Here is a 461,373-nt window from a genome sequence, read left to right on the forward strand (position 1 = left end):
ACCTAAAGTGGCAAGTGGTAAGTTAGCACCAGGAATCGCGTTTGCTTTTCCGTCGGCAGTGTATTTACCTTTACGAGCACCTAGTACCAATACACCCGCTAACGCAGCAGCTGCACCAGCCATGTGTACAATACCTGAACCTGCGAAGTCAGAGAAACCAAGGTCACCTAGTACATACATACCAAATACAGCTTCGCCGTTCCAAGTCCAAGCACCTTCCATTGGATAGATGAAACCTGTTAAAACCACAGCGAACAATAAGAAAGACCAAAGCTTCATACGCTCAGCAACCGCACCAGATACGATTGACATTGCTGTAGCAACAAATACTACTTGGAAGAAGAAGTCAGCTGATGGTGCGTAAGTCGCAGCATCTTCTGCAACGCCGGTTGCGCCGTCACCAGTAATACCTGACAAGAAGAAATCACCACCGTACATAATTGCGTAACCACAAATCATATACATGATGCACGAAATCGCATAAAGCGATACGTTTTTAGTTAAAATTTCAGTGGTGTTTTTAGCGCGTACTAAGCCCGCTTCTAACATAGTGAAACCTGCCGCCATCCACATTACGAATGCGCCGCAAATCAAAAAATAGAAGGTATCTAATGCATACCCTAGTTCAAATGTAATTTCCATTGTGTTTTCTCCGAGAAATGCTTAATGCTTATAGGGCTTCAGTATCAACTTCGCCAGTACGAATACGTACCGCTTGCTGAAGGTCATAAACGAATACTTTACCGTCACCAATTTTGCCGGTTTTAGCAGCGCCAACAATGGCCTCTACCAAACGCTCAACCTGATCAGTTTGAACCGCAATTTCAAGTTTCACTTTTGGTAAAAAGTCTACTTGATATTCAGCTCCGCGATATAATTCAGTATGTCCTTTCTGACGTCCAAATCCCTTAACTTCAGTAACGGTCAAACCGTCGATGCCGATCTCAGAGATGGCCTCACGAACATCATCTAGCTTGAAAGGCTTTATGATTGCAGTGACTAGTTTCATGTGTTGCTCCTGCTATTTTTTTAAAATAAATGAGTGATAAAGCGTTGGTTTGAATTTGATAATACAAAACCAGTGCCAAAAATTAATTATTATAAAAAACAGAAACTTAACTAATTGAATTGGATCTTACGAGGCATAATGCGCACGATAAAGGTGCGCATTGATGTTTTTGAGCCATTGTGGTGCATTATTGGGTGTTAAACGTTATAGCTTTGTAAACCGTTTATTAACTAAATAACTTTTCCCACCACGATTTATTCTTTATTTCATCTTGTTTAAGAGGTTTAGGCTGAGCTGCACAAGGCTGCGCGGCGTCAAGTGCAGCTTTGATTGCAGGTAAACTCACCACCCCAGGACAACCGGCCAACATGCGCACACCCGTTTTTTTGTTGAAGTGCGCAATGGTCAAACTATCAGGGAAGCGTCTAACAAGGGTTTTTGGTGACTGTTGCTTTTGCAGTTCAATAAATACTGCCAATGCCCCTGTTGCTCCCGACATATTTATAGGTTCGTTGTTGTCGTTACCCAGCCACACACTGGTTACTAGGTTTCTATCAAACCCACTAAACCAGCTGTCGCGGTAGTCATCAGTAGTACCTGTTTTGCCCGCCATATTAATGTTAGGAAAGGCTTCTTTAACACGCTTTGCAGTGCCATCAAGCGTGACTTTGTGCAAGGCATAATTAAGTAAATAAGTAGCGTCTTCATCAGCTCTTTGCAGAGCTTGTGATGGGCGTTTCCAAACTAATTGATTAGTATGCGTTGACACTGCAAATAGCGTATACAAAGGTTTCATTACACCGTTATTTGATAGCGTTTGATACATTTGATTAACTTGTAAAGGTGACAGTTCAACCGCCCCTAGCGCCACAGAAGGTAGTACCCTTGCATTGGTTTCAACGCCTAACCTTTGTAGGGTGCTAAGTACTTCGCCAAAACCTATTTGCGCAGCCAAATTAACGCTAGGCACATTATACGACTTCACCAAAGCGTCAACTAAAGACACTTGCCCACGAAACTTCTTATCAGCGTTCATGGGTTGCCACAATTTACCCTCAGCATCATCAAAGCTCACTGGCTCATCTTGTAAAACGGTGGCCAAATTAAATCGCTCTGGCTGCTCAAGCGCGGCTAAATATGTTACCGGCTTTATGAGCGACCCTATAGGACGGTAGGCATTTAAAGCACGATTAAAACCAGCATAAGTGATTTCTTTACCTCCTATCATAGCGCGAATTCCGCCGCTTTTAATATCTGACATCACCAATGCCGCTTCTAAATTAGCTTGCTTATATATTTTTGATTTAGAAGCGACCACTTTAACCAGTGCAGCTTCTGCACGGCGCTGGGCGTTTATATCCAAAGTAGTAAATACCTTCACACCAGCTTGACGCTCGGTTTTATCAGCAATTACGTTTTTTAGTTCATCTCGTACTTTATCCATAAAGGCGGGATGCATACCTGAGGCTAAACTAGGGCTATTGTTTACAAGTAGCGGCGCATTGATGGCGGTTTTATACTCTACTCGGTTAATTTCGTTGGCTTCAAACAACAAACGCAGAACTAAATTACGTCGCTCTACAGTGCGTTCAGCGCGGCGTTTAGGGTCATAATATGAAGGGCCTTTGACTAAGCCAACCAAGGTGGCAATTTCTTGAATTTCGAGTTCATGCAAAGGCTTGTTAAAATAGTAATGGCTAGCTAAGCCAAAGCCATGTATCGCTACAGCGCCGTTTTGACCTAAAAACACCTCGTTAATATAGGCGTTTAATATTGCTTCTTTGCTGTAACGCGCATCAATCACTAAGGCCATCGCGGCCTCTTTAAGCTTTCGCACATACGAGCGTTCGCGAGTTAAAAATAGATTTTTCACGAGTTGTTGCGTAAGAGTGCTTCCTCCTTGCACCGTGCGTCCGGCGCTTATATTAGCAATGAGTGCACGTAAAATGGATAAAGGAGCAACACCATGATGATTATAAAAGTTTTGGTCTTCAACCACGATTAAACCGGTTTTAAGTAGGTCAGGAATGTCAACGCTATCTACTAGCATGCGGTCTTCATCAAGGCCGCCAACCAAGCGAGATACTAACCAAGGCTCTAAACTGGTGCGCGTAAGGGTATTGCCGTTATCGAGCACGCGAATACGTTTTATGCGCCCGTTTTCCCACTCAATGCGCATACGTTGTTGCGGGTAGGTATTATTGGGGTAATAAAATTCGCGCCTATAAATGGTGAGCGCCTTGCTAGAAACCGCAAACTCACCAACCTCATCAGCTTGCGCTTCTTTGCGATACCCTAGCAAATTAAGCTCATCAATCACTTCTTGCGGAGTAATCTCTTGCTTTACATCAAGTATTAAGGGGCGCGCATAAATTTGCGCAGGCACTTGCCACTTTTGCCCTTCAAAGCGCGGCTTTATTTGCGCGTCTAAATACACTAAATAAGCAACAATAAGGGCTGTGAAAATAATAAGTAGCTTAAAGAAATGCCGAGTAAGCCATCTAAATGGCGCAAACAAAAATGTGTTAATTTTCAAACAAACCCCTGCGTTAAATATTGATTACATTTATTAAAAACGTGCATTTACTTTCCTTTGCACTTTGCGTTAGCCACTGCTGTCACAAAAGCATTGTTTAAATTTGATACATTAGTCTATGCGACTAGACAAACATTAGGCCTAAGACTAGGCTGATAGTTCAACCCCATTAACGGTAAGGCAAACTTATGAAAGTTAATATAGAGCTAGACATTTCACCGGCAGAAGCGCGGGAAATATTTGGACTGCCTGATTTTAGCGAGTTACATACCTCAATTACAAACGACTTATTAAAAAAATGCGAAGAAGATCCGCAAAAAGCTTTTGAAATGTTTATTAAACCCACTATGGAGTCAGGCATGACGGGCTTTAAGACATACCAAGACATGATGAACACTTTTTTGAACACCAGCAGTAAAGGTTGAGTAAACATACGCCAAGGTACTAATTAAATAGGGACAACGGCCATGGAAAACAATAACACACAAGTATTAGCATACATTGAGCAGTACGCAAAAATCTTTAATTCTGTAGCACAAGATATTATTCAGCGCGCCAGCACAGGTAATGAGCAATCAAGCCCGCTATTAGGTGATTTAGAAAAACTACAGAAACTATTAGCCGGTAATACTCGCCTTGATCCAAGCAAGCTTTTTGAACAACAAATGCAATACATGCAAAAACAAACTGATTTATGGCAACGTGCAACGAAAGCGATGATGGGGGAAGAGCTTAATACGCCGGCGTCAAATAGAAAACCCGACAAACGTTTCGCCCATCAAGATTGGGAAAGCAACCCGGTGTTTAACTATATAAAAGAGTCTTATTTAATTAACGTTGATATGATTACTAATATGGTAGATGCCGTGGAATTTGAAGATCCTAAAGACGCTGAGCAAGCCAAGTTTTTTACTCGCCAATACCTAAATTCGTTATCTCCCACTAATTTTGTACTGACTAACCCCGAGGTATGTGAAGAAATATTAAAAACCGAAGGGCAAAGTATTTTGAAAGGCATGCAAGCTTATTTAGAAGATTTAGAACAAAGCCCCCTTGAAGCCTTCAAAATGCGTCAAAGCGATACAAAATCGTTTACTTTAGGAAAGAATTTAGCCTGTACGCCGGGCAAGGTCGTATATAGAAACGAGCTGATTGAGCTTTTACATTACACGCCTAAAACGAAAACCTGCCATGAAGTGCCCGTACTTGTTACACCTCCTTTTATTAATAAGTATTACGTATTGGATTTAGCCGAAGACAAATCACTCGCAGGCGGCTTACTTGATAGCGGCCATTCTGTATTTATGATTTCATGGATTAACCCTGATGCCGAACTGGCCGAAAAAGACTTTTTTGATTACATGCGCCAAGGCCCACTCGAGGCAATGGATGTAATAAAAGAAATAACGGGCAAAGATAAAGTGAACCTCACAGGCTTTTGTGTTGGCGGAACACTTTCTGCATTAAGCGCTGCATACCTTAAGGCTAAAGGCGATGAAAGCGTAAACTCGCTGACCTTATTAACCACCTTGTTAGATTTTTCACGGCCCGGTGAAGTGGCTAACTATTTGTCACCCGATATGCTAAGCATGATTGAGCAAAACGCTGATATTAAAGGCGTATTTGATGGCCGTATAATGGCTATGAGTTTTAGCTTACTGCGCGAGAACAGCTTGTTTTGGTCATTTTTTATTGATAATTACCTAAAAGGAAAAGACCCAGCTCCTTTCGATATTTTGTATTGGAACAGTGATTCTACCAACATTCCCGCGAGTTGTTTTAAGCAATATTTGCATTTAACGTATTGGGAAAACAAACTGTGTAAGCCTGGCAGTATTAACATTGACGGGGTAGCAATTGATTTAGCCAATATTGATGTACCGGTTTATTTTTTAAATACCGTGGCTGATCATATTGTCCTATGGCAAAGCGCATATGAGGGCACCAAGTTAGTGGGTGGCAATACACGTTTTGTATTAGGTGGTTCGGGGCATATTGCTGGGGTAATTAACCCCGCTAAGGGAGGGAAGTATCCTCATTGGACGAACAACGCTTTGCCTAGCACTGCGCAAGAGTGGTTTGACGGCGCTACCCAGCACCAAGGTTCATGGTGGATTGACTGGCACAAATGGCTGAAGCCTATGTCGGGTAAACGCATTAAACCACCGCAACCTGGCGCCTGTGAAAATTTACCGCCACTAGGTGACGCACCTGGAGAGTATGTTTTAAAGGTATTGCAATAAAAAAGGGCGCTTTACTAAAAGCGCCCTTTTTCACTCGATATAAACTTTGTGAGTTTAAAAATCTAAATTGAATCGTAAGCCGTAAATTTGTGGCATACCGCGAACAAAGGTAGGAATACCCAAGCCACCGCCTGTATTACCGGCATCAATTAAAAACTCTTCATCAAACAAGTTATCTGCGTAAAGCTCTACAGAATAAGAAGATGTAGCGCTTGGCTTAATTTTTACCGAGGCATCCACTAACCAGTAAGCATCTTGTGATAAGCCAGGGTAGTTACTGCTTTCAAAGAACACTTCCGATTGATAACTCATCAACCAATCAGCCTCTAATTCCCACTCATTAATATTAAATATCTTATTAATATTAAATGCACCGCTTACTTCAGGCGCTAAACGGAAACGGTTACCCGCATATTCAAACGCTTCGCCCGACGACGTTTCATCTGCAAATTTAGCGTCAAGCAAACCTAAACTAGCGGTCATCATAAGGGTGCTAGAAGGCATATAATTAAGCGTCGCCTCTAGCCCTGACATTCTTGAGTCACCTACCGTAACAGTAATGCTTTGCAAAGTGTTTGGGTCAGTGAATGACTGCTGATAGTCTTGGTAAGAATAAGTAAAAAGCGCACCGGTAAAAGTAATTTTACCTGCTTGATACTTGGCACCTACATCAAAGCTATCTACAATTTCGGCTTTTGTAATATCAACGCCACCAGCACCTGAGTTTACCACCGGCGAACGACGGCCTTGCGCGTAGTTGAAGTACGTAGTCCAGTCATTATTCAATGCGTAATTAAGCGCGAAGCGCGGTAAAGTAGCGGTAAAGTTACCCTCGCCTTCAAACGCCCCAAAGTTCCTTGTAAAGCGCTTTTCGTCTAAGTAACGCACACCAGCCGTAAGGCTTAAGTCGTTTGTAATATCGTATGTACCCTCGGCCACAATAGAGTTAATGTCTATTTCGGCCTCAAATACAAACGGTCCTTGCGTTAAGTTTTCAGGCAGTCCATCAATAGATACTGGGTTGCCGTTTTCGTCAAACAAAAAACTTACCAAGTTATTTCGTAAAGACTCGATGTCAGCCAAGCTAGCATCTGTTGCCACATTTTGATTAAGCGGTATGTTTGGAAACGCCGCTTCTAGATTAGCCAGTACCGCATCAAAAGTACCGCGAACAGAAGGATCTACCATTACATAGTACGGTAAAACCGATTCATCGTTGCTGGTAGATACACCAATAAAGCCAGCAAAATCTTTTTGATTGTCATACAAAATACGCGCAGAAGCGCCTTTTAACTTAGCGTCGTTTTCAAAATATGCATCTTGAATACGCAAGCCTGAGCCATCGGCATCAAAACCTTCTTGAAGGTCAACGTCTTTGTAATAGGCGTCAGCACTAATACTAACTTCCTTATTAAGTTCATAAGTTGCGGCAATATCGAATGAAGCCAATGTGCGCTCAATACCTAGCAAAGGCCCTAGGCCTAATTCAGCATTTGAATAAGGGCTGGTGTCACCGTCTTTAGGTGCTACCGATCCTGATTTAAACGAAATACCAGGTTGATCGTTGTATTCGTAAGCTACCCGTGTAATTACTTCGAGCTTGTCAAATTCTGAACGTAAGGTGGCACGTATTGCTTGTACAGACACACCGTTTAAATCATTGTTGCCAGTACAGGGGACTTCTTCACCTAAATGGTTAATGACATATCCACTTGTGTTATATGCGTTGTCGCCACAGGCATTGTTTTTTACTACGCCGTCCATTTCACGGTATAGGGCTGCCACACGAAAGCTATGTTGGTCGTTAAGCGGCTGGTTAAACATCACTTGTAATTCTGTGCCTTGCTCAGAGTTATAGCCTAGCTTTAACTTCCCTTCTTGCTGATCACTTGGCAAGTTAGAAATAATGCTAACCGCACCATTTGCCGCGGCAGCACCAAATAAGGTTGGCTGCGGGCCTTTTAGCACTTCTACTCGGGCAACATCAAACAAGGCGGCACTTGCTACGGTTTTCTTACTTATATCAATGCCATCTTGATACACCGAAATACGCGGCGTGGTTGAAATTGAAGAGGTGTCGTCGGTAATACCGCGTACGTTAAATGATGGCAAGCTAACAGCTTGTTCTTGAATCACAACATTGGGTAATACGCGTGATAAGTCATCTAACTCTAAGGTGTTCGTGCGCTCTAAAAATGCACCACTAATAACATCCATAGTAGCGGGCACTTCCATAATTGACTGCTCACGCTTTTGCGCGGTAACCACCACTTCTTCAATTTCTTGTGCATGTGCAGTAGATAATACTGAAGAAACCACTGCGCTAACCAGCGCTACTTTACAACTGACCTTAGCCATTTCACCTTGCTCCATTATGGGAATAATTAAAGTGGCGTAGTCTGCGCGTTTTACATTTCAGTTATGTTATTGATTTATTTAATTTAGATGGCTTTTTGATGTCAGTTTGATGACAGAGACTAGGAAGGTAGGCTTGCTCTTCAAACAATATTGATGAGCAAGCCTAGTTTTATTGAAGTATATTAGTTACCGCTAAATAAGTGACAACTCTACTGCAATATTACCGCGCGTGGCATTTGAATAAGGGCAAACCTGATGCGCTTTATCTACCAATTCTTGCGCTTGTGCTTTGTCCATATCACCTAATGATACAGCCAACTTAACGGCAATTCCAAAACCGCCATCAATTGCACCAATCGACACTTCTGAATCAATATGGGTGCTACTTGGTAGGCTTACTTTTGCTTCACCGGCTACGAACTTAAGCGCACCAATAAAACATGCGGCATAACCAGCTGCGAATAATTGTTCTGGGTTGGTGCCCTGTCCATCATCACCACCTAAGCCTTTAGGGGTTGATAGTTTAACATCTAAACGGCCATCATCTGATTTTGCTGAGCCTTCTCGCCCACCTGTTGCCGTTGCTTTTGCTGTGTAAGCTACATTTTGTAATACGTTCATAAATACTCCATAGGTTAACTAAGTTTGCACCGTGAATTTACTTTGCATGCAAAACAATATCGCAAACAATTTAGATTTGCAAATATTTTGCATGCAAATTATCATTATTGCTCAGGAGAAAATTATGTCGCATCCACACTTACACTTAAGCAAGCAAATGTGTCATCGCCTATACATGGCGTCAAATAGTATTACTCGTGCTTATCGTGAACCTTTACAGGCCCTCAATATTACCTACCCGCAGTATATTGTGATGATGGCTTTATGGGAAAAAGATGAAATTAGCATTGCTTGCCTATTAGAGCGAACCGCTATTGATGGCAGCGCTATGACGCAAATATTAAAAAAAATGACAGGTAAAGGGCTACTGCAAATAGTGCCCTATAAGCATGACAAACGTAAACGCTTCGTGAAGCTTACGCAGCAAGGCCAAGCGCTTAAAGACTTGGCAAACGATATTCCTGAGAAAATAAAATGCCGCTTCACTCACATTGATGCGCAACAAGCACAACAATTAATGGACTTGCTCGATATAGTAGTAACTGACTTAAATGAATCTGAACAATAGCAATGTATGGCTTATAGCTATTGCTTGCCTCGAATAGCAGAAAATACACAAGCAACAAGTACAAAGCATAATGACATGACCAGCGCTAAAGATATAGTTTGCATTAAGGCATCATTTTGCGCGCTAGAGAGTTTTTCATCTCCCAAATAATGGTGCATCATTAAATTTACCAAGCTCATACCGACTAAGTTACCTATAGTACGTGACAAATTCATTGAAGCTGATGCAACGCCCACTTCTTGCTCGCTTACCGAGCCCATAATGGCGTTATTGTTAGGCGTGGAAAACAAGCCAAAGCCTGTTCCAATTAAGGCAAGCGCAATACCAATATCACTTGCCGAACTTGCAGGGCTAATTTGATTTAGCACTATAAACCCTATGCCCACAATAAGGCAGCCCGTTGTGGCAATTATCCTAGGCTGAAACTTATCAGATAATTTTCCAGCTATGGGCGCAATAATTGCCATACATAAGGCTTGGATCAACAAGATTTGCCCTGAATAAGAAGGGCTATACCCCTTAATAAACTGCAAATACAAACTAAGTAAAAACAGGATAGCGAAGTTACTGCCGTACATTAAAAATGACGTTGATAACGAGAGGCTAAACACTCGGCTTTCTAGAAACATTTGTACGCGAATAAGCGGTTGTTTGTCTTTACTTTGGTGCACAATAAAGGCACCTAAGCAGAGTAATGACAAGCCCAATAAGCCCCACCCAAGCATACTAGGTAGTGCGCTCATGCCATATACCAAGGTGCATGCAAAAGTAATGAATATGATTGAGCCAATCCAGTCAAAACGTGAGTGATGTTCGTTTTTCCACTCTCCTAGAAGCTTGAATTTAATGAAAATCAATAAGGCAATTACCAGAGGAATTTGAAAGTAAAAAACCGAACGCCAGCCTAACAGTTCGGTCAGCCAACCGCCAATAGCCGGGGCAAGCGTTAAACCTACATACACGCATGACGCCACAATGCCTAAAGCAGTACCGCGCTTATTGTTAGGTGTAACAGCCGTAATAATGGCAATGCCGGTCCCAAATATCATGGCACCAGCGGCTCCTTGCACTAGGCGCCAAAACAATATGGCGTCAATACTTGTGGCAATAGAACACATAAAAGCAGCCAATGCGTTTAAAGCCAAACCCCAAACAAACATACGTTTGCGCCCGTAGTTGTCAGCAAGCTTGCCAAAAGGCAGCATTAAGGCAACATTACTTAAAATGTATAAGGTGGGTAGCCAGCTCACCTTGTTTGCACTGGCATGTAGGTCGGCAGCCAGGGCGGGAATAGCTACGTTAACAGCCGCCATACCCATTGGTGCAATTAAATAACCGGCACAAACGGCAATCAGTGCGAATGTAGTGATCGAAAAGCGTGGAAAATGTTTAATGATACTTCCTAATAAAACTGATGAAAGACAAAGAGAATGGCGAACTCATGCAAAATACCGACGCCTTTGCAGGTGCATGCAAGTTGATTATGGCAATTATAAACCCCAGAGCTAAAACAATACTATTATTACATTGAAATTTAATGATACAGTTTAAAAATCCTATCATGTTCTTATACCACTACCATGCCTTATTAATTCTATAAGGTAAGCCTTTGGAGACTGCAGTGAGCGACGACAAACCCCATAATTCAATTGAAGAAACAGAGCACCATATTGAATTGCGCCATTTAACATTAAAAGATTTTGATGCCATCAAAACCTTAATGGATGTTGTATATAGAAATGACGGAGGCGCTTTTACTAAAAAACGCTACCAAGCTCAAATCACCACCTTCGCTGACGGCCAAATATGCATTGAAGATAAAGGCAGAATTGTTGCCGCCGCATTTTCGGTGATTGTTGATTACGAAAAATTTGGTGACAAACACACCTACGAAGAAATTACCGGCGATGCATACATAACCACGCACGACCCTAAAGGTGACGTGCTATATGGCGTAGACTTTTTTGTTGACCCAGAATACCGTGGGCTGCGCTTAGGCAGGCGCCTTTACGAAGCGCGCAAAGAGTTATGCCGCAACTTAAATTTAAAAAGCATCATGGCGGGCGGGCGAATCCCCAACTACTCTAAATACGCCAGCAAGATGACGCCGTTTGAATATATTGAACAGGTAAAAGAAAAAGAAATTTACGACCCTACCTTGTCATTTCAAATGAAAAATGGCTTTGAGGTAAAACAGCTACTAAAAGCATATTTGCCCGAAGATAAAGCATCAAAAGGGTTCGCAACCTTACTGCAATGGCACAATATGTACTACGATGCCGAAAAACCCTCATTACTTGATAGTAAATATTCCAGTGCCCGCCTAGGCCTTGTGCAATGGCAAATGCGTTATTTTGAGAACGTAGGGGAAATTTTACAGCAAGTAGAATACTTTATTGATGCGCTGTCAGACTACAAGTGTGATTTAGCGGTACTGCCAGAGTTTTATAATGCGCCTTTAATGGGTCTTAGCCCTTCAGAAGAGCCTATTGATGCCATATGGCATTTAGCCGAGTACACAGAAGAATTACTCACCGCAATTTCTGAACTCGCTATTAGTTATAACATTAATATTATTGCCGGCTCTATGCCTTTAATTGAAGATGGCGAACTTTTTAATGTTGCCTACATGTGCCATCGTGATGGACGTATCGAAAGTCAGTACAAACTGCATCCTACGCCTTACGAGAAAAACGGCTGGCTTATGAAAGGGGGTGATAAGCTAACCGCGTTTGAAACTGACTTTGGTAAAATAGGGATTTTAATATGCTATGACGTAGAATTTCCCGAGTTGTCACGCTTGTTATCAGAAGAAGAAATACAAATTTTGTGCGTACCTTTTTGGACAGATACAAAAAACGGTTATTTGCGAGTACGCCGATGCGCCCAAGCCCGTGCCATTGAGAACGAATGTTACGTAGCCATTGCAGGCAGTGTAGGGAACTTACCAAAAGTTGACAACGTTGATATTCAATATGGACAAACCGCTGTGTTCTCGCCCTCTGATTTTGCCTTTCCTCATGATGCAATTGTGTCAGAAACAACCCCAAATACCGAGATGATGCTAATAGTTGACCTAGACTTAGACAAATTAACTAAGCTAAGAAACGAAGGCTCAGTGCGTAATTACCTTGATAAACGCCGTGATTTATATCGCGTGCAATGGATAGGTGAAAAGTAGTTAGCTTATAAAATAAGCTGAGTATAATTCATTGGACTCAAGACAAAGCTTTGGCTCAGGCCTTGGGCTTTGTCTTTTACCGTTATATCTAAACGCTGCTGATCTTCTTGAGTGCCAAATAAGCGAGCGCTAAAACGGAGTTCTTTACGTTCATCTTTGAGTTGAAAAATACCCATTATGACTAACTGAATTTCGTCATGGTGCTCTAATGAAGGTAATAAGCGTAAGCCATTTAGCTTAAATTCACCCGAGGCGTCACGTAAACTCACACGCTCACGTATTGTTTCGATTATTTTGCCCCGTTGTTTGTTAAATTCAATCATGCTTACCTTGCCATCGGTATTCGTATCTAGCCCATTTAGGGCAGTAATAGGAACCGATAGCACCATATATGCTTTGTTTTCAGCAATATTCAGCGTGCCTTTTTGTGCCACCATCAAGTGCGCCAAAGCTGCAGTGCTGTAAAAGAACGTGCTCAACACAATCGCAATAAGCAGTACTAGGCTGTTTCTAATAAGTCGAAATGTCATCAACGCTCTCTTATTGTTATTAAAAATTGTTATGGAAAATATCCATTTTTATATTGAGCCTGAAACACAGCGCTGAAAATACGGGTATGTGTCGGTGGCGAAATAGTGAAATATGCCGTCGGGGAATTCTGGGGTAACGCCATATCTTCCGTTGCATGCGTCTAAGTCACCTGAGCCTTCAACATATTCCCAGTCTTGAGCAAATGTGCCCATAGCGTAATCATCAACCGATGGGCGTGACTCACTCACATTACTTATATGTTGATAGCTTCCCTGCATTGCAACTATTGGCGAGCTTGCGTCATCAGCAATGCTATAACCATAGCGCGCATATATGGGAAATCCATCGCTGGCCCAGCCAATTAAGGTCATGGAAGAGCTGTTACCTCCTCGCAATTCAATAAATCCCTCAGGCATACCATGGTAATGATACTCACCGGTAGGCTGTACATGGGCGTTGTTACTATCAGTACCAAAATCAAAATGGCTTTGTCCCAAAGCTTCAATGCTCCACGCGCCGCTATTGTCGCCTAAGCTACATGCGGTGCCGTAATCATCACAACTTCCGCCAGTACCGGCATCTATTTTAACACCGTTAAGCACGTAGCCTGTTACTCCGCGCGGACCACCTAATTCGGTGCTTCGTCCTGCTTCAACCGGGCTTAAGGTCATACTGGCGTTAATCGATTGGCCACTAATGGTATTTGGATTTTGCGGGTTAGGAAATTCACCCACTTCATGATCAGGAATAGCATTAGACGTAAGCTCACGCTCAGTGCTGGTGCATGTCCAGTAAGCTGTGCTATATGCTTGAACTGAAGCAGAATCATTGTATGTATCGTTGCTATAATCACATAATACATCAGCGGTAAGCGCGTCACTTTGTGTACCTGTTTGCGTGGTGCTTTCACTGTCTAGAATGCTTGCGTCGTTACTTTCAGTATCACTTGAGCAGGCCGCCAACAACCAAATACTGCAAGCCATAGCAGTAAACAAGCAAGGGACTTTAGGACGTTTAATTTGATAATGCATAAGCCAATATTTCCATAGGTTTTAAACACAAAGCTGAGTGTGCAGCAATTTACCGTATGAATGTTGAGAACTTGCGCAGATACAACGAATTTACGCCTTAATTACGCAATGTAAATTAAGGTGATTGCGCCACTTTATGCGTTAAAACCAATGCTAGTAAACTATAAAAAGGTAGCAATACTGCTCAGCGCTTTTTTACGCTTAGCATGATGGGGAATTGTGGCATCATCAGCCGGATACCCCACTACTATTAACATAAATGGCCGCTCGGTGTCAGGCCGTTGGCATATTTTCGTTAAAAATTGCATGGGCTTGGGGGTGTGCGTTAAGGTGGCTAGGCCACTGTGATGAAGTGCATTTAATAAAAAGCCGGTAGCGAGGCCCACTGACTCATGCACATAGTAGTTAGTATGTTGATCACCTTCATCAATACCGCCTTTTTTTTGTGAAAAAACAGCAATTAACCAAGGCGCATGCTCTAAAAACGGTTTGTTCGCATCGGTTCCCAAAGGCTTTAACGCGCTTAACCATTCCTCGCCCGCTTTGCCCTCGTAAAAGCCTTGCTCATGAATTTCAGCTTGTTCTCTAACTTGCCGCTTTATATCAGTGCTGTTAATCGCCGCAAAATGCCAAGGTTGATGGTTGGCACCACTTGGCGCAGTACCTGCCGCTTTAATACAGTTTTCTATTATGGCTCGGGGCACAGCTTTGTTGCTAAACTTTCGAATGCTATGGCGGCGCTTTACCTCATTTAGGTAGTTCTCTGATCTTTCTAACATTTCAGCTTCTGGGTAAGTAATAAAGTCAGATAGTGGGGAATGCATTTCTTCGCTCATGTTGCCTCCAAGCAATTCGGATTTTTGGGTTAGTTAGCCAATGTTTTACATTACTTTGACTCCGCCAAAGCACAAAGGATGGGGCTTTGGCGGACATCTTATTTGCTAGGCTATAAGTTTATGCGCGCTTGGGTTCCAAAACCTGGCCCATAAACAATGGCGTTTAATAGTAAGCGATTTGTACCTAAGGTTGCCCCTCTAAATATGGGCTCTCCGGCAAACATAATAATTTGCCCCATGCCATGACTTTCGCGGCTTAAGTAAGTTGAATTTGCGATACGCTGTGCCGCTTCCGGCCAAAGCAATCCACTCATACGAACATGCAACTCTTTACCTTTAGGTACACTATACCAAGCTAGGGCCTTAGCTTCTTTGTCGTCCTTGCCTTTAGGTGCGTCATAATATCCGCCTATGCTTACCACCGATTCTGCGTTTTCAGGTACCACCAATACGGGGAACCTTCCATACAGTATTGGCAAGGTGGCACTGTTGCCAAAGCTTAACCAGTGTTTGGTATCAACGCTGCCCAATACCATAGCACCGCGCGGCATAAATATTTTTTGCCAATTGTTTCGCTGCTCTAAAGCTTCTTTACTCAGGCGTTGTGGTGCATCATCCCAAGGGTAGGCTAGCTCATCAGAAACAGCACTAGCAAACACTTGCTTCATATTAGTATAGGGCTGCTCTGCTAATAGGCGTCTTTGTAAAGCCGTATCAAACTCTTGTGCTTTATCTAGCATTTTATCTAACAAGCTAACGTGGGTGACGTCACTGGCCGCTAGCGCCGCTGAACTGCTATTATGGGAAATAAGCGTGCCGCCTTGTTTTACCCATTCGCTTAATAAATTAACGGTTTTGTCAGGCACACTGTAAGCATTGGGCAGTATAATGACATTGTAACGGCGCAAATCAACGTAGCTTAGGCTATTCATATCTAGCTGTGAATGGCGAATCCCTAAATGGGTATCTATACTCCACCAAGTAGAACCTACATCATATGAACTGGTATCCGCTTGCGACAGTATAGCCACCTTGGGTTGGGCAAGTAGTACAAAATGATCGCCTCCCCACTCTGGCGTATCGCCTTTGCCATAGCCTGTAGAGATACTTTTAATAGATAATTGGGTGTCTTGTGCAGTGCTGTTCAATAAGTCTATTAAATCAGTATTATTGGGATTATCGGTAGTCGTTACCACCACTGTGCCACGCACTAATTTATGCTGTCCTAACTCAGTTGCCTTATCAATCACTCTTACCTGTACGCCTTGCTCCATTAATCTTGCCGCGAAAGCTAGTGAAGCGTCATCATCACCGTTTACTGCCCAAGCAATGGCCTTAGGATCGGCAAAGGAAGGCGCTAAGGTTTGCGCTTCAAACAAAGATACATTTTTACTAATTTCCCCCTTCACAGTATAAGCTTCAAGGCCATACATCATGCTTAAATTCCATGCCGAGGTGTCATACATAATTGAGCGCCCTTCGCGTAGCAATTTTTGGCGCTCTAGAGTAATAGTTTCCGGCAGGAGTTCAGCATCAAATTCCATTATAGCGGCAAGTAATCGAGCTTCTGGTTGGCGACCTGGAATAAGCAAAGCACCTTGTTTTACGTTTACTTTACTTTCCACGCCCATTTGATTTTGTGCTTTTTTAAGGCTTAAGTCTTTATCCGCTACGTAAATTTCAATGTCTTGTGCCTGAAGCTTCTGTGCCAAGGTACGCAAGCGGCTATGATTATTCGTAGCTTGAATTACGTATGTTGTATCAGCATAAGGGCTGTCTTTTGACATGGCCTTTTTACGGTCAAGCCAGTAATCTTTGTACATCGCTTTGCTATGTTTATTTAGCGTTTCTATATTCGCTAAGGTACTTATAAATTGGTGATGCACCGATTCTTTATACGTTTGTACGGTTCCTTCTGGGCGTCTAACGCCATCTTCTGCCATGCGTGATTGCTCATATAAAATGTGCACCGAGCCTCTATATTCAGCGTAGTTGGAATAACCAGGATACCAATTTTCAAACCATTCACCGGTGTAGTAACGCCAGCCTTCTTTGTCAAAGGCCGCGCCTTGATCAAGCGAAAAGGTTTGTGCCCATTTTTGCACGCTCGGGGCAATATTGGTATTTAAGGGTTGGCGCGGCGGCCCCATTAAATAAGTATCTTGTGGGCCCATTTCATGACCATCTATCATGAGTTGCGGGCGCCATTTATTAATAAGTTTTACGCGGCCTTGCGTTTCAGGCTGTGTTAAATAAAAGAAGTCACGGTTTAGGTCAAAAAAGTAATGGTTGGTTCTACCGTAAGGCCAGTCGCCGCGATGCAATAAAGACTGATCATCTACATTTGGGGCACTGCCGCGATATTGCTCTAAAGATTTTGCAAAACGGTCACGTCCATCTGGGTTCATCATTGGGTCAATGACTATTATCGTATTTTCCAATAATTCAGTAGTACTTTTATCAGTTGACGCGCCATAATGATAAATAGCAGCTAATGCGGCATCAGCGCCCGAAGTTTCATTACCGTGTATTGAGTAAGCCATCCAAGCCACGGCGGGTAGGCCATCAATAATGTTATTAGCATCACCATCTTTCGTTTTACGTGGGTCAGCCAGCGCGGCAATATTGCTTAGAATATTATCCATATTGGCCAAATTTTCTGGACTTGAAATAAACACAGCGTGAAGTGGTCGGCCTTCATGAGAACGCGCATACTCAACCACCTTAAGACGATCAGTTTGTGTTTTCCACACGCCAATGGCCTCAGTTATTTGCGCAGGACTTGCTACGCGTTGCCCCACTTCAAAACCAAGAATTTCATCAGGATGCGTAAGTGCTGTATTGTAATTATGCGTGAGTATTGGCTTTTGATAGTCTATATCAGCGTTATAAGTAGGTTTCATTAACAAGCCAGAGCTGGCAAGTGAACTAGTACATAGCAAAGCGCTGAACACCGCCACTTTTATGGATGAGCTAAACATGAATATTCCCTCAGTCGTTTATTGTTTTTATAGTGAAATTTACGATACAACAAAAACAAAAAGCATTCACTAGTTGGTTTCTCTTTCTTCAAGCATTGCTGTAATCTATGAAATAATAAACTTTACTCAAATAGCGATGCAGCCTTGATTATTATTAAAAAGTACCCGAATCGACGTTTATACGACACTGTAAACAGTCAATATGTCAACTTAGCTTATATCAAAACCTTAATTAATGATCATAGTGAATTTACCATTGTTGACTCTAAAACTGGCGATAACTTAACTAAAAGCGTTTTGCTGCAAATTATTACTGAATCTGAAACAAACGATAGCCAATCGGTGCTAACCGATGTGTTACTTAAGCAACTAATACGCTATTACGATTCAGACATGGAGCCTTATGTTGGACAATATTTAGAACAGAGCCTTGTGCAATTTATGAATCAACAAGAAAAAGTACAAAGCGTGATGAAAAACATGGTTGATAACTCCCCCATTGCCATGTTCAGTAAAATGATGGAACAAAACATGTCGGCTTGGTCACCCGATAAAAATAAGCAGAAAGATTAAACCCTTCAGTTTCAATACATTAATTCAAAAAACCATGCCTTCGTTTGTATTTTGTTGCGGTGCAGCAAAATAATCCTTGATCTTATCTAAAGATCGTCTATTATTTGAACATACGCAATGTTGCAGCGCAGCAATTACGAGTTCGCCTACCTATATAGCTTGTTATATATGAGATAAGCGGAAAAAAATAACGTCATTTTGTGTGGCAAATTGAACAAGCGCTATTGCTTCCATATTTGAATATATTGAGGAATTGAACATGTTTGGTAAATTTTCAGAACAAATGAAAAAATCAGCGCAGCCTGCAACAAGTTTATTAGGCATGAATGCTAAAACCTTAGAGTTGCTATCAACTCAGCAAACCATATTCTTTTCTGGTGTTATGAATGATAGCGTTAAGTTGCTTAGCACCTTGTCTGATCAAACCGAATTAAAAGGGATAGTTGCGGCGCAGTCAGTATACGCAGAATCACTGAGAGAACGTATGACCAGCGTTTCAAAAACGGCCTACTCTGAACTCAATGGTATTCGCGCTGAAATGACCGATATTGTTAAAGGCAGCCTTGAAAGCGTAAGTGAGCAAACCAAAGCTGCTTTTAAAGACGCACAAAATACGCCGCCTGCATCAGCGGTAACAGCGGCAGCGCCCGTTAAAGCCACTGCGGTAAAAAAAGCACCCGTTAAAAAGCCTGCTGTAAAGAAAGAAACTAGCGCAAAAGCGAACACTGCGCCTGCAAAATCAGCTGCGCCAACAAAAGCCAAAGCGTCGGCAGAAAAGAAACCTGCCACTAAAACCGCAGCAAAAGCAGCAGTAAAGAGCACCGCTAAAACACCTGCTAAGCCCGCGGCAAAAGCAACGGCAAGTAACACAAAAGCGAGCGCGGTGAAAACCGAGAGCCAAGTGAAAGCCGAAACAACACCAGCCAGTAAGAGTGTTGCCAATTTATCACCTGCTGATGTAAAAGCAGCAGGTAAATCATAATCTATTTTTAATTACACTACTTCCTATTGGAGAATACTATGTTAGACAAAATGAACGAGCAGTTGAAAGAATCAATGAAGCCTGTTACTGAGCTAGCGACTCTTAACATGTCTACTTTGCAAGAACTTGCTGAAAAGCAAAATGCATTATTTAGCACACTGTTAAGCAATGGAGTAGCGTTTGCAGAAACAGCGGGCCAGCAAAAAGATGTAATGAGCCTAGCTGAAGCACAAAAAGCCTATTTAGAAACGCTACAAGAAACAATTACTGAATCAGCTAAAGAGACATATTCATTAGTGTCTGGTGCTCAGCAAAAAGCAGGCGCTATGTTCAAAGACTTAAGCGAAGAAGTTACTGCAAAAATGGCTACTGTAGCAAAGTAATTTCTGTGCCTTTAGGCCAGCGGTTAATTTGTTAGCACACAACTTCAATCACTAAAATGTAGCGGCTATCAGGCTAGTACATTAACAGTGATTGAAGTTTTTTACCTTTACCCTTTGGAGAATCATCCATGAATTATCAAGCTTATGATTATTTAGCACGCACAGGGCAAATGATGAATGAAGGGCTCAGTATTTTTAATGATATTGTTACCCATCCTTCAAACCCTTGGTCATATACATGGACGGGCCGCTTAGCAAACGCATCTTTAGAAACCGCGATGCGCCTTACGCGCAGATACGACAAACTTGGTTTTGATATTGAAGAAGTTGAAGCTTCTGACGGCTCGGGTAGATTCAAAGTGCGCGAAGAGGTGGTGTTGTCAAAACCCTTTTGTGATTTGATGCATTTTGACCGTATTGGCCATACAGATAAAGATAAAGTATTACTTGTTGCACCGCTCTCAGGACACCATGCTACCTTGTTAAAAGGAACCGTTGAAGCGCTTTTACCCGGCCATGAAATTTACATTACTGATTGGAAAGATGCGCGCGAGGTTCCGCTTGATGCTGGGCCATTTTCTTTTGATTGCTATGTTACCTATTTAATAGAATTCTTAGAATTTTTAGGCAAAGACACGCACCTAATTGCCATTTGCCAACCTACGGTTCAAGCCCTGATTGCGACGGCAGTTATGGCGCAAGAAAAAAACGAAAATTCACCCAAAACCTTAACCCTTATGGCAGGGCCCTTGGATACCACAAAGAATCCAACACGCGTTAATGAATTTGCGCATACTCGCCCTATGAGTTGGTTTAAAAATGTGGCAATTATGGAAGTCCCCAGCGGCTATCCAGGCGCTGGCAGAAAAGTTTATCCGGGCTTTATGCAGTTAGGCGGGTTCATATCTATGAATCAGAAGAACCATATTCAAAAGTACGCTGATTTTTTCCAAAACTTATTAATAGGCGAGCAAGAAGATGCGGATAGATTTCGCGCTTTTTACGATGAATACCTAGCGGTACTAGACATGCCAGCGGAATTTTACCTAGAAACAATAGAGCGTGTTTTTAAAAACAACGAAATAGCCAATGGCACTATTACTTACAAAGGTGAGCCTATCGACTTTACCGCAATTGTTGATACCCCCTTACTGACCGTAGAGGGTGCAAACGATGATATATGTGGCTTAGGCCAAACCGAGGCGGCGCAAAACTTATGTAAAAGTATTCCGCATAATATGCGCAAGCATCATGTACAAGCTGGCGCAGGCCATTATGGAATATTCAGCGGTTCAATGTACCGAAAAAACATTAGGCCTATTGTGACAGAGTTTATCAATAAATATGAATAGCCCGGCGAAGGCTTCAACTAGCCTTTTGCAATAAGGTTTTGCTCAATAAGAGCAATGGTGTCAACAGAAATTATGTCACCTAACTCGCTGGCAGTTACAGTGATTTCTTGCTCTTGTTGCAAGCCTAAACGAGAAAGATGCTCATGATCAATAAGCAGCTTGTACTTGCCCGGTGGTATATGGGTAAAGAAATAATATCCATCACTTTGCGTGCTAGTTTCCCATGAAAGCTCTCCATCTATTTGGTGAAGCCTAACGGTAAGGCCTAACAAGCCTTTTTCCTTACCATTTTTTAAAGCGACTACGCTGCCCTCAATATCATTTACCGGTAGCAAGGGAAAATACACCCTGTTGATCCCCCCTGCATGGCTCGCAACAATTTTCTTTGCATCCGATGGCAGTAAAAAAGGGTCTTCTAAACTTGTTTCATCTACACTTACCGCTTGATAATCTGACATAGTAAATAACTTCGTTGTACCGTTACTTTGCGTACTTTGTTTGCGCCAATCAGCGGCACCTAAAAACTTTATTCCTGATAAGGGCTCATCTGAATCTGAGAGTTTTCCATCACGGTCATTGTCAATAAATGCGACCGCTTCAATTTGTCGTGCTGAGTTCCCTTTTACCTTGTCAAACCGATAGTTATATTTTGAACCCGTTTGATACAAGCTACCGCTTATACCAATTTGCGCATTCCAATGGCCTTTGTTATCAATACTGCCGCCTACTTGTAGGTTAAAGTAGTCAGTTCGCCAACTAAGTTGATGCGCAAGTTTAAGACGGGCATTGTCTGAACTGCTGTAACTTAGGCGTGTTTCGTTGAATGTAGTTGCTTGCTGCGGCCAGCGTAGGTTCATGGAATAGCGCTCAATACGTTGACCATCTATGGGTAACCACGACAAATTATGGCTCACTTGCCATGCACCAATGTTATGTGAAAGAAACATACTGTGAGAAAGTTTAGATGACTCACCTTGTTCGTTATATTGCAGGGTATTAGATAATGTCCCGCCAATAATTTGCTGGCTTGAGTTAACTGACATTAAACGCCGAACCGCCATGTCTTTAAATCGCTGCTCGCTAAAGTTAAAACCTAAACCCATTTTAAATGGAAAATCGACTTTGCCTCGCAAACGCAGTTTAAGCTCTTGGCGTAAGCCTCTTGTTGAACTGTGTTTATCGCTCTCAAAATCGTTTAAATACTTAAGACTCAAATTGCCTGTAACAGAGTTACCAATGTTACTGTTTACCCCTAAAAACAATGCTTGGCCCGCATCTTGTGCCCCGTTTTCACTTACATAGGAATTGCTATGCACGTAACTTGCTCTAAATAAACTACTCCATTTAGTATAATCAAACGATGTCGATAGAAATCTAGTGGGCTTAGTGTTTACCTCACTTAGCTCAGGTGCTTGCGCGCTATTTGCTGGGTCTAAGCCAACAAATTCATTCCATTGAACTTCAGCAGTTAAATTTTCATTTAGGCCGTAAGCCATCGTAGCCCTTAGGTTTTTATCGTAGTGGGCACTTTCAGAATTTGAATTGTTAAACAGCGTCTTATTGGCATCACCAAAGCTCAGAGAAAAATCCATTTGTTGATTCTGCAACTGGCTTTGCCCTACATGCACAACCTTTTGGCGATATTCCTCTTGGCCTTGAGGGCCGTAAAGATGAATAGAGAAACGATTAATGCCTATAAACGTAGCAACTTGGCTAAACACAATTAAGTTATTTTCATCAGCCGTTTGCTCCGCTACAAACTGCCCGTTTCTAAACAACACAGCACGCCACCCAGGAAGTACCGTTTCCTCTATTTGGATGCTGCTAAAATTGCGCCTTTGATTTTGTGAATGACTATAAACATGCAAGCCAAGCATTTGTTTAGTTGAAGACACTAACTCATCACCTAAAGAGGTGATATCGCCGAATTCATATTTGATGGCACGTTCATCTATGGTTTGTAAATTGCCTAACAAGGTATCTTGTGAATTTGAACTGATGATATTTTTACTAAATTTAGCAAAATTAGCCGTGTAGTTTGAACCATGAATAAAGCGATACTCGCTTGCCAAGCCCATTAAATCTAAGTTTGCATTTAAGTTTGTTTGATAGCGTGTGTTGGTTCTTCCATTTAATCTTTGCGTGCTGGCAGTAACTCGGTAATTCACTATAGGGTGGCTAAACAATCTATATGCATCTTGGACTATAGGGTAAACGTCAACATTAGGCTCATTAAAAAATGTATTAATCTGAAGATGCTTATTCTTTTTTAAACCAAGATCAGCTTCTACGCTTGTAAAGTTAAGTTGTTGGAGCTTTTCATTAAAGTTTACCTCACCTACAAAAAGATGCGACAAGGTAAGTACATCTATGTAGGTATCAAAATCATCGGTATACCAATACCCACGGCTTGTTCCTGTAGATTCAAGGCTAATATCAAAGTCGCAAAGCTTATCGGTAGAGTCTGAGTTGTCGTATGCGGAGTAAAATTGATGATTGTCTATATCAAAATGCCAGGGGAGGTCGAGTAAAAACCCTAATTGAGAGATGGCGACAAAGAAAGTACCATCATGTGCATATAAATCAATACTATCAGCAACCGGGCGGTTGTTAACGCGCATTACGGCTATAACCAAATTATCTTCATTAATACTGACTTGCTGTAACTTTTTAGGCGCAGTGCAGCTGCTTGCCATTACGTTTTGTGCATACAACACAATTAGCAACACAATTAGCAACACAATTAGAAGCCGCATAATTAAGACAGCCATCCATGGGCCCATCCTTGGGCAAGATGTAAACTCAAGAATCTAGAGTTCTATTGACGTTTGCGTAATGATGTTGCCACCAAATGCAATTACTTCCTGATATTCAACATGGAGCTTATCGCCAGGTGTTACATTGTTTAAAGGGATAAGTACCTTGCGTTTATTCAAAGGTGTATAAACTGCTACACCATTTAATAGTCCTACTTGATCACCCTCGTCATTGGTCACTGAAAAGTTCCCAAATAAAGAGCGGTTCCCTTCAAGTGTTTGCCACACTTCCAGTTGTGGTGTGTCATTAAAATACACGATTCTTGAATTTACTAACTCTGTTTTCGCGTTCGTATCACCATGGCGAACAATAATCGGCATGTTATACGAAAGTTGCGAATTCAACGTGACTGCTTCAGGTTTATCTGTTGCAATTGATGTAGTGATGGAAAGTACCGCCCTGTACTCTCCGTCATCTAAATTACGCGGTCTTCTCACTGAAAACCGTATTACTTGTTTGCCACCGGGTTCTACCACTCCTCGCTTGGGAGAGAACTTAAGCATAGAAACTGCAGAGTTATCAAGCTCTTTAACCCTTACAATCCCACCTTGCTCATCCATTTCTACCAAATGCAATTTAGTACTAAATTGCATTGGACTCCCGCCCGAGTTCCTTAATTGCACAGCATCTGAACGCTCGTTTTCAGCAAAAAACAGCCTGTTTTTAGACAGCGTAATGTTGGCACTTGCGTTCATACTAGTGCAAAGTAAAACAACTAGTAACATGGTAATGCACTTCAACATAGTTAGGTTCCTTAATGGCAGCAATAGAGTGATTTAAACCCAGTGTTTAACAATTATATTTATTGGAAATTTACGTCTACTAAGTAGTCAGCCGTATATGCCTGTCCTGGCGTAAGTGCTGTATCAACCGTCATTGCGCCATAAACGTTAATGGTAAGATCATCACCCGTTCCATTAGTTGTTACTGAGGTTAAAGTGCCATCATTAATTGCATTGTGTGCCGCAGCGGCATTTTGGATATCAACAATAGGTTCAAATGTTACGTTTGAACCTGAACTACCCGATACCGTTACGTTAAGAGGCGTATTGGCAATAAGTCCCGAAACCGTAACAACACCTAAGGCAATATTGCCGTTTGACGCGTCACAAGCGCCGGTGATAATACCGGTTGAATCCATGTTACAAATTGAGCCAGTGGTTGGCTGCATAGCACCAAAGTGCAAGGCAGTTGTTTGAGCAATACTTGAATCACTAATAGCGTTAACTGTAGCGGTAAAAGTCTCGCTTGACGCGAAAGAAAGGCTAGCTAAAGACATAAGTGCAGCAGCACCAACTAATTTAAATTTTCTCATGTGTTTCTCCGATTAAGTATGTTTACGAACCGATTAAAAACTAAAACCATTTAAAGCTCTCTTCGGAACGAGAGGCATTTAAGCATGAGAAAACTAGGTATAGGTATATTATGAAATACCTTTGTATGGGATTAATTAAGTTTTACAGGGAAAAAGTATTGAATAACGTAAGTGATTGATTTGAAAGAGTGTACTTAAGTAGCAATGTTTGATCACTTTTTGAACAGCGGCTGCTTTAATGATCAGTGTTAAGTCATTTAAATTCAATAACTTAAAATTGAGGCTGACAAACTCCTCGTTTCTTTATCATTTTTTCTGAAAAATTTGATTGTTGAATACTTATTCATTTTTGTTTTTTTTGAAATTTTCAGTGGATTTCTATTTAAAAACCAAAAATCCATATATAACTTGAACTTAAAAAACAAAATTCTTCTCATAAAATAATAAAACAAACTATACTTTAGTTCGGAAGAAACGGGAAATGCAACAATTTTGAATAAATTGATTGGAAACTGCATAAAAACTCATTTTTTATACGTAGCGCCCAGCTGGCCTATGTTTCGCTGCCCTTTAGGCTCAATTGAGCATAATTTCCTTAATAAAACTATGAAAATTGACATAATCAGTAAAATACTGACCCAAGGTAAGCAAACGCTATACGGCGCAATATTTTGCTTAAGCAAGGAAGAAAGGCGCGTTATTGTCAGATTAATTATACTAATGGAAAATCGATTTTCCCTAACACAGGATTAGCGCTATACCGAGCAGTGTATAAACTATTTAGGGTAAACTTTTAATCATGAGTGAGCAAAGTCGTGAACTTTTCACCTTGAATGTTGTAGTATTAATATTCTATTTATGCTTTTGACAAGGACGCCTTGTGAAACAAACCTTTTTTAATTCCCCTTTTAATAGTTCGCGTAAATCACTTGCTTATTATGCAAGCGGCATTGTTTTAATGTGTGTGCATTTATCTGCTTTTGCTTATAAGGGAGATATTGAACAAACAGTACAAGCTAACAAAAACAATTTTGCCCAATGTTTAGTTAACAAAAAAGCTCAGGCGCTAAATGCGGGGGTTTCGCAAACCCGTATAGATCAAGAGTTTCCAAAACTTCAATTTATTCCAAGAGTGATTGAGCTTGACCGCAGTCAACCAGAGTTTATTTCTACCTTTCCCAATTATTACACCAAGCGCGTAAACACTTGGCGAATTGATAAAGGCCGTGAAAAGTATGCTGAACATAAAGACTTCTTGCAAAGCTTAACAAATAAATATGGTGTACCGGGCCACTACCTTATTGCATTTTGGGGCTTAGAGACTAATTACGGCGGCTATAAAGGGAAAATGTCGACCTTAGATTCATTAGCAACGCTGGCTTGTGATGAAAGGCGCAGTAAATTTTTTACAAACGAATTTTTCTTAGCCCTACAGCTAATGGATAGCCAAAATTTAAGCCGTGAAAGTATGCAAGGTTCATGGGCCGGTGCAATGGGCCACACTCAGTTTATGCCAACTACCTATACCAATTATGCGATAGACGGTGATGGTAACGGCCAAATTGATTTATGGAATAGCGAAAAAGATGCCTTGGCATCAGCAGCAAATTTTTTGTGGCAGTTGGGTTGGAATCCTGGCCTTCGCTGGGGTCGTGAGGTTGTATTGCCCGATAACTTTGATTACACACTGGCGAATCAAAAAGTATTAACCATCAGCGAATGGAAAGCGCTCAATATTATACAAGGTAATAAACAAGCATTGCCTGAAAGTGATATTGAAGCACGGTTGCGTGTGCCTGCTGGACATAAAGGCCCTGCATTTTTAACTTACGCAAATTTTAGAACAATTATGCGCTGGAATAACTCAGAATTTTACGCCATTGCGGTTGGCCAATTAGCCAATCAGATTGCAGGCGGTGTTGGGTTATATGGAACCCTGCCTGATTTACCTAGCTTTAGTATTGCTGAAATGGCAAAGGTACAAGGTAAATTAAATCAGCTTGGTTTTGATGTGGGGGGTGCCGATGGCATCATGGGGCCAGCAACGCGTGAGGGAATAAGGCAGTATCAAGCAGCCAATCAATTGGTCGCTGATGGCTTCCCATCACCTGAAACGATTCAATCTATATTAGTTCAGTAATTAAAAAAAGGGGGCAAATTAGCCCCCTACTTTCAACATTTACTTTATATTAATACATGTGTTGCCCGCCATTAATTGACAGAGTTGAACCGGTAATAAAACTCGATTCATCATCAACTAAAAATGCAACACTGTTTGCTATGTCCTCAGGACGGCCCAAACGGCCTACGGGTATGGTTTTGATGATTTTAACCAACACATCTTCAGGTACGGCTCGCACCATATCGGTATCCACATAACCCGGCGCAATAGCATTTACGGTAATACCTTTAGCAGCATTCTCTAAAGCGAGCGCTTTTGTAAAACCGTGTATACCTGATTTAGCCGCGGCGTAATTTACCTGCCCATACTGCCCTGCTTGCCCATTTACCGAGCCCACGTTAATAATACGTCCAAAGTTTCGCTCACGCATGCTTTCAATTACCGCTTTACTGGTATTAAAGCATGACGCTAGATTTGTTTGAATTACTGCATCCCAATTCTCAAATGACATTCTATGCATGGTTCCATCACGTGTTATACCGGCATTGTTAATTAAAATGTCTACTGGCCCATAATTTTCGTTGATCTTGGCAATGGCGCTTTGCACAAGGCCAAAGTCTGATACATCAAATTTTTCAGTGGGAATACCGGTTCTTTCGCTGAATGCAGCGGCGGCGTCATCATTTCCCGCATAGTTTGCAATTACCGTATACCCTTTATTTTTTAAGGTTGTGCAGATGGCCTCTCCTATTCCCCTTGTGCCGCCTGTTACTAAAGCTACTCTTCCCATGATATTTCCCTCGTTTGCCTCTATAGTAATTAATTCAATGAATACTGCTACATTGACTCCAGTTATATCGCTTAAGCCTTTTGTAAGTAATCCTACTTTAGTATATTTAATGTACAGTTGGACTAAGGTCTTACCTTTAAATCGTGAACTAAAAGTGTGTCAATTTGATTATCTACACCCAAGAATGATTGTGTTGCTTTGAAAAAAAAGTAAACTACCGTGTTCAAAGGTAGCGAAGCTTGTTTGCTTTCGTTATTTACACACAATATTGATGGAGATCCCCTTGCGCGAAACCTACAGACTTGTTATTGACTGCCCAGACCAAGTTGGTTTAGTGGCTGCTGTATCTCAATTTTTAGCCGCCAGAAATGCGAGCATTCTAGAAGCAAGCCATCACACTGATATGCAACTCAAACGTTTTTTTATGCGCCATGAAATAGATGCGTCATCGCTTGCTGAAGGTTTAGATTCGTTGAAGGCTTCATTTAGTGAATTAGCGAGTAAGTTTGCTATGACATGGTCATTAACAAGCTCGGTTAACAAACCGAAGATGGCCTTATTGGCGAGTAAAGAATCCCACTGCCTAAATGATGTACTTCACAGATGGCATACAGGTGAACTAAACTGTGAAATATCCTGCATTATTGCTAATCACCAAAACATGCAGAAGTACGCCGACTGGTATAAAATTCCCTTTCATTTTATTGATTTCAGTAATAAAGCAGCGGCATTTAAGCAAATAGAAAAGCTACTAGAAGAATATAATATTGACTTAACGGTGCTTGCACGCTTCATGCAAATTGTACCCGATGAACTATGCCAGAAACTTGCGGGTAAAATAATAAATATTCACCATAGCTTTTTACCTTCATTTGTTGGCGCTAAGCCATACCAACAAGCCTACGACCGCGGTGTTAAACTTATAGGTGCAACTTGCCATTATGTGACAAGCACTTTAGATGAGGGCCCTATTATTGAACAGGAAGTTATGCGAATTTCGCACAGTGATAGCAGTGAAGATATGGTGCGCAAAGGAAAGCGTTGTGAAATAAATGCTTTAGCAAACGGCATTCGTTACCACATTGAAGACCGCGTAATCATTTGCCAAAACAAAACGATTGTATTTAATTAGCGGTAGCCTGCGCTACCATTAAGCTGTTTAATTTAGGCGCAGTTATTGGGCGGCTAAAGAAAAAGCCTTGGGCGAACTTGACGCCTTCGCGCAACAAGATCTTACGTTGTGCGTCGGTTTCAACTCCCTCGGCCACAACGGGCACATCAAGTGAGTCGGCTATTTTAACAATTTGAGGGATTAAACCGGCTCTAAATGCATTTTTTTCCAAGCCTATGCAAAAACTCTTATCCAGTTTTAAATAATCAAGCGGAATGCTCTGTAACTGAGATAAATTAGAGTAGCCTGTGCCAAAGTCGTCTATCGCAACCTCTACGTTTATTTCTTTAATTTTTTTAAGTGCTGCGCGAGCACTTGCACTTTTAAATGGCTCATCTTCTGTAATTTCAAAACACAATTGAAAACGGCTAGAAAAGAACTCTTTGTTTTCGTTTAACCGAGCATAGTTAGTTACGGTCAAATCATTTGGAAATATATTAAAGTTGACTTTAAATGATTCAGGCAAGCCATTTTGATGAACTAGGGCTGACATCGCCGCCTTGAAAATTCCTCGCGTAAAGGGGATCGTTAAGTTACTTTTAAACACAATGGGAATAAATTCGTCAGGCGATAAATGCCCTAATTTGTCTTTAAACCTTGCGAGCACCTCACAACCCACTATATCACCGCTTTGTAAATCTATAATTGGCTGAAATACTGGATAAAATAGTTTGTTCTTTATTCCGCGTTTTATTCGTAATTCATGACAATAATAGTGCGTAATTAATATGTGCGCTAAATAATAAAACACAACAACCGCCACTAAGATCCCCGCTATAATCATTGCAATAGTGGTACGATCAAATTGCTTAATAAGCTTATCGGCGGTGGCCACACAAAAGCCGCTGCTATTTTCGCATACCACTACGGACATTGTATCAAGGGTTTGTGGGCTATTGTGCAATTGCTGGAACAGCCCTTTTACGCCCGACATTTCAATTAAGTTTTCGGTATCTTTATAAACCCATTGCCAAAGAAACAAGGGGCGTTCTAGATGCACAGCTTCATCAGGGCTAAGCATAACATGGAAATTATCAGATTTGACTAACACCACAGGGTAGTCATTTTCAAATACAGCTACCGAATGTGCTAAAACCAATTCGTTGTCAGCAGTGAGCACAGTTCCCGTTATATCTAACTCAGTAGGCTCTCTGAGTAAGCCAATACTAGTGTTGCACACTTCTTTATTTGACTGATAAAAAGCAATCTCTTTTACATGACGGCTAGTAAAAAGTTGCTGGCGCATTGATTGTATTTTTGCTTCACTGCACGCCCCTTCACCTAAAGTAGTATTTAAATCTTGTAACTTATTGCTTGTTTCATCTGCCACAGTGCGTGCAGTTTGTAATAACTCTTGCGCAAACATGGTTTGTCTTTGTTCTGCAACATACTTTATTACAAAAATAGTTAAGCCAACTAAAAAGCTTGTGGATACAATGGAGAAGATCAAAGTATAAAAACGCTTTAAAGTAGTGCGATACATATTTACTCGCCGTAGTAGTTTTATTAAGGTAATTTACTACCATGACAGCTTTTTATATATTAATTAACATATTTTTCAGACATATAGCGACAAGCGAGCAATTATTAACCGATTAGTTTACATTTTAGCCACTTTAATCTCGATTCCGTGGTAAAACGTAAATAAAGACGCTTAAATAAGTACATAATAATAATTACATAGATAAACAAGACAGAAATCAAAAGGAATAATAATGAAGAAACCTCTTTTAGCTACGCTTTCAGTAGCGATTTTACTTGGACTCAATGCTTGCACATCAACGCAAGCGCCTTCACCTATTACACAGGCTAAAATTAATACGCAAAAAATCAACAACAATGTGCTGCTTGCCGAATTTAAAGGGCCCTACGGAGGCGTTCCCGCTTTTGATAAAATGGACTTAGCACAATTAAAACCGGCGCTTGAGTATGGTATGCAAGCATCACTCGCTGAATATCAGGTAATTGCCAACAATCCCGCTCCTGCTACTTTCGAAAATACGATTGTTGCGATGGAAAAAGCCGGTAAGGCGCTTGGTCGAGTATTTAGATACTGGGGCATATGGAGTTCAAACAAATCATCAGCAGAATTTAGGGAAATTCAGCGAGAAATGGCCCCTAAGCTTAGCGCTTACCGTTCAAAAATATCGCAAAACAAAGCACTTTTCGAACGAATTAAAGACGTATATGAAAGTGAAGAAATGGCAACACTTACCGCTGAAGAGCAGCGTATCGTGTCGAATCGCTACCATGGCTTTGTTCGCGATGGTGCCTTACTAAATGCAGAAGATAAAAAACGTTATGCCGAAATCAATCAAGAATTAGCCGGATTACAGACTAAATTCGCTAATAACGTGCTAGCAGATGAAGAAGGTTATGTGCTGTATTTAACTGAGGAACAACTCGACGGTTTATCTGAGTCATTCGTTAAATCATCTGCCAGCATGGCCTCTGAGCGTGGCTTTGAAGGTAAGTATGCAGTCACTAACTCCCGCTCATCTATGGACCAATTTCTGACCTATTCAACAGATAGAGACTTACGACAGCGCGTGTGGGAAACATATTACTCAAGGGGTAACAATGGTGATGAGAATGACAACAACGCACTCATTAAGCAAATACTAACACTACGCCATGAGCGCATAGGCCTTCTTGGCTATGAAAACTACGCCCAATGGCGTTTAGAAGATCGCATGGCTAAAACACCTGAAAACGCGATGGACTTAATGGAAAAAGTGTGGCCAGCTGCTATTGCACGAGTGGAAGAAGAAGTGGCAGATATGCAGGCTATTGCTGATGCAGAAAACGCTAACATAACTATCGCACCATGGGATTATAGATTCTATGCTGAGAAAGTCAGAAAGGCGAAATTTGACCTAGATTCAGATGAAGTAAAACAATACTTACAACTTGATAAACTGCGTGAAGCAATGTTTTACGTGGCTGGCGAGTTATTCAACTTTGCTTTCACAGAAGTACCAAGTGGCAAAGTGCCGGTTTTTCATGAAGATGTAAAAGTGTGGGAAGTAAATGATAAAACCACCGGCAAGTTCATTGGCTTATGGTACTTAGACCCGTTCGCTCGCCAAGGGAAACGCTCTGGCGCGTGGGCCACCACTTATCGTTCTTACACAACCTTTGAGGGTGAAAAATCAGTGCTCTCATCAAACAATTCTAACTTTGTGAAGGGACCTGACTCAGAACCCACATTAATTTCTTGGGATGACGCAGAAACCTATTTTCATGAATTTGGCCATGCGCTTCACTTTTTGTCAGCTACGGTTAAATATCCAAGCTCACATTCAGGTGTGCGCGACTACACAGAATTTCAATCTCAGCTATTAGAGAGATGGTTGCTTACCGATGAAGTAATTAATAATTATTTGGTGCATTATCAAACTGGCGAGCCTATTCCACAAAGCTTGGTAGCCAAAATTAAACAAGCCGCTACCTTTAATGAAGGTTTTAAAACCACTGAGTATATGTCTTCAGCAATTATGGACTTGTTGTATCACACTACCGACCCTAGTGACATTGACCCACAAGAGTTTGAGCGCGAACAACTGCGCCGCTTAAATATGCCAGAAGAAGTTGTTATGCGTCATAGAAGTACGCAGTTTATGCACATATTCTCAAGCGAGGGCTATGCAGCAGCCTATTATGGTTATATGTGGGCTGAAGTCTTAACATCTGACGCAGCCGAAGCATTCGCCAACGCACCAGGTGGCTTTTACGATAAAGAGTTAAGTGAACGCCTTGTGAAATACTTATTCTCAGTCAGAAATGCTATGGAGCCAGGTGAAGCGTATCGTAAGTTTAGAGGGCGTGATGCAAATGTTGAAGCCTTAATGCGTGACCGCGGCTTTCCTTTACCAAAAGAATAAGCAGCAGTATGAAGTAAACGCGAACGCTTGAAGTAAGAGCGTTCGTGTTATTTATGCTTTTCTATTAGGCGATGAATAAGGTTCATTGTAATCTCAATAGCGCCGCCATTTCGCAGCAAGGCTTTAGAGCCACGCTCTCCATCGAATTTAGCTAACTCTTTGTTCGTAAGCCAATGCTCTGTAGCTTCATACAGCTCGCGAGAGTTATTTACGACTGCCAATGCATTTAAGTTATGCAAATAATCACACACCATATCACTATCAAAACCAGCTGCGTTTATCATCATAGGCTTACAATTGAGTGCGCCTTGCATGCAGCTTTGACCTACAAGTGATGCATCACTCGAGCCAATAAAAGAAAGAAAAGCTGAGCTACTTAAGGCATTTAACATGCTTATACTATTGACCACTATGCAATCAGGTACATGGCTAGGGCGAAGCGATACATCAAGGGTCTTTTCGTTATTTAAGTAATCACTATATTGATAAGTTTCAAGGCCTGACGCGCGAAATTTTAGGCATACATCATCATAACTAGCTCGTGATAAAGGCACAACGACCAAACGTAAGGTGGTATGGTGCTTTTTCATCGCTAAGAAAACATTCAATAATTGCTTTTCTTCGGCTTCACTCGTGCCGGCACCTAATATGAACGTATCATTTTCAAATCCAAAGTACGATACAAATGCTTCGCCCAATACCTCATCTTTTGGATCAGGTAATATGTCAAATTTTATATTTCGAGAAATATGTAATTGAGGCTTATACATTCCAAACGCTAAGAAATTTTCAAATGACTCCCTATCAATGGTACAAATTGCATCAAAGCGGCGCAGTGTATTGCGATAAAGCCACGCATACCGTTTCGCATAACTCAACTCGCTCTGATGCATACTGGCATTTATTAGCGCGCAAGCAATATTGTTTTGGTAGCATATTTGTAATAAGTTTGGCCATATGTTTGCCCCTACTAGTAAGCTAACTTGTGGCTTTAAAGCATTAATAAATGGCTGTAAATACGTGCGTAGATCATACTCAACAATGGCGTGCTGAACTTTATTGTTAAACACATTTAATGCAAACTGTGCACACTCAACTGAAGGTGTACTCAATGTAACTTGGTTTTTTGGATACGCATTTAGCCACTCGTTCACTAAACCTTGCACTATATTTATTTCGTTAATAGAAGTGCAGTGAAGATGAATCCCCCCAACTTTTAGATTTGTATATAGTTGTGCTTTAGTATTCACGCCTAATGGCGATTTTGTTTTCTTCAGCCCTAATAGGCCTCTTAAATAAGAGAAAATTATGAATACGGTGTACAGCCAGCGAACAAAGTTTTGTCTGAATTTTTGCGGTTTAGGCTCATAAAAATTTGTTAGCATTGTAAATTGCGTAATACGCTATTTAGCAATTGTTCTTTTGAAAAAGGCTTCACCAGTACATCATTCATGCCAACCGCTAAACACTTTTCCACATCCTCTTTGAATCCATGAGCAGTTGCAGCACATATCCTTATATCCGCTATTTCTTCATCTTGATGCAATCTTATTGCCTCAGTGGCTGCAAAACCGTCCATAATCGGCATTTGGCAATCCATAATGATTAAATCAAACTTTTTGCTTTTTTCGTATAAAATGTCTAACGCTTCTTTACCATTACTTGCAAAAGTAATATTAATTTTTGTTTGGCTTAACATTTCTCGAAAAAGCACTTGGTTAATCTCGTTATCTTCAACAATCAAGGTGCTATAAGCACTTAAGTCATGTACATAAATTAATTTGTTGCTTGCTGTCCATTCCACATAGTGGTGAAAACGCTCAAGCGTTATACTTTCTAATGACACATGGGATGTTGAAACAGGCGCATTTATAAGCGTTAGCTTAGCCTCGTCATTTATTATACTGTCACAAGCGCTGTTGCTACTATTAAGAATTGGGTTTATGAGCACGCATTTTTGGCTTGCACACATTTGCCTCTGAATAGAAGCTATGCAAGTAGCAACGGGAATTTCACCACTCAAGCCTGCAATAAGTATCACCTGCCAACTAGCGTTAGCTTTCAGTTCACTGATTAGCTCAGAAACCAGCGTACATATTTTCATTCTGCACTTTTTTGTGTTGGCTTGCGCTTGCCATATATCAGCCTGTACTTCATTTGCAACTAATAGCAAAGTATCAGGTAGCGCGCCTTCAACGCTTACTTCTGCTTGTTCGTCCTTCACCTTTAGCGGCAAGGTAAACCAGAAAGTTGACCCTTTCCCAAATGTGCTCTGTAGCCCTATTTCCCCGCCCATCAACTCTACTAGTTGCTTTGAAATTGTTAAGCCTAAGCCAGTGCCTTGATGAATACGGCTAAAAGATGAATCCACTTGTTGAAACTCACTAAACAGCTTAGATGCGTCTTGTGTTTTGATCCCCACTCCTGAGTCACTGACCTCGCATCGCAATATATTATTGTCTTGGTAACGTAAAGCTAACTTTATTTGCCCTGAATCAGTAAACTTAACCGCATTTGAGCACAAATTATCTATTACTTGAGCGATTCGGCTTTTATCACCAAAAATGAAACGAGGCAAATTATGGTCAATAGAAACACTGAAGATACACGCTTTTTTCTGAGCAGCTAATTTGTGGACTTGCGTTTTATTAAATGAAAAATCAACCAGATCAAAATATGATTCCTGTAATTTTTGTGAACCTGATTCTAACTTTGCATAGTCAAGCACCTGATTTACCAAAAACAGTAAGCTTTCTGCACTTTGATTTATAAGGTTTAAATAGTGAATTTGCTCAGGCGCTAAGTCGGTAGACGACAATAACTCACCAACACCTATAACGCCTGCAATAGGCGTGCGAAGCTCATGACTCATATTAGCCAAAAAGCTACTTTTTGCTAATGCAGCCTGTTCGGCATCAATTGCCGCTTGGCGAAGATTCGTAATATCTTGTAGTGCGCCCTTTAGTTTGATTGGCTTACCATTTTTAAATTCAGCATACCCTACTGAACGTACCCATATGGCTTTGCCTTCTGCCGTAGTAAAAGGGAGTTCAAGATCAAATGACTCACCGGTTTCTATGCAGCGCTCAACGGCTGCTTTTATTGTCTCTTGGGCACTTGGTGCATAGTAACTAATAGCATCATCAATGACGACAAGTTGATTTACTGGCAATTCATGAATTTTATATATTTCTTCAGACCATATTAATTCATCAGTTAATAAATCAAGCGAATAAAAGCCTAGCTTGGCAATTCGAGCGGTTGTTTCAAGTAGCTCTGTATTATTGCGCTTTTGCATTTCTAAGCGGCGGCGATTGGTCTCGTCTTTTGCGGTAAAATAGAACCCCTGCAAAATATCTGATTCAAATACTGGTTGTAAACTAGCATTAATTTGTACCCTATCACCGCCATTATGACGCAATTCAATTTCACCACTATACGAACGCCCTTCTGATAAAGCTTCACGCAGGGAGTTTATTTGATGATTGTTATTTTCGACCAATATAAAAGAGAGAATTTTCTGACCGCTTAACTCTGTACTCGTCATGCCAGTTAAGTTAACTGCAGCTTTGTTTACCCAATTAATACAATACTTTAAATCTAATAAAAACACAGCGTCATCGCTACTTTCAGCCACATGCTTTAGGCGCTTGTTTTCATTAATTCTGCGGCTCAAATTGGCTTCACTAGCGGCCAATGATTTAGTGGTTTCATTTAGTCGAGAGGCAGGTGTGATGGTCGCTAAAACAAACTCTTCATTTTTTAGCGTTAAAGGGCGCAATCCAATACTTACATAAATTGTCTTGCCGCTTGCATGCTGGGCTGGAAAAGATGCCCCATCACCCATTGATCGCGAAAATGGCTTTTTAAAGAAAGTATCAAAATGCGCTTGATGAGCTTCTCGCATAGTGGGAATAAGTAAATTATAAAGCGGCTTCCCTAATATGTCCTCAATGGAAAAACCGAAGATTTCAGCAATAGTGATATTGCAAAACTCAACGATGCCTCGTTGATTAACTAACACCATGCCACTGGCTAAGTTATTCAATAAAACAGAAAGGTCAATATCTGCATTTGCTGCGCTAAGTGTTACACGATTTGACAAGTTAATTCCCAGTATTACGTCTAACTCTGTACTCTGCCAGTGTAATTAGCTAATCCGCTGCAAGCTAGAGAGTTATGAACAGTTGTATACTAATTTTATATTGCCCGAGTGCAAACTAGACATAAGTGTAGTTTACGACCGCTATGCATGCAATATAGCTAAAAAATGGCTCCATTACCATGGTTAAAAAACAAGCAGAAAAATACATATACCTAACAAAACTTTGAGAAATGTCGATAACAAGTATATGAAAAATTTATCTTATTAGTGATTTAAAGATGCAAATAACCGATCGTTCTCGTAACAAGTTGTTGTCGCTTTTATTGAGAACATCACAAAGCAGTTTTTTACAAATTGTTGAGTACCAGCATAAAAACAGTCAAAAGTATCAAAGTGGCCTAGATGGAGACTTATTTCATGCGCGAATTTCGCAGTTACAAAGCGAAGAGTCATTTGTTATTGAATGTGAGTTTGAGCGTGAGGGCTATAGCTTCAGTGCGAGCTCATTAAATGAAAAGCTGGTGAAACTTGAATGCTCACCACTTAACGAATACCTTAGTGAAAACAAGGATTCAGGTAGAAAAATCAAGTCAAAACAAAAACCTTTTCGTTTTGAAATATGGTTCTTTAACGCACAGCAACTTCCTCACTTCGTTCACGATTTAGCTTCTCAATCAGAAAACATTACTGACCTGTGCCATGCTGACACGCAAGAATACGATGGTGAAAAAGCACAGTCTCTTTTATCGCTCATAGCGGTAGTGCTTGATGGACTATTGCTTGTAGAGCAACATCACAAAATTACCAACGATAGCTTAACGCAATTACGCAGCCGAACCTCACTGCAACAAGAGATTGACCAACTCAGCTTAGACAACAGCGTTGCCCTTTGTATGATTCATTGCATTGACTTTCAGCAAGTAAATCGAAAATTTGGCCAAGCCCAAGGTGATCAAGTCCTTCAAGAAATAGCCCATATTATTAGTGAATACACCCGTGAAGATGATGTTTCGGGCCGCTTTGGCGGTGCGTTATTTGGTATTGCTATAGAGGCTAGTCACTTAGATGACGGTCATAAACTTGCTCTAAAATTGCAGCATGCACTGCAAAACAAACCTTATTTAAATAATGCGATTAGGCTTCACTTCAATATAGGCCTAGCATTTATTAGCCTTGAGGAATCACAGCTTGAACAAGGCGGCTCATCAAGTATTCTTATTAATAGAACAGAGCAAGCACTGAAGGCTGCACAAGGCAGTGAACTCCCAAGCATTGTGCAGTGGGAAGCTGATAAATTCAAATTAGATGAACAAGCTTTCAATTATTTAGGCGGAATATTCACCCCCGATAACGTCACAAACTATAGAAATATGCTATTGCTATGGGATATATCTTCAATAATTGCTGACGAACCGCACTTTGCAAAACTCTTAAAACAGGTGATTGAACGCCTTGCTTATACCTTTGAGTTTAACATTGCAGGTGTTGTTTCTAGCGTAAATAAATTTGATGAAAATTATGCCTATCAAGCATCCGAAACCGCCGATATTAGTGATATAGATATACGTGACAGCGAACATTTTGAAGCATTGCAAGACGGCGTAAAAACCGCGAGTGAAAATGCTCAGCACGTAGAGCTTGAAGAAAGCGGTAATAACATATTAATTATCCCCCTGGGCAACAAAACCGAAAAATGCTTCTTTGTTGCAGGGAACAAAAGCGCTTTAGAATTGAGCCACGATTCGGTCATGCTTTTTATTGGTTTTGCCCGCCAAATAGGTAAATCATTAAGGCGAAGTCAATTAGAAGATGAATTGAACAAAAAGCTTGAGCAGCAAAATGCCAAACTGGCTCAAGAACTACTTGAACTTAAAGCAGGTATGCAATCAAGTGCGCTAGTTTATCGCTCTTCGCGCATGCAAAAACTCATTGAGCAAACCCAGCGCGCCGCGCAGTCAGATACCACCGTGTTAATAACAGGTGAAAGCGGAACGGGTAAGGAAAAACTAATCAATGCACTGCATTCACTTGGCCCCAGAAATAGCCAAGCAATGGTTATAGTTGACTGCGGCTCCATTCCAGAAACACTAATAGAATCTGAGTTATTTGGCCACGTTAAAGGCGCATTTACAGGTGCGCAATCTGAGAACAAAGGAAAAATTCAAGCCGCCGCGAATGGACTACTAGTATTAGATGAAATAGGCGAATTACCGCTTTCAATGCAGCCCAAATTACTGCGCTTTGTACAAGAAAAACAATATACGCCAGTGGGCAGCAATCAAACACTCAAAGTTGACGTTAAAATAGTGGCTGTCACTAACCGTGACTTAGCCTTTGAAGTATCACAGGGAAAGTTTAGGAAAGACCTATTCTACCGTTTAAATGTGGTTAATTTACAGAACCCGCCATTGCGTGAGCGCCCCGAGGATATAGACTTACTCATCCAGCATTTTCTTAGTAAGTTTGCCAGCCAATTTGAAATAGAGAAAAAATTTGTTAGTAAAAGCACTGTTGAAAAGATGAAAGCCTATTATTGGCCTGGCAACATTAGGGAACTTGAAAATAAGTTAATGCAAGCGACCCTATTAACGACTCAGCAAGAAATTACCTTTCGTGACTTGCAACTTGAGCAACCCACTTTATCAAGCACTAGTCAGCCACAAGCAATTGACAGACCGCATTTTACGCCGTCGAACAATGCAGCAGAAATTCCGCTACACAATGAAGTATCAACATTTCGCGCACCTGCAAACTTTGAACAGGTCGAAATTACCGGTTCTGTCGACGATGTACAACTAATGGAGTGGGAAGATAGTTTTTGCCAACGAATTAGCCAAGTGCTGGAATGGATAGAAAAGCAAAATGATACGCTAGCTATAGGTAATATAATTGAGTCGACACTGCTATTTATGGCCTACGAGCGCAATGATTCACATAGTAAAGTTGCGACATTGTTGAATATTCCAGTAAGTACAGCACGCCGCAGACTTTTGAAACCCAAACTGTCTATTGGAAAGTTAGCTAATATCGGTGTTTGGCAAGGTATTATAGATTTACTGATACAAATAATTGAAAATGATTTACCTTTTGAAGCCCCCGTTGAGCTAGTAAAGCACTTAGTGGCTAAACAAATTTTGCTACGCTATTCAACAAACATGGGGCTTGCATCGGAATTAATGGGGGTGAGTGAGCCAACTATGTACAAGCTACGCAAAATAGTGCTTTAACACGCTGCAGTTTATCACTTCAATAAAATCACGCTAAATTGCTAGCGGATAATTACCTTAACATCACCGTTTTCAATTGTTGATTCTAAATTAGGTACTAAGGTATTTAGCTTACTAAACGGTAGCTCATGATCAGCTTCAACTATACCTGACCACGTATTTCTGCCCGCTTCTTTTGATTTGTATAATGCATGGTCTGCTAATAAGTGCACTTGGTCCCAACTTACTGAATGCGGCGCACGATGAGTAAACGGATACAAAGCAAAACCGAGTGAAGCAGATAAACTAAAGCGCCGAGCTAATCCAATATCAAACTGATAATCTGCAATAGATAATCGAATGTTTTCGGCTACTTGTTGGGCATGATTTAAGTCATTTACCCTGGCCACAATTAGATATTCATCGCCACCCCAGCGCACTACAATATCTTCATTTGTACACTGTTCTTTCAAAATACTGGCTACCTGCTTAATTACCTTGTCACCGGCTTCATGACCGTAATTATCGTTAATTGGTTTGAAGCCATCAAGGTCAAACATAAGCGCCATAAGTCTAGGACCTGACACACACGACATAGTGTCATCCAAAATAGATTCTGAGAAATCATATAGGATGTTTTCCAGTTTTTCGCCAATATGCTCATCTAAATACCGGCGGTTATGTAAGCCTGTCATTTGATCGGTTATACTAGCCTGAAATAGCTGCTCGTTGAGCTCTTGAAGCTCAGTGGTACGCTCATTGACTTCCTGCTCTAGCCGTTTCTGGTATCTCGTTTGAGCATTCTCTTTCCGTTTATAATGTAAAAGAACCCAGCGGACAAACACCATTACAAGAAAGAAATAAATAATATACGCCCACCACGAAAACCAAGGCGCAGGATGCACAATTAGCTGAATACTTTTACCCTTCTTATTCCATACGTCATCACTGTTGGAGGCCATCACTTTAAAAGTGTACTTGCCTGAAGGTAAATTTGTATATGAAGCGCGTTTTACGTCGCGTACTTCTATCCAGTCTTGGTCAAAGTTTTCTAGCTTGTACTTGTAGCGATTTTTCGCCGGTGCGGTGTAATCAAGTGCGGCAAATTCAATTCCTATTAAATAGTCAGTATATGCTACTTCAAGTTGCTCTTTATCATTTAGCTGAGAGGCTATACTACTTACATTGTTTAAACGTTGAAAATTAGTGAATTCGATATTTGGCTCAACGGGGTTAGCTTGTATATTGGATGGATGAAAACGCGTGATTCCATTTATGCCCCCAAAATACATAAAACCGTTGTGGTCTTTAAAATACGAACCTGAGTTAAATTCATTTTCTTGAAGCCCGTGCTCTTTCGTATATATCAAGGCTTGCTTAGTTCTGCGATTAAGCTTTACCATCCCTTTATTCGTTGTAAGCCACAAAAAGCCGGCTTCGTCCTCTAAAATACTATATACCACATCGCTTGGGAGTATGTTGCCAGTGTGAAACTTCTCAAACTCTATTCGTCCGCTTTCAATATTAATGTGAGAAAGTAAATTTAAACCACCGCCTTGGGTGCCTACCCAAACATTGTCGTCACTATCAGGTAAAATAGACCATATAAAATTACTGGCTAAGCTGCTCACCGAACTTTCATCTTGTTGGATTCTAAATACGGTACCTGTTTTAGGCACCAACACATTTAGGCCCGCTACCGTACCAATCCAAATGCGCCCTTCTTTGTCTTCATGTAAGACTATAACCCTGTTGTCACTTAAGGTTGATATATCAGCTGGGTCATGAGTGTATCGCACAAACGAATCTGTTTTAGATACATATTGACTCAAACCTCCACCATAGGTACCAAACCAAATTGTCCCGTCTTGCGCTTTTATAATTGCAGTAATACCCATTTCGCCGATGGTGCTTGGGTCGTCAGGGTCGTGCCTATAGTATTTGTATTGCTTAGTTTTTGGATTGTATTTTGTAACACCATCAGTTTGGTGACCGAACCAAACCTCTTCATCGCTCACCCACAAAATTGACATCACATCACTTGCCTGTAAACCATCATCAAATTGGCTACCGGGGCGTTTTATTGGCAATTGCTTAGTTGTATTGGTATCTAACGAAACAATATCAACAGATTCAAAGTTTCCTACATACATTTCATTTTGTAGAGATACTGCAATAGCCGTAATGTTATTGTCAGATAATTCCCCTCCTTGGAGAGCATCTTTAAAATAGTGCTCAAATTGAGTCGTGCGCGTATTCCATTTCATCAAACCCACAAAAGAACCAAGCCATAAAACACCGCCGTCGTCAGGATACAGGCTCCAAATTTTGTTGTTATCAAACTTTGCATTTTCAATTGCTTGCAGGTGCTTTACAAATTTACCGCTTAACTGATTTTGGTAATACAATCCCTTCTCAGTGCCCACCCAAGGTCTTCCCTGCACATCTTTTGTTATAGTATTTAAACTTTCATTATTGACTAATGACTCAAGTTTTATAGTGGGCGATTCGTCCTGCTTAACTGGCTGTTTTAAGTCTAGCGTATACAAACCAAAGTGGTGTGTACCTATCCATAATACTTGCTCATCGTCTATAAATAATGACTTTATAAGTGAATGCTTATCACCTCGTACATCATTTATGTGTGAATCAACAAAAATTAGCTGCTCTGTTTGCGTGTCAAATTTTGCTAAACCATATTTAGAAGTTCCTAACCATAAGTTTCCAGCAATATCTTCTGCCATAGCTAGCACGTTTACACTATCGCCATCACCAGTTAGAAAATTAAACGGCATAAAACGCTGCTCTTCATGCAGATATTTATTCAAGCCTTTTTGCGTTGCCACCCAAATAGTATTGTTTCGAGCGCTTATTACTGCATTTATAGCTTTGTGATTTAGACCCACATTATGATGATTCGGGATAAACCTTGTAAATTTTTCGCTGCTTGGGTCAAATCTATTCATCCCGTTTTCTGTTGCTATCCATAAATAGCCTAACTCATCTTCAGCAATAGACTTAATCCAAGCATCGGAAATTGAATCGGGATTGTTTATTTCGGGTTTATATATAGTGTACGAGATTCCGTCGTAGCGATTTAGTCCTTCTTGAGTGCCAAACCACATATAGCCTTTAGAATCTTGAAAAATAGATAGCACACTTTGTTGTGATAAACCTTCGTCTATATCGATGCTTTCGAAACGGATATTGGAAGTCTCAGCCAATGCCCTAGGCATAAAAATAGTGAGCACCACTAATATGGCTAGGCAAAAGTCTAATGAGGATTTACGATGATGTCGAAAGGGCATTCTTTGTCATAGTTAGCAAGGGCATAAGTCTATATCGTCAGCAAGATTAAAATCTTAATAAAAAGACCATCACGAGGATGGTCTTTTTATTGTTCAAGTTGTTAAAGGACTACCTAATTCCAGCCATCCTCTTCCATATCAATGGCAATCGTTGGGTCAATAGGCTCTGGGTTCAGGTCGGCTGATTGTAGATTCAGTACACCCGTTTCGCCCCAATGAGAACCTTGCAATAGCATGGTTTCTTTACTCCAGTGTGCACCTAATAAATCTACAATATTTTTACTCCAGTGAGCGCCTAACAAATTTAAACCTTTTCCTGCTGACCAATGTGCCCCTTGCAAACCAATCATAGCGTTCGACCAGTGACTGCCTTGTAGATTAAGAATTCCACCATTTAAGCTTTTAATATTCTGACTCAATACGCTCGAGCCCCAGTGTGAACCTTGCAAATCAAAAACACTGCCCTTCCAATGAGCTCCTTCTAAGCTAACTTCACTGTTTTGCCAAAAATCGCCCTCGCTTAGAAAAGTACCGTCATCAAGCTCAATGTAAGGTACACCATCGTTATCTACTCTGGCCGGGCCGCTAAAGTGGTTAGCGCCGGCAAGGTCTTCGTCAATATTTAGATTTGTGTTTGCGCAACCCGTTGCAATACTGGTTACCGCATCATATGCGTTAACTAGTCCGGCTCCTTGTTGAAATGGGCTGTAACTCAATGTTTCGCCATTATTAGCCGCTTTTGCAGAGGCTATAATACGGCACTTCACGTCATCAGGTGAAATATATGGATCGCTTGATACAATAAGTGCCGCAATTCCAGCTACAACGGCAGATGCTTGAGAGGTACCCGAAATTTCAGTGTAGTTCTCACCCTTTTTGCTTAGTTTCATTGCCTTTCTAAAATATCTCTCGTCCATTTTAGACGCTATATTCGTGCCATAGGCAACGACTTCAGGTTTAATGAAACCTTCTACCGTAGGCCCCTTAGAAGAGAATGTTGCTATGCGATCATCACTTAGGTCATATGGTGTTGAGGCATCAGTAACTGCGCCTACAGTTAGGATATAAGGATTATTACCAGGCACTGTAATACCAGCATCTTTGCCATTGTTACCGGCAGAGCTCACAACTACCACACCAGCATCCCATAGTCGCATTACAGCTTGGTTGATTGGGTCATTCCAATAATGGCTATCAACGTCTGCACCCAATGACATATTCAATACTTTTATTTTATATCTGTAGCGGTTGTTATAAACCCAGTTAAGTCCATCAAGAACCGTTGAATAGCTTGACTCACCATCACTATTAAAAGCTCTTACCGAAAGCACGTTCACATCGGGTGCGATACCGTTATAGTTACCTTCATCATCTTGTAGACTTGATGCAATAATCCCCGCAACATGTGTACCATGACCATTTGTATCGTCATTGTAATAATAAGTTTTGCGACCACGAATCGCGTCATATTTTACCGCTACTCGCTGATATCCGCGCGTATCTTTAAAAAGAAACTGCCCAATTTTTCCGCCCATGTTGCTACCACTATCAATAATAGCAACGGTAACACCCTTACCCGTTACGCCTTTATCATGCAGAATATTTGCACCCGTTTGTTCCGCAATTAAATTATTAATTTGAAACTTTTTAAGCTGCTGTACAGCAACTTCATTCATACCCATGGTCATAACAGTTCTGTCATCTTGTACTCGTATACCGCCAATGGCTCTAATGGTGGCAACCTGAGAAGGCGTTAATATTGCGCTGACAGCGTTAATAATAGGAAACTCACGGCTAACATCCCCCCCAACATTACTTACTACCGCATTTAAGTGGTTTGAGTTAGCACCTTGTAGAATATAAGATTTTGCAGGATCAGAAACATTAAGGTTGGTAGTGGCTTTTTCTTCAGTCGCGCTTTGCTGGCTATAATAAGCAAAGACAATAACTACGAAAACTACTAGGCTGCTTACGAACTTCATTTAACTACCTCAATACATCATTGGACTCTATTCTGAATCTCCTATTAGCATTAAACATGCCAGAATTTTTTAAATCATAAACCGTTGATTAAGAATGACTTTATTTGGGTCACAGTGTTTCAGAAGTCATCACTTAACAATTGAACAATTCAGTTTTTAACTTAAGTATTCTATTAAATAAATGAACAGTGCTAATTTTAATTTTTAAAAAATGAACTGCGCATTACCTTAACGAACATTGACTTGAGAAAATTATCATTAAGCCGATAACCCCTAACAAATGAATCACTTATTTAAGGTCTAAATGTTTTTATATGCGCTTTAATTACACGAGTATATTATTAGTCTTGCTAGCAATCAGCGTAATTTATTCGGTAAGCGTGATGGTATTAGAAAACGATACATATAAGGAATCTGCTATTCCTAATATTGGAGAGCAATATGGTAAGACGGATGATTCACCCTCAACATCGCACTCTGATCAAATGCGCTCTGCAGTGGTATCAGCAAATAGCAGTGCACACAAACCCGTATCATCAAACATCAACAAGAAGTCTTTACCTCAATTTATGTTAGTAGGTTTGTATATTGATGCTGTTGAAACCCGATCATTGGCACTTATTTCATTTAAAGGCGAGCTATATGAGTATTCATTAGGCGATTACATCTTAAATACGCATATGCAGTTAAACGCCATACAAAGTAATGCAATTGAAGTTAAATTTAACGATCAAATTTATATAATTGAACTTACCGAACCTAATTTACTAAAAGATAAAATGCCCAGTGAAATTAAGACTCGAGAAGAATTGCTAAATATGACACCTCAAGAAATAGGCTCTCGCCCACGTATTATTGAGCACTTGGCTATTTTGATTCCTACGCCATTTATAGCTGATGGTGTACTGGTGAAGCCTGGCCTCAACCCTGCTTTGTTTGCGCAGGCAGGCTTTCAGGAAGATGATGTGCTTAAAACTATAAACGGCAAAAGTGTAACGGTTGAAAATGAATTTGAACTGATAAAAGAAGAGTTAAAAATGGCGCATACACTAGAGTTTACGGTAATGCGAAAAGGTCGAATGATAACGCTTTATCTTGATATTCCCTCAGAGGCGCTAAAAATAAAATAAATCACAATTTAAGATAATAAAAAAGGCGCTTATTACTAAGCGCCTTTTTTCATTTGCATATTATGCAGCTAGAAAAGCTTAAGTTTACACTCGTGCTTTTTCTAGTACGTCAACTAACATCCAAGTCTTAGACTTAGACAAAGGACGACATTCAGTGATAGACACTAAATCGCCTTCGTTGCAAACGTTAGCTTCGTCATGTGCGTGTAACTTAGTAGAACGTTTAATAAACTTCCCATAAATAGGGTGTTTAACAAATCTTTCTACAACAACAGTAATGGTTTTATCCATTTTGTTGCTTGACACACGGCCTTGAACTGTACGAATTTTCTGTTCAGTCATTATTTATCAGCCTTTTGAGTCATGATTGTTTTTACACGTGCGATGCTACGACGTACTGTTTTAAGTTGGTCAGTTTTTTCGAGTTGACCGGTAGCGTGTTGCATACGTAAATTAAACTGCTCGCGAAGCAAGTTAGTTAATTCAGTATTCAACTCTTCTACACTTTTTTCTCTCAGTTCAGTCGTGTTCATTACATCACCGTCCGAGTTACAAAGGTTGTCTTAAATGGTAACTTTGCAGCTGCTAAAGCAAAAGCTTCACGTGCAAGTTCCTCTGGCACACCTTCCATCTCGTATAAAACGCGTCCTGGTTGAATTTGGCAAACCCAGTATTCTACGTTACCTTTACCTTTACCTTGACGCACTTCTAGAGGCTTCTCAGTAATTGGTTTATCAGGAAACACACGGATCCAAATTTTACCTTGACGTTTTACATGACGAGTCATGGCACGACGTGCTGCTTCAATTTGGCGAGCGGTCATACGACCACGACCAATAGCTTTTAGGCCATAGGTGCCGAAGCTTACTTTACCACCGGCAATAGCAAGTCCACGGTTACGACCTTTATGCATTTTACGAAATTTCGTACGCTTTGGTTGTAACATGATTAGCCCTCTCGCTTAGTGTTGCGGCCTTTCTTTTTAGGTGCTGGTGCTGGTTGTTCTTGCACTAATGGCAATCCACCAAGAACCTCACCTTTAAAGATCCAAACCTTAACACCAATGATTCCGTAAGTAGTTAACGCTTCTGATGTTGCATAATCAATATCAGCACGGAATGTATGCAAAGGTACACGACCTTCACGATACCATTCAGAGCGAGCGATTTCTGCGCCACCTAAACGACCACTTACTTCAACCTTGATACCTAAAGCACCTAAACGCATTGCATTTTGTACTGCACGCTTCATAGCGCGACGGAACATAACACGACGTTCTAACTGGCTAGAGATAGAATCTCCAACTAGCTGTGCATCTAGCTCAGGTTTACGAACTTCGGCAATATTCACCTGTGCTGGCACGCCAGCAAGCTTGGTGATGTGATTACGTAGCTTTTCTACATCTTCACCTTTTTTACCGATTACTACACCAGGGCGAGCAGTGTGTACAGTGACACGTATGCTTTTAGCTGGGCGTTCGATTACGATTTTAGAAAGTGACGCATTTTTAAGTTCTTTTGTCAGATACTGACGAACTTGATGGTCACTGTATAAGTTATCGGCATATTCTGCTGTATTAGCGTACCAAGTAGAGTTCCATGGTTTGCTGATACCCAGGCGTATACCGGTAGGATGAACCTTCTGTCCCATTATCTACTCCTAGTTATCCGCCACAACCACAGTTATGTGACTGCTACGCTTAAAAATACGATCAGCACGGCCTTTAGCACGTGTCTTAATACGCTTCATAGTTGGGCCTTCATCAACAAAGATTTTAGCTACTGACAATTCGTCAATATCTGCGCCTTCGTTGTTTTCAGCATTAGCGATCGCTGACTCAAGAACTTTCTTGACTAGCGCTGCGCTTTTCTTTGGGCTGTAAGCCAGCACTTCAAGTGCTTTCTCAACGTGTAACCCGCGAATCTGATCTGCTACCAAGCGTGCTTTTTGCGGCGACGTACGAGCAAAACGGTGTTTAGCTAAAGCTTCCATTTTTATCTCCCTTATCGTTTCGCTTTCTTATCTGCGACATGGCCGCGATAAGTACGCGTTGGAGCAAATTCGCCCAACTTATGGCCAACCATCTCGTCACTGACAAATACAGGAACGTGTTGGCGACCGTTATGGACTGCAATGGTTAAGCCGATCATATCAGGGCTTATCATGGAGCGACGTGACCAAGTTTTAATTGGTTTCTTGTCGCCCTTTTCCAATGCAGCTTCTACCTTCTTCAGCAAGTGCAGGTCAATAAAAGGACCTTTCTTGAGAGAACGTGGCATGGTGAATCCTCGCTTTTACTTGTTACGACGACGTACGATAAGTTTATCGGTACGCTTATTACTTCGGGTTTTCTTACCTTTCGTAGGAACACCCCAAGGGCTTACTGGATGACGACCACCAGATGTACGACCTTCACCACCACCGTGTGGGTGATCAACCGGGTTCATGGCAACACCACGAACAGTTGGGCGAATTCCGCGCCAGCGGTTTGCACCGGCTTTACCTAGTGAACGAAGCATATGCTCAGAGTTACCCACTTCACCGATAGTTGCACGGCAGTCAGATAAAACTCTACGCACTTCACCCGAACGCAAACGTAAAGTCACATAAGTTCCTTCACGCGCTAAGATTTGTGCATAAGCACCAGCAGAACGTGCAATTTGAGCACCTTTGCCTGGCTTCATTTCGATCGCATGCACTGTTGTACCAACCGGCATGTTACGCATTGGCATAGCGTTACCTGCTTTGATTGGAGCATCAGCACCAGATTGGATTGCATCGCCTGCTTTAGCACCTTTAGGCGCAAGCATATAACGACGCTCACCGTCTGCATAAAGCACAAGTGCAATGTTCGCAGAGCGGTTTGGATCGTATTCTAAACGCTCAATTTTAGCTGGAATGCCATCTTTGTTGCGTTTAAAGTCAATTACACGGTAATGATTCTTATGACCACCACCAATGTGACGAACGGTAATACGACCGTTGTTGTTACGTCCACCAGACTTGCTGTTTTTTTCTAGTAAAGGTGCGTAAGGCGCTCCTTTATGTAGATCAGGGTTGATTACCTGAACAACATGACGACGACCAGCAGAGGTTGGTTTAGCTTTTAATAATGGCATTTCAAATCCCCTTATTCAGCCGCATCGACGAAGTCGATGTCTTGACCTTCTTTAAGCACAACATATGCTTTTTTCCAGTCGCTGCGTTTGCCGAAAGAAGCACCATGGCGCTTAACTTTACCCTTTACGTTTACAGTACGCACGCCCTGTACTTCAACTTCGAAAAGTTTCTCTACAGCAGCTGAAATTTCAGCTTTAGTGGCGTTTTTAAGTACTTTAAAAACGAAAGTGTTGTTAGTTTCAGCTGCTAATGTAGCTTTCTCAGAAACATGAGGTGCTAGAAGCACTTTTAATAAACGTTGTTCGTTCATGCTAAAGCCTCCTCAAGTTGTTTCACGGCGTCAGCTGTCATTAATACTTTATCGAAAGCGATAAGGCTAACAGGGTCGATGCCTTGAACGTCACGAGCGTCAACTTTGTAAAGGTTACGTGAAGCTAAGAACAAGTTCTCGTCTAGCTCTGCGGTAACAATCAATACATCTTTAAGCTCTAGTTCGTTTAGCTTAGCAATAAGTTCCTTAGTTTTAGGAGCTTCAACGCTAAACTTCTCAACCACGATTAAGCGGTCTTGACGTACCAATTCTGAAAGGATGCTTTTTAGAGCACCACGGTACATCTTTTTATTTACTTTTTGATCAAAGTCACGAGGCTTCGCAGCAAATGCACGACCACCACCAACCCAAATTGGGCTTCGGATAGTACCAGCACGAGCACGGCCAGTGCCTTTTTGACGCCATGGCTTCTTACCGCCACCACGTACTTCTGATCTAGTTTTTTGTGCTTTAGTACCTTGACGAGCACCTGCACCAAAGGCTACTACAACCTGGTGTACAAGAGCTTCGTTAAACTCACGACCAAAAGTGGCGTCTGATACTTCAAGAGCGCTATTTGCGTCTTTCAATGTTAATTCCATCAGTTCACTCCCAGTTACGCTTTAACAGCTGGTAGTACGATTACATCGCCACCAGTTGCGCCAGGTACGGCACCTTTGATTAATAAAAGGTTGTTTTCAGCATCTACACGTACAAGTTCTAAAGATTGAGTGGTGATACGCTTGTTACCAAGCTGACCAGCCATTTTCTTACCTTTAAATACTTTACCTGGTGATTGGTTTTGACCAATTGAACCAGGTGCACGGTGAGATAGTGAGTTACCGTGTGTATTACGTTGGTGACTAAAGTTCCAACGTTTAATTCCACCGGCAAAACCTTTACCTTTTGATGTGCCTGCGACATCTACTTTCTTAGTGTCGTTGAAGATTTCAACAGTTAATTCACTGCCCACTTCAATATCAGCACCCTCGTCTCCTGCAAGACGGAATTCCCACAAACCACGACCAGCTTCTACGCCAGCTTTAGCAAAATGACCTGCTGCAGCTTTATTTACGCGGTTAGCTTTTTTGGTGCCTGCGGTAACCTGTAGTGCACGATAACCGTCTGTGTCATCAGTACGTAACTGAGTCACTCGGTTAGGGGTCGCTTCGATAACAGTCACTGGAATAGAAACGCCATCTTCTGTGAAGATGCGAGTCATACCCACTTTACGACCGATAAGACCAATCGACATTGTTATTACCCTCTTTTATTAGCCTAGGCTGATTTGAACATCAACGCCCGCTGCTAAGTCCAATCTCATCAAAGCATCAACTGTTTTATCAGTTGGTTCAATGATATCTACTAAACGCTTGTGTGTGCGGATTTCGTACTGGTCTCGCGCGTCTTTATTTACGTGCGGTGACGTTAATACAGTGTAACGCTCTTTGCGTGTAGGTAATGGAATAGGACCACTAACTTGCGCGCCGGTACGCTTAGCTGTTTCAACGATTTCCGCTGTAGACTGATCAATCAATTTATGATCAAACGCTTTCAAACGAATACGAATTCTTTGATTTGGCATCGATTAAGCTCCAATCGAAAGAACAAAAAAATTCACCTTTTCTGCCCCTTATTGCCTTTCTAAATAAAGACGGGAGAAAAGATGTGCGTAAACCAATGATTCCTTATTGGAATCTTGTTCATTGTTAGTGCTTTACATTGAAACCAATTTACATTGGCTCAGGTGGTAATAACTAAAGAAGCATAAAGCTCGTTGACCTAGAATATTACCCACTAAATCATGTCTAGTTGCGAACAAAGTAACTGTTTGCATCTGACAGTGGGCGCGAATTATACATGTACAAATAATAAACGCAAGGGCTAATGTACTAAAACCCTCGAAAAACCCGTTATAAATACAAAATCCAACTTTTCATAAATACGCTCTTATGTACAGCAGTAATGTTAGGCAACTTGCGGTTTACTATAAAAGGTGTAGCGATGTGCGTAATCTAGTTCAATACGCATAGCGACTAATGGTTATGTTTTTTTGACTAAAGCCGATATTAACCGATAAGCGTTTTTTCAGTTGAGTAGTAAATTTATATGCTAGATGATATGCAACAAGCCGAGATGTTAAATCTCTTACAAACCCAAGTGAATGAATTTCCAAATTTATTGGCTGCATATCAGCATATTGAACCTAATATATTAAAGGCGTTTAATGCGTCACGTATGTCCTTGTTTCAGCGTCGTCTCCAACAACAAGATTTAGTCGCTCGGTACAAAACCGGTAAAGAAATGCGTGAAATAAAGGTGGCCATAAGCCCGCAGTCTATTGCTGGATACGTGGCAATGTCGCAACAAGCCACTATCATAAATAACCCTTATGAAGACCAAGTACTTCAAGCCGTGCATTCACGTTTGAGGTTTGATAAAAAGTTTGATCAAACCAATAAGTTTAAGACGCAAAATATATTGTGCGTCCCCGTTATGAACGCAGGTGTTCTTATGGGCGTTATGCAAGTAATAAACAAGTTAGACGATAACTTTAACAATACTGATTTAGCATTGGCGCAAAAAATAGCAGACATTTTAGGTGATAAGTTCAGATACGAACTTGGCGGCACCAAACATCCGTTTGATTTTTTGGTGCATAAAGGGTTGATTAAGCAAAAATATGTCGATGAAATCAGCGAAGAAGATAACATCAGGCATAGCATTCAGCGCTTAAGTTCTGAACATCGTATTAGTGAAGACGAAATTGGCAACGCCATTTCAATGCATTATCAGGTACCGTTTATTCCCTACCTTCCTGATACCTTTCATTTATATCAAACTGACGCCAAACTAAACCTTTCATACTTAAAGCGCAATTTTGTGGCCGTTGTAGCAGATGCCAGAGAAAATCCAACGGTACTTATGGCCGAGCCGAATAACGCATCGCTACTTATGGAAATAGAAAGCGCTTTGGGTATAGATAGTTACGATATAGCGGTGAGTTTGCCTAATTGTATATTGCAATATTTAGGCGAGAACACGTCAGGCTCGGGCCCTGGTGAACTTGATGAAATACTAGATGAAATTGGGACTAGCAGCGATGAAATAGACGATCAAAGTGACGATTTAGCTGAAGACGCGCCCGCGGTAGTTCGCCTAGTTTCAAGAGTTTTACACGATGCTAAACGCTTAAATGCTTCTGATATACACATTGATCCAGAGAAAGGTGCACCTACTCGAGTACGTATGAGGGTTGATGGCGTAGTTCGCGATATTAACCAAGTTCCTGCATCCCATCATAATGCTGTAATTGCGCGCATCAAAATTATGGCCAGCTTGAATATTGCTGAAAAACGCGTGCCTCAAGATGGGAAATTAGCGTTTAAGATGTCAGGGCAATCAGTTGAAGTACGTGTTGCCACTATACCTACAGTAGCGGGTGAAGGCGTGGTGATGCGAATATTAGCTACCGGTGGTGCAATGCCCATTGAAAAGATGAACTTATCACCGCGCAATATTGAAAGCCTTGAGAAGATGATAAAGAAACCGCATGGCATCTTACTTGTAGTGGGACCAACCGGCTCTGGAAAAACCACAACACTGCACGCCGTATTAGGTTACTTAAATACCCCTGATAAAAAAATATGGACTGCAGAAGACCCTGTTGAAATCACACAACCGGGGCTACAGCAAGTGCAAGTGAGCCCTAAAATTGGATTTACCTTTGCCAATGCACTAAGAGCTTTTTTGCGCGCTGACCCAGATATTATTCTTATTGGTGAAATGCGTGATAAAGAAACTGCGCATGCAGGGATAGAAGCATCTTTAACCGGCCACATGGTGTTATCAACACTTCACACAAACTCAGCGCCCGAAACCATTACGCGTTTACTCGATTTAGGACTTGACCCTGTCAACTTCTCAGATGCATGTGTAGGTATATTGGCGCAACGCTTGATTAGAACCTTGTGTAAAAATTGCAAGGAAGCGGCACCAGCAAGTAACGACGAAATTGCATTTTTAAAACGACAGTATGGGGAAGAACATTTTAGTGAATTAGCCCTGCAAGATGATTTTAAGATTTGTAAAGCGAAAGGTTGCGAGGAATGCGGAGATACCGGCTACAAAGGCCGAACCGGTGTGCATGAGCTATTAACTATGACACCAGCCTTACGTTCAATGATTTATAAAGAGGTTTCCGTTAATCAAATGAAAGCACAAGCCATTGACGATGGTATGCGTACTCTAATACAAGATGCGGTGTTAAAAGTCATAAAGGGTGATACCGACATTGCACAAATTCAAATACTAGGTGGAATTAGTTAGGACAAGTCAGCTTACCCAATCACTTGTGATTAATCTTACGTAACTTCTATTTGTTATTTAATTAAGCGCAATTTTGTAGCTTGTTAAGCTTTGAAGGTGCAAAGCCATATTCACTTCTGAAACACTGCGTGAAATATGAGGGCGAACTAAAGCCGCAATCGTAAGCCACTTGCGTAACCTGCTCTCCTTGTCTTATTTTATTTTTAGCTTTTACTAAGCGAAAGCGTTTCACAAGCTCGGAAAAACCTGATTTGTAATACGATGACAGTCTTCGGCTTAGCGTTTTTTCGCTCATGAAGAGCAAATCTGCAGCGGTTTTACGCGTAAAGCTTTCATCGCAAAAATGCTCTTCAAGAAGTGCATTAAATTTGTCGGTAAACAGTTTTTCTTCAGCGCTGCTAACCGTTTCGATGCCCGATAAATTTGCATGGTAAATAGCTAACTCGTTTTCTATTCGTTGCTGTATCTTACGCTTTTCATCAAGCACTTGTTTAACGAGTACTTTTAATACACTCGGCATAAAAGGTTTTTCGATAGTGGCAGAGAACCCTGCACTAAGCGTGCTAAGCTGGCTTATGTTGGGATCATTTTGACCAAGTAAAACGACCGGGATATCTTGAAAGCTTTGGCTGTTTTGTAAATATGCCATCAAGGAAAAGCCATTGCTAAAATCGCATTCTGCGTCTATTAAAATACAACTAACGTTATTACTTTCAAGTATTTGAACGCCCGCTTCTATACTTTTACTGTGTGTTACGTGGTATTGTTTGGCGAGTTGTTCAATAAGTGATGAAGCATAGCCTTGATTACTTTCAATTAGTAAAACTCGTTCAGTTTGCGTGGTAAAGCTTTGCGCAGTTGTTTCGTTTATTTCGTTAGCTAAACCATTGATGTTTTGCGTTTTTGCCTCACTCACGCTATATGCATTTGAAGCCATCGGCATTTGCATAACCACCCTTGTAGCATAATGTTTAGCGCTTTGAACATGCAAGTGCCCACCTATTGACCGCAAATGCCCTTGAATGCTGAATAAGTTTAACGAATGTAATTGAGCATCACTTCGCCTTATCCACTGTACTTTACTAGGCAAACCAGAAAGTAACTTATTACTTATATCGCCAGGAAGGCCTTTACCGTTGTCTGAAACACAAATAAAGAGCTGCTCATTTTCTAACTCAGCCTTCAGCTCAATCGCAATATCGCTGCGATTGTTTTTTATTCCGTTTGATATAAGCTCCTGGATTGCACAGCGTAACCATCTAACATCCGTGTGAAAGCCTGTTGGTAATCTGTTATCAAAATTAAACGAAATATTGTGCTGTGAACATAAACATCTAAACGCTTCAAGTTGCTCTTGTATAAGCCCACCCAAATCTTCCCATTGAACCTCATTGGGCGTTTCAAACTGGTCCTGCCTCGTTTTGGACGGCTCAAGTACTTGTTGCTGCATAAGTGCGCTGGCCACTAGCCTTAACTCTTGTATATTGTCACGCAGTGGGGTTTGTAAAAGTGATGCATAAAGGCCTTTGTCACTTAATACGTAATTGGAGTTAATAATACTTTTGATGATTGAACGAATTCTGCTAGCTAACACAAAATTTTGTTTGAGAATGTGCTCCGCAAGCGTTTCATTAGGCTCGTTTTGCCTTAGCTCGCTTAATAAAGGCTGAGTGCTTTTAAGGTATAAATGATAAGAGAAGGCGCCTATTATAAATGAACAAGCGATTAAAATACTGACGGCTAAAAATAAATGGAAGCTGCCCACTTCCTGCAATTGGATATACTGCATACAACTAACTATCCCTGTCTAACTGGTTTAACATGATTTTACAAACGGCTTGACTAAACAAGCACTAAATCGTGGTTCAACAATAGGCGATTAATAAAGCGGTTTCTATCTCTTTTTTGACCAAGTATTGTAATTTAAGGACTTTTAATTTTACAAAAAGTTAAGCGTCTAATTTATCGTCAATTATGCCAACTTGCTGGCTATAATTTGGCTTAGTGGCGCTTTTATTCTGCCCATTTTGATGCGCTCATTTAAAACTGTTTATTTATACAGTTAAAATGGGTATATTAGGTGAATCATTATGCAAACATTTGGAGTGCAATATGGCTGTTATAACTCAATATGTAGTACAACATAAGGGAGTCGATAAATTGGTTACCACAAATAAGAAAGAAGCCGACCAATACGACAAAATGCTTGAAGTCGCTGACAACCTAAGTGTTTATATTCAGGCAAAGGGCATTGAATTAGACGAAGCTATAGCTGAAGAACTGTCAATATTATTGGCAAAAAACAAGGATACCTTAAGTAAAATTCTAAAAGGTTCTGATGCGCAAGAAATACTTGAGAAAGAAAACGCAGACGTTATTGAGTTAAAAAAAGCTTAATAAAATGTTAAATATAGTGGTACGATGAGTTTGTGTTTTACTTGCTCATGAAGTTTATCCTCTATGAAATTACATACTTTCGCAGGCTACATTCAAAATATTCACCTTGTAGAATATCCTCACGGATGTATGTTGCTAGACGGCTGCTCGAAAGTAGATTATGACGAAATTGCTTGGTTCTTCAAACACACACTTAAACGCCCTTTGAGCGATTTGAAAGTTGTGATGGTTACCCATATGCATCCTGATCACGCCGGCTGCGCAGAATATTTGCGTAAAAAAACCGGCGCAAAAATACTAACCGGAGAACACAACTCCCACTGGTATAAAGGGTTTAAAGGTAGGTTTGCTCATTTAGCTGATATGTCATTAGCACTTTGGGTCGCCGGGCGATTAGGCAAAAAACGAAAAAACATATGGTACCCCGCTAAACTAAATGCCTGTCAAACCCTTGCTGATAATAGCTCAATACCGGGCTTTGAAGATTGGAAGGTAATAAATACGCCAGGGCATACTGATAGAGATATTAGCTTAGTTAACCATAAAGAAAAGATGCTTTATGTGGCTGATCTTATCGTTAAGGTTAAGAAAACCTTAGTCGCCCCCTTCCCAGTATATCTACCTAAGGAATATAAATGTTCCTTAACTAAAATACTGCGCTTTGAAGGTTATTCAATGCTAATGGCGCATGTTCCTATGATGACTGTAAAGTCTAGCGAAATAGAATCACTCATAGCAACTGCACCTAACATGCCGGCAACAAACATGGTAGCCGTGTGCAATCGAATTAAGCGTTTTATAAAACGGATGAAATTCGCTTAAGCGGTTCCGCCTACCGTCATTTCATCTATCTTAAGCGTAGGTTGCCCTACGCCTACAGGCACTGACTGCCCATCTTTACCACACACACCTACGCCAGCATCTAAACACGAGTCATTGCCAATCATCGAGATTTTTTGCATAGACTCGGGTCCATTGCCAATTAAGGTAGCACCTTTAATTGGGTGGCTTATTTTACCATTTTCAATCATATATGCTTCTGACGTTGAGAAAACGAATTTACCTGAGGTAATGTCTACTTGGCCACCGCCAAAATTCGGGGCATAAATCCCTTTTTCAACAGAAGCGATAATATCATCAGGTGCATGCTCCCCTGACAACATATAAGTGTTGGTCATACGCGGCATGGGCAAGTGTGCATACGATTCTCTGCGGCCGTTACCTGTTGGTTTAACGCCCATTAACTTAGCATTTTGCTTATCTTGCATGTAGCCAGTCAAAATACCATCTTCAATCAATACATTGCGCTGTGTGGGAGTACCTTCATCATCAATACTCAATGAGCCTCGTCTATCTTCTATACTGCCATCATCCACCACCGTGACACCACGAGATGCCACTTGTTGGCCTATTCTGCCGCTAAAGGTTGACGCACCTTTACGGTTAAAGTCGCCTTCTAGTCCATGACCTACCGCTTCATGAAGCAATACGCCCGGCCATCCGCTACCTAATACCACAGGCATTGCGCCAGCGGGTGCCGGCACAGCATCTAAGTTCACTCTGGCCATGTGTAGGGCTTCATCGGCAATTTGCTGGTATCGAGGCTTGCCTTCACTAATATTTTGAAAAAAGAAATCATAAGTGCGGCGGCCGCCTGCACCTGAACTACCGCGTTCACGTTTGCCATCTTTTTCTAACAAGACTGAGCAATTTAATCTGATCAAGGGCCTTATATCAGTGGCTAAGGTGCCATCACTTGCCGCTACTAATATTTCTTCATAAACGCCAGTTAAGCTCACGCTCACTTGGCTAATTTCACTCGCTTGTTGCCTTACATATGCGTCAACTCTGCGCAATAAGTCTACTTTTTCGGTATCAGGCATATTTAATAGTGGATTTTTTGCGGTATATAGCGGCACACTTTTATTTAACTGCAAACCTTTTACTGCATGGCTAGCACCGTGCTTAGATATACTGCGCGCCGCTTTACATGCATCAGTTAAGGTAGATTCACTTATTTCATCAGAATATGCAAAGCCCGTTTTTTCCCCCGAAATTGCACGAACGCCTACGCCTCGCTCAATGTTGTAGCTACCATCTTTTATAATGCCATCTTCAAGTACCCAGCTTTCATGCTGCGACAACTGGAAGTACAGGTCAGCAAAGTCATTATTATAGTCTAGGATTAATTCTAATAGCCCAGTCACTTTATTAGTGTCTAAATCAGACTGTCCTAATAGATTATCTACAACGTTAGCGTTCAATCGAGTATCTCTCTTTTTTATGAAGGTGAATGGGCATTTTTTGTCGAATCTCTTGTATTTGTTTTACATCGAAGGGCGCAATTGCAAAGCCCTCGCCGTTTTCTACAAGGCTCAAACATTCTCCCCAAGGAGAATAAATACAACTGTTGCCAAAAGTTTCTCGGCCATCTGCATGAATACCCGTTTGGTTAGATGCTACTACAAAACACTGATTTTCGATACTTCGTGCCTGTAATAAAGGATGCCAATGCGCCTCTCCGGTCTTTTTAGTAAACGCGCTGGGCACAACAAGTATACTAGGCGCTTGCCCGCTGTCATCTCGCATAGCATCAAACATGCCAGCGAAACGGACGTCATAACAAATACTCATACCTACAGTGGCAAAGCCCGCGTCAAATACACAAAGTTTATCGCCAGCTTCGGTATATGTAGATTCTCGGTAAGAGGCTGTCTTGTCAGCTACGTCCACATCAAACAGATGTATTTTATTGTAGCGCGCAATAGCCTTTCCTAATGGATCGTAGGCTAAACTTGTGGCCGTATATTTATCTGCAATGTTAGTGCTAATTATAGGGGTGCTGCCTGCAATTAAATAACATTGAAAGCGTTTGGCCATGTCTGCAAAAGCCGCTTGAATAGGGCCATTTTCGATTATTTCACCGGCTGCTAACATCTCTTTGCCGGTGCAACCAAATATGGATGCACATTCTGGGATAACAACTAAACGGTTTACGTCTGCCTTTAAGCATGCTTTTTCTATGAGCTGTTCAATGCTCGCTAAGTTTCGTTTTACACTTGCCTTTCCATTAATTTGAATGCTAATCAGACTGGCCATTATTATCTACCTGTATATCGATTAAATCTTCAGTGCTAGGCGGTACAAAGTTTTCTTCACTTTCTTGAGGTTGTACGTCTCGGCGCGCGGGAAGTTCAACTTCAGTGCTTTCTCGGCCTGTTTCTATCAATATAGGTTCTGCAAAAGTACCTGTAACTGAATAGTTTACATTTGAAATAACCTTAGTAGAAGTAAGCACTTGATCTAAAGCAAGGGCGGCTAATGCCGATGGCGGACTTACCGTAAAGAAATACACTAGTACTGGCAAGTTACCTGTTACATTAGGTGCAAAGCTCACGTTATAGTTTAAGGTTTGTTCAGCTAAGTCGGTATAGCCATATATTTCAATCTCACCTGCGGCGCCATCAATCTTTGTATCGCGAGTGTCGGCTATCCCCTCAATAATTTGCAGCGAGCCGCGCATATCGTCATAGAAAAACCCTTTTGCGAACACATCTCTAAAATCTAAAGATAGCTTTCTTACTAAAGAATTGAGGCTCAATAGGGTGAATATGCGTGAGCCCTTATCACTTACCTCGGTTAAATATCCGTCTGTTAAGCGCCAATCTATTTGCCCATCAAGATGTTCAAACGACGCATCAAAAGGTGAATCTTTCCATGTAAGCGCAAAGCTTAAATTTGCTTCAGAATCTTGCACCCCTGAATCAAAGCCCATTAACTTTACAAACTCACCGAAATCACTGCTATACATATCGCCGGCTAAAAAGGTAAAGTGATCTTGATTACGCTTATACCATTGTCCAGATGCGTTTATAGAACCAAATTTGTTATTTACGAGCACTTGGTTTACTTTGAGGCCGTCACTGTTTGGCTCAGCTTCAATTTCAAGGCGCCCCAAGTCAACACCATATAAATTACAAGAACGGCAGGTGATATCAATACTTGGAAGTGTTTTAGGATCTATGGTGAGTTTAGACTTATTGGTATCATCTTGTGTATCATCCTTACTCAATTTTAAGGTTTTATCTATCCCTAAGCGTATATATTCAGCATCAATTTCAAGCCCTTTACCATATAGATCATCATGAATAATCATAGTGGTACGCACTTCATTTGCGTCAATGTCTAAATCCCAAAGGCTGTCTAAACGCTTCGCTCGCATGTCTACATCGTTCAGTGTTTCGCCGAATATACTTAGGCTTTGTGCATCAACAAATATTCGTTGTGGTGCTTGCAATATTGGCGTTTTGTTACTTGAAGCCTTACTCGTTAGTGCTTCAACTACATGTTGCCACTCAGTAAAATCAAGCGTATCAAAGGTACTGCTAATACTAAAACCGACCCCACGGCTTTCAAATTCAGTTGGCCCAATAGATAAATGCGCTCTGTTAAATTGCTTTTCTTTATGTGGCAATGCGCCATCAAATTTTGCAACATCTTCTATTTCCAATTCAATACTAGAGGCGGTGTTATTACCACTTGAGCGTAAGCTCAAGCTACGTGATTGCGTATCGCTTTTGTTAAAAGGCGCAGGTAAAGTTGATATTGCGCCAGTCAAATCACTTTTTAATCGCGCGTCGTAAACGAAATCGCCTTTTTGCAAAAATAAATCAAGGTTTAAGTCCCAAGCAGAAGAGCCCGAAAAATAATTCGAAAAATCTTCGCTGATATAAGTCGCTAATTGTTTCGCTTTCCAATCACCTAATAAATTCACCTTAAGTTCGTACACATCTTCATTTTGCACACCTGAGACATTTGCGGTTATATCTTGGTTTAACAACTCCGCAGACATATCACTTAGTTCTATTGCTTCATTATCAAAGTGAATAACACCTTTAGCTTTCTCAAAGACTATATCTAAGCTAGGCAAGGTCACCTTAGTATCTTGCAAGAACACTTTGCCCGTGGCTCGGGTTTCATTTGCATTGCTTAATGGAATATATAAGTTTAATTGCGAACGTAAGTCGCCATCAAGAATAAGATCTTTATCTAACAAGCGGCCTAAGCTATCAGCTAGCATACTATCAAGCATAACGGTGGTTAAATCAGAAGAGCGGGTTTCCCCTTCGGCAGAAATAGTCAGCACAGTGCTGTTTGAAAAACTGGCTATATCAGCGCGTAATTCACTTAAGTTTACGCCGCCTAATTTTCCTTTATCCCCGGTAATATGCAGAGATTTATTCTCAAATAATAATTGAGCATCAAGCTCTTTTAGCTGCGGCCAGCGTTTTGAAAATCTAAAATCAGCGTCTTTAATATTAACTTTACTCTGAAAAATACCATTACTGATGCTTTGTGGGTCAGCTGATTTAAAGGGAAACTCCGACACCTTGCCATGCCAAAGCACTGAAGCGCTTTCTACATTGCCCTCACCGCTAAAAGCATCACTTAAAAACCGTTTAGCTTCGCTTCCCATTAATTTATTCGGTAACCAACTTGGAATAACATTCGCATTTAAAGACGCCACATCAATTGCAAGAGACAAAAATTGACTGCCATGGAAGTACTCAAAATCGGCCTGAATGTTCAGCTCATTTGCAACGAGTTCTGAGCCTTTAGACGTAATGAGTAAGTCACCTTGTGTGTTGATATAAATAGGTACTGAAAAAGGTTCAAGTGATAAATCACGATCAAAAAGCTCATTGGTATGCACTTTGACCTTATCGCCAAATAAGGTGAGTTTGCCTTTCGAATTTTGCCAAAGCACTTGCGCCTGTAAGTCACTTACGCCGCTTATAAGCTTGTGCTCCTGCCAGGCAACATCACTTATGCTCACCAGCGCCGATACATCCTCGTTTATATGAACGGCTACATCATCTATGCTCATATCAAGCGATAAAAGGGCTAGTTGGTCAGCTAAACCTGTAGAGAACAAACCGCTAATAGGCAAAAATGATTTAACCGGGAATGCGTTGGACGTTCTGAACATCAAGCCATTTGCGCTTGAATAGTTGCCATTAAGCGATACAAGCAATGAAGCTTCATCTGTAAGAAGTTCAACATCTTCTATCGTAAACTGCCACAGCTTATCTTGATTTACAGCTGCAAATTTTGCGCTAATTTCATTATGTACGGTAAAATCATTGGTTTGCCAATCAAAAGTCGTGGGTTTCAGCACGCCATCAATTCGCGAGACCTCACCGGTGTTAATTCGCGCCCGAAGCTCAGCATTCCCTTTACTTGAAATTAATTTTCCATCAAGAGCGGTGTATTCATTGAGCCAAGCAGAAAAATCAATGTCGGTAGCTTGCGCATAAAAATTACCGCTATAACTTTCAATATCACCATATAAATCAAGAATAAATGACGCGCTATTGTTAGCAAAATCATCTATAGAAAAAACACCTGAACCTTGGTGATGATTCCCTCTATTGAGCCACGATAGCTGCTCAATATCAAAAGATTTACTTGTTTGCTCACTGTTTAAGGTTACGCGGCTGTTAAGCACTGAAAAGTCACTTAACTGTTCTAAAAATACAGTTTCTAGCGCTTGAACAATTGGGAATTCAGATTCACCGCCGTCTATTTTGTGTAGGTCAATATCGGTATGTAAATTGTTTAGTACTACTTGCTTACTTTGTAAGGTCAAGCTCGTGACTGAGGGCCAAAAATCAATTTCTAAAAATAGCTCATCTACACTAAGCGCTATGGGCGACTGATCACCTTTTGCTATATTTACACCCCTAAGCACTAATGCTGGGCCTGAACTATTCCAACTAACCGACAGCGCATCAAGGCTTATATCAACGGCATATTCATCAGAAACGTAGGCAGCTACCCGGTCTTTATGGTCATTTAAATAAGGTAGAGAATAACGCAGCAAACTCATCAATAGCGCAAACAGCACTAGTACTATGGCAATTAAGGTCCATAGTTTTTTTAAAAGATAAGTGGTTACTGATGCTGTTGTGCTCACATCATTACCACATCAAATTTATCTTGATGATATAAAGGCTCTTGCTGTACTTTAATCTGCTTACCTACAAATGCTTCAAGTTCAGCCAATATATGTGACTCTTCACCTAATAGTGCATCAACCACAATAGCCGATGCATAAATTACGAATTTATCAGCATTATAGGCTTTGTTCACTCTTACCACTTCTCGGGTAATTTCAAAGCATATAGTTTCAACAGTTTTAACGCTTCCTCTGCCTTGGCATGCAGGGCATTCTCCGCATAGCAAATGCTCAAGAGACTCACGTATCCTTTTGCGCGTCATCTCAATCAGACCCAAGGCGGTGTATCCGTGAATATTTGATTTTGCGCGATCTTTTGCCATACCCAATTCTAAAGAATGTTGAACACGGCGCTTATGATCTGCATCGAGCATATCTATGAAATCAATTAAAATCATTCCACCTAAATTGCGCAGGCGCAATTGCCTAGCTATTGCAGAGGTTGCCTCAATATTGGTATTAAAGATCGTTTCTTCTAAATTACGATGGCCAACAAACGCACCTGTATTAATATCAATTGTGGTCATTGCTTCGGTCTGATCTATAATTAAATAGCCACCGGATTTTAAATCGACTCGTCTTCCTAAGGCGCGTTGTAATTCATTTTCTACATCGTATAAATCGAAAATAGGCAATTCGCCTTTATAGTATTCGAGTTTTTCAGTGAGTTCGGGCACATATTCTTTAGTAAAAGCTTGTAGCTCTTGAAAGGTAAGATTCGAGTCAATGCGAATGCGATCTATTTGTGTGCCAACAAAATCGCGCAACACCCTGCGCGCCACCGGTAAATCTTCATAAAGCACATTAATTTTATTGCCTTTTTTACGGGTTTGTATTTTGTTCCATAAGCGACGCAAAAACTCGGCGTCTTGTCGTAACTCATTTTCAGCCACACCTTCTGCAGCGGTTCGCAAAATAAAACCACCATTTTCATCGCAAAATTGCGACACAATTGTTTTTAAACGTTCGCGTTCACACTCTTCTTCAATTTTTTGTGATACACCTACATGGGTAACCGATGGCATAAATACTAAATATCTAGAGGGCAAGGTAATATCGGTTGTTAAGCGTGCGCCTTTTGTGCCTATAGGATCTTTAACAACTTGAACCACAATAGGCTGCCCCTCACGGACCAACTCGCGGATGTCTTTTATCTCAATTTGCGATGAACTTACCTCATCAGCAAGTTCATCATAAATGGCAATATCTGAGGCGTGTAAAAATGCAGCTTTGTCTAAGCCTATATCAACAAAAGCGGCCTGCATACCTGGCAATACGCGACTCACTTTACCTTTATAAATATTACCCACTAAGCCTTTTTTGGTATGGCGCTCAATATGTATTTCTTGCAAAATCCCATTTTCAATAAGAGCCACTCGAGACTCACTAGGAGTAACATTAATCAGTAATTCTGCGCTCATGATAATATCCTACGCTCGTAATATATGAAGGTTCTACTATTACTTATTGAGTTGCTGTAATAGTTGCTTAGTTTCAAGAAGAGGCAAGCCCACTACTGCGCTAAAACTGCCTTTGATTTGCTCTACAAATTGCCCACCAATACCTTGAATGGCATAGCCGCCTGCTTTGTCTTGAGGTTCTTTTGTAGCCCAGTAAATCTCTGCCTCTTGAGAAGAAATACTGGTCATTTTTACGCTAGTAAAAACGGTTTTACTTAACACACGATCTTCATGAAGAATACACACGCCAGTAAATACCTGATGCCATTTATTACTTAATAATTGCATCATATTACTAAAATCATCAAAGTTTCGAGGTTTTCCTAATATTTGCTCATTACACGCTACAACTGTATCTGAGCCTATAACAGCGCTATTTAGATTATTCATTATAATAGCTTTGGCCTTTTTTTTGGCCAATCGTTCAACTAATTCTTGTGGTTTTTCGCCCTTTAGAATGCTTTCATCCACATCGGCTGCTTGAATAAGAAAATCATCAAGTAAGTGAGCTAGTAGATGTTTTCTTCTAGGTGAGGCTGAGGCAAGGATGATGGGAGTCTGCATAAGCTAAGTAACACGTAAGTTCCGGCGAAATTTGCGCAACAACCAAAATAGCCACGGCCAGAAAATAATAGATGAAACGGCAGGTCGTAAAAATATCCAATTAAATTCAATGCCGGTAATTAAGTACTGTAACCAATATACCACCACATGAAATAGCGTCGACAGTAATAAAATCATGACCGCTTGCTGCAACATTGAATAATTCCGCAAGCGTTGGTAGTTAGCTGATACCAGATAAATAGGAATAGCCAGTGCAAAACTGTGAACACCTAGCGCGGTGCCATATAAAATATCTAAGGTTAGCCCTGCCACAGCTGCTATACCTACACTAACCCTATTGGGCAACGCCATAGACCAGTATATTAAAATTAGCAAGAGCCAGTCAGGTCGATATAGATCAATGGGTGATGGCATTGGAATAATTTGTAGAATAATGCCAATAACAATACTCACTAAAATGAAAGAATTATTGCCTTTCATATTACTTTTCACCATTATCGAATACCTCATTGGGCGCTAAAGCGTCTTCTGGTGCAATTTCAGCAGGCCACAATAACAATAGGTACTTTAAACGATCTAACTGCGCCGAGGGAGTAATCTTTACTGTAGCAAAAGGCTTACTTTCGTCACGAACAATCGTTTTGATGAAGCCAACCGGATAACCCTCTGGAAACACTTTACCTAGCCCAGAGGAAACCAGCATATCACCTTCAATAAGATCAGCGCTATGCGCAACGTGTTCGAGCCTTAACTCTGATAAGCTGCCATCCCCACTTGCCACTAGTCGCACGTTGTTGCGGTTAACTCTAACCGGAATGGCATGCGTAATATCGGAAATAAGTAAAACGCGGCTGTTGGTTGTTCCTACTTCAACAATTTGACCAACAATTCCCGTATCATCAAGTACTGATTGCCCTTCAAACACATCGTGAATAGCACCTTTGTTAATCACAATTTGATGGCTATAAGGATTATTATCTACCGCCATAAGTTCGGCTATCATTCTGTGCATGTCAGAGCGAACAGGGGTATCAAGCAAACTACGTAAATTTTCATTTTCTTGCTGCAACACTACAAAGCGTTGTAGCTTTTCATTCATCAAGGTCATTTGGCTGGTGAGCTTGGCATTTTCTTCTAACAGGGCTTGCCTAGACGTAAAACGTGAAGCACTCCAGTCTAGAGCTTCACCGGGCAAATCAGCAATATACTGTAAGGGGCTCACTAATGAGGTTAAATAGGTGCGTAAACTTGAGATGTTTTCGACTTTGGTATCAACAACCATTGCCACAGATGACAAAGCTATGACGATTAATAGCCTTGTGAATAATGAGGGACCTCTTGCAAAAACTTCATTCATAATAAAAACAAGGCAAGCTTAGCTTGCCTTTTAACACTTCCTATTAATCGTAGCTAAATAAATCGCCGCCGTGCATATCTATCATATCAAAAGCTTTACCGCCGCCTCGCGCTACGCAAGTAAGAGGGTCATCGGCTATTACTACCGGAATACCGGTTTCTTCCATTAATAGCCTATCTAAGTCTTTCAACAATGCACCACCACCGGTTAATACCATGCCGCGTTCAGATATATCTGAAGCCAGCTCTGGTGGAGACTGCTCTAAGGCTACCATTACCGCACTTACAATACCTGAAAGAGGTTCTTGTAGCGCTTCAAGTATCTCATTGCTATTTAAGATGAATCCACGAGGTACACCTTCAGCCAAGTTTCTGCCGCGCACCTCAATTTCTTTAACTTCTTCGCCAGGGTAAGCCGCACCAATTTCATGCTTAATGCGCTCAGCTGTTGCTTCACCAATCAGTGAACCAAAATTACGACGAACATAGTTAATAATAGCTTCGTCAAACTTATCGCCACCAATTCTTACTGATGAAGAATACACTACACCGTTTAGTGAAATAATAGCGACTTCGGTAGTACCGCCACCTATATCTACCACCATAGAACCGGTGGCTTCAGATACAGGCAAGCCTGAACCGATTGCGGCCGCCATAGGTTCGTCTATTAAATAAACTTCACGTGCGCCAGCACCCAGTGCTGATTCTCGAATAGCGCGTCGCTCAACTTGGGTAGAACCACAAGGAACACATACTAATACGCGAGGAGAAGGACGTAGAAAGTTATTGTCATGAACTTGCTTAATAAAATGCTGAAGCATTTTTTCGGTCACGTAAAAATCGGCAATTACACCGTCTTTCATTGGGCGAATAGCTTTAATGTTACCAGGTGTTCTGCCTAGCATTTGCTTGGCTTCATGCCCCACAGCAGCAACACTTTTAGGGCCACCCGCGCGTTCTTGGCGAATTGCTACCACTGATGGCTCGTTAAGCACGATACCGTTATCTTTCACATAAATTAGCGTGTTTGCCGTACCGAGGTCGATTGACAGGTCATTAGAAAACATGCCTCGAAGCTTTTTGAACATGGATAGCCTTTTATTATTCTATTATTGTTAAACAAATGCGAGTAGTGTAACTCAAGATTGATTAATCCGATAGCACTGGATACAAGTAATTAGGTGTTTTCACTCGCTATTTAAAGTGCTTAGAATAATACAGAGCTGTGTTTGTCGCAATCACAAGTCATCGCTTTATGTAGCAACATCCACATAAGGTAAGCCTAAAAATAGCTACGGGCTAAGTTCTTGTACCGAATCTACTGATATTGTTCGGCTTACAACATCTGTATCTACGGTGCATGCACCGGTACTAGAAAATCGATAAACCAAATGGTCAATATTTCCAAATTGGACGGTTTTACTCGTGCATCTTGCTTGAAATGAACAATTTGCTAGACCATTTACAGCGCTAAAAGCTGCAGGGCTAGTTACGGTTTGATTGCAAGCCACCGGCGTTGCGCCTACTGGGAAACTACTTTGCAGTAAGCTTTGTACCCCCGCTTGAGCCGCTTGCTGCGCTCTAATGCCATAAACCTGATGTAACATAGTATTTGACGCTGCAGAAATAGTTTTTATGAGCGCCCCCGCCAGCATGCCCGCTACTACTATTACAAATAGAGCAATGACTGTCATGTTACCTTGTTGCCTTTGCCTGTTATGGTACATTGGGAATTTGCACCTCTTGCATAAATGTTACATGTTCATCTTCACGGCCAAATATTAGTAGCAAGCTTGTTAACGCTCCTCGTTGCAATGAGGCATCAACAATCTGAAAAGGGTTTTGCTCACCCGAGCTGGTATTCGCTCCAAGCACATTAACTAAATTTTGCGCCATTAATTGACCGCCACCGGTATATAGCGTTTGAGTCGTATTAATAGTACTAGTATGACGATATATTTCATTGTTGCGCATGCAATAGCTGATCGCTTGGTCAGCAAAGTAAATTCGTTTAGAGGGTGAACTTGCGTTAAATCCATCAGCAAAAGTAACTTGTACTACCCCGTCGCTATCATCATTAGTGGCGCAGTTTCCATCTCCATCATCTGAACAACTATCAACACCTTGGCGATGGTTTAAACTCGCGTCATAAACCTCCGAAGCTTGAGTAGGGTAAACAATGCCCCAGTCACTCGTACTAGGGACAAAAGTGTTATCATCAATATCGAGCAATTCAACCACGTCAGCTGTAGTGTTGGTTTCTGCGGCTAAGGGTAAGCTTAAATAAGTTGTGCTCCATTTCAAGGGTACAAATTCTATACAATGACTGCTAGCGTTTGCCGTAATTCTCACCGAATTAGGTACGGCACTATTGAGTTCGCGACTTAATCGCTCTACCACGAAGCTACCCTCTCGTACCAAATTTTCACGCTCACTTACATCGGCAACCACATTAATTGTACTTCTAATAATGCCGCTTACACTTATTGAGACTATGCCCAATATCACAATGACTAAAATTAATTCTATTAAGGTAAAGCCCTGCATTTTCCTGCTGCTCAGGCCTTTGCTAATAACAAAGCTTGAAAAACGGGATGGGGGATTGCTGTGAGGTATCATTAGAAGTTAGCTCTATAACTAGAAAACGTAATGGCTTCTCCTTCGGGGGTATAAATCACAACTTCTATGCGTTTTTGATTCCCTACCAAAGTACCACTATCTAAGGCTCCATCAGAATTGAGATCATCATCATTTACGCCGTCAAAATTATCATCATAACTCACGCTTACGGTGGCAGAGAATCCTAAAAACAATTCGCTTATATCGCTTGAATAGCTTTGCCCTATAGAATTTGAAATATCTACACCACTTAAAACTAAACCGTTGTAATCGTCAATATCATCAAAGGTATTACGCGATTCAGAACCATCAGCGCCAAGCGCACTTGATTCAGTACAACTCACGGTATCGTTACAAGCCACTCTGCCCGTTGGGGTAATACTTGCTTCATCAAAGGCTTTTGCGGTAATTTCACTCAGTAAAGATTGGCCTAACGACACCGCACGTACTTGCCATATAGGATGAATGCCTTGTCGCGCTTGAGGCATAATAACCGACACTACCATCACCATTGCTACGGCAAAGATAACAATACCAACAACGAGTTCTATTAAGGTAAACCCTGATTGAGTGTAGCGATTTTTAGTAACGTTAGCACGAAAGCTTGATTTAACACGCATACACATAACCTTCGCTTGCCACGCAAATTTTAGCGGCATCTTCACCAATAACAGAAATTTCGCAACCAGAAGAACAAGTTCCAACATCGGTAAGAGGTGTGCCACTGTTCGTAAACTGTATAAAAGTAGCTGAACTTGCACCATCATTAACCTGCAGCAGTAGCTTGTCATTCGCTAATTCGCCTAAATCTGAGCGTAGATAGCTGCTACTAGTATAGTCAATGGTGGTGCCACAAGACGCACTTTGTTGGCCAGATAAAAACGAGGCTGTGGGGGGGCCAAATTCTGGATTTGTACTAGTATCAAAAATGAGTTTGTAACAATAATCGCTGCGAGTATCGTGCATGGATTTAAGTTGAATATTGCGCAAAGCGCTTAGTAAGCGCTTTTGCACAGCGTATTCAGAATAACCAGATGAACCCATAAATCGCGGCACCACGGCAATGCTCATGATGCCTAGAAGTATAATTACCGTAATCAATTCAACAAGCGTGAAACCTAATTGAGGCTTCAACACGTTTACATGTTGAACATGATTACCTGTCATTGAAATAATTTACGCTTATTAACAAGCGTTATCTACAACAATAATCTCAGGTACAGTACCTTCTGCACTGGCACCCGTGTACTGTACATAACAACCTGTAACGGGGTTTGGCGTGTCATCTGATGTCACGCTTGAAAAACGGATTCTGATCATGTCATCAGTAGCATTTGAATCTTCAAGCACTAGTTTGGTTGAATCAATTTCAACGAACTTTTGAAGCTCCTCAAAAGTGGTTAAGGTGTCACCCTCTGGATAACCATATTTAGTCTCCACAGTAGATGTACCAATTGTGACATCACTGTCTGCTGAATTTTGCACACCTTTAATAGCCGCTTTCGCATACACTAATTGAGAGGCTCCTTGAATTGCTGCCTTAACACCTTGCATAGTTTCTTTGCGCGCATCTTCTTGAATATCAATAAAACGTGGCGCTGCAGTTACTGCCAAAATACCTAATATTACAATAACAATAATAAGTTCGATTAATGTAAAGCCTTGTTGCTGCTTCATGTGTAGCTCCTGGTTATGGGTGTTCATCTGGTTAAAATTAATTGTTACTAAAAACTTGTACTTGACCAATTCGAGGGTCATACACGAAGCCATTTCCTTCGTTATTAGTTAACGGCTCTTGTGATTGATTCTTTACTGTTTGCATCAAATAGTAGTGGCAAACATCATTTCCGCCAGAGCCTGCATTTTGATTCACATTGGTGAAGTATTGAAACTCTTCGGCAATACTTGTATCCCATGTAGAAGTAATGGTGGGGGCGCTTTGCATGATCAAATTAAATATACTTTCGCAGTCAAGCTCACTCATTGCGTTATCTTCGCTACTAGCATCATTGTCGAGTTGTCCGGTTGGGTAACCAGTATCACCGTCTATGCCTACTTCAATGCCTTCAATTGTAATAAATGATTTGTTGTCTGAGCGGTTGTACTGCGGCCTTGCTTCAATTTCCCATTGTGCTCGCGCTAAGCCAACACCTGTTGCGAAACCACCAGCTACGCCTTCAACTGTAGAGTCTTCCGCATCTTCAGTGACATTTAAGAATCGAGGGATAGCGGTAGCTGCAAGTAGCCCTAAAATGACCACCACAATCACTAACTCGATTAAGGTAAAACCGGCCTCTTGACCCGTTTTTTGATTTTTGAACTTCTTCGAATGCTTGCGTAGCATATCTATTCCACCCTAGTCATTTGTAATTCGCCTGTTTCAGCGAAATATAAGAAAACAAACTGATACAACCTATATTCACAGACCACCTCAACATTCTTGGTATCTGTATCTTCATACTTCTTTATCGACGTATTTATATGATTCTCAAGCACTTCTTGCTCAACAAACCAATATAAAAACGTAGCACACCCTTCATCACTAGGTTCAAACAAAGCTCTACCACTGGTTGAAACATCAATTTCAACAGTCGTATTGACGTGTTCCGGCTGATAGACAATACGGCTAGGTCTACCTTTATCTTGCCATTGCCAATACAGTTGGGTGATACCCGTGCTCAGGGTGTTCTTCAATCCTATTGCAAGTGTTGCTTGCCAGGCTTGATCGTCTTTAGTTACTTGGCTTACTAACACCGTTGCTAATATTGCAATTAGTATCAACACCACTAAGAACCGCCACAGTTTAATAGCCATAGGGCTTAACTTACCGCGCCCATCATGTCCCACATTGGCGTGAAAATACCAAGGGCTAACACCAGCACCATTAACGCTACAATTGATATCAAGATAGGCTCTATTTTTGCGGTTAAGCTACTTAAATCATAATCAACTTCGCGCTCGTAAAAATCTGATACTTCTTCTAGCAACTCATCAACGCGGCCGGTTTCTTCACCTACACTAATCATTTGCAGAACCAGCGGCGTAAATAAACTACTGGCATTGGCCACTCGCGTTAGGCTATCGCCTTTCTCAATACGCTTTCGCATATTAATAATAGCTTCACTCATAAATGCATTATTTACAGCATCTGCTACTAGGCTAAGTGCGGTTGTAAGCGGAACTCCTGCTTTTAACATCATAGAAAAGCTGCGTGAAAACCTAGCCAATAAACTTCTTTCTACAATTGTCCCAATAATCGGCATGGTTATTTTCAAATGATCCCATTTGATTCGGCCTTGATGGGTATCTATATATTGCTTAGTTATAACAATTAATACCAAAATAATCGCTAGCAGCACATACCACTGGTTAAGGAAAAAATCAGACATCGCAAGTAAAAAACGGGTTGTGGCAGGAAGCTCACTACCAAATTTACTAAACATATCTGCAAATACGGGGATCACCATAATATTCATTATGATTAAGGCCGCTACAATGGCCGCTAATACAAACATTGGATAACGTGTAGCCGCTTTGATTTGCTTACGTGTAGCTTGTTCTCGCTCCAAGTAACTGGCTAGCTGCAGAAACGCTGAATCTAACTGCCCTGTGTTTTCTCCCACATGCACCACGCTCACAAATAGCTGATTAAAAATACTAGGATGTTGGGCAAGAGCCGATGAAAAACTACGACCCTTTTCTAGACTTGTAATAATGTCTTTTAGGGCCACACGAAGCCGCAAAGACCGAGTAGTTGTAAGGCCTGTTACCGCTCGAATAATAGGGATACCAGCTTTTGTTAAGGAATACATTTGGCGAGCAAATATTACGAGTTCGTCAAGGCTCACTTTAGGTGTAAAGAAGTTTACCTCAGCTTCTTTTTTTGGTTTTTCAGCTACACTACCTCCTTTATCTGAAGGCTCAATATTAATTGGGATAATACTTCGGCCACTTAGAATTTTTGCAGCACTTTGTATATCAAAAGCGTCTATGTCTCCGCGAATAATATTCCCATCAGCGGCTTTACCTGTGTAGTTAAACGAGGGCATTAGTCAATGTCCTCTAAGGTGAAAAATCCACCGGGGCTAGGCGAATCTGGCGGCTTGTTATCTTGTTTATTAACGGGCGTTTGTGAGGCATCTGATGTTACCACTTCACCTTGCGTAGAAGGCTCAGTATTATCAGTGTCGTTACTAACAGAATCTTGCTGGGGTGCATCACTGATAAATTCAACCAAACGCATAACTTCATCTAAGCTGGTTATCCCTTGTGTGGCATAATCAAGTGCAGCCATGGCTAAAGAACGGTAGCCCGGCGAGTTGCTTGCCGCTAAGGTAAACTCGGCCGTGTCATTATTCTTCAAGGCAATCATCATGCTTTCATTAAGTTGTAACAACTCAAATACGCCTATTCGCCCTTTATAGCCAGTGTAATTGCAGCGCTGGCAACCCTCTCCTTTCTTAAACGCGATACTTTGGATATCCATATTCAAGGTAGAAAGCCACAACTTTTGCTCCGGTTCAGGCGCCTTAGTATGCGAGCAATTATCACAAAGTTTTCGTACCAAACGTTGGGCCACAATGGCTTTTAACGAACTTGCGACTAAATACCCTGGCGCCCCCATATCTAATAAGCGAATCGCACTGCTTACTGCGTCATTTGTGTGCAAAGTTGATAGTACTAAGTGCCCTGTAAGAGCGCCGCGCAATCCTATTTCAACGGTTTCATGGTCGCGCATTTCGCCTACCATGAGTATGTCTGGGTCTTGGCGTAAGGTTGTTCTGAGTACATTTGAAAATGTTAAATCAATTTTATGATTTACCTGCACTTGGTTTATGCGTGGAAGCCTGTATTCAACAGGGTCTTCAACGGTAATAATTTTTGTTTCGGGCTTATTAAGTTCATTTAATGCACCGTACAAAGTGGTAGTTTTACCGGAGCCGGTAGGCCCCGTTACCAGTATCATGCCATGTGGGCGATGCAGAAGCGTTCTAAAACGCTGCATAATAGATTCGGGCATACCAATTTGTTCAAGGCTCAAAATGCCCTCAGACTGATCAAGTAAACGTAAAACTACTGATTCACCTTGCTGAACCGGCATAGTCGATACACGAATATCAACCTTTCTATTTTTAACATCTATTTGGGCGCGGCCATCTTGTGGCAGTCGTTTTTCAGAAATATCTAGGCCCGACATCAATTTAAGCCTAAGTACTAGTGCCGCTGCAATGTTAGCTTCTTGAATAATGTTTTCTTGCAATACACCATCCACTCGTTGGCGAATGCGCAATTGCTTTTCATCGGGCTCAATATGGATATCAGAGGCTTTCGCTAGTACCGCATCTTCAAAAATGGATTGCAGTAATTTTGCGACCACATTGTCTTGGTCATCACTTAGGCCACTAGCAAGTTGAAACTCTGTTTCATCTTGATATTCATCAGCAAGTTCTTGTGCAAATGAAGCAATTTCTTCCGTTTTACGATAGAAGTTCTCATACGCATCAAACAATTCCGTTTCACTGACCACCGCCACTTCAATCTGTTTAGGCAGCTTAGCGCTAAGCTCATCAACGGCATTAATATCAGCGGGATCACTCATACCTACAAGAAGATGATCACCCTTATCTTCTAGTACTAAAGCTCGATATCTACGCGCTTGAATCTCAGGCAGTAATCGCACCGCATTAGGATTTACTTTAAAGTCTGAAAGTTGTATCAAAGGTACTTTTAAATGCTGAGAGAGCAATTCTAGTAACTGATACTCCGTTACCAAACCCATGCTAACCAATGTTGCCCCTAATTTACGCCCTGACTGACGCTGCTCACCTAGGGCCATTTTTAATTGGCTTTCATCTATTAGTTGGTTTTGAACCAGTAAATCACCTAGCCTAACTTTTGTACGCTGCACCATTAAGAACGCCTCGCCAATAAACGAATACGCTGCTCTACAAACGTATCTACCTGCTGAGGAAGTTGTTTCAATGATTTGGCCTGTTCATAAGACGCAATTGCTTCTTCACCAAGCTTTTGCTTATCTAAACTTACACCAAGCCCAAGCCACCATTTTGCTTCTTTTGGATTTCGATTCACCAACAATTGGTAATCCCCTTGTGCGAGCTGATATTCACCAATACTTTCGGCAAGCGCCGCTCTAAAACTTAACAATTCATCACTGGCTAGCGTATGGTGAGGATGCGCTTTGAGAGTATCTAGTGCCGCAGTATTTTTACCTGCTCTATAATGAATCCGAGCTAACATTAAACGGCTACTTGAATCTGCCGGAGCTTGCACTAGTGCTTCTAATAACACTTGCTGAGCAGCCTGAAATTTTTGTTTCGAAAATAGCATCGCCGCAAGTTGCTTGCGCGTGCGTAAGTCTTCCGGCGCCAATTCTATAATTTTCTGTAAGCTAGCAACTACTGCCTGTTCATCACCTTTCTCTGATGCGTGATGCGCTTGAGCACGCAGCTGAGACAAACGCCCTTTTGAACCATCACTTGGTTTAATATCAAGTTGGGTGTTTTGCTCGCCATTACTCAGTGTATTTGTTTCTTGCGTATTTCCCTGCGCGCTACCTGATTTACTAAAAAACGATACCGGGGCTGGCGTTTTGTTCACTTCGGGGGCTGGATTGTTGCTTACCATTATTGCTTGCTGTTTTACATTTTTCTGCTCAGCTTCAAACGTACTTTTATTTTGCCCCCCTTGCTCAACTTGCGCTATTTTATCGCCTTTGTCTGGGTCATAAAGCATCTGTTCTGTTTTTGTAGCAGGGCGTGATGAGCTGTGATCAATCTCAACAAAATTACTTAGAACGGCAACAATACAACACACACTCAGCACACCAATGCTCAACCACAAAAACTTATTACTTTTGGGCGGTACATAATTGGCATTGCTTTGTACTTGATGGGGGCGATTTTCTAAATCGCTCAACATCTTATTGACTACACTCATTTACGCCACTCCGCTACTAAGCTTAGTAAATCTTGGTAGGGTAAACTTAAGTCGCCATGGATATACACACCGGTTGCTACAATTGCGCAAGTGGCCACAGGAAGCGTCCATGCTAGCCAAGGTGTTTGCGGTATCTTACTAGCAGCTTCGGTATCTTGTGCGGCTAACTTAATATGTTTGCTGCTAACTTTGTTTTTGCCCTCTCCAAACGCAAGCATCAAGGCTTTATGGCAAATCGTGTTAACTAGTCGGGGCGTACCCTCACTCGCTGTATTTAAATGTTTGCAAATACGTTTGCTAAACAGCACTTGTTCTTTGGCGTATCCCGCTACTCCCATTCTATGATTCACATATTGAAATATTTGGTCGGTATTCATTTTTGACAAATGGTAAGAAAACGTAATCCGTTGTCTTAACTGGCGAAGTTCTGGTTTCGCTATTTTTTCATTTAACTCGGGCTGCCCAAAAAGCACCACTTGCATTAATTTAGATGACTCGGTTTCCAAGTTAGTCATTAAGCGTAGCGCTTCAATACTCTCGTCTGGCAGCGCTTGTGCTTCATCAATAATAAGCACAACTGCTTGACCCGATTTGCGTATATCAACCAAGCGCTCTTGAATAGCCTGCGTAAATTCTTGCTGATCACTGCCAATAGGCAAATCTACTTGCAGTTCACTTGCCACCGCGTGTCGCAGCTCTTTAGGAGAAAGATATGGGTTTGGGATATAGGCTGTCACAAAGCCTTTTGGCATTTCATTTAGCAATTTTCGGCATACAAGGGTTTTACCCGTGCCTACTTCGCCAGTTACTTTTATAAACCCCTCACCAGAAAACAGTGCGGTTTGCAGCACTTTTAACGCTTCATTGTGGCTAGGTAGGCCAAAAAAGAATTGCGTGTTAGGCGTTAATGTAAAAGGTAACTCTCGAATGCCAAAATGATATAAATACATACCTTACTCCACGTAGAGCCAATCGGCCATTTGTGCTCGACTGCTTTCAAGCTGTTGCTGCCAAGTATTTACACCAACCACCGTTGGTTTAAGTAAAATAATAAGTTCTTTTTTCGTTTCAACTTCACTTACATTCTGGAACATGCCACCTAAGAATGGAATGTCACCAAGTAAAGGCGTTTTAGAAACTTCTTCACTTTTTACTGATTGCATGAGCCCGCCAATCACCACTATTTCGCCTGAATTTGCGCGAATAATTGTGTCAGACTCACGAATAGTACTTTGTGCCAAAGGCAAGATGTATTGCTCAGCATCTAGCGTTACAATTTTTTCCTGCTCTTCAGTTTCAATTACCGAAGGATGGATATGTAATAAAATACTGCCGTTTTTATCAATTTGCGGTGTTACATCAAGTGCAATACCTGAGAAAAATGGAGTTAACTCAATGTTAGGCATCACCGAAGTAGAGGTTGATGTAATGGTATTCTGGCTTGATATTTCAGTCACAAAATACTCATCGTCACCTACTTTAATTACCGCTTTTTGATTATTAACCGCCGTTACTCGCGGGCTTGATAATACCTGTACATTGCCCTGCGTAGATAAAAGATTAAGCACACCTGAGAAGTCTTTATTCGAGAAGCTAAGGCTTGATATTCCACCTAAGGCTGAAGTAATAGTGTTACCTAGTATGCCTCCCGAACTGGAATACGTTAAATCGGTGCTACCAAGGTTTGCGGTAATTTCATTCCAATCAATCCCTTGTTGAAACGAATCACTTAAAGATACTTCCAAAATTCGCGCTTCAATAATCACTTGGCGCGTTAAATTTTGCTCAGACGTATGTAAAAACTCTCTTATTGTTTTCAGTTCATCCGGCAACGCTTTTACAGTCACAAGCCCTGCTTGCGGCGAAACTAAAATGCTTCGCCCTGCGCTGTCACCCAGCATAGTGGTTAAACTCTCTTCCAAGTTTTCCCAAAAGTTAGTTTGGCTACTGGTGCTTATTGATGTGCCATTACTATTGCCGCTGTTGCTTGAATTTAAATTGCCTGAACTACTGTTGCCGGTAAAGTTATTCACACCGCTACTACTATTACTGCTATTGCTGTTGTTACTTGCTTGAGAAACACCGCCCGAAATGATACTTGTTTGTGTGGCTCCATCGCGCTGCATCATCAAGTAGTTAACCGCGAAGGTTTCGGTGCGTAAACCAGCTGGATAAATTCGGTAAATGGTTTCTAATTTTTCAACATGGTAACCGTACATGTCAGTAATAAGTGAGAACACTTGGTCAAGTGTTACTTGCTTTAAATTTAAAGTGATGTTGCCGCTCACGCTCGGATGAATTGCCACCGAGAACGGAGTGTCTTTTACTAAGCCGGCAAAGAAACTTAATGCGTCTACTGCGTTGGCGTTAATATCATAACGTTCCGCAGCAAGTACGGCACTGGTGCTAGTATTTGCCTGTTCATTCTGCAGCAAAGTACTTGATACGTATTCAGGCGTTTGCGTAAGTGCGTCTTGTTTTTGGTCAAGCTCTTGTTGCTTAGCTTGAGCCGCAATCTCTGTTGCTAAATAATCTTCAACGTGGCTGCTTTTAGGAGAACTGCAACTAAAAAGCAAACAGCTTGAAGCAAAACAAAAGACCACTTGTTTTGAGGAAATATAACTCATTTTTGCACCTGTGTTTTTACGTTATTCGTGCTGAATAGTTCTAGCACCATAGCCTCTTGTGAGGTTTCTGTGTCTTCTAGGATCATGTTTGTTGGCGTAATTTTAAGTACTCGCTTGCTGGCAATAACATCGTTAGTCGCTACTACCTGTCCATTCACTACGGCATAGTAATTATTGTTACGATTAAAAATCGCAGTTAAGCTAAAGCCACTATCTTGCTTCTCTGGCTCATCAAGCATCTGTGCTTTTTTTACGGGTTTAGTAGGATCTTTTTTGCCACTGCTAAACTTTCCATTCGGCAAAGCTTGTGCGCCTATTTGAGTTAACAGCAACACTGAAGTTAGCCCTGAAACCAGCCACTTTCGTTTACCAAACAACATTTTCAAGTTAATAAACACTGATAAACGCCTCGCTAGTACTTAAGGTAAAGAGTGAAAGCGTGGTAGTGGCTTTCGGATGTTCTTGAACCTTGTAAGTTAAATTTTGCCAGTACAATTTGAATGGCAGCGATTCTGCCGCAAATAGAAAGTCTCGGGTGGCGAAAAAGCCGCCCTCAAACACTATTTCAATGCCGTGCTTAAATATGGGCATAGCGTTTGGGTCTTCTGAAAATACAAGTTGCGGCGCTATTGAAGTAACCGTCAGCACTTGCAATTTATCGGTTTGTTCGAACAACTGGTTTAATAAGCTAGGCATAGTTTCGGGTGCAATAAGTTGCGATAGTTCACCATCAAATTCCGCGTCTAACTTTGCTAAGCGAGCTGATAAACCTTTTATTTGTAATTTAATATTAGCGTTAGGGTCAACTTTCGCATCGCGCTCTAATTCTGAAAGGCTGGCCTGTACCATTACAACTTGTCTGTCTAAACTTTTGATTTGGCTTTGCTGCTTTTGGATATCCAAATAAAGGGGTTCAATAAAAAGAAGAAAAGCCACAACCATAATTGTGATGGGAATGCCCCAAAACAATAAAGTTTGCTCTCTTGCTTCAAGCTCATCAAAGCGATGTTCTAACTGCCCCAGCATGCCCACATTAGACGTAGAATTACTCATATACAGCCTCTCCTGTATTTTGCGTTGCAGCATCTTCTGCAGCTTTAGCAGGCGTACTTATTAGCTCAAAATTAAGCCCGTCTTCTTCTCGCATTACTCGCGCAAGATCAAACTTTTGACCTTTAAAAAATTCCGTATTACTTAATTTGTCTATCCATTTAGGCAAGGCATTTGGGGTTTCCAATTTACCGTTAAAGCTCAAAGCCCCTGGGCTAATGGTGAAATTTTCTAACCACAAATCAGTAGCGTGTGCCTTAGAAAGGTCATCGAACATATTAGAAAATGAGCGCTGCTGAAGTGAACTAAGCTGTTTAACATTTGCCAACAACCTACTTTTCTCTTGGCTTTGCGTCATTAAGTTTGCCAGTTTCACTTCAAGTGAGGCGTCGGCTTTTCGGCTAGTTAAGGTTTCGGTTAAGGCTTGAAGACGTTCTTGTTGGCTTTCAATATTTGCTTTTTTTTCGGCCACTAGCGCATCTACATTTCCTTGCATATATACCAAGCAAGAATATGCAACAACACACAGTAAGCTGACTAAAAATATCACGCCCATTAAATTCGCGCCGCAAACCAACTCAAATTTAGGCTTGAATTCGCTATGAAGAAGATTAATGTGCGTTTTCATTTAACACCTCTTCTTTGGCTTCACGAACAGGAACCTTGTCTTTTTTCAATAACTGCGCACCAGTATATGCCGCACCTAAACAACTAAAACTAGCCATTTTAAAATTTAAACCTTCAGCACATTCTATATTGGGAGTGAATACATCACAGTTAACGCCCATATCCTTAGAAATTTGCTGACACAAAAATGCTAAATGAGGAGAGTCCAGTTTTAATACAATTTGTCTTATGGGCGCTTGTCGTAATTGACTTTCAAAAAAGTCCATAGACCGTTGAATCTGCACGCAAATAGAGTCAGTAATTCCCATTTCTAATTCACGCTCACTAAAGCCACCAATATTTTCAAAGCCTTTTAGACGGCGGCTAAAATAAAGTTGCTGGTCTTTTATAATGTTAAGAACAACCACTTCACCATGCTCTTGCACCAAAGTTATAACGGGTTCACTGCGTTTTTCTACCAAGTGCGTGGTTGCAAATTCTTCAACGCTTATCCCTTTAAGATCTAACTGCGCGTCAAAAATAACACTCGTCAATTTTTCGACTTCATCTCTTGCAATCGCTACCGCAAAGACTTTATTTTGACCCGCTACTTGAACCGGCATATTTACGTAGTCATAGACTATAGGTTTATCAGCGCCAAGGGCTTCCTGTAAGGGCCACTGCAATGCACTAAATATATCGCTTTGAGGAACATCAGGCTGGTCTAGTTGATGAATTCGATACCAATGTGAAGACATAGCAAAAAAACAAGGCGTGCCGGTAAGTTTATTTTTAACGACATAATCTTTTAAATCATTCTGCCAATTTTGATGAGAGAAGCTAGCATCTAGTGACCAAGTATAGCCTCCATCGCTATAAGCAAGCGCGCACAACAACACTTGGTCTGCGGTATAAGCAATACCTACAGCGCTGTAAGGTGATGGCCGTCGAAACTTCTGTTTTAAATACTCTTTCCAACTAATCCGCATATTCAGTAGCGTCCTTTATGCATTAGACTTTTTGAGTAATGTCGTCTTTTGCCTTTCATGATTACCGCTTATATTGAGAAACCTGGTTTGTTCTATGTGTCAAAAAATCTGCCTTTTTTGACCGTGAAGCAATTTCTTTGCCACAACAACATAGCTTGGTCTGTCTTTAGTTATCGGCTAATTCAAAAATTAATTAACTGAAATGTGTAATAATATTTAGTAAATCAAGGTTATAAGCGGAGCTTTGAAGTAGTAGGAAGTCTGTTCAAGATGAGTATTTATGCTTATTTTTAAAATATGAACAAGGCTAAATGTAGGTATTTCCTAGGTAACGCCCCTATATTTATATACAAAAGTATATACTTAAGGCTAACTTTAGATGTTTGCGTTGCCCTGCTTTTTTTAAACGCGACGCGTGAAAAATTTAATTCTATTGTGCAAAAAAGTATTCGTTAGTAAAACACTTAAACAGAAACTGATGAGGTATAATATTAGGGAGTAGGGAATTAAGCGAGCAATACGGGGCCTATTATTGTCATACCACTTGTATTGAAAAAACCAAGCACTACACACAAAGTATGAAAAGCATGTATATTATTGATATATAACGCACTTTTCAATTGGTACTACCAATTGGTAATAAATTATTAATTAATTGGTTGACTAGCAATGAGCTAATTGGTTAATCTTACTTTTATTAAATAACTAACTAAACATTAAAATCAATCTAACATTTAAATCACAAATGAAAGTTTGACACTACGGAGAATGAAACATGTCAATGAAAGATAAAGTAGCTATAGTAGCTGGCGGTGGTCGCGATATTGGCGCAGCATGCGCAATTGAACTAGCGGCGCAAGGCGCTAGTGTTTTAGTTACCTACCATTCAAGTGCTGATGGCGCAAACGCTGTAGTAAAAACAATTGAAGAAGCTGGCGGTAAAGCAAAAGCGATGCAAGCTGATCTAACTAAAGTAGAAGATGTTGAAGCAACTGTTGCTGCAACATTAGAAGCTTTCGGTAAAATCGATTCACTTGTACATGTTTCTGGTGGCTTGATTGACCGTAAAACCATTACTGAAATGGACCTAGCACATTGGCAAAAAGTTATGGATGTAAACCTTACATCTTTATACTTAATGACTCACGCAGTTATTCCACACCTAGCTGATGGCAGCAGCATTGTGACGTTCGCATCACAGGCTGGCCGTGACGGTGGTGGCCCAGGAGCAGTAGCATATGCTGCATCTAAAGGCGCAGTTATGACATTTACACGTGGCCTAGCTAAAGAACTTGGTCCTAAAGTACGCGTAAACAGCGTATGCCCAGGTATGATTAGCACTGGTTTCCACGATACATTTACTAAGGATGCTGTGCGTGCAAATGTTGCTGCAGCTACCACCCTTAAGCGTGAAGGTACCTCGGAAGAAGTTGGCAAATTAGTTGCTTTCTTAGCTGGTGACGGCGCATCTTATATGTCGGGAACTAACATCGACATTAACGGCGGCTTATTATTCTCATAAGCGTCTAAGCAAACAAGCGGTAAGGCAATGTATATTATGTTGCCTTACTGTTTTGCTTTTCTAGCAGTGCAATACAATTAAGGAACTAGTTGTATTTCGAAATCGATAAGGCAATTTTTATGAAACGCTCTACCCTTCCCACCTTTTTTCGCATTAGTACCATATCAGTTATATTAGGCCTAGGCGCCAGCTTGTCAGCATGTAATCAGCTACCTGAACCGGCTTCATCTATGGCCTTATCAAGTATCGATGGTGAGTCAACAATATTGGTGAAGAGTAAAGCAGAGTTTCTTGCAATCGCTGACTCCTTAGCGCCAGGGCAACACATTGTGCTTGCCAATGGTGTATATAACGATTTCGAAATATTACTTAGCGGTAAAGGTACCGCAAATAAACCTATTCGCCTAAGCGCTGAAACGCAAGGCAAGGTCATCCTTTCGGGTCAATCAAGCTTAGCGCTGCAAGGTGAATACCTAGAGGTTTCTGGCTTAGTCTTTAAAAACGGTTATAGCCCCACTGGCACAGTAATCTCTTTTAGAGGCGACTCAAAAAACCTAGCTTACCATTCACGTGTGTCAAATACTGTTATTGACGGCTTTTCAAACCCAGACAAATTTAATGCTGATTATTGGGTGGCTTTATATGGTCAACATAACCGCTTTGACCACAACCATTTAGTGGGCAAAAATAATAAAGGCGTTACCTTAGCGGTTCGACTTGATTCAGAAAGCAGCCAAGAGAATTATCATAAGATTGACCACAACTATTTTGGTCCACGTCCAATATTAGGCTCTAATGGCGGTGAAACTTTACGCATAGGCACCAGTAAATATTCACTTTCAGACTCATTTACAACCGTTGAAAACAACTACTTTGATCGCGCTAACGGTGAAGTAGAGATCATTTCAAACAAATCTGGCAAAAACGTCTTTAGAAATAATGTATTTTTTGAATCTCGAGGCACGCTGACTTTACGTCACGGCAATGGAAACCTAGTTGAAGGCAATGTTTTCTTCGGCAATGGTAAAGACCACACCGGCGGTATTCGTGTAATTAATGCAGAACAAACTATTCGCAATAATTATATGGAAGGCTTAACCGGTATTCGCTTCGGTGGCGGTTTTACAATAATGAACGGTGTCCCTAATTCTTCTATTAACCGTTATCATCAAGTAAACAAAGCGCTTATTGAAAATAACACCATTGTGAATGTGAGCAATATTAATTTAGCTGCAGGTAGCGATGCAGAGCGCTCAGCCACACCTATCAACAGTACTTTTAAAAACAACCTCGTGGTTAATGAAAGCACACATCCTTTTAAAATATTTGATGATGTATCAGGTATAGGTTTTGCCAATAACTTAAGCAATCAGCCGGCCCCTAGCGACATTGCCGATGGTTTTTCCGTTGAAGGCGTAACACTTAGCCGAAATGAAAATGGCTTATTAGTAAGCGCTAAAGCGAGTGAAATGAATGTAGGTGCAGCTGCAAGCTTAAAGCCCATCGATAAATCTGAAACAGGCGTAAGTTGGTACCCTAAAGCCCCTGCTAGCGTTGAGTTTAACTCGGGCGAAGTGGTTTCTGTAGATTCTGCCGCGAGCCTTATTGATGCTGTTAAAAATGCTGCTTCGGGTTCGCGTATAGAGCTTGCCGCGGGACAATACGAGCTAAATAAACAGCTTCAAGTTTCCACGCTTGTGACAATAGCCTCTGCACCCGGTGCTGAGGTCACACTGCTCCCTACTCGCTCATTAATGCTAGAGCTTGAAGATGGCGGCAATTTGCAGTTAAGCAATTTAGTGATTGATGGTTCTAAATCACCTGATTCATCAGGCAATGTCTTAATTAGAAGCACACGATTACCTACGCTGCTTAACTTCCGTTTAGAGCTATTAAATGTCACGATTAAAAACCTAGATGTTAACCATTCAGCCCACGTGTTTGATGCTGGCTACCGAAGTATGGCTGATCACATTGTGATTAAAGACAGCCATTTTGAAAACATCACAGGCGATATTTTAAGATTAGACAAAGAGCAAGATGACCTAGGTATTTACAACGCTGAATACGTGAGAATTACGGGCTCTACCTTTACAAATATTGAGGGCGCAATTGCGAAGGTATATCGCGGCGGTACCGATGAGAGTACGTTTGGCCCCCACTTCTATTTTAGCAACAACACAGTAAGCAATGTGGGTGGCGGGAAGCGCAATAAACTAGGCGCTTCAATCTACCTTCACGGTGTACAAGACACTGATTTGTTGAATAATACATTTTCTGACACCCAAGTCATTACTATTGACCATACCGTGGGTGAGCCTCAGACCTTAATTGAAAATAATACGTTTACAAAGGTACCTTTGCCAGTAGTTACTGAAGTGTTTACTAAAGGTGAATCTACCGCTGTATTTAAAGCAAATAGTGTAGAAAAATAATACTAAATAAAGTGGTAAAAAGGATACTGTCAATATGAAAATGAATAACTTACGTTGGTGGGTAATAGTGCTAATAGCGCTTGCAACCGTAATCAACTACATAGATAGACAAACACTCAGCGTGTTGTGGCCATTTATGGGTAAAGAAATTTATCCAGACAAAACCGACGCTGAGCTTAAAGAAGTTTACGGTATTATCAGTATTGTATTCTTGTTCTCATATGCTTTCGGGCAGGCTTTATTTGGTAAAATATTTGACTGGGTAGGCACGCGTATAGGTTTCGTGTTATCTATTGGTATATGGTCTTTAGCCACTATTTTGCATGCATTTGCGCAAGGTATTCTTACTTTTAGTATATTTCGTGCAATTTTAGGTGTTTCAGAAGCCGGAAACTGGCCAGGTGCGGCAAAAGCTAACGCTGAATGGTTCCCAACAAAAGAACGTGCCTTAGCCCAAGGTATTTTCAATTCAGGTGCGGCAATTGGCGGTATTATTTCAATTCCTCTTATTGGTTACCTTGCCCTTTTCTTTAGCTGGAAAGTTATATTTGTATTAGTAGGTGCAACTGGTTTGCTATGGTTAATTCCATGGTTAATTGTTGTGAAAGCGCCACCTGGAGCACATCCATGGATTAGCGATGAAGAACGCCAATACATACTCACGGGCCAAAGAAATGAGGCAACTGACGCTGATGGCAATAAACAAGATTCTTATGCGCCAACAACCGGTCAGCTTTTATCACACAAACAAAGCTGGGGCGTGATTATCGCCACTGCAGCAATCGACCCAATTTGGTGGCTATTTATTGTTTGGATACCCACCTACTTGGTTGAAGTGTATCAAATGGACGTTAAAGGCCTCGTTATTTACGGTTGGGTGCCTTATGTAGGTGCTATGTTTGGTGCTTGGTTCGGTGGCTTACTTGCGCAAAATCGTTTAAAAGCAGGTTGGTCAGTGAATAAAACCCGAAAACTGGTTATTTACATCGGCTGTATGATCATGCTCCCTGCTTTGGTTATGCTTTCAGATCCAGGTGGTGAAGTGGCAGCTGTGCTTATTATGGCGACCATATTGTTTGGTTTCCAAACCGCTATAGGTAATGTACAAACGCTACCAAGTGACTTATTTGGCGGAAAAACCGTAGGTACCCTTTCTGGCTTCGCCGGTATGGCAGCTAAATTAGCCGCAGGCGCACTTATATATGCAGTGCCGTCACTAACCGCTGATGGCAACTATACGGTTGTATTTATTATTGGTGCTAGCTTAGCATTACTCGCCATGGCCAGTATTGCGTTCCTATGCCCTAAAATAGAGCCTGTGAATCCAAAATAAGTTTTCTGTTCTATATAATAAAATACCGCTTTAATAGCGGTATTTTTTTGCGTATATACATCGTCATCGTGGCTACATACCATCATAGTGGCTTACATACCGTCATCGTGGCGTAGGCCACGACCTCCTTGCGTCCCCTTTCAGTTGAACTTAGTCATATAGTTTGGGAGTTTGCAGCCTTCGCTGCAATGACCTTGTTTATTAGGAAGATGCCGCACTTGTTTAGCATATCGTCATCGTGGCTACATATCGTCATCGTGGCGTAGGCCACGACCTCCTTGCCCCCTTTCAGTTAAACTTCGTCATATAGTTTGGGAGTTTGCAGCCTTCGCTGCAATGACCTTACTTATTAGGAAAATGTCGCACTTGTTTAGCATACCGTCATCGTGGCGTAGGCCACGACCTCCTTGCGTCCCCTTTCAGTTGAACTTAGTCATATAGTTTGGGAGTTTGCAGCCTTCGCTGCAGTGACCTTACTTATTAAGTTAAGAAAAACAGAAAAAGGGGCAGTGCGAATTAAATTGGATTTAGTTCGCACTGCCCCTTCGGTATTTTACGCTCTTAGCAGGCTGCTATAGCCTCTTTACAAGCTTTAGTGATGTCAGCCCACTGCTCGTTCTTAACGGCTTCTTTAGGCACCATCCACGTGCCACCAACTGCAAACACATTCGATTGTGACAAGTACTCACTTTGGTTCTTAGGCGAAACACCGCCAGTAGGGCAAAACGACGCCTCTTTGAACAAAGAAGAAACCGCTTTTAACATGCTTACACCACCAACCACTTCAGCAGGAAACAACTTCATTTCCGTTACGCCATATTCTAACAAGGTAGCCATATCGCTTAAACTAGATACACCCGGTAAAATTGGCTTGCCGCAGTCAATCAATGCTTCTGTCAGCTTAGGTGTAACTGCAGGTGTTACGATAAAATCAGCACCTGCATTTAATGCCTTTTCTAACAAAGCTGTGTTGTAAACGGTACCCACACCCAAAATTAACTCTGGATACGTTTTCTTTATTTCAGCAGCCAAGGCCAAAGCCTGCTCATTACGTAGAACAACTTCAACCACGGTAAGCCCTGCATCCTTCATAGCACCGGTTACGGCAATTCCTTCACTTATAGTGTCGGCTTGTATAATGGGTAGCAAGCGTTGCTGGCTAAAAATCTCTTTAATTGTAGTGTGAGTACTCATTGTAAAAATTTCCTTGTAGTGTGGTTTGTGTGTTTACGTAAAACGCATTAAGTTAGTCTGAAAACTGACGAATAATCGAGTTAATAGACTCTTTCGCATCACCAAATATCATGCGAGCGTTATCTTTAAAGAATAATGGGTTATCAATGCCCGCAAAACCTGAGGCCATGCCACGTTTCATAATAAATACGTTTTTGGCTAAATCAGCATTAATAATAGGCATACCGTAAATGGGGCTCCCTTCCATTTCACGTGCCGCAGGGTTAACTACGTCATTCGCACCTATTACAATGGCTACATCGTAAGTTTCCATTCTAGGGTTTACGTCATCCATTTCTAATAGCAATTCATAAGGCACATCAGCTTCTGCAAGTAACACATTCATATGCCCTGGCATACGCCCTGCTACAGGATGGATTCCGTATACAACCTCGGCACCATTTTCTTCTAATAGTGTTTGCAGTTCTTTCATTGCGTGCTGCGCTTGCGCAACTGCCATTCCGTAACCAGGAATTACAATAACTGATTGTGCGGCTTCAAGAACGTAGTAAGCGTCTTCGCTCGACATAGCCTTTACTTCGCCTTCAATCTTCATTTCGCTATTGGTAACCGCTTGGAAACCTGAGAACAAAACATTGCTTAACGAGCGGTTCATTGCCTTACACATAACACTGGTTAAGATAATACCACTGGCACCTACCAGTGCGCCGGCTACAATCAATAAGTTATTATTCATTGCAATACCTGCAGCACATGCAGCTAAACCTGAATAACTATTAAGTAGTGAAATAACTACCGGCATATCAGCGCCACCAATAGGTATAACTAACATTACGCCTAACACTAAACATAAAGCTACAAATATAGCCGCATATTCCATGTTAAGTGGTTCTAAGCTCATGAACACACCCATAGCAAAAATGGCAACAATTAATAAAGAGTTAAAAAGTGCTTGGCCTTTAAATACCATCGCTTTGCTTTTAATAATTGAACTCAATTTACCGCTTAATTTTGACCACGCAATAATACTTCCGGTAAACGTTACGCCGCCTATAGCTATAGCAATAAGCAATATAATAAGTACGTATACAGGCAAAGATTGCGTAAGCACCATTGCCAGCGAAACCGCTAAACTGGCTAAGCCACCAATGCCGTTGAGCAAACTTACCAGCTCAGGCATAGAGGTTAGCTCCACCTTTTTCGCAGTTATAAAGCCCACAACACTACCAAGCAGCAGTGCTACCGCTATCCACTCATAGCTTAAAATTTGATGGTCAATTAAGGTCACGCAAATGGCTACAAACATACCTGATGCTGATAACAAGTTGCCTTTACGGGCAGTGCTTGGGTGGCTTAATAATTTAAGACCTAAAATAAATAAGGCGGCGCTAATTACGTAAACACCATTAATAATGAACTCAGTTTGCATTGCGGCCTCCTTTTCCTTTAAACATTGACAACATGCGGTCTGTTACAAAGTAACCGCCCACAACGTTTATTGCGGCTAAAAAAACAGCCACACCGCCAAATATCTGAGCAAGTATGTCGTTATCATTGCCTGCGAAAACAAAGGCTCCCACAAGTGTAATACCCGAAACAGCATTCGCACCTGACATTAACGGAGTATGTAAGGTAGCAGGTACCTTACGAATCAATTCAAAGCCTAAAAATATGGCCAGTACTAAAATCATTGCAAGATAGATGAAAGACATTACGCTTCCTCCTTAGAATATTGTGATTTGATAATCGCGTTAATGAGCTCACCTTTATGGGTGATCAAGGCAGCTTGAAGCACTTCATCATCAGGCGTAATATTGAGCGATTTTTCTTCTTCGTTCCAAATATCTTGTACTAATGCTAATAGGTTATTGGCATACATTTGTGAAGCATCTAGCGCAACTTCACCAGCCCAATCACCTGTACCTACAATTTTAACACCTTCAAAATCAACAATTTGTCCAGCTACCGAAGCTTCAACATTGCCGCCATCTAAAGATGCCATATCTACAATGACTGAACCTGGCTTCATTTGAGCAATCACATCATTGTTGATTAACACAGGAGGCTTGCGGCCAAATAATTGTGCGGTTGTAATTACAATATCTGAACTAGCAATACATTCAGCTTGTGCCTGTTGCTGAAGAGCTAACTGGTCATCAGTTAATGCCTTTGCATAACCTTGGTCGGTAGACCCGGTTTGGCCTAAATCAATATCTAAGAATTTCGCGCCTAATGATTGCACTTGCTGTGCTACTTCTGGGCGAGTATCGTAAGCAATTACATTAGCGCCCATGCGTTTTGCTGTTGCAATAGCCTGCAAACCAGCAACACCTGCGCCAATCACAAATACTTTTGCGGGCTTTAATGTGCCAGCAGGTGTCATCATCATAGGCAAGGTTTTGTGTAAGTTAGACATGCCTTTTAACATCATGACATATCCCGCTAAGCTTGCTTGCGAGCTTAAGGCATCCATTTTTTGACAGCGGCTACTACGAGGGATCATTTCCATACTTAGGGTAGAACGGCCACTTTTTAAAATAGCGTCTAAGTTTGGGTTTCCGAAGGGGTCAAAAAAACTAATACTGCATACATCAGTAGCCGTTTTTTCAAAATCTTCTAATGGTAGTGGCCTAACTGAAAGCACAGCATTTGCCTTAGGCAATGCTTCATCTCGATTAGTATAAATTTCAGCGCCAAGATCACTATAATCTTGGTCGCTAATTCCTAAACCTAAACCCATTCCCGACTCAACCAGCACAGTTGCGCCTAAGCGCTTGTAGGCCTTAACGTTGTCAGGTAATAAAGCACAACGCTTTTCTATTTCAGCGAGTTCTTTAACGAACACGAGTATGCTCATATTAAATCCTTAAATTGCAGCACAAAATAAACACCTACAACATGTGTAAATGCAGCTATTTTCGGTCGTCGGGTGTTGGTTGCCTTTTTCCAAGGTCATTATTCTTATACTAGCCCGTTATGTGTAAATCAGTTTTTTAGTTGTCTTCGGGCCATTCGTTGAGGGCTTTTTCGAACAATTCTTTTGGCATTATTGCGCCAGGGGTGCTTATTACTTTACTGGCACAATAGTTTGCAAAACGCGTGGCGTAATTCGTGCTTTTCCCACTAATTCTTGCACCAAGATAAGCTCCATTAAATGCATCTCCCGCAGAAGTAGTATCAACCACGTTGTCACTGGCAATAATTGGATTAACCTCATGGCCGTCACTATTAATAATGTGTACTTCATCAGAACCTTGCTTAATGACCAGTTCTTCAAATTCATACTGTTGGCAAAATTCAATGCACTGTTCAATAGTGTTTAGTTGATAAAGCGTTTTGAAATCATCAAGCCCTGGTAACGCCCAATCGCTCAGACTAAAGGCTTTTTCTATTTCGCTTTTTGCCAAATCCACACTGTTCCACAATGCTGGGCGATAATTAGGGTCGAAGACTATTTTCACGCCCTCAGATTTTGCTTTTTGTATGAAGTTCCAAAACAAGTTGCGTTCAGCTTCTTGTAACACAGCAATGGTAATGCCTGAGAAGAATAAAACATCGTCTTTCACAAATGTAAGCTTATTGAGTAACGTGCTAATGTTTGTCATTAAACGCTTAGCAGCTGAATCATTTCGCCAATATATGAATGAACGCTCACCGGTTTCATCATTCACCACCATATAAATACCCATGTGGTGTGAACTTGAACGCGCAAGAAAATCAGTACCAATATTTTCAGACGCTACTCTGGCGGCAAACTCGTCACTAATTTTGTCGGTGCCTAATGCTGATAAAAATTGCGTTTGATATTGCGGGAATGCACGAGTTAAATACACAGCTGTGTTGTACACATCACCCGCGAAAGATTTTCCGAGTGTTGTATCAGTTTTGTTAGTTAATTCCAGCATGGCTTCACCAACGAACAATAAGCTTGGACTGTTATTCATTACTTCCTTCTCTTTATTTGTGCTTGCAATATCAAATAATTATAGTTAAACACTTGTTACTTGTCTGTAACTTTAATTACAACATCATAGTACTGATTAGCCAATTTAGTTATCATTCATATCAATACTTAATATACTATTTTCGGCTATTCACATAGCAAATTGGTGCTATATCAAATCAATATATTGCCACATTGTCAAACCATTTTTGAGCACATGTTATTACCAAAACAACAATTATTGGTAATAACTGAAAAAAAGTGTATGCTTAAGTTTCGTAACAGCGCTTTTAGATGTATTATAACTGGCCATTTCTAAATGGTTTAAGTTGGGGTTAGTAGGTTCCATAAATGGAACTTCAACAGCTCCTAGAATGTAAGCAAAATATGTGTAGCGCTTCAGATAGAGCAGTTGAGTACATAAAAAAGAAGGCAAGATAATGAAGAACCGTCGTATGTTTTGGAAAATAGTCGAGAAGATAGAAGCACTTATTGACTCTGGATTATACCCTCCTGGCAGCCGTCTTCCCCCTGAGCGCGAGTTAGCTGAATCATTTAACGTGAGTAGACCCACAATACGCGAAGCGATTATTGCCCTTGAAGTGCGTCAAAGAGTTGAAGTCAAAACTAGCTCTGGTGTTTACGTATTAGAAACAGAGAGCGAAAAGCAAAATGCGATTGAGGTGAGCCCATTTGAGCTTACTCAAGCGCGCGCCTTAGTAGAAGGTGAAGCTGCCGCGTTAGCCGCCCTATCAATTACTGAAGAAGAACTTAAGCAATTAGAAGAAACTCTTGAGGCAATGGAATCAAGTGAAGAGCCTGAGAAAGCAGATAGAGAGTTCCATCTAATTATTTCTAGGGCAACAAGAAACAACGCAATTTTATTAGCCGTTAAGCAGTTCTGGAGCCTTCGAGATTCCCAGCCTAATATAAAGCAGGCATATTCAAGTGTGTGCAGCCAAAGTGACAACGATCGCTTAGAAGAGCATCGTGCTATATATTTGGCACTAAAAGCGCGAAACACGCAAGGCGCGAGAGCCGCTATGCACTACCACTTTAATCGCCTTATTAACTCTCTGTTTGCTATGAGTGAAGCGCGTGCGCTTGAAGAAGTTCGTAAGCAATCTAACCAAACTCGTGACCTATATTCACTCAATCACTTGGTAGAAGTTAACGCTAAATAACATACATATTTAAAGTATTGACTGAGTTTGTTGGCAGTACTTGCCGTTGCTACTCGTTACTTATAGCCTCACCAATACCCTTATATCTATAAAAAAAGCCGCTTTTAAAAGCGGCTTTTTTGTATCAAAATTCTTAAGTACTAGTTAAAACGGAATGTCGTCATCAAAATCAATATCAGGTTCAGACATACCAGGCGCTTCTTGGCGTGGAGGCTGAGGTTTTTGCTGGCCGCCTTGGTTGTAGCCGCCTTGCTGTGGCTGTTGGTTATAGCCACCCTGTGATTGCTGTTGCGCTTGCTGCTGAGGACGATTTTGTTGCTGGTTATAACCACCTTGCTGACCGCCGCCTTGTTGGCCGCCATCACTTCTTCCGCCGCCTAACATTTGCATGTTATCAGCAATAATTTCAGTGGTGTAACGGTCATTACCTTGTTGGTCTTGCCACTTACGCGTTTGAAGTTTACCTTCAATAAACACCTGAGAACCTTTTTTAAGATACTCGCCTGCAATTTCAGCTAGGCGGCGATACATAGTCACTCGGTGCCATTCAGTGCGCTCTTGCTGCTGGCCTTGTTGGTCTTTCCAGCTTTCACTAGTAGCAATGCTTAAGTTAGCTACTGCATTGCCGTTGGGTAAATAACGAACTTCAGGATCATTTCCTAAGTTACCAACAACAATTACTTTATTTATACCTCTTGAGGCCATTTCGTTTCCTTCATCAATCTGGTTTTACTGTACGTTACAGTGTGTATTAATAAGCCTTTGCGCTTCATTTGCATCAAATGTATTTGCGTCAACTTTTAGATATATTGCTGCGTCAATAGAGTCTAAAACAACTTCCTTAACGCCAATTAGGCTTTTGAGAGTACTGAGCAATTCAGTATGATTATTTTGCGTAATCGTATGACTTTCTAACGCTAGTGTAACGCGTTTTAGGCGCTCTGCGCTAGTCAAACCTCGAAATGTTAAGCTTAACAAAAAGATGACAATTAAACACATGATAAATGTGTATTCTGGCGAATAGTAGCTGTTCAGAAGGCCAGATAAGAGCCCTCCTAAAAATGCACCAAAAAACTGATGGCTCGCATAAATCCCCATTGCGCTGCCTTTGCGCCCGGCCGGCGATATAGACGATACCATTGACGGCATTTTCGCTTCTAAAAAATTAAAGCCAGTAAAAAATAATATACCCGCCACAGCAATAGATACCCAAGAAGGCACTTGTGCTATTAAAATCAGAAAACCTGCGGCCATGAAAAGCAAGGAAACTTTAAAGCTTAATCGAGCAGCTTGTTTGTCGAGTAATTTGATCATTACAAACAAGCAAACCACCGACGCCACTAATACTACTGAATATAATTTCCAGTGCTCAACTAACGGTATCGAAATATTCAGCAATAGCACCGGCACTTGCACAAAGAAGCAGGTAATCAACATATGCACAACCAACACAGATGCATTTAAGCGCCATAAATGCGGATGCTTATAGAGTTGAGCAAGCTGGTTCAGCTTTGGCAATGCATCGCCTGTGGGTTGCATAGCCATATTATTTGGCACCCCAAAGCGTACTAATGGCAAACATAATATAGATAAGCATGCGGTAATTAGAAAAATTCCTTGCATGCCAAGGCTATTGGCTATTATTGGCCCTATTAGCAAAGCCAAATAAAATGACATACCAATTGAGACACCAATAAGTGCCATAATTTTAGTGCGTTGCGATTCACGGGTTACATCGGTAGCTAAGGCCATAATAGCGCCAGCAATTGCCCCTGCGCCTTGTAAAATTCGCCCTACAGTTAACAGCCACATAGTGTCAGCTAAGCCTGCTATTAATGAGCCTGCTGCAAAAAATAACAATCCAACATATATTACGGGCTTTCGGCCCCATTTATCAGACAACAGGCCCATGGGTATTTGAAATAAAGCTTGTGTTAGCCCGTAGCCTCCAATAGCCAAACCCACCCAAAGCGCTGAATAATCAGGATATTCTTTCGCGGCTACCGCTATAACTGGAATAACCATAAATAAACCCAGCATGCGCAACACATACACAGAAGCTAAGCTCAGCCCCGCTTGCCATTCAGATTTATTCAAAGAGGAAGATTGCATAATTTAGAAAAGTTAGATCATCTACGTAAAAAACAGTAGGATATTTTAAACTGTTCAGGCGAAATTTGATAGTCACAAAGCGAAGTCATGTACTTGATATGTTTACAACATGATCTAGCCATACATTCTTACGTAACTAAACGCATAACTCTATGTCAACTGTGGCATAATACGAGATTACTTTGATTAGGTGTATTTAAAGCAAATATGGATAAGATAGAAGTTCGCGGTGCGCGCACGCACAACTTGAAGAATATTGACATTACCCTACCTCGCGACAAGCTTGTCGTTATTACCGGATTATCAGGCTCAGGCAAGTCATCACTCGCATTCGATACTTTGTACGCTGAAGGTCAACGACGCTATGTGGAAAGTTTATCGGCATATGCGCGTCAGTTCTTATCTATGATGGAAAAGCCTGACGTTGACCATATTGAAGGTTTATCGCCCGCTATTTCTATTGAGCAAAAATCAACGTCTCATAATCCTCGCTCTACCGTGGGGACTATCACTGAAATTTACGATTACTTGCGTTTATTGTTCGCTCGTGTAGGCACACCTATTTGCCCCGATCACAAAGTACCGCTAGACGCGCAAACCGTTAGCCAAATGGTTGATAAAGTACTGAGTTTTGAAGAAGGTACAAAGCTCATGCTACTTGCACCAGTGGTGCAAGAAAGAAAAGGTGAACACATTAAGACCCTTGAAGGCTTAGCCGCTCAGGGATTTATTCGCGCAAGGATTGACGGCGAAGTGTGTGACTTATCTGATCCACCTGAGCTAGATTTACGCAAAAAGCACACCATTGAAGTAGTTGTTGACCGCTTTAAAGTTCGCAGTGATTTACAGCTTCGCCTTGCTGAATCATTTGAAACTGCACTTATGCTTTCTTCAGGTACGGCTAAAATTGCTTATATGGATGAAGACCACGAAGAAGTCGTATTCTCAGCCAACTTTGCCTGCCCTCATTGTGGTTACAGTATTACAGAGTTAGAGCCGCGGATATTTTCGTTTAACAATCCAGCAGGCGCCTGCCCCTCGTGTGACGGTTTAGGCACAAGGCAATTTTTTGACCCACACCGCGTGATTGGCAATGACGAACTGAGTTTATCTGGCGGCGCTATTCGCGGCTGGGATAAGCGCAGTTACTACTATTATCAAATGTTAAAGTCAGTATCTGAGCATTTTAAATTTGACTTAACCATTCCTTTTGCCGAGCTAGATGAAAAAGCCAAAGACATTGTGCTAAATGGTTCTAAAGGCGAATCAATTAAGTTTAAATACATTAATGAGCGCGGTGACATAATGGAGCGAAAGCATCCATTTGAAGGCATTATTCCCAATATGGAGCGCCGCTACAAAGAAACTGAATCAAATACCGTACGCGAAGAGCTAGGTAAGTATATGAGCCATCAGCATTGTTCGGCTTGTGAAGGTTCTAGGCTGCGTTTAGAAGCTAGAAACGTGTTTATTGCTGAAACGAACTTACCCAAAATCGCGAATATGTCGATAGCCGATGCCTTCCATTTCTTTACTACCCTTGATTTAGCAGGCCAAAAGGCCGCCATTGCTGACAAAATCCTAAAAGAAATAATGGATAGGTTGCAGTTCTTGGTGAATGTTGGCTTAAATTACTTATCGCTAGAGCGAAGTGCCGATACACTATCAGGTGGTGAAGCTCAGCGTATAAGGCTAGCGAGCCAAATTGGTGCCGGCTTAGTGGGCGTTATGTATGTACTTGATGAGCCCTCTATTGGACTTCACCAACGTGATAACGAGCGACTACTAAAAACCCTTCGCCATTTACGCGATTTAGGCAATACCGTGATTGTAGTTGAACACGACGAAGACGCCATTCGAGAAGCCGACTACATTGTAGATATTGGCCCGGGCGCAGGTGTTCACGGCGGCGAAATTATTGCCGAAGGGTCTCTTGAAGATATTATGAGCTCAGAAAACTCATTAACCGGTAAATACTTATCAGGCGTTGAAAAAATTGATATTCCGAAAGTTAGAACCCCCACTACTGACCGCCCCTGGTTAGAGCTAAGTGGAGCCACTGGCAACAACTTAAAAGATGTTACGCTTAAAATACCCACTGGTTTAATGACCTGCGTAACCGGGGTTTCAGGCTCGGGTAAATCAACCTTAATTAATGATACTTTTTATAAAATTGCACAGCGCGAGCTCAACAGAGCTACGGTAGGCGAGCCCGCACCACATAAATCTATGACCGGCCTTGAGCACTTAGACAAAGTGGTAGATATTGATCAAAGCCCAATTGGCAGAACGCCTCGTTCAAACCCAGCTACTTACGCTGGCATATTTACGCCTATTCGAGAAATATTTTCAGGCACGCAAGAAGCGCGTTCACGCGGTTACAAACCGGGTCGCTTTAGTTTTAACGTTAAGGGTGGACGATGCGAAGCCTGCCAAGGTGATGGCGTAATTAAGGTCGAAATGCACTTTTTACCTGATGTTTATGTGCCTTGCGATGTTTGTCATGGCAAGCGTTATAATCGTGAAACCTTGGAAATTCGTTTTAAAGACAAAAACATACACGAAGTGCTTAATATGACGGTTGAAGATGCTCGCGCATTTTTCGATGCTATCCCCGCCATATCACGTAAACTGCAAACACTAATGGACGTGGGCTTGTCTTACATCCGATTAGGGCAATCAGCCACTACCTTATCTGGTGGTGAAGCGCAGCGCGTAAAGCTGGCTAAAGAACTCTCAAAACGTGACACTGGCCAAACCCTGTATATACTTGATGAGCCTACAACAGGTTTGCATTTCCATGACATTAAACAGTTGTTGCAGGTGCTTCATAGGTTAAGAGACCATGGCAACACCGTGGTAGTTATTGAGCACAACCTAGACGTAGTGAAAACCGCTGATTGGGTAGTTGATTTAGGCCCTGAGGGTGGTTCAGGCGGCGGCCAAATTATAGCTGAAGGCACACCTGAAGACGTAAGCGTAGAAAAACGTTCACATACGGGCAGCTTTTTAGCGCCTATGTTAGGCATAAAAAGGAAGTAAGATGTTTACTGAAACCTTCGCGGTTAGGTTTTACGAAACCGATGCGCTGCAACATGTAAGTAATACGGCACTTGCTGGTTGGTTTGAGGCGGGGCGGCAACCCATTTTTAAAATGTTTGTGCCTGATATGAACTTAGACAATTGGCCACTCATTATTGCCAGCTATAAAATTGATTTTCTTGCTCAAATTTATTTGCAACACGAAGTCACTATAAAAACGTGGGTCAAAAGAGTCGGTAACAGCTCTTTTGAACTTCACCAAGAGTGCTGGCAGCAAGAACAGGTTAAATCAAGGGGTGTCACCACAATGGTACACTTTGATTATGCCAGTGAGCGCTCAGTGGCTATTCCTGAACACATTAAAGAAGCGTTAGGTAAACACTTGTTAGATACCTCAAGTATGTAACACAAGGCAGCAAGGCCATCTAAAGGGAGATTTTGATGTCGGTCACTACTACGCAATTTATTAGAGTTGTTGAAAAAGCCCTCTCGCCTGAGTTGTGCAGCCGTATCATCAATATATTCGATAATAGTGAACACACTGTGGCCGGTAAAACCGGCGGCGGTGTAGATGAGTCAAAGAAGCGTAGCCTTGATGTTTCAATTCATCGAAACGCCGAATTCAAACCTATTCTTAATGAAGTTAGCCAAGTAAGTGCCGCGCATATTATCAGTTATTTTAGTGAGTTCTTCTTTGCCTTAATTGGCCCCATTGGCTTAACGGTGAAACACCCCACTACGGGGCAGGCAACAAAATTAAATGCCAATAACTTTAACGAAGTAGGCTTACCGCAAATTGCATCTTTAGTTGACCATATATTTCAGTTGGGCGAAATAAATGCCCAAAAGTACGAACGCAATAGTGGTGGCTACCCTTATTGGCACTCAGAAATATATCCGCAAAGAAATAGCATTGAAGCGCTTCATAGAAACCTCTTATTCATGTTTTATTTAAACGATGTAGAAGAAGGTGGTGAAACTGAGTTTGTTTATCAAAACGTAAAAATACAGCCCAAGGCTGGTACTATGGTAATTGCCCCTGCAGGTTTTACGCATACACACCGTGGCAATGTACCTAAATCAGATAATAAATATATCCTAACCTCGTGGGTCTTGTTTAACCCGGGGCAGAACATTTTTACCTAAAGGAAATGTTGTAGCTATGGTAAGTGAGTACTAAAGATGGGTGGTATAACAAAAAGTATGAACGGTTTGGAAAGCTTGGAAAGTATTAAAAGAATGGAAAATTAAAAAGCCTAGCAGCGAGTTAGCTCGTTGCTAGGCTATAGATGCATTAGTATTTAAACTGTTGCATGATTCTGTTGAAGTCTTCAGATAACTGTTCTAGTTCAGTACTTACCGAGCTAAGTTTCTCTGAACTTGATGCCGTATCTTCGGTTCGAGCGTTAATGTCGTCAACGTTGCTACTAATAGACTGCGCCACTGATTGCTGCTCACCGGTAGATTTTGCGATTTGATCGTTCATCGCAGTAATTCGGCTAATAGTTTCAGTAATAGCACCTAAACTACCACCGGCTTTGTTCGCTTCATCAACACTTAAGGATGCTTGTTCAGTACCTTTAGCCATAACGGTTACCGCAGTACGTGCTGCATTTTGCAGTTGTTCAATAGTCGCTTGAATCTCTTCTGTAGACTGCTGCGTACGAGATGCCAAGGTTCTTACTTCATCAGCAACAACAGCGAAGCCTCGGCCTTGCTCACCGGCACGCGCCGCTTCAATAGCCGCGTTTAATGCAAGTAAGTTAGTTTGCTCAGCAATGCCCTTAATTACATCAAGTACCACGCCTACTTGGTTAGAGTCTTCTTCAAGTTTCTTAATCACTACCGCAGTTTCATCAACGCGTGAAGCTAATTCTTGAATACTATGAACGGTTTGATTCACTACTTTTTGGCCGTCATCCGCGGCGCCTGATGCCTCGGTTGCTGCCGTTGCCGCTTCAGATGCACTTTGTGCCACTGCATTTACACTTGAAGTCATGTTATCAACAGCGGCCTTAGCATCAGCAGCTGATAACTGCTGCGCACTTATAGTAGAACGGGCATTTGTAGTTACATCATTTAAGTTTTCTGCAAGGGCAGCCAAAGGCTTACTTGAGTTACCTATATCAGTCACCACTCGCTGTAATTTATCAACAAATTGGTTGAACCAATATACTAAGTCGCCTATTTCGTCTTTATTGCCCGTTTCTAAGCGCTTGGTTAAGTCACCATCTTTTTGCGCTATGTCACGTAGTGAATTAACCACATCAACAATTGAATTTCTAAGATTACTTACAATTGGTACCGCTGCTGAAAGCAGTAAAACTGTAGTCACAATACCCATCACAATACCTAGCCAACTTAGATTTTGTGCGCGCTCATTTGCATCTTCAATAGCTGCTTCAAATAAGGCCAGCTGGTCATTATTGAAGGCTTCAAGATTGGTAGTAGAGTTATCAAACGCGGCATTCATTTGATTAGTCAGGTCGGCCAATTTCGAAAAATCAGCTGTGTTATTAACCATTGATAAACTTACGTCGTAGGCTACTTCAAAATATTCTGAGAATGATTGAGTAATAGGCTGAATTTGTTTAGATAGAGTGTCATCTAAATTGGCAATTACACCTAAGTTATCAAATGCTATTTCAGATTGCGCTTTAGCATTGGTTAAGGCTTCTTCGTCACCGGTGGTAACCGCAGCACTTAAGCTGGCACTTGTATTCTCAATGGCCACTAGCGCATTTTTAGAAGCTAAAACCGCAGGGAATTGAATTTTTCGTGCATTATCTAATAGCTCAACGTTCGTTCCTGCAGTATTTGCCGTAATTGCAACATAAATAATAAAATTAGCAATACCTATAATGGGTATCAGAAATAGCTTCTGAGCTATCGATAATCTTCCTAAAAAATTCATAATCCACCTAGCGTTTGGTATGTAGCACCTAGTTTGTAAAAAAGGTTCTAGCCGTCAAATGCACTCACTTCAATGCCTTGCAAGCTATAACCCACTGATGCAATATCACCTTCCCACCGCTGAGTTGTTAGTGTTCCGGTAATCCATACTGCATCGTATAAATTGTTTATCGGCACACCTTCAGAAAATCTTACATATACTATTTGATTTGATGGTGGTGGTGGAACATGTACACAAGCGCCAAAGTATGGGACTAACAAAAACTCGGTGATTTCATCGGTGTCTCCTTCCAAAGGAACTACGAAGCCAGGGATTTTAACTAATTGATTATTATAGCTTTCTACAAGCGGCGCATTGGGTGCCACTTGGGCCATGCTGCCAGTATGCTCCATTGAAACAGGTGGCATCGTATAATCTTTAGGTATCAAATCCTCCCAATAAATTTCTTTTGCAGGTGCCGCATTTATAGACAATGCGAACAAAAGGGCAAGGTGGAAAGTAAATATTTTTAATAGCGTTACGCAAGCTTGGTTTAAGCTGTTTTTTAGAATTATCATTCTTGTTCCTGTTGTTAAAAAAAAAGTCCGCATATGCGGACTTTAACGTTATTTCACTGAGAGCTTCAATAGTGCATAACTATTTTGCATTGTTCTCATAGCGCTGCGCACTTGCAACAATTTCGGCTTTAGCGGCTTCTTTGTCAGCCCAACCGTCAATCTTAACCCATTTACCTTTCTCTAAATCTTTATAATGAGAGAAGAAATGTTCTACTTGGTTTTTAGTTAAGGCTGGTACGTCTTCAATATCTTGAACGTCAGAGTAAATTGGAGATAGCTTATCAACCGGCACAGCAATCACTTTTGCGTCTATGCCCGATTCATCAGTCATGTTTAATACGCCAACTGGACGCACTTTTATAACTGAGCCAGCAATAAGAGGGTGTGGCGTCATAACTAATACGTCTACCGCATCACCGTCATCAGAAAGTGTGTTGTTAACGTAACCATAGTTTAAAGGGTACTGCATGCAGGTGCCCATGAAACGGTCAACAAAAAGTGCGCCAGTATCTTTATCTACTTCATACTTTATAGGCGAAGAATATGCAGGAATTTCAATAATCACATAAACTTCATCTGGCAAATTTTCACCCGCAGGCACATTATTTAAACTCATTAACTTTTCCTTTTCGTAAATTTTAACTGGGTAGTAAGGCCTAGGCTACAAGCTAAGCCTTACTTAATTATTTGTAGTAACTTAAGCAAGTTTCAACTTCTTCTTTAGAGCCTATTATAGTAGGTACTCTTTGGTGAATTTCAGTTGGCATAACTTCCATAATACGGCCTTCACCTGTATCAGCTAGCCCACCCGCTTGTTCAACCAAAAATGCCATTGGATTAGCCTCATATAGTAAGCGCAATTTACCTGGTTTCTCAGGATTGCGGTTATCAAACGGATACATAAAAATACCGCCACGGCAAAGTACACGATGTATATCACCCACCATTGCAGCTACCCAACGCATGTTGAAATCTTTTTCGCGTGGGCCATCAGCGCCTAAAATTAGGTCAGCTACGTAACGTTGCATAGGGTCTTCCCAATGGCGTTGATTCGATGCGTTAATCGAAAATTCACTTGTTTGAGTAGGTAGTTCGATATTAGGTTTAGTAAGCAGGAAACCGCCGTGGGTTTTATCTAAGGTGTAAATGTGCGTGCCTTTACCCGTGGTCATCGCTAACATGGTAGATGGTCCGTAAAGCACATATCCTGCAGCAACACTTTGCGTTCCTGGTTGTAAAAATGCAGATGGATCATCAGCTTCCATCCATTGGGGTGCATGAGTAATCGAGAAAATAGTACCAATCAAGCTATTGATTTCTGTGTTAGATGAGCCATCTAGTGGGTCAAAACTTACCAGGTAGTTGCCATCAGGTGAACAAGGAACAACATCTTCTTCCTCTTCACTACTAATTGCTTTTACATAGCCTGATTCTCTTAAGGTATCTTTTAGGATTTGATTAGAAATAACATCTAATTTTTTTTGTGTTTCACCCTGAACGTTTTCACTCAAAGTTGAACCCAATACACCAGCTAATGCGCCCTGACTAACGCGAAAGGAAATTTCCTTACATGCGGCGAGCAACGTTCTGATTAATAAAATAAGCTCTAATGGTGCACCATCTTGTTGTAACTGTGAATTAAGACGTTTCATTTACTTTCCGTTCCTTGTGTGTGGACTAACGAGGTTATAGTAACTGTTTTTCTCTAAAGACTTAAATCAACCTTTAGTCTATTCATTACTATAGTGTAACTGGGTTAGCGTCGGATTAAAAACAGTTTTCGGCTTGAACTACTCATCTGTTACACTCTTGTTATCTGTTTTACAAAGAATTTCACTATGCACGTACATATTTTAGGAATTTGTGGCACCTTTATGGGTGGCATTGCAGCCATTGCAAAATCCTTAGGTCACAAAGTTACCGGCTCTGATAAAAACGTTTACCCGCCTATGAGCACCCAACTAGAGCAATTGGGTATCGAATTAACACAAGGTGACGATGAAAGCCAATTTGAACCCTCTCCCGACATTGTTATTATTGGCAATGCTATGTCACGCGGAAACCCTGGCGTTGAATTTGTTCTAAATAGAAACTTACCTTACACAAGCGGCCCGCAATGGTTGTTAGATAATTTACTCAAAGATAAATGGGTATTGGCGGTAGCTGGTACCCACGGTAAAACCTCAACCAGTAGTATGCTGGCTTGGATTGCAGAAGATTGCGGCTTGCAGCCTGGCTTTTTGATTGGTGGCGTACCTGAAAACTTTGGGATTTCAGCCCGCTTGAGTGACTCGCCTTTTTTCATAATAGAAGCCGATGAATACGACAGCGCATTCTTTGATAAGCGCTCAAAATTTGTGCATTACCGCCCCAGAACGGTAGTGCTAAACAACCTTGAATTTGATCATGCTGATATTTTTGAAAATTTAGCCGCTATTCAAAAACAATTTCACCACTTAATCCGAACCGTACCGGCAAATGGGCTCGTATTAGCGCCATCAAATAACACTAATCTTAAACAAGTATTAGATATGGGCTGCTGGAGTGAAACCGCCTTAGCAGGTACCGCCCAAAATGCGTTGTGGTCAGCAGTCAAAGTCAATAATGACTACAGCGAATTTGAGATTTACCATAAACAGCGCCTATATGGCAAAGTTACATGGGATCTTATAGGCGAGCACAATATGGACAACGCCTTGATGGCAATCGCGGCAGCCCACCATGCTGGCGTGAAAATTCAAGATGCTATAAATGCACTTGCCACATTTAAAAATGTAAAGCGGCGCATGGAAATTAAAGGCACCGTAAATGGCATCACTATTTATGACGATTTTGCGCATCACCCCACAGCTATAGCAACCACGCTTGATGGCTTGCGAAACCGCGTTGGCGAGCAAAGAATTATTGCTATTATTGAACCTCGCTCGCACACAATGCGTATGGGTATTCACAAAGATGAATTAGCAAAAGCGTGGATAAAAGCCGATTTAGTGCATGTTATGCAACCTGCTGGGCTATCGTGGTCGTTAAATGAGGTGGTTAGTAATAGCCAAACACCGGTGATCATACACAACAAGGTAGATAACATAGTGAAAGCAGTGGCGCAGGAAGCTAAGCCAAATGATCACGTATTAGTGATGAGTAATGGCGGCTTTGATGGCATTCACAATAAGCTAATATCTGCGCTTGGAGAAATGAATGAGTAATGCAATCACCCTAGCGGTTACAGGCGCGTCTGGCGCACCTTATGCGTTGGCGCTTTTAAAGCAGCTAGTTTTGGCTGATTATAAGGTACACCTTCTTATGTCATCGGCGGCTAGAGTGGTGTTTGCCACAGAAGAAGATCTTAAAATACCGGCCAAGCCAGAAGGCGCAACGCAGTTTTTTACTGAATTAATGCAAGCTCGCGAAGGCCAAATTCGCGTATACGGAAAAGAAGAATGGTTCTCAGTAGTGGCTTCGGGTTCTTCATCACCCAAACAAATGGTAGTTTGCCCCTGTTCTACCGGCACATTATCAGCCATTGCAAGCGGCGCTTCTGACAACCTAATTGAGCGAGCCGCTGACGTAGTCATTAAAGAGCGTGGGCAACTAATTTTGCTACCCCGTGAAATGCCATTTTCTAGCATCCATCTTGAAAACATGCTAAAACTTTCAAACATTGGCGTTACTATTATGCCTGCGGCACCGGGTTTTTATCATCAGCCTAAAACCATTGAAGATTTAGTCAACTTTGTGGTGGCTAGGATCTTAAATCACTTAAACATTGAACAACAATTAGTTACCCCTTGGGGCTACGAAAAACCTAATTAACAACGGACGTAAAATGAAAATCATCTCATTTATAAGCGCTGCGCTGCTTACGCTAAGCATAGTTAACTCTCAACAAGCCCATGCCTGGGGGCAAACAGGCCACCGAGTCACCGGCCAAATTGCTGAAGTTTACCTAAGTGAAAACGCTAAAGTTGCGATTGAATCAATATTAGACAACGAAAGCTTAGCAGAAATAAGCACCTATCCTGATGAAATGCGCTCAAGTCCGAGTCATTTTTGGCAAAAAGTAGCCGGCCCATTTCACTATGTGACTGTACCTGAAGGAAAAACGTACAGCGAACTGCAAACGCCACCACAAGGCGATTCATTTAGTGCATTAAGCATGTATAAAAAAGTATTGCAAAATACCGAATCAAGCCGTGCGCAAAAGCAACTAGCGCTGAAAATGATTGTGCATATTATAGGTGACTTACATCAGCCACTGCATGCTGGTAATGGCACTGACCGAGGCGGTAATGATTTCAAACTTAGCTTTTTTAGGAAAGATTCAAATTTACATGGGGTGTGGGATTCAGGTTTAATTGACCAAAAGCAGCTTTCATTTTCCGAATGGACTGCTTTTTTACTGCCTAAAATATCAAACGAACAAGTAAAAGCTTGGAACACCGCTGATCCACTAGTATACATTCAAGAAAGTATAGAAATTAGGGATACAATTTACCCCAGTGAGAATGATTTGTCGTGGCAGTATTTATATGATCATACGCCTACGGTAAAACTGCGTTTGCAACAGGCAGGCGTAAGAATAGCCGCCTATTTAAATAACATTTACCGTTAAGTAATACTTAGTATGTATTGGCTTGCTGCTGTGCGCGCAAGCCAATAACTTAATCTACGTCTAAGGCTTCACCTGACAAGACAATTCCGGTGGAATCTGCGTAAACAAAATCCTCGGGTAGAAAAGTGACACCCCCGAAGTTAACCGCAATATCTAAGTCCCCTATTTCGCGGCTCTCAGCGCTCACAGGAATAGCACCTAGGGCGTGAATACCAATATCCATTTCTTCTAGTAAATCAATATCGCGCAGGGCACCAAAGCAAATAATGCCTTCCCAATCGTTTTCAATTGCAAGCTGAACGCTGTCTGCATCTAAAATTGCACGGCGCAGTGAACCGCCGCCATCAATCAGCAAGACTTTACCCAAACCGTTTGTGGCCAGTATTTTGTCTACTAGCCCTCGGTCTTCAAAACATTTTACGGTTGTAACTTCACCACTGTAAGACAGCCTAGCCCCAAAACTAGAAAACACAGGGTCAACTACATCAATATTTTCAGCAAACATGTCGCAAAGTTCAGATGTATTACATTCCATTTTGTTTTAAACCTTAAAATTGAAATTTTCGCGCCTACAGTAGCACATTTAATCTACAAACGTACATGGCAAAATACTCACTTTACAAAAGTCTGCATGCTAATAAGCATGTGTATTGGCCATCTACTTCACGTCATAAATTGCATAGTAACTTTGATTGTAACAATAGCTTCGCACTACCGTCACAAAGTGTTCATATTGCTCATATATTGTTCGAGCATATCAGTGGCTACCATCACTACTAGGTGTTAGATGAGAAGATTAGCAATATTAGATGAAAGAGTATTTCAATGGATTGCGACTCTACCCAGCATTCAACCCGAAAAACGTATTCCGAAGTTGTTTTTCTACATATCAAAAACCGGCGATGGTTATTTTTACGCCCCCATTGCTTTTTTGCTCTACTATTTAGATACCGAGCACGGTAGTGTATTTGTGTTCACCGCCATTATGGCATATGTATTGGAAATCCCTATTTACCTAGCCATGAAGCACGTATTTAAACGCCCAAGGCCGTGCGATTACTTGCATCACTTAAATGCACTAATTATCCCTTCTGATAAATTTAGTTTGCCATCAGGCCATACTGCAGCAGCCTTCTTAATGGCAACAGTAGTAAGCCAGTTTTATCCATCACTTACAGCGGTCGCGTTTATTTGGGCCTCATTAATTGGTGCTTCGCGTTTAGTTTTACGTGTTCATTTTCCGCTAGACGTAATAATTGGCGCCACCTTAGGTGTGTTTATTGCTCAAGTTAGTATCTCTATTTTAGGGTAATTTCGTTAATGAAAATTCTTTACGGTATTCAAGGAACTGGTAACGGTCATATTACGCGAGCACGCCATATGGCCGCAGCTTTTGCGGCTAACGAAAACATTCAGGTTGATTACTTTTTTAGTGGCCGCAATAAAGCTAATTTTTTCGATATGGAAGTATTTAACGAGTACGCTGCCAAACAAGGCTTAAGCTTTGTGACTGAAGCTGGGCGCATTAATCATACAAAAACGCTCACGCAAAACAATTTATTCAAATTTATAAAAGATATTAAAGGTACTCAGGTAAAATCTTATGATTTGGTCTTGAACGACTTTGAGCCTATAACGGCTTGGGCTGCAAAAAGGCAAGGCGTGCCATCGCTGTCAGTTAGCCATCAGGCTGCTTTTCTTAATCATGTGCCTAAGCAAAACCAAACCTTTATAGACAAAATTATTACTCAGCACTTTGCACCCACCCAATATAACCTAGGAACGCATTGGTATCACTTTGGATACAACATTATTCCGCCTTTCGTCACAAGCGAACTTAAAAAGCACGCCGCGCAAAGTCGCTTCCAAAATATAGAAAATGACCAAATACTGGTTTACTTGCCTTTTGAATCTATTGATATTGTTAAGGAGCAGCTGCAAGTTATAAGTGAATGGAAATTCACTTGCTATCACCCCAGCATTAGTCATGCCTATAAAGACGCGAACATTCACTTTAAACCACTTTCAACCAGTGGCTTCAAGCACGATTTACTCACATGTTCAGGAGTAGTAAGTAATTGCGGTTTTGAACTGTCAACCGAGTGTTTAAGTTTGGGCAAGCCATTGCTAGTAAAACCATTACAAAAGCAATATGAGCAATTATCAAATGCTTACACCCTACAAAAGCTAGGTTTGTGTGATGTTATTCATAGCATAAATGCCGAGCAAATAGACGATTGGCTACAGACTAAACAAGGCGTTCGCGTTGATTATCCCACTAATTGCAATGCCTTGGTTGACTGGATTGCAGAGGGTAATTGGAAGCAAACTAGCCAAATCTGCAATTCTTTGTGGCAAGAAGTCACTTTTCCGGTACATGTAAAGCAGAAGCTAGACCGCTTACAACAAGCAAATATATAATCGAAAGGGTTGCTTTTTTGCCCCGCTCAAGGCACTGTTAGCCTAATTATATTTGTTTTGAAATCTACTATGTATTATGCAAGAAAGTCAGTAGCACTTTGTGTGTTGCTGCTATTGTTGTCTGCTTGTGGGCAACGTGGTCCTTTATATATTCCGCAAGACGAACCAGCAAAAACACAGCCAGAGTCTTCTGTTGAAAATCCTACAACTGAACCTGTGGGAGGCCAATAATTATGGACTTTTTCTCATATAAAAATGAACAGCTTTTTGCTGAAGATGTATCAGTGCTAAGCATTGCACAAGAGCACGGTACGCCAGCTTATATATATTCTCGCGCCACTATAGAGCGCCATTGGCATGCATTTAACAACGCAGTGAGCACTCACAAACACTTAATTTGCTATGCGGTTAAAGCGAATTCTAATATTGGCGTATTGTCGGTATTAGCTAAACTAGGCTCAGGTTTTGATATTGTATCAGGCGGTGAACTAGCACGCGTTATGCAGGCAGGAGGTGACCCTAAAAAGGTCGTTTTTTCTGGCGTGGCAAAAACCGAAGATGAAATTGAATTTGCCCTTAAGCAAGCTATTAAATGCTTCAATGTAGAGTCTATCCCTGAGCTAGATAGAATTAATAAAGTAGCGAAACGCTTAAATCTTAATGCGCCTATTTCATTAAGAATTAATCCTGACGTAGATGCAAATACCCATCCGTACATTTCTACAGGCCTTAAAGCAAATAAATTTGGTATCAGTAAAGATGAGGCTATTAGCGCATATGAGTATGCTCAAAGCTTAGGTAACTTAGAAATAAAAGGCATGGATTGTCATATTGGCTCTCAACTTACTGAGCTTGCCCCTTTTGTTGATGCACTAGAACGTTTATTAATACTGATTGACCAACTAGCATCAAAAGGAATTGTGATTTCACATTTAGACGTGGGCGGCGGTTTAGGCGTTACCTACAATGATGAAAAGCCTCCTCATCCCAATGAGTATGCCGCTGCTATGGCACAAACAATGGTAGGCCGAGAAGAGCTTACCCTTATTTTAGAGCCGGGCCGAGCCATTGCCGCAAACGCTGGCATTTTAATTACCAAAGTAGAATTTTTAAAGCAAGGCGAAGAAAAGAACTTTGCCATTGTTGATGCTGCTATGAATGATTTAATTCGCCCATCGTTATATAACGCATGGCAAAAAATAGAGCCTGTAATAACAAGAAGCGGCACTGCTAAAACATTTGATGTAGTGGGCCCAGTTTGTGAAACAGGAGACTTTTTAGGTAAAGACCGTGAACTGGTGATTGAACCTGGTGACGTACTTGCCGTGAAAAGCGCAGGTGCCTACGGCTTTGTTATGTCGAGTAACTACAACAGCCGATGCCGAGCTGCCGAAATAATGGTAGATGGCGCAAAAACCATTGTAGTGCGTGAACGAGAAACTTTACACGATTTGTGGAAAGGCGAACACAAGGTTCCCGACTAAACCATGCACAGTAATCAAAAGTTCGCTCACAAGCCGAAACGAAGCTTAGTTAATTTTTCAAAAATGCATGGCTTAGGCAATGACTTTGTGGTGATTGATAACGTCACTCAAAGCGTTTTCTTTTCTAAAGAAAAGATTATTGCCTTAGCAAACCGTAATTTTGGAATTGGATTTGACCAACTATTATTAGTTGAACCGCCCTACGATCCAGAGCAAGATTTTCACTACCGGATTTTTAATGCCGATGGCAGTGAAGTGTCTCAATGTGGGAACGGCGCAAGGTGCTTTGCGCAATTTGTGAAGATTAAGGGCCTGATTAACCGCAACAAAATTGGCGTAAGTACTAAGTCGGGTAAAATGGTGCTGTATATCGAAAAAGATAATATGGTAACGGTAAATATGGGTAAGCCCATTTTTGAACCCGAACAAATACCGTTTAAAGCCAACAAACAAGAAAACACGTATATTATTAGAAGCGGTGAACAAACCTTCTTTTGTGGCGCCGTATCTATGGGTAACCCACATGTTGTAACCGAAGTGGATGACATCGACAATATTGATATAAATACCCTAGGCCCTTTGCTAGGCCAGCACGAACGTTTTGTTGAAGGCGTTAATGTAGGGTTTATGCAAATTATAAACGCAAATGAAATTAAGCTGCGTGTATTTGAACGTGGCGCTGGTGAAACACTCGCCTGCGGTTCAGGTGCGTGCGCAGCAGTAGCAGTGGGTCATATTCAAGGCAAGCTTGGAAATGACGTAAAAGTAACGCTTTTAGGCGGTGAATTAAAAATTCGCTGGCAAGGCGGCGATGCCGCTCTAAAGATGACTGGCCCTGCAGAACATATTTATGATGGACAATTTTATTTATGAACGACACAAATCAAGCAGACGCTCAACTCACCGAAGACGAGCCTGCGGCGAGCCCATTAAACACAGAATCAGTGGCTCAATATTTAAGTGATAACCCAAGTTTCTTAATTGAAAACCCTGACCTACTATTAGAAATGCAAGTTGCGCTGCAAAACAACGGCGTTGTTTCCTTAACGCAAATTCAAATTGAACAATACCGCGAAAAAATCAAGCAACTTAAAAACCAATTAGACCAACTTATTCACAACGCGGTAAGCAACGAGCGTATTTATACCAACTACGCAAAACTCAATATTGAGATTGCCAAGGCAAATACGGTCGACAAGCTTATTCTGAAGTTGCAAGAATATCTAATAGATGGCTTAGGCCTTGAAGACATAAACCTATTGTTGTTAAAACCCAAAGAAGGGCAAGAGGCTTTATTATCTGAAATTCAGCATCACGCCTTGTTTGAGAAAAAGTTATCGAAAACACCTTTTTATTTGGGCCGTTTAGGCAAAATAGAGAAAGAAACACTGTTTCCAAATGCTTCCGCAAATTCAGTGGCGCTAATTCGTATAGGCGATGACGAAACACTTGGCTTATTAGCAATAGCCAGTAGCAAAGCCACCCATTTCGGTCCAAATATGGATACCATGCTGCTTGATTTCTTGCGTTTGTCGTTAAATTTCCACGTACAACGCCTGCAATAAGCCCATGTACGAATCTGATTCGAATTTGCATTCATCAATTGAGCAGTTTCTTGATGAGTGCAAAGTTGAACGCCAACTATCAGCGCACACCGTTAGCAATTATCAGCGCCAGCTATACAAAATAGCCAAAGACATCAAAATACAAAATTGGCAGAGCCTTACCTCGGATATAGCCAAGCGCGTGTTAATGGCCGCGCAAAAAGATAAGCTTTCGCCTCGCTCTATTAATTTAAGGCTGACGGTTTTTAGAACTTTTTGCCGATACTTAGTCAAGAAGAAAGTACTAAGCAGCAATCCATTAGATGCCATTCATTCGGTTAAGCAAGACAAACCCCTACCTAAGCAACTTAACGTTGATGAAATGAATGCTCTGCTTGATTTTGCAGGCAATGACTTTCTCAGCTTGCGTGATAAATGCATATTTGAACTCATGTATGGCTGTGGAATGCGTTTGTCAGAGCTAACCTCGTTAGACATACATCATGTGCTAGGTGACGGCCAAATAAAGGTGTTAGGTAAGGGAAATAAAGAACGCATACTCCCCATGGGACGCCAAGCACAAGCTGCCTTAAACCAGTATATTGAAGCGCGGCTTGAAGTACTGAGCTTTGAGATGGAACCGGCTTTATTTATTTCAATACGACACAAGCGTTTATCAAATAGGCAAGTGGCTAATCGCCTGCAAAAGTGGGCCAAACATCAAACGCTATATCAGCAAATAAGCCCACATACCTTGCGCCACTCGTTTGCTACACACATATTGGAATCAAGTAACGACTTGCGTGGCGTACAAGAGCTTTTAGGGCACGCAAACTTATCTACCACCCAAGTATATACCCATTTAAACTTTGAACACCTGAGCGACGTTTACGACAAAGCTCATCCAAGGGCAAAACGAAAGTGATCACATATAAAAAACTCAATAAAGTCAAAGCTATTAGTTTTGATTTAGATGACACACTATATAACAACATGCCTTACATTACGGCCGCTGAAAAATCACTTAGTGCTTACCTGAGCGCCCACTACCCTTTAGTCGCAAATTTACAAAGCGCTCATTGGTTTGAGATTAAATCTGCAATTGTGAAATCTAATCCGAACATTGCCAATGATGTGAGTGAGTTACGCAGGCAATCCTTAGCCAAGGCTTTTGCTCAAAACGGTATGCACGCCAGTGAAATTAATGAAGCTGTAGAAAACAGTTTTTCTCACTTTTACTCTCAGCGTAGTAACTTTGTTGTACCTAATGAAGTGAAGGAGGTTCTTGAACAACTGTCTAAACGAGTCCCAATCACTGCCATCACCAATGGCAATGTTGACTGCCAAGCCATAGGCATAGCCCCGTATTTCACCTACATATTGCAGGCTAATAGTGAGTTTGCTATGAAGCCCCATAGCAGTATGTTTGACCACACCGCCCGTGCTCTAAACCTGAAAGCCGCGAATATACTACATGTAGGCGATCATGTTGATAAAGACGTAAAAGGCGCCATCAACGCAGGGTATCAAGCTGCTTGGCTAGCGGTAGATAGGCGCATGGATTTAAAACGCGAAAAGCTTAGTGTGTTACCCCATATACAGCTTGATGCATTGCACGAACTCTTACAACTCGTTAGCTAAATTCAATGCCATTTTTAGTTCTCAATAAACCTAATGAAGTACTTTACGAAATAAAACGCAGTAAATTTCATGCCTTTGCACAAGGGGTAAAGTCACGCGATGAAGCCATGCAGGTGATTGAAAGCCGCCGCAGCGTGTATCCTGATGCCCGCCACCATTGCTGGGCCTACTTGCTAGGCTTTCCTGACCAACCCATATCAATGGCTATGAACGATGACGGTGAGCCTAGTGGCACAGCGGGCAAACCTATGTTAAATGTTCTTCAGCATAGCGAAGTGGGTAATATAGTAGTGGTAATCAGCCGCTATTTTGGTGGAGTAAAACTAGGTGCAGGCGGCCTAGTGCGCGCTTATTCAAGTGCAACACAACTGGCGTTAAATAATATAGATGCTAGCCCCTTTGTTGAAATGCGCTACTTTCAACTGGTTTGCCAATACGATAATGAACAGTTTGTGCGCCATTTACTTTCGCTGGTAGATGCCAGTGTTGACACATTTGACTACGCCTTAGACGTTACCCTCACCTGCGCTATACCGCAAACAAATATAGATACTTTTTCAACAATGTGCGACTCTCATCAACTTGTATATAAACTATTAGATACTTAATGCAATCATGGTGTTAGATTAAACGTATTATTACTTTTCAATCTACGTCATGTTTAAGTGCTATGACAAAAATACTGAAATTGCCTTTAAAAATGTCAATTCAGTCGCATACTTACTATTCATTCTAACAACTGGCAGAAAATAATGACAAACGAAACCTATGTTCCCCCCAAGGTTTGGACTTGGGATAAAAATAGCGGTGGTAAATTCGCGAATATTAACCGCCCGATATCAGGTGCCACCCACGATCACGAACTGCCAATAGGCGAACATCCGTTCCAACTTTATTCTCTTGCTACACCAAATGGTGTTAAAGCAACCATTATGTTAGAAGAACTGCTACACGCTGGTGTGGCAGATGCCCAGTACAATGGATATATTGTTAATATTCAAGAAGGTGAACAATTTGGTAACGATTTTGTTGCCATTAATCCTAATTCAAAAATTCCAGCCCTACTGGATAGATCAGGTGATACACCTATTCGCGTATTTGAATCGGGCGCGATTCTAGTGCATTTAGCAGAAAAATTTGGTCACTTTCTTCCTACCGATACCGCCCAAAGAGCCGAGGTAATGTCATGGTTAATGTGGCAAATGGGCAGCGCACCATTCTTAGGTGGTGGATTTGGGCACTTTTACGCATACGCTCCCGAAAAGTATGAATACCCCATAAACCGATACGCAATGGAAGTAAAACGTCAATTAGATGTATTAGATAAGCAATTAGCTAACAACACCTACATAGCAGGCGATCAATACACCATTGCTGACATTGCAATTTGGCCGTGGTATGGCGTTTTGGTGCAAGGCCACTTGTACGAAGCAGCTGAATTTCTTGACGTTAGTAGCTACAAAAATGTATTACGATGGGCGAACGCTGTAGGTAAGCGTGAAGCCGTAAAGCGTGGCAGAATAGTAAACCGCGTATGGGGCGAAGAAAACGAGCGCCTAAAAGACAGAAACTCAGCAAGTGACATTGATGAAGTGCTAGCCAAGTAAAGCGGTTTTACTCGCAAAAGCATTAAGTTAAGGGTTGAAAACGCTGTGCCATTGAATGCTAAGCTTGGCACGGTGTTTTTTCTCAGATAGTCCAATAATTGCCGCAATCAAACCCAAAAAAACGCGAACTTTAGTATTTTCATTCACATATTTCCTTGATTTTTGTTATGCGCCGTAACTCTACAACAAATCTGTTTTTTTAGTCTCAAACTCTTCCTCGGTTATGATACCGTTCTCTTTCAATTCATAGAGTTTCCGTATTTCATCAGCTGAGCTAGAAGAATTCTTTGAACTCTTGATGGGCATAATAAAACACCAAACTAAAGCAACAATCCAACCTAGCCCCCACAAAGCGGCACCGAAAATATTAACAAGAATAATTGGTATCTTATACGGGTGGTTCTTTTTTAACGCGATGAATGTCGGAAGGAAGAAAAGTGGCAATAGCACCACCAAGAAAATTGCAACTTGCCAAATACTTATAGCCATCTAAAACTCCTTTTATTCGGAATAATCACTTAGCGTTACCAAACACAAACTTCTGTTTCCAAATAAATAGAATTTTCGTCCAACTCACCGCTCGGACATATAGTCACTGATTTTATTTGTACTAATTTGCCTTGCTGAACAGACTCATGTAGCCAAAAGTCTTCTCTATAGATGCTGTACTCAGGTTGAGATAAAAATGACTCATCACCACTAAAGTCATCATCTAAAGGTTGAATATCAACTGAATCGAATAATTGGCCATCTTCGAAACGTTCACCGACATGAGTTATTTTACCTTTCGCTACATCTTCCTCAATAAGCGCCCACCATGCATCACTTCCTATCTTTGGATTCGTTGCAAAATATTCGGGATAATCTTTTTCAATTTCTTTATTTACCGAAGATGCCCAATCGTTAGTTGATTTAATATCGAAGATAATGTCCATATTCTAAAACTTCCTTAAAGTACGTAACACTTGTTTAACGAGTTACCAGATTATGGCGAGCCGATTGCAAATGCAAACGGCATAACATGGGCTAGGCACCCCTGTTGAATTTTTGTTATGTCACAATTGGTAGGTAAATGTAGCTGAGCCTAGACGAAAAGAGTCTCCTCCACCCATACTCATACTGCTAAAAGACAACGTAATAGCAACGTCATCTGTGCCGACATTTTTATTGTAATCTGGCTCGCCCAACTCTATGCCCAAAGCCTTTTGTACTTGCGAGAAGTCCTCTTCTATAAAACGCTCGCCATTAATCGTAAAATTGCTTCCAACAAAATTGCTATTTTTAGTTAATGGTAAATCTCTATAATTAAACGAAAAAACATCGCCGATTTTGATTTCTCTGAGCTGACTTCGAGAAATCAATAAAGACAAAGATTTTCCGTATATTAATAAGGTACGGTTTTTGTTAATTTTGAACTTACCGTTTGGTTCACCTAAAGCTTTTATAACCTCTTCTTCAGAGTCAAGCCATTTGGCGCCCATAAAACCTTCATCAACTTTAAAGTCCAAGTTAGAAGCTTGAACACCAAATGATATTGATAAAATTATTAAAACTAAAAATCTCAAAAAATTCTCCTTGTGACATAACACTTACAATAAGCGGCCATTTACCGCTCTTCTGGGCTGTCCGTCTTCATGTTTTTGTTAGCTTCCCCAGCCTCTAGTCTCTCGGCTAACCAAACCTTTATAATTGATTGGCGAGTAACACCAATTCTTGATGCCTCCCTGTCCAGAGATTTGACCATCCAACTTGGAAAATCTACATTTACACGTTTAAGTGGTTGATTGGGTCGACGCACAGTAGATAAATCTAAGTCATCAATAATATCTTCTTGATTGTCGTCAAACTTTTTATCGAAATCACTAGCTTTCATAAAGTGCCACCTCTGCTTTTCTTGAGCGTCGCACCGAAATAATGCGTATCAAATCACCGCGATACGTTATTACAGCGGTCCAAAATTTATCATCAATAAGACCAACAACGATATACCTCGGTTCCTCAACAAATTGCACTCTCACTTCAATGTGATAATCGTCCATCCATAGCTTTTGAGCATTCTCAAAATCGATACCATGCTTTGACAAGTTGGATATACTTTTCTGTTCATCATATTCAAAACTTTTCATAGGTATAGAAATTATACCTATTTAGAAAAAACAGCAAGATAAATTTGAAGGGAAGCTAACACTTAGCTAAGGGGCAATTACATGGTGCTATAATGGCGAAGCCGCACCATGTAATTGTCCCCTTAAGCGCCTTGTTAGCCACACGACACCCGTTGTAAGGTGTAATCGTTGTTAAAAACTTGAGAGCCACTATCATAAGAATTAATAAGTATTGAGCCATCATTTAATAGCCATGATGACACAGGTGCACCTATCAACCCATAATACTTATGTAACTCAAATTCTTTATCCAAAAGGTAAAGAATCCCTTTATTAGTTGATAAATGAGCTATACCTGAAACTATCAAAAGACCACCCTCAATTACATAAATGTCCTCAATATTCATATTCTTGATAAGAGTTACGTTCCCATTTTCATCTATTCTAACGATTTCACCTCCAAACTCGCCATTATTAAAGCCAGCAATAACTGATTTTTCAAAACGCACAGCGAAGCTTGGTTGTATAGTTAATTCTTCTATAGGTGTTTTACCTGCCTCATTCCTTTTTTGTGAATTTGGGAAAGTCTTTTTGTACTTGTAAGTTGTGAGGTCAATTAATTCGTAAAGCCACTGTGGTTCGCTCTCTGGTAAATGCTTGACTTTGTGAAAGAAACTTGGATAGTCGAAAGACAACTTAGATTCCAGAGCAAGGTCAAAAGTCATTTTTGCAGGATGAGGATCTGCTCTATATTCTCCACACTCAATTGTAGGAATCACTTCTGTAGAAAAAGCAAAATTTGATGTCAATATAAGCGCAAAAAATAACTTCATTGTTACCTCGTGTAGCTAACTTCCCACTAAGGGGCGATAACACATGGGCTACAATTAGGAACGAAGTGACGCAGCCCATGTGTTAGCGTCCCAGCGAGGTTACGAGCGTTTTAATGTGATTGTTAGATTACTTTATTAGCCTTAGTGAATATCTATACCTGTACACCTGACCTTGATTAGCCTTGATTGCTGCAAGGACTATTTCAAAACATGCATAAATACAAAAAAATAAGGCTATAACAACTCCAAAACCAAACGGCCACAGCAGAAAGCAAATTGTACCTACTAAATAACATAGGATTTGAAAGTTTATGGCTTCTTTACCATTTTCATTTACCAAGTCTGACTCTTTTCTTTTAAGTAACCATAAAGTTAATACACCTATAAAATTACCAAAAGGAATACCAAAACTTATAAAAGAAATTAAGTGACAGAAAATAGCCCAAACTTTATATTCATTTTTAGTTTCATCTAATTCCATTTTCTCAATCCTATGCTAGTAAACTTAACACTTGCGATAAGCGGCGAAAACCGCTCTTGCCAAAATGATCTTGACCCGTTAAAACGGACACCTACAAAATCCGGTTCACGGTTTTGTTATGCACGATCCGGCTACTTCATTAAGATATCTGATAAAAACTTAATATTATAGATTTTTATTTCGCCATCTTTAGCCTGCATACTTAGTTGAACATGAGCTAAGCCCGTATCAAAAGTAATTGGTACCAAATAAGTTGCCGAAGTATTGCTCGAACCATTGATCGACGAAACTGTTTTGAAGTTTATTAATTCGGGATCGCCAATAGACACGATACTTCCTAGTTTAGAGAACTTGCTAAGATACAGATTCCATTGCTCTTGTGAAGAAGCTGAAAAAACCTCCTCTGCAAAATTATTTTTGTATTCTACTATTTCCCACTTAGTCAACTTGGGCATTACTTGATTGATAAAAGGGACGAAGATTTGATTATTATCTACAGTTTTCGTCGACACAAAAACACCTATACCGACTATAAAAAGCACTATAGATAACAATCCTATGGCTAAATATTTAAATACCTTTTTCATTTCTACTCCATTAGTGCCAAAATCCGCTTATGCATTTGTTATACGTGCGATTTTTATTCATAACACTTTTTCAAGTTAACTATTAACCTTAGAATGTCAGATTTACTGCAATAAGAACTGGTGAAACTATGCATGCTAAAAAGTAAGAAGCCTGATATAGAAGTTTTTACTTTAAACCCTTCAGGCTCACAATAACCTTTGAAACGTAACTTAACAGTCGTGACTACGCCGACTCTTAGTTTTATAGTTGCAATCGAACTGCCTGGCCCTAACTTTTCCAAAGCGCCAATTAATTCCTTGAGTGCGTTAAGATTCAAAGGGTTCACCACATCAACATTGTATGAATCCGATCCGGCACAATGAATACGATATCCATATTTACCACTATTTTTCAGTAACCCAAACGTAAATATAGCTGAATCAATATTTATTCTTGAATGAATTGATTGAAAAGCCAAATCAAAGTCCACCTACGTATAACACCAAATTAAGCGGTTTTGGCCGCTCTTGCCAATATCCGCTTGATTGTTTTGTTAACTGCCATTTACCATCCGAGTCCATTCAGAGTTTATATTCTGTGATGAAGCATCTATATGTTGCGTTAAATCAGCACCTAAAAAGAGGTACTCAACTGATCGTGGGTTAAAAAATAATTTGTCTTCGAAAAATATATCACTTTCTTTTATTTGAGAGTACCCATTCATTTTGACTCTACGTAAGATGTTTAGCCGAAACTTACCGCCCTTCCATTTAAATTGAAATCCTTCAAATGCTCCTAATTCAGACGGAACTAATGCCTTTTCAGACTCACTATTAGATGAAACAATTGTTATCTGTGGAGTCATCGTTTCTTTATTAGCCTTGATACCAAATAAAACATACTTTGTCCGCGTTTCATCCCACACACGGAACATTGCTCCAGATTCAGCTGGGCTTTCAAAGTCTAATTTAGTAACTTCCAAAAACACTGTGAAATAACAGTCGTCCTCACAATTGACCATAAATGAGTTCATTTCTGCATTGCCACTTGGAGTGCTATGCTTACTCGAAAACAAATGCTGGGAAAAAGCATCCTGACAAAGACCCAATAAAAAAATAACGAAAAACATTCTCATACAAACTTCCTTTATGCCTCCATGGCAGTTAACACTTACAATAAGCGGTTTTCACGCGCTCTTCGAGAAAATCTGTCTTAATTGTTTTGTATGGCAACGATGCTGTTAAATGCGCATTACTATGCGTATAATCTGATAAAAATACTTTGGAGATATTCAATGGCTGACCTCTACGATATAGCTGCACCTAAAAAAGCGACTAATTTAAGCCTCAATAGTGATTTACTGGCAAAAGCTAGAGGCTTACAACTTAACTTGTCAGCAACATTAGAGCAAGCACTTAGTGAAAAACTCAAAACTATTGAAAGCGAAAAATGGAAAAAGGAAAACCAAGCAGCAGTCTCAGCTTACAACGAATTTGTCGTTGAGAATGGTTGTTTAGGTGATGAATACAGGGAGTTTTAATGCCGCAATTCGATGTCTATTCAAATCCAAGCAGGATTACAAAAGCAGCGTACCCATACCTAGTCGACATACAGAATGAAGTTATAGATGAATTAGCTACGAGATTAGTTGTTCCTCTGACGGCGGTGAGCATGAAGCCGACCATGTTCATGAAAAAACTAACACCCGAAATAAATTTTGATGGTCGTAACTATATGTTTATGACTCAGCAGTTAACATCTATTCCAAAGGAAAAACTCAAAGATCCAGTAGGAACCTTGAAATCTGCTAGAGAACTGCTGATAGATGCGATAGATTTCGCTATTACTGGCATATAACACCAAATTAAGCGGCGTTGCCCGCTCTTGCCAGCATCCGGTTCATTAATTTGTTTTACGTTTTAATCTCACCAAAACTTCCACCACTTTTTTGCACTTATTTTTTCATTTTTTATTTTTTTCACACTCACTTTCTTATGTTCAATTTGTCGTTTCTTCTGAAAATTATAAAGCTCAATAAGCCCATCTTTAAGTGATGTAACATTACCTTGAATCAGCTTATGTTCCGGATCAATTCGCAAACCCACTAACCACTTGTCATATATTTCATTAAAAAATGCCACTCCTTTTACATCTAGTTCCTTTTGAAAAAATTCTCCGTTCTCAACCACTGCCTCCAAACATAACACTCACATAATCGGCGATTTACCGCTCTTGTGAATCGGCCGTCTTAATGTTTTTGTTATGTGCGTAAATATCAAGCACCGCTTCAGTTGCTGAGGTTATAGCTGCCACTCCACGCAAGGTGATGTCGACATCTAGTTCTATGTATGAACCTAAGTTAGCTGTAAACGCTGCAAAGCTGTCCTTTAACTCAGCGAGATAAACCTTTTCAAACGTTTTGCAACTCGAAATGTTTTTCATTTTGGAAGATATGCATTCTTTGCTTAAATCAACCGCCGCCTCATATTTTACAACCAATTTTTCTAATTGCGCTTTGTCGTCAATATTCTCAGCGAACAAGTAAAAACTAGCGAAAGAAAAAACTATAATTACTAACTTTAAAATTCTAAACATAATATTCCTTTTCGAACATAACTTTTAAATAAGGGGCGCAGGCAAGCAGGGCATAATAGCGAAGCCGCCCTGCGTGTATGCGTCCCAGCCCGCGCAGCGGGCAAGCTTGATTTTTTTGTTATACACAAGGCTACTCCTTAATAAGTTTAAGCACTTCACTGTTTTCGGAGTCGAAGACAGATAGCGATGTGTCATTTAACTTGATTGTGACGAATACATATTTGTCTTTGTAGCCATTGTACATTTCCCCAACCCACTCAGTTTCTGTTGATTGAACAATATTTTTGATGATTGTGAGGCCAGAGTTTTGTTTATGAGTCTGGTGTTCTTTAACACTTGCTACACCAGTTGTTAAATTGAATTCGATTAGAGCTGGTTTTGTTGGATGCTTCCAAACGCCTTCTATTGTTGATGAAGCAACTGCACTTATTGTTAATAAACAGGTGCCTATGAAAACAGAAAATAGAAGAGACGTTTTAGTTTTATTTATTTGAATCTTCCTGATTTTGCGCATTGTGTATAACACTTTCTATAACCGGTGGTGGCCGCTCTTGCCGAAATCCGCTTGATGCATTTGTTATACGCTGCCTGCTCGTTCTACCACCAAAATTCTAGCTTGGCCTTTAGGGTGAGCAACATGTTCAGTTCCAACTGATGCAAAAAATATATCTCCCGGGTTTAAAACTGCAGACTTAACCTCGCTGTTTTCTTTGTAGAGCATTTCAACAACACCATCCATTACTGCAAAAACTTCTTCGCCGTCATTTACATGCCACTTGTAAGGTTTGTCAGTCCAATGCAAACGAGTGGTAATACCGTTCATACTGGCAATATCCTTTGCACCCCATGCTTTACTTGCAGTGAACTCTTTACTTCTAATTACTTCCACTATAGTTCCTTTTTCTACGAGATTTTAAAGCTTATAACACCAAATTAAGCGGCGAAATACTGCTCTCGTATTTTGTCTGTCTTCAATTTTTTTGTTAGCAGTCGATTCACTCATAGTGACTCCATAGACGCAGAACTTTAACTACTTTCTCTTCTTCATAAACTTGATAAACCAATCTATGTTGAATATTAATTCTTCGTGAGAAGGCACCAGCAAGGTCTCCAACTAACTTTTCAAATGATGGGGGGCTAGTATACGGATCTTTTTCAATTATATTTAGTAAGACTTTTGCCTTGCTTTTTAGACCGCTGCTAGCGAGCTTTCTAGCATCTTTTTGTGCTTGTTTGGTATAGACAACTTTCCATGTCACCAATCTAATTCCTCTGAACAATCTGATAAGTCAGTTTCCATACCCTCTTTTATTGATTCCCTCATTCCTGGCACCGACAAGAGATACAAGGTCTCTTGAATTGCTTCCCAATCTTTTTCAGAGAGTAGAACAGCGTTGTTTCGTTTGCTCGTTATTTTCACTGGGATATGAGATTCAGCAGTTTCATCTATCACACGATATAAATTTGCACGAGCTTCTGTCGCAGTTAATGTAGTCATAAGTACCTCCAAACAAAAGCGTACGCTTAACCGCACGCAATGTCAAATATTGTACTGCTAACACCTGATTAAGCGGTAAAAATTTGCTCTATAATTTTTATCCGTCTTCGATCTATTGTTATGTTTTTTCAACTGAGTCATAATGTGTATAAACTTACTACTCTTTACACATAGGTGCAACATGAGAACTAACATTGTCATCGACGATAAATTAATGGCAGACGCGCTCAGTGCGACTGGTCTACAAACCAAAAAAGAAGCTGTAGAAGAAGGCTTAAAAGCATTAATCAGACTCAGAAAGCAAGCTAAGATTCGCTCTCTTAGAGGAAGGTTAGATTGGGAAGGCGACCTTGATGATATGAGAACCAGTGAATGATATTGGTAGATACTAGTGTTTGGATTGATTACTTTAAAGGTAATGAGACACAAGAAACTAATTTGTTAGATACAGCTTTGAGTAATGATAGTGTGGCCATTGGTGATTTAATCTTGTTGGAGATACTTCAAGGGTTTCGTTCTGACAAAGACTATGAAACAGCTAAAGAACACCTACAAGTATTACCTCAGTTTAGTATGCTTTCACCAGAAATAGCGATAAATGCAGCTGAAAATTATCGTGTTTTAAGAAAGCGTGGCATAACTATAAGAAAAACCGCTGACGTAATAATTGCAACATTTTGCATAAATAAAAGTATCCCACTGCTATTTGCTGATAAAGACTTTATACCCTTTACCAAACATTTAAAACTTCAATCGGTATCAACCGAAACCTAACGCCTAATTAACAGGCAAAAAATAGTTGGTTAAAATAAGCGACGAAGGAGCAAAAACCAACTGTTTTTTGTCCTTGTTTAATTTCTTGTTAGGCTTTTAATACACCTTGCCAGTAACCAACATCTTTCCATTGTTCAAATTTAAAACCAACCTGTTTGAAATGTGCAACTTTTTCTAAGCCAAATTTCTCATGGAGAGCGACGCTAGCTGGATTAGGCAATGTAATACCACCAATCACAGAATGGATAGAACGAGATTTTAACTCTGAGAATAAAGCATCATAGAGTTGTGAACCTACGCCGTTACCGATACATTTTGGCGATAAATAAACAGTAACCTCGACTGAAAAACGATAAGCAAAACGCTCTCTCCATTTGGTAGCATAAGCATAACCAATTAAGGCACCCGAAGAATCTTCGGCAATTAACCACGGTAAATCATCTGATTGAACTTTAGATATACGATTAAGGATATCTTCAGCAGATATAATTTCTGTTTCGAATGTAACAACAGTATCTGAAATATAATGATTATATATTTCAGCAATTGAAGTAGCATCCTTACTCACTGCATTACGAATCACAATGCCTCCTGAAAGCCTAACACCCTACTTTGGGGCATAAACATGCAGGCTAAAATTGGAGCGGTGCGACTGAGCCTGCATGTTTATGTCCCAGTGAGCGCGAGCGAACGACAACAGTTGTTTGTTAGCAGTCGACCTAATTAAAACCTAAATAAAGTACAAAAACAGCCATAGAAAAAGGCAGTACTAAAAAGTTAAACATAGTTTCAACATCCTTTTTGAATACTGCCCTAATGCCAATATAGCTATTAAACAGTGTTACTACTACCGATAAAAAGCCAACGATAATTAGCTTAACGGGGTAGTTCATGTTCGGGTGAAATAAATAAGCAACTATTGCCGGAGGGATTAGAAGTGGTATCTCCGCCACGATCCAAGAAACTTGATTTAAATATTTAGTGTATTTTTCGGTCAAACTCATTGAAGGCTGCTAACGCCTGCCTAAGCGGCAAATTAATAATGGGTTAAACTTATTGAGCGCAGCGACAATAACCCATTGTTAATTGTCCGATGCGAGCTTGCTAGCCTTAAGGCTCTTGTTAGTTTTACAACCCAAACACCGCCTCAAATTTCTCCCCATTATTTAACCTGTCTAACCCCAAATATAAACTTTTAGTGTCCATTGGCTCTATTGCAATCCTTGAGGCTTGGTAATATTTCACGCTCGTGTTAGGGAAGTCACTTAAATAAAAAATGGACTTAATCTTTGTCACATTTTCTTTTTTTATTTCTATATTTTTAAGAAGAAACGGCTCACGATAATCCACCTTGATACCAGTTCCTTCAATGAACCAGGCAGGCAATTGAGTTAACTCTACAAGAAAGTCGGTTCTATGTCTTACCTCTGCATGAACATATTCATGGGCTATCACGTCTGTGTTGAGACCTTTGGGGCCCAGAAAAATACATTCTCGAAAGAATCCTGATGTTTGCATACCCGTTGGGTTAAACCCAAAATCAGAGTATTTGGTTTCTGCCGTTGCAATAATTCTAGGTGAAGATATAGGGTTCCCATATACGCTAGAAACCCTATCAATTGCACTGGCTATTGAATTAATCAATCCAAACTTTTGCGCTTCGTCTAGGCTGTCGTCAATATAGATATTTGATGATACTTGCGAAAAGTGAGTTAGCCCTATCACCTCGCATGCTATTGCATCTTTTTTGAAAAAGATGAATGAGACAGAAAAGGTAAGCAAACAAGCAAACGAAAGGATTTTGAAAATACGCACCGGCTTTCCTTGTAAAACTAACACTTCAAATAACAAGCACAAACTGCTCTTTGTTTGTGTCTCTGTTCATTTGTTTTGTTAGCCATTCGCCCTCAGTTCTTCTTGGATTACTTCAGGATGTCTAAATGCAATCTGAATAAGCGCTTTGGCAGCACCTGATGGCTTGCGTCGGCCTTGCTCCCACTCTTGAAGTGTCCTTGGTGAGATTTGTAATGCTGAAGCAAACTGGTTTTGAGAAAGTCCTGTCTTTAATCGAGCAGATGCTACCTCATTTGGTTCGATTTGAGTGGTACGTGCAACATTACCTGCTTTCATTTCTTTGACTGATTGCAGTAATTTATAACCGAGTTCTTCGCCTGTCATTTGAGTTTTAGTCATTATCTATTACCTCTTTAATGGATTTCAGGATATGAGATGGGATATTTTCTTTTACAGTTTTACTGTAAATAACCAACAGCCATATTTCTCCATTTTTTAGTTTTGTATAATAAATTACTCGAACACCGCCGCGTTTCCCTACACCACGCTTGGACCATCTTACTTTCCTGCAACCACCACTACCCGGGATCACATCACCAGCGTTCTGATTGCCAGCAATCCATGTGCAAAAGTCTCCTCTTTCGTCTTCTGTCCAGATAGAGTCTGCATCGTTTTTAAATGTCGGAGTTTCTATAATTGTATACATGAGCCGTATTATACGTCTTTGACGTACAATATCAAACGTTTAATTGAAGTCGACTCAGATATGGCTAACACTTTACATAACCGGTTTGTGGCGTCTTTCCACAAATCCGGTTAATGGTACTGTTATATGTTACTCGGATACGAATACAACCGTAAAAACTTCAGAAGGCAATTTGTTCAGACCAACTATAACTGCTGACTTCTGGTAAGTAGGTGTCTTGCCTAAACCTGAATAGCCGACAATTAACTTATCATCAACTGTGGCGACGCCGAAAGCTCCAATACAACAAAAATATAACCCTCTTGCTATAATATGATGCTTAAAATTCGATAAATCACAGTTCTCACTTGCGTAGCTTTGAACTTCGCCTTTATCTAATACGTCAAACGTTTTTGTATCTAGCACACTAACTGCAAGCTCAACCTTTGAAGCTAAAACCTCGCAATTTGTGTCGGAATCTAGCCATCTGAAGCTTTCTAGCTGTTTGTCCGTTAGTTCTGGAGCGCTGTACCATTCTATTGCATTTACGATTTGAGTAGAAGCCAGCAGAAAAATAAAGCAAGACAACCTCGCAACATGCTTATACATATAACGCCCGATTAAGCGGTAAAAACCGCTCTTATTTTTATCCGACTTAAATCGTTTGTTATGTTTCATTTATCGTCCTTAACAGGCCCAAGAAGAAAATCCCAAAAACCTGAGTTAAGACGTTTATGAAGCTTGGGATAATTTTTAAGTAAAGGATCAAATAAAACAAGTAAGATATCCTTTAGTGCCCAAACAATAATTACCACACCTAGCAAGAAAGAACCAATCGGGTGTTTTCTGCCAAATTCTGTTTCACCTGATTGAAGTAAATGTGCTGACCAGATGCAGACGACGATGCCGAGAACTAACATTAAAATATTTACTATAAGCTTTTTATTCATTCCTTTAGCTCACAACTTCCATTGAAATATAACGCCTCAAACACCAGCTTGGTGAAGTTGGCGGCTTTTTTGGAACAAAAAAGGTGACAGCTTTGCCAAGTCCGAGTGCTTTGACTTGTTATGCGCATACTAAGTACTGGGTAAACTCTTCGTTCAGCGCTGTATTCTCCCTAATAACCCACCGCTTAAATGAAGTAAAATTGCTTGCTATATGCAAGTGTGATTTTATCTTCCTCTTGTAGTATTCCTTATCTTCATCGTCGCAAGTGGGCTTAAAGTACTCAATAAGAAGACCTTGAAACTCCTGCATTTCTTCTAAAAGCTTATTTCTTAAGTTTGCAGCTTCAATAGTCTTTAATTTTGTCGTTCCGTTAAAAGCATTTTCGACTAGTTCAGCAGTGCTCTGAGTGCTCAATGACGCATCTAACGGTGTTATCTTTACTTTTTCAAAGGGAAATGGCTTGAATTCATAATGCACTTTGTCTTCAACCTTTTCCTGCTCATCAGTGCAGTCCAGAATATTTTCATAGCTATCTAGCTTGATATTATTGCAGTGCGCACATGACCAGAACAGATTATCCCATGAGAATTTTAAATCAACATTACCTTTATGCGGCCGGAAGTGTTCTACGTTTATAGTATGAGGTTGAGAATCTTCACAAATATAGCATTTGTTATGAAAGTCAACTTTGATTCTATCCAAGACGCAGCCACATTTATAATCCCCAGACGCTTTGGTCTTTTCTGTTTTCAAGCAATCAGGTTCAGGTTGAGATTTATTAAAATACAACATGCTAACTACTCTCCTTTTTCATTTAGGAGAGAAAGTTCAATTTGCTGGAGTTTTACATGAAGCTCTTTCGATAAATATTTCGGCAAGTGAGAAAGATAGTTTTTTAAATGATGGTACTCAGCTTGATCTTCTTTTGTTCTATTATTTGCTAGCTCTTCAAACTTATTAATTTTTTCTATAAGAAGTTCAGAGTACTTATTTGACGAAAAGTAACTCTCGATTAGAGCGTCATAAGAATATCCTGACAGGTCTTCTGTCACAATACGGTTTTGCAAGTCACAAACCACCGAGTTTTCTATTGATGACAAAACAAAAGGAGAGTGAGTTGTTATAATAAACTGTAAATTTGGAAAGAAGTCGCCTAGAAAAGGTAATACTTTTTTCTGTAAATCAACATGTAGATGCGTTTCTATCTCATCAATTAGTACAATGCCTTGCATATTGTAGCTGGCGTTACTTTTTGTCTCCATTCGTAATATTAGTTCAGTCAATATACTCAATATTGCCGAATGGCCATCTGATAACTCTGAGAGCGTGTATGGCTCTCTACCATTGACATCAATTTTGAAATTGTAATTTTTCCTGTCAAAAATAAGACTTAACTCAGGAGCCTCAAGTATTTCGCCAAGCCGTTTTTCAAATCTTGAAAACCACTCGTCGATTCTTGTCACTTCCTTCTCATCTTGATCGTCACGAGCAAATGATCGTTCGGCTTTTAAGTTTACAATGTATTGCAGAAAAGCTGTGTTTGCTCTTTCTTTTGGCTGATACTTATCTTTCAGGCTGACTTTGTTTATCCCTGACGGGACAGTAATAGACGTTGTTCTCTTTGCGTCAAAATACGCAATCAAAAATTCACCTTGTTGTGCCTTGTCTTGCAATTCAATGTTTCTAGAAAAGCCAATCTCCAGACCGCCAAATCGTTCAAACCACTTTTTCGTTTGCTCAACACTCCTTTTAGCTTGAACAAAATTAGGATCATCCTCAGCAGGGCTTCTACTTTGTAGTTGCTTTAAATTCGATTCAAGATTCATCAAATTTGTCTTCTGCCGATCCCAATTTGCATATTGCCCATTAAAAACATTTTCGAGAAATCTATTGATCTCTAAAAGCAAAGTGGTTTTACCAGACCCATTCCTACCTGTAAGAATAAGGTGCTTTCTTGATGATTCGCTCAGAGGGATGTCAATTTCTTTAATATTTCTGACTTCTTTGACATTTATTTTGTTTATAAAAATTCCGTTGCTCATTTAGAATCCTGTATTTGGTGTTTGGAGCGCATAACACTTACTATAACCGGTTTGTGCCGCTCTTGCACAAATCCGGTTAATGGTTTTGTTATCCACAAATTTACTCATAAGTCACAGTTTGTTTGAGTTGGTCTAACAAACTCTTGTCGTCTGTTCGTTGAAGCCACATTGACGATGTTTCGACTGATATACCGTTTGAGTGTGATATCAATGATGCTTTTACATCACTCTTCAAAGAGTATTCAGTATTACCCGAAGAGGAATAATCTAATAACAAAATGAGCTCGAACTGCATCGTATCGGTTCCACAATCTCGTAACATTGTTCTACCGAGGGAAGTAGACCAAATAATATTTTTTGTTTCAATTTTACAAGTGAGTCCGTTTTCATCGTCGCTTATATCAGCGTCGTAGAGAAAAACGCCCTCGGTTGCTCGCAAATCTAGAAATTGATATGAAAGTCCTTTAACCTCTTTATTTTTATAAAGTTCAATACCCTCATAAACGCCCTTCCAGTCAGCAGCATTTGCTCCAAATGAGAAAAAAACAAATAAAACACCGAGTAACCTCATAACTCTCCTTTGTGGATAACGCCGCATTAAACGGCGAAAATTGCCTTTTATTTTTGTCCGATTCAATGCTTTGTTAGCATAAAATGATGAACTCACAAGCGCGCTCCACCCGTAAACGTTGATAACGATACATTGATAATTATTAGTAGATTAATACGACATTGTTTGGAAAGCAAAATAACATCCTTTGTTTATTTCGTGCTTGAATTGAGTAATAACTTGTTTGGCTTAAAAAGCATTAAACCCAAATTGCCAACACCTTTTAAAAATTGCCCATGATGCGATGCTTATATTTCCTAGCGCATGCCAGCTTATTACATTTAAATATTTTTACTGCTAACGCCCCAATAACGGGCAAGTAGTTACCGGCGAGAATGCCGAAGGCGCCGGTGAGTACTTGTCCCAGTGAGCGGAGCGAGCGTTGTTAATTGGTTTGTTATACACCCTTGCCCCTATTCACACGAAACTTTTCTGCACGCATCTCGACTTGCTGCTTAGCGATAGAGAATGAAGAGTGCTGACCAATAAGAACTGGGTGAGTATAAGTTCGAAGCAAGCATGCTAAAACTTCTAATTGCTCCAACTGATCGAGGCTTGATTTTACTTTTGCGCAAAACAAATTACATCCATAGATGATGTCATGAAGGTCGTAGTTTTCGAACTTTCTCGATAGAGTTCCAATTGCTACTCTTGAATTCAAACCCCAATTTATGCCTTCCACACGTATACAAGTATCAGAGTTTTTAAAGTTAATTTCAAACTCGCTTGATTCACTTTCTGTGAAGTCATAGTCATAGATTAAAAACTGAAAATGCTTCCTTGCAACATTTAAAAATTCTGAGTCGATGATGAATTCCTTTTGGGTGTATAACGGCCCGCATAACGGGCAAAAATACGTAGGCTACAATGCCGAGCGGAGCGCAGGGAGCCTACGTATTTTTGTCCCTTGCGAGCGCAGCGAGTGTTAATGCGTTTGTTAGGTTCTCGCGTCATATTTAAGCAATCTCACATTCACAAAAAGAGCTATTAATGAAATAGGTATCGCATATATCAAACTTATCAAGAGGATACTACTAATTGACAATAGAGATGTTGAACCGACGACAAAAAACGAAACCGAGCAAACAAAGAACAAATACGGCTATGAACTGAGCATAAAAAGGAACAGCAGCTTTTTCATTTCGCTTGTGGATACCAAGTTGTATGGTCGCATAAATAATTCCCCAAAATCCATCAAAAAGAATTGAATAATAAGAGTAGCTACCGAAATACAAGACTGCCGTAATTGCATTAAGAAGAACGACACACGCAATCCAATAAACATATACCCAAGCTTTAACGCGACTCTGAACTGAACTCATGATGAACCTAACACCTACTTAAGCGGCGAAAATTGCTCTTTATTTTTGTCCGCTTCAAGTTTTTGTTAGCCATCAATTTGCTCAACCTTAAATGTAGTCGCTACTCCAAGGTTTAGGTCATTTGTCACAAATCTTATCTCGACAATCAGATTAAGCGGAATCTGTCTACTCGGATGATGATCCAACCATGGAAAAGTAAAAGACATGCTTTCTTTATCTATCCTACCTATAATTGGAACGCTTGGAAATATAGTATCAGGCATGTCGCCATCGATAACTTGAAGGTAAACTCCAAACTCATCTAAGTCATAAGTCGAAGTCTTTGGTAATTTAACAAGGAAAGATAAATCCCCAGTATCCCTGCACGAACTATTTCCCTCATAACTAGCTCGATTGATTTTGATTTTTTCAACGACTGGCAAAGGGACTTGCTCCCAATACGTGCCATCTGCATTTTCATCAACTTGTTTCGGCCCTGGATGCTCATCCCATCGCTCTAAAGTAGGTTGGAACAAATAGTAACCCACATACGAGCATGCCGCAGACGGAAAGTTAAACAGGCTAATTAATATTATAAATGTTACATATTTCATTCAATCTATCCTTGATGGCTAACACTTTGCATAAGCGGTTTTGGCTGCTCTTGCCAAAATCCGCTTGATGCATTTGTTATTTGCTGCGTTTTTCAACACTAATTCTCCGTTTAACAAAATATGCTAGCGCAATAAGAATAAGCCCGCTGAAGTAGAATAAAACGTTCATGTTGAAAACTTCGTCAGACGCTACGACTTTATAGTAAACACTATCATCGGAACTATTGGTAAACTGTTCAAGGCCTCCAACTGGCAAAAGACCTCTAACTACGTAAAAATATCCCTCCAGAATAAACATAATTCCAGCGACTACTAATAGTTTTACTTTAAGCATTAAAAGTCCATAGATCGAGCGGCATATAACACCTCACTAAGGGGCGATAACACATGGGCTAAAATTAGGAACGAAGTGACGCAGCCCATGTGTTAGCGTCCCAGCGAGCAGCGCGAGCGCCTTTAGTGTTTTGTTATATGGCAAACTCTTCGTTTGGTTCTTCTAGTTGTTCCACTTCTTCGAGCCCGCAAATACCATTACCACCGTCAAGATAACGCAGACCAAGGTAAATTTGTTCTCCGATTTGTTCTGCCTGAATTACGACGGCAGGAGTTCGTTCTCCTGTTTTTTCATTAATCTGAATAACACATGTAGGTAATTTGGCATCCAGTACAAAGCTACCCTCTGGTATATAGAAAACAGCTAAGCCGTTTTTTACATCCATTTCAGAGGCAACTCGCCCTGATATGTGAGGTAAGGTATTCCAATTGTCAGGTTTGAATGAGTCCCACATGTTTAACTTTCCATATAACGCCCGTTTAAGGGGCAGAAACACATGGGCTAAAATGCGAAGCAGCCCATGTGTTTGTGTCCCAGTGTGCTTCAGCACACGACTTAAAACGTTTGTTATGCATTCTCTGCTACCAAGTAGTTCCCAATTTCGTCATCTGTTTGAAACAGCGATAAATAGGTATCTATAAACCACTCTTTAGCACCATTGACCGCCAGTACTTGTTCGCGTGTAACTTGATAACAATCGAAAATATCATCATTTATGAATGGAGAGTCCTCGCCATTTTGAATAGTGAAAACTCTACCTTTTTCGTTTGAATAGATATGACAGGTGACTGCGCAATCTTCTTGGTTGGTGTTCGGCCATTCACCTGTAATAAATGAAAGCCAAATATGGCGCTCATTTTGATGTTCAAGCATAGCAAGGCAAAAAGCAGTTTCACCTTCAACACTATATTTAAACATGCCACGAATAAACTTATTTTCGTGATCTCTACCGCATTTACATTTACGATAATATTCTTTTCGATTCTCAATCATCGACATTTTCGCCATAATTCCGTGAATGCATAACGCCGCATTAAACGGCGAAAATTGCCTTTTATTTTTGTCCGATTCAATGCTTTGTTAGCATAAAATGATGAACTCACAAGCAAGCTCCACCCGTAAACGTTGATAACGATACATTGATAATTATTAGTAGATTAATACGACATTGTCTGGAAAGCAAAATAACATCCTTTGTTTAATTCGTGCTTGAATTGAGTAACAACTTGTTTGGCTTAAAAAGCATTAAACCCAAATTGCCAACACCTTTTAAAAACTGCCCATGATGCGATGCTTATATTACCTATCGCATGCCAGCTTATTACATTTAAATATTTTTACTGCTAACGCCGCATTAAACGGCGAAAATTGCCTTTTATTTTTGTCCGATTCAATGCTTTGTTAGCATAAAATGATGAACTCACAAGCGCGCTCCACCCGTAAACGTTGATAACGATACATTGATAATTATTAGTAGATTAATACGACATTGTTTGGAAAGCAAAATAACATCCTTTGTTTATTTCGTGCTTGAATTGAGTAATAACTTGTTTGGCTTAAAAAGCATTAAACCCAAATTGCCAACACCTTTTAAAAATTGCCCATGATGCGATGCTTATATTTCCTAGCGCATGCCAGCTTATTACATTTAAATATTTTTACTGCTAACACGTACAATAAGCGGTTTTGGCCGCTCTTGCCAAAATCCGCTTCATTGTTTTGTTATTCGTTAAACCTACCACTAATCGCATCCTCCTCCGCCACCACCGCAATCACCTCCTGAGCTACCTGAGGTAAAACCACCATCTGTCGAAGAAGTGCCCACAGAGCCTGTCCCAGTATGAGTATCAAAAGGTCCAAAGAACAACCAGGCTAAAAAATAAAGCGTATACCATGTACCAGGAAGTGCCATGAAGATAAGCGCCATAATCGAGCTTCGTCTAACTAGTTCCGCGGTGTCAATAAGCCCTTCGCTCCGTTGACCAGAAAAAATTAACCAGCCAAGAACAAACCCTCCCAAACAAGCAAAAAATAAAATCTTAAATCGTTTAGCCAATATTAAATGCCTCTGCCGAATAACGCCGCATTAAACGGCGAAAATTGCCTTTTATTTTTGTCCGATTCAATGCTTTGTTAGCATAAAATGATGAACTCACAAGCGCGCCCACCCGTAAACGTTGATAACGATACATTGATAATTATTGGTAGATTAATACGACATTGTCTGGAAAGCAAAATAACATCCTTTGTTTATTTTTAGCTTGAATTAAGTAACAACTTGTTTGGCTTAAAAAAGCATTAAACCGAAATTGCCAACACCTCTAAAAACAGCCCATGATGCGATGCTTATATTTCCTAGAGCATGCAAGCTTATTATATTTAAATATTTTTACTGCTAACGCCGCATTAAACGGCGAAAATTGCCTTTTATTTTTGTCCGATTCAATGCTTTGTTAGCATAAAATGATGAACTCACAAGCGCGCTCCACCCGTAAACGTTGATAACGATACATTGACAATTATTAGTAGATTAATACGACATTGTTTGGAAAGCAAAATAACATCCTTTGTTTATTTCGTGCTTGAATTGAGTAACAACTTGTTTGGCTTAAAAAAGCATTAAACCGAAATTGCCAACACCTTTTAAACACGGCCCATGATGCGATGCTTATATTTCCTAGCGCATGCCATCTTATTATATTTAAATATTTTTACTGCTAACGCCGCATTAAACGGCGAAAATTGCCTTTTATTTTTGTCCGATTCAATGCTTTGTTAGCATAAAATGATGAACTCACAAGCGCGCTCCACCCGTAAACGTTGATAACGATACATTGATAATTATTAGTAGATTAATACGACATTGTTTGGAAAGCAAAATAACATCCTTTGTTTATTTCGTGCTTGAATTGAGTAATAACTTGTTTGGCTTAAAAAGCATTAAACCCAAATTGCCAACACCTTTTAAAAATTGCCCATGATGCGATGCTTATATTTCCTAGCGCATGCCAGCTTATTACATTTAAATATTTTTACTGCTAACACTTACAATAAGCGGTTTTGGCCGCTCTTGCCGAAATCCGCTTGATTGTTTTGTTATACGATTGCGTCATAATTTGCCTTGCATGTTCCATTCAGGTTTAAGCGTTTTGGTAATGCTATCTTCCAAACCAGCAGCTAGGTTCACATGAAACTCGCCTAAATGGAGTAAACCATTATCTGGGAGAACATATAACTCAACTATTTTAGAACTTTCTAATGCGAGTTTAATTTCTGCGTTGTTTCGAATATTGGTCGTTTGTGACGGCCCTGGGTTTTGATACCCATACATCCTCCTTTTCAATTGCTGAGTCGTTTTTCCGATATACTTTGGCTGATTATCAACTACAAAACTATAAAGCACGTTTCTCGAAGTCTCTTCAGCAAAAATATTAAGCGACAACTTATTTTCTAAAATAGACCACTGCCCAACTTTTTTGAAGCCAATGGTTAGCAATTTGTCTAAATCTACCATCACGTATAACGCCGCATTAAACGGCGAAAATTGCCTTTTATTTTTGTCCGATTCAATGCTTTGTTAGCATAAAATGATGAACTCACAAGCGCGCTCCACCCGTAAACGTTGATAACGATACATTGATAATTATTGGTAGATTAATACGACATTGTCTGGAAAGCAAAATAACATCCTTTGTTTATTTTTAGCTTGAATTAAGTAACAACTTGTTTGGTTTAAAAAACATTAAACCCAAATTGCCAACACCTTTTAAAAACTGCCCATGATGCGATGCTTATATTTCCTAGCGCATGCCAGCTTATTACATTTAAACATTTTTACTGCTAACACTTACTATAACCGGTTTGTGGTGCTCTTCCACAAATCCGGTTGATAGTTTTGTTATGTTTACTCTCAAAACAACCTAGAGGCAACGTTTACTCTTTTTTCTCAGAGGGTAAATCATTACAAACTTCGCAAGCAATCTTCTTACGAAAATTATAAGCCCTGCGTAAAGCGAATATGGCAACTGATATAAAAGACCAAATTAAGCCGAATTCGATAGAGTATGACAATGTACGCCCTTTTAGGTATTGAACTCCTGCGAGAAGCAAGAATACGACCGGTAAAGCTACTAGGTATTGAAAAATCCATTTTTGAATTGGCATCTTATTTCCTTTTCAGTTTTACGAAGCACAGCCTTACTCGTAAATATAACGCCGCCATAAACGGCTAAGTAATAGTTGGCTAAAATGTGTAGCGAAGCGAAACCTAGCCAACTGTTGCGTGTCCGCTTTTAATGGCCTTGTTATAACTCCATTACGGTAATTCAAAATTTTGTCTATGCCGATGAATTTCAACAAGCCTCCCGGATTCAAATTTTAAGTCTATTGAATTAAAAAACTCGTATTGACCATCGAGAAGAATATCCCATTTGTCATATTCGTATATTTGAGACTTCGCTTTAAGAGCAGCAGGAACTGAGAAGTTATCTCCAGCCCTATCACCGTAACGTATATAAATATGGGATTCAGGATATTTCACTTCTAAAGTTTGAAAATCGCCGATTACTTCTTCCTTGGTGCTACCAATCGTAAATCCATATGCGTTGCCTGAGACGATATTCTCATCAATGTAAGTTAACCACCAATAACCAACTAGCCCACCAATGAATAAGGTAGGTATAAAAATAATTAATGCTAAGACTTTAAGGCCAAATTTCACCGCAAATCCTTTTGGAGTTATAACGCCGCATTAAACGGCGAAAATTGCCTTTTATTTTTGTCCGATTCAATGCTTTGTTAGCATAAAATGATGAACTCACAAGCGCGCTCCACCCGTAAACGTTGATAACGATACATTGATAATTATTAGTAGATTAATACGACATTGTTTGGAAAGCAAAATAACATCCTTTGTTTATTTCGTGCTTGAATTGAGTAACAACTTGTTTGGTTTAAAAAGCATTAAACCGAAATTGCCAACACCTTTTAAAAACGGCCCATGATGCGATGCTTATATTTCCTAGCGCATGCCATCTTATTATATTTAAATACTTTTACTGCTAACGCCGCATTAAACGGCGAAAATTGCCTTTTATTTTTGTCCGATTCAATGCTTTGTTAGCATAAAATGATGAACTCACAAGCGCGCTCCACCCGTAAACATTGATAACGATACATTGATAATTATTGGTAGATTAATACGACATTGTCTGGAAAGCAAAATAACATCCTTTGTTTATTTCGTGCTTGAATTGAGTAACAACTTGTTTGGTTTAAAAAACATTAAACCCAAATTGCCAACACCTTTTAAAAACTGCCCATGATGCGATGCTTATATTTCCTAGCGCATGCCAGCTTATTACATTTAAATATTTTTACTGCTAACGCCGCATTAAACGGCGAAAATTGCCTTTTATTTTTGTCCGATTCAATGCTTTGTTAGCATAAAATGATGAACTCACAAGCGCGCCCACCCGTAAACGTTGATAACGATACATTGATAATTATTGGTAGATTAATACGACATTGTCTGGAAAGCAAAATAACATCCTTTGTTTATTTTTAGCTTGAATTAAGTAACAACTTGTTTGGCTTAAAAAAGCATTAAACCGAAATTGCCAACACCTCTAAAAACAGCCCATGATGCGATGCTTATATTTCCTAGAGCATGCAAGCTTATTATATTTAAATATTTTTACTGCTAACGCCGCATTAAACGGCGAAAATTGCCTTTTATTTTTGTCCGATTCAATGCTTTGTTAGCATAAAATGATGAACTCACAAGCGCGCTCCACCCGTAAACGTTGATAACGATACATTGATAATTATTAGTAGATTAATACGACATTGTTTGGAAAGCAAAATAACATCCTTTGTTTATTTCGTGCTTGAATTGAGTAATAACTTGTTTGGCTTAAAAAGCATTAAACCCAAATTGCCAACACCTTTTAAAAATTGCCCATGATGCGATGCTTATATTTCCTAGCGCATGCCAGCTTATTACATTTAAATATTTTTACTGCTAACAATTTATTATCTGTAAAAAAATTAATATCAAAACTGGCCTCATGCCTAGTTTCATAAATTAGTGATATTCAATATATTCTCGATGCCCCCAAAAATCAACATATTGAACGACCTTGTTTGGGAAAGGCGTTGCAAAGGGAAGATTTGCTGTTATGCGGTTAAATAGGGCTGCGCTACGTTGGGTTATTTAAATTTTATATTATATTTTGTTAGGGAAAACATTTTTATGCAATCACCGTTTCTGACTGCTGTATCTGAGTTTATGTATATGAAACGCTATGCAAAGAAAACTATTGAGACGTATTTAAAATATATTTTGCAGTTTATTCGGTTTAATCATAATGCTCACCCGAAGGTACTTGGCGACGTAGAGGTAGAAGCTTTTTTAACGTATATCGTGGTTAATAAGAAGGTGTCAATTAGTACCCAAACCGTTGCCCTGAATGCTTTGGTATTTTTGTATAAGGATTATTTGAACGCGCCTTTATCGCTTGATATGAACTATGTGCGCAGTATGAAGCAACCTAAGTTGCCTGAGGTGTTAACGCCTAGTGAAACAAAATCGTTTTTTGAATGTGTGCCGGCTAAACATAAGCTGCCTATTTCGCTTATGTATGGGAGCGGCTTGCGTTTAATGGAATGTATGCGTTTGCGCGTTAAAGACATTGATTTTGAATTTAAGAATATTAGGGTTTGGAATGGAAAGGGCGGTAAGCATAGGGTTGTTACTTTGTCGGAACAACTTATTGAGTCAATAGTTGTTCAAATTAATTTGGTTAAATCCTTGTTGGCTAAAGATGTGTTAGATGAAAAATACGGTGGCGTTTATATGCCGCATGCTTTAAGAAGGAAGTATGCAGGGGCCGCTTACGATCTTAACTGGCAGTATCTTTTTCCTGCTAGCCGCCTGTCTGTAGACCCCGAAAGCAAAAGATATAGAAGGCATCATTTAGATGAGCGCACAATACAAAAAACAGTGACAAAGGCAGCGAAAGAAGCGCGTATTAGCAAGCAAGTAACGTGTCATACTTTGCGTCACTCTTTTGCCACGCATCTTTTGTTGAATGGTTCTGACATTCGCACAGTTCAAGATCAATTAGGTCACTCTGATTTAAGAACAACGCAAATTTTTGTGCATATATTGCAACGTGGTGGCAATGCAGTAGTAAGCCCTTTAGATTTAATTTCTCATATTAAAAAATGAGTGGCTTTCTTTTCTTATAATAGCGTTGTTGCAATAGCTTCTGTTGCAATGCCCCCGTACAAACAACGCGAAAGCACTTACATTATGGGAACGAGCCTTTTAGAAGCCAATTACTTAGGCTTATAAGCTCATTAGCTTTTTTTGCTATCGCTCAATACGTTTTGGTCCATTGAGTCGCAAGGCATAGTGCACTTGGGTTTTCCTACCGCTTTAGCTGGAACGCCAACAACGGTTGTATGTGGTTTTACTGAGCTTAGTACCACACTACCAGCACCCACTTTAGAACCTTTGCCTATTTCAATGTTACCTAATATTTTTGCGCCCGAGCCAATCATTACGCCTTCGCGAACTTTAGGGTGGCGGTCACCTGACTCATTGCCCGTACCGCCAAGTGTGACGCCCTGTAAAATAGATACGTTGTCTTCTACTACGGCGGTCTCGCCAATTACTATGCCGGTTGCATGGTCAAACATAACGCCTTGGCCAATTTTTGCAGCCGGGTGAATGTCTATAGAGAATGCTTCTGAATTTCTACTTTGCATAAACAGCGCTAAATCGGTACGCCCTTTTTGCCACATATAATGGGCTAAGCGGTGAACTTGTAAAGCTTGAAAACCTTTGAAATGAATTAATACAGTAAGAAAATCTGATACCGCTGGATCGCGAAGTACCACAGCTTGTATGTCGGCCATCGCCGCTTCTAGCATGCTCGGTGCTAACAAGTAAGCTTCGTCAAACATTTCACTAACGGTAATAGAGGGCATTACTTGGTCACTCACTTTATTTGACAATATAAAGCTTAACGACGTTTCAAAATTATGATGGCTCAATACACATGCATGCAAATAACTCGCTAGCAAAGGCTCTTTTTCAGATACAACTTGTGCCTCACTTTTAAGCTGTTTCCAGAATGTTTGCCCACAAATGTTTTGCATACCTTAATGCTCCAAAGCTAATTGAGCCTTGATGATAGACCTTAGTCAGCACAAATCCAAATATTGATGCTCGGTTAATCCTTTTAGCGAATTAATGCTGTATAAATAGACAGCTTTTATTGCCAAAAACTGTTATATTCTCTATTGTTAAAGCGGTGGTATTTCAAGCGCTCAATCAATTGTACAGGTATTATTAATGGATGTTTCTTTACTCTTAGACGAACTTAACGACAAACAACGTGAAGCGGTAGGCGCACCTAACCAAAACATGCTTATTCTAGCGGGCGCGGGAAGCGGTAAAACTAGAGTGCTTGTGCATCGTATTGCATGGTTAATCGAAGTTGAAAAAATTTCACCGTTTGGCATTTTAAGTGTGACCTTTACCAATAAAGCGGCAAAAGAAATGCGCGCTCGGGTTGAGCGTTTAATGGGAAACTCCTTAAATAATATGTGGATGGGTACGTTTCACGGCTTAGCTCACCGTTTACTTAGGCTGCACTATGAAGAAGCCAAGTTACCGCAAAATTTTACAATATTAGATTCTGATGATCAGTTCCGTTTAATTAAGCGCTTGTTAAAAGCGCTTAATTTAGATGAAAAACATTGGCCGCCGAAGCAAGTCCAGTGGTATATAAACTCCAATAAAGACGAAGGTTTGCGAGCCAAGCAGGTAGAAACCTTTGATGATCCTAACCAAAAGAAAATGCGAGAAATTTACCAAGCCTATGAAGACGCATGCCAGCGCTCAGGCTTAGTAGACTTTGCAGAGTTATTGTTACGTTGTTATGAAACCATTCGCGACAACGAATCATTAAAAAAACACTACCAAAAACGCTTTCGCGCAATTTTGGTAGACGAATTTCAAGATACCAACAACATACAGTATGCGTGGCTAAAATTGCTATGTACAAAAGAAAACAACATGATGATTGTTGGTGATGATGACCAATCTATTTACGGTTGGCGTGGCGCAAACGTTAAGAATATTTCGCATTTTTTAGATGACTTCCCCCATGCCCAAACCATTCGTTTAGAACAGAACTATCGTTCTACATCTAATATTCTTAATGCGGCGAACGCGGTAATTGACCACAACAGCGGCCGCTTAGGCAAAGATTTATGGACCCAAGGTGAAGAAGGCAGCAAAATTGCATTGTATGCCGGATTTAATGAAGTCGATGAAGCTCGCTTTATTGTGTCCAAAATAAAAGATTTTCACGAGCAAGGCGCTAGCTTAAAAGAGTGTGCGATCTTATATCGAAATAATGCGCAGTCTCGGGTATTGGAAGAGGCATTACTCCACCAAAAATTACCCTATAGAATCTATGGTGGCTTACGATTTTTTGAACGCCAAGAAATTAAGGATGCACTAAGCTACTTGCGCCTTATTAGCAATGCCATTGATGACGCCGCATTTGAACGCGTTGTAAATACGCCTGCTCGCGGCTTAGGTGATAAAACCTTGAGTAATATTCGCTTATTCGCCCGTGAGAACAACCTACCTATGTGGGAAGCGGGTCAGCAAATGTTGCAAGAGAAACGCTTGTCAGGGCGCGCGGCAAATGCCTTGCAAAGTTTTTACGACAACATAAACAAAATGGCAAAAGACACCAGTGAGCTTCCTTTGCATGAGCAAGCAGATGCCGTAATTAAAGGTTCAGGCCTTTACGCTATGTACCAAGCTGAAAAAGGGGATAAGGCGCAAGCGCGCATTGAAAACTTACAAGAATTAGTTACTGCGGTTAAGCAGTTTGAAACACCAGAAGATGCTGAGGAAATGACACCACTTGCCGCGTTTTTGGCCCACGCCAGTTTAGAAGCCGGTGATACCCAAGCCGATGTAGACCAAGACGCAGTGCAACTCATGACCATTCATACCGCCAAGGGCTTAGAATTTCCTCTTGTGGTACTGGCGGGTGTTGAAGAGGGCATGTTCCCTAGCAATATGAGTAACGAAGAACCTGACCGCCTAGAAGAAGAACGCAGGCTTGCCTACGTAGGCATGACCCGCGCCATGCAAAAGCTCATTATTACTTATGCTGAAACAAGGCGTCTTTATGGGCAAGATAAATACCACACCATTTCACGTTTTGTGCGTGAAATCCCCGGTGATTTTATTGAAGAAATTAGATTACGCTCACAGGTAAGCCAGCCTGTTCATAACCGCTTTAGCCAGCAAGTATCTCATGACTCCTTTGTAGATTCAGGCTTTGCTTTGGGCCAACGTGTTATGCATGCTAAGTTTGGCGAAGGAACGGTACTGAATTACGAGGGCGCTAGCGACCATGGAAGAGTACAAGTTCATTTTGATGATGTAGGCAGTAAATGGCTAATGTTGGCTTACGCGAAATTAGAGAAGTGCTAGTAAGTGATAAACATGCGCCCTACTCGGGGCGCATTACTGGTTCTTTACGCTGTTTGCGATATGCATTAATAGAATCAAAGGTAAACAACGCCAATGCCGACCAAACAAAAAGAAAAGTGATTAAACGCGCTTGTGAAAGCGGTTCGTTGTAAAGCCACGCCGCTAATACAAACATAATAGTAGGGCCTATATATTGGAAAAACCCTAGGGTCGAATATTTAATTCGCCTTGCCGCAGCAGTAAAACAGAGTAAAGGCGCTGTAGTGACAAAGCCTACACTCGCAATTAACAATACCAAGTTAAGGCTCATTTCACTAGGGTTCACACTTTTTTCTGCGAACCAAAAAAAGTAAACAACGGCAATGGGCAGCATCATTAAGGTTTCAATAAACAGTCCCGGCATACTATCTACTGCCACTTGTTTTCTAAGTAAGCCGTAAAAAGCAAAGCTACAAGCGAGTGACAGCGCTATCCAAGGCAAGCTCCCGTAATTCACTAATAGCACTAACACGCCAACGGCCGCTATGCCTACCGCAAGCTTTTGTAAGGGACGTAAGGTTTCACCTAAAAATAGGCGGCCTAAAAACACATTTATAAGTGGATTTATGTAATAGCCTAAACTGGCCTCTAGCAAATAGTTATTATTAACGGCCCATATAAACAATAGCCAGTTGAACGCGAGTAGTATGCCCGCCAATAGTAAAATACGCAGTACTTTAAAAGAGCCTATGGCTTGTTTTACTTTGCCAATTTGGCGCAAGCCTACTATAAGAACGCATAGCACTAAGGCTGACCAAATTATACGATGCATGAGTATTTCGCCTGCCGGTATTGCATCAATTGCCTTGAAATATAGCGGAGCAAAACCCCACATAGTGTAGGCGGCAACGGCGAATAACATGCCTGATTTGTTGCTAGAAGATGCTGTCAACGTTATACCTTAGCTTAAAGAGTGAGCGCGCATTGTCAGGTATCAACTGCACCTATGCAAGCGCTAAATCAACTGTTCTAAAGTCCATTAGATTCTGCATCCAAAAACCAGTACAATTAGCGGCACAAATAGCTACAAGCAATTCCTTTCTTCGCTTTACAAGCCACAACAGAGTAATGTCATTGACCAGTGCTACCCACAATGCCCCCAATTTAGAACAAGAATGCTTAGATATTCTCAAGCATACCTTTGGCTATGCTGAGTTTAGAGAAGGCCAATGGGCGGTTATTGACAGTATTCTTCGCGGCCAAGACAGCCTTGTACTCATGCCAACAGGTGGCGGTAAGTCATTGTGTTACCAAGTACCCGCACTGGCTCTTGAAGGCGTAACTGTGGTGGTCTCTCCACTCATATCCCTTATGCAAGACCAAGTACAGCAACTGCTTTCCCAAGGGGTGAAAGCCGCTTATTTAAATTCAAGCCAAACACCTGAACAAAGCGATAAAATAACACGTGAGCTACATGCTGGTGAATTACAGGTTATCTATTTAGCACCTGAGCGCTTGTTGCAGCCGTATTTTATAAACAGCATAAAAAATCTATCACTGGCTTTAATAGCCGTAGATGAAGCCCACTGCGTCAGCCAATGGGGTCACGATTTTCGACAGGAATATCGCCGCTTAGGGGAATTGAAAGACATTTTTCCTAATGTGCCTATGGTAGCACTAACTGCTACGGCTGATCATGCCACACAGGTCGACATTCAACATCAGTTGCGCCTTGAAAACCCGTTTATTCATAAAGGGGGATTTGATCGCCCTAACATTCGTTACAATTTACTCGCTAAGTACAAAGGTGCGGTGCAAGTTGTTGACTTTATTAAGCAACAACAGGGCAATAGCGGCATTGTGTATTGTAACAGCCGCGCCAAGGTTGACGACATAACACAAAAACTAACAAGCGCAGGCTTAAGTTGTGGTGCTTACCATGCCGGCAAAGACACCAGCGAACGCGAGCGTATCCAAAACTTGTTTTTATCTGATGACTTACAAGTAGTAGTAGCTACCGTTGCCTTTGGCATGGGGATAAACAAATCAAATGTTCGCTTTGTGGTGCATCACGATGTACCACGCAGTATTGAGTCGTTTTATCAAGAAACCGGCCGAGCAGGACGCGATGGTATGCCCGCTGAAGCATTACTATTGTATGACGACAAAGACGCCGCAAGAATTAAAAAGTGGATTGCTGATGGCTCTACACCCCAGCGTTTTCAACTTGAAATGCATAAATTTGAAGCTATGCAGTCTTTTGCTGAAGCTCAAACCTGTAGGCGGCAAGTACTATTAAATTACTTTGGTGATGCAAGGCAGGCATCGTGCGGGAACTGCGATATTTGCCAGTTTCCACCAAAAATGTTTGACGGCACCCGAGTAGCACAAAAACTATTATCGTGTATTTATAGATTAAAGGGTGAAACGAATGGGCAATATGTCATTGATATTTTGCGTGGGAAAAGTCATCGCAAAATTTTAGATTTAAAACACAATGAATTGAGTACTCACGGTATTGGAAAAGATCAGCCTGACCAATACTGGCATAATATTATTCAGCAAGTTATCCACCAGGGCTTAATTAGAATTGATATGACGCAAAACGGCATACTACGTTTAAATGAAGCGGCTAAATATGTGCTTAAAGGTGAGCAGGTGGTCAACTTAGCTGTACCTAAGTTTAGTGTGAGTTCTGCGGCCAAAAATAAGTACGAGCCATCAAGCATTGATACTAAATTATTCGCTAAACTTAAGCATTTACGTAAGCAACTGGCCGATGAAAATAATGTGCCTGCATTTACAGTATTCAGTGACGCCAGCCTAGCTGACATGACGTCTCGCTTACCGGTCAGCAAAGCTGATTTCTTAGAAGTCACCGGCGTGGGCGAGAAAAAACTGCAAAAATATGGCGAGCCTTTCACTCGCCTTATTGCCGACTACCTAAGCGCTCAATAAAGCCTAAGGTAACACACTCATTTACGCGCTTTGTTCGGCTTTTTTCATTTCAGCCATCGCTTTCATGTAACTTGGCTCTTTTGATAAACGCTCAACATAGGCGGCAATATTAGGGCAAGCATCTAACCTACCCGCTTTGTGCACAGCCTCTAATGGAAAGCTCATTTGTATATCGGCAACAGTGGGCGAATCACCCACTAACCAAGTTCGCCCTTTCAAATGTTGCTCTACAAACCGCAGGTTTCTCTCTATCGCTTTGCCAAAGTATGCATCCATCACCGCATCAACAAATTTAGCGACCACAAATTTAATGAAAAACGGGCTCGCTTTTTCTTTACCTTTGTTCAGCACCATTGCTGTAACCAATGGAGGAAGAAAGCTTCCTTCAGAGAAATGCGACCAAAATTGAACATCAATAAAATCAGCATTTTCTTTACTTGGAATTAATGAAGAATCACCCGCTTCGCGAACAATGTACTCACATATTGCACCGGTTTCAGCAATTACATTATTGTTGTGTGTAAGCAAAGGCGCAGTGCCGAGTGGATGAATCGCACTTAATTCTTTTGGGGCCAAATTAGTTTGCTTATCCCTTTTATACACTTTTATTTCATACTCAACTTGAAGTAGCTCAAAGAGCCAAATAATACGTTGCGACCGAGAATCATTAAGGTGGTGAAGGGTAAACATTTTTATTGTCCATTTTGTTAAATTGTAAGATGTATACACAAGGGCATAGGTAACGGATTACATTTTCCTTGGTTTATTAGTTTGCCTTGATTTTCATGTTTGCGTAGTAGGCAGAAAGGTCGGCAATGTCTTGATCACTCAGCTTTCTTGCATGAGGGGTCATTGCGGCATTCACTCGCGTTCCTGCTCGAAACGCTTTTAATTGCAATTCCATGTAAGCTGCTTTTTGCCCTGCTAAATTAGGATACACTGGAATAATAGCAATGCCATTTTTACCGTGGCACTGCCCACAAATAGCTGATTTTTCTTTGCCCTTTTTTATGTCTCCCACTAACTCGGGCTCACCACAAGCACTTAAACTAAGCATTGATATGAGCATAAATATGCTAAGCTTTGCCTTATGAGTCTGTTTTTTTATTCTGTTCATCGCAATCTATTTTGATTTACTCTCGTACATACAGACTACATTGATATTTTACATCTTGTAAACAAATTGTTATTAAAAGTGAATTAAGCCATGCCTCTGCAACACCTATATGCGTCTGAATTATCAGCCCTTTGCACTAAGGTACAACCTTTTCCTGTTGCCTCACCTGAGGTAACAACTATTAACCATGCCCTGCGAAGTGAACTAGGCCTCGAAGGGCTTTTGCCAAATGAGCACGCTATTCTACAAGCCTTGTTTTCGCCTGAAGGAACGCTTCAAGAAAACAGCGTGGCGCAAAAGTACGGTGGCCATCAGTTTGGACATTGGAATCCACAATTAGGCGATGGCCGTGGCCTACTATTAGGTGAAATAAGTACGCCCCAAGGTGAGCTAATAGACTTACACTTAAAAGGCGCCGGCCCCACGCCATACAGCAGGCATGCTGATGGCCGCGCAGTATTAAGATCAACAATTCGTGAATATTTGGCAAGCGAGGCCTTGCATAGCTTAAATATCCCCACTTCAAGGGCGCTTGCTTTAATTAACTCAAACGAACCGGTAATGCGTGAAAGCCTTGAGCGCGGTGCCATGCTTATTCGTACCTGCCCTAGCCATATTAGATTCGGGCACTTTGAATACTTCTACCATGCAAATGAGCATGAAAAACTAGATGAATTATTTAGCTTTTGTTTTGCTCACCATTTTACACAGGAAGCAAAAAGCGAAAATCCTTACTTAGCACTGCTAACTAGCATTTGTGTAAGCACCGCTAAGATGATAGCGAAATGGCAAGCCTATGGTTTTAATCATGGCGTAATGAATACTGACAATATGTCTATTCACGGCATTACCTTTGATTTTGGACCTTATGCGTTTTTAGATGATTTCGTTCCGAATTATATATGCAATAGCTCTGACCATGGCGGCCGTTATGCATTTAATCAACAACCTAGTATTGGCCTATGGAATTTAAACGCGCTTGCCCATGCGTTTAGTAACAAGCTAAATGTGGATGAAATTAAACAAGCTTTAGCCACATTTGAACCACAATTTTTAAGTGCCTACAAAACTGAAATGTTTGCCCGCTTTGGTTTTACAGAAGCCGTGTTAACTGCGCCTGAAAACACCACTGATGAAGATAGTTTAATTTCACTCAGCAACCGTTTTATTCAGCTATTAAGCGAGGAGTCTGCAGACTACCACGGCAGCTTTAGGCGTTTATCAGAATCATTTAACGATATTAAGAAGGGCAATATTGATGGTTTTTGTGACACCTTTTTACAACTTAATGAAATGCGTGATTGGAGCAAACAATACACGACCTTAATTGAAAGCTGCCAAGCCAATATCACCCAGCAAGACTTACTGGGCCGTAATCCAAAGTTTGTTTTACGTAATCATCATATGCAAGATGCCATTGAGAAGGCTGAAAATGGTGACTTCAGCACATTTAATGATTTGCTAAAAGTAGTCACGCGCCCGTTTGATGAACATTCTGATTTACATGCGCTGTCATTAGCACCAGAAGATAGTGATAAGGGAATTGCGCTCTCATGCTCAAGTTAAATCAACTAAGTCTAATAGAAGATTCTTTGGTAATTGAGCCTGCTGACTTCCCCAATGAAGAGCAACGAAGTGAGTGGGTAAGTGCCTTATTAAACATGTTAAACACGCAAACACAGCAGGAAGAAGTAGGTGCTGACTTGGCGCAATATAGCTTCATGTGGGGCAGTTGTTTATTTATTTTAAGTATTAGCGACACCGTTGATAGTATTTGGATTAACGCCACAAACCGTAACATGCCGGTAACAATAGAAATGCATGATAAATTAAAACAGGTAATAGCCGATTAAGTGCTTCACACAACAGTACTTTTCTGGCTAAATACGGAGTAACTTATCAAATAAATGAACATCGATTTGCGACTTCTTAGCGTTCTAATTTTACCGTCGATTCTATTATTTTTCGTCTCAAGCGTGGCGTCTCAAACAAATGACAGCCCCACACCTATAAATGTAGATTTTGACAATGCAGTAAATATTCATGCTCATGCGCAATACCATGTAACGCGTGAGGGCTTATTGCTGTCTGATGTTCAACAACTGAATCAGTGGACACTAAACATAAATGCGCAATCAATAGATGCGCAGTCAGCGCTGTGGATACGCTTCGATTTACTTAATAATGCCAATACCAATAGGCTGCTTACCCTAATTGCCGGTAGTGTTTTTGTAGATGAAGTAGACGCATTTTTGCTTGATGAACAAGGCCGTATTGTACAAAGCGCACGTTTACAAGCCGATGATGACGTAGCCCGACATTTAAGCCGCAAAGGCTTCAAAATGAACCTGATTTCGCGCTCAGAGTCACTATATACCGTTTATATTCGGGTGCGCGATAATAGCTATTCTTTATTACCTTTGGAGCTTTGGCAAACTGAGAAATATACCCAGGAGTCAAGTGTTCGGCTAATTTTACTTGGCGCAATGGCCGGCGGTTTGTCATTATTAGCCACCTATTTTTTGCTCACTTATATTTTGCGAAACGCCCCTGCCCGTTTCTGGTTTTGCGTGTTTGCTACATCAGCCATGACCACCATGTTAAGTGCAGAAGGTATTTTGGCATCGCTATTTATGTTGCCAACTAAAACCGCAGAACTCACAGCTATTAGCCTTATAATCTCGCTATTTGCAAGTATTAAGATCGCACGCGTTGTTTTCTACCCCATTTCCAGTGTGTGGTTGCGTTTGCATTATGGCTTATTGCTAATACCTTTAGTGGCCGTTTTTACGCTAAGCGACAACTACCAATTATTAAGCTTAATTGGGTTTTCACTGATATTTTTAGCCAGTAAAATTCTAGCCACTATTGTGTATCGTAAAACCATTGATTTACGCAGTGCTTTAATCTATTTCTTAGGCTGGTTAACCTTGGGTACATTAGTCAGCCTTGAATTATGGCGATTCTTCCAAGGCAGCGCACAATTGTCTATGACAACCCCTTATCCCTTTGCCGTTATTTGTTTAGGGGTAATGTTTGTAGCCGTCTCTATTATTAGCCGCGAACAATCTAGCCAAGCCAAACGCGCTTATCATCAAGGTGAGCAAATTGCGCAACTTCAGCAATATAATGATTTATTTCAACACGCTGCCGAAGGCTTATATACCGCCTTACCTAATGGTGATTTAGTTCATGTTAACCCCGCTATTTGTTCACTTTTTGGCTACAAAGACAATGATTCGCTTATTAGCAAAATGCCGAACCTGTCATACTTTTTTGCCGATGCCACAGAAGCTGATTTACTTTTAGGTGAGTTGAGTATTCAGCAAACTGTACTAGGGAAAGAAATAAAGGGGAAACGTGTAGATGGCAGTGAGTTTTGGTTCTCTATTTCTTGCCAATTAAAAACGGTAAATGACGAAAAGCTCCATTTTGGTTCGTTATTCGATATTACCGAACGCCGTTTGCATCAAATTAATTTGCACTACCTAAATACGCATGATCAACTCACCGGCTTGTTTAATCGCCGTTACTTCCTTCAATTAATGAACGAGCGCATTGAAAAGTATGATGAGAAAAGCACAAAGTTTGCTCTTTTGTTTCTAGATGTTGATCAATTTAAACTGATTAATGACACCTGCGGCCATTCTGCTGGTGATATTTTTATTAAAGAATTATCACACGAGCTATTTGACGTGGTGAGCGACAAGTATCCTTTTGCACGTCTTAGCGCTGATCAATTCGGGCTATTAGCGAATTTTGAAAATAGCCAAGAACTGCGTCAATTAGCAAATACATTACTCGCCAAAATGCGTAAATTTGAGTTTAAGTGGGACCGCCACGTATTTACCCAATCAATGAGCGTGGGAATTGCTCCTTTTGATGAATCCATTCCTAGCGGCGAAGAATTGCTGAGTTATGCTGATACGGCTTGCTTAATAGCTAAAGAAGGCGGGCGAGACAAAATACATATATATTCTGCGGAAATGGGCATGCATTCTAGCTACAAGCGTGACTTATATTGGGTGAATGAACTTAACACCGCACTAAAAGAAGACAATCTAGAGTTGTTTTATCAGCACTATCGCCCTTTAAACGCCAGTGATACAAAAGAATATTACGAAATTTTAGTGCGCTTACGCACCCAAGACAACGACTTAGTTGCGCCTGAATTTTTTATGCCAAGCGCAGAAAAAGCCCATGTGAGCAATAAAATTGATAAAGTGGTGGTTGAGAGCTACTTTAAGTGGCTAAACACACACAATGAGCATATTGAAACCCTAGGCAAAGCAAATATTAACCTTTCTGGCATGTCGCTTTCTGATGATGATTTTCGTTTTTTCTTGCTCAATGCTTTTGAAAAATATCATATTCCTTTTGATAAAATATGCTTTGAAATTACTGAAACCATGGCAATCATAAGAATGAAAGATGCCATAGAGTTTATGAACGAATTTAAAAAGCTTGGCTGTACGTTTGCACTAGATGATTTTGGCAGCGGCTTTTCGAGCTACAGTTATCTAAAGCATTTACCGGTTGATTATCTGAAAATTGACGGTAACTTTATTCGCGATATATTAAACGACCCAATTGACTTAGCCATGGTGACCTCTATTCGTGACGTGGCTGACGCCATGGAAATTAAGACAGTGGCTGAGTTTGTTGAAACACCTGAAATTATGGTCCAAATAGGAAAGTTAGGCGTAGACTTTGCGCAAGGTTTTTGTATAGCTCAACCTGTTCCTTTGGCTAGGTATGCTCCCTTTTCTGATACCTTAATTGACAATTCCTAAACGAATTTTGGTATTATCCCACCTTCTGTGGGCAAGGATAAGTTAAAACTAAGCCGCAAGTATTGGAAAATACGAATTTGCCCCCACTTTTTGCGCATTGATATTTAAAAGTAGAATTGAATGACCACACACAACAGTCGCTACGAATTTATTAGCCAGGCTAAGTTACCTACCCGTTTTGGCAATTTTGTCATTCACGGTTTTCTTGATACAGAAAAAGACCAAGAGCATGTTGCTTTGTCTTATGGTGAGTGGGAAGAAAGCGATACCGTTCCAATTAGAATCCATTCTGAGTGCTTAACCGGTGACGCATTATTTAGCACCCGTTGTGATTGCGGTTTTCAACTAGAAAAAGCACTGCAGAATATTGTTGAGAAAGGTAGCGGCGTGATTTTATATTTACGCCAAGAGGGCCGAGGAATTGGCCTGTTAAACAAAGTAAGAGCTTATAACCTGCAAGACCAAGGTTACGACACCGTGGAAGCAAACGAACATTTAGGCTTTGATGCAGACTTACGTGAATATGGCATATGCAAAACGATACTAGCAACATTAAACATTCAAAACGTTGAGATAATGACTAACAATCCTAAAAAGATTTTAGCTTTGGAATCAATGGGAATTAATGTGGTGGCCCGTAAGCCAATAGACCACGGTATTACTAATGACAACAAGCATTATTTACGCACTAAAACCAGCAAACTGGGCCATCAGTTTGACCCCGACACCCTAAAATAAGCACTTAATAGTGCTAAGTCACTTTAAAGCGTTCATTGAGTGCTATAGCGAATCGCTTGGCACTGGGTTCGTCCATATTGAAGTACAATGATGGTTCAATTAGTTCCACCTCAATAATGGCTAAACCCAAATCTGTTTGCAGCATATCAATACGTGCATAAAGCGCTGATTGTGGCAAAGACTCCAAGGTTTTCTCTGCTAGCTCAAGCATGTCATAGCTAGGGTCAACCTTTGCTAGGCTGCCACCATGCTCTTCTTGCACTCTAAAGTCCCCTTTCTCGGGACGTTTGTTGATGGTGTGGCTGTATTTGTGGGCAAAATAAAATAAAGAAAACTCGCCCTGTTCAAGAATGGTTTGCTCAAACTTTTGGATCATAAGTGGTCGCTGTTTTAAGTCTTCCGCTATCGCTTCCCTATTTTTCATCCAAGCATCATGTGTTAAACGATAGGTTGAGTCGGCATTTGCACTTACGCGGGGTTTGATGATTATTTCACCGCTAGTAAAGTAAGAAAACGCTCCGCTTATCACCTCTTCGTTAAATGCATCTAGCCAAATAGTGGGTAATATAGCAACGCCCGCTACTTCTAAATCACGCAGGTAGTCTTTTGAGAAGTTCCAAACCATTAACTCATAAGCATTTTCTAAACGCGCGGTAGATTTTTCAATTTGCGTTAAGGTATTGATAAATGCTTCAGGGTGTTCTTGATAATCCCATGTGCTGCGCACTACTACCACATCGTATTGATTGTAATCGTGGTCTTTTTCTCGCCACGGCACATCAACAACTTGCCAACCCAAAGCTTCTAAATGGGGCTTAACTAAGTCATCGTAAATAAAGAAATCTTCTAAGTTATTGGTTGTAAGAAAGGCGCAGCGTAACATAAAGGGAACAACTCAATTTTGGACATACTAAATAGCTTAAGCCAAAATGGGGGGGATAACAAACGACGGCTGTCAATTTGAAAAGAAAAAGCACTAAGCAGGCCGGTTGGGAATACCTTGCCTGCCTAGCGCAAAAAGCTTAAAACTTAGTCGCTATCCATATCCAAGTTTTGTTAGCATCAACACGGCCGCTTTCGCCAGAATAATCAGCATACTTAATGCCCACCGCGTATTTCTTAGCAATCTTGGTAGTGTATTGCAGGTTAATTTCGCTGCCTAAGTCATCTACTGTTGCGGTAGCTTCGTCGGCATCATAGTTGTGGTAAGCCACTAGCCATTTACCGCCGGCTAACCCGCCCGCTAAGCTAACACTTAAATCTTCTAAACCTTGTGCTGGAGTAGCTAAGAATTGATCACTCCAACCATTGAATTTATGCAAAGTAGCAAGCGGCGTAGCAAACCCATACATGCCATCATCCGAGCCTAGCACCTCATAATTTAACTTTGCGGTTACGCCTGAAAATGACGTACCAATTTCAGCCATCATATAATCGGCATCGTAGTCAGTCCCGCCAGCAGTAGTTGACTGCGTCGCATATTCAAGAGCATACATAATCTTGGTTTTTTCAAGCGATGTAGCGCCTTTGAAACTTACACCGTAAGTATCAATAGCGTTGTCAGTGTTGTTATCTACCTCAAGTAGGTAGGTGTAACCCACTAAGGTACCAATATCGGTTTTGTACGACACATTGAACAAGTGATCTTTTGCATCTAAGTCGGCTTCTTCACCAAAAATACGGTTGCGCTGAGTTATGTAGCTATACTGCATTTTAAGATCTTTATTTGGCGCATAAATAGCGGTTGCCGCATCAAAGGTTTGGCGGTCTTGACGCCAGCCAACGTGACCAATAAAACGGTGCCCATCATGGGTAATCACTTGGCGGCCTACTTTAAAAGTCAGCCCGTCTTTTTTATATTGCAAATAGCCTTGGTCTAATTCCGTAAATTCCGGATCGGCAATAACCGAGTATTGGCCTAAGTTGTACCCTGTAGGGCCAACCGTATAATCGCCTTGGCCTAAGGCAATGCGGTTATCTTCCATCTCAATTTTAAACGAGAAACCTTCATAGCTGCCTGACTCGTAGCCTAGTCGTGTTCTAACCGTGAATGCCGAGGCATCGTCAACTGCGTTATCTTGGCCTACATCTTCGTATCGTAAGCGAAGGTCAACGGTGGCTTTGCCATCAGCAAGCGCACTGTGAAGGTCTTGGCTTTGTGCAGATACACTAAGCGGTGCTATTAAGGAAGCTAATGCAAATGAAGATAGCATAGCCGAAATGGGTTTGTTTGCGTTCATGTGAGTTTCCTATAGGTGAGCGAATCCCGCCCCCGTCTGAGAGTGTTAAAATTTAATGTGTTTAAAATTAGTTGCTTACTTAGCTTAAGCTTGGCCTATAGCGGCCTTACCTATGCAGCGTCAGAACTAGATTGTGCTTTTTTATTGTTTTTATTATTTTGAAAAACCGGTTCAACTTTGCGCTGCTTTTCGTATAAGAATTGCAGTACTTGATGTCGGTATTTGTTGTATAAAGGATTATCTGCCATTTCAATACGATTGCGCGGACGTTCCAATTCAATATCGAGTATTTCGCCAATAGTAGCTGACGGACCGTTAGTCATCATCACTATTCTGTCAGAAAGCAGAACGGCTTCATCTACATCATGGGTAATCATAATCACGGTGTTGCCTAGCGCAGCTTGAATCTCCATTACTGAATCTTGTAAATGCGCGCGAGTGAGCGCATCTAACGCGCCAAATGGTTCATCCATTAACAGTACTTTAGGCTCCATGGAAAGCGCACGTGCTATGCCTACTCGTTGTTTCATACCACCAGAAATTTCTGAAGGTAATTTGTGAGTTGCGTGAGTCATATGAACAAGTTCAAGGTTATGCTCTACCCATTCTCTAATTTCCGCTTTTGACCGCTTCTGCTTGCTTTGCTTCACCGCTAACTCAACGTTTTTATAAACACTTAACCACGGTAACAAAGAATGGTTTTGAAACACTACGGCGCGTTCTGGCCCCGGTGAGTTTACTTCTTGGTTATCTAAAATTACGCCGCCATAGGTTGCTTGATATAAGCCAGCAACAATATTAAGTACCGTTGATTTACCGCAGCCCGAGTGCCCAATTAATGAAACAAACTCACCTTGTTTTAAGCGTAAATTAACATCCGTTAAGGCAACAAAAGGACCATTGTCGGTAGGAAATTCCATACCTACTTGTGATAATTCTAAATGTGGAATACTCATTGTATTTTCCTATATGAACTGATGTTAACTAGCGAAGAACTTGGGTTTTATCCCAGCTCACTTTTTTCTGTACCGCTAACATTAGGCGGTCAAGTAAAAAGCCAATTAGACCAATGGTAAGTACGGCTACCATAATGCGGGCCAGTGAATTAGATGAACCATTTTGGAACTCGTCCCAAACAAACTTTCCTAAACCTGGATTTTGCGCCAGCATTTCTGCCGCAATTAATACCATCCAACCTATGCCTAAACTTAAGCGCAAGCCAGTAAATATCATTGGAATAGATGAAGGCAACACAATTTTTTGTATGTGAGTTACGGTATTTAAGCGCAATACTCGGCTCACATTCACCAAATCTTTATCAATACTTGATACACCCACAGCGGTGTTAATAAGAGTGGGCCATAAGCAACAAAGAGCAACTGTTACCGCCGATGTTACAAATGATTTTGCAAACATAGGGTCATCACTCACATACACCGCACTTACAATCATAGTAACTAAAGGCAACCAAGCTAATGGTGATACCGGTTTAAATAATTGAATAAGCGGGTTTATAGCAGCATAGGCTGATTTACTTAAACCACATACTATGCCAAGAGGCACGGCGATTATTGACGCTAAAAGGAAACCAACACTTACGGTATATAAACTGGTCCAAATTTGGTCAAAAAAGGTGGGTGCGCCAGTGAATGCACGGGTTTTGGGCACATATGTTGGGTCTTTTGCTACTCTATCAGCGTTACGTTTTTCTTGGCGTTCATAAAAAGCGGTTTCTTTTTCAGACTGCGCTTTATGTTCGTCATACAAAGTTAAGGTTTGTTCGTAAACTGCCTTAGGGCCTGGGAATTTACCTAACGAAGTATCTATACTGCTCGCTACCATAGACCACAAACCAATGAATAGTAAAATTCCCACTATGGGTAGAAGCATATTGTTCAGGGTTGCGAATATCACGTTGCTTCCCACATTTGATGGTAATTTGTTTGTCATTAATTTAACTATTGTTTGTGAGCTCATAACGATCTCCGTAAGTAAACGTTATCTTGCTACCTAATAGCAGGCAGCAAGATGGCTTGATTTATATTTTGTCGTCTGACTTCATACCAATTGGGAAGCTATCCAAATAGGCATTTGGTTTAGTTCCGTCAAAGGTAATGTTGTCAATAAACTCTGATTGCGGTGGCTTAAAGCCTGACTCATTTGCAAAATCTGGGAAGTCAGAAGCTTTTGCTTTGCCTTCGGCAATAAGGGCTTTAGCCGCTTTAGTGTAAATGTCAGGGCGGTACACTTTTTTCGCTATATCAACATACCAATCGTCAGATTTTTGTTCTGAAATTTGCCCCCAACGACGCATTTGCGTTAAATACCAAATCGCATCACTGTAGTACGGGTAAGTTGCATGGTGTCTAAAGAATACGTTGAAATCTGGAATTTCGCGTTTATCACCTTTTTCAAATTCAAAGGTGCCGGTCATGCTGTTAGCAATAACGTCAGCATCGGCGCCTACGTAGTTACTTTTAGCTAAAATCTTCACAGCTTCTGGGCGATTCGCATTGTTGTTCTCATCAAGCCACATTGCCGCTCTGATCATTGCCTTAACAACGCGAATATGGGTATTAGGGTACTTTTCTTGCCACTCGCTTGATACACCAAATACTTTTTCAGGGTTATTTTTCCAAATTTGGTAATCGGTAATTACCGGTACACCAATACCTTTAAATACCGCTTGTTGATTCCATGGCTCACCTACGCAGTAACCGTATATTGTTCCGGCTTCCATAGTAGAAGGCATTTGTGGTGGAGGAGTAACTGACAACAAGGCTTGTGCATCTATTTGGCCGCTTGTGTCACCTTTATGTGGCGCATAGTAACCAGGGTGAATACCACCGGCAGCTAACCAATAACGCAACTCATAGTTGTGGGTAGAAACAGGAAATACCATGCCCATATTAAACGGCTTACCCGCTTGCTTGTATTCTTCAATAACAGGGGCTAATGCGTCAGCTTTAATAGGGTGAACAGGCTTGCCATTTTCATGAGGAATGTTTTTCTTCATTTTAGCCCAAACTTCATTTGAAACAGTGATACCGTTTCCGTTTAAGTCCATGCTAAATGCCGTCATTATATGAGCTTCGGTGCCATAACCAATAGTGGCGCCTAAAGGCTGGCCTGCAAGCATGTGTGCGCCATCTAAGCCTCCGGTTATTACGCGGTCAAGCAGTACTTTCCAGTTAGCTTGTGCCTCTAGAGTTACGTATAAGCCTTCATCTTCAAAATAGCCTTTCTCGTAGGCAACAGCCAAAGGCGCCATGTCAGTTAATTTAATAAAACCAAACTTAAGCTCTTCTTTTTCAGGGTAACCAATTTCTTCTTGAGCATTGGCAACTAAGCTAGCACTGCTTAAGGTAAAAAGTGATAGCGCCATTCCAATGGCTTTTAGTTTTCTTAAATTAAACAAGCTTTTGCTCGTATTTTTCTTTGCACTGCGTTGTTGAGTTGTTGTCATCGTAAATGTTCCTACATTTTGATTACTAAAATTCAGGCCAAAAAAAAGCCCACAAACAGCAATATGAAACATATTGAGTCTAGTGGGCTACATTGCCTAAGCGCTTTTGCTTCAATGCAAGAACGCTAAGATTTTTTGTCGTTAACACAGTTTATTATTATTATGCACACTACATACGCAAACTGGCTTGGGGACACAAAACGTATGTGGTAATGGCAAGGATGTCTGTGCTGTCTCCTTTCGATTACTATATAGCAGATATGATGCCAACAATTTAAAATCAATCTTTTCAATAACTTAGCTGATTTCCGTAAAATACTGCGGACTATTAATGGCGTAATACAGTGCAGCTCGCACCATAGAAGTGCTTAGCTTAGGCTTTTGTGGCCAGTCTAAGTGCGACTGCTTGGTCAAATATATCTTCTCTAAAACAATCTTCTATCTTTATATTTGCGCTAGTAGTAGGGCACAAATGTGGCCAAGCATGTTGAATTTTGTTGAGCAACCAAGTTCCTTGTTCGGCACTAGGGCGATTTATTGCCAGTTCATCTTTTTCATTTAAGGCGCTAAAACGATTGTAGTGGGTAAGGTGGCGCGGAGAAACCCCATACATAGTTAAACAACTTCCAATAAGGGAAGGCGCTATGCATTCAATAGGCGTTGATAAATACTTATCTTGTGCAAGTATCCTAGCGGCTTCAAATCTATTCGGCACATCCTTGAGCCATTCACAGGCATCAATTATAGCCGCGCACAAAGCATGAAATACTTCAGGCCTTTGCTTGTAAGCTTCTTCGGTAATACCCAGTACCTTTTCGGCGCGATCTTGCCAAATGTCGTAAGACGTCACAATAGTAGCACCAATTTGCTTGCGAACCGAACTGGCGTTATACGGGCCACCTACGCAAAATCCATCAATATCTTCACTTGCTAAGCTGTCGGTCATACTCGTTGGGGGTATGAATAACAGCTCTACGTCATTTAGCGCAATATCGCCTTGCGCAAAATAGTCTAACAATTGTAAGTAATGGCAACTAAACGGAAACACAGAGGCAAAGCGGAGTTTTGCTTTGTTGTTTTGCTTTCGTATATCTATTAGTTGTTTCAAAATGCTCGCCGGCATGGGCAATGGGAGTGAATCCAAACTCAGTGCAGTTTTAATTTCTTCCACCAGTGCAATCGATATAGTAATCGCATTCCCGTTTTGGCTGGTCACTAGTGGCGTAATAATATCTTGGCGCGCTCCACTAATACCAAGCGCACTAGCAATTGGCATAGGCGCTAACATTTGCGCCGCATCAAGCATGCCAGCTTCTAGTTTGTCGCGTAAAGTTGACCACGAATTTTGCGGACGTAAATCAACATCAAGGGCGTATTTATCAAAAAAACCCAACTCTTTCGCAATAACATATGGGGCAGCGTCGGTAAGTTTCACAAAGCCAATATTCAGTGAGGTGTTTAAAATAGCACTCATGGTAAATTCTTCAATACAGTTAATAAGTTAGCAGATACTTGCTCTAGCTTTTGGCCGCTGTCCATCGCCATTTTTCGCATGGCTTTGTATGCAGAAGCTTCATCTAAGTTTTGTTTTTTCATAAGTAAACGCTTGGCTTGATCAACCGTTTTATGTGCTTCAAGCTGATCTTGCGTAGTTCTAAGCGCTTGTTTTAGCTCTTGGAATTCTTCAAAGCGTGCTGAGGCAGCATCAAGAATAGAACGCACGCGGCCTAGGTCGGCGTTACCTGTTACATAGGCACTCACACCTGACTTAATAGAGCGCTTCATTACAGCGGCATCTTCGGTTTCGGTGAATAACACAATAGGCTTGGGGTTGATTTGATTAAGCGTATGTAGGCTCTCAAGTATATCGCGATCAGGTGATTCAATATCAATTACAATCATATCAGGCTGGCTGTTTTCTACTAATTTTAGAAGAGACGCTCCCGAACTTACCAAGTGGGTAATATGGTAATCGGTCCCCTGCAGCGCAAGCTTGATTGCTTCAGCGCGATTTTCGTTGTCATCAATAAGTAAAATATTCAATGGCGAGTGGCTCTGTTTAACAAAACAGATTAACCTAGTAAAGTAAGTATACTCAGTAGGGTTGCAAGCATTCTGCCAATACTAGCAATTGAATTTAACTATTTAAAATCAAGCGCTTATAATTTTATCTATTATTGAAACAAGCTCAATTTAGGGTATTTATAAACCAACATTAAAAAAGCGCACTTTTATAGTGCAATAGCCGAAGCAGTAAGCGGTTGCATTGTTATAGGATTAATTGAAATGGCTTGGTGATGATCAATAACCCGCCCTACAACAATAATTGCCGGTCCAGTAAATGTTTTCACCTGTTCATTAGCCGCAATGTTTTCTAAATTCCCGGTTACCATTTGCTGCTCTATACTGCATGCTTTATCAATAACGGCAATAGGAAAGTCAGCGCTTACGCCTGCTTCCATTAAGCGTTCAGCAATAAGGGATAATTTTGATAAGCCCATATAAAAAACGAGCGTTTCTGTTTCACAGTTATTCACAATTTGCTGCCAATTAGGCTCGTCTTCTAGGGTTTTTAAACTAGCCGTAACATACCTTACTGACTGCGCGCACTCACGATGTGTAAGCGTTAAGCCGGTATAAGCCGACGCACCCGATGCTGCCGTTATACCCGGAATAATACAAAAAGGAATATTGTGTTGAGCAATTAATTGAGTTTCTTCTAAGGTTCTGGCGAATATAGCAGGGTCACCGCCTTTTAAGCGCACAACCTTTTTCCCCATAAGGGCTTGTTCTACAACAAGGTCACAAATTGACGCTTGCGGCATGCTATGTTTACCGCAGCGCTTCCCCACAAACATCTTTTCAACCTGTGGTGGTATTAGTGCCAGCACCTCGCTTGATACTAACCAATCAAACAGCACTACATCTGCATTTTGTAAGGCTTTTAAGCCTTTAATGGTCATTAATTCTGCATCACCAGGGCCTGCACCTAAAATAATAACTTGCCCGTTTTTGTGATTTTTTGTATCAGTATCGTTAAGCGATGAAAATAAACCATGGGTAAACGCAGGAAACTTAGCCTGTTTGCATTTATCAACAAATGCTTGAAAAGGTAATTTTATTGAATTATGTAACATCATGCTTAGCACTCCAAAACGGTTAGTGGGATGGTACTGCTTAAATTATTTTGTTTTCTGTCGTTAGGTTTACTGCTATTTATAGGTTCCGCTAAATTAATTAACTCGCTTAATTCACTTTTGCACGAGCCACAATTTGTGCCGCACTTAAGCTTATTGCCCAGTGCATTTACGCTGTTACAACCGCTTGCAATTGCCTCTTGTATTTCGTTTTTGCGCACGTTAAAACAACTACAAATCACTTTGCCTTTCGCGTATTCACTAGGAAAGCTGGCATTTAACAATAGCGCTTGGTCTTTGCCTTCAAGTGAAGCGCTAGCTAGGCAATGCAAGCTAAACTCAGGGTTAATTGCTGTGGCTAGCGTATTTTCATTTTCGCTAGCAGGCTCTGTTATAGAAACAAAATGCGCACTTAAAGCATCATCAACAAATCCCAAATAAGCTTGCGTACTTTGCTTTTGCTTAAATAGCCAAGCGGGCGCTGTAGCAAGGCTCTGCTGCTGAATGTTTTGCTTAATTTGCTCGGCTAAGCTATTGCACTGTGATGCAGAAACAAACTCTTTGCCCTTAAGTGCTACCGCATCCCCTTGTTCGCTTAACTTCTTAGGTAGGCGATGCATATAAAATAGCCATGCTTCACCTAAGTTAATGCGTACCTGATACTCTGAAAGCTGAATATCATCGTTAACCAAAGCCTTGTTAATAAGCAAGGTCGCGCTTTCTTCAAGCGCGACTTTTTCGCATGAAACTGCCGCATGCTTTAATTCTGGCTGCCCTGAAATTGGGTCATTCGCTGATGTAAAAAGCTTGGCTAATGCACCATGGCTAGTATTGGTTTTACTCCAATGAATGGGGGCAAACAGTTCGTTTTTGCGCACATTTAAAGAGATATTTACTGGAAGTATTACCGGATTGTTAGTGCAATGCGCGCTTCGCAAGGTGACTAAATCGCCGGTTTTCAAATGCAAACTCTTAGCTGCATCAGGGTGCATCAACAATTCGGCTTGCTGGGTGTGCTCACTAAGTGACTTTGCGCTCCCGGTGCGAGTCATGGTATGCCATTGGTCACGCATCCGGCCAGTGTTCAGCGCAAAGGGATAATCTGAAGAAGTTTGTTGCTCGGGTAACCTAGCTTTAATCGCAAAGAACTTAGCTAAGCCATTTGGCGTATAAAACCTTGCATCAGTGAAAAGGCGCTTAGTCCCCAGTGGTGCTTTTGCATTAACCGGCCATTGAATGGGTTGTAGCTTATCAAACTCTTCTCGCGTTAACTCGCTCAAACCAGAAATATCAAAATCGCGTTGGCCCTTGTTTTCAAAGCCGCTTAATTTTGCATGCTCGTTAAATATTTCACCCGAATGTGCGTATGAAAACGCATCGCCAAAGCCTAGTTTAGCCGCCACTTCATTTATAATTTGCCAATCATGCTTGCATTCACCCTGCAAAGGTAAAATGCCTCGCTGCCTTGAAATGCAGCGTTCTGAGTTGGTTACCGTGCCATCTTTTTCTGACCAACCTGTAGCTGGCAACACAATGTCAGCAAAGGCAATAGTATCGTTTCTTTCTACAATATCACTTACCACCACCATGTCGCATTTACTGAGTGCGGCTTCTACTTGATTGCGGTTTGGCATACTCACTACAGGATTGGTTCCCATAATCCAAATAAACTTTATTTTTCCGCTAGCTAAACCATCAAACATGTCTACCGCTTTAAGGCCTACCTTTTGTACCATGTTGGGCGCTTGCCAAAACGTTTCAACAAGCTGATTGTGCTCTTTGTTATCAATATCCATGTGGGCGGCTAGCATATTAGCTAGGCCCCCTACTTCTCTGCCACCCATAGCATTGGGTTGGCCGGTAATAGAAAATGGCCCACTGCCCACTTTGCCAATTTTGCCTGTTGCTAAATGGCAGTTAATAATACTATGGGCTTTATCTACACCCGATGATGACTGGTTAATCCCCATAGAGTAAAAGCTAATAGCACTTTTTGCATTGGCAAACATCGAATAAAAGCTTAATAGCAGTTCACTTGATACTTGCGCAGCATTGGCTACTTTATCAAGTGTATACAAATCAGCATCTTCAATACATGCATCAAAGTCTTGAGTGTGCTGTTGAATATACGCGGTGTCACATTGCGCTGTGCTCACCAAATAACTAAGCAAGCCATTGTAAATCCAGGCATCGGTGCCGGGTTTTATGGCTAAATGTATATCAGCACTTTGGCTAGTAGGGGTTACTCTTGGGTCTATTACTACTAATTTCTTGGTGGTATCAGCTTGTAAGGCTTTTTGCATACGCTGAAATAAAACCGGGTGTGTCCACGCAGCATTCGAGCCCACCAATACCAGTAGCTCGGTTTCATCTAAATCTTCATAACAGCAAGGCACCGCATCTGCGCCCAAAGCTCGTTTGTAAGCGGCTACCGCTGATGACATACATAAGCGCGAGTTAGTATCTACATTTGCTGAACCTATAAAGCCTTTCATCAGCTTGTTAGCTACGTAATAGTCTTCAGTAAGTAATTGGCCTGACAAATAAAATGCAATTGATTCAGGGCCATAGCGCTCAACACAGTCTTTTATATGATTTGCTATTTTAGTCGTGGCCTCATCCCAAGAACTACGTTCACCATCAATGGCTGGATAAAGAAGTTTGTCTTTATTGCTTGTGGTGTCTAATAAATGACTGCCTTTTACGCATAACTTACCTGCATTTGCAGGATGCTTTTCATCGCCTGTAAGCTGGCTTAGCGTTGCGCTTTGATGCACCAACGTTCCATCGCTTGCTAAGGCTTGTTTAGTATCGCACTGCATTTTAACCCCGCAACCCACGCCACAATACGGGCAGGTAGTGCTTGGGTTCGACGTGCTAAAATGCGTTGAAGACGACGGCATAATAAAGCTTAGCTCGTTAACGAAGCGGGGGCATATATTGAAACAAGCCCTTGTTCTAATTTAACTTGGTATACATTAACCGATACCTCTAATTGCTCTAAGCACAATCCATCTACTAAGCTAAAGTGTTGCTTATACAAAGGCGAACTAATACATGGCGTATCGCCTATGGAACATAAAATTCCGCGCGATAGCACATTCGCTTTTCCAATGGGGTCATAGTTATCACACGCGTATAAGCTTATTTCTTGCGCGTAATTCACCATACAAAACAAGGCTATTTGCTGCTTACCAATTAATACGCATACACCTGAGTTAGCCACTAAGTCTTGCTCAGAACACACGCTTACCCAACTACCATTAAGTGAGTCATTACTTTTATTTTCAAGGGGGCTAGTCGTTGTCATGTTATTCTCCTATACCACTTCTACAATATTGATTTGGCTTTTCTTCTCAGCTTCTGTGGCAGGGCGAATTTGATTTCGCTCTTGCACAAATTGTACGTTTTCATCGTTCGCTTTTGAATTAACAAATTGAACAAAGCGGCGCTTGTGCTCAGGGGTTTCAAGGGCGGTTTTCCACTCACATTGATAGGTATCAACTAAATGAGACATGTTATCTTCAAGTTTTGCGCAAATCCCTAAGCTATCATCAATCACCACTTGCTTAAGATAATCTAAACCCCCTTCCATATTCTGCATCCATACAGAAGTACGTTGTAAGCGATCACCTGTTTTCACGTAAAACATCAAAATACGGTCAATATATTGCACCAGCGTTTGGTCATCTAAATCGGTGGCGAATAAATCAGCATGGCGTGGCTTCATACCCCCGTTACCGCACACATATAAGTTCCAACCATTTTCTGTGGCAATTACGCCAATATCTTTACTTTGTGCTTCTGCACATTCGCGAGTACAACCCGATACGCCAAATTTAATTTTGTGTGGTGCACGAAGGCCTTTGTAGCGATTTTCCAAATCAATCGCCATTTTCACTGAATCTTGTACGCCGAATCGGCACCATGTACTGCCCACACATGACTTAACCGTTCTAAGTGCTTTTGCATAGGCATGGCCTGTTTCAAAGCCGCCGGCAATAAGCTTTTCCCAAATGTCGGGCAACTGCTCTACGCGTGCGCCAAACAAATCAATACGTTGTCCGCCGGTTATTTTTGTGTAAAGTTTGTATTGTTCGGCCACTTGGCCTAATAAAATTAATTTCTGCGGCGTTATTTCACCCCCAGCAACTCGTGGCACAATAGAATAGGTGCCGTCTTTTTGCATGTTGCCTAAATAAATGTCGTTGGTGTCTTGTAGGCCTACATGGGGCTTCGCTAAAATAAAATCGTTATAAATAGAGGCTAAAATATTCGCTACAGTGGGCTTACAAATTTCGCAACCTGAGCCTTTTCCGTGTTTGTGCAGCAATTCAGAAAAACTCTCAATACCTTCTACTTTTACAATGTCGTATATACCTTGGCGGGTAAAAGGTAAGTGCTCACAAATAGCGGTACTTACTTCAACACCACGTTTGGTCAGTTCGCTGTCAACAACGTTCTTAAGCAAGGCTGCGCAACCGCCGCAACCTGAGCTCGCTTTGGTACACGCTTTAATATCGCCAAGGGTGGCATTACCCTCTTCAATAGCGGTAATAACATCGCCTTTCGTCACGTTGTGGCACGAACACAACATGGCGGTATCAGGTAGGCTATCAGCCCCTAAAGCAGGTGCGCTGTCAGAATTAGGCAGTATTAGCGCTTCTGGGAATTCAGGTAACTCAATGCCATTTAAAGCATACTGGAGCAAAGTGTCGTAATCACTGGTATCACCCACTAACACCGCACCTAACAGCTCTTTTTGTGTTTCATCTACCACTAACTTTTTATACACGCCTTGGGGCTGGTTTTCGTAAGTGTAAACCTGAGCGCCTTCTGTTTTTGCGTGTGCATCACCAATTGAGCCAACCTCTACGCCCATTAGTTTTAATTTGGTGCTCATATCAGCGCCTTCAAAGGCGTTTTCAATGTCACAAATGTGATCAGCCACTACACGCGCCATTGAATAGCCCGGTGCAACAAGTCCGAATATTTTATTTTCCCAAAGGGCGCATTCACCAATCGCATAAATGCTAGGGTCTGAGGTAAGGCAGTGATTATCTACCACTATTCCGCCGCGCTCACCAATAGCCAAATTACTTTGCTTTGCTAATGCATCAGAAGGTCTAATGCCTGCAGAAAACAAGATCATGTCAGTATCAAGGTGTGTGCCGTCAGCAAATTGCATTTTGTATCTATGAGTGTCGCCTTTTTCTATTACCTGTGTGGCTTTTTGCGTATGCACTTGCACGCCTAAATCGGTAATTTTGTCACGTAGTACTCGGCCGCCGTCTTGATCAAGTTGCACCGCCATTAGCTGTGGCGCAAACTCTACAACATGTGTATCTAAGCCGGCTTCTTTTAAGGCATTGGCCGCTTCTAAGCCTAGTAAGCCGCCACCCACAACCACACCCACTTTACTAACAGAGGCAGCAGTTTGTATGTCATGTAAATCTTCAATAGTACGGTAAACCAAACAATGGGCTTGGTCGTTACCTGGAATGGGGGGAACAAATGGGAACGAGCCCGTAGCAAGCACTAACGTTTTGTAAGCATAACTTTCACCTGTACTGGTAGTCACTAACTTAGCGTCTTTGTTTATTTCACTTACCCATGAATTAAGCACATATTTTATATTTTGCTGTTCGTACTCAGCCTCGGTGGTCATGGCTAAGTCATCAGCGGTTTTACCACTAAAAAACTCTGACAAATGCACTCTATCGTAAGCTAATCTTGGCTCACCACATAATACGCGAATGCTTGCTGTAGGGTTAATTGTTCTAAGCTGGGTAACAAAGTGATGCCCTACCATGCCATTGCCTATTACTAATACATCATCGATTACTTGTGCCATAATTTGCCTCATAAATATGTGTTTGCGCTTGCGACCACTCGTATTTGCTTGGTAGAACAGCGCGATTTAAACAGTAAGCGTGGTAGCCGTTGTGCCTTGCATACTGAAAAAAATCCAAAAAAAAACCCACACGCGATTTCTCGCATGTGGGCATCTTTGCCAATTCTCCTTTAGTTTTTCTAAAGTGAGAATAAAAATTGTAAACTTAACTCACTATTATTTATTCAATATTAATGCCAAGAGTTATTAGCATTACTTTTCAATAGCTTAGCTATTTTCACCTCTTAATCAACGCAATGCTATGCACTAAAAAAATGCAACCGCGCCCCGAAAACAAGCAATTAAGGCCATTCTTTATACTCGTTTTAGCCCATTTCAACGCTAAACATTAGCTTAGTATTGCGTAAATAGCCGCGCCAACTAAGTAGGCAAGGAGTCCATAAAGTACAAAGATCCCCCATGAATATCTGTTTTTAGCGGTTTCACCCTTTAATGTAGCTACGGTGGCAACGCACTGAAGCGCAATTACATAAAATCCTAATAAGGCAATACCTGAGGCCAAGCTTAGGCCGTCAGCTTGGAGCTGCGCGGCTAAACCGCCAATATCTTCGTCGGCATTTTCAATGCTAAACAAGGTACCTAACACGCCAACAAATACCTCCCTTGCTAAGAACGACACCAAAATAGCCACTGCATAACGCCAATCAACGCCTAATGGGGCAAATAACGGCTCTAAAAACTGCCCAATATACGCAAGATAAGATGCAGACAAATCACCATTTTGCGGGAAATAACCCAGTACCCAAACCACTACCGACACCATAAATATTACAGGCCCTGCGCGGCGTATAAACTGCTGGCCGCTATTCACCGTTTTGTAAAATAAAGGACGCCAATGTGGCAATCTATAGCTGGGTAATTCAATAATAAAAGGTAAGTCGCTTTGTTTTTCGCTTTTTTCAATCCATGAATTCAACAGCTTACTCATTATTAGAGCGGTAAAAATACCTCCAAAATATAAGGCAAAAAATACCGCGCCTTGCAGGTTTACCCAGCCTCCTAAATAACTCTCATTTGGGACTAACACGGCAATAAGTAAAGCATAAACGGGTAAGCGAGCCGAGCACGACATAAGTGGGACTGTTATCATGGTTATTAGGCGCTTACGAGGCGATTCAATAGTACGCGCGGCCATAATAGCCGGAATGGCACAGGCGTGGCCTGATAAATAAGGAATGAAGCTCCTCCCTGACAAACCAAACAAACTTAAGGGTTTGTGGCAAATTAAGGCTGCGCGCGCCAAATACCCGCTGTCTTCAAGTAGGCCAATTATAAGGGTAAGTACCATTATTTGCGGGACAAACACTAAAAAGGCTCCTACCCCACCAAAAATAGCATCATTAACGAAGTCACTCACTATGCCTTCAGGCAAAGCCGCAACAGTTAGCTCTCCTAGTATGCTTATACCCGTTTCAACGGCATCCATTAAAGGCGTAGCCCACGTAAATATGCTTTGAAACAAAAAGAACATCACCGCAATAAATATTACGCCGCCGGCAATGCTATGCAGTAAGAAGTTATCTAGTTTGTTTTGCTGTTTTAATACAATGTCTTTATCTATTGCGAACTGCTTGGCTAAGTTTTTAGCAAATAATAAGCTAGCGTGTTGGTTTAAGTCAGGGCGCTTTACTTGCACTAACTCAGGCGCTTGAGCATGGCTATGAAGTGCTTGGGTAAACTCACTTATGCCAATTAAGGTTTTTGCTGAAATCCCATAAACGGGTGACCCAAGTTGCGCCGACAAGGCTTCTACATCAATGCTATGGCCAAAACGTGTTAGCTCATCCATCATGTTAAGGGCAAATATCACCCCTTTATTATGCTGTTTAGCTAATTGTTGCACCTGTAAAGCGAACACCAAGGAGCGCTCTAATTTGGTCGCATCTAAATTGCAAATAACTAAAGAGGTATCGGCATTTTCCATCGCTATATGAAGCTGTTCAATAGCGAGAGACTCATCACTTGAAATAGATGACAACGAATAAGTGCCAGGGAAATCTACTAGTTCGTAACCGTTGAATGTGCCTGATTTCAGCTCAACCGTAACACCTGGAAAATTAGCAACTTTTTGTTTTAGCCCGGTAAGTTGGTTGAACAGCAAGCTTTTGCCCGAATTAGGCTTTCCAACCAATATAATTTTTTTCATGTAGGTGTATAACTTCTTATTACGGGTGGATGAATATGTTTTGAGCAAGCTGCTTATCAAGGGAGTAAACGCAATCTTGCACTTGTACTACAATGGGGCCGCTAAACGGGCTGCGCTTCATACAAGTGAGTTCTTCGCCTGCAGCAAAGCCCATTTCAGACAAGCGTATTTGCAAGCCTTCTGCTAAGTCAGGGTGAAGTTTTTCAACCCGAGCTTGTTGTTTGTTAGATAGTTCCCAAAGCGTCATTGCGGTCTCATCTTGTGAATTTATGTAATAATAATCGTTCTCATTTGAAATTAATAGCGCTAGATCAATCTTTACGCAATAAAAGCGTTATTTTGAGATAAATGTGCCGTTGTTTCTGCGTGCCACTTCGGTCATCAATGTTGCAAATTGCAAACTATCGCGGCCTAAACTACGCTTGGCTTTACGAAAACCTATGGCATGAATGCGTGCTATTTTTTTGCCCGATGTGTTGGTATTTAAGCGGTTAATATTCGCCAATGTTACATCATAAGAGCCGCCCGAGTAGTCATCACCGAACACGTACAATGCTAAAGAATTGGTGCTAGGACCATATGTTCGCAAAGCCGTTTCTATGCCTTCCACAGGAGAGCTGTTAGAACTCCCGCGCCAGCTTTGCATAATTCGTATCGTCATATTTCGCTGGGCGGTGTTGTCAGCGCGCCACTTCCCTGCTGAGCCCGCAAACAGGTAATCGCCATTGTCAGACATTACCTGAAAACCTTTTACCTCAGGATGGTTATTGAGCACTTCATTGACGCTGCTAGTAACCTTATTCCACATGCTTTTCATACTGCCCGAGGTATCCACAATAAATATTACGTAATCACTATCAACGGGGATCCCACCCACTTCGGTATCACGCTTTGGTGCATCACCTACACTAATTGCGGCTTGCTGGCGCTGAGCCAAGGTATCCTCTAGGCCGGAGGCTTGGTCAGTTAATTCCTGCAAATCACGCTGGGCCCGTGCCACCTTAACTTCTAATTGCTGGGCCTCAGTGCTATTACTTGCGCCATCATGTTGCGCCCCTTGTAGGCGAGCCGCTTGTGCCCGTAACTCTGCTTCTAAGGTCTCAACCGTAGTTTGTGCCTCCGATAGCGCTAGAATAGTTTCACTAATATCCGCTACGTTAGCCTCTTGGCTGTAATCACCTACTTCACCATTTTTTGCTAACAGTATGAGCATCACTACAGCACCAAAGGCGCACGAAATTACGTCCAAAAATGACAAACTAAACACTTCTACTGGGCTGCGGCTTTTCTTCATGGCCACGTACCTGCTGGGCTAATCATGGTGCCACCGGTATAATTGGCCCACTGCCAGTACAGCGCAGAAGCTTGTGGATCACCTTCAAGAGGGAGCAGTACAACGTTAGTTCTTACCCCAGCTAATTTACTTACGCTCAAGGTGCGATTAAACACTTGTACCCTACATGCACCGGTAATAGTGGCTTGCTGGCCATCAAAGGGCTTACAATTGCCAGATGATGCAAAACCGCTTGATGGGCTTAACAATGAGGGTAAGCCATCGGTAATAATGTACAAATCTGTTAAATTAGGCATGGCACGTATCATTTCATCTAAGCCTGCTTGTAAGTTTGTGCCATTTCCAGGCACTATATCGCTAATGTCTTTTAATAAAGCCTTTATACTCGCACTTACTTTTACCGAGTTAGTTCTCTGTAAGCCTAGGGTTTCGGCTTGCTTGTTGTAACTCACCACGGCCACTTTTGACGTTTCCGGTAGCCGTGCAATCATCCATTTGGCTATGCGCTGAGTGCGCTGCCACTTAGGCCCTGCCTTTTTGGTGGCCGGGTTTGCCACTGATTTGCGCTTTATAATGGCAAGCAGTGATTCGTCGGTCATTGAAGCGCTACTGTCAATTAAAATCCCTATGTTTTTTCCTTCTACCACTAGCCCTAGTAAATAGGTTTCTTCTTTTACATTGGGCGTTGAAATAGGGTCATTAGCAGTAAGCGGGGCAGCTGCCGCGATGGCATCTTGTAAGTCAGCAATTACGGCTTGTTGCTCAGAAATGGCTTGTTGCAAGGCTTGCTGCTGTATTTTCAGCGTATTAATGCGCTGTGCTTGCGCTTGGGCTTGTGCGCTTTCTTGTTCCGTTTGTTGTTGCTGCTCACTAATGCTGTTTGTTACGCTTTGCGACTGGCTTTGTGTGGCTGCTAATTCTTGTTTCAAACGCTCAATTTCAGTACTAGGAATGGGCGTATCATCATTAAAATTAACAATAATAAGAATGAGCAGCACCGCCCCTAAGCCACAGGCCATTACATCTAAAAAGGCAAGGTTAAAGCCATTCTCTTGGCGCTTAATACGCATAATCAAACCTGCTTAGTGCGGGTTGTTGAGCATGCATAGGAACACAAAACATAATGCGCAGCTTACTTATGTAATTGCGTAAGAAGATGCTTTTCACAATTCTTTTGCGTATTAATCACCATTTCATCTTGGCGATTGTTCAGCACATGCAGTAAATACATTAAAATGATTGAAATAATAAGCGACACTAAGGTTGAATTAAACGCTACACCTAGCTTATCAACCATACCAGAAATATCCCCTGCCACCGCTTCTTCGGCTTTCGCCAGTGCTGAACCTATACCTCTTACGGTACCAATAAAGCCAATACTAGGAATTGCCCAAATGAAGTAGCGGATCATGCTATTGCCAGATTCTAACTGTGCGGCAAGCGTTTCAACGCTATCGGTAATTGCCGCCGATGCGTGCTGAACGTTGCGTGTATTTTTATAGCGGCGTAAGCAGTCTATCCAAGTCGACATAGAACTATTTTGCGAATACGCGCTGTTTTCTAGTTCATTTAAGGCTTGCTCTACATTCAAAGCTTCGTTTTTGTCATAAGCCGCCAAATAGTCCATGGTAAATAAAGGCTCTTCTTGAAACACAATGCGCTGATATTTATAAATAATTAGAAAGGCACAGAATATTCCAATGCTCACACTGGCTTGTTGTTCAAAGTCTTTAAAAATAACCCAAATGTTAGAAGTGGCTCCGCTACCGTATGCAATAATCGCGGCTTCGGCGTAGGGGCGAATAAGCCCTTCATAAAATAAATGCACCGCGGCAACTATGCCTAAAAAAACCAGCAATGAAATAAGCGGTTTGGGGTTCATACTTGATTGATGCGAAGGCGTATTATTCATTATATATCACTCGGTAATGTAGCAGGAGAATCAAGGCTTATTTGCGAAGCCCCTAGCTTAGCAATATTCAGGGCGGCAACACTTGAGGCCACTATTAATAGTAAAATTGCGAGTTTTTTAAGGTGTTTGTTTGGTTTCATGTTAGTCCCAATAGCTCACTTAATTATGATAGCGAGCAATTCTAAAGCCCACAGTAGCTTTCCCTGAGCTACCAAATTCACGATACGCCGCACGTGTATCGCGAATACGGCCGGTTTCAAAGTTCGCACCTTTAATTACCCATGAGTCACCGCGTGCTGCGCCTAAGTAATTAGTATGCGTTTTGCTGGTATCAGGTAAGCTATTGGTGTATTTATCATGCACCCATTCACTCACATTACCAGCTAAATCATATAGGCCATTCCTATCGGCAGAATAAGCACCCACCTCGGCTACACTGTCGTGTTTATCTTCGTAATCACTTAAGAAAATAAGCTGTTTTGATTGCATTGATTTATCAGCAAGGTTTTCGGTATTGTCACGAATGTTACTTTGGTTGCCCCATACGTAAATAGTACTACTGGCGCGTTTAGATTTTTTAGCCAACCATTCCCATTCTGCTTCACTTGGCAGCCTGTATCCCCGTGAGCTTTCATTCACACCTAGGTAGCGCCCATTAGAAAATTGGTAAAACACCGGCAAGCCTTCTTGTTCGCTTAGCCAATTGCAGAACTCAGCCGCTTGCAACCAACTAATACCTGTAATAGGTAAATTAGCGTTTTGTACTTTTTCTTTAGTAAATGCGGCAAATTGCCCTTGCGTAATTTCTTTCTCTGATACCCAAATAGAACGGGAAAAATCTACTTCTACCTCATGCTCATTGCGCCTTCTGCCCGGTTCATTGGCAGCTGAACCCATTGTGAATGCAGATGGCGTAAAGGGCAGTAGCTTAATGCCAATTTGATTTGCATAAAGGGGGCGCCCTTCTGCGCGGCGGGCATCAAATTCAGTTAGCAAGTTAATGTTTAGCTCAGTGGCTTGATTGCGCTTGGCGGTAAATTCTGTTTTAACACTGCGATACCCCGGGTAACTTAAGCTTAAAGAATGCTTTACCGACGGTAACTTTTTACTTACTGGCGCTTGCCCTATTGAGCTGCCATTTATTTGTACTGAGGCCGGTACATTCGAACGAATACTAACTTGGCTAAATTCTGGATTAAGCCTTATATCAAAAGTTTTGGGTTCACCAATAGTTAGGTTAAACGTTTGTTCAAATTGGCTAAAACCCGGCTTTTCGTACCTTATGGTATGAGATTGGGTGGAATCAAGGCTGTGCTTGCCCGCTTGGTACTCAATATTGTCAATTAGTAACACGCCGCCACTTGGCTTAAGCGAAACAATGATCTCACCCTGTTTAGGCGCAAGCTGATACGCTCGGCTTGGGCGCAAATAACGCTCAGAAATCGCAATAGTTTCAGTTAGCGTTTGATACATTGGGTGTTCAAGGCGAACGGCATATTCACCGCCAGTGCCTGAATAAACAAGAGGTGTTTTGCCAATAGGCTGCCCATCAATACTTAACGACGCACCCTGGGGCTTAGAATCTATTGCAATTTGCCCTTCTACTACGCTTAGCTCGGCCTTCACTGTTTGGACTTGCGCGCGAGCTAAACTTAAATTTATCTGGCTCGCTTTGTAGAAGGCATGCTGCACCTCAAGTTGGTATTCACCCGGAGGGACTTGATGGCTTAATTGCGCACCCACAAATACTAGGCTGCCATTAATAAACCATTGCGTGTTAGCCGCTACGTCAGCGTATTTTTGATCAGGGGCGCTCACACTCGCCTCTATCGTAGCTGGCATAGGCAGTAGTTCAATCATTATTGTTGAAGGGCTTTGTGAGCTAATACTCACATTTGCAGTTTGAAAGGTCTTAGCGCTAATTGCGACACCAATATCACCCCCTAAGGTATAAATATTTCGCTCACCCACCCACGCAAAACCTTCCGTTAAAGAAAGCGTTGCTGTTTGCTGGGCGTCGGTTGGACCTACTACTACCGAATAAGCTTTAACGAAAAAAAGCCACAGCGCAAATACTAGCAAAACAATTAAAGTTAAGGTTCCACTTAACAAATACACGCCAAGGCCTTGGCGTTGTGCCTGCTTTATTCGTTGGTCAATGGCTGGTTCCATCGGCTCTTTCATTCCTATTGGTTAGCTTAAATTTTTTGGTCGCACACTAAACTAAGTGCTAATGGAGTATTAGCCTCAACAGTAAACCTTAAACGCTTACTCTTATAGCCTTCGCGCTTGCCTTCAAGTACATAATCTCCGGGGGTTAAACTAATCGTTTTTGAAGCATGCTGCCCTACATGCCCAATACCCACCACAATAATATACGTTTTTTCATCTGACTGAATGGTCACTTCCACGGGGCTACTGTAAGTATCAAGCAACTCGCCTAAATCGGCTATTTGCCCTTGCAAACTAGGGGAGTGAATAGATAAAGAAAATGAATCTAGCATGGCTTGCTGAGCATTTTCGCGAATATTCGTGTCAGCTAGCCGTTCTGGGCGGCTAATGTATGACTGAAGCGTTTTACTGGCTTTTAAAATGGCGCTAGCTTGTTGCTGGGTACTTAGCAAACTTTTATGGTTAGGGTATTGGCTTAATCCTGAGCTACTTAACTGGCTCACTTGCTGCCAGTTGTCATTACTTGCCGCATTTTCAATACTTCGCTGAATATATGCCAGGCCCTGTTCACTTCGAATATTCGAGATACGCGTTTGAAGTGCCTTAATACCCTTGCTGCTTGCGTCTAAGCTACTCGCCTTTGCTAAATACTTTTCAGCTAATGGCAAATTGTTTGCGTTAATTGCCTGCTCTGCGCTTTGTAAGGCGTTTGCCAATTCTTGGCTATCTAAGCGGTCTTTAGCATTAATTAAGTCTGCTTGTAGACCTTCTCGCTCAGGGTCTAAACTTATAATATCGCCCAGTAAATCTATTTGCTTGGGTAAGTTACGTTCAATTTTGGCAACGTCTAAATCTTGCAGTAAAATTTCTATTTCACCAAAGGCATTGATTCTATTTTGCAGTGCCAGGGCGTCAATATTATTTGGCATAATCGCTAAGGCTTTGATTAAATTTAACTGAGCTTGCGCCATGTTTTCTTGCTCAAACTGTTCTTGCGCCCGTATAAGTTGTTGCGAAAATGCAAGTTCCCACGCTTCAATCAGCGCTTCTGTTTTTTGCACAAGCGTTTCTAAATTGCTTTTCGCATCGCTAAAGGCCCCTTGCGCAAACGAAGTCAGCACAGTTTGTTTGAGTAAGGCAAGTTCTGCGGTTTCGGCTGGCGCATAGCCAATCACTTTCATTTCACTTACTTGCCCTTGCAAGCGCAGCTCGTAGTCAGTTAACGTTTCTTTAAAGCTCTCGCGAAAAGCATCAATTTCAGAAGTTGATAAGGGCGCTACTTGTGTACTGTTTGTATCTTTTTCTGCCGTATCTTGATTAAGCAATGGCACTACGACTAGGGCAAGCAAGATTACGCACACCACAGCACCAACAACCAAAAAGATTTTTTTCATTTTTTGTTGATGTTGTAGGCGATGAGCCTGTATTTGCGCGTCGGCTTGCTTGTTTTCTTGCGGGCTTGTCACAAATATATCCTTGTTACTTCAAAGTGTTCTTACACTAGCCTAGCCGCCCCTAAGGGCGTTTAAAGTTGTACGTTTGGCGTTTCTTCTTCCTGAAACACTTTACGCAAATGTGTTTTCCATTGTAAATATTGCTCTTGCGCGGTGCCTTTAAGCTCAATTACTTGGTCTTCAAACTCAATTACCATAGGGCTAACGGTTAAATCTAAGGCTTTACCTTGCTCTTCAATCACTGCGCTGTGCTGCTTCATACGCGCATTGTTTTTAAATGCATCGCTAATAGCAAACACCGAACCAATACCTGCCACAACAGAACCCGCCTCACCCAACGACGAATTACTATTTTTAGCCAATACAGCGGCTAAAATGGCAGCCCCTACACCTAAAATAGCTTTTGCGTTGCGCTCTTGTTGCGCTTCACGAGCGGCTACAACTTCCGGTAGCGTTTCAGCTTGCCAGTTGCCATAAGCATCTTGAGTTTTCGCTTCAAACACGTCGTAGTTATCTTGCAGGCGGTCTACAAACAGCAACTCTTGCGCACGTAAATCTTCAATTCGCTTAAGCATTGGGTCATCGTCATCAGGTAAACCGGTAAGCTCAAACTTGTAATAGCGTTGGCCATTTTTTCTTTTAAGCTCAGTAGAAATATATTGCTCATACTTTTCTGGCGAGTAATAACGCGCATAGCGCATCAAAGACATACTCTTTATGTACTCTTTGTCAGCTAACGACATTTTGCTAAGCAAGCTAACAACATAGTTACTTGCTTGCTGGAACACAGGTTCGTAAGGGTTTTTATCTTTATTTCGCTGGTCACGTAAAAAGCCTTTAGACACGGTATGTTCAAACTCTTTTGTACCTCTAATTTCGCCAGTACTGTCTACTACGGTAATGCTAATATTCACAACTTCGCTATCAGAATGGTTAATTTTACCTAACACAAATAAATCAGACGGCGTGCTTGCGTCAGGCACCACACTTACACTTGCAAATACCTTTTCATCATCCATAGCGGCTTTTAACTCTGATGAAAAAAGCTTTGATTCGGTTCTACGAAGTTCAGGCCAAATACCCTCGTCTTCTAGTTCGTCACCGTCAATGTTTCCGTAACTATCGGTGGGGAACCCTGGGTCAAAAGTGGGAATCGCTACGTCTAAAAAAACTTTGGCATTCACTAATTCAGGAGCATTTCCTTGCTTTGTAGGCGTTTGTTCCACTGGTGATGGCCCTACGAGCAAAGGTTGGTCTGATACTCTTGTATTTGAGGAACAAGCAGTTAGCACTACACTTGCCGCAATGGCTGACACACTTACTAAGCGAATCCCTCGTTTGAAAATATGTTTAAACATGCTGTTTCATCCCTATAAATGGCTAATGTTACACGTGCAGATATCGCTTTATTATGCGCCGCACTTGTAATTCCTATATTGTTCTTTCAAGCCCTCTAGCATAGCAGTATCTTGAGTAGAATTAATCTCTTGAAATAACAACTTACAAATTATTTTGTCATTGTCTTTTGGTGGAATAACACCTGCGTTTACTGGCGTTGAATTCACTTGTATTGCGTGCTCGCTATTAGATTGGCTGTTACTTGTGGCGCTTTCACTCGATTCGCTTGTATTACCTGTACTCGCCTGAGCTCCGTCGCCAGCGCTACTTCCTGCACCGCCACCTTCGTAACCCCCATTTCCGCCACCGGCCATTTCGGCTGATACTTCATTGATACAAGTGCTATACTCATCAATAGATTGGCGTAAACTACCCTCAAGCATAGCAATGCGCTCTTCGCGCGTTAACGAATTAGGATCAACGTCATCAAGTGCTACTGTCGAGCAATCTTGCACGCTAGGCGCTTCTTGATACAAAGCTCGTGCGTCAAATGAACTCACAAACAAACTTAACGTAGTAAGTAAAAAAGAAATAACAACAAACTTCATACAGCTGCCCCTTTTAATTATTATATTTAGAATAGCATAATTAGGAAAAGTTCATACGCCTCAGCGCTGTCTGTAAACTCACTATTGTTGATAATAGAATGCTTATGTATCTTTATATGCGTATAAGCGAAAAATAAGGAATGCCATGCAAAAATTGAAAAACGTTTACTTAGTTGGCGGCGCCGTGCGCGACCAACTACTTGGCATGAGCTCTCATGATAAAGACTACGTAGTAGTGGGCGCTAGCATTAAAGATATGCTGGCCAATGGGTTTAAACCGGTTGGAAAAGACTTTCCTGTTTTTTTACACCCTGAAACAAAAGACGAATACGCCTTAGCTCGTACCGAGCGCAAAGTAGGTAAAGGCTATACAGGCTTTCAAGTGGATGCCAGCGAAAATGTAAGCTTAGAAGATGACTTAGCAAGACGCGACCTAAGCATCAACGCCATGGCCCTTGATGAACATGGCAATATAATTGACCCATTTAACGGGCAACATGATTTGGAGCAAAAGGTACTTCGTCACACTACCGCAGCATTTGTGGAAGACCCAGTAAGGGTGCTTCGCGTGGCTCGATTTTTAGCGCGTTATGGAAACGAGTGGACAATTCACGATGAAACCAAAGCCTTATTTTGGCAAATGAAAGAGCAACAAGAGCTGTCAGCCTTAGTCCCCGAACGAGTATGGAAAGAAACCGAAAAAGCACTTAACGAACCACATCCTCATTTGTACTTTGAGGCTTTAGATGGTTTGGGTATTTTTCCTGAGCTTGAATGCATGCACAACGTGAAGCAATCGGCCACCCATCACCCAGAAGGGGATGTATGGATTCATACCATGTTAGTACTCAAACGCGCCGCTGATTTACAGTATGATTTACCTACGCGCTTTGCCGCGTTAACCCATGATTTTGGGAAACCTGTAGTGTATGCACAAACAGGTAAACTACACGGCCATGAAGCGGCCGGGGTCCCTATTATTGATAAATTTTGCCAGCGACTGCGTGTACCAAACAAGCTAAAGGAACTAGCTGAGCTTACCAGCTACTATCATTTACATACGCACAAAATGGCTGAATTAACACCCAAAACTTTGTATAAAGTGGTAATCGGCGGCTTTAACGCCGTTAAACAACCTGCCCGCTTTTTACAGTTTTTACATGCTTGTGAATGTGACTCACAAGGGCGCGGCCCAACTAAAGAAAACCTGGAGTATAAGTCTTTAGCCTTTGGTAAGTACTTGCTTGATGGGCTTATTGCGTTTGATACAAAAGTGATTGTAAAAGAGGCTATTGAAAAAGGTAAAACGGGCCCCGACATAGGCGAGGCCGTTCGAATTGCGCAAATACAAGCAATTGCCGCTTTAAAAGACGCTTACGCCAGTAAAGCTTAAGCGCAAATATCGCTAAGTTTCGCCTGTAGAGCTTGTTGTAAATTTGCGCCCGCTATCTCCATTTCCAAACAACGCTTACCCGCACTAATATACACGCTGGTGTGGTCGGTAATATCGTTATGTAAAACGCTAGGTAGGCGTTTTTTTTGCCCCAATGGGCTTACGCCGCCTAACACATAACCGGTTGAACGCATTACCGCCTGTTTATCGGCCATGGCAGCTTTCTTCCAACCAAGCGCCGACGCTATGGCTTTCATTGAAAGCTTTTCGTTAACAGGCAGAACCGCTACTGCCATTGCGTGATCAGGCGAGCTTACCACCAAGGTTTTGTATACACGGCTGCTATCAACTTGTAATTTTTCAGCCGCCTCACCGCCATATGACTCTGCGCTAGGGTCGTGCTCATATTGGTGCAAAGTAAATGGCACTTTTAACTTATTGGCAGCGTCAACGGCGGGTGTCATGGTTGGCTTAATGCTCCACGTTTTCGTCTACTAAGGCTTGGTACACCACATTTCTAAAATCATCGTGATACGCATGAAACCCAATTGGTAAAAATTGCGTCATCGACAAAATCACCATGTTCTCTTTAGGATCAATTCTAAAGTAAGTAGAAGCAGCGCCGCTCCAACCATAATCACCCGTTGATCCCATAAAACGTAGTTGGTTTTCATCAACGGTAACCGATACCGCTAAACCATAGCCTTCACCTTGTGCATCTTTTGAAAAGGGCAAAAGGTCTTTACTTAAATGATTTGAACGCATGTACTGTACAGTTTTGCGCCCTAAAATACGCTTGCCTTTGTATTCACCGCCGTTTAGCAACATTTGCGCAAAGGCTAGGTAATCTTTAGCTGTAGATGTAAGGCCGCCACCGGCATTATGTATAGCAGGGTCAGTTAAATAGTCTCCTAATGGTTCGCTATCTAATGCAACGGTTTGGCCTTTATCACCTGCACCATATATTTGCGCAAAGCGTGCATGGTTTTCCGGCTTTACATAAAAACCGGTATCCACCATTCCAAGTGGCTCAAATATGGTTTCTTGCATGTAGTCACCTAGCTTTTTACCACTTAGTTTTTCAACTAAAAAGCCAATAACGTCGGTATTTACGCCATAGTTCCATTGAGTACCAGGTTGATGATTCAAGGGTAACTTAGCCAACTCACTTAAAACAGTATCAGGCGTTGCAGTGCCATTTCCAACAGGTGAAGCGCGATAAAGTTTGTCTACTTCACTATTAGAAAACCCGTAAGAGAAACCCGCCGTATGCATAAATAAATCAATGATTCGAACAGGTGACTGCGCATCTTCAAGCACCATATTGTCACCGCTTCCACTCACGTACACTTTTAAGTTTTTAAGCTCAGGTAAGTATTTAGAAATGGGATCATTCATATGAAACTTGCCTTGCTCCCATAAACTTAAGGCTGCTACAGCAGTAACCGGTTTGGTCATAGAATATATGCGAAAAATGGTGTCGGTAGTCATCTTTTCGCCACTTTCACGGTTTCTTAGCCCATGTGCGTTAAAATGTACAATTTCGCCATTTCGCGCCACTAAGCTCACCGTGCCCACTAGCTTGTCGGCTTCAATGTATTTAAGCATTACGTCATCAATGTTCTGTAGCCGTTGCTCAGAGAAACCTTGGGTAATGTTTGCTTTTGGTGTTTGCGGGGGCGGCACAGCGCTGCACGAAAATACTGCGCTAAGTAACAATACTGAAAAACCGTACTTAAAATTAGAAATCATTTAGCTCTTACTTATTAATAAATTGTTAATTTAGTTTATCGACTTATTTTTACAGCGCAAGTCCTTAAAAAGAGACGATAGCGAAATCATAATGTTTGCCGATATATAGAAACTGCCATGTTCTGAATATAAACCTATGCAAAAATATTGTTACTTACTACTACTTTTAACTTTTTCGTCTATAAGCTTTGCACAATTAAGCGTGCAAGTTAATGACATGAACAACAACAAGCTAAGTAACATTGTGGTGGAGCTCAAATTTAGTGACCCTAACTTTGAGGCATCTACAGCTTTGCGTGAAAATACTATGCAGCAAGTTGACCAACAATTTATTCCGCATATTTTAGCCATTCATAAAGGGGAAGTTGTGCACTTTCCCGATACCGATACGGTCCAGCATCACGTATATTCATTTTCAAAAGCACGCACCTTCGAAATTGCGATTTATCAAAAGGAAGTATCGCGCAAAATCAATTTTGATGCGCCGGGAATAGTTGAATTAGGATGCAATATTCATGATTGGATGCTTGGGTATATTTACGTTGCTGAATCACCCTTGTACACTAAAACAAATGCCTCTGGGGAAGCCATATTCAAGAGCCTACCTAGTGGGCCAATTGAGGTAAATGTTTGGCATCCGCGCTTAAGTGAAAATGACATCAAGAAAACCTATTTCATAAAAGCTGCAAATACCCAGCCTACTTTGCACATTACCTTAAGTGAGCCACTACTGCCAAGCTACGCTGACTTTGATGATATTCACGGGGTTGGCGATTACGAATAATGCATAAACTAACGCTCTCGACTATTGCTTTTGTTGCTAGCTTAGCCGCGCAAATGGCCTATGCACAAAACGTTACTTTTGAAGGCAGAATAGAAGCAAACGCAGTAGCCGCTACCCATGCTGATTCATGGCAAAGCAAAGGAATTGGCTTGAGCCGAACCGAGCATAATTCTTTAAATTTACAGCAAAGTTTTGTAAAAGCGAAGGTGGCCTTTAATAAAGACTGGCGCTTTACTGCGGTGCTCAATGCCTACACTGATGGTGAAAAACACCTTGGATTGACCCAAGCATTTGCTCGCTACAAACCTATTGTTCCCAATACGATAAAATTTAGTGCTCGCCTAGGCTTTTTCTACCCAAGTATGTCAATTGAAAATACCGCAAATGGATGGTTGTCACCCTACTCTTACACACAATCAGCCATTAATAGTTGGATTGGCGAAGAACTGCGAGTGTTAGGCGCTGAAGCGAGTTGGTCATTAAATGGCCGCAAGCAAAGAAGTCCTTGGAGTTGGCGTGTTAATTTAGCCGCTTACAAAGGCAATGATCCTTTGGGCAGTTTACTGACTTGGCGAGGTTTCGCTATGCACAATAGGCAGTCTTTGCATCACAGTAGAGTGCAGTTTGCGAACATCCCCTCAGTCATCAATAGCACCACCTTTGACAGCCCTACTTGGGTTGCCCCTTTTTCAGAAATTGATGGGAAAATAGGCGTATACGCTGGGATGCATATTAGTTATTTGCGCCAAACCAATTTGCGTTACTACTTTTACGACAACAGAGCCAACCCTTTGGCTGTGAATAAGCAGCGTTTGTATGCCTGGCGCACAAAATTTCATAGCCTTGCGCTACAGCATCAATTGTCATCAGCATGGCGCTTTATGGCGCAATATATGGATGGCGATACATTAATGGGCGATAATCAGGTTCAAGCCGATTACCTAGCGTGGTATGCCGCCATTTCACATACTGCAGGTAAGCATCGCTTCACCGCCCGTTATGATAACTACAAAGTATACGAAAATGACTCCCTGCCCGAAGACCCAAACAACAGCAATGGCAGTGGGCTTACCCTAAATTGGCAATGGCAGTTTTCAAAGCACATTGAGTGGGGAATAGAGTGGCACCAACATAAAAGCACAGTAAGTAACCGTGCTTTGCTAAATGCGCCAGTGTACTTGCGCCAATCCCAATTATTATTCGTTAGCGCTTATACTTTTTAAGCCTGCAAGGCAGCTAAATTAGAATCAATAGCGGCATCAATAGCACTTTGCGGTGCCTTCATTCTGATCAGGGTAGAGCTACCATAAAACAGCACCACCAAAGATGCAGCGGTGGTTTCAACATTAATATTCGCTGATACTTGATTGAGGTTTTTGGCATTACTTAAGGCATGCGTAAAGGCTTGAATTTGGCGCTCGAAGGTACGGCTTAATACATCAAATATTGGCCCTTCAGATTTACCGTATTCAGTGGCTGAATTAGCTATGAAACAGCCATTACGAAAGTATTTATCACTGGTAGATGACTTCACAAAATCAAAAAACTTTTTAATTTCACGTAAAGACGCGCGTTCTGATTCTAGCCCAGAAAATAAATACATGAAAATGCGCTTTTCGTACTTTTCGAGTGCGGCCTGAAATAAATCATCTTTTCCGCCAAAGGCCGTGTATAAACCCGCATGAGCAACGCCGGTATGTTTAACCATTTCACGCATTGATGTATTGGCATATCCCTTTCGCCAAAATATCTCTATAGCTTTGTCTAATGCCATTTGTTCATTAAACTCGCGTACTCGTGCCATAAATTACCTCGTTGTGGGTTAAATGCCTACGCTCATTTAATATAAGATCGAATGTGATAAAGTGCAAATTTTATGCAACGACTCAAAATTCAAGCAAGCAATCTACGACTTTAGTTTAAATAAATACACGCTAGTATGCCTACGTGCTAGTCTTCGCCCTCGTCACTATTTACGCGACAAACCTGTGCTAACAAAATTGAAACCCTACTACCCTCTTCTTTTTCTGCTTGTTTGGAGCGCAGGCTATGCCATGGCTAAACTTGCATTAAACTACACTACTCCTCTCAACTTACTTGCTTTTCGCTTTGTTGGTGCCTGCTTGGTATTAAGCCCTTTTATACTGTTTTTACGTTTGCCAATTCCTAGCTTTAAGCAGTCGTATTCTTTAATGGGGACTGGGCTGTTTCTTCATATTGGCCACTTTGGGAGTGTCTATGTAGGTATGAAGCTAGGGGCAAGTGCAAGTATTATGGCCTTATTTGCAGCCTCTCAACCCGTGCTGGTAATTATTGCCAGCGCGCTGTTGGCTCGTAGAATTCCCGCCTGGAATGTATGGGCCAGTTTATCTTTAGGTTTATTAGGCGCCGCCTTAATAATTGGTGTTGATATGCAAGGTAACCAAGGCTATTTATTGGGTGCCATTTTAGGGTTTTGTGCTGTACTAGGCTTATCTATTGGCCAGGTTATAGAAAAACAGCGCAAGTTGGGCGTTCATCCAATTGTAGCAACATGGGTGCAATATGCCTTTGCTTCACTTGTATCTATTCCTTTTGCACTTTATTTTGAAGGATTTGTACTTAATTGCACTTGGGCGTTTTGGGGAGCATTGGGATTTCTAGTGCTAGGCAATTCAATTATTGGCATTTTATTGATGTTTTCTATGGTAAGAACTGGCTCTATTGCAAAAGTAGCATCTATTATGTTTATGGTACCTGCGGTGGGTGCGCTTATTGCGTGGGGAGTTAACGGTGAAACCCCCAAAATGCTTGCAATACCGGGCTTTATTTTGGCTATGCTTGGCGCATTGTGGACAAACAAAATAGCAAGCTCAGCCATGAAGCCGAAGCCATAGTAAATACTTGCACGGGCACTCAATTGTTACTAAAGTATGCTCTCCTCAATAGGGAATGGGACTTCCCGCCTAAAGAGCCACCTTTTTAATGGACCTATATTAAGAGTATTTCATATGAATCGAACATCAATTAATTTTTGCGGCATAACTGTGCTTAGCTTAATTAGCATTTTTACCAGCCATAATAGTTTTTCAGCAAGCAAACCAATTACTGAGGAGCGCAGCAGCCCTAAAATAATTGGTGGCCAAACCGCTGACAAAAACGCTTATCCTTTCATGACCGCCATTATCCCCGCTTCAAACCCTAGCGTAACGCCATTTTGTGGCGCGTCATTTATTGGAGGCCGCTACGTGCTCACCGCCGCACACTGCGTTCGAGACACACTGCCAGAAGAAATTAATGTTTGGATTGGCGGGCACGACATAAGAATTGCCTCAGAAGGCACACGAGTGGCCGTAAATGAAATATACATGCACGAAGAGTACGATGCTGATTCATATAATAAAGATATCGCTATTTTAGAGCTTGAAAGTGAAGTCACAAACGCCACCCCCATATTAATGATGACACCTGAAATTGAAGCAACCTTACAAGAAGGTGATTTGCTTACCATTATGGGTTGGGGTAACACCGATACAAGTACGCAAATGGGCGACTACCCTAGCGAACTTATGGATACCCAAATCCCTTTGTACAACCGAGCAGCCTGTGAAGAAGCTTATTCAGAAAATGGCCAAACGACCATAACTGAGTTTATGATGTGTGCTGGCTTTGAACAGGGTGGGCAAGACACCTGCCAAGGTGATAGCGGCGGGCCCGTTATTTACGAATATAACGGTGTTTGGTACCAAGCAGGAATAGTCAGTTTTGGGAATGGCTGCGCTGAAGCTAATTACCCTGGAATAAATAGCCGCGTTGCAGTGTTTAATGATTGGATAGATCAACGCGAGGCCGGCGTATCATATAAACAAACGCGCAATATAGGCTTTGTAGAGAGCGGCTTTGATGACACACTATCAGTCACCATTAGCAATGGTGCGGCACAATCATTTGCTGTAGAAAATCCGCAATTACTTAATGCAACTAATGTAACAAACTTAGCCATTGTAAATGATTTGTGTGCAGGCGCAGTACTGGCGCAAAATGAAAGCTGTGCTATTACAGTTAACGCTACATCATCTGGTATTGGCGAAAGCCGCTTTACCTTACAAGCCCAAAGCGATAACGCAGTAAGCACCCCTATAATAGTTAAAGCCAGTTTTACCGCACTTCCCCTGGCTAATATCGACATGGCTGAACATACCGGTAGCGATGATCAAAAAATCACATGGTATAGCGGTGGCGATAGCCCATGGCAAGTAGAAAATACCACCTTTTCTGATGGCGCTACTAGTGTTACAAGTGGCAATATTGTCAATCTTCAAACCTCAAGCTTGTTAGCAACAATTTCTGACCCTGCGGTTAGAAGTATCGACTTTGATTATTTAGTGTCATCTGAGGCCGATTACGATTTCTTCACCATTATGCTCAACGGAGAGCTTGTGTTAGCTGAATCGGGCAGTACTGAATCAGAGTTCACAAGGGGGCGCTTGCCCTTGAGTGAAGAAACCAACCGTATTGTATTTATGTTTGAAAAAGACGAGTCACTCAGTGAAGGGGATGATGCCGCTTACCTTGATGCGATTAGCTTAAACGCTGATAACGCTGCACCTGTTGTAGTATTAGCTGATGCTAGCATTAGCGCAGAAGAACAAAGTACCTTTACCGTAGATGCCTCTGCCTCAAGTGATGCAAATGGTGACACTCTTAGTTTTCAGTGGGAAGTACTTAATAACGCTTCGGTCACTATTGCATCGCCGAACGCATCGTCAACGAGCGTAACGGCACCAAGCTATGCAAGTGGTAGTAGTTTTTCATTACGCGTGACTGTGAGCGATGGATTTGGCGGTGAAACCCAAGCTACGGTGAGTGTTACGCTGACGCAAAGTCCAACTTCTGTGACTACTACGCCAAATACAGGTAGTGCTAGCGGCGGTGGTGGTGGAAGCTTAGGATTTTTAAGCGTACTGTTTTTAGCGCTTGTACTTGCGGCAAGAAAACCGCTAATTACTAACACTATATAATTAAACCCTTAACCAAGGTAATGCAAACACGCTAATTGTTGCCTTACCTTGGCGCTTTCTTAGTTAATTATTTTAATAAGAGTCATGCCAAATAAACAACAAGCAATTATTCACAGCGAAAACATGAAAGTAGCTTCTCATACGCAGCGCGAAGACGGTGATTGGTGGCTAAACACACTGATGCTTGAAGGCTATGACGTAGCATTTAAATACAAGCGTAAAAAACTGTATCAATCACTCAAAGGCGCTAGAGTCAATTTAAGTTACTATGCTAGCAGTGAAGAAATAGCAGGCATTCCTTTTGAATACATGAAAGTTACTCGTATTCGGCGCAGTTGAGTTACTCACGCGGCTACATTTGGGTTAACCAAGCCCCGCCTGCTTGTTTTTTATACAGATAAGTTATTGATTAACGTGTAATTTTTTCCGACTAGCGTGTAAGAACTTATCTATAATTATAAACCCACTGCATTACCAAACCCTCCATCCCTTTTAGTTTCAACAACTTAGTTGTAGGCCAGGCCACGGCACGCGAGTTGCTAAGTGTGATTAGCGAAAAAGCTTAATTACAATTTTAAAAAGGAAAACCCTCTTATGATAAAGCCACTTCTTCTAGGTAGTATTTTGGCTGTTTCTGTTCATTCAGCCTTGCATGCACAGGAAACTAACAACACTAGCGCCGCTGAGAACAGCGAAGCTGGCTCACAATGGATTGGCGTATTCGGCCATTATTATAGAGCTGACGAACAGAAGTTCCCTAACGAACGCTTGTTTGAAGAAGGTGACGGTTATGGGTTTGAGTACGGCTACAAATTTACCAAAGATTGGGCCGCTAGAGTCGAGCTAGCCAAAATTGAAATGGACCAAGGTTTAGGTACCAGCGGTAACTTAGCCGGTGAATCTATTGGTATTGATGCCATGTACTTTATTAATGAATCAAGTACCTATGTGTTTGCGGGTGCTCGCTATCAAGACTTCTATGATTCTCGCCGCTTAGGTACTGTAGGTATTGGTAAGCACTGGTCAGTAAATGATGACTGGAAAATTGTGACCGAGGTTGCCGGTTTACATGACTTTGGCGAATCGCACCGTGATATGTTAGTTAAACTAGGTGTGGCCTATTCTTTTGGCACTAGCAGTGCCTCAAAACAAATGGCTGACCAAGACAACGACGGCGTATCTGACGCAATGGACCGCTGTGCAAATACGCCACTAGGCGCTAGCGTTGATGAAATGGGTTGTGAAATAGTGCTAGATAGTGATAACGACGGCATTGCGAATAGTCTAGATAAATGCCCATCTACCCCGGCAGGGACTAGAGTAGACGCTACCGGTTGTGCCATTATTCTTGATAGCGATAATGACGGCATATTAAATGACGTAGACGAATGCACCAATACACCTAAAGGTGACAAAGTAGATGCCGTAGGTTGTAGCGTATTAGTTGAAAAAGAAGTATCGCAGTCACTGCGTATTAATTTTGCTAGCGAAAGCGCCGAAGTACGAGACATCGACGCTGACAACATTGAAGAGTTTGCTGCGTTCTTAACACGCTTTCCAAACACTGATGTGCTAATTGAAGGCCATGCTTCAGCTCGCGGTGATGCTGACTACAACATGCAGCTTTCTACCAAGCGTGCAGATGCAGCAAAGGCTTTACTAGTAAATGAGTACGGTATTGAAGCAACACGAATTCGCACCAAAGGTTATGGTGAAACTCAATTGCTTGATAAAGCCGATACCGAACAAGCGCATAGAAAGAACCGTAGAATTACGGCGCGCGTTTCAACGAGTATTAAAGTTAAAGCCTAATTTATTGGACTTACTGAAAAAAGAGCAGCAATGCTCTTTTTTTATGCTCGAATGTTAATGCTTAGCTAAACTAATGATAGAATTTGGAGTCAATAGTGTTCAAGATAACGTAAGCCAACAAAAGTAGAACTCTTTTTATGCGACCCATTTTTAAAAACATGAGCATTAGCCTGCTTGCAGCCGCTGCGGCCCTAGTGCTCTCGGCTTGTAGCAATTCTTTATCTACTAAGGAAGATACCGCTATGGACTTAAACACTGAAACATCTGCGAAAGACGCCATCATTTATGACTATGAAGTCCGCAAATCAAGTATATGGTTTACCACTACAAGTAACGGATGTACCAGTGCTGAGCACTTTGCTCTACAAACAAAAAACAAAGGCGAAAATGAAATGTTAGTCAGCATTTCACGATTAAAGCCTGATTGGTGCAAAGGCATGACCCGCATAGTAGATATTGAGGTGCCCATTTTTGTACCCACCCATGGCCGAAAACTGATAGTGACAAACGAAGTATCACCCCGCCCCGTTTACAATAAAGCAAAAAGTTAGCTTATAGTGCGTTTATTTTAGCTTGGTAATGCACTGCATTATCCACTGTTTAAGCTGAGATTCACGAAGCGCACCCGATACTCGATCAATTTCTTGGCCTTTGTGAAAGAAAATTAAGGTGGGAATAGAACGAATTCCCGCTTGCCCCGCTACATTTTGTGCAGCCTCGGTATTCACCTTCGCAAAGAGTAAGTCAGGCGATTGGGCAGCAACTGAGCTAAACACAGGCGCCATTGTTTTGCACGGGCCACACCACTGCGCCCAAAAATCAACTATAACGGGCAAGTCATTCTTTTCAATATAACGAAAAAAATTAGTATCACCCAGCGAAATAGGCATGGCACTATAAACCGGATTTGAGCATTTTCCGCATTGGCCATGGGTATGGTTTTTATCGTTTGGAATACGGTTAATTGCGCCGCATTGTGAACATACTATGTGCATGTGCTGTCTCACTATTAAATTCTTGTATTTGCAATAATTGTAACACTTAATCAATAATTTCAATGCGCTTAGCCACATTAAAAAATGTTAAGCTTTTAACGTAGCAAGAAAGTGACAATTACAAAGGAGTGGAAGGCAGGTGAAACAGTTTACATCATTGCGGGTAGTCAAATTCAGATTGTTGGTTGCCACCCTACTTATTGCGACGCTAAGTAGCTGCACAACGAGTAATACTCATGCACTGCGCCTTGAGCACATTGGTGTTGATAACAACAATCCTAACAGCATTAAGCAAATTACTTTTCAGTTTAACCAGCCTGTTACCTATTTAGGTGGTGTGCCATCACCGGCACAAATTGATGCTGTGAATATTACGCCATCACTTAAAGAGCAATGTAGATGGCGCTTCGTAAAACTAAATATACTTGCATGTGAATTAAGCCATGACTTAGCGCCACTAAGTGAATACAACATAGGCATAAGTGCCAGCTTTTCAGCTTTAGGTAAAACGCTCAGTAATGAGCTTGATTCACAGCCGCAACGAACCATTTTAACTACACTACCTAACATTCCTTTAAACATTAGCGCCCACAACAAAGACTTTCCCATTGAATTTAGCGCTTCGCAATATTTTAATGCCAATAGTAATGACACTCAACATAAAGCGCTTTACTTAAGCATGCTTAAAGCAATAAGGCTAAAAGGGCCTCACGGGGAACTACATACACCCAAACTGCACATTGATACTAATGATGTAAGGCAGTTACGTTGGCGCTTAAATATTGAAAGCTTTGCCCAATACGCGAAACCGGGACATTATGAAATAGTATTGCCTGAAGGCTTTACGCCTGCTGAATACGAAACGCAAGAAGCACAAATTACTGCTTCACATAAATATAGAAGCTTAGAGAAGGACGAAAGCCTACTGTGGTTTAACTATCAAAATGCATTCGTTTTTTATGGTGTGCAATGTGCCGCCAATAGCGGCCCTAAAGATAAAGCAATTAACTTAGTACAAACCAATGCGCAAGGTAAATTAGATTGCCCGCCAGAGCATATAAGCTTGGCTTTTTCACGCCCCTTACTAGAAACAAGCGAGCATCCCCCCTTAAAAACATGGTTACAAGGGCCTAGCTTTACCGCTCACTCGCCCCATCGCAGCAATAATGTGTATTACTACCCTCTTGAATTGCAAGGTAGCAGTGAGTACAAACTGCTTTTAGCCGACCTTATTAGCAAGGGCGGGGGCAAGTTATCAAGCCATGAACCTTTCACCTTTAGTACCCATGAAGCCACAGATTATTGGCGATTTGAAAACTCAAAGTTGTCGGTAATTGAAACGCAAAAGGCATCGCTTCCCTATATTTTTCGAAGAAATACGCCCCAATTAACGCAAACTTTTAAGACTATTGCTTCGCCGCAAGCTTTGCTCGAATATTTAAATGGCAATAGTCAAGAGGGTGTAACTAGCCCACTTGCGCCCACTGACCAAACCCGCACTAAACAAGGCGTGCAATATTTAGATATTCGAAATGTATTAGATGATGAGTCAGGCTTAGTGCTTGCCAGCCTTAAAGGGCGCAGTATGAGCAACGCACCTCCTTTTTACCGTAATACTAGCGAAGATCACGGTAACATACGTGAAGTGGATGAGCGTGAAGATGCAAGGCTTTTCAATTCGGCCGCTTTTAACTTAGCGGTAGTGAATAATAATAGTTTACTTATTCAGGCTATTGATTGGCAAGCCAATATGCTCAGCAATGCCCATGTTCAACTTGTATGCAAAAAGCAAAACACATTGATTGAATTAGGCACTACCAATGAAGGCGGACTACTGCTACTAGATTATACCCAATGGGCGAAAATAAATGCATCGCTTGCTTCAAACAACTGCTGGATTTGGGCTGAGCATTCTATTGGCTCTGCTGCTATAGCTTTGCCAGAGCAACACGTGTTGCCCCAGAAACAAATCATTGCCCATGCCTACACCGCACAGCCTATTTATGAAGCCGGTGATACGGTGCACATAGGCGTACTCGCCAAGCAGCGCAGTTTCAACACTGATTCTATTGTAAGTACGCTTGATGGCTTAGCCTCTGATCAACTTCCCCCCAACAAGCTAGCCCCGCTGGCATTAAAGCCTATTGAGAATTTAGCCCAGTACTCACTTGCTATTAGCGCGCCAAATAGCAGCGAAACCCTTGTGCAGCTCCCCTTAACCGAGGTTTCATCTAACGGCTTAGCGCACGGCGAGTTTGTATTGCCGAGTAATGCGCGACCTGGCTGGTACACTATAAACCTAAAAGCAAATAGCAAGCAAAGCGGTGAAAACAGCAATAGTCTTGTTGATATAGGCACAATACAGGTACTTGAATTTACGCCGCCAGAATTTGAGCAAACCCTTAAGCTTTCTAGCCAATCAAGTAGTAATGGTAATGAGCAAGATACGGTGTACTTCGGTGAAACATTTAAAGCGCAAATAAACGCCAACAGGCTAAACGGGCAAGCCCTTCACAACGCTAAAATAACCACACGATACCAAGTTAAATATTCAAATAAGGTGCCGCAACACTGGCCTGAAAACTACCAATTTAGTTCATGGGATGAGTATCGAGCACAGAATAAAAAAGCGCAGCCAATTGAGCAAGTTAATAAGGTTAGTGATGGCTCACTTTCTTTAAAAAGCAGCAAAATCAGTTCTACTATGCCAATAGGGAAAATAGAATTTAGTAGTGAAGTGAGTGCAGATGACGGTGAAACACAAGTTGCGAACCAATCACTTATGTATCTTTCGCGTGATCATTATATTGGCACTAAAATCAGTAAAGATAAGACCGAATTGCAACTACTTGCAGTTGATAGCAAAGGGCAAACCCTTACAAACCTTTTAAGCCACGTGACATTTTATCAACAAGATGAATTTAGTGAGTTTGAACAATGGCAAGTGCTCAGTGAATGCGAAGTAGTTACTCTGCCTAGTAGCTGCCAAATACCTAAAAGCAAAAACACGCTCAAAATTGAAATTGTGAGTGGTGAGCAACAGTATCAATCTATTCGCAAACATTACCCCAACCCTGGGAACCCTTTACCTGGCAACAGTAGTGATGCACCCAAAGAACCCTATTTAGATCTGCGGTACATAAGTAAGGCAGGCGAAGCAAATTCATCCCATAACAGCATTAAAGCAAAAGTAGATGACTTAATACACCTTGAAGTAGACACCAATGCAGCGGGTTTAGCCACCTTCGTAATTCATTCAGGCACAATACAAAAAGTGTGGCAACAAAAACTAGCCGAAGGTAAACAAAGCATCGCCTTAAGGATTGACGCCAATTGGTTCCCTTTTGCACAGCTAAACGTTACGCTTGCGCCCAGTAGAAGCCGTATTAATAATAGTGCCAATGCATTAACTAATGCACAGCAGCGGCAAGATTTAACGCTCCCTTACCCTAAAAATAAAAATGATTATCGGTTTTTAAAAGCCGATATTGATATAAACGTTTTGCCCAAGGCCATTAAACCCGAGCTTCTGCTAAAAACAAACACGCAAGCGCTTGAAGCAGGCGGTAAAGTGACCCTAGATTTAACAGCTAATACCCCTATGCAAAGCCAGCTATGGCTAGTGAACGATGGCATATTAGCCCTTAGTAATACAACCGTAGACAATTATGACTTCAATGATTACTTTAAGTATTTAGTACAAGCGCAAACTTGGTCGTACTGGGAATCATTAAACACCTCGTTAATTACAAACACGCCATTTTCGATGAATGAAGCCGAACAAGGAGGCTTTGCGTTAAGTGCGGATGTTTCAGGAACACGCATGCGTGTAGGGTCCCCTAAAGCATCTTATGGAAAACAAGGTAGCAGTCAGTTTTCCAGAAGGGATTTTGCGCAATCAGTTTGGCTGGGCACCTTAAATTTAGAGGCTGATAAGCGCATAAAACTCACTGCAGATTTACCGCAATTAATAGGCCGGTGGAAGGTAATAGCAATAAACACAACGGCCCAGCAGCAGTCGGTTTCACAGCTTGATATTACTACCTCTAAAGCGGTGGAATATTTGCTTGATGCACCTACTGATATACTTAGCACTGACAAACCCAGTATTGCCATTACACAAATTAACAATAGCCCTCGTGCTGTTGAAGATTTGCTCACGCTAGCAATTAAACCAATGGGCGAAAATACAAATGGCACTGATTCACATAGCGTTAAACAAACAGAAGTGGTGGAGCAATGGCAGGTAAAATTACCTAAGCAAAGTCAAAAGGATAGCTACCAACGTAAAACTTATACCCTGCCAGCGCTTGCAACAGGCAAGTACTCCTTATTGCTTAGCAGCAAAGCAGATTCTAACTTTGCGGCTTACAGCGAACTGCGGGTGCTAAGCGGCGCATATGAAACCCAAAAAACATGGTTTGTAGAGCCCCAATCAAACCAAGCCACAATAATGCTTGAGGCGAATATAAACACAAATGATATTGTGTTTACGCACAGCCCAAGCGGCACAAATGCACCGAACTGGCAGCTTATTAACGAATATAACCAAACCCTAAAAGAGAGAAATTGGGAGCAGATACTCTCAAGCGCAATTACTTACGCGTACTCCCCCAAGGCACAAGAGCAATGGCCGCAAGGGCATAAAAAACTTGCCAATCTATTAGGCAATCATGCCCTGTATACTAGTTATAATGGTAGTTTTCGTTACTATCCGCAAACGCAAAATAGTGACTTTTTAAGCGCATACACCGCGCTTGCTTATTCATGGCTAGAAAATAGCAGCCTTCCACTGAAGGTGAATATAGATAAGCTACTAGCATCACTAACAAAATTGTTAGAGCAAGAGACTCAGTCTAACAACACCTTGGCGCAAAGTATGGCCTTACTGGCTTTAGCTAGCAACCAAGCGATTAGCTTAGAACAAGCCCTTGAATTCATACAGAAAATGGGGGCTTTAGATAAGCAACAAAATCACGCTAAACTTTTACAAGCCCTGAGTATGAAGTTACTAGGCGCTGAACAAGAACAATACAACGCAATTATTAGAGGCCTTTACAAGCAACAATACATTGACACATTTTCAAGTGTATTTAACCAAACCAGTTACCAGTGCTTTGCGGCATTGGCCTTTAAAGATTCACCTGAGTTTGCGGCTGACTACGCCAACACTATAAAAGAGGTGGTAACCAAGCAACATGCCAACGGCCATTTTGGAAGCACTTTTGCTAATGGGATTTGCAGCTATGTACTGCATAAAAATAAGGTCAGTGTTGCGCTAAACCCTATAGAATTCACTTTACTCCAAAACACTGGCGTTACACCCAATTCAAGCAAACATAGCGTTAATATTACGAGTGCAAACAACCACAGCTTTTGGCTACACGGTAAGTTTACCCAACCATTATCAAGCGCCGAGCCTAGTGCCTCGGGCGCGCAAATAAAAAGGCACATTGAAGTATTAAAAGATAAGCAATGGCTTGAGCAGAGCAAGGCAAATTTGCAAGTGGGTGATTTAGTGCGTACTCGCCTCATCATTCACTCTCCTGTAGCTCGCCACCACGTAAGTGTTAGCGACAATATTGCAGGCGGTTTTGAAGCCTTACAACCAAGCTTTAAAAATATGCATTACCAAGCATCTTATTCGCGTAATTGGTTCTCTTATAATCGCTTGAGCATTAGCCAAGGGCAAGCAAGCTGGTATCTACAATATTTACCGGCTGGTTCCTACGAATTGATGTACTACGCAAGAGTGCGCCACAGTGGAGAATATTCTATAGCCCCTGCTGAGCTAAAAGCCGTATACAGAGAAGATATATTCGCAAGCACAGCGGCAGCTAAAGTGAGCCTCGCTGAATAAGCGGGGTTACAGTATGTATAAATAAATAGCGAAGAAATGACAGAACGCGCCAGCAAATACCAGTACATGCCAAATAGCATGTGAATAGTGACGGCTTTTGGCGGCGTAAAAAGGAATACCCAATGTGTAGCAAAGTCCACCGGCAAGCAATAAAGTAAACGCGGCACCCGACAACGCTTGATAAATAGGATAAATTAAGAATATAGCTAACCAGCCCATTATTGCGTAAGTGGCTAACCCTAACTTGGGGTATTTATTTCCCAAAATGCTTTTAAATACAATGCCGCCCACGCCAATAGACCACACCACAATAGCGGAATATAGCCCTAAGAGCCCGCCTACCGCCAGCAATAGGAAAGGCGTATATGTGCCCGCAATTAGGCCATAAATAGCAATATGATCAACTTTTCGTAGCATGGCACGCCGGCTAGGTTTACGCGCAGCATGATAAAGCGTTGAAGATAAAAACATAAACGCTAAGCTGAGCCCATAAATACAGCTAATAGCGTATTCCAATATACCGGTAGACTTTATAAGCATTAACAGCAAACCGCCAAGCGCCAATACAAAGCCTAATAAATGCGTTGCCGTATTTACCCATTCCTCTTGATTAGAATAAGCGTTAGGGTCAATTGAATCTAGCTTGCGAGGCAACATACGTTAAAGCTCAAGAAATAAAAAGCGTATTATAGTTTTTCAGCGTACACATGTACACTCAAATTAAGCGCATACGCTTTAAGGTATTGATACATCATAATAATTGTTTTGTTTTTAAATGTTCTCACTATACTATTGCTGGCTTAGGCTTAAATATAGTTTGTTTACATTTTCACTAGGGTAAGAGCACTTTATGGATTACAGCGTATTTTTCACCGGTTTTACCCTTGGTTTGTCACTCATTTTGGCAATAGGCGCTCAGAATGCGTTTGTACTAAAACAAGGCTTAAAGCAGCAACATGTGTTTGTAATCTGCTTTGTGTGTGCCCTTTCTGATGCCGTACTTATTAGTGCAGGCGTTGCCGGCTTTGGCACATTAGTGAAAGAATATCCCAGCATTGAAACCGTATCTCGCTATGCGGGTGCCGCATTTTTAATTGTATATGCAATTTTGAGTTTCAAATCGGCATTTACACAAAGCCATGGCTTAGATGCTAAAGGAGAAGAAGTTGGCAGCATGTGGTCTGCGCTACTTACGTGTTTAGCATTCACGTGGCTTAACCCCCATGTATATTTAGATACCGTTGTTCTGCTTGGTTCTATTTCAACGCAGTACGAAGGCCAACAATACGCGTTTAATTTGGGCGCTGTAATTGCCTCATTTGTTTTCTTTTTCTCACTAGGATACGGCGCACGCTTGCTTATACCGGTATTTAAGAAACCCCGTTCTTGGAAAATACTTGAAGGGATAATAGGTCTTGTTATGACGGCTCTGGCTATTAATTTAGTAGTTTATTAAATTTACTTTTTGCTAGCTAAGCAACGCTGTAAGCTCGTCGTATAGCTTTTCTATAATTACTGGCTTAGCTAAATGTGAAACAAACCCAAGTTCAAGATACGACTTAACATCATCAGGCATAGTGTTCGCAGTTATAGCCATTATGGGTAATTGGCTATTCGTTTGTTTAATATATTTGAAGGCTTCCACGCCATCCATTACCGGCATTTGAATATCCATCAAAACTAGGTCAAACTGCTTGTCTTTACAGCTTTGAACGGCTATTTCTCCATTTGCGGCAAAATCCAAATCGACGCCTGTTTCTTCTAGCATAGCGGCTATAATATATTGATTAATTTCGTTATCTTCTGCCACTAATATTCGCTTGCCGCGCAAATTAGGTGTTGTATTTAAGGTAGCTTTGGCAATTTTTTCAGGAAGTTCTATTTGTGGTAGCGGTAAGATTACGCTTACGCGAGTCCCCTTCCCTAGCTTACTCGACAACTCAATTTTCCCCTGCATCAGTTCAACTAAGCTTGCAGTTATAGCCATACCCAAACCCGTTCCGCCAAACTTTCGAATACTTGAAGAGTCAGCTTGCGTGAATCGTTCAAAAATTTGATGCTGAACCTCATCACTCATACCTATACCGTTATCAAGCACTTCAATAAAAAGAGATGGTATGTTCTTATAATTGACTTGCCCAAATTTGACTGTGACACTACCGTGTTCGGTAAATTTTACCGCGTTGGAAACAATATTTAACAGTATTTGCCTTACCCGCACGGGGTCGCCTTGCCAGCCATCTATAAAATTGTCATCGCAAACCGATACCAGTGAAATATTCTTTTTATTCACTTCGCCACTCAAATCGGATTCAACCGACTTTGCCAACTCCATTATTGAAAAATCAGAGCTTTCTAAAGTCAGTTTATTCGCTTCAACCTTCGAGTAATCAAGAATATCGTTAATAATGGTGAGCAGTGTTTTTGACGAGTAAATGGCCCTACTAATTAGTTCTGCATGAGCTTGCTTAATTTCTTCCCGCGACAACAACTGAAGTGTCCCTAAAATACCATTCATTGGGGTTCTAATTTCGTGGCTCATATTAGCCAAAAACTCACTTTTTGCGCGCGAAGCATTCTCGGCAGTAACCTTGGCGCGTTTTAACCGAGCCTCTTGTTTCTTATCTTCGGTAATATCTCGAAGTACGCCAAATACTCTTGTGCAATTACCGTTTTCTAAAATAGCCTCACCCTGCGCACTTACCCATATTTCATTTCCTTTGGCGGTAATCATGGGCAAATCTACATTCCAAGGCGTGCCATGCTCTACAGCTTCATTCACCAAGCGTGTAATGGTGTCTCGACTGTCACCTGGCTTATAAAAGTTAATTGCTACATCTAAGCTTGGCTCATAGTCAGATTCAACCTCATGGATAACCTTAGTTTGCTCACTCCACGTTAACGTGTTTTTTATCATATCCACTTCCCACGTGCCTATATTGGCAGTTCGCTCTAACTTGCGCAGCGTAATATCACTTGTTCTGAGCTTTGTGAGTGTTTTTTGCCGTGAAAACTCTTGCCCAAACCATTGTGCAAACAGTTCTATGTAGTCAATTTCTTCTTGGGTAAAAGGGGCTCTTGGGTTTGAAGCAGAAAAATTCACCGTCCCTATTACCTTATTGTTCTCAATAATAGGGGCGCCAATGTATGACTCAAGGCGCATTTGCAAGTAGCAAGGGTGGGTAGCAATTTCACTTTGGCCTGAATGATGAAAACCTATTGCCTTGTTGGCTCTAAGCGTATGCCAGCAATAAGTATCGTTGAGTGGAAAAATAGTCCCCACCTTAACAACATCGCCTTCGCTTTGAGCATAATCAACCGTATAAACATCGTCTTTAACTTGGCTTACAATTGCCATTTCAAGTTCAAATATCGTTAAGCCTAAGCGCAACAAACCATTCACTTTGTCTTCCAAAGAAAGTGATGGATTTGACACTAAATTATGAAATTGCCTAAGTACGTTCAAAATTACACCTAAAGAATACGATGGCTAAATAAGCGAATACAAAATTAGTATACAAGGAATGATTTATTTGAAAACAAATAAACTAACAGCTACTTATCGACCAATCCTTGGTTAACTGCATACCTAACTAACTCAGCTAATGAATCTAAGTTAAGCTTACTTTTGATGTTCCGCCTGTGGGCTTCTACCGTTCTGAAACTGATGTTGAGTTGTTGTGCTACTTCTTTACTTGACTGTCCTTTAGCAATATAAGACAAAATCATTTGTTCGCGGCTAGTTAAGCGTTCGCTTCGCGCTTGCAAGGGATTATCAATGAGCATTTTAGCAATTGAACCACTAAAGTACGACTTATCACTCGCCACTGCTTTTATAGCTTGATACACCTCTTCTGAATTAGTGTCTTTTAAAATATACCCCGAAGCACCGGCCTGCACAGCGTTGGTAACAAACTCTGCGCTTTCATGCATACTGAAAATTAACACCTTAGTATTTTGCAAAGCCTCTTTTAATATTTCAGTAACATCTAGGCCATTTAGCCCCGGCATACTAATATCCATAAGCACTACATCAGGCTCGCACGCCTTCGCTTGCTCTAGCACATCAAGCCCGTTAAAGCAGCCGCCTACCACCTCAATATCATCATAAAAAGATAAGCATGCACTTAGGCCATCTTGCACCATGGGATGATCGTCTACTAGCATTACGCGAATAGCATTTTTTTGAGCGCTAACCTTATTTAAATTTTGTGTCATATATTCTCTTTGTGCATAGCGGCTTCTTTGGTTTGGGTATAATAATTTGCAAACGCCGAACGGGGTATTTTCGCAATTACCGTAGTGCCGCTATTGTCAGATTCAATACAAAATGTACCGCTGTGATACTCCACTCTTTCAGCCAAGTTACGAGTGCCAATGCCAACGTCAGTTGTGCATTTTGTGCCGTTTTCAGGCATCCCCACACCGTCATCAGCAATTTGTAATGTTAACCAATTATCTTTAATAGTTAAATTGATTGTTGCCGTATTGGCGTTAGCGTGGCGCTCTATATTCATTAACGATTCTTGAACAACGCGATATAGCGTAGTGTTAATATGATCAGGTAATAATTTGCTCAATGCTGGCTTATTAATACTAATCGCCACCCCAGTTCGCTCTGAAAACTCGTTGCCCAAAGCCTCAATGGCCGCAGATAACCCTAACTCATCTAATATGCGAGGATGCAAATGATGAGAAATACGCCTAATTTCGCCAATTGCATTGCTTAAATTATCTTGTGCTTTTTCAAGAGGCGCTGGCTTTTCAACCGCCATTTTTTGTAAGTATTTTCCCGTTGCCTCCAATGAATATTTTATAGACACCAGTACCTGTACAATACCATCGTGTAATTCACGCGATATATGCCGTTGCTCTTCTTCTTGCAAGGTTACTATTTTTTGTCCCAACTCATTTATCTTTGTGTCAGAGGCCTTTTTTTGACTCAAGTTAAGCCAAGTGCCTACAATAAATATAAAGAAAATTGATGTGATTGCCACTACCAATATAATGAATCGTGTATTCGCTATTTGTTGGTCAATAGCCACATGCACTGAATGCATTTGTTGCTTTACATTATCTAAATATACGCCCGTTCCCAACATCCATCCCCATTTGGGTAGAAAGTCTGAATAACTCATTTTTTCAGTAATGTTTTCGGTTGATGGCTGATTCCAATCATATCGGTAAAAGTCGCCGCCGTTTTTGGCATTCTCAATCAGTATTTGAATGGTGGGCTCGCCTTTATTATTTAATAACTCCCAATAATTATTGCCATTGCGCTCAGGCTCGGTGGGTAAAACAATGTTTGTACCTTTGTCATCATATACAAAAAAGTAGCCGTCACTAGTGTTGTAAAGCAAGCTCGATATAATCGCCGCTACTTGTGCCTTCGCTTGTTCGTCATTAGCACCAGCCATGTCATAAATATGTTGAATGGATGCTTTGGCAATTGCGGTGTAATTTTTAAGCTCTTGTTGTTTTTGCGCAATTAAAAATATTTCAAGAGTGCTCACATTTTCTGCAGATAAATTTCTGTATTCATGAGTGACTAGAAAGTACGTTAATAGGGCGGTTAGGATAACTTGCGCCACCGCGAAGAATTGCATGCGCAATGAAAAAGACATAGCTAAGACCAAAGAATTATGTTAACACAGTGTTAAGGATCGCAGAATAAGAAGTAATTATCCACGTGTTAATGGTGCCAAACGTGAAAATGCGACTATGGTCGTAGGTATAAATAGGTAGCATTGCATGGGTAGTTGTACGAATATCTTATTTGCAATAAATATTTTACATTTACGAAACAATTTTGGCGCTAAGCTAGCGTATTTTTTGTTAGTAGGTGCTCTTATTATCCATACAACATTTAGGACACAACATGAAAATTAAATCATTGCTCACAGCACTGGTAGCAGCCAGTATTGCATTTAGCCCCATGGCTTTTGCTAAAGAAAAAACTTACCGCTGGCGTTTAGCTGAAACTTGGGGACCAAACTTCCCAGTATTTGGTGATGCATCTAAGAATATGGCCAAAATGGTTGAAGAAATGTCTGGCGGCCGTTTACAAATTCGCATTGATTCTGCGAATAAGCATAAATCAGCCTTGGGTATTTTTGATTTTGTGAGAACGGGCCAGTATCAAATGGGCCATTCAGCGTCTTATTATTGGAAGGGTAAAGACATCAACACTATGTTTTTCACAACCCTGCCCTTTGGTATGACAACGCCTGAACAATACGCGTGGTTTTATCATGGCGGCGGTATGGAGCTAATGAAAGAAACCTACAGCAAATACGGCATTTTATCGTACCCAGGCGGAAATACTGGTAACCAAATGGGCGGCTGGTTCAGAAAAGAAATTAACACCCTTGAAGATTTAAAAGGCCTTAAAATGCGTATCCCGGGTTTTGCTGGCGAAGTGTTAGCTAAATTAGGCGCTAAACCAACAAATATCCCTTCAGCCGAGTTATATACAGCGTTAGAGCGTAACACCATTGATGCACTTGAATGGGTTGGCCCTTCACTTGATTTACGCATGGGCTTTCACAAAATTGCGCCATATTACTACACCGGTTGGCATGAGCCTGCGACTGAGCTTCAGTTTATGGTAAACGAAAAAGCGTTTAATTCACTGCCTGAAGATCTTCAACATATATTGACGGTGGCTATGAAAACCGCCGCTTATGATATGTATACCCAGTCTACCCATGAAAGCTCTGAAAACTTAGCTACACTTCAAAAAGAATATCCGAATGTAAAAATTCGTTCATTCCCACCTGAAGTGATGAATGCGATTAAAGCTGAAAACGACAAGTTACTTGAAGAGTTTGCGGCAGCCGACCCTCTTACTAAGAAAATTTTAGAATCTATTCATAGTTACGGTGATAAAGCTCGTCAGTGGACTAACTTCTCTGATCGCGCTTATTTAGATAACTTTGATTCAAAATAAGTTTAGGTAGCATATTTTTATTCACAAGAGGTATCTAGCGTAGATACCTCTTCTTTTATACAAGGTCTCAAACAAATGAAATTTTTACACATGGCACTTGGCAAGTTTATCGATATGATGGGGCAACTTTGCGTTGTGCTAATGATATTGATGGTAGCCAATGTGTTTTACGATGTGTTGATGCGTTATTTTTTCAACGATGTCAGCATTGGTATGCAAGAGTTGGAGTGGCATTTGTTTGCGGCAATGTTTATGTTCGGCATAGGATTTACGCTAAAAGAAGATGCTCACGTTCGCGTGGATATATTTTACGAGAAACTAAATCCTCATACTCAAGCATACATTGATATTTTTGCCGCACTATTCTTTGCGCTTCCTATCACAATAATTGTGATGTATTACGGCTACTCTTATGCTTTTGATGCCTATGAAATGATGGAAGGCAGCCCCGATCCGGGCGGCTTACCTTACCGATGGATTATTCGTTCCGTAATCCCTATTAGTAACGCATTTTTAATTTTATGTATTTTTTATACGGTTGTTGGCAACATACTTAAACTTAAAGGCCCCAACGTTCACGAAGACCACATTCATAGCGAGGGGGTTTAATAATGGAAGGTTTAATTCTCTTTTTTGTTGCCCTTGTTTTGCTATTTATGGGCTATTACGTTGCATTCACCTTTGCGGGTGTATCCGTTATTGTGGGCGTGTTCTTCTTAGGTATCGATTTATTCGAATTTATGCCTTATCGCATAATGAGCATCATGGAAAATACTACCTTGATGTCTATCCCCATGTTTATATTTATGGGGATTGTGCTGCAAAAAACCGGGCTTGCCGAACGCTTACTTGAATCATCCGCCAAGTTATTTGGTGGTTTGTCAGGTGGTGTGGCTATATCTACTATTGTGGTAGGCGCATTACTTGCCGCTTCTACTGGCGTGGTAGGTGCTTCAGTAGTGGCAATGGGCGTTATTTCCCTGCCTGTTATGCTTAAAAACCGATACCATGAACCCACTGCTGCTGGTGTAATTTGTGCTTCAGGTACATTGGGTCAAATTATTCCGCCCTCTATTATTCTTATTATTTTAGGCGATGTAATGGGCTTGGCTGTAGGCGATTTATTTAAAGCCGCTGTAATTCCTGGCGTTATGCTAATTGGCGCGTATGTGACTTACATATTAGTTCTTAGTTACATTAAACCAGAATATTGCCCGCCTATTCCTGTAGAAGAAGATAAAGCCACTATTTTAAAGCAAGCCGCTAAAGACATTGTTCCGCCTATGTTATTAATTATAGCGGTGCTGGGCTCTATCTTTTCGGGCATTGCGACCCCTACTGAATCATCAGCGATTGGGGCGGTGGGTGCCATAGTGTTAGCGCAGTTTTATGGTGGTATTTCATTTAAAACTATTTTTGCGGTATCAAAAGATTCAGTAAAAGTATCGTCTATGATATTTGCCGTGTTAATAGGTGCTACTGCGTTTTCTATGGTATTTAGTTACTCAGGCGGCGAGTACTTAGTAGAAGAGTTTTTCTTGGACTTACCAGGTGAGAAATGGGCCTTTATTATTTTAGTAATGCTCGCCATTTTGCTTTTAGGATTCTTTATCGACTTTATTGAAATTGCTTTCTTGGTAGTGCCTATTATCACACCGGTGGCTATTGCACTTGATATCGACCTTATATGGTTCGCTATTTTGATTTCAATGAATTTGCAAACGTCCTTCTTATCACCGCCCTTTGGGTTTAGCCTATTTTATTTAAAAGGCGTGGCACCTAAGTCATTTAAAACTACCACTATATATAAAGGTGTAGTGCCATTTATTATTATTCAGGTACTGGTACTTGGTTTAATAGTCGCCTTCCCTGACACTTTTATTTTGTTCTAAGTGACTTAAGCGACGCAAAATATACAAGACGAGCCTAGTGCTCGTCTTTTTATTTCCAGCTTGGATGTATCAAATAAACAAATAATGCTGCAAATAAACGTGTAATATTTACACGTGCTTGTGTTCAAGTTTGTTTACAAAAAACTGCGAGGCAATATAAAAATCAATAATATCAGTGCGTTAGAATTAAATAATAAAGCTGGCATTTACTGGTATACGCCTTGCAAATTATAAATCAAACACAGCTTAAAGCGTTTCCGCCTTGGCTGACACACAAGTATATTAATCAACTACAATTCATTGGGAGACAACATGGACATCATTAGACTTATATTAGCAATCATTCTGCCACCTGTTGGCGTATTTTTACAAGTTGGCCTAAGTGGTCAGTTCTTCTTAAATATATTGCTAACCATTTTAGGCTATATTCCTGGCATTATTCACGCTGTGTGGATTATCGCCAAGCGATAACATAATCCAAAAAAAAAGCATGCTAAATTAGCATGCTTTTTTATTGCCTAAAAACCTTCGATTAAGCGACTGCTTTTTCTAAAATTTCTCTGCTCTTTTCAATAGTAATTGCTTGATGCTCACCTAAGGCTAGCATGCCATGTGCTTCCAATTTACTAATTACCGTATCAATCGCTTCAGCTTTGTTGCCATTATGTTCAGTAAGTTGCGTAGCAACGTCTAGGCTATGGTAGAAAGCTTCAATCGCATCAATTGTTCGTAACGCTAAATCGTCCGATTGCTCTAAGCCAAACACATTAATGCCCATTTGTTCTAGCTTTGGCTTTTTAACTTCAAGTTGGTTGCGTAATAATGAAGGCTGCACAATTGCTAGTGAACGCGCGTGGTCAACACCATATGCTGCTGTAAGTTCATGGCCAATCATATGCGTAGCCCAATCTTGCGCAACGCCTGAGCCTATTAAACCGTTAAGGGCTTGGTTGGCAGCCCACATTAAATTAGCGCGCCATGCATCGTCTTGCTTATCATAATTATCACCTAAAGTTTTTAGTGTCTTTAATAAGCCTTCAGCATATGCATCTTGCACTAAAGCGCCAGCAGGGAAAGTTAAATACTGTTCACAAGTATGTACCCAAGCATCAACCAGCCCGTTGACTAATTGACGAGGAGGAAGCGTAAGCATTACATCCGGGTCCATCACCGCAAATTTTGGTTGTACTGCTGGTGACATAAATGCCAGTTTTTCAGACGTCGCGGCTTTACTCACTACTGAGCCTTGGTTTGACTCAGATCCTGTGGCTGGCAATGTGAGCACCGCACCAATGGGTAGCGCCTGCTTAACTACGTGTTTTCCTGACGGAATGTCCCAGCCGTCACCGTCGTATACGGCTGAGGCTGCAATATATTTAACCCCGTCAATGACTGAACCGCCACCCACACCTAGCACAAAATCAACACCTTGCTCTTTACAAATAGCAACGGCTTTATCTAGCACTTCAACTGTAGGGTTAGCGCCAACGCCCGAAAACTCAAGCCAATCAAAATCAGATAGCGCGGCTTTAACTTGGTCGTAAACACCGTTTTTCTTTATTGAACCGCCACCATAAACCACAAGCACTTTTTGATCTTTGCTAATTAATTTTGCTAAAGAAGCAATTTGATTTTGGCCAAATTGGATAAGGGTTGGATTTACATAACTAAATTTCATTTTTTTGTCCTGTTGTTAGTAAATGGCTAGTGCTACTAGTTAGGAGAAGCGACACCATTTTATGAAAGCACTATATACAAATTTATCGTGCCCATTTTTAAGTACCACCACAATGGCGACAAATTATAAAATTAAAAGAGTAAAACGTGATTAACTTTTTGTAATACTCATAATTTAGCTGTTAATTTTGCGTTCATTTTGGGTGTCCATAATTTTTACAACAGCACCACAAAAATAACATATTTGTTACATGGGCAATTTAAAATGTAAGCTAAAGTTTTGTTATATCAAATGCTTATTGAGAACATTTATTCTTGGTCTTTTTATTGTTTATATTAACAAGCCAGAACTTATAAGCTCATTTAAATATTTGATTTTATAAAGTTAGTGGCGTAGTCAATATAAAAGTAATGGCTTTTAATTTTAAAAAAAAATCAAAATAGTAGTAATTAGGACACTTTATGACTTGTTTAAAAAAAATCGGGGTTGCAGCCCTATTATCTGTAAGCGTACTTAGCGCAACAGCAAATGCTAGCACTATCCGTTCAGGGTTCAATGCAATGACACTTAGCGCTAATGATGACGGTTCTACCGGCGAAGTGAGTACCGGTTTTGAAATCAATTTCTTTGGCGAAACCTTTAATACATTATTCGTTAATAACAACGGTAATGTTACCTTTGATTCGCGATTAAACACTTTTACACCTTTTGATTTAACCTCAACTGGCCGCCAAATTATTGCTCCATTTTTTGCTGACGTAGATACAAACAATGGTATAGGTGAAGAAGTAACATATGGTACTGGCACAGTTGATGGTACAAATGCATTTGGCGTAAATTGGATTGACGTAAATTATTACGATAATGCCAACGATAATGGCATTTTAAACAGCTTTCAGTTAGTACTAATTGACCGTTCAGACATATTCGTAGGTGATTTTGATATTGAGTTTAACTACGGTGACATATTATGGGAAACGGGCGAAGCTAGTGGTAGCAATTTGCTGGGCCTCGGCGGTGACTCTGCTCGCGTTGGCTACTCAAACGGAACCGGTGAAGCCGGCACCTTATTAGAACTCGAAGGTTCTGCAGTTAATGGTGCATTTATCAACGGCGGTTCAAACGCTCTGAACACTGGCTCAAATATAGGCGAAGCAGGACGCTACGTGTTTAGCGCACGAAGTGGAAACATCTCTAACCCACCGGTTAACGCCTCAGCGCCAAGTTCTGTTGCTTTGTTGGGTTTAGCCTTATTTGCATTAGGCATGCGCCGCCGCATGACTAAATAATACTTTAGCTTTGATGAATAATATTCAAACAAAGGACGCTATTTAGCGTCCTTTTTAGTTTCAAAATATATATTAATCACCACGGCTAAAAACATAACAAGCAAAAAAACTATTGCATCAATGCCAAAGACGGTATCTTTTTGGCCCAGGTTAAAAGCGGTAAGCATACCAGGAATAATGATAACTTGTGTTCGTGTTAGTTTTAGCTTCATAATGATTAACTACAAAATTGTTTACTAAGAGCCATGCCTGCCATACCTGCAGCCCCTGTCGCTAAAGAAATCGCTTGGCCTCCAGGAACCATACCACTTGCGAACGATATTGTTCCCACAGCGTCGTTAAAATTACTTAAGTTGTTACATGCACCGCTAGACCATCCGCTAGACTGACTGAATTGAGGGCTTCTAAAAGATCGGTCTCTTGCGCCTGAAATTGCTTGTAAATCTTTGTTTAATAATTGTTTCATTTCTAATCCTTGAATTTTAAATCTAAGTCCTAACGAATTGCGAGGACATATCCATAATAACTAAATGTAACTAATATATAAGCTGTAAAAGAGTACAGATTTTACATTGCTTGTGCTTGCAGGGGCGCTATCGCCTCTCTAACCTTGTCAATAAACGCAAAACGTTTTCTGTTTAGCTTTGCATTCGTGGCGCTAGGCCAATTGCCATTAAAGGCTATCACTAGGTCGCGCTTAGGGTCAATAAATATAGTTTGCCCAAAAATGCCTCGCGCTGTGTAGCTTCCATCATCAAAAGTCCACCACTGATAACCATAGCCTCTGCCCGGTGAATCAAAATCGGCTTGTTTGCTAGTTGCCTTCGTTACCCATCCCTCTGGTAATATTCCTTTGCCATTCAAAAGGCCTTCCTCTAGCATGAATAAGCCATAGCGTGCAAAATCACGCAAACTGGCTTGTATACAGCAACCTGAAATTTCCTTTCCATCAGCCCCTAGCAACCAAGTCGCTTTATTTTCCATGCCATATGGTTGCCATATTTTTTCGCTCAAATAATTCGTTAAATTTTGACCCGTTGCCTGCTCTACCAAAATGCCAATTAAGTTAGTTTCACCCGTTGAATAATGCCACTTTTCGCCAGGCGGATGCGCCCTTTTTAAGGTTCGCATATAACTTACAATAGTAGGCAGGCCCTCTTCGGCTTGATGCAAGTTAAACAACGACACATCTGAATTCGGATCGGTATAGCTTTCATTCCAATCAACGCCTGATGTCATGGTTAGCAACTGTTCAATACTTACTGCGTCATACGCTGACCCCTGCAAACCATCAATATATGTAGATACCTTGTCATCTAAACTTTGTATATGCCCTTCTTTCAAAGCAATGCCGACTAAGCTTGAGGTAAACGACTTAGCCACTGAAAAGCTAGTCCACCGCTTATTTGGTGAATGCCCCAAGGCATATCTTTCATAAGCAATTTTTCCTTTATGCAGAATAAGTGCGCCAGCCAAGTTTTGCTCACTAAAAAAATCATCCATGTTTTCATCTAATATAATAGGTGAAGTAGTTGGTAAGGCTTTAGGCTTGTTGCTAGGAGTAATATTTCGCGACTCAACTAAAAAGGGCAGTTTATCGAGCATTTTAAACGCCGCATTACGCTGGCCTTGGCTCCAAAACAAAATACGTGTGTCAGACGGCGGATCAAGCAACAGCGCTCGAAAATCAGGGCCAATAGCCCACCAAAATATCCCGGCAACAAAGACTACACCGGCAGTAATACCCCCTACGAACTTGGCTGCTGTTTTCATAAATTCCATCTTCTAGTTATTGTTGCAATCGCGCTTTGGTAATTCGCAGTAGCGACTTCATTGTTATGTAGCGTAATTGAGCACCTGATGTAATAGTAGCTAGTGCGCTAACACTACTGCGTTTTACGAGACTCTTCTAAGGCTTGGCGAAGTTCTTGTGCAATTTGTTGCATTTTTGGCACAGTTGTTTGCATCAAAGATTGCGACATCTGCATAGATTCTTGCATAACGCTTGGCATTTTTTGTAACAGTGATTTACCCGTTTCTGATTTATAAAACGTTAGCATGTCGTCAATTTCTGCTTCAGAAAAATTACGTGTATAAATATCAACTATGCCTGGTTCCATTTTTTCCCAGCTCATATCTTCTTTCATTACTTCGCTCATACGCTGGTAATATTTATCAAATATAGCTTGCTCAGACGGTTGTACACCCAATTGGGTAGACATGTTTTTCATCATCGCTTCCATTTGCACATACATAGTTTCTACCATTGAATCCATGTTCATTACATTAACTAGTTCGTTTAACTTCGCTTGTTTTGAGTCTGACTGAGCATTACTGCTAATAGATACGCTTAATAATATTAACGCTGCTAGTGTTTTAATCTTCATGATAAATAATCCTTTGTTTAATGTAGATGAATGTGAATTTTCAAATATTTATATCGAAGTAATGAGCCACCTAACTTAAGGTATCGCCTCGGTATATGTAAATCTTGTTGATTGCGCTTACCGCAAAAGTAGCAGAACTGACTATTATCTTCCAGTTTAGCGTAATAAATTAGTTTTCGAGGATTAGTCTAGTTTGTTTAACCAGCCATCTGTAAGTTCTGCAAAATATACTCATATTTATTTCAAGCCTTTGTTTAATAAACGCTTAACTCTAAATGCAGCTTGTGCCAATAGCATACAGCTATAAACGTACCATTCCCTGCTTAAAAATTGTCAAATACAAAATATTTATTAATTTTTAATAATATGCAAATATAGGAGTGTAGGTTGGGGTATAAACCCGCAGCGAACAGCGAGTTTGCTGTGTTTAAGGTTATAAACCTTTTAACAATATTTATATCTCAAATAAAAAATAATTAATGTAAACCTTTTAAATAGCTTGATTAACGGGCAAATACATTCGGGGAAGTATAATGAAATGTAATCAAAATTGGTTCAAAAGAAAGAAACTTGCGCAAGCTATGGCTTTCGCTCTAGCGAGCTCAACGGCCGTTGGTATTAACGCTCAAGAAACTGACTCGAGCGAAGCGGAAGCTCAAACGGAAGTTCAAAATACACTTGAAAAAATAACTGTAGTTGGTTCACGTATTCGCCAAGGCGGATTTGATGAGGCGCGCCCTGTTGATATTATTATGGCTGATACGGCAATAAAACAGGGTATAAGTGATCTAGGTGGCTTGTTAAGAAACTCAACTATTGCTGCTGGCTCAAGCCAGGTAACGGCAGCTACCTCTACCGCGTTTGTTGAAAATGGCGGTGAAGGTGTACAAACCATAGGTCTTCGTGGTCTTGGGGCAAACCGAACGCTCGTTCTTTTAAATGGTCGTAGAGCTGGCCCAGCTGGTACTCGTGGTGGAGTGTCGGCGTTTGATTTTAACACACTACCTTTATCTATGGTTGAGCGTGTTGAAATTCTTAAAGACGGTGCGTCATCTGTTTACGGTTCTGATGCGGTTGCCGGCGTAATAAACATTATTACTAAGAAAGGCGATGGCGGTGAAATTGAAGCGTTTATGTCACAGCCTCAAGATTCAGGCGGCGAATCATTTCGCGTAAGTGGAACATACGGACAAACATTTGATAACGGCTCTTTTAGAATTACAGCCGACTACTCTAAACAAACTGAACTCGCTAAGGGCGACCGTGATTTTTACAATTGTGGTGAGCAATATACCTTCGACCCAGATTCTGGCGAGCGCGCAGATATTATAGACCCAAGAACAGGTAAAGCTTGGTGTAATGACTTACTTTGGGGACATGTTTGGTTATATGATTACCAAGATGGCGATACCGACAACGTACCCGCTGGCGCCAAAGCACAATATGATTATGACGGCGACTTAGGCAACTACTTACCTGCTTTGGAAACTGGGCAGCCAGGTCAAATTAGTATGCCTGACGGTTGGTATTTAGTGAACTACGACCCTTTATCTGACAGCGTAACTAATGCTGACCATCCATTCCAAGATCAAGAGTCCCTTGTACCAGAAATTGAAACTATTTCAGTTTTTGCGCAAGCTGATTACGCACTAACTGATAACATAGACGTATATGCCGAGGCTTTGCTTAACCGCAGAAAGTCACAAGCGAATGGCTATAGACAATATTGGAGTTATAAATATAACGAAGATTTTTTCGCTACAGATTCACTATCAGAAGGCTGGACAGGTTCGCAATGGTTAAGCCCAACAGCAATAACTGATCATTCAGATTCTGGCCAAACTGTTGACTACAGCCGCTTCGTGTTAGGTGTAACGGGTGATATAAATGCTGATTGGTATTTTGATGCCTCTGTGCAAAGATCTCGTAATGACGGTGATTATTACAACGATATTATTTATGATGACTCTATCACAGACCAAAACTTTGCAAGTGGCTCGTGCGTAGGTACACAAACTTCTGTACGCAACGTTGATTGTGTTGACGTACCGTGGTTGTCTCCTGATTTGTTAAATGGTGTTGTATCAGACGAAGTAAGAAACTTCTTATTTGGGCGTGATTATGGCAATACGGTTTATAAGCAAACTACGTTCGAAGCTTTTGCCTCAGGCGCTTTGTATGAGTTACCTGCTGGTACGGTTAATGCGGTAATAGGTGCGTCATACCAAACTGATGAAATTGTTGACACTCCTGGGGAACAAACATTGTTATCAAATGTTTGGGGCTCATCAGCAGCCGGCATTACAAAAGGTAAAGACAACACCACAGCCGTATTTGCTGAGTTACAAGTACCTATTTTAGAAGGTGAGTTTTTAGTTCACAGCCTAGATTTAGACTTGTCAGCACGTTACACCGACGTAGATTCTTTTGGCGATGACACCACATTCAAAGTAGGCCTAAATTGGGCAATTACTGACGAATTCCGCTTAAGAGCCATTCGAGGGACTTCATTCCGCTCACCTGCCTTGTTTGAATTATATCTTGCTAACCAAAGTAGCTTCTCTGGACAACGTTCAGTTGACCCATGTATTAATTGGGGAACTAACCTCGATAGCAATGCAATTACACAAACAACGGCTGATAACTGTGCAGCTGATGGTATAGCATCTGATTATGCAGGTGGAGCAATTTCTGCCACTATATTTACTGGTGGTGGAGCTGGCGTACTTGAAGCAGAAACCTCGGTATCTAGAACATTAGGTTTCATATACACCGCCAATTGGGCTGATTTAAACTTCTCAGTAGACTGGTTTGATATTGAAATAAAAGGCGAAGTTGACCAGTTAGGTGCTGCGAACATAGTAAGTTTATGCTACGCATCTGAGTTCTTTGGTTCTGACCCATTGTGTGACCAGTTTGACCGTGACCCAGGTGATCAGCGTATTACGGAAGTGAGAGATAGCTTTATTAATATTGCCTCACAAATCAACAAAGGTTACGACGTTGAGTTAAGTTATAGTGCTGATGTTGGCCCAGGTACTTTCACTTTCTATACTCAGCACACATTCCAAATAGAATCCAAACAAGCATTATTTGAAGATAACGTTATTGATACAAATGGTGAGTTTGGTGATCCGAAGCATGTGGCTAACTACACCTTTGGTTATGGCTTTGACAATTGGCTATTCAATTGGAATGTTAATTACGTAGGCTCTGTTTCAAACGAACAAAGCTATTTTGACCGCATTGGCGTGAATACCGCAACCTACAGAGGGCAAACGGTAGACGTTGTTCTACGTAGCGATAGCGTTATGTACCACAACATGTCGGTTGGATATGACTTTGAAGATGAAGGCGTACAATTAACAGCAGGGATTGCCAATGTATTTGACGAAGCGCCACCACGTGTTACAACACTAAACTTAGGTGAAGTTAACTCGGTAGGTAATTCTTCATTTTATAGCCAGTATGATTCATATGGCCGTAGACTATTCTTAAATGTGTCGTATAGCTTTTAATTATTAAGTTATGAAATGTAAAAAGGGCAATTGTTTAATTGCCCTTTTTTTATATTCTCAATACTAAAATCACCGTATTGTTAAGAAAATCAATTAACCCCTTGCTGGCTGTTTTTCTAGTCTCCAACCATGTGGAACATAGGCTGGTGAGTACGTTTTCATGCCTAAATGAGCCTGTAACCATTTTACATGAGGCGGTAGATTCGATTTGGCACCGTATATACCCTCAATAATTGCATTGTGAATATTAAGCTTAGGACGATTTTCACCGAAGCGTTCTTTAGCCTCTTGCTGCCAAAATCCCATGCCGAACAATATACATTGGTAACTTTGATGATTCCAAAGCTGCCCCGTATCCACAGGCTGCCTAATATCAAGTCCTTGATGCTCAGTACTTTTTACCTCGTTTTGGATTAATTCAAAACAACCATCTTCAAAGTCAGAATGCGTAGGCGGTTTAATTGTCCAGTAAGCTAATTTAGCTTTTAAACGCGGGTTGATATGCTCAGGTTTTTGCACCTCTTTCCAAAACGCCGTGTCGTCTCTTTTTGACAAGCAATAGTGCATATTAATGAAATCAAGAATTTCATAATAACGATTAGACAGGATTCTATTGTAGCGCGTGGAAAGCACTTCATTATGAGCGTCGTCAAAAGGAAAGTGTTCGGCTAGTGCAACTACACCTAAGTCAGATAGATACAAACCGGTTGATTCAAGTGGCTCAACAAATCCTGCTGACAAGCCAATTGCCACACAGTTACCTTTCCACGCTTGCTCTCTGCGGCCTACTTTAAAGTTCACAGTTCTTATATCTAAGTCTTCGCAGTTTTCGCCCTGATACTTTATTAGCTCTTTTTTCGCGTCTTCTTCGCTTATAAATTGACTGCTGTGAACATACCCCACAGAACGCCTATCTCTCATGGGAATATCCCAAACCCAGCCGTTGGAAAGCGCGGTAGCGGTAGTATAGGGCCTGACCATGCCTGGATAATGTGTATCATAAGGAACATGCATGGTAACGGCGCGATCACACAAAAGCCATTGCGAACAATCCTCAAAGCCTACGTCTAATTGCTTTTCAATCAGTAAAGCCTTCGCACCGGTGCAATCTACAAATAAATCAGCTTCAAGCGTGTCACCATTATCTAACAAGACACTCTTAATAGTAGTGCTATCTTTCATTTCAACGCTTTCAAGGTTTGCAAAAATATGCTTTACCCCACGCTTCGTTGAAAAATCTGTTAAGTAGTCTGCGAATTTTTGCGCGTTCATATGGTAGGCATATTGCAGCGGCGCTTTTTTCCCTGTTTGCCCCAGCGCTTTAGGAGCTAATCCCATTTCACACACTAGCGGCTGAATTGAACAAGTTTCCATAAAGGGAATTTTTTGATCGCTCTGTAACCATTTCTCTGCACTATTATCTAAGGGCTGAGGCGTTAAACGTGAAAATGGATGATGATAAAAACTATGATCATTGTTCACCCAATTTACATACTTAATAGATTGTTTAAAGCTTGCTTGCGTTGCTCGCATAAAATCGAGTTCATCAACACCCACTACGGCTAACAAATGACGCATAGATGGAATAGTTGCTTCACCCACAGAAATCCTAGGGATATTAGGAGATTCAACTAATGTGATATTTACGCGTGGGGTTTCCCCCTTGTTGTTCAGTGCGCCATTAAGGTATGACGCTGTCATCCATCCTGCAGACCCGCCACCAACAATCACTAAATTGCGTTTTTTCATTCACTCTCACCGTTACAACAAATGTTACTCAAGTCTCAAAATATGCTATTTGAGTATTAATAATAGCCCAATAAGTTGCGTAAACCAGGCGCTGCATATTCAACCAGCTGCTTTTGCTTTTCAGGCAAAACATTCGGTATTTCAGTAATATTGCCCACTAAGTTCTCTCTTGCCGTGCCACTTTGTTTCCGATCGGCGCCAATCTTAACGCGTTCTTTCCAATCATTAGGTAAGGTCTGGTACCCAAGTATACGCAGTAGGTTCGCAAAAAACGTTTCAGCTTCGGGCGTATCGATATTTTGTAAATGGCGTAAAATATCTTCGTACCTTAAAAGTGTAACACCTGTACCTAGCCAAGCTACCGCATTGTGAGTATAGATTTCCTGTAGCGTTGGCGCTTTATTATGAATGCCAAAGATCATCATGTTTAAAACTTGTTCTAAGTTTACATTGGCATCTTTCAAATGGTCTAAAGAACCATGGAAAGTATCTGACAAGAAAAAACGTGCGCGTGCTAATACCCATGTAAAAGGATCTCGAACAATCACGATTTGCTTAGCACTACGAGTCGCAATGGCAGAGTCATCAGAGAATAACAAATGCCCCCAACTTAAAAATGGTGAACGTGCATCAAAGGCCTCTGTGTGTTGACGCAAAATAGGTATTTGAATAAACGCTTTAGAATATTGTTGCTCTACTGATACGAACATACGGCAAATATTGCGAATCAAATGCGTCCCGCATTTGGGAACTGAATTTAAAAACACCGGCTGCTGCAGAGCTTGATGTTTAAAATTTGCGCCGAGTTCATTAAGGTTGTCGGATTTTAGTGATATTTGCGGCATTGGCAATGACTTTATAATTATTATAAATAAATATGACTTTATCATAAATCATTTATAGCAACACCATAAACGCGCAGTAAGTATATTTACAACTGAAGCATTAGCCGTTAACCTTTATTGCTAGAAAATATTTAAGTTAAATACATCGTTTAAAAGGAAACCCGATGAAGTCTATCATTTTAGTATTGCTTCTATTGCTAGGATTTGCAGCAGAAGCGCAACAAAGCCCGCTTCCCCTAGAGCTATTTGTAAAAAAAGCCCAATTTAACCAGTTAATCATTTCACCCACAGGGCAATTTGTTGCGGCATCAATGCTTAAAGATGATGGTAGTTCTAGCGTAGCCGTTTTTGACGTCAATGAGCTAAAAATTACCGCTCAAATTGATTTTGTTCGCAATCAATTACCTTCCACCCTAACGTGGCTAAACGACGAACGAATAGGTATTCGAATAGGTAGAAAACTAGGTAGCTTTGATGCACCATTTTTGACTGACGAATATTACGCAATGAATGCAGATGGTAAGCGAAAAAAAAGTTTATGGGGCATCGCAAAGAAGGGAGGGCTCCTCTATAACCCCGATGTTAAATTGATGGGAATATTACACCTATTACCTGATGATCCAAAACGTATTCTTGTTTCTTCATCGGGTAATTCCGGTCGTAAAACCTCATCGTTCACTGAGGTCTTCGAACTAGATATCTATTCAGGAAGAAAATACAAAATCGCAACTGCTCCTATTCGCGGAGCACAAGTGTTGTCAGATCATAATGCACAAGTTCGTTTTGCAGTTGCAGTTGACCCCGATGAAAACAACGTCATAAAAATGTTTTATCGCGATTCGAACCAAGGAGATTGGAAATTATCTGCCACATCAAGCGCTCGAGAAGGCGTGCTTTCTCCTGTTGCATTCTCAAGTGACAACAAATATGTATACGCTTACAGCAATATTGAAAGTTCTACTAGAGGCTTAGTTAAGCTTGATCCTAAAACAGGCAAGCAAGAACTGATTTATCGTAATCCATTAGTTGATATAAATGGCATTCTACTTACCGAAGATTCTGAACTTGTTTCGGCTTTTGTATCGCCTGACTACAATATAAACGTAGCGGTTACTGACCATCCATTAAACAACATACTTGAACAGTTACAAAAGTTATTTCCAAAGGAAACACTGAATATAACTAGTACAACGAAAGAAGAGAAACAAATGATTGTGTCGGTAAGTTCGGCTCAACATTCGCCTGACTACTACTTATTCGACACAACTAACAATGAACTTCGCTATTTGGTGAGTAGCCGTGGGTGGATTGATCCTCAACAAATGGCAGAAGTTAAACCGTTCAGCTTAAAAGCACGCGATGGTGTTGAACTACACGGTTATTTAACACTGCCACAAGGAAAAGAAGCTAAAGATTTACCCCTTATTGTGCATCCCCATGGTGGCCCTCATGGCCCTAGAGACTACTGGACATTTACACCTGACGCACAAGTATTGGCCAGTAGAGGCTACGCTGTGTTACAGCTTAACTTTAGAGGCTCAGGTGGATACGGGCGAGAATTTGAATTTTCTGGCTATGGAAAGTGGGGTGCAGAAATGCAAGACGACCTTACCGATGCTACTTTGTGGGCAGTAGAAGAAGGTATAGCTGACAAAGAACGCTTATGTATTTATGGTGCTTCTTACGGTGGGTATGCATCGCTAATGGGCGTAACTAAAGAACCTGATTTATACAAATGTGCAATTGGTTATGTAGGTGTTTACAGCTTACCAATGATGTTTGAAGAAGGCGACATTCCAGGCTCCAAGTTTGGTAAAAACTATCTAAAGCAAGCACTTGGTGAAGATATGGAAGCGCTGAAAGCCAGGTCACCAGCATACAATGTTGATAAAATAAAAGCAGCGATTATGTTAGTGCATGGCGCAAAAGATCAACGCGTTCCTATTGAGCAGGCAGAATTTTTGGCGCAACAATTTGATGCTATTAATAAGCCATATGAATGGCTTGTAAAAGACAAAGAAGGCCATGGATTTTATAAACCCGAGCATAATTTAGAGCTGTATAACAAGATGCTTGCGTTTTTTGATAAACACATTGGTGAATCTAGTCAGAAGTAGTAAAAAGATTCTTCTTATGCTGAAATAATTCTCTGCACAATAAAAAAAGGTCCTGAACTAGCCAGGACCTTTTATAAACTTACCAAACTTAAGCCTAAAATTGTTAATTAGTGTGCTTTTCTAAGAAAGCTAACATTTCCTGCCATCGTTCGATGTTGTTATCTGGATTGTAAAAACCATGAGCTTCACCCTTTTTCATCATCCATTCATAAGGGTGGTTTCTTTCTTTAAGCGCATCTCTTAAAGCAAATGCGTGCTCTTTTGGCACTCGCACATCTTCTTCACCTTGAATGATAAAAATAGGAACTTTTATCTTATCAACATTTTTGATTGGATCTTGTTCGTCTTCTGTCTCGCCTTCAGGTAGAACATGTTTTAGATAATTCACACCAAATGCTGACTCTGGAATATCGCCCATTTCACGCATTAAATTTAAGCTATAAACGCCTACAAAGCCTATTGCACATTTGTATAAATCAGGCTCTCTAATTACGCTTTGGATAGCAGCGTATCCACCGTATGAAGCTCCATACACGCACATTTTATCTTCATCAACAATGCCTTGCTCAACTAAAAACTGGGTGCCGTCTGTCATGTCATTTATCATCTCGTTGCCCCACTTTCTAAAGCCGGCAGTTTCGAAATTTAACCCATAACCGCCAGACCCTCTAAAATTAGGTTGGAGCACAGCATAACCATGGCTAGCCAAGACTTTAGCATCTGGACTTAGGTCATATATGGTGTCGTAAGGTCCGTGTGGACCACCATGGGGCATTAATACAAAAGGTAAATCTTTAGCCTCCCTATCTTTAGGTAGGGTTAACAAACCAGTAATAGTCATGCCATCACGGCTTTTGTAGCTTACAATTTGCGTAGTTGGTATGGCATTTTTCTTCAACCATGGGCGGCCTGGTGTAAGTACCGAAAGTTTCCCTTGTTTACTATTATAAGAATAGAACATGGGCGGGTGATTGGCAGAAAAGGTGCTAAGAATAATCTGGCTATTATCTTTAGTTGCTGAAGTAATAAATACAGATTGATTCTTGAATGTACTGCTAAGTCTTGCAATCAACTCTTGGTTTTTTGGATTTTTTACCTCATCTAAAAATAAAATACCTGTATCAGTGTGCTCATATACACCGCCGACTATTTCATCCATTGTGCCACCGGCAACACTCATAATAGGTAAAAGATCTGACTTGGGATGACTTAACAATACTTCGTGTTTTTTTGTTTTAATGTTAAAGGTAGCGATTGCTAAGGTATCAGTTTCAAAATTACTTAAGCCAATAAGTGTTTCATCATCATCTAAAAAACTAATGGGGTTGAAGTTACCTACGTATGTTTCACGCTCCAGTAAGGTTTCCCATTCAGAGTTCACATCTTGTCGAGCCAGTAAAACAACTTTGTTTCGATCTCCTCTTGGGTCAATACCTTGCGCTACAAGTGCCTCACCTTTTGAATTGGTCACTACGGTAGGTAAATTCCCGTCATACCCTCTAACAGGTATTCTACCCATAGCCTTTTTACGGCCATTACTTATCTTCATTTTATAAAGATCTAAGAATGGCTCTGACGCCGTAAGGTCAAGGCTGAAAATTAACACTTGGTTTGGTTCGTCGGGTAAAATATCCACTATTGAAGAAAATCGGTAGTCTTTAGTTTTTGAACGTCTTCCTGTAAGAATACTTTTATTAGAACCATCGGCATCCATAGCAATTAGCTCACCAGTAGATACAGGCTGCTCGCGCGAACCAACTTCGCGTGCCATAGATAGCAACAAACGGTCATCATTAAGCCAGTTAAATGTACTAACTGACTCTTTACCCTTTCCTCGTGTAACCGATAAAATTTTATTTTTACGTAAATCAAGAACGGTAAGGCTAACTGTTCCTTCTTCATTTCTTGACGTTGACGCCAAATACTCGCCCGTAGGAGATATTTTTACATCAGTAAATTGAGAAGGCTTCGCATAGGACTCTAGTACAGCTTTATTTGCGGTAGCGCCATGAGTCGCTAAGCTCGTCAGCAAAATACTTACTAACACAAAATATTTATACATAGCTTTTTTCCTTAGATAAAAAAGCTCCCATATAAAGGGAGCTTTTAGTTTTGAACATTAACTACTTATTAAAATGCGTAAGTCGCATTTGCAAAGAAACGGCGGCCAGCGAAATCATACTGTGAGTATAAAGCTGAGTTACCAACTTCACGAGCTACTCGACCAGAAATTTGCGGTGGCTCTTTATCAAACACATTCGCAATACCGAAAGTTAAATCTAAGCCATTTTCAAACTCAACATTTGCTGAGGCTGTGTGGTAAGTCGTCCAGCTAGTTTCATCTCTGAAGGTAACGGTTTCACCATAGTAAGAGATTTCGTTAGTGTCACTGCTATACTCGTAGTTTTCTGTAGAATCTACGTATCTAGCCGTCCAGTTAAAGCTGTAATCGCCCTTAGAGAAAGTCAGCCTTACATTACCTACATGCTTAGGATTACCAAGTTCGCCAACTAAGTTATTGTCATCACTGTCTTCAAACAATTTAAACGTACGCTCAATTTGCATAGTATGTTCAAGTGACAAGCGAAGTGAACCAAAGTCAAAATCATCTTGGTAGGTAAAGTTGTAGTCAACACCACGAGCTATTTGGCTAGCCACGTTTACATAACCGGCGCGTATTTCGTCAACACCAAAGTCATTGTCACCACCGGTACGGCGGGTAAACAAGTCACATAAAGGCTCGCTATCGAAAGTTACAGAGGTATAACAACCAGATACTATTTGCGCACCAGATAGAGTTGTTACTTCGTCGCTAATTACTACGTCGTAGTAATCTACTGAGAAAGCGTAAGTATCTTCTGGGCTTGTCCAAACAATACCAATATTTTCGTTTACTGAGGTTTCAGCAACTAGGTCGTTGTCTATACCACCGCTAGTGAAAACAGTACCTGACGAACCTTGATCAAATTCAATTGGAACACCATCAGCAGCACAGTTGTTTGCCGTTTCTTGTGAAATGCTACCATTTTCAAGCGCTTCACCCCAATCCAAACAAATGTCAGTGCCAAACTGGTTGAAGAAGCCACTTTGGCTACCTAAGAACAGTTCGAACAACGCTGGTGAACGGAATGATGTACCACGGTTTGCTCTAATGCTTAAACCATCAACAATTTTCCAATTAAGGCCTACTTTAAAGGTAGTGTCGCTTCCGTAGGTATCTACGTCAGTCCAACGGCCTGAAGTGGTCAAGGTTAAATCTTGAATAGCAGTAACGTCTTGCAACAATGGAACACGAAGCTCACCATATACCGCTTTTGACGTTTGCTCACCCTTGGTAATACCAGCACCAGTTGATCCCCAAAGGTTATCATTTAGTGAGTTATTTCCTGGAGTATCGTCAAGGTAATCTTTTTGAACAGAGAAACCAAATGCCGCACCTACATCACCTGCAGGAAGTTCATATAGGTCACCCGTAATGAAACCTTCTAAGGTTTGTTGCTTATAAATGGTGCTACCAACATCAACACCAAATAAGTATTCTTTTGCAGCATCGCTTTGGTTACCATAAATAAACTGTGCATCAGTAATTGGTATATCTACGCAAGTTTTACCAGAAACTTCCGTAACTTCACCAGAACAAGAAGTGCCATCTACAAAATGTTGCTGTGCAGTAGTCCATGCATCATAGTGAATAACTTTATTTTTGTACTCACCATCGTTGTAACTGTTTTGATAAGATAATTCCCAATCCCAAAAACCTATACTACCGGTAAAGCCTAATACCGCACGAGTGTAGTCAACCGTTACATCGTTACCACTGTGATCTGTTAATGCTACAACAGCCATATTGGTGTCATCACCGCTAAATCCGTCCCAAACATCTGTTGATTGATAAAAGCCAACATCCGCGTTCCAGAACTGTCTATAGCTTTGGGTTTTAGTGTTTCTTGAGCTGTGAATAAATTCCGCAAACATTGAAATAGTGTCAGTTACGTTATAATCACCCGTAGCATAAAGTGAATAAGTTTCAACGCCCGGTGACATAGTTTGTTCTTGGCTAAATGGATGTTGTTGATCCCACCAACCAGTACTTTCTTTATCAAAAGATGTTGGATACCAACCTTCTGGCGTTCTAAAGTCGCTATCTTCTACAGCCGAATCATTAAAGCTTGTGTAGCCGTTTTCAGCAAAGAAACCGTCGTAATCGAATGCGCCTCTTGTGCCCGGTTGCACGTTATCTGTATCAGCGCCGCTGCTTAACCATAAGCCATATCCACGTTCTACACAGTGAGGTTCACCCGTACGTGGGTCAATTGGATCGGCTGATGAGCCATCTGCAGAGGTATAAAGTCGAGCTGAACAATCGAAATGACTTCTGTCACCACGTTTTAGTTCATGTGTTTTTCTGTAGTCAGCAGTAACACGGAATGACCCATCGGCATATTCTTCACCGTACGATACATTAATGCGCTGTTCTTCACCGCCTGACTCAAATGGTTGGCTTATATCTACAGTAACTGTTTTAGAGTCACCTTTACGCGTAATAATGTTTACTACGCCGGCAACCGCGTCAGAACCGTATAGAGAAGATGCACCATCTTTTAAGATTTCAATACGTTCAATAGACGATAAAGGCAATGAGTTTAAGTCAAAACCAGAAACGGCACCACGTGTTCCCGCTGGGCCTGCACGGCGTCCGTTAAGTAGAACTAGTGTTCTGTTGGCGCCTAAGCCTCTTAAAGATACTGTTTCTGTTCCAACGCCGCCGTCAGTTACAAAACCAACACTTAGTGCTGAAATTAGCTGGCTTGAACCTGCTGCTGCGGTGCTAGTTCTAAGCAGTTCGCCAAGAGTTTTTAGACCTTCGTTTTCCGCGTCTTCAACAGTAATAATATCAATAGGGTTTTCACTACCAAAACTATCCGTTCTAATACGTGAACCTACAATTTGAATACGTTCTGGTTCTGCTGCTGGCTCAGCAGTTTCTTCTTGTGCGTTTGCAATCATCGACACGCTCGCCATAGACGGAACGGCCAACGCGAGCATAACTGCCCGAGTTAATTTTGATGTCTTCATTTGATTCTCCCTAGTGTGGCATAACAGAATGTATCACCACATTAATTATTATATTTTAGCTTTTATTATTTTATTGATGCTTTAAATACCACTAATAGAAGGTAATAAAACCTCCATAACAGCATATATAACCTTCAGGTATATGGCAACACTATAAAAACTAAGAAGGGTTGAGCGGCTATTTTGCAAGCAGGCTATGCCGTACAATTTAGTTTCCAAAACAGAAACGCCAATTACAGAGTAACGATTCAAAAGTTTATGTGCGTTTTTAGGATTTTATTAATAAATTTAATGACAAAGCTCAATTTGCAGTGAATATTTGGCGCAATTAAACTAACTTTTAGCAAAAAAAAATCCTTATTTAAGCACTACAATTTAAGCTTAATTTGGTTCCTAATTTATTAATATTATGCGTGGAAAAAGCAGGTGTAATTGCTGAAAAAAAAACCGATTTACTAAAATGTTCGGAAATTTAGTGAACTTTTTATGTTTATTTGGTTCGCTCAAGCTTGGGGCTTATTCGGTAATACTAGGGTTTATATTTCTGTGATTTATAAACAGCTTAATTAGTTTGTCTGAAAGCTTACTAAAATCTACAAACTCTTTTGTTTTAGAATTGATATTAATGGCGACCGCCATTTTGTATTGGGGCAAGTCTATTAACCAGCTTTGGGCTCCTCGTGAAACACCACCATGTTTTGCATAAACTGTTGGTATGGCTCATTTGTCGCTTCCCGCATTATTGCAATAAGTAATACCATGCCAAAGCGCACTGTTTATGTATAGAGGTCGATCAAGTTTTGTAGCTATATTAGGCCATTAAAATACTGTGGAATGGCAAGTTTGTGTAGGCATTTTCGTAAAGCACCGTATTATAGCGCTACGTGGCCTCAAGGAAATTGCCGCCTGCGAAGTAATGATGTTAAGAAGTTGAACCTTTTGCATTACCGCTTATTCTGGCCACTCCTCTTCACTTAAAATCTTATGTGCAATGAGTTCACGCCTTAGCTCTTCAATGGTTTTCTTAAGCTCGTCACGAATGACCCTAATTGCCGGGGAAATAAGTTGGCGGCTTGGGAGTACAAGCCACATTTCGGTTAAGGGAATCTTATAGTTCGGCATTAAGCGCACAAGTTTTTTTGAAAGTAAATCATGAGCTACGTCTATAGCTGATTTTTTAGCAATGCCCTCACCATCAATACACCATCGCCTTACAATATCGCCATCATTTACGGCTCGGTCACTGTTCATCTTTATTTTGTATTTTTGCTTGGAGTTATAAAGCTCCCAGCTATCATTAACCACTTCATACAGCTTGTACAGTAGCGCGTTGTGTTTAGATAAATCGCCTGGATTCGCAGGCTGGCCGTGCTGTTCAATATACTTAGGTGCGGCGCACAGAACATGGGGGATATTACAAATTTTAAAACCATACAAATTAAGATTTTTTGCAGCGTCTTTAGTAATTGCGCGTAGCGCAACATCCACACCGTCACGATAAAAGTCAGAGCGGCTATCACTAGCATGCAAGCGTAAACTAACTTCGCTATATTTGCGCATTACTTTATTGAGTAAAACCCGCATAAGGTTACGCCCCATTTCAGATGACACGGCAATACGCACCTCGCCACTAATAGACTGTTGCTCTTCGTTTATTAACACTTGTCCTTGCTGAAGTAGATCTAAAGCTTGTTGGCAAAGTGGTAAATAGCGCTCACCTTCTGGCGTAAGGCGTAATTGCCGCGTAGTTCGAACAAACAACTGGGCACCTAAGGCTTGTTCAATGCGTTTTAACGAGACACTCGCAGCAGATGAGCTCATATCGAGCTTGTTTGCTGCAGCCGTTATTGAATGTAGCTCTGCCACTTTCAATAATACTTCTAAATCAGCAATTTTCATGATGCACTCTTTAACCATTAAGGAAAATAGCTAATCTATTATCCACGTTTTCGGGAAAGTGTATTAAAGATTTGCCCATTTATCGAATTAATTTTTAGCTTTAATATGGCTGTATACTAATTCAGAGGAACGTTTACATGTCACGAATTTTACAAGTATCAACATTGGCTTTAGCGGCCACCTTATTGTCACCTATCGCTTTTGCTGAAAGTGCAAAATCTAAAGTAGTGGCGGCCAGTGATATAAAATGGGGTTATTTAAATCCTCTTCGTGGAGATAAAAGCCCAGGGGCGGCCGACTTATGGGGAAACCGCACTACCGATACTGCCACTGGCATGTTAGTTAGGTTTAACAAAGGTTTTGAGTCACCGCCGCATATACACAACATTACCTACAAGGGGATCGTAATTGAAGGACAAATGCACAACGATGATCCTAATGCTGAAAAAATGTGGATGCCACCTGGTTCATATTGGACACAACCTGCTGGAGAAGACCACACTACAGCCGCCAATGCTGAAACCAATCTTATTTACCTTGAAATAGATTCTGGCCCTTATTTAGTTAAGCCGTCAGAAGAAAAGTTTGATAACGGTGAGCGCCCGCTTAATTTGCATAAAGACAACATTGTTTGGTTGAACGATACCAATTTAGTTGATATTCAAGCACCCCATGTTGAAGCCACTTTTGTTTGGGGTAGCCCAGCTGAGATGAATGGCTCTATGCTTAAGTTACCAGCTGGGTACGAGGGTAAAATTTCCACTAAGGCAAGTGAGTTTAGAGCGGTCGTGATTGCAGGGGCCCTTGAATATACTTCTGAGGAGCAGCCAACAAAACTCAATTTAAGTGCCGGTAGCTATGTTGAATCAAGTGGTATATTTAGCCATGAAGTGGCCAATACAGGTAGCACCGATGCCATTATTTATATCCGAACTAACGGCAAGTATCACGTAAAATAAAACGTAAAATCGCGAGCAGTAAATAGTGTTGCTAGCGATGTTTATAAACATTTTACTGCAATTGAAGCCAGTCCATTTCTAGCGCTTCATCGTTAATGACTATATACATAGATTGGCCAGTAATAGTTAAGCTTATATCTGTAGTTCGGCTTACGCGGGTACTTAAAGCTTGGATACTTTCCCAGTTAAATTGAAATACTGAAATAGGTAATGTAGATAGTAGCGCTTGAGATTGCTTCCACCATACATCTGACTTTGAGTTAAAGGTATAAACTAAGGTTTCTTTGGCAAGCCGACATGCTTTTTTCATTCGCTCAAAACTAGGTTCGCCCACATCAAGCCATAAATGCAATTGATCATCTAAGCCTTTCAGCCAAATATCAGGCTCATCTACCGAGCTTAAGCCTTTCGTAAATGCCAACAGCTTCTCAGCATCTTGTGCACAGTGAATACAATAAGCCATCACGCGCGCCATCATTCTTTCTATAGTTTCAGAGGGGTGCTGCGCTACTGTTAATTGCAAGCTATCGTAATAGTCATGATTAAAATCAGACAAAGCAATTTTAAATTTATAGATGGTTGGCTTTAAGGCCATATGGGGTAAACTCCAGTGAACAAAGAATGAAACAAGCAAGTACAAACGTTTTAAGGCCTGCATCATACCCATGACCAAACCTAAAAGCATTAACTATGCAAGCTTACTTGCCTTACTAACAGGACACGCGTGACCACTAGCCCATTACCAATACTTGCTTTAGGTGACCAAAATGCCGCTTTTAAGGTTTATATGGCCAACAAGCCGAATTTTGATTTTGGTGTTAACAACCACCTTATTCATGCCTTACAAAAAGGTGATATCTACGCCTGCGGACAAGCCTGTGGCAATGGCTGGCGTAAAGTATTCAATGTGTATGCGAAACTCGTTTATGCTGCCGCCCTACCCTTATTAGGCTCGCAAAATTTTACTTGTTGGCAAGATTACCGTGATGGCTTGCTCTTGCAAGAAAGCAGCAACACAAGCCTCCATTTTCCCTCACCTAATATTGACTTTGAGGCTAATAAAGCATCTATTGTGCACTTAATAATGGGTCGCACTTATGCAAAAACTTTGGACTGTGCGCCTGAGCTGCACTGGCTAGATGAGGAATTTGCAATTCACTATGCCAAGCGCATTATAGTTTGCCCCTATTTTGATTACCGCCAACTTTCAAACATTAAAATAGTGCGCCTAGTTGCCCTTATTAATGCTTTGAAATGATCAAAACGCGTTAATTAAAGCTATAAATAGTATTATTAATTTTAAGCGAAGCGTTGGCATGCATCTTCTAAAAATTTATCCTGTACTGCTTGTCTGCTTTCTATTGGGTTTAACAAATATGGGAATGATAGTGAGAGCACAGCCAAACTTAAGTATTTCCTTTGATAAGCCTGAAGAACTTGCAAATTGGGTCATTATTAATGACACCGTAATGGGCGGCAGGTCTGAGGCAAAAATACGCTTAGAAGATAATTTGTTATCTTTTACCGGCAGTTTGTCATTAGCGAATAATGGCGGATTCGCGTCAACCCGCAGAGCCTATTCTCCCGTACAATGGCTACCTGAAAACGCATTAAAAGTAACTATTTTAGGCGATGGTCGAAGCTACCAGTTTAGGTTGCGTACAAATAAGAATATGGATGGTGTCAGCTATGTTGCTGAATTTAAAACTAGCGCAAATGAACCACAAATATTACACTTTACTCTGCAAGATTTTACTCCGCAATATAGAGGAAGGGTAGTACGTGGTGCGCCAAATTTAGCATTTGAAGACGTAGTACAGTTAGGCTTTATGTTGGCTGATAAACGCCCGGGTGAATTTAAGTTAAAGGTTCAATCTATCACTCAAGTTATTAATCCTAGTTAGGACATATTTTATAAACACGCTCAATGTTCGTTTTTCTTACAGATTTCTACACCCACTCTTCGTATTAAGCTTACTAAGTTCCGTCGCGCTCTTAGCAAGCAAGCCCGTATTTTCGCAAACCTTTAATCATAAACTCGATCTTCAATTAAGAGCTGATGACCGGACTTCTCAAGACTTACGCTATCAATATCGGGCACGTTATTACCCCCAATTGCAATTTAATAGCACTTGGAGTGTAAATGGTTTTGTTGTAACAGGTGATTCATTTGGTTCAAGCCATAATACGATTGATGATGGAAAGGCCGATGATGTGTATCTTAGGCGTGTATATTTGCGTCACGAAAGTGATTACGGGAAAACTGAAATAGGCGTAATACCCACATATAAAGGCCGCGTATCATCTTCAGGCTTGTCTAAAGATGGCTGGATTAAAGGCGCTAGACACGTGCGCAGTTTGGGCAACGATAAACTAGAGATTGTGGTAGGGCAGTTGAGCTCGCTTGACCCTGCAAACGCATTGCATAGTCCCGAAAAACTGGATTACCTTGAAATAGAGTACTCAGCCAATATAAACGAGAGCTGGAGCTACGAAATAAGTGGCGAAAGAATGACTAAGGCAAATTTTGTAAGAACCGAATTGCGTTATGCTATGTTTGATAAAAGCGCTGTATTTGCTGAGCTAGTCTCGCGCGTTGACAACAGTAAAGTAAAAACGGTAATTGGTTTAGACGGCGAGTTTACGCTACAAGATTACCCTATTGAGTATTTTGCTCATTATTCTTATGTAAGTAGCAACTTTGGTTTGCGAGCTGAATTAACCGAAGACTTCTTAGGAACCGGCCATGGTTTTTCTGCTGAACTAAGCGGTGATATTCGCGATTCAAAGTTTGCTTGGTTTGTAAGGTATGACACAGTAAACAGTAAAAATAGGATACTCACTGGTATAAGCTGGTCTTTGTAGTTTACTTATCGGTAGTTGACCACTTAAAGCATGCTGTTAATTTGCTGCACTTTGTTAAGTAGAATAAGCCCATCATTTTTCGCACTAAAGGAATATTATGCAAAAAAATAAATTGTTGATCATAGCTGCTTGCTTGAGCTTTTTCGCCGCCTTACTTCATATTGCTTGTATATTCGGTGGCCCTGACTGGTACCGTTTCTTTGGTGCTGGCGAAAACATGGCGCAAATGGCTGCAAATGGTGATAGTTACCCCACCATTGCGACGCTCGTTATTTCGTCGGTACTTATAGTATGGGGGCTATATGGACTTTCAGGCGCAGGTTTACTCTTTAAGCTACCGTTTTTAAAGACCTGCTTAGTATTAATCACTGCGGTATACCTATTGCGCGGCCTAGCGGGATTAATCCTCCCCTTTATAACAGATCACCCTGCTATTCATCATAACTCCATTACATTTTGGATGGTGAGCTCGGTGGTGTGTTGTATATATGGTATTTTCTATTTATTGGGAACTAAACGTTTGTTTCGTTAATTTCCTAGGGATGCTGCCGCTTAAACCATGCTAGGCTCAAGCCCGATAAAAACCCAAACAAATGTGATTCCCACGAAACGTAAGCGTTACTGGGTAATATTCCCCAAACTATTGTGCCGTAAAATACAGCCACCATGATTGAAATAAGAAAAAGCGATATTCGATTTTGCAACCAGCCGGCTAGCACTAAGTAGCCAAAATACCCATACAACAGCCCACTTGCGCCAAGATGATGCGCTGGACGCGCAAACAGCCACACACAAAGGCCTGATATCCCAATAATCAGCAAGGTTAATGTGAAAAATGACAGCGCATTTTTACTCGCACTGCGCCCTGCTTTATGGGCAAATTGTGAGACTAATAATGCGAATACCGCCAAAGTCGTAATGTTGGAAAAAAAGTGCGACAAACTCCCATGTAAAAATGGCGAGCTAAAAATAAACGCAATATGTGATAAATCACGAGGCACAATACTGTATTGATTCAACACCCGCCCAGTAAACACATTAAGCAATTCAATTAATGCGAAAAATCCTAAAAAATACCAAAGGTATCTAAGTTGCTGCAAGTACCGTGAAATACGTTTCAAATTGCTTTCCTATTAGTTTACCGAATGCTTTTTCGCGATGGTTTTACAAGCCATACTCAGTCAAATTTTAAAATCAAACTGGCCTCAACCTTATAGTTAAGGCCCATCCTCTTTTTAGTGCGGTACTACTTATCTTGCATCAAAACAGTGCGTTAATTACTATGATATTTACTTAAAACATTTTGCAGGGACATTTAAGTATGTAAAAACCATTGTAATTAAACTATTAAAAACAAACGCTTACTAGGTCTGATCATTATTTGACCAAGCGGTCAGTAATTTGGCATCTATCATGCTATGCAGTGTAAATAAATTTGAACAAATCACATTTTGTTTTGTCAGCCCCCAGCCAAAGAAGTAAAGGAAACGCTATGAGTAAGCCAAAATTTTCTGCTAAATCCAAATTAGCAACAGCAATATCACTGAGTATTGCTATGAGTATGCCTATGTTAGTACATGCTCAAGAACAAGCAAGTTCAGATGAAGATGTAGAAAAAATTGAAATTGTTGGTTCACTAGGGAGTTTACCTGGTCAAGATTCTGAAGCTGTTTTCGGTTTTGGTAAGTCACTTATTGAAACACCACGTTCTGCATCTTCAATTTCGTTAGAGCAATTAGAGCGTTTCAGCATTTCTGATATCGATGAACTCATTACCTTCGCTCCAGGTACCTTTACACAATCATTCTTCGGCGTAGCAGGTTCGCTAGATGTTCGTGGTACACCCGGCGAAACATATTTTAGAGGCGTAAAACGCCTTGATAACCCTGGTAACTATGCAACACCTATTGGTGCATCTAGCCAAATCGATATTGTTCGTGGCCCTGCCTCTCCCATTTACGGCCCAGCTAAAATTGGTGGTTATCTTAACTTTATTCCTAAGTCAGCACGTGCAAGCGGCGGCCAGTACTTAGAAGAGCCAACAGGTGCAGTTTCATATACACGTGGTTCGTGGAATGAAAATGTTATAACTGCCGAAGTGGGTGGCCCTGCTGAAGTTGGTGGAAAAGAAATGGGTTATTACGTATACGCTGAGCACGAAAACTCAGACAGCTACTATGAAAACTCAGGTACTAAACAAAACATTATTCAAGCTGCCCTAAACATTGATATTAATGATGACTTATTCATTGAGTTTGGCGGTATGCATCACAAGTATGATGGCAACCAAGTAGCGGGCTGGAACCGTTTAACACAAGACTTGGTTGACAACGGCACCTACATTACAGGTACAGCACAATCACTCGATACTGATGGAAACGGCTCTATATCGCACGCGGAATATGGCGCGGTGAACATAGCAGGAAATAGCTTCTTCTACGTACCAGGCGCATCATTCACTGACGCTGAAGCCACTGCTTTAATGGCCTTAGAAAACGTGGGTACTACTCAGCTTAAGCGCAGCCAAGTGCTGGTAGCGGAAGATGACGTACTTGAAAACACGGTTAACACTCTTTATTTTGATATTACCTATTTTGCTGACAATGGTTGGGAAGTTAAAAACCAATTATTCTATGAGGAGTATGACAACCTCAATGAAAATGCTTACGGGTTTTCGCAATTTCATGATAGCTCAGTTATTGAAAATAAACTTATATTCGCCAACGAATTTGAAATTGACAGTTTAGTCGCGCAAGTGCAAATTTCACCATCAGTTCGCCACACTGAATTTTTACACGGTGATGATTTTACTTACGAATACTTTAACCGCCGTGACCTAACAATGGCTTCGTCAGCACTTGATCGCCGTGAGTTGTCTACCCGCATTAATGATAACTATGACAATTATGATGATGGTAAATACACCAACTTTGGTCTTGCTGCTTTAACTGACTTAACTTGGGACTTTGGTTTAAGTGTTTTACTTGGTTTGCGTTACGACACCATTAACATTGATTCAAAAAGCCGTGGTGATTTGCTTCTTCAAAAAGGCCCTATTGTAGACGCAGAAGACACCGTTGAAGGTTTATCTTGGAACACCAGTATTTCTTGGAAATTTGACAACGGTTTAGTGCCATATATTACCGCTGCTGAGCAAGCCACGTTGGTTGCAGGCCAAGGTGCAGAAATTGGTGTTGGCCAATTAACTGATGGCGCATTTGATACCTCTGAGTTATTCGAATACGGTATTAAGGGTTCATTGTTGGACGAAACGCTTTACTTTGCATTATCAAAGTACAAGCAAGAACGTACCGATTTTAGTGCCCAAGCAATCGTAACTAACGCAACTACTGAGAACGAAGGTACCGAGTTTGAACTTCGTTGGGTAGCCACTGACCAGCTCGTTATTGGTGCCGGTTATACTAACTTGAAAGTAACTAACCTAACGGCGCTTGATGGCGGAACACAGTTTGGCTTCTTAGGTTTGGAAGATTTAGTGAACCTTGAAGACCCATCGTTAGTGTTAGGCGGTAACGTAATTGGTTTGAACCTTGTAGGCAACGAATCACAAGCACGTAAGGCTGGTATTCCTGAGAATATCTACACCTTAAATGCCACTTATGATTTCCAAAACGGATTTGCTCTAAATGGTAGCGTGGTTAAAGCAGACAGTACTTACTCTAGCTTCTCACAATCGGTTAAGTTACCAGGTTACACCCTTGTAAACGCAGGTGTGTTTTATGAAGCAGACGATTGGACAGCCAGTTTTACAGTTAAAAACTTAACAGATGAGAAGTACTTTAGAGCTAACTTCCCTGATTTGTTCGGTGCGCAAATTGTATTACCAGAGCTTCCTCGACATTACTCTGCTAAGTTCACTTATAAGTTCTAAGTTAACTAGCAAGTACCAATGTTAATTATCTCAAACACCTCTTTGATTGTGTCAGTCAAAGAGGTGTTTTACATTTACTCCATTAAAGTAGGATAAACCATGGTCAACAATGCGCGTAAATTGTGTAGCTTGGTATGCAGCGCAATGCTCATGCTAGCTTGCACACCAACCATCGAAGTAGATATTGAAAATGCAGACACCGCAATAAAGCCACTTGAAATAAAAGTCGTTGTGGTCACTATGTTTGAAATTGGCGAAGATGAAGGTGATAAACCGGGTGAATTCCAACTTTGGAAAGCGCGCCAACAATTAGATACACAGTTTGCGTTCCCCGCTTCACATCATGACATTTTCGTAAATGAAGACACCGGTGTTATGGGCATTGTTACTGGTATGGGCACGGCAAAGGCAGCATCAGCGGTTATGGCCTTAGGCCTTGACCCACGCTTTGATCTTAAAAATGCATATTGGTTAGTGGCAGGCATTGCAGGCGTTGATCCCCAAGACGCCTCAATAGGCTCAGCGGTTTGGGCTAAATGGTTAGTAGACGGTGATCTTGCTCACCAAATAGATGCACGCGAAATACCTAGCTCATGGAACAGTGGTTATTTTCCTTTATTTAAAAACCAGCCCGTTGAAGAAGGGGAAACGGTTGACCAAAATGCAATTAAAGCATCAAATTCAACCAATGGTGAAGTTTATAAGCTTAATCATGGCTTAAGTGATTGGGCTTACCAGTTAACAAAAAATACTGTTTTACTGGATTTACCGCAAATGGCTGAACTAAGGGAAAACTACAAAAATTATCCAAACGCGCAAAAACCCCCCTTTGTATTGCAAGGTGATCAACTTGCCGCATCTACATTTTGGCATGGCGCAATACTTAACGAATGGGCAAATAATTGGACAGCATATTGGACCGGCGGTGAAGGGAATTTCGTGACCTCTGGGATGGAAGATACCGGCAGCTATCAATCAATATTATATTTAGACAAGGCTAAACGCGTAAACAAAAATAGATTCATGGTGCTGCGTACTGCTAGTAATTACAGCATGCCTTACGATGCATTAAGCGCAGCAGATAATTTAGCGGCGGAAAGCGGCGAAACAGGTTTTGCAGGGATGGAGTCAGCATTAGAATCAGCCTACAAAGTTGGCTCTACTGTTGTTGATGAAATAGTGAATAATTGGGAAGATTATAAACACAATACACCCCAATAGATTGACGCTTAAGGTTTACGCTTATAAGCATTTAGATTACTCAAATTAATACCCAAAGAAGGCAAATATGTTTACAAGAATTACTATAATTTTCATGTTATTGCAGTGCAGTTTATTTAGCTTTGCAGAAGAAGCGCAATACGGCCCCCGAACATTTGCAGAAGGTGAAAAATGGACCGCCATAGTGGCTGCTTATACGCCTGAAATTAAAGCCATTGATAGCGCTTTTTCGAAAATGGATGACGCACAAATTGACCGCGTTGTCACAATTAAAGGGGTTAAGTATCAATTGGGTACTTATAAAGGAGAGCCCATTGTTATTTTTACTACGGGCATAAGCATCCCTAACGCCGCAATGACAATGCAAATGGCCCTTGATTACTTCCCTATTGATAAGGTCATAATGATGGGGATTGCAGGGGCAGTTAATCCTGAATTCCATCCTGGAGACATTGCCATTCCTGAGCGCTGGTATTTTCATGATGAGTCAGTATATGTAAACCCTGACCCAAGTGAAGAAGGCAAATTTGTATTACCTGATTACTACGAAAACGCATTAAAAGCATATAAAGAAAGAGAAAAAACAGATCCACATGCGCCAAAGTATAAAAACTATGGCTTTATGCATCCTGAAGAAATGTCGGTAATAAAAGAAGGCTGGGACTCGCCTAAGCAAATGCCCTATTTTAGCGTATCTGAAAACTTGTTTAACATTGCTAAAAAGACCTTAAAAACCATTGATACGATCAAGTTACCCTCTGGAAAACCTATTCAAGTAGTGGCTGGCGGAAACGGCGTGAGCGGTTCAGTATTTACTGATAACGCGAGTTATCGTAAATGGCTTCATGACGTATACAGCGCGCAAGTTACTGAAATGGAGTCAGCTGCTGTGGGCCAAGTCTGTTTTGTTAATGACGTTGACTGGTTAATCATTCGTTCAGTCAGTGATCTTGCCGGCGGACAAGAGGGCAAAAACGTTGAAAACGTATTTGACGCAATCGCATCAGGTACAGGCACTAAACTGTTAATCGGTATTCTAAATGAGATAGTGGCAGAGTAATCACTATCCTTTTAGTCCCCTCCCCGTAGCGTGAATTGACCTTCACGCTACGCTTCTCTTTTTATTCAAAACGCTTGCACATATCTCTACCTCAAATAAATTGTTATATAAACCCACACATGCGATACACTGTGCCTAATTAATCAAAATTTAGGACTTATTTGTCTCATGAAATTACTTGTTCGTAATTTATCTAGAACCACCAGCGAAAACGCTCTTTTTGAATTGTTCGCTGATATTGGTCCAGTGCAATCTTGTAACTTAGTTTTAGACCAAGCCACTGGCGAATCTAAAGGTTTTGCCTTTGTTGAAATGCCTAAGGTCGGCGATGCGAAAATAGCGATTAATAAATTGAATAATCTTGATTTAGATGGCAGTAAAATTCGCGTGAAAAAAGCCTCTACACCGGCGCAAGATAGCTAAGCACCATGTCAAATCAAGCACCTAATAAAAGTACTGGCGGTGATGGTGACCCATTACACGGCATAACACTTAAAAAAGTTGTGGAAACCTTGGTAGAACAATACGGATTTGAAGAGCTAGGCCGTAGAATTAACATCCGCTGTTTTACCGATAATCCTAGCATTAAATCTAGCCTCACATTTTTGCGTAAAACGCCCTGGGCGCGCGCTAAAGTTGAAGCCTTGTACTTACAGTCACACAAATAAATAAAGGAGTGAAACATTGGATATTGAGTTAAATAGTTTAGCCAGCAATAGCGTTTACCATTTAATGACTCAAACAATAGTACCTAGGCCAATAGCGTGGGTACTTACCGAAAATAATGATAACACTCATAACTTAGCCCCTTTTTCTTATTGCAACGCGGTGTGCAGTGACCCGCCTTTGCTTATGATTTCAATGGGCAAAAAGCCTGATGGCAGCGCCAAAGATACCGGCGTAAATTTAGCCTTAGGTCAGCATTGCGTGGTGCATATTGCGCACACCCAACAAGCCGAGTTAGTCAGTGCAAGTGCTGCAACCTTAGCCTACGGCGAAAGTGAAACCAAGCACAATAATATATCGCTTGTTAAGCACAGCAACTGGCCCTTAAAACGAGTTGAAGATGCACCTATCGCATATTTGTGTAAAGTGCATAGCCGCCAAGAAATAGGCAATACGCCCCAGCAATTAATTTTTCTAGAAGCTCTCTCGTTATATATTGACGATACCGCCGTAAGCGAAGAAAACGGACGAATAAACGTAGATGCGCTAGCTATTGACCCATTAGCCCGTTTAGGTGCAAACCAATACGCTAATCTTGGCAATGTGTTTAGTAAAATTCGGCCCGACTAAGCAAAGTTTTGCCAAGGGCTAATATGAACTTAAGGTACCACCTAATAAAATGAGTAAACAATAACTCGCTATGAAAATTCCAAAACGATTACTGCCATTAGTAGAAGACGGCTTAATTGACGAAGTGCTCTATCAACTAATGAGTGGTAAAGAAGCCACCGTTTACGCAGTAAAAAGCCAAGGCGAAATTAGATGTGCCAAAGTCTATAAAGACGCGCTGAAACGCAGCTTTAAAAAAGCCGCTCAGTATCAAGAAGGCAGAAAAGTGAGAAACAGCCGGCGCGCTCGCGCAATGGAGAAAGGCTCAAGTTTTGGCCGTAAACAGCAAGAAGATGCGTGGCAAAATGCTGAAGTAGATGCCCTGTTTACCCTTTCAGCGGCAGGTGTAAGAGTGCCGCAGCCATTCGGGTGTTACGATGGCGTGTTATTGATGGAGTTGGTAACAAATGACGAAGGTGATGTAGCACCGCGCTTGAATGATGTGAGCATGTCAAAAGAACAAGCCCTTGAAGACCACGCACAAGTTATGTTTTATGTAATGCTTATGCTGTGTGCAGGCATTGTGCACGGTGATTTATCAGAATTTAATGTATTGGTAGATGACTACGGCCCCGTTATTATTGATTTACCCCAAGCCGTTAATGCGGCGGCAAACAACAATGCGTTTGCAATGTTGGCGCGCGATGTAAAAAACATGACTGACTACTACAGTGAGTTTGCGCCCGAATTACAGCAAACCTACTATGCGCAAGAAATGTGGGCCTTGTTTCAAGCCGGTGAACTCACTCCTGACACGCAACTTACAGGTGAATTTGAGTTTGATGAAAGTTCAGCGGACGTAGATACTGTACTAGAGGAAATAAAAGCAGCCTTTGAAGAAGAACAAGCGCGCCTAGAGCGTATGCGAGACGCTAACAGCGATGAGTGATCATGAGCGTTTGCTTGCTAAATTAATGTCAGCCTTGCAGTCTATGAAAGCGCAATTGATTGAAGGCAAAAGCGAGTTTGATATTATTGCTAGCCTAAAGCAAAACCCTCATAACATCTTTAATGAAGACGCTTTAAAAGACCCTCTTATGCTGTTTCAAACCCATTTTGTCCTTTTTCACGCGCTGTATACTTTGCGCCAAGAGTGGCGAAGCAAGCAAGAAGGCGAGTTAGAGATTAGTGCGCTTCGTATTCAGCTACTTCCATTAGTTGCCACGAGTAACAATCAGCAAAAGCATGCTATTGAAGCACTTGACCCACTTAGCACTTACTATTTAGATTGGAATAATTTAGTGCAAACTAATGAGCAAGAAGTAGAAAGTTTACTAAATAGCTTTTGGCAGAAAATGGCGATAGATGACGGCCGCGGAGCTTATAGTGACACCGATATTCAAGCTGCAAAACTGTGCTTGGGCCTGCAAAACGAAGTGAACATTAGCCAAGCGTTAATCAAGCAACACTATAAAAAGCGACAGCATCAACACCACCCGGATAAAGGAGGCAGTGTTGACGCATCGCAAAAACTACAAGATGCCTACCAACTGTTGCTCAGCATTACGCCTGAATAAGCCAATTAACTGACTAAATCTTCGACTAATTTTGCCAATATTCGTTGGTCTTTTGCAAAGTTTCTAATACCTTCGCCAAGCTTCTCAGTTGCCATTGCATCTTCATTATGCTGCCATAGAAATTGCTCGTGGCTAAGCGGTACTAAATCAGCCTGTGATGCTTTCTCAATTTTCGTGGCATCCAGTTTAGTGGCTAAAGTGCCCTCTTGATTTTGCAAACTGTTAAGCAATTTAGGTGAAACCGTAAGTAAATCACAACCAGCTAATTCTATGATTTCGTCTACGTTTCTGAAGCTTGCGCCCATTACTACCGTTTTGTAGTCATATTTTTTGTAATACTGATAAATTTTAGTTACCGACAGTACACCTGGGTCTTCACTAGGTGCATACTCTTTGTTTTCACTGGCTTTGTACCAATCAAGAATACGTCCTACAAATGGCGAAATTAAGGTTACATTTGCCTGAGCACAAGCAATTGCTTGGGCCATTGAAAAAAGAAGGGTCAAATTGCACTTTATACCTTCCTTTTCTAGTTGCTCAGCCGCTTTAATCCCTTCCCATGTTGACGCGAGCTTAATAAGCACTCGATCTTTTGAGATACCCGCTTGCTCATACAACGATATGAGCTTGCGCCCTTTTTCAATACTGGCCTGCGTATTAAATGATAATCTGGCATCCACTTCGCTTGAAATACGCCCTGGAATTACCTTTAAAATTTCACAACCAAAATTAACAATGAGTTGGTCACAAATATCGTCAACATTTCTGCCGGCTTTGCTAATTGCATCCCTTATTACATGCTTATATTGTGGTAACTTGGCAGCTTGTAAAATTAATGATGGATTAGTAGTAGCATCAACCGGCTTTAAGGCTTTAATTGAATCTACATCACCGCTGTCAGCTACAACGGTGGTCACTTTTTTAAGTTGATCTAACAAATTCATAATATGCGTTTGCCCTTAGCTATACACCAAGGGCGTATCCTTATACGTAGCGGTTAACAATGTTTTCAAGCAGTTCTTGGCGGCCAGATACTTGCTTATAATTAATGTTAGTTTCATGTACCAATGCAGATAAACTTTCCAAGGAATGCGTTCCATTTAAAATATCTTGTCCGAGAGCTTCTTTCCAACCCGCATAGCGCTTTTCAACAAAGTCAGACAGCTCACCGCCTTCAATCATTGCCGCGGCATTTAACAGGGCTTTTGCCATGGTGTCCATGCCACCTATATGGCCAATGAATAAATCATCACGCTCACAAGATTGGCGACGCAACTTGGTATCAAAATTAAAGCCACCGGTTGTAAAACCGCCCATTTTAAGGATTTCATACATCACTAGGGTACATTCAGCTACATCATTGGGGAATTGATCTGTATCCCAACCGTTTTGCATATCACCACGGTTTGCGTCAATACTCCCCATAATGCCCTCTGCACAAGCAACCGCAATTTCATGGTGGAAGCTATGACCAGCAAGAGTTGCATGATTTGCTTCAATGTTTACCTTAATTTCATCCTGCAAACCGTGCTTATGTAAAAAGCCAGCAACAGTAGCGGTATCGTAGTCATATTGATGCTTGGTAGGCTCTTGTGGCTTTGGCTCAATCAATAATGTGCCGGTAAATCCAATTTTCTTTTTATGCGCCACTACCATTTTTAAGAATTGTGCATACTGCTCGCCTTCTTGGGCTAAGTCTGTATTTAGTAGCGTATCGTAACCTTCACGGCCACCCCAAAGTACATAGTTTTCGCCGCCTAAACGGTGAGTAATTTCCATAGCATGTTTAACCTGAGCCGCTGCGTAAGCAAAGGTATCAGGATTTGGGTTAGTGGCACCGCCGGCGCAAAAACGCGCATTTGAAAATAAATTAGCGGTTCCCCAAAGTAGTTTAAGCCCTGTGCGCTCCATCTCTTTTTCTATAATATTGGCTATGTGCGTAACGTTGTCATGACTTTCTTGAAGCGTAGCACCTTCAGGTGCAATATCTACGTCATGGAAGCAGAAGTACGGCACACCTAGTTTCTCAAAAAATTCAAAAGCGGCTTTTACTTTTTGCTCTGCAAGTTCAAGCTGGTTACCTACTGGTTGTATCCACGGGCGATCAAATGTGCCTTCACCAAATATGTCAAAACCAGTAGAACAAAAGTTATGCCAATAGCAAGCAGCAAATCGTAAATGCTCTTTCATTGTTTTTCCAAGTACAACTTTATTTTCATCGTAATAACGAAAGGCAAAAGGGTTTGTTGAGTTTTCACCCTCAAATTTTATTTTTCCTACATTGCTAAAAAATTGTTCGCTCATATTGTGCTCCGTTTTATTTAAATCTGTTAAAAATATGGTTTCACACTTTGATAAAGTGCTTTAAATGTAATGTATTGTTTTTCATAGTAGTTCTGCATTTTTTGGTCAGGTAATATGGTTTGCGTAACATTGCCTTTTACGCATACCTTGTGAGCCGGTGCGCTTTCTAGACCAATTCTTGCAAGGCGCGCAGCACCAAATGCAGGGCCTACCTCTGAACCTTCGCGATAAATTAGAGGCCGTTGTAGAACGCTGGCAAGAATGCGACCCCATAAGGGGCTTTTTGCGCCGCCCCCTATTACAGTGACTTCATCTATTTGTGCACCCGCATCAAGCAGTACTTGTTGTCCGTCGGCAAAAGCAAATGCTACGCCTTCGAGCACTGCTCGCCCTAGGCTTGCTGCATCGGTGTCGCTGTTTAGGCCAAAGAAAACACCTTTTGCATTTGGATTATTGTGCGGAGTTCGCTCCCCAGTTAAGTAGGGTAAAAACAGCACTGAATTAGCTTGAGTGAAATCACATTTGCTTACCTGCTCAAGCAACGCTAATTCAGATTTAAAGCCAGTAAGTTGAGTCACCCAAGCTAAGCAACTTGCGGCACTTAATATGACTGACATTTGATGCCACGTGTTGTCTATACAATGGCAAAATGTGTGCAAAGCTCCATCTGGATTGGGTAAGTATTCTTCGTTCGCCACAAAATAAACACCCGATGTACCAAGTGACAAAAAGGCTTGATTAGGTTCTATTACGCCAACTCCGGCCGCACCCGCAGCGTTGTCTCCGCCACCGGCAACCACCGGTACTTGCTGCATACCCCATTGTTCAGCAATATTAGCGCTCAATTTGCCGGTAACTTGCGTACCTTCAAATAGGCTTGGCATATGATGTTCGCTTAAATCGCAAGCGGCCAACATTTCGGGTGACCAAGCACGCTGTTTAACATCTAACCAAAGTGTGCCCGCAGAGTCAGACATATCTGAGGCGAAGTCTCCGGTCATTAGGAAACGCAAATAATCTTTAGGTAAAAGTACTTTTGCGATCTTGGCAAAATTTTCTGGCTCATGATCTTTTACCCACATAAGCTTAGGTGCGGTAAATCCAGGCATTGCGATGTTGCCTGTGATGTTGCGGGAATGAGGAACACGCTTTTCTAGCTCAACACATTGTTCAGCGCTTCTTCCGTCATTCCACAAAATAGCAGGACGAATAATATTGTTACTGGCATCTAGTAAGGTGGCTCCATGCATTTGCCCTGACAAACCAATTGCCTTCACTGCCTGTAAAAGCTCAGGGTGAACGCTTTTGAGCTCATCTATTGCGGCGCAAGTTGCGGCCCACCAATCAGCTGGACTTTGCTCAGAATGAAGCGGCGCCGGACGGCTAACCTTCAGTGCACTGCTCGCTTGAGCGAGTAATCGGTCTTGTTCATTTAACACAATAACCTTAACGCCCGATGTACCCAAGTCGATACCAAGAAACATAAATGTGATACTCTTTACAATATTTGTTAGCGCTAACATTATTGCTTTGATATGCTTAAGTCAAGTCAGTTGTTAAACTTTATTTAACAAAACGTTTCTAATAAGCTAAAAAATGGTAGCCTTATCTTAAATAAAGCAATAGGCGTTTGCTGCGTCACATTTATGTATAATCATTATAAATAAGGCGCTTAAATAGCATTTACGATTGGCAAGTAGGTATAAAAATAAACATGGCTGATACAAAACGAGCAAGAATACAGGATGTTGCCGAAAAAGCGGGTGTCTCTATGATGACCGTGTCGCGCGTACTTAATCAAGATGCAAAAGTGAGTGATAAAACCCGCGAAAAAGTGATGGCTGTAGTTGAGCAACTCAGTTACCGCCCTAACGTATCTGCTAGGCGTTTAGCCAGTACAAAATCATTCTTTCTAGGCCTAATATATGACAACCCAAGTGATTCATACATTAGTCAGTTTTTGTTAGCTGCGCTAAAAAAATGCCGCTCCATAGGGTATCACCTAGTAGTTGACGAAGCCCATGGAAACATTGAGCAAACAGTTGAATCAGTAAAGCAATTGATTGATGTGACGCAAGTAGATGGCATGATATTGCTGCCGCCTATGTGTAATAACGAAGTGGTTTTAGATGTACTTAAGCAGGCCAATATCCCCTTTGTTAGAATTACGCCTGATAGCAAACTAAACATAGCTCCTTATATTTGCATGGATGACTACCAAGCTGCCTTTGAGGTTACCGAACGCTTAATAAACCAAGGGCATCGAAAAATTGCTCATATTATTGGTGATAGCAAACAAGGCGTAAGCCGCATGCGTTATCAAGGTTATTTGGATGCGCTACGTTCAAACCAAATAGTTACGCCACCCGAATATATTGAACACGGAAGTTTTACTTACCAATCAGGCATGGAGGCTGCTGTTAAACTGCTTTCACTTGATGATAAACCCACCGCCATTTTTGCAGCCAACGATGACATGGCCGCGGCGGTTATTTCCATTGCGCAAAAACAAGGAATTAATATTCCCAAGGAGTTGTCAGTGGTGGGGTTTGATGACACTCAACTCGCTACCATTGTGTGGCCTAACATATCTACCGTTAAACAACCTATTAATGAAATGGCAGAACTGTCTATTTCACTTCTTGCCTCGGGCAAATACAAAAATTTGAGCGAAGTGAAAAGCGCTGACTTACGTCACATACTCGACTTTGAAATTATTGAACGTGAATCAAGTGCCCATAATCAGAATACTTAACTAACACGCCGCTTCTCAATTCCACAATGGGCTATCGCCTTAAATAACTTAATGAAAGCGATAGCCATTCGGTAATTATACCTGCTCTAACTTTGTTCCTTTTGTTTCGTTTACTAGGTAAATAACAAAAATAATTGAAACAAAAGCGAAGAAAGCATAAAGCGAATAAGCAAGTGCTAAACCACCGCCCGCGAGTAGAATTGGGAAAGTCATAGTCACTAAGAAGTTAGCTAACCATTGCGCTAAACCAGCCACACCCAAACCTAGGCCTCGCATGTTGTTAGGAAATATTTCGCCAAGCATGACCCACATAACCGGGCCCCATGATAAATTAAAGAAAAATACATATAAGTTAGCTTGAACCAGCGCCGCAAATCCCCAATCTCCAAGTTGTAACTGGCCTTGTGCATCTATCGTTCCATTTGAAAACGCAACCACCAAGCCAATCAATGAAAAGGTCATCCCAATTGAACCTAAAAGAAGGAAGGGCTTGCGTCCCCATTTGTCTATTAGAACCAAGGTAATACCACAAGCTACTAAACTAAGTGCACCGCTTATAATATTAATTAATAAGGCATCAGATTCAGAAAAACCAACTGCTTGCCAAAGCACTGCGCCGTAGTAAAACACAACGTTTATGCCCACCAACTGCTGTAATATTGCCAAACCAATGCCTACATACATCACTGGTTTTAACTTAAATGAGTTATGAACAAACAAATTGCGCAGTTTAGACTTTTCCGTATTACGCAATGACATTCTAATTTCATCCCACATTAGTGCGGCATTTTTCGCCCCAAACAGGCTGGTAAGAATAGTCGTTCCTTTTTCATATTGGTTATTCATTGCAAGATAGCGCGGGCTTTCTGGAATGAAAATTAAGGCCACTAAAAAGATGCTAGCGGGCACCAACTCTACCCAAAACATCCAGCGCCAAGTATCAAACCCAAGCCACAAGGTTTCCATTGAATTACCTGACACTTGTACCAGCGAGTAATTACTAAAAAATGAACAGAATAAACCTGAAATAATGGCCACTTGCTGAATAGAAGTAAGTCTTCCCCGTAAACGTGAAGGTGCTATTTCACTTATATATGCTGGCGTAAGTATTGAAGCCGCTCCCACCGCTAAGCCCCCTATTAAGCGGTAAAACACGAATTCGCCTGAAGAGCCCGCAATACCTGAACCCCAAGCACTTAAAATGAAAAGTACGGCTGTAACGAGTAATACCTTCTTGCGCCCATAAGCATCAGCAGATTTACCCGCTATAAGTGCACCTATTGCACAGCCAAGTAGCATACTTGCAACGTTAAAGCCTGTTGCTACGCTGTCTGATTCAAAGGCAAGCTTAAGGCCATCAACGGTGCCATTTATAACGCCGCTGTCAAAGCCAAATAAGAAGCCGCCAATAGCGGCTACGCAAGCAATAAAAAATATGCGAAGTAAGTTTTCTTTTTCACCACTAGCGCTATTACTTGACGCACCGTGTAATGTGGAATTTATTGTTGTGTTTTCCATGTTTGTGTCCTTGGTATTTTTCTATTGCAACAAAATACTTGATGTTGTGTATTTATCTTCAGGTAGCTTAATTCCCTGCCCTGACCCAACGGTCACTTCTAAGCGCCCTTTGTAGGCAATTGCGTTGCCATTCTCATCTATATAACTAAGCTGCTGCTTAGGAATAGTAAACTTAACCTTGTTTACCGCTTTGCGGTCAAAGCTTACGTGCTTAAAACTCACTAGTTGCTTGTTTGGTGTTTTCACTGGAGCATCTGGCATAGATACATACACTTGTACTACATCATCAGCGGCAAAATCGCTTTTATTCGCAATGCTAGTTTCTAAAGTTAAGTCACCCGAATTTGCATCTACGGTGTGAGCTGTGTTTTGGTAATGCAAATTGGCATAACTTAAGCCATAACCGAAAGGATAAAGCACATCACCTTGGTAGTATTTGTAGGTGCGGTTTTCCATGGAGTAATTTTTAAAATCAGGTAAATCAGCTACCGACTTATAGAAAGTAATGGGTAATTTCCCAGAAGGGCTAAACTCACCATACAGCAAGCTAACAAGTGCGTTTCCAGTAGCTTCACCCGGATAGAAGCCCTGCACAATGGCATCTAAATTTTCGTTCTCCCAATTAAGCGCCATTGCGCTACCACTCATATTGACCAGCACCACTGGCTTACCGGTAGCTTTTAACTCCTTAAGCAGGTTTAATTGGCTTTGCGGTAATTTGATATTGGTTCTATCACCATGAGAAAAACCGTCTATCTCAAGAGGCATTTCTTCGCCCTCAAGGTTTGCACTTATGCCTCCAACAAATACAATTACATCAGCTGCGTTCGCAGCAGTAATTGCTTCTTGCGCTAAAGTTTGTGGGTTTTTAAGCCATCTTAAGCTCACTTCAGGATGTATTGCATTGCTGTGCCACATTTGATTTATTTTAGTGCTTGCTTGTAGAGTGTATTGCTGGTCTTTTTGCAGAGTCACCGCCCCGTTTATATGCTTACCATCTAAGGTAAATGCTAACTTGTTTGCCTTAAAGTAATACTCTGCGGTTTCACTTGGTTTTAAAATGCCGTGCCACTTAACTGCAAATTCCTGCTCAGACGAACCGTTAATAGGCGAACGATCCCAGCTAAAATCTATCGTGTCAGTAATTTCCCGTTTTACCGGTTGAACATCAAAATGGTTTGCCGGGTAGTACTGTGCTATTAAACCTGTTTGCATGTTGTTGCTATGATCAAGGTGATAAAAGTTACTCGCATCAATAGTTTCGTAATGCGTATACACTTGCCCTGTAATACTAGTGCCTGGCGCATAAGTAAGTTGGTTTTTAGCCAAGCGTGTTTCCATTGCCAGTTTAGGAGTTGTGGGCTTTACCGGGGTTCCATGATAATTACCTACCAAAATAGCATTGTTGTTTGCATTAGGCCCAATCAGCGCAATTTTTTCTGTGCCCTTAAGAGGCAGCAAACTATCGTTTTTCAGTAATACGAGCGATTTTCTTGCGGCTTCTTCTGTTAGCGCTAGGTGCTCTTTCGAACCCACCAGCTCAATTGCTTTTTGTGAAAAGGGGACGTTTTGAGCATCATCAAACATGCCAAGTTTAAAGCGTGCGTACATAAGCCGCTTGAGTGCTTTATCAATATCATCTTGTGTCACTAAGCCGCGTTCAAGCGCTTCAGTCAAGTAACTAAAGGTATTGCCGTGGTGATCACCGCAGTTTAAATCAGTACCTGTTTTAAGAGCCATTGCCGCGGCTTCGGCCTCAGTGCTCACAACATTGTGTGAATTTACGTCGTAAAAATCAGCAATCGCCCCGCAATCAGACACCATGTATCCATTGAAATTAAATTCACCGCGCAGTTTGTTTTGAATAAGCTCATTGTTGCCGCAAGCAGGTGTACCATTCACACTGTTGTATGCACACATAACGGAAGCCACATCGGTTTCGGCAATTACGTCTTTAAAAGCTGGTAAGTAAGTCTCAGCTAAATCTTTCGGTGAGGCGCTATAGTCATCACTGTGCCTAGATACTTCTGGCCCACTGTGAACCGCATAATGCTTTAGGGTTGCTACCGACTTTAAATATTTATCGTTATTACCTTGCAAGCCATTTATAAAATTAACGGCAATTCGAGTGGTTAAATATGGGTCTTCACCATATGTTTCCTGTCCTCGACCCCAACGCGGATCCCTAAAAATGTTTATATTAGGAGACCAATACGTTAAGCCGGTATACATAGACCGATTGCCCTCACTTAAAAATGTATGATGCTTTGCGCGTCCTTCATCACTAATCGCGGTGCCAACGCGTAGTATCAAATCTTCATCAAATGTAGCGGCTAAGCCAATCGCTTGCGGAAAAACGGTAGCCTTGCCTGCTCTTGCCACACCGTGAAGCGCTTCGTTCCACCAGTTGTATTCAGGAATAGCTAAACGCTCAACAGCTGGAGATTTATCAAACAATTGAGCCACCTTTTCATCTACTGTTAGGCGGCTTACCAAATCATCAACACGGGCTTGTGTAGGTGCAGATTCATCTAAATAAAGGGGAGTTTCGTCTTTTTCGGGTGCCACTCCAGAACATGCAGCTAAGCTTGAAATGATGCTCAGTGCCACTATGCTTTTTAATTTAATGTTATTCATTGTTATAAAGTCTTTAATATTATGTGATTAAAATAACATAACAAAGCGAACTGACCAATTCGTCTGAGGGTAAGCAAAATATAAATTTGAACGTTTAAGTATCGGTACTAACGTGTATTTGAACTACATATTATAGGTGAGTAGTGCCCTATTTTTAGTCACTCATGTAGATTAGTCAATAATTTGCATGCCAAATAAACGGCCGTATTCGCTATTCAGCATTCAGTTTTTCCCAGTGATCTTTTCTAAATTGCGTAGGGGTTTTACCCACCAGTTTTTTGAAAAACGTATTAAAGGTTGCCTTGCTGTTAAAGCCGGCTTTATCCATTATTTCTAACATCGTCACACTTTTGTTTTCTTCTAAAATAAGTAGGCGTTTGCTTTCTTCAATTCGATAATAGTTAATGAACTCAAAAAAGTTTTTTCCAAAGTGCTTATTAATTATTGAAGACAAACTTCTTGCACCAATTCCCAGTTGGCTCGCTAAATTATCAAGTGTAAGTAAGTGGCTTAAGTAAGGTTTATTCTGCACAAGGTATGTTTCAATCTTATTTATTTTTTCAGGCTCAAATGAGTCGGGTAATTTACACTCGTTAGTAGCTAGTTCTTTATCTATACCCTGAAATATTCGTGAATTGCCTGCACTGAAAAAGATTAAACTCGTTATAAGCAGCAACACGGCATAATTTGATGTTAAACCCAGGAGTTCATGATCAACCACTATGCCCAATTCGTAAGACATTATTATGCCTATCGACACAAAGATTGCGTTAATGTGTACAACTAAAAAGCCAATAACCAGTACTTTTAACCAAGTAAGGTCAACACTTTCTAGTTCTGCAAATTCGTTTTTAATATTTTTCTGATACTTTTGAAGCTCTAAATAACACAGCACACTAATAGAAAAGCGAAAGCACTCGCGAAAAAAATAAATGATGCGGTCTAATAAAGGGGTGGTGGCAATGTCGCCATTTTGTAATGCGTCTAGCTTTGACGCGCTTTCAAGAGCAAGCCAGTCAAATGAAAAGTACGTGGCATACAGAACAAAGGGTATAAAATATAGTGCGTCTGTTTTTTTGAGCTTATAGTTTTTGTTTACTAAAGATTTTATATAAAGCAACAAGAGCGGCACTTCTACCCAAAACGCCAAACCAAAGGTATAAAATAAATTAGGTGAAATATCTAATGCGAAGCCTCTGAACGCTTCACCAAAATTAATAAGGTTGTCCATAGGAATGGCCGCTTGTGCAAGTAAAAAGCAAGCCAATAAATAATTGCTTAACTTATTCCCCTTTTTCAGAGTAATAAGAAATGCGCTAAATAATAAACATATAAACACGGTAAAAATTAACGCCAAGTCGTGCGTGTTGAAAAGTACTGCTTTCACTTTTTAATTCACCTTTCTTAAATTTTATTTAGCACATCTTTGATGCTCATTTTAGTGCGTATTTGTTAACAAGCCTAACTAACTAATCAATTCTTAGCGTTCAAATAATGCATATTACCTGTATTTAAACGTCTAAATCCTTTACTTGAACGATTTTTTAAACAAATTGTTATAAAACTGTATTCAATCTTAACAAAATATCAGGTTATGAATTTAATGAAAAATATTTCTTCTTCAATCGTTTTGGGTTCGCTTTTGAGTATTAGCTCAAATATTGCGCTTGCCCAAAACGATATAACACTATGGCCAAAACTAGCACCCACAATTGCAAAAGATGAAGCAATAGAAAGTAAAATTACACACATTATAAATAAAATGTCGCTTGAACAAAAAGTAGGCCAAATGGTACAGGCTGAAATAACGTGGGTAACTCCGGCCGACGTTAAAAAGTATCATTTAGGATCTGTATTAAATGGCGGCGGCACGTTCTTGCATAACAATAGAAATGCCAGTGTGTCTGATTGGGTCTCATTTATGGATGAGTTGTACTTAGCCTCAATGGATGAATCTGATGGCGGGCTGCCAATACCAGTAACTTACGGGATTGATGCCGTTCACGGAAATAATAAGTTCATAGGTGCAACCTTGTATCCGCACAATATTGGTTTAGGTGCGGCCAATAATCCAGACCTTATATATAAAATTGGCGTAGCTACTGCAAAAGAAGTGTTGCTGGCTGGCATTGATTGGACGTTTGCGCCTACTTTGGCCGTGGCGCGAGATGATAGATGGGGCCGCACTTATGAGAGCTATTCTGAAGACCCAAGCATTGTAGCTTCATATGCTAAGCAAATGATTGAAGGCCTTCAGGGCAAAGCAAATACTGATACTTTTTTAAATGATGATCATATTTACTCCACAGCAAAACATTGGGTTGGAGATGGCGGAACTCACTTGGGCATTGACCAAGGTGATAACTTAGATACCGAAGAAAACTTAGTAAATAACCACGCTGCAGCATATTTCCCGGCTATACAAGCCGGCGTTCAAAGCATAATGGCCTCACATAACATGTGGAACGGCCTGCGCTTGCATGGTAGTAAATACTTGCTTACTGACGTACTCAAAACCCGGCTTGGCTTTGATGGCTTTATTGTGGGTGATTGGAATTCCCATAGCAAAGTGAAAGGCTGCACTAATGACAGTTGTCCACAGGCGGTGAATGCAGGCCTAGATATGTTTATGGTAGTGGAAGACTGGAAAGCGTTTATTCACAATACCGTTGAACAAGTGAGAAATGACATCATTCCCATGGAGCGAATAGATGATGCCGTTAGACGCATTCTACGCGTGAAAATACGCTCTGGATTATTCACGAAGGGCCTACCTTCTTCGCGCAAATACGCGAATCAATCACAATTATTAGGTGCGCCTGAACATAAAGCCATTGCTCGACAAGCAGTGCGCGAATCATTGGTATTACTCAAAAATAATAGCAATATATTGCCGCTTAGCCGCAAAGCCAAAGTGCTAGTAACCGGTGACGGCGCTGACAATATGAGCAAACAAACGGGTGGCTGGACAATAAACTGGACAGGCGAAGGTAACGTCAAGTCTGATTTCCCTGGCGGAACATCTATATATGATGGAATTGAACAAGTTGTTTCCCAAGCAGGTGGTAAGATTGAACTAAGCAGCGATGGTAGCTTTTCAGAAAAACCAGATGTAGCCGTTGTTGTATTTGGTGAAAATCCATACGCTGAGTGGATTGGTGATTTAAAATCTATTGCGTATCAGGCGCATTCTAATCGTGATGCTAAACTTATAGAGTCGCTAAAAGCACAAGGCATAAAGGTTGTGTCAGTGTTTCTTTCAGGAAGACCTTTGTGGATGAACCGTGCAATTAACGCATCTGACGCATTCGTTGCTGCTTGGCTACCTGGCAGTGAAGGTGTAGGTGTTGCTGATGTGCTGTTTAAAGATGCAAAGGGCGATGTTAACTATGACTTTACAGGAAAACTTTCGTTTTCATGGCCAAAGCGTGCCTCTCAAGTGGTGTTAAATCGCTTCGATGAAAACTATGACCCTCTTTTCCCTTATGGCTATGGCTTAAGCTATAACGATAGTAGTTCACTACCTACCCTTGATATTACAAACGACTTTGTTTTTGAAAAACAAACCAATACCCCTTATGTGATCATGCAAGGGCGGCCTAATGGTGATTGGAACTATCAATTACAAAACGCGCAGCAAACCAAAGATATACTTACACCAGTGGGTGACATTAAAGGCCTTAGCATGATAGAGGCTGACAAAAACATTCAAGGCGATGCTAAAGAGCTAACGTGGTCAGGAAGTAATCTTGCCTCCGTTTTAATTAGCTCAAATTGGTTCCGAGAAGACCTTTCCCAATATCTACTAAATAAAGGCGCATTAAGCTTTGATGTTCGCGTAGAGAAGCCTGCAAAAAGCGCACTTAAGGTGCAAATGGGCTGTGCGAAAAATAAATGCGGTGCATTTAATATTGCCCCCATCATTAACAAGTTCCCGTTAAACACATGGCATAAGGTGTCTATTGATTTGCTGTGCTTTGCCAACAAGGGGGTTGAATTTGAACGCTCTAGTGCGCCTTTTATTTTATCAAGCGAAGGACCAGCGAAAATACGCATAGCAAACGTGCAGTTTGAACCAAACACACAAGCTACCGCCAATATAAAATGTGCTGACTAATCAAAAGAGAGTGCTTGTAGGCAAGCACTCTCTTTTTTAACTACCGTTAAACGATTAACGTAAGGTGAAATCATGAATAAGCTTTCTATCAACTATGCGTTGCTAAGCACTCTTTTCTTAGGTGCGTGCTCTGGGTCATCAGGTAATGCCCCCAGTGAGCCACCTGCTACGAACACGCCTGCAGAAATAACAAACACGCAGCAAAAAATAGCACTAAACCAATTAGGGTATTTTGAAACCAGTAGCAAAATAGCCATTATCCCAAATGTAGCATCTACTAGTTTCACTATAGTAGATGCAAGCAATAATGAAGAGGTGTATAGCGGCACCTTAAGTAACGCAAAAAATTGGCCTAACGCTGGCAGTGATAGCGTCAAGCAAGCTGACTTTTCCAGCCTTGTTGCACCAGGGAGCTATTTTATTCGCGTTTTAGGTGTAGATGATTCAGCCACCTTTAAAATTGATAGCCACGTGTATAACGATCTCCATATTGCAGCACAGCGGTATTTTTACTTAAACCGAGCAAGTATAGAGATTGAGCAACAATTCGCAGGAGATTTCGCACGCCCTTTAGGGCATGCTGATACTAATGTGATGTATCATCCATCAGCTGATGAACAACTCAGCACGCAAGATGAAACCCTAGCTTCCCCCAAAGGCTGGTATGATGCCGGCGATTACGGTAAGTACGTGGTTAATTCAGGCATTAGTACCTATTCCTTACTGGCTGCTTTTGAGCATACGCCAAATCTGTATGCGCAGCAGCAACTCAACATTCCTGAATCAAATAACAATATCCCTGACATTCTAGATGAGGCGCTTTGGAACTTAGAGTGGCTGTTCACCATGCAAGGTGAAGATGGTGGTGTTTACCATAAACTTACCACCCTTGAATGGCCGGGAGAAGAAATGCCGCACGAAGATACTCGAACGCGCTTCGTGATTGGTAAAAGTACATCTGCAAGCCTAAATTTTGCGGCAACTTTCGCGGTGGCCAGTAGAGTGATTGCGCCATTTGATCAGAACAAAAGCGAACAATACCTACTAGCCGCTATTGATGCTTGGAAATGGGCGCTTGAACATCCCTCGCAAATATACGTACAACCCAATGATGTGTTAAGCGGGGAATACGGTGATAACATTTTAAAAGATGAATTTGCATGGGCGGCTGCAGAGCTTTTTATCAGTACCGGAGTAGAAGGTTTTTTTACTACTTATAAAGAACTTGATTTAGAATATTCTGCTCCCTCTTGGATAAATGTGTCTTATCTCTCTTTGAGTAGTTTGTTATACAAGGCGGAAAATTTACTCAGCCCGCAAGACTATACCGCTTTAAAAGATAAGCAAAAAGCGCTGGCTGATACTTTTGTACAGCAATATCAAAACAATGCTTACCTAGTGCCCATAGAAACACCGAACCTTATTTGGGGCAGCAACTCTGCCGCGTTAAATAAAGCAATGGTTTTGTTACAAGCCGCCACCGTTCAAAATGACTCTCAATACCTAAACGTAGCGCAAGGTATTGTTGATTATATTCTTGGTCGCAATCCAACCGAATATTCTTTTGTGACGGGGTTTGGGCATAAGTATCCGGTTAATCCACACCACAGAATTTCGCAAAGTGACGGAATAAATACAGCGGTGCCGGGAATGCTTGTGGGAGGCCCTCATGCCGGCCGCCAAGATGATTGTAGTTATGAGTATAGCGAGCCAGCGCGAACTTACAGTGATAGTTGGTGTAGTTATTCCACCAACGAAGTGGCCATTAATTGGAATGCACCACTTGTATATGTATTAGGTATGTTAACTGAGCGTAAATAAACTTCATACTTACATTTTTTTCTTACGAAAAACTATTCTAAAGTATAGCCCGCAAGGCACAAGAACCAATTGTGCAGTACTTGCACAGGGGCTATTGTGCGTGTATGCTCAGCTTAAGGGCCGTTCGTGCCTGTTGTGAACTTTAGTTTATGACACATTGCTTGTAGCTATAGTTCAACATAAAAATATAAAAATTAAATAGAAGTCCTGGGAGATATACATGTTTAAAAACTCTAAAATAGCGAGGTCAGTAAAACTGGCTTGTACTATCGGAGCTGCTTCGGCTGCACTTGCTGCACCGATGGCTGTAGTAGCACAAGATGCTGAAGAATCCGTTGAAAAGATTTCAATTACTGGTTCTAGAATCATGAAGTCTGAATTCAGTTCATCAAGCCCTATTTCATCATTCGGTGAAGAAGATATTAAATTATCAGGTGTGGCAAGTATTGATGAATTTCTTAAAGACGTACCTGCATTTACTGGTTACCAAATGGGTACTTCTACTAACAACGGTAGTGAGTCTGGCCAGAAGAAAATTGATATGCGCGGACTTGGTTTCAACCGTACTTTAGTACTTATTAACGGCCGTCGTATGATTGGTGACGTTAATGGCGACGGTGCTGTTGATCTTAACAACGTTCCTGAAGCAATGATTAAACGTGTTGACGTACTTAAAGATGGCGCATCTACCATTTATGGTTCTGACGCACTTGCTGGTGTTGTAAACTTCGTACTTGATGATGAGTTTGAAGGCCTTGAAGCTGGTGCAAACATCGGTATGGGCGTATCTGACGGCCAAGCTGGCGATGACGGTTTTTACGTTAAAGCTGGTGTAGCTAGCAATAAAGCTAACATGGTTATGTCTTTGTCTTACAACAACCAAGACGAAATGAAACAAGATGAGCGTGATTTCTCTGCGCAAACGCTTTTCCCTTCACACCTAGGCAATGGCGAATTTGAACTAGTAAATTCTGGTTCATCTAACAGCCGTAAAATCCGTGTACCTGGCGAAGGTAACTGGATTGTTGATGCTGCTACTGGCGAAGCTCGTGTATTCGATTCAGCTACCGATCTTTACGATTACTCTCCAGTGAATGCACTAATTCAGCCTAACGAAAGATGGCAGTTCTCTGCACTTGGTAAAGTTGAAATCACAGATAACATTGAAGCTTACATGGAAGGTCTATACACACGTAGAACTTCACAACAACGTTTAGCACCAGATGCTTCATTTGCGGTAACAAGTTCTTTTGAAACGCCAAATAATGGACTTCAATGGAATGACTATGTACCGGCTTCTAACCCATTCAACCCGTTTGGCGTAAATGCAGACAACTCTTTAGGTTTGTCTGACATTGGTGTTCGCGTTAACCGTCGTTTCGTTGAATCAGGTGGTCGTTTATTCAGACAATCTGCTGACACTTACAGATTAGTTACTGGTTTACGTGGTGACATCGGCAACGATTTATTCTGGGATGTATCTTACTCATATTCAGAAGCTGAAACCATTGATGAAACATTGAACTATGGCCGTTTTGACCGTTGGGCAACTGCTGTAGACCCTGAAGCTTGTGCTGCTGATGCTGCATGTCCTGGCGTGTTAAACCCGTTCGGCGACTACGGTAGCATTACTGATGAGCAAATGGATTATTTAACTACCGGTTCATTGAAAGATTTGTATCGCGGTACTATGGAAGTATTCGCTGCTAACCTTTCAGGTGAAGCATTTGAAATGGCTGGCGGTTTTGCTGGTTGGTCTGTAGGTTATGAGCACAGAAACGAAAAAGGCGCTTACTCTCCAGATGAATTCTTGGCTGCAGGCCTTACAACTGGTGGTGCTAACGATCCACAAGCTGGCGGTTTCTCAGTTGACGAACTATTCGGTGAAATCTACCTTCCAGTAGCTGAAGGCTTTGATATCAGTGCATCAGCGCGTTATTCTGACTACGATACTTCAGCTGGTGAAAGCTTCACTTATAAACTAGGTGCTGATTACACAATTTCTGAAGATATTCGTGCACGTGCGTCATACTCAACTGGTTTCCGTGCTCCTAACATCTCTGAGTTAAACGCTGGTCAATCTACTGGTTTCCCAATCATTGTTTCAGTTTGTGAATTTGGTGACAGAAAACTAGACGCTGGCGACATTACACAAACTATGTATGACAACTGTCAAAACCTAGGCGTAGATACAACTGACGCTGGTGAATACGGTTTTGCATGGCAGTCAGCTTACACAACTTCAGCTCCTGCTGAAGACTTAGAAGCTGAAGAGTCAACGTCAATTAACCTTGGTTTTGTAATCACGCCTGAAATGCTTGAAGGTTTAGCAGTTAGCATTGATTACTGGAACATTGAAATTGAAAACGTGATCGGTACTCCTGACATGAATGACTTATACAGAACATGTATGGATTCTGAAGGTCTAAGTTCTTCAGCGTGTGACGCGTTTGATGGTGCTGGTGGCCCACACTTTGTGCCTGATTACAGCATCTTCCCAGCTGACGCAGTATCTCAGTTCGGTAACCTTGGTACGCTTTCTACTAGCGGTGTTGACTTAGACGTTGCATACAGTGGTGACCTAGATATGGGCGCTGTTACTGGCTATACAGTTAGCTGGTCTGGTACTTGGGTTGACAGCTACGAGCGTGATTACCCACTTACAGGTGCTATCGAGCTTGCTGGAACAGCAAATGGCTTTGAAGTATTCCCAGAGTGGCGCTGGCAGTCAAACATCGGCCTAGTGGGCGATGATTGGTCTTTCAACTACAAAATGCGCTTCATTGGCGAAACGACTGACCGTTTACAATCTCCTGTTGCAACAGCTGATGCAGTAGCAGAACAAACAATTTACCATGACGTAGTAGGTTCATACTCTATTGGTAATGCAACGGTAAGCATAGGTGTTAACAACCTAACAGACGAAGAGCCACCGTATTTCCACAGTGCGTTTAACGCAAACACTGAGCCAGGTACATATGACGTAATTGGTCGTCGTGTATTCGGTAATGTTTCATTTAGATTTTAATATCTAATCCGACATACTCGGTACAGTTAATAAAAGCCCGGATAATACCGGGCTTTTTTATGTTAGAAGCTTAGTCTTATAAATGCGGGAGAAAACGCTTTTTAAAATAATAAAACGGCCCAATTTTTAATGCTTCTTCAAAAGGCATCATGGCAAACGCCCAAAAAATTGATGCATCAAAATACAATATTAGCAAGGCACACAGCGGTAAGGCGATTCCCCACTGCGTAATAAAATGTAAATTTAAGACTAACTTGCTTTTGCCTACAGCCCGCAAAATATTACCTGATACGGTATTGTAAGCACGAATAATCGGCAGCAAAATATACACAGGCGCTATAAGCCCTAAAGCGAATAAGGTTTCTGCTTCTAAATTAGTAAATATGCTTTCGATAGTTAGGCTAAGAATGAATAATAAGCAGGCTACTGCTATAGCTATATTTATCCCCATTTTTGTGCACTCGTGCGCAAACGAACGTATGTCACCCAAATCATTTTTACCAATTGCCTGGCTTACGGTAATAGCAGAAGCTTGCGCCCACGCGCTTGGAAATTGCGTTGCGGCTTTTATCCACGGTGATATTAATGTTATAGCCACAAATGAATATAAGCTTAATTGTGCGAACAATAGCTGGTACACAGTGGCTCCCACTGACAATACAAAAAAGTTAGCGGCTATTGGATAAATTTCATCAAACTGTTTTTTTAAACTAGGTAAGAACGCGCTATTACGCGGGAAACTAAATACCCCATGTTGATTCCTCATTAACGCGCTGTGTAAGAATGCAGCTCTAAACACAAGCGCAGTTACACTGCCCCAAGCTGCCCCTTCAAGGCCTAAGCCTGAAAAATCGCCTATGCCAAATATCAAAAAATAGCTTAATACCGCATTGAGGGGAAGTTCGAAAATAAAGCTTAAAAGGGGGACTCGTGTTTTTCCCTGGCCATTAAAAACTGCGGTACATACCTGAGTGTATGCGCTTATTAAGACCACGTATTTAACTATATCAATATACGATACCGTTAACGATATAAGTGCCTCATTATGCAGTTGTTCACCTACAATAAACGTAATTATTTGTGTGCTGAATAAAGACAAAATTATAAAGAAGGCCAATGCAGCGCTTAAGTTAATAACAATACCTGACCAATACGACACAGCAAGTTGTTCTTTGCTATTTGCACCGTGCACCCGGCCTACCAATAACTGAATGCCATTACCTATGGCTATATCTAAGCCTAAAACAAAAGTAACTACGGTGGTAGCTAAGCCCATAGCAGCCACGGCTAACTCACCTAATGGCGCAACTAGTAAGGTGTCTATCATTAGCATTGATTGCATTAGCAAGGCATTTACAGCCAATGGCCACGCTAAATTAAAGTTCTTAGGTATTTTACTATTCATGTTTTATATAATTATACTCAATCAGTGTTTATAGAACTTTGACAATAGAAATTTGTAGCAGTATGCTGACCTCATAATTTGTACAAAAATTAACCAACAAAATGACAAGGACGACAATATGCATCATGATTCTAGCAATTGGAATATTGAGTGTATTCGTGAACGTTTCACATTGGTAAAAACTGAGATTACTGACCGTAATAGGCGTATAACACGATTTATAGTAGCACTAATTATTACTGCTGTAGCGGTAATTATTGCTTCAATACTCTATTTTCAAGAGAAGGTATCAGGTGTAATTATTTTAGGTGTTATAGTTGTTACCGTATTCACCGGCATCGCCATTATATTCATTACCGTGAATTCATCTGAAAAATGTGTTTCAAAACTCACGATTTGCTTGCTCACACTCGATGACAAAGACATATTCTTTAAAGCTGTTTCCGAGATACCTTGTGGTGGTGACGGAATTATGTATTTTCTCCAGTTTGTAGACAAAGCCACACGAATTATCGAGGTAAGTAACCCTGCTGGATCTGCTGCAGCCCCGGCCGTTCAGCAAGGGAGCAAATAAGATGGACTCAGAAATTGAAGATACTCTAAAACATTATCAAGACAATCAGAGAAAAGCGAAAATGATGCTTCTACTTTGGTTTTTGGCCTTACTTATCATTACTGTTTTGTTCTTTTGGGGCGCAAAAGAGTACACGCAAACGCAAAATGACTTAAATAATACTAAAGACAACTTATTGAAGCTTGAGGCAGAAGTCACCGAAGTTAAAGAGCGCGCTACGGAAGATCAAATTCGCCTGCAAGCAGTTATTAATGAAGTGTATGAGTTGCGTGACTCAATAAAAGCGCTCTCTTCCATAAATAATGATGCTCAAAAAGCGCTGTATGTTGCTCAAAAATATTTGCATAAAACCCCGCTTACATCTGAAGAAAAGAGTATTTTAGACAACGCATATCAGCTTGATCCCGCGCTTGAAAAAACATCCGGTGAGGTAGCTCTGCTTCGCGGTATTTTAAGTGTCAACAATGGCGCATTGCAAGACGCATTAGATTACTTTGATGAAGTAAAAGACACCGAAGCCCTTCAATATTATGCGCATTGGGCGATTGGACATGTGTATTTTAAGCAAAAAATGTTTCAAAAAGCACAAAGTGAATATAATTTAGCTGTGCAAACTACTGAGCAATCTGTGAAAGCAGGCGTATTAGTTGACCGTGGTCTTACATGGGTACGATTACACACTAACGATGTGCCACTGTTAACAAATGCACTAGCTGACTATAATCAGGCAGTAGAACTTGGAAATAGCTATCCTGTTGTATATCGCCGTAGGGGATTAGTAGAACTTCGCATGAATAATGTACAGCGCGCCACAGCAGACTTTGACAGAGCTGTATCAAGGTCTGCGACCGATGAAGAATTAGCCTCAGCTATTGAGAATTTAGGCCTAGTATCTATTCATCAGCAATCTTGGAACAATGCAATTGACCAATCAAAGCTAGTGTTAAAAGTATACCCTGAGAGCAATTGGAACTGGGCTATAAGAACCATTGCTGCCAATAAACTCAGCTATGATGTTATGAAAGAGTGTTCGTTAATTAGATGGATAGAAGAAGGTGGCGATCCAAGTTCATCGCTTCGATATTATTTGCCAAAAGTACATTGGGATTACTTAACTGGTCTTTATGAAGCGCAAAATACGTCGAATGCAATTCAATGTAATCCTTAAATTCCAATCACACTTGTGAAGATTGGCGAATAAGGTTGTGGTACACATGATGCAAACGGTCTAGTTCGTCACGTTGTATACTTGGGTTTTGAAGTAAAGCCTGAATACTCTGATCTAGTTCAAACAAGGTTTGGCGCATATGAGCGTCAGGGACTAAACTTTGCATCCATGTGATAGCTGCAACGCGTTCACCGCTGGTAACTGGTGTCACTTTATGTAGGCTACTTGAAGGATACAATACTGCATCACCGGCATTGAGTTTAACCTTTTGCTCACCAAATTCAGTTTGAATAATTAGCTCGCCACCCTCGTATTCATCAGCTTCGGACAAAAACGTTGTCATCGACATATCTGAACGTAATACTTCGTTATTGTGCGGCATGCGCATAATAGCAGCGTCTACATGAAACCCGTAAGTTTCACCACTTGAATATCGATTAAAACACGGTGGAAATATGCGATGAGGTAATGCTGCCGATATCAATTTTGGTGTACTGCCAAAAATGCCAAGTAATTTATTCGCTAGTGCTTGTACTTGTTTATCGTTAGCATCCGTTTGGCCGTTTTGCTTGACGCCAGAGGCCATCCCCATCGCTGTTTCTTTTCCGTCATTCCAAGGTACTTGATTAAGCGCGCTACGAAACTCTTTTACTTGCGCTTTGTTTAGCAACTGCTCAATCAAGACCATTGAAATATTTCCTATTTAGTACTATTAAAACTCGTAAGTAATAGTGGCACGAGCTGAACGTCCGTCACCTAAGTACATAAATGCACCTGAACGGTAAGCAGCGGTCCAGTATTCTTCGTCAGTCACATTACCTAGGTTCAAGCGAACAGTGGTTGACTCATTCACACTATAATTAGCAAACAAGTTTACTACGTTGTAGCTAGGAACCACAATACTGTAATAGCCGTTGGTGCTGTCATAGCCGGCCGCAGTATCAGGTTGGCCGCCGTACATTTCACCTTTATGGGTGAAGTCACCACCAAATGCGAAATCTTCAGTTAACTGGTAACGTAATTGAGCGTAGAAGCTGTTACCCGCAAAGTTACTTAGTTCTAAGCCAATGTTATCTTCGTCATAAGAATCTAATACTTCAGACTCCATCACTGCAGCACTAATTTGAACACTCAGTTTGTCAGTAATGTTACCGTTCATAGCAAACTCAAAACCATCTACACGGTTTTTACCGGTATTGAGTGAACCAAGTGTTGAATAGGCATCTCCTACACTTTCCATTACGTCTGACTTAGTTAATTGGAACCATGCAGCGGCAATAAATAGTTTTTCATCTAATATTGACCACTTAGTACCAAGCTCAATGTTTTCTACAATTTCAGGGTCTGCCACTGATGCTTGGTCAGGATCACCGCATAAACCGCCGTAACCACAGTTTGCACCAAGGTCAGATTCACCGCCATTGATGTTAGTAGCCGTTGAGTAAGTTGCGTATACATTTGCGTCATCGGTAATGCTGTATACCACACCTAAATGGCCGTTATAAAAGTCATCTTTGTATGCATAATCAAGTTCAGTACCGCGGCTTACAACGTCATTGCTGTAATCAATATTGTCAAAACGTAAACCCGCAAACACCTGCCAATTTTCGTTAATGGTTGCAGTGTCCATTACATAAAACGCGCTTGTTTGTGCTTGGAACAAGGCATCAGAATCACCGCGAGTAATGTCTCGGCCAATTAAATTACTTACGTTGTCATACACGTTACCCGACGGATCAATCAAGCAGTAAGCTGCGCTTGCGCCGCCGCGACCGCTAGTTACACAATTCGTATCACCAGTACTTTCATAACTGTATACACCGTTATCTACTTCTTCGTCAGTAAATTCAAAACCAAATAGTAGTTTGTGTTCAATACCTGCGGCATCAACATCCCAAAGCAAGTTAAATTGTGTAGCGAAATATTCAACTTCCTGCCAGCCTTGGTGAGTACTTAGGTTTACTGTATCTGCACCCGGAGCGAATGGGTCAGAGTCATCTCTAACGGTGCCTCGAGCACCAGTAGACATATAGCCATTGCTGGTTTCACCATAACGGGTTGAATTATAGAAGGTCATGTTGTCGTTTATGTCGTACTCAGTGCGCACGGTAAATGCAAATACGTCAGAATCTAAAAAGTCTTCATCTTGTGCGTAAACAGGAATGTCTTCTACTGGCGAGCGAGTTGCACTGTCAAAATAACTCCCCAAATCAGGGGTGTCTTCTGCTTCCAAATAGTAAAGATCAGTATAAACGCGCAAATCGTCAAGGTTGTCGTATAAGCCTGAAAGTAAAATCCCGTTACGGCTGCGGCTAATACCTTCACGACCTGGCGCATCTTCCTCTGCACTTAATATGTTCACACGCGTAGCAAAGTTAGTGCTAATAGGTGTGTTGTAATCAAGCCCCAATCTATAATAATCATCGGTACCGATACTGGCATCAACACGGCCAAAATCATATGCAGTTGACGCTTTCTTAGAAATACTGTTTACAGCGCCGCCTGAAGAACCACGGCCTGCGAAAGTTGAGCTTGGACCTTTAGTGATTTCAATTTGCTCAGTCGCAAAACTTTCACGCGTTGTCATACCTGGGTCACGCAAACCATCAACAAATACATCTGAACGGGCTTCGTGGCCTCGAATAATGTAGCGATCACCAAACGCATTGCCGTTTTCACCAGTGCCTAGTGTCACGCCTGCTTGGGCGGCTAGGATTTCTTTAAGGTCACTTTTACCAGACTCTTCAATTTGATCTTTAGTGAGTACCGTAATCGTTTGAGGAGTATCAACCAAATCAGCCATGCGGCGAATATCACCAGAGTTTTTTACGTTGTAAATAGAATTACGAACGCCATGGATGCGTATAAGCTCCATTGCCTCTTCTGTACATTGCGTATCAGCTTTGTCACATTGTTCAACGGTTTCATTTGCGAAAGCGTTACCCATACCAATGGCTAGCGTTGTTAATAATGCGCCCGAGCCTAAGGTAGAAAGTGTGTTTTTTTGAGATGACATATTAAATATCGGTCCTTGGATTAATGATTGTGTTATTAGTTCAAGGGCGAGTGTAATAAACTTTAGTACACATGTAAACACAAATGATAACAATTCTCATTTGATCTAAGCATAACTGTGTTTGTCATAAGATATTGCTTTGTCTAATGTAATAAATAGCTACACACTAGAAACCCACAGTAAAACGGTGACTAAGCTGTAAGAGGGCAATAAGAAATGCCATAAAGCGCAACCACCAAGCTTTTACTAGAAAATTTTGACAAGTTTGCTGCTAAGCAGTTTAATTGCACGACTTTATAGTCATATAAAATAGTAAACTTACTACAAGACTATTTTATTGGTGCTTTCAAGCCACTTTCGCTCACTTTAACTAACACTTTGGAAACTCAATGGCATCCCCCAAATTACGTAACGATTTTCGAAAATATCATCGCTGGTTAGGCTTCTTTTTAGCCGGCATCATGGCTGTTTATGCGTCTAGCGGTATCCTTCTAATATTCAGAACCACTGACTTCTTAAAGTATGAGTCGACTACCGAATACACACTCGCACCTGGCTTATCAGCGAAAGATTTAGGTAAAGAATTGGGTTTACGCAAATTTGCGCTAAAAGAAGAAACTGAAGAACAACTTATTTATGCCGAGGGCTCTTATAACAAGCTCTCGGGTGAAGCTACGGTGACTAAAAAAGACTACCCTTTAGTGTTAGCAAAGCTTGTTAGCCTGCATAAAGCAACTACCAATAGCCCACTGTTTATACTGAATATATTCTTTGGCATAAGCTTGCTGTTCTTCGTAGTGTCAGCGTTTGTTATGTTTATGCCCAAGGCCTTAGTATATAAGAACGGCCTAAAAATTGCGGCCGCGGGTTTCCTATTTGCCTTACTTGTAGTGATTTTTGCCTCTTAAAAGGATTTTAGCCTTGCGTGTTGTTTGCGAGTTTGTGATATATTTAGCGGCGTTTTTCTACTACGAGCAAACCACGTGAAGTATGATGTAATAGTTATTGGAGCGGGCGCCGCTGGCCTGCAATGTGCTGCTGTTGCCGGTGCACGCAACAAAAGTGTATTGGTAATTGACCACGCAAAACGCCCCGGTAAAAAAATCCTTATTTCGGGCGGTGGTAGATGTAATTTTACTAATTACTACATTGAACCTGACAAATACATTTGCAAAAACCCTCATTTTTGTAAGTCAGCTTTAAGTCAATATACGCAATGGGATTTCATTGCTTTAGTTGAGAAATACAAGATCGCGTATCACGAAAAGACCTTGGGCCAGCTATTTTGTGACGATTCCGCGAAAGAAATAGTGGCGATGCTCGTGAGCGAATGTACAAATAACAAGGTGCAGTTTCAGTATGAAGCGAATATCACTTCACTAGAAAAAGAAAGCGATGCTCATTTTCGAATTAGCACCAATAAGGGGGAATTCACCAGCGCCAGTGTAGTGGTTGCTTCGGGTGGATTATCAATGCCTAAATTAGGCGCTACACCATTTGCCTATAAACTCGCCGAGCAATTTGGCTTAGAAGTGCTGCCTACCCGTGCAGGGCTTGTTCCTTTTACCCTTAACCCTGAACTGAAAGAGCCCTTAGCGCAAATATCTGGCGTATCAATGTCGGTATCTATTTCTACGCCATCAAATGCCTTTAAAGAAGATATGTTAATTACTCATCGAGGTTTGTCTGGCCCCGCTGTTCTACAAATTTCATCGTACTGGGAGCCCGGTGGCGATGTACTTATCGATATGTTTCCAAATGGCGACTTTCAAGCTGAACTTGATCAAGCCATTGAAAATCAGCCCAATGTGCAATTGAAAACCTTTTTATCGCAACACTTTGCCAAGCGTTTCGTTGAAACGTTTTTACAAATACTTAGCATGGAAAATCTTCTGTTGAAGCAACTTATTCATAAGCAACGTGAGTATTTAGTAAAGAACGTGCACGAATGGGCCGTAAAACCCTCAGGCACAGAGGGCTACAGGACTGCCGAGGTAACGCTAGGGGGTGTTAATACTGATCAACTATCGTCAAAAACTATGGAAGTAAAATCATGCCCGGGTTTATATTTCATTGGTGAGTCGGTAGATGTAACCGGTTGGTTAGGAGGCTATAACTTTCAATGGGCTTGGAGTTCAGGCTACTGCGCTGGCATGAATGCTGGTTAAACTGTAATCATCACCGCGCTAATCCGTCATCACCGCGAAGGCGGTGACCTCCCAAATCTATTGCGTTCTTACTTTGTTAGTTAAGGTATGAGGTTCCCGCCTTCGCGGGAATGACGATGAGTACGCGGGAATGACATTGGCAACATTCCGTGTTGTGCGCAATTCCTAAGGTGCGTTTCAAAAACAGTTTTGTATTTTTGCCACCACCACGCAACAGATTAAACGCATCTCACTGTCCAAGTATCGACAATCTCAGCTGTACAATTTCAAGAACGTTCAAACATTCGAATTATTAAATATTTACATCAAAATGTTTTATTAGCCTTAATATTACTAAATAGCACTACCTATATCAGTAGCACGACAATGTTGATAATTTGAACAGCTAATGTATAGTTTACAAACAACCCAAGATGTTGTTGCAACGTAAAATATGTCTAAGTTCGATTCCTATTGAATATTTGCATCTTCTCGGAACACAGAGTTTTAATTAAAACTTTATACAAGTTACGGAGTTCGCGCGGCGAGAGTCGTGTTACATAAATGCGATTAATAGGGATTAAGGAATATGTCCAAAGGAAACAGGGTAGTTGCAAGTGTTGAGGCGCACTTTCATTCTATATTTCAAAAAATAGCTGAGCTAGATGCTACGGTAATTTTTGATGACAGTTTTTATCAATCAAAGGTTATTGAACCCACATATAAACTATTGTTAGCAACCGTTGCTGGCGTCACTGTGATATTCCCCTCCATCAAAACAATTTATGTACAGATTATGTTTTGGGCGCGTGATAACTTATTTGTTGTAGAAGGTGACAACCTTCAACTTAAACCTAATGCGAAAGAACTCTTAACGGAGACAATCAAGCAGAAGCTTAATCCAAAGTCTATTCGTCGTGGAATACAAAGATGGATGTTAAATAAAGTGCTTAACTTTGTCGTTATTATTTTATCTATAATTATGATGCTAGATATGTTTTATGGAAGTCCGAATAATAACTCCATATGGATTGGTTTCATTTTTATGGCCATTTCTTGGCTTATTTTGTTTTTCCTAAAAAATGAGAAAATGCGCATGCCGCATTCACCCAAAAACAACGTAATCCCAACCTTATATTTTTACGCCTTAATAGTGCTAACTGCATCTTATCCATTCATTTCGTATGGAGTAAATACGGCAGGATATATCACTTACACGCTTATTATTTTAGTGTATACCTTTTTACACAATGACGGTGAAAGAGTCTATATCGAGGCCACTCAGGGCTCTCGTTCTTTTTTACTGGGCCGACTCTCATTTGCTTTAGGAGGAGCAATCATAGGTTTATTCTTAGGTTTCAGTGAATCGCTAAGTACAACTTTAGTTTGGATGTTAGTCTTAGCTTCATTGTGCTTTGGATTTATTGTTAGCAGAGAAACCCGGGCTATGATATCGCGTTATTTACCGCGATTCGCAAACCAACAAGACAAGCAGTTAGACAAAGAAATAAGAGCTGAAAATGAAATTTGGTTTGGTGTAGATACTAGGATGTATAGCAATACCGAAGTAGGTAATGCTAATTACAATGGTTGGCTCGGGAGAATAGGTTACACCTTGGGATTACTAATTTCGTTAATTCCTATTGGTGCTATTACATTACCAGCATACATTTACTTTGCCATTACAAATAAGGTGCAAGACCAGCATTAGAGGTAGCAAACTAGTTCTTAAAAAGGGATTGCAAAAATAATTATGAGCAATAAATGGGAAAGTCAAAAAACTTTATTCGAACAACGCGAAGAGCAACATTCCGCTAACTTGAATAAAGCATCAAACTCTGGCTCATTTATCGGTTTTCTAATACTGCTTGTAATTGGCGTTATATTCATAGTGGGAATTATTGAGTGGGTACACTCTTATTCATTAAATTTTTTCTCAAATATTAAGTTCACTCAATCAAACGCGCTTTATTTCGCTTACGCCGGTGATGTTTTATTTTTTATTGTAGTCATTGTTGGTGTTGGATTACTGGTTTCTTTAAGTTTATGGCTCATCGACTATTTGAAATCAGATGCAGGCCATCAGTTTATTGGTAAGTTAGTTGTAATAAGCGTATTTGCAGCTATTAACTATTTAGCGTTGCAATCGGTGTTCCCAAATCTTAATGATTATTTGAAGTATGCCATTATCACTATAGTAACGTTGCCTCTATTTGTTAGCTTTAAATGGATAGTTGTTGCCTTGCCGTTTCCAGTATTTGTTTTGATAGATATGTGGTTTAAATGGGGCCTATTATCAAATAATTTGCTCTAGCATGACTCATGCTAGAGCAAAGTTGGATTTTGCCTTGGCCTATTCTGATTTTAGGGGAGCCTTATTTTATCCAAATTTAGTCTGTCGTCACCGTGCTAATCCGTCATCACCGCGAAGGCGGTGACCTCCCAAATCTATTGCGCTCTTACTTTGTTAGTTAAGGTATGAGGTTCCCGCCTTCGCGGGAATGTCGATGAGTACGCGGGAATGACGATGAGTACGCAGTTGCGGCAGCGTAAGAGACTACTCAGTGCCTTCTTTATCTTGACTTTCAGACACGTCTTGCTGAGTAGCTTTTTCTCTGTCGGCTTTAGACACATAACGCGGCTTGTTCGATTTCTGCTTATTCTTGTTCGCTTTTCTGGCTTTTTTCAGCAACTTATTTACAACGGCCTTTTTTCGGCTCATAGCTTAGTCCTTATTTAAATAAACCCGCTTCACTTTTACATACCATCGCTTATTTGGCTTTGCGTAAGTCACTAGGTGAATAGCCGAATATGAAGAAACCCGCAAGCAGCATTGCTAAGCCGCATAGCATAACGGCTAATATAAATTGATACATAATTGTAATGTTCGTTACGTAAATAGCTAGCCAGCAAATTACAGCACTTACACTCAAATAAATAAGGCCTCTTAGTAGTATTCTTGTGGCATATTCACGGCGTTTTACATCCATTTGTGGTAAGCCTAGCGACAAATGCAGCGTGAACAAAAACACAACCCGGCTGCACAAGGTGGCCGCGGCTATACCTAGTAAACCAGCATTGAAAACAAGCTGCGAAATAATAGATAAACTAATATTTAGCAAGGCCTCCATCGACACCATATACATATTAAGTTTGAGCTTGCCTCTTGCAGCTAAGGCCATTCCTACAGCGCTTGAGAACGTCATGAAAATACGTGAGGCTGCAATTATTAGAATTAACGATGCTAAGCCTGCGAATGCGTCACCCACCCAGTATAATAAAAACTGCTGGCCGAAAAATATCATCCCCATGTAGACCGCACCGCCAATAATGACCGTAATTCCTGTTTGCAGATAAAATAACTCATTCGCATCAGCAAAGCGTTTTTGCGACACAGCGGTTTGTACCCTTGGGTTCATAGTTAAATTAATCTGTGAAAGTAAGGTCCACGTGTACACGGTTAGCATAACTGACACCGAATAAAATGTGACATTATCGGGCTCAAGAAAGCTAGCAATTATAATTAAATCAGCTTCATTACTTATGCGAGTTGAAAGCATTACAATTAACGAACTGGTGCTAAAAACAAACAGTAATTTCGCTAAATTTTTATGATATACCGGCATAAATGTTGTGTAGATGGGGTATTTCTTGTACACAAGAGCAATGGTCATTACAAACAATAAAGCATTACCTAAAAACACCGAACCCGCTAGCCCAACAATTCCGTAGTCAGCTGATATAGTAAGTAGCATCACAGCACTTCTTACCACTACAGATATTATATTTAAGGTTTGCAGTGCTAAAAAATTCTCAAACGCAGTAAGAATAGATGAGTAGATTGATGTAATTAACGATAAAAGCACACCCGCTAATATCAAAAACATGATATTGGCAATATTTTCAGGTGCTTCGAATTTAGGAAAAAGCGATTCAAAATTAGTAGTAATAGAAAAAACTAGAATTGACAAAAACAAACCAATAAACACATATAACATCAGCCCCATTTGAATAAATCGGCGGCCTCGCATCTCGTCATTCTGTGCTTTTGACTCTATTATAAATCGGCAAATACTAGAACGAATACCCATATCAGCTAGTACTAACAAGCTTATGATAGTTATAATTAAGCTCCACAAACCGTACATTTCTACACCCAAATAATTAACTATTAGAGGTGTAAGAAGAAACAGAATGGCAAAACCAAGTATTTGACCTGACCAGTTGATTAACAAATTAAACTTAAGCGTCATGATGGTAAATACTTATATATTTTCGAGTGATTGCTTCAGGGCTATAATTCGATTTAATTTTATTAATCGCTTTTGTACCGAAATTATCATAAAACTGAGGGCGCTTGATTATATCTTGCATCGCTTTAAGCAAGCCATTTACTGTAGGTTCATTTATGAGTATGCCGTCTATTGTGTTGCTAACTACATCATTGGCCCCCACAAGAACATGTTCATTGTTTGATTTAAACGACAAGGTTATAAGGCCTCTAGACATTGCCTCAGGAATTACATTGCCGAATGGTTCGTAATACGACGGCATGACTAAAATATCAGCTTGGTCTAAAACATCTATTGGATGCTCACAATACCCTAAAAACTTCACGCTACTTTGTAGCATTAATGAATTCGCTAACTGCTTTAACTCGTCTTCCTGCTGCCCAGTACCGGCAATATGTAATGAAATCGCTTGATCTTCATTCATTAATTTTAATTGCGCAAAGGCTTTCAAAAGTAAATCAACGTTCTTAATTTTGTGCAGCCGCCCTAAATACAAAAACCTGAGTGTGTCGCTTTTTTCGCGACTTAATGGGGTATTAATATGAGCGGCAGAAACAGGATTATTCACAACATAAAATTGGTTATTGCGATAAATTGATGACAGCTGTGTTTTCATTTGAGAAGACGTGCAAATAATACCATCTGCTTTTTTCAGCGCCCATTTTTCTATAAAGAAGTATTGGTGTTTCAGAAAGCTAAACATCATCCCCTTTTCATCAGAAACGTTGTCATCATATGAATATTTTAAGCACAATCCCGGCCTATAAAACAACGGTAGTTTTGGCCTGGCTAGCTTGCTAGCCACTGCTAGAATTGGATCAGGACATATTATAAAGTTAGGAGAGTGCGTTTGTTTACGCAGAGCGCTATACGCACGAATAAGTTTGAGTAAGGGGCCTATAAACCACCAACGAGCAATACTGTGGATCCCCAAACCAACCAAAGACTTTTGCGGATTTAACGGCTCATTCGAAACAGCTCTGCTGCTTGAAACCATTGTGATGGAGTGCCCATCTTCAATAAAAGCATCTGATACGGCTTCAAACTGGCGTTCAACACCACCCTGAAATTCATGAATAGAATTTATATGCAATAACTCTACATGTAAGGATTTACCCGGTGCTGCCATTTAGTTCATCGCCATTCACATAATTAAAAAAAACGCTATTGTATGCTAATTAGTACGCTTGGGTTAGCTTAAATTGGCAACAAACAAGCTATCACCTTTAGTTGGTCTCTTTTTCAATAGCATAAATACCATCATCAATAGACTCAATTCGTTCTTCAAACACGGCTCTTGCGTCATGTAAGCCGCGGTTATAGTAGTACGCGCCTAGCTCTTTTGAAACGAAGTCTAAAAGAAACTCAGCATCAAACTGCCCTAGTTCTTGCTCTAACTCTTTATCAAAATATGATTGTAGTTTTGCAATCATTGACTCTTTTTCTTGTGGCGTAAATTTAATATCCGACATACTAAAAAGATTTCCTTATTTATGTTGTTAACCATAGCGCCAAGCTATTAACCGCGAATAACCGCGAACTCAGGTTTTCATTTTACGTTTACTGATAATAAAAACGCAATTTTATGCCTTCCCTTTATTTTAGATGCGGCTCTTGTAAATTATTCACAGTCCCCGTACAGGCTACTCATATGACCTTATACAAACAGGCCTATAAAAATATAAACCACTGAAAAACAATAACTTTAACGCATGGAACATTACGTGCATATAAGCTGTATCAACGGCAAAAATTGAGTGTTAACTCATTTTAAGTTTAAAACTTGCCAGTGTGTTTACTTATAAAAAGGACCATAAAGTATGTCAAAAGAACTATATAAAAATTTATTTGAAGCTATTAGCCAAGAAGGTGACGTTATGTTGCGTCTGCAAAATAGTGCAGAGCACAGTGAACCCATGTACGCCCATGTAGACGCTGATCGCGACCTTTCTTTGTGGTTTTTTATGGACAAAAGCAATCGAGTGGCGGGCGGCGGTTTAGCAAGCGTGCAATTTGTAAGTAAAGATCACAAGTTGTTTGGCAGTATTTTAGGCCGCTTAGTAGAAGAGAAAGATTCATCACTGATTGAGCAGTTTTGGTCAAATCCAACAGCTGCATGGTTTGAAGGTGGCATAGATGATCCAGCTGTGCACCTAATGCGCCTCGATTTACAAAGTGCTGAAATTTGGACGAAGTCACCCAGCTTAACAGGTGCCTTTAAATTAATGTCAGGTTCGAAGGTTGAGCCAGAAGACGTGGGCGATCATGCTTTAGTCGATATAAAATAGCACTAAGCAAGAGGTGATTAAGATAAAGTTTCCTTAGTACAGCCTAGGCTGTGCTAAGCTTATAAGGTGTTTTTCTTGTAAGTAAAGGAGCTGTAATTGCCTCACGCACAACCCCATAAACAACACCGTGTTGGTTGGCTTCGAGCAGCCGTATTAGGAGCCAATGACGGTATTATTTCCATTTCTAGCCTCATTATTGGTGTGGCTGCTGCAGGCTCTAGTAATACGGCTATTGCTGTTTCAGGAATCGCTGGCGTTATTGCTGGCGCTATTTCTATGGCTGCGGGGGAATATGTGTCGGTTTGCACTCAGGCTGATACGGAAAAAAGTGATTTACTCATTGAAGCGCAATCTTTAGAAGATAATTACGAAGAAGAAATAGCGGAACTGGCTGAAATTTATGAAAATCGCGGCGTAGAAAAGGCGCTGGCCATACAAGTTGCTAAGCAAATGATGGAACACGACGCCTTAGCAACCCACGCGCGTGACGACATAGGCATATCTGAGGAATCGTCAGCGCAACCTTTACAAGCAGCGATGTCATCAGCAGCGTGTTTCGTTTCAGGCGCTTTTGTCCCTTTACTATTCAGCTTAATTACCCCATTAAATATGCTTATACCTACAGTGTCGGCTTCAAGTTTGTTAATGCTTGCAATTCTTGGGGCGGTGTCTGCTTATTTGAGTGGGGCGAAATTGTACATAGGCGTATTACGAATCACGTTTTGGGGAGCCATTGCCATGCTAGTGACCGCGCTAACTGGTGCCATGTTTGATGTTTGGATTTGAGAATATTGATTAGGTTAGGCGCGTTGTGCCTAACCTAATTGGCTTACACTTAAAGAGATTTAAGCATCGTTTCCGCGTCTGACACTTCAAACTGGCCTGGGTCTTCTAGGTTTAACGATTTAACTACGCCGTCTTCAACTAGCATGCTGTAGCGCTGTGAACGTATTCCACCGAATGTGTCAGTATCCATATCAAGCCCAATAAGCTGTGCAAATTGGCCATTGCCATCAGCAAGCATCATTACTTCTTCAGCATTTGAGGCTTTGCCCCATGCGTTCATCACAAATGCGTCATTTACTGATACACAAATGATGCTATCAATGCCTTTTTCCTTGAATTTATCAGCAAGAGTGACATAACCGGGTAAGTGAGCTTGAGAACAAGTTGGTGTGAATGCGCCCGGTACGGCAAACAAAACCACTTTTTTTCCTGCAAATAAATCATTTGAATGCGGATTTTTCATTTCGCCGTCTTCAATTACGCTAAAGGTTGTTTCTGGTAGTGTTGCGCCAACTTCAATCATAAAAAATTCCTTGTTTGGTTTACGTAAATCACTTAATTAAGATATTAAATATACATCATATCTGTGTTTTTTCGAGCTAATTGCCATATTCGGTTTACGCTTATGCGTGTTGTCTAATTCTGGCGCGCTTGCAGGGCGTTTTACCACAATGCGTTTAGGTGAAAAATCTATCGCAGCGCTTAACAAAGCGGCGCTGTCTTGGTCAGGCCCTAACATTAATTGAAACGCCTGCATTTCTTTTTTAACCAAGGCTGATTTTTTCTTGTGAGGAAACATTGGGTCAAGGTACACCACATCAATTTGTAAGCTTTCAGCGTTATGGCTTTGCATGTACTCTATAGCGTTAGCTTCTACTAATTGTAAGCTCGTGGCAAGCGGCATTTCTTGGTTTTGCGCTCGCGCTAAACCATCAGCAAGAAGCGCGCTAATAATGGGGCTTCGTTCTAACATTGTCACGTTCGCACCCACACTAGCCATTATAAAACTGTCGGTCCCCATCCCTGCCGTGCAATCAAGCACGCGCAAATTGTGTTTACCCTTAATCCCTATTGCTTTAGCAACTAACTCATTTTTACCGCCACCGTGCTGTTTTCTATACTGCAAAGCGGCCGACGCAAAATCTACGCATATATCTGACCAACTAGGCTCACTGGCTACGCGCAAACTCAAGCCTTTAGCGGTAAACACCAGCAACCACTGCGCATCTACAAAGCGTGACTTTTTGTTGTTTGCAGGAATAGTATGTACGTCAACACCCAATTTATTTGCCAGCACTTGCGCCTGTTCATTGGCATATATGCTGCCGCTATCTTCTATTAAAATCGCTATATTTTGCTCGCCATTTATTTTATGCATTAGAGTATTCATCCTTATATGCCAGCCACCGGCGAATAAGAGATTTTGAATTACTTTGATGATCGCGCCACATTAGCTCAGCGAGTTCGCTGACTTGCGGAACAAGTGCGGCGTCACGCACTAAGTCCGCTATTTTAAGATCAGCTACACCAGTTTGTTTGGTCCCCATAACTTCACCTGGGCCTCTAATTTCAAGATCTTTTTCAGCAATATAAAACCCATCATTCGATTCACGCAATACCGCTAAACGCTTGCTTGCAGTTTTCGATAAAGGGCTTTGGTACATCAGTACACAATGGCTTTCTATTGAGCCACGCCCTACCCGCCCTCTTAATTGGTGAAGCTGAGCTAAACCCAAGCGCTCGGGGTTTTCAATAATCATTAAACTAGCATTAGGTACGTCTACACCTACCTCAATGACCGTAGTGGCTACCAATAAATCCATTTCACCCTGCTTAAAACTATTCATTACGGCTTGTTTTTCATCGGCCTTTAGGCGCCCATGCACTAAGCCTACCTTTAAGTCAGGCAGCGCAGTTGCCAGTGCTATAGCAGTATCTTCTGCAGCTTGGCATTCAAGCACTTCTGATTCTTCAATAAGCGTGCACACCCAATAAATTTGACGCCTGTCATTAATGGCTGAACTTCTAACGCGTTCTATAATATCGCCGCGGCGCCCGTCGGGTAGTACTACCGTTTTAACGGGTGTTCTACCTGGCGGAAGCTCATCTATTATAGAGGTGTCTAAATCAGCGTAGGCCGTCATAGCTAGGGTGCGCGGAATGGGCGTGGCGGTCATAATGAGTTGGTGGGGATATTTACCCGCTAGTTCCCCTTTTTTACGTAATGACAAGCGCTGATGAACACCAAAGCGATGTTGTTCATCGACTATGACTAACGCGAGGTTTTTGTAATTTACAGCGTCTTGAAAAATTGCATGGGTACCTACTAAAAATTGTATGTCACCGCTTTGTAATTCTGCGAGGGTTTGCGCTCGGGCTTTTCCTTTTAACTTTCCAGCTAACCATCCCACTTTAATATTTAAAGGGCTTAGCCAATCAGTAAAGTTTTTGGCGTGTTGTTCAGCCAATAACTCTGTGGGCGCCATTAACGCAACTTGCATACCTGCGCTTACTACCGACAAACTTGCCAAAGCAGCCACCAAGGTTTTACCCGAGCCTACATCGCCTTGCACTAAGCGCATCATAGGCTGAGGTTGCGCAATGTCTTGTTCTATTTCAGCCACAACACGTGACTGCGCACCCGTGGGTGAAAAAGGTAATAACTCTAAAAACCGATGCTTAAGCACGGCATCTATTTTTATAGCCATGCCTGGGTCTTGCTTAGACTCGCCGCGCACTTTTAGCATACTCAAATGGTGGGCTAACAGCTCCTCTAATATTAATCGGGTTTGCGCAGCATGTTGACCTTCAAGCAGCATATCAATATTCGCACTAGGGGGCGGGCGATGCACTATATGCAAAGCATCTTTTAATGACAATTGCCCGGAATATAGGCCTGCAGGAAGTAAATCAGGTAACGCGCCCTTATCAAGCTGCTGTAAGGCTTGCTCACTTAATTTGCGCAGAGTGAGTTGATTCACGCCTTCAGTTGTGGGGTATACCGGGGTAAGGCTTTCTTCCATGGGAACTTGTTCAGCACTTGATACAATTTTGTATTCTGGATGCATCATTTCCCAGTCTGCATTGCCGTTTCCTGCACGTACTTCACCAAAGGCACGCACTAACGCGCCTACTTTAAACCCGTTTAATTGAGCGGCTGAAAAGTGAAAAAAGCGCAAATTAATAATGTCATCACCATCGCTCAATTTCACAATAAGCATGCGCTTACGCCCGTATTTAATATCAGCATTTAGCACTTCGGCCACTACTGTGCCATGTAAACCCTGATATAAATCAGCTAATGGATAAACGCGCGTGCGATCTTCATACCGCAGAGGCAAATGAAATATTACGTCCTGAAGATTTTTTAAACCCAGTTTTGTGAGTTTTTCAGCAACTTTAGCACCCACACCTTTTAATGTGGTGACTGAGGTGTCAGCCAGTGACAACATGAAAGCGTTCTTTGTTTTTAATTGAATACACAAAGAGTATCAAACTTTTGTGCTTTCGCCACCTGTTCCTTAGATTGAATTACAAGTAAGCGAATTTTCAACAACTTAATGCAATACAGATGAATACACAGGAAATTCTTGGCTTTGCTTTCTAGCTTCAGTGTACACCTCATTTAGCGAACTACACACTTCATCTTTTGCCTGCAATAAACTGTTGGCACAGTGGCGGTAAAATACCATTTTGCTCGCATAATGTTGCTCAGCGGCAAGGGCACCTTGTAGTTTATTATATAAACGCAATAGTATTTCATTTGCTTTTAAAGGGATATTTAACTGAGAATAAGCTTGCGCAAGCATTATTGCCGAACTCGTTAATTCATTCGTTAATTGCGGTGACTCAACTCGTAAATCAAACAAGGCCTCAAGGGTTTCAAATACAGTACCTAAGTAGGGCAGCGCTTCATCATAAGACTGTTTAGCCAGCAGAGCTTGCGCATGCCTAGACATATTTTTAACTCGCTCAAACGCCGCACAAGGGTGTTGCTCTATCCAAGCATAGTGCTTTGCACATATAAATTGATGATAAGCCATTTTACGTTTCCTTATCGAAGATTACTGCTAGCTTGGCCACTTGATGCACTTACATCTCGATGTTTAACCGCGCATTTGTTTGTTAAGAAGTACTCTTTAAGCAATTTTATGTTTTCAAGCTCTTGCCAATAAGTACAAGTAGGTAGAATTTCAAATAACACCGGAAGCAATTTGCGGATCCATTTATGACACGATTCTCGCCACTCTAATGACAAGCAGTCATCACACATTGTTTCTGTTAAGGTATTAACAACCCGCATATGCGCGCTTTTGGTTTGGCTAGCAGTTGCACATTTTTTAGCGCGTTCAATGCCTAAAAAAACATACAGCTCAAGGGTATTAACATTAGGTAAATGCTGCTCGGTCTTAACAGCGAGTTCTGTAGACGAAAAAGAAAATGGGTGCATAACGCTTCCTCAGTTTTGCCCATCGAACGGCTGATGCGACACATTGCAAATGATAACGATTCGCATTTAGATTAAATGACTGAGAAATGAATAGCAAGGTTTAAATTAAAAAATGATAAGCCCTAGAGATTTAGGGCTTATTGAACGCGGTTTGAGTATCTTGTAACGAAAAATTAAATATACTAGGGTTTAACTTTTATAGTCGTTATATTTTAGCTGCTTTTTATCAAGCTCTTCGTCCCATAGCTGCATAAAATCTGAGGTGATTTTATGCTCTAACTCAATGGCTAATTCAGTCGGGCAAAACAACTTTATGTTCGCTTTAAAATCACCTATATCAGTAGTGCTGAACCTAATTTCAGGCTCGGGGCCGAATATACTGGCATCTAGCTTTCTTTCAATAATGGCATTGTACCGCACGGCCACGTCGTAAAACTCTTCACAGTACTGTAAACAGCGTTTGTAAAGCTCATCATAAATAGGGAAGCCATTAATACTTTCTCTGCGCACTATTTCAAAATCGTGAGTTACGTAACGCTTAACAAAGTTTAAGTTCTTTATTGGGTTAACCACTAGGCGGCCATTTGGTATGTAGGTCACGCGGCGGCTCATACGATAAGTTTTCAAATCAATATCAAGCAGCGTTGTTTTAACCCAATCAATTTCAGATACTTCTCCGTGCATGCCATCTACTTGTATCCAATCACCCACTTTAAAAGGACGGGTGGTCACTAAGTAGAAGAAACCAATAATTGATTGTATAAATTCACGCATAGCTAATACGATTGCTACCGCAAAAGCCGCCACTGAAAGCGCAAAATTTTGAATTTCGGTTGACCAAACCACCAACAGCATCATTACCATTAGTAAGTTAATAAAGTGACGCAAGCTATGTGTAAGATGTTTGTTGTCAGTGGCTTTTTTAACGCGTCTACGCCGCCCTATTTTTCCAATCAATAGCTTTAACAAATAAGCACATACAATAATTACGACTGAAAGTAATACGGGATGATTAAGAAGTTCTGCCTGCATATAAATAGAGCCAACTCACAAAAATGAAGAGGAAAGGAGTTCGTGTAATTTAACATACAAGCGAAGACATTTGCCAATTAGCCTGCATGATTATTACGGCTAATTTACTGTTAAATTTAAGTTTGTTGCACAATCACTATTACTGGCGGGTAATTCAGTGTAATCCATAAAGCCATAACTTTGATTGACCGATGCGTTATCTGAATGCCAGGTTGAGGTATCATCGTTTAAAGTAAAGCCAAAGCGCCCATATAACTCATTGGCATTGCGCGGTAAGCTTGGCACGGTTTGGTTAGCCGGAATATCTTCGCCATAGCTTTCACCGAGCACTTTCATTTGAATAGTGAAGCCTTCAGATACTAACGATATTCTGTTTTGCGAAGCAGTCCCAATGAGTGACCATGTCCCATCGAATAACTGCGCACTAATATTGTCACCTGGGTCGCGCTCATTTTTATATGCTATGCACATGTGTATTTCGCCAGCCTTAGCATTTTCGCTCCCAGCAAAGTAAATAAGCACTTGGCCCTGCTCCACCTCATCTAAAATGCCCGATAAACTTAAACGCTTACCGCTGTAAAAGCTGCTGGCATCTGCAGTGTTAACCGAAGCTAAATTAATTATAGGAATCGCTACATCTTCAGAGCCTAACGCTTCTTCGCCGCCATCTTGGCTGGCTATATTTCGTAAGTCGTGAGCTAGGGTGTTTAAATCAAAATTGGCCGTAAGTGAGTTACTTTGCTCAAATGCCGCTACAGTTGCCGCATTTTCGTTACTCAATAACTCCGAGATTCGGTTATCAGGGCTTTGTAAATAAGTTGCCAGCGTAGTTTGCCCTGTTGCCTCTTGATTGCTCATAAAGACGATTGGCGGGCTTAATGTAGGCAGTGTTAGTGATTGATTTAAGGTGAGCATTTGATTTAAAAGATTTTCACTGGTATCAATTTGTGCAAAATGTTGCTCACCAATGCTAACAAGTTTGGTCAATAAGATGGTGAGATTGGTATTTTGCTCAACACGAGTAAGTAAACTTGTAACGTTAGCATTACTTAAGTTGTTTTCAACGAAGAGTGCGTCTAAATTACCTAATGAATTCTCTATTAAATCTGCGCTTAATTGGGTTTCATTAATGAGTAAGTTTTTGTATGCAGAGGTTTTATTGTTTGATGCGGTATTAGCTGGCACACCGTTAACTAAGCTAGTTGCCAAGGCTTGATAAACTGAATCAGCAGTACTAATGGGTAAGCCGCTTTCGCCAAAATTGTAGCTTTCAGTAGCGCTGTCTAAGTTTACACTTACCGTATCGACTAAGCGCGACATCATAAGCGAAGCTGCGAATAAATCATCGGCAAGAGGATCATCTAAACTAATGCCCGCAATGTATTCCTTTGCCAAAATGTCATCATCACTGGTATCACTGGGTATGCTATACCCCATGTTAATAAGTATTGACGTAATAGCCGTTTCGCTTTGCGTGCTGTTGTTAGTCGCATTGCGCTGTAAATAGTAAGACAAACTACTAAGTGGTGATAATTTAAGTAGCAATGGGTCTAAACTTTCTTGCCAAGTACTTGTGTTACCTAGGGGCTTTGCGCCTAGCGCCAGCATATCATTAAATTGCGTTTTAGCGGTTTGCACGTCAATTTTTGCAGTAAGCACCGATTTAAACGATTCTCCTGACAACAACTCCAAGCCTTTGGCCGCTTTAATAATAATTTCGCCACTTTGAGTAGCCGTTTGCAGGCAAAAACGCTGTAAACTCTCTTCGCTTGTTGCACAGTAATTCACCCCTGTATTAGGGTTATAACTCACAAAACCTTGAGCGTCGGTATAGGCGTAGCTTTCAAAGCCGTCAATAGTGTTGTTGTTGCGAGCGTCTATCCAAACTAAGGCATTTGCCACATAGCCATTAAGCGTTAAGGCGCTTATAGTAATACGCGAATCTACCAGTGCGTTGTCTGTATCTTGTGCTTGGTCTTGGTCATCTACGGCGCCACCGCAAGCCACAAGCATTGAAAAGAACAGTGCAAAAACCAACAATCGCGCGTAAGGAATGGGATGTTTCATAATATGTCCATTTAGAATTTGGTTTGAATGGCAAAGCTAAAATACGCAGAGCGGGGGCCGGAGCTGTCATCAATACGAACGGTTTCATCGCTCCATCGAATATCAAGGTCAGCATGCTTAAAGAAGGTCACGCCAAAGCTGTAGTAGCTCAATTCAGTTCCCGACAAATTCTGGCTGTAACCTAAACGCAGCTCTGGAATAAACCATGAATTTAACTGTGCGCTTGTACTAACACTTGCCCATTGGTACACATCACCCAAAGCATCATTTTTATCATTAAGGTCTACCGAAGCATGTAAGCCAAATTTTCCGCCTTTGCCAAAAAGAGGAACGCCAACCCAAGTAGAAGCTTCAATAGTAGCAAGTGCGTTTGCTATGTGAACCTCATCGGCTTTAATGCGCCCTTGCGCCACAGCTTCTTGTGCCACAAAACAGTTATCTAATGACAAACCTGTCAAAGCAGTGCAGTTGTCATTTATAAAACCAAATTCGTACTCGGGTTCGTTAATATCTTGCAATGAAAGCCCTACGGAGTAGTGCTCACTTACCCAAAGCAATCCAGCATCAAGGCTAACATTTGTTGCGCTGTTTTGGTTCGCCTCGTAATCATCTTCAATGGCGTCGCCTATGTCTTCGCCATCTTCTAAACCCGCAAGAGAAACAACATTTTTGCCAAGCTTATACTGACTTACATTTAGCTTAAGCCCAGCATATAGCATGGCATCTTCGCGCTTGTAAATGGGGCGGCTATATCCTAAAGCTAAGTTAGCCTTTACTGCGCTTTTAACGTAAAGCGCTGCCGAAGTGTTAATTTTAAATGAGTCATTTAGTGCGACTATATCTATTTCATCATCTAAAACAGTTGATCTAATAAGACCGGAAATATTAACTTCAGCAGTAAAAGTACCTAAGCTATTACTGTGATAAAACATAGGAAAGAACGGTATAGAGGTGCTGCCACCTACTTTTAATAGGCCATTTACAGCCGCATCGGCTAAGAAGGGGTCAAAGCGGTCTTTGGCATCAAGAGCCGCTTGCGCATTTAAATCATCGTCTTCGAGTATATCAAGAAGTTCATCTAACTCATCTACTAGCGAATCTATTTTACCTACTTCATACCCGGCGCCCAAAGGGCCAATAAAATTATAGCGAAGACCTGACTCACCGGCCATTAAGTAACTTGCTGCGGCAGGGTTATGAAAACTTGAACTAGCATCTGTAGCTGAGCTGACTTTACCTTTGCTTAAGCCGCCACCTGTTATTTGGAAAGGGTCACGCGCTACACAGGCAAATGACAATAAGCACACGCTGATTGCACACAGTTTACATAAACGTAACGGGGGAAGTTTAGGTGTCACAGGAAATACCTAGTTAGACAATTTCTAACTCAAGATGTTAGCTTTAAATAGCCTTGTAAGCGTATAAGCCCTTGCTATTAGGTATGTATTAAAATAACTAAAATCCGCTAAAGTACGTATCAACCAACGTTAGTTTAAGCTATAGGTCTCCAGCATATCCTATGCTTTTTGCAACATGGAAACGATTCTTACCCTGGGTTTTTGCCTTATATAATGCTTCGTCTGTCACTTTAAATAACATTAGACTGTCTATATCTGCGCGCGGATAAGCGGTAGTTACCCCAACACTGGCCGTTAGTAGACCTTTATGCAGGGAATGTGAATGGTCTATATTTAAATTTATCACGCCTGCCACTGCTTGCTCAGCTTTTTGCAGAGCACCTTCTTCGTTGCAGTCTGGCAGAAGCAAAACAAGCTCTTCTCCACCAAAGCGTGCGCATAAATCACCCGCTCTAACGGCTAAACTTGAGAACATTTTCGCTACCCTTGCTAACACTTTATCCCCAGCATCATGACCATAAAAATCGTTATAACCTTTAAAGTCATCAATATCTAAAAGAAGTAGGCTAAGGGCATGTTTGTTTCGCGCGCTCCTTGACCACTCATCAAGTAAAGCCTGATTGTAAGACCGCCTGTTTGCTAAACTAGTTAAGTCATCAGTAAAAGCGAGCTTTTCCAAGCGACGTTTCTCTTCAAGTAAACGTAACTGGTTTTGCACTCTAAATTCCAATTCTTCAGGAAAAAACGGTTTGGTGACGTAGTCTGCGGCACCTGCTTCAAACGCTTTGGTTTTGTCTTCTAAATTTTTACATGCTGTTAAGAAAATAATAGGGATATGCTTAGTTTGGTAATCAGTTTTTAATTTTTTGCAAAATTCATAACCATTTTCAACTGGCATTACTATATCAAGCACAATTAAATCAGGAAGGGGCTGGTGCTTTAACAAATTAAGCGCATCTTTTGCTGACGCCGCAAATGAAGATATTATATTCTCGTTCAAAGATGCACGAAAAACCATAAGCTCCATTTCATTGTCATCAACAATTAATACTCTGTGTTTAACAGAATTATTTAGTGGGGAATGGGTCTTCGCATTTTCTGGGGCGCTATAAAAAAACGTCATTGATGCCTTTCACTAGAGAGCAATGTTCCCACTCTAATCTAGAAAGCGCGATTGTTCAATAAAAGTACGGTCATAACGCCGTACTCTTATAATAATTTCGTAGATTAAGAGCTCACACTTACTGATTTACGAGTTTCGCAGCACTTAATACCAACTCAGCTGATGGGCGCACTTTATAATCAGGGTTAACATAGTTAAATACCACCTGACCTTTTGTATTAGTAATAAATATCGCCGGAGCTGGCAACACTGCGCGGTCTGTAGCATCGGGCGTAAGCTCTACATTCATGCGGTCTTTGTATAAAGCACGCGTGTCATCTTCAACGTAAAAACCTATGCCGAAACCTGAAATGGCTTGTAGCTTTTCATCTGATAATAATTGCGCAACATAGTCAGTATCTATTTTTTGTGACTGCAATTTTTCAGGCGATTCAGGCGAAATAGCCAGAATTTGATAACCTTCTTTCACTAGCTCACTTTCAATAGTTTGAAGCTCAGCTAATTGTTGTGAACAATACGGGCACCAGCCCCCGCGATAAAACACAATTACGCTAGGCTTTTGCATCAATAACGCTTGCAAACTTACCGGTGAACCATCTGCTGTTCTCAAGGTAGCGTTAGGTGCTTGTGTGCCGTTTAAAATGGGCGTAACGTCAGCGGCGTTGTCTCGAATAACCGAACGGTCAACTGCCTGTACAGTCAAAGAAACAAGTGCAACAAAGGTCATTAAAATCAATTTTTTCATTTAAAAGTCCGTATAAAAGTTAAGAAGTGAATTAAACTGCCAACCGCAGCTTTAGTACTTTTGACTGCGCTTATTCTATCGAATATGTATGTGACCTAGCCAAGCGCTGATATATTTCAAAAATTACCTTTATTTTACCGGGGCTGAAAACTGTAATGCTTCCCACCACGCATCTTGCGCCTCTATAGTGCCATTTTCATTGATGTAAGGATAAGGTAAGTTTCTTCGTACGCACTCTTTATGCAGCACGGGGAAGCCACCCTCAAATAAAATTCGCTGGCACTCGGCATCACTTAGGCTACGCGTATTGTACATGCCTGCATTTTGGCGTTGCCTTTGCGCTTCGTACAACACTAGGGCCGCAGCAACCGAAACATTTAAAGACTGCACCATCCCCACCATGGGAATTACAATAGAATGATCAGCCAAGGCAATAGCTTCGTCAGTAACGCCGTATTTTTCTTGGCCTAGAATAATAGCAGTAGGTAAGGTGTAATCAATTTCGCGGAAGTCTACCGCTGAAGAGTCTAAGTGCGTCACTAGCACTTGCATATTTTGTTCTTTTAGACTTGCAATGGCTTGCTCACTAGAGTCATGGCACTCAGACTTGACCCACGCATGGCTTCCCATAGAGGTACGTTTGCGCAGGTCTGCTTTTTCATGGCCCACAAAGTGAACTTTATTAATGCCGACTGAATCGGCGGTTCTCACAATTGCTGATACGTTGAACGGGTTTTGTACCTCTTCAAACATTACCGTTAAATTGGCTTGGCGTTTAGTCAACAAAGTGTTGATTCGAGCTAAGCGTTCAGGCGTCATCGATTGTTCACGTATCATAACAAAATTGCGCCTTATTCAGGCAATACCATAACCGCATCTATTTCTATTTGCGCACCACGTGGCAAAGCACTTACTTGAACGGCTGCGCGTGCTGGGTAAGGTTGGCTAAAGTAGCGCGACATCACCTCATTTACCGTGGCAAACTGGCCCAAATCAGTCAAAAAAATGTTTACCTTTACAAGGTTGGTGAGGTTACCACCAGCAGCTTCCACTACCGCTTGAATATTCTCAAACACTTGAACTGCCTGCGCTTCAAAGTCTTCAGATACCATTTCCATGTTGCTCGGCACTAACGGAATTTGACCTGACAAATACACGGTATTTCCTGCTTTTACGGCTTGGCTATAAGTACCAATAGCGGCAGGTGCGTTGTTTGTTTGTATAATTGATTTTGACATATGTCCTCTACTATTAAAGACAAAACAAGCAGCCAAAAAGCTGCTTGTTTTGCTTAGTTGTTAGTGTGTTTATTTTTGTTTATTTAAACTGTGCCTCGACACCTTATGCAGTTCTGGCAAAGTACGTAATTTACGCATAATAGTTGCGAAGTGAATTCTATTTCTAGTGGTTAGCTCTATATCTATCGACAAATTGCCGTCATCACGGTCAAGTGTTTGCAAGTTAAGTATAGAAGAGTCACAAGCCGCAATGGCACTGGTAAGTGCCGCTAACGTACCTTGATGGGTACTCGCTTCTACACGTAATGAGGCTTTAAAGTCACCGTGGGCGTCTTTGTCCCAAAACATAGGTAACACTCTTTGCGGCTCTTCTTTTGATAATTTACGAATATTATTACAACCAATTTGGTGAATAACTACACCGCGTCCGGGGCTCAGTATTGCCACAATTTCATCATCAGGAATAGGATGGCAACACCTTGAAAAATGAACCATTAAACCTTCAGTGCCTTTAATCGCTACGGTGCTTTTCTTATCAACAATCTCAGGTTTATCACCTACTAAGCGCCTTGCAATCATCGCGCTAATTTCGTTGCCCATTCCAATATTTGATAATAAGTCATCATAACTTGCGTATTTTGTTTCATCTAGTACGCGCTGAATTTCGTCTTCTGGAATTTCGTCTAACTTAATAGTACCTAAAGCATGACGTAATAGGCGGTTACCCATACTTATGGCATCGTGAGTATGCTGGCGTTTTAAATAGTGGCGTATATTAGATCGCGCTCGCGCACTTACTACAAAATTAAGCCAGTTTGCGTTGGGCTTGGCTCTTGGAGACGTTATGATTTCTATGCTCTGGCCATTTTCAAGAGGTGTACTTAAGGAGTAGTTTCTGTGATCTACTCTTGCGCCAACGCACATATTGCCAATATCAGAATGCACCGCGTAAGCAAAATCAACCGCGGTTGCGCCCGTGGGTAATTCAATAATTTTACCTTTTGGTGAGAAAACATAAATTTCATCTGGAAATAAATCAGATTTAACCGACTCAATAAATTCTACAGAGGTACTTGCACGTTGCTGTAATTCAACCAAAGACTGCATCCATTGGTTAGCCCGCATTTGGGCTGTATTACTTCTATCGGTATTTTCTTTATAAAGCCAATGTGCGGCAACACCTTTGTCAGCTAACTGATCCATATCTTCGGTTCGAATTTGCACTTCTAGGGGAATCCCATGCAAACCTTTTAGCGATGTATGCAATGATTGGTAACCATTGCTACGAGGTATAGCAATGTAGTCTTTGAAGCGATTTTCAATGGGCTTATACAAACCGTGAATAGCACCTAAGGTGCGGTAGCAATGATCAACCGACTCTACAATAATACGAAAGCCATAAATATCCATGACTTCAGTAAACGACAATTCTTTACTGCGCATTTTTCGGTAAATGGAATATAGATGTTTTTCGCGGCCAATTACGCGCCCTTTAATTTGATTATCGTCTAAGCGATTAATCACATCTTGCTGGGTACGTTCAATAATTTCTTTACGATTACCGCGCGCTTGGGCAACCGCGCTTTTTAATGCACGGTGACGAAACGGATACATCGCTTGAAAGCCTAAGTCTTCCAATTCGTTTTTAATATCATGAATACCAAGGCGATGTGCAAGAGGCGAGTAAATTTCTAAGGTTTCTAAGGCTATTCTGCGGCGTTTGTCAGGGCGAAGCGCGCCAAGGGTGCGCATATTATGAGTTCTGTCAGCAAGTTTTATAAGAATAACGCGTATATCTTGCACCATAGCCATCAGCATTTTACGGAAGTTTTCAGCTTGGGCTTCTTGCTTTGAGTTAAACTTGAGCTTATCGAGTTTACTCACGCCTTCAACTAATTCGGCTACGGTTTCGTTAAACGCTAAGCTTAAGTCTTCTTTACTGTAATCGGTATCTTCTATCACGTCGTGTAATAGGGCTGCCATAAGGGTTTCATGGTCAAGACGCATATCAGCAAGAATACTGGCTACTGCTACCGGATGGGTAATGTATGGGTCACCACTTGAACGTGTTTGGCCTTCGTGAGCATCACGCGCTAGTACATATGCTGCGCGCACATAATCTACCTGTTGTGGGGGCAGATATGCGCTAATCTTAGTTTGTAGGCCTTCAAATAAATACACGTTTTAAATAGTTCAATTTTCAAAATAATGGATACTTAAGAATACGTTTATTTTGATACTTTGCAAACGCAAAAACGCCGATAAATATCGACGTCTTTAATAAAAATACAACTCTTAGCTAAAAATTAGCCAAGCAGCCTATTAATTGTTCGCTAAAATGCTCGCGACTGATGCAAATTCAGCGGCTTCTTGCTCGCGTTGATCTTGCAATTCAGTTTGCTCTACGGTTGACGCAGTCACTAAACCTTCTTCAATTTCACGTAAAGCAATTACGGTAGGCTTATCATTTTCAGAATCTACCATAGGATCTTTACCTTCAATGGCGATTTGACGAGCACGCTTTGCGGCTACTAATACTAGGTCAAAACGATTTCCAATTTGATCTACGGCGTCTTCAACTGTTACACGTGCCATTTAATGCTCCGATTTATAGCGTTATATATGTGAAAAATGGTCGCGAAGTATACTGCACTTAGCAACAAGAATATAGTAAAAAATAAGCACTTTATTAGCTATTACGCAAATTTTAAGCTTATTTTTCGCTTAGTAAGCTATTTAGCAAACCCGAAAAACGTGTTTGCTGTTTATTTGTGCGCAAGCTATGTGCTTTAACAACGGTAATCAACTCTTCTAATGCATGGGTGAAATTGTCATTTACTATTAAGTAGTCAAACTCATTGTAATGACTCATTTCATCTTGCGCTTTGCGCATACGCCCTGCTATCACTTCGTCACTGTCTTTACCACGGCTCACCAAACGCGCGTGTAATTCTTCTTTCGACGGCGGCAAAATAAAAATAGAGATGACATCAGGATTTACGGCTTTAATTTGCCTTGCGCCCTGCCAATCAATATCTAAAAATACATCTATGCCAGCCTCTAAACTATTTGAAATAGCCTCTTTGGAGGTTCCGTAAAAGTTATCAAACACTTGGGCATGCTCATAAAATGCATCTTCTTTTATCATTGCTTCAAATTTAGATACGTCTATGAAGTGATAATGTTCACCATTTTTTTCACCATCGCGCGGTTTACGTGTGGTATGCGATACCGATAATTGAGCAGGATTAAACATTTGGCCATCATTGGCTCTTTCAATTAACGCACTAATAAGGCTTGATTTGCCTGCGCCAGAAGGTGCTGCGACTATAAATAAATTTCCAAGAGGTTTTGACATACTTGCTTTTCCACATGTTCGGATTTGATGAACGCACTACAATTTGCTTACTCAAACAATCATAAATATCGTGTTTAAGTATGCAAGACTCAAGCGCACTTATGCTACCATAGCCAGAAATTAAGTGGATAATAACACTCACATTCTGGAGACCTTTTATGAACGAAAGCGTTTATGATCAAATGATCGACGATTTATTCATCCGTATTGAAGAAGCCCTTGATGAGCTTGAATCAGTAGATATAGACTATGAAAGTGCTGAAGGCATTCTAACATTAATACTGCCCGACCAGTCTAAAATTATTTTAAATAAACAGCCGCCTTTGTTACAACTTTGGGTAGCAACAAAATTTAATGGCCATCATTTTAACTATACTAACGGCCAGTGGATTGATGAGCGTTTTGGCGGCGAATTCAACGAATTTTTCAATGAAGCGTTGTCAAAACAAGCTGGCGTACCCATTAAATTATCAGTAGAAGCTTAATATTACATAGGAACTAAAATGGCGAACGAATTATTACCCGCAGTTGAAATTGCGGCTAAAGGTGAGCACAAAGCAACTATTATTTGGTTACATGGCCTAGGTGATTCTGGTAATGGTTTTGCCCCCATTGCCCCCGAATTAGGCCTAGCCGACTCTTTAGGTGTGAAATTTATTTTTCCTCATGCACCTGTTCGCCCAGTAACCATTAATAACGGCATGCAAATGGGTGCTTGGTACGACATAAAAACCCTTGATATGGGAAGCCGTGCTGATGTTGAAGGGGTAGTAGAATCAAGTAATAGCGTTCAAGCCATTATAGAGGCAGAAATTGCAGCCGGAATCCCCGCCAGCAAAATCATGCTAATTGGTTTTTCACAAGGTGGCGTAATTTCTTTGCACTTAGGCACTCGGTTTAATCAAAGCTTAGCTGGCATTGTTGCGCTTTCTACGTACATGTGTGAGCCGGAATCACTTGCGTCACAAAAGCATGAAGCTAATTTAAACACACCTATACTGTGTTGCCACGGGCAACAAGATGAAGTGGTCCCTCCATTTTTAGGCCAAACTGCATTTACTACGCTTAAAAACAACGGTTATAAGGCGGTGTGGAAAGAGTACATCATGCAGCACAACGTGTGTTTACCCGAAATAAAAGATATAGCTAAGTTTATTAACGAACACTTAGCATAATGTATGGCTTAGAACGTGTGTCTAAAAACCTAGGTTTACAGCACGTTTTACGCTAAAAAGAATAAATGAATCAGCGGAGTGCTTGTAATGCCATCAAGTAAATCTTTAATTCGCATAGCCACTCGCAAAAGTGCTTTGGCAATGTGGCAAGCGTTTTATGTTAAAAACCTGCTAGAAAAAAATTTCCCCGAAACCACTATAGAGTTGGTACCTATGTCAACTCAGGGTGACCGCATTTTAGACACCCCCCTAGCGAAAATTGGTGGCAAAGGTCTGTTTATTAAAGAGCTTGAAATTGCCATGCAAGAAGGACGAGCTGATTTAGCAGTGCATTCTATGAAAGATATTCCGGTGGCGTTTCCAGAGGGTTTTGGCTTGCATTGTATTTGCGAGCGTGAAAACCCTTTTGATGCATTGGTATCTAATACCTATAAAACCTTTGATGAACTACCGCATGGCGCGGTAATTGGAACATCAAGCCTGCGCAGGCAGGCGCAATTGCGCGCACTTCGACCTGATTTAACAATTAAGGACTTGCGCGGAAATGTGAATACGCGCTTACAAAAGCTAGATAACGGCGAATACGATGCCATTATTCTGGCTGCCGCTGGGCTGATTCGTTTAGACATGCACAGCCGTATAGCCGAAGAGCTTAGCCCTAATATTTGTTTGCCAGCAGTAGGCCAAGGTGCAGTTGGCATAGAGTGTAGAAACGATGACAGCGAGCTCATTAGTATGCTTAAATCACTTAACCACTCAGAAACATCCCTAAGAGTGCATGCAGAGCGTGCGCTAAATGCAACACTTCAAGGTGGCTGCCAAGTGCCTATTGGTAGCTTTGCAGAATACTTTGAGGGCTCGCTTCAAATGCGCGCGCTTGTGTCATCGGTTGACGGTAGTGACGTGTTACAAGTAAACAATAAGATTGCCTGTGAACTGCATGATACAGAAGCAGCTCAGCGCTTAGGCAAGGCCTTAGCGGAAGAGTTACTCGCTCAAGGTGCTAGAGCTATTTTAGACGCCGTTTAGTTACCTAACACCTCAACATGACATTTCTTATTGTGCGCCCTAAAAGTAAAGTCGAAGCGAGTACTTCGGCTTTTCAAAACCAAGGCTTAAATGCCCTAGGGGCGCCATTGCTTGATGTAAAAATAAGCACTAATTCGAATTGCATCCACTTGCTCAATAATGCGCAAGCAAACATCGTTATAGTGACTTCAACCTATGCCGTTGAATGGCTAGCTCAACAGAACATAAGTTTTGACCTACAAGCTTGCCATCTAATTGGTATTGGCAGCAGCACGGCCCAAGCACTCTCTCAATATAATCCATTACTACAAATAGAAATTGCCAAGCCTGAAAACTCTGAAGGGGCGCTGCAGCTGCCTAGCTTACAAAAGCTAACTAACAAAAAGGTAGTGATACTAAAGGGGAAAGGCGGTAGAAACCTACTTCCACAGGTGTTAGTACAAAGGGGGGCAGAGCTTACCTGCATTGATGCATATGAACGCGTTAAGCTGCCTTTTACTGAATCTTTTGAGCAAAGCCATATTCAGTGTATTATTGTTACCAGTATTGAATTGACCCAAGCCGCCTTATCTACTTTTGATGAACAGTGGTGTAAGAAATTGCACTGGATAGTCGCAAGTGAACGCATAAAAGATTATGCTGTAGGCCTAGGAATAACAAAAATTATTGTGAGTAAGGGCGCTAGCAATGACGCATTAGTCAAATGCGCCCAACACTTAGTACACACAGGAGTTGTGCATGTCTGATGTAAGTAAATCGAGTAATCAATCTTCAAAGTCTTCTAACGCGATAGATGAAGCCGTTATTATAGACTCTACAGATCAGGCGAAACCCCCTAAAGACAGCAAGCAAAATAAAACCGGGGCTTTGTGGTTTTTTACCTTGCTTAACCTGTTGATTGTATTGGCTTTGGTGGCTGGTGCATACTGGTATTACTCGCAAATACATCAAAACACCTCGCAGGAAAATTCGGCGCTAAAAGCAGTAGAGTCGGCACTTGATGATACCAAAACGCAACAAAACCAATTAGCTGCAAACGTAAAAAACCAAGCGACGCAATTGAACAATGAACAAGCCGCTTTGCTTGAAACAGTGAATGAACTTAAGCAAGAGCTTGAGTCGCTAGCAAGCGTAAACGAAGGACTGGGACAACGTGTAGCAGAAATGTCGGGACGCCGCCCTTCTGATTGGCTTCTAGCTGAAGCCAATTACCTGGTGAATATGGCGGGACGCAAGTTGTATTTGGAAAAAGATGTTGAAACCGCTTTTACGTTATTAAGTGAAGCTGACCAACGTTTAGTAGACTTAAATGACCCATCATTATTCCCCATCAGAAAGCAACTTGCATCCGATATGCAGGCGCTACAACAAGTAAGCCTTGTATCATCAAGCTCAGTAGCCCTTGAAATTTCGGGTTTGTCTGCTTTAGTTAAAGATTTACCAATGGATACACTGCGTTTACCTGAAGCGGATGCCGATGAAAACACCAATTTAAGTGAAGACGTGAGTGATTGGCGCCAGAACTTAGCTAAAACATGGCGCTCAATTGTAGGTGACTTTATTAGCATTAAGCACGTTGATGCGCCTTTAGAGCCCTACTTAGCTGAAAGACAACAGTGGTTGATTGAAGAGCAAATAAAACACGCATTAGCGCAGGCACAAACTGCCGTGTTAAACGAACAGGAAGCCTTGTTTAAAAGCGCTATTCAAACAGCCATGACGGGCGTTGCCGATAATTACCTATTAGATGACAACAAAGTAGCTAATTTTTTAGAAAGCTTACAAAATCTACAAAATACTAATTTCACGCAAGATATGCCTAACAAAATTGAAGCGCAAGCTTCTCTTAAGCGCTTAATAGAACAGCGTATTCAGTCACTTTATAACTCTTCTTTAAGCCCTTCTGTAGAAGCGCAAAATGACGAAGAAGGGACTGCGCAATGATAAAATTGATTATACTGCTAGTTATATTATTTTTCGGCTTATTATTCGGCCATACCCTTATGGGGATTGATGGCAGAGTAGTAATAGCATTGCCAAGCACCGTAATTGAAATGTCGTTAATAAGCTGCGCGATTATTATATTTTTCGCAGTAATAATATTTTGGTTGCTTGAATGGGCGGTAAAGAAAATCTATCGTTCAATAGCCGGTTCTAAAAACTGGTTGGGTTCATTTTCTAGGCGCCAGCAACGTAAGGCTTTTTACCAAAGTATAAATGCCATGCTTTTGAATGAGCCTAACACTGCTTTAGCCAATATACGAAAAACCCTAGGCGGCGATTTTTATGGCACCAACGCTCTTATTGCGGCTGAATTAGAGATGCAAGCGGGTAATTATGACCAAGCACAAGCCTATTTAATTACCGCTACTGACAACCCAGAAGCAGAAGCAATAGCGATTTTAAAACAGGCAGAAATTACCCTTATACAAGGTGACCCTCAAGAGGCAATGAACTTACTTTCTGCCATTGAAGGGAAAGCAAGGCAAACAAAATCTTTTGTTGTACTGAAATTAAAAATTCTGGCCGCATTGCAAGACTGGCCTCAAATTAAAACCTTGGCGACTAACAACAAAAAGTTATTAGGTGACGACTACATTACTTGGGTGGGTGAGTGCATGCACAGTGAGTTTGCCGCTATTGCAAGCAAACATGGAGCGAACGCCCTTAAACAGCATTGGCAAAGCCTTTCAAGACAAGCCAAGAAAGATGAAGCTAATCAAGTAGCTTATATTCAACTGCTTATTGACCAAGGTTTACATGCCGACGTAGAGCCTGAATTAATTAAATTTGCGTCTAAGAATTCACATCACTCTTATTGGCCATTGTTCAAGCAGCTACAATTAGCTAACCCAGCAGCTTCAATGCGTTTTATTGAAAGTGAGATTAAGGCGCAGCCTACTAACCCAACCTTATTTTCAGTGTTGGGGCACTTGGCATTTAACAGCGGTGATATGCCTTTGTGCATTAAAGCGATGCGAAAAGCACTTGAGCTTAAACACAGTAAAGAAGATATGAAGTTATTAGCCTTGGCTTTAGAGCGCAGCAATGATGTTGCTGCAGCTAACGCCTTGTATCATGAATTACTAAGTTAGCAATTAACGACTACTATATAGAACAAGCTAAACTTATTTAGCAAATATGGTGAGTGAAAAACTATTGCGCTCTTCGAGCGCTTTTAGTTTAGCAATAGCAGATTCATCTAGCGTTTGGCCTTGCGGCATTACCAAAATATCTTTTTCATTATAAATAGCTTCCGTTAAGGTCATGCCATTTGCAAGGTCACGCGTACTCAAACCCTCTGACTGCGAAGCGCTATTTTCAACCAGCATTACGCCTTCCAATGCACTTAGTACCTGTTTACTATAATGCAGTCCAGCAAACTGATTTAATTTTCCTATAGCAACTTTGTTGCTGTATTTCTCGCCGTCGTAGCGGCCTAAAGTAAGCCGATAGTAATCACGAACAGTACCAATAATTTGTGCACCAATGGGGATCTCTTTCTTCTTCAAACCTTTTGGGTGGCCACTCCCATCTACAAACTCAAATTGATTAACCAACATTTCGCATATAGGTTTTAGGTGTATAGCCGGAGATAGAATCAGCAAGGCTATATTGCCTTGATTGTTATATTCAGATTGCTGCTTTGGCGTCATCTTTGTGTAAGCATTGGTATAAATATTTTCATTTAAACCAACAAAGCCCAACTCGGCGATTAAGCCGGCAAATTTAATATCTTCAATTTCTTTTGCATCTAATTGTAAGGCATGCGCCATTTTAACGGCTAATTGGCTTACTCGCTTACCAAAATTAACATCAACAAATGGTAAGCTATTTAAGGCATTACAAAGCACCTTTTTAGTTGCAATGCCTTGCATATCAGCTCGTTTAATGGCGGTTTTCATTTGGACAGTTCGTAGCTCAACTCGCTCTTCTAAGGAAGAGTTTAACAAGCTCAATCGTCGGTTTTGCTCACTTACCTTTTTTTGCAAGTCATCATTTTCAAACTTTAAACGAAAATTATTTGTACCATCTTCTATAGCGGCTATAAGCGCCTCGTTTGACCACGGCTTTTGAATATAACGATGTATACGCCCTTTATTAACGGCGTTCAGTAATCTATCGGCATCTGCATACCCTGATAATACAATTCTGTATGTATCAGGGTATAGCTGCGCTACTTGTTCCAAGAACGCCTCACCGTTCATGGCTGGCATTTTCATATCACATACCACCACATGAATTTCGTTATTTTTCATGAAATCTAACGCTTTGTTGCCGTCATCAACTAATACCAATCTATTTTGGCGACCATGAAACAAGCGCTTCATAGCACGCAAAATATTGGGTTCGTCATCTAAAAATAGTACGGTAAATTGCTTTTTTTCTGGCATATGTAGCTATATTCTCAAAAGGCTAATGCAATACAGCGTTGGTCAAAGGCAAGGAAATCGTAAATTGACTACCTTTTCCCAATTCGCTAGAAACGGCTAAGTCGCCGTTATGCTCTTTAATGATGTCGTAAGAAATGGCTAAACCTAAGCCTGTGCCCTCGCCTTCCTTCTTAGTGGTGTAGAATGGGTCAAATACTTTTTTCAATGCACTGGGTTCTATACCGCAAGCAGTATCAGTTACATAAATTAGTATTTGTTTATCTACTACTCTTGAAGATATCAAGATTGAACCTTTCTCGATATTGTCCATTGCCTGGGCCGCATTAATAAGCAAATTGGTAAACACTTGATTCATTTTGCCCACGTTAATTTCTACATGAGGTAAATCGCTGAGTTCTAAACGTAATTCAGCTTTTTCGCTTATTTGTTTCTCTACCATTTTGTAGGTTGAGCGAATACAATCATTAATATCAAACAGTTGTTTATGATCACTATCTACTCGTGCAAACACCGACATATTTTGAACAATATCAGTTACGCGCTGAAGACCTTCTTCCATATCACTTAGCAATACGTCCATGTCTTCACTCACAAACTGCATGTCTTGATCGATAATAATGCTTTGAATATCGGTCTGTAACTTGTTCTTCACTGTTTCATCCTCTGCACTCATCGCTTGGTTGATTAATATAAGTAACTGGTCGTATGTACCTACGTAGTTTTTTAATGTTTCTAAGTTACTACATACAAAACCTATTGGGTTATTCACTTCGTGAGCAAGGCCCGCCGCTAGTTGCCCCATAGATACCAATTTTTCGTTTTGCACCAATTGTTGCTGTGTCTCTTTTAAATTTATGTTCACCCGCTGCAACTGCTTATGTTTAGTGACTAGCTCAGCGGTTCGTTGCTCAACTTTTTGTTCTAAACTTTGGTTAAAGCGTTCCAACTCAGCCTGATACTCTTGGGTTTGTTGCGCTTTAGCCTGCAGCTCATCTATCAACAAGTTAAAATTTAATGCTACGTCACTAATTTCATCTTTACTTGTTATGTCTACCTTCGTGTGGCTAAAATCGCCACTTCCAATCGCTTGTTTCACTTTATTTGCCGCTACCGTTAATAGGCTCAATTGCCTGGTTAAATAGCTGCCTAACAAATATGAAAACAAAGCCACTAGCAACATTTCTGTGGCTGCAAGCGTACTCAACCATTTCTTTATTGTGAGTAAATTTTCATTTAAGCCGGTGATGCCAATACCCACTTCAACACGGGCGTAAACTTCCTCACCTTCTTCAATTAAGGCGAATGTGTCATAAATGCCATCATCCACCCCTTCCAAATTGCTATCTTCACGAAACAACTTTTGTAAGTCTTTTTCATGCCCTGCTTGCGCAAAAATATCACCTTGCGTATTTAGGACCCTAGCGTAACGAATATCAGGGTTCTCCATTATGTCGTTTACGAAGGTGTCGAGTGAGGCCAAGTCATACGACAACACGGCGTCTTCTGCCATTGTGGCAAACAACCTTGCGGTTGTATTTGCCCGCTTTTGTAAGTCACTATTTGCCGTTTTTGCAAAAAAGTGAATAGCACTAAACACCATGGCAATCAGCAATATCCCTTCAATTGCTGCAACGCCAAATATAGTTTTACTGCGAAGGCTCAGTCGTAACATTAATATTCATTGCCCTTATTGAATCCCATTCGGCGTCATTTGCCGCAGTAAATCCACTAAACCCAATCGCATTTAATAATTCATAATCGTTTATATCGAGCAACGCTTTTGTTAGCGCCTTTTGCATGCCTTCACCTACTTTAGGGCTTAAAGCAATTGCATGAGGCGTGTAGCCGTCACTTTTCCACAATATCCGTAATTTGTCTCGCACCTGCTTAGGGCTAGCGTTAAAGGTTCTTAAAATACCCCCGCCTGCCTGAAAAAAACCATTCGCAACACCTAAATAAACCGAGTCATGTGACTTTACAAAACGCTGTTCAACTTCTATGTTATGCAGCTTCAAATGAGCGTTTGGTATAAGTGTTGCGGCAAACGCTAAGGGAGCTGGAAACGCCATTTTCCCTTTGTTCAAATCACTTAAGGAAGCAAAACCTGAATCTTTTGCAACCACCACAATACCCTTTATTTGTTTGTCTTTTTGCTTAGCTATTGCGCGGTAATCAGCCTTTTTAGAGTAAACCGCGTAATGATACGGATTCATGTAGCCAATATCATATTCATGATTATTTAAGCGCGCTTCAAACTCCGGAATTGAAGGCGCTGTTGCAAAGGTGATTTTCTGGCCAGTAGCACCTGATAAACGCTGAATAATTGGCCCCCACGTTGCAGCCAGTTTTTTAGCTGATTGCTGCGGCACAACGCCAAACACCAAAGTTTGCTCATTGTTTGGCAATGGCATACTTTCACCCTTAGTAGTGCTTTGATATGAAACGCAAAGCGGGCTTGCACACAAAAGTGAAAAGCAAACTAACAGGCGTTTACATGTATGTGCTCCACTGGCAAACAACAAACTCATTAATAAAACCAAATGTTGATAAGGTATTTGTGCGCTTAATGGTAATTTCTATTCGCTGTAGATGGCTCATATTGTTCATACATAGGTATTTGGATTTACTCCTTAATAATGTAAGCTTATGAATTGGAGATTATTTTTATTAGCGCAACCCGCTAGTTTATTGGCTTTTATTCAAATCTAAACTAAGACACACTCAATTACTATGAATCAAAATCTAAAAAAACTATGCACGCTTGCTGATGCAGGCACTAAAACCTTCTTAGGGTTAATGAGCGGTACCTCTTTAGATGGCTTAGATATAGCCCTAGTGGAAGTAATGGGCACTGATAAAAACACGCGTTTCGTGCTAAAAAAATTCACAACAATAGAATATGGCAGTGAATACCTAAGCCTTATCAAACCTATTTTTGCAAAGCCCAACGCGCCAATGGCTGCGCTTTGTGAGGCTAATGTTATAGTTGCTCAGCACCATGCGAATATGGTGAATGCCACCCTTAAAAAGTGGAGTTTAGCGGCTACAGATATTGATGTAATAGCCAGCCATGGGCAAACCGTGTTTCACCAGCCAAACGGCAAGGTTAAATCAACACTACAAATTGGTGATGGGGATCACTTAGCTCACCTTACGCAAATAACGACCGTAAGTGACTTTAGGCAAAAGCATGTAGCGGCAAATGGTGAGGGCGCCCCCTTAGTACCCTATGCTGACTTTTTGCTTTATGGAGATGAAGTACAAGATCGAGTGTTATTAAATATAGGCGGTATAAGTAACTTTACTTATATGCCAGCGAAGTGCAACTTTGATTCAGTGCTCAGCGCTGACTCTGGCCCAGGCAATACCCTAATTGATAAAGTGGTGCAACAGTACAACTTACACCCCAAAGGCTTTGATGAAAACGGAGATATTGCTGCCTCAGCACAAGTGGTTCCCGAATTGCTCAGCATATTACTAAATGACCCGTATTTTACCCAATCTAATACTACTAGCACCGGCCCAGAATATTTTAATACTGATTGGTTAGATGCGCGTATACGCCAGTGGAAGCAGCAAACACAAGCCGTTTCAATTAGCCCGCACAATTTAGTTGCTACGTTAAGCCATTTCACAGCACAAAGTATTGCAGTGCATATTGATAAAATATTGCCACAAAATAGCTTAGCTTATGTGTACGTTAGCGGCGGCGGGGCATATAACAAACAGCTTATGACATTGTTAGCTGAGGCATTACCTGCTTGTAATGTTCTGCATTCTGATGAACTTGGTATGCCGGCTTGCGCTAAAGAGGCCGTGCTGTTTGCGGTGTTGGCGAATCAGACACTGTTCTCAAATTATGATATCTTTACGAATTCTCGCAACATACCTGCGGTAGGATTAGGTAAATTAAGTTTTCCCAACTAGTTTTTGTAACGGAGCCCTTTTGTCATCTTTCAATTTATCATCTAAGGCCAGCAATGTAATTGTGGCGTGCCATAGCACAGAGTTATCAAATAACGAAGGCGATTTGTTTGCCCAAATGCAGCCTTGGGGCATTATTTTATTCGCACGTAATATTGAAAACCCCACACAGGTTCAAAAGCTAATAGAAAGCATTAAAGTGGCCATGAAGCGAAGTGAGCTAATGGTATTTATTGACCAAGAAGGCGGGCGAGTATCTCGTTTACCTAGCGCATTTTGGCGAGTTCCTCCAGCCCCTACAGTTTTTGCACAAATGTATCAAAGCGAGCCTGACATAGCTAAACGCGCCTGCTTTTTAAATGCGTGGTTAACGGGTATTGAGCTAAAAGCGTCTAGTATAAACGTGAATTGCGCCCCAATGATTGATATTACCCAGCAAGATTCAGCCACCATTATTAGTGAGCGAGCCTTAGGCAACACCACTACCGCAGTGATAGATTTAGCACGTGAAATTACCAAGGGGCTTAAGCGCGCAGGTGTAGCACCTGTAATTAAGCACATGCCAGGGCATGGGCGTGCCACATGTGATAGCCACCTTGAATTGCCTAAAGTTGACGCCAGCATTGCTGAATTAAACGACTTAGACTTTGTGCCGTTTAAAGCACTAAATGATGAAAGCATGGCTATGAGCGCACATGTTTTATATTCGCAAATAGATGCAAATAGCCCAGCTACCGCAAGCGCTACCTTAATTAAGAAAGTCATTCGTTCAAGCATCGGCTTTGATGGCCTACTAATGACCGACGACATCAACATGAAAGCCTTAAGTGGCAGCATTGCTACTCGTGCAAATAGGGCTATAGAAGCCGGTTGTGATATTGTGCTTCACTGCAGTGGTGATTTTGATGAAATGAAGGAATTAAGTGAGGTAGCCACCGAACTTACGGACGATGCATTGCGCCGGGCGCAAAGCGCTGAAAAAGTTGCTTTTCATACGCCTGCGAATACCTCAGCACAAGACATCGAAGATGAGCTCAATAGCCTGTTAAAGCGCTATTCTTAAGCCGTTTATAGCGAAGGCTCTGGCACACGCACATTGCCTTCCATAAGCACTCTGGCGCTTCTGCTCATGCTAACTTTGGCCACTTGCCATTTGCCCTCTTCTTGTATTGCTTGAGCCCCCACTTTTAAGGTACCCGAAGGATGCCCAAAAACCACCTCACTTCTATTACCACCACCGGCGGCCAAGTTAACTAGGGTACCCGGTATTGCGGCGGCGGTGCCAATAGCCACAGCTGCCGTACCCATCATTGCATGATGCAATTTACCCATTGATAAAGCGCGTACTTGTAAGTCAATTTCACTGGCATCAACCGCTTTGCCACTTGACGTAACGTACGATTGCGCTGGCCCAACTATGGCTATTTTAGGCGTATGTTGGCGCGCCTGTGCTTCTTCAATATTCGCTATTAAGCCCATTTTAAGTGCGCCATGAGCGCGTATAGTCTCAAACTTAAGTAATGCTTGAGCGTCATTATTGATATCATCTTGAAGTTCACACCCGGTGTACGCTAAGTCTTGAGCGCGCAGAAATATTGTGGGAATACCCGCATTAATAAAGCTTGCATCAAAAGTACCTATACTCGGCACCTCTAGTTTATCGACTACCTTACCAGTGCATAGCACGCCACTGCTGTCGTCATCTGAATCGGCTGGGTCTATAAAGTCAATTTTGACCTCGGCGGCAGGGAATGTTACGCCATCAAGCTCAAAGTCACCGGTTTCCTGCACGCAGCCGTTGCTTATAGGCACATGCGCTATAATGGTTTTACTGATATTTTTCTGCCAAATTTTTACTTCAAAAATACCATTTTCGGGTAAAATATCTGCCGGCACTAAGCCGCTTTCAATAGCAAAAGAACCTACCGCAGCACTTAAATTGCCGCAGTTTCCACTCCAATCAACAAATGCTTTGTCTATAGCAACTTGGCCAAACAAATAGTTTACATGGTGCCCCGCCTGAGTACTTTCACTCACAATAACCACTTTACTGGTACTGGAAGTAGCGCCGCCCATGCCATCGGTGTGCTTGGCGTATGGGTCAGGGCTGCCCACTACGCGAAGCAGCAGTTGGTCACGGTAGTCACCCGCCTGCTGCGCGCGTTTGGGTAAGTCATTTAAGCTAAAGAATGTGCCCTTACTTGTGCCACCACGCATATACGTGGCGGGTATTTTTATTTGCGGTGCGTGCGTGTTTGTCATGGCTATGCCTCGTTTGCGAGGAAGTCATCAGCAAAGCGTTGCAGTACACCGCCCGCTTCGTAAATAGACACCTCTTCCTGGGTATCAAGCCTGCAGTCAACTTTCACCTTAAGCTGTTCACCATTTGCTTTGTTAATCAATAAGCTTAGCTCTGCACTAGGTGAGCAATCACCTTGAACGTCAAAGGTTTCAGTCCCGTCAATACCTAAACTCACGCGGGTCACGCCCGGTTTAAACTGCAGCGGTAACACGCCCATGCCAATTAAGTTAGTGCGGTGAATTCGCTCAAAACCTTCCGCCACTATGACCTCAACGCCAGCTAAGCGAACACCTTTAGCGGCCCAGTCGCGTGAAGAGCCTTGGCCGTAGTCAGCACCGGCAACAATAATGAGGGGCTGTTTGCGCTGCATATAGGTTTCAATGGCTTCCCACATACGCATGTTTTCACCCTCAGGCTCAACACGGGCAAATGAACCTTGCTTCACATTACCGTTTTCATCACGTACCATTTCGTTTTGCAGTTTAGGGTTGGCAAACGTAGCGCGCTGAGCCGTTAAGTGATCCCCGCGATGAGTAGCGTACGAATTGAAATCTTCTTCAGGCAAGCCCATTTTCGCTAAATATTCGCCCGCTGCAGAGCTTGCCATAATTGCGTTAGAAGGTGATAAGTGATCAGTAGTGATGTTGTCACCCAATACCGCTAACGGTCGCAAACAACTTAAGCTGCGTTTACCCGCTAAAGCACCTTCCCAATAGGGTGGACGGCGAATATACGTGCTCATTTCACGCCAGTCATAAAGTGGGCTACCTAGGCTTTTACCCGCTTCTTTAACGGCGAACATTGGCTCATACACTTTTCTAAATTGCTCTGGTTTTACTGACTTTTTCACCACTGCATTTATTTCTTCGTCAGTTGGCCAAATGTCTTTTAAAGTAATTGCTTTGCCATCTTTATCAAATCCTAGGGCATCTTTTTCAATATCAAAACGGATGCTACCGGCAATTGCGTAGGCAACAACTAACGGCGGTGATGCCAAAAATGCTTGGTCAGCATGTGGGTGAATACGCCCATCAAAATTACGATTACCCGACAATACCGCTGTACTGTATAAATCGCGCTCGGTAATTTCTTTGGCTATTTTCGGGTCAAGCGCACCACTCATGCCATTACACGAGGTACATGCAAAGGCCACAACACCAAAACCTAGGCTTTCCAATTCAGGCAACAGTTCAGCTTCTTCTAAATAAAGTTTCACTGCTTTTGACCCAGGTGCTAAAGATGTTTTCACCCAAGGTTTGCGGGTTAAACCTAATTTATTCGCGTTGCGCGCAATAAGCCCTGCTGCAATCATGTTGCGTGGGTTACTGGTATTAGTACAGCTCGTAATTGCCGCAATAATCACTGCGCCATCGGGCATTTCGCCATTTGTTGAACCGTAGTCGCCAGTAAGGCCACGCTTACTTAAATCACTAGTGGGTAAGCGATTATGCGGGTTAGACGGCCCCGCCATGTTGCGGCCAATTTCCGATAAATCAAAGCTTAAAGTACGCTCGTATTCAGCGCCTTGCATTTCAGTGGCCCAAAGTCCAGTCTTTTTCGCGTAAGCTTCAACTAGCTTAACTTGCTCATCACTGCGGCCAGTTAAGGTTAAATAATCAATAGTTTGCTCATCAATATAGAACATAGCTGCGGTTGCCCCGTACTCTGGGGTCATGTTCGAAATAGTAGCGCGGTCACCTAAAGTAAGGTGTTTCGTGCCTTCGCCATAAAACTCTAAATACGATGACACCACTTTTTCATTGCGTAAAAATTCTGTTAGCGCCAGCACTATGTCAGTTGCTGTAATGCCTTCTTTAGGTTTACCGGTAATTTCTACGCCAATAATGTCAGGTAAACGCATGTACGAAGCACGCCCTAGCATAACGCTTTCAGCTTCAAGCCCACCTACACCAATGGAAATAACCCCTAGTGCATCAACCATTGGGGTGTGGCTGTCAGTACCTACTAAGGTGTCTGGAAAGGCTACGCCATCACGGGTTTGCACCACCGGCGACATTCTTTCTAAATTAATTTGATGTAAAATACCGTTGCCTTGTGGAATAACATCCACATTTTCAAAAGCGGTTTTACACCAGTTAATAAAATGAAAGCGGTCTTCATTTCTGCGGTCTTCAATTGCGCGGTTTTTCTCAAATGCATTTTTTTCAAAACCCGCATGCTCAACAGCGAGTGAATGGTCAACCACCAACTGTGTAGGCACCACTGGATTTACCTTACTTGGATCACCTCCTTTTAGTGAAATTGCATCACGTAAGCCTGCTAAATCCACTAGAGCTGTTTGCCCTAAAATATCATGACAAACTACTCGCGCAGGGAACCATGGAAAATCAAGATCACGCTTGCGGTAAATAAGCTGTTTTAACGCGTCGGTAAGTTGCTCTGGATCGCATTTACGCACTAAGTTTTCCGCTAGCACTTTTGAGGTGTACGGCAGGCTAGCATATGCGCCTGGCTTAATTTCATTTACTGCAAGTTCGGTATCAAAGTAATCTAAGCTCACGTTTACATTCGGATCGCTAAACGCTTTTCTGTATAAGTAGTTCATCAGTATTGCCTTGTTTATTAACGCTGGCGCTTAAGCGCGCTCAGCCATGTCTTCTACACTACGCAAATCTTCACCTGTATAGTCAGCAGATGGGCGAATAATACGGTTGTCAGCACGCTGTTCCATTACATGCGCTGCCCAGCCGGTTAAACGTGACATAACAAAAATAGGCGTAAATAATTTAGTCGGTATGTTCATGTAGTTATAGGCTGAAGCATGGAAAAAATCAGCGTTACAGAACAAGCCTTTTTCACGCTTCATTACGGCTTCACAACGAACCGATACTTCGTATAGGTTGTCGTCACCGTATTCACCCGCTAACTTATGTGACCAGCCTTTAATAATTTCATTACGTGGGTCTGATTCAGAATATATAGCGTGGCCAAAGCCCATAATCTTTTCTTTGCGCTCAAGCATGCCCATCATTTCTTGCTCAGCATGATCAGGGTTTTTAAAGCGTTCAATCATATCCATAGCAGCCTCGTTTGCGCCGCCATGCAATGGGCCTCGTAAGGTACCAATAGCGCCGGTAATACAAGAATGCATATCAGATAAGGTAGAGGCGCACACACGAGCGGTAAATGTAGATGCGTTAAATTCATGCTCAGCATAAAGAATAAGAGATACATGCATAACTTGCTCATGCAGTGCACTTGGCTTTTTGCCATGTAGTAAATGCAAAAAGTGCGCGCCAATAGAGTCATCATCAGTGGCTACGTCAATGCGAACGCCTTCGTGCGAGAATTTATACCAGTAACAAATAATACTAGGGAAACACGCAAGCATGCGGTCAGTTACGTCAGACTGCTGGCTAAACTCAAGTTCCATTTCTAGGTTGCCTAGCATAGAACAAGCGGTACGCATTACATCCATTGGATGCGCGCTTGCAGGAATACGCTCCAATACTTCTTTCAATGCTTGTGGTAACTCACGCTGAGATTTTAAAAGTGCTTTATAGCTAGCTAACTCGTGTTCGTTTGGCAGTTTACCTTTAAGAATCAAATACGCCACTTCTTCAAACTGGCATTTTTCCGCAAGCTCTTTTACGTCGTAACCGCGGTAAGTTAACCCTGAGCCTGAAACCCCTACTGTTGAAAGTGCCGTTTTGCCCGCTACTTGACCACGTAATCCTGCACCACTTAGTACTTTAGCCATTTTATGTCTCCAATTCTGTTATGTGTGAATATATTCTGTCGTTAGGTCTTTCTAGTCTTTGTCTTTTGCGAACAAGGCATCTAATTTTTGTTCGTAATCGTGGTAACCCAGGTAGTCATACAAATCCATACGCGTTTGCATGGTGTCAACTACGGCTTTTTGATCACCATCTTTTAAGATGTGCTGATACACATTTTCTGCAGCTTTATTCATTGCTCTAAAGGCGCTTAGTGGATAAAGCACCATGGCTGCGCCCCACTCACCTAATTCCGCTTTGTTCCATAATTCTGTTTGGCCAAACTCAGTGATATTAGCCAAAATAGGCACATTAAGCGCCTGACTAAACGCTTCATAATGAGCTTGGGTTTTTATCGCTTCTGCGAAAATGCCATCGGCACCTGCTTCTACATAGGCTTTCGCACGCTCAATGGCTTTATCTAGACCTTCTTGTGCAAATGCGTCAGTGCGCGCCATAATGAAAAAGTCAGGATCGGTACGCGCATCTACTGCGGCCTTAATGCGGTCAACCATTTCTTCTGTGCTTACAATTTCTTTATTTGGGCGATGTCCACAGCGCTTTTGCGCTACTTGGTCTTCCATATGCACTGCCGCTGCGCCCGCTTTTTCCATATCACGAATTGTTTTTGCAATATTGAAAGCACCGCCCCAACCTGTGTCAATATCAACGAGTAAAGGTAGGTCGCAAGCACTGGTAATGCGCTGAACATCAACTATTACATCATTTAAAGATGTCATGCCTAAGTCAGGCAATCCATAAGATGCATTGGCCACGCCGCCGCCCGATAAATAAATAGCTTGATGACCTATTTCTTTCGCCATCATGGCGCTGTAGGCATTAATGGTGCCTACTATTTGTAAGGGCTGGTTGTTGCGTAATGCTTGTCTAAATTTTTTGCCTGCACTCATAAGTTTATGGTCCTTAGTTTGTGTTCAATGTTATTTCTTGAATAAGCAATGTGCCGGCGCATAAGCATTTCGGCTAGTTCTTCATCGCGGTTGGCTATTGCTTTTACTATATTTTGATGTTCTTCAAAGGCGGTAGTTACACGGGGGCCGGCCATACCTAACTGCACTCGATACATGCGTACCAAGTGATAAATATTATTCATTAGCATGCTAATAAGGTGCTGGTTGTGGCTACCTAGTACAATGCGGTAGTGAAAATCTACATCGCCTGCTTCTTGGTAATACGATTGAGAGTCTTTTACTTTCTCAAAATGGCGGCGAAGTAAATCGCTAAGGGTATCTATTTCGGATTGGCTCATATGTTTAGCCGCCAAGCGAGCAGCCATACCTTCTAGTGATTCACGCACTTGGTATAACTGTATTAATCCATTATGGCTTAAGGTAACTACGTTGGCGCCTACGTTTGCTTTGCGTTCAACTAAGTTAACATTCTCAAGCCTATTAATAGACTCACGAATAATCGCGCGGCTAACTTGATATTTAGTCGACAATTCAGATTCAACTAATTTACTCCCTGACGCAATTTCACCCTCTACAATATCTTTACGCAAGGCGATGAATGTCTTGTCTGCAGAGGTAATGGGCGTTTCGAGCATAGGAGTCATAGCTTTACCTGATTCGTTGAATGAGTAAAGAATATAGCCCCTTTGTCGACAATTATCAAATAATAAGGGTGAATTTGCCCTAATACTTCTGGGTTATATAGATATTGTCGACAACTTGGTGTTCGGAGAATTTATCGTGAGGCGGCCTCTACATATGCAAGGGCCGCAAGTAAAAGTGGGTTATTCGTTTGATTCGCTAGGCGATTTAAATTTTCATTTCTTTTAAACCAAATTCAAAAAAGCCGCGACTTATTTAATGAATACACTAAATTTTGCTTTTTTTGACCAAGTACGCTTAAAGACTAAAAGTATAAGCCATTGAAAATAAAGCCATAATTAATTGGCATTGAAATTGATACTACGTAGTCAAACTGGCTTGTAAGTACAAGCTAATCAACTAAATTAAAAATAGTTACGCACAAGGATCTAATTATGACACGCCATGTTAAAACACCTGTTTTTTTGTTCATTACCGTATTTTTAAGCGCAATAATGTTAAGTGGTTGCATCATTCATGTAGGTGCAAGTACTGCTAAAGCCGATTATCAAATAGGGGATGACTACTCTACCGTTAATAAATCGCTCACCATTGATGAAGGCAAAACCGTGGGAGATGTGTCGGCTGTAAACGGAAGCCTTACAGTTAAAGACAATGTAAGTGCTGAAGACATTTCTGGCGTTAACGGTAGCGTCAGTATTGGTAAAAATGTTTTTGCGGAATCTGCTACTACCGTTAATGGTAGGTTGCGAGCACAGTCTAACTTTGTGGTAGCTGAAAATGTAAGTTCAGTGAACGGCGGTATTTTCTTAAATCCTAATAGCACTGTGGGCGGAAAGCTTGAAACGGTAAATGGCCAAATAGATTTAGACGGCGTACATGTTAAAAAAGACATTGTAAGCGTTAGCGGAAACATTCACTTAAGCGGCAACACGCATGTAGAAGGCAATATTGTATATCAGTGGAATAAGGGAAACTCCAATTACAACAATCGCCTGCCACTACTTAAGATTAGTGAAAGCGTGAAGCTTGATGGAAATATAATATTAGAAAGACCGGTAGATCTGGTATTGAAAGATGAAAGTTTAAACAGCAAAGTTATTCGTAATTATTAATTTACTCAGTTTGGACTAGCTCCCTAGTCTATTGTCGTTGCAGCAACGGCACAAAATATTGTGCCCGCGCTGCTTTTTTTATTTCCTATGGGCTAACCAAGTCTTTACTTAGCATTATGTCTTTGATTTCTTGAATACTTGCTGGATCATCAATAGTTGACGGAATAACGAAATCTTGATTATCAGCAATTTGTCTTAGTAACTTACGAAGTATTTTGCCTGACCGCGTTTTAGGAAGGCGTTTTACAATTACCGTTCGCTTAAAGCACGCAACCGCACCAATGGCTTTTCGCACCATACCTGCCACTTCATTTTGTAGGTCATTTTCGCTAATTTCAATACCATCTTTTAGCAGTACTAAGCCTACCGGCACTTGGCCTTTTAAGCTATCTTGAATACCTATTACGCTGCACTCCGCAACTGCGGGGTGTGATGCTAGCACTTCTTCCATTTCACCCGTTGATAAACGATGGCCGGCCACGTTAATTACATCGTCTGTTCTACCCATAACAAATAGGTAGCCATCTTCATCAATGTATCCTCCATCACCCGAGCTATAGTAGCCGGGGTATTCGCTCAAATACCCTTCGTTGTAACGCTCAAAGTCGCCCCAAATTGTGGCTAAGCAACTTGGCGGCAAAGGTAATTTCAAAGCAATTGCGCCTTGTGTGTTGGCAGGAAGCGGATTTCCTGCACCATCAAGAATTTGTACATTAAAGCCCGGTACAGGCTTAGTTGATGAGCCAGGCTTGGTGGGTAAATTTCCAAGCCCTACCAAATTTGCGCAAATTGCCCAACCTGTTTCAGTTTGCCACCAATGATCAACCACCGGCTTACCCGTTTTTTCAACCGTCCATTCGTAGGTAGGCGGGTCTAGCCGTTCACCCGCCATAAATACAGTTTGCAAACTGTCAATGTTGTACTGCTTAAGTAAGTTTGCCTCAGGATCTTCTTTGCGAATCGCTCTAAACGCGGTGGGTGCAGCAAAAACAGCTTTTACCTTGTATTGTTCAATTACGCGCCAAAATGCGCCAGCGTCAGGGGTTCTAACGGGTTTACCTTCATACATTATGGTAGTGCATCCATGTAGTAAGGGTGCATAAACAATGTATGAATGCCCCACTACCCAGCCCACATCTGAAGCTGCCCAAAATACATCACCTGCTTGCATATTATAAACAGCACTCATGCTGTATTTTAACGCCACAGCGTGCCCCGCGTTATCGCGCACTACACCTTTTGGTTTGCCTGTAGTGCCAGATGTATACAAAATATATAGTGGGTCTGTACCAGATACTGCCACGCACTCGGCTTGCGGCGCACTTTGTACAGCTTCGCTCCAATCTATGTCACGGCCCACTTGCATTGATGCTTGGCATTGCTCTCGTTGCAGCAGAATAACTTTTTCGCATTTATGCGATGCAATTTGAATGGCTTCATCAACCATTGGTTTATATTCAATAATACGGTTGATTTCAATTCCACAAGACGCCGTTACCAATAAGCTTGGTTTTGCATCATCAATACGTACAGCAAGTTCATTTGCAGAAAAACCGCCAAATACCACCGAGTGAATCGCGCCTAAGCGAGCAGTGGCAAGCATGGCGATTAAGGCTTCGGTAATCATAGGCATGTAAATAACAACCGTATCTCCTTTGCTCACGCCCTGCTCACTTAGCAAGCCGGCAAAACTGGCTACTTTGTCGAGTATTTCTTGATAGGTAAATTGCGCTTGCACGCCAGTAACAGGAGAATCATAAATGACAGCAGTTTGATCACCGCGGCCTTGTTCAACATGGTAGTCAAGTGCCATGTAACATGTATTCATTTGGGCATCGGCGAACCAACGTTGTATGCCATTTTCGTCGGTTGACAAGATTTCCTCAGGCGCTTTGAACCACGGTAAATCTTTGGCTTTTTCACCCCAGAATAACTCAGGGTTTGCTACCGATGCATCGTATTCTTGCTGATAGGACATAATTTTCACGCTCTTTTGCTAAGTAAAATGTGCTCGCACATAAAGTTAAAAACAAGCCCTGCTTGGCGCTAAATTCACGCTTCCAGGAAGTTTATTAACTTGTTAATTGAGTTAACTTACTTATTACAATAGAACATTTTTGTTTGGTGCGTTATGCGACTTCTGGCGTATTCACGTAAAGTCACACCGCATACAATTCAATTACATTATTGATATTAAAGGGGTTTTAACCCAAAGCTTCGCGTTTGATAAATTTTATTCTTCTAAGTACAGCTACGAACAACATAAACATTAATGCAACACTGCTCATAGAACCACCGCCGCTGTCGCCACTTTCACTGTCGCTAGTAGTACTGCTTGAATCTGAATTTAATACGGTTAGCTCAGTGGTGATGGCTACTTCTTTTGTTCCATCTGACACTCTTACCTGAAACTCAATGGTTTGATCACTCTCTACGCTGGGAGCCGTGAAACTTATTTGTGAACTAGTCGCACCACTTAAACTTACCTGAGGCCCTGAAATTTGTGTCCATTGAATTTGCAGGCTGTCGTTATCATTGTCACTGGCTTGTACCGACAGATTAATGTTTGAAGCTTCCTCAACAGTACTACTATGAGCAACAAAGCTTACTTGAGGTGCATTATTACTGTCTCGAACACTTACGCTTACATTAATAGTTGATGTATCTCGGCCGTCATAAACCTCTAATTTAAATAGCAAATTTTCTGAATTGTTTACTTCTGGCGCAACAAAGGTTAATAAGGGGGTGGTTGTTTCGCTCAAAGCAATCGGGTACCCGCCTATTTGCGTCCAATAGTAGGTAAGTTCATCGTCTTGAACATCAGTCGTCAGAGATGCATCAATCCTCACTTCCTCACCCTCTGTTACTGTGGTTTGCCTGTTTACGCTAATCAAAGGCGCGGTATTAGCTAGTTCACTGGCTAAAACACCTGGGTCTTTGATAATACCGTTCGCTTCAAGGTCAGCGTCATTTGGTCCGCCGTCTTGAATCAACAATTGAATGCATGAGTCACCTTCATTCAAGCCTGATAAGTAAAGGCTTGAATCAATGCTAGGGCAATTGCCATCACTGTCGAAAGGGGCAGAATAAATAGCGTTTTCGCTATTTTCTACAAAGGTAAACCACCCGTAAGAACTGTTATATTTTCTATAAACGGCATCATTAGGAATAGTGCTGCCAGTATCTAAAGGAATAACTACAGCCACGCTTTGCCCAGCGTAATCTAAATTTTCAATATTAAAAGTATGTATGCTTTGTATCGCTTCAAAGTGAACATCATCAGCAAGGCTTGTTTGTTCACCCGTTTCGCTACCATAATTAGCTATATCGGCCATGCTTACTACGCTACTGCTAGCACTAGCGCCGTCGGCTATTCTTGCAATGTCGCCTACGGTTAGTTCATAACCAATTGAGGTGGTAAGTGGTTGCTCACTCACGCCTGTTGCCAATATATACGGGTTCGCATTATCATCTAAATAATTAGGTATGCCATCTTGGTCACTATCTGAGTACCCTTCAATGGCATCTGACATACCATCAAAATCACTATCAACTGAACTTGATAAGCTTGGTGCTTGAGCGGCAATCACAAGCGGAAATTCTATGGTAATACTGTAGGCAACAAAAGTGTTGCTTTCGCTTATAACCGCCTGTGCAATATAGGTTCCAGTCGAAAGGGAGCTAGGGTCAAACTCAAGTTCCGTACTTACTGTACTTAAATTTGTAAGGCTACCCTCTGCGAAAGACCAGCTCACCTCATGGCTATCATCAGCATTCACATCACTAATTTGTGCGATTAAACTCGCTACCCCTTGATCTTGGTATACAACGCTGGTAACTGCGGCATTTTGCTTAGCAACAATACTGGCAATAGGTGCATAATTGGTAGTATCAATTTCAATAGTTATGTCACTTGCATCACCTAGGCTCGCATTAACTGGGTTGGCTAAATTCACCGATACTAAATCACCCAGTGAAGCAGTTTGCGCTACATCTAACGTGAGCACTCCTGTTTGGCCCTCGTCAATTTCAAGTACGCCACTTAAAATGTTAGTAACAGGCCCTGCGAGTGTATATTCAAACGAAACGGGGTACTGCGGCGCTATGTCTGATAAGGTGAACTCAAGGCTTAGGCTGCTTCCCGGCGATGCAACAAGGTTTGTATCAACCACAAGCAAAGGAGCAATGTCTACAAACACTTCTAACATACTAGTGTTACCGCTGTTGTCAGTAGCACTTAAAATAACACTCTGGGCACCAGCACGAAGTTGAGAGGTAGTGATAATACTTGCATTTATATCACCATCAACTAAATCATTTGCACTTACACTTATGTCATAGCTTACATCGGTAAGGTAGCCTCTTGCATCAATTTCTATGGTGTCTATTTGCGGAAATTCAGGTGCCGTAGTGTCCACTACCGTTACAGTTTGCGTCAATTCACTCTGATTACCCGCAAAATCAGTAGCTGTCCAAGTCACTACGTTTTCACCTAAGGATAGGTAGCCTGAATAGTCACTGCTTAAGGTGGCGGCATTTAAATTACCATCTGAAACTCTTGGCTCGGTAAGTTCATAAGGCGTTAAGGTAGCCGTAGCTTCAATGGTAAAATCTGCAATATTATCAAGCACCGGAGCCGTAAAATCACCAATAGTTGCATTTAAAGGCTGCGCATCGTCTTCATCTACAATGCCATCGTTATCATCATCAACATCTGCATTGTTGCCTATGCCATCACCGTCGCTATCTATAGACTCAGCATCGGAAAATGGAAAAGCATCTACATCGTCAAGCACACCGTCATTATCATCATCAGTATCGGCGTTGTTGCCTATGCCGTCTTGGTCATTATCTAAAGTTTCCGTGGCATCAAAGGGGAAAACGTCTTCGCTATCAACAATGCCGTCGTTATCATCATCGCTATCAAGGTTGTTTCCAATGCCGTCAAGGTCATTGTCAGCCCACTCACTCGCATCAAGCGGGAACACATCATCAGCATCTACAAATCCGTCGTTGTCATCATCATCATCTGCGTTATTGCCAACACCATCATTGTCTAAGTCTTCTGTTTCACTCGCATCAAAAGGAAACGCGTCGTTTATATCAATTACGCCATCATTATCATCATCAATGTCAGTGTTGTTACCTATTCCATCAAGGTCATTATCAGCATGTTCATTTCTATCTAAGGGGAATAAGTCTTCTGAGTCCTCAATAGAGTCGCCGTCATCATCAGTATCAGTGTTATCACCTATGCCATCACCATCGGTGTCTAGGGTTTCATTCGCATCAAAGGGAAATGCATCAACAAGGTCTTCAACGCCGTCGTTATCATCATCTAGGTCAGCATTATCACCTACGCCGTCTTCATCAAAGTCGCTAATTTCCGTAGGGTCATTGTCAAAGGCATCAAATTCATCATCAACACCGTCATTGTCATCATCAAAATCCGCATTATTGCCAATGCCATCGCCGTCGGTGTCAAACCATTCGCCTACTGCGAAAGGAAAAGCATCTTCCGTGTCAATAACACCATCGTTGTCATCATCAGTATCAGCGTTATCACCAATTAAATCACCGTCGTAGTCACCTATTTCTGAGGCATCTAATGGGAAAGCGTCAAAGCTATCATCAAGGCCGTCATTGTCATCATCAAAATCCGCATTATTTCCAATACCATCGCCGTCTGTATCAAGGTATTCGCTGGCGTTAAATGGAAATGCGTCTTCAGTATCTGGAATATTGTCATTGTCGTCATCAGTGTCGGCGCTGTCACCTATGCCGTCATTATCGTTATCGTTGTAGTCACCTGAGTCTAAAGGGAAGGCATCATCTACATCTAAAATAGTGTCATTATCGTCGTCATCATCCGTGTTATTCCCTATGCCATCTTCGTCGGTATCGGTATCTTCTGTTGGGTCTCGCGGAAAGGCATCGCTTTCGTCAGGTGTGCCGTCATTGTCATCATCGGTATCAGCGTTGTTGCCTATGCCATCACCGTCACTATCAATGGTTTCTGTTGGGTCTAATGGAAATGCATCGCTAACATCTTGGCCGCCGTCATTATCATCATCTTCATCCGCATTGTTACCTATGCCGTCAGCATCAGTATCTACGCTTTCAGAGCTATCAAAAGGAAATGCGTCGTTTGAGTCTATTACGCCATCGTTGTCATCGTCAGTATCACTGTTATTACCTAAGCCGTCGTTGTCATTATCGCCATTTTCACTGCTGTCAAAAGGAAAGCTGTCTTGTGTATCTGGCACACCGTCATTGTCGTCGTCAGTATCAGCGTTGTCACCGCTGCCGTCGTTATCAAAGTCGGCGCTTTCGGTTTCGTCTAAAGGGAAGGCATCATTTGTATTATCAACGCCATCATTGTCGGCATCAATGTCTTGTTCATTTGCAATTCCGTCACCATCATAATCCTCAGGTGGAAAGTACGCTAAGTTGTTTATCCAATCGCCTTCTAAATTACTGGCACTGGCTTGCACTAAGGTGCTGTAGCCAAAATCAGTGCTGCCGTCTGAACTCGTATCTAGGGTGGCTAAAATAGCAGCATTGTTGTTTGATGAAGTTACTAGGCATTTGGTAAAGGCCGTATCGGTTTCACACGATTGCGCAATACTCGTGCCGTTAGAGAAATTAACGTTGACTATTTCAGTACCAGTATCGGGCACAAACCATATGGTGTATTGCTCTGTATCTTTTAAGGTAACATTCAGTAAACTCGTTTGTGAATTCCCAGTTTGGCTAAACGTAGCACTAGCGGTAACACTTGCATCAAATGCTACATCGTTGCTTAATTTTGCATGTGACACAAAAGGGTTAACTTGGGCTGCTACTAGCTCCTGCATGGTGTCGTAGATGTTGTTGGAGTTACCCTCAGAGTCAACAGGAATAATACCCGTAACAAACCAAATTCCAGCCGATTCACTTGAGCTTATTTGTGCGCTAAAACTTGTGCTATGAACATCATTAACGGAAAGCCAATCTGAATTTTGGCTAAATAGAACCGCTGAGCCATCACTCATATTTTCTAAATACAAATCACTTACTAGCGAAACCGAGTTCTCATCTTCAAAACTCAAATGCAAAGTAACAGTTTGAGTGCCCGCACTGGTATTAACACTGGCATTAGTTAACACTAATTCAGATAAAACCGGTGGGCTTGTTTCCTGAGCGAATACTATAGTGTGCAAACACAAGCTAAACATTAAGGCGATGAAAGATCGCCTTGTAATTACTGACATGAATATACTACCTACTAATTAACTGCGTTTTTTGCAAAACAGTTGGGAAATAAGTCTAAAACTGCAAAAAGCGCCTACGACTTGGCTTTCAATTACATCGGATTTATATCGAAAAGCTAAAGCGCTGTATAGAGGTAGAAAACCACCTTAAACGCACGAATTTTGTGCATTTACGCGCTATACCCTTGTTTCCACTTACTTGATCATCGTGATAATTAATGTGTATTTAATTCGTATATTTTGGAGGGTAAAGGCATGGAAAAACATACCCTTAAATTTACTATGTTTGCTTGACTTTGCGCCCGCCCTTTAAATATGTGGTTCTTGCAAAAAGTTGTTATTTACATACTCTACAAGCGACGTGTATTAGCGCAAATATGCATCATACTAGCTAGGGTTTGGTATACTCCGCTGTGGCGATTTGTTGTGGAAATAGCACTGAAATTCAGGCCAACACGCCGCCACCTAGCAAGTGCTTACTTACTGCATAAATTAACAAGATAGCTAATCTAGGAAATCCCAAAGCCCAGCATTGACTAAATCAGTAAGCAACAGTATAAACGCCTTAGCCTGTTCAGATTCACCCTTTAAGGTGTCATCGCTTAGATGCTTACGCTCAATGGTGGCATTGCTCAACATGAATTGTACCTCTTGAGTACAAAGTGCATCTATTGCAAAGGCGTCGCCGTCTATGAAAAATTCAAAAACCTTCGATTCTTCAATTGATTGCTCAGCATATATGGCGCGAAGGCCTGGTACACGCACAAATTCATCACCGTCCTGTAAATAAGCTAATATATCTTCCGCACTAAAAGCCTGCTCATCGAAGCGATTAAGCTGCTGGCGCGATAAATATTGCAATAATGCGCGCTTAGCTTGATCACTGTTTAATAATTCATTTAAGCCTTCTTTGAGGCGGGCTATTTCGTTTGAACTAATCTGTTCTGTTGCACTATTTGCGCTGCGTAAAGTGGCTATATCTGGGTCATGGTAGCGCTGCTGGTTCGTTTCAAAATCATCACTCTCATCAAGCATCCCATGCAAAACCTCAAGGTTGGTGGGGGCTCTAAAACCAATGGAGTAATTAATGCAATCTTCTAGTGCCACGCCATTGTGAGGATGCTTTGGAGGAATATAAACAGCATCACCGGCTTGAAGCACTTCATCAATTACCGGGTCAAAGCCAGTAATTTGCTTTAGTAACGGATGCGGCACTACTGTTTCAGCCTTACACGGCAAACCCACCTGCCACCTTCGCGTGCCCTTGCCTTGTACAATAAATACGTCGTATTCATCAGTATGAGGGCCTACGCCCGCCCCCGCGTTTGAAAAGCTCACCATTACATCATCAAAGCGCCAAGAAGGAATGAAGCGCACTTTTTCGGTGAACATACTCAGTTCATCAATGTACTTGTCAACGCCTTGGGCTAACAAGGTCCATTTACCAACGCACAAATCATCAAATGCAGCAAAGGGGCCTTGGCTCACTTGCCAAGCCCCTTCTGAATAAGACACTATTCGGCTATCAACCGTTTCTTCTTGTGCAAGCCCCGCTAAATCGTTTTCATCAATAGGATCAACGAAATTAGGGATAAAGTTACGCACAATACAAGGCTTTTTCTGCCAATACTCTGCTAAAAAAACGCTAGCGTCGAATTCGTGTATTATCATTATTGGCTGGCTGCCAAAGCTTGTTCTATGTCAGCAATTATGTCATCAATATGTTCAATACCCACTGAAATGCGAACCATATCTTCTGACACTCCTACACTGGCAAGCTCTTGTGCATTTAACTGGCGATGCGTGGTACTGGCTGGGTGGCATGCTAATGACTTAGCATCACCAATGTTGACTAAGCGCAACACTAACTGCAGAGCATCTATAAACTTAGACCCCGCCTCAATGCCGCCATTTATCCCAAAACTGATAATACCAGCCGCTTTACCGCCGCATATACGTTGGCAGGTGTCATGGTATTTACTACTTGGTAGTGCAGCGTAGTTTACCCAATTTACGGCAGTGTGGTTTTCTAGGTATGCCGCCACTTTTTCTGCGTTTTCGCAGTGGCGCTCCATTCGAAGTGATAACGTTTCTAAGCCCTGCATAATTTGAAATGCACTTTGGGCAGATAATGACGCACCAGTATTACGCAAAGGCACAACTCGGCATCGGCCTATGTACGCTGCTGCGCCCAATGCTTCTGTGTAAACAACGCCGTGGTACGATGGGTCAGGCGTGGTCATCATTGGGAAGCGCTTAGTATTCGCTGCCCAGTCAAATTTACCTGAATCTACGATTATACCGCCAATGGTAGTGCCATGGCCGCCTATGTATTTGGTTAGGGAATGCACCACTATGTCAGCGCCATAGTCAAAAGCCCGGCAAAGCACTGGGCTAGCAACCGTGTTATCTACAATTAATGGAACACCGGCGGCATGCGCTATTTCTGCCCAGCGCGTTAAATCAACTACGTTGCCAGCAGGGTTACCAATAGATTCACAAAAAAGTGCTTTGGTGTTTTCATCAATTAACGCGGCCAAGGCTTCGTAGTCATCGCCTTCAGCAAAACGCGCTTCAATCCCTTGGCGAGGAAAAGTATGAGCAAATAGGTTGTATGTGCCACCATACAATTGGCTTGAACTTACAATGTTAGAGCCAACATCAGCAATAGCTTCAATAGCGTAGCGAATAGCAGCCATCCCTGAGGCCACGGCAAGTGCGCCAATACCACCTTCAAGTTCGGTAAGGCGCTGCTCAAGTACCGCATTTGTAGGATTCATAATACGGCTATATATATTGCCCGGTACGGCAAGGTTAAATAAATCTGCACCATGTTGGGTGTCATCAAACGTAAATGACGTGGTTTGATAAATTGGCGTGGTGGCCGCTTTGGTAGTGGCTTCGCTAGTATACCCAGCGTGCAGAGCAATAGTTTCTGGTTTCATGTATTAGTTAAACCTTTTTTGTTAAGGGTTGCAAAAAACTCACACGCCAATAAATAATAGAAACATTTATTGGCGTGTTCATAAGTGCCTTCAGTACTACCTAGCAAGCACCAACTAACTTTATAACCCTTATATAAAAAGGGTTTATAATTCTTTCACACCCATATTGTATAAAGTAAACCCATAAATGTCAGCGTACTGCTCAATGGTTTTACTAATAGGTGTACCTGCACCATGCCCAGCATCGCTTTCAATTCGGATCAAGGTTGGTTTCGGGCCCGATTGCGCAGCTTGTAGTGCAGCAGCAAACTTAAATGAGTGAGCAGGCACAACGCGGTCATCATGATCAGCCGTGGTAACCAAGGTAGCGGGATACTCAGTACCTTCCTTCAAAGCATGTAAAGGGGAATACTTAAGAAGATACTCAAACATTTCTACACTTTGTTCTGAGGTGCCATAATCATAAGCCCAACCCGCACCAGCGGTAAATGTATGGTAGCGAAGCATATCAAGCACGCCTACAGCAGGCAGTGCAACAGCAGCAAGTTCAGGGCGCTGCGTCAATATGGCGCCAACTAATAAGCCACCATTTGAACCACCACGCAATGCTAATTTCTCACTGCTTGTATATTGCTTCTCAATTAAGTATTCAGCAGCGGCAATGAAGTCATCAAATACGTTTTGTTTTTGCATTTGTGTACCAGCATTGTGCCAGCTTTTACCGTATTCGCCACCGCCACGAATATTTGCTACGGCATATACACCCCCTAGTTTCAACCACGCGGCTACGGTCGAGCTAAAGCTAGGCGTTAAGCTAACATTGAAGCCGCCGTAACCATATAAAATGGTTGGGTTGCTGCCATCTAGTACGGTGTCTTTATGATAGGTGATAATCATAGGCACTTGAGTACCATCTTTAGAAGCATAAAACACTTGCTTAGACACAAATTGCTCAGGCTCAAAATCAACGCCTGGCTTTCTATACAAACTAGACTCACCCGAAGCTAAGTTGTATTCATAAATTGTAGTTGGCGTAACGTAGTTACTAAATGTGTAATACGCTTTGCTTGCGTCGTCTTTGCCACCGAAACCACTTGATGAGCCTACGCCTGGCAAGGTAATTTCCCTTACTTGCTCACCTTGTAAGTTGTACTGATAAACCTTTGAAATTGCATCCACCATGTACTCTGCAAAAATGTAATCACCGGCTGTATTTGGTGATAACACGTTTTCAGTTTCCGGGATAATATCTACCCAGTTTTCAGTTTGCGGGGCATTACCTTTAGCTAGTACCACACGGGACTTTGGCGCTTGGTAGTTAGTAACGAAATACAAATCATCGCCGCGGCTAGTAAGTAGATACACATCACCTTCTAACTCACTTTTAATGGTTACCCATTGCGCATCAGCTTGGCTTAAGTCTTTTAAATAGGCGCGGTTACCCGAGGTTGATTCAGCAGCAGAAATAAGTAAGTACTTACCATCTTCACTTACCTGAGCACCAATGTATCTGTGCTTTTCTGCATCAGTGTGGCCAAACACTTTAGCGTCATCACTTTGTGCGGTACCCACTTCATGATAATACACTTTATGTTGGTCAGTTTTTTCACTTAGCTCAGAGCCCTTTGGCTTGTCATAGCTTGAATAGTAAAAACCGTCATTTTTGTACCATGATAAACCGCTAAATTTAACATCAATTAAAGGCTCACCTATCATTTCCATGGTGTCTGTATTGATAGTATATACTTCGCGCCAATCACTTCCGCCTGTAGAGGTTTGGTACGCAGCTAAAGAACCATCTTTTGAAAATGATATGCCCGCCAGCGAAACGGTACCGTCATCACTGAACTCATTTGGATCAAGAAATACTTCTGGCTCACCATCGCCTTTCTGGCGGTAAACAACACTTTGGTTTTGCAAACCGTCATTTTTATAGAAATACGTGTATTCGCCTTCTATGAAAGGCGCAGATACTCGCTCATAATTGAGCAAAGTTTTCACCGTATCAGCAATTTTATCGCGATAAGGAATACGCTCTAAATATTGTTCAGTCACCGCATTTTGCGCTTTCACCCAGCTTTCTGTTTCAGCGCTTCTGTCGTCTTCTAACCAACGGTAAGGGTCTGCAACTTGCGTTTGAAAGTAAGTGTCAACTACGTCGCCCTTACGAGTTTCAGGGTAAGCGACTGTATCTTTGCTTTCGGCAACTTTATCTGCCATGTTTGGCTCCTCTGGCTTTGGCTGGCAAGCCAATAATAAGGTGGCTGCTGAAACCACAAAAACGCTCTTAAAAGAGCAAGCTTTTTTAGCTATTTTCATTGTATCGTCCGTCGTTATTTTGTTTTTTATTATATTTAGGGTTTTACCTTAACATACACGCTTGAATCATTCACAACTGCAATATCATATTGCAACTAAGCCCATATTTTCATTGCCTTTTAATGAATCCAATTAGGATAATGTGGTAACTTATCAGCAGTTAATGCAAAGTTCGAGCACCTATGAGTAATATATTAAAATTAAGCGCCCAACGCTACAAAGAATCTAGCCCTAGCAGTTCGCTAAGTAATTCATATGATTCCTTACTATTAGCCCTTGAAAGTGACCGTGGCAGAGTGCTCAATAGTGCAGCTGTAAGGCGTTTGCAGCAAAAGACCCAAGTGTTCCCACTAGAGAAAAATGCGGCGGTTAGAAGCCGCTTGACGCATTCGTTGGAAGTGATGCAAGTAGGCCGGTTTATTTCTCAAACTATTTGCCGTTTAGCCGCTGAAAAAATAAACGGTACAAATGATCAACAACATAGTGACGAACAAAGCGCATATAAAACAATCGAGAACTTAGGCCGCGCTCTAGAAACTACGGTTGAAATGGCCTGCGTGCTACACGATGTTGGTAACCCTCCTTTTGGTCATTTCGGTGAGCAAGCTATTAACCAGTGGTTTGAAGCAAATTTACTGCCCTTATATAAAAAACAAAGCAAGCAAGCATTAACTACGCAAGAACAAGACATAATGGCTGATGCCATGCATTTTGAAGGTAATGCACAAGCCATTCGCTTAGTTCACCACTTATTAGATTTGAATCTAACAAATAGCTTAGTTGCGAGCATACTTAAGTACACGCGTTGCGGGACTGAGCCTAAGCCTACAAGCAATAAGCCTTTATCATACTTAAAGAAAAAAGTAGGCTACTATTTTAGTGAAAAAGCTTTTGTTGAACAATTACAAGAAAGCTTAAATATACCTCATCAACACCGCCATCCTGCTACTTATATTATGGAAGCGGCCGATGATATTTCTTACTGCATGGCCGATTTAGAAGATGCCGTTGAAAAGGGTATTTTAAGTGTTGATGAATTAGTAAAGGCGCTTAAAGACGAGTATCAAGCCATTATCCAAAGCTTTGAACTAAATACGCTAGGCAATAGTTACGAAGATGCATCTATAGCGTCTAATGCACAATACAGTGAAGTAGATGGCCCTAACAAAATGGCGCACATTTGCGATCAAGCATATAGCGAGTTTGAGCAAGAAGATATTGTAAAAGTGAGTGCGTTTTTTATTAAGTTTCGCGTGAAAGTGGTGCATCCCTTAGTAGTGCATGCAAGCACAGTTTTTATTGATAACCTTAGCGCAATTACACAAGGTTCGTTCAACCAAGCCTTATTAGAAGATAAAAGCTACGCTCACGCTATATCAAAAACCCTTAAAAACGTAGCACTTAAGCACGTATTTTGTGTAGCAGAAGTAGAAACCGCCGAACTACAGGGATATCAAATTTTACAAGGTTTGCTGAATAAGTTTAGCGCATTGCTCATGCTAAGTGCTGATGAGTTTACGCAAGTGTGCACAAAGGGCGATTTTGCATTTCCCCTAGAAACTCGTTTAGTTAAGCGTATTGGTAAAAAACACGTAGCGCGGTATTTAAAAGTGGTACAAGAGCTAAGCAATAGTAATCAAGCGCTTGCAAGTGGCTTGTCATTTACTGCATTAGAGTTTTATTATCGCGCTCGGCTAATTCAAGACCATGTTAGCGGCATGACTGACCAATATTCCCTTGAAGAATATCGCACACTTATGGCCCTAGTTTAACAGCCGCTACTTGCGGCTTTGTTGATAAGCTTGGTAGTCAGGCACTCGGTAGTCATAAGTTTCTGAGAGCAGCGGTGATGAAATTAGGTAGTCAGCACTGCTTGGATTACAAGCCACAGGTATATTCCAAACCGCTGCAATTCTAAGTAGCGCTTTTACATCAGGGTCATGAGGCATTGACGCTAAAGGGTCCCAAAAGAAAATGAGCATATCGAGTTTTTGCTCGGCTATTTTTGCCCCTATTTGTTGGTCGCCACCTAAGGGGCCACTTAACAAGGGCTGAATTTCAAGCTGCGTAAATTCACTTATTTTCGCGCCAGTTGTGCCGGTAGCGTAAAGGCTATGTTGTGATAGTTTGTCTTTATGTTTTGCGCACCAATTGGTGAGTAATGGCTTCATATGATCATGAGCAACTAAGGCAATATTTTTACTGGCCTTGGCTTGAATGTGAATAAATTCCATAAATTTCCTGCTGTTAAGTGTGTTACGCGCTTACGTACCATCACAAAGAGTATGTAAAGCCAAATACTACTCAAAATCCATTATTTTACAATGAAACTTGTACATTACAGTGCTATCACCATAAACTTACAGCATAAGTACCCCGTAAGTTTAGCGTATAGAATGTTGTAGTCTGGAGGGTATAAAAATATTAGCTCAAATTAATGAGCATAGTCAGTGATTGGCTAAATTAATAATTACTTAAGCGTAAAACGGTTAGGCAACAGCTCACCTAATGTGCTTTCCCACTTTTTCTGCAAGCTATGGTCAAAGCATAAAACCGGTGCGTCTTCGTTATCAATAAACTCGCTTACTACCTGCCGGCATGCACCGCAAGGCGAAATGGCTTCGCTTTGATTAGATATTACATACAAGGCAGTAATATGCTTCATACCCTCAATAATTGCGTTTGAGATAGCAGAGCGTTCCGCGCACACCGTTAAACCGTAAGAAACGTTTTCAACGTTGACGCCAAAAGCAATGTGGGTTTCCCCATTTTGTATATATTCTACTGCCGCGGCTACCTGCACACCCGAGTAAGGGCTGTGTGAATGGCTTAATTTATCTTTCAAGGCCGCTAGTATATCGTCTTGCTTCATTAATTCTTTTCTCATAATTTGTTTTTCACTAGGTAATTTAAAGCGCCTTTGATGGCTGCCACTTGTGCTGCTATGCAAATTTCGGGGCTGGCACTGTCGCTGTCAGGGTAAACTTCGGTGGTGGTTGCGAAAGGCGCATTGGTAAAGCCCCCGCACAAGAATAACGAGGCTTTGTCATAGCAAATCACGCCTCTTGTAGGCACGCTCTGGCCTATAATTTTGCCATTTGCATCAGCAGGGGCAATGTGAGTAACTTTTTCTACTGCACTAATGACTGCTTCTTGGAAGTCTAACTGAGGGCTCGCTGTATTTGCAACTGTGTAAAACCCATCAGGGATTTCCCAATTGTCCATAGTAATGCCATCACGTGCAGCTAATGCAGGACGAAACTCTGAGTTGTCAGTATCGGTGGTTTCATGCAAGTCTATGTGGCATAAAAACTCAAATCCTTGTGATTTAACGAAACTCATAAGTTGCGTCGCTTCTTTGGAGCCGCTGGTTTCATAGAAAGAACGATTTGGATCAACGGCATCTACATTCCAGCGATTTATTGTTTCATATCCCCACGGGCTCACGCAGGGCACTATAACCAGGTTCACAAATTCGTTGTAAGCATGTGCATGCTCTAACAAAAATGTAATAGCTCCTTGAACACCGCTGGTTTCGTAGCCGTGTACACCGCCTGTTACCAACACACATGGCTTATTTTCTTGCCAGTTTGTAGTAGTAAATGCCCACAAAGGATAGCGCGCGCTATCGTAAGGCAATGCGCCGTAGTTATGCGCAGTAAATGCTTCAGACACGCCATCAAGCTTTGATAGTACTTCATCTTGATACGAACGATGTATGGTTTGTTGTTGAAGCCAAGCTTGCTTTTCGGTTGATGTCCAAGGTGTGCCTGGTTCACCTATAGGGTAATTGGAAGCGTTTTCTGACATGTGTCTGTCGCCTTTTTATTTGTTGTTGTCGTAAAGCGGCTTGTTACAGTATTGAAAGTATAGATCATTTTTGAGTTAAAATTTACAGAAATTATGTTTAGAAGTAAGTATGCTGATAGTTTAAGAAAAATAGGCGGGAAAATAAGCGATACAACCCCAAGCCACATGCTCAGGGTTGTTTTAAGGTTTTTACAATGAGCCCTTTTTATCTAGCTCAATTGCGTCATCAAGAATGCGCAATAATTCAGCGCGCGACTTAAGTTTTGTTTCGTAATGAGCGCGCATATCAAGTTTTGTCATGGCTTGCGCTATATATTGTACCGTTGCTTCAAATTCTTGCGGGCTAACAATTTTGTCAAGAAACCCAGCCATTACCGCATCTTCAGGATTAACCATTTCGGCAAGAATCACTGAACGATTAAAAAATACAGGGGCTAAACGCCCTCTTGCCAGTTCAACACCGGCATGGTGCATGCTCATACCAATGGCGACTTCATTTAGGCCTATCTTGAAATCACCTTCAACGCCAATGCGGTAGTCTGCACTTAGTAATAAAAAAGCGCCTTTTGCTACCGCGTGGCCCGAACACGCCGCTAGTACAGGAAAAGGAAATGACAATAAGCGGCGTGATAACTTTGAACCCTTTTCAACTAAAGCCATTGCTGACTCCATACTTTCGCGCATAACGCTTAAGTCAAAACCGCCAGAAAACATGCCGGTTTGACCGGTTAGCACAACCACTGCTTTATTTTCTTCGGCTTGATCAAGGGCGCTGTTAAGCTCATCAACAACTTGGTGCGATATTGCATTTACCTTGCCATTGTTAATCGTAATGGTAGCAACCTTGTTGCTAATGTTAGTGCTAACTAATGTGCTCAAAATGTCTCTCCTTTAATTGTGGGAAGCCTATGCTACGTAAATTATAGGCAATCATATATGAATATATAAAATCAACGAGAAGCTAAACACCAATCATCATTTTTTATATGTAATCACAGCCTATTTTATTATGCTTCTGGTGCTTCAACTTGTTCCCACAATTCAATTTTGATGTTATTTGGGTCTAATATCCAAGCAAATTTTCCATAGCCTTCATCGACCATATCGAGAATTTCAACATCACGGCTTTTAAGCACTTCTACAAAACCCTCAAGGTCATCAACTCTTAGGTTAATCATAAAGTTAGCCGTACTCGGTTGCATATATTTACTATCTTTAAAATGACTTATTAACGAATACGGTGACTTTCCTTTTTCTAAAGACCAATCAAATTGCGGGCCGTATTCACCGCCTATGCCTAATTTCTCTAAGTACCAGCGTTTGGTTTCTTCTGGGTCGTGGGCAACGTAAAATACACCACCTAATCCGGTTATTTGAGCCATAGTTATGTCCTTTTGTTAGTAAGCGTTTGTGTCGTTAATACAGCGCTCTATTGTAGAAACAAGAGCTGCAAGTGTAATTTAAATTGATCTGGCGCAAGCATAGCACTAAATGCCCCTTGCTATTCCTTGGGTAAGTCCTACACTAATAATGTACGAATTAACCAAGTAGAAGGTAACACTATGAGCAATTACAATCATGTATTAGTCGCTATAGATTTTGATGCCGAATATGAAAAGGTCATTCAAAAAGCACTAGAAGTTGCACCATCGCCTGAACATATAAGTTTAATTTACGTAATTTTACCCTCGGTCTATATTCAGCCTTATCTATACGGCATGCCGACTGATCTTATAAGTGACAAAGAACGCATTGTCAGTGCAAAAGCGCGCCTTGAAGAAGTGGCCGGAAAGTTTGGCTTACAAGTAAGCAACACCCATGTTGAATGCGGTGATGTAGCTGACGAAATCCATAATTTTGCGAATGACAAAAACGTTGATTTAATTGTTCTTGGCACACATGGCCGAAGCGGCATTAAATTATTGCTAGGCTCTACCGCAAATGCAGTTTTACATGGTGTTAAGCAAGATGTTCTTGCTGTGCGCATGCACGACTAAACTGGCACTTTTTCAACAGCAGTATTAGCTAAAGGCAAATAAAAGTAAAACTCCGCACCTGGCAAGGTGGTTTTTAAGTAATGTATAGAACCACCATGCTCTTCAATTATGCTTTTCGAAATAGATAAGCCTACGCCCATACCTTGCTCTTTAGTGCTGTTGAAAGGGGTGAACAGAGTACCCTCCGCTTTTTTAGATAAGCCGCAACCACTATCAATAACCGATATTTTTACGTACTTCGCTTCCTCGCATTGGCAACTTAGTAAAATACTGTTGCCATGTTCAAGTGCTACTGCCTGCATTGCCTCCATGGCATTACGCAATAAATTAAGTATAACTTGTTGTATTTGTACGGAATCTACATATATTTTGGCTTTTGAGTCGTGTTGCTGCACTTTCACGATAATATCTCGTTGCCGTGCTTCGGTTGCTGCTAAATAAACAACATCTTTTATAAGCGAGCCGCACTCTACCACTTCTTTGCTGCGAACACCGTGTTTCGACATGGCATTCATTCGTTCAAGTACTTCTATGGCTTGTAAAGCATGTTGATTAATTTTATCTAAAACGCCGGGTAAACCATTTGGCTCCCCTTTACTGCCCACCACTCTACCGTGCTCTGAGAGCCCTGAAATGGCAGTGAGGGGCTGGTTTATTTCTTGCGCTATCCCCGCCGTCATTTCACTTAGAAGATTCAGGCGCACCGCATGCGCCATTTCTTCAATGTGTTGCTTTGACTTTTCTAGCGCATTACGCTGTTCAGTATTGTCTCGGATTAAGCCCACAAACATCATTTCATCTTGTGACTGAATTTCACTCACCGACAAATGAATGGGAAACTCGCTACCGTCTTTGCGTTTCCCCACCAATTCACGACCTTTGCCAATAATTGTTTTAGTTTGCGTTTGCTTAAAATTGTCTAAAAAGGTGTTATGCATTTTTGCGTGATGCTCAGGCATTAACATACTCACATTTCGCTGAATGACTTCTTTTAGTTGGTATCCAAACATATTTTCAGCCGCATTATTAAAGCTTTGTATTGCCCCATCTTTATCAATAGTGATTACCGCATCAACTACTGAGTTAACAATAGCATCAGCAAACTCATGGCTAGTTAATAAGGCTTGCTCAGTTTGTTTAATGCTACTGATGTCAGTAATAAAGCCTTCGATTAAAGTTTCTTCAGTAGCGTTTGGGTTAGCCGCTTCGCCTCGTTCCCATACATGGCGAACCGTGCTATCTGGCAGAATAATACGGTATTCAAGCTCGAAGAATGTTTGTTCTGCAATTGCCTTGTCAACAACACTTACAACACGCTTAAGGTCGCTAGGATGAATCAAGTTTCCCCACAAAACCTCATGAGACTCAAAAGCTTGCCTTGACCAACCACTTAGCGCCTCACAGCCACCACTCACGTATACCATAGGCCAATCTTTCTCGTTCTTTGCTTGGTAGGCCATTCCTGGCAAATGCTGCATTAACAGGCCCGTTTTGCGCTTATTAGTAGCTAATTCGTAGATTTTACGTTGTGCCGTAAGGGTGGTATAAGCAGCTATGCCTACAGATGAGCTGAAGCAAAGTGCTACTACAGTAAAAATAATATAAGTGCGATACAAGCTTGCAAATAAATATTGATTTTTCGGCGTTAAACTCAGCTCCCACGTAACTCCATGTAGTTGCGTGATATACACTTTTGTCCAGCTGTTTTGCTGAAAGGTCACTTCATTTAAAGAAGAGGTTAGAAGGCTGGGATACAATTGTCGATTCGCTAATTTAACAATAAACACATAATCAGACTTAGCGTATTGAGGCACTAGGGCATCAATTTGAGAAGGCAATACTGTGTTGTTTTGTTTAATATTTTTTTCTATTGCGGCGGCAATATCGGATAAAATAATTTGCGTTGTTTGATGTATTTTTTGGCTACTATTTATGGCAAGTATAACAATAATAATGGTCATTAAGGCTGCCATCAAAAAACTAAATATACTGGCACTTGCCGATGGCGAAAGCTTGTTCGAGTAAGTACCTAAAGCATTTAACGAAAAAGGAAGTTTCATAGAAATTTAGCCAGCCTTGATGTTCTATAAAGTTACACTTAAGTAGCTACACACTAAGTATATTAATTATAAATTAATGAAAAAGTCAGGCCTTCCGTGGATTTCAACGTTTTGTTTGTAAAAAATGCTTACCGGCAACCTTGGCAATCATGTTGAGGTTCTACCTTAAATGTTTGCCACTGCGAAGTCATAGCATCATACATCTGCAAACCATTAATAGGTGTTTGTCCAAAATTAGTCAATATTTTTATTCCCTCTAGAGCTTGGCAAGCACCTACAATTCCCACCAAAGGTGACATAACGCCGGCTTCCACACAACTTAAACTTTGTTCGCCAAAAAATCGGCTAATACAACGGTAGCAAGCTGAGTTAAGGCTAGGCATTACACAAAAAATTTGCCCTTCCATCCGAATAGCGGCACCTGACACTAAAGGGACTTTGCTCGCATAGCATGCGTCATTAACCATGTTACGTGTAGCTAGGTTATCACAGCAATCTAGCACCAAATCATGTTCTAAAATCAACTTACGTAGCGCTAATTCATTTAAGCGCTCATTAAGCGCTCTAATTTCGCAATCACCATTTAAGGCCTGTAAACTTGCTTTGGCTGAATCAACCTTGCTGTCCCCAATGTTGGTTTCATAATGTAAAATTTGGCGCTGAAGATTGGTAAGTTCAACGGTATCATCATCTACAATGCTTAGGCTGCCAAGGCCTGATGCCACTAAATATTGGCTCGCTGCACAACCTAATCCGCCCATACCAATAATTAACACGCGGCTACTCATTAATTGCTCTTGCTTATCCAAATCAAAGCCCTGCAATGAAATTTGCCGGCTATAGCGCATAGCTTGTTGAGTTGTAATTACTTTCGTGTTGTTCGCCATACTTATTTACAATACTCATTTTACTTAATTGCTTATAATGCCTTAGAGTATACACATATTGCTAAATTGGATGCACCATAGCGTGAACGAGATAAAAAAATGATTTTGGTACAACAACAAGATTTTGACCATGCGCATCAGTACGAAGCTTTGCGCAGCAATGCAAAAAGTGACGGTGCCATTGTGACCTTTACCGGCTTAGTTCGTGACTTTAACATTGACGGCTCGGTTTCTGGCTTAGTAATTGAGCACTACCCCGGTATGACCGAAAAAGCATTGGAAGATATTTGTTCGCAAGCTCGTGAACGCTGGGAATTGGGCGAAATTCGTATTATCCACAGAATTGGCCAAATGGGTGCTTCTGAGCAAATTGTATTTGTGGGTGTTACTTCGAAGCATCGAAAAAACGCCTTTGAAGCGTGCGAGTTTATTATGGACTATTTAAAAACAAGCGCGCCTTTTTGGAAACAAGAGGCAAGCGATGATGGCTTAAAATGGGTGGAAGCTAAATCATCAGACCAACAAGCAGCACAACGATGGAAAGCATAAGCCTAAATACATAGCAGTTACTTACATCTAAAACTGCGCACATTGCTGTTAATCATCACCTTTTTTGGCCAAGTTACTTGCTAACTATGCCCTTCAACGAATTAATTTTAGGCCTTGCCTGAAATTTATTTCAAACATTTCTGTTCTGTTTCTTTAGTTTAACACTATCAACACACTAAAACCGTCTTTCACTAAGCGCGATGCTTTTCTGCACGTATGCTTAGATAATTTTATTTGGGAAAATATATGCCATTTTTGAACCACAAGCCGGCGATTGCCATGGCGGCTATTGTATGTCTTTTGTTGTCAGGCTGCGCCGAACAAAGCGAGTCTGCGCCTAGTAGGCCTGCACCTGAAGTTGATGTAAGTTTACCTATTAAAGCAAAAGTTACTTTGTGGGATGAATATACAGGCCGCTTTGGCGCGGTAGAACAGGTTGAAATTAGAGCGCGTGTAAGTGGCTATTTAGAAAAAACCAATTTTAAAGACGGCCAAGTTGTTAGCAAAGGCGACGTATTATTTGAAATAGATCAAAGGCCTTTTAAGATTGCCTTGGACGCAGCCAAATCACGCTTAAATTTGGCAAAAAAAGAATACGAACGCGGTATCAACTTACGCAAACAAAATTCAATCTCTCAAGAAGAGGTTGATCAGCGAAACAATGATTACCAGCTAGCCCTTACCGCTTTGGAAGAAGCTAAGCTTAATTTAGAGTTCACTTTGGTAAAGTCGCCAATTGATGGCGTGGTTTCAAGAGATTTCGTAAACGTAGGAAACCTTGTAACGGGTGGCGCTGCCGGCGCTACCCTACTCACAAATGTTGTTTCTGTGCACCCTATTCACTTTTATTTTGATGCGGGTGAAAGAGACTTATTAAAGTACTTGCGCTTAAGCCAAACCGACAAAAGACAAAGTTCACGAACCCACCCAAATAGAGTGCAGGTGCGCCTGCAAGATGAAAAAGAATTTTCGCATTTAGGTGTAATGGACTTTGTTGATAATCAGATAGATGAAAGCACTGGAACTATTCAAGGCAGAGCCATTTTTGATAACCAAGATGGCTTTATTTTACCCGGTATTTTTGGCCGAATTCGTTTAATTGATCAAGACAACGTAAGCGCGTTACTGATACCAGATACCGCCATAGGTACAGACCAATCAAAGAAATTTATTTACACCGTAGATGCTAACAACAAAGTAGCGAAAAAATTTATTACGCTTGGCAGACTTTATACTAACGATCTTAGAATTGTAGAATCTGGGCTAGATGCCGGCGACAAGCTAATTGTGAACGGTATAATGCGAGCACGCCCTGGTAGTGAAGTAAATGTGAATGAAGTTGATCTTTCATCTCAGTTTACATATTAAGAGGGCTCTATGAATTTTTCTCAATTTTTCATCACGCGTCCTAAGTTTTCATCGGTACTTGCGATTTTAGTGATTATTATAGGTGCAATGGCTTACCAATCATTACCTATAGAGCAATATCCTCAGGTAGCTCCACCAACCATTCAAGTAAGCGCTTCATACCCCGGGGCTAATGCAGAAACAGCGTCAAAAACCGTGGCAACTCCACTTGAACAGCAAATTAACGGCGTTGAAGACATGTTGTATATTTCTTCGCAGTCAACAGCTGATGGAAACGTGGCGATTACTGTGACCTTTAAATTAGGCACCGACTTAGATAAAGCCCAAGTACAGGTACAAAACAGAGTTGCAGTAGCCGAACCTCGTTTACCTGAAGCGGTAAGGCGTATAGGTATTACCACTAACAAAAACAGCCCTGATTTAATGCTTGTTGTGAACATGTTTTCACCCAATGGCACATACGACCAAACATATATTGCCAATTATGTTGCCCTGCAAATTCAAGATAAAATAGCGCGAGTAGAGGGGGTTGGGAATTTACGCGTATTTGGCGCGAGTCAGTACTCAATGCGAGTATGGCTTGATCCAGACCGCATTGCATCAATAGATATGACCGCCGCCGAAGTAATAAGCGCACTGCAAGCTCAGAATGTACAAGTTGCCAGTGGTACATTAAACAATGCGCCCGTGCTTAGTGGGCAATCTGCGTTTGAATTAAGCGTACAAACAAAGGGGCGCTTGGAAGCGCCTGAAGAATTTGAAAACGTGATTGTAAAAAACAACGATGGCCGAATTGTAAGAGTAAAAGATATTGGCCGGGTTGAGTTAGGCGCTGAAAGCTACGCGACACGCGGCTATTTAGGTGACAAAAAAGCGGTCGCTATTCCTATTTTCCAGCGCCCTGGCAGCAACGCCTTAGAAACAGCAGCAACCATACAAAATATTATGAAAGACTTGGCCAAGGACTTTCCACCCGACCTAGCCTATGATATTGCATATAATCCTACTGACTTTATTGCACAGTCTATTGATGCAGTAGAAATGACAATTTATGAAGCTATTGTACTGGTGGTGCTGGTAATTCTCATATTTTTGCAAAACTGGCGGGCGGCGATTGTGCCAGTGGTGGCTATTCCGGTTTCTCTTATTGGCACGTTTGCCGTTATGAGCGCCTTGGACTTTTCCATCAATAATCTAACATTGTTTGGCTTAGTACTTGCCATTGGCATAGTGGTAGACGACGCGATAGTGGTAGTTGAAAATATGGAACGCTTAATTTCTGAAGGTGCCACACCGCTTGACGCCGCGAAAGAAACAATGAAAGAAGTAGGTGGAGCGTTAATTGCAACCTGCTTAGTATTGGTCGCAGTGTTCTTACCCACCATTTTCGTAAAAGGTATTTCGGGTCAGTTTTATAGCCAATTTGGTATCACAATAGCGGTAGCTACCTTCCTTTCTACGGCTGTGTCTTTAATTTTAAGCCCGTCAATGTCAGCGGTATTAATGAAACCTAAAGGTCCTGAAAAAGAGAAAGACAAGCGCAACTTAAGCGACCGCTTTGCAGATGCTTTTAATAGGGGCATGCACAAGGTATCTATATGGTATGCAGCGCTTATTAGCAAACTTATTCGCTTAACTTGGCCAATGTCTTTTGTGTACATAGGCCTTATGGTGCTGGCCGGCTACTTATTTACTAGTGTCCCAAAAGGCTTTATTCCTGCCCAAGATCAAGGTTATGTTATTGTCAGTATTCAATTACCTTCAGGCGCTTCGTTGTCGCGCACTGACAGCGTAGTACAAGAAGCGGTTGACCGGCTATTAAGTATAAATGGTATTCGAACGTCAGTCGCATTTACGGGGTTTTCGGGCGCCACCTTCACAAATGCATCAAATTCGGCTGCTATTTTTACGCAAATGGATTACTTTGAAGAGCGGGCAGAAAAAGGCTTAAGCTTTGAGGATATTTTTGGCCAAGTTCAAGCACAAATGTCACAAATAAAAGAGGCGTTTGTCATAGTTATACCGCCGCCTTCCGTGAGAGGGATTGGCAACGGTGGTGGCTTTAAAATGATGCTTGAAGATAAATCAGGACAAGGCTTTGAGCCACTTGAACAAGCTATATTTGCCTTAGGCAGTGCCGCTAACCAAGCGCCCGCTACTACCTCGGTATTCAGTTTATTCAATACCAATACGCCACAATTATATGCTGACATAGACCGTGAACGTGTACAGCGTTTAGGGGTGCCTGTGTCTGAGGTATTTAGTGCCTTGGAAGTATATTTAGGCAGCGCTTTTGTTAATGATTTTAGTTATTTAGGGAGAACCTTTCGTGTTACCGCGCAAGCTGATGCCCCCTTTCGTATGACCGCCGATGACATTGGCAGAATTAGGGTACGAAATAACAATGGCGAAATGGTACCTTTAAGTTCTGTGGCCACATTCGAAGACCGTTCAGGCCCCTCAAGAGTCCCAAGATATAATTTGTATCCAGCAGCAGAACTACAAGGAAATACTGCACCAGGCTATAGTTCGGGCGAAGCTATTAGTTCAATGGAAGCGCTTGCTGAGCAAATTTTACCACCGGGTATTGAGTTTGAATGGACAGAGCTTGCGTATCAGCAAAAAGTAGCGGGTAACACTGCGATTATTGCGTTTGTATTGGCTGTTATTTTTGTGTTTCTTGCACTGGTAGCCCTATACGAAAGCTGGACACTGCCGCTCTCAGTAATATTGATTGTACCTATGTGTTTACTAAGCGCTATTGCTGGGGTTTGGTTAATGGACATGGATAATAATATTTTAACGCAAGTTGGGTTAATCGTGCTTGTGGGGCTGGCAAGCAAGAATGCCATTTTAATTGTGGAGTTTGCGAAACACTTGGAAAGCGCCGGACGCCCCATGTATGAGGCAATTGTAGAGGCGAGTCAAACACGCTTACGGCCTATATTGATGACTTCATTTGCTTTTATTTTGGGCGTAGTTCCTTTAGCCATTGCCACCGGCGCAGGTGCTGAAATGCGACAAGCCTTAGGAGTAACCGTATTTAGCGGCATGCTTGGCGTAACTTTCTTTGGCCTAATTTTCACGCCTATATTTTATATAATGTGCCGTAGATTATCATTATTTGTTAAGCGACAAAAACTTGATGAAAATGGCTGTGCGCCTTTTTAAGGGCGCTTATGCTATGCAGTGATCAAAGGGAAGCACGCTAACCGTTTCGCCCACTTGAACACTGCCGCGCTCTTGCTCAATAATCGCGTAACAATTACTTGTACTAAAACAAGATAAAACACCCGAGCTTTGCGTACCTGTACTTTCAACGCAAAGCTCATTATTACTATTTGTATAAAAATGAGCACGTTGGTAATCTGCACGCCCCGGACGTTTTTTGAACACGCTGCAGGCCTTGGCTTTTAATACCTGAGCAGGTGACGCGCGCTCCCCTGCCATATATTTAAGTGCAAGTTTTGCAATTTGATCAAACGTTACCGCTGATGACACGGGATTACCCGGTAAGCCAAAGAAAATGCTATTGGGTAGCCGCCCAAATGCCAAGGGTTTCCCAGGTTTAATCGCAAGTTTCCAAAAATCAATTTGTCCGTATTCCTCAAGAATTTCGCGGGTATAATCAGCCTCTCCTACTGACACTCCACCACTGGTAATTACACAATCAGCAAGCTCATTGGCTTTTTCGAAACTAGCGCGAATCAATTCTTTTTGATCAGGAATAATACCCATATCAATAAGCTCTGCTCCCAAGCGTGAAAGCATAGCCAGTATCATTGGGCGGTTAGTATCAAATATGCGGTCATCTCGAGCGGCTTCACCTATAGGAAGTAATTCGTCGCCTGTTGAAAAAACGGCTACTTTAATTTGCCTGAAAACCACCACTTTATGCAAGCCCAATGATGCAAGCAAACCAATATCAATGGGTGAAATTCGCTTTCCTTTCGCTAACACCAAGCCGCCTTTTTTAATGTCGGAACCAGCCAAACGAATAGCTTCACCTTGCTTCACAGGATGGTGAAAATGAATATGTTCGCCTTCACTTGTGGTGTTTTCTTGCATAACCACCGTATTAGCGCCTGTTGGAATTTCAGCACCAGTCATAATACGTACGCACTGCCCACTTTCCAATTTGCCAGTAAATTTGTTTCCAGCAAAGCTCTTACCCACTTGAACCAAGGTCGTGGTTTGCTCAAGGTCGCTAGCGTTAATGGCATAGCCATCCATTGCTGAATTATTGTATGCAGGCACATTAATGGGCGACACAACATCTTCAGCAAGCACTCTGTTGAGCGCCTTGTGTAAATCACAGTGCTCAATATCAGTAAGTGTGTTCACTGTATCAATAATAATCGCTATGGCGTTTTCTACAGGCATCAAGCCTGGTGCATCACAATTTACAGCCATGAAAATGTTCTCTTTTTATAATGTGTTATGCCTTAATACTAACAAAAAGCCAGCCTAAACCCGAAGTTATTCTGCATAAAATATTAGTACCCTGTGGGTTGTAATAGCGCAGATGCTTTGTGTAGCCTAGTAAGGGATTAAGTGGTTAAAATCAAAACACTATGATTTGTGAAGCCATGTGATAACATCTATCAAAATGGAGCATTAAGGCAAGGTTGTGCTATTTAATTCAATCGAATTTATCTTTTTCTTTCTACCCATTACCTTATTTGTGTTTTTTGCTGTTGCAAAATACAAGGGTAATGAAGCAGCAATATTTGCGCTTGTAGCCGCATCATTGTTCTTCTATGGTTGGTGGAACCCTAGCTATTTGATCATCCTTATTGGCTCAATGCTGCTGAACTACAAGCTTGGCGGTCTGCTCAATAAAAATAGAAACAAGTCCTTACTAATATTTGGCATTTCCCTTAACCTCGCGCTCATTATTTATTATAAATACGCTGGGTTTATGGCAAACAATTGGAATTTCTTAACAGGGAGTTCCTTGTCATTTGGTGAAATACTTTTACCCTTAGCCATATCATTCTTTACCTTTCAGCAAATTGCATATTTAGTGGATTCCTACAAGGGCATTACAAGCGAATATAAATTTTTGCATTATGCCTTGTTTGTCTCTTTCTTCCCGCAGTTAATTGCTGGCCCTATAGTGCATCACAAGCAAATGCTGCCGCAGTTTAGCTCAAATACTCGATACCAATTAAACACTAATCACTTGAAAATTGGTTTGAGTATTTTTGCTATAGGTTTATTTAAGAAAACCGTACTTGCCGATGGCGTTGCGGTGTATGCAACACCGGTTTTTACCATGGTAGATTCAGGCCAAGATGTGGATATGCTAAGCGCTTGGGGCGGTGCATTAGCCTACACCTTGCAATTGTATTTTGACTTTTCTGGTTATTCTGACATGGCCATTGGTTTAGCTCGAATTTTTGGTATTGTGTTGCCACTCAACTTCTACTCGCCGTATAAAGCTACGAGCATTTCTGAATTTTGGCGGCGCTGGCATATTACCCTTTCTACTTTCTTAAGGGATTACATTTATATTGCCCTAGGCGGCAACAGAAACGGTAAAATTAAGCGTTATACTAATTTATTTATTACCATGTTATTAGGCGGCTTATGGCACGGCGCAGGATGGAACTTTATAATATGGGGCGCCTTGCACGGGAGTTACTTAATAGTAAACCATGGCTGGCGCTCTTTGTTAGAGCGCGTTCCATTTTTAGGCTTTACCCGAATAAAAACGCTTAGTTGGCTTATCACCTTTTTGGCGGTTGTTGTAGGATGGGTATTTTTCAGAGCAACCACGCTTGATGGCGCCTTATCAATGCTAGCAAGTATGGTGGGCGCCAATGGAATTGAGTTGCCAAATGCAATAATGAGCAGGCTAGGCGGCGCGGCTGAACTATTGCAAGGTTTTGGCATACAGGCAGGTAACACTGGGGGAAGTGCATTTATACTTACTTGGATTTGGATTATTTGCTTAATGTTTATTGCGATTTGTATGCCTAACGTGCAAGACATTTTTGCTAAAGCCAAACCATCGTTAAGCCAACAACATTTTGTGACTAGCGACACCTTTTGGCCTTTACTTTCATTAGCACGAAAAGTGAGTTGGGCCGACACTACGCGCTGGGCTTTGTTTATTGGCATCATCTTAGCTTTAGGCTTACTTACCTTAAACCAGGTGAGTGAATTCCTGTACTTTCAGTTTTAAGAGCACCTATGAATTATTTAAAAACATTATTTATAAGTTGTATAAGCGCTCTTGTACTGGCGGCAGGGTTTAACTGGTTTGTTGACCCATATGCTATGTATTGGTCACCTCTTGTTGATGGCCTAAACCAGCTTAAGCCTGAAGCAGGCAACAGAAGCCGAACTAGCAAACCCTACGTGTTAAGTAAAATAACTCCCAATACGGTTATTGTTGGCAATTCCCGGGTTGAAATGGGCTTAAACCCAAGTAATGCATTGCTTAAAGGTAGCGCCTTTAACAGTGCGCTCCCTGGTATAGGCTATAATCAACAAATAGCCAGTGCCTTGCATCAAATTGATACAAACCCTGAGCTTAAGCACATTATATTAAGCCTTGATTACCTTGATTTTTTATACAGCCCTAGCGAACTAAACACCAATTTTACTGAACTTAATACCGTATATAAACAACGGCAAAGCAAAAGTAATTTGCACACATCTAGCGCTGATATTGCCAAAATGCTGTTTTCCTTAGACACCATTTTCAGTAGCGTTTCAACCATTGCCAAGCAAAACAGTGTGGCTAGTAGCCTTACGCCACAGGGTTTTAATACTGCGCAAACCTTTGTAACAACTGTCAAGCATGAAGGAAAGGGGCCGCTTTTTAAGCAAAAGTTAGGCAGTATTGTGAAGCGAATAAAGAACAAAGAACTTCGCCACATCAACATGCAGTGGAAAACCTTTGGGCCTAAATTTGCGTACCTTGAAACGCTAATAAAATCAGCAAATGCTAAAAATATATCGCTCACAATTTTTATTAATCCTTACCATATTAGTTATTTACATTTATTAGATGAGTTGGGCTATTGGGATGATTTTATTTTGTGGAAAACCCACTTAGCTGAATTTTTTCAAGCTCAGCCTACTGGCGGTTTTACTGCTTGGGATTTTAGTGGCATTAATAAATATACTGCCGAGCCTATTGGCCTTCGCGAACCCACCGCAGAAATGCAGTGGTTTTGGGAGCCGGCACATTATAAGGCCAGCTTAGGTGATGTAATGCTGACCAGCCTACTTACCAACACAAAAAATGATGCACTTATGCTAGATTTAACATTGCCTAGCGCGCAATCACAAATACAATTAGATACACAACGCTTAAAGCAGGCAAAAAGCGAGTGGATTGCAGTAAAAAGTGCGCTTGGCTTAAGTACATTTTAATACGCATATTAAAAATGCAAAACGAAAGGAAGCAAAGTGCTTATACAACACACTACACACAATATTAATACCCCAACAGGTACCATGCGTACATACGAGTACAAGCCTAAAGATAAAGGCGTGTACCCCGCCATTATCTTTTATAGTGAAATTTTTCAGCAAACTGCTCCCATTGCCAGAAGCGCAGCTATTTTAGCCAGCCATGGATTTATTGTATTGGTGCCCGAGGTGTTTCATGAGCTAAACCCAGCAGGGACAGTACTGGCTTACGATGATGCGGGAAAAGACAAAGGCAATGCGGATAAATTTGAAAAACCCTTAGAGCATCATGATTCTGACACAAGCGCCATGATTGAATTTTTGCAAAAACAAACTTATTACAACGGCAGTGTTGGCAGTATGGGCGTATGTATTGGCGGGCATTTAGCGTTTAGAGCCGCACTAAACCCTTTGATTAAGGGCGCCTTTTGCTTATACGCAACCGATATTCATTCAAATACTCTGCCTTGTAAACCAGGTAATGATTCACTCTCCCAGTGCGGGAATATTCAGGGTGAACTATGTATGATATTTGGTAAGCAAGACCCACACGTAAGCAGTGAAGGACGGGATTTGATTCGCCGTACCCTGCACGATAAAAACATTCACTATACCTGGCATGAAGTTAACGCTCAGCACGCGTTTATGCGTGATGAGGGTGACCGTTATGACGCCGCGTTAGCCATACAGTGTTACCAAATGGCCGTGAGTATGTTTCAAGGTATACTGCGTGCTTAGTGCTTATAATTTGGCGCAATTTTAAGGTTGAAGTTGCGCGGCTAAGTAGTCAACTAACGCCCTCACTTTGGGTGATAAATGCCTATTTTTAGGATATACCGCCCATATTCCTTCATCAGCTTCGCGGTGATTATCAAGCAAGCTCACGAGCGCACCGCTCTCTAAGTGTTCGTTTACGTAATACCCTGGCAGCTGCACTATTCCCAAGCCTTTAAGCGCTGCATCTACCAAACCAAAGCCACTGTTGTAGCGAAGCCTTCCTTTTACTCGAATGTGTTTTTCTTTATCGGCCAGCGTAAAGTGCCAATAGTCTAAGGTGCCTAGCAAGCAACTGTGCTGGTTAAGTTCAGACAAGGAATGTGGCACTCCATATGTTGCTAAATAAGCAGGAGAAGCGCACACATATACGGCACGTGAACCCAGTTTTTTAGCCATCATAGTTGAATCGCTTAGTTTTCCTAAGCGAATGGCCAAGTCAAAACCGTGCTCAATCAAATCTAACTTTTGATTGCTCAAGTGCGCCGTTACTTCTATATCGCTGTAGCGCAGCATAAAGTCATTAATTAAAGGAAGAATTTGTTGCTCACCATAGGTTACCGAAGCAGTAAGATGAATTTTCCCTTGAGGCTTAGATTGTAGGTTAGTAATGGCACGCTCAGCCGCGTGCAGGCCATCGAGTACGCTGCGGCAATGTTGATAAAACAGCCGCCCTTCTTCGGTTAACGATACTTTACGTGTAGTGCGGTAAAACAATTTTACGTTTAAGCGGGTTTCAAGCGCGCTTACTTGCCGGCTAACCTGAGCGGTTGATATACCTAGCGCACTTGAAGCTTGCGTGAAGCTTTCAAGTTCAGCTACCGATACAAATTCGTTTATACCTTCCCAGCGCATTTATTATTACCTATGAGTAAAAGTAATTTACCAATAGGGTATATTATCATTGTGTGAGAAATAAATATAATAGATGCACAATCTATATCAAAGTGAGAATCTGCATGTCTGATCAATTTATTAAATCAAAAGCCGCCATTGCTTGGGGTCCTAAAGAGCCACTATCAATTGAAGAAGTAGATGTAATGCTTCCTCGCAAAGGTGAAGTATTAGTAAAAGTAGTTGCTTCAGGCGTTTGCCACACTGATGCATTCACTTTATCAGGTGAAGATCCTGAAGGTGTATTCCCAGCCATACTAGGCCATGAAGGCGGCGGTATTGTTGAACAAGTAGGTGAAGGCGTTACCAGTGTTCAAGTAGGCGATCATGTAATTCCTTTATATACCCCTGAGTGCGGCGAATGTAAATTTTGTACTTCAGGTAAAACCAACTTATGCCAAAAAATTCGCGAAACTCAAGGTAAGGGTTTAATGCCCGATGGCACAACTCGCTTTTATAAAGATGGCGAACCTATTTACCATTACATGGGCTGTTCAACCTTTTCTGAGTACACCGTACTGCCTGAAATTTCATTAGCAAAAGTAAATAAAGACGCCCCTCTTGAAGAAGTATGCTTACTAGGCTGCGGCGTAACTACCGGCATCGGTGCAGTTATGAATACCGCGAAAGTTGAAGAGGGCGACACTGTTGCCATATTCGGCTTGGGCGGTATAGGTTTATCAGCAGTGATTGGCGCAACCATGGCAAAAGCCGGCCGAATTATTGCGATTGATATTAACGAAAGTAAATTTGAATTAGCTAAAAAGCTTGGCGCTACAGACTTTATCAATCCAAAAGATTACGACAAACCTATTCAAGACGTAATAGTTGAACTCACCGACGGCGGCGTTGATTACTCATTTGAATGTATTGGCAATGTGAATTTAATGCGTTCTGCGCTTGAATGCTGCCACAAAGGCTGGGGCGAGTCAGTCATTATAGGGGTTGCAGGTGCTGGGCAAGAAATATCTACCCGTCCATTCCAGTTAGTGACCGGTCGCGTATGGCGCGGCTCTGCCTTTGGTGGCGTGAAAGGCCGCTCAGAATTACCTGACTATGTTGAACGCTACATGCAAGGCGAGTTCAAGCTCAGTGACTTTATTACTCACACAATGCCACTTGAAGAAATTAACGATTCATTTGATTTAATGCATGAAGGCAAAAGCATTCGAACCGTTATTCATTTCGATCACTAAAATACCCCAGCCATATAGGTGAATACAGCGAGTGATAAGTGTATTCACCTAATAAAAAGGAACACTGATGAGCATAGAAAATTTAAGTGTGAACAAGTGCTTTGGCGGCTGGCATAAGCAATACAGCCACAACGCAAAAACGTTAAATTGCAGCATGCGCTTTGCGATTTACTTACCGCCTCAAGCAAGTAAAGAGAACAGAGTCCCCGTGCTTTATTGGTTGTCAGGACTAACTTGTACTGATGAAAACTTTATGCAAAAAGCAGGCGCTTTACGTATGGCTGCTGAACTAGGCATTGCTATAGTAGCCCCTGATACAAGCCCGCGTGGTGACGAAGTAGCAGATGATGAAGGCTATGACTTAGGAAAAGGCGCAGGCTTTTATTTAAATGCCACTGAAGCGCCATGGAAGAAACACTACCAAATGTATGACTACATTGTGAGTGAGCTACCAACGTTGATTGAAGCGAATTTTCCGGTACTGACAAAACGCGCAATTGCTGGACATTCTATGGGAGGCCACGGTGCGCTCACTATTGCTTTGCGTAATCCTGAGCTTTACGCATCAGTTTCAGCATTTAGCCCTATTGTAAATCCAATGAACTGCCCATGGGGCGAAAAAGCATTTACGGCCTATTTAGGGAATGATCAATCAAAGTGGCGACAGTATGATGCTAGTGAACTCATGTTAGAGGCCACAAAATTTGTGCCCGCTGTTGTAGACCAAGGTTTATCAGACTCGTTCTTAAGTGAGCAATTGAAAACAGAAGTATTAGAGGCAGCCGCGCGAAAGGTTAGCTACCCTTTACAAGTTAGAATGCATGAAGGCTTTGATCATAGTTACTATTTTATATCATCGTTTATTGATGAGCATTTGCGGTTTCACGCTAAGCACTTATTTTAGGCTTTAGGTTTTAGGCCTAGCACACTCATCAAAAAAACACCGCTAGGCGTAAAGCCATAGCGGTGTTTTATTGTTGAGGTTCTTTCCCACTCGTTGTTGCTTAAATCGGAATGCTTAAACCTTCGATTTGAGTAAAAATTTTCGCCGTAGCGTTATCGCAGCAATTAATAGACTAAGCATAATAGCAACCTTAGGTGATGCAATATCACTTGGATTATTTATACGAGCGTCCATTGTTGAAAAGCCGGTAATATCGAAGCCTGCTGCGTCTACGAGTGAATTAACACTAGCAATAGTCACATCGGTAAACTCACCAACATCAAGGGCTAACACATCAAAATTTAAAGTAGCCAACACCGTTGAATCTGACTGCAAAAGCGCTAAGTCTGACTCAAATAGGAAGCTAAATAAATTAAGATTAACTTCAGTACTCGATATCATACCCGAAAAGCCATCGAAAGCATCTGATGTAAAATCAAAAAAATCAGTCGAGATTACGCTGCCTAGTGCATCAGAAAATGAAAACCCTGTAAATGCCAATGCTGAATCATCAAATTCAATATCAACGTCGTAATTTCCAATTACAGTAGTTAGAGGACTACCTAAATCAGACGCCACTAAATCGATTGATACCGATTCACCGGTTTCTGACACTTGCAAGGCTGGCGACAGCTCTATAACTACCGCGTTAGAGGGAGCACTAATAGCAAATATAACGGTTAGGCTCAGTATTAATTGGTACATCCGTAATTTCATGGTTATCTCCATTTTTTATTTAGTTAATCTATAACTGGGCCAGGTACACAACGCGCAAACGTGCATTCCGCTACGCATCGGCGCATATCTGTTGTGTTCACTACGCCATTTCCATCTATATCAGCAGGATCATCTGGTGCAGCAGGTCCATTTGCCATCCTAATCATATTGATATCGAAACGGTCAACAACATTGTCTAGGTTAATGTCACACAGTAGTTCGTCTTCTAACTCGTTAATGCTAACGTCAGACAAAACAGGGGTTTCATCATCGTCATTCGGGCGAAGCTCAACACGCAATTGAACAAAACGGCCTTGCGCATTTAAGCCTGTAGCGCCGTTTGTGGTATCGGTATAGTTTCTAAGCGGTAAGGCATCTTCAGTATCAGCGGTTCTATAGCGCATGCGAATATTCGCATCCGCAGGCACGTTACCGTCGGCTTCTTGATTCCATGTGATAGAGTCCCACTGCGAACCTTCAACACCGCTGTCAGCAGTAACTGTCCATATCCCCGTTCTATCAGTAATATTACGTGCGGCAAACCCTGTCGAATCACTATAAGTATATGGATTGCGTCCCACAGTTTTTATTAATAATTGATTACCGGTTTCACCGTCAAATTTCGCCACATTGTTACTGTTTAAACCCATCACCCATACATTTTGATTACTATCAACTGCTACGCCAACTGACGAACTTGTTGGGTTTGGCGTCATCCATAATCGTGTGCCATCGGGGGCGGTCTTTATAACGGTTGATCTTCCACCTATTAGGTTGCCATCACCATCAGCGGTAATACCATATTGAGTGTTGAACCCTGGTGACCTTGTAAATGACCCGGTTAATGGATCGCCATCATTTGCAGGAGCTGCACCTTCTGCCGCATTTGGGTCATACTCGTTAAAATCGCTCCCTGAATTCCCAAAATAGACTTTATCGTTTGCTAAAGCGATACCGTAGCCAGATGCTAATATTCCTTTGTTTCCTAAAAAGGGATTTTCACCTTCTCCAACCATATTGGTATCTAGCACAGCCATAACACTAGATAGTGTTGCACTCCAAAGAATTCCGTCCCCATCTACTAAGCAGCCATAAGGGCGATTTGAACCTGTATCATAGGGGCCATTTAATACACTGCCATCTGCAGCATCAACTCGGTAATATTGATTTCGATTGAACAAACCTAGCCAAATATTGCCATCTACAGCAATACATAAAGAGCGGCCTAAACCACCACTAGGACCGACCTGCGAGACCCATGCAATGCGTTCGTCTACAATCTCATTATTTTGCAAAATTCCGTCACCATTTAAATCAACGGGCAAGTTAAATTCTGCAGGATCGTTCCTATCTATTGTGCAGTCGCCATTGGCATCAATGGAGGAATCAATTACACCATTGCCATTTCTATCAATACCCCCTTCAGCTAAAATTTTCATAACGCTGGCTGGCTTACCATCAAAGTGACGGTTTGCTACATAAACGTTTCCTTCAACGTCTACCGCAGTTCTAGAAGGTGCTGGGCCGCTGTAAGCACCATGAAAGTTAGAAAAAATCCAAGTAGGATATCGTGCTGTTTCACAGTCTAGGTCTGTATCAATTTTCGATACGCTATCTTCCCCAGCGTTGGCTACCCATAAAACGGGAAAAGTAGAGCCTGTATCACTAAGTACAAGCGCTCCTGTAATAGGATCGTATTCAACGGCACTTAAATTACCTAATTGAAAGTCAGATTCTTCGGTAAAAGTAATATCATCAGAACTTGCGCTAAATGCAATTGTGCAGCTTACAACAGCCGTTGTAATTAGTGTTTTTGTATGTTTAATAAAAGCCATTTTATCTTCCTCATCCTTTAGTAAGCGAACTAGTTGAGGAAACTTCTTGATCGCCAATAACAGCTTTCACCTCAATATTAGAGCTAGTGTTTATAGCACCAAGATTTAATTCAAATGTACCGGAGCTCTTTGTATAAACTTCCTTTTGAGCTAGTAGTTCACCGGTTTTAGTGTCAAATACTTTGACAGTAAGCATCGTATTGCCTGGAGCTCCGCCGCCAGTAACGTAAATGTCATCGCCTTGCATTAAAAATGATGGCGTTGATAGCCAGGGAGTTGTCGAAGCAGTAGCGTAAAACGTAATCGATAGTGCAACGAAAAGCATTTTAAGTGTTTGAATACTTATTCGTTTCATAGTCATTCCTATCCTTTAGAAAGTGCATTTTTTTGTGTATATATTTGTACGTAAGTCCTATTACTGACACCTAGCAATGTTGTTCAAAAAGTGCTTTAAAACAATTCGCAGCTACTTGCGTTTTATAATGAAGACCACCCATCTTGCTGTACAAAAAATGTACAAGCATAAGATATGCCATTCAATTTAAGCCATTGATTCATCTTGTTTAATGTGTTTTATCTTATTGCACTTGTTATATAATTGTAAAAAAACCTGACAGTCGCTTATATCTACGGTCTTATTGTTGGTAACAGATGAAAGCCCGTTTCGCCAAGTGAAACGGGCGATATATCACCGCTATCAATGTCTAAAATCATCGATGAAAAATGCTTTCCTACTGGTGTGGTGTATGCAATGTACTTACCTGAAGGAGACCAATTGGGGTGCATAACCTCAAGCTTTTCCGGAGTAAGCTGCTGAATACTTTTTTCATCCGTATTAAACATAAAAAGTTGCCGCGTTCCGCCATCAAGGCGCGAGCTTAAAAATGCTATTTTATTAGGTGGAAAAAAGCGCGCTTCAACATCAAGATATGGTCCCTCTATCAGCACCTCGGTTTCTAAGGTGTCTAAATCAACTTTATGAATATTAATTTTTCGGTCAACCCTAGCAGTTACGTATAGAGTTTTGTTATTTGCTCCCCAATCAAAATCTAGCACCCTAAACTTTTTCGGGAACATCATATTTTTTACCGATGCGCTAGTTACTACCGATAAACTATCGTTTTCTATTACGGCAAGCACGCTGCCGTCCCGAGAGTATTTAGGTGAGACTAGCGTCCCTTCTGTGCTGTGAAGCACTAAGTCTTTATTGCCATCTAAATCTACCGTATACAAACTTTCCCCATTCGCTTTATTTGATACAAATACAATTTTGTTGCTCAAGGGTGACCAACTCAACCAAGCCGGAGCTAAAGATTCGTCAACCAGTGTGCTTGTTTTCTGGCTGGTGGTGTCATAAACATTTAAAAATGTGCTAGTAAGCGTGCGTCCAATAAATGCAAGCTGCTTTCCACTTGGTGACCACACAGGGTTTAAATCATCTAAGGTATTGTTAGTTATTTGCGTTAATTTATTGGTATCGAGATTTTTTAAGTACAATTCCAAATTACCGCTTTGACTTGAAAGATATGCTACTTCTATTTCCTTGGTTGCTTTGCTACTCGTTTCTAAGTTCACAGAATTATGCGTGCCTGTACAAGAGAATAGGCCGAAGAACAGTATGCTCAAGCTGATTTTTTGCGTCTTAGGTATTATCGTTTTCATGAATCCTTCACACTTTGTTAATTTAAAGTTATTGCGTTCCCGTTCCATTTGTTGTACAAAAAATAAACAATAATGTAAAGCAACATTTGACTATTATTTTTCAAGGCATCAAGGATGAACATCGTATGATTTTAAAGTTATCAACTCTTTTATCTTGCATATGTGCAGTAGCAATTGTCCCATCTAGTGTTAGCGCGAACAGCACAAAGGCTGACGTCGATTTTGGTATTGAGGTAATTGAAGTTACCTCTGGGAAGGCAGAAACCTTTCTAAAAACGCTCCCCAATACAGCTTACTTGTTAAGCAACGAACATATTCTTGAATCAAATTACCGCAACATTATTGATGTGTTTAAGGACGTTCCTGGCGTGCTTGTTCAGAAAACCGCACATGGTCAGGGTTCGCCTTATATTCGTGGATTTACAGGTTATCGAAATCTTTTACTAATTGATGGCATTCGTCTGAATAATGCGATATTTCGTTCAGGTCCTAATCAGTATTGGAGTACCGTTGACTCTTTAAGTGTGGGTAGCCTGGAAGTGTTAAAAGGCCCATCTGGGGTAATATATGGTTCTGATGGTATTGGCGGTACGGTAAATGTAAATACCTTAACACCTCAGTTTGATAAAAACGGGGCGGCCTTGTATTCACGCTTATCAAGCGCTGAACAATCAAATATTTTTGCCGCTCGTTATAACGGCGTAGTATCAAGTGACTCAGCCTTTTTAGCCGGCATTAGTAGAAAAGATTTCGGTGATTTAAAGACTGCTCAAGGCACGCTGAACAATAGCGCTTATGAAGAATATACTTACGATCTTAAATGGCAAACGCGTTTTCAAGATCACTTATTTACATTTGCACACTATGGCGTGAACCAGAATGACGTTCCGCGTACTCACAAAACTCTTGACGGCCAATCTTTCGCCGGAACTACCGTCGGCAACGAACTAGTGCGTGACCATGATCAAAACAGAGACTTAAGTTATGTTAAGTATCAACACACCAATGCAGATCTTAAAGCCTACGATACAATGTCATTGGCCTTATCACACCATCTCCAAACCGAGTCTAGGTTCCGCTTACGAAGTAGAGATAGAATTGACACGCAAAACACGGATGTCAGATCATGGGGCTTAGACCTATTCTTCGTAAAGACATTCGATAACGACACTGAACTGTTATATGGGCTAGACCGCTACCAAGATAATATCGACAGTAAGGCTTCAAATAATACCATTCAAGGCCCCGTTGCAGACGATGCTAAATACACCACTACAGGTCTTTTTTCAAAGTTGCAGCTTCCCTTAACAACTAAGTTAAATCTTAGCTTGGGTACGCGATACACCCAGGTTGCCGCAGAATCTGATAAGGTTCAAGACCCAGTTTCCGGATTGCGAACGTCACTTGATCAATCATGGAACAAATGGGTTTTTAACGCTGAGTTTGCTTATAGCATTTCAACAAATTTGTTTTCATTTGCGAGTGTATCTCAAGGCTTTAGAGCGCCAAACTTTTCTGATCTTACTCGTTTAGATTCGGCTCGTTCAAATGAATTTGAAGTGCCGTCTCCCAATTTATCTCCGGAAGATTACGTGAATTATGAAATTGGATTGCGCGGCGGTGAACAAGGCCTCAGCTACTCTGTATCGGCATTTTATACTGACATTGAAGATCAAATTGTTTTGTTTCCAACAGGTATGGTGAATGAAGACGGCGAATTTGAAATGAGCAAAGCAAACGCTAGTAACGGTTACGTTTACGGTATAGAGAGCGCTGTGAAATATCACTTTACTGATACCTTAAGTGCTCATTTTAATACGGCGCTTATTTATGGTAAATCAGACCAATACCCAAGCTCTTTAGCTGAGCCTATTGAGGAATATATTAGTCGCTTAGCTCCTCACTCAATTCAAGCAAAACTCAATTATTCGCCTAGCGATAAATGGTTTGTAGAAGCCGAGCTAACGGCTGTAGATAAAGCCGACCGGCTATCTAGTAGAGACCAAGGCGATACTGATCGTATCCCACCAGGAGGCACGCCAGGATATGCAGTTATAAATATTCGGGCCGGCTACACCGTGAATGACACCCTACAACTCATGGCAAGCCTAGAAAATATTACGGACAAAAATTACCGTATTCACGGTTCAGGGCAAAATGAAGCGGGTCGAAATCTGATTGTTGCGCTTAATTGGCGCCCTGAATAATATTTGCGCCTAAATGAGTTTGTCAGTCTTGTTTGCTTTGAGCAAAGCCACGCATTGCCTCGGCAACTGCCGGAACTGCCTCTGCATTTTCAAAGTACTGCGGCGTGAGCATTTTTTGAGATTGCTGTTCATACCCGTAAGCATACGCTAGTACATTTGCATCAGCATTTTTAGCGCCAATAAACGACAGCCCTACTGACAAACCATGGATACCGCCCATAGGAACCGTGGCGTGAGGATAACCTGCGCGGGCGGCATGGCCACCGTAACCCGGCCAAGCATTTGGCCATACATCACCGTTGATAGGGTCAACACGCGGCACTATAGGGCCTGAAGGCGCTATTAACACTTGAACCTTGTGCTGGCTAAGCAAAAAATCGATACCGTCTTCACGCGTTGCTTTTTGTACGGCTTGAACTGCTTTTTGATACTCTTCGCTTTCAACCGAATCCATTGCTTGCGAGGCTTCAAAAATGCTTTGGTCAAACAAAGCCAACTCAGTATCTTTATTGGCTTCATTAAAAGCAATCAGCTGTTCTAAATTCCGCGTTTTCACCTGCTCTTCAGAGGTAGACGCCAAATAATGATTAAGGGTGTCTTTAAACTCGTACTTTAAAATATCATAACTCATTTTGTTGAAGTCGCTTGGCGTAGCCGGACGCTCTTCAATATTAACCAATACCGCGCCTGCGGCTTCTAAGTCTTTTAACGCGGCATCAAAATGCGCCAAAATAGGCTTTGAATTACCTTTGGCAAAATTTAGCACTCCCACTCGAACGCCTTTTAAAGCGTTTTTAGTTAAGCCTTGTGTGTAATCAACATTGGGGGTAGTGGTTGCCATTGCATTCATCATTACGGCTGCGCCCATTACGCTTTTAGTCATAGGGCCTGCAGTATCTTGCGAGTTCGATATAGGAATAATATAGTCTTGCGGCACTACGCCTACGGTGGGTTTAAAGCCTACGATACCATTGGCGTTTGATGGGCAAATTACCGAGCCGTTAGTTTCGGTGCCTACACTTGCTGCCGCTAAAGAGGCTGCGGTAGCCGCGCCAGAACCTGAACTTGAGCCACATGGGTTTCGGTCAAGCATATGCGGGTTTCTCACTTGCCCACCTAAAGCACTCCATCCACTCATTGAACCCTCAGAACGGAAATTGGCCCACTGACTCAAATTGGTTTTACCTAATATTATTGCGCCTTGTTCACGTAAACCCGCCACAAGAGGGCTGTCACGGCCAGTGATGTTGTCTTTAAGCGCTAGCGCACCTGCGGTTGTAGCCACGTCATCTTTAGATTCAATGTTATCTTTCAGTAATATTGGCACGCCGTGCAATGGACCTAAAATATTACCATTTGCGCGTTGTGCATCTAAAGCTGCAGCTTGCGCCAAAGCATTGGGATTTAAAGCCAGCACCGACTGCAACTTAGGGCCATTGCGGTCAATATTTTCAATACGCTCAATATATGCTGAAACAAGCGCTTGTGAACTAATATCCCCTTGCTCAAGGGCTGTCATAATTTCAGGTAAAGTTGCCGCTAATATTCCTTGGGCCTGGTATTGCTTTGCATTTACCATAGGGGTTTCAGGCTCTACTTGCTTGGCTGTAGGGGCGCAAGCTGCGCTAAGGGCGGTAGTGATAAAAAGTGCTGACAAAAGTAATGGCTTCATAGGCTCGTCTTATTGTTATTGGTTTTAAGTAATTAGCTCACTGTAATATTTATACCACGCTTAGTTCAAAGCTAAAACATGTTCCTTCACCCAAGCGGCTTTGTACTTTTAATTCTGAGTTTAACAGCGTCATTAATTTTTTACATATGGCAAGGCCAAGGCCGGCATGGGAGCATGTGTCTTTTTCACTGTTACTTGCCTGATACCGCGCATCAAATATATACGCTATCTCTTTATCACTGATTCCCACCCCTGTATCGCGCACATCTACGCGTATTTTGTTATGCTGTTTTGACAACGCTATTTCAATATCTCCGTGCTCAGGCGTGTGGCGAATCGCATTGGCAATTAAGTTCGTTAATACTCGTTCTAGTTTTCCAATATCTGCGAAAATATAGTAATCAAACTTTTCAGGTGTAAGTGATAACGAAACGTTTTTCTGCTTAGCATCCAATGCAAACTTAGCCACCACATCATGCAGCAACTCACCTATAGGAAAAGACTCTTGGTTTAAGCTCACCTGCTCTCCTTCTAAGTAAGCCAATTCAAAAATTTGGTCAATCAGGTGTTTTAAGTTTTTAGCATTTTTTAAAGAAACATCAACAAAGTGTTTGCGCTCTTCTTTTGATAAACTATCTTCGTTGAGTGCCAAGGTTTCTATGTAACCTTGTAAGCTAGCCAAAGGGGTGCGCAAATCATGTGATAAGTCAGCAAGTAGCACTCGGCGCTGGCTGTCTATTTCACTTAGTTGGTCAAATTGTTTGTCAATATGGCTTAGCATATCGGTGAAGGCGCAGCCTAGGTGATCTACCTCATTTGCGCTGTTTCTTTTCCAAACCGCTAAATCACGGGGTAGCTTTTCACGATGAAAATCAGCCTCACGTACTTTTTGCATATCGTTGCTAAGGCGTTTTAAAGGCGCAGTAAAATATTTAAATAACACTAATAAAGCGACTAATAGCAGCAACAAACCCACCCCCATAAATACGGCTACTTCGCGCATGCTTTGGTTGTTTTTAAGGCTCGTTAAAATAGAATCATATTGTTCAGCGCCAATTATTACGTACAAATATCCTTGTAAGCGGTCATTGTTATATACTGGTGCGGCCGAGAATATTTTGTGCACCCCTTCTTTTTTAGGGTCATCTCCTACTATTGGAAAACCACCTTTTTTGTTTATTAACTGCTTAATAGGCGCAACATCAATAGTAGTGGCTTTCACTTTTCCCGGCTTGGCAGAATAAGTAAGAATTTCGCCCTTCGGACTTACATAATAAAACTCAAAATTAGGGCCTAAGATCATTAAGGTATGAAACAAATTACCTAGGGCTTCGTAGTCGTAAACGCCTTCTTTCAGCAAAGGGTTATCACTTACAAGATGTTCAGCCAAGCCTAAATGAAGCTTCTGTTCAGCTTCTTGCTGGGTAAGCTTTTGCAATAAATTGGTGGAATAAACACATGCAATCATCACCAGCATGAACACGGCTACCAAGGCAATAGCCAAGCGTTGGTAAAAACAAATTTTCATGAATTTATGCCCCTTGTGGATTAAACTTATAGCCCACGCCCCAAACGGTTTGTACCATTTTGGGCTCGGTTGCGTCGCTTTCTAATTTAGCGCGAAGCCTATTTATGTGTGAATTAACCGTATGTTCGTATCCGCTGTGATGATACCCCCACACGGATTCTAGTAACTGGCTTCGGCTAAACACTTGCCCAGGATGGCTCGCCAAATGGTGCAACAATTCAAACTCCGTTGCCGTAAGCACTAATTCATGCCCTGACAAAAACACCTGATGATTTCGCGAATCTATATTTAAATTACCTACTTGTAGCGTTTCGCTAGTATCTTGCATCGGCAACTTAGCTTGCTCTAAGGCATGATACTTACGAAGCTGTGAGCGCACCCTAGCTTGTAGTTCACGCACACTGAAAGGCTTAGTCATGTAGTCATCAGCGCCTAATTCTAATCCTAGTACTCTGTCGGTTTCCGAGGTTTTCGAGGTAAGCATAATAATCACTTGTATTGGCAACTCATTGCGCACTTGTCGGCAAATATCTAAGCCACTCATTGACGGCAGCATCACATCTAAAATGATGAGAGCGTATTCATTGGTCAAGGCTTGTTTAAGGGCCAACTTACCGTCAGTTTGGTGATCAATCTCAAGCCCTAATTCACGTAAATTTACGCGCATCAGGTTTGCAATATCTACGTCATCTTCAACAATAAGAATTTTGTCTGTCATGGGGAGTCGCCAGAATGCCAAAAACAAATAGAACGATACAAAAGCGCTAATCTTTCATAAGATTAACGCTTTTTGGCAATTTACCCATTAATGTATACTTTGGTATTACTCGGTACGCATAATATGAATACGAACCACTGGGTTGTCGAACTTCTCTTGGTTGGTTAAAGCTGAGCTTGATAGGCCATCATCAACACTTACCACGCCCGGATGCATCGATATAAAACCGGTGTCGTCGCGAGTTGGATTAAAGCCTTCACCGCCTGCCGCAGGGCCTGGCACTGATTCAGCTGTTTCAGTGTTTGCTTCTGTGCCTGAATCATACGCACCTGCAACTGTAGTGTAACCCTCACCCACATCTAACTGGGATAAATCCCAAGCGCTTATGCCGGTAAACGCATCATTGGTATTTCCTAGCATAGCTGCAATAGTGAGCTTTGCATCAGTTACATCTTCAATGCTTACGCTAATAGTTTGTTGATCGCCGGGCAGAATGGGACCACTGCCGCCTGCGCTCACATTCCCCAGCGTTAAAAAACTTGCTGAATCACCTACTTCAGCAATGCGCTCAAGCTCTACCGAGGCAACGCCCCCTAGCTCCCACAAGTAGCCGTTGGTATGGAGTACTACCGCTGGTGGAGATACTGGTTGGCCGTTAGTTAAGTTGGTTACCGTTACTTGATAACTTACGTCAACTGGCGCAGGAATTTCGGCTGGCACTTCCACTTCAACGGGTACTTCTACAATCACTTCACGCACATCATCACTGCCACATGCAGCCAAAAACAGTGGAAAGCTTAACAAGCACGCGGCTTTGTAATGTTTAGCAATAAATTTCATAACAGACTCCTTATCTTACGGTTACTGTTACTTTTGCTACCGGATTTAACCAACGATGAACACTGTTGCTTACGTCACTTGCGCCATCTGTTAATGAGTCATCACCAATATTGCCGCGGTGAATATGCACTGTTGGATTTGCATCAGCTGCTGCAACGCCGCTGCCGCCGGTACCTAATAGTGGGTCAAGTGGCGGTGGTACTGGCATACCTGCCATACCTGGAGCGCCGCTACCGCGAAGTTCATCATTAGCTTCTGTACCAGCATCATATGCATTTATGTACACACTATATGTGCCCGCTTCGGTAGGAATTTCCCAGTTATCAAGGCCAATAAAACCATCATTTGACGGCAAAATCATAGCAACTACTGACAACTCAGTGTTTCCGTCAGTTGTCATGATGTCAGCTGAAGCGCTCATAGTTGGCGCAAGTAAACCACCGGCTGGATTGGTGATCATATCGGCACTAGTGGCAGTGGCTATGCTGGTAATACCGTCAAGGCTTCCGCCTTCGGCCATCATTTGCAATTCGGTGCTGGCGGTTTCGCCTACTTCAAAAAGGCTCGCATCAGGCGAGTGAACAAGCGCTGCAATAGGTGTGAAATACAAACCATGGCTTAAATTCTGAATTTCTACTGTGATATCTGCGGCCAAGCTTTGCCCGGTTGTGACTGCAAGCAAAGCTGCTGCTGAAAGTGTTTTGATTCGCTTCATATTCATTCCTTAGTATTAATGAGTGTTAAGAGTTAACGCACCATCAATACTGAATGACAAATCTCACGAAAGTATCCCAAAATTACGACAAATTTATGCTGATTGTAAAAATGGTTTTACTTATTATTTTGCCCACCTTTGGCATAACTTTTGAAATAGCTTCCTATTAAAGTTGAACATTTGCTCGACTCTATATCCTTAACAACCCAATAAAAGGAAGCTACAGCATGTCTAAAAAGCCTACTCTTACTACCTCTGCAGGCGCACCGGTACCTACAAATGAAACTACACTCACGGCAGGAGAACATGGCCCGTCACTGTTACAAGATTACCAACTCCTTGAAAAACTTGCACACCAAAACCGCGAACGCATACCTGAACGCGCGGTGCATGCCAAAGGTTGGGGCGCGCAAGGAAAATTTACAGTTACCCATGATATTACCCAATATACTTGCGCTGATATGTTCAGTGAAATAGGTAAAGAAACCGAAGTATTGAGCCGTTGGTCAACGGTAGCGGGTGAGTCAGGCGCGGCCGATACTGAGCGTGATGTGCGTGGCTTTAGCCTTAAGTTTTATACCGAGCAAGGCAATTGGGACATGGTGGGAAACAATACTCCGGTGTTTTTTGTACGCGATGCTTACAAGTTTCCTGATTTTATTCGAACGCAAAAACGCCACCCAAAAACCAATTTACGCTCACCAGAAGCCATGTTTGACTTCTGGGCAGCGCAACCTGAGTCAGTGCATCAGGTAACAATATTGATGTCAGATCGTGGTATCCCCACCAGCCCTATGCATATGAATGGCTACGGTAGCCACACTTTTAGTATGTATAACGACAAGGGCGAGCGCTTTTGGGTAAAGTTTCACTTCAAAACTCAGCAAGGCCATAAGCACTATACGAATGAAGAATCAGAAGCCTTAATTGGCAAAACCCGTGAAGCGTATCAAGAGACTCTTTATAACGCCATTGATGAGGGTAGCTTCCCTAAATGGACCTTGTTCATTCAAGTAATGCCTGAAACCGAAGCGGGCAAACAAAATTACAATCCTTTTGATGTTACTAAAGTGTGGCCTCATGATGATTACCCCTTAATTGAGGTAGGCGAACTTGAAATGAATAAAAACCCTGACAACTATTTTCAGATGGTTGAGAACGCAGCTTATAGCCCTTCAAACATTGTGCCGGGAATCAGCTTTAGCCCTGACAAAATGCTACAAGCGCGTATATTTTCATATGCTGATGCGCATCGCTACCGCTTAGGTACCCATTATGAAGCATTACCCGCTAACGCGCCTAAAAACGCCAAGGTAAATCATTATCATAAAGATGGCTCAATGCGCTTTTTCACCAATGATTTTGATAACGCTGACGCATATTACGAGCCGAATCAGCACAATGGACCTGTGGCCGACGAATCAGTGAAAGAGCCCCCCCTTCGCATAAATGGCGATGCTGATAGATACAAGCAAGAAACTGAAGAGGCTGATTTTGTGCAACCACGCGCTTTATTTGAAATGTTCTCAAGCGAACAAAAACAGCGTATGTACGCAAACTATGCGGCAGCTATGGGGCCATGTTCTGATGAAGTGAAAGAGCGTTGGTATGCGGTACTAAAACGCGTACACCCTGAGTATGAAGCCGGCGTTCGCAAAGCAAATGAAAAGCTTGATACTGACGTAAACACAGTGCCGATTACTGATAATACGCCACTTGAAGATAAATAATTAGCTAAGTAAATAGCCAAATTGATACAAAAAAAGCAGCCCCAAAAGGCTGCTTTTTTATATTTACGCTATATGGCTCGAACTCATTTACTGGGCGTATTTTTGATTGTTTCTTTAATATTGGCATTGCTCATGCCTGCTAAATCCATAAGATAATCTTTATAGGTTTCATCAAGCTTTTGCCCTTCAAGTAATTCTTTTAAGCGGGCTTCTTCGTTATTTGCAATAGCGGTTTTAACTGATGCCATTTGTAGAATGGGGCCTGCGTCATCAGAATTTGACATAGTTCACTCCTGTTTTGATTCACTTATATCGTTAAGTTAAGGGGAAATAAAACTGAACATCATTTATACCCTAACATATCAATAGGGGTTTTTAAGTGATCTTCAACTTCTACCGCTAATAATTCACGTATTTGGGCTTCTTCTGCTATCTTGGCAATGCCATTCTTGTGAAAATGGGAGGGTTTATGTGAATGCCCAAAATGTTCCTCTATCACTTCTTAAATAGACTGCGCAAAGGCTTTTTACAATGCGCAAACGCCTAAGGGCGGTTATCCAAGTCTTTTTCAGAATTGTGAATCATACGTATTGTTACAATATACCAACACTTCGATTAATGTTATTATATATCAGTTAGAACAATAGCCGTTTCCTTTGGCTATGACCATGCTTAAGACTCGGGATCGTGACAAGGTTAAGTCCTTTCCGTTATTCGTTATATGTTCTAAATGCTACAAACAGGAATACATTAAAAAGAATGAATATTTTTAAAAGACTTGCAGGCTGGGCTGATCGCTCAGCTATATTTTTATCGTCATTGTGTGTGGTTCACTGTTTGGTACTGCCTGTTGTTTTAATAATACTCCCCACCCTGAGCAGCTTGGCCTACTTTTCTGACGAACGTTTTCACGTTTGGATGTTGTTTGGCGTTATACCTATAAGTGTATTCGCTTTGGCCTTTGGTTATTTACACCATAAAAGCTACCGCGTGCTAGCAGTTGCCTCAATGGGTATTATGATTTTACTGCTGGCCACTCTATTTGGGCATGATGCACTAGGCCACACTGGCGAAATTATTGCGTCGGTTATAGGTTCGCTATTTATTGCCTTTGCCCACATTCAAAATTTACGCCAAAGGCAAATGCGGTGCGCTAGCTAAGGCGCTTTATTTGCCCGAAAGCTGCACAAATAAAGCATTTCTATATGCTTCAAGCCCCGGTAAAATAGATACAACTACGGTTGCCGCTAGTACAAATCCCGTCATACTCAGAAGCTCGGGCGATAAAATATCACTACTTAAGAACAAACCAAATTCTGACGCCAACCAAGTTTCTAAACCAACTAAAGCAAGGCTTAGCCCTAACATAGCTGCGCCAATAGAAAGGCTAACCAAAATCAGTGCCTCAAGTAAAATTAGCAAAAGAATCGTTGTAGGCCCTGCTCCTAATACTCTAAACACCGCAATTTCGGCTTTGCGCTCATTCATAGAGGCCAATAACATAGTTGATAAACCAATTAATGACGAAACAAGCACTAATGCGGCAATCACTCTCAGTAAGTTTTCTACCGTAGCCATAAGGGTCCAAAGTTCAGCCATTGCCACGCCAGGCAATACAGCCATTAGGCGATCATCGGGGTAGTTATTAATGTTTCGCTGCAAAGTGAAGGTTGCAAATTTACTGTTTAAACCAAGCATCACACCGGTCACGCTGGTAGGTGTAGGTGATAATTCACTCGGATTAGCCACAACTTGCGCTAGGGCTTTAGATGATAAATGAATGGCATCAATGGCTGGCAAACTCACATGTACGGTTTTGTCAATTGGCGTACCCGTTGCACTGATAATTCCGCTAATAGTGAAGGGGGCTTTATCATGGTTGGTAAAACTTGTTGAGCCAATACCGTGGGCAATCACTATTTTATCCCCTACTTGGTAATTCAGCGCTTTAGCTACATCGGCCCCTATTACTGCTTCAAATAGCGTTTCAAAGGCTCTGCCGTCTTCAAAGCCTAGTGCTTGCTTGTTTCCATATTTATAATGCTCAAAATAACCGTCATTGGTTCCCATTACTCTAAAGCCACGATGCGAATCCCCCAAGGAAATAGGGATAGCCCATTTTACTAGTTCATGATCACGCAGCATTTCATAACTTTCATAATCTATATTGTTGGTAGGGCTGCCCATTCTAAAAACAGTATACAAAAGCAAATTTAGTTGGCCACTAGGCGCCCCTACTATTAGGTCAACACCCGATATTGTTCGGTTAAAACTTTCTTTTGCTTGCAAGCGAATATGCTCAACACTTAGTAATACCATAATACTAATGGTAAGCGACAAAAACGTGAGCACTACCGTTTTTTTGCGGCTTAGGAGGCTAAACCAAGCAACTGATAGTAGCGTATTCATAAATCACCTCCTTTTTGTAAGTCGCCGTTGCTTGTTTGCTTATAGGCTAATGAGGCACTATTTAGTGTCATTAAATCTACTTTACGCTCAAAGTATTCTCCTAGCGCGGTGTCATGACTTACAAATATTAAACTGGTGTTGGACTCACTACACATTTGCATAAGCAATTGCATGAAGGCATCACGCGCTGACGCATCAAGGGCAGAGGTAGGCTCATCAACTAAAAGAAGCTTAGGCTCATTAACAAGCGCTCGTGCTATGGCTACTCGTTGTTGTTGCCCTACGCTTAATTGTGCGACCTGCTTGTGCAGTATGCTTGATGGCAAGTTAAGCGCACTTATCAAATTGCGCGCGCGCTGTTGTAAGTTTTCACTGCCTTGTGACTTAGCAAAATAAGCGGCTAATTGAATATTTTTATAAACACTGAGGTACGGGATAAGATTAAATTTTTGAAATACCACGCCAATGTTCTGCGCTCTGAATGTGTCTCGCTTAGTATTTGAAAGCTCTGTGATATTTTCGCCGAATAGGGAAATATGACCACTGCTTGGCTGTAATATTCCACAAAGAAGATTCAGCAAGGTAGTTTTGCCCGAGCCTGAATCACCATACAAAAACACCCGTTCACCTTGCGCTAACTGCCAGCTTTCAATGCTTAGAACATTGGTATTTTCACTTAAACGTTTTTTTTGCTTCTCATAAGAATACTGTACATCGAGTATTTCAACCGCCAAAACCGACATCTGTAAAGCTCCATTTATTGTTTGTGATGTTAAGTGAACAAACTAATATTCGTATTCTCAACATTGTATCTTAATAAAGCACATGCAGCATTGCACTGACCGAATTAATAATGACGAAGCAAAAATTTGGACAACTTTTTACGCCACTGTAGCGTCTATTTTCATGTTGCTTGGCTACATTTTTCATGCTGGCGCTTACACATAAAAAAGGGGCAATAGTGTTGTTTAGTTGTAAATTAGCCTTGCTTAAAATACCAGTGTTGGGTCATCGGCATCAATTTCTTTCATGCCTTGCGCTGATTGCGTGATCCACTGCGCTTCAAGCGCGCTTAAAGATAGCGCTAAATCAAACAAGGTAATACTGACACTTTCAATACTGTTTTCGCACTTAAGTATATAAGCGAAATTTACATCGCTATGACTGTTTTCATTTTCATTCCCATCGTGATGCTCGCCGTGTTTATCATGTTCATAAATATCACTAAGGGAGTGCTCGGTTTCAACAAGGCTACAGCTTTTAGGTAAGCTTAGTACGTGTTCGTAACCCTCAACACTTGAAATAAACGAAGCTACCTTTGCTTTTTGTTCCACCGTTTCAGGCTTATGCTCAAAGCCAAGTACATCGGCCGCAGGTAGCATAAATTCAAAACGCCACTTGTCGTTTTCTTGCGCTACCAGCAATTGCCCTTCACCATGAACATGCGCCTGCCCATTAGCGTTTAAGCTAATTAGCGCAGCAATAGTGCTGATTAAGAAATATTTACCCATAAAGCCTCTCCTTGATTATTATTGTTGTAGTTGTTAAAACGCATTATGAAAACTTGATTCGCTTATACTGTACAATATAACATATCACGAGAAAACACCCATAGCGTAAAGCGTTATAAGGCGTTACTGTAAATACACAGAATTATTCGTCGACAAAGTAATCAGTTTACGACCTGATTTTCATCTAATAAATCACTAGGAAAAAGTAATGCCTACCAATAATCACTCTAAAAATAACGTGGCTAAGTTCTGCGCACTGGCTCTTCTTTCAATATCAATAACAGCCTGCGCTAGCAACTCAGCACAATTAACTACAAGCACTGTTAAGCCAGCAGTTGCCAAAGTTAGCCCTCTTCCTATAAGCAACGCAGTTAAGTGGCAAACGCAAAGCAAAGAATATGCATTTTTAACAAGTGCTATATATCAACAAGCTACAAACTCGTTAAAGCAATTAGAAACTACACCAAGCAATTGGGTAGTGGTAATGGATGTGGATGAAACGGTACTTGATAACAGCGCTTACCAAGTAGGTATTGAACAAAAAGGTGAAAGCTATAGCAGTGCCACATGGGCTAGTTGGGTAGCAAGCGAAAATGCCACCTTAGTGCCTGGCGTAGCCGGATTCATTCAAGAAGTGTTTGCTAAGGGCGGCAAAGTTGCCTTAATAACCAATAGAAATAAACCACTAGATGAACATACTTGGCGTAACTTACTTGCACAAGGTTTACCCCTAAGTGCAGAAAACACCTGCTTAGTAGGGCGCTCTGCCTCTGACAAGTCCGCAGTAGGCCAAGCAAACATTGTGAATGATAAAGACCTACGCAGGCAACAAGTTATAAACGGCACCGCCGATTGTTACCAAGTAGATGCTAACGCAAAGCCGCCAAAAGCGTGGGCAGCTAAACAAGCGATTATTATGGAAGTGGGTGACAACATAGAAGATTTCAGCCAAGTGACTCAAGAAGAAGCTGACCTAGATACGCTAGTACCACAATGGCCACAAAAGCTGATTTTATTGCCTAATCCTATGTATGGATCGTGGTAAGAATATAGACCAAACAGAAACAAAACAATGTAAGCATGGGTTAATCAACACCCATGCGCAGTTTAGGCTATATATTATGTTTCTCTACTGTACCTGCATCGCCACCGTAGGTTTCACCACCAATTGATACCGAATTTATATCTTGAATATAGTAAACAAAATGAGGAAGCGTACCGCTTGAAAAATTGCGGTCATCAATTTTCTTTCCATATGCACAAAACTCTGAATTACCAAATGAGTTCCACCCTTCCGTTAAGTTAGCAGTAATGCTACTTTGACCAGTTATAGGCTCAGGATCAGCGAACAACGAATTCCACAAGTTAACACAAAACGCTGTGCCACTGCCGGTACCTGTTGGATAACCACTTGTTGAGTCTATTGCCACGCTAGCGCCCGCCACTTCAATGGGGCTAGTTTCTCTTATTAAATATGCCGCGCGTACTAATTTGACGCTGCTCGCAAAGGCTGCAGACTCAGCTTCAATAGTCGCAATGTGTGCGTCAGTAGATATGTCAATAAATCTTGGCGCTGCAGTGACCGCTAATATACCCAAAATAACAATCACAATAATGAGCTCTATTAAGGTGAATCCCTTATTATTCTTGATATTGCGCTTATTAAATAGGTTATTTACTGAGTCGCCTCTCATCATAAACTTTGTGTCCACTGGATTAAAAAATTGAGTAAACATAAAAAATAGCCTTTAGTTTACTTTCACTTATTGTTTTATCGGCAAAAATTCACTTTAATTAAGCGTATATTTTGAAATAATTTAAAACTTCCACACCATCTTAAGCAATACAAAACTGAACCAGTTCAAGCCATTAGCGTATAAACTCAAAATAAATGAACAAGTAAAAGTTGAAGCATCACTTATGGATAAGCAAGTAATTGAGCCTTCAAACGCGCAATTTACGTTTAAATGCAGCCAACTCAAAGCGCAAAATAATATTCACGAATGCGAGAGTTTTCATGTAACTCGGCGAAAGCGTGGGCGTGGTTTTGAATATTGTTTGCTTGATGGCGCAAAAATTAGCGAAACAAACGTGCTCAAGCGTTTTAAGACCCTTGTAATTCCTCCTATGTGGCAAGAGGTTCGCATTAGCCTATGTGAACAATCTAAAGTACAAGCCTTTGGTTATGATCAACGCCAGCGTAAGCAGTATATTTATCATCAGCAGTGGGAGGAGCTTAGGCAGGCAGAGAAATTTGCGCGCTTGGCTGAGTTTGGAAAGCACTTAGTAGATTTACGAAAAGCATACGTTACAGATTTAGAACGCGCGCAATGGGATTTACAGAAAACCACTGCACTAGCCTTATTGTTGCTAGACCGAACAGGTATTCGTATAGGTAATAAATCATATAGTACGCAAAACGGCACTATTGGCCTTACTACGCTTAGGCGCAAGCACTTGGAAGAAGACGAATCAGAACTTGCGTTCTCATTCACCGGCAAGCATGGCAAACAAAGGCATATAGACATTAGCGACCCACAAGCCGGTAAGCTTATTAGCGAAAGTGCGTCTAAGCCGGGTTACCCCTTGTTTCGCTACAGAATAGGCTCGCACTGGGAAGATTTACTCAGTGACGACGTAAACACAAGGCTGCGAGAACTACTTGATTTTGAGGCCTCAGCCAAAGACTTTCGAACCTGGACAGGCACACGCTTAGCAATGCAATACGCTCACCAAGCAAGCGTGAAAGCGAATTCAAATAAACGCCGCAAATTCACGGCTTGTTTAGTCAAATTGGTTGCCCAAGACTTAGGCAATACGCCTGCGGTATGCGAAAAATACTATATTCATCCTAAGGTGCTATCTCATCTGCAAAAGCAGTACAAAAAAAGCGGGGACTGCAGCGCTTTCGAAAGCTCCGATAATTGGCTCAATACGCAATTATCACCATGCGAAAAAGCGGTGCTCAAAGTTATTTCCTAGGTCACAATCAACGGCGTACCTTAGCGCTTACACTAGCCTTTGCATAACCTCTGCATAAGCCTTACAAACAACTAACAAAGTGTCAGCTTAATTTACAATCTCTAGTTTAAAATTTATACAAAACACAACATTAACTCTTAACATCTTGAATTTATGAGTATAAAAATCTGTGGATTAGTTTATGCATAACCCCCTTGTTCTAGCGTTTTAAACGTTTATTGCTTGCCTAGTAGTTGCCGTTTTATAAGGTAGGTGGTGTACAAAAATATAATAATTTGCGAGGAAATATTATGTCCCGAAATATTAAACACCTTACCCTCATTTTTTCATTGTTTTTTTTATATGTTCAGGTAGCTGAATCCGCTCTTTTACGCTCAGTGGGCCGAGGTTCACTAAGCGCCAACTATTCTGAAGAGTTCTATTTAGTAGAAAATCAGTATGTAAATGACCAAGGCATTATGGCATCAGCAATGAATATTGGTTTTGAAAACACGCCATTGCCAAATATTAGCCTATCAAACGCTGTTGGTGGTGGCGGCCGTGGATTAGGCGCAGTGCCTAACGAATGCATTGTGGGCTACACTCAAGATGAAGTAGAAGCTGCTGAGTTTGAGCTAGACGCAGCCATAGTAGCTTTCCAACAAGACCCTGCAAATAATGGCCTAAGCCCCCAAGAGTATGACGACGCCATAGCCGCAATTGAAGCCCAAGGTGAGGCCGCTATTTTAGCTATTACTCAGGGCGAACCTTGCGTTTGGGAATTTACTCAAGGTGACCCATTGTCATTGTTTGGCTTCTCTAGCTTGTATTTTGATTCTCCTAACGTGAACTACGAAGTGAAGTGGTACATTGACGGATTAGCTTCCCCACTAGCAGGTGCAGTAAACACCGCGGGGGATTTACCTACCCCCGGCGGCACTATTGAGAATGGCTGGATAACCCTAGATACAGGGCCTTTTTCAAGTTTAGCGCCAGGCGAATATAACGTTTATTCTACCCTTGAAATCATTACGCAAGGTAGTACGCTTTTCTATACCAGTACAGACCCAAATGGCCCTGTTACTTTAGAAGAAAACTGTGTTGAAAACCCAGCATTTATAGAATGGCTTGACGCTGGCCAAATAGGACCGCAACCTGAAGAATTCTTTTGTGGGTATTCAAGCATGATTGACAACGGCAATAGTTTTATTTCAGTGGGTACGCCTAATTTATTTGTGTCAGAATCTGAAACAATCAGAATTCTGGCGGCTAATATTGCTAATCCAGTTAACTCACCAGCCCCTTTCGGTTTGCTAATATTAGGATTAGGTTTAACAATGCTTCGAACTAAAAAGAAATAAACACGGCAGCAAAAAGGGGCTGTTAATGCCCCTTTTAAATATCGTACTTTTAACTACTATTTTTGAAACAAAGCCTTAACTTGCTGTCGTTGCTCGGCTAAGTCTTCCTCAATAGTGGTAAGCAAACGCTGGTAATCAGGGTTCTCAGCTAACGAACTCAATAATGGATCGTATTTAGTCCACCATTCTCTCCAGCCTTTTTCAAGCGCAAGTTCAAGTGATGCAACGGCTTCTTCTGGGCGAGCCTCTAATGCGTGAATCCTCGCTTCTAAGTAATAAATTTCTGAATAAATAATAGCGGCCTTTAATTGCTCTTCCATTAGCTTTTTGCAAGTCCCTATCAACTCTTGTGCTTGTTGCGTTTCAGAACGCTGAATATGCGCCCAAGCCACTTCAATAGCCGATGAGCAATATGGCATGGCAAACATGTCGGCTTGTTCAACGAGTAATAATTTATCAATAAATAATTTAACTGCTTTTTCTTTGTCACCAAACATTGCTTGATACCACGCAGCTTCAAAGCTGAGCCAATAATCATCTGGGTTAGCGGCTAATTTAAAGTCCATCTTGTCAAAAAAGACTGCATATTCTTGTTCAAATATTAAAATATTATCTTCAAAATACGCCACTATTTCAGCCCATTGAGGATCTTGACCTAACTCTTTCACTACATCAGTGGAGCCTAATGTGAGTAATAAGCCTACTAATTTAAAAGCTAAATCTTGATTTTCTGGTGACAAGGCAAGCGCTTTTTGTGTTTGCTGAATAGCCCCGAATAAATTGCCCTGGCTAAAGTAAATATCTGAGAGCCCTTGGTAAGAGAACTGAGATTGAGGGAAGTCTTTTTGAAGCTGCATAAAGGTAGCTTCCGCCTCGCTGAATCGACCTAACTTGGTAAGTGTGACCCCCATATTGTAAATGGCTGTTTGAAAAAGTGGGTCAAGCGCGAGTGACTTTTCTAAGGCTATTAATGATTCGTCAAATCTGCCCAAAGAATCTAAGGCCAAAAACTTCCACATGTAAGCAATAGCAAGGCTTGGGTTTAACAATATAGCTTTGTTGTAGTCTTGTAGTGCCGTATCTAAATCATTTTGCATAGAAGCAATGTAGCCTTTAACAGCGTATGCCTCTGCAAGCTCTGAATTACGCACTAAGGCTTTATCTATATTGCCCTGTGCAAGCTTTGCGGCTATTTCAGTTTTTATCACCCCAAAGCGCTCACCGCCCTCAGCCAATAAAGCTAAGGTATCAGCTAAGCCTACGTAGGCCTTTGCAAACTCTGGGTCTAAAGCAAGTGCTTGCTCAAAGAAAGTACGCGCTTGTTTCATCGATTCGGTGGTTTGTAATCGGTACTGCTCACGCCCTTTTAAGTACATTACGTAAGCATCAGTACTGGTACTTGAAAGCTTAGCAAAACTCCCCGCTTCATAGTATTTATCTTGCAGTAAATTAACTACAGCTCGGCTTATTTCGTTTTCTATCTGAAATATGTCTTTGAGCTCACGCAAGAAGCTTTCTGTCCACAGAGTGTGGCCGTTTTCAGTATCTAGCAGCTCAACGCGCACGCGCAATCTATTACCTGTAACACGAACACTGCCAGTGAGTACCGTTTTCACGTTCAATCTGCGACCAATATCAGTGGGTGACAAACCCTGCTTAGCAAGTATTTGGCTAGAACGCGAAGCCGACACTTTGAATCCGTCTGAGCGCCCTAACAAGCTAGTAATTTCTTCGGCAAGCCCCAAGGCTAAATAAGATTGGTCTTGCTCTTCACTTTGGTCAGAAAATGGTAAAACAGCTATAGAATCAGCTAGTTGTATGGTGGTTAGGCCTTCTTCACTGGCAATTTGATCAAGTTTAATTGAATTAAAATACTGCCAGCCAATGAAGGTGCTTACAAACACTATAAAAATTAAGCCAATCCAGCGCAACCAACCTAAAGGCTGGATGGTTGGATTTTCTTCTTCGTCTAAATCGGGCGTGCGCTCAATGCCTTCAAGACTCACGTCGAAGTGCCAACTAATATATAGAACTATAGGTAAGCCGCAGGCAAGCACCAATAGTGTGCCAGGGCCAACCATTGGATTCATTTCGATCATACCGGCTACAACGCCTACCACTTGAAGGATCAGCCAAGAAATACCTACATAGGCAACCAATGACTTAACTACTTCTCGTCGCCTAAGTTCGCTCAAAAAACGCTTCATAGATGCTAGCTTTTATAATTTATTATTGTTTTTAAAGCATAACCCACACATTCGCCTTGTGCAATTTACATACAAGCGCGGTTTTTTTAGTATAAATTAATAGGTCATTACCCCATAATATGGCCACAATTTTACGTCAAATAAGCTTAATCTGTTTTGTTAACCCTGTTATTTATTACAAATATTGCCGCTACTATAGCCTTTGCTATTTCTGGCGCCTTGGTAGCCGCCCGCCACCGGCTTGACTGGGTAGGTTTCGTTTTTATGGCTTGCATTACTGGTATTGGCGGCGGCACACTGCGCGATGCCATATTAGATGTACCGGTATTTTGGCTAAATGACTATTACATGATTATTGTATGCAGTGTTGCCGCAATATTTACCTACTATGCCACCCATTTTATTTCAAAACGCTCCAAAGCTTTATTGTGGGCCGATGCATTAGGTATGGCGCTATTTACCACATTAGGTGCGCAAAAAGCCTTATCTTTAGACACCAGCATTCCTGTAGCCGTTATTATGGGGGTATTTAGTGCTTGTTTGGGCGGCATAATTCGTGACGTAATAGTGAATGACGTGCCGGTTGTGTTTCAGCGCGAAATATATATTTCTGCGTCATTGTTAGGTGCCCTTACCTACTGTGCCCTACATGTATATACCCCAGTTGGTGAGGGAATATCATTAATTGCAGGCGGTGTTATGGCCCTAGTGGTGCGCGGCTTGGCAATTACGCAAAACTTAAGTATGCCAGCGCACAAAGGGCTTCCTTAAACCTGTTAAAGTATGCTTAACTAGCATAAGCCTATGGTTCTGCTAGGTATATATTCACAATATCTAGCGCATTACATGAATGACTAACAGGAAAATTTAATGCAACAACTAGCCCGCAAAACTCGTTTTCTTTTATCTACACTTATTGTTCTGCAAATAAGTGCTTTTTCGCTTTCGGCTGAACCCTTACATCAAAGTGCCGTTGCTATGCCTGATGCATACAGTGCTGACGCTGCGCGCAGTATATTAGAACAAGGCGGAAATGCGGTAGATGCAGCCATTACCGCGCATTTTGTATTGGCGGTCACATTACCAGAAGCGGGTAATATTGGTGGCGGCGGCTTCATGCTTATTTTCAAAAATAATGAAGGTGACTTTATTGATTACCGTGAAACGGCACCTGCCCTTGCGCATAAAAATATGTATTTAGATGAACAAGGTGACGTAATTCCTTACAAATCGTTATTTGGCGTCCACGCCAGTGGCACACCAGGAAGCGTTGCAGGTATGTGGCTCGCTCATAAAAAACATGGTAGCTTGCCTTGGAAAACCTTAGTGCAACCTGCGGTTACCTTAGCTGAAGAAGGCTTTGTTGTTCACCCCAAATTAGCCAGCAGTATAAGCAGATACATTACGCGTTTAGAAAAAAGAGAAATTGAAGTAAATTTTGCCGACTATTTTGCCGAAGCCAAAGAAGGCAAGGTGTTCAAACAAGCTGAGCTTGCTGCCACTTTAAAGCTCATTCGCGATAAAGGCCAAGACGGCTTCTATAAGGGCAAAACCGCCAAAACGATTGCGCAGTTTATGCAGCAGCATGGCGGTATTATTAGCGAAACCGACTTAGTAAATTATACGGCTAAATCACGCACGCCTATAAAAGCAGATTGGAACGGTTTTGAGGTGTTAACTTCGCCACCACCAAGCTCTGGCGGCATAGCCATATTACAATGGCTCAAAATGTTCGAGTTACTCAAACCTGAGCAAGGCTTAGAGCTGAACTCAACTACTTATGTACATTTGTTAGCGGAAATAGGTAAGCGAGTATTTGCTGACCGTGCAGAATACCTAGGTGACCCGGACTTTTTTGATGTTCCCGTTGCTGCACTTACCAACAATGAATATCTTAAAAAGCGCAGCAGTACTATTTCACTAAACGCTATTTCTACCACCGAGAATATTAAACCCGGGCTAAAAGAAAGCGAGCAAACAACGCATTTTTCAATTGTAGATAAAATGGGAAATGCTGTTGCCAACACCACTACCATTAACTTAGGTTTTGGAAGTGGTGTAGTTGTTGAAGGCGCAGGCTTTTTGCTAAATGATGAAATGGATGATTTTAGCGCGAAACCAGGCGTTATGAATGCATTTGGCGCTTTAGGCGGAGTCGCTAATGAAATTCAGCCACAAAAACGCATGCTAAGCTCTATGACACCAAGCATTTTATTAAAAGACAACACCGTTCAAATGGTTACCGGGTCACCTGGCGGAACCACTATTATTAGTTCAGTGTACCAATCTATTTTAAATGCTATTGAATTTAACTTAAATGCAGAACAAGTGGTAAATAGCCCTCGCTTTCACCACCAATTATGGCCTAAAAATGTAATTAGAAGCCACGAAGGGCTAAGTGACAAGGTAAAAGCTGAACTTGAAGCCTTAGGATATAAAGTGGATGAGCGCCGCTTTGGTGACTTGCACGTAATTATAAATAAAGACGGAAAACTAGATGCCGCCTCGCAGGCTTCTGGTCGCGGAAAATCAATCGTTTTTTAAACACTACAAAACAGCGTTATTCCCTAGAAACAGCGTCATCCCCTAGAAACACCGTCATCCCCGAGCAGTCGGGGATCTTCGCAAAACACCGTCATCCCCGAGCAGTCGGGGACCTTCGTAAAACATCATCATCCCCGAGCAGTCGGGGACCTCCTTGGCTTACCTTTCTGTTTAAAACTTAGAAATATAAGCCACACTTAAGAAATCTAGGCCAGGGTTAGTGGTATTAAAGCCGCCATTTGAATAGTGAATGTAGCGTAAAGCAACTTGTGACTCACTTTCTTTATCTAAACCCATAACAATGCCTAAGCGGTCTTCAAACTGATACAAACTACCAATATCTACACCACCAAATTTTTCACGGTGAACATAAGCAACACCAATACCAAACTCAGCACTAAGTGGGTAGTCTGCTGAAAAACTAGGAATGTCTTTAATAAATACTGGGCTTATTGAAACACCGTAGGTTGCTTCATTTTTTGCACTGCCATGAACATCAAATAAGTTTAAGCTTGCTTCCCACTGTACTAATGTGTCACCAATTAATGGTAAATCTAGTTTGTGTTCAATATCAGGGCGGTATGCTAAACGCACACCATGCATATCAGCAGAGCCTGTCATGTATTCCACAGAATAAGCTTGTTGTGCTGGCTTTTCTTGTGATGAAGCCACCTGAATACTTAAAAGGAGGATAGTGACTAAAATCATAGGCTTAGAAAATAAGGTAGCGATGAAGTTGCTATGATTGCTGTTTCTATTTACTGCTTGCATTGTGAGTTCCATTTTAAAAATTATTAAACTAACTTTGTTTTTATGAACTCGCTTTTGCAAATTACTTACCAATTTTCAAATTTAAATATAACCTAATAAATTCAACAGCTTAATTGATTTAAAATAGCCAAAGGCAAGCCTGAAAATGTAAAGGCTTCCTCCAATCGGTAAAAATTACCTGCTCTTATTACACAATTTTATTTAAGCATTTGCTGAAATTATATTATTTGAGCCACTACTAACTCAGATTTGACCAATTAAATAAAATGCTTTATTTTCATACCCTTGCATAATATGACACTACGCTGTCGTATGGCTGTCGCCCTCTAATTTGGTTAATGTCGTACTTTTGCCGTTTGCTATATCCGTAAATTCCGCTGAAATGAGCTTGCATTGAATTTACGGAGAATAGTAATGTTGATAAACCCCACTATAGAACAACACGATGAGAAAAGAAGAGACAAAATGAGTCAAGTATCATTAACGAAAGGCTACTGGTTTTTTTTCGAGCATGAAGGTAATGATATATCTATGTTTGGCTCTGTTTGGAATGGAAAGGAAAATGTTTCGTTCAACAATGAAATAGTGTCGTCTTTTCGCAATTTAAACAAATTTAAGAGTGAGCACAGCTTTTCTAAAAACGGGCACAATTACAAAGTATGTACACACATGACAAACATGCTACGTGGTACATTAGTTGTATCACTATACTGTGATGATGAATTGCTGCAAACCGAAACCCTTAGCCAAATTGGAAAAGATAAACCTTCTAAGCGTTTTTTTTCAAAAACGTTTCTTTGGTTTCTCGTATTCGGCTTTGCAGTAGGCATGCTGGCCGGATACTTTAATTTATTTGGATAGCACATGAAACAAATTAGTATGAAACAAGGCCTATGGTGTCGTTTACAACATGAGCAATACCAAATAGCGGTGCATTGCAGCTTGTGGTCTGGCAAGGAGGTGGTTTATGTAAATGACCATCCTGTTTCAATAAAGCGAAATATATTCCGTCTAATGGGTAAACACCATATTACCCTTGGCGGAAAACCTTTTACCATTGAAATTGATGTTGAAAATCCTTTTACCTATAAAATTGAAGTACGTTTAAAAAAAGGGCCCAGAACAATAGAGCGTGAAACGGTCGCTTTATTTACGCAAAAAAAACCACTTGTTCAAGGCCTTGCGTTCATTGGCGCCTGTGCGCTTGTTGGCATTGTATTCGGTTATTTTGCAGGGAAATTCTATATAATGGGTTTAACGTAGCACATGGAAATTAGAGGCGATATAGTTAAACAACTACGAAACGAACGCGCATGGACACAAGCCCACTTAGCTGAATTGTGCGATGTGAATTTACGTACAATTCAGCGAGTTGAAAATCAAGGTAGCGCGTCGCTAGAAACAATTATGGCGCTATGCGTTAGCTTTGATATTAAACGCCAAGCCTTATTTAAAGTCCCAGAAGCAAGTGACGTAGAGCAAGCCAAGCCGCAGTTAACAAAAGCTTATTTGTTGGTGTTTTTATTTGGCTTAATAATAGGAGTGGCGGGTACATTTATTCCCTTTGTGTTCTTAAACACATAAGGATTGCTAGCTGTACACGCCTGCCGCTTTAAATAATTGTAAATGTACATTCACTAAATCAGCAATATTTCGCTGATAACCGCCTCCTATAACTGCCGCTACCGGTACGCCTTTGCTTTTGCACATATCAAATACTAACTTATCGCGTTGAAACACCCCTTCTGTGCTAATTTGTAAATTACCTAAATCATCGCATTCGTGAATATCTACGCCTGCATCATAAATAACAGCATCAGGCACTGCGCAATTAAACGCTAAGGTTAGCGCGCACTCTACAGTATGCAAATATTCATCATCACTCATGCCTTTAGCTAAAGGGAAGTCTATATTTGAATCCTGCTTTCTAGCAGGGAAGTTTTTTTCACAATGCAATGATACCGTGTAAATAGAGTCATTATTGGCGCATAATTGTGCGGTGCCATCTCCCTGATGCACATCACAGTCAAAGGCTAGAACGCGATCTATTCCATTGTGCGTGAGCATTTCTTTAGCGCTTAACACTATGTCATTAAACGCACAGAAACCTGAACCAAACTCCGAAAAAGCGTGGTGGTAACCACCCGTTAAATTAAGTGCCAGCCCATGCTCAATAGCTAACTGGCCGGTTAATACCGTTCCGCCCACCGCTGTTAGGGTGCGTTTTACAAATTGCTCTGACCACGGCATACCAATACGCCGTATTTCCTTGTTGCTCAGTTTGCCATTTATAAAGTTATCTACATAGCCGCTTTGATGCACTGTTTTTAAAGCCTCAATAGCTATTTGATTGGGGCAAATAAAGTCAGCTTCGCTTCTTCCAAGTGCAACTAATTGGTCGTGAATACCTTGGTATTTTTCAATAGGAAAGCGGTGCTTTTGCGGTAACACAAGTTGGCTATATATAGGGTGGAATACCAGTGGGATCATACAAAAAGCACCTAAAGCAGAGTGAACACTATGTGTTATCTAATTCATGGCCAAAGCGCTTTCTATAGCGTTTAGTCAATTTAGCCGCACGTATTTGGTCAATAATGAGAGTAAACACAGCCGATGCATTCGCCTTAACGCCTTTACCCTTTCCTACTCGGCGTATTTGCCTTTTAACTAAGGCCATTGTGGCTAAGCCAGCTAAAGTTTTATCTTTTAAGCCCACACTAGGTTGCGGTGGTACAAAATGTGGATCAGAATGCCAAACATTGCCCAAGTTTGGTTGATACGCTAACGCAGTGGCTAGCCCGGCTAAAGCAACACCTGAATCTATTACCGAGTTTGCTACTTCTAAACGTGTGATGCCACCTGTGGTCATAATGGGAATGCTTGACGTTTCGCTTATCACCTTTGCAAACTCTAAAAAATAGGCTTCACGTGCTAGTGTTCTTTCATCACCAGTTTTACCTTGCATAGCAGGTGCCTCATAGCTTCCACCTGACAGCTCTACAAAATCTACCGGTAATTCGCCAAGCATGTTCACTACCGCTTGTGCGTCACTTGGCTCAAACCCGCCACGCTGAAAATCAGCCGAGTTTAATTTTACTGAAACTGAAAACTTAGGCCCACAGGCATCTATTACGCTTCGTGTTATCGCTAATAGTAAGCGCGCGCGGTTTTCTATACTGCCGCCCCACTCGTCATTACGCTTGTTAGTAAGAGGTGACAAAAACTGCGCAAGCAAATAACCATGAGCAGCATGTATTTGTACACCGTTATAGCCCGCCGTTTTTGCTAATGTAGCGGTTTGTGTAAAGCGTGAAATAAGATCCGCTATTTCATTTTCATCCATGGCCTTTGGCTCACCAAATAAATGAGAATGCTTACCCATATTAAGCGCTACATTTGATGCAGAGAGCACTTTCCCGCCCATTTTTTTATACACTTGCCTACCAGGATGATTAATCTGCATCACAATTTTGCAATCGTTTTGTTGAGACAAACTTGCTAAATCAGCAAATTCAGAAATATTAGATGCATCTTCAAGCGCTAAACCGCCAGGGCCTGTCATAGCTAGGTGATCAACCATTACGTTGCCAGTAATAATTAATCCTGCGCCGCCCTGCGCCCATTCCTTATATACGTTTTTAAGAACTTGCGAAGGGGTTTGCGCAACATCGGCAAGGTTTTCTTCCATTGCAGCTTTTACCATGCGATTTTTCAACACAAGGCCACTAGGTAAGGTAATAGGGGTAAATAAAGAATTTTTGTTTAAATTAGACAATACACTAACCACTTAAATAATATTACGCTTACTATACCCTTAAAAGCTTAATAGTTTCCTCAAAATAAATAATTCTATTTATAGCTAAATTTAACCACACATTATTCATTTTGAGCCGATACACTTATATCCACTGCGCATTTTATTAAGTTTAACGAGTGTTGTAACATCAATGACTTAGCAAACTATACTTTTATCCTAAATTAAGTAAAACTTTTGAATTATAAGGGTTTTTGGTATAAATAGTGCATCAAAGTGATTATGCGTCAAATAATTCACTATTTACATTAATTCGCAATTTTTTAAAGCACTAACACTGCTTCGTAAGGAACCGTTTTGTCAAAAAACACACACATTGCCGCCACTCCTATTTCCTGTTTAGCAATTTTTGGGGCATTTTCAACTTGTAGCCTTGCGCAAACTACCCCAACGGAGTTTGCAGAAATGAGCCTGCAAGAGTTGTTTGATGAAAGCATTGATGCTGATGAAGTAAGCCAAGCTGAACAAGGCTCTAAATGGAGCTTTGCCTTGCAGTTTAGACGCGCTAAGTTTGACGGTTACCTTGATGGCTCTAAGTCACTTAGCTATCACGATGTGCTGTTTAATGCAGGTGAAGAAACACGTACCGCAAAAAATTTCCCAGTGTTACCCACGGTAATTACTCAAAACGTGACACTATTTAGCACCGGCTATCAATTTAGCCGCAACTGGCGGGCACACATTACATTGCCCTACATTCATCAATCAACTGATCACATTAGTATTGTGCAAAACTACGACTTTTTCGTGATTGATTCATCAGGCATTGGTGATACATCCATTTCTAGCAGTTATCGTTTTATGAAAGACAGCGAACATGACTGGTGGTTTAGCGCCGGTATTAGCATTCCCACCGGCTCTATTGACGAAATAGGTGATACTCCGCGAGATGCCGGCGACCAACAATTGCCTTACACGATGCAATTAGGCTCTGGCACCTATGATTTCCCACTAGAATTGAGCTTCCAAAGTAAAGGCGATTACGACTACGCGTTTTCAGTGTCAGCAAATATTCGTACGGGCAAAAATGATCGTGACTACCGGCTTGGCAACAACTTTAGCGTGTCAGGTAGCTACCGGTACACTATTAATTCAAGCCTGAAAGCTTTTACTGGGCTTGAGTGGCAATACGCTGACGCCATTCATGGCCGTGACACGTCACTATTAGTGCCCGGGGAATTTGAATACCCTGCGGGAATTACAAATCCTGACTTATACGGCGGTAAAAAACTTAATATTTCATTAGGTTTAAATTGGAAAATTACCCCCCAGTATCGCTTAACAGTAGAATACTCAACACCTTTGTACCAACATTTAAATGGCCCGCAACCTAAAGAACTGTGGCATTCTGCGATTAAATTAACTAAGGTGCTTTAACTTGCGGAATCAGCGTATAATAGCACCTAACATTATTTTCGACTTACTGAAGCGCTTGTTGGCGTTTAAAATAGTGTTTTTGCTGTTATCCATTTTTTGTGGTTCGCTCGCTACAGCAAATACCGAACTAAGCAAAGAAAGCAAATTAAAGGCCGCTTATTTACTCAATTTTACCCTTTTCATGACGTGGCCCGAACAAACTAGCCAAGCTGCTAGTAGCTCGCCGCAAAGGATTAATGTATGTGTTCAAGCCAATGAGAATTTTTTCGAATTCGCAAGCGCGCTGTCAAAAGGTGCAAAGTTTTCTACCTCGCGTAAACAAATTCATATTGTTAAATTTACTCAATCTGCAGATTGCCAAATGACCTACATACAACAAGATGCTAGTGTGTTTCTGCAAAGAATACTCAACAATGTATTAGTAGTGGATAACGCCACTCTTAATACTGAGCAAGCCGCCATTAAATTTTATACTGATGAACGAAAACTACGCTTTGAAATTAACCTACCTGCGCTGCGCCGCAGTGATGTAAAGGTGAGTTCTGAGCTTCTTAAGCTAGCGAAGGTTAATCGAGATGTTAACTAGGCTTCGTTTATCCTTTTTTAGAAAGCAACTGCTGGTAATAATAAGTATTAACATAATATCGCTAGCCATAGCGGCGGTATTGCTTTACATAAATTTTGTAAGTGACTCACGCAAAAATTTAGTTGAAGTGGTGCATTCCAAAGTTGCGCTTTTATCTTCAGCTAGTACCGCTGCCATTTTGTTTGATGATAAAGACGCCGCTAGTTCGGTGTTAGCAACACTCAATGTGGATACCAATATTCGTTTTGCACAAATTTTTAGAGCCGATAAAAGCCTCTTTACCCAATATAAAAAACCCGGCCAAGAAGTTGATGTTGTAATATCAGAAGTGCTTAAATCACCTTATTTTAAAGATGAAGTGCTATATATTTGCGAACCTATTTTCATTCAGCAAGAAATAGTAGGATATTTGCTGATTTCCGCGGGCACTGACAAGCTTCAACATCAAGAAAAACGCTATGCGCTGATTGTATTATTAGTATTTTGTTTTAGTGTATTTTTAGCTTATATACTCAACTGGCGGATGCAAAAGCGCTTCAATGCCCCCTTAAATAGGTTAATTAAGCTGGTACAAGAGGTAGCTAACAAACGTAGTTATCATAAACGCTTACACACCGAAAGCGATGACGAATTGGGCCAATTGTTTTACGGCGTAAATTCAATGCTAAACACCATTCAAAAGCATGAGCGGCAACTTAAAGAAGACAGCGAGCGCCTTGAAAGCTTGGTACAGCTGCGCACGGAAGAGCTTTTTAACAAAGCAAATTATGACGGCTTAACCAAACTACCCAATCGCCACTTATTAAACGATAGAATTAATCATGCAGTGGAAAGCGCATCGCGCACTAAGCAAAAGTTAGTGCTCATGTTTTTAGATTTAAACCGCTTTAAAATTATTAATGATAGTTTAGGCCATGGCATGGGTGACAAACTATTAATTAAAGTGGCTGAACGGCTAACAAATTTACTTCGCCAATCAGACAGCTTGGCTCGCTGGGGCGGAGATGAATTTGTTATTTTGCTTGAGCAAGTTACAGATAGTGAGCACACCGAACTGCTCGCCCAAAAGATTATAAATGTTCTCAATGAGCCCGTAGAAATAGACGAGCATCAATTGCATGTGTCTGCAAGTATTGGCATTTCGGTTTACCCTGATGATGGCACCGACACTGCCACATTAATAAAGCATGCCGATATAAGCATGTATCGAGCAAAAGAATTAGGCATGGGGAAATACGTGTTTTTCCATAAAGACATGCTTGAGTACGCTGCCAACTATTTGTCATTTGAAACTGATATTCGACGTGCCATAAACGAATATGAGTTTAGTTTAATGTATCAGCCTCAAATTTCAGTAAAAACCCAAAAAATGGTAGGTGTTGAGGCCTTAATTCGCTGGAATGATAAAGGCAAATTGGTAATGCCCAATGAGTTTTTAGCCCACGCCGAAGACTTAGGCGTTATGACACAAATTAGCCAGTGGGTGTTAAACGAAGCCTGTATGCAAACAAAAAAATGGCAAGTTAGTGGGCTTGATGTGCCCAAAGTGGCGGTTAATTTACCGGTATCGAGCATTATGCACCCGCATATAATTAAGTATATTAAACATGCACTTAAAAGCTCAAAGCTAGCGCCTAGCTGCTTAGAAATTGAAATTACAGAAACGAATTTTATATCATCTACTGACTACACCATTAGCGTATTACGAGAATTAAGAGCGCTAGGAATTAGAGTATCAATTGATGACTTTGGTACGGGGTATTCGTGCATGAGCTATTTACAAAATTTACCTATTGATACCCTAAAAATTGACGGCAGCTTTGTAAGCAACTTAGGTAAAAACAAAGCCGCAAATGGTATAGTGCAATCTATAGTTACGCTGGGTAAAAGTTTAAACCTTAACTTAATAGCCGAATGCGCGGAAACACAAGAGCAAGTGAATGCCTTAGAAATGCTAGAATGTGACGTTATTCAAGGTTATTTTTTCAGCAGACCCTTATCTTCTGAGCAAGTGGTAAGCTATTTAAAAAAGGCTTAATAGCCAAAAGGAAGTTATGAAAAGTTTACAAGAACAAACCCAAGCGAAGGTTGAAGCGGGACGCCAAGCCAACCCTGATTTTATGAATACCGTTGATGATGTTATTGCCCAAGCAAAAGCGTTTCAACAAGGTGCAAGCGCCCTAAAATGCGATGATCAAGCACCTGATTTTAGCTTACCCAATGCCAAAGGCGAAACCATACAGTTGGCTGATTTACTTAAAAAAGGCCCTGTAGTGGTTACCTTCTATAGAGGGAGTTGGTGCCCATACTGCAATTTACAGCTAAGAGCCTTAAACGAACGTGTAGCAGAAATAAACACACTAGGCGCACAACTTGTTGCTATTAGCCCACAAGTGCCTGATGGCTCGTTAAGTGATGATGAAATAAGCCAAATGGACTTTACTGTATTGTCTGATCAAGATGCCAAGGTGGCAGCTAAGTTTGGCGTAGCGTGGGAGGTACCACAGTTTATGGCTGATCATATGCGCGTTGACCGCCAGCTAGATTTAGACCTTATTAACAACGGCAATGGTAATATACTTCCCATTCCCGTTACGTATGTGCTGAATCAAGAAGGGTTAATTACGTGGCGATACGTTGATGTTGACTACCGCACCCGCTCTGAACCGCAAGATATTATTGATGCGTTAAAAGCGCTATAATACAACGCGATCAAAAAAGGCAGACCAAAGGCCTGCCTAACACACATTTTGAGAATATACATATTTCTATTTCATTAAGCTTCAGGGCACAACTCCTTTCACTCAATGAATACATTAGTAAAGACCAGTAAACTAATGTATGAGTATAATACCTAAATAATCACACAAAGCAAATGATAATCATTATTATTTGCATTAAGTTGTTATGCATCTTGGCAAAGCTATTTTGCAGGGACACTATGTGCTTGAATATTTAAGCTATTATTCAGTAATTGCTGAGATACCACAATAACGTTGCCCTGCGCATCTACGCCTAATGCTGGTCTAAATGCTTCTGTGAGCGGGGCTTCTTGCGCAAGTGATTCTACTTCGCTAGCATTTGGCGTATCAGCCACATTGAATCTATTAAGGAATAACCTATTTTCAAAACTTAATGTTTCGGGTATGAAAGCAGGCTGCTCCCATGCTACCGTTACTACGCCAAGGGCATCTATATTCACTAAGGCTCCGGGTGCGTTGCTGTCGCCTGCGTTGTAATCGCTGTTTTCTAGTAAAGAAACACCTAGCCACTGTTTTTGTTCGCTAAGCGTATTGGTATAAACACTGTAGGCGCTGCCATCGTACTCAGTCCACACTACAATGGCACGCTCATCGTTCATCGCAACTTGGGGATAGCGCGCATCACCTTCGGTCATTGATTCAACTTGTTCAAAAGCCCTCCAATTATCCACAGGAGAATAATAACTCGCGTATATATCACCGCTTGTATTTGCGTTAGTAGCCTGATCCCAAGTAGCTACAGCCTCGCCTTGTTCATTTATGGCCACATCAACGTTACTTACTACTACCGAGTCTTCAATAGGTAGGCCAATGCTTTGAGCGCTTAGCCAAGGGGCATTATTAGAACCTGAAAGAACCGCGTCATAAATAGCGGATTGCACGATTTCACTGTCAACCACCCACGCTGCAATAGCTTGCCCTGCATCGTTCATGGCAATGCTTGGATTAATATATCTAGTATCTTCACTGCTTGTGAGTGCATAAGCATTGCTCCATGTGTCTGAGGCTTTGTTGTATCTGCGAACATAAATACCAGGGTCTTGACTACTGTTCCCTGGGAAAGGCCATAACACTATTGCATTTCCGCTGTTATCAATAGCTACATCATGTTCTTGGATTAAGCCATCGCGATCATCAATCTCAAAAACGTCTTCCCAACCATTGGCTTTGGTGTAGCGACGAGCGGCAATGGTAGTATTAGAATTTTGCCCCGTATCATTAATCCAAGCGGCAATGGCGTCTCCGTTGTCGGCAATAGCCACTTTCACTTCTTGGCGCGCAAAGCCGGTATTGCCAAAAGAGAGCTCTTCTACGCCCCCCCAATTGTTTTGCGGACTGTACATATTAACCTTTAAGTCATAACCTTGCCGCCATGCTGCAATGGCTTCACCCGTGCTGTTAACAGCTAGATAAGGCTCGTTAAATGCAGGTGAGCCTGGCTCATTAATAAGAACGGGGAAGCTTTGCTGCGAAACGGCAAGCGTGGTGAATTGCCAAGTAAATGCATTAGCTAAAGCATTCATTGAAAGATCGGTAATATCAGTTGAAATAGTCACGGAATATTGTTCGCCAGCCGATAGCTCTTGCGCCGATTGAAATGAGAGCACCGTGCCCATTGCGTCTATATCAATTAGGCCGTCAACACTCGCGCTTTGGCTGTCGGTAACCACAAAGGCAGAATTGCTAATTGAATTATTTGCAATGGCTTCGTTAAAAGTTACCGTTATGGTTTCTGTTACCGCTACATCGCTAGCATCGGCCTGTGGTGAAACACTCACAATAATAGGGGCTGTAGTATCTACCACGTTAATAGTTCGTATAACAGTTGTAGCTGCGTTTCCGCTTGTATCACTTACATTATAACTTAACTCGTAGCTCCCTATTAATGACCGATCTACACTCCCTGTTACAATAATGCTGTTGCCTAAATCTCCTTCAAATAGGTCTGTGGCCGTGGCGCCGGCTTCGGCATAGCTTGCCCCTACTTCAATTGTTAAGTTTTGCTCACCAAGTAAGCTTATTTCAGGGCTTATAGTATCAATTACATTGACCATACGCGTTATAGAGGTGGCGCTGTTGCCGCTGCTATCACTTACGTTATATGTGAGCGTGTAAGTGCCAATGGTATCAGTGTCAACTGAACCGCTTACAGCAATATTAACGCTTATTGTGCCATCAACATCATCAGTAGCGCTTGCACCCGCGTCACTATAGTTTGTGCCTGCTTCATGATTAAGGCTTGCATCACCTATTAGCGATAATACCGGGGCGGTGGTATCAGGTATTGGGTTCTGTTCATCGTTATTGCTGTCATTTTTACATGCTGAAAGCGCACTCAAAACGACTATTGAAAGAGCGAGATTCTTTGTTTGATTGTATAACACCTTCGTTTACTCCTGTTTAACTTCATAATGTTATTGCTCGATACACGAACATAACGAGGCTAAATTTGAAACACACTTTGGCGTTAACCAAACGTGCGTTTTGCATTTAGCTTTAGTTCAGGAATAAGTATTCGATACGGCTACTTAAAATACCTCAGTAAAATATATAAAAAATATACAATTTAAAAATTAATTCAAAACCAGCCGGTTATGCTAGTTAAAATCAATTTAGTTTCTGTAGCGTGTAACAATAGGGTCTTTCTCTAATAGCCATTTGAGGCCCCAATCACTGTTTTGGATCAGCTCAATTTCTTGTTGAGCTTGCGTGGTGTTTCCGTTTAGCAAAGCATATTGTGCTTTTACAAAGGCAAATCCTGGGTGTGATTTTTGAGCGCTAGGCAAAGAAGATATTATTTCACCTAATTGCGCTACTTTTGTATCAGCCTTAGCAAACAGTGATTGCTCTCGATAGCAATAAGCTAAGTTGGAAATGTACGTTACGCCATTAGCTAGTATGTCTGCATCGGATGCTAGATTCGCTTGATGCCCCAGCATATTTTCATAGTACATTATAGCAACCTCGCAATTTCCGCTAAAATAAGCAGCGGCTGCATAGTTAGCTTTATACCCTAGGCCTGTTTTTTGTGAATCATCAGCTTGTGCTAAGCGCTTCAACCAACTTTCTGCTTGGTCTAAGCCAATTTTGGCGTAGGTAATGGTTTGTATAGGAATGCCAAAGCCGTGCTGGTCTGTTAAGGGCTCAACTATGCTTACCACGGTTTCAAGATCATTCGTTTGCAATGCGTGCCAAGCAAAAGCCAGCTTATAATAGTAGTCAGTAGGGGAAACTAAATCCTGAATGGTTTTTAGTGTTTTATCGGCTTTGCTGCCTTGCATATTCAAACGGTAACTGTACGCCAAACCCAATAAGCAATTCGTATTGCCAGGACTTGTATTTATGCAAGTTTCGTAGCTTTGTATTGCTTTATCTAACTTCCCTAAAGACTGATTAGTTTGGCCAATGCCCCACTGAATTACACTAGAAAGCGGCGCTATTTTTTTCGCTCGCAGGTAGAGCTCTCGCGCTTTTTCAGGTTGGTAATTGGCGCGTAGCAAATTAGCATAATTCACCAAGGCTAAATATAGCTTAGGTTTTTGGCTAAGCGCTTTTTCAAAAGATGCTTTCGATAAATCAAATTTCCCTTTGTTGTAGTAGAAAATACCATATGCCGCATGGGCTTCAGGTAAATTAGGGTTTATGGCTAGGGCATTGTTAATGGCTTCTTGAAAAAGCTCAGAGGCTTCTTGAGGTTTAAGCGCTTTTTGTTGCTGTAATAGTAAATACGACACGCCCAAATCTACAAAGGCCATGTCATAGTTTGGATCAAGCAAAGTAGCCATTAAAAACTCGTCTTTTGCTTTCACTACGGCTTCTATATTACCTATTTGATTCAACCTTCTACCGCGAAGTACGTGCAAGAAAGCTTCACTTGATTCAGGCTGGTAGCGCAGCTTACTTTTTTCAAATTCGGTGAAGCTTGCGTCCATAGATTGGGCAATATCGGTGCTTATTTCAAATTGAATGGCAAAACCATTTTCTTGGGATGCAGTAAATACTCTTGACCAACCAATGGTACCGCTAATTGCGTTCACTAGCTGCACAGTTGTGCGCATCGCGTTTTTTTCTTCACGCACCGAGCCTTCTAAAATGTAAGTAACACCAAGCTCTTTCGCTATGTCTTTTGCATTCATATTTGTATCTTTGTAGGCAAAAGATGAGCGGCGAGAAATTACGCTAAAACCATCTACTGTGTTTAACTGATGGATAATTTCATCGGCAAGCCCATCTGCAAAAAACGCCAATTGTGCTTCTTTATCAAAAACTTCAAAGGGCAGTACTGCAATGGATGTAGGCGGAGGCTGCGCGGGCTCCTGCTTATGCGTTAACATAAAGCCTAAGGTAATTATTACGAGTAATAAGCCTGCTAATACCACGTACTTTCGCTTGTGCGGTTTAGTTGTTAGCCTTGAATCTTGCGGTGTGGCGGGAATGGGAGTACTAGCTTCGTATTCACTCTTATGCTCTGTTTGTAGTGCGGGCTTAGGCTCTTCAAGGCTTACAATATTAGCAACTATTTGGTAGCCTTTTTTAGGCCGCGTTTTAATGTAAGACTCAGGGGAGCTTTCGGCGCTAAGGTATTTCCTCAGGCTTGATATTAAGTTATTTAGCGCGTAATCAGTTACATAACGTTCATTCCAAATTTTGAGCATAATGTCTTCACGAGACACCACACCTCCTTTGGCCTCACATAACATGCAAAGTAGCGCCATTGCTTTGGGTTCAATATTAATCGTTTGAAGCGAGTTACTTAGGGTATTTTCAGCAGGATTTACTAACCAATTTCCAACTTTAAACCTTCCTTTTACTATTGAGCTCATATCCTTCCAAGCAGCGTACAAAATTCAAGCAATCATAGTATAGGATTACTTGAATAGTTACTAGCTAGTTTATAGATATGAACCACTTGGCGTTACAGGCTCTAACAACTCAAGTGGTGTACTGAGTTTTCAAATTTTATCTATGACAGTTTGTAGCGTCTAAGCGACACAAGTCCCAATCCAACTAAGCCTATTAAAAATATACCACTTGTTGACGCTGAAGCATTTAATATTTGACCAAAACTAGTCCAGTCAATAGAAACAGAATTACTTAAGAATCGGGTTTGCACGTCATGGCCTGCGCTAGATAAAAAGCCTGCTAAGTTATAGCCATCATTAACGTAATTTCCGCCGCTTGCTTGAGCAAATAAAATTATTGCAGCCAGGCTATTTACTGACACTATTTCTTATTCGTTTAATTCAATAACTGCGCTTACTTCGACTGACATATTGCCTGGCAAACTGCTCATACCCACAGCAGCGCGCGCGGCTTTTCCATCATCACCGAACGCAGTCACAAATAGGTCAGAAAATCCGTTGATGACCCTTGAGTGTTCAACAAAATTGGGGGTGGCCGCTACCATGCCGTTTATTTGTAGCACTTGCTTCACTTTTGATAAATCACCTACCGCTAGTTTTATAGTCGCCAAAGCACATAGGCCTACTCGTTGAGCCGCCTCGTAACCTTCACTTACATCTAAATCTTTCCCCAGTATACCTAGTACACTCTTTCCTTCACATGCACCATGCCCTGACAAATACAATGTATTGCCTGAACGCCGCCAAGTAACATAGTTGGCAATGGGCTTAACCGGTGCTGGTAATTCAAAACCCGCTTTTTTAAGGCGTGTTTCAGGGCTTGAGCTAATTGTTTCTGCGTGTAGTGGAAGGGCTACAGAGAGTGACAAAAGCCCAAGTAGTAAAAGATTTTTCATGGTGTTCCTTATTTATTTTAAAGTATAAGATTATTGTTATATTGAATTGCTATGACGAAATGCTACAACCGCCTGAGCTGAATTTAGAGCTTACTTATGCTGAATCAGCTATTTCTTCCAAGGCCAGTACAAATTGATGCATGTTGTGGGCAGTAGTGAAAACTTGCGGAGTTATTCGAATGCAGCAGCCGCTTGCTAAACCAACGCGAATTACAGTAAATATGCCAAACTCAAGCTCTAAGCGTTTTTGCAAAGCGCTCACTTCTTCTTTTGAGCTTTGGCCTACCAAACGAAACGAAGCCATTCCTGTACTTGAAGCTTTATCTAAGCCGCCCAAAACTTCAATGTGTTGCATTTTTCTCGCCTTGCTAGTCCACAAGTTTTGCAAATACAGTAAGCGAGCTTCTTTGTTTGCACCGCCAATTTTATGGTGAAAATCAAGCGCCGCCGGAATACTCAATATTGAGGCGAAATTACTGGTCGCCATATGTACTCGCGCGTTAACGTTCGTATTGCTGGCATCGTGCTCTCCAGGATATGGGTGTACTTTTTCTAACGACCTTTCCTTCATATACAAAGCACCCACTCCCACGGGGCTTCCTATCCATTTGTGCAAATTAAAGCCGGCCCAATCCACATTCAAATCGGTAATTTTAAAATCAAGCAAACCCCAAGACTGCGCACAATCGCATATAATATCGATGCCTTTTTGCTTAGCGACTTTTGCTATTTCAGCAACAGGTAGCACCAAGCCATGCTGGTTACTTACATGGGTTAGTAGCATCAATTTAGTACTTGGGTATTGTTCAAATGCTTTAATGTAGATATCTAAAATTTGTTGCTGGGTAGCTTGCGCGGGCAAAGTAAGCTCTACAGCCTTTAGATTGTTTGTATCACCTAACCAGCGCATTGTGTCTTTAAAGCTAGGGTAGTCAATATCAGTGTAGAGTACTGTATCGCGGCTAGTCAGGCCTTTATACTGGCGAATCAAGTTGTGTATTGATTCGCTCGCATTTCGCGTAAGCGCTATTTCTTCGTTTTTAGCCCCTAAGGCCTTTGCAACTTCATTTGAACTCAATTGCATGTCATTACGGTAGTGTTTGCGCGCATAAACTGACAAATGCTTATTTACCATTTGTGTATTTTCTATGAAGTTACTTTGCACCGGCGTCGACATTTTGCCCCAATAGCCATGCTCTAAATTAATTATGTTGGGCGCTTTGTCATAAAAGAGTGCAATTTGCGCCCAAAATGATTCATCTTGTGCGAGTTCTTGCGGGCTTAAATTTTGCAAATTTAGGGGGAAGTTTGGTGTAGTCACAGCCTCAGTAGCATGACTTAATGTTGAGTAAGCCATAGTGCCCGCCGCGCCCAAGGCCATTGTTTTAAGCATTTTGCGGCGATTCATTGGTGTAAATTCTGCGCTCATGATTTAGCCCTTTTCAACGATTAAAACTATAACTAAGTTTTTAATTTCAAAGGCATAAAGCACATTTCAAGCCAAATAGTGTGGTATGGCTAAGTGCAGCTTGTTAAATGTTGATAAGTACTAACTAACCACCTGCAATAAGCGCAAACTTATTTGAGGTGGTTGTTTGCTAGCCTTATTCAAGTTAAATGCTAGAAAGCGTTTGCTAACCCTAACTTACATCGAAATCGCGTTGCCAGCTTTGATATTCGTGACTACTTTATTTTCACCATTCGTCCAAGTTACATTTACGCTATCAACGTTAGCGCAATCACCCAAGCCAAAATGCACACGAGACTTCAGCATGTGGTGATACCCTTCGCCACTGGCTCCCACTAATTGGCTTTGCCTCTTACCGCATGCTGTTATGTCAACGCGTGCGCCAATTGGCTGAGCATAGCTGTTCGGTGCGTTCGTTACATTTATCACTACGTAATTATTTTTATATTTGGCCTCTAATTGGTTTTTAGCCAAATACCAACTTCCACGTTCATTACCAAAAATTAAATCTAACCGCCCATCTTGGTTATAATCAATTGTAGTAAGGCCTACACCTGTGGCACCTATTTCAAGCGATGTTAATCCCGCATTAAGGTGTTTTTGAAACCCACTACCTGCATTATTTATATACACCTTATGCTCCACTGGTAACGCCATATTACCATATGGACTTATTGCTAAATCAACATACCCATCATTGTTGAAGTCTCCTGCAGCGGCGTGGGTTGTTTGTTCAACAATATCTATTCCCATAGCTTGGGTTACGTCTACAAATTTTCCATTTCGATTTTCTAATAAGTAGGGAGGCATTGGTTTACGCTTTATTTCTTTGGGTTGAGAACTTACATTAGTTACCACAGCACTTAATCTAGATTTAACGTACCCGCCAATTCTCCACTTTCCGTCTCCTAAATATCCAATGTGCATGCCTTTTAATTCTTCTCCCTCAGGCCAACCTTTCGCGTCCTCAGGCCGTATTATTAGTTTACCGCTTGCGTAGTGACCATCTCGTAGAGCTTCAACTTTCGTTTTGTTTTTTCCCAGCTGTATATCATATGTAGCATACGTTTCTTGGATGTTTTCCAGCGTCAAATTCTCTCCTTCAATGGTTAAATTATCGAACATGAATTTATTGCGGAAAACAAAGAAAGCAAAATTCTTTGCAATAGGGTCGTAGTAGCTTTCTTTTTGAAATTGAAATAGGCTCCGACTTAAAAACAAATCAAAATCACCATCATTGTCAAAGTCAATTTCTGTAATACTGCTAACAAAGTCTATATTAGCTAACTCTCCAAAAGCCTTAGCTGTAGCATCTTCAAAAGTACCAACACCATTACCTGTAGATAAAGTTAGATCTCTACCACCATGTACTATTATATCTATAATACCGTCGTTATTAACGTCAGTTGTTAAGGCTTTCATCGATAAAGCATCATGGGGAATGGGTAGCGTAATGGGTTGAATAAATTCCCCTCCGGCATTCTTATAAAGTTGATTGGTTGTTAATGATTTCACTTTTTTAGGTGCAAAACCGGTAACGAATAAATCAAGTGCTGCGTCACTATTTGAATCAATAAATTTAACAGCGCGCCCTCTTCCAGGTAAAAAGTCTTCAAATACACCTAGGCGCTCAATTTTTCTATTCTTATCAACTGAAAAATAAACCGGCCTTCTTGGGTTACCACCATCTCCGCCACCCTGAGCAACTACAATATTGATGTTCCCATCGCCATTGTAATCTGACACACCTACCCCGTGTGTATCACCCTTAATAAGTTCAACGGGTTGTGAAAATGTTCCCTCTTGGTTCCAATATATTAAAGCGTGAGCGCCGTGATGAGTTACAAGGACATCTTCCCAACCGTTTTGATCAATGTCTGAAACAACAGCCGCTCCCCATTTTTTATGATAACTATCACCAAACGGGATGACATCCGTTGTTTTTGTAAACAACGCCTTGTTGTTTGTCTCCGCTATTTGTATGTTCTGGCTTGATGAGCAGCTAAATAGCATTAGCGCAAACGCGGCTATATATAAAGGTCTTCGTTCATTAATAGTTTTCATATTTCGGTCAACCGTATTTGGAATATTGATATCAGATCCCCATCTTTGTGGGGATGGAAAATGCGCGAGTTGTACTAATAAAAAAGTGCATTCGAGGGGATTACGAATGCACTTAGTACTGCTACTTTAAGGTAAACGTTTCGCCAAACTTAGGCATATCGTCTTTGCGCCATTGATCACCTTCCCAATGTTGATGAAACCACAAAGGTTGCACATTTGACCAACTCCAATGAGCCACATCATTCACTAAATCTTGTAAAATAACTGGGTGTGTTTTTGAAAGATCATTGGTTTCAGAAATATCTTTTTCGATGTTATAAAGCTGCCATTTACCGGTATTTTTTGTTCTAACAGCTTTCCACTGGTCACGTCTTACCGACACATCATGCGCTGCTTTTCGGTGCCTCATTACGTATAAACTTTCACCTTCACGCGCACTAGTACCATCACTAAGGTGGGCCCAAATATCTTTACCATCAAGTTCTTTTTTCGCGGGAGCTTCAGCCCCAGCTAATGACAAAAACGTTGGATATAAATCTAGGGCAGACACTGGATGTGGGTAGCGCTTAGCCGCCCCTATTTTTGACGGCCAGTGCATCATCATAGGCACACGGTGACCACCTTCTCTTGCACTTCCTTTGCCTTCTTTTAAGGGTTTATTAACACCGCCGTATTGAACTTTCCCACCGTTATCACTTAAAAATACAATCAATGTATTATCATATTGCCCACTGGCTTTGAGTGATTCAACAATGTTATTTATACCTCTATCAACTGCGTAAACCATTGCTGCATAAGTGCGGCGTTTCTCGTCTTTGATATGCTTAAACAAAGCTAAATCTTCTTCTTTTGCTTCAAGCGGAACATGCGGAGCATTGTAGGCTAAGTATAAAAAGAAAGGTTGAGAAGTATCGTCAGCCGCTTTATTAATAAACTTGATGGCCTCTCTTGATAAGGCATCGGTCATGTATTCTGTTTCACGCACCTCAACACCGTTGTGCTGTAGTGGAGTAATGTAATCATTGAAAAATTTTACTCCCTGTTTTTTAACGTGTTCATATTGCTTGTAGTATTGTGCAGGAAAAAACTTGTGGCCCCCTCCCAAAAATCCGTAAAACTCATCAAAACCCCGTGCGTTAGGATGATATTGTGCTTGTTCACCCAAATGCCATTTTCCAATTGCACCGGTAAAATAACCTGCCTTCTGCAATGTTTTACTAATGAATTCTTCGTTTGTATCAATGCCAGCAGCAGAACCATTTACCGGCAAGTTAAACTGCGAACCAATTTTATGGGGATAGCGGCCAGTCATAAGAGCAGCGCGGCTTGGGCCACAAAAAGGATGGGCTACGTAAGCTGAATCAAAGGTAATACCGCCTTGCGCTAAAGCATCTAAATTAGGGGTTTTAATGTCTTTGCTCGCATACTGACTAAAGCCTACATCTGCGTAGCCTTGGTCATCAGTGAGAACAAGTAATATATTCGGCCTAGGCGCTTGCTCTGTCGCTGTCGCTAAACCTGATAATAAACAGGATGCGCTAAAAATATAGCTAATAAATTTTGTTTTCATATATTTCTTCTTTAATTAGGTTTTGCTTATAAATAGGCTTTAGCATGGTATTTTAATTTGCTTAACGATGGATCAGACACTCTTTCAAGTTCAGACATTAGCAACTTAACCATGTTTGCACGCTGCGCTTTATATTTTGGGTTTTTGATTAGGTTGTTGATTTCACCCGGATCATTTTTAAGATCGTAAAACTCATCACGATTATCACCAGGATTCCACACAAATTTAAATTCGGGAGTACGTACTGCGCGAATACCGAACCAACTGCCGTTGTACCATTCATAAGCATATAAAGATAAATCCACCTGGCCATCTTCCGCTTTGTCACCATGCTCCATTAATGGGATTAATGTATGGCCATCTTCATCGCCGTCAGGTTTTAGTGCCATCCAATCTGCTAGCGTTGCTGTAATATCAAGTACCGACACCTGACGCTTTACCGTTTTAGGTGCTAACGTTGGGTTTTTAATTAATAATGGCATACGCATCAGTTCGTCGTATGCGTAGGGCCCTTTATCATACAAGGAGTGCTCACCTAACATACTGCCTTGATCACCCCACAACACAATGTGCAGATCATCATAGATGCCTTCATCTTTTGCTGCCTGCAACAGTTCTCCAACAATTCGGTCAACCATAGCCATTGCACCATAGTAGAATGCGCGAGCTTTACGCCAATCTTTTTCAGACATATGGCCTACATCATGCCAAGGCCACCAAATACCATCTTGAGCTAAAGGCTTAAATACACGCTTAGCTAAGTGGTTGCTGGGAAGTTCAACAGTTTCTGGGTCAAACATACTAGCGTAGGGTTCTGGCACTCTATATGCGGGATGTGGTTGATTAAAACTAATTACCCCAAAAAACGGCCTATCATCGCTGGCCATTTGCTTGAGCATCTTTTGCCCCGCTAGCACCTTTTGATAAGCAGCAGTGTCTTCATACGTTCCGTCTAAGGTCATATAGTATTCGTGCTTTTCGCCACGTTTATCTAACTTACCTTCATAATAACCCTTTACCTGCGAAACTTTGCTATATGGCGTATATACGCGCGCAAAACGTTCTCGAGATTCATGGCCATGGGCTAAATCAATTTCTGCCCCGCGCAATTCCGTACCCCGCGCGCCTAAATGCCACTTACCTACATGGCCGACTAGGTATCCCGCGTTAGATGCCCTGCGCAGCAACCCGCCTTCTTTAGGATCCAGTTCTGCTAAGCGCGTAGAATACAATTCTACGTTATCATCCATACCCGTTTTATGTCCCCATCTGCCCGTATATAAAGCTGCGCGCGAGGGTGAGCATAACCCAGTGGTGGTCATGGCGTTATCAAAGCGTGTAGATTCAGCTGCTAGTGCATCAATATTTGGCGTGTTAACAGGTCCTCCTCTATATGAGAATGTATCAAATCGCATGTCGTCAAACATTAGTACCAATACATTGGGTTTTTTCCCATTACTTTTCTTTGACTCAGGCTCCGACGCAATCAAACTTGTAGACACCGTAATAGATACTAGAGATATCACTAAAGATTTTGTAATTTTACTGAACATTATTTATTAACCTATTTACCTTTTTGTATGAACAAGCCAAGCAAGCACTTAAATCAACAACACCATTTTTGCGCACCATATGGCTTGCGATAATCTTTGTACCGATGTTGCTTTTATCAAATTTAAAGAATGTTTATTGATTTCTTTCAATTTTAATTAGTATGATATATTTAAACATGATATGTTTGAATAAGAAACATAAAATTAACATAAAATATTATTTACAACAAGCTGTTCCATGTAGATGCGTTTTATATGGAGCGATGTAGGCACTTTTGACCTAAGTTGTATTTAAATTAGCATTCTCATATTTGGGGGAAACCATGACACGTAAACTACTCGCAATTTCAATTGCCGCTGCGCTTTCAATCTCAGCTGGCTGCACTAATTCAATTGAAGCTCCTTTAAACTCAACAAATACAGCTGAAATTGAAGTAAGCCCTATAGAGCAGCAGGCACGTATAAAATTATCGCAACTTGAACAAATGATGGCTGAAGCTCGCGCAAAAGGTATTGATGTGGCAAGGGAAGAAACTATTGTTTGGTTCTCTCAACAATTCCTGAAATTTGCCACCTGGGATGAAGCAAACCCTGAAACAATTGAAAGAGCATTCAGTTATGAACGCTATTACGCTGAAGATAAAGTAAAACTCGCTGCTGAATTGCCCGACTTTGAACGTAAAAAAGTAATTCAAATTTTAGATAAAGGTATAGACGACCTTGGCCGCGAACTCCGTGGCGAAATTAAGCGCAGACCGGTTAATAAAGTTGATTGGCAAGGTACAAAGGCCGGTGACAACATGTTTATCAGTAATGGAAAACCTATATTTCCCTACGATTACTTTTCAAAAACAGTAGGCCAGCCGCTTACCAATACTGATATTTATAATGATCATTTAGGAGCGCTTTATCATGGTGGCGAAAACCTATATCCCGTGGATCATGATCGCGCAATAAATTCATTTTTACTAAAAGAAGACGGTAGCTTTGATCAAGAGTTGATGGCGGAACTTACTGATATTCCAGATACAAACGTAGGCTTTTTAGTCTACTGGTTAATGGGAATTCCTGAGTGGGTAGAAAAAATAGAGCCTGAAATACGTAAAGGTAGATCATTGTTTATTGGCTTTGATATAGACAACCCAGTGGCACGAGACTTATGGAGCAAAATAATTCGCAAAACTGGCGAGCTTACTAAGGGTAAAAAAGTGACCGAATTAGGTTTTGTTCTAGCAAATGAACCACATTGGTACGCTGAAAAAGGTCATTGGACACATAAATTTCAAGAAATGACCTCGATTTCATCATATACGCTTAATAAATTCAGAACTTGGTTAGATAAAAAGTACAGTGGCAACATCGCTAATTTAAATACCAACTGGCAAAGCGATTTTACAGGTTTTGACGCCGTAGAAATTGAGATTCCAATTGCCCCTGCACTACAGGGTACGCCAATTTGGTATGACTGGTCACGCTACAATATGGACAGAAGCACTGACTGGTTTACTTTTGTTCAATCAGAGCTACATGCAGTAAATCCAGAGGCTGACACACATATAAAAATTATGCCTCGTATGTTTATGGAAAATGCACGCTCTGGTGGAATTGATACTGAAGCCTTGGCAGAGCTAACGACTATGGTAGGGCATGACGCAAAGTCGTTTGGAAGCAAGAACATTCGTCCGGGCAAATCGTCAGAATGGATTGAAAAGTACTCTTATCATTGGGGGCTTGTTGCGATGTTTCATGATTTCATGGAATCAGTTGCTCCAAACAAAATTAACATAAATTCTGAATCCCATTTTTTATCATCAGGACAGTGGCGCGATTTAGACACACGCACCAGTTATGTGCGAAGCGTATATTGGTTAGCAACGTTGTTAGGTATGGATGCTAACATGGGCTGGTTTTGGGCGCGTGACCCAGATGGCTCTCCCGAAGACCGCTTAGAAGGTGAGCTTGACTTCTTTGACCCTGGTCTGGGCGGAGCCTATGCTGGTTCCAATAACATGCAACCACACGTTACTAACGAAGTCACCCAAGTTATGTTTGACCTAAATAGCTTTTCTGAAGAAATTATAGCGTTGCGCGAGCAACGCCGTCCATTGCGATTCTTTTATTCGGAAACCTCAGCCATAAATACTACAGACTACATGACGGAAGGTTACAAATTATATGAATCGATGTTTTTCGAAGGATTTCCTTTAGGATTTGCTACTAAGAATATTATTCAAAAACAAGACAATAACAACTGGGACGCTATTGTTGTTTACAATAACAAATATGTGAGCGATGCCGAATTTGACACCTTGCAGTCGTATTTAACTAATGGCGGTACAGTAATTCTTGACTCACAAGATGCATTATCTATGAATGAGTATGGCCAAAAGCGTACCAAGCGTTTAGCGGCAAGTGAAGGAAAGTTAATTACTTTAAACACCACCAACATTGCTAAAATTAAACAGGTGGCACTGGCGGAAGTTGAAGAAGCTAGTGAACCTGAAGTGCTAGTTAAAGAAGATAATGGCCTTGACCACAAAACAACGATGTGGCGAGTAGTATCTGAAAAAGATGGGAAGTATTTGCTGAATATACTGAACTTTGGTCACAATACGGCTAAGTTGCAATTGTCTATGAAAAATGGGCAGTCCGCATCGGTTAAAAACATGATGACGAGCAATCTTATGGATACAACTTTTGAACTTCCGTCTGAAGGGGTGCTGTTGTTAGAAATTACCCCACAATAACCTTAGATTCTTTATTTGAGATGTCATTCCTGAGAAATTGGGAATGACATCTATTTAGGGAAGAGTGAACTTATTTGCCCAAGTGTTCAGGTTTTTGCCATACACGAATATATTCAACTTCAAAATCTACAACACCATCGTGTTTTTTATTCTCAGGGCTGTTTAATTCTAAATCCTCTTTGCTGTTTGGGTAACCGTGCCAAGGGAATGTTTCCATGTCGAGCCAAAGGTTGATTGGTTGAGTGGCGACGTAGCCGTTATAGTCTTCAGGTAACCCTTCTCTATTTTCTTTCGCCCACTGCGTAACTTGTTCAGCCGTTACCTCTGAAAACAATTCGCCGTCAATGTAGTACTTAACCCCCTGTTCATCCCATTCAATGCCGTATATGTGGAAATCATCGGCCATTCTAAACCCTAAATCTTTTCGCTCAGTGTAGCTGGGCTTACCACCCACTGGTTTTTTCCAGTCACGAATAGACCACCACAATTCACTGTCTAAATGGTCTTTTGCTGGATCTTCACGGCTATCTCCAAATGATTCAAAAAAATCAAATTCTAATCCAGGCCCCATAGACCAAAAGCCGCTAGTTATTTCTGCATCAGCTGATTTACTCTTAATTTCAATATAGCCATAAGTAAAAGATCTACGATTAATAAAACATGGAACTGTTATATTTTCATGCTTCATAGGCTCGCCGAATACAGGCTTCCTGATTTCATCTGTGAAAGGGAAGTCGGGCTCCCAGCGTGCCTCTAACATTAGCTTGCCATTCTCTAAGCGGTAATTGCGTCCAGAAAACTGTGACGGAGCGCGACCTTTCCATACCCACTTGTCTGGATTATCGGGGTGAATATATTGGGGCTTCCCGTCTTTAAATTTACCCACTATAAACCATCGTTCTTCGTCAACAGTGCCTTGTTCAAACTCATCGCTAACCTGGGTATTTAAAATCCAGCCACCCGTATTAGTTTGATCAGAAAATGGAAGCGCAGGATTTGCACTAACAAGACAAGAAATATTAAACAAGCTACTGAATAATATGATTTTTTGTAATTTATTTTTACGATTCATTTTTTACCTACTGTAGTATTTAAGCACAATTGAAAAGCACTAGACCGATTAACATTTTATTATATTAACAAATATAACATGCAATGTTAACAAAGATATGATGTTTTAAATTAAGGTAAATAAATGTTCTAAGTAAGGTAAGCAGTCGATATTTATATTTTATAAAGGAGCTCGTAAGGCTATGATATTTAAAGAATTTATATAGATTTATCGTCAAAATACCCTTTGCCGAAGGCTTCTTTAAGCCTGCGAATTGCATCTCTTAACAATTTCTCGGTCAGTTTTTCAGCTTTATCACCATCTCCGCGGGCTATTGCATCACAAACTTCGCGGTGAAAGGCAACAGAATCACTGTTATTGCGTGGATCTTTGTTAGTAATTCGCACGCTAACTAAGAGCGCAGAGTATATTACACCTTCCATTGCCGTTAAAAACTCGTTGTGAGCAGCATGCAAAACAGCTTTATGAAAAAGGGCGTCCGACACCACAAATTTTTCGATTGAACCTGATTCTTCTTCCATTCTTTCACAGGCTTTTTCTATTTCAAGTATGTCTTCTTTTGTAGCGCGCTCAGCAGCCCATCGTGAAGCCTTAGGTTCAAAAGCTAAACGAATATCCATTAGCTGACTAATAAAGTCTAACCTTGGGGTAGCAGTAATATGCCAAGCCAATACGTCGTCATCGAGTAAGGTCCATTCATTGCGAGGACGTACTTTTGTACCTATTCCTCTGCGAACATCTAGCAAACCCTTCCCCACTAGAATCTTTACGGCATCTCGGACAACAACGCGGCTAACCTGAAAACGTTCAGCTAGTGCATTTTCGTCTTCAATTAAACTTCCTGACTCGAAACTACCAGCTACAATTCTGCGACCCAGTTCTCTGGCAACTTGTATTGATAAACTGGGTGACATTTTTTTAGTTCGTTTTAGGTCGTAATAAACTAGCTCACTCATACTTCATAACTCATTTATATTCAGGTAATAAACATATTATGTTTCTATACGCATAAAGTTTCCAGTACTAAATAGTTATTTATTTGTTAACAGTTTCCTGTTTTTAGGGGCTTTGACTGTGTAGGGGCGTTTTGATTATTCCTGATGTTTCGAGAATCACGCGTGTAAGTAGCTTTGAAACACGCGTTTGCGACGGTCGGGAAAGATTTCGCGCACCTGTAAAGATATTCCCGACAGCCAATGCTTCGGCTTACCAAATTATGGGTAAGAATACTGACATTTCGCACTCCCCGCGATTACTCCACGCATAATATGGAACAAATTGAGCCTTGTGCGCAATAAAATCAGGTTTTTTCACGTCACGATACATGCCTTGTGCTTTATCTTTGCGTAGCAACACTTCACCGTGAATAGTGCTTAGCCCACCCAAAAAATCATGCCTATAAGTAGACCTTAGCTCAGAGTCACCTTTTAAATACGCTTCCACTATACCAGCGTCTTCAGGTAAATCTGAAGACTCAAGGCAATACACAACAGGGCCGCGTTTAATGCTTACCTGATTTCGCACTTCCTCAATACGCGGGTGGCCTTCTACTAACCTAACATCCATTGGGAATAGCAGCTCAATAACATCGCCTGCACGCCATTCGCGCTCTATTTTGGCATATTCACCGGCAGATATTTTGACCTTAGTATTTTTCCCATTTACTGTAAGGTTTGAGCCTTTGGCCCAATTGGGGATGCGTACCAATATTTCAAAAGCGGCTTCTTTGCATGCCTCTATGGTAAGTTTTATTGCGCCGTCCCATGGGTATTGGGTTTCTTGTAATAGTTGAAACTCTGTTCCATCCATTAACTTTGTGTTCAGTTTATTAGACCCATACAAATTTATAGCAATGCCATTTTCAGACAAACTATAAGCCCAAGTACTGGTTTTAACGATGGTACGAACAAGGTTTGGTGGGCAGCAAAAACATTCAAGGTAAGGCAATCTATCAGGGGATTCTGTATTCATTTTCGCGTAGTCCCGCGCGCCTATAATTTTGCGAAGCGGATTAGCATAGTAGTATTTCGTTCCGCAAACGCTTATACCAGATAGGCTACTGTTATGAAGCACGAGCTCCATTATATCAGCGTATTTTGATTCACCTTTAATACCAAGCATCCTATGGCTAAACATTGCATTACATATATTGGCGCAGGTTTCATTGTAAGACGTCAAGTTGGGCATCATGTATTCATCAATAAAGCCCTCTTCGATCATATCGTGGCGAGAAGAGGCGCCATAATGTGCTTGCCCAACCGCACCAGTTACATACATTTTTTTCTCAGTAACGTTTTCCCACAATCTATCAAGAGCATCTATTAAGGCTTTCTCGCCCGTTTCTGAGTAAACATCAGCTGCCCCAGCATAGTAATAAAGTGCCAATACTGCATGGCCCACGGCCTCGGTTTCTTCACGCAGCGGGACGCGCTCTTGCACCATGTCACCAATTGGGTAACCTTCGGTAGTCGTGTCATGAACCATTTCAGATTTTCCGCGGTTATTAATAAAAATTTCAGCTAAATCCAAATAACGCTTATCGTTCACTGTTCTATAAAGCTCTACAAGCCCCATAATTTGAGTTTGGTTAAATCCAAATCGCGATAGCTCTTTGGGGCAAGGGTTGAATAATTTGCATAGTAAATCTGCATTTTTGATAGCTATATTCAGAAAATTCTTTTGCCCGGTCATGCGGTAGTGAATACAAGCCGAGGTAAACAAATGCCCACAATTATACATTTCATGATATTTGCGATTTGAGAAATGGCCAATATTGTTAATTTGTATGTAGGCATGCAAATAACCGTCATTTTCTTGAGCTTGAGCAAGAATATCAATTATTTCATCTAACTCTTTAAGAATTGCTTGGTCTTGATTGAGCCCATATACATAGCACGCAGCCTCCATCCATTTAAAGAAATCAGCGTCATGCCAGTACTCACCAAAGTGCTCACCCTGACTTAAGCCGGCGGCAATTTTAAAGTTATTCAATGCATGGCCAATATTGCCCTTAAGCAATGACCCCATATAAGGCACCATAACCTCTTCACAAAGTTTTACTTTGTCAGCCCAGAAACCTTCAGTCCAACGGCAATCACCGTGATTAATAGAGCGCAACGCAACATACGGACTTTGAGAAGTATTTAATTCGGTTTTGTTGTGGTGATTTGTATTGCTCATGTAAATTCCTACAGGTAAAAAGTTATTAATTTGCAATGCCTTACTGCAAATTTTATCAGTTAGATATTATTGTTGCGTCCATACCCGAATGTAATCTACGCTCATTGTGGGTGGATTGGCATTGAATGTAGTTGCGTCAAAATTTTCTATAGCTTGAATAGGGTCAATCGGTTTAAAGCCGTTGCACACAAACTCGGTATAAGGTTTACGTAGCCCCAATGATAAGGCCACTTTCATATCCAACTGCTTCCAATGGCTATTTTGCGAACGCCCTACTTCCTTTGTGTTTACATACCACACTATCTCTTGTTCCGTTACCTTCGCACCATACACATAAAAAACATCAGCTGGGTTTTCTTCTAAAACATTTACGTTCTCTTGCTCATGAAATTTTCCAGGCCGCTTCCAAAGCCGACCCGACGGATTTGTTTTTGCATTTTTCTTTGTTAATGCGGCATGCAAATTATGATCGCTTATTCGTTCATTGCCCTTTTTAAAAGCTTGCCTTTGCTGAAGTTCTACAACATCAATTTCGCTATAGCGAACTGCGTTTTCTTTGGTCTTAGAATCATCAAATTCACTATACATCCAAAATGCGGGGGAAAAACCGGGAAAAGTTTGCACGCCTTTTATTTTAGCTTCGTAATAACCAAGAGTGCCTTTTGCGTATGACTCAAGCATTGCCGATGTAAAATAAAGAGCGCTATTTGGAATCCCTTTACCTTGCTGGCATGCATCGCCTATGCTGCGCGCATGTTTTTTATATTGCATCTGAATTTTTAGCATGCCATTTTCAACATACGCATTTTGTTTATTATCCCACGTCCACGTTTGTACGTGTTTAGGATTTCTTTTCCACTTTTTATAATCTATTTCACTGCTGTTAAATTCATCAGAGCGTTGAGGGTCAAGTTGCCACTTTTCTCCCGCAAGCGCATTCATTGGCATGCCTTCTTTTTCATAGTTCGGAAGTACTTTAGCTTCCTTGCCCACGCATCCCAGTAAGATGCTTGTTAACGACAGCATAAGTGCCACTTTTACTATATTCACAATGTATCTGCCTTATTCCAATCTAGCGTTATCTTCATACCGCATTTAACGAATACTCATATTTTGCATTCGTTAATATAAAATAAATTTTGTAAACTTAAACATCATATGTTTAAATAGATGTTACATTTTAGCTTTGCGTATTTCAAGTATAAATTTCTCGAAAACGATAATTGAAAATGAAACGATTTAATAAAACTAAAATAAATAAATTGCTTTTTTGATAGTGAATAAGGACAAAAAATGAATATGCGTTTAAGACAATTAATGATACTCGCCGTCAGTGTTAGTGCACTGCTTCAAGTGCCACATAGTTTTGCTCAATCAGGTAATAAGAGCGATAAACCCAATATTGTCCTCTTATTTGCCGATGATGCAGGCTACGCAGACTTTGGTTTTCAGGGCAGTAAAACCATGATTACTCCCAATCTTGATAAGCTAGCCGCAAATGGCGTTCGCTTTACGCAAGGTTACGCTACCGATTCAACATGTGGACCTTCAAGAGCCGGCTTATTAACTGGCCGCTATCAACAGCGCTTTGGTTATGAAGAAAATAACGTACCAGGCTACATGAGTAAAAACTCAGCAATAGATGGCGCTGAAATGGGCATCCCTCTTGATGAAGTAACAATGGGTGATTACATGAAATCGCAAGGCTACGCTACCGCCTTTTTCGGAAAATGGCATGTAGGAGGTACCGATGCCATGCACCCTATAAATAGAGGTTTTGACACCTTTTATGGATTTAGAGGGGGAGATAGAAGCTACTACGCATATGAAGCAAACGACCCAGCTCGCCAGCAAGTAGCTACTTTTTTCGATAAAGAAATAGAAAGTGGCTTGGGTAATTTTAAAGAGCATGAAGGCTATTTAACTGATGTACTAGCAGATAAAGCGAATGAATTTATTGCTGACAACCAAGATAAGCCATTTTTTGCTTTTGTATCATTTAACGCAGTACATACACCTATAGAATCTACCCCTGAAGACTTAGCAAAATTCCCCGAACTTAGTGGTACTCGCAAGCAAGTTGCGGCCATGACGCTTGCCTTAGATAGAGCCAGCGGCGCCATTATGAATAAACTCGAAGAGCTTGGCTTAGCCGAAAATACAATTGTAGTGTTTACCAATGATAACGGTGGACCTACTGACAAAAATGCCTCAGTTAATTTACCATTAAGTGGCACTAAGTCTAACTATTTGGAGGGCGGTATTCGTGTTCCCTACGTACTAAGTTGGCCGGCCAAAATTAAGCAATGCCTAACATTTGATCACCCAGTAAGTACATTCGATTTACTTCCTACGTTTTTTGAAAGCGCAGGTGGTACTCAATATAAAAAAGACGTTGATGGGGTGAATCTTATTCCCTATTTAACTGGCGACAAACAAGGTAAACCACATGAAAATCTGTTTTGGAAAAAAGAAAGCAGAGCCGCAGTAAGATCGGGCGATTACAAATTGCTTCGGTATCCTGATCGCCCCGCTGAACTATATAATATTCGCAATGATATTTCGGAATTAAATAATTTAGCAAGCAGCAAGCCTGAATTAGTTAGGGCACTTTATAAGAAAATATTTGAATGGGAACTCAGTCATGAGAGAGCAAGATGGTTACTTAAAAGGCAATTTGAAAAGTCTGATATTGATAGAATGGATAAGTATCGCTTAAAGAAAGAACAAGAGTAAATAAATCAGCGGGTAAACACCAACACTACTAAAATTAACAGGCAGTATTATGAGCAATGAAAAATCACTCTACATAGGCGGAAAAATAGTTGAAGGTTCTGCTGTGTATAGCATTACTAATCCAGCCACTATGGAAACGGTCGCGTCTATCAATGGCGCAAGCGAAAAAGATGTACAATTAGCCTTAGAATGCGCGCAAAACGCATTTTCAGCTTGGTCAACAACCAGTGTTGAAAATCGAATTGAGTGGATGATGAAGCTCAAAAACGCCCTTATTGATAATGAACAGCCACTGCGCGAAGCCGTGCACCTTGAAATGGGTAAAAGCTGGGCCAGCACGCATGATGATTACTCAATGTTAATTGATAGTTTGGATTACTATGCCAAGCTAATCAAAGAAAAGGCTTTGCTGGATGAGTCTCAGTCGGTAGCCGATTATCAACATCAAATTACCCGCACACCCATTGGTGTTGCAGCTGCGTTTTTAGCGTGGAATTTTCCTTTGCTTAACATCGCTTATAAAGTTGGCCCCGCTATGGCTGCTGGCTGCCCTCTTATCATCAAGCCTTCTCAAAAAACGTCGTTATCAGCTTGTGTGTTTGGTGAAATATGTAAGTCAATCGATTTGCCAAATGGCGTTATCAATATAGTTTGCGGTGACGACCAATTAGTAGGAGATACTATTTCAGCGTCAACTATTCCCGCTTTAATATCGCTAATTGGTTCAGCTAGCGTTGGCAAGCATGTTATTAAAACCGGCGCTACATCTATTAAACGTTATTCAATGGAATTGGGCGGCAATGCGCCTGTTATTGTTTTAGATGACGCAGATTTAGACCTTGCCAGTGATATTGTGGCCACAATGAAAACCGCAAATGCAGGCCAAATTTGCGTAACGCCAAATCGTGTTTTTGTGCACAGTACCGTGCATGATGAATTTGTAGCACTTGTTAAAAGAAAACTCGAGAACGTAAAAGTAGGCTTCGACAAGTCACAAGATATTGATATGGGGCCCTTGATTGATATGCAAGCATGGGAACGAATTGATAAAACCGTGAAAGAGGCTGTAAGTGAGGGCGCAGTTTTAGAATTAGGGGGTGACCGTCCAGTAGGTTTAGATAAAGGTGCCTTTTATGCACCCACCCTGTTAACTAAAGTAAGCAAGGACATGTCAATTTATAAAAATGAAGTGTTTGGCCCTGTGGTGAGTATTATAGCCTTTTCTGAGCTAAATAAAGTTATTGAAGCGGCCAACGATACCGAAGCGGGCTTATCATCATTTATCTTTTCGAAAAACAAGGAAGTTGCTAGCAATATTGCTAAGCAGCTTGCCTTTGGCGAAGTACATGTGAATGGTATTTGTTACGCCATTAATTTACCACATTGTGGACTTAAGCAATCAGGTACGGGTATAGATTGTTCAGAATTTGCATTAGATGAATATTTTGCTGTTAAGCGAGTTTCGACTGCATTGTAAAACTGTGAACTAGGGTCTTGCTTGTTGAATCAAGACCCTATAATTTCATCAATCTTAGTCAGTTCTTGTTCAGAAAAATCCTGTTGCTTTAGCGCTTCTACAGATGACACAACTTGTTCTGCTTTACTAGCCCCGACTAAGCAAGAGCTTACCGCTGGGTTGCGTAAGGTCCATACAATGGCCATTTGCGCCAAGGTTTGACCACGAGACTTAGCCAGTGCGTTCAGTGCTTTTATTTTACGTAGTTTATCATCGGTGATTTGCTCATTATTGAGATGCACTATTTCGCTGCGCGCCGCGCGAGAATTACTTGGTATGCCTTGTAAATATTTGTCACTTAACAAACCTTGCGCTAAAGGCGAAAAAACAATGCCTCCCACTCCTTCATTGATTAATAGCTCACTTAAACCATCTTCAATCCAACGGTCAAACATGTTGTATCTAGGTTGATGCACCAATAAAGGCGTTCCAAGTGCTTTGAGTATCGAAATAGCCCGTGCACATTCTTTTGGGCGATAATTAGAAATACCAATATAAAGTGCTTTGCCCGTGCGCACAAGGTGATCAAGGGCTGCCATAGTTTCTTCCAAAGGCGTGTTTTTATCAGGGGTATGATGATAAAACACATCAAAGTAATCTAAGCCAGTGCGCTTTAAGCTTTGCTCACAGCTTGAAATAATGTATTTTCTTGAACCGCCTACGCCGTAGGGACCTGGCCACATATCGTAACCCGCTTTACTCGAAATAATAAGTTCATCTCGGTACGGCTTTAAACTCTGCTTTATAATTCGTCCAAATGTAGATTCTGCTGCGCCGTAGGGAGGGCCGTAATTGTTAGCCAAATCATAGTGGGTTACACCTAAGTCAAACGCTGAGTGCAAAATATTCGAAGCATTTTTTAGTGTGTCAACGTCACCGAAGTTTTGCCAAAGACCTAAAGATATTTTGGGCAAGCGTAATCCACTATTTCCGCAATAGGGATACTCCATTTCCTTATACCTATCTTTTGCAGCAACGTATTGTGAGTTTGGTTCGTGGGTAATCAAAATGTAATCCTTGCACTTTCAGCGCTAATGAACAGAAGTATATCATCCAAGGCTAATACAATCATATTCGTTACCCATTAATGATATTGACCTGCGACTATCGTTAGCTATGCGTAAAAGATTGATATACTTGCACATACGCGCGAGCACGTTTACGAATGTCTTGTAGAGACATTTCTGATTTAAATAAAGCTGACCCCAAGCCAAAGCCATAAGCGCCTGCCTCTAACCAACAATGCATACTTTCATTACTTGGTTCAATGCCGCCCACGGGATAACATTTTACGTCAGTAGGTAATACTGATTTTAAGGCTTTAAAGCCCTCAATACCTAACACTGAAGCCGGAAAAATCTTAATGCCAGAAGCGCCGTATTCTAGGGCAGCAAAAGCTTCTGTGGGCGTAACCACCCCAGGGAAACATTGGCAATTTGCGGCAACAGACATACTAACCACCTCTTTATTTAGGTTGGGAGTTACCACTAAATTGGCGCCTGTAGCAATTACCGCTTCAGCGAGCTTGGGAGTGGTCACCGTGCCAGCGCCAATTAAATATTTTGATGAATAAGCGTTAACTAGCATGCTAATACTTGTTAATGCGTCAGGACTATTCAGCGGTACTTCAATACTGCTAAAACCTTCCTCCACTAATACCTCTGCTACCGCCAAAATATTTTCGGGAGTGACACCACGCAATATCGCGATAAGTGGCAAAGCGTTATTTTTCATTTTAATTTCCTTCTAAGAATACTCATTCCTGCAAGAAAGCATTGATTCCCATCAAGCACTTCTGCTTGCAAATTAAGTAGGTCGCAAGCCAATTTATAGTTAGCAGACAGCGATTGCCCACCTACTATGTAAATATGCCTATTTTTAAGCTCTTTCAATTCATAACCTATAAGCAAGCCCGACATATATGTTTTTACATCACGTTCTTCAACTTGCTCAAACAACCTTCGAGTACGCGCTAAAAATATAAAATTAGTTAATTGACCTTTCTGCGCATCGCGCACACCTTTTTCAAAAGCTGGCGTGCAGCCTGCGTCGGCGTCCGCCAAACCTTTTCCTAGCAAACTATGTTGGGCAATAATTGAATAAAATTCTCCTGTCATGAAGCTAGCAAAACGAGTAATTTCACCCGAATCAAACACAACGTGTTTACTGTGGGTACCGGGTAAAATAGCTTGAAAATTCGCGCTTTCTTTTATCTCTGCTAAGCCGATTACCTGAACTTCTTCGCCGCGCATAACATCATATTTATCTTCATCATATACGTGGGAAACGCCAGGTACGATATAAGCTTTAGCCCCCCAGGGTAATTGAAATGAAAACGTTTTGGCACTTAAGGACTCACTAGAAACCGGAGTTTCAGTGTATGGCACATTGTGCCAGCCTTGGGCCGACCCCACCATACCGGCCATATAAATGGGTAAATTATGATAAGAGATACCCCATTCATTCAGTATTGTTTCTAGTGTGCCGGCAAAATTACCGTCGCTCACTTGCAAAAAACCTAAGGGCAAAGATTTGGTATCAACCAAAGTTTCGTTAGTGCCTATTGCGAAGGCGCGAAAGTTTGTGGTGCCCCAATCTATTATTAAGTACTCGAGTTGCTGTGGCTCCATATTCAAGACTCCTTAACCAACATCACTTCAATCTCTTCTATCGATTTGCCTTTGGTTTCTGGAAGTGTGAACCACATCACAATCAAACCCACTAAACCAAAGCCGCCATAAATTAGAAATATGCTCGAAATCCCCATATTATCTAATTGCCATGGGAAAAATTGCTGAATAGACCACGAAGAAACCGTTTGTACCAACGCGGCGAAAGGTAGCGCAACACTTCTTACGGAGTTTGGAAACACCTCTGAAAATATCACCCACATTATGGGTCCAATAGACATATTAAACGCCGCTAAAAACGCAAATATACCAAATAGCACTAGGGGAGCATTTACACCTTGAATAGTTGCATTGATAATGGTTCCGCTGGCCAAGGGGAGTTCTTTTTTATTAAAAACCTGCCCAATGGCCGACTTCAAAGCAACATCATCTTCAAAGGTTTTTCCTTTTAGTGATGATAATGTTTCTGTACTAATACCATCTACTTCAAACTGCATTTCAATTTGGGATATTGCCGCATCATTAAATACATAATTCGCTTGGCTAAACCCGAACCATGTTGATGCATGAGCAACCACCACCAAACTCAAACCGGCAAGTGTTAGAATTCGCCGGCCTAACTTTTCCACCAAACTTATAGCAATAATGGTCGCCAACAAGCCTACAAGCCCAGTCACAATTGTTTGCATAAATGTATCTTCAACACTCATGCCCACCTGCTCAAATACCATTGGAGCAAAAAACAACACCGCGTTCATGCCAGTAGCGCCTTGGACTATTGCATAGCACACGGCAATAAATACAACCATTTTGAAACGAGAACTAAAAAGGTCTTTTAATTGCTCAAAAATAGGCCGTTTTGTAGTTTTATTAAGGCTCTCTTTAACTGATGTAATAAAGCTCTCAACATTGCCCCCAGCAATAATTTGAGCATAAGCCTTTCTCGCTTCATCTTCTTTACCTTGCGAGATCAACCAACGAGGTGATTCTGGAATTTTCCACAATAAAACAAGCCAAACGGCATTCGCAATAAGCTCCGCCCCTAGCATAAACCGCCATATATTTTCATTTGTTAGCCAGCTAATACTGCCGATTGATTGAATAAAAAAGTAATTAACAACAAACGCTAACAGTAACCCTAAGCCAATCATAAATTGATTAACTGATACGAACTTACCACGAGTTTCAGGGGGCGCTATTTCACCAATATACATCGCCGATACAGTTATTGAAGCAAAAGCTACCCCACCAATAAATCTGCCCAGCACTAGCATTTCATAATTCAACGCACTTGCTGATACAATTGACGAAAGCGCATATGTAAAGCCAATAATAAGTAATACTTTAGCTCGGCCCAACTTCTCGCACAAAGGGCCCGTGAAAAACAGCGCAACTATAACGCCCAACAATGCCACGCCCACTACGGTGCCTTGTTGAATACTGTCAAGTTCAAACAATGAACTTACGTATCGAATAGCCCCAGATATATTGGCCGCATCTAAGCCGAACACAAAACCGCCAAAGGCTGCGATTAACGAATACTGAGTTACGCGATTACTAATTTTAGCTTGCACCATCTTTCCCCCACTTAAAACATAACAACTATATAAACATATTATGTATTTATATTATATAAAAACAATGTTTAATTAGTGTTAACAGTACTTTTTTATTGAATTTGGTTTTGCTGGTTTTTTACTGGGCTAAAAACGCCCTAATGCCACTGCCCCATCGCTGCTTTTTACAGTTTCTGATATACGCTCTGCATTGCTGTAATTCACTTCTACATGTAAATCGCTCTTACAGTCTGCTAAACCAAAATGAATGTGATTATTCGCACTATATGAATATGAGGCGCCATTACTACCCAAAATGCGAGTCTGCTTTAAGCCGCAAGCTTCCAGCTGCACCATAGCGCCCAATGCCGTTCCGTTGTTCTTTGGCGAGCGCCCTAACTTGACGGTGAAGCCAGGTTTTCCTTGATTGGTACTTTTGAACAACCGCCACTTGCCTCTTTCACTCCCAATTATTACGTCAAGATTTCCATCCAAATTGTAATCAAGAGCATCAATCGCCATGCCAATAGCGCCCAGCTCAGAGCTTTCTATGCCGTGGTCCATCCATTGCGTAAACCCTTTGCTATTATTTAAATAAACAATGGCCGCGTTTGTATCCACCATGTTACCGCGAGGCATTACAATTAAATCAATTAAACCATCATTGTTTAGATCACCCTTTGCCACTCCCATTGTATGAGCTTTTTTATCGAGACCTAAGCTTTGAGTTCTATCAACAAACACACCTTTTTGGTTTTCCAAAAACACATCTTGTATACCCGGCAATATGGGAGAAGCCGCATAATGAGGTACATCATGAAGTACAGCCGTGAAAGGTGACCATATATCACCGGCAATTCGCCACTTTTTGTTTCCAACATAACCCATATAAGTCCCCTTCTTATCTCTTTTTTGCGCAAAGCCTAAGGCATCACTATTAACTAGGCGAATATTGCGACCAGAATGGGTTTCGCCGGGAAACTCGTATTCATAACCCGACTCGCCAATAAATACGTGTTTGCTAGGCCATTGCGACTGCATATTCTCAATTTTAAGAACGTCACCAACATCCTCTAAGACAAAATCAAAAGGTCCTCTTTTGGTATAAAAAGCCATAGTACGGGTTTCTGGATTAAAAAATGTTTGCCCGCGTTCAAAGGCTTTACCGCGGCTAAAATAGATATCAAGGTCACCGTCGTTGTCGTAGTCAAGTTGTACCGCACCCGTAATATGTTCAATACTGCTATTTAACACTTTGTTCGTTACTTCGCTAAAGCTAAAATTAGCGCCTCCTTGATATATTTTCAGAGCGCCATCTCCATACATGAAAATATCTGGGTAACCATCGGCATTAAAATCACTCAACAGTACCTTTTGACCATCTCGCTTAGAGCTAGGTAAGGTGGTCTTTAGCTTAAGCTGAAAGTTTGGCGCTGCTGTATTTTCGTAAATGTAATTTTCGCTTTGCCCCTTTTTGTTAGCAGAAGGAAACGCAAAGTTAAGTAAATCGGCGTGACCATCTTTGTTTAAGTCAACAAAGTTAACCGTGCGCCCGCGCATGTTCGCAAGGGGCTCATTGAAATCACTCATTTGAGCGATATTTCGAAATTTATCTATTTTGAAAATAGTCGAATTTCTTGCATTAGAGCCTGACCCACCTCCTTTAGACAATATCACTTCCATTTGTCCATCATTGTCAAAATCATCTATCGATACGCCATGTAAATCACCCACTAGCAAATCATAGGGTGGCGCAAATGTCCCCTTGTTATTCCATACTATCTTTACGCTAAACCCGTGGTCATTAAGCAATAAATCCATATAGCCATCTTGATCCAAGTCAGCTACAACAGGGCTATCCCATTTACGTAAGTTGGGTTCGTTTTCAAGAAAGGCGGGGACGGCTTCAAAGCTGAGGCTCTCATTCAAATGTGTTTTTGATTCTTTTATTTGGCTTTTCGAATGACTTACAGCACAAACACAGCTACTTATGAATAAGACACTAAGCGAAATCAAACTTAAAGATAATGCGGACCTTGGCATGGGATACTCCTTAATAAAAAGCCACCTTTAAGAAGATGGCTTTGTGCTTCTATTAAATCTGCTTAGTTGGTTTTCACAACACCATATTCATCAAGTATGATTTTATCACCTTCATCTAAACCATATACTTCAAAGAATATAAACACATCGGTACTTTGATCCCAAATAGCAGGCACTTCCCAGTAATCAGTTGTGCCATCCTCTACCGTAAATTCAACGTATTGCCACTCTGTGGTCGCTTTCAAGGTAGATTCCATTATGACCGCGCCTGGTCGTGTGGTGTTAAAATTGCGAGAAGCAGGCATGCCAACATAAGTCCACGCTAGCGCTGTATGCTTTAGGGTTATTTCATTACTAGGGACTTTATCAAGTTTGACCCATATAGACGGTTTATGCTGCAAGCCTATTGAAACGGCTCCTAATCCATAGGTAGAACTGTGCCAGTTGCGTTGCTTGTTAAACACTTGTTGCACAATACTGGTAAATTCATCGACGCCTGCTGTAATTTCAATGGCCGAGCCCGACAACGCTTCATTTACAGTTGCTACAGCGCCACCACTGGCTGCCCCTGGAGGCCCTAGACGCCAAGGTGCACCAGCACCATCCATATTAAAATCAGTATTAAAACCGGCGTTGTGAGCTGATGTACCCGGGTTACACAATCTATTTTCAGCAACTTCGACCATTATATTTTGACTCGCGACATTCTCTAGTGCTGTACTTCCTGTTTCGCCTGATGCTAAAGACACACTCGCGTCAAATGTAAATCCAACTTTGCTCAAATCGCCAAGATTAAAGCGCCCCGTCCCTAACTCTCCATAATTAATAGCTTCCTCTAACGGAAAGTCTACGCTATTGCTTGATGTCCATTCGTATACATAGTTACCGCTTAGAGCGTCTCCAGCAGCTGGAGCGGGAATAACCTCTAACCCCACTGACACACATGAAGGCACTACTTTTTTCCCCGTAGGCAGGCCATTAGGGTCAAAGTCTTTGTTCGCAATATCCAAGGTGAATTCAGAAAACACTTCAACATCCGTTGTGATAGATAACTCAGGGTTGCTGACACTGGTCACCGTTACGCTAGTTGCGCCTAACGCTACAGGCGTAATTGTTCCATCACTATCAATGGTCGCTATACTTTCATCGGCAATTTCAAAGGTTAAGGCTTTGTCACATGCTTTTTCCGGTAAAACAGAGGCAAACAACACGGCTTCAGAGTCAATTGATACTCTAACAGGTGCTGCGGTAACATCTTGAACGTCGTCAAATATTGCATCTATAGTCAAGGTTAGTGTACGCCGAGGAGGCAGTGTACCTGGCTCAAGAGGGAAGCCATTATCAATGGCAAAATCAATTTCGTAAGTGACTTGAGACGGGAAATCAGGGATACCATCAGGTATTGCATTGCCATTTTCGTCTCGTCCCCCTCTTACATCCCTTGTGTTACAGGTACTTAAGTAGTCAGAAAACGCATCAGTATTTACCAACAAGTTACCGTTTTCTACGGTAAATGGTGAAATAGTCTGATTGGGAATGTCACCAGTTGCTGGCGCTTGTGGCGTCAAATAGTTTTTGTTTACAGTAAAGGTCATATCTGAAATATTAACGCTGCCAGTATACGGCGCGCCATCTACCGTGCCGCCCTGCCTTAGATCTATTGCTATTACGCCTGTTTCTTCAACTACTGATGCTGTTAATGCAGGCTCTGAGAATACAAGCTGAGCACCCGTTTCAAAACCTGGGTCATAGCCTTCATCAGTGCCGCCACCACATCCGCCGAACAAGGGCGCAATGCAAAGAGTTAATAGTGTGTTCTTTAGTAAGTGTTTAGTCATCTTACTTCTCCAAAATCCAGTTAATTTTGGCTAGGCGCTAAGCACCTAACCATTTTTCAAATTATTTATCGCACTAATTTCTTAGAAAGTGCCTCGAATGCCCATCCGGAATTGACGACCAGATTTGTAAACAGACACTGTTCTGTCTCGAGTCACATTGCCGTCAAAAATACTTCCTTCATCTAAGGTCACACGAAGATCATCAGGATTAGTAAAATCGGTTGTATTTGATGCGGTTAAGAAATTACGACGTGTTTCGTCAGTTAAATTCAGCGCATTGAAGGTTAAGGTGAAGTTCTTATTTATTTTGTAACTGGCACTGAAATCTAAGCGATTACTTGATTCTTGCCATATCGCTCCTGGCGCTACATCACCTATTAACTGCTCACCGGTATATCTGTTTGCCAAGCGCATTTGTATTCCATCTTTCTCCCAGAATAAGGTCGCGTTACCAGAATGCTGCGGCGTATAAGCGGCAGGTAGCCCCTTACTAAAGGTGCCCGTAGTACCAATTTCTTGTTGGTCTCTTTGTGAATCTTGATAGGTATAGTTAACACTAAGGCCCAAACCAGAAAGCTGACCAGGTAAAAAATCATAGTTTTGCGTATAGCCAAATTCCAAACCAGTAATAGTTTGGCCTCTTCCGTTTCTTACTTGACGTATGTTCGCTACGTCACACTCAACAACCCATCTATCAAAGAAACCGGCTGCTTGTCGGAACGGCATGCAGTTATCTTCATCACCCGGTGTTCTATTTGGATCGAAATCCAATAGTAAGTTCGCATCAGCTAATACTGCGTCGGTTCTAACATCTTTGTAGTGATAAGGCACCGTTACTGTTTCAACAAAATTTTTCATGTCTTTATGAAATAATGCAACTGAAAGCAAACTCGACTCGTTAAAATACCATTCATAAGAAAAATCAACATTGTTTGACGTTAAATTTTCAAGAAGCGCGTTCCCAGCAGTACCTGTAGATGCATTAAACTGATTTTCTCTGACATTATTCGCTGGGTTTAAGTTATCAAACGGAGGGCGCGTCATTGTTTTAGTGAAAGCTAAACGCATAATTGTGTCGTCGTTTAAGGCATAATTTAACGATAAACTAGGTAACCACATTTCAAGTTTGTTTGAGCCGCTAGAAATAGCTTCTCTTGGTAACCTAGCGGCTTCTCCTAATGGTCCGGTAAATGCGGTGCTTCTATCTAACCAAGGCCATATTGCGCCATTTGCTCTAAACGTTGCCCAATTACCTAGTGTGGTATTCACTAAGTTGCCATTTTGATCATAAATTTGTGAAGGTAGCTGGTTGCTCGTAACAATATTTCCATTCGCATCAACATACAGTAAACGGTTGACGTCAATTCCTTGTGCGCCTCCTTCTCCTATTAATACAGGGTTTCCATCAGCATCAATGGGGATAGTATTGTTATCAGCAATATTGTAAGCATGCGTTACTTGCCAAGCCCAACAGTCTCTTAATTGATCGTCATTTGCTGGCGTATAACGGGTATCGACACCCGGCACAGCGGCTGGACAAGGTGCTTGGCTCACATCTGCAAGATTACGATTAACGATTAAATCATAAGGGTCAACTAATTGCGGGAAAGCTACAAATTGAATACCGCCGGTGCCCGCCGATGCATTTTCGTCGCGAACAAAACGAAGACCAAGGTTACCGGTAAGCTTGCCATCCATAAATTCAAAATTTGCTTTAAAGTATGCCGAAACTGTTTCAGTAGAGATCTCTCGGCTACCTGCGGTTGAACGCTTTACGCCAACATCTTCGGCAGGCTTTCCTGCTACCAGTTCAAGGGCTCGCAAAGCATCAATTTGTGCCCATCCACCAAACAAGGGGTGTGAACGATTTGCATCTATATCTTCGCCGAAATTATCATACGGGAAAGCTTCGCCAGATAGGAAGTCAGCAACACGTATACTGGAAAAAATACTAGATTGCGGGTCTGCGTCTGGGTCGCTGAAATCTACCAATCCATTGCCATTCGTAATATTGTTGTTTTGTACATTTACAACCCTATCTCTATTCGACCACTTAGCACCAAATTCAAATGATGTAAGATGTTCATAGTCTAAAGCGTAGTCAAAATTTACGAACAATGATTTGTTTTCGTCAGTCATTTCATTTTGGCGAAAATTGATCCCACCAAGGTGCATAGCACTCACATCAAATGGATTAAAACGACTAGTAACCGAGTTTACGGTTCCGTCAAATGCATCAAACTCAGCATTGGTCATTCCCGTAAAGTAATCACAGTTAGCCAATGAGCCCTGACTGCAATCATAACCAACCAATTCAAGGATTTCGCTAGGCTGCCCTTCAACAATTTGACGGCCCGTTGTTCCCCAAGTTGCTGTACTGATAGATAACCAACGTTCCGGATCTTTGGGTCCAGGAGTTTCATCCGTACTTTTTGAATATCCTGCGAGCACATTCATTTGTAAATTATCGGTAAAGCTATGTTCAATATCTAAGGTCGCCACATTTGTTTCTAAATCACGGCGCCCTTGTACCCTATTCCAACCACCCGAATTAGAACGGCTGGTTGACGTAACTAAAGTATTGGTTCTTAAATCAACAACGTTAAGCGCTGTATTGTCGTCATCAGGGTGAATAAGAATCGATGGGGACATATTGAAATTCAACGATTGATTATCAACCAGTATTTCTTGTGCTGTATGCGTTATATCTAATTGAATTTCTGTTTTGTCACTAGGTCTCCATTGAAGCCCTGTAGACAAGGAAGTTCGTTTGCGCTGATCTGTATTTAAGCCAAAGTTCATACCATCACGTGCTAGCACATTTAGCTCACCCTCAACCAAACGCTGAGTTGATTCGTCTAAATCCATCAGGTCACTTATAGGATTAAGAATTGGATTACCGCTGTCATCCAATATTAGATTTCCTGTGCCATCTCGTTGAAAGCCTTGTACCCGAATAGGTGCACCAGTAGCGAGGTCGGTGGCAGTTCTTATCCCCCTACCTTGATCTAAATCTAGATCACTAATAGGTAAAGTACCTTGCTCCCAATTAGTATTTATTCTGTCAGTGCGCGTGTTTTGGATATCATGTGAAGCTGTAAAAATTATGCCAAATGAATCATCGAAAAATTTATCTGAAATGCTTACATTTGCACGCCAATCGTTGTCATCTGCAAATTCGTTATAGCGTCCTTCTACCGTAAAGCTACGGCGAGGTTTATTTAAGCTCAACGGACGCAAGGTTTTTAGGTTAACATTAGCCCCTAATGAACCTTCATCCTGGTCAGCAGCGGCTGTTTTCACCACATCAATTGACGATAAAATATCAGCAGAAAAAGAACTTAAATCAACACTGTTATTCGCCGTACCATTTCCACCTGCAGCGCCATCAGATAAGCCTCCTGTTAGCGCAATACCATTGATTGAAATTTGGTTTTGTCCAGGCCCCGCACCACGCACTGAAATACGAGTACCTTCACCAGCCTCTTCTTGTACCGATACGCCTGTAATTCTAGATAGCGCATCAGCTATGTTTTGGTCTGTTGATTTTCCAACATCTTCAGCATGGATAGAATCTGTCACTGCGTCATTAAAACGTTTAGAGTTTATCGCTTTTAACACACTTCCTCTAAAGCCACTTACTTCTATTACTTCAACGGCTTCCTCATCATTTATCGTGTCAGCTTGCTCAACAGCCGTTTTATTGCTGTCTTTTAATTGCTTTTTTTTATCTTCGTTATCAACTTCTTGTGCTGCTGCTGATACGCAAAAAAGTGATGCTAAAACTACCGCCGAAACAGCATTTAACTTAAAATTTTTCTTCATGTGGTTTCTCCACGTTTTTGTGTTGTGTGTTATTTATATTAATTAGTATTTTTAGCGAGTAATTTAATGTTTAGGTTCGCCAGCCATAGTGGTTTCGGTCTGCGATACCACGTAATCTTTCATTTTAGTTTGGTTAATTTCAACACCTAAACCTGGTGAAGTTGGCACCACCGCTTGACCATTTTCGACTTTCACTTCAGTTTTATAGATATTGTCTCGAAGAGGGTTTTCAGTGCGATCGTATTCAAGGTAAAGCGTTTGCGTTTCTGACCGTCCTGGCTCTGGATATGCTGTGGCTAAAAAATGCGTTGCTGCGGCTAAGTTAAGTTGTGTACCCCAAACATGGGGAATCATATTAAGGCCTTTTGCTGAAGCAATAGCTCTGATTTTTAATGCTTCGCTAGGTCCACCACAATAGGCCAAATCAGCCTGTACCAACTGCACACCACCGGCATCAATTAAGCGCTGAAAACCATAACGTGTTTGTTCGCACTCTCCAGTGGCAATGGCAATATTCGCTTTGCTATGTAATTTGGCAAAAAGATTAGGATGCTCAGGTGATAAGGGCTCTTCAAACCATGCGTAGTTGTTTTCATCAAGCACTTTGGCAATATGAATTGCTTCAGGTAAATCGTATGCATGGTTGGAATCTGCGGCGAGTACTGTGTGAGGTAGTGCTTTACGAAGGCCAGTGATCAGTTTCTTATCAAACTCAATATTTTTGCCCACTTTAATCTTCATTGCTTTGAAACCTTGGTTGGCATAACCAACACCTTCTTCAATCAAGGCTTTTAATAATTGTTCTTCTGGCAAATCTTGGTAATACATACCGGTAGCGTAACAAGGAACTAAAGATTTAACCGCGCCCCCCATCAACTGACTAACGCTTTGTTTAAGAAATTTACCTTTTACATCCCACAATGCCATGTCAATACCTGACATAGCCGCCATCATTACACCCGATCGTGAAAAATCTAATGAAGACCGCCACATATGATGCCAAATAGCCTCTGTTCCAGTTGCGTCCATTCCAAGTATTTTAGGTGCGTAAAATTTCTCTACAGCAGTTTGAATAATTTCAGCAGGACCGTAACATTCGCCCCATCCAGTAAGGCCGTTCTCGGTGTTAACTTCTACCAGTAACACATTGCGTTGATCATAAAACCATTGAGAAAACCCAAACGGGTTTTCAAGGTGACATCTAAGATGGTAGGTTTTTACACTCTTAATTTTCATATTGCTTCACACCTAGTGAATGACATTACAGTCATTGTTTCGTTTAAACCTAGCCTTGGACAAAAACTACATACTAAAGATATAAACATCATATGTATTAAATATAAACATATGATGTTTATATTGCAATATTTTTATTTGTTTTTTGTAAAATACTTGTAAATTGTGGCTGGTTTATAAATTGATGTGCAGCTTATTTGACTACTCAAATGAAGTTCTCTATTCTTTATGGCATTAGTCCGTCGGGGTGCTTAAATTTATTTAGGCTGAGAGATCGCAGATCAACCCGGTGAACCTGATCCGAATAATATCGGCGTAGGGAACGGACACGATATTATGCATTCCTTCGCTTGTATCTTCTCGTGCACTATTGCCCTATGTCGCTTAATAAAATTAAGTGATAATAATGCCAAATTTTTCTAATAAACCGCCAATTGCATTAACCATTGCGGGCTCTGACAGCGGCGGCGGCGCCGGTATTCAAGCCGATCTGAAAGCATTTTCTGCTAATGGTGTTTACGGGGCCAGCGTAATAACGGCCGTCACCGCTCAAAATACAACTAGCCTCAGCCATGTGCATGCGGTACCCATTGATGTGGTAACAGCACAAATATTGGCGGTGCTTAATGATCTTGATGTGCGCGCAATTAAAATTGGAATGTTATTTTCAGCCGAATTAATTATTGCTGTAGCGCAAGCGCTGAAAGACTTCACAGGAAGTATTGTACTTGATCCTGTAATGGTATCTAAATCTGGCAACGCCTTATTACAGCCTGACGCGGTAGCTGCTTTAAAAGAAGTACTCATTCCGCGCGCAGATATAGTTACCCCTAATTATCCAGAAGCAATGGTTCTATTGGGTTTACCAAGTAATACGCATATAAAACAAGAAGATTTGTCTTCATTCGCCCATGATCTGCTTACACTAGGCGCAAAAAATATCTTATTAAAAGGTGGCCATGGCACGGATACCACATGCACTGACGTATTGCTTGGGCTTGATGTACCTGAGCCAATAAACCTGACTTCAACACGCGTACCAACTAAAAACACTCATGGTACGGGTTGCACCTACTCCTCAAGCATTGCGGCTTACTTGGCAAATGGAAGCACCATGGCTGAGGCTGTAAGTTTGTCTCACAATTATTTGCACAACGCTATTTTATGCGCAGACCAACTTGACGTAGGCCATGGCCATGGGCCTGTTCACCACTTTTATCACTGGTGGAAACAATAATTTATGATGAACGCATACCGCAGTGTAAGCATAGTAGGCGCTGGTGTTGCAGGGCTTTGCATAGCAACTGAGCTTGTAAAAAGAGGCATTATGCCCAGCATTTTTGAGCAACAAAGCGAGCCTGGCCCAGCTTCATGCTCATGGTGGGCAGGTGGCATGCTAGCGCCCTATTGTGAAGGTGAAAGCGCTGAAGATGCCGTAGTGTATCATGGTAAAAAAGCGGCTAGTTGGTGGCAACAGAATACCGGATTAGTAACGCAAAAAGGTACCTTGGTACTAGCGCTGAATCGTGACCAGTCAGAACTACGGCGCTTCGCAAAACGCACCGAAGCATACGAAGTATTAGATGCAGCCAAAATTACAAATTTAGAACCTGATTTAGACGAGCGCTTTTCACAAGGCCTGCTTTATAATAACGAAGCTCACTTGGCCCCTCGCGAGTGCTTGCAAGCGCTAAAAACCTCATTGGTTAACAAGGGCGTTCAGTTCACTTACCAAAAAGCAGATCTCAAGGCTTTTAACAAAGATACGCTTGTAATTGATTGCAGAGGTATTAAAGCCAAACCTGATACCCCCAATTTACGCGGAGTAAAAGGCGAAATGCTCATTTTGCGGTGCACAAGTTTACATTTAACCCGGCCAATCCGTTTATTGCACCCGCGTATTCCCCTATACATTGTACCGCGCGGCGATGGTATATACATGCTTGGCGCTACCATGATTGAAAGCAGCGCTAAACAGCAAGCTACCGTTCGTTCTGTAATGGAGTTACTCAATGCCGCTTATGCGCTTAACCCCGCTTTTGGTGAAGCTGAGATATTAGAAATTGGCGTAGATAGCCGCCCCGCATTTAGCGATAACCTTCCTAAAATTAGTCATCAAGGGCAAGTTATTCGTGCCAATGGCCTATATCGCCATGGTTTTTTACTTGCCCCTATGCTAGCAACTATGCTGGCCGACTATATTCATCTAGGCACCAAGCCCCAATGGCTTACAACATGCAAACAAGAGCTAAGCACATGAAAAAAATACAAGTAAACAGTGAATCAGTAACATGTCATTCTGATTCTCTTGCTGATTTGTTAGAGGAAAAAGGATACTCGAATGCCACCGTGGCAACCGCCGTTAACGGATGCTTTGTTGCCCAACAAAATAGGTACAACAAGCTTATAGAAGAAGGGGATCGAATTGAGATTCTTGCCCCCATGCAAGGAGGTTAAGCGTGAAGAAATTTTACGATGTAAGCCTTAATAATCCTTTTATGCTTGGTACTTCACAGTATCCATCTCCGGCTATTCTTGCTGAAGCATTTAAGCGAAGCCAGGCCAGTGTTGCTACCGTTTCTTTACGGCGAGAAGCCAGTGACAACAAAGCCGGTCAGGATTTTTGGCAGTTAATTCAAAAGTTAAATGTTCACATATTACCAAATACAGCAGGTTGTCATACGGTTAAAGAGGCGGTTACCACTGCCCATATGGCGCGTGAAATATTTAATACTCGGTGGATTAAACTTGAGGTGATTGGTGAAGAAGATACCTTGCAACCCGATGTTTTTCGCTTAGTGGAAGCGGCTCGTATTCTAAACGAGGAAGGGTTTCAGGTATTTCCATATACCACAGAAGATTTAGTGGTAGCAGATAGGCTGATTGATGCTGGTTGCAGGGTTCTCATGCCTTGGGGAGCACCTATTGGCTCAGGAATGGGTTTAAATAATGTGTTTGGGCTACGCGCTTTACGCGCCCATTATCCTGATATTCCACTTGTGATAGATGCCGGCCTAGGCCTTCCTAGCCAGGCAACTCAAGCAATGGAGCTTGGCATGGACGCTATATTGTTAAACACAGCCGTGTCTAAAGCCGGTGACCCAGCAATGATGGCAGAGGCTTTTTCATTAGCCATTCAGGCGGGCCAGCTAGCGAATACAGCAGATCCTATGCAGGTGCGCGATATGGCATCACCCTCTACGCCGGTTTTAGGCAAAGCTTTTTTAGATTAACGAAATCTATTGATACGGAATTAAATATGCAACTACCTTGTTTTTACCCTATTTTCGACAGTAGTGAATGGCTAGCACGGCTAGTACCGCTAGGCATTAAGTTGGTTCAACTGCGCATTAAAGATTGCAGTGAAGAGGTACTTAGATCTGAAATCATAGAAGCAATGAAAATTTGTGATCAATATAATTGCACATTGGTTGTGAATGACTATTGGCAACTTGCCATTGAACTAGGCTGCAAGTGGGTACATTTGGGCCAAGAAGATTTAGAAGCGGCAAATGTAGCTGAAATTAAAAAAGCCGGGTTAAAACTCGGTATAAGCACACATGATGAAACCGAGCTGCAAATAGCCCTGCAGCAACAACCTGATTACATTGCCCTAGGGCCTGTGTATCCCACTATTCTGAAAAAAATGAAATGGCACGAACAAGGCTTAGATAAAGTTAGTGAATGGAAGCAAAAAATAGGCACAATCCCTTTAGTTGCTATTGGCGGCATGTCGGTAACCAGAGCGCCTGGCGCATTTGACGCAGGCGCTGATATTGTTTCAGCGGTAACCGATATTACTCTTCATGAACATCCAGAAGAAAGAGTTAAACAATGGATAGAAGCATGTAATACAGCGAATAGAGTAGCAAATACATGAGCCGATATGCGCGCCAAATCAGCTTAGCGGATGTTGGCACTAATGGGCAAACACAACTGGAAAAGGCACATATTTTGGTGGTGGGTGCTGGCGGTTTAGGCAGTGCGGCCTTGCCCTATTTAGTGGGCGCAGGCCTTGGCCGCCTAACATTGGTTGACGGCGACAAAGTGTCATTATCTAACTTACATCGGCAAGTACTATACAAAGAAGCGGATATAAACAAAGCGAAAGTAGAATGCGCGTTAGGCCATCTTCACGGTATAAATAAGCACGCTGTAATAGAAACTCACAACTTTCATCTTACGCCAAAGAACGTTGCACAGATGTGTAATAAAGTGGATGTAGTGCTTGACTGCGCTGACAACTTTGCCGTGAGTTATACATTATCTGATTATTGTTTGAGTAACTCTATTCCTTTGGTGTCGGCGTCTGCCCTTGGGTTTACCGGGTACATTGGTGGATTTTGCCATCAAAGCCCATCACTGCGCGCCGTATTTCCCGAACTTCCTGAACATGCCCCAAATTGTTCTTCAGCAGGTGTAATGGGCCCGGTTGTGGGAACCCTAGGCTGTATGCAAGCGCAATTTGCTTTAAACATTTTATTAAAATTGCAGCCCTCCCCGCTTGGGCAATTATTAAATATCGATTTGCGCAACTTAACTCAAACTTCGTTTCGCTTTGATGACGCCCCCGAGCCCAATATTGATGATTCTTTGCGTTTCGTTGATGCAAGCGATATCAATCAGGAAGATTGGGTAGTGGATTTAAGAACGCATTCGAACAATATTAGCGCCAAAGGCATTGATACAAAGCCAAAGGTTCACTATGCGACTCTTGATGATTTTGCACAGCACAAACTCAGCCCTAAGACGAAACAACACGCAATTATTGCCTGTAAAACTGGCTTAACAGCATGGCGCGCGGCGCGCATGTTACAACAATATTGGCAGGGAAATATTTCCTTAGTTGCCATGGGCGAAGCCCCTTTAAATGGCCCTAAACATTAATACACTACCCATTTAATTATTATTCAAGCACATACAATAAAAGGATGTAATCATGACACAGCAAATACCTAATTATGGCAAAGCGTTTTCAATGTTACGCGCAGGATGCGAAACAAAGTGGGAAGCCTATATTGCACACGACTTTGTAAGCGAATTAGGCAAAGGCGCGTTACCTCAAGCGAGTTTTCTGCACTATATGGTGCAAGATTACGTTTATCTTGTTCATTATGCCCGCGCATGGGCTTTAGGCGTGGTTAAAGCTGAATCAATAGAAGAAATGCGTTTATGCGCGGCCACCGTTGACTCGCTAATCAACAAAGAGTTTTCTTTGCATATTCAAACCTGCGCCGCTCAGGGTATTGAAGAAAAATCTTTGTACACCGCAAGCGAAGAGTTAGAAACCATTGCGTATACACGCTACGTGCTTGATGCCGGCTTGCAGGGCGACTTCCTTGACCTACTTCTAGCGCTTGCTCCTTGCGCTTTTGGCTATGGTGAAATAGGCATACGATTAAAAGACCAAGTCTATTCAGGCCACCCCTATGAGAAATGGATAAACACATATGCAGGCGAAGACTTTCAAAATGTATGTATCAGTGTAGGAAACTTGCTAGATATGGCAATTGCTAGCCGAGTTGGCGATGCGCCCCATGAAAGCCCTCGCTGGCCAAAAATGCAAGCACGCTTTACTAAAGCCGCAGAGCTTGAAGCTAACTTTTGGAGCATGGGCTTAAGAGCCGGCAAGCAATAGGCGAAATATGATTTCTTTTTTAACCGCATTAAGTTGGCTAGTTTTCTTTGGTGCTTTGTTTGCTCTAGTAGGATTTTTATTTGCTTATCGAACGAAAGACGGATTAGATGATTTTATAGTGGCACGCAATAGCCAAACCAGCCAAGCCACTTTTTATACCCTAGTGGCTACTAGCATGGGAACGTGGATATTGTTTGGTCCGGCAGAATCTGCTACTTGGGGGGGTATAGGAGCTATATTGGGTTATGCCTTAGGTTCATTACTGCCCAATTTATTAATGATCCCTTTGGGCGCAAGAATTCGAAAAATCATGCCAAACGGCCACACCTTAACTGAATTTGTGAATGCTCGATATGGTACAAGCGTGTACTTATTTGTTCTATTTATTATGCTGTTTTATTTATTTATTGGGTTAACGGCGGGGCTCACGGGCATAGCGCAAATGGTAGCAATATTGGCCCCTGTACCTTTGTGGCTTACTGCCTCAATTGTGACGTTTTTTACTTTGCTTTACACCTTATATGGTGGGCTTAAAGTTTCAATATTTACCGACCGCATTCAAATGTTAGTAATTTTACCTTTTATACTGTTAATACTCGTTCTTGGATGGCAAGCTAGCGATGGTTTTACACCTGCATTAAACGGTTTGCAAAACCAAGCTCCTCATTTACTTAATCCTTTTGACAGTAACGGAATGCAAACCGGCATTACTTTCTTTTTGGCGGTGTGCTTAACAGGCTTGTTTTACCAAGGTACGTGGCAACGTATATTTGCGGCGAAAAATAACAAAGCTATTCGCAATGGCTTTATTTTTAGCGGCCTCGCAAGCTTTCCAATTATATTTGCTTTAGGCTTATTTGGTTTGGCCTTTGTTGGTTTATCGCTGCCTGGGGCTGGCTCTACTGCGTTGTTTAGTGTGATATTAGTTGATGCACCTTACTGGCTATTAATTGGCATGATCTTTTTTGGCCTTGCGCTTATTATGAGTAGCGCCGACTCAACAATGAGTGCATTGCAAAGCCTATTCATAGTTGACCTATACAGAATTCTGCCGTCAATCAAACAACAGCGCTTACGACTTGTTTCCTGTATTTTGCTGGTAGTTACCTCAATAATCGCTACATTTATTGCCTCTCAAGGCTACAGCATATTGTATTTGTTCTTACTCGCAGATTTACTTTGCTGTGCAGCCGCATTTCCTATTTTTTACGGTTTTTACAATAGCCAATACCAAAGCTACCAAGCCCTGCTGAGTATAATTGGTGGCTTAGTTGCGGGTTTGTATTATTTCCCTATGCCGGGTGAGCCCGTGGAAAACTTGTTTGAATCGTTCCTATTAGCGACCTTTGTACCCATTGTAATTTCTTTATTCGTGATGTTGCTACCCTCAAAGCAAGCCTTTGATTTTGAACAGTTAGCATTAAAAGTGAAAAAGCTGAAGTCTAATTTATGATTAAACTTCATGAATGAATGAATTTAAATCAATATTTTTCATGTAAGTACTGGCGTATAAATCACATTATTGTTTAACTTATAATATGTGGAAGCCAGTACTTATGAACAGTAGCCCCACCTTTAGCATTACCAAAACGCGCTTAAACGAAGACTACCGCCCCGCTAATAATACGCGTATAACAACTAACTTTGCGAATCTTGCTAGGGGAAGTAGCCGTAAGCAAAATTTGCGCAATACGCTTAAAATGATTAACAGCCGCTTTAATGCATTGGCTTATTGGGACAACCCAAAAGGTGAGCGCTATTGCGTAGAACTTGAAATTATTTCAGTTGATATGACTATTGCGAATAACGCACAACGTTTTCCATCAATAGAGATTCTGAAAACCAATATTATAGATACTAATAGCCAAACGTGTATTGAAGGGATTGTAGGGAATAACTTCTCTTCCTATGTTCGAGACTACGATTTTAGCGTATTGCTGCGCGAACATAACCAAAATAAACCCCAATTTACCGTTCCTCGCAATTTTGGAGACTTACACGGAAAACTGTTTAAGAGCTTCGTTATTTCTAATGCTTATAAACAACACTTTAAAAAACTTCCCGTTATTTGTTTAAGTGTTTCTGACACAAAAACCTACCTCCGTACGGGGAATCAGCACCCCTTATTGGGCTATGAATATCAAGCGAATGAATCTTCATTAACTGAACAATATTTTAAAAAAATGGGCTTGCAGGTGCGTTACTTCATGCCACCTGAAAGTGTTGCGCCGTTGTCATTCTTTTTCTTTGGCGATTTACTTAATGACTATAGCAACTTAGAACTCATTAGCACCATTGCCACAATGGAAACATTTCAAAAAATTTATCGGCCCGAAATATATAATGCGAATGCTGCTGCAGGGAATCATTATCAACCTAAATTGAAAAATAAAGACCACTCCGTAACCCAAATTGTTTATGACCGACACGAGCGAAATAGCTTAGCAATAGAACAGGGGAAATTTGCTGAGGAGCATTTTATAAAGCCTTATCAAGCGGTGCTAGAACAGTGGACTTCAAACGTAGCACTTTAACGAACCCATTTAATAAAAAGCGCTTTAATAACCAACAAATTTACATTGAGAACACTGTATATGAACACATTATTACCTACCTCGTCTGCAGGCAGCCTACCAAAACCAGTTTGGCTAGCACAGCCCGAAGCACTATGGTCACCTTGGAAATTGGAAGGCCAAGCATTAATTGACGGCAAACATGATGCCTTAAGAATTTCATTGCACGAGCAACTGCAAGCAGGCATCGACATAGTGAGTGACGGCGAGCAAACTCGCCAGCACTTTGTTACCACCTTTATTGAGCACTTAAACGGCGTTGACTTTGAAACACGCAAAACCGTAAAAATTCGTGATCGATACGACGCAAGTGTGCCTACCGTTGTTGGCCCTGTTTCTCGTCAAAAGCCTGTATTTGTAGAAGATGCTAAGCGATTGCGCGCGCAAACAAGCAAGCCTATAAAATGGGCACTGCCTGGTCCCATGACTATGGTAGATACACTATTTGATAATCATTATAAAAGCCGAGAAAAGCTAGCGTGGGAATTTGCGACAATTTTGAATCAAGAAGCCAAAGAACTAGAAGCTGCCGGTGTTGATATTATTCAGTTTGATGAACCTGCTTTTAATGTATTTTTTGATGACGTTAATGCATGGGGCATTGCCTGCTTGGAGCGCGCAATAGAGGGCCTTCAATGTGAAACCGCCGTACATATTTGTTACGGCTATGGCATTAAAGCCAATACTGATTGGAAACAAAGCTTAGGCTCTGAGTGGCGACAATACGAAGAAACCTTCCCTAAGTTGCAAAAATCCAATATCGATATCATTTCATTGGAGTGCCATAACTCGCACGTACCTATTGAATTACTTGAGCTTATTCGCGGTAAAAAAGTAATGGTGGGCGCTATTGATGTGGCGAATAATACAATTGAAACACCAGAAGAGGTGGCCAACACCCTGCGCCAAGCACTTAAATACGTAGATGCTGACAAGCTCTATCCGTGCACAAACTGCGGAATGGCACCTTTAGCGCGCGACACTGCAAGAGATAAACTACGCGCCCTGAGCGCTGGCGCTGCAATTGTTCGTAAAGAATTGTTAACTGAGCACTTAAAAGCAAACAAAGTACTATAAAGTGCTATAGTTTTATTAATAACAAGCTGCTTATGGTAGCTATAACTTAGGTCAGTAAATGTTAGACAGAATACATTTGGAAATACTTTCAGCCATAAAGGAACATGGCACATTGACTAAGGCGGCCGAGTCTCTACATTTATCACAGTCGGCGTTAAGCCACAGTATTAAAAAGCTTGAAAGTCAGCTTGCTACTGAAATATGGAAAAAAGACGGCCGCACCTTACGCCTAACCGCCGCAGGCGAAAAAATACAAACCCTTGCGAATAGAGTGCTGCCACAATTTGCACACACTGAATTATTAATTAAGCAAATTGCCAAAGGCGAGTTGGGCTCTCTTAGAATTGGCATGGAGTGTCACCCCTGCTACCAATGGCTGCTTCGTGTTATTCAGCCTTATTTGGTGCAATGGCCCAGCATTGATATGGACGTTAAACAAGAGTTTCAATTTGGCGCATTAGGTGCGCTGCTAAGCTACGAAATAGATGTGCTTATTACACCCGACCCACTCTTTAAGCCTAAAATAGAATATATTCCAGTGTTTGATTACGAGCATAGACTTGTAGTGGCTAGTTCACATCCCCTTGCCAAACAAGATTTTGTGAAGCCTGAACAACTTCGCGATGAAGTGTTGTTCAGCTATCCTGTTGAGCCCATGCGTTTAGATATATTTAGCCAATTTCTAAACCCCGCAAAGTGTTCGGTAAAGCGCCATAAAAATATAGAAACAACCGAAATTATGTTACAAATGGTAGCTGCTGGGCGCGGCATATGCGCCTTACCTGGTTGGCTGGTAGATGAATACTCAAAATCAATGCCCATAAAAAGCCTTCGATTTGGCGTAAACGGCATTGCGAAGCAAATATTTGTAGGTGTACGTAAACACGAACGTGATATTGAATACCTGAATGATTTTATTGAGCAGGCAAAAAAAACAAAATAACAAGGATGACGAAATGCGAATAATCAAGAAGTTAATAGCCAGTTTCTGTTTAGTACTGGTTTGCCAAACCCCTATATTAGCGGCACAGTTTAAGGTGTTGTTATTTACTAAAACTGTGGGGTGGCATCACGAATCTATTCATGATGCGGTAACCGCAATGCGCGGTTTATCGAAGAAGCATGATTTTGATTTACAATGGCACGAAGATGCCACTCGCTTTAATGATCAGTTCTTAAGTCAATTTGACGCAATTGTGTTTATAAACACCACCGGCAATATATTTACTGAAGAACAACAATCCGCTTTTCAACGCTTTATACAGTCGGGTAAAGGCTTCGTTGGCGTACATTCAGCATCTGACACCGAATACGATTGGGAATGGTATGGTAAGTTAGTGGGTCATTACTTTCAGATTCACCCCCTAAACCAAACCGCTATGTTACAAAAAATTGATAACGCATTCCCAGGTATGCAATCATTTCGCGAACGCCACTTATGGACCGATGAGTTTTATAACTTCCAGCCCGCCAACATAGGCTCCCTAAACTATATACTTACAATTGATGAAAGTACTTACGCACCTAAGGCTGACTGGGGTGGCGGTAATAAGTCTGAGGGCATGGGAGAGTTTCATCCAATGGCTTGGTATCATGAATATGACGGCGGGCGCTCATTTTATACCGCTTTAGGCCATTTGCCCGCAATTTACTATGACCAAGCATTTCTAGACCATTTGTACGGTGGCATATACTGGGCAGCAACCGGCAAAGGAATTGAGAAGTAAGCCTTAGGAGTTTAGCAGCCTAATTTTTGCTTAAGGTGCGCAATATTTATTAAACATTGCGCACCTGATTATTTTAATTAGTGCTCAAGCGCATATGCTTCGTTTGCTTTCCAAACGCGCATAAAGTTACCACTTAGAATTTTAACGATATCACTTTCGCTATAACCTCTATTTAGCAAGCCTTGAATCAAATTCGGGTACGTTGATACGTCTTTTAAATCAGTGGGTAAAGAGTCACCTACGCCGTCGTAGTCAGAACCAATGCCTACGTGGTCTATACCAATAAGCTCAACAACATGATCTATATGGTCTAGCACGCTATCTAAATCTGCGTAGGGCAATGGGTTTGCTTTACTATAATTGGCTCTGAAATTTTTAAACTCTTCACTATCGGTACCGAACTTCTCACCCACTTCTTTTTGCGCTTTACCGCGTTTATAGCTCCAAACGTTGGCTTGTTTGGTCACAAAGGTAGAACCAAAGTTAATTTGGATTACGCCACCGTTTTCACCTAGGGCTTTGATCATTTCATCATCCATATTGCGCTCAAACTCAGGAGTGAATGCGCGTAAAGATGAGTGTGAAGCAATCACAGGCGTTTGGCTAATCTCTATAGCTTGATAAAAAGCCGCATCTGACACATGAGAAATATCAATCATAATCCCTAAGTTGTTCATTTCTTTCACTAGCTCTTTACCAAAAGGGCTAAGGCCTTTCCACTTTCGGCGTAAGTCGTAAGACGAATCTGAAATGTGATTGGCTTGCGAGTGAGCAAGCGTGATGTATCTAATTCCGCGCTCATAGAAGTGTTGCAGGTTTGCTAAATCACCCTGAATAGGCGAGCCATTTTCCATACCCAAGGGCAGGCTAATCAGCCCTTGTTTAAATTGCTGTTCAACATCTTTAGTGCTATGAGCTACCGCAAATTTATTAGGGGCACGGCCTACTATGGCTTCTACATAGTCAATAAGCTTGTCGGCTAGTTTAGTAGCCGCACTTGAGTTATCTAAACTGGCTGGAATATAAATCGACATAAACGGGGCATTTAGGCCGCCTTGTTTTGCGCGAGGGTAGTCAAAATCGCCCCCCTCTGTGGCTTCAGTCACATCTACCCACTTTTCTTCTAAGCGGTACGGCACGTCAATATGAGAGTCAATAATAATATTATTTTGGGCAAGGGATTTTGCTTTATCAGACGGTGTTATCGCTAACGCGCTAGCTGATAATAAAGTTGCCGACATGAGTAAGGCAAAAAAATGAGGTTTGGTGCTAAGCATAATAGTCTCCCGCTATTTTAGGTTATGGATCCTTTGAAATACCAGTGTATAGCTTAAGGGAGTAAAGTAAAGCCGACCCCATAAAACAAGGCATATCTATCTTCTTTCAGTAAATAGCATGCCTAAAATGATGCAAATAGTAAGTCGGGCTTTTTAAAAGACTATTGTGCGAGAGTATTTAACGCTTTCTGAACATTACTACCAAGCCAGTAATAAACAGTGACAATATATAAGGAGCGGGGACGTCAACCGCCTCTACACTTACTATAGCATCACCCAAATACGATACTGATTCTTGATAGCTTTCGTAAAAACCGTTCGAATCATAATTATACGTACTTATAGTTACCCCTTCAGACACTGTTACATATTGTCCATTATGAGCGAGTAATGCTTCATTAACACCTAATGCATCCAAACCAATGTAATCAACTTCACTTTGAGGCCTATCTAAATTTAAAAATATGTTCATGAAGTAAATAAAACTACCTGTAGATACAGAGCCATCTTGGTTATTAGTGACAAAATCACCCGTTGAAACAAAAGAAAAGTAAAGATCACTATAATAATCTGTTATTCCGCTATTTACGTCGGTTCGTGCTTCGTTAATTGCCCACAACTCTTGGTAAGCATTTAATACGTCATAATTAGCTGGGTTAAATAATGCGAATAAACCACTCGTAACATTGGTTGGAGCTAAAGCTGACCGCACATCGGTATAAATTGCTCGCTGCCAAGATTGTGAACTATTAGCAGATGCATAGCTGTCACTTTCAATAACAACAGCACGATTGTTTGCAGTATTTGGATTAAATGTAACAGAGCCGCTTATAGGGCCTGGCGCGCGAGCTAGTGCTATTTGCTCAAAAGAAGATTCGTTTGCACCGGTAGAATCACTATAATAACTACTTTCAATTTTGTCGTAGTAACTGCCATCAATACTAATGACGGCTGCAAAAGATGATGATGTAAAGGCAGATAAAAGAACGCTAAGTAGTGCTATTTTGTTTAACAGTGTGGTTTTCAAGAAATACTCCATAATGAAAGCCTAGTAAGACATGTTTAGTTTCAAAATAATTTACAGCAAAAATTGCGCCACTTGCAAGCCATTGTTAATTATAAGTTTTAACTTCATTGTTAATTTGGTGTAAAAATAATTGACACTTTAAAACGGCAACTACATTACCTTCACAAGCTCAAATCGCCTTTTCGCACTAGCTTTGTTTAGCCCTATTCCCAAGAAAAAGGAGGATAAGTCGGTAATTCTAATTGGCTGAGCTGTTCTGTTCGAGCACGCTCACGCAAAGCTTGTAAATCTTTTTGTAAAGCCATACGAAATTTTCGGACTTCTCCCCATTGGTCAAAAAACACTTGGTTGGCTTCTTGGGTTTCATCTTCTTTAATCATATTAGGTACAAGCACTGCGTATGCTCGTGTTAAGCGTTGCGCTTGGAATTTCGAAAACGCCTGCAGCTGATTTCTCGCTTCGCGAGTCATTTTTTGTTCATTGTTAATAGTCTGCTGTACTATATCAGCAGGGCTGTTTTTAGCGCTATAGCGGCTAAAGTATGCAAGATAGTCACTAAGTGCAAGGCTATCGGCACTGCCCCATATTGACATATCACTGGCATTCAATAAGGTTTCGGTTTTAGGATCAATGATCATGACCGTTGGTGTAGCAAAGTAATGCGGCTGCGAAAAACGCTCAGTAATAGCTCTTAAATCTTTGAAGTAGCCCACATCAACATAAACGACTTCGTAATGCGCATTGGTAATTGCTAACATTTCGGGGGTAGCAAAATTACTCGCTAACCCTCTTGAGTCATGACACCACTGGGCCCCCATCACCAATAGTAAGCGCTTATTGTTACTCAGTGCTTTATTTAATCCATTTTGTACATCTTGCATAGGATTAGCAGATTCAACATACACCATGGGGGAGCTTTTATGATGTTCGCTGGCACAGGCTGACAACAAAATTACGGTAGCCACAATAAGCCAATAATGAATTTTTTTAGCAATAAGCTGAATATGAGTGTGCATTATTACGTCCTTTTAACATTCTGTTTTTTTTACAAAAATTTACGTTTCTAGATAGAAAGTAAGCGCCTGAGTAGTCCTTTTTCTGGCTTTTGGTGCAAGCTCGTTTGTACTACTTTAGTTAACCTAATACCCGAATACATTTCAATAGGCCAATCTTTAGGTTTATCCTCACCGTAAAAATGTTCGTAATTCGGCTCTTTTGAGTCAGGACTAAAACTGAACGCTATTGTGTGTAATTCGTTTTTTTCACTTGAATTCATGTTAATTCCTTAGTGCTTGAGTTCACGATAACCCTGCTGATTTAAAGTACGGTAAATACTTCATATCTGCTCTATCACAACCATAACTAGCTATGCCCAAATCAATAAGTCTATCGACTCGTTCTATTATAAGAGTGAGGTGTGGCTTGGCTTTTTTTAATTTGTTTAAATGTTGCTCAAGGTCTATTTTTTCTTGAGCCTGTTGACAAGACTGCTCTACAGCCAACCATAAAACAGCTCGCTTTTCTTTGAGTATTGCAGCTTTCTCTATCAATTTGTTGTCTCATTTGGCTCATAGCTCAGTTTTGCATACGCAATATCATAAAGTAAAGAGGGCTCTTTTGTTTGCTGATAAAGATACTCAAACAGCTCTATTGATATTTTTGAATCCATCGATTTTGGATTAATCGGAGATGAACGATATCGATCATAAGAATAGGAAGCTAACGAAAATGCATACGCTAAATCCCTAATCTCATCCTGCGGCAGTGAATGCCAATCGCGCAACTTATCTTTGGCAAATCTAGTTGCATCATCCATAGTGAACGGCGGCTGGTCTTCTGGAAATTGCAGAAATTGATCATTGAGTTTCATTTGTCGAAAAGTGTGAATTGCGTCAGTGACATTATTAACAAACAGACTTTGGAAAAACTCTAATTCGTTTTGGTCACAAACAAGCACTTTTTTGGCCAGCACCTTAGAAGCTGTTTGCGCATTCGAATCCTCAACTAGGTAGGCTAACCACTCTTGATTATTAGCGCCCGTGAGTTGCCGCACCAAATAATCCATTTCATTAGCTTGAGATGCAGGTACAACTTTTTTATCACACCGATATTCATAAAAGTTCGAAATATCTATCGCTTGAATACCTAGCCCAAGTTGAGTAAGTTGCGATTGATAATTTTGTGAACTGCCATATGAGCTAGCTTTTGCAGAGGCAAAGACTACCAATATGGTGATAACTATCGCCCATTTTCTTGTTACATTAATATTCATTGTGCTTAAGTAAACCTAAAAGACGACCGCCAATAACAAGGTGTGGTGGTCTAGAGCTGAATACACATCTCATTGTGTGTATTTACAGTGTAATATACTTGATATAATTCATCACTAGCGCTTTCAAATATACTTAGCGCATACATCGGTGTTTTTGAATCATCAAAGTAAATTGAGGTGGCGTACACTTTCACATCAACGAGTTTAAGCTTTCTTATTCTTTCGCACCTTGAAAATTCAATAGCGTTCTTTGATTTACGTTCGATATCATCTTTTTTATCCATGAAAAAAGACACTAAATCGATACTGATTCCCTGATAACTTTTTGGAGGCCTGTAAGGCGTCAAATTTACACAACTTCCAGCGACTACTCGACCAATCTCGAAAGTTGTGTCTCTACTAAATTCAATATCAGATACACTGTGGTTATCCGTATATGCCAAGCAGTAATCTGAAAATACTGTAATTGGCTTATATTCTATCCACCACTGTTTATAAGGCCCGCGAGTAGCTAATTCTTCGCTACCGCCACAATCAGTAACTGCTGCAGACTGGCATATTCCACCACTCAAATTATTAATATCTGTCTTATCTAGCATTCGGGCTTTATCGCTAGAATTAGCCAAAATCGACCCGTGAGTAAGCAAAGTTAAAAGTAAAATTATTGTTTTGCGCATAATGTATTTTCGCTACCTGACTCAACATGCCGATTGTTCTGAATTGTTTCTGCGTAGCTTGCATAAGAAGATGACTCTTTGAAGAAATACAAATGCTGCCTTAAAGGCAAATCTGGCTTGGGTCCGTCGACTAAAATAATCGTGTAATCAACTTCTGATTTTTCGAATATACAACGAATAGAAACAGTATCTTGGATGATTGCTGTGTCCATTACTTTCGTTTTAAATTGCACTTCATATAGTAAGCCGTCAGCTACTTCACTTACTTGGGCAACATTGCCATCGTTCGCTATGGCATCACTAAAAAAATATGGCTGCGCAAGGCGAGAAAAGTGCGTGTAAACATAATCAAAGCAATTTTTTACAAATAGGTTACTAACATTGCTCGTTATTTGACGGTCTTGGTCATTATTTTTGCAGCCCAGCGTAATGAAGATTACGAGCGCTATAAACAAATACTGCAATTTATACTTTTTCATTATTGCGCCTTACTAAATATTACCTCATGATTCGCCCAACATTATAATACTGCCATAATGGGTGTTGATATCAAATTCCATTTTATTTTAAGTTTTGAGCAGTTTACCTTCGGCACTAACAAAGTCTTTATTGACAGCCAGCCATGCTCAAACATTCTTTTTAGAAATGCGTAGAGTCAGTCATATGATAATTTAGAACATTTTTGATTGGTCACAGAAATTCGGTCGGTAGAAAATAATGGCTCAAATAATTCTTGAGGTAACGTACTGTCAACTTCGAGATACGTTAGAGACAAAGCGACTTGGTTCATAATTATAATCGCACATCCAACTATCTGTTATATCGCGTACTTCGGTCAAGCTTTTAAACAAGTAACAATCTAACACCTCATTTCGGTACGTTCGATTAAATCGTTCAATATAGGCGTTTTGTGTTCGTTTTCAAGGCTTGATAAAGTCAAGTTTTACACCGTGATATTCAGCCCATATTCAAGTGTAATGGTCTAATTTTCCTAGACACCATAGGATTATGGGCGAACTATTTACATCAATTATTTTGAATTTTATATTCAAATATTACCGTTATTAGAATTTATAGGTACTCTTATTTTATTTAGCTCAGTAACGTGGTCTGAATAATTCATTGATGCTCGGCAGATAAAATCTTGAACTTTAGCAACGTTAAATCTCTCTTCATCGACATTATTTAAAACTGTCGAAAAATAACCGCTACCTGCAAAAATGCTGTACCACGAAGAAATGGGATAATATTTATCAAGACCTAACTCTTTTATTACCGGAACGAAATGTTTGCCGGCTAACCAAGCTTTTTGTAAAGCAATAAGTCTGTTAGGTAATTCAACCTCATGCGTGATAAAACGCCAGTAATCAGAGTCTTCACGCCCACCAAGTTTATAATGCAGTAATACATAATCCTTGATACCATCAAAGAGATCCGTTAATTCATTATTAAATCTGTCTCTATATGTATCAGAGCAATTTCCTGCCAACCAGTAGTCGATAAACTTACCAACTGTTTGTTGAATTATAAATAAAGCAGTTGCTTCCAATGGTTCTATGAAGCCTTGTGATAAGCCAATAGCAATACAGTTTTTATCCCAAAAGTGAGATAGTCGGCCCAATTTAAAATCAATAAATTTAAATTCACCTTCAAGAGACATTCCATCATCATCAATTGACTTCAAAAGTTCTTGTTTAGCTTGTTCTTTGTTAATGAAATTACTGCTGAAAACGTACCCATGTCCCTTTCGGCTAACCAAAGGGATTTGCCAACTCCAGCCAGCACTCATAGCTTTAGAAATGGTCTGACTTTCTCGAACCAATCCGGTTTCTATTTGTTTAATTACGACTGCGGTATTGTTTAATAGCTGATCTTTATAACTGACAAATGGTATATCTAAGACTTGTTTAGCAATCAGAGAATTAAAGCCTGAACAGTCAAAAAATACGTCACCGCGAATCTCCTGACCTTCTTGTAAGATTAATGAACTGATATTACCATTAGCACCAACTACAACACGCTCAACTTTTTGCTGTATATGTCTAATTCCAAGAGTTTTAGCATAAGAAGAAAGGAAACTTGCTAATTTGCCTGAATCAAAGTGATAACCATAGTTAACGTCAAAAGGGAAATTATCTGTAGGTATTGGAGACTTTTTTAGTTCTGATAACTTAGCCGTCAAGAAAAATTCATTTGGATTAACCACAACATTTTGACCGGATACCCTTTTCTGACAATTATGGAAAAAAGGAGACAATGTATTGTTGTCTATTATTGACGGAAATGCATGAAAATAGGATTGAAATTCTTGCTTTGATGACCAATTAACAAAGCGAATTCCATTTTTGTATGTCGCATCACAAGCCGGCATCCATTTATTTTCCGGTACGTTTAGTAAGTCAAAAAAAGCTTTTAATGCGGGAGTTGACCCCTCTCCTACACCAATTGTCGGTGTATTAGGATCTTCAATTAAAACAACCTTATGTTCTGGTAAAGACTTTAACAATGCATTGGCAGTTAGCCACCCTGCACTTCCACCACCCACAACGACAAGAGTTTGACATTGAATACCCATAATTAAACCTTCCTTACGACCCTAAATAGATACGGTTAAGGATCTTAATGGACTCCATCATCGCTCTGCCGTTATGATAAGGCCCTTTCCAAAAACCGGCTTTGTACTCTGAGTAATTATCATCCTGGTCCAAAGTTGATAACCAATGCCACTCGCCTTTATCAGTATCGAGATGATGCTTTTTGATAAACGACCAAATCCCAGCAACAGCATCAATATAACTTGAATCTCCGGTCAATTCATAGGCAGTTAGAAAGCCAACAATAGCTTCAGCTTGAACCCACCAACAACTTGCCTGATTAACATGACCCGTTTTAATATCTATTTCATCGTATACTTGCCGCTCTGTGCCAATTCCTTCTTTCAAACATGTTTCTGCTAATTGAAGTACTGTCGGAGTCAATTTACTTGTAGTTTTAGGATGAGCTAATACAACTAATGATTTGTGCAATAACCAGCTGGCTTCAATATCATGTCCGTATGAGTGCGCCTCTGAATGGTCGCCCCAATTGCGGCACATAAACAAACGTAAATGGTACGTAGAATGATCTACAATTGAGCTTTGAAAGTTGTCTAACAAGCGTTTCAACGCTGCCCCTACAACTTCATCTTTGGTTACTTTAAAAAGGTTTGTATAAGCTTCCAATACGTGGAGATGCGTGTTCATAGTTTTAGGCAAGTTTGCGTCTTTTTCACTAAGGCGCATATCATGGATTTCTTGCCAGCTTCGTGAAAACGCTTCTAAATAGCCACCTCGCATTGGTTCGTAAGTCTTTTCTTCCAATAGCGAAAAAGTCTCCATTGCTTTTTCAAGCGCCAATTCATCACCAGTTAGCTGATAAAAAGCAGACAATGCATAAATAGCAAAAGACTGCGCATAAGTTTGTTTTTTACCGTCTACGAGATTCCCTAAGCAATCTACTTCCCAAACAAAACCACCAAACTCTGCATCATCAAATTTATCCATCAAATAATGAAAGCTTCTCTTAGCCAAAGTTGCAGCTTGAGTATCTTTGGTAAACAAAGCTGCTTCACTAAAAAACCACAATAATCTAGTGTTTAGAATTATTCCTTTGTTAGCTGAACCAACAACAGTGCCGTCCGTTTCGATTTGTCCAAAAAAACCGCCATTATCTTCGTCGACTGAATTGTCACACCACCAATTCACAATGGCCAAAAGCTCTGTGTTAAATTCGGTATTTAGTTCCTGAAGCATTGCCTTATTAACCACAGCCATCACTTTTCCTCTAACAAGTTTTTATCAATAAGGGTGTTAATGGCCTCTACTGACTTGAAAGAGCGCAAACCGTCTTCTGGCGTATTAATAACGAAATCAACCAACTTATCTAAGGTTGAAGTCGCAACATGCATTCGGGTATCAGACGAAGCGTAATAAATATAAACATCACCGTTATCATCAACTACCCAACCGTTAGAAAACACGACGTTTGAGACATCTCCTACCCTTTCATCGCCTTCAGGAGCAATAAAATGTCCTGCCGGGCTGTAAATGATCTGCCAAGGTTTATTCAAATCAGTCATGAACATGTAAAGTACATACCTAAGTCCTGCAGCTGTATTTCGAACACCATGTGCTAAATGCAGCCAACCTTCTGCCGTTTTGATCGGTGCTGGGCCTTGACCATTTTTGACTTCTTTAATAGTGTGATAAACCTTATTATCAATAATAATTTCGTCTTTAATTTCGGCATTAACCATAGATTCTGATAGCCCCCAACCTATACCTCCACCGCCACCAACAGAGATAAAACTATCCTGAGGTCTTGTATACAAAGCGTATTTACCGTCAACAAACTCTGGATGAAGCACGACGTTTCTTTGCTGTCCTGAATAGGTAACTAAATCAGGAAGTCGCTCCCAATTGATTAGGTCTTTAGTACGAGCAATACCGCATTGAGCTTCTGCAGCAGACATATCGGCTAAGTTCGTTTGGTCTTTTCTTTCCGTACAAAACAAACCATAAATGTAGCCATCTTCATGTCGAGTTAGGCGCATATCATAAATGTTGGTATCTGGTACATCGGTTTCAGGCATTGTGATTGGTCTTTCCCAAAAACGAAATCCGTCGATACCATTGTCACTTTCTGCTATCGCAAAATATGACTTTCTGTCGTTACCTTCAACGCGCACAACAATAACGTACTTATCACTAAACTTAATCGCACCAGAGTTTAATGTGGCATTGACACCAATGCGTTCCATTGCATGTGGATTAGTTTTTTCGTTTAGATCGTATCGCCAATTTAATGGGATATGTTCTGGAGTCACAATTGGGTTTTTATATCTCTGATAAATACCGTTACTATCGGATTTAGGCGCATTTTTTCTCTCAAGCAACTGAGCTTGGGTATTTGTTAACTCTTCAATTCTCGCTGTGAAATTACTCATTCAAACCTCTTTACTAAAACACCTAATGAAACCGGTTACAAAATTAATACAAATAAAGGCAGTTTTAAGAACACCGCCAAAGTCTTATGCTTGCTTTTCTTTTAACTTGTCTTGTACATGATTCATCACGTTATCCGTTAAGCTATAAAATGCGATTACGATGCCAGATATTAGTGCGCCTATCGCTGGTATATAACTAACCATTAATTTGAGTCCCTCTTTTGTAGCTTCACTTTGATCTGCGTTGGCCTCGTAGCCGAAGTAAGCCAATGTCCAACCTGTCATTGCTCCTCCCAATGTCCAACCCATTTTTTGAGAGAATGAAGAGGACGAAAAGATTAATCCTGTTGATCGACGACCCGTTTGATATTCTGAATAATCCGCAATATCAGCGTACATAGACCAAAGTAGTGGAAAGATAATGCCTGCACACATGCTCACGATAACTTGTAAACCTAGAATTAACATAAACTGACTTTCGTCAAGATAATAGAAAAACACACTGAAAAATGCGGCCATTAACATAGCTATTAGAAACACAATTTTTTTGCCGACGAACTTTGCCAGCGGAGTTGCTAACATGACACCTATAATATTTGCGGCTTGCCCAATGACCAAATATGCGGTTGTAATGCCTACCGAAAAACCTAATAACTCAATTGTGTCGATGCTAAACGTGTATTTAAAATAATAAATGGCAGCGCCATCTCTCATGCTGTTAAAAATCAACGTGGATAATGCAGCACCTAGTAAAATAAACCATGGTTTATTCTTAATTAGGTTTCTAAGATCTTCTTTTGTATCATTTTGCTGATATATAGAAGGCCGCACACGCTCTCGGGTTAACTTAAAAGTGGCAAAGAATAACATCGCAGCAATAGTACCAAACACCACCATAGTTAACGTCCAGCCTAATTGTGGGTTAGTGTCAGTTGTAAACATGCTACTGAACATATTGATTAATGGTTCGATTAGGATAAAAGCAAAGATACTTCCAGCAAATGCAAACACCATTCTAAAAGAAGCCAATGCAGTTCTATCGTCTGAATTGGAAGAGATCACACCTAACAATGAAGCGTAAGGAACATTCACTACGGTATATGCCATCATCATTAGGGTATAGGTTACGTAAGCATATATAAGCTTGGCGTCGGCTGACCAATCAGGCGTATAAAAAGTAAGGACACCAATGATAGCAAAAGGAATAGCTCCAAACGCAAGAAATGGCCTAAATTTCCCCCATCGAGTGTTTAAACGGTCTGCAACAATACCTACTATTGGATCGTTTGCGGCGTCCCAGAACCTACTGACTAAAAACATGGTACCTACCGCGGCAGCGCTGATACCAAAAATGTCAGTGTAAAAAACCATTAAATAAACTGAAAAGATCTTCCAAAACATAGAAGATGCGAAGTCTCCTAACCCATAACCAACCTTTTCTAGTAACTCTGGTCGCTCACTTACTTGATTCATAAATTACCTACTAAGCTCAACTTGAATAGCCGCAACTATTCTAAAACTAAAATAGAATGTAACCGGTTGCATTAAATATTGCCAGTTATTTTCTAAATTTTTCGATAAAAGACCTCAGAATTTAAACCTAATGTCTATAAATTGGTAAATTAAAATAATTATTCATTAGACTTTATGCGTAATTTTGATATAAATGTAACACGTTTCATTTTTATTAACGCAAGTAGACATGTCGAATATTAGGGAAGTAGCAGAACTAGCTGGAGTATCAACGGCAACCGTTTCTAGAGCCATAAGTAACCCAGATAAAGTTTCAGAAAAAGCACTCAAGAAAGTTCAAAGCGCAATTGATCAAATAGGCTATAAGCCTAACATGATGGCTAGAAACTTTCGGTTTCATCGAGCCTACTCCATTTTAGTTCTAGTGCCAGACCTTGCTAATTCGTTTTTCTCTACAGTTGTTAAAGGTATCGAGGATGTTGCAAGAGCTAAAGGTTACAGTATTTTACTTGGTGACACTCGTGACTCTCTCGAGCGCGAAAAAGAGTATTTAAGACTACTAAGTACCAGCCAAGCAGACGGTGTTATACAGCTACGTCCTCATAGAGCAGAAGATGTTTCTTCTTTTGTTAACACTGGCTTCCCAGTAGTAAACGCGTGTGGTTGTGTAGGAACTCCCTACCCTACGGTCAGAATCGATAATGCAGCCGCTCAGAAAACTGTTGTTGATTATTTGATTTCACTAGGACATACAAAAATAGCCGCTGTGACAGGGTTAAAAGATAACCCTCACTCCCTAAGACGACTAAGTGGTTATAAAGAAGCGCTAGCTTCAGCTGGATTACCATTTGATGAGTCATTAGTGGTTGAAGGTGATTATAGCAAATGGTCTGGGTTAAATGCCGCCACTCAATTTGTGCACATGGATAAAAGGCCAACCGCAGTAGTATCCTTTAATGATGAAATGGCAATTGGTTTAATTAAAGGATTTAAAACCGCCGGATTGAATGTCCCTTCAGACATTTCAGTAACAGGCTTTGACGATATGGAAGTGAGTAAATATATCGACCCAACGCTCACGACAATTGCACAACCTGCGACAGAGCTAGGGAAAACGGCAATGAATTTATTATTCAAACTATTAAATAATAAAGATATAAGCCAAACGGAATATATTTTACCATTTGAATTATTGGTAAGAGAAAGTACCGCAGCGCCCAAATAATATATCCAAGCAACGTCCTATTATAATTTTTAAAAAAATATTTGTAACCGGTTACAAATGTTTTGTATGATACCGACAATTGATTTTCGGAGTTTAAATATGACAAACCTAATAAGCAATACCGAAAGGCTCGTCAGTTGGTTCAAGGATGAGGCATTACCACTATGGTCAAGTTCTGGAATAGACAATGCAACTGGCGGTGTTTATGAAAGGCTACTAAGCAGCGGAGAGCCCGATCTTTCTGCTGATAGACGAGTGAGAGTAAACTATCGACAAATGTACGTTTTTGCATTGGCTCATGAACTAGGGTGGATGGAAAATGCGGAAGACTTAGTGAGTCAGATAAATAATTTTGTTAAGAAAAATGCTCAAATAAACGGTGAAAACTCATCATTCGCTCATGTGCTAGATAGCAATTGTGTTATCAAAGACGCTAAGCAAGATACCTACGATGTTGCCTTCTATTTGTTGAGCTGCGCTCAAAGATTTAAAGCGTTCTCCGATCCATCCGCTCTATCTGATGCTGAGATAATGATGTCGAAGATTGATGGCGATATTAAAGGCCTTAATGCTGGTTGGTTAGAAGGCAATTACAACTCCCCAGTCAGACGACAAAACCCCCACATGCATTTATTTGAAGCTTTTATATCATTATATCAGTCGTCAAATGATCCATCCTGGATAGCCCGAGCCGGTGAAATTTTTAGCATGTTTGAATCTCATTTCTACGAACCACGTTATGGTGTTCTACTAGAGACTTTTAACGCCGACTGGTCCCCACAATTTGGAACTAATGGTCATATTGTAGAACCTGGTCATATGTATGAATGGGTGTGGTTACTGCATCAATATTCTAATATTACACGTTCACCCATTACTAGATATACGTCTAACCTATTTACCAACGCCTTTAAGTTGGGCACAAATGTAACCGGATTAGTTTTAGATGAAGTGAATCAATATGGTGACACATCTAAACAAACTAAACGGTGCTGGCCTATCACCGAGTACATAAAGTCTAGTCTGGCAATGGCTTTTGCTAGCAAAGAAAATGAAGACAAGGTACGTTATGAACAACACGCATCTAGAGCAATTGACGCTCTATTTTCCTATTTTTTAAACGCACCAACAGCTGGCGCTTATTTCGACCAGCTTGATGCAAATGATGACGTGATAACGGACTTCGCCCCAGCAAGTACTTTATACCACCTCATAGTCGCGGCTAAAGAAGCTAGCCTTTACTGCAACCAACAATACAACACATCATTTTAGCGGCAATTAACTTGTTTTAAGTCCTATGAAGTTAGAGGCCGTGTTCCAGAGAAATTGGATCCAAACGTCGTTTATCGTATTGGCTAGCCCCAATAAATTCGCAGCGGTGAAGTCCTCGAATGAAGTGTTCATCAACTTCACTTTTGCTAAAGTCAAAGGCGTATAAGTATCTATAAACCGAGAACATGGTGCAATGATACGATGTAGACAGTTCATCAGATGTTGTTTGGATGCAAATTAACAGAGCAAAAATGAGTTAAAAAAAGCGCAAGCTCTGTAAAGAGATTTGCGCTTTTTAAGTTCTGGCTTAAGCCAGTAATAACTTAGAGGTTATTCAGCACTGAATACTATGTTATCCAGTTGGATAACCACACCAATTTGCTCGTTGCTCCATGGTTGAGGAACAACCACTAGCGGTGCGGTTACATAGTTAATGGTTAACGGGTTGTCAGAGTTTCTTGTCAGCAAATCAGCAACGCTATAAGTATAGGTTTGCCATTCACCAACGACAGGTGCAATTCCTTCATTGCTGTCGGTTAGTGCTACATCTCCTGTACCACATGGCCAGCCACAATCTATCTTCATTGCCCAGCTAGTAATGCCAGCGGGTTGTTCTACCACTTTCATATCAAATGAAAACGTGCCGTTTTGGTAATCGGTTAAATCTAGAGGGTTATCAAAAATTAACTCACTTACAGTCTCGCCGCCAAAGTATGTATGTTGAACTACATTACCGTGGTCGCCACCGCCATCAACGACTTCTTGCGTTACTTTATCAGTTTGACCGGCGCTCCAACCTGATACAGCATCATTGAATACCACCATATCGTCTACACTTGGCGTCACTTCGTCCGTTGCACGTTTGAAACGAATGTTGTCCAATTGTATAACAACGCCAATTTGTTCGTTACTCCATGGTTGAGGAACAATAACTAATGGGGCGGTTACACTGTCAATCGCTAATGGGTTGTCACTGTTTAGAGTTAATAATTCAGCAATGCTGAATCGATAAGTTTGCCACACGCCCACTTCTGGGATCACGCCGTCTAAATTCGACTCTAAATCAACATCTCCAGTACCACAAGGCCATCCACAATCTATTTTCATAGCCCAACTTAAAATGCCGTCAGGCTGTTCAACTATCTTGAGGTCAAATTCAATCGTACCATCATTAAAATCTGATAAATCCTTAGCCGAGTCAAAAATTAGTTCACTGACAGTTTCGCCGCCTATATAAGTGTGTTGAACTACATTACCGTGATCGCCACTGCCATCTACAATTTCTTGATTTACTTTGTCAGCTTGCCCCGCATACCAGCCATTAATTTCTTCTTCAAATACAACCAATGAAGTCGACTCTTCTGGTTGCTCAGCTACCTCAGCAGCACTGAACTTAATGTTATCAAGTTGAATAACTACGCCAATTTGCTCGTTACTCCATGGCTGAGGAACAATTACTAACGGTGTTGTTACACTATCGATTGTTAACGCATATCCGCTATTTAATGTCATTAACTCTGCAACACTAAATTTGTATGTTTGCCATTCACCAACAACAGGTGTAATGCCATCCAAGTTGTCGGTTAGTGCTACATCGCCTGTACCACATGGCCAACCACAATCAATTTTCATTGCCCAACCCGCTATACCGTCTGGTTCTGTAACAATTTTAAGGTCAAATTGAAAGGTCCCGTCTTGGTAATCAGACAGATCTTGAGCTTCGTCAAAAACTAACTCACTAACCGTTTCACCTGCGATATAATTGTGTTGAATAACATTGTTATGACCGTCTCCACCGTCAACGATCGTTTGCTCAACTTTACCTGATTGCCCGGCGGTCCAGCCTACGATTTCTTCTTCAAAAATGATTTTATCTTCAATGATAGGGTTTTCAGATACAGGTACCTCATAGACGACTTTGTTTCCATCAGTCCAGCCTGGCATTTCATCTAACTTGACGACATTGTCGGCGTTATAGAGTGTTCTGATATCTGAATTTGAGTTGTGCTCATACGTTAACTCAGACCAACTCATCACAAACGTCCATAATGGTTGCTCGGTTAATAATTCTGGAGTAGGTAAGTGCTGCACTTCACCCATGGCAATTGGTTTATCCCCAGCCTTGGCAACCATTGCATCATATTTGGTTTGCGTAAACATAGTGCCGTCGGTGCCATAAATATCGATAGATAATAGATCCCAATAGTCAGAGCCTGGATCATAATCAACTAAGTCTTGTTCTAAAGTACCGAAGTCCTGAACATTCCATATAAATGTTAAATTTGTTAAATCTTTTTCGTTGACGAGATAGTCATGCGTTAAGCGATATAACTCAGGTGTATTTGTTTTTTCGGTTTCATTTTTTGAGGACCACCAAAATAGCGTTTGATTCATTTCATGGAACGGACGAAATAGAACTCGAACCCCCTTTTTATTCAAATAATCTAAATGAAAGGCCATATCGTCTAAACGGTCTTTCCAGACGGTATTAAGGTCACCACCGTCCGTCAAAAGACTAGACCATTCATCTGGAGACAGTTCATAGTGCATACCGCCATCATTCCAACCACAGGTTTCTTCTGTTGTTGGTGGGCAAACGTGCATCATTATGTTGATTAACATGCCCTGCTTCCAGCGTTTCTCTGCCTCTAGGATCATCTGTAGGCGACTGTCCACGTCATATTGTGAAAATAAAAAATCGCCACTCCATAGACCCGGCCAAACCCCTGCAGTTTTGGCAACTTCTTCTGTCCATTTATCAGGATCGCTATTTGGCTCCCTATTATGGACACCAACTACCGTTTTATTTCCTTTAATAGAATTCAAATAGTTCAACATTACTGGCTCAAGCAAGCGATTGTCTTCTACTGGCTGCTGCCCTACTTCCTCTACCTCTGGCGTAAATTCGATTGTAGGCTCTTCGTTACCGCAACCACTAATTAGTGCACAAAAGCTAAACGCTGTACCTAATTTCAGTAAATTGTTCATATCAACCCCGTCTTATTATTAGTTTAATCTTTTTTACTGTGAAATAACGCATTTTTTATACGTATTAAAGTCACATTAAACAATAATGTAATCGGTTACAATATTTTTTACATAAATTTTAAAAATTGCCGGTTAGAGTTACACTTTTTTAACAAAAGTAGTTGATAAAGACCAATTTTTCATCTAAATTCACAAAAACCAACTATAAAAGCGTATTTTTTTTAACTTTTAATTGTAACCGGTTACAAAAGTTGCTTACTATGAAGTAAATTGAACATATGTTAGATTTTGAAAACAGCAGGGTAGAATAATAATATGAAACTAAAAAAATCGATTTTGGCTACCAGCATAGCGCTTGGATTTATAAGTACAGGTCATGCTCAAGAAGTCACAGAAGATACAAAGGCCGACGTAGAAGTTATTTCAGTAAAGGGAGTTAGAGGCTCTAGCATTCGTTCTATTTATAATAAAAGAAACGCGGCATCAGTTATAGAGTCCATTTCAGCTGAAGACATCGGCAAACTCCCTGATATAACAATCGCTGATTCACTTCAGCGTGTAACCGGTGTCCAAATATCTCGTTCTGCTGGTGAAGGCGCCCAAGTAAATGTCCGTGGTTTATCTCAAGTTACCACCCTCTTAAATGGTGAACAATTCATTAGCGCTGGTTCAATTACTGGCCTACAACCGGATTATGGTGATGTACCCGCTGAATTATTGGGTGGCGTAGAGGTCTATAAATCCGCCGAATCAAAATTAATGTCTTCTGGAATCTCAGGTACCATAAATTTAAAGAGTCGTCGGCCCCTTGATCTTGAAGACGATGGGTTTACTGTCTTAGCTTCTGGAGAAGTCTCTAATGGAAACTACACCGAAGAAGATGGACAAAAAGCGGTTTTGTTCACTGGTTATAAAGGTGACGACTTTGGTGTAATAATCACTGCAACTCATTCAGATGCAACTTTAGCAAATTTCAGATACGGCATGATGAGTGATTATGTTTATAGAAGCTTTAGAGAAGATCTGGACGGCGACGGCGAAATAGACGCATTTTTAGGTAATATTGATTATGGAATTACTAACAAAAAAGCAATGCGGGAACGAACTGGTGCGTCATTGTCATTCCAATACAATATTAGCGACGACCTTGAGTTTGTAGGTGATGTATTTTATACAGAGATGGAAAACAACGACTTGCTGAATGGTTTAGTCGTCGACAATGCGTGGTCTAAGTGGAGTAACTTTATCCAACCAATTGACTTAACTAGTCGTGGCAACGAAGGAAACGTTGATGAAGGATACGAAGGAGAACAATACTTCACTACAAACTATTTTAATGTTCATGCACCTCGCGTAATGTCAAAAGGAGAAGCTGTATCTAGTGAACGTGACTCTTTAAACGCAAACATACAATTTAACTTTATGTTGGGTGACCAATTTAGTGGTGCATTACGTTTTATACATGGCGAAGCTTATAGCCATACAACAAACAACTATGCCGATGCGTTTGTTACATCTGGCGCGCAACAAAATCTTTACAGTAAAGTTGATGGCGTGCAAGAAGTCGTAAATCCTGGAGGTTGGGGCCCGGAAGATATAGTTGTTGAAGTCGACATGCGTGGACAACACCCAACTATGGTATTCCCAGAAGGTTTTGGCAATGACTTGAGTCAATACGCTCTAGTGTCAACTTTTTCAGAACGAAATAGTGAAAATGAAGCCAAACTTGACGCTCTTCGATTCGATGGTAAATACGAATTTGAAGACTCATATGGATTCATCGATACTTTAGAGCTGGAATTTGGAGCTCGTTATGCCAAACGAGAAGTTGAATCACTCGCATATGATTTGGCAGCGCCTTTCACTCGTAAACTAAATGATAATAGTGGTGAGATCGTAACCGCTTACGCAAAATGGAAAGATGCTGGCCTATCAATTGATGGAGGTTCAGGTGACACCATTGGTCGTTATGTAGGGTATGAAGAGTTAGACTCTTTAGGGTACATAACTCAAGTTTCAGATTTCGGCCCTGCGTCAGACGGAAGTACCTTCTATTTTATTGATCCTCAAACCATGGCTAACGCCATGGAATTCCAAAACGCAATCTACGATGGAAATGTAAGAGCTCCTAGGTGGTTTAGCTCATATAAAGTTGCAGAAACAAGCTCAACTTTCTACCTACAAACTAACTTTACTGGAGAAATAGGGTTACCATTTAGAGCAAACATTGGTGTTCAAGGTGTAGGTAGTGAAATTGATGTCACGAACTATGCAGGGGGAAATAGTGGTAATTCATATTTAGTCGTCGATGATATCAGATACAACTCCATAGCAGGAACACCAGGGCCTAGAACAGGCACGATTGTCACAACTAAACGAACAATGGACTTCCTACCAAGAGCGAACTTTACTTTTGATTTAAGTGACGACTTTGTTATGAGATTATCATACACCGAAAACCTAACACAACTTGATGCCAGTCGACTTGGACAAGGTGAAGAAGTAACAATGACCGCTTATGGAACTGAAGAGTTGCAAGGTGTTTTTCAGGCTCAGAGATTAACTCGCAACGGCTCTCCATTATTAGAACCATGGAAGTCAAAGAACTTAGATTTAAGCTTCGAATGGTACTTTAACGACGAAGGTATAATGAGTTTAGGCTTATACAAATTAGACATCGAAAGCTTCCCCACTACAGTAAACACGGAAGTTGAGGGTGTTGCGGATTCAGATGGTGTAATTCGTAACAACGGTATACCGGCAAACTATTGGGTTAATGGCGACGGTGCTGGCTTACAAGGGGTTGAAATTGGCTATAATCAAGCTTTCGACTTCTTACCCGGTGCGTGGAGTGGCTTAGGGTCAACGGTTAACTATACGTGGGCAGATGGCGAAGGAGGCTCAAGAGATTATTACGGTAAAGAACTGATCATGCCAGGTATATCTGAACACCAGTTTAACGCAATTCTGTGGTATCAATATGGCGATTTACAAGCTCGTATAGCATACAACTACCGTAGTGAACGATTCAACGGTACGATAGGAGCAGATGGTCACAACCTTGCTTACATGACAAGCCCTACAAAGTTCGTCGACATCTCGGTTAATTATCAGTTGACTGAAAATATCGAGCTTTACGCTCAAGGTCAAAATGTCACTGAGGAGTACGAAAGTACCTATATGCAATGGGCGGACGTGACAACTAACCAAAATGTATTTGAATCAAGATACACACTTGGTATCCGTGCACGCTTTTAATAGCAGCACTAAATAAAACTTAAGTGGCCCGGTCAAGTCCGGGCCTTTTTTCATCAAGATACGTAACTATTATGAAATATTATTTAACACTAATTGCCCTTTTAGTCGGATGCGGTGCCAACGAAGATTTAAAACCTGCAGATGTACAATTGTTAATGAGTAACGAAAGTATAAGCCAATACAAGCCATTGGAATTAAGCACAGAATTTAAAGCGAGCTGGAAAGACCCATACAATTCCAACGACGTAATGACTGACTTAAAAATAAAAACTCCAAGTGGTAAGTCTTTATTACTACCTGGGTACTTCCAATCTGGAACGCCAGGCGAAGCGTCTATATGGTCATTTAAACTAGCACCAAAAGAAATTGGAACATATACAGTTTCATCTATTGCCTATGATAATGGAAAATTAATCGGAGAATCTCAACCAACAACTTTTGTTTCTACAGCGTCTCAATCACAAGGCTTCATTGAGTCTAATAACATCTGGTCTTTTAAATACAGTAATGGTGAAGTGTTTAGAGGGATAGGTGAAAACTTTGGCTGGGAAGCTCGTGACCAAGACGATTCAAAATATTTCAAAGATCTTCATGAAGATAAACGGTTTAACTACGACACAATGTTACAAAAGTTAAGCGCGAACGGAGCGAATATATTCCGGACATGGATGATTTATTGGAATTTACCAATCGATTGGAATACGGTGAAAAATTCGGCTCGATATTCCGACAACAAAAAACGATTTAATGACAGTGCCGTTACTCGAATGAACGAGCTAGTAAGCCTTACTGAACAATATAATATCAAAATGATATTGTCATTAGACAGTCACGCTGGTTTTGATGATTTCGCCTGGCCTTTTAACTCGTACAATAAAACGACCAATGGACCAGCTAAAGATCAAACCGACTTTTTTGTAAACCCTGAAGCAAAGCAACGTTATAAAGACAAACTTAGATTCATGGTTGCCAACTGGAGCTATAGCACAGGTATAGCTGCTTGGGAATTTTTCAACGAAGTGGACAATGTAATGTACAACGGCTACGACAGAAAAATAGATGACGATATTGTTGTAAACTGGCATGCCGAAATGAGCGAGTACTTATCTAAAATTGATGCACATGGTCACTTAATTACGACCAGTATTTCACATAGGGATATTGAAGGATTGTTTGATTTGGAACACATAGATCTTAACCAATCCCACTTGTACAAAGTAACCGACCGAATTCCAGAAATCATCAACAAATTTGTCTCAAACCATAACAAACCATATTTCGCCGGAGAATTTAGTGCAGAGTGGGACTGGAGTAAAAACTTCGATGAATTCAAAGGTAAAATGATTTCCGATTTCAAGCGGGGCTTGTGGTACGGTCTATTCTCCCCTACCCCTGTTATGCCATTAAGTTGGTGGTGGGAATATTTTGACGAGCATGGGACTGACACTTACTTTGCGAATGTACAAAAGATCAATCGTTTGATGTTAGAAGATGGCAGTCTAGCTAAAATCGAGTGGGCCCCTAACAGTAATGGGCTCTCAGAATTTGCAGTTCAAACGAAATCAAAAGTTTTTGTGTATGTGGTTAATACAACTGAAACCATTTTGTCTTGGAGCAATCTTTCTCAATTAAAGCTTTCGTCAGTGTATAACTGTGACACAGGCAAAATTGAAGTAGGCCATAATCAAAGCCTGAAGCTAAGCTCTGGTGAAAACTTCGTGCTAATTTTCGAGAAGTAATTCAATGTTTAAGTATTGCCCCAATTGCGCAAGTGCTGGGATTGATTCGAACGATAACCATATGTGGCTCTGCAAAAATTGTGGTTTTGAATACTTTCATAACGTGGCCGCTTCTGTCGCGGCCATCATTATTTCAGACAAAGAGGTTCTGTTTACTGTAAGAGAAAAACCTCCCATGAGAGATTATCTAGATCTTCCAGGTGGGTTTGTTGATCCCAAGGAATCTCTGGAAGATGCACTAAGCAGAGAAGTAAAAGAGGAGCTTGGATTGGAACTAACCAACTGGCAATTTTTTACGTCTTTCCCTAATACCTATCAATATAAAGACGTTACGTACAAAACCTGTGACTCTTTCTTCATTTGTCGGCTAAAGGATAAACCTGAGTTAACCATTGAGGTAAGTGAAATCCAGTCTTATGAGTGGATGGCACTCAATAAAGTGAACTTCGACCAAATTGGATTTTCATCGGTTAGACACGTTATTAAGCACTTAATAAGAGAATCAGCATATTCTTTGAGCCTGATAACCAATACCGCATGACGCCGTTGTGTGATGTATTGTCTGCGTTTCCTGTTATGTCGAAGGTAGAATTCCAAAGAGCTTCCCGTGCTATGTTGCAGAGGCTATTTTTAACGGGCTGAGGAAACAAGCAACTAAAAAGCTATACATAGATAAAGGCTAGAGTATTAGTTGAAAAAATAACAAGTGAAACCAACAAAATGGCGCTCCCGACGCGATTCGAACGCGTGACCTTCGGCTTCGGAGGCCGACACTCTATCCAGCTGAGCTACGGGAGCATTTTTGAGAATGCGGATGGTATCACAAAATTTATAAACGATGCTACGCGCTTCAACATTCAAGCACTAATCAAATAAAAATTAATTATTTGATACTTTACCTTAATACTTTCGTATAGTTTTATGACATAGTAAGCATACCTAACGATAAATTTACATAACTAAAATATAACGTTCTTTCGTTATTCTACGTGCATATTTTGGCATTAGTCATGCATTACTATTTTAGTATTATCAAAATGTGCCGTTATATTGTCAGTATATAAAAGTAGCTTTTTTATAGAATTTACAGTAAGCCTTTGTAAATATTAAAAATTAGTAAAAAAGTGTAATCACTAAATAACTGATGAAACCTAAAATGTAAACTTGCAGCTGCGCTTAAATACTTGAAAATATAGGTTTAAGCGTAAGTAGGAGTTGTTAAGCTATTTTATGTGGTTATAATCACACCAGTTTAACACCTTTAATTAGCAGGAGAATGTTGTGAAGGTAAAGGCATTTTTAGCAGTATTAGCTGCAAGTTGTTGTTTTATAGCGGGAAGTTTCGCTCAAGAGTCTAACGACGAATTAATTGAAAGAATCAAACCTGTTGGCTCGGTAAATGTTGCAGGCGCAGCACCCGCTGGCGCTGTTGCATCTGGTCCACGTACAGGTAAAGAAATATACGATGGCGCATGTACTGCGTGCCATGGTGTTGGTGTGCTTGGTGCGCCAAAGTTACAAAATGCCGCTGATTGGCAGCCTCGCTTAGATGAAAAAGGTTTCGATCAAGTGTGGAAAAATGCAATTAGTGGCATAAACGCGATGCCGGCTATGGGTACATGCGGCGACTGTACCGAAGACGACATTAAAGCTGCTATTGAATATATGATAGAGGGTATTTAAACCCTAATTCTCCTCTGTCATCTTAAAATGGAACTGAGTTTTCTATGGCAAAAGATGATTTAATTGGTGAACTATCAGAATCTGAACTGAGGGCGCTTGTCCCTCGGCTTCAGCATCTCACTGATCGCTATAAACGCTCAGAGCAAATCCAAAAAGCCCTCTATCATATTAGCGAACTGTCTAGTTCTGTTAATAATTACGAAAACTTATTTTCTGAAATCCACAACATTGTTGACGGCTTCATGCCCGCTGACAACTTTTTCGTTGCTTTTTACGAGCAGCAAGATGATAAAATTCAATTTGCTTATTTTGTTGATGAACAAGATCAAGAAACCGTGCAAAGCTTGTCATATGAACAAATTAAGCACGGCATGACGGCGCATATTTTGCGCTCGGGTGAAAACTTAATTGCCACGAAAGAAAATTTTGACGAATTGAAGGAAAAACACGGCTTTAAAATTATAGGCTCTTTGCCAGTAGATTTTATGGGCGTTCCAATTCTGCGTGACAACAAAGTTATTGGCGCTATGGTAGTGCAAAGTTATACCGATAGTATTCGTTACGACGCCGACGACCTTGAAATTTTGGTATTTATATCACAACATATTGTTACCGCCCGTGACCGCGTTATTCAACGTGATCTTACCGAAGCACTCATTGCCGATCGCACAGCAAAACTTGTTGAAGCCAACAAAACGCTAGAAGAGCAAATTAATGAACGTAAGCGCATGGAAGGTTTGCAAAAAGCCTTATTCGAAATCTCAGAGCTATCTACAAATGTAGAAACTGACATGCTGGCGTTTTATGCGCAAATACACGACATTCTAAAGCCCTTAATTGAAGCGAAAAACTGCTATATAGCTTTGCTTGATAAAGAAAACGAAAATTTATCATTTCCCTATTTTGTGGGAAGAAATGAAGACTCCCATGAAACACGCAAACTTACACGTGGTTTATCAGAGTACGTAATTCGTGCGGGTGAAGCTCAATTAATTGATAAAGATAAAATTAACATTCTAATAGAACAAGGGGAAATTGGCCGCGAGTTTGCGTCTAGAATGATAGACAAGGGCAATTCTTGGATGGGCGCACCACTTATTGTAGATAGAAAAGTTAAAGGTATTATGGCAGTGCAAACTTACGGTGAAGGAAGTGACTACACCGAAGATGATTTAAACCTGCTTCGCTTTGTATCACGCCATATTGCTACGGCCATTCAAAGGCGTGATAGCGCGAGCAAGCTTGTTAAATACAATCAACAACTCACTGAGAAAGTACAAGAGCGTACCGCTGAATTAAATAAGTCGAATTTGTCTTTAAAACGCCAAATTGAACAGCGTAAAGAAATTGAATTAAAGCTTATTTATGATGCGCATCATGATGGCTTAACCAACTTACCCAATCGCGTTATGTTTAATACTCGCCTTGAATTAGCCATTGCTAGTAAGAAACGCTATACCGAACATAACTTTGCACTTTTATTTATTGATTTAGATAGATTTAAAACCATCAATGACACCTTAGGCCATCATTCGGGCGACTTATTTTTAATTGAAGTGGCAAACCGAATAACCGCCTGTAAACGCAGCCATGATTTATTAGCCCGTTTAGGTGGTGATGAATTTGTGGTACTACTTGATAATTTTCAAAGTTTAGATGACGCCGAAACCATTGCTCGCCGTATTGTTGAATCTATTAGCATGCCGTTTCAAGTTGAAGATCACGAAGTGTTTTCAGGAGCAAGTGTTGGCATTGCCAATATCGATGAAAGCTACAACAATGCTGATGAAGTATTACGCGATGCTGACGCAGCCATGTATCAGGCTAAAAGCTTGGGCAGAAACAGATATGTGATGTTTGACGTGTCAATGCGCCATCATTTAATCAATAAGATAAACGATGAACACACTTTCAGAAAAGCGTACAAAGCAGGTGAGTTTCAATATTCGCTTACCCCTGTTGTAAGCCTGGTAGACCAAAGTTGTTTGTATAGCGAATGCCAAGTGCACTGGCCATCTAATGAAGATGGATTTGTACCTGCGACCTTCTGGGGCCTTGCGGATAAAAGCGGTCTCAACTTTGCGATTAATGCTGATTTATTAAAAACCACCTTTAATGTTCTGGAAAATTGGCAGCTTACGCAAGAACACAAGAACAATAAAATTGGCGTAAGCGTTTGCATAGAATATCTGCTGCACAAAGATTCTTTCGCAGAGCTTGTTAAGAATATTGAAGCTAATCCATGGGTGAGCGAACGTTTAATTCTGTTGGTTTCAGAGCGCGATTTAATTCGCTTTGCAAAATATATCAGCACTATCTTACTTCCCCTGAAAAAGCTTGGTATAACGCTAGTGTTAAACAATTTTGCTAGCCAATCAGCATCTCTTAATCACTTGTTTAATTATGATTTTGACTACATCCGTTTAGACGCACAACTGATAAATAAATTCAGTCTGTCAGATAGGTCTTATCTTCTTGCTAAATCTATAATAAACATAGCTAACGATATAGGAGTAGGTGTAATTGCCCATGATGTTCAAGATGAAAAGATCGTTGAGGGCTTAACTGAAATTGGTTGTCATTTTGCGCAAGGGCACTACGTTAATACGAAAAAGGCGCTAATAGCATAGCGCTATTTGTCCCCTAAAATTCCCATTAAACCGGCAATGCCCTTTGCGGCCTTTTCCTTTCGCTGCTCGCTGGTATCAGGCTTTTTCTGCCATTCCCATTCAAGATCATCTTGCGGTAGTTCGTACAGAAAACGCGAAGGCGTAGGCTCAATAAGTTCACCATACTGCCTGCGTTCACGCGCTATGGTGAAATACAGCTGTGTTTGCGCGCGCGTAATGCCTACATAGGCTAATCGACGCTCTTCTTCTATGTTGTCTTCATCAATGCTACTTTGATGCGGCAATAAGCCCTCTTCCATTCCCACCATAAATACATAAGGGAACTCCAAGCCTTTAGAAGCATGCAGTGTCATTAATTGTACTTGGTCTGCCTCGCTATCGTCTTCTCCGCGCTCCATCATGTCACGCAAGGTTAAGCGCTGTATGACCTCTGGCAAGGTCATAGGTGGGTTAAGCGCATCCCCTTTTAGCAAATCTTGCACCCAGCCAAACAGAGTCGACACATTGCTCATGGCAATTTCAGCCGCTTTAGGGCTAGCCAAGCTAGCGTACAGATGCTCTTCGTATTGCAATGACTTTAAAAAGTCGCGAAGCACAGCTTGCGTATCGCCGCGCTTTGAATTGTCATCCGTCATCACAATTAAACGAGTGAATTCCTCTACAGTATCGCCAGCCTTCGTCCCCAGTACCGCGGAAATTTGTGGATGACACATGGCTTCGAAAAATCCCACGCCGTTGTGATTGGCAAACTCACCAATTTTGGCCAAGGTGGCTCTTCCTATTCCTCGGCTTGGTGTATTAATGATACGCAATAATGCATTGTCATCGTTTTGATTCGTTACTACACGCAGGTACGCCATAATATCTTTTATTTCAGCGCGTCCGAAAAACGAAGTACCGCCACTAATTTTATATGGAATACGGTTCTTCATTAGCATTTTCTCAAAAATACGAGACTGATGATTCCCGCGATACAAAATGGCGTAATCTTTATAAGCCGTATCGTTCATGAAACGATGTGCCATCAACTCGGCAATCACCTTGTCAGCCTCGTTATCTTCATCTTTTGCTACCAGCACTTTCAGCTTGTCACCTTGCCCTAGCTCTGAGAATAAACGCTTATCAAAAAGATGCGGGTTGTTCTCTATAAGAATGTTGGCGCTGTGCAAAATTCGCTGACAAGAACGATAGTTCTGCTCAAGTTTTACGAGCTTCAATGACGGATAATGCTCTTTCAGTAAGTTTAAGTTTTTAGGCTGTGCGCCGCGCCACGAATATATAGATTGGTCATCATCACCTACCACGGTGAAACGTGCTCGCTCCCCCACCAGCAGGCGAACCAGTTGATACTGGCTAGTATTGGTATCTTGATACTCATCTACCAGCAAATAACGAATAGCCATTTGCCACTTTTCTCGAATAGCTTCGTAGTTTTGCAACAATAAGGTGGGTAATAAGATTAGATCATCAAAATCAAGGGCATTGTAGGCCTTCATGTGCCGCGCATACTGCTCGTAATATTTAGCATGCTCAGCTTCAATGCCTGAAGTGTACATTTTTACGGCGGCCTCAGGCATAAGCAGTTCGTTTTTCCAATTTGAAATACTGCGCACTAAGTGGCTAAGGGCGTCTTTGTCACCATCATAGTCTTCGTTGCTTAAATCATTCAGTAAAGCGTAGGTGTCTTTGTCATCAAATAGTGAAAAGCCAGCTTTATAGCCTAGTGTAGTCACATGCTTTTTAATGATGTTTAGGCCAAGGGTGTGAAAGGTTGATACCTTTAAGCCGCGAGAATTTTTTTTGCCCAAAGTTTCCGCTACGCGCTCTTTCATTTCACGAGCCGCTTTATTAGTAAACGTTACCGCGGCAATTTGGCTAGGCTTGTAACCACATACATTAACTAAGTACGCAATTTTGTTGGTAATTACGCGGGTTTTACCACTGCCAGCACCCGCTAGTACTAAACAAGGTCCACTTATATATTCAACAGCCATTTGCTGCCCAGGATTCATGCGCATAATGTAAAGTAATCAGTTAAAGCCGCGTATGCCGCACATAGGTGTGATGCGCGTTACGCCAGCGTGTAAATAGGGAAATACGAATTAAGCGCTAAATTATAGCAAATCAAGCGTAATAGTGACTGTTTTCTTTTTCACTTAAGGCTACAATGAACAAAGTATATCTACAAAATTTCAAGGAAATAACCATGCTGGACCCTAAGAAGCTTGAAGAAATTGCAAAAAATATTTCAAATGCCATCCCGCCTGGCGTTAAGTCAATGGCTGACGAAGCAGAAGGTAAAATCAAACAAGTGTTGCAAGCACAGCTTACGAAACTAGATTTTGTTAGCCGCGAAGAGTTTGATGTGCAAAGCCAAGTGCTTATTCGCACACGCGAAAAACTAGAAGCCTTAGAAACACGCTTAGCTGCACTAGAGGAAGCAGAAAGTAAGTAATTACTTTTAGCTTATAAAATGAGCCCTGCTAGTATGGCAATAGCCAGGGCCATGCCTACCCAGTTATTATGTAAAAAGGCCTTGAAGCAATTCTGCTCTTCCCGGTGTTTACATAAGTGATATTGGTAAGCGAATAATACAACTGACACTAAAAGCCCTATGTAAGCTATTGCATGTAAATGCTGAATATAAAATACCCAAGCAAGTAAGCCTAGCGTTGCTCCCTGCAGCAGTACAATGGCTAGAAGATCAAACTTTCCGAACAAGATAGCGGTTGATTTAATACCCACTTTTACATCATGGCGCCTATCAACCATTGCGTATTGTGTGTCGTAAGCGACCGTCCACAGAAGATTTGCAAAATATACCGCCCACATCCATGCAGGTAGTGTTTCCGTTACGGCCATGAATGCCATAGGAATAGACCACGCAAAGGCTGCCCCAAGTACTAGTTGGGGTAAATGCGTGTAGCGCTTCATAAACGGATAGGCGCTGGCCAATAGCAGTGCCACTACCGAAAGCGCAATAGTTTGCCAATTTAGAAACAGCACTAATATAAAAGCGCTTAGCACCAATAAAGCAAATAATTGCTTAGCTTCGCGTTCTGTCACTTTACCTGCGGGCAGCGGGCGGTCTTTTGTGCGTTCAACCGAACCATCTACCTTGCGATCAGCATAGTCATTGATTACGCAGCCCGCACTTCGCATAACAAATACGCCAAGTGTAAAAATAAGTAATATGCCCCAACTAGGTATACCACCGGCTGCTAGGAATAAGCCCCATAAGGTAGGCCATAGCAATAAGTACGAGCCTATAGGTTTGTTTGCTCGCATTAAAAGCCAGTATTGGTTTATATTTGACGCGCGTAGGGCAATCATGGGCGTTTACTCATAGCAAGGCGCATTGGGAAGAAATGCCTCAGCCACAATAAGCTCGTATTGTTCAATCATGAACTTCGAGCGCCTTGCCCAGCAAGTTTCGTTGGTACCAAAAGCTTTACCGCTTAATGGATGATATTTTAGCGTGCCTATTTCAAAGCCACTTCGAACAAAACTTGGGTCGTTAAAAATTCGCTGGCCTAGGGGCTGAGTGCCTAAGTTAGCCCATTTTGAATTACACAATGCACTAGGGATTATACTTCGAGCAAACACCCAATCTTTGTGGTCACCTTGTAAAAGCACTTCGCGAATTTGCCACAATTGCTGCTCATTGTTAAGCAATAAGCGCTTTTCAGATGCTGCCATAGGCATTTCACGTTGGCCAAGTAATTCAAGTGAAAAGTGAGAAGTAAGCGCTTGCAAACGCTCGGTAAGTGACCCTGTATTTAATAGCCATTCACGTAATTGCGGGCGCAAGTTAAGTTCAGGCGTAGGCACCTGCCACTCCACTGGCATAGTAAAAGGAAAGCTTTTTTGTTCAATCAACACTGCAGATTTTATTATATTGGCCGATATCTTAAGTCTAGCATATTTGTTTTATTTTCCACATGTCTTATCACATGGGTTTGTTCTGTCTGCGTGTTGCCATAGGGAAATAGCAAATCAAATTTATTCACCATATGGTTATATACTATGTTGCTTACAAAACGCTGTAAATTGCTACTACTTTCAAGCCTATTTATGTTACTTGCGCCTTTGAGTAACGCTTTTGCTCAAGAAGAAGGCGAAGGAGAAGATACTGGGCCGCAATATGCATATATTGCGCTTGACCCTGACATTGTGACTAACTATGCGGGAGATAACTCCAAGAAGTTGGGTTATTTACGCATTACCATTGAGCTAATGCTAGAAAACCCTGCGCACATAGCCGACATCGAACATCATATGCCCTTATTACGAGCTACTGCTATTGAAGTGATTGGTGGGCAAAATGAGCAAAAGGTTAAATCGTTAACCGGCCGTGAAGATATGCGCAGAAGTATTTTAAAAAGCTTCCGCGATATTTTAGTAAAAGAAACCGGCAATGAGATTGTTCGCGACATTATATTTACTAAATATTTGCGCCAAGGGGGCTAAGCCCCTTTATTCGCTTTGCGCTTAGCCGGCAAAAACTGATGCATGGCAAGCGCCATTAGTATGCCTGACACCAAACCCAGGGTATGCCCCGCGTTACTAATATTAGGGCCAAGTAAACCGCTAAAACCAAGAGCCAAGCTAATTAAAAACATTATTACAATGCTTTTTGGCAGCACCAATCCCCATTGTGGGCGCACTATCCCAATCCACCATAAAAATCCAAATACAGCGAATAGAATCCCCGATAAACCTAAAAAATTAGGCCCCCACATAGCCGTGTAAATAATATTAGTAAAAATTGATGAGAACAAAAACAGCACAATCGTCACGGTGGAACCAAAATAGCGTTCCATCATACCAGCAAAAAACCACCAACCTGCCATGTTGAACAGTAAGTGCATTGCATTTGCATGCATTAAATTAGGACCTATAACACGCCACCACTGGTGAGTTTCAAGTAGTTCTGGCAATTGTCTCATTTTCAAGCCGTTGTATATAATGTCGGCAAATCCTACCTGCATTAACAAATACAAAGCTATACACAACAATGTGGTAAGTGCGGTAAACCATTGATTTCGCCATTGAGCCAAATTTTCAACCACAAAGCCTTTAAACAATGGCGCGTTGTGCTCAGATATTGCTCCTGACTCCCAAGCAGCTGCTTGAAACTTTTCAGCTTGGGGTTGGTTCAAAAACTCTTTTGCATAAGCGATAGCCGCTTCTATGTCTTTTTCGTTTTCAACTCGCAAATCAAAGCCGTCTTCGGTTTCATTTACCAAAGACTCAATGCCTTGGGTTTTATAATAAGCTTGTAGTAAAAGAGCGGGTTGCTGCGAAGAAAAACGTAAAATACTGGTGGGCATTAGCTACCTGACTCAATATCAAAGTTTGGACGCCATGCTTCAAATCCGCCATCCATGCTATACACTTCTTCAAAACCTTGGTGAATTAGGTATTGAGCGGCTTGTTGGCTGCTAATACCGTGGTAACAACATACCACCACTGGCGTTTCAAATTCATTTTCTTGCATGAATTGGGTTATGCTGCCATTACTTAAGTGAAATGCCCCTGGAATGCGTCCGGCTTCAAATGATTGTTCATCTCTAATATCAACCACCTTTATTTCGCCTTTATCTAAGCGCTCTTTGGTTTGATTGGGAGAAATGTGAGCAAACTGTTCCATGAAAGTCCTTAAAGAATATTGAATGAGTAACAATAAGGTTAAAGCAGCATTTTACAAGCTTTTTCTCTTAAGACCAATCAAGCAATACTTTGCCCGATTGCCCCGAACCCATAATTTCAAAGCCTTTAGCAAAGTCATCCACATGCATATTGTGGGTAATAATAGGGCTCAAATCTAAACCGCTTTGCAATAGGCTAACCATCTTATACCAGGTTTCGAACATCTCACGCCCATAAATCCCTTTTATGGTTAAACCTTTAAAGATTACCTGATTCCAATCGGTAGCAATGCCTTTTGGTGGAATACCTAGCATGGCAACTTTGCCCCCGTGGTTCATTTTTGCCAGCATATCGTTAAACGCCGCTGGAACCCCGGACATTTCAAGCCCTACATCGAACCCCTCGCTCATGCCCAGTTCAGTCATTACGTCGCTTAATGATTCACTTGCCACGTTCACCGCACAAGTAACACCCATTTTGCGCGCTAATTCTAAGCGATACTCGTTTATATCGGTAATTACCACATAGCGTGCACCCACGTGCTTGGCAACCGCGGCAGCCATAATGCCTATAGGGCCGGCACCAGTAATAAGTACATCCTCGCCCACCAAGTCAAACGACAGCGCGGTATGCACTGCATTGCCGAAAGGGTCAAATATGGCGGCCATGTCATCACTAATATTTGATGGTATTTTAAAGGCATTAAACGCGGGGATCACAAGGTATTCGGCGAATGCACCTTGGCGATTTACGCCAACGCCAATAGTGTTACGGCAAAGGTGAATGCGTCCAGCTCGGCAATTTCGGCAATAACCACAGGTAATATGGCCTTCACCCGACACTCTATCCCCTATAGCAAACCCTTTTACTTCGCTGCCTATCTCAACCACTTCACCCACATATTCATGGCCCACTACCATTGGTACAGGAATGGTATTTTGCGACCATTCATCCCAATTAAATATGTGCATGTCGGTACCGCAAATTGCGGTTTTTCGAATCTTAATGCGAATGTCATTGTGGCCTATTTCTGGAATAGGGCTATCAATCATCCACATACCGGGCTTAGCGTGTACTTTTGCCAATGATTTCATACTGGCTTTACTTTCATTGCCCATAATTAAATCACTCCCAATTCTTTACCCACTTCAATGAAGGCATCAACGGCTTGGTCTATTTGCTCAATGCTATGAGCAGCTGACATTTGCGTACGAATTCTAGCCTGGCCTTTAGGTACCACTGGGAACGAAAAACCCACTACATAAATATTGCGTTCAAGCATTTTCTCAGCCATTAAGCTGGCAAGTTTTGCGTCGCCTAACATAACAGGAATAATAGGGTGATCTTGCCCTGACAGGGTAAAACCTGCTTGCTCCATACGCGCCCTGAAATGCTTTGCATTGCGTTGTAGCTGCTTACGCAGGCCGTTGCCCTGCTCCATCATCTCAAATACTTTTAAAGATGCAGCTACAATAGGTGGAGCAACTGAGTTAGAAAACAAATATGGACGCGAACGCTGGCGCAGCCATTCCACCACTTCTTTTTTACCTGAAGTGAAGCCGCCCGATGCACCGCCAAGCGCTTTACCTAAGGTGCCTGTAATAATATCAACTCGCCCCATTACTTCGCAGTATTCGTGGCTGCCTTTACCGTTTTCGCCCACAAAACCAGTGGCGTGGCAATCATCTACCATTACCATTGCATTGTATTTATCAGCTAGGTCACACACACCTTTTAAGTTGGCAATTACACCATCCATTGAGAATACGCCGTCGGTAGCAATCAGCTTAAAACGCACGCCATCAGCGTCTGCTTGCTTTAATTGTGCTTCTAGTGCGTCCATATCGTTGCTTTGGTAACGATAACGCTTAGCTTTTGACAGCCTAACGCCATCTATAATACTGGCATGGTTAAGAGAATCAGAAATGATGGCGTCTTCAGCGCTTAAAATAGTTTCGAACAAACCACCATTAGCATCAAAGCATGACGGATATAGTATGGTGTCTTGCATGCCTAAAAATTCGCTGATCTTGCTTTCAAGCTGCTTGTGAATATCTTGAGTACCGCAAATAAAGCGTACGCTGGCTACCCCAAATCCATGGCTATCAAGCCCAAGCTTAGCAGCTTGTATAAGTTCAGGGTTGTTGGCTAAGCCTAGGTAATTATTTGCGCAGAAGTTAACAACGTGCTGGCCATTTGCAATGTCTACGTCAGCATATTGTTGTGAGGTAATAACTCGTTCATTTTTGTATAAACCGAGTGCTTTTGTTTCGTCTATTTGACCGCGTAGATGTTCAATAAAACCTTGTGACATTATGACCAACCTTATTAATTAAACCGCATCAATTCTATACGAATTAGCATAGGACGCGCATTCTAAATATCAATAAGATTGTAATAAGTTTAGCCTGTAAACGAGCAAAAGCGGTGTTTGCTTAAAGCTTTAACCTACAGGCTATTGTTATGCTGGAATATTTTCTAACTTAGAAAGCAATTTGCGCTTTTACATAAATGAGTGCATCTACTTCATCATCTACATTTTCAAAGCTTCTAGTTGCCACTGAGCCACCGGCTTTAAGTAGCCAATCACCCACGGGTTTTTGATAAAACCCTGAAATCTCAATAAGCTCTTCACTTACGTCTGTCGTGAGTACCGGAGACGGGCGCTGGCCATCTTCGTTTAATTTAGCGCTTCGCACGTAAACTTCGGCCACTTCGCCACTTTCAAAACGAATATTGGCACCCAGTGTATATTGCTTTGCGTCAGTATCAAAAGTGCTTCCGAAGGTTCTGCCATACATGCGGTAGCCGCTTTGGTAGTCACCATGCTCGTAATAGCAATTGGTTACCGTAGAATCACCGCCCGCACAAGCCACGTTAGTATCGCTTGTTTCAAAAAAGATTTTAGCGCCTTTGTAATAGGTAGACACACCAAACAAAGTGGCGGCATCGGTAATCTTGTAATAATTGATGGCGTCTTCGCCCACTTTTTGCACATAAACTGACACAGGGCGGTCAAATAACATGTGGGTGTACATTAAATCAAAACCCGCTAAATGATTGCCACGTTTAGACTTACCTGATTCACTGCAATCACCATCTTCAGCTTCACAAATGGCATCAAAGGTTAGCACTTCAAATAACGTTTTTAAGCCACTAGGTTGGCCTTCGCCCCCCCACATAGCAGTCCATGAAACACCAAACTCAAAACCTTTAAAAGGACGAGCGCTAAAGCGATTCATTATAATTTTTGCATCGGGAATGGCGCGGTCTTCATTTAATTGCCCTAACTGCGCCGTTAAATACCAAGGCCCCAACCACGATAGCCAAGGGCTTTTTGATGCGGTATTTGACGAACGTGACAAGGCAATCGCTTTAATAGGGCGCGTGTTGTTACTCATAATTAAACTTGATGATTGCCCTGGGCCCCACCATTGATCAACAGAACCTAAACGTAGGTTCCAGTTATCAAATTGATACGCAATAAAACTATTATCTAAACTTTTCTCGCCACCTGATGAGAAATTAACGGTAGCCTGCCCTGACCAACGCCCAGAGTAAAATTCGTTGGTTATAGAAGCTTTGCCAGTATCTTCTACACCATCATCAAAACTCCTAAAGCGCACATCTTCACTGGCCGCTTGCAAATTTATAAAGCGGCGGCTCTTAAGTTGTTTGTTCATAGATAAATAATGATTCAAGCGCAAATAGGCTTGGCGAGGACGAAACGCCATCCCCCTAGGGTCTAAATCTTTCATTTCAGTGGCAACCCCCTTCCAAGGAATGGGAAAGGTG

The 461,373-nt window shown here is 41.2% G+C and carries 400 protein-coding genes, 1 tRNA gene, 2 pseudogenes and 1 riboswitch (2 of these 404 cut by a window edge); of the genes and pseudogenes, 147 read left to right on the forward strand and 256 right to left on the reverse strand.

Annotated elements, in window-relative coordinates; translation table 11 throughout:
- The 3 genes from ACOI22_RS13115 to mrcB all read right to left on the reverse strand — a co-directional run.
- Window positions 1-642 carry the 5' portion of an ammonium transporter gene (locus tag ACOI22_RS13115; RefSeq protein WP_420672569.1) on the reverse strand. 585 nt of this gene lie to the left of the window's left edge, so the window shows 642 of its 1,227 coding nt (coding positions 1-642); the start codon lies at window positions 640-642; its stop codon lies off the left edge, out of view.
- A 28-nt stretch (window positions 643-670) separates the two neighbouring features.
- Window positions 671-1,009 carry a P-II family nitrogen regulator gene (gene glnK / locus ACOI22_RS13120; RefSeq protein WP_420672570.1) on the reverse strand — a complete coding sequence of 113 codons (339 nt, stop codon included), beginning with the start codon at window positions 1,007-1,009 and terminating at the stop codon, window positions 671-673.
- 226 nt (window positions 1,010-1,235) lie between these two features.
- Entirely contained in the window at window positions 1,236-3,545 is a 2,310-nt protein-coding gene (mrcB, locus tag ACOI22_RS13125; protein WP_420672571.1) for a penicillin-binding protein 1B, read from the reverse strand.
- A 188-nt stretch (window positions 3,546-3,733) separates the two neighbouring features.
- On the opposite strand from mrcB, the gene ACOI22_RS13130 reads away from it, so the two are divergent.
- Entirely contained in the window at window positions 3,734-3,970 is a 237-nt protein-coding gene (locus ACOI22_RS13130) for a hypothetical protein (protein ID WP_420672572.1), read from the forward strand.
- 42 nt (window positions 3,971-4,012) lie between these two features.
- A complete protein-coding gene (locus tag ACOI22_RS13135) occupies window positions 4,013-5,788 on the forward strand; it encodes a PHA/PHB synthase family protein (RefSeq protein ID WP_420672573.1) in 1,776 nt (591 codons plus the stop codon).
- Between the two features lie 54 nt (window positions 5,789-5,842).
- On the opposite strand, the gene ACOI22_RS13140 is transcribed toward ACOI22_RS13135, so the two are convergent.
- Together ACOI22_RS13140 and ACOI22_RS13145 are read right to left on the reverse strand one after the other, a co-directional pair.
- Window positions 5,843-8,146, reverse strand: coding sequence for a TonB-dependent receptor (locus tag ACOI22_RS13140; protein WP_420672574.1), 2,304 nt, complete (start codon window positions 8,144-8,146; stop codon window positions 5,843-5,845).
- Between the two features lie 192 nt (window positions 8,147-8,338).
- Window positions 8,339-8,767, reverse strand: a complete 429-nt coding sequence (locus tag ACOI22_RS13145; protein ID WP_420672575.1) for an organic hydroperoxide resistance protein — start codon at window positions 8,765-8,767, stop codon at window positions 8,339-8,341.
- Between the two features lie 124 nt (window positions 8,768-8,891).
- Here ACOI22_RS13145 and ACOI22_RS13150 point away from each other — a divergent pair, with 124 nt between their 5' ends.
- Window positions 8,892-9,335, forward strand: coding sequence for a MarR family winged helix-turn-helix transcriptional regulator (locus ACOI22_RS13150; RefSeq protein ID WP_420672576.1), 444 nt, complete (start codon window positions 8,892-8,894; stop codon window positions 9,333-9,335).
- Between the two features lie 17 nt (window positions 9,336-9,352).
- Here ACOI22_RS13150 and ACOI22_RS13155 read toward each other — a convergent pair whose 3' ends face one another.
- Complete coding sequence (locus ACOI22_RS13155) at window positions 9,353-10,705, reverse strand: MFS transporter (RefSeq protein ID WP_420672982.1); 1,353 nt, start codon at window positions 10,703-10,705, stop codon at window positions 9,353-9,355.
- Window positions 10,706-10,956: 251 nt separating this feature from the next.
- Here ACOI22_RS13155 and ACOI22_RS13160 point away from each other — a divergent pair, with 251 nt between their 5' ends.
- Window positions 10,957-12,516 carry a GNAT family N-acetyltransferase gene (locus ACOI22_RS13160; protein WP_420672577.1) on the forward strand — a complete coding sequence of 520 codons (1,560 nt, stop codon included), beginning with the start codon at window positions 10,957-10,959 and terminating at the stop codon, window positions 12,514-12,516.
- Window positions 12,517-12,521: 5 nt separating this feature from the next.
- Here the strand turns inward: ACOI22_RS13160 and ACOI22_RS13165 are convergent, their stop codons facing one another.
- From ACOI22_RS13165 to ACOI22_RS13180, 4 genes are all read right to left on the reverse strand, one after another.
- Entirely contained in the window at window positions 12,522-13,046 is a 525-nt protein-coding gene (locus ACOI22_RS13165) for a hypothetical protein (protein ID WP_420672578.1), read from the reverse strand.
- Between the two features lie 48 nt (window positions 13,047-13,094).
- Window positions 13,095-14,078: a YHYH protein gene (locus ACOI22_RS13170; RefSeq protein ID WP_420672579.1), complete on the reverse strand. Its 984-nt coding sequence runs from the start codon at window positions 14,076-14,078 to the stop codon at window positions 13,095-13,097.
- Window positions 14,079-14,239: 161 nt separating this feature from the next.
- On the reverse strand, window positions 14,240-14,914 hold the full coding sequence (locus tag ACOI22_RS13175) for a nitroreductase family protein (protein WP_420672580.1): 675 nt from the start codon (window positions 14,912-14,914) through the stop codon (window positions 14,240-14,242).
- 110 nt (window positions 14,915-15,024) lie between these two features.
- On the reverse strand, window positions 15,025-17,895 hold the full coding sequence (locus ACOI22_RS13180) for a M14 family metallopeptidase (RefSeq protein WP_420672581.1): 2,871 nt from the start codon (window positions 17,893-17,895) through the stop codon (window positions 15,025-15,027).
- 144 nt (window positions 17,896-18,039) lie between these two features.
- Between ACOI22_RS13180 and phaR the strand changes: the two genes are divergently transcribed.
- The 4 genes from phaR to ACOI22_RS13200 all read left to right on the forward strand — a co-directional run bounded on the left by phaR (window position 18,040) and on the right by ACOI22_RS13200 (window position 21,185).
- Window positions 18,040-18,468, forward strand: a complete 429-nt coding sequence (phaR, locus tag ACOI22_RS13185; protein ID WP_420672582.1) for a polyhydroxyalkanoate synthesis repressor PhaR — start codon at window positions 18,040-18,042, stop codon at window positions 18,466-18,468.
- Window positions 18,469-18,727: 259 nt separating this feature from the next.
- Window positions 18,728-19,450 carry a phasin family protein gene (locus ACOI22_RS13190; RefSeq protein ID WP_420672583.1) on the forward strand — a complete coding sequence of 241 codons (723 nt, stop codon included), beginning with the start codon at window positions 18,728-18,730 and terminating at the stop codon, window positions 19,448-19,450.
- A gap of 38 nt (window positions 19,451-19,488) precedes the next feature.
- A complete protein-coding gene (locus ACOI22_RS13195; RefSeq protein ID WP_420672584.1) occupies window positions 19,489-19,833 on the forward strand; it encodes a phasin family protein in 345 nt (114 codons plus the stop codon).
- Window positions 19,834-19,961: 128 nt separating this feature from the next.
- A complete protein-coding gene (locus ACOI22_RS13200; protein WP_420672585.1) occupies window positions 19,962-21,185 on the forward strand; it encodes a polyhydroxyalkanoate depolymerase in 1,224 nt (407 codons plus the stop codon).
- 17 nt (window positions 21,186-21,202) lie between these two features.
- Here ACOI22_RS13200 and ACOI22_RS13205 read toward each other — a convergent pair whose 3' ends face one another.
- The 3 genes from ACOI22_RS13205 to ACOI22_RS13215 are packed head-to-tail and all read right to left on the reverse strand — an operon-like array spanning window position 21,203 to window position 25,317.
- Window positions 21,203-23,941 (reverse strand): hypothetical protein, encoded by a 2,739-nt coding sequence (locus ACOI22_RS13205; protein ID WP_420672586.1) that lies wholly within the window; start codon window positions 23,939-23,941, stop codon window positions 21,203-21,205.
- Between the two features lie 54 nt (window positions 23,942-23,995).
- Complete coding sequence (locus ACOI22_RS13210) at window positions 23,996-24,745, reverse strand: hypothetical protein (protein WP_420672587.1); 750 nt, start codon at window positions 24,743-24,745, stop codon at window positions 23,996-23,998.
- A 59-nt stretch (window positions 24,746-24,804) separates the two neighbouring features.
- Window positions 24,805-25,317 (reverse strand): hypothetical protein, encoded by a 513-nt coding sequence (locus ACOI22_RS13215; RefSeq protein ID WP_420672588.1) that lies wholly within the window; start codon window positions 25,315-25,317, stop codon window positions 24,805-24,807.
- An 880-nt stretch (window positions 25,318-26,197) separates the two neighbouring features.
- Between ACOI22_RS13215 and ACOI22_RS13220 the strand changes: the two genes are divergently transcribed.
- Window positions 26,198-27,457 carry a lytic murein transglycosylase gene (locus tag ACOI22_RS13220; RefSeq protein WP_420672589.1) on the forward strand — a complete coding sequence of 420 codons (1,260 nt, stop codon included), beginning with the start codon at window positions 26,198-26,200 and terminating at the stop codon, window positions 27,455-27,457.
- Between the two features lie 49 nt (window positions 27,458-27,506).
- On the opposite strand, the gene phbB is transcribed toward ACOI22_RS13220, so the two are convergent.
- Window positions 27,507-28,229 (reverse strand): acetoacetyl-CoA reductase, encoded by a 723-nt coding sequence (gene phbB, locus ACOI22_RS13225; RefSeq protein ID WP_420672590.1) that lies wholly within the window; start codon window positions 28,227-28,229, stop codon window positions 27,507-27,509.
- 283 nt (window positions 28,230-28,512) lie between these two features.
- Between phbB and purU the strand changes: the two genes are divergently transcribed.
- Window positions 28,513-29,361: a formyltetrahydrofolate deformylase gene (purU, locus tag ACOI22_RS13230; RefSeq protein WP_420672591.1), complete on the forward strand. Its 849-nt coding sequence runs from the start codon at window positions 28,513-28,515 to the stop codon at window positions 29,359-29,361.
- Here the strand turns inward: purU and ACOI22_RS13235 are convergent.
- The gene (locus ACOI22_RS13235; RefSeq protein ID WP_420672592.1) at window positions 29,354-30,883 is read right to left on the reverse strand and encodes an EAL domain-containing protein; all 1,530 of its coding nucleotides are present in this window, start codon (window positions 30,881-30,883) and stop codon (window positions 29,354-29,356) included. The two genes, purU and ACOI22_RS13235, sit on opposite strands and share 8 nt — an antisense overlap.
- A 232-nt stretch (window positions 30,884-31,115) precedes the next feature.
- Between ACOI22_RS13235 and ACOI22_RS13240 the strand changes: the two genes are divergently transcribed.
- A complete protein-coding gene (locus ACOI22_RS13240) occupies window positions 31,116-33,284 on the forward strand; it encodes a M3 family metallopeptidase (RefSeq protein ID WP_420672593.1) in 2,169 nt (722 codons plus the stop codon).
- Between the two features lie 47 nt (window positions 33,285-33,331).
- On the opposite strand, the gene ACOI22_RS13245 is transcribed toward ACOI22_RS13240, so the two are convergent.
- Both ACOI22_RS13245 and ACOI22_RS13250 read right to left on the reverse strand, forming a co-directional pair.
- Window positions 33,332-34,669, reverse strand: coding sequence for a 3-deoxy-D-manno-octulosonic acid transferase (locus ACOI22_RS13245; protein WP_420672594.1), 1,338 nt, complete (start codon window positions 34,667-34,669; stop codon window positions 33,332-33,334).
- Window positions 34,663-37,389 (reverse strand): ATP-binding protein, encoded by a 2,727-nt coding sequence (locus ACOI22_RS13250; RefSeq protein ID WP_420672595.1) that lies wholly within the window; start codon window positions 37,387-37,389, stop codon window positions 34,663-34,665. The genes ACOI22_RS13245 and ACOI22_RS13250 overlap by 7 nt, the downstream gene beginning before the upstream one ends.
- Window positions 37,390-37,667: 278 nt before the next feature.
- On the opposite strand from ACOI22_RS13250, the gene ACOI22_RS13255 reads away from it, so the two are divergent.
- On the forward strand, window positions 37,668-40,616 hold the full coding sequence (locus ACOI22_RS13255) for a sigma 54-interacting transcriptional regulator (protein ID WP_420672596.1): 2,949 nt from the start codon (window positions 37,668-37,670) through the stop codon (window positions 40,614-40,616).
- Between the two features lie 41 nt (window positions 40,617-40,657).
- On the opposite strand, the gene ACOI22_RS13260 is transcribed toward ACOI22_RS13255, so the two are convergent.
- The gene (locus tag ACOI22_RS13260) at window positions 40,658-43,903 is read right to left on the reverse strand and encodes a two-component regulator propeller domain-containing protein (protein WP_420672597.1); all 3,246 of its coding nucleotides are present in this window, start codon (window positions 43,901-43,903) and stop codon (window positions 40,658-40,660) included.
- A gap of 113 nt (window positions 43,904-44,016) precedes the next feature.
- Window positions 44,017-45,885, reverse strand: coding sequence for a S8 family peptidase (locus ACOI22_RS13265; RefSeq protein ID WP_420672598.1), 1,869 nt, complete (start codon window positions 45,883-45,885; stop codon window positions 44,017-44,019).
- Between the two features lie 314 nt (window positions 45,886-46,199).
- On the opposite strand from ACOI22_RS13265, the gene ACOI22_RS13270 reads away from it, so the two are divergent.
- Window positions 46,200-47,015: a hypothetical protein gene (locus ACOI22_RS13270; RefSeq protein ID WP_420672599.1), complete on the forward strand. Its 816-nt coding sequence runs from the start codon at window positions 46,200-46,202 to the stop codon at window positions 47,013-47,015.
- Between the two features lie 84 nt (window positions 47,016-47,099).
- Here ACOI22_RS13270 and rpsQ read toward each other — a convergent pair whose 3' ends face one another.
- From rpsQ to rpsJ, 11 genes are read right to left on the reverse strand one after another with little or no spacing between them, the layout of a single operon-like run.
- Entirely contained in the window at window positions 47,100-47,357 is a 258-nt protein-coding gene (rpsQ, locus tag ACOI22_RS13275; protein ID WP_420672600.1) for a 30S ribosomal protein S17, read from the reverse strand.
- Window positions 47,357-47,548 (reverse strand): 50S ribosomal protein L29, encoded by a 192-nt coding sequence (gene rpmC / locus ACOI22_RS13280; RefSeq protein ID WP_420672601.1) that lies wholly within the window; start codon window positions 47,546-47,548, stop codon window positions 47,357-47,359. The genes rpsQ and rpmC overlap by 1 nt, the downstream gene beginning before the upstream one ends.
- Window positions 47,548-47,961: a 50S ribosomal protein L16 gene (gene rplP / locus ACOI22_RS13285; protein ID WP_420672602.1), complete on the reverse strand. Its 414-nt coding sequence runs from the start codon at window positions 47,959-47,961 to the stop codon at window positions 47,548-47,550. The genes rpmC and rplP overlap by 1 nt, the downstream gene beginning before the upstream one ends.
- A 2-nt stretch (window positions 47,962-47,963) precedes the next feature.
- Window positions 47,964-48,665 (reverse strand): 30S ribosomal protein S3, encoded by a 702-nt coding sequence (rpsC, locus tag ACOI22_RS13290; protein WP_420672603.1) that lies wholly within the window; start codon window positions 48,663-48,665, stop codon window positions 47,964-47,966.
- 9 nt (window positions 48,666-48,674) lie between these two features.
- Window positions 48,675-49,007 carry a 50S ribosomal protein L22 gene (rplV, locus tag ACOI22_RS13295; protein ID WP_420672604.1) on the reverse strand — a complete coding sequence of 111 codons (333 nt, stop codon included), beginning with the start codon at window positions 49,005-49,007 and terminating at the stop codon, window positions 48,675-48,677.
- Between the two features lie 11 nt (window positions 49,008-49,018).
- A complete protein-coding gene (gene rpsS, locus ACOI22_RS13300) occupies window positions 49,019-49,294 on the reverse strand; it encodes a 30S ribosomal protein S19 (RefSeq protein WP_420672605.1) in 276 nt (91 codons plus the stop codon).
- A gap of 15 nt (window positions 49,295-49,309) precedes the next feature.
- Window positions 49,310-50,134 (reverse strand): 50S ribosomal protein L2, encoded by an 825-nt coding sequence (rplB, locus tag ACOI22_RS13305; protein ID WP_420672606.1) that lies wholly within the window; start codon window positions 50,132-50,134, stop codon window positions 49,310-49,312.
- A gap of 11 nt (window positions 50,135-50,145) precedes the next feature.
- Window positions 50,146-50,445 carry a 50S ribosomal protein L23 gene (gene rplW / locus ACOI22_RS13310; RefSeq protein WP_420672607.1) on the reverse strand — a complete coding sequence of 100 codons (300 nt, stop codon included), beginning with the start codon at window positions 50,443-50,445 and terminating at the stop codon, window positions 50,146-50,148.
- Window positions 50,442-51,047: a 50S ribosomal protein L4 gene (rplD, locus tag ACOI22_RS13315; protein WP_420672608.1), complete on the reverse strand. Its 606-nt coding sequence runs from the start codon at window positions 51,045-51,047 to the stop codon at window positions 50,442-50,444. The genes rplW and rplD overlap by 4 nt, the downstream gene beginning before the upstream one ends.
- Window positions 51,048-51,061: 14 nt before the next feature.
- Window positions 51,062-51,700, reverse strand: coding sequence for a 50S ribosomal protein L3 (gene rplC, locus ACOI22_RS13320; RefSeq protein WP_420672609.1), 639 nt, complete (start codon window positions 51,698-51,700; stop codon window positions 51,062-51,064).
- An 18-nt stretch (window positions 51,701-51,718) separates the two neighbouring features.
- Window positions 51,719-52,030, reverse strand: a complete 312-nt coding sequence (gene rpsJ / locus ACOI22_RS13325) for a 30S ribosomal protein S10 (RefSeq protein WP_006012796.1) — start codon at window positions 52,028-52,030, stop codon at window positions 51,719-51,721.
- 536 nt (window positions 52,031-52,566) lie between these two features.
- On the opposite strand from rpsJ, the gene ACOI22_RS13330 reads away from it, so the two are divergent.
- Window positions 52,567-54,774, forward strand: a complete 2,208-nt coding sequence (locus ACOI22_RS13330; RefSeq protein WP_420672983.1) for an ATPase, T2SS/T4P/T4SS family — start codon at window positions 52,567-52,569, stop codon at window positions 54,772-54,774.
- Between the two features lie 61 nt (window positions 54,775-54,835).
- On the opposite strand, the gene ACOI22_RS13335 is transcribed toward ACOI22_RS13330, so the two are convergent.
- Complete coding sequence (locus ACOI22_RS13335) at window positions 54,836-56,563, reverse strand: helix-turn-helix domain-containing protein (RefSeq protein WP_420672610.1); 1,728 nt, start codon at window positions 56,561-56,563, stop codon at window positions 54,836-54,838.
- A 323-nt stretch (window positions 56,564-56,886) separates the two neighbouring features.
- On the opposite strand from ACOI22_RS13335, the gene ACOI22_RS13340 reads away from it, so the two are divergent.
- Entirely contained in the window at window positions 56,887-57,171 is a 285-nt protein-coding gene (locus ACOI22_RS13340; RefSeq protein ID WP_420672611.1) for a YebG family protein, read from the forward strand.
- 63 nt (window positions 57,172-57,234) lie between these two features.
- Window positions 57,235-57,993 (forward strand): MBL fold metallo-hydrolase, encoded by a 759-nt coding sequence (locus ACOI22_RS13345; RefSeq protein WP_420672612.1) that lies wholly within the window; start codon window positions 57,235-57,237, stop codon window positions 57,991-57,993.
- Here the strand turns inward: ACOI22_RS13345 and tldD are convergent.
- The 24 genes from tldD to ACOI22_RS13465 all read right to left on the reverse strand — a co-directional run bounded on the left by tldD (window position 57,990) and on the right by ACOI22_RS13465 (window position 82,417).
- Window positions 57,990-59,435: a metalloprotease TldD gene (gene tldD / locus ACOI22_RS13350; RefSeq protein ID WP_420672613.1), complete on the reverse strand. Its 1,446-nt coding sequence runs from the start codon at window positions 59,433-59,435 to the stop codon at window positions 57,990-57,992. The genes ACOI22_RS13345 and tldD overlap by 4 nt on opposite strands.
- Window positions 59,425-60,270 carry a carbon-nitrogen hydrolase family protein gene (locus tag ACOI22_RS13355; RefSeq protein WP_420672614.1) on the reverse strand — a complete coding sequence of 282 codons (846 nt, stop codon included), beginning with the start codon at window positions 60,268-60,270 and terminating at the stop codon, window positions 59,425-59,427. Before ACOI22_RS13355 ends, tldD begins: the two co-directional genes overlap by 11 nt.
- Window positions 60,254-64,147, reverse strand: a complete 3,894-nt coding sequence (locus tag ACOI22_RS13360) for a YhdP family protein (protein ID WP_420672615.1) — start codon at window positions 64,145-64,147, stop codon at window positions 60,254-60,256. Before ACOI22_RS13360 ends, ACOI22_RS13355 begins: the two co-directional genes overlap by 17 nt.
- Entirely contained in the window at window positions 64,144-65,610 is a 1,467-nt protein-coding gene (gene rng, locus ACOI22_RS13365; RefSeq protein ID WP_420672616.1) for a ribonuclease G, read from the reverse strand. Before rng ends, ACOI22_RS13360 begins: the two co-directional genes overlap by 4 nt.
- A 39-nt stretch (window positions 65,611-65,649) precedes the next feature.
- A complete protein-coding gene (locus tag ACOI22_RS13370) occupies window positions 65,650-66,213 on the reverse strand; it encodes a Maf family protein (protein ID WP_420672617.1) in 564 nt (187 codons plus the stop codon).
- A gap of 3 nt (window positions 66,214-66,216) precedes the next feature.
- Window positions 66,217-66,693 carry a rod shape-determining protein MreD gene (gene mreD, locus ACOI22_RS13375; RefSeq protein ID WP_420672618.1) on the reverse strand — a complete coding sequence of 159 codons (477 nt, stop codon included), beginning with the start codon at window positions 66,691-66,693 and terminating at the stop codon, window positions 66,217-66,219.
- A 1-nt stretch (window position 66,694) separates the two neighbouring features.
- Complete coding sequence (gene mreC / locus ACOI22_RS13380; protein ID WP_420672619.1) at window positions 66,695-67,570, reverse strand: rod shape-determining protein MreC; 876 nt, start codon at window positions 67,568-67,570, stop codon at window positions 66,695-66,697.
- Window positions 67,571-67,613: 43 nt separating this feature from the next.
- Window positions 67,614-68,657 (reverse strand): rod shape-determining protein, encoded by a 1,044-nt coding sequence (locus ACOI22_RS13385; RefSeq protein WP_420672620.1) that lies wholly within the window; start codon window positions 68,655-68,657, stop codon window positions 67,614-67,616.
- A 204-nt stretch (window positions 68,658-68,861) separates the two neighbouring features.
- The gene (locus ACOI22_RS13390) at window positions 68,862-69,263 is read right to left on the reverse strand and encodes a type II secretory pathway component (protein ID WP_420672621.1); all 402 of its coding nucleotides are present in this window, start codon (window positions 69,261-69,263) and stop codon (window positions 68,862-68,864) included.
- Window positions 69,264-69,285: 22 nt separating this feature from the next.
- Window positions 69,286-70,116: a PulJ/GspJ family protein gene (locus tag ACOI22_RS13395; protein WP_420672622.1), complete on the reverse strand. Its 831-nt coding sequence runs from the start codon at window positions 70,114-70,116 to the stop codon at window positions 69,286-69,288.
- A gap of 71 nt (window positions 70,117-70,187) precedes the next feature.
- Complete coding sequence (locus ACOI22_RS13400; protein ID WP_420672623.1) at window positions 70,188-70,808, reverse strand: type IV pilus modification PilV family protein; 621 nt, start codon at window positions 70,806-70,808, stop codon at window positions 70,188-70,190.
- Window positions 70,798-71,355: a type II secretion system protein gene (locus tag ACOI22_RS13405; RefSeq protein ID WP_420672624.1), complete on the reverse strand. Its 558-nt coding sequence runs from the start codon at window positions 71,353-71,355 to the stop codon at window positions 70,798-70,800. The genes ACOI22_RS13400 and ACOI22_RS13405 overlap by 11 nt, the downstream gene beginning before the upstream one ends.
- 18 nt (window positions 71,356-71,373) lie before the next feature.
- The gene (locus tag ACOI22_RS13410) at window positions 71,374-71,865 is read right to left on the reverse strand and encodes a prepilin-type N-terminal cleavage/methylation domain-containing protein (RefSeq protein ID WP_420672625.1); all 492 of its coding nucleotides are present in this window, start codon (window positions 71,863-71,865) and stop codon (window positions 71,374-71,376) included.
- Between the two features lie 37 nt (window positions 71,866-71,902).
- A complete protein-coding gene (locus tag ACOI22_RS13415) occupies window positions 71,903-72,532 on the reverse strand; it encodes a pilus assembly FimT family protein (protein WP_420672626.1) in 630 nt (209 codons plus the stop codon).
- A 2-nt stretch (window positions 72,533-72,534) separates the two neighbouring features.
- Entirely contained in the window at window positions 72,535-73,035 is a 501-nt protein-coding gene (locus ACOI22_RS13420; protein WP_420672627.1) for a hypothetical protein, read from the reverse strand.
- A complete protein-coding gene (locus ACOI22_RS13425) occupies window positions 73,008-74,237 on the reverse strand; it encodes a type II secretion system F family protein (protein ID WP_420672628.1) in 1,230 nt (409 codons plus the stop codon). Before ACOI22_RS13425 ends, ACOI22_RS13420 begins: the two co-directional genes overlap by 28 nt.
- Window positions 74,237-76,099, reverse strand: a complete 1,863-nt coding sequence (locus tag ACOI22_RS13430) for a GspE/PulE family protein (RefSeq protein ID WP_420672629.1) — start codon at window positions 76,097-76,099, stop codon at window positions 74,237-74,239. The genes ACOI22_RS13425 and ACOI22_RS13430 overlap by 1 nt, the downstream gene beginning before the upstream one ends.
- A complete protein-coding gene (locus ACOI22_RS13435; protein WP_420672630.1) occupies window positions 76,099-77,145 on the reverse strand; it encodes a tetratricopeptide repeat protein in 1,047 nt (348 codons plus the stop codon). Before ACOI22_RS13435 ends, ACOI22_RS13430 begins: the two co-directional genes overlap by 1 nt.
- On the reverse strand, window positions 77,142-78,095 hold the full coding sequence (locus ACOI22_RS13440; protein WP_420672631.1) for an ExeA family protein: 954 nt from the start codon (window positions 78,093-78,095) through the stop codon (window positions 77,142-77,144). The genes ACOI22_RS13435 and ACOI22_RS13440 overlap by 4 nt, the downstream gene beginning before the upstream one ends.
- Window positions 78,096-78,098: 3 nt before the next feature.
- Window positions 78,099-79,772, reverse strand: a complete 1,674-nt coding sequence (gene mshL / locus ACOI22_RS13445) for a pilus (MSHA type) biogenesis protein MshL (RefSeq protein ID WP_420672632.1) — start codon at window positions 79,770-79,772, stop codon at window positions 78,099-78,101.
- Complete coding sequence (locus tag ACOI22_RS13450; RefSeq protein WP_420672633.1) at window positions 79,769-80,170, reverse strand: hypothetical protein; 402 nt, start codon at window positions 80,168-80,170, stop codon at window positions 79,769-79,771. The genes mshL and ACOI22_RS13450 overlap by 4 nt, the downstream gene beginning before the upstream one ends.
- Window positions 80,160-80,825, reverse strand: coding sequence for a type II secretion system protein GspM (gene gspM / locus ACOI22_RS13455; RefSeq protein ID WP_420672634.1), 666 nt, complete (start codon window positions 80,823-80,825; stop codon window positions 80,160-80,162). Before gspM ends, ACOI22_RS13450 begins: the two co-directional genes overlap by 11 nt.
- Window positions 80,818-81,450, reverse strand: a complete 633-nt coding sequence (locus ACOI22_RS13460; protein ID WP_420672635.1) for a PilN domain-containing protein — start codon at window positions 81,448-81,450, stop codon at window positions 80,818-80,820. Before ACOI22_RS13460 ends, gspM begins: the two co-directional genes overlap by 8 nt.
- Window positions 81,434-82,417 carry a biogenesis protein MshI gene (locus tag ACOI22_RS13465; protein WP_420672636.1) on the reverse strand — a complete coding sequence of 328 codons (984 nt, stop codon included), beginning with the start codon at window positions 82,415-82,417 and terminating at the stop codon, window positions 81,434-81,436. Before ACOI22_RS13465 ends, ACOI22_RS13460 begins: the two co-directional genes overlap by 17 nt.
- A gap of 775 nt (window positions 82,418-83,192) precedes the next feature.
- On the opposite strand from ACOI22_RS13465, the gene ACOI22_RS13470 reads away from it, so the two are divergent.
- From ACOI22_RS13470 to ACOI22_RS13480, 3 genes are all read left to right on the forward strand, one after another.
- Window positions 83,193-83,939, forward strand: a complete 747-nt coding sequence (locus ACOI22_RS13470; protein WP_420672637.1) for an SDR family NAD(P)-dependent oxidoreductase — start codon at window positions 83,193-83,195, stop codon at window positions 83,937-83,939.
- A gap of 119 nt (window positions 83,940-84,058) precedes the next feature.
- Window positions 84,059-86,374, forward strand: coding sequence for a chondroitinase-B domain-containing protein (locus ACOI22_RS13475; RefSeq protein WP_420672638.1), 2,316 nt, complete (start codon window positions 84,059-84,061; stop codon window positions 86,372-86,374).
- Window positions 86,375-86,408: 34 nt separating this feature from the next.
- The gene (locus ACOI22_RS13480; protein WP_420672639.1) at window positions 86,409-87,707 is read left to right on the forward strand and encodes an MFS transporter; all 1,299 of its coding nucleotides are present in this window, start codon (window positions 86,409-86,411) and stop codon (window positions 87,705-87,707) included.
- A 561-nt stretch (window positions 87,708-88,268) separates the two neighbouring features.
- On the opposite strand, the gene eda is transcribed toward ACOI22_RS13480, so the two are convergent.
- The 5 genes from eda to ACOI22_RS13505 form a co-directional block, all read right to left on the reverse strand.
- Complete coding sequence (gene eda / locus ACOI22_RS13485) at window positions 88,269-88,901, reverse strand: bifunctional 4-hydroxy-2-oxoglutarate aldolase/2-dehydro-3-deoxy-phosphogluconate aldolase (protein WP_420672640.1); 633 nt, start codon at window positions 88,899-88,901, stop codon at window positions 88,269-88,271.
- A gap of 52 nt (window positions 88,902-88,953) precedes the next feature.
- The gene (locus ACOI22_RS13490) at window positions 88,954-90,330 is read right to left on the reverse strand and encodes an NAD(P)(+) transhydrogenase (Re/Si-specific) subunit beta (protein ID WP_420672641.1); all 1,377 of its coding nucleotides are present in this window, start codon (window positions 90,328-90,330) and stop codon (window positions 88,954-88,956) included.
- Complete coding sequence (locus ACOI22_RS13495) at window positions 90,320-90,613, reverse strand: NAD(P) transhydrogenase subunit alpha (RefSeq protein WP_420672642.1); 294 nt, start codon at window positions 90,611-90,613, stop codon at window positions 90,320-90,322. The genes ACOI22_RS13490 and ACOI22_RS13495 overlap by 11 nt, the downstream gene beginning before the upstream one ends.
- A complete protein-coding gene (locus ACOI22_RS13500) occupies window positions 90,613-91,758 on the reverse strand; it encodes an NAD(P) transhydrogenase subunit alpha (RefSeq protein WP_420672643.1) in 1,146 nt (381 codons plus the stop codon). Before ACOI22_RS13500 ends, ACOI22_RS13495 begins: the two co-directional genes overlap by 1 nt.
- A 136-nt stretch (window positions 91,759-91,894) precedes the next feature.
- On the reverse strand, window positions 91,895-92,845 hold the full coding sequence (locus ACOI22_RS13505; protein WP_420672644.1) for a sugar kinase: 951 nt from the start codon (window positions 92,843-92,845) through the stop codon (window positions 91,895-91,897).
- A gap of 439 nt (window positions 92,846-93,284) precedes the next feature.
- Here ACOI22_RS13505 and ACOI22_RS13510 point away from each other — a divergent pair, with 439 nt between their 5' ends.
- Window positions 93,285-94,028 carry a FadR/GntR family transcriptional regulator gene (locus ACOI22_RS13510; RefSeq protein WP_420672645.1) on the forward strand — a complete coding sequence of 248 codons (744 nt, stop codon included), beginning with the start codon at window positions 93,285-93,287 and terminating at the stop codon, window positions 94,026-94,028.
- Between the two features lie 144 nt (window positions 94,029-94,172).
- Here the strand turns inward: ACOI22_RS13510 and ACOI22_RS13515 are convergent, their stop codons facing one another.
- Window positions 94,173-94,733, reverse strand: a complete 561-nt coding sequence (locus ACOI22_RS13515; protein ID WP_420672646.1) for a single-stranded DNA-binding protein — start codon at window positions 94,731-94,733, stop codon at window positions 94,173-94,175.
- Between the two features lie 24 nt (window positions 94,734-94,757).
- Window positions 94,758-96,125, reverse strand: a complete 1,368-nt coding sequence (locus ACOI22_RS13520; protein ID WP_420672647.1) for an MFS transporter — start codon at window positions 96,123-96,125, stop codon at window positions 94,758-94,760.
- Between the two features lie 222 nt (window positions 96,126-96,347).
- Between ACOI22_RS13520 and uvrA the strand changes: the two genes are divergently transcribed.
- From uvrA to ACOI22_RS13535, 3 genes are read left to right on the forward strand one after another with little or no spacing between them, the layout of a single operon-like run.
- Complete coding sequence (gene uvrA, locus ACOI22_RS13525) at window positions 96,348-99,182, forward strand: excinuclease ABC subunit UvrA (RefSeq protein WP_420672648.1); 2,835 nt, start codon at window positions 96,348-96,350, stop codon at window positions 99,180-99,182.
- A 1-nt stretch (window position 99,183) separates the two neighbouring features.
- Window positions 99,184-99,588 (forward strand): acyl-CoA thioesterase, encoded by a 405-nt coding sequence (locus ACOI22_RS13530; RefSeq protein ID WP_420672649.1) that lies wholly within the window; start codon window positions 99,184-99,186, stop codon window positions 99,586-99,588.
- Window positions 99,589-99,623: 35 nt separating this feature from the next.
- On the forward strand, window positions 99,624-100,328 hold the full coding sequence (locus ACOI22_RS13535) for a 2OG-Fe(II) oxygenase (RefSeq protein ID WP_420672650.1): 705 nt from the start codon (window positions 99,624-99,626) through the stop codon (window positions 100,326-100,328).
- A 148-nt stretch (window positions 100,329-100,476) separates the two neighbouring features.
- Here the strand turns inward: ACOI22_RS13535 and ACOI22_RS13540 are convergent, their stop codons facing one another.
- The 4 genes from ACOI22_RS13540 to ACOI22_RS13555 all read right to left on the reverse strand — a co-directional run bounded on the left by ACOI22_RS13540 (window position 100,477) and on the right by ACOI22_RS13555 (window position 104,305).
- The gene (locus ACOI22_RS13540; protein ID WP_420672651.1) at window positions 100,477-102,096 is read right to left on the reverse strand and encodes a methyl-accepting chemotaxis protein; all 1,620 of its coding nucleotides are present in this window, start codon (window positions 102,094-102,096) and stop codon (window positions 100,477-100,479) included.
- 47 nt (window positions 102,097-102,143) lie between these two features.
- Entirely contained in the window at window positions 102,144-102,653 is a 510-nt protein-coding gene (locus ACOI22_RS13545) for a DUF3299 domain-containing protein (protein WP_420672652.1), read from the reverse strand.
- Between the two features lie 79 nt (window positions 102,654-102,732).
- Complete coding sequence (gene ppa / locus ACOI22_RS13550) at window positions 102,733-103,269, reverse strand: inorganic diphosphatase (RefSeq protein ID WP_420672653.1); 537 nt, start codon at window positions 103,267-103,269, stop codon at window positions 102,733-102,735.
- 67 nt (window positions 103,270-103,336) lie between these two features.
- A complete protein-coding gene (locus tag ACOI22_RS13555; protein WP_420672654.1) occupies window positions 103,337-104,305 on the reverse strand; it encodes a class 1 fructose-bisphosphatase in 969 nt (322 codons plus the stop codon).
- Window positions 104,306-104,491: 186 nt separating this feature from the next.
- Here ACOI22_RS13555 and mpl point away from each other — a divergent pair, with 186 nt between their 5' ends.
- From mpl to ACOI22_RS13570, 3 genes are read left to right on the forward strand one after another with little or no spacing between them, the layout of a single operon-like run.
- Window positions 104,492-105,859, forward strand: coding sequence for a UDP-N-acetylmuramate:L-alanyl-gamma-D-glutamyl-meso-diaminopimelate ligase (gene mpl / locus ACOI22_RS13560; RefSeq protein WP_420672655.1), 1,368 nt, complete (start codon window positions 104,492-104,494; stop codon window positions 105,857-105,859).
- Window positions 105,852-106,466 carry a flavin prenyltransferase UbiX gene (locus tag ACOI22_RS13565; protein WP_420672656.1) on the forward strand — a complete coding sequence of 205 codons (615 nt, stop codon included), beginning with the start codon at window positions 105,852-105,854 and terminating at the stop codon, window positions 106,464-106,466. Before mpl ends, ACOI22_RS13565 begins: the two co-directional genes overlap by 8 nt.
- 13 nt (window positions 106,467-106,479) lie before the next feature.
- A complete protein-coding gene (locus ACOI22_RS13570) occupies window positions 106,480-107,265 on the forward strand; it encodes a S1/P1 nuclease (protein ID WP_420672657.1) in 786 nt (261 codons plus the stop codon).
- 49 nt (window positions 107,266-107,314) lie between these two features.
- Here the strand turns inward: ACOI22_RS13570 and rraA are convergent, their stop codons facing one another.
- Window positions 107,315-107,800: a ribonuclease E activity regulator RraA gene (gene rraA, locus ACOI22_RS13575; protein ID WP_420672658.1), complete on the reverse strand. Its 486-nt coding sequence runs from the start codon at window positions 107,798-107,800 to the stop codon at window positions 107,315-107,317.
- A gap of 252 nt (window positions 107,801-108,052) precedes the next feature.
- On the opposite strand from rraA, the gene ACOI22_RS13580 reads away from it, so the two are divergent.
- The 10 genes from ACOI22_RS13580 to yghU all read left to right on the forward strand — a co-directional run bounded on the left by ACOI22_RS13580 (window position 108,053) and on the right by yghU (window position 115,962).
- Window positions 108,053-108,577 (forward strand): phosphatase PAP2 family protein, encoded by a 525-nt coding sequence (locus tag ACOI22_RS13580; RefSeq protein WP_420672659.1) that lies wholly within the window; start codon window positions 108,053-108,055, stop codon window positions 108,575-108,577.
- 8 nt (window positions 108,578-108,585) lie between these two features.
- A complete protein-coding gene (locus ACOI22_RS13585) occupies window positions 108,586-109,686 on the forward strand; it encodes an MJ1255/VC2487 family glycosyltransferase (RefSeq protein WP_420672660.1) in 1,101 nt (366 codons plus the stop codon).
- 69 nt (window positions 109,687-109,755) lie between these two features.
- The gene (gene lptM, locus ACOI22_RS13590) at window positions 109,756-109,917 is read left to right on the forward strand and encodes an LPS translocon maturation chaperone LptM (RefSeq protein ID WP_420672661.1); all 162 of its coding nucleotides are present in this window, start codon (window positions 109,756-109,758) and stop codon (window positions 109,915-109,917) included.
- 2 nt (window positions 109,918-109,919) lie between these two features.
- Window positions 109,920-111,170 (forward strand): diaminopimelate decarboxylase, encoded by a 1,251-nt coding sequence (lysA, locus tag ACOI22_RS13595; RefSeq protein ID WP_420672662.1) that lies wholly within the window; start codon window positions 109,920-109,922, stop codon window positions 111,168-111,170.
- A gap of 3 nt (window positions 111,171-111,173) precedes the next feature.
- A complete protein-coding gene (gene dapF / locus ACOI22_RS13600; protein WP_420672663.1) occupies window positions 111,174-112,043 on the forward strand; it encodes a diaminopimelate epimerase in 870 nt (289 codons plus the stop codon).
- A complete protein-coding gene (locus ACOI22_RS13605) occupies window positions 112,040-112,735 on the forward strand; it encodes a DUF484 family protein (RefSeq protein WP_420672664.1) in 696 nt (231 codons plus the stop codon). The genes dapF and ACOI22_RS13605 overlap by 4 nt, the downstream gene beginning before the upstream one ends.
- 4 nt (window positions 112,736-112,739) lie before the next feature.
- Entirely contained in the window at window positions 112,740-113,639 is a 900-nt protein-coding gene (locus ACOI22_RS13610; protein ID WP_420672665.1) for a tyrosine recombinase XerC, read from the forward strand.
- Window positions 113,636-114,355 carry an HAD-IA family hydrolase gene (locus ACOI22_RS13615; protein ID WP_420672666.1) on the forward strand — a complete coding sequence of 240 codons (720 nt, stop codon included), beginning with the start codon at window positions 113,636-113,638 and terminating at the stop codon, window positions 114,353-114,355. Before ACOI22_RS13610 ends, ACOI22_RS13615 begins: the two co-directional genes overlap by 4 nt.
- Before the next feature lie 5 nt (window positions 114,356-114,360).
- A complete protein-coding gene (locus tag ACOI22_RS13620; protein ID WP_420672667.1) occupies window positions 114,361-114,963 on the forward strand; it encodes an IMPACT family protein in 603 nt (200 codons plus the stop codon).
- 144 nt (window positions 114,964-115,107) lie between these two features.
- Complete coding sequence (gene yghU, locus ACOI22_RS13625; RefSeq protein ID WP_420672668.1) at window positions 115,108-115,962, forward strand: glutathione-dependent disulfide-bond oxidoreductase; 855 nt, start codon at window positions 115,108-115,110, stop codon at window positions 115,960-115,962.
- Between the two features lie 180 nt (window positions 115,963-116,142).
- Here yghU and ACOI22_RS13630 read toward each other — a convergent pair whose 3' ends face one another.
- From ACOI22_RS13630 to ACOI22_RS13675, 10 genes are all read right to left on the reverse strand, one after another.
- Entirely contained in the window at window positions 116,143-116,451 is a 309-nt protein-coding gene (locus ACOI22_RS13630; RefSeq protein ID WP_420672669.1) for an SHOCT domain-containing protein, read from the reverse strand.
- A gap of 35 nt (window positions 116,452-116,486) precedes the next feature.
- Window positions 116,487-116,897 (reverse strand): hypothetical protein, encoded by a 411-nt coding sequence (locus ACOI22_RS13635; protein WP_420672670.1) that lies wholly within the window; start codon window positions 116,895-116,897, stop codon window positions 116,487-116,489.
- A gap of 120 nt (window positions 116,898-117,017) precedes the next feature.
- Window positions 117,018-117,527: a hypothetical protein gene (locus tag ACOI22_RS13640; RefSeq protein ID WP_420672671.1), complete on the reverse strand. Its 510-nt coding sequence runs from the start codon at window positions 117,525-117,527 to the stop codon at window positions 117,018-117,020.
- Window positions 117,528-117,568: 41 nt separating this feature from the next.
- Window positions 117,569-117,835: a type II toxin-antitoxin system BrnA family antitoxin gene (gene brnA, locus ACOI22_RS13645; protein ID WP_420672672.1), complete on the reverse strand. Its 267-nt coding sequence runs from the start codon at window positions 117,833-117,835 to the stop codon at window positions 117,569-117,571.
- A complete protein-coding gene (locus ACOI22_RS13650) occupies window positions 117,825-118,088 on the reverse strand; it encodes a BrnT family toxin (RefSeq protein ID WP_420672673.1) in 264 nt (87 codons plus the stop codon). The genes brnA and ACOI22_RS13650 overlap by 11 nt, the downstream gene beginning before the upstream one ends.
- A 134-nt stretch (window positions 118,089-118,222) precedes the next feature.
- Complete coding sequence (locus ACOI22_RS13655) at window positions 118,223-118,900, reverse strand: hypothetical protein (RefSeq protein WP_420672674.1); 678 nt, start codon at window positions 118,898-118,900, stop codon at window positions 118,223-118,225.
- Window positions 118,901-119,027: 127 nt separating this feature from the next.
- Window positions 119,028-119,381 carry a DUF4870 domain-containing protein gene (locus ACOI22_RS13660; protein WP_420672675.1) on the reverse strand — a complete coding sequence of 118 codons (354 nt, stop codon included), beginning with the start codon at window positions 119,379-119,381 and terminating at the stop codon, window positions 119,028-119,030.
- Between the two features lie 131 nt (window positions 119,382-119,512).
- On the reverse strand, window positions 119,513-119,968 hold the full coding sequence (locus tag ACOI22_RS13665) for a hypothetical protein (protein WP_420672676.1): 456 nt from the start codon (window positions 119,966-119,968) through the stop codon (window positions 119,513-119,515).
- A 53-nt stretch (window positions 119,969-120,021) separates the two neighbouring features.
- A complete protein-coding gene (locus ACOI22_RS13670) occupies window positions 120,022-120,426 on the reverse strand; it encodes a hypothetical protein (RefSeq protein ID WP_420672677.1) in 405 nt (134 codons plus the stop codon).
- A gap of 75 nt (window positions 120,427-120,501) precedes the next feature.
- Window positions 120,502-121,083, reverse strand: a complete 582-nt coding sequence (locus ACOI22_RS13675) for a hypothetical protein (protein ID WP_420672678.1) — start codon at window positions 121,081-121,083, stop codon at window positions 120,502-120,504.
- Window positions 121,084-121,242: 159 nt separating this feature from the next.
- Here ACOI22_RS13675 and ACOI22_RS13680 point away from each other — a divergent pair, with 159 nt between their 5' ends.
- Together ACOI22_RS13680 and ACOI22_RS13685 are read left to right on the forward strand one after the other, a co-directional pair.
- Window positions 121,243-121,488, forward strand: a complete 246-nt coding sequence (locus ACOI22_RS13680) for a type II toxin-antitoxin system CcdA family antitoxin (protein WP_420672679.1) — start codon at window positions 121,243-121,245, stop codon at window positions 121,486-121,488.
- Window positions 121,488-121,805, forward strand: coding sequence for a CcdB family protein (locus tag ACOI22_RS13685; RefSeq protein ID WP_420672680.1), 318 nt, complete (start codon window positions 121,488-121,490; stop codon window positions 121,803-121,805). Before ACOI22_RS13680 ends, ACOI22_RS13685 begins: the two co-directional genes overlap by 1 nt.
- Before the next feature lie 68 nt (window positions 121,806-121,873).
- Here the strand turns inward: ACOI22_RS13685 and ACOI22_RS13690 are convergent, their stop codons facing one another.
- The 6 genes from ACOI22_RS13690 to ACOI22_RS13715 all read right to left on the reverse strand — a co-directional run bounded on the left by ACOI22_RS13690 (window position 121,874) and on the right by ACOI22_RS13715 (window position 124,041).
- The gene (locus ACOI22_RS13690; RefSeq protein WP_420672681.1) at window positions 121,874-122,137 is read right to left on the reverse strand and encodes a hypothetical protein; all 264 of its coding nucleotides are present in this window, start codon (window positions 122,135-122,137) and stop codon (window positions 121,874-121,876) included.
- 34 nt (window positions 122,138-122,171) lie between these two features.
- Complete coding sequence (locus ACOI22_RS13695; protein WP_420672682.1) at window positions 122,172-122,543, reverse strand: hypothetical protein; 372 nt, start codon at window positions 122,541-122,543, stop codon at window positions 122,172-122,174.
- A 130-nt stretch (window positions 122,544-122,673) separates the two neighbouring features.
- Entirely contained in the window at window positions 122,674-123,057 is a 384-nt protein-coding gene (locus tag ACOI22_RS13700; protein ID WP_420672683.1) for a hypothetical protein, read from the reverse strand.
- Window positions 123,058-123,120: 63 nt separating this feature from the next.
- Window positions 123,121-123,432, reverse strand: coding sequence for a cupin (locus tag ACOI22_RS13705; protein WP_420672684.1), 312 nt, complete (start codon window positions 123,430-123,432; stop codon window positions 123,121-123,123).
- Window positions 123,433-123,538: 106 nt separating this feature from the next.
- On the reverse strand, window positions 123,539-123,802 hold the full coding sequence (locus ACOI22_RS13710; RefSeq protein WP_420672685.1) for a Txe/YoeB family addiction module toxin: 264 nt from the start codon (window positions 123,800-123,802) through the stop codon (window positions 123,539-123,541).
- The gene (locus tag ACOI22_RS13715) at window positions 123,799-124,041 is read right to left on the reverse strand and encodes a type II toxin-antitoxin system Phd/YefM family antitoxin (protein ID WP_420672686.1); all 243 of its coding nucleotides are present in this window, start codon (window positions 124,039-124,041) and stop codon (window positions 123,799-123,801) included. Before ACOI22_RS13715 ends, ACOI22_RS13710 begins: the two co-directional genes overlap by 4 nt.
- A 181-nt stretch (window positions 124,042-124,222) precedes the next feature.
- Between ACOI22_RS13715 and ACOI22_RS13720 the strand changes: the two genes are divergently transcribed.
- Window positions 124,223-124,417 (forward strand): type II toxin-antitoxin system VapB family antitoxin, encoded by a 195-nt coding sequence (locus ACOI22_RS13720; RefSeq protein WP_420672687.1) that lies wholly within the window; start codon window positions 124,223-124,225, stop codon window positions 124,415-124,417.
- Window positions 124,414-124,815 carry a type II toxin-antitoxin system VapC family toxin gene (vapC, locus tag ACOI22_RS13725; RefSeq protein WP_420672688.1) on the forward strand — a complete coding sequence of 134 codons (402 nt, stop codon included), beginning with the start codon at window positions 124,414-124,416 and terminating at the stop codon, window positions 124,813-124,815. The genes ACOI22_RS13720 and vapC overlap by 4 nt, the downstream gene beginning before the upstream one ends.
- A gap of 88 nt (window positions 124,816-124,903) precedes the next feature.
- Here vapC and ACOI22_RS13730 read toward each other — a convergent pair whose 3' ends face one another.
- The 18 genes from ACOI22_RS13730 to ACOI22_RS13815 form a co-directional block, all read right to left on the reverse strand.
- Window positions 124,904-125,398, reverse strand: coding sequence for an arsinothricin resistance N-acetyltransferase ArsN1 family B (locus tag ACOI22_RS13730; RefSeq protein WP_102484219.1), 495 nt, complete (start codon window positions 125,396-125,398; stop codon window positions 124,904-124,906).
- A 136-nt stretch (window positions 125,399-125,534) separates the two neighbouring features.
- On the reverse strand, window positions 125,535-125,819 hold the full coding sequence (locus ACOI22_RS13735; RefSeq protein WP_420672689.1) for a hypothetical protein: 285 nt from the start codon (window positions 125,817-125,819) through the stop codon (window positions 125,535-125,537).
- A 124-nt stretch (window positions 125,820-125,943) separates the two neighbouring features.
- Window positions 125,944-126,666, reverse strand: coding sequence for a hypothetical protein (locus tag ACOI22_RS13740; protein WP_420672690.1), 723 nt, complete (start codon window positions 126,664-126,666; stop codon window positions 125,944-125,946).
- 42 nt (window positions 126,667-126,708) lie between these two features.
- Window positions 126,709-127,008 carry a helix-turn-helix domain-containing protein gene (locus ACOI22_RS13745; RefSeq protein WP_420672691.1) on the reverse strand — a complete coding sequence of 100 codons (300 nt, stop codon included), beginning with the start codon at window positions 127,006-127,008 and terminating at the stop codon, window positions 126,709-126,711.
- Window positions 127,001-127,315 carry a transcriptional regulator gene (locus tag ACOI22_RS13750; protein WP_420672692.1) on the reverse strand — a complete coding sequence of 105 codons (315 nt, stop codon included), beginning with the start codon at window positions 127,313-127,315 and terminating at the stop codon, window positions 127,001-127,003. Before ACOI22_RS13750 ends, ACOI22_RS13745 begins: the two co-directional genes overlap by 8 nt.
- A gap of 129 nt (window positions 127,316-127,444) precedes the next feature.
- Window positions 127,445-127,972 carry a hypothetical protein gene (locus ACOI22_RS13755; protein WP_420672693.1) on the reverse strand — a complete coding sequence of 176 codons (528 nt, stop codon included), beginning with the start codon at window positions 127,970-127,972 and terminating at the stop codon, window positions 127,445-127,447.
- Window positions 127,969-128,244 carry a hypothetical protein gene (locus ACOI22_RS13760; protein WP_420672694.1) on the reverse strand — a complete coding sequence of 92 codons (276 nt, stop codon included), beginning with the start codon at window positions 128,242-128,244 and terminating at the stop codon, window positions 127,969-127,971. The genes ACOI22_RS13755 and ACOI22_RS13760 overlap by 4 nt, the downstream gene beginning before the upstream one ends.
- A 118-nt stretch (window positions 128,245-128,362) precedes the next feature.
- Entirely contained in the window at window positions 128,363-129,037 is a 675-nt protein-coding gene (locus ACOI22_RS13765; protein ID WP_420672695.1) for an HNH endonuclease, read from the reverse strand.
- A gap of 5 nt (window positions 129,038-129,042) precedes the next feature.
- The gene (locus ACOI22_RS13770) at window positions 129,043-130,287 is read right to left on the reverse strand and encodes an AAA family ATPase (RefSeq protein ID WP_420672696.1); all 1,245 of its coding nucleotides are present in this window, start codon (window positions 130,285-130,287) and stop codon (window positions 129,043-129,045) included.
- A gap of 100 nt (window positions 130,288-130,387) precedes the next feature.
- A complete protein-coding gene (locus ACOI22_RS13775) occupies window positions 130,388-130,954 on the reverse strand; it encodes a hypothetical protein (RefSeq protein WP_420672697.1) in 567 nt (188 codons plus the stop codon).
- 1,330 nt (window positions 130,955-132,284) lie between these two features.
- Entirely contained in the window at window positions 132,285-132,812 is a 528-nt protein-coding gene (locus ACOI22_RS13780; protein WP_420672698.1) for a hypothetical protein, read from the reverse strand.
- 76 nt (window positions 132,813-132,888) lie between these two features.
- Window positions 132,889-133,146, reverse strand: coding sequence for a hypothetical protein (locus tag ACOI22_RS13785; RefSeq protein WP_420672699.1), 258 nt, complete (start codon window positions 133,144-133,146; stop codon window positions 132,889-132,891).
- 133 nt (window positions 133,147-133,279) lie between these two features.
- Window positions 133,280-133,600: a hypothetical protein gene (locus ACOI22_RS13790; RefSeq protein WP_420672700.1), complete on the reverse strand. Its 321-nt coding sequence runs from the start codon at window positions 133,598-133,600 to the stop codon at window positions 133,280-133,282.
- 113 nt (window positions 133,601-133,713) lie between these two features.
- Window positions 133,714-134,139, reverse strand: a complete 426-nt coding sequence (locus ACOI22_RS13795) for a hypothetical protein (protein ID WP_420672701.1) — start codon at window positions 134,137-134,139, stop codon at window positions 133,714-133,716.
- A 748-nt stretch (window positions 134,140-134,887) separates the two neighbouring features.
- Complete coding sequence (locus ACOI22_RS13800) at window positions 134,888-135,058, reverse strand: hypothetical protein (protein WP_420672702.1); 171 nt, start codon at window positions 135,056-135,058, stop codon at window positions 134,888-134,890.
- Between the two features lie 1,197 nt (window positions 135,059-136,255).
- The gene (locus ACOI22_RS13805) at window positions 136,256-136,660 is read right to left on the reverse strand and encodes a GIY-YIG nuclease family protein (RefSeq protein ID WP_420672984.1); all 405 of its coding nucleotides are present in this window, start codon (window positions 136,658-136,660) and stop codon (window positions 136,256-136,258) included.
- Between the two features lie 419 nt (window positions 136,661-137,079).
- Window positions 137,080-137,310, reverse strand: coding sequence for a hypothetical protein (locus ACOI22_RS13810; protein ID WP_420672703.1), 231 nt, complete (start codon window positions 137,308-137,310; stop codon window positions 137,080-137,082).
- A 151-nt stretch (window positions 137,311-137,461) separates the two neighbouring features.
- On the reverse strand, window positions 137,462-137,866 hold the full coding sequence (locus ACOI22_RS13815; RefSeq protein WP_420672704.1) for a hypothetical protein: 405 nt from the start codon (window positions 137,864-137,866) through the stop codon (window positions 137,462-137,464).
- Window positions 137,867-139,399: 1,533 nt separating this feature from the next.
- Between ACOI22_RS13815 and ACOI22_RS13820 the strand changes: the two genes are divergently transcribed.
- The gene (locus tag ACOI22_RS13820) at window positions 139,400-140,377 is read left to right on the forward strand and encodes an integron integrase (RefSeq protein ID WP_420672705.1); all 978 of its coding nucleotides are present in this window, start codon (window positions 139,400-139,402) and stop codon (window positions 140,375-140,377) included.
- Window positions 140,378-140,508: 131 nt separating this feature from the next.
- Here ACOI22_RS13820 and cysE read toward each other — a convergent pair whose 3' ends face one another.
- Window positions 140,509-141,312 (reverse strand): serine O-acetyltransferase, encoded by an 804-nt coding sequence (cysE, locus tag ACOI22_RS13825; RefSeq protein ID WP_420672706.1) that lies wholly within the window; start codon window positions 141,310-141,312, stop codon window positions 140,509-140,511.
- A gap of 196 nt (window positions 141,313-141,508) precedes the next feature.
- Between cysE and uvrD the strand changes: the two genes are divergently transcribed.
- Window positions 141,509-143,677, forward strand: a complete 2,169-nt coding sequence (gene uvrD / locus ACOI22_RS13830) for a DNA helicase II (RefSeq protein WP_420672707.1) — start codon at window positions 141,509-141,511, stop codon at window positions 143,675-143,677.
- 19 nt (window positions 143,678-143,696) lie between these two features.
- Here uvrD and rarD read toward each other — a convergent pair whose 3' ends face one another.
- Complete coding sequence (gene rarD, locus ACOI22_RS13835; protein ID WP_420672985.1) at window positions 143,697-144,578, reverse strand: EamA family transporter RarD; 882 nt, start codon at window positions 144,576-144,578, stop codon at window positions 143,697-143,699.
- Between the two features lie 206 nt (window positions 144,579-144,784).
- On the opposite strand from rarD, the gene recQ reads away from it, so the two are divergent.
- Window positions 144,785-146,614 (forward strand): DNA helicase RecQ, encoded by a 1,830-nt coding sequence (recQ, locus tag ACOI22_RS13840; RefSeq protein ID WP_420672708.1) that lies wholly within the window; start codon window positions 144,785-144,787, stop codon window positions 146,612-146,614.
- Between the two features lie 21 nt (window positions 146,615-146,635).
- On the opposite strand, the gene ACOI22_RS13845 is transcribed toward recQ, so the two are convergent.
- On the reverse strand, window positions 146,636-147,304 hold the full coding sequence (locus tag ACOI22_RS13845) for a glutathione S-transferase family protein (RefSeq protein ID WP_420672709.1): 669 nt from the start codon (window positions 147,302-147,304) through the stop codon (window positions 146,636-146,638).
- Between the two features lie 76 nt (window positions 147,305-147,380).
- Window positions 147,381-147,683 carry a c-type cytochrome gene (locus ACOI22_RS13850; protein WP_420672710.1) on the reverse strand — a complete coding sequence of 101 codons (303 nt, stop codon included), beginning with the start codon at window positions 147,681-147,683 and terminating at the stop codon, window positions 147,381-147,383.
- A 138-nt stretch (window positions 147,684-147,821) separates the two neighbouring features.
- Between ACOI22_RS13850 and ACOI22_RS13855 the strand changes: the two genes are divergently transcribed.
- From ACOI22_RS13855 to ribA, 4 genes are all read left to right on the forward strand, one after another.
- Window positions 147,822-149,297, forward strand: coding sequence for a protein adenylyltransferase SelO (locus tag ACOI22_RS13855; RefSeq protein ID WP_420672711.1), 1,476 nt, complete (start codon window positions 147,822-147,824; stop codon window positions 149,295-149,297).
- Window positions 149,285-149,584: a DUF3630 family protein gene (locus ACOI22_RS13860; RefSeq protein WP_420672712.1), complete on the forward strand. Its 300-nt coding sequence runs from the start codon at window positions 149,285-149,287 to the stop codon at window positions 149,582-149,584. Before ACOI22_RS13855 ends, ACOI22_RS13860 begins: the two co-directional genes overlap by 13 nt.
- Before the next feature lie 123 nt (window positions 149,585-149,707).
- On the forward strand, window positions 149,708-152,524 hold the full coding sequence (locus ACOI22_RS13865; RefSeq protein WP_420672713.1) for an EAL domain-containing protein: 2,817 nt from the start codon (window positions 149,708-149,710) through the stop codon (window positions 152,522-152,524).
- Window positions 152,525-152,644: 120 nt separating this feature from the next.
- On the forward strand, window positions 152,645-153,262 hold the full coding sequence (gene ribA, locus ACOI22_RS13870; RefSeq protein ID WP_420672714.1) for a GTP cyclohydrolase II: 618 nt from the start codon (window positions 152,645-152,647) through the stop codon (window positions 153,260-153,262).
- Window positions 153,263-153,275: 13 nt separating this feature from the next.
- On the opposite strand, the gene ACOI22_RS13875 is transcribed toward ribA, so the two are convergent.
- The 21 genes from ACOI22_RS13875 to ACOI22_RS13975 form a co-directional block, all read right to left on the reverse strand.
- Window positions 153,276-154,145 carry an ATP-grasp domain-containing protein gene (locus tag ACOI22_RS13875; protein WP_420672715.1) on the reverse strand — a complete coding sequence of 290 codons (870 nt, stop codon included), beginning with the start codon at window positions 154,143-154,145 and terminating at the stop codon, window positions 153,276-153,278.
- Window positions 154,146-154,284: 139 nt separating this feature from the next.
- A complete protein-coding gene (locus tag ACOI22_RS13880) occupies window positions 154,285-155,502 on the reverse strand; it encodes an alginate export family protein (protein ID WP_420672716.1) in 1,218 nt (405 codons plus the stop codon).
- A 110-nt stretch (window positions 155,503-155,612) separates the two neighbouring features.
- Entirely contained in the window at window positions 155,613-156,458 is an 846-nt protein-coding gene (locus ACOI22_RS13885) for an ABC transporter ATP-binding protein (protein ID WP_420672717.1), read from the reverse strand.
- 28 nt (window positions 156,459-156,486) lie between these two features.
- Window positions 156,487-157,452, reverse strand: coding sequence for an ABC transporter permease (locus ACOI22_RS13890; protein WP_420672986.1), 966 nt, complete (start codon window positions 157,450-157,452; stop codon window positions 156,487-156,489).
- Window positions 157,453-157,540: 88 nt separating this feature from the next.
- Entirely contained in the window at window positions 157,541-158,887 is a 1,347-nt protein-coding gene (locus ACOI22_RS13895) for a CmpA/NrtA family ABC transporter substrate-binding protein (protein WP_420672987.1), read from the reverse strand.
- A 454-nt stretch (window positions 158,888-159,341) separates the two neighbouring features.
- Complete coding sequence (locus tag ACOI22_RS13900) at window positions 159,342-160,442, reverse strand: CmpA/NrtA family ABC transporter substrate-binding protein (RefSeq protein ID WP_420672718.1); 1,101 nt, start codon at window positions 160,440-160,442, stop codon at window positions 159,342-159,344.
- Window positions 160,439-161,011 (reverse strand): ANTAR domain-containing response regulator, encoded by a 573-nt coding sequence (locus ACOI22_RS13905; RefSeq protein WP_420672719.1) that lies wholly within the window; start codon window positions 161,009-161,011, stop codon window positions 160,439-160,441. The genes ACOI22_RS13900 and ACOI22_RS13905 overlap by 4 nt, the downstream gene beginning before the upstream one ends.
- A 188-nt stretch (window positions 161,012-161,199) precedes the next feature.
- Window positions 161,200-162,108 (reverse strand): uroporphyrinogen-III C-methyltransferase, encoded by a 909-nt coding sequence (cobA, locus tag ACOI22_RS13910; protein ID WP_420672720.1) that lies wholly within the window; start codon window positions 162,106-162,108, stop codon window positions 161,200-161,202.
- Between the two features lie 2 nt (window positions 162,109-162,110).
- Window positions 162,111-165,008: a molybdopterin-dependent oxidoreductase gene (locus tag ACOI22_RS13915; protein WP_420672721.1), complete on the reverse strand. Its 2,898-nt coding sequence runs from the start codon at window positions 165,006-165,008 to the stop codon at window positions 162,111-162,113.
- Between the two features lie 8 nt (window positions 165,009-165,016).
- Window positions 165,017-165,415, reverse strand: a complete 399-nt coding sequence (gene nirD, locus ACOI22_RS13920; RefSeq protein ID WP_420672722.1) for a nitrite reductase small subunit NirD — start codon at window positions 165,413-165,415, stop codon at window positions 165,017-165,019.
- A 9-nt stretch (window positions 165,416-165,424) separates the two neighbouring features.
- Window positions 165,425-167,959, reverse strand: coding sequence for a nitrite reductase large subunit NirB (gene nirB, locus ACOI22_RS13925; protein WP_420672723.1), 2,535 nt, complete (start codon window positions 167,957-167,959; stop codon window positions 165,425-165,427).
- A 388-nt stretch (window positions 167,960-168,347) separates the two neighbouring features.
- The gene (feoB, locus tag ACOI22_RS13930) at window positions 168,348-170,165 is read right to left on the reverse strand and encodes a ferrous iron transporter B (protein WP_420672724.1); all 1,818 of its coding nucleotides are present in this window, start codon (window positions 170,163-170,165) and stop codon (window positions 168,348-168,350) included.
- A gap of 19 nt (window positions 170,166-170,184) precedes the next feature.
- Window positions 170,185-170,412 carry a FeoA family protein gene (locus ACOI22_RS13935; RefSeq protein ID WP_420672725.1) on the reverse strand — a complete coding sequence of 76 codons (228 nt, stop codon included), beginning with the start codon at window positions 170,410-170,412 and terminating at the stop codon, window positions 170,185-170,187.
- Window positions 170,413-170,499: 87 nt separating this feature from the next.
- Window positions 170,500-171,459, reverse strand: coding sequence for a hypothetical protein (locus ACOI22_RS13940; RefSeq protein ID WP_420672726.1), 960 nt, complete (start codon window positions 171,457-171,459; stop codon window positions 170,500-170,502).
- Window positions 171,456-172,529 (reverse strand): vWA domain-containing protein, encoded by a 1,074-nt coding sequence (locus tag ACOI22_RS13945; RefSeq protein ID WP_420672727.1) that lies wholly within the window; start codon window positions 172,527-172,529, stop codon window positions 171,456-171,458. Before ACOI22_RS13945 ends, ACOI22_RS13940 begins: the two co-directional genes overlap by 4 nt.
- 62 nt (window positions 172,530-172,591) lie before the next feature.
- Window positions 172,592-173,371 (reverse strand): MotA/TolQ/ExbB proton channel family protein, encoded by a 780-nt coding sequence (locus ACOI22_RS13950; protein WP_420672728.1) that lies wholly within the window; start codon window positions 173,369-173,371, stop codon window positions 172,592-172,594.
- Window positions 173,371-173,511: a hypothetical protein gene (locus tag ACOI22_RS13955; protein WP_420672729.1), complete on the reverse strand. Its 141-nt coding sequence runs from the start codon at window positions 173,509-173,511 to the stop codon at window positions 173,371-173,373. The genes ACOI22_RS13950 and ACOI22_RS13955 overlap by 1 nt, the downstream gene beginning before the upstream one ends.
- A gap of 19 nt (window positions 173,512-173,530) precedes the next feature.
- Window positions 173,531-175,543, reverse strand: a complete 2,013-nt coding sequence (locus tag ACOI22_RS13960; RefSeq protein ID WP_420672730.1) for a PEGA domain-containing protein — start codon at window positions 175,541-175,543, stop codon at window positions 173,531-173,533.
- Between the two features lie 26 nt (window positions 175,544-175,569).
- Window positions 175,570-177,009, reverse strand: a complete 1,440-nt coding sequence (locus ACOI22_RS13965) for a hypothetical protein (protein ID WP_420672731.1) — start codon at window positions 177,007-177,009, stop codon at window positions 175,570-175,572.
- Window positions 177,010-177,068: 59 nt separating this feature from the next.
- On the reverse strand, window positions 177,069-178,355 hold the full coding sequence (locus tag ACOI22_RS13970; RefSeq protein ID WP_420672732.1) for a hypothetical protein: 1,287 nt from the start codon (window positions 178,353-178,355) through the stop codon (window positions 177,069-177,071).
- Window positions 178,356-178,406: 51 nt separating this feature from the next.
- Entirely contained in the window at window positions 178,407-178,943 is a 537-nt protein-coding gene (locus ACOI22_RS13975) for a hypothetical protein (RefSeq protein WP_420672733.1), read from the reverse strand.
- Window positions 178,944-179,088: 145 nt separating this feature from the next.
- Here ACOI22_RS13975 and ACOI22_RS13980 point away from each other — a divergent pair, with 145 nt between their 5' ends.
- Window positions 179,089-180,336: a multifunctional CCA addition/repair protein gene (locus ACOI22_RS13980; protein ID WP_420672734.1), complete on the forward strand. Its 1,248-nt coding sequence runs from the start codon at window positions 179,089-179,091 to the stop codon at window positions 180,334-180,336.
- On the opposite strand, the gene ybaK is transcribed toward ACOI22_RS13980, so the two are convergent.
- Together ybaK and ACOI22_RS13990 are read right to left on the reverse strand one after the other, a co-directional pair.
- Entirely contained in the window at window positions 180,333-180,800 is a 468-nt protein-coding gene (ybaK, locus tag ACOI22_RS13985) for a Cys-tRNA(Pro) deacylase (RefSeq protein ID WP_420672735.1), read from the reverse strand. The two genes, ACOI22_RS13980 and ybaK, sit on opposite strands and share 4 nt — an antisense overlap.
- Before the next feature lie 7 nt (window positions 180,801-180,807).
- Window positions 180,808-182,088, reverse strand: a complete 1,281-nt coding sequence (locus tag ACOI22_RS13990) for a serine hydrolase domain-containing protein (RefSeq protein WP_420672736.1) — start codon at window positions 182,086-182,088, stop codon at window positions 180,808-180,810.
- Window positions 182,089-182,305: 217 nt separating this feature from the next.
- Between ACOI22_RS13990 and ACOI22_RS13995 the strand changes: the two genes are divergently transcribed.
- Complete coding sequence (locus tag ACOI22_RS13995; protein WP_420672737.1) at window positions 182,306-182,872, forward strand: methylamine utilization protein; 567 nt, start codon at window positions 182,306-182,308, stop codon at window positions 182,870-182,872.
- Complete coding sequence (locus ACOI22_RS14000; protein ID WP_420672738.1) at window positions 182,872-184,095, forward strand: hypothetical protein; 1,224 nt, start codon at window positions 182,872-182,874, stop codon at window positions 184,093-184,095. Before ACOI22_RS13995 ends, ACOI22_RS14000 begins: the two co-directional genes overlap by 1 nt.
- On the opposite strand, the gene ACOI22_RS14005 is transcribed toward ACOI22_RS14000, so the two are convergent.
- Window positions 184,092-184,676 (reverse strand): TetR/AcrR family transcriptional regulator, encoded by a 585-nt coding sequence (locus tag ACOI22_RS14005; protein ID WP_420672739.1) that lies wholly within the window; start codon window positions 184,674-184,676, stop codon window positions 184,092-184,094. The genes ACOI22_RS14000 and ACOI22_RS14005 overlap by 4 nt on opposite strands.
- 184 nt (window positions 184,677-184,860) lie before the next feature.
- On the opposite strand from ACOI22_RS14005, the gene ACOI22_RS14010 reads away from it, so the two are divergent.
- From ACOI22_RS14010 to ACOI22_RS14030, 5 genes are all read left to right on the forward strand, one after another.
- Window positions 184,861-185,748 (forward strand): DMT family transporter, encoded by an 888-nt coding sequence (locus tag ACOI22_RS14010; RefSeq protein WP_420672740.1) that lies wholly within the window; start codon window positions 184,861-184,863, stop codon window positions 185,746-185,748.
- 114 nt (window positions 185,749-185,862) lie between these two features.
- The gene (locus tag ACOI22_RS14015; RefSeq protein ID WP_420672741.1) at window positions 185,863-187,872 is read left to right on the forward strand and encodes a trypsin-like serine protease; all 2,010 of its coding nucleotides are present in this window, start codon (window positions 185,863-185,865) and stop codon (window positions 187,870-187,872) included.
- A gap of 84 nt (window positions 187,873-187,956) precedes the next feature.
- Window positions 187,957-188,211, forward strand: a complete 255-nt coding sequence (locus ACOI22_RS14020; RefSeq protein WP_420672742.1) for a hypothetical protein — start codon at window positions 187,957-187,959, stop codon at window positions 188,209-188,211.
- A 255-nt stretch (window positions 188,212-188,466) separates the two neighbouring features.
- Window positions 188,467-189,684, forward strand: coding sequence for an OmpA family protein (locus ACOI22_RS14025; protein WP_420672743.1), 1,218 nt, complete (start codon window positions 188,467-188,469; stop codon window positions 189,682-189,684).
- A gap of 137 nt (window positions 189,685-189,821) precedes the next feature.
- Window positions 189,822-190,235 carry a hypothetical protein gene (locus ACOI22_RS14030; protein ID WP_420672744.1) on the forward strand — a complete coding sequence of 138 codons (414 nt, stop codon included), beginning with the start codon at window positions 189,822-189,824 and terminating at the stop codon, window positions 190,233-190,235.
- Between the two features lie 12 nt (window positions 190,236-190,247).
- Here ACOI22_RS14030 and trxC read toward each other — a convergent pair whose 3' ends face one another.
- Window positions 190,248-190,679 (reverse strand): thioredoxin TrxC, encoded by a 432-nt coding sequence (trxC, locus tag ACOI22_RS14035; protein ID WP_420672745.1) that lies wholly within the window; start codon window positions 190,677-190,679, stop codon window positions 190,248-190,250.
- Between the two features lie 139 nt (window positions 190,680-190,818).
- On the opposite strand from trxC, the gene ACOI22_RS14040 reads away from it, so the two are divergent.
- Window positions 190,819-196,539, forward strand: a complete 5,721-nt coding sequence (locus ACOI22_RS14040; RefSeq protein WP_420672746.1) for an MG2 domain-containing protein — start codon at window positions 190,819-190,821, stop codon at window positions 196,537-196,539.
- Window positions 196,540-196,545: 6 nt separating this feature from the next.
- Here the strand turns inward: ACOI22_RS14040 and trhA are convergent, their stop codons facing one another.
- Window positions 196,546-197,196 carry a PAQR family membrane homeostasis protein TrhA gene (gene trhA, locus ACOI22_RS14045; RefSeq protein ID WP_420672747.1) on the reverse strand — a complete coding sequence of 217 codons (651 nt, stop codon included), beginning with the start codon at window positions 197,194-197,196 and terminating at the stop codon, window positions 196,546-196,548.
- A gap of 193 nt (window positions 197,197-197,389) precedes the next feature.
- On the opposite strand from trhA, the gene ACOI22_RS14050 reads away from it, so the two are divergent.
- Complete coding sequence (locus tag ACOI22_RS14050) at window positions 197,390-197,995, forward strand: LysE/ArgO family amino acid transporter (protein ID WP_420672748.1); 606 nt, start codon at window positions 197,390-197,392, stop codon at window positions 197,993-197,995.
- Window positions 197,996-198,007: 12 nt separating this feature from the next.
- Here ACOI22_RS14050 and ACOI22_RS14055 read toward each other — a convergent pair whose 3' ends face one another.
- From ACOI22_RS14055 to ACOI22_RS14065, 3 genes are all read right to left on the reverse strand, one after another.
- Window positions 198,008-200,005: an ATP-binding protein gene (locus ACOI22_RS14055; protein ID WP_420672749.1), complete on the reverse strand. Its 1,998-nt coding sequence runs from the start codon at window positions 200,003-200,005 to the stop codon at window positions 198,008-198,010.
- 89 nt (window positions 200,006-200,094) lie between these two features.
- Window positions 200,095-200,757 (reverse strand): response regulator, encoded by a 663-nt coding sequence (locus tag ACOI22_RS14060; protein WP_420672750.1) that lies wholly within the window; start codon window positions 200,755-200,757, stop codon window positions 200,095-200,097.
- The gene (locus ACOI22_RS14065; RefSeq protein WP_420672751.1) at window positions 200,754-202,163 is read right to left on the reverse strand and encodes a cache domain-containing protein; all 1,410 of its coding nucleotides are present in this window, start codon (window positions 202,161-202,163) and stop codon (window positions 200,754-200,756) included. Before ACOI22_RS14065 ends, ACOI22_RS14060 begins: the two co-directional genes overlap by 4 nt.
- A gap of 254 nt (window positions 202,164-202,417) precedes the next feature.
- Between ACOI22_RS14065 and ACOI22_RS14070 the strand changes: the two genes are divergently transcribed.
- The 4 genes from ACOI22_RS14070 (at window position 202,418) to ACOI22_RS14085 (ending at window position 205,851) form a co-directional block, all read left to right on the forward strand.
- Entirely contained in the window at window positions 202,418-203,488 is a 1,071-nt protein-coding gene (locus tag ACOI22_RS14070; protein ID WP_420672752.1) for a TRAP transporter substrate-binding protein, read from the forward strand.
- Between the two features lie 75 nt (window positions 203,489-203,563).
- Window positions 203,564-204,097: a TRAP transporter small permease subunit gene (locus ACOI22_RS14075; protein WP_420672753.1), complete on the forward strand. Its 534-nt coding sequence runs from the start codon at window positions 203,564-203,566 to the stop codon at window positions 204,095-204,097.
- Window positions 204,098-204,099: 2 nt separating this feature from the next.
- Window positions 204,100-205,380 carry a TRAP transporter large permease gene (locus tag ACOI22_RS14080; protein WP_420672754.1) on the forward strand — a complete coding sequence of 427 codons (1,281 nt, stop codon included), beginning with the start codon at window positions 204,100-204,102 and terminating at the stop codon, window positions 205,378-205,380.
- Between the two features lie 312 nt (window positions 205,381-205,692).
- Window positions 205,693-205,851: a YqaE/Pmp3 family membrane protein gene (locus ACOI22_RS14085; RefSeq protein ID WP_420672755.1), complete on the forward strand. Its 159-nt coding sequence runs from the start codon at window positions 205,693-205,695 to the stop codon at window positions 205,849-205,851.
- Window positions 205,852-205,912: 61 nt separating this feature from the next.
- Here ACOI22_RS14085 and ACOI22_RS14090 read toward each other — a convergent pair whose 3' ends face one another.
- The gene (locus ACOI22_RS14090) at window positions 205,913-207,058 is read right to left on the reverse strand and encodes an iron-containing alcohol dehydrogenase (protein WP_420672756.1); all 1,146 of its coding nucleotides are present in this window, start codon (window positions 207,056-207,058) and stop codon (window positions 205,913-205,915) included.
- A gap of 461 nt (window positions 207,059-207,519) precedes the next feature.
- On the opposite strand from ACOI22_RS14090, the gene ACOI22_RS14095 reads away from it, so the two are divergent.
- The gene (locus ACOI22_RS14095) at window positions 207,520-208,347 is read left to right on the forward strand and encodes a nidogen-like domain-containing protein (RefSeq protein ID WP_420672757.1); all 828 of its coding nucleotides are present in this window, start codon (window positions 207,520-207,522) and stop codon (window positions 208,345-208,347) included.
- Window positions 208,348-208,564: 217 nt separating this feature from the next.
- Here ACOI22_RS14095 and ACOI22_RS14100 read toward each other — a convergent pair whose 3' ends face one another.
- The 3 genes from ACOI22_RS14100 to ACOI22_RS14110 form a co-directional block, all read right to left on the reverse strand.
- Window positions 208,565-208,813, reverse strand: a complete 249-nt coding sequence (locus tag ACOI22_RS14100; RefSeq protein WP_420672758.1) for a hypothetical protein — start codon at window positions 208,811-208,813, stop codon at window positions 208,565-208,567.
- A 101-nt stretch (window positions 208,814-208,914) separates the two neighbouring features.
- Window positions 208,915-210,120, reverse strand: a complete 1,206-nt coding sequence (locus tag ACOI22_RS14105; RefSeq protein WP_420672759.1) for a serine hydrolase domain-containing protein — start codon at window positions 210,118-210,120, stop codon at window positions 208,915-208,917.
- A 113-nt stretch (window positions 210,121-210,233) separates the two neighbouring features.
- On the reverse strand, window positions 210,234-210,734 hold the full coding sequence (locus ACOI22_RS14110) for a DUF2059 domain-containing protein (protein WP_420672760.1): 501 nt from the start codon (window positions 210,732-210,734) through the stop codon (window positions 210,234-210,236).
- A 533-nt stretch (window positions 210,735-211,267) separates the two neighbouring features.
- On the opposite strand from ACOI22_RS14110, the gene ACOI22_RS14115 reads away from it, so the two are divergent.
- Complete coding sequence (locus ACOI22_RS14115) at window positions 211,268-214,252, forward strand: TonB-dependent receptor domain-containing protein (protein ID WP_420672761.1); 2,985 nt, start codon at window positions 211,268-211,270, stop codon at window positions 214,250-214,252.
- Between the two features lie 93 nt (window positions 214,253-214,345).
- Here ACOI22_RS14115 and ACOI22_RS14120 read toward each other — a convergent pair whose 3' ends face one another.
- The gene (locus ACOI22_RS14120; protein ID WP_420672762.1) at window positions 214,346-216,001 is read right to left on the reverse strand and encodes a tryptophan halogenase family protein; all 1,656 of its coding nucleotides are present in this window, start codon (window positions 215,999-216,001) and stop codon (window positions 214,346-214,348) included.
- Between the two features lie 56 nt (window positions 216,002-216,057).
- Window positions 216,058-216,846: a hypothetical protein gene (locus ACOI22_RS14125; protein ID WP_420672763.1), complete on the reverse strand. Its 789-nt coding sequence runs from the start codon at window positions 216,844-216,846 to the stop codon at window positions 216,058-216,060.
- A gap of 164 nt (window positions 216,847-217,010) precedes the next feature.
- Here ACOI22_RS14125 and ACOI22_RS14130 point away from each other — a divergent pair, with 164 nt between their 5' ends.
- Window positions 217,011-218,963, forward strand: a complete 1,953-nt coding sequence (locus ACOI22_RS14130; RefSeq protein ID WP_420672764.1) for a prolyl oligopeptidase family serine peptidase — start codon at window positions 217,011-217,013, stop codon at window positions 218,961-218,963.
- 103 nt (window positions 218,964-219,066) lie between these two features.
- Here the strand turns inward: ACOI22_RS14130 and ACOI22_RS14135 are convergent, their stop codons facing one another.
- The 3 genes from ACOI22_RS14135 to ACOI22_RS14145 all read right to left on the reverse strand — a co-directional run bounded on the left by ACOI22_RS14135 (window position 219,067) and on the right by ACOI22_RS14145 (window position 225,938).
- Window positions 219,067-221,025: an alpha/beta hydrolase family protein gene (locus tag ACOI22_RS14135; protein WP_420672765.1), complete on the reverse strand. Its 1,959-nt coding sequence runs from the start codon at window positions 221,023-221,025 to the stop codon at window positions 219,067-219,069.
- Between the two features lie 68 nt (window positions 221,026-221,093).
- Window positions 221,094-224,039 (reverse strand): TonB-dependent receptor domain-containing protein, encoded by a 2,946-nt coding sequence (locus ACOI22_RS14140; RefSeq protein WP_420672766.1) that lies wholly within the window; start codon window positions 224,037-224,039, stop codon window positions 221,094-221,096.
- 951 nt (window positions 224,040-224,990) lie between these two features.
- Complete coding sequence (locus ACOI22_RS14145) at window positions 224,991-225,938, reverse strand: LysR family transcriptional regulator (RefSeq protein ID WP_420672767.1); 948 nt, start codon at window positions 225,936-225,938, stop codon at window positions 224,991-224,993.
- 137 nt (window positions 225,939-226,075) lie between these two features.
- On the opposite strand from ACOI22_RS14145, the gene ACOI22_RS14150 reads away from it, so the two are divergent.
- Entirely contained in the window at window positions 226,076-226,897 is an 822-nt protein-coding gene (locus ACOI22_RS14150) for a DUF4437 domain-containing protein (RefSeq protein ID WP_420672768.1), read from the forward strand.
- Window positions 226,898-226,949: 52 nt separating this feature from the next.
- Here ACOI22_RS14150 and ACOI22_RS14155 read toward each other — a convergent pair whose 3' ends face one another.
- Entirely contained in the window at window positions 226,950-227,492 is a 543-nt protein-coding gene (locus ACOI22_RS14155) for a YaeQ family protein (protein ID WP_420672988.1), read from the reverse strand.
- Between the two features lie 129 nt (window positions 227,493-227,621).
- On the opposite strand from ACOI22_RS14155, the gene ACOI22_RS14160 reads away from it, so the two are divergent.
- The 4 genes from ACOI22_RS14160 (at window position 227,622) to ACOI22_RS14175 (ending at window position 230,294) form a co-directional block, all read left to right on the forward strand.
- The gene (locus ACOI22_RS14160; protein WP_420672769.1) at window positions 227,622-228,155 is read left to right on the forward strand and encodes a DUF6942 family protein; all 534 of its coding nucleotides are present in this window, start codon (window positions 227,622-227,624) and stop codon (window positions 228,153-228,155) included.
- Window positions 228,156-228,273: 118 nt separating this feature from the next.
- On the forward strand, window positions 228,274-228,801 hold the full coding sequence (locus tag ACOI22_RS14165; protein WP_420672770.1) for a CIA30 family protein: 528 nt from the start codon (window positions 228,274-228,276) through the stop codon (window positions 228,799-228,801).
- A gap of 211 nt (window positions 228,802-229,012) precedes the next feature.
- Window positions 229,013-229,762: a hypothetical protein gene (locus ACOI22_RS14170; RefSeq protein ID WP_420672771.1), complete on the forward strand. Its 750-nt coding sequence runs from the start codon at window positions 229,013-229,015 to the stop codon at window positions 229,760-229,762.
- 97 nt (window positions 229,763-229,859) lie between these two features.
- On the forward strand, window positions 229,860-230,294 hold the full coding sequence (locus tag ACOI22_RS14175) for a hypothetical protein (RefSeq protein ID WP_420672772.1): 435 nt from the start codon (window positions 229,860-229,862) through the stop codon (window positions 230,292-230,294).
- Window positions 230,295-230,298: 4 nt separating this feature from the next.
- Here the strand turns inward: ACOI22_RS14175 and ACOI22_RS14180 are convergent, their stop codons facing one another.
- Window positions 230,299-230,883, reverse strand: a complete 585-nt coding sequence (locus tag ACOI22_RS14180; protein ID WP_420672773.1) for a rhomboid family intramembrane serine protease — start codon at window positions 230,881-230,883, stop codon at window positions 230,299-230,301.
- Between the two features lie 371 nt (window positions 230,884-231,254).
- Between ACOI22_RS14180 and ACOI22_RS14185 the strand changes: the two genes are divergently transcribed.
- The 8 genes and pseudogenes from ACOI22_RS14185 to ACOI22_RS14220 all read left to right on the forward strand — a co-directional run bounded on the left by ACOI22_RS14185 (window position 231,255) and on the right by ACOI22_RS14220 (window position 238,787).
- Window positions 231,255-233,654 (forward strand): TonB-dependent siderophore receptor, encoded by a 2,400-nt coding sequence (locus ACOI22_RS14185; protein WP_420672774.1) that lies wholly within the window; start codon window positions 231,255-231,257, stop codon window positions 233,652-233,654.
- A 99-nt stretch (window positions 233,655-233,753) separates the two neighbouring features.
- Window positions 233,754-234,875: a purine nucleoside permease gene (locus ACOI22_RS14190; RefSeq protein ID WP_420672775.1), complete on the forward strand. Its 1,122-nt coding sequence runs from the start codon at window positions 233,754-233,756 to the stop codon at window positions 234,873-234,875.
- Between the two features lie 94 nt (window positions 234,876-234,969).
- Window positions 234,970-235,935 (forward strand): purine phosphorylase, encoded by a 966-nt coding sequence (locus ACOI22_RS14195; protein ID WP_420672989.1) that lies wholly within the window; start codon window positions 234,970-234,972, stop codon window positions 235,933-235,935.
- A gap of 168 nt (window positions 235,936-236,103) precedes the next feature.
- The gene (locus tag ACOI22_RS14200) at window positions 236,104-236,358 is read left to right on the forward strand and encodes an RNA recognition motif domain-containing protein (RefSeq protein ID WP_420672776.1); all 255 of its coding nucleotides are present in this window, start codon (window positions 236,104-236,106) and stop codon (window positions 236,356-236,358) included.
- 5 nt (window positions 236,359-236,363) lie between these two features.
- A pseudogene (locus tag ACOI22_RS14205) lies at window positions 236,364-236,600 on the forward strand (VF530 family DNA-binding protein); the annotation flags it as partial.
- Window positions 236,601-236,619: 19 nt separating this feature from the next.
- Window positions 236,620-237,231, forward strand: a complete 612-nt coding sequence (locus tag ACOI22_RS14210; protein ID WP_420672777.1) for a flavin reductase family protein — start codon at window positions 236,620-236,622, stop codon at window positions 237,229-237,231.
- Window positions 237,232-237,301: 70 nt separating this feature from the next.
- Window positions 237,302-238,159, forward strand: coding sequence for a PA4780 family RIO1-like protein kinase (locus tag ACOI22_RS14215; protein ID WP_420672778.1), 858 nt, complete (start codon window positions 237,302-237,304; stop codon window positions 238,157-238,159).
- On the forward strand, window positions 238,152-238,787 hold the full coding sequence (locus ACOI22_RS14220; RefSeq protein WP_420672779.1) for a DNA-J related domain-containing protein: 636 nt from the start codon (window positions 238,152-238,154) through the stop codon (window positions 238,785-238,787). Before ACOI22_RS14215 ends, ACOI22_RS14220 begins: the two co-directional genes overlap by 8 nt.
- Before the next feature lie 5 nt (window positions 238,788-238,792).
- Here ACOI22_RS14220 and tal read toward each other — a convergent pair whose 3' ends face one another.
- Genes tal through xylB form a run of 3 tightly spaced genes read right to left on the reverse strand, consistent with a single transcriptional unit; the run spans window position 238,793 to window position 242,575 of the window.
- The gene (gene tal / locus ACOI22_RS14225; RefSeq protein ID WP_420672780.1) at window positions 238,793-239,731 is read right to left on the reverse strand and encodes a transaldolase; all 939 of its coding nucleotides are present in this window, start codon (window positions 239,729-239,731) and stop codon (window positions 238,793-238,795) included.
- A gap of 40 nt (window positions 239,732-239,771) precedes the next feature.
- A complete protein-coding gene (xylA, locus tag ACOI22_RS14230) occupies window positions 239,772-241,091 on the reverse strand; it encodes a xylose isomerase (protein WP_420672781.1) in 1,320 nt (439 codons plus the stop codon).
- A 26-nt stretch (window positions 241,092-241,117) separates the two neighbouring features.
- A complete protein-coding gene (gene xylB, locus ACOI22_RS14235; protein WP_420672782.1) occupies window positions 241,118-242,575 on the reverse strand; it encodes a xylulokinase in 1,458 nt (485 codons plus the stop codon).
- A 230-nt stretch (window positions 242,576-242,805) separates the two neighbouring features.
- On the opposite strand from xylB, the gene ACOI22_RS14240 reads away from it, so the two are divergent.
- Window positions 242,806-243,846 carry a LacI family DNA-binding transcriptional regulator gene (locus tag ACOI22_RS14240; RefSeq protein ID WP_420672783.1) on the forward strand — a complete coding sequence of 347 codons (1,041 nt, stop codon included), beginning with the start codon at window positions 242,806-242,808 and terminating at the stop codon, window positions 243,844-243,846.
- A gap of 75 nt (window positions 243,847-243,921) precedes the next feature.
- Here the strand turns inward: ACOI22_RS14240 and ACOI22_RS14245 are convergent, their stop codons facing one another.
- The 3 genes from ACOI22_RS14245 to ACOI22_RS14255 form a co-directional block, all read right to left on the reverse strand.
- Entirely contained in the window at window positions 243,922-245,364 is a 1,443-nt protein-coding gene (locus ACOI22_RS14245; RefSeq protein ID WP_420672784.1) for a sugar porter family MFS transporter, read from the reverse strand.
- 21 nt (window positions 245,365-245,385) lie between these two features.
- The gene (locus ACOI22_RS14250; RefSeq protein ID WP_420672785.1) at window positions 245,386-248,001 is read right to left on the reverse strand and encodes a glycoside hydrolase family 3 C-terminal domain-containing protein; all 2,616 of its coding nucleotides are present in this window, start codon (window positions 247,999-248,001) and stop codon (window positions 245,386-245,388) included.
- Between the two features lie 211 nt (window positions 248,002-248,212).
- Window positions 248,213-249,388, reverse strand: coding sequence for a helix-turn-helix domain-containing protein (locus ACOI22_RS14255; RefSeq protein WP_420672786.1), 1,176 nt, complete (start codon window positions 249,386-249,388; stop codon window positions 248,213-248,215).
- Window positions 249,389-249,604: 216 nt separating this feature from the next.
- Between ACOI22_RS14255 and ACOI22_RS14260 the strand changes: the two genes are divergently transcribed.
- The 3 genes from ACOI22_RS14260 to ACOI22_RS14270 all read left to right on the forward strand — a co-directional run bounded on the left by ACOI22_RS14260 (window position 249,605) and on the right by ACOI22_RS14270 (window position 256,967).
- The gene (locus tag ACOI22_RS14260) at window positions 249,605-252,118 is read left to right on the forward strand and encodes a glycoside hydrolase family 3 protein (RefSeq protein ID WP_420672787.1); all 2,514 of its coding nucleotides are present in this window, start codon (window positions 249,605-249,607) and stop codon (window positions 252,116-252,118) included.
- Between the two features lie 72 nt (window positions 252,119-252,190).
- Window positions 252,191-253,939: a glycoside hydrolase family 9 protein gene (locus ACOI22_RS14265; RefSeq protein ID WP_420672788.1), complete on the forward strand. Its 1,749-nt coding sequence runs from the start codon at window positions 252,191-252,193 to the stop codon at window positions 253,937-253,939.
- A gap of 220 nt (window positions 253,940-254,159) precedes the next feature.
- Window positions 254,160-256,967: a TonB-dependent receptor domain-containing protein gene (locus ACOI22_RS14270; RefSeq protein ID WP_420672789.1), complete on the forward strand. Its 2,808-nt coding sequence runs from the start codon at window positions 254,160-254,162 to the stop codon at window positions 256,965-256,967.
- Between the two features lie 76 nt (window positions 256,968-257,043).
- On the opposite strand, the gene ACOI22_RS14275 is transcribed toward ACOI22_RS14270, so the two are convergent.
- On the reverse strand, window positions 257,044-258,372 hold the full coding sequence (locus ACOI22_RS14275) for an MATE family efflux transporter (protein ID WP_420672790.1): 1,329 nt from the start codon (window positions 258,370-258,372) through the stop codon (window positions 257,044-257,046).
- Window positions 258,373-258,490: 118 nt separating this feature from the next.
- On the opposite strand from ACOI22_RS14275, the gene ACOI22_RS14280 reads away from it, so the two are divergent.
- Both ACOI22_RS14280 and ACOI22_RS14285 read left to right on the forward strand, forming a co-directional pair.
- The gene (locus ACOI22_RS14280; RefSeq protein ID WP_420672791.1) at window positions 258,491-258,946 is read left to right on the forward strand and encodes a hypothetical protein; all 456 of its coding nucleotides are present in this window, start codon (window positions 258,491-258,493) and stop codon (window positions 258,944-258,946) included.
- A gap of 1 nt (window position 258,947) precedes the next feature.
- A complete protein-coding gene (locus tag ACOI22_RS14285) occupies window positions 258,948-260,114 on the forward strand; it encodes a tetratricopeptide repeat protein (RefSeq protein ID WP_420672792.1) in 1,167 nt (388 codons plus the stop codon).
- Window positions 260,115-260,121: 7 nt separating this feature from the next.
- Here ACOI22_RS14285 and ACOI22_RS14290 read toward each other — a convergent pair whose 3' ends face one another.
- Window positions 260,122-260,802: a Fe2+-dependent dioxygenase gene (locus tag ACOI22_RS14290; protein WP_420672793.1), complete on the reverse strand. Its 681-nt coding sequence runs from the start codon at window positions 260,800-260,802 to the stop codon at window positions 260,122-260,124.
- A 24-nt stretch (window positions 260,803-260,826) separates the two neighbouring features.
- A complete protein-coding gene (locus ACOI22_RS14295; protein ID WP_420672794.1) occupies window positions 260,827-263,130 on the reverse strand; it encodes a TonB-dependent receptor in 2,304 nt (767 codons plus the stop codon).
- Between the two features lie 389 nt (window positions 263,131-263,519).
- Between ACOI22_RS14295 and ACOI22_RS14300 the strand changes: the two genes are divergently transcribed.
- The 4 genes from ACOI22_RS14300 (at window position 263,520) to ACOI22_RS14315 (ending at window position 267,591) form a co-directional block, all read left to right on the forward strand.
- Window positions 263,520-264,038: a hypothetical protein gene (locus tag ACOI22_RS14300; RefSeq protein WP_420672795.1), complete on the forward strand. Its 519-nt coding sequence runs from the start codon at window positions 263,520-263,522 to the stop codon at window positions 264,036-264,038.
- Window positions 264,039-264,113: 75 nt separating this feature from the next.
- Entirely contained in the window at window positions 264,114-265,298 is a 1,185-nt protein-coding gene (locus ACOI22_RS14305) for an NAD(P)/FAD-dependent oxidoreductase (RefSeq protein WP_420672796.1), read from the forward strand.
- A gap of 568 nt (window positions 265,299-265,866) precedes the next feature.
- Window positions 265,867-266,988: a hypothetical protein gene (locus ACOI22_RS14310; RefSeq protein ID WP_420672797.1), complete on the forward strand. Its 1,122-nt coding sequence runs from the start codon at window positions 265,867-265,869 to the stop codon at window positions 266,986-266,988.
- Between the two features lie 42 nt (window positions 266,989-267,030).
- Window positions 267,031-267,591, forward strand: a complete 561-nt coding sequence (locus ACOI22_RS14315; RefSeq protein WP_420672798.1) for a hypothetical protein — start codon at window positions 267,031-267,033, stop codon at window positions 267,589-267,591.
- 243 nt (window positions 267,592-267,834) lie between these two features.
- Here the strand turns inward: ACOI22_RS14315 and ACOI22_RS14320 are convergent, their stop codons facing one another.
- The 4 genes from ACOI22_RS14320 to ACOI22_RS14335 all read right to left on the reverse strand — a co-directional run bounded on the left by ACOI22_RS14320 (window position 267,835) and on the right by ACOI22_RS14335 (window position 271,041).
- Window positions 267,835-267,999 carry a DUF2986 domain-containing protein gene (locus ACOI22_RS14320; protein WP_420672799.1) on the reverse strand — a complete coding sequence of 55 codons (165 nt, stop codon included), beginning with the start codon at window positions 267,997-267,999 and terminating at the stop codon, window positions 267,835-267,837.
- Between the two features lie 49 nt (window positions 268,000-268,048).
- Window positions 268,049-269,530, reverse strand: coding sequence for an oligosaccharide flippase family protein (locus ACOI22_RS14325; RefSeq protein ID WP_420672800.1), 1,482 nt, complete (start codon window positions 269,528-269,530; stop codon window positions 268,049-268,051).
- Complete coding sequence (locus ACOI22_RS14330) at window positions 269,520-270,698, reverse strand: glycosyltransferase family 4 protein (RefSeq protein ID WP_420672801.1); 1,179 nt, start codon at window positions 270,696-270,698, stop codon at window positions 269,520-269,522. Before ACOI22_RS14330 ends, ACOI22_RS14325 begins: the two co-directional genes overlap by 11 nt.
- A 97-nt stretch (window positions 270,699-270,795) precedes the next feature.
- Complete coding sequence (locus ACOI22_RS14335) at window positions 270,796-271,041, reverse strand: DUF2164 domain-containing protein (RefSeq protein WP_420672802.1); 246 nt, start codon at window positions 271,039-271,041, stop codon at window positions 270,796-270,798.
- Between the two features lie 348 nt (window positions 271,042-271,389).
- Here ACOI22_RS14335 and ACOI22_RS14340 point away from each other — a divergent pair, with 348 nt between their 5' ends.
- Both ACOI22_RS14340 and ACOI22_RS14345 read left to right on the forward strand, forming a co-directional pair.
- Window positions 271,390-271,857 carry a pyridoxamine 5'-phosphate oxidase family protein gene (locus ACOI22_RS14340; protein ID WP_420672803.1) on the forward strand — a complete coding sequence of 156 codons (468 nt, stop codon included), beginning with the start codon at window positions 271,390-271,392 and terminating at the stop codon, window positions 271,855-271,857.
- A 96-nt stretch (window positions 271,858-271,953) separates the two neighbouring features.
- The gene (locus tag ACOI22_RS14345) at window positions 271,954-272,643 is read left to right on the forward strand and encodes a VIT1/CCC1 transporter family protein (protein ID WP_420672804.1); all 690 of its coding nucleotides are present in this window, start codon (window positions 271,954-271,956) and stop codon (window positions 272,641-272,643) included.
- 49 nt (window positions 272,644-272,692) lie between these two features.
- On the opposite strand, the gene ACOI22_RS14350 is transcribed toward ACOI22_RS14345, so the two are convergent.
- From ACOI22_RS14350 to gmk, 15 genes are all read right to left on the reverse strand, one after another.
- On the reverse strand, window positions 272,693-273,166 hold the full coding sequence (locus ACOI22_RS14350) for a peroxiredoxin (RefSeq protein WP_420672805.1): 474 nt from the start codon (window positions 273,164-273,166) through the stop codon (window positions 272,693-272,695).
- Window positions 273,167-273,202: 36 nt separating this feature from the next.
- On the reverse strand, window positions 273,203-274,021 hold the full coding sequence (locus ACOI22_RS14355; protein ID WP_420672806.1) for a class I SAM-dependent methyltransferase: 819 nt from the start codon (window positions 274,019-274,021) through the stop codon (window positions 273,203-273,205).
- Window positions 274,014-276,095, reverse strand: a complete 2,082-nt coding sequence (recG, locus tag ACOI22_RS14360; RefSeq protein ID WP_420672807.1) for an ATP-dependent DNA helicase RecG — start codon at window positions 276,093-276,095, stop codon at window positions 274,014-274,016. The genes ACOI22_RS14355 and recG overlap by 8 nt, the downstream gene beginning before the upstream one ends.
- A gap of 105 nt (window positions 276,096-276,200) precedes the next feature.
- On the reverse strand, window positions 276,201-276,686 hold the full coding sequence (locus ACOI22_RS14365) for a hypothetical protein (protein WP_420672808.1): 486 nt from the start codon (window positions 276,684-276,686) through the stop codon (window positions 276,201-276,203).
- An 11-nt stretch (window positions 276,687-276,697) separates the two neighbouring features.
- Entirely contained in the window at window positions 276,698-277,093 is a 396-nt protein-coding gene (locus ACOI22_RS14370; RefSeq protein WP_420672809.1) for a hypothetical protein, read from the reverse strand.
- 189 nt (window positions 277,094-277,282) lie between these two features.
- Window positions 277,283-278,125 carry a mechanosensitive ion channel family protein gene (locus ACOI22_RS14375; RefSeq protein ID WP_420672810.1) on the reverse strand — a complete coding sequence of 281 codons (843 nt, stop codon included), beginning with the start codon at window positions 278,123-278,125 and terminating at the stop codon, window positions 277,283-277,285.
- Window positions 278,126-278,224: 99 nt separating this feature from the next.
- Window positions 278,225-280,192: a hypothetical protein gene (locus tag ACOI22_RS14380; protein WP_420672811.1), complete on the reverse strand. Its 1,968-nt coding sequence runs from the start codon at window positions 280,190-280,192 to the stop codon at window positions 278,225-278,227.
- 11 nt (window positions 280,193-280,203) lie between these two features.
- Window positions 280,204-281,550 carry a conjugal transfer protein TraF gene (traF, locus tag ACOI22_RS14385; protein WP_420672812.1) on the reverse strand — a complete coding sequence of 449 codons (1,347 nt, stop codon included), beginning with the start codon at window positions 281,548-281,550 and terminating at the stop codon, window positions 280,204-280,206.
- A gap of 139 nt (window positions 281,551-281,689) precedes the next feature.
- Complete coding sequence (locus ACOI22_RS14390) at window positions 281,690-282,673, reverse strand: response regulator (RefSeq protein ID WP_420672813.1); 984 nt, start codon at window positions 282,671-282,673, stop codon at window positions 281,690-281,692.
- A 118-nt stretch (window positions 282,674-282,791) separates the two neighbouring features.
- Complete coding sequence (locus ACOI22_RS14395) at window positions 282,792-283,418, reverse strand: peroxiredoxin-like family protein (RefSeq protein ID WP_420672814.1); 627 nt, start codon at window positions 283,416-283,418, stop codon at window positions 282,792-282,794.
- Between the two features lie 129 nt (window positions 283,419-283,547).
- Entirely contained in the window at window positions 283,548-284,237 is a 690-nt protein-coding gene (gene trmH, locus ACOI22_RS14400; protein ID WP_420672990.1) for a tRNA (guanosine(18)-2'-O)-methyltransferase TrmH, read from the reverse strand.
- Window positions 284,238-284,269: 32 nt separating this feature from the next.
- Entirely contained in the window at window positions 284,270-284,656 is a 387-nt protein-coding gene (locus ACOI22_RS14405; RefSeq protein ID WP_420672815.1) for a RidA family protein, read from the reverse strand.
- Window positions 284,657-284,725: 69 nt separating this feature from the next.
- Complete coding sequence (gene spoT / locus ACOI22_RS14410) at window positions 284,726-286,837, reverse strand: bifunctional GTP diphosphokinase/guanosine-3',5'-bis pyrophosphate 3'-pyrophosphohydrolase (RefSeq protein WP_420672816.1); 2,112 nt, start codon at window positions 286,835-286,837, stop codon at window positions 284,726-284,728.
- A 141-nt stretch (window positions 286,838-286,978) separates the two neighbouring features.
- Window positions 286,979-287,251 (reverse strand): DNA-directed RNA polymerase subunit omega, encoded by a 273-nt coding sequence (rpoZ, locus tag ACOI22_RS14415; protein ID WP_420672817.1) that lies wholly within the window; start codon window positions 287,249-287,251, stop codon window positions 286,979-286,981.
- A 118-nt stretch (window positions 287,252-287,369) separates the two neighbouring features.
- The gene (gene gmk, locus ACOI22_RS14420) at window positions 287,370-288,014 is read right to left on the reverse strand and encodes a guanylate kinase (protein WP_420672818.1); all 645 of its coding nucleotides are present in this window, start codon (window positions 288,012-288,014) and stop codon (window positions 287,370-287,372) included.
- A 158-nt stretch (window positions 288,015-288,172) separates the two neighbouring features.
- Here gmk and cyaY point away from each other — a divergent pair, with 158 nt between their 5' ends.
- The 6 genes from cyaY to ACOI22_RS14450 all read left to right on the forward strand — a co-directional run bounded on the left by cyaY (window position 288,173) and on the right by ACOI22_RS14450 (window position 293,313).
- Window positions 288,173-288,499 carry an iron donor protein CyaY gene (gene cyaY / locus ACOI22_RS14425; protein WP_420672819.1) on the forward strand — a complete coding sequence of 109 codons (327 nt, stop codon included), beginning with the start codon at window positions 288,173-288,175 and terminating at the stop codon, window positions 288,497-288,499.
- Window positions 288,500-288,517: 18 nt separating this feature from the next.
- Complete coding sequence (locus tag ACOI22_RS14430) at window positions 288,518-289,189, forward strand: alpha/beta hydrolase (protein WP_420672820.1); 672 nt, start codon at window positions 288,518-288,520, stop codon at window positions 289,187-289,189.
- 87 nt (window positions 289,190-289,276) lie between these two features.
- The gene (gene hemC / locus ACOI22_RS14435) at window positions 289,277-290,218 is read left to right on the forward strand and encodes a hydroxymethylbilane synthase (protein ID WP_420672821.1); all 942 of its coding nucleotides are present in this window, start codon (window positions 289,277-289,279) and stop codon (window positions 290,216-290,218) included.
- Window positions 290,219-290,235: 17 nt separating this feature from the next.
- Window positions 290,236-290,964, forward strand: coding sequence for a uroporphyrinogen-III synthase (locus ACOI22_RS14440; protein WP_420672822.1), 729 nt, complete (start codon window positions 290,236-290,238; stop codon window positions 290,962-290,964).
- Window positions 290,957-292,162, forward strand: a complete 1,206-nt coding sequence (locus ACOI22_RS14445) for a uroporphyrinogen-III C-methyltransferase (protein ID WP_420672823.1) — start codon at window positions 290,957-290,959, stop codon at window positions 292,160-292,162. The genes ACOI22_RS14440 and ACOI22_RS14445 overlap by 8 nt, the downstream gene beginning before the upstream one ends.
- The gene (locus ACOI22_RS14450; protein ID WP_420672824.1) at window positions 292,159-293,313 is read left to right on the forward strand and encodes a heme biosynthesis HemY N-terminal domain-containing protein; all 1,155 of its coding nucleotides are present in this window, start codon (window positions 292,159-292,161) and stop codon (window positions 293,311-293,313) included. The genes ACOI22_RS14445 and ACOI22_RS14450 overlap by 4 nt, the downstream gene beginning before the upstream one ends.
- Before the next feature lie 33 nt (window positions 293,314-293,346).
- Here the strand turns inward: ACOI22_RS14450 and ACOI22_RS14455 are convergent, their stop codons facing one another.
- Genes ACOI22_RS14455 through ACOI22_RS14465 form a run of 3 tightly spaced genes read right to left on the reverse strand, consistent with a single transcriptional unit; the run spans window position 293,347 to window position 297,023 of the window.
- A complete protein-coding gene (locus ACOI22_RS14455) occupies window positions 293,347-294,612 on the reverse strand; it encodes an HD domain-containing phosphohydrolase (protein WP_420672825.1) in 1,266 nt (421 codons plus the stop codon).
- Between the two features lie 22 nt (window positions 294,613-294,634).
- Entirely contained in the window at window positions 294,635-296,284 is a 1,650-nt protein-coding gene (locus ACOI22_RS14460; RefSeq protein ID WP_420672826.1) for an ATP-binding protein, read from the reverse strand.
- Window positions 296,259-297,023: a phosphate/phosphite/phosphonate ABC transporter substrate-binding protein gene (locus tag ACOI22_RS14465; protein ID WP_420672827.1), complete on the reverse strand. Its 765-nt coding sequence runs from the start codon at window positions 297,021-297,023 to the stop codon at window positions 296,259-296,261. The genes ACOI22_RS14460 and ACOI22_RS14465 overlap by 26 nt, the downstream gene beginning before the upstream one ends.
- A gap of 319 nt (window positions 297,024-297,342) precedes the next feature.
- Here ACOI22_RS14465 and ACOI22_RS14470 point away from each other — a divergent pair, with 319 nt between their 5' ends.
- Together ACOI22_RS14470 and nagZ are read left to right on the forward strand one after the other, a co-directional pair.
- Window positions 297,343-298,539 (forward strand): anhydro-N-acetylmuramic acid kinase, encoded by a 1,197-nt coding sequence (locus ACOI22_RS14470; RefSeq protein ID WP_420672828.1) that lies wholly within the window; start codon window positions 297,343-297,345, stop codon window positions 298,537-298,539.
- Window positions 298,540-298,558: 19 nt separating this feature from the next.
- A complete protein-coding gene (gene nagZ, locus ACOI22_RS14475; protein WP_420672829.1) occupies window positions 298,559-299,599 on the forward strand; it encodes a beta-N-acetylhexosaminidase in 1,041 nt (346 codons plus the stop codon).
- A gap of 5 nt (window positions 299,600-299,604) precedes the next feature.
- On the opposite strand, the gene prpF is transcribed toward nagZ, so the two are convergent.
- Genes prpF through ACOI22_RS14500 form a run of 5 tightly spaced genes read right to left on the reverse strand, consistent with a single transcriptional unit; the run spans window position 299,605 to window position 306,151 of the window.
- Entirely contained in the window at window positions 299,605-300,798 is a 1,194-nt protein-coding gene (gene prpF / locus ACOI22_RS14480; RefSeq protein WP_420672830.1) for a 2-methylaconitate cis-trans isomerase PrpF, read from the reverse strand.
- A gap of 2 nt (window positions 300,799-300,800) precedes the next feature.
- Complete coding sequence (acnD, locus tag ACOI22_RS14485; RefSeq protein WP_420672831.1) at window positions 300,801-303,404, reverse strand: Fe/S-dependent 2-methylisocitrate dehydratase AcnD; 2,604 nt, start codon at window positions 303,402-303,404, stop codon at window positions 300,801-300,803.
- Window positions 303,405-303,434: 30 nt separating this feature from the next.
- Window positions 303,435-304,559 carry a bifunctional 2-methylcitrate synthase/citrate synthase gene (gene prpC / locus ACOI22_RS14490; RefSeq protein ID WP_420672832.1) on the reverse strand — a complete coding sequence of 375 codons (1,125 nt, stop codon included), beginning with the start codon at window positions 304,557-304,559 and terminating at the stop codon, window positions 303,435-303,437.
- A gap of 51 nt (window positions 304,560-304,610) precedes the next feature.
- Window positions 304,611-305,486, reverse strand: a complete 876-nt coding sequence (gene prpB / locus ACOI22_RS14495) for a methylisocitrate lyase (RefSeq protein ID WP_420672833.1) — start codon at window positions 305,484-305,486, stop codon at window positions 304,611-304,613.
- Window positions 305,483-306,151 carry a GntR family transcriptional regulator gene (locus ACOI22_RS14500; protein ID WP_420672834.1) on the reverse strand — a complete coding sequence of 223 codons (669 nt, stop codon included), beginning with the start codon at window positions 306,149-306,151 and terminating at the stop codon, window positions 305,483-305,485. Before ACOI22_RS14500 ends, prpB begins: the two co-directional genes overlap by 4 nt.
- 432 nt (window positions 306,152-306,583) lie before the next feature.
- On the opposite strand from ACOI22_RS14500, the gene ACOI22_RS14505 reads away from it, so the two are divergent.
- Window positions 306,584-307,264 carry a hypothetical protein gene (locus ACOI22_RS14505; RefSeq protein ID WP_420672835.1) on the forward strand — a complete coding sequence of 227 codons (681 nt, stop codon included), beginning with the start codon at window positions 306,584-306,586 and terminating at the stop codon, window positions 307,262-307,264.
- 85 nt (window positions 307,265-307,349) lie between these two features.
- Here ACOI22_RS14505 and ACOI22_RS14510 read toward each other — a convergent pair whose 3' ends face one another.
- The 5 genes from ACOI22_RS14510 to ACOI22_RS14530 all read right to left on the reverse strand — a co-directional run bounded on the left by ACOI22_RS14510 (window position 307,350) and on the right by ACOI22_RS14530 (window position 319,781).
- Window positions 307,350-309,242: a propionyl-CoA synthetase gene (locus ACOI22_RS14510; protein WP_420672991.1), complete on the reverse strand. Its 1,893-nt coding sequence runs from the start codon at window positions 309,240-309,242 to the stop codon at window positions 307,350-307,352.
- Between the two features lie 226 nt (window positions 309,243-309,468).
- Window positions 309,469-314,517, reverse strand: coding sequence for a thrombospondin type 3 repeat-containing protein (locus tag ACOI22_RS14515; protein WP_420672836.1), 5,049 nt, complete (start codon window positions 314,515-314,517; stop codon window positions 309,469-309,471).
- Window positions 314,518-315,021: 504 nt separating this feature from the next.
- The gene (locus ACOI22_RS14520; protein WP_420672837.1) at window positions 315,022-316,188 is read right to left on the reverse strand and encodes a JmjC domain-containing protein; all 1,167 of its coding nucleotides are present in this window, start codon (window positions 316,186-316,188) and stop codon (window positions 315,022-315,024) included.
- Complete coding sequence (locus tag ACOI22_RS14525; RefSeq protein WP_420672838.1) at window positions 316,188-317,462, reverse strand: O-acetylhomoserine aminocarboxypropyltransferase/cysteine synthase family protein; 1,275 nt, start codon at window positions 317,460-317,462, stop codon at window positions 316,188-316,190. The genes ACOI22_RS14520 and ACOI22_RS14525 overlap by 1 nt, the downstream gene beginning before the upstream one ends.
- A gap of 144 nt (window positions 317,463-317,606) precedes the next feature.
- Window positions 317,607-319,781, reverse strand: a complete 2,175-nt coding sequence (locus tag ACOI22_RS14530) for a prolyl oligopeptidase family serine peptidase (protein ID WP_420672839.1) — start codon at window positions 319,779-319,781, stop codon at window positions 317,607-317,609.
- Window positions 319,782-319,963: 182 nt separating this feature from the next.
- Between ACOI22_RS14530 and dgt the strand changes: the two genes are divergently transcribed.
- Window positions 319,964-321,553, forward strand: a complete 1,590-nt coding sequence (gene dgt, locus ACOI22_RS14535; RefSeq protein WP_420672840.1) for a dGTPase — start codon at window positions 319,964-319,966, stop codon at window positions 321,551-321,553.
- Window positions 321,554-321,559: 6 nt separating this feature from the next.
- On the opposite strand, the gene ACOI22_RS14540 is transcribed toward dgt, so the two are convergent.
- From ACOI22_RS14540 to ACOI22_RS14560, 5 genes are all read right to left on the reverse strand, one after another.
- Window positions 321,560-322,015, reverse strand: a complete 456-nt coding sequence (locus ACOI22_RS14540; protein WP_420672841.1) for a methylglyoxal synthase — start codon at window positions 322,013-322,015, stop codon at window positions 321,560-321,562.
- A 236-nt stretch (window positions 322,016-322,251) separates the two neighbouring features.
- On the reverse strand, window positions 322,252-322,668 hold the full coding sequence (gene cdd / locus ACOI22_RS14545; RefSeq protein WP_420672842.1) for a cytidine deaminase: 417 nt from the start codon (window positions 322,666-322,668) through the stop codon (window positions 322,252-322,254).
- Complete coding sequence (locus ACOI22_RS14550; protein WP_420672843.1) at window positions 322,665-323,591, reverse strand: M14 family metallopeptidase; 927 nt, start codon at window positions 323,589-323,591, stop codon at window positions 322,665-322,667. The genes cdd and ACOI22_RS14550 overlap by 4 nt, the downstream gene beginning before the upstream one ends.
- A gap of 189 nt (window positions 323,592-323,780) precedes the next feature.
- Window positions 323,781-324,470: a crotonase/enoyl-CoA hydratase family protein gene (locus tag ACOI22_RS14555; RefSeq protein ID WP_420672844.1), complete on the reverse strand. Its 690-nt coding sequence runs from the start codon at window positions 324,468-324,470 to the stop codon at window positions 323,781-323,783.
- 128 nt (window positions 324,471-324,598) lie between these two features.
- Window positions 324,599-324,973: a VOC family protein gene (locus ACOI22_RS14560; RefSeq protein ID WP_420672845.1), complete on the reverse strand. Its 375-nt coding sequence runs from the start codon at window positions 324,971-324,973 to the stop codon at window positions 324,599-324,601.
- Window positions 324,974-325,153: 180 nt separating this feature from the next.
- Between ACOI22_RS14560 and ACOI22_RS14565 the strand changes: the two genes are divergently transcribed.
- The gene (locus tag ACOI22_RS14565) at window positions 325,154-325,588 is read left to right on the forward strand and encodes a universal stress protein (RefSeq protein WP_420672846.1); all 435 of its coding nucleotides are present in this window, start codon (window positions 325,154-325,156) and stop codon (window positions 325,586-325,588) included.
- Here the strand turns inward: ACOI22_RS14565 and ACOI22_RS14570 are convergent.
- On the reverse strand, window positions 325,585-327,648 hold the full coding sequence (locus tag ACOI22_RS14570) for a PAS domain S-box protein (protein WP_420672847.1): 2,064 nt from the start codon (window positions 327,646-327,648) through the stop codon (window positions 325,585-325,587). The two genes, ACOI22_RS14565 and ACOI22_RS14570, sit on opposite strands and share 4 nt — an antisense overlap.
- A gap of 128 nt (window positions 327,649-327,776) precedes the next feature.
- Window positions 327,777-328,535, reverse strand: coding sequence for a molybdopterin-synthase adenylyltransferase MoeB (gene moeB, locus ACOI22_RS14575; RefSeq protein ID WP_420672848.1), 759 nt, complete (start codon window positions 328,533-328,535; stop codon window positions 327,777-327,779).
- A 99-nt stretch (window positions 328,536-328,634) separates the two neighbouring features.
- Here moeB and moaE point away from each other — a divergent pair, with 99 nt between their 5' ends.
- The 3 genes from moaE to ACOI22_RS14590 all read left to right on the forward strand — a co-directional run bounded on the left by moaE (window position 328,635) and on the right by ACOI22_RS14590 (window position 333,623).
- Window positions 328,635-329,084 (forward strand): molybdopterin synthase catalytic subunit MoaE, encoded by a 450-nt coding sequence (gene moaE, locus ACOI22_RS14580; protein WP_420672849.1) that lies wholly within the window; start codon window positions 328,635-328,637, stop codon window positions 329,082-329,084.
- A gap of 246 nt (window positions 329,085-329,330) precedes the next feature.
- Complete coding sequence (locus tag ACOI22_RS14585) at window positions 329,331-330,452, forward strand: efflux RND transporter periplasmic adaptor subunit (protein WP_420672850.1); 1,122 nt, start codon at window positions 329,331-329,333, stop codon at window positions 330,450-330,452.
- Window positions 330,453-330,461: 9 nt separating this feature from the next.
- Window positions 330,462-333,623, forward strand: coding sequence for an efflux RND transporter permease subunit (locus ACOI22_RS14590; protein WP_420672851.1), 3,162 nt, complete (start codon window positions 330,462-330,464; stop codon window positions 333,621-333,623).
- Between the two features lie 6 nt (window positions 333,624-333,629).
- On the opposite strand, the gene glp is transcribed toward ACOI22_RS14590, so the two are convergent.
- Complete coding sequence (glp, locus tag ACOI22_RS14595; RefSeq protein ID WP_420672852.1) at window positions 333,630-334,865, reverse strand: gephyrin-like molybdotransferase Glp; 1,236 nt, start codon at window positions 334,863-334,865, stop codon at window positions 333,630-333,632.
- Window positions 334,866-335,082: 217 nt separating this feature from the next.
- Between glp and ACOI22_RS14600 the strand changes: the two genes are divergently transcribed.
- Genes ACOI22_RS14600 through ACOI22_RS14610 form a run of 3 tightly spaced genes read left to right on the forward strand, consistent with a single transcriptional unit; the run spans window position 335,083 to window position 338,618 of the window.
- Window positions 335,083-336,642 carry an MBOAT family O-acyltransferase gene (locus tag ACOI22_RS14600; protein ID WP_420672853.1) on the forward strand — a complete coding sequence of 520 codons (1,560 nt, stop codon included), beginning with the start codon at window positions 335,083-335,085 and terminating at the stop codon, window positions 336,640-336,642.
- Window positions 336,643-336,650: 8 nt separating this feature from the next.
- Complete coding sequence (locus ACOI22_RS14605) at window positions 336,651-337,841, forward strand: hypothetical protein (protein ID WP_420672854.1); 1,191 nt, start codon at window positions 336,651-336,653, stop codon at window positions 337,839-337,841.
- Window positions 337,842-337,877: 36 nt separating this feature from the next.
- Window positions 337,878-338,618 carry a dienelactone hydrolase family protein gene (locus ACOI22_RS14610; RefSeq protein ID WP_420672855.1) on the forward strand — a complete coding sequence of 247 codons (741 nt, stop codon included), beginning with the start codon at window positions 337,878-337,880 and terminating at the stop codon, window positions 338,616-338,618.
- Window positions 338,619-338,639: 21 nt separating this feature from the next.
- On the opposite strand, the gene ACOI22_RS14615 is transcribed toward ACOI22_RS14610, so the two are convergent.
- Window positions 338,640-339,509, reverse strand: coding sequence for a LysR family transcriptional regulator (locus ACOI22_RS14615; protein ID WP_420672856.1), 870 nt, complete (start codon window positions 339,507-339,509; stop codon window positions 338,640-338,642).
- A 104-nt stretch (window positions 339,510-339,613) separates the two neighbouring features.
- Here ACOI22_RS14615 and ACOI22_RS14620 point away from each other — a divergent pair, with 104 nt between their 5' ends.
- Both ACOI22_RS14620 and fghA read left to right on the forward strand, forming a co-directional pair.
- On the forward strand, window positions 339,614-340,744 hold the full coding sequence (locus tag ACOI22_RS14620; RefSeq protein WP_420672857.1) for an S-(hydroxymethyl)glutathione dehydrogenase/class III alcohol dehydrogenase: 1,131 nt from the start codon (window positions 339,614-339,616) through the stop codon (window positions 340,742-340,744).
- A gap of 67 nt (window positions 340,745-340,811) precedes the next feature.
- Window positions 340,812-341,648: an S-formylglutathione hydrolase gene (gene fghA / locus ACOI22_RS14625; protein WP_420672858.1), complete on the forward strand. Its 837-nt coding sequence runs from the start codon at window positions 340,812-340,814 to the stop codon at window positions 341,646-341,648.
- Between the two features lie 114 nt (window positions 341,649-341,762).
- Here fghA and ACOI22_RS14630 read toward each other — a convergent pair whose 3' ends face one another.
- The 4 genes from ACOI22_RS14630 to ACOI22_RS14645 form a co-directional block, all read right to left on the reverse strand.
- Window positions 341,763-342,404, reverse strand: a complete 642-nt coding sequence (locus tag ACOI22_RS14630; protein WP_420672859.1) for a hypothetical protein — start codon at window positions 342,402-342,404, stop codon at window positions 341,763-341,765.
- A gap of 23 nt (window positions 342,405-342,427) precedes the next feature.
- Window positions 342,428-344,239 (reverse strand): hypothetical protein, encoded by a 1,812-nt coding sequence (locus ACOI22_RS14635; RefSeq protein WP_420672860.1) that lies wholly within the window; start codon window positions 344,237-344,239, stop codon window positions 342,428-342,430.
- A 10-nt stretch (window positions 344,240-344,249) separates the two neighbouring features.
- Window positions 344,250-344,594, reverse strand: coding sequence for a hypothetical protein (locus tag ACOI22_RS14640; protein WP_420672861.1), 345 nt, complete (start codon window positions 344,592-344,594; stop codon window positions 344,250-344,252).
- A 272-nt stretch (window positions 344,595-344,866) separates the two neighbouring features.
- Complete coding sequence (locus ACOI22_RS14645; protein WP_420672862.1) at window positions 344,867-345,901, reverse strand: TolB family protein; 1,035 nt, start codon at window positions 345,899-345,901, stop codon at window positions 344,867-344,869.
- A 125-nt stretch (window positions 345,902-346,026) separates the two neighbouring features.
- Here ACOI22_RS14645 and ACOI22_RS14650 point away from each other — a divergent pair, with 125 nt between their 5' ends.
- Window positions 346,027-348,108 (forward strand): TonB-dependent receptor, encoded by a 2,082-nt coding sequence (locus ACOI22_RS14650; RefSeq protein ID WP_420672863.1) that lies wholly within the window; start codon window positions 346,027-346,029, stop codon window positions 348,106-348,108.
- A gap of 22 nt (window positions 348,109-348,130) precedes the next feature.
- On the opposite strand, the gene ACOI22_RS14655 is transcribed toward ACOI22_RS14650, so the two are convergent.
- The 5 genes from ACOI22_RS14655 to ACOI22_RS14675 form a co-directional block, all read right to left on the reverse strand.
- The gene (locus ACOI22_RS14655; protein WP_420672864.1) at window positions 348,131-349,780 is read right to left on the reverse strand and encodes an amidase; all 1,650 of its coding nucleotides are present in this window, start codon (window positions 349,778-349,780) and stop codon (window positions 348,131-348,133) included.
- Window positions 349,781-349,829: 49 nt separating this feature from the next.
- Window positions 349,830-351,308, reverse strand: coding sequence for an ATP-binding protein (locus ACOI22_RS14660; protein WP_420672865.1), 1,479 nt, complete (start codon window positions 351,306-351,308; stop codon window positions 349,830-349,832).
- A gap of 4 nt (window positions 351,309-351,312) precedes the next feature.
- Window positions 351,313-352,026, reverse strand: coding sequence for a winged helix-turn-helix domain-containing protein (locus ACOI22_RS14665; RefSeq protein WP_420672866.1), 714 nt, complete (start codon window positions 352,024-352,026; stop codon window positions 351,313-351,315).
- A 105-nt stretch (window positions 352,027-352,131) separates the two neighbouring features.
- Complete coding sequence (locus ACOI22_RS14670) at window positions 352,132-352,866, reverse strand: spondin domain-containing protein (RefSeq protein ID WP_420672867.1); 735 nt, start codon at window positions 352,864-352,866, stop codon at window positions 352,132-352,134.
- A gap of 10 nt (window positions 352,867-352,876) precedes the next feature.
- Window positions 352,877-353,581: a spondin domain-containing protein gene (locus tag ACOI22_RS14675; protein ID WP_420672868.1), complete on the reverse strand. Its 705-nt coding sequence runs from the start codon at window positions 353,579-353,581 to the stop codon at window positions 352,877-352,879.
- 227 nt (window positions 353,582-353,808) lie between these two features.
- On the opposite strand from ACOI22_RS14675, the gene ACOI22_RS14680 reads away from it, so the two are divergent.
- Window positions 353,809-355,311, forward strand: coding sequence for a catalase (locus ACOI22_RS14680; RefSeq protein WP_420672869.1), 1,503 nt, complete (start codon window positions 353,809-353,811; stop codon window positions 355,309-355,311).
- A gap of 83 nt (window positions 355,312-355,394) precedes the next feature.
- On the opposite strand, the gene ACOI22_RS14685 is transcribed toward ACOI22_RS14680, so the two are convergent.
- Window positions 355,395-355,595, reverse strand: a complete 201-nt coding sequence (locus ACOI22_RS14685) for a hypothetical protein (RefSeq protein WP_420672870.1) — start codon at window positions 355,593-355,595, stop codon at window positions 355,395-355,397.
- 475 nt (window positions 355,596-356,070) lie between these two features.
- Here ACOI22_RS14685 and ACOI22_RS14690 point away from each other — a divergent pair, with 475 nt between their 5' ends.
- The gene (locus tag ACOI22_RS14690) at window positions 356,071-356,472 is read left to right on the forward strand and encodes a MerC domain-containing protein (protein ID WP_420672871.1); all 402 of its coding nucleotides are present in this window, start codon (window positions 356,071-356,073) and stop codon (window positions 356,470-356,472) included.
- Window positions 356,473-356,478: 6 nt separating this feature from the next.
- Here the strand turns inward: ACOI22_RS14690 and ACOI22_RS14695 are convergent, their stop codons facing one another.
- The 3 genes from ACOI22_RS14695 to ACOI22_RS14705 form a co-directional block, all read right to left on the reverse strand.
- Entirely contained in the window at window positions 356,479-357,720 is a 1,242-nt protein-coding gene (locus ACOI22_RS14695; protein ID WP_420672872.1) for an ABC transporter permease, read from the reverse strand.
- Window positions 357,717-358,463, reverse strand: a complete 747-nt coding sequence (locus ACOI22_RS14700; RefSeq protein WP_420672873.1) for an ABC transporter ATP-binding protein — start codon at window positions 358,461-358,463, stop codon at window positions 357,717-357,719. Before ACOI22_RS14700 ends, ACOI22_RS14695 begins: the two co-directional genes overlap by 4 nt.
- Before the next feature lie 246 nt (window positions 358,464-358,709).
- Window positions 358,710-359,231 (reverse strand): ZrgA family zinc uptake protein, encoded by a 522-nt coding sequence (locus ACOI22_RS14705; RefSeq protein ID WP_420672874.1) that lies wholly within the window; start codon window positions 359,229-359,231, stop codon window positions 358,710-358,712.
- A 208-nt stretch (window positions 359,232-359,439) separates the two neighbouring features.
- On the opposite strand from ACOI22_RS14705, the gene ACOI22_RS14710 reads away from it, so the two are divergent.
- On the forward strand, window positions 359,440-360,276 hold the full coding sequence (locus ACOI22_RS14710; protein ID WP_420672875.1) for a 5'-nucleotidase, lipoprotein e(P4) family: 837 nt from the start codon (window positions 359,440-359,442) through the stop codon (window positions 360,274-360,276).
- Window positions 360,277-360,343: 67 nt separating this feature from the next.
- Here the strand turns inward: ACOI22_RS14710 and ACOI22_RS14715 are convergent, their stop codons facing one another.
- Entirely contained in the window at window positions 360,344-360,967 is a 624-nt protein-coding gene (locus tag ACOI22_RS14715; protein WP_420672876.1) for a prepilin-type N-terminal cleavage/methylation domain-containing protein, read from the reverse strand.
- 184 nt (window positions 360,968-361,151) lie between these two features.
- On the opposite strand from ACOI22_RS14715, the gene ACOI22_RS14720 reads away from it, so the two are divergent.
- Together ACOI22_RS14720 and ACOI22_RS14725 are read left to right on the forward strand one after the other, a co-directional pair.
- Window positions 361,152-362,213, forward strand: coding sequence for a DNA topoisomerase IB (locus ACOI22_RS14720; RefSeq protein ID WP_420672877.1), 1,062 nt, complete (start codon window positions 361,152-361,154; stop codon window positions 362,211-362,213).
- Window positions 362,214-362,503: 290 nt separating this feature from the next.
- A complete protein-coding gene (locus ACOI22_RS14725; RefSeq protein WP_420672878.1) occupies window positions 362,504-363,553 on the forward strand; it encodes a hypothetical protein in 1,050 nt (349 codons plus the stop codon).
- Between the two features lie 56 nt (window positions 363,554-363,609).
- On the opposite strand, the gene ACOI22_RS14730 is transcribed toward ACOI22_RS14725, so the two are convergent.
- Window positions 363,610-365,760 (reverse strand): tetratricopeptide repeat protein, encoded by a 2,151-nt coding sequence (locus tag ACOI22_RS14730; protein WP_420672879.1) that lies wholly within the window; start codon window positions 365,758-365,760, stop codon window positions 363,610-363,612.
- 156 nt (window positions 365,761-365,916) lie between these two features.
- Between ACOI22_RS14730 and ACOI22_RS14735 the strand changes: the two genes are divergently transcribed.
- Together ACOI22_RS14735 and ggt are read left to right on the forward strand one after the other, a co-directional pair.
- Window positions 365,917-366,531, forward strand: a complete 615-nt coding sequence (locus ACOI22_RS14735; RefSeq protein WP_420672880.1) for a trimeric intracellular cation channel family protein — start codon at window positions 365,917-365,919, stop codon at window positions 366,529-366,531.
- 99 nt (window positions 366,532-366,630) lie between these two features.
- Window positions 366,631-368,304: a gamma-glutamyltransferase gene (gene ggt / locus ACOI22_RS14740; RefSeq protein ID WP_420672881.1), complete on the forward strand. Its 1,674-nt coding sequence runs from the start codon at window positions 366,631-366,633 to the stop codon at window positions 368,302-368,304.
- A gap of 171 nt (window positions 368,305-368,475) precedes the next feature.
- Here the strand turns inward: ggt and ACOI22_RS14745 are convergent, their stop codons facing one another.
- The gene (locus ACOI22_RS14745) at window positions 368,476-369,075 is read right to left on the reverse strand and encodes an acyloxyacyl hydrolase (RefSeq protein WP_420672882.1); all 600 of its coding nucleotides are present in this window, start codon (window positions 369,073-369,075) and stop codon (window positions 368,476-368,478) included.
- A 414-nt stretch (window positions 369,076-369,489) separates the two neighbouring features.
- Between ACOI22_RS14745 and ACOI22_RS14750 the strand changes: the two genes are divergently transcribed.
- Genes ACOI22_RS14750 through ACOI22_RS14760 form a run of 3 tightly spaced genes read left to right on the forward strand, consistent with a single transcriptional unit; the run spans window position 369,490 to window position 370,659 of the window.
- A complete protein-coding gene (locus tag ACOI22_RS14750; RefSeq protein WP_420672883.1) occupies window positions 369,490-369,936 on the forward strand; it encodes a hypothetical protein in 447 nt (148 codons plus the stop codon).
- Between the two features lie 3 nt (window positions 369,937-369,939).
- Window positions 369,940-370,338: a hypothetical protein gene (locus ACOI22_RS14755; protein WP_420672884.1), complete on the forward strand. Its 399-nt coding sequence runs from the start codon at window positions 369,940-369,942 to the stop codon at window positions 370,336-370,338.
- A 3-nt stretch (window positions 370,339-370,341) separates the two neighbouring features.
- On the forward strand, window positions 370,342-370,659 hold the full coding sequence (locus ACOI22_RS14760) for a helix-turn-helix domain-containing protein (protein ID WP_420672885.1): 318 nt from the start codon (window positions 370,342-370,344) through the stop codon (window positions 370,657-370,659).
- 6 nt (window positions 370,660-370,665) lie between these two features.
- Here the strand turns inward: ACOI22_RS14760 and ACOI22_RS14765 are convergent, their stop codons facing one another.
- Window positions 370,666-371,565, reverse strand: a complete 900-nt coding sequence (locus ACOI22_RS14765; RefSeq protein WP_420672886.1) for a histone deacetylase — start codon at window positions 371,563-371,565, stop codon at window positions 370,666-370,668.
- Between the two features lie 28 nt (window positions 371,566-371,593).
- Complete coding sequence (locus tag ACOI22_RS14770) at window positions 371,594-372,850, reverse strand: NADH:flavin oxidoreductase/NADH oxidase family protein (RefSeq protein WP_420672887.1); 1,257 nt, start codon at window positions 372,848-372,850, stop codon at window positions 371,594-371,596.
- 336 nt (window positions 372,851-373,186) lie between these two features.
- On the opposite strand from ACOI22_RS14770, the gene ACOI22_RS14775 reads away from it, so the two are divergent.
- The 4 genes from ACOI22_RS14775 to ACOI22_RS14790 are packed head-to-tail and all read left to right on the forward strand — an operon-like array spanning window position 373,187 to window position 377,554.
- Window positions 373,187-374,266: a transporter gene (locus tag ACOI22_RS14775; RefSeq protein WP_420672888.1), complete on the forward strand. Its 1,080-nt coding sequence runs from the start codon at window positions 373,187-373,189 to the stop codon at window positions 374,264-374,266.
- A gap of 1 nt (window position 374,267) precedes the next feature.
- Window positions 374,268-374,852 carry a YfiR family protein gene (locus ACOI22_RS14780; protein ID WP_420672889.1) on the forward strand — a complete coding sequence of 195 codons (585 nt, stop codon included), beginning with the start codon at window positions 374,268-374,270 and terminating at the stop codon, window positions 374,850-374,852.
- Entirely contained in the window at window positions 374,842-376,890 is a 2,049-nt protein-coding gene (locus tag ACOI22_RS14785; RefSeq protein ID WP_420672890.1) for an EAL domain-containing protein, read from the forward strand. The genes ACOI22_RS14780 and ACOI22_RS14785 overlap by 11 nt, the downstream gene beginning before the upstream one ends.
- Window positions 376,891-376,906: 16 nt before the next feature.
- Window positions 376,907-377,554 (forward strand): peroxiredoxin-like family protein, encoded by a 648-nt coding sequence (locus ACOI22_RS14790; protein ID WP_420672891.1) that lies wholly within the window; start codon window positions 376,907-376,909, stop codon window positions 377,552-377,554.
- 221 nt (window positions 377,555-377,775) lie between these two features.
- On the opposite strand, the gene ACOI22_RS14795 is transcribed toward ACOI22_RS14790, so the two are convergent.
- From ACOI22_RS14795 to ACOI22_RS14830, 8 genes are all read right to left on the reverse strand, one after another.
- Window positions 377,776-379,998, reverse strand: a complete 2,223-nt coding sequence (locus ACOI22_RS14795; RefSeq protein WP_420672892.1) for an immunoglobulin-like domain-containing protein — start codon at window positions 379,996-379,998, stop codon at window positions 377,776-377,778.
- Between the two features lie 228 nt (window positions 379,999-380,226).
- Complete coding sequence (locus ACOI22_RS14800) at window positions 380,227-382,437, reverse strand: winged helix-turn-helix domain-containing tetratricopeptide repeat protein (protein ID WP_420672893.1); 2,211 nt, start codon at window positions 382,435-382,437, stop codon at window positions 380,227-380,229.
- Window positions 382,438-382,577: 140 nt separating this feature from the next.
- The gene (locus tag ACOI22_RS14805; RefSeq protein ID WP_420672894.1) at window positions 382,578-382,838 is read right to left on the reverse strand and encodes a hypothetical protein; all 261 of its coding nucleotides are present in this window, start codon (window positions 382,836-382,838) and stop codon (window positions 382,578-382,580) included.
- Between the two features lie 6 nt (window positions 382,839-382,844).
- A complete protein-coding gene (locus ACOI22_RS14810) occupies window positions 382,845-383,372 on the reverse strand; it encodes a RidA family protein (RefSeq protein ID WP_420672895.1) in 528 nt (175 codons plus the stop codon).
- Window positions 383,373-383,466: 94 nt separating this feature from the next.
- Window positions 383,467-384,801 (reverse strand): aminotransferase class V-fold PLP-dependent enzyme, encoded by a 1,335-nt coding sequence (locus ACOI22_RS14815; RefSeq protein ID WP_420672896.1) that lies wholly within the window; start codon window positions 384,799-384,801, stop codon window positions 383,467-383,469.
- 216 nt (window positions 384,802-385,017) lie between these two features.
- The gene (locus ACOI22_RS14820) at window positions 385,018-386,904 is read right to left on the reverse strand and encodes a CRTAC1 family protein (RefSeq protein WP_420672897.1); all 1,887 of its coding nucleotides are present in this window, start codon (window positions 386,902-386,904) and stop codon (window positions 385,018-385,020) included.
- A 121-nt stretch (window positions 386,905-387,025) separates the two neighbouring features.
- Window positions 387,026-388,474 carry a sulfatase-like hydrolase/transferase gene (locus tag ACOI22_RS14825; RefSeq protein ID WP_420672898.1) on the reverse strand — a complete coding sequence of 483 codons (1,449 nt, stop codon included), beginning with the start codon at window positions 388,472-388,474 and terminating at the stop codon, window positions 387,026-387,028.
- Between the two features lie 26 nt (window positions 388,475-388,500).
- Window positions 388,501-390,027, reverse strand: a complete 1,527-nt coding sequence (locus ACOI22_RS14830; RefSeq protein WP_420672899.1) for a sulfatase-like hydrolase/transferase — start codon at window positions 390,025-390,027, stop codon at window positions 388,501-388,503.
- Window positions 390,028-390,350: 323 nt separating this feature from the next.
- Between ACOI22_RS14830 and ACOI22_RS14835 the strand changes: the two genes are divergently transcribed.
- On the forward strand, window positions 390,351-392,774 hold the full coding sequence (locus ACOI22_RS14835) for an alpha-amylase family protein (RefSeq protein ID WP_420672900.1): 2,424 nt from the start codon (window positions 390,351-390,353) through the stop codon (window positions 392,772-392,774).
- A gap of 70 nt (window positions 392,775-392,844) precedes the next feature.
- Here ACOI22_RS14835 and ACOI22_RS14840 read toward each other — a convergent pair whose 3' ends face one another.
- The 4 genes from ACOI22_RS14840 to ACOI22_RS14855 form a co-directional block, all read right to left on the reverse strand.
- Window positions 392,845-393,846 carry a family 16 glycosylhydrolase gene (locus tag ACOI22_RS14840; protein WP_420672901.1) on the reverse strand — a complete coding sequence of 334 codons (1,002 nt, stop codon included), beginning with the start codon at window positions 393,844-393,846 and terminating at the stop codon, window positions 392,845-392,847.
- Window positions 393,847-394,043: 197 nt separating this feature from the next.
- Window positions 394,044-394,802 carry a FadR/GntR family transcriptional regulator gene (locus tag ACOI22_RS14845; protein ID WP_420672902.1) on the reverse strand — a complete coding sequence of 253 codons (759 nt, stop codon included), beginning with the start codon at window positions 394,800-394,802 and terminating at the stop codon, window positions 394,044-394,046.
- Between the two features lie 250 nt (window positions 394,803-395,052).
- A complete protein-coding gene (locus ACOI22_RS14850) occupies window positions 395,053-397,026 on the reverse strand; it encodes a glycoside hydrolase family 127 protein (RefSeq protein WP_420672903.1) in 1,974 nt (657 codons plus the stop codon).
- Between the two features lie 66 nt (window positions 397,027-397,092).
- Window positions 397,093-398,076, reverse strand: coding sequence for a family 16 glycosylhydrolase (locus ACOI22_RS14855; RefSeq protein WP_420672904.1), 984 nt, complete (start codon window positions 398,074-398,076; stop codon window positions 397,093-397,095).
- A gap of 243 nt (window positions 398,077-398,319) precedes the next feature.
- Between ACOI22_RS14855 and ACOI22_RS14860 the strand changes: the two genes are divergently transcribed.
- Together ACOI22_RS14860 and ACOI22_RS14865 are read left to right on the forward strand one after the other, a co-directional pair.
- Window positions 398,320-399,762 (forward strand): sulfatase, encoded by a 1,443-nt coding sequence (locus ACOI22_RS14860; protein ID WP_420672905.1) that lies wholly within the window; start codon window positions 398,320-398,322, stop codon window positions 399,760-399,762.
- A gap of 49 nt (window positions 399,763-399,811) precedes the next feature.
- Window positions 399,812-401,239 carry an aldehyde dehydrogenase family protein gene (locus ACOI22_RS14865; protein ID WP_420672906.1) on the forward strand — a complete coding sequence of 476 codons (1,428 nt, stop codon included), beginning with the start codon at window positions 399,812-399,814 and terminating at the stop codon, window positions 401,237-401,239.
- Window positions 401,240-401,268: 29 nt separating this feature from the next.
- Here the strand turns inward: ACOI22_RS14865 and ACOI22_RS14870 are convergent, their stop codons facing one another.
- The 8 genes from ACOI22_RS14870 to ACOI22_RS14905 all read right to left on the reverse strand — a co-directional run bounded on the left by ACOI22_RS14870 (window position 401,269) and on the right by ACOI22_RS14905 (window position 414,406).
- Window positions 401,269-402,285 carry an aldo/keto reductase gene (locus ACOI22_RS14870; RefSeq protein ID WP_420672907.1) on the reverse strand — a complete coding sequence of 339 codons (1,017 nt, stop codon included), beginning with the start codon at window positions 402,283-402,285 and terminating at the stop codon, window positions 401,269-401,271.
- A 103-nt stretch (window positions 402,286-402,388) separates the two neighbouring features.
- Window positions 402,389-403,012, reverse strand: a complete 624-nt coding sequence (locus ACOI22_RS14875) for a 2-dehydro-3-deoxy-6-phosphogalactonate aldolase (protein WP_420672908.1) — start codon at window positions 403,010-403,012, stop codon at window positions 402,389-402,391.
- Entirely contained in the window at window positions 403,009-403,908 is a 900-nt protein-coding gene (locus ACOI22_RS14880) for a 2-dehydro-3-deoxygalactonokinase (protein ID WP_420672909.1), read from the reverse strand. The genes ACOI22_RS14875 and ACOI22_RS14880 overlap by 4 nt, the downstream gene beginning before the upstream one ends.
- Before the next feature lie 2 nt (window positions 403,909-403,910).
- Window positions 403,911-405,485, reverse strand: a complete 1,575-nt coding sequence (locus ACOI22_RS14885) for an MFS transporter (protein WP_420672910.1) — start codon at window positions 405,483-405,485, stop codon at window positions 403,911-403,913.
- A gap of 126 nt (window positions 405,486-405,611) precedes the next feature.
- Window positions 405,612-407,507 (reverse strand): FG-GAP repeat domain-containing protein, encoded by a 1,896-nt coding sequence (locus ACOI22_RS14890; RefSeq protein ID WP_420672911.1) that lies wholly within the window; start codon window positions 407,505-407,507, stop codon window positions 405,612-405,614.
- A 62-nt stretch (window positions 407,508-407,569) separates the two neighbouring features.
- Window positions 407,570-409,345 (reverse strand): Ig-like domain-containing protein, encoded by a 1,776-nt coding sequence (locus ACOI22_RS14895; protein WP_420672912.1) that lies wholly within the window; start codon window positions 409,343-409,345, stop codon window positions 407,570-407,572.
- 81 nt (window positions 409,346-409,426) lie between these two features.
- On the reverse strand, window positions 409,427-413,170 hold the full coding sequence (locus tag ACOI22_RS14900) for a TonB-dependent receptor domain-containing protein (protein ID WP_420672913.1): 3,744 nt from the start codon (window positions 413,168-413,170) through the stop codon (window positions 409,427-409,429).
- A 63-nt stretch (window positions 413,171-413,233) separates the two neighbouring features.
- Entirely contained in the window at window positions 413,234-414,406 is a 1,173-nt protein-coding gene (locus ACOI22_RS14905) for a mandelate racemase/muconate lactonizing enzyme family protein (RefSeq protein WP_420672914.1), read from the reverse strand.
- Between the two features lie 233 nt (window positions 414,407-414,639).
- Window positions 414,640-414,745, forward strand: a riboswitch (TPP riboswitch).
- A gap of 67 nt (window positions 414,746-414,812) precedes the next feature.
- Here ACOI22_RS14905 and thiD point away from each other — a divergent pair.
- The 12 genes from thiD (at window position 414,813) to ACOI22_RS14965 (ending at window position 425,421) form a co-directional block, all read left to right on the forward strand.
- Window positions 414,813-415,643, forward strand: a complete 831-nt coding sequence (thiD, locus tag ACOI22_RS14910) for a bifunctional hydroxymethylpyrimidine kinase/phosphomethylpyrimidine kinase (RefSeq protein ID WP_420672915.1) — start codon at window positions 414,813-414,815, stop codon at window positions 415,641-415,643.
- 3 nt (window positions 415,644-415,646) lie between these two features.
- Window positions 415,647-416,666: an FAD-dependent oxidoreductase gene (locus ACOI22_RS14915; protein ID WP_420672916.1), complete on the forward strand. Its 1,020-nt coding sequence runs from the start codon at window positions 415,647-415,649 to the stop codon at window positions 416,664-416,666.
- On the forward strand, window positions 416,642-416,863 hold the full coding sequence (gene thiS, locus ACOI22_RS14920; protein ID WP_420672917.1) for a sulfur carrier protein ThiS: 222 nt from the start codon (window positions 416,642-416,644) through the stop codon (window positions 416,861-416,863). The genes ACOI22_RS14915 and thiS overlap by 25 nt, the downstream gene beginning before the upstream one ends.
- A gap of 2 nt (window positions 416,864-416,865) precedes the next feature.
- The gene (locus ACOI22_RS14925; RefSeq protein ID WP_420672918.1) at window positions 416,866-417,639 is read left to right on the forward strand and encodes a thiazole synthase; all 774 of its coding nucleotides are present in this window, start codon (window positions 416,866-416,868) and stop codon (window positions 417,637-417,639) included.
- Window positions 417,640-417,665: 26 nt separating this feature from the next.
- Entirely contained in the window at window positions 417,666-418,286 is a 621-nt protein-coding gene (locus ACOI22_RS14930) for a thiamine phosphate synthase (RefSeq protein WP_420672919.1), read from the forward strand.
- Window positions 418,283-419,293 carry a HesA/MoeB/ThiF family protein gene (locus ACOI22_RS14935; protein WP_420672920.1) on the forward strand — a complete coding sequence of 337 codons (1,011 nt, stop codon included), beginning with the start codon at window positions 418,283-418,285 and terminating at the stop codon, window positions 419,291-419,293. The genes ACOI22_RS14930 and ACOI22_RS14935 overlap by 4 nt, the downstream gene beginning before the upstream one ends.
- Window positions 419,294-419,345: 52 nt before the next feature.
- On the forward strand, window positions 419,346-420,044 hold the full coding sequence (gene tenA / locus ACOI22_RS14940; RefSeq protein WP_420672921.1) for a thiaminase II: 699 nt from the start codon (window positions 419,346-419,348) through the stop codon (window positions 420,042-420,044).
- A 7-nt stretch (window positions 420,045-420,051) separates the two neighbouring features.
- Window positions 420,052-421,497, forward strand: a complete 1,446-nt coding sequence (locus ACOI22_RS14945; RefSeq protein ID WP_420672922.1) for a sodium:solute symporter family transporter — start codon at window positions 420,052-420,054, stop codon at window positions 421,495-421,497.
- 103 nt (window positions 421,498-421,600) lie between these two features.
- Window positions 421,601-422,578, forward strand: a complete 978-nt coding sequence (locus tag ACOI22_RS14950; protein ID WP_420672923.1) for a DUF1852 domain-containing protein — start codon at window positions 421,601-421,603, stop codon at window positions 422,576-422,578.
- Between the two features lie 60 nt (window positions 422,579-422,638).
- Entirely contained in the window at window positions 422,639-423,694 is a 1,056-nt protein-coding gene (locus ACOI22_RS14955) for a methionine synthase (RefSeq protein WP_420672924.1), read from the forward strand.
- Window positions 423,695-423,752: 58 nt separating this feature from the next.
- Window positions 423,753-424,637 (forward strand): LysR family transcriptional regulator, encoded by an 885-nt coding sequence (locus ACOI22_RS14960; RefSeq protein ID WP_420672925.1) that lies wholly within the window; start codon window positions 423,753-423,755, stop codon window positions 424,635-424,637.
- Window positions 424,638-424,650: 13 nt separating this feature from the next.
- Complete coding sequence (locus tag ACOI22_RS14965) at window positions 424,651-425,421, forward strand: ThuA domain-containing protein (RefSeq protein ID WP_420672926.1); 771 nt, start codon at window positions 424,651-424,653, stop codon at window positions 425,419-425,421.
- Window positions 425,422-425,498: 77 nt separating this feature from the next.
- Here the strand turns inward: ACOI22_RS14965 and ACOI22_RS14970 are convergent, their stop codons facing one another.
- From ACOI22_RS14970 to ACOI22_RS15030, 13 genes and pseudogenes are all read right to left on the reverse strand, one after another.
- Window positions 425,499-426,698 carry a dipeptidase gene (locus tag ACOI22_RS14970; protein WP_420672927.1) on the reverse strand — a complete coding sequence of 400 codons (1,200 nt, stop codon included), beginning with the start codon at window positions 426,696-426,698 and terminating at the stop codon, window positions 425,499-425,501.
- Window positions 426,699-426,876: 178 nt separating this feature from the next.
- Complete coding sequence (locus tag ACOI22_RS14975; RefSeq protein WP_420672928.1) at window positions 426,877-427,725, reverse strand: hypothetical protein; 849 nt, start codon at window positions 427,723-427,725, stop codon at window positions 426,877-426,879.
- Between the two features lie 203 nt (window positions 427,726-427,928).
- Window positions 427,929-428,741 carry a thioredoxin family protein gene (locus ACOI22_RS14980; protein ID WP_420672929.1) on the reverse strand — a complete coding sequence of 271 codons (813 nt, stop codon included), beginning with the start codon at window positions 428,739-428,741 and terminating at the stop codon, window positions 427,929-427,931.
- Window positions 428,742-428,788: 47 nt separating this feature from the next.
- Window positions 428,789-429,001, reverse strand: coding sequence for a hypothetical protein (locus ACOI22_RS14985; protein ID WP_420672930.1), 213 nt, complete (start codon window positions 428,999-429,001; stop codon window positions 428,789-428,791).
- Window positions 429,002-429,023: 22 nt separating this feature from the next.
- Window positions 429,024-429,275 (reverse strand): hypothetical protein, encoded by a 252-nt coding sequence (locus ACOI22_RS14990; RefSeq protein WP_420672931.1) that lies wholly within the window; start codon window positions 429,273-429,275, stop codon window positions 429,024-429,026.
- Window positions 429,272-429,997 (reverse strand): hypothetical protein, encoded by a 726-nt coding sequence (locus ACOI22_RS14995; protein ID WP_420672932.1) that lies wholly within the window; start codon window positions 429,995-429,997, stop codon window positions 429,272-429,274. The genes ACOI22_RS14990 and ACOI22_RS14995 overlap by 4 nt, the downstream gene beginning before the upstream one ends.
- A gap of 50 nt (window positions 429,998-430,047) precedes the next feature.
- The gene (locus ACOI22_RS15000) at window positions 430,048-430,674 is read right to left on the reverse strand and encodes a hypothetical protein (RefSeq protein WP_420672933.1); all 627 of its coding nucleotides are present in this window, start codon (window positions 430,672-430,674) and stop codon (window positions 430,048-430,050) included.
- Window positions 430,659-431,153 carry a hypothetical protein gene (locus ACOI22_RS15005; protein ID WP_420672934.1) on the reverse strand — a complete coding sequence of 165 codons (495 nt, stop codon included), beginning with the start codon at window positions 431,151-431,153 and terminating at the stop codon, window positions 430,659-430,661. The genes ACOI22_RS15000 and ACOI22_RS15005 overlap by 16 nt, the downstream gene beginning before the upstream one ends.
- A 270-nt stretch (window positions 431,154-431,423) precedes the next feature.
- Window positions 431,424-431,639: pseudogene (locus ACOI22_RS15010) on the reverse strand (integrase core domain-containing protein); the annotation flags it as partial.
- An 83-nt stretch (window positions 431,640-431,722) separates the two neighbouring features.
- Window positions 431,723-433,249: a tryptophan halogenase family protein gene (locus tag ACOI22_RS15015; protein ID WP_420672935.1), complete on the reverse strand. Its 1,527-nt coding sequence runs from the start codon at window positions 433,247-433,249 to the stop codon at window positions 431,723-431,725.
- Window positions 433,250-433,262: 13 nt separating this feature from the next.
- A complete protein-coding gene (locus ACOI22_RS15020; protein ID WP_420672936.1) occupies window positions 433,263-434,486 on the reverse strand; it encodes an AGE family epimerase/isomerase in 1,224 nt (407 codons plus the stop codon).
- Window positions 434,486-435,658, reverse strand: coding sequence for a glycosidase (locus tag ACOI22_RS15025; RefSeq protein ID WP_420672937.1), 1,173 nt, complete (start codon window positions 435,656-435,658; stop codon window positions 434,486-434,488). The genes ACOI22_RS15020 and ACOI22_RS15025 overlap by 1 nt, the downstream gene beginning before the upstream one ends.
- A gap of 84 nt (window positions 435,659-435,742) precedes the next feature.
- Window positions 435,743-437,131, reverse strand: coding sequence for an MFS transporter (locus tag ACOI22_RS15030; RefSeq protein WP_420672938.1), 1,389 nt, complete (start codon window positions 437,129-437,131; stop codon window positions 435,743-435,745).
- 229 nt (window positions 437,132-437,360) lie between these two features.
- Between ACOI22_RS15030 and ACOI22_RS15035 the strand changes: the two genes are divergently transcribed.
- Together ACOI22_RS15035 and ACOI22_RS15040 are read left to right on the forward strand one after the other, a co-directional pair.
- Window positions 437,361-438,356, forward strand: a complete 996-nt coding sequence (locus ACOI22_RS15035; protein ID WP_420672939.1) for a LacI family DNA-binding transcriptional regulator — start codon at window positions 437,361-437,363, stop codon at window positions 438,354-438,356.
- A 99-nt stretch (window positions 438,357-438,455) separates the two neighbouring features.
- Window positions 438,456-439,628, forward strand: coding sequence for an AGE family epimerase/isomerase (locus ACOI22_RS15040; RefSeq protein ID WP_420672940.1), 1,173 nt, complete (start codon window positions 438,456-438,458; stop codon window positions 439,626-439,628).
- Between the two features lie 330 nt (window positions 439,629-439,958).
- Here ACOI22_RS15040 and ACOI22_RS15045 read toward each other — a convergent pair whose 3' ends face one another.
- Complete coding sequence (locus ACOI22_RS15045) at window positions 439,959-442,616, reverse strand: glycosyl hydrolase (protein ID WP_420672941.1); 2,658 nt, start codon at window positions 442,614-442,616, stop codon at window positions 439,959-439,961.
- A gap of 336 nt (window positions 442,617-442,952) precedes the next feature.
- On the opposite strand from ACOI22_RS15045, the gene ACOI22_RS15050 reads away from it, so the two are divergent.
- From ACOI22_RS15050 to ACOI22_RS15060, 3 genes are all read left to right on the forward strand, one after another.
- Window positions 442,953-445,874 carry a TonB-dependent receptor gene (locus ACOI22_RS15050; RefSeq protein ID WP_420672942.1) on the forward strand — a complete coding sequence of 974 codons (2,922 nt, stop codon included), beginning with the start codon at window positions 442,953-442,955 and terminating at the stop codon, window positions 445,872-445,874.
- Between the two features lie 71 nt (window positions 445,875-445,945).
- Entirely contained in the window at window positions 445,946-447,613 is a 1,668-nt protein-coding gene (locus ACOI22_RS15055) for a hypothetical protein (RefSeq protein WP_420672943.1), read from the forward strand.
- A gap of 61 nt (window positions 447,614-447,674) precedes the next feature.
- Window positions 447,675-448,154, forward strand: a complete 480-nt coding sequence (locus ACOI22_RS15060) for an NUDIX hydrolase (RefSeq protein ID WP_420672992.1) — start codon at window positions 447,675-447,677, stop codon at window positions 448,152-448,154.
- A 180-nt stretch (window positions 448,155-448,334) separates the two neighbouring features.
- Here ACOI22_RS15060 and ACOI22_RS15065 read toward each other — a convergent pair.
- Window positions 448,335-448,411: transfer RNA gene (locus ACOI22_RS15065), tRNA-Arg, on the reverse strand.
- Between the two features lie 483 nt (window positions 448,412-448,894).
- Between ACOI22_RS15065 and ACOI22_RS15070 the strand changes: the two genes are divergently transcribed.
- Both ACOI22_RS15070 and ACOI22_RS15075 read left to right on the forward strand, forming a co-directional pair.
- Entirely contained in the window at window positions 448,895-449,296 is a 402-nt protein-coding gene (locus ACOI22_RS15070) for a c-type cytochrome (RefSeq protein WP_420672944.1), read from the forward strand.
- 44 nt (window positions 449,297-449,340) lie between these two features.
- Window positions 449,341-451,926 (forward strand): diguanylate cyclase domain-containing protein, encoded by a 2,586-nt coding sequence (locus ACOI22_RS15075; protein ID WP_420672945.1) that lies wholly within the window; start codon window positions 449,341-449,343, stop codon window positions 451,924-451,926.
- Window positions 451,927-451,928: 2 nt separating this feature from the next.
- Here the strand turns inward: ACOI22_RS15075 and rep are convergent, their stop codons facing one another.
- Window positions 451,929-453,944, reverse strand: a complete 2,016-nt coding sequence (rep, locus tag ACOI22_RS15080; protein ID WP_420672946.1) for a DNA helicase Rep — start codon at window positions 453,942-453,944, stop codon at window positions 451,929-451,931.
- A gap of 188 nt (window positions 453,945-454,132) precedes the next feature.
- Between rep and ubiK the strand changes: the two genes are divergently transcribed.
- Complete coding sequence (gene ubiK, locus ACOI22_RS15085; protein ID WP_420672947.1) at window positions 454,133-454,381, forward strand: ubiquinone biosynthesis accessory factor UbiK; 249 nt, start codon at window positions 454,133-454,135, stop codon at window positions 454,379-454,381.
- Window positions 454,382-454,392: 11 nt separating this feature from the next.
- On the opposite strand, the gene ubiA is transcribed toward ubiK, so the two are convergent.
- Both ubiA and ACOI22_RS15095 read right to left on the reverse strand, forming a co-directional pair.
- Window positions 454,393-455,259 (reverse strand): 4-hydroxybenzoate octaprenyltransferase, encoded by an 867-nt coding sequence (ubiA, locus tag ACOI22_RS15090; protein ID WP_420672948.1) that lies wholly within the window; start codon window positions 455,257-455,259, stop codon window positions 454,393-454,395.
- Between the two features lie 6 nt (window positions 455,260-455,265).
- Window positions 455,266-455,757, reverse strand: coding sequence for a chorismate--pyruvate lyase family protein (locus tag ACOI22_RS15095; RefSeq protein WP_420672949.1), 492 nt, complete (start codon window positions 455,755-455,757; stop codon window positions 455,266-455,268).
- A gap of 195 nt (window positions 455,758-455,952) precedes the next feature.
- Between ACOI22_RS15095 and ACOI22_RS15100 the strand changes: the two genes are divergently transcribed.
- A complete protein-coding gene (locus ACOI22_RS15100; protein ID WP_420672950.1) occupies window positions 455,953-456,396 on the forward strand; it encodes a flagellar basal body-associated protein FliL in 444 nt (147 codons plus the stop codon).
- On the opposite strand, the gene ACOI22_RS15105 is transcribed toward ACOI22_RS15100, so the two are convergent.
- The 5 genes from ACOI22_RS15105 to ACOI22_RS15125 all read right to left on the reverse strand — a co-directional run.
- On the reverse strand, window positions 456,393-457,259 hold the full coding sequence (locus tag ACOI22_RS15105) for a rhomboid family intramembrane serine protease (RefSeq protein WP_420672951.1): 867 nt from the start codon (window positions 457,257-457,259) through the stop codon (window positions 456,393-456,395). The two genes, ACOI22_RS15100 and ACOI22_RS15105, sit on opposite strands and share 4 nt — an antisense overlap.
- Window positions 457,259-457,579, reverse strand: coding sequence for a thiosulfate sulfurtransferase GlpE (gene glpE / locus ACOI22_RS15110; RefSeq protein ID WP_420672952.1), 321 nt, complete (start codon window positions 457,577-457,579; stop codon window positions 457,259-457,261). Before glpE ends, ACOI22_RS15105 begins: the two co-directional genes overlap by 1 nt.
- A gap of 67 nt (window positions 457,580-457,646) precedes the next feature.
- Window positions 457,647-458,672 (reverse strand): L-threonine 3-dehydrogenase, encoded by a 1,026-nt coding sequence (gene tdh, locus ACOI22_RS15115; protein ID WP_420672993.1) that lies wholly within the window; start codon window positions 458,670-458,672, stop codon window positions 457,647-457,649.
- 26 nt (window positions 458,673-458,698) lie between these two features.
- Window positions 458,699-459,892, reverse strand: coding sequence for a glycine C-acetyltransferase (locus ACOI22_RS15120; protein ID WP_420672953.1), 1,194 nt, complete (start codon window positions 459,890-459,892; stop codon window positions 458,699-458,701).
- A 169-nt stretch (window positions 459,893-460,061) separates the two neighbouring features.
- Window positions 460,062-461,373: the 3' portion of a capsule assembly Wzi family protein gene (locus tag ACOI22_RS15125; protein ID WP_420672954.1), read on the reverse strand. It continues 158 nt past the right edge of the window; only the last 1,312 of its 1,470 coding nucleotides appear in the window; the start codon falls outside the window, past its right edge; it ends in the stop codon at window positions 460,062-460,064.

The organism is Glaciecola sp. 2405UD65-10, assembly GCF_048820975.1.
GTDB lineage: Bacteria > Pseudomonadota > Gammaproteobacteria > Enterobacterales > Alteromonadaceae > Glaciecola.

What these genes read in the sequence shown, in the direction of transcription:
- ACOI22_RS14125 (WP_420672763.1), bottom strand. Translation starts at nt 216,846, where the DNA reads ATGCCGCAAATATCACTAAAATCCGACAACCTTAATGAACTCGGCGCA.
- ACOI22_RS13205 (WP_420672586.1), bottom strand. Translation starts at nt 23,941, where the DNA reads ATGCGGCTTCTAATTGTGTTGCTAATTGTGTTGCTAATTGTGTTGTAT.
- ACOI22_RS13475 (WP_420672638.1), top strand. Translation starts at nt 84,059, where the DNA reads ATGAAACGCTCTACCCTTCCCACCTTTTTTCGCATTAGTACCATATCA.
- nirB (WP_420672723.1), bottom strand. Translation starts at nt 167,959, where the DNA reads ATGGCACAAGTAATCGATGATGTATTAGTAATAGGCAATGGCATGGTA.
- ACOI22_RS14015 (WP_420672741.1), top strand. Translation starts at nt 185,863, where the DNA reads ATGAATCGAACATCAATTAATTTTTGCGGCATAACTGTGCTTAGCTTA.
- prpC (WP_420672832.1), bottom strand. Translation starts at nt 304,559, where the DNA reads ATGGCTAAAGTACTAAGTGGTGCAGGATTACGTGGTCAAGTAGCGGGC.
- ACOI22_RS13900 (WP_420672718.1), bottom strand. Translation starts at nt 160,442, where the DNA reads ATGAGTGCTATTTTAAACACCTCACTGAATATTGGCTTTGTGAAACTT.
- ACOI22_RS15120 (WP_420672953.1), bottom strand. Translation starts at nt 459,892, where the DNA reads ATGTCACAAGGTTTTATTGAACATCTACGCGGTCAAATAGACGAAACA.
- ACOI22_RS13240 (WP_420672593.1), top strand. Translation starts at nt 31,116, where the DNA reads ATGAAGAAACCTCTTTTAGCTACGCTTTCAGTAGCGATTTTACTTGGA.
- ACOI22_RS14985 (WP_420672930.1), bottom strand. Translation starts at nt 429,001, where the DNA reads ATGAATTCAAGTGAAAAAAACGAATTACACACAATAGCGTTCAGTTTT.
- prpF (WP_420672830.1), bottom strand. Translation starts at nt 300,798, where the DNA reads ATGACAAACACGCACGCACCGCAAATAAAAATACCCGCCACGTATATG.
- ACOI22_RS14750 (WP_420672883.1), top strand. Translation starts at nt 369,490, where the DNA reads ATGTTGATAAACCCCACTATAGAACAACACGATGAGAAAAGAAGAGAC.
- rpsJ (WP_006012796.1), bottom strand. Translation starts at nt 52,030, where the DNA reads ATGCCAAATCAAAGAATTCGTATTCGTTTGAAAGCGTTTGATCATAAA.
- ACOI22_RS14245 (WP_420672784.1), bottom strand. Translation starts at nt 245,364, where the DNA reads ATGGAAAACACAACAATAAATTCCACATTACACGGTGCGTCAAGTAAT.
- recQ (WP_420672708.1), top strand. Translation starts at nt 144,785, where the DNA reads ATGTCATTGACCAGTGCTACCCACAATGCCCCCAATTTAGAACAAGAA.
- mshL (WP_420672632.1), bottom strand. Translation starts at nt 79,772, where the DNA reads ATGAGTTATATTTCCTCAAAACAAGTGGTCTTTTGTTTTGCTTCAAGC.
- ACOI22_RS13945 (WP_420672727.1), bottom strand. Translation starts at nt 172,529, where the DNA reads ATGCGTATTAAGCGCCAAGAGAATGGCTTTAACCTTGCCTTTTTAGAT.
- ACOI22_RS13170 (WP_420672579.1), bottom strand. Translation starts at nt 14,078, where the DNA reads ATGCATTATCAAATTAAACGTCCTAAAGTCCCTTGCTTGTTTACTGCT.
- ACOI22_RS13735 (WP_420672689.1), bottom strand. Translation starts at nt 125,819, where the DNA reads ATGAGTTTGACCGAAAAATACACTAAATATTTAAATCAAGTTTCTTGG.
- ACOI22_RS14865 (WP_420672906.1), top strand. Translation starts at nt 399,812, where the DNA reads ATGAGCAATGAAAAATCACTCTACATAGGCGGAAAAATAGTTGAAGGT.
- ACOI22_RS13395 (WP_420672622.1), bottom strand. Translation starts at nt 70,116, where the DNA reads ATGCAGGGCTTTACCTTAATAGAATTAATTTTAGTCATTGTGATATTG.
- tal (WP_420672780.1), bottom strand. Translation starts at nt 239,731, where the DNA reads ATGAATTTGTTAGATCAACTTAAAAAAGTGACCACCGTTGTAGCTGAC.
- ACOI22_RS14130 (WP_420672764.1), top strand. Translation starts at nt 217,011, where the DNA reads ATGAAGTCTATCATTTTAGTATTGCTTCTATTGCTAGGATTTGCAGCA.
- ACOI22_RS14340 (WP_420672803.1), top strand. Translation starts at nt 271,390, where the DNA reads ATGTCAAAAGAACTATATAAAAATTTATTTGAAGCTATTAGCCAAGAA.
- ACOI22_RS14320 (WP_420672799.1), bottom strand. Translation starts at nt 267,999, where the DNA reads ATGAGCCGAAAAAAGGCCGTTGTAAATAAGTTGCTGAAAAAAGCCAGA.
- ACOI22_RS14540 (WP_420672841.1), bottom strand. Translation starts at nt 322,015, where the DNA reads ATGGAATTTATTCACATTCAAGCCAAGGCCAGTAAAAATATTGCCTTA.
- ACOI22_RS14300 (WP_420672795.1), top strand. Translation starts at nt 263,520, where the DNA reads ATGGCATCCCCCAAATTACGTAACGATTTTCGAAAATATCATCGCTGG.
- ACOI22_RS13345 (WP_420672612.1), top strand. Translation starts at nt 57,235, where the DNA reads ATGAAATTACATACTTTCGCAGGCTACATTCAAAATATTCACCTTGTA.
- ACOI22_RS13635 (WP_420672670.1), bottom strand. Translation starts at nt 116,897, where the DNA reads ATGGACATTATCTTCGATATTAAATCAACTAACGATTGGGCATCTTCG.
- ACOI22_RS13895 (WP_420672987.1), bottom strand. Translation starts at nt 158,887, where the DNA reads ATGGCGCTATCACTTTTTACCTTAAGCAGTGCTAGCTTAGTTGCCAAT.
- ACOI22_RS13410 (WP_420672625.1), bottom strand. Translation starts at nt 71,865, where the DNA reads ATGAAGCAGCAACAAGGCTTTACATTAATCGAACTTATTATTGTTATT.
- ACOI22_RS15100 (WP_420672950.1), top strand. Translation starts at nt 455,953, where the DNA reads ATGTTGCTTACAAAACGCTGTAAATTGCTACTACTTTCAAGCCTATTT.
- ACOI22_RS14260 (WP_420672787.1), top strand. Translation starts at nt 249,605, where the DNA reads ATGAAAAATATTTCTTCTTCAATCGTTTTGGGTTCGCTTTTGAGTATT.
- mreC (WP_420672619.1), bottom strand. Translation starts at nt 67,570, where the DNA reads ATGAATGAAGTTTTTGCAAGAGGTCCCTCATTATTCACAAGGCTATTA.
- ACOI22_RS14505 (WP_420672835.1), top strand. Translation starts at nt 306,584, where the DNA reads ATGACACGCCATGTTAAAACACCTGTTTTTTTGTTCATTACCGTATTT.
- ACOI22_RS14850 (WP_420672903.1), bottom strand. Translation starts at nt 397,026, where the DNA reads ATGAGCAATACAAATCACCACAACAAAACCGAATTAAATACTTCTCAA.
- ACOI22_RS14445 (WP_420672823.1), top strand. Translation starts at nt 290,957, where the DNA reads ATGTCTGATGTAAGTAAATCGAGTAATCAATCTTCAAAGTCTTCTAAC.
- ACOI22_RS13545 (WP_420672652.1), bottom strand. Translation starts at nt 102,653, where the DNA reads ATGATAATTCTAAAAAACAGCTTAAACCAAGCTTGCGTAACGCTATTA.
- ACOI22_RS14570 (WP_420672847.1), bottom strand. Translation starts at nt 327,648, where the DNA reads ATGAAACTTCCTTTTTCGTTAAATGCTTTAGGTACTTACTCGAACAAG.
- hemC (WP_420672821.1), top strand. Translation starts at nt 289,277, where the DNA reads ATGCCATCAAGTAAATCTTTAATTCGCATAGCCACTCGCAAAAGTGCT.
- ACOI22_RS14915 (WP_420672916.1), top strand. Translation starts at nt 415,647, where the DNA reads ATGATGAACGCATACCGCAGTGTAAGCATAGTAGGCGCTGGTGTTGCA.
- ACOI22_RS14650 (WP_420672863.1), top strand. Translation starts at nt 346,027, where the DNA reads ATGATTTTAAAGTTATCAACTCTTTTATCTTGCATATGTGCAGTAGCA.
- ACOI22_RS14430 (WP_420672820.1), top strand. Translation starts at nt 288,518, where the DNA reads ATGGCGAACGAATTATTACCCGCAGTTGAAATTGCGGCTAAAGGTGAG.
- ACOI22_RS14325 (WP_420672800.1), bottom strand. Translation starts at nt 269,530, where the DNA reads ATGACGCTTAAGTTTAATTTGTTAATCAACTGGTCAGGTCAAATACTT.
- ubiA (WP_420672948.1), bottom strand. Translation starts at nt 455,259, where the DNA reads ATGATTGCCCTACGCGCGTCAAATATAAACCAATACTGGCTTTTAATG.
- ACOI22_RS13790 (WP_420672700.1), bottom strand. Translation starts at nt 133,600, where the DNA reads ATGTGGGACTCATTCAAACCTGACAATTGGAATACCTTACCTCACATA.
- ACOI22_RS14295 (WP_420672794.1), bottom strand. Translation starts at nt 263,130, where the DNA reads ATGTCATCTCAAAAAAACACACTTTCTACCTTAGGCTCGGGCGCATTA.
- ACOI22_RS13660 (WP_420672675.1), bottom strand. Translation starts at nt 119,381, where the DNA reads ATGGAATTAGATGAAACTAAAAATGAATATAAAGTTTGGGCTATTTTC.
- ggt (WP_420672881.1), top strand. Translation starts at nt 366,631, where the DNA reads ATGCAACAACTAGCCCGCAAAACTCGTTTTCTTTTATCTACACTTATT.
- ACOI22_RS14500 (WP_420672834.1), bottom strand. Translation starts at nt 306,151, where the DNA reads ATGACTCCTATGCTCGAAACGCCCATTACCTCTGCAGACAAGACATTC.
- ACOI22_RS14330 (WP_420672801.1), bottom strand. Translation starts at nt 270,698, where the DNA reads ATGGCAGCACCGGGTAAATCCTTACATGTAGAGTTATTGCATATAAAT.
- glp (WP_420672852.1), bottom strand. Translation starts at nt 334,865, where the DNA reads ATGGCTGTAAATTGTGATGCACCAGGCTTGATGCCTGTAGAAAACGCC.
- ACOI22_RS13935 (WP_420672725.1), bottom strand. Translation starts at nt 170,412, where the DNA reads ATGACGCTTTGGGAACTATCTAACAAACAACAAGCTCGGGTTGAAAAA.
- ACOI22_RS15105 (WP_420672951.1), bottom strand. Translation starts at nt 457,259, where the DNA reads ATGCCCACCAGTATTTTACGTTTTTCTTCGCAGCAACCCGCTCTTTTA.
- ACOI22_RS13620 (WP_420672667.1), top strand. Translation starts at nt 114,361, where the DNA reads ATGCCATTTTTAGTTCTCAATAAACCTAATGAAGTACTTTACGAAATA.
- ACOI22_RS14470 (WP_420672828.1), top strand. Translation starts at nt 297,343, where the DNA reads ATGAATCAAAATCTAAAAAAACTATGCACGCTTGCTGATGCAGGCACT.
- ACOI22_RS14680 (WP_420672869.1), top strand. Translation starts at nt 353,809, where the DNA reads ATGTCTAAAAAGCCTACTCTTACTACCTCTGCAGGCGCACCGGTACCT.
- ACOI22_RS13390 (WP_420672621.1), bottom strand. Translation starts at nt 69,263, where the DNA reads ATGACAGTCATTGCTCTATTTGTAATAGTAGTAGCGGGCATGCTGGCG.
- ACOI22_RS13770 (WP_420672696.1), bottom strand. Translation starts at nt 130,287, where the DNA reads ATGAGCAACGGAATTTTTATAAACAAAATAAATGTCAAAGAAGTCAGA.
- ACOI22_RS14700 (WP_420672873.1), bottom strand. Translation starts at nt 358,463, where the DNA reads ATGTCGGTTTTGGCGGTTGAAATACTCGATGTACAGTATTCTTATGAG.
- mpl (WP_420672655.1), top strand. Translation starts at nt 104,492, where the DNA reads ATGCACGTACATATTTTAGGAATTTGTGGCACCTTTATGGGTGGCATT.
- recG (WP_420672807.1), bottom strand. Translation starts at nt 276,095, where the DNA reads ATGTTGTCACTGGCTGACACCTCAGTCACCACATTAAAAGGTGTGGGT.
- ACOI22_RS13215 (WP_420672588.1), bottom strand. Translation starts at nt 25,317, where the DNA reads ATGAGAAAATTTAAATTAGTTGGTGCTGCTGCACTTATGTCTTTAGCT.
- ACOI22_RS13190 (WP_420672583.1), top strand. Translation starts at nt 18,728, where the DNA reads ATGTTTGGTAAATTTTCAGAACAAATGAAAAAATCAGCGCAGCCTGCA.
- ACOI22_RS13330 (WP_420672983.1), top strand. Translation starts at nt 52,567, where the DNA reads ATGCAACAAGCCGAGATGTTAAATCTCTTACAAACCCAAGTGAATGAA.
- ACOI22_RS13415 (WP_420672626.1), bottom strand. Translation starts at nt 72,532, where the DNA reads ATGCTACGCAAGCATTCGAAGAAGTTCAAAAATCAAAAAACGGGTCAA.
- ACOI22_RS13195 (WP_420672584.1), top strand. Translation starts at nt 19,489, where the DNA reads ATGTTAGACAAAATGAACGAGCAGTTGAAAGAATCAATGAAGCCTGTT.
- ACOI22_RS15025 (WP_420672937.1), bottom strand. Translation starts at nt 435,658, where the DNA reads ATGAGTAATTTCACAGCGAGAATTGAAGAGTTAACAAATACCCAAGCT.
- ACOI22_RS13885 (WP_420672717.1), bottom strand. Translation starts at nt 156,458, where the DNA reads ATGAGTATTCCACATTTAGAATTATCACAAGTAGGTATGGAATTTCCT.
- ACOI22_RS14070 (WP_420672752.1), top strand. Translation starts at nt 202,418, where the DNA reads ATGAAAATTAAATCATTGCTCACAGCACTGGTAGCAGCCAGTATTGCA.
- ACOI22_RS13810 (WP_420672703.1), bottom strand. Translation starts at nt 137,310, where the DNA reads ATGCCAATTCAAAAATGGATTTTTCAATACCTAGTAGCTTTACCGGTC.
- ACOI22_RS14190 (WP_420672775.1), top strand. Translation starts at nt 233,754, where the DNA reads ATGGTCAACAATGCGCGTAAATTGTGTAGCTTGGTATGCAGCGCAATG.
- ACOI22_RS15035 (WP_420672939.1), top strand. Translation starts at nt 437,361, where the DNA reads ATGTCGAATATTAGGGAAGTAGCAGAACTAGCTGGAGTATCAACGGCA.
- ACOI22_RS14995 (WP_420672932.1), bottom strand. Translation starts at nt 429,997, where the DNA reads ATGAATATTAATGTAACAAGAAAATGGGCGATAGTTATCACCATATTG.
- ACOI22_RS14520 (WP_420672837.1), bottom strand. Translation starts at nt 316,188, where the DNA reads ATGATAATACACGAATTCGACGCTAGCGTTTTTTTAGCAGAGTATTGG.
- ACOI22_RS14550 (WP_420672843.1), bottom strand. Translation starts at nt 323,591, where the DNA reads ATGTCAGAAAACGCTTCCAATTACCCTATAGGTGAACCAGGCACACCT.
- ACOI22_RS13355 (WP_420672614.1), bottom strand. Translation starts at nt 60,270, where the DNA reads ATGGCCAGTCTGATTAGCATTCAAATTAATGGAAAGGCAAGTGTAAAA.
- trxC (WP_420672745.1), bottom strand. Translation starts at nt 190,679, where the DNA reads ATGCACATAGTATGTTCACAATGCGGCGCAATTAACCGTATTCCAAAC.
- ACOI22_RS13210 (WP_420672587.1), bottom strand. Translation starts at nt 24,745, where the DNA reads ATGTTGAAGTGCATTACCATGTTACTAGTTGTTTTACTTTGCACTAGT.
- ACOI22_RS15060 (WP_420672992.1), top strand. Translation starts at nt 447,675, where the DNA reads ATGTGGCTCTGCAAAAATTGTGGTTTTGAATACTTTCATAACGTGGCC.
- ACOI22_RS14840 (WP_420672901.1), bottom strand. Translation starts at nt 393,846, where the DNA reads ATGAATCGTAAAAATAAATTACAAAAAATCATATTATTCAGTAGCTTG.
- ACOI22_RS13570 (WP_420672657.1), top strand. Translation starts at nt 106,480, where the DNA reads ATGAAAATCATCTCATTTATAAGCGCTGCGCTGCTTACGCTAAGCATA.
- ACOI22_RS13555 (WP_420672654.1), bottom strand. Translation starts at nt 104,305, where the DNA reads ATGAAACGTCTTAATTCACAGTTACAACAAGATGGTGCACCATTAGAG.
- rraA (WP_420672658.1), bottom strand. Translation starts at nt 107,800, where the DNA reads ATGGAATGTAATACATCTGAACTTTGCGACATGTTTGCTGAAAATATT.
- ACOI22_RS13535 (WP_420672650.1), top strand. Translation starts at nt 99,624, where the DNA reads ATGTCGGTCACTACTACGCAATTTATTAGAGTTGTTGAAAAAGCCCTC.
- ACOI22_RS13720 (WP_420672687.1), top strand. Translation starts at nt 124,223, where the DNA reads ATGAGAACTAACATTGTCATCGACGATAAATTAATGGCAGACGCGCTC.
- ACOI22_RS14605 (WP_420672854.1), top strand. Translation starts at nt 336,651, where the DNA reads ATGAATTATTTAAAAACATTATTTATAAGTTGTATAAGCGCTCTTGTA.
- ACOI22_RS14265 (WP_420672788.1), top strand. Translation starts at nt 252,191, where the DNA reads ATGAATAAGCTTTCTATCAACTATGCGTTGCTAAGCACTCTTTTCTTA.
- ACOI22_RS14285 (WP_420672792.1), top strand. Translation starts at nt 258,948, where the DNA reads ATGGACTCAGAAATTGAAGATACTCTAAAACATTATCAAGACAATCAG.
- ACOI22_RS14515 (WP_420672836.1), bottom strand. Translation starts at nt 314,517, where the DNA reads ATGTCAGTAATTACAAGGCGATCTTTCATCGCCTTAATGTTTAGCTTG.
- ACOI22_RS13890 (WP_420672986.1), bottom strand. Translation starts at nt 157,452, where the DNA reads ATGACAAACAAATTACCATCAAATGTGGGAAGCAACGTGATATTCGCA.
- ACOI22_RS14175 (WP_420672772.1), top strand. Translation starts at nt 229,860, where the DNA reads ATGCAAAAAAATAAATTGTTGATCATAGCTGCTTGCTTGAGCTTTTTC.
- ACOI22_RS14275 (WP_420672790.1), bottom strand. Translation starts at nt 258,372, where the DNA reads ATGAATAGTAAAATACCTAAGAACTTTAATTTAGCGTGGCCATTGGCT.
- ACOI22_RS14895 (WP_420672912.1), bottom strand. Translation starts at nt 409,345, where the DNA reads ATGACTAAACACTTACTAAAGAACACACTATTAACTCTTTGCATTGCG.
- ACOI22_RS14370 (WP_420672809.1), bottom strand. Translation starts at nt 277,093, where the DNA reads ATGCACCCATTTTCTTTTTCGTCTACAGAACTCGCTGTTAAGACCGAG.
- ACOI22_RS14000 (WP_420672738.1), top strand. Translation starts at nt 182,872, where the DNA reads ATGCATAAACTAACGCTCTCGACTATTGCTTTTGTTGCTAGCTTAGCC.
- ACOI22_RS13950 (WP_420672728.1), bottom strand. Translation starts at nt 173,371, where the DNA reads ATGAATAATACGCCTTCGCATCAATCAAGTATGAACCCCAAACCGCTT.
- ribA (WP_420672714.1), top strand. Translation starts at nt 152,645, where the DNA reads ATGACCACACACAACAGTCGCTACGAATTTATTAGCCAGGCTAAGTTA.
- ACOI22_RS13845 (WP_420672709.1), bottom strand. Translation starts at nt 147,304, where the DNA reads ATGTTTACCCTTCACCACCTTAATGATTCTCGGTCGCAACGTATTATT.
- ACOI22_RS14510 (WP_420672991.1), bottom strand. Translation starts at nt 309,242, where the DNA reads ATGTCCTATCAGCAAGAATACGATGCATCGGTAGCAAACCCTGAGTTA.
- ACOI22_RS14890 (WP_420672911.1), bottom strand. Translation starts at nt 407,507, where the DNA reads ATGCCAAGGTCCGCATTATCTTTAAGTTTGATTTCGCTTAGTGTCTTA.
- ACOI22_RS14440 (WP_420672822.1), top strand. Translation starts at nt 290,236, where the DNA reads ATGACATTTCTTATTGTGCGCCCTAAAAGTAAAGTCGAAGCGAGTACT.
- ACOI22_RS14465 (WP_420672827.1), bottom strand. Translation starts at nt 297,023, where the DNA reads ATGCCATTGCCAAACAATGAGCAAACTTTGGTGTTTGGCGTTGTGCCG.
- ACOI22_RS14565 (WP_420672846.1), top strand. Translation starts at nt 325,154, where the DNA reads ATGAGCAATTACAATCATGTATTAGTCGCTATAGATTTTGATGCCGAA.
- ACOI22_RS14025 (WP_420672743.1), top strand. Translation starts at nt 188,467, where the DNA reads ATGATAAAGCCACTTCTTCTAGGTAGTATTTTGGCTGTTTCTGTTCAT.
- ACOI22_RS14810 (WP_420672895.1), bottom strand. Translation starts at nt 383,372, where the DNA reads ATGAAAAATCTTTTACTACTTGGGCTTTTGTCACTCTCTGTAGCCCTT.
- ACOI22_RS14100 (WP_420672758.1), bottom strand. Translation starts at nt 208,813, where the DNA reads ATGAAACAATTATTAAACAAAGATTTACAAGCAATTTCAGGCGCAAGA.
- mreD (WP_420672618.1), bottom strand. Translation starts at nt 66,693, where the DNA reads ATGAAAGGCAATAATTCTTTCATTTTAGTGAGTATTGTTATTGGCATT.
- uvrA (WP_420672648.1), top strand. Translation starts at nt 96,348, where the DNA reads ATGGATAAGATAGAAGTTCGCGGTGCGCGCACGCACAACTTGAAGAAT.
- ACOI22_RS13270 (WP_420672599.1), top strand. Translation starts at nt 46,200, where the DNA reads ATGCGCTTTAATTACACGAGTATATTATTAGTCTTGCTAGCAATCAGC.
- ACOI22_RS13675 (WP_420672678.1), bottom strand. Translation starts at nt 121,083, where the DNA reads ATGAGAATGTTTTTCGTTATTTTTTTATTGGGTCTTTGTCAGGATGCT.
- rplW (WP_420672607.1), bottom strand. Translation starts at nt 50,445, where the DNA reads ATGAACGAACAACGTTTATTAAAAGTGCTTCTAGCACCTCATGTTTCT.
- ACOI22_RS13745 (WP_420672691.1), bottom strand. Translation starts at nt 127,008, where the DNA reads ATGACTAAAACTCAAATGACAGGCGAAGAACTCGGTTATAAATTACTG.
- ACOI22_RS13425 (WP_420672628.1), bottom strand. Translation starts at nt 74,237, where the DNA reads ATGCCCTCGTTTAACTACACAGGTAAAGCCGCTGATGGGAATATTATT.
- ACOI22_RS14830 (WP_420672899.1), bottom strand. Translation starts at nt 390,027, where the DNA reads ATGTTCAGTAAAATTACAAAATCTTTAGTGATATCTCTAGTATCTATT.
- ACOI22_RS14640 (WP_420672861.1), bottom strand. Translation starts at nt 344,594, where the DNA reads ATGAAACGAATAAGTATTCAAACACTTAAAATGCTTTTCGTTGCACTA.
- xylB (WP_420672782.1), bottom strand. Translation starts at nt 242,575, where the DNA reads ATGTTTCTTGGTATCGACTTGGGTACATCGGGCGTTAAGGTTATTGTG.
- cysE (WP_420672706.1), bottom strand. Translation starts at nt 141,312, where the DNA reads ATGCAAAACATTTGTGGGCAAACATTCTGGAAACAGCTTAAAAGTGAG.
- ACOI22_RS13805 (WP_420672984.1), bottom strand. Translation starts at nt 136,660, where the DNA reads ATGGTAGATTTAGACAAATTGCTAACCATTGGCTTCAAAAAAGTTGGG.
- ACOI22_RS14730 (WP_420672879.1), bottom strand. Translation starts at nt 365,760, where the DNA reads ATGAAGCGTTTTTTGAGCGAACTTAGGCGACGAGAAGTAGTTAAGTCA.
- ACOI22_RS14075 (WP_420672753.1), top strand. Translation starts at nt 203,564, where the DNA reads ATGAAATTTTTACACATGGCACTTGGCAAGTTTATCGATATGATGGGG.
- ACOI22_RS13340 (WP_420672611.1), top strand. Translation starts at nt 56,887, where the DNA reads ATGGCTGTTATAACTCAATATGTAGTACAACATAAGGGAGTCGATAAA.
- ACOI22_RS14945 (WP_420672922.1), top strand. Translation starts at nt 420,052, where the DNA reads ATGATTTCTTTTTTAACCGCATTAAGTTGGCTAGTTTTCTTTGGTGCT.
- ACOI22_RS14725 (WP_420672878.1), top strand. Translation starts at nt 362,504, where the DNA reads ATGTCCCGAAATATTAAACACCTTACCCTCATTTTTTCATTGTTTTTT.
- ACOI22_RS14365 (WP_420672808.1), bottom strand. Translation starts at nt 276,686, where the DNA reads ATGGCTTATCATCAATTTATATGTGCAAAGCACTATGCTTGGATAGAG.
- ACOI22_RS14335 (WP_420672802.1), bottom strand. Translation starts at nt 271,041, where the DNA reads ATGTCGGATATTAAATTTACGCCACAAGAAAAAGAGTCAATGATTGCA.
- cyaY (WP_420672819.1), top strand. Translation starts at nt 288,173, where the DNA reads ATGAACGAAAGCGTTTATGATCAAATGATCGACGATTTATTCATCCGT.
- ACOI22_RS14005 (WP_420672739.1), bottom strand. Translation starts at nt 184,676, where the DNA reads ATGGCACGAGTACGCGAGTTTAATGAACAAATGGCATTAGACAAAGCT.
- tdh (WP_420672993.1), bottom strand. Translation starts at nt 458,672, where the DNA reads ATGAAATCATTGGCAAAAGTACACGCTAAGCCCGGTATGTGGATGATT.
- ACOI22_RS13685 (WP_420672680.1), top strand. Translation starts at nt 121,488, where the DNA reads ATGCCGCAATTCGATGTCTATTCAAATCCAAGCAGGATTACAAAAGCA.
- rng (WP_420672616.1), bottom strand. Translation starts at nt 65,610, where the DNA reads ATGAGCGCAGAATTACTGATTAATGTTACTCCTAGTGAGTCTCGAGTG.
- ACOI22_RS13175 (WP_420672580.1), bottom strand. Translation starts at nt 14,914, where the DNA reads ATGAGCGAAGAAATGCATTCCCCACTATCTGACTTTATTACTTACCCA.
- acnD (WP_420672831.1), bottom strand. Translation starts at nt 303,404, where the DNA reads ATGAACTACTTATACAGAAAAGCGTTTAGCGATCCGAATGTAAACGTG.
- ACOI22_RS13385 (WP_420672620.1), bottom strand. Translation starts at nt 68,657, where the DNA reads ATGTTCAAAAAGCTTCGAGGCATGTTTTCTAATGACCTGTCAATCGAC.
- ACOI22_RS14185 (WP_420672774.1), top strand. Translation starts at nt 231,255, where the DNA reads ATGAGTAAGCCAAAATTTTCTGCTAAATCCAAATTAGCAACAGCAATA.
- ACOI22_RS13140 (WP_420672574.1), bottom strand. Translation starts at nt 8,146, where the DNA reads ATGGCTAAGGTCAGTTGTAAAGTAGCGCTGGTTAGCGCAGTGGTTTCT.
- ACOI22_RS13980 (WP_420672734.1), top strand. Translation starts at nt 179,089, where the DNA reads ATGCAAAAATTGAAAAACGTTTACTTAGTTGGCGGCGCCGTGCGCGAC.
- ACOI22_RS13760 (WP_420672694.1), bottom strand. Translation starts at nt 128,244, where the DNA reads ATGAATAAAAAGCTTATAGTAAATATTTTAATGTTAGTTCTCGGCATC.
- ACOI22_RS13465 (WP_420672636.1), bottom strand. Translation starts at nt 82,417, where the DNA reads ATGCGGATTAGTTGGAAAGAGTATTTAAAACAGAAGTTTCGACGGCCA.
- ACOI22_RS14630 (WP_420672859.1), bottom strand. Translation starts at nt 342,404, where the DNA reads ATGAAATTACGGATGTACCAATTAATACTGAGCCTAACCGTTATATTT.
- ACOI22_RS14390 (WP_420672813.1), bottom strand. Translation starts at nt 282,673, where the DNA reads ATGACGTTTTTTTATAGCGCCCCAGAAAATGCGAAGACCCATTCCCCA.
- ACOI22_RS13940 (WP_420672726.1), bottom strand. Translation starts at nt 171,459, where the DNA reads ATGAAGAAAAGCCGCAGCCCAGTAGAAGTGTTTAGTTTGTCATTTTTG.
- ACOI22_RS14715 (WP_420672876.1), bottom strand. Translation starts at nt 360,967, where the DNA reads ATGTTTACTCAATTTTTTAATCCAGTGGACACAAAGTTTATGATGAGA.
- ACOI22_RS14720 (WP_420672877.1), top strand. Translation starts at nt 361,152, where the DNA reads ATGGATAAGCAAGTAATTGAGCCTTCAAACGCGCAATTTACGTTTAAA.
- rplP (WP_420672602.1), bottom strand. Translation starts at nt 47,961, where the DNA reads ATGTTACAACCAAAGCGTACGAAATTTCGTAAAATGCATAAAGGTCGT.
- ACOI22_RS13990 (WP_420672736.1), bottom strand. Translation starts at nt 182,088, where the DNA reads ATGATTTCTAATTTTAAGTACGGTTTTTCAGTATTGTTACTTAGCGCA.
- ACOI22_RS14110 (WP_420672760.1), bottom strand. Translation starts at nt 210,734, where the DNA reads ATGAAGATTAAAACACTAGCAGCGTTAATATTATTAAGCGTATCTATT.
- ACOI22_RS13875 (WP_420672715.1), bottom strand. Translation starts at nt 154,145, where the DNA reads ATGTTACGCTGCGCCTTTCTTACAACCAATAACTTAGAAGATTTCTTT.
- ACOI22_RS14150 (WP_420672768.1), top strand. Translation starts at nt 226,076, where the DNA reads ATGTCACGAATTTTACAAGTATCAACATTGGCTTTAGCGGCCACCTTA.
- ACOI22_RS13955 (WP_420672729.1), bottom strand. Translation starts at nt 173,511, where the DNA reads ATGAAACCAAACAAACACCTTAAAAAACTCGCAATTTTACTATTAATA.
- ACOI22_RS13500 (WP_420672643.1), bottom strand. Translation starts at nt 91,758, where the DNA reads ATGAGCATACTCGTGTTCGTTAAAGAACTCGCTGAAATAGAAAAGCGT.
- ACOI22_RS14900 (WP_420672913.1), bottom strand. Translation starts at nt 413,170, where the DNA reads ATGAAGAAAAATTTTAAGTTAAATGCTGTTTCGGCGGTAGTTTTAGCA.
- gmk (WP_420672818.1), bottom strand. Translation starts at nt 288,014, where the DNA reads ATGTCAAAACCTCTTGGAAATTTATTTATAGTCGCAGCACCTTCTGGC.
- rpmC (WP_420672601.1), bottom strand. Translation starts at nt 47,548, where the DNA reads ATGAACACGACTGAACTGAGAGAAAAAAGTGTAGAAGAGTTGAATACT.
- ACOI22_RS14115 (WP_420672761.1), top strand. Translation starts at nt 211,268, where the DNA reads ATGAAATGTAATCAAAATTGGTTCAAAAGAAAGAAACTTGCGCAAGCT.
- ACOI22_RS13605 (WP_420672664.1), top strand. Translation starts at nt 112,040, where the DNA reads ATGAACGACACAAATCAAGCAGACGCTCAACTCACCGAAGACGAGCCT.
- moaE (WP_420672849.1), top strand. Translation starts at nt 328,635, where the DNA reads ATGATTTTGGTACAACAACAAGATTTTGACCATGCGCATCAGTACGAA.
- ACOI22_RS14355 (WP_420672806.1), bottom strand. Translation starts at nt 274,021, where the DNA reads ATGCATAAAATAAATGGCGAGCAAAATATAGCGATTTTAATAGAAGAT.
- ACOI22_RS13630 (WP_420672669.1), bottom strand. Translation starts at nt 116,451, where the DNA reads ATGGCTATAAGTATTTGGCAAGTTGCAATTTTCTTGGTGGTGCTATTG.
- ACOI22_RS13480 (WP_420672639.1), top strand. Translation starts at nt 86,409, where the DNA reads ATGAAAATGAATAACTTACGTTGGTGGGTAATAGTGCTAATAGCGCTT.
- ACOI22_RS14375 (WP_420672810.1), bottom strand. Translation starts at nt 278,125, where the DNA reads ATGCAGGCAGAACTTCTTAATCATCCCGTATTACTTTCAGTCGTAATT.
- ACOI22_RS14800 (WP_420672893.1), bottom strand. Translation starts at nt 382,437, where the DNA reads ATGAGCTCAATAGTAAAAGGAAGGTTTAAAGTTGGAAATTGGTTAGTA.
- thiS (WP_420672917.1), top strand. Translation starts at nt 416,642, where the DNA reads ATGCAAACAAGAGCTAAGCACATGAAAAAAATACAAGTAAACAGTGAA.
- ACOI22_RS14310 (WP_420672797.1), top strand. Translation starts at nt 265,867, where the DNA reads ATGTCCAAAGGAAACAGGGTAGTTGCAAGTGTTGAGGCGCACTTTCAT.
- ACOI22_RS13435 (WP_420672630.1), bottom strand. Translation starts at nt 77,145, where the DNA reads ATGAGTGTAGTCAATAAGATGTTGAGCGATTTAGAAAATCGCCCCCAT.
- glnK (WP_420672570.1), bottom strand. Translation starts at nt 1,009, where the DNA reads ATGAAACTAGTCACTGCAATCATAAAGCCTTTCAAGCTAGATGATGTT.
- phbB (WP_420672590.1), bottom strand. Translation starts at nt 28,229, where the DNA reads ATGGGAAGAGTAGCTTTAGTAACAGGCGGCACAAGGGGAATAGGAGAG.
- ACOI22_RS15055 (WP_420672943.1), top strand. Translation starts at nt 445,946, where the DNA reads ATGAAATATTATTTAACACTAATTGCCCTTTTAGTCGGATGCGGTGCC.
- ACOI22_RS15045 (WP_420672941.1), bottom strand. Translation starts at nt 442,616, where the DNA reads ATGAACAATTTACTGAAATTAGGTACAGCGTTTAGCTTTTGTGCACTA.
- ACOI22_RS13880 (WP_420672716.1), bottom strand. Translation starts at nt 155,502, where the DNA reads ATGAACGCAAACAAACCCATTTCGGCTATGCTATCTTCATTTGCATTA.
- ACOI22_RS14905 (WP_420672914.1), bottom strand. Translation starts at nt 414,406, where the DNA reads ATGAAAATTAAGAGTGTAAAAACCTACCATCTTAGATGTCACCTTGAA.
- yghU (WP_420672668.1), top strand. Translation starts at nt 115,108, where the DNA reads ATGACAAACGAAACCTATGTTCCCCCCAAGGTTTGGACTTGGGATAAA.
- ACOI22_RS13655 (WP_420672674.1), bottom strand. Translation starts at nt 118,900, where the DNA reads ATGAAGTTATTTTTTGCGCTTATATTGACATCAAATTTTGCTTTTTCT.
- ACOI22_RS13405 (WP_420672624.1), bottom strand. Translation starts at nt 71,355, where the DNA reads ATGACAGGTAATCATGTTCAACATGTAAACGTGTTGAAGCCTCAATTA.
- ACOI22_RS14240 (WP_420672783.1), top strand. Translation starts at nt 242,806, where the DNA reads ATGGCTGATACAAAACGAGCAAGAATACAGGATGTTGCCGAAAAAGCG.
- ACOI22_RS13850 (WP_420672710.1), bottom strand. Translation starts at nt 147,683, where the DNA reads ATGCTCATATCAATGCTTAGTTTAAGTGCTTGTGGTGAGCCCGAGTTA.
- ACOI22_RS13505 (WP_420672644.1), bottom strand. Translation starts at nt 92,845, where the DNA reads ATGAATAACAGTCCAAGCTTATTGTTCGTTGGTGAAGCCATGCTGGAA.
- brnA (WP_420672672.1), bottom strand. Translation starts at nt 117,835, where the DNA reads ATGAAAGCTAGTGATTTCGATAAAAAGTTTGACGACAATCAAGAAGAT.
- ACOI22_RS13915 (WP_420672721.1), bottom strand. Translation starts at nt 165,008, where the DNA reads ATGCCGTCGTCTTCAACGCATTTTAGCACGTCGAACCCAAGCACTACC.
- dgt (WP_420672840.1), top strand. Translation starts at nt 319,964, where the DNA reads ATGAGTAATATATTAAAATTAAGCGCCCAACGCTACAAAGAATCTAGC.
- ACOI22_RS13460 (WP_420672635.1), bottom strand. Translation starts at nt 81,450, where the DNA reads ATGAAAACGCACATTAATCTTCTTCATAGCGAATTCAAGCCTAAATTT.
- ACOI22_RS14615 (WP_420672856.1), bottom strand. Translation starts at nt 339,509, where the DNA reads ATGCGCTGGGAAGGTATAAACGAATTTGTATCGGTAGCTGAACTTGAA.
- ACOI22_RS14165 (WP_420672770.1), top strand. Translation starts at nt 228,274, where the DNA reads ATGGGAATGATAGTGAGAGCACAGCCAAACTTAAGTATTTCCTTTGAT.
- ACOI22_RS15040 (WP_420672940.1), top strand. Translation starts at nt 438,456, where the DNA reads ATGACAAACCTAATAAGCAATACCGAAAGGCTCGTCAGTTGGTTCAAG.
- ACOI22_RS14635 (WP_420672860.1), bottom strand. Translation starts at nt 344,239, where the DNA reads ATGGCTTTTATTAAACATACAAAAACACTAATTACAACGGCTGTTGTA.
- ACOI22_RS15020 (WP_420672936.1), bottom strand. Translation starts at nt 434,486, where the DNA reads ATGGCTGTGGTTAATAAGGCAATGCTTCAGGAACTAAATACCGAATTT.
- ACOI22_RS15075 (WP_420672945.1), top strand. Translation starts at nt 449,341, where the DNA reads ATGGCAAAAGATGATTTAATTGGTGAACTATCAGAATCTGAACTGAGG.
- ACOI22_RS14315 (WP_420672798.1), top strand. Translation starts at nt 267,031, where the DNA reads ATGAGCAATAAATGGGAAAGTCAAAAAACTTTATTCGAACAACGCGAA.
- ACOI22_RS13975 (WP_420672733.1), bottom strand. Translation starts at nt 178,943, where the DNA reads ATGAAGTTTGTTGTTATTTCTTTTTTACTTACTACGTTAAGTTTGTTT.
- ACOI22_RS13665 (WP_420672676.1), bottom strand. Translation starts at nt 119,968, where the DNA reads ATGAAAAAGGTATTTAAATATTTAGCCATAGGATTGTTATCTATAGTG.
- ACOI22_RS14050 (WP_420672748.1), top strand. Translation starts at nt 197,390, where the DNA reads ATGGATTACAGCGTATTTTTCACCGGTTTTACCCTTGGTTTGTCACTC.
- ACOI22_RS14405 (WP_420672815.1), bottom strand. Translation starts at nt 284,656, where the DNA reads ATGTCAAAATCAATTATACAAACAAACAACGCACCTGCCGCTATTGGT.
- ACOI22_RS14980 (WP_420672929.1), bottom strand. Translation starts at nt 428,741, where the DNA reads ATGCACACTCATATTCAGCTTATTGCTAAAAAAATTCATTATTGGCTT.
- prpB (WP_420672833.1), bottom strand. Translation starts at nt 305,486, where the DNA reads ATGAGTGCAGGCAAAAAATTTAGACAAGCATTACGCAACAACCAGCCC.
- ACOI22_RS14660 (WP_420672865.1), bottom strand. Translation starts at nt 351,308, where the DNA reads ATGAAAATTTGTTTTTACCAACGCTTGGCTATTGCCTTGGTAGCCGTG.
- ACOI22_RS14760 (WP_420672885.1), top strand. Translation starts at nt 370,342, where the DNA reads ATGGAAATTAGAGGCGATATAGTTAAACAACTACGAAACGAACGCGCA.
- ACOI22_RS13490 (WP_420672641.1), bottom strand. Translation starts at nt 90,330, where the DNA reads ATGCAAACTGAGTTCATTATTAATGGTGTTTACGTAATTAGCGCCGCC.
- ACOI22_RS14620 (WP_420672857.1), top strand. Translation starts at nt 339,614, where the DNA reads ATGTCTGATCAATTTATTAAATCAAAAGCCGCCATTGCTTGGGGTCCT.
- ACOI22_RS14270 (WP_420672789.1), top strand. Translation starts at nt 254,160, where the DNA reads ATGTTTAAAAACTCTAAAATAGCGAGGTCAGTAAAACTGGCTTGTACT.
- ACOI22_RS14930 (WP_420672919.1), top strand. Translation starts at nt 417,666, where the DNA reads ATGCAACTACCTTGTTTTTACCCTATTTTCGACAGTAGTGAATGGCTA.
- ACOI22_RS13715 (WP_420672686.1), bottom strand. Translation starts at nt 124,041, where the DNA reads ATGACTACATTAACTGCGACAGAAGCTCGTGCAAATTTATATCGTGTG.
- ACOI22_RS13370 (WP_420672617.1), bottom strand. Translation starts at nt 66,213, where the DNA reads ATGCAGACTCCCATCATCCTTGCCTCAGCCTCACCTAGAAGAAAACAT.
- ACOI22_RS14955 (WP_420672924.1), top strand. Translation starts at nt 422,639, where the DNA reads ATGAACACATTATTACCTACCTCGTCTGCAGGCAGCCTACCAAAACCA.
- ACOI22_RS14120 (WP_420672762.1), bottom strand. Translation starts at nt 216,001, where the DNA reads ATGAAAAAACGCAATTTAGTGATTGTTGGTGGCGGGTCTGCAGGATGG.
- ACOI22_RS13200 (WP_420672585.1), top strand. Translation starts at nt 19,962, where the DNA reads ATGAATTATCAAGCTTATGATTATTTAGCACGCACAGGGCAAATGATG.
- vapC (WP_420672688.1), top strand. Translation starts at nt 124,414, where the DNA reads ATGATATTGGTAGATACTAGTGTTTGGATTGATTACTTTAAAGGTAAT.
- ACOI22_RS15030 (WP_420672938.1), bottom strand. Translation starts at nt 437,131, where the DNA reads ATGAATCAAGTAAGTGAGCGACCAGAGTTACTAGAAAAGGTTGGTTAT.
- ACOI22_RS14200 (WP_420672776.1), top strand. Translation starts at nt 236,104, where the DNA reads ATGAAATTACTTGTTCGTAATTTATCTAGAACCACCAGCGAAAACGCT.
- ACOI22_RS13530 (WP_420672649.1), top strand. Translation starts at nt 99,184, where the DNA reads ATGTTTACTGAAACCTTCGCGGTTAGGTTTTACGAAACCGATGCGCTG.
- thiD (WP_420672915.1), top strand. Translation starts at nt 414,813, where the DNA reads ATGCCAAATTTTTCTAATAAACCGCCAATTGCATTAACCATTGCGGGC.
- ACOI22_RS13700 (WP_420672683.1), bottom strand. Translation starts at nt 123,057, where the DNA reads ATGCGCAAAATCAGGAAGATTCAAATAAATAAAACTAAAACGTCTCTT.
- ybaK (WP_420672735.1), bottom strand. Translation starts at nt 180,800, where the DNA reads ATGACACCCGCCGTTGACGCTGCCAATAAGTTAAAAGTGCCATTTACT.
- ACOI22_RS13855 (WP_420672711.1), top strand. Translation starts at nt 147,822, where the DNA reads ATGCCTCTGCAACACCTATATGCGTCTGAATTATCAGCCCTTTGCACT.
- ACOI22_RS14085 (WP_420672755.1), top strand. Translation starts at nt 205,693, where the DNA reads ATGGACATCATTAGACTTATATTAGCAATCATTCTGCCACCTGTTGGC.
- ACOI22_RS13680 (WP_420672679.1), top strand. Translation starts at nt 121,243, where the DNA reads ATGGCTGACCTCTACGATATAGCTGCACCTAAAAAAGCGACTAATTTA.
- ACOI22_RS15005 (WP_420672934.1), bottom strand. Translation starts at nt 431,153, where the DNA reads ATGAAAAAGTATAAATTGCAGTATTTGTTTATAGCGCTCGTAATCTTC.
- ACOI22_RS14145 (WP_420672767.1), bottom strand. Translation starts at nt 225,938, where the DNA reads ATGAAAATTGCTGATTTAGAAGTATTATTGAAAGTGGCAGAGCTACAT.
- ACOI22_RS13150 (WP_420672576.1), top strand. Translation starts at nt 8,892, where the DNA reads ATGTCGCATCCACACTTACACTTAAGCAAGCAAATGTGTCATCGCCTA.
- ACOI22_RS14455 (WP_420672825.1), bottom strand. Translation starts at nt 294,612, where the DNA reads ATGCCAGAAAAAAAGCAATTTACCGTACTATTTTTAGATGACGAACCC.
- rpsQ (WP_420672600.1), bottom strand. Translation starts at nt 47,357, where the DNA reads ATGACTGAACAGAAAATTCGTACAGTTCAAGGCCGTGTGTCAAGCAAC.
- ACOI22_RS13800 (WP_420672702.1), bottom strand. Translation starts at nt 135,058, where the DNA reads ATGGCACTTCCTGGTACATGGTATACGCTTTATTTTTTAGCCTGGTTG.
- rplV (WP_420672604.1), bottom strand. Translation starts at nt 49,007, where the DNA reads ATGGAAGCTTTAGCTAAACACCGTTTTGCTCGTACGTCGCCGCAAAAA.
- ACOI22_RS13145 (WP_420672575.1), bottom strand. Translation starts at nt 8,767, where the DNA reads ATGAACGTATTACAAAATGTAGCTTACACAGCAAAAGCAACGGCAACA.
- rpoZ (WP_420672817.1), bottom strand. Translation starts at nt 287,251, where the DNA reads ATGGCACGTGTAACAGTTGAAGACGCCGTAGATCAAATTGGAAATCGT.
- ACOI22_RS13565 (WP_420672656.1), top strand. Translation starts at nt 105,852, where the DNA reads ATGAGTAATGCAATCACCCTAGCGGTTACAGGCGCGTCTGGCGCACCT.
- ACOI22_RS13260 (WP_420672597.1), bottom strand. Translation starts at nt 43,903, where the DNA reads ATGCCCTTTCGACATCATCGTAAATCCTCATTAGACTTTTGCCTAGCC.
- cdd (WP_420672842.1), bottom strand. Translation starts at nt 322,668, where the DNA reads ATGAGAAAAGAATTAATGAAGCAAGACGATATACTAGCGGCCTTGAAA.
- ACOI22_RS14675 (WP_420672868.1), bottom strand. Translation starts at nt 353,581, where the DNA reads ATGAAGCGAATCAAAACACTTTCAGCAGCAGCTTTGCTTGCAGTCACA.
- ACOI22_RS14250 (WP_420672785.1), bottom strand. Translation starts at nt 248,001, where the DNA reads ATGAATAACATTAAATTAAAAAGCATAGTGGCACTGAGCATCATTTCA.
- trhA (WP_420672747.1), bottom strand. Translation starts at nt 197,196, where the DNA reads ATGTTGCCTCGCAAGCTAGATTCAATTGACCCTAACGCTTATTCTAAT.
- ACOI22_RS14765 (WP_420672886.1), bottom strand. Translation starts at nt 371,565, where the DNA reads ATGATCCCACTGGTATTCCACCCTATATATAGCCAACTTGTGTTACCG.
- rarD (WP_420672985.1), bottom strand. Translation starts at nt 144,578, where the DNA reads ATGTTATTCGCCGTTGCCGCCTACACTATGTGGGGTTTTGCTCCGCTA.
- ACOI22_RS13180 (WP_420672581.1), bottom strand. Translation starts at nt 17,895, where the DNA reads ATGTTTAGCTCATCCATAAAAGTGGCGGTGTTCAGCGCTTTGCTATGT.
- ACOI22_RS14645 (WP_420672862.1), bottom strand. Translation starts at nt 345,901, where the DNA reads ATGAAAACGATAATACCTAAGACGCAAAAAATCAGCTTGAGCATACTG.
- ACOI22_RS14030 (WP_420672744.1), top strand. Translation starts at nt 189,822, where the DNA reads ATGCGACCCATTTTTAAAAACATGAGCATTAGCCTGCTTGCAGCCGCT.
- ACOI22_RS14195 (WP_420672989.1), top strand. Translation starts at nt 234,970, where the DNA reads ATGTTATTGCAGTGCAGTTTATTTAGCTTTGCAGAAGAAGCGCAATAC.
- ACOI22_RS14450 (WP_420672824.1), top strand. Translation starts at nt 292,159, where the DNA reads ATGATAAAATTGATTATACTGCTAGTTATATTATTTTTCGGCTTATTA.
- ACOI22_RS13960 (WP_420672730.1), bottom strand. Translation starts at nt 175,543, where the DNA reads ATGGAACCAGCCATTGACCAACGAATAAAGCAGGCACAACGCCAAGGC.
- ACOI22_RS13335 (WP_420672610.1), bottom strand. Translation starts at nt 56,563, where the DNA reads ATGCAGTATATCCAATTGCAGGAAGTGGGCAGCTTCCATTTATTTTTA.
- gspM (WP_420672634.1), bottom strand. Translation starts at nt 80,825, where the DNA reads ATGAGTAATTCTACGTCTAATGTGGGCATGCTGGGGCAGTTAGAACAT.
- ACOI22_RS13795 (WP_420672701.1), bottom strand. Translation starts at nt 134,139, where the DNA reads ATGATTGAGAATCGAAAAGAATATTATCGTAAATGTAAATGCGGTAGA.
- rplD (WP_420672608.1), bottom strand. Translation starts at nt 51,047, where the DNA reads ATGGAATTAACATTGAAAGACGCAAATAGCGCTCTTGAAGTATCAGAC.
- ACOI22_RS14885 (WP_420672910.1), bottom strand. Translation starts at nt 405,485, where the DNA reads ATGGTGCAAGCTAAAATTAGTAATCGCGTAACTCAGTATTCGTTAATC.
- ACOI22_RS13585 (WP_420672660.1), top strand. Translation starts at nt 108,586, where the DNA reads ATGAAAATTCTTTACGGTATTCAAGGAACTGGTAACGGTCATATTACG.
- ACOI22_RS14220 (WP_420672779.1), top strand. Translation starts at nt 238,152, where the DNA reads ATGAGTGATCATGAGCGTTTGCTTGCTAAATTAATGTCAGCCTTGCAG.
- ACOI22_RS13265 (WP_420672598.1), bottom strand. Translation starts at nt 45,885, where the DNA reads ATGAAGTTCGTAAGCAGCCTAGTAGTTTTCGTAGTTATTGTCTTTGCT.
- ACOI22_RS15015 (WP_420672935.1), bottom strand. Translation starts at nt 433,249, where the DNA reads ATGGGTATTCAATGTCAAACTCTTGTCGTTGTGGGTGGTGGAAGTGCA.
- ACOI22_RS13610 (WP_420672665.1), top strand. Translation starts at nt 112,740, where the DNA reads ATGTACGAATCTGATTCGAATTTGCATTCATCAATTGAGCAGTTTCTT.
- ppa (WP_420672653.1), bottom strand. Translation starts at nt 103,269, where the DNA reads ATGAGTTTAAATAATGTGCCTGCGGGTGAAAATTTGCCAGATGAAGTT.
- ACOI22_RS13510 (WP_420672645.1), top strand. Translation starts at nt 93,285, where the DNA reads ATGAAGAACCGTCGTATGTTTTGGAAAATAGTCGAGAAGATAGAAGCA.
- ACOI22_RS14755 (WP_420672884.1), top strand. Translation starts at nt 369,940, where the DNA reads ATGAAACAAATTAGTATGAAACAAGGCCTATGGTGTCGTTTACAACAT.
- moeB (WP_420672848.1), bottom strand. Translation starts at nt 328,535, where the DNA reads ATGGCGAACAACACGAAAGTAATTACAACTCAACAAGCTATGCGCTAT.
- ACOI22_RS14095 (WP_420672757.1), top strand. Translation starts at nt 207,520, where the DNA reads ATGACTTGTTTAAAAAAAATCGGGGTTGCAGCCCTATTATCTGTAAGC.
- ACOI22_RS14965 (WP_420672926.1), top strand. Translation starts at nt 424,651, where the DNA reads ATGCGAATAATCAAGAAGTTAATAGCCAGTTTCTGTTTAGTACTGGTT.
- ACOI22_RS14665 (WP_420672866.1), bottom strand. Translation starts at nt 352,026, where the DNA reads ATGACAGACAAAATTCTTATTGTTGAAGATGACGTAGATATTGCAAAC.
- dapF (WP_420672663.1), top strand. Translation starts at nt 111,174, where the DNA reads ATGCACAGTAATCAAAAGTTCGCTCACAAGCCGAAACGAAGCTTAGTT.
- ubiK (WP_420672947.1), top strand. Translation starts at nt 454,133, where the DNA reads ATGCTGGACCCTAAGAAGCTTGAAGAAATTGCAAAAAATATTTCAAAT.
- ACOI22_RS14970 (WP_420672927.1), bottom strand. Translation starts at nt 426,698, where the DNA reads ATGCTTAGCACCAAACCTCATTTTTTTGCCTTACTCATGTCGGCAACT.
- ACOI22_RS14875 (WP_420672908.1), bottom strand. Translation starts at nt 403,012, where the DNA reads ATGAAAAATAACGCTTTGCCACTTATCGCGATATTGCGTGGTGTCACT.
- lptM (WP_420672661.1), top strand. Translation starts at nt 109,756, where the DNA reads ATGTATTATGCAAGAAAGTCAGTAGCACTTTGTGTGTTGCTGCTATTG.
- ACOI22_RS14065 (WP_420672751.1), bottom strand. Translation starts at nt 202,163, where the DNA reads ATGTCTTTTTCATTGCGCATGCAATTCTTCGCGGTGGCGCAAGTTATC.
- xylA (WP_420672781.1), bottom strand. Translation starts at nt 241,091, where the DNA reads ATGAGCGAACAATTTTTTAGCAATGTAGGAAAAATAAAATTTGAGGGT.
- ACOI22_RS14395 (WP_420672814.1), bottom strand. Translation starts at nt 283,418, where the DNA reads ATGAAAAAATTGATTTTAATGACCTTTGTTGCACTTGTTTCTTTGACT.
- ACOI22_RS13970 (WP_420672732.1), bottom strand. Translation starts at nt 178,355, where the DNA reads ATGTTTAAACATATTTTCAAACGAGGGATTCGCTTAGTAAGTGTGTCA.
- nirD (WP_420672722.1), bottom strand. Translation starts at nt 165,415, where the DNA reads ATGACAACGACTAGCCCCCTTGAAAATAAAAGTAATGACTCACTTAAT.
- ACOI22_RS13995 (WP_420672737.1), top strand. Translation starts at nt 182,306, where the DNA reads ATGAACAACAACAAGCTAAGTAACATTGTGGTGGAGCTCAAATTTAGT.
- ACOI22_RS14530 (WP_420672839.1), bottom strand. Translation starts at nt 319,781, where the DNA reads ATGAAAATAGCTAAAAAAGCTTGCTCTTTTAAGAGCGTTTTTGTGGTT.
- ACOI22_RS14280 (WP_420672791.1), top strand. Translation starts at nt 258,491, where the DNA reads ATGCATCATGATTCTAGCAATTGGAATATTGAGTGTATTCGTGAACGT.
- ACOI22_RS13750 (WP_420672692.1), bottom strand. Translation starts at nt 127,315, where the DNA reads ATGTATACAATTATAGAAACTCCGACATTTAAAAACGATGCAGACTCT.
- ACOI22_RS14215 (WP_420672778.1), top strand. Translation starts at nt 237,302, where the DNA reads ATGAAAATTCCAAAACGATTACTGCCATTAGTAGAAGACGGCTTAATT.
- ACOI22_RS14525 (WP_420672838.1), bottom strand. Translation starts at nt 317,462, where the DNA reads ATGAAACCAGAAACTATTGCTCTGCACGCTGGGTATACTAGCGAAGCC.
- rep (WP_420672946.1), bottom strand. Translation starts at nt 453,944, where the DNA reads ATGCGCATGAATCCTGGGCAGCAAATGGCTGTTGAATATATAAGTGGA.
- feoB (WP_420672724.1), bottom strand. Translation starts at nt 170,165, where the DNA reads ATGAAAAAAATTATATTGGTTGGAAAGCCTAATTCGGGCAAAAGCTTG.
- ACOI22_RS14880 (WP_420672909.1), bottom strand. Translation starts at nt 403,908, where the DNA reads ATGGAGCCACAGCAACTCGAGTACTTAATAATAGATTGGGGCACCACA.
- ACOI22_RS14140 (WP_420672766.1), bottom strand. Translation starts at nt 224,039, where the DNA reads ATGAAGACATCAAAATTAACTCGGGCAGTTATGCTCGCGTTGGCCGTT.
- ACOI22_RS14845 (WP_420672902.1), bottom strand. Translation starts at nt 394,802, where the DNA reads ATGAGTGAGCTAGTTTATTACGACCTAAAACGAACTAAAAAAATGTCA.
- ACOI22_RS13820 (WP_420672705.1), top strand. Translation starts at nt 139,400, where the DNA reads ATGCAATCACCGTTTCTGACTGCTGTATCTGAGTTTATGTATATGAAA.
- ACOI22_RS15000 (WP_420672933.1), bottom strand. Translation starts at nt 430,674, where the DNA reads ATGCGCAAAACAATAATTTTACTTTTAACTTTGCTTACTCACGGGTCG.
- ACOI22_RS14790 (WP_420672891.1), top strand. Translation starts at nt 376,907, where the DNA reads ATGAAAAGTTTACAAGAACAAACCCAAGCGAAGGTTGAAGCGGGACGC.
- ACOI22_RS14655 (WP_420672864.1), bottom strand. Translation starts at nt 349,780, where the DNA reads ATGAAGCCATTACTTTTGTCAGCACTTTTTATCACTACCGCCCTTAGC.
- ACOI22_RS13400 (WP_420672623.1), bottom strand. Translation starts at nt 70,808, where the DNA reads ATGCGTGTTAAATCAAGCTTTCGTGCTAACGTTACTAAAAATCGCTAC.
- ACOI22_RS14745 (WP_420672882.1), bottom strand. Translation starts at nt 369,075, where the DNA reads ATGCAAGCAGTAAATAGAAACAGCAATCATAGCAACTTCATCGCTACC.
- ACOI22_RS14380 (WP_420672811.1), bottom strand. Translation starts at nt 280,192, where the DNA reads ATGAAACATCCCATTCCTTACGCGCGATTGTTGGTTTTTGCACTGTTC.
- eda (WP_420672640.1), bottom strand. Translation starts at nt 88,901, where the DNA reads ATGAGTACTCACACTACAATTAAAGAGATTTTTAGCCAGCAACGCTTG.
- ACOI22_RS14825 (WP_420672898.1), bottom strand. Translation starts at nt 388,474, where the DNA reads ATGAAAACAAAATTTATTAGCTATATTTTTAGCGCATCCTGTTTATTA.
- ACOI22_RS14950 (WP_420672923.1), top strand. Translation starts at nt 421,601, where the DNA reads ATGAACAGTAGCCCCACCTTTAGCATTACCAAAACGCGCTTAAACGAA.
- cobA (WP_420672720.1), bottom strand. Translation starts at nt 162,108, where the DNA reads ATGATGTTACATAATTCAATAAAATTACCTTTTCAAGCATTTGTTGAT.
- ACOI22_RS13135 (WP_420672573.1), top strand. Translation starts at nt 4,013, where the DNA reads ATGGAAAACAATAACACACAAGTATTAGCATACATTGAGCAGTACGCA.
- rplC (WP_420672609.1), bottom strand. Translation starts at nt 51,700, where the DNA reads ATGTCGATTGGTCTTATCGGTCGTAAAGTGGGTATGACTCGCATCTTC.
- ACOI22_RS14785 (WP_420672890.1), top strand. Translation starts at nt 374,842, where the DNA reads ATGTTAACTAGGCTTCGTTTATCCTTTTTTAGAAAGCAACTGCTGGTA.
- ACOI22_RS13130 (WP_420672572.1), top strand. Translation starts at nt 3,734, where the DNA reads ATGAAAGTTAATATAGAGCTAGACATTTCACCGGCAGAAGCGCGGGAA.
- ACOI22_RS13785 (WP_420672699.1), bottom strand. Translation starts at nt 133,146, where the DNA reads ATGCTTAAAGTAAAACTATTAGTAGTCGCTGGAATTATGTTTATTCTG.
- ACOI22_RS13165 (WP_420672578.1), bottom strand. Translation starts at nt 13,046, where the DNA reads ATGACATTTCGACTTATTAGAAACAGCCTAGTACTGCTTATTGCGATT.
- ACOI22_RS14135 (WP_420672765.1), bottom strand. Translation starts at nt 221,025, where the DNA reads ATGTATAAATATTTTGTGTTAGTAAGTATTTTGCTGACGAGCTTAGCG.
- ACOI22_RS13695 (WP_420672682.1), bottom strand. Translation starts at nt 122,543, where the DNA reads ATGTTTAGAATTTTAAAGTTAGTAATTATAGTTTTTTCTTTCGCTAGT.
- rpsS (WP_420672605.1), bottom strand. Translation starts at nt 49,294, where the DNA reads ATGCCACGTTCTCTCAAGAAAGGTCCTTTTATTGACCTGCACTTGCTG.
- glpE (WP_420672952.1), bottom strand. Translation starts at nt 457,579, where the DNA reads ATGGAACAGTTTGCTCACATTTCTCCCAATCAAACCAAAGAGCGCTTA.
- ACOI22_RS14560 (WP_420672845.1), bottom strand. Translation starts at nt 324,973, where the DNA reads ATGGCTCAAATAACCGGATTAGGTGGTGTATTTTACGTTGCCCACGAC.
- ACOI22_RS14685 (WP_420672870.1), bottom strand. Translation starts at nt 355,595, where the DNA reads ATGTCAAATTCTGATGACGCAGGCCCCATTCTACAAATGGCATCAGTT.
- ACOI22_RS13755 (WP_420672693.1), bottom strand. Translation starts at nt 127,972, where the DNA reads ATGAAACATAACAAACGATTTAAGTCGGATAAAAATAAGAGCGGTTTT.
- ACOI22_RS13235 (WP_420672592.1), bottom strand. Translation starts at nt 30,883, where the DNA reads ATGTATCGCACTACTTTAAAGCGTTTTTATACTTTGATCTTCTCCATT.
- rplB (WP_420672606.1), bottom strand. Translation starts at nt 50,134, where the DNA reads ATGCCATTATTAAAAGCTAAACCAACCTCTGCTGGTCGTCGTCATGTT.
- ACOI22_RS14105 (WP_420672759.1), bottom strand. Translation starts at nt 210,120, where the DNA reads ATGAAAACAGCAGCCAAGTTCGTAGGGGGTATTACTGCCGGTGTAGTC.
- ACOI22_RS14155 (WP_420672988.1), bottom strand. Translation starts at nt 227,492, where the DNA reads ATGGCCTTAAAGCCAACCATCTATAAATTTAAAATTGCTTTGTCTGAT.
- ACOI22_RS13245 (WP_420672594.1), bottom strand. Translation starts at nt 34,669, where the DNA reads ATGCTAACAAATTTTTATGAGCCTAAACCGCAAAAATTCAGACAAAAC.
- ACOI22_RS14080 (WP_420672754.1), top strand. Translation starts at nt 204,100, where the DNA reads ATGGAAGGTTTAATTCTCTTTTTTGTTGCCCTTGTTTTGCTATTTATG.
- ACOI22_RS13860 (WP_420672712.1), top strand. Translation starts at nt 149,285, where the DNA reads ATGCTCAAGTTAAATCAACTAAGTCTAATAGAAGATTCTTTGGTAATT.
- ACOI22_RS13540 (WP_420672651.1), bottom strand. Translation starts at nt 102,096, where the DNA reads ATGAATTTTTTAGGAAGATTATCGATAGCTCAGAAGCTATTTCTGATA.
- ACOI22_RS14820 (WP_420672897.1), bottom strand. Translation starts at nt 386,904, where the DNA reads ATGAAAACTATTAATGAACGAAGACCTTTATATATAGCCGCGTTTGCG.
- ACOI22_RS14460 (WP_420672826.1), bottom strand. Translation starts at nt 296,284, where the DNA reads ATGTTACGACTGAGCCTTCGCAGTAAAACTATATTTGGCGTTGCAGCA.
- ACOI22_RS14090 (WP_420672756.1), bottom strand. Translation starts at nt 207,058, where the DNA reads ATGAAATTTAGTTATGTAAATCCAACCCTTATCCAATTTGGCCAAAAT.
- ACOI22_RS13430 (WP_420672629.1), bottom strand. Translation starts at nt 76,099, where the DNA reads ATGGTGCAGCGTACAAAAGTTAGGCTAGGTGATTTACTGGTTCAAAAC.
- tenA (WP_420672921.1), top strand. Translation starts at nt 419,346, where the DNA reads ATGACACAGCAAATACCTAATTATGGCAAAGCGTTTTCAATGTTACGC.
- ACOI22_RS13515 (WP_420672646.1), bottom strand. Translation starts at nt 94,733, where the DNA reads ATGGCCTCAAGAGGTATAAATAAAGTAATTGTTGTTGGTAACTTAGGA.
- ACOI22_RS13580 (WP_420672659.1), top strand. Translation starts at nt 108,053, where the DNA reads ATGAGAAGATTAGCAATATTAGATGAAAGAGTATTTCAATGGATTGCG.
- lysA (WP_420672662.1), top strand. Translation starts at nt 109,920, where the DNA reads ATGGACTTTTTCTCATATAAAAATGAACAGCTTTTTGCTGAAGATGTA.
- ACOI22_RS13650 (WP_420672673.1), bottom strand. Translation starts at nt 118,088, where the DNA reads ATGAAAAGTTTTGAATATGATGAACAGAAAAGTATATCCAACTTGTCA.
- ACOI22_RS14815 (WP_420672896.1), bottom strand. Translation starts at nt 384,801, where the DNA reads ATGAGCGCAGAATTTACACCAATGAATCGCCGCAAAATGCTTAAAACA.
- ACOI22_RS14710 (WP_420672875.1), top strand. Translation starts at nt 359,440, where the DNA reads ATGCCTACCAATAATCACTCTAAAAATAACGTGGCTAAGTTCTGCGCA.
- ACOI22_RS14585 (WP_420672850.1), top strand. Translation starts at nt 329,331, where the DNA reads ATGCCATTTTTGAACCACAAGCCGGCGATTGCCATGGCGGCTATTGTA.
- ACOI22_RS13765 (WP_420672695.1), bottom strand. Translation starts at nt 129,037, where the DNA reads ATGTTGTATTTTAATAAATCTCAACCTGAACCTGATTGCTTGAAAACA.
- trmH (WP_420672990.1), bottom strand. Translation starts at nt 284,237, where the DNA reads ATGACGCCTGAACGCTTAGCTCGAATCAACACTTTGTTGACTAAACGC.
- ACOI22_RS14935 (WP_420672920.1), top strand. Translation starts at nt 418,283, where the DNA reads ATGAGCCGATATGCGCGCCAAATCAGCTTAGCGGATGTTGGCACTAAT.
- ACOI22_RS14705 (WP_420672874.1), bottom strand. Translation starts at nt 359,231, where the DNA reads ATGGGTAAATATTTCTTAATCAGCACTATTGCTGCGCTAATTAGCTTA.
- fghA (WP_420672858.1), top strand. Translation starts at nt 340,812, where the DNA reads ATGAGCATAGAAAATTTAAGTGTGAACAAGTGCTTTGGCGGCTGGCAT.
- ACOI22_RS14860 (WP_420672905.1), top strand. Translation starts at nt 398,320, where the DNA reads ATGAATATGCGTTTAAGACAATTAATGATACTCGCCGTCAGTGTTAGT.
- ACOI22_RS14290 (WP_420672793.1), bottom strand. Translation starts at nt 260,802, where the DNA reads ATGGTCTTGATTGAGCAGTTGCTAAACAAAGCGCAAGTAAAAGAGTTT.
- ACOI22_RS13255 (WP_420672596.1), top strand. Translation starts at nt 37,668, where the DNA reads ATGCAAATAACCGATCGTTCTCGTAACAAGTTGTTGTCGCTTTTATTG.
- ACOI22_RS14670 (WP_420672867.1), bottom strand. Translation starts at nt 352,866, where the DNA reads ATGAAATTTATTGCTAAACATTACAAAGCCGCGTGCTTGTTAAGCTTT.
- ACOI22_RS13470 (WP_420672637.1), top strand. Translation starts at nt 83,193, where the DNA reads ATGTCAATGAAAGATAAAGTAGCTATAGTAGCTGGCGGTGGTCGCGAT.
- ACOI22_RS14020 (WP_420672742.1), top strand. Translation starts at nt 187,957, where the DNA reads ATGCCAAATAAACAACAAGCAATTATTCACAGCGAAAACATGAAAGTA.
- uvrD (WP_420672707.1), top strand. Translation starts at nt 141,509, where the DNA reads ATGGATGTTTCTTTACTCTTAGACGAACTTAACGACAAACAACGTGAA.
- ACOI22_RS14350 (WP_420672805.1), bottom strand. Translation starts at nt 273,166, where the DNA reads ATGATTGAAGTTGGCGCAACACTACCAGAAACAACCTTTAGCGTAATT.
- ACOI22_RS13495 (WP_420672642.1), bottom strand. Translation starts at nt 90,613, where the DNA reads ATGTCTTTCATCTATCTTGCAATGATTTTAGTACTGGCCATATTTTTA.
- rpsC (WP_420672603.1), bottom strand. Translation starts at nt 48,665, where the DNA reads ATGGGACAGAAGGTTCATCCTACCGGTATACGCCTGGGTATCAGCAAA.
- ACOI22_RS13780 (WP_420672698.1), bottom strand. Translation starts at nt 132,812, where the DNA reads ATGAAATATGTAACATTTATAATATTAATTAGCCTGTTTAACTTTCCG.
- ACOI22_RS14590 (WP_420672851.1), top strand. Translation starts at nt 330,462, where the DNA reads ATGAATTTTTCTCAATTTTTCATCACGCGTCCTAAGTTTTCATCGGTA.
- ACOI22_RS14960 (WP_420672925.1), top strand. Translation starts at nt 423,753, where the DNA reads ATGTTAGACAGAATACATTTGGAAATACTTTCAGCCATAAAGGAACAT.
- ACOI22_RS14695 (WP_420672872.1), bottom strand. Translation starts at nt 357,720, where the DNA reads ATGAATACGCTACTATCAGTTGCTTGGTTTAGCCTCCTAAGCCGCAAA.
- ACOI22_RS14060 (WP_420672750.1), bottom strand. Translation starts at nt 200,757, where the DNA reads ATGACACAAAATTTAAATAAGGTTAGCGCTCAAAAAAATGCTATTCGC.
- ACOI22_RS14690 (WP_420672871.1), top strand. Translation starts at nt 356,071, where the DNA reads ATGAATATTTTTAAAAGACTTGCAGGCTGGGCTGATCGCTCAGCTATA.
- ACOI22_RS13440 (WP_420672631.1), bottom strand. Translation starts at nt 78,095, where the DNA reads ATGTATTTATATCATTTTGGCATTCGAGAGTTACCTTTTACATTAACG.
- ACOI22_RS14835 (WP_420672900.1), top strand. Translation starts at nt 390,351, where the DNA reads ATGACACGTAAACTACTCGCAATTTCAATTGCCGCTGCGCTTTCAATC.